We start from the raw sequence: 352,965 nt of genomic DNA on the forward strand, positions 1-352,965 counted from the left end.
CACGGCACAGGGTATGGTCATCGATATAGGCCGGCCGCGCTTTGGCCGATGCACCCGCAACCCCTACCGCCAGGATCAACAGTGAGGGAAGGGCGCGAAGCATTGAATGGGGGGAAAGCGTCATGGTTCTCATCAATGTCCAGGTTCCAGAGGACGTCTGACATCGGCACGCGGGCATTTACGGCAGCGTATGTGTCGGCTGATCCTTTTACTTACCCTCGGGAGCCGGTATCTTTCCCACAGAGGTACCCAGGACTTTCAGGGGGTTACGGCCCTTTGATATCAGCGTACCGAGAGATCCAAGGGGTCGTCGAATCTGACCACAATTATTCAGATTCAATGGCCGGCAACTGCGCAGTATGTGCCGTTATTCATTGGCCGTCGGCTGCCCTATATTAAGTACAAAGGACCCTCGACATGCGTGTCGCAATACTGGATGACGAACCTGCCGAGTTGCGGCGGGTGGAACAGACACTGCGACAGATCCCCGGCACCGCGGAGCAGCCTTGGTCCCTGCATTGCTTCGAGCGTGGTGAAGACCTGCTACGCCAACTGCGCCGGGAAACCTTTGACCTGCTGATACTCGACTGGCAACTGCCCGATATCACTGGCATTGCCTTGCTGCGCTGGACCCGCGAACACATGGAATCGCCGCCCGCCGTCATCATGCTCACCAGCCGCGATGCCGAGAGCGATATCGTCACGGCGCTCAATAGCGGCGCCGACGACTACGTCAGCAAACCCTTTCGTCCCAACGAACTGAAAGCCCGTGTCTCTGCAGTGTTGCGCCGCCACGGCCTGCAGAAGTCGGCGTCCCAAGAGGTGCAAAGCTTCAACGACCTGACCTTTGACGATGCTGAACTGACGGTGACCCGAGCCGGCAAACCGATCAACCTGACCGAGCGTGAATACCGCCTGGCCAGTTGCCTGTTCGCCAACCTGGCCCGACCGCTGTCTCGCGAGTACCTCTATGAGCGCTTCTGGACTCATGAAGAAATGGTCTCGTCTCGCCCACTGGATACGCATATCTACCGGCTGCGTAACAAGCTTGGGCTGACGGCGGATCGGGGCTGGCAGCTGTTGACGATCTATGGGTATGGGTATCGATTGGAGAGTGTCGCAACGGCGCCATCGCCCAAATGAAATGGCGATGTTCCACGTGGAGCATTTAAAAAATGCCCAATAAAAAAGGCCAACGCTGAGCGTTGGCCTTTTTGTTTTTAGCGGTCTTGCCTGATCAGAAGTCCAGGTTGGACACCGCCAATGCGTTGCTTTCGATGAAGTCACGGCGAGGTTCGACCGCATCACCCATCAGGGTGTTGAAGATCTGGTCTGCGCCAATGGCGTCTTCGATGGTCACGCGCAGCATGCGACGCTGAGCCGGGTCCATGGTGGTTTCCCACAGCTGATCCGGGTTCATTTCGCCCAGACCTTTGTATCGCTGGATGGTGTGACGCTTGGTGCTTTCAGCCATCAGCCAGTCGAGGGCTTCCTTGAATTCCTTGACCTGCTTCTTGCGTTCGCCACGCTGGATATAAGCGCCGTCGTCCAGCAGGGTGCTGAGTTGCGCCCCCAGGGTTACCACGGTCTTGTAGTCATTGCTGCCGAAGAAGTCGCGGTTGAAGGTGACGTAGTTCGACAGGCCGTGGGAGATCAGTTCGACCTCTGGCAGCCAGACATTACGTTCACGGTCTTCGCGCAGACTGGCTTTATACACCAGGCCAGATTTCTCCACGGTGCGCAGGCGCACTTCGTACTGGGCCAGCCAATCCTGCATGTGAGCGTGGTCACCCAACTGCTCCAGGCTTACGGATGGCAGGTAGATGAAGTGCTCGGTCAGCTCCTGCGGATACAGGCGCGACAGACGCTTCAGAGTCTTCATCACCATGCGGAAGTCGTTAACCAGGCGCTCCAGCGCCTCACCGGAAATGCCCGGGGCTTCGTCGTTCAAGTGCAGGCTGGCATCTTCCAGGGCCGACTGCGTCATGTACTCTTCCATGGCGTCGTCGTCTTTGATGTATTGCTCTTGCTTGCCCTTTTTCACTTTGTACAACGGCGGCTGGGCGATGTAGATGTAGCCGCGCTCGATCAGCTCCGGCAGCTGACGGAAGAAGAACGTCAGCAGCAGGGTACGGATGTGCGAACCGTCGACGTCAGCATCGGTCATGATGATGATGTTGTGGTAGCGCAGCTTGTCGATGTTGTACTCGTCACGGCCGATACCGCAGCCCAATGCTGTGATCAAGGTACCGACTTCCTGAGAGGAAATCATCTTGTCGAAGCGCGCCTTCTCGACGTTGAGGATCTTGCCCTTCAACGGCAGGATCGCCTGGGTGCGACGGTTACGACCCTGCTTGGCGGAACCGCCAGCAGAGTCACCTTCCACCAGGTACAGCTCGGAGAGGGCAGGGTCCTTCTCCTGGCAGTCAGCCAGTTTGCCTGGCAGGCCGGCGATATCCAGTGCGCCTTTACGGCGGGTCATCTCGCGAGCTTTACGCGCCGCTTCACGGGCACGAGCCGCGTCGATCATCTTGCCGACAACCAGCTTGGCTTCGTTCGGGTTTTCCAACAGGAAGTCCGAGAAGTACTTGCCCATTTCCTGTTCGACGGCGGTCTTCACTTCGGAAGACACCAGCTTGTCTTTGGTCTGGGAGCTGAACTTTGGATCCGGCACTTTCACCGAAATAATCGCGGTCAGGCCTTCGCGCGCATCGTCACCGGTAGTGGCAACTTTGTGCTTCTTGGCCAAGCCTTCGGCTTCGATGTAGGTGTTCAGGTTACGCGTCAGTGCGGAACGGAAACCCACCAGGTGAGTACCACCGTCGCGCTGAGGAATGTTGTTGGTGAAGCACAACAGGTTCTCGTTGAAGCTGTCGTTCCACTGCAGGGCGATTTCCACGCCGATGCCGTCTTCGCGCTGGATGTTGAAATGGAACACCTGGTTGACCGCAGTCTTGTTGGTGTTCAGGTATTCAACAAACGCACGCAGGCCGCCTTCGTACTTGAACAGCTCTTCCTTGCCGCTGCGCTCGTCCTTGAGGACGATACCCACACCGGAGTTGAGGAAGGACAATTCACGAATCCGCTTGGCCAGGATGTCCCAGCTGAAGTGGATGTTCTTGAAGGTTTCAGCCGATGGCTTGAAGTGGATCTGAGTACCGGTCGATTCGCTGTCGCCAACGATCTTCATCGGCTCTTTCGGTACACCGTGGACATAGGTCTGTTCCCAGATCTTGCCACTGCGGCGAACGGTCAGGATCAGCTCTTCGGACAGTGCGTTCACGACGGAAACGCCCACACCGTGCAAACCGCCGGAGACTTTATAGGAGTTGTCGTCGAACTTACCGCCGGCGTGGAGCACGGTCATGATGACCTCTGCCGCCGAAACGCCTTCTTCTTTGTGCACGTCTACCGGAATACCGCGACCGTTGTCGCGCACGGTAATCGACTCATCCGGATGGATGATGATGCTGATGTCGTCGCAGTGACCGGCCAAAGCTTCGTCGATGGAGTTGTCGACCACCTCGAACACCATGTGGTGCAGACCGCTACCGTCATCAGTGTCGCCAATGTACATACCGGGACGTTTGCGTACGGCATCCAAACCTTTCAGCACTTTAATGCTGGTCGAGTCGTACGTGTTTTCTTCGCTCATGCCTTCACTCCCGATGGTCGTGGGTCTGGGTGATACGGCCTTGTTCCACGTGGAACAAAGCGACTGGCGTATCCGTGTGCCAGCCTTCCCTCAATAATTCGTGGTCTACACAGGTGATAAACACCTGGCAGCGTAATTCTTCCAACAAGCGGCATAACGCGCGGCGGTGCTGCTCGTCGAGTTCGGACGGCAAGTCATCCACCAGATAAATACACTGACCGCGGCGGGCTTGGCTAACCAAGTGGCCTTGGGCAATCCGCAGCGCACACACCACCAACTTCTGCTGACCCCGGGACAAGATGTCCGCGGCATTGTGCGCGCCCAATCTAAGACGCAAATCAGCCCGTTGAGGGCCGGCCTGGGTATGACCCATTTGCTGATCCCGCTGCAAAGACGTGGCGAGCACGGCACTGAGGTCGCGCTCTTTGTCCCAACCACGGTAATAACTCAGCGTCAGCCCCTCGAGATCTAGCAACTCGCTCAAGGTCTGCTCAAAGACTGGTTTCAAGGCTTTGATATAGGCGCGGCGGTATTCATCTATTTCGTCGCTGGCCAGGCACAGTTCCCGGTCCCAGGCCGCTTGCGAAGCGGCGTCAAGTGTACCATGCCGCAGCCACGAGTTCCGCTGCCGCAGGGCCTTCTGCAGGCGCTGCCAAGTGGCCATGAAACGCGGTTCCACGTGGAACACTCCCCAATCGAGGAATTGCCTGCGGATTTTCGGTGCACCTTCCAACAGCCGAAAGCTGTCGGGGTTGATCAGTTGCAGTGGCAGGATTTCCGCCAACTGCGCAGCGCTGCGGGCATTTTGCCCGTCGATGCGAATCTGGAACTCCCCACCGCGATCACGCGATATCCCCAGGCTGCTGTGCCCACCTTCCGCCAGTTCGACTTGGCCAAATACCGTGCACGCCAGTTGCTCGTACTGAATCACCGGTAACAGGCGCGCACTGCGAAATGAACGGGCGAGACCCAACAGGTGAATGGCTTCCAGCACGCTGGTTTTGCCACTGCCATTGGCGCCGTGGAGAATATTGATGCGGGGGGAGGGGGAGAAGGTCACCGGGTGCAGATTGCGCACCGCGGTGACCGAGACGCGACTGAGGGACATCTAGCTTCTGCTGAGCATGATTACAGGCGCATCGGCATGACAACGTAAGCCGAGTCGTCGTTGTCGGATTCCTGCACCAGGGCACTGCTGTTGGAGTCGGACAGGATCAGGCGAACCTGTTCGGTCGTCATCACACCCAGCACGTCGAGCAGATAGCTCACGTTGAAGCCGATTTCCAGCGAGCCACCGTTGTAGTCGACGCCCACTTCTTCTTCCGCTTCTTCCTGTTCCGGGTTGTTGGCCTGGATCTTCAGCTGACCATTGGCCAGTTGCAGCCGGATGCCACGGTACTTTTCGTTGGACAGAATCGCGGTACGGCTGAACGCTTCGCGCAGGGCCTGACGATCACCAATCACCAACTTGTCGCCGCCCTTAGGCAGTACACGCTCGTAATCCGGGAATTTGCCGTCAACCAACTTGGAGGTGAAGGTGAACTCGCCGGTGGTCGCACGGATGTGGTGTTGACCCAGGACGATGCTGACGTTGCCATCCGGCTCGGTGAGCAAACGCGCCAGCTCGAGGATACCTTTGCGCGGCACGATGACCTGGTGGCGATCCGGCTGGCCGATGTCGGCTTTCATCGAGCACATGGCCAGGCGGTGACCGTCAGTGGCCACGGCGCGGATGATGCCTTCGGAGACTTCCAGCAGCATGCCGTTAAGGTAGTAACGTACGTCCTGCTGCGCCATGGCGAAGCTGGTGCGTTCAATCAAACGACGCAGTTTGCTCTGCTCCAGGCTGCACGTCAGCGAGCCAGGACCTTCTTCCACGGTCGGGAAATCATTGGCTGGCAAGGTGGACAAGGTAAAGCGGCTGCGACCGGCCTTGACCACCAACTTCTGCTCATCAACCTTGATGTCGATCAGCGCGTCGTTGGGCAGGCTTTTGCAGATGTCCATCAGCTTGCGCGCCGGCACGGTGATCTCGCCAGGCTCGGCGGGTTCTTCCAGCTGCACACGACCCACCAGCTCGACTTCCAGGTCGGTACCGGTCAAGGACAATTGCTGGCCTTCGACAACCAGCAATACGTTGGAGAGCACCGGCAAGGTCTGTCGGCGCTCGACGACGCCTGCGACCAGTTGCAGGGGTTTCAACAGGGCTTCGCGTTGAATGGTGAAATGCATGGTCTAGTCCCTTGCCTTAATAAGCTGCACTGGTGTCATCAAGTTGTCAGTGTACGCAGCAGGTTCTTGTAGTCCTCGCGAATATCCGCGTCGGATTCCTTAAGTTCATTGATCTTGCGGCATGCGTGCAAGACCGTTGTGTGGTCGCGACCACCAAACACATCACCGATTTCCGGCAGGCTGTGGTTGGTCAACTCCTTGGAGAGGGCCATGGCCACCTGACGGGGACGTGCCACCGAACGCGAACGGCGCTTGGACAGCAGGTCGGAGATCTTGATCTTGTAGTACTCGGCCACGGTGCGCTGGATGTTATCCACACTCACCAGCTTGTCTTGCAGGGCCAGCAAGTCTTTCAAGGATTCGCGAATCAACTCGATGGTGATGTCGCGGCCCATGAAGTGCGAGTGCGCAATGACCCGCTTGAGCGCGCCTTCCAGCTCACGCACGTTGGAACGAATGCGTTGGGCAATAAAGAAAGCAGCATCATGCGGCAGGTCGACCTTCGCCTGGTCGGCCTTTTTCATCAGGATCGCAACGCGGGTTTCCAGCTCCGGCGGCTCGACCGCCACGGTCAGGCCCCAGCCGAAACGTGATTTCAGGCGTTCTTCCAGGCCTTCGATTTCCTTCGGATAACGGTCACTGGTCAGGATGACCTGCTGGCCGCCTTCGAGCAGGGCGTTGAAGGTGTGGAAAAACTCTTCCTGGGAACGTTCTTTGCGCGCGAAGAATTGAATGTCATCGATCAGCAACGCATCAACCGAACGGTAGAACCGTTTGAACTCGTTGATGGCATTGAGCTGCAAGGCCTTGACCATGTCAGCCACGAAGCGCTCCGAGTGCAGGTACACGACCTTGGCATTCGGGTTCTTCTTTAATAGGTGGTTACCCACAGCGTGCATCAAGTGGGTCTTACCCAAACCGACGCCGCCATAAAGGAACAGCGGGTTGTAGCCATGCTTGGGGTTATCGGCGACCTGCCAGGCGGCCGCGCGGGCCAGCTGGTTGGATTTACCTTCGACGAAGTTCTCGAAGGTAAAGGTGCGGTTCAGGTAGCTGGTGTGCTTGAGCGCGCCTTCGACCTGCACGGTGCGCTGTTCGGCGCGGACCGGCGCCTGCTGGGAGCTGGCGCCCGCCATCGGGTCAAAACTGTCGCGGGACGGTTCTTCGTGTTCGGGCGCATTTTTTTGCGCGGCGGATTTCGAAGGTGTCGGCGCAGGAGCTGGCGTGTTGTTGACCGGTGAGGTCGCCGCCTGAGCCTGCGATGCCGCAGCCGCCAACGGCGCGTTCGGCGCAGCACGCGGGACTGAACTGCGTTTGCTGCCTATTAATAAGGAGAGCACCGGCGCGAGACCATTGCCATGTTCATCGAGCAATTCGAGAACGCGGCTCAGGTACTTCTCGTTGACCCAGTCGAGGACAAAACGGTTAGGCGCATAGACACGCAACTCGTCGCCTTCGGCTTCGACCTGTAGCGGACGGATCCAGGTGTTGAATTGCTGGGCAGGCAGCTCTTCGCGCAAAAGCTCCACGCACTGCTGCCAAAGTTCCACTGACACGGATATCCCCTAAGTTGAAAGCCGGTGAGGCAAAAACAGCCGCCATTGTAGCGGCCAGCCGTCCACTTATCCACATGTAGGTTGCGCACAGGAGGCCCAAAATCAACGCGTTAAGTGAGAAAAAGGCGACCAATGGTCTGTGCATAAGCTCTGTGGATAAGCCCACCTAAGCTCGTTGTACAAGTGGGGTCGAAAGTCTGTGGGTAACTGGCCTGTGGATAACAACCTATTCCACACACAGCTTATCCGACAGTGCAGCACAGGCAGAGCACCGTTTTCCCCCGTAGTTGTCATTCTCTGTACAGCAGGCAGCTCATGGGCTCAGGGCACTTATCCACAGAGGATCGCCTGCCTAGCTTTTATAAGCTTTACAGAAAAGCTTTAAATAACTTCCTTCTTTATTTTTATATCTATGACATGGCTCGTGAAAGCCGAGCGCATGGAAAACGGCGGATGGCCGGTAAAGATCTAATTAAAGGAAAAGCTGGTTGGAAATTGACCTAGAGGCTTGCTTTCTCTAGAATCGCCGGTCTCTTAAAACGGGGGCCATTCCGGCCCGTTGTGGACGAACCAGGTAACAACGCCATGAAACGTACTTTCCAACCAAGCACCATCAAACGCGCCCGTACCCACGGCTTCCGTGCTCGCATGGCTACCAAGAACGGCCGTGCTGTCCTGTCGCGTCGCCGCGCCAAAGGTCGTGCGCGTCTGGCAGTTTGATAATCCGGTACTGGTGGTGAGTCAGGACTTCAGTCGGGAAAAGCGTCTGCTAACCCCCCGGCACTTCAAGGCAGTCTTTGACTCCCCCACCGGCAAGGTTCCGGGGAAAAATCTCCTGCTCCTTGCGCGTAACAACGATCTTGATCATCCCCGTCTCGGGTTGGTGATCGGCAAGAAGAGCGTAAAGCTCTCCGTTGAGCGCAATCGCCTCAAGCGTCTGATGCGCGAATCGTTTCGCCTCCACCAGGACACTCTGGTTGGTTGGGATATTGTTATCGTCGCGCGCAAAGGCTTGGGTGATGTAGAAAACCCCGAATTGATTCAGCATTTCGGCAAGCTCTGGAAACGTTTGGCGCGTACCCACAAGCCAGCACCAGCAGTCAGCACCGAAACTGTAGGGGTAGACAGCCTTGATGCGTAAACTGGCCCTCGTTCCGATCCAGTTTTATCGCTATGCCATTAGTCCTCTGATGGCCAGCCACTGTCGTTTCTACCCCAGTTGTTCCTGCTACGCGTTAGAGGCCATAGAAAATCATGGTCTTCTGCGCGGTGGCTGGCTGACCTTTCGTCGTTTAGGTCGCTGTCATCCGTGGAATCCCGGTGGTTATGACCCGGTTCCACCTATCCCTACCTCCCGTTCTTCTTCGATGGCCGAGTAATCATGGATATTAAACGCACGATCCTGATCGTCGCCCTGGCAATCGTGTCCTACGTCATGGTTCTTAAGTGGAACCAGGACTACGGCCAGGCTGCCCTGCCGACTCAGAATGTTGCTACCAATCAGGCTGCGCCGGCTATTCCGGACACCCCGCTGGGTAACAATGCGTCCGCGAGTGCCGATGTTCCCAGCGCGAATGGCGAGACAAGCGCCCCTTTAGAAACGCCAGTGGTCACCAATAAAGACCTCATCCACGTGAAAACGGATGTGCTCGACCTGGCTATCGACCCCCAAGGTGGTGATATCGCGCAGTTGAAACTGCCGCTGTATCCACGTCGCCAAGACCATCCGGATGTCCCGTTCCAACTGTTCGATAACGGTGGTGAACGGACTTATCTGGCGCAAAGTGGCCTGACCGGCACCAACGGTCCGGATGCACGTGCTACCGGTCGTCCGGTTTATTCGACCGAGCAAAAGACTTATCAACTGGCTGACGGCCAGAATCAGTTGAACGTCGACCTGAAATTCAGCCTCGACGGCGTCAATTACATCAAGCGTTTCAGCTTCACCCGTGGTTTGTACGACTTGAAGGTCACTTACCTGATCGACAACGAAAGCGACAAGCCATGGAGCGGCAACCTGTTTGCCCAGCTCAAGCGTGACGCCAGTTCCGATCCTTCTTCCAGCACCGCCACTGGCACCGCGACTTACCTGGGCGCTGCCCTGTGGACAAGTAACGAGCCGTACAAAAAAGTGTCGATGAAAGACATCGACAAGGGTTCGCTGAAAGAAACCGTCCAAGGTGGCTGGGTTGCCTGGCTGCAACACTACTTCGTGACCGCCTGGATCCCGAACAAGGGTGACGCGAACCTGGTTCAAACCCGCAAGGACAGCCAGGGTAACTACATCATTGGCTTCACTGGCCCGGCGTTGACCGTCGCTCCAGGTGCCAAGGCCGAGACCAGCGCTACCCTGTACGCGGGTCCGAAAAGCCAGGCCGTGCTGAAAGAGTTGTCCCCAGGTCTTGAGTTGACTGTGGATTACGGCTTCCTCTGGTTCATTGCCCAGCCGATTTTCTGGTTGCTGCAACATATCCACAGCATTGTGGGTAACTGGGGCTTCTCGATCATCTTCCTGACCATGCTGATCAAAGGGATTTTCTTCCCGCTGTCGGCCGCCAGCTACAAGTCGATGGCGCGTATGCGTGCCGTTGCGCCGAAACTGGCCGCGCTGAAAGAGCAACATGGTGATGACCGGCAGAAAATGTCGCAGGCCATGATGGAGCTGTACAAGAAAGAGAAGATCAACCCGCTGGGTGGATGCTTGCCGATTCTGGTGCAGATGCCGGTGTTCCTGTCGTTGTACTGGGTACTCCTGGAAAGCGTGGAAATGCGCCAGGCGCCGTTCATGCTGTGGATAACTGACTTGTCGATCAAAGACCCGTTCTTTATCCTGCCGATCATCATGGGCGCGACCATGTTTATCCAGCAGCGTTTGAACCCGACTCCGCCGGATCCGATGCAGGCCAAGGTAATGAAAATGATGCCAATCATCTTCACCTTCTTCTTCCTGTGGTTCCCTGCTGGTCTGGTGCTGTACTGGGTGGTCAACAACGTGTTGTCGATCTCTCAACAGTGGTACATCACACGTAAAATCGAAGCGGCTACCAATAAAGCTGCGGCGTAATTTACTCTGCGGATAACCACTCAAGACGCCCCCTAGTGGGGCGTTTTGCTTTCTGTCACTTTTGTTCTGGAACCTGCTGATGAGCGCTCCTCGTGAAACCATCGCTGCTGTCGCTACCGCTCAAGGTCGCGGCGGTGTCGGTATCGTTCGTATTTCCGGGCCGCTTGCCGGCAGGGCAGCACTGGCGATCAGCGGTCGCGAGTTGAAGCCGCGGTATGCCCATTACGGGCCGTTCTTGGACGCTGACAACAGTGTGTTGGACGAGGGCCTGGCGCTTTATTTTCCGGGCCCGAATTCATTCACCGGCGAAGACGTCCTTGAACTGCAGGGCCACGGCGGCCCGGTAGTGCTGGATATGTTGCTGCAGCGCTGTCTGCAATTGGGTTGCCGCCTGGCTCGCCCGGGCGAATTCAGCGAGCGCGCCTTCCTCAACGACAAGCTCGACCTGGCCCAGGCTGAAGCCATTGCGGACTTGATCGAAGCCAGTTCTGCACAGGCGGCACGCAATGCGTTGCGCTCGTTGCAGGGGGCTTTTTCCCTGCGTGTGCATAACTTGACCGAGCAATTGATCAGCCTGCGCATTTACGTGGAGGCTGCGATCGATTTTCCGGAAGAGGAAATCGACTTTCTTGCCGATGGCCATGTCCTGGCAATGCTGGATAAAGTCCGCGATGAGTTATCCACAGTACTGCGTGAGGCCGGGCAGGGCGCGTTGTTGCGTGACGGTATGACCGTAGTGATTGCCGGCCGGCCGAATGCGGGCAAATCCAGTCTGCTCAACGCCCTGGCAGGTCGCGAAGCCGCGATTGTCACCGAGATCGCCGGCACCACCCGTGACATCCTGCGCGAACATATCCACATCGACGGCATGCCGTTGCACGTGGTCGACACCGCCGGCCTGCGCGACACTGAAGACCAGGTGGAAAAGATCGGCGTCGAACGCGCCCTCAAGGCAATCGGCGAAGCCGATCGCGTGCTGCTGGTGGTGGATGCCACGGCACCGGAGGCTGTGGATCCTTTTGCACTGTGGCCGGAATTCCTCGAGCAACGGCCGGACCCGGCCAAAGTCACCTTGATCCGCAACAAGGCCGACCTGACGGGCGAAGCTATCGCCCTGGAAACCAGCGAGGATGGCCACGTCACCATCAGCCTGAGCGCCAAGTCGGCAGGTGAAGGGCTGGAATTGCTGCGTGAGCATCTCAAGGCGTGCATGGGCTTCGAGCAGACGTCGGAAAGCAGCTTCAGTGCGCGCCGCAGGCACCTGGAGGCACTGCGCCACGCCAGCGCGGCGTTGGAGCATGGTCGAGCGCAGCTGACCCTGGCAGGGGCGGGGGAGCTGCTGGCTGAGGATTTACGCCAGGCGCAGCAGCTGCTGGGGGAAATCACCGGTGCATTCAGCTCCGATGATTTGTTGGGACGGATCTTTTCCAGCTTCTGCATCGGCAAATAACCAGGTTATCCACAACCCCTGCCGGCGACAGTGGCCTGAAGACGTCCAGATGCTTCAGGCCTCATCCATCACCAGTTATACGAAACTGTCCCAAGCAGTGTACGGCTGTCGCCCCAATAGCAGCGGCCCGCATCGTTACAGCCGGACACATATTCCTTGTCGAACAGGTTCTTCGCGTTCAGATCCACAGACCAGTGTTTGTCTATCTGATAACCCACTGACGCATCCACCAAGGTGACACTTCCCGCGTCGAGTTTTCCGTACAGCGATGGCCCCGTGTAGGAAAAGGTGCTGTCGAAATAACGCACACCGCCGCCCAGGGACACGCCTTTCAACTGGCCGTCGAGGAACCGGTACTTGCTCCACACCGACGCCTGGTTGCGTGGAACTCCGCTCATCTGGTGTCCTTCGACCAGCGACGTGGCCGAGTCCTTGGTAATACGTGCGTCCGTGTAGGTGTAGGCCGCAGTGAGGTTCAGGTTGGGCGTAATGTTGCTGTTGACCTCCACCTCCACGCCCTTGGCTCGGCTCTCGCCAACCTGGCGATAACTGTTGGTGGTGGCATCGAGGTAGGTGTCGTCCTGCTTGCGCAGGTCATACACCGATAATGTCATCGCGGTGTCCCAGCCGATCGGCTCGTATTTCACACCCACTTCGTACTGGCTGCTGGTGATCGGCTTCAAGGGGGAGCCGGCATTGGAAATCTGCTGCACCGGTACAAACGCGGTGGAGTAGCTGACATACGGCGTCAAGCCGTTGTCGAACTGATACATCACCCCGCCCTGATAGGTGAACTTGCGATCCTGCGAGTCGGTATTGCTGGCCTTGTTCACTTTGTCGCGGAAGTCACTGTCGACCCAGTCCTGGCGGCCTCCCAGCAGAAACAGCCAGTGGTCATATTTGCTCTGGATCTGTGCATAAACTCCTTTCATCTGCTGTTCGAGCAAGGTGTTTTGCACCGCAACCGGCGTGAGCGGGTCGCGCAGGTATACCGGGTTATACACATTGATGGTGCCGGCGAAGCCAGCGTCCCAGTCCTGGTTGAATGAGGTGCGGTCGTAGCTGGCGCCGAACAACAGGGTATTTTCCAGTTCGCCCAGCTGGAATTTGCCTTCAAGCTGGTTATCCAGGGAGTAGACCATCGACTTGTTGTAGCGGTCGTAGGCGGTCATGTTCAGTTGGGTACCGAAACCACGATTATTCAGCGCGCTTGGCCAGGTTTCGTGCCGGTTGATGCGTGACTGCATATAGCGCGAGTTCTGGCGGAACTGCCAGTCGTCGTTGAGGGTGTGGCTGAATTCGTAGCCGGTGCTCCAGGCTTCGCGTTCGAAGGTATTCCAGTCCGGATCACCGAGCATGGTGTGCTTGGACAGCTTACCGTTGGGGTTTTTAAGCAACGTGCCGGCAGCGGGCAGGCCGAGTTCCAGGTTGGTGTGGTCTTTCTGATAGTTGGCCAGCAGGGTGAGGGTGTTGTAGTCGTCGAAATTCAAGGTCAGGGAGGGCGCGATATAGAGCCGATCATCCGGGACGTGATCGGTCTGGGTGTCGGACTTGCGACCCAGCATCACCACGCGGCCAAGGATATTCTCGTTGTCATTGAGCGGACCGGAGATATCCACACCCACCTGGCGACGGTTGTTCGTGCCATACCCCAACTGCACCTCGCCTTGCGGGGTAGAAGTCGGGTGTTTGCTGACCAGGTTGACCAAGCCACCTGGGGCGTTTTCGCCGTAGAGCAGGGAAGACGGACCACGGAAAATCTCGACCCGCTCCAGGCCATAAGGCTCGCTGGTGGTGTCGTACCGATTGCCTTGTACGCGTAAGCCATCACGTAGCAGGCCGTAGCCATAATCCGTGGCGTTGAAACCGCGAATGAAGAACAGGTCGCCCGCCAGGCTGTCGCCAGCCGCAAAGGGTGGAGCGAAAATGCCGGGTACATAGCCCAATACTTCAGTCAGGCTCTGGGATTTCTGGTCCTTGATGCGCTGGCCGGTGACCACCGACACCGAGCGCGGTGTTTCCGACAGCGGCGTGCTGGTCTTGGTACCGATGCGGCTGTTTTGCGCCTTGTAGCCAACATCCGCGGCGATGTCCTGATTGAAACCCGCCTGTTGATAAGTACTCACGGTTGTTGGGGCGAGGGTCAGTTGACCTTCGGGAGCCGCCTGCAGGACATAGCTGCCGGGGGCCTGGGCGACAGCCTGCAGTCGCGAGTCTTGCAGGAGCAGTGCGAAGCCCTGATCCACCGAATAGTCCCCCTCCAGCCCTGGGGTGTTCAATTGCGCGGTTTGCTGGGGCGAAAAGGACAGAATCACATTGGCCCGGGCGGCAAACTGGCTCAAGGCGCCGTCCAGCGGGCCAGCCCCAATGGTGTAGTGCTGCACCGCGCTGGCAGCCATCGCGCCCGTGCAAAGCAACATGCTGGTGGCGGCGGCAGACGTGAGCAGCAAACCGCAGCTCATGCCGTGGTAGGAGAGTCGTTGGCGGATCTTGGTAGGAAGGCGCATAGGTGGATAAGCCCTGAAGGTAGCGTCGTGATTACCTGTAGGGCCGCGCCAGGTAAAAAAAAGATAACCCCCTTGTGGATAATTTTTTCCCTCAGCCGATGCGTTTCACCGATACCCAATAACGGGTGAAGTATTTCACCTGGATCGGCAGGGTTGCTTGCAGGTTGGCCAATACCGCGTCGGTGGCGTCCAGGCGAAACGTCCCGGAAACACGCAGGCGTGCCGAGGCCGAATCGCACTGCAGCATGCCCGGCCGATAGCGGGCCAGGTCGTCGATCACATCCCCAAGCCGTGCATCCAGCACGATCAGTTGTCCGTCGACCCAGGCTGCCTGGGTGCGGCCATAAGGCTGGTTGAGCCCCACGTGCTGTCGGTCGAAGTCGACGCTTTCACCTGCTCCGAGCAGTCGGACATGATCGGGTTGGTCACCCGGCGCCACACTGACTCGATCTTCCAGCACACCAACGCGCGTGGCGTCCGGCAATTGGCGCACGGTAAACCGCGTGCCCAATGCCTGGATCCGGCCCTGGCGCGTCTCCACATAAAAGGGTGTCTGCCCGCCGGACTTGCCGGTGTGGATAAGCACTTCACCTTCGCGCAGGCGGATCAAACGCTGGCGATCGTCGAATAGCACATCAATCGCGGTGTTGGTATTCAGGTCTATCCGCGTGCCATCCGCCAGCTCGATGCGCCGTCGCGTGCCCACCGGTGTGCGGTAGTTAGCCCAGACATTGCCCAGGGAAGTATGTTGCTGGACATTCCAGCCCAGGTAGCCGGTTCCACCGAGTACCAGCATCCACTTGAGCACCTGGCGGCGTTGTTGCGTGGTCGACAATGCGCGGCGCGTGAGGTCCTGGGGCAGGGCGCCGAGGCTGCGCTGCAACTGCTCCATCTGATTCCACGCCGCCAAGTGGGACGGATCACCATTGAGCCATTGCTGCCAGGCATGACGCTCGGCGGCGGTCGGCGGCTGGGATTGAAATTGCACAAACCAACTGGCGGCGGCCTCGAAGGTCTTGCGATCGGGCGCAGCCATCAAAGACTGGCCATGATCAGCGAGCATTCGGTCAGGGCGCGGATCATGTGTTTCTTCACAGTGGTCAACGAGACCTGCAACTGGTCGGCAATCTGTTGATAAGTCAGCCCGTCGATCTGCGAGAGCATGAAGATCCGCCGTGCCCGTTCACCCAGGCCAGCCAGCGCTTTATCCACTGCTACCAGGGTCTCGATGATGATCGCCTTATCTTCTTCACTGATGGCGATGGCTTCGGGACGTTCGGCCAGGGTCTGTTTATAAGCCTGTTCGATGGCATGGCGGCGGTAACGATCAATCACCAACCCCCTGGCAATGGTCGCCAAGTAGTCGCGCGGTTCGAGGATCTGTCCCGCATGTCGCCCTCCCAGAATGCGCACGAACGTATCGTGCGCCACATCAGCGGCATCGCAGGCGTTATGCAATTTACCTTTGAGCCATCCGTGCAACCACGAGTGGTGTTGCTCGTAGATGTGCTGGACGGCAACGGTGTGTGAAGAAGGGGACATAGGGCATGACAAGCGAGGTTAATGATAATCGCTATTATTAACTGTGCAGTGGTTTTCTCACAATAGCTCTGTTTTTGCCGCAGTCGAAGGATTCTGGTGGCTTCGTCGTGGGCGCTATTCACTCGGATCCAGCAATTTCTGTGGATTAAGCCCTGTGAATAACCGCCCCTGTGCCCAGTTGATAACAGGGCTTGAAACCTGGCCAAAAACCCCTCTGTGGATAACCACCTGTTTAATCCACAGGCTTAAACCACTTATCCAAGGGCCTCCTTGGCACATGACCACAGACTTTTGAAACTCTGTACACAACGTAAATAAAGGCCTGTAGAGATCTATCCACAGAAACCATGCTCAGTAGAAATAAACATAAAAACAAAGATTTAATAAATTTCTCTCTTTTAATTTCTATTGTCTGTGATTCATCCACAGCTGGTTAAATTTTGTGCAAAGGGTTCTTTAGGAAGGGCTAAGTCCCTATACTTGCCGCCAAAGCTCTAAAACCAGCTCAACCAATCAATTCCTAATTACCTACATAAGCAGGCACGAGGTGCGTGGTGGATTTCCCTTCCCGTTTTGAAGTGATCGTCATCGGCGGCGGTCATGCCGGTACCGAGGCAGCACTGGCGTCAGCACGCATGGGCGTAAAAACCCTGTTGCTCACGCATAACGTGGAAACCCTCGGTGCAATGAGTTGCAACCCCGCTATTGGTGGGATCGGCAAAAGCCATCTGGTCAAGGAAATCGATGCCCTTGGTGGCGTCATGGCCGAAGCAACCGACAAGGGTGGTATTCAATTTCGCGTGCTCAACAGCCGCAAAGGCCCGGCAGTGCGTGCCACTCGGGCACAAGCCGACCGCATCCTGTACAAGGCGGCGGTACGCGAAACCCTGGAAAACCAGCCGAACCTGTGGATATTTCAACAAGCTGCCGATGACCTGATCGTCGAACAGGACCAGGTCCGCGGTGTTGTCACGCAAATGGGCCTGCGGTTCTTCGCAGAATCCGTGGTGCTGACCACCGGTACTTTCCTCGGCGGACTTATCCACATCGGTATGCAGAATTATTCGGGCGGTCGCGCCGGTGATCCGCCGTCGATTGCCCTGGCGCATCGCCTGCGTGAACTGCCACTGCGCGTCGGGCGCCTGAAAACCGGGACCCCGCCGCGTATTGACGGGCGTTCTGTGGATTTCTCGGTGATGACCGAACAAGCCGGCGATACACCGATTCCGGTGATGTCGTTCATGGGCTCCAAAGAGCAGCACCCGAAACAGGTGAGCTGCTGGATTACCCATACCAATGCGCGCACCCACGAAATCATCGCGGCCAACCTCGACCGCTCGCCGATGTATTCCGGGGTGATCGAGGGCATTGGCCCACGTTATTGCCCGTCGATCGAAGACAAGATCCACCGCTTCGCCGACAAGGAAAGCCACCAGGTCTTCATCGAACCGGAAGGCCTGACCACTCACGAGCTGTACCCGAACGGGATTTCCACTTCGCTGCCGTTCGACGTGCAAATCCAGATCGTGCAATCGATCCGTGGCATGGAAAACGCTCATATCGTGCGTCCGGGCTACGCCATCGAGTACGACTATTTCGACCCGCGTGACCTGAAGTACAGCTTGGAAACCAAGGTGATCGGCGGTCTGTTCTTTGCTGGCCAAATCAACGGCACCACCGGTTACGAAGAAGCCGGCGCCCAGGGTTTGCTGGCCGGAACCAACGCGGCATTGCGCGCACAGGGCAAGGACAGCTGGTGCCCGCGTCGCGATGAAGCGTATATCGGCGTATTGGTTGATGACCTGATTACCCTGGGTACCCAGGAACCGTACCGGATGTTTACCTCCCGGGCGGAATATCGCCTGATCCTGCGCGAAGACAACGCCGACCTGCGCCTGACCGAAAAAGGTCGCGAGCTGGGCTTGGTCGATGACGCGCGCTGGGCGGCCTTCTGCAAAAAACGCGAAAGCATCGCGCTCGAAGAGCAGCGCCTGAAAAGTACCTGGGTTCGCCCGGGCACCGAGCAGGGCGACGCGATCGCGGAAAAATTCGGCACGCCGCTGACCCACGAATACAACCTGCTGAACCTGCTGTCCCGTCCGGAAATCGACTACGCTGGTCTGGTCGAAGTGACCGGCCAGGGCGCAGAAGATCCACAGGTCGCCGAACAGGTCGAGATCAAGACCAAGTACGCCGGTTACATTGATCGCCAACAGGACGAGATTGCTCGCCTGCGCGCCAGTGAAGACACCAAGCTGCCTGTGGATATCGACTACACCGGGATTTCCGGGCTGTCGAAAGAAATCCAGAGCAAGCTGGGGATAACTCGACCTGAGACCCTCGGCCAGGCTTCACGTATTCCTGGCGTCACCCCGGCGGCCATTTCGCTGTTGATGATTCATTTGAAAAAACGCGGCGCGGGCCGTCAGTTGGAGCAAAGCGCTTGAGTTCGTTGGTCACCTCGCAACACGCCGAAGAGTTATCCACAGGTGCACGCCAGTTGGGCGTGGATCTGACCGAAGCCCAGCACACGCTGCTGCTGGGTTATCTGGCCCTGTTGATCAAATGGAACAAGGCTTACAACCTGACCGCGGTGCGCGACCCCGATGAAATGGTCTCGCGTCATTTGCTCGATAGCTTGAGCGTGATGCCGTTTATCGAAAACGGTCGCTGGCTCGACGTAGGCAGTGGCGGCGGCATGCCCGGTATTCCGCTGGCCATCCTGTTTCCGGACGCGCAAGTGACGTGCCTGGACAGCAACGGCAAGAAAACCCGCTTCCTGACCCAGGTCAAACTCGAACTCAAGCTGGATAACCTGCAAGTTATCCACAGTCGGGTCGAAGCCTTCACGCCTGAACAGCCTTTCAACGGAATTGTTTCCCGGGCGTTCAGCAGCATGGAGAACTTCAGCAACTGGACTCGCCACCTGGGCGACCGCGATACCCGCTGGCTGGCAATGAAGGGCGTTCATCCAAGCGACGAGCTGTTAGCATTGCCGGCAGACTTCCACCTCGATAGCGAACACGCCTTGGCCGTACCCGGTTGCCAAGGCCAACGCCATCTGCTGATACTGCGCCGCACGGCATGATTGGGAACACAAGCAAGAATGGCTAAGGTATTCGCGATAGCGAACCAGAAAGGTGGCGTGGGTAAAACCACCACCTGCATCAACCTCGCAGCATCCCTGGTCGCCACCAAGCGTCGGGTGCTGTTGATCGATCTCGATCCACAGGGCAACGCCACCATGGGTAGCGGTGTGGATAAACACGGCCTGGAAAACTCGGTCTACGACTTGCTGATTGGCGAGTGCGACCTGGCCCAGGCCATGCACTATTCCGAACACGGCGGTTATCAACTGCTGCCGGCCAACCGCGATTTGACCGCGGCGGAAGTGGTGCTGCTGGAAATGCAGATGAAAGAAAGCCGTCTGCGCAGCGCCTTGGCGCCGATCCGCGAGAATTACGACTACATTTTGATCGACTGCCCGCCGTCACTGTCGATGCTGACACTGAACGCGCTGGTGGCCGCCGATGGGGTGATTATCCCCATGCAGTGCGAGTACTACGCGCTTGAAGGTTTGAGCGACCTTGTGGATAACATCAAGCGCATCGCCGAGTTGCTCAACCCGAACCTGCAGATCGAAGGCCTGCTGCGGACCATGTTCGATCCGCGCCTGAGCCTGATGAACGATGTGTCGGCGCAGCTCAAGGAACACTTTGGCGATCAGCTGTACGACACGGTGATCCCGCGCAACATCCGTCTGGCCGAAGCCCCGAGCTACGGCATGCCGGCCCTGGCGTACGACAAACAATCGCGGGGTGCCATTGCCTACCTGGCACTGGCCGGCGAAATGGTTCGTCGCCAGCGCCGCAACTCACGCACCGCTGCAGCCCAGCCAACTTAAGGAATCCCCATGGCCGTCAAGAAACGAGGTCTCGGACGTGGACTGGATGCACTGTTGAGTGGTCCGACCGTCACATCGCTTGAAGAACAAGCGGTGCAGGCCGACGAGCGCGAGCTGCAACACCTGCCCCTGGACCTGATCCAGCGCGGCAAATACCAGCCACGTCGGGACATGGACCCCCAGGCGTTGGAAGAACTGGCCAATTCGATTAAGGCCCAGGGCGTGATGCAGCCGATCGTGGTACGCCCGATCGGTGGCGGACGCTTCGAAATCATCGCCGGTGAACGCCGCTGGCGTGCCAGCCAGCAGGCTGGCAAGGACACCATCCCGGCGATGGTGCGTGATGTGCCGGATGAAACGGCCATCGCCATGGCGTTGATCGAGAATATCCAGCGTGAAGACCTCAACCCGATCGAAGAAGCGATCGCGTTGCAGCGTTTGCAGCAGGAATTCCAGCTGACCCAGCAACAAGTGGCCGAGGCTGTGGGTAAATCCCGGGTCACCGTGTCCAACCTGCTGCGCCTGATCGCGTTGCCGGAAGTCATCAAGACCATGCTGTCCCACGGTGACCTGGAGATGGGCCATGCCCGTGCTTTGCTCGGATTGCCGGAAAATCAACAGGTTGAGGGGGCGCGACACGTTGTCGCACGAGGGCTCACCGTTCGTCAGACCGAGGCCCTGGTTCGCCAATGGCTCAGTGGTAAACCTGCACCGGTCGAAACGGCCAAACCTGATCCGGATATTGCACGTCTGGAGCAGCGCCTGGCCGAGCGCCTGGGCTCTGCGGTACAAATTCGCCACGGCAAGAAAGGCAAAGGCCAATTGGTCATCGGATATAACTCTCTCGATGAGCTTCAGGGCGTCCTTGCCCACATCCGCTGAAACATTTGCTTATGTAGCGCGTGATCGGAAATCACTACCCGGCAGTTGAATAGGGGCAGAACCGCCCCTATACTCTGCGCGCATTTTGTCGGCACAAATTATGCCAAGTTATTGATTTCCGGCAGCCGACCATTGAGGAGCAAGAGTGATGGAAACCCGCACGCCAAACACGTTGCCGTTCCATCGCTTGGCCGTTTTCCCGGTTTTATTGGCTCAGTTAGTCATTTTGCTGATCGCCGCATTGGCGCTTTGGTATTGGCATGGAGTCGTAGCCGGGTATTCAGGACTTTGCGGAGGCCTGATAGCCTTGCTGCCCAATATGTATTTTGCTCACAGGGCCTTTCGGTTTTCCGGCGCCCGAGCAGCCCAGGCTATCGTCCGGTCCTTTTATGCCGGCGAAGCAGGGAAACTGATTTTGACGGCAGTGCTGTTTGCACTGACCTTTGCAGGTGTGAAGCCATTGGCGCCGCTGGCTGTATTCGGCGTCTTCGTGTTGACCCAACTGGTCAGCTGGTTCGCTCCCCTGCTAATGAAAACAAGACTTTCGAAACCTTAGGGCGTTTGAGGCAACCATGGCAGAAACAACCGCTTCGGGCTATATCCAGCACCACTTGCAGAACCTGACCTTCGGTCAGCTTCCCAACGGCGGCTGGGGCTTCGCCCACACCGCAGCAGAAGCCAAAGAAATGGGCTTCTGGGCTTTCCACCTGGATACTCTGGGCTGGTCGGTCGCACTGGGCCTGATTTTCGTCCTGATTTTCCGCATGGCGGCAAAGAAGGCGACTTCCGGTCAACCAGGTGCCCTGCAGAACTTCGTGGAAGTATTGGTCGAATTCGTCGATGGCAGCGTGAAAGACAGCTTCCATGGCCGTAGCCCGGTGATTGCACCGCTGGCACTGACCATCTTCGTCTGGGTGTTCCTGATGAACGCCGTCGACCTGATCCCGGTCGACTGGATTCCTCAGCTGGCCATCCTGATCTCCGGCGACCACCACATTCCATTCCGTGCGGTTTCCACCACGGACCCTAACGCCACCCTGGGCATGGCCCTGTCGGTGTTCGCGTTGATCATTTTCTACAGCATCAAGGTCAAGGGCATCGGCGGCTTCATCGGCGAACTGACCCTGCACCCGTTCGGCAGCAAGAACATCTTCGTTCAAGCCCTGCTGATCCCGGTGAACTTCCTGCTGGAGTTCGTGACCCTGGTCGCCAAGCCGATTTCCCTGGCCCTGCGACTGTTCGGCAACATGTATGCCGGCGAACTGGTGTTCATTCTGATCGCTGTGATGTTCGGCAGCGGTCTGCTCTGGCTCAGCGGCCTGGGCGTGGTTCTGCAGTGGGCGTGGGCTGTGTTCCACATCCTGATCATCACCCTGCAGGCCTTCATCTTCATGATGCTGACCATCGTCTACCTGTCGATGGCGCACGAAGAGAACCATTAAGACCAGTCTCGACTAGTCTGATGTCCTTCCCGGTCACCCGGGAAGGTGGGCTCTAACGGCCTATGAAACGATTTGTTTTACCGCTTTAAAATCTAAAAAACCTAAACCATACGACGTAAAAGTCGGGAGGAAAGATGGAAACTGTAGTTGGTCTAACCGCTATCGCTGTTGCACTGTTGATCGGCCTGGGCGCCCTGGGTACTGCCATTGGTTTCGGCCTGCTGGGCGGCAAATTCCTGGAAGGCGCAGCGCGTCAGCCAGAAATGGTTCCAATGCTGCAAGTTAAAATGTTCATCGTCGCCGGCCTGCTCGACGCCGTGACCATGATCGGCGTTGGTATCGCACTGTTCTTCACCTTCGCGAACCCCTTCGTTGGTCAACTCGCTGGCTAATCACTCGACTTTTCGAGTGATTGGGGTGATGGACAACGAATGAGCGAGGTGTTGGCGTGAACATTAATGCAACCCTGATTGGCCAATCCGTTGCGTTCTTCATTTTTGTAGTGTTTTGCATGAAGTTCGTGTGGCCTCCGGTCATCGCGGCTTTGCACGAACGTCAGAAGAAGATCGCGGATGGTTTGGACGCTGCCAGCCGTGCAGCTCGCGACCTGGAGTTGGCCCAAGAGAAAGTGGGTCATCAACTGCGCGATGCTAAAGCACAGGCAGCTGAAATCATTGAGCAAGCCAAGAAACGCGGTAACCAGATCGTCGAAGAGGCTGTTGAAAAAGCCCGCGTCGAAGCTGACCGTGTGAAGGCTTCGGCTCATGCCGAGATCGAACAGGAACTGAACGGCGTCAAAGACGCGCTGCGTGCCCAACTGGGTGCTCTGGCGGTCGGCGGTGCTGAGAAGATCCTCGGTGCCACAATCGATCAAAACGCGCACGCGGAGCTGGTTAACAAACTGGCTGCTGAAATTTAAGCGAGGGCGATCATGGCAGAACTGACCACGTTGGCCCGACCTTACGCTAAGGCAGCCTTCGAGCACGCCCAGGCCCACCAGCAGCTGGCCTCTTGGTCAGCCATGCTCGGCCTGGCTGCAGCAGTGTCGCAAGACGACACCATGCAGCGCGTGCTCAAGGCCCCGCGCCTGACGAGCGCAGACAAGGCCGCCACTTTTATTGAAGTGTGCGGCGACAAGTTTGATGTGAAAGTGCAGAACTTCATCCATGTCGTTGCCGAAAACGACCGTCTCCCGCTACTGCCGGAGATCGCCACTCTGTTCGACCTGTACAAGGCCGAAGCAGAGAAATCGGTAGACGTTGAAGTGACCAGTGCTTTTGCATTGAACCAAGAACAGCAAGACAAACTCGCCAAGGTTCTCAGTGCACGACTCAATCGGGAAGTGCGCCTGCAAGCTTCGGAGGACGCATCCCTGATTGGTGGTGTTGTTATCCGTGCCGGCGACCTGGTTATCGATGGCTCGATTCGCGGCAAAATCGCGAAACTTGCCGAAGCATTGAAATCTTGAGTTTGAAGGGGCAGCAGAGCAATGCAGCAACTCAATCCTTCCGAAATAAGTGAAATTATCAAGGGCCGCATCGACAAGCTCGATGTGACCTCCCAAGCCCGTAACGAAGGCACTGTCGTCAGCGTATCTGACGGCATCGTGCGGATTCACGGTCTGGCCGACGTTATGTACGGCGAGATGATCGAGTTTCCGGGCGGCGTCTACGGTATGGCCCTCAACCTGGAGCAAGACTCCGTAGGTGCCGTTGTATTGGGCGCGTACACCAGTCTGGCTGAAGGCATGAGCGCCAAGTGCACCGGCCGCATCCTGGAGGTTCCGGTTGGTAAGGAACTGCTGGGCCGCGTAGTCGACGCACTGGGTAACCCTGTTGACGGCAAAGGTCCACTGGGCAACACCGAGACCGACGCGGTCGAGAAAGTTGCTCCAGGCGTGATCTGGCGTAAGTCGGTAGACCAGCCTGTACAGACTGGCTACAAGGCTGTCGATGCCATGATCCCTGTCGGCCGTGGCCAGCGTGAGCTGATCATCGGTGACCGTCAGATCGGTAAAACCGCTCTGGCGATCGACGCGATCATCAACCAGAAGAACAGCGGCATTTTCTGCGTCTACGTAGCTATCGGTCAGAAGCAATCGACCATCGCCAACGTGGTTCGCAAGCTGGAAGAAAACGGCGCCCTGGCCAACACGATCATCGTGGCTGCCAGTGCTTCGGAATCTCCTGCGCTGCAATTCCTGGCACCGTACTCCGGTTGCACCATGGGTGAATTCTTCCGCGACCGCGGTGAAGACGCGCTGATCGTTTATGACGATCTGTCCAAGCAAGCAGTGGCTTACCGCCAGATTTCCCTGCTGCTGCGCCGTCCACCAGGCCGTGAAGCCTACCCAGGCGACGTGTTCTATCTCCACTCCCGTCTGCTGGAGCGCGCATCCCGCGTTTCCGAAGAGTACGTAGAGAAGTTCACCAACGGCGCAGTGACCGGCAAAACCGGTTCCCTGACCGCACTGCCGATCATCGAAACCCAGGCTGGCGACGTTTCCGCGTTCGTTCCGACCAACGTGATTTCCATCACCGACGGTCAGATCTTCCTGGAATCGGCCATGTTCAACTCGGGCATCCGCCCTGCAGTGAACGCCGGTGTTTCGGTATCCCGTGTGGGTGGTGCCGCTCAGACCAAGATCATCAAGAAGCTCTCCGGTGGTATCCGTACCGCTCTGGCTCAGTACCGTGAACTGGCGGCATTCGCCCAGTTCGCTTCTGACCTGGACGAAGCGACCCGTAAGCAACTTGAGCATGGTCAGCGCGTTACCGAGCTGATGAAGCAGAAGCAATACGCCCCGATGTCGATCGCTGACATGGCGTTGTCGCTGTATGCCGCTGAGCGTGGGTTCCTGACCGACGTTGAAATCGCCAAGGTCGGCAGCTTTGAACAAGCGCTGATTGCTTACTTCAACCGCGATCACGCCGAATTGATGGCGAAGATCAACGTGAAGGGTGACTTCAATGACGATATCGACGCTGGCATGAAAGCCGGTATCGAGAAGTTCAAGGCCACCCAAACCTGGTAAGCCGCAGCGGGAGCCGCAAGGCTCCCGCTTGCTAACCTGATAGGTGTTACATGGCAGGCGCAAAAGAGATTCGCAGTAAGATTGCGAGCATCAAAAGCACGCAAAAAATTACCAGCGCCATGGAAAAAGTGGCGGTCAGCAAAATGCGCAAGGCACAAATGCGCATGGCTGCTAGCCGTCCTTATGCGGAGCGTATCCGCCAGGTAATTGGGCATCTGGCCAACGCCAACCCGGAATACCGCCACCCGTTCATGATCGACCGCGCAGTCAAGCGTGTGGGTTATGTGGTAGTGAGCAGTGACCGTGGTTTGTGCGGTGGTCTGAATACCAACCTGTTCAAGGCCCTGGTCAAGGACATGGCGGTAAACCGCGAAAACGGCGTCGAGATCGATCTGTGTGTTGTTGGTAGCAAGGGTGCGGCCTTTTTCCGCAACTTCGGCGGTAACGTCGTTGCAGCTATCAGCCACCTGGGTGAAGAGCCGTCGATCAATGATTTGATCGGCAGTGTGAAGGTGATGCTGGATGCGTACCTGGAAGGCCGGATTGACCGCCTGTCCGTGGTATCCAACAAGTTCATCAACACCATGACCCAGCAGCCAACCGTGGAGCAATTGATTCCACTGGTGGCGACTCCGGATCAGGAACTCAAGCACCACTGGGACTACCTCTACGAACCAGACGCCAAAGAGCTGCTTGACGGCTTGATGGTGCGCTACGTGGAGTCGCAGGTGTACCAGGCGGTGGTCGAGAACAACGCAGCTGAACAAGCGGCGCGGATGATCGCGATGAAAAACGCTACCGATAACGCCGGTGATCTGATCAGCGATTTGCAGCTGATCTACAACAAGGCGCGTCAGGCTGCGATCACCCAAGAGATCTCGGAAATCGTCGGCGGCGCTGCCGCGGTTTAACGGTTCAAATATTCAGAGGATCCAGCTATGAGTAGCGGACGTATCGTTCAAATCATCGGCGCCGTTATCGACGTGGAATTTCCACGCGACAGCGTACCGAGCATCTACAACGCGCTGAAAGTACAAGGCGCGGAAACTACTCTGGAAGTTCAGCAGCAGCTGGGCGACGGCGTAGTTCGTACCATTGCGATGGGTTCCACCGAAGGCTTGAAGCGCGGTCTGGACGTTGTCGACACTGGCGCAGCCATTTCCGTACCGGTCGGTAAAGCGACCCTGGGCCGGATCATGGACGTACTGGGCAACCCGATCGACGAAGCTGGCCCGATCGACACCGAAGAGCGCTGGGGCATTCACCGTCCAGCACCTTCGTTCGCCGAGCAAGCTGGCGGCAACGACCTGCTGGAAACCGGCATCAAGGTTATCGACCTGGTTTGCCCGTTCGCCAAGGGCGGTAAAGTTGGTCTGTTCGGTGGTGCCGGTGTAGGCAAGACCGTAAACATGATGGAACTGATCCGTAACATCGCCATCGAGCACAGCGGTTATTCCGTGTTCGCCGGTGTGGGTGAGCGTACTCGTGAGGGTAACGACTTCTACCACGAGATGAAGGATTCCAACGTTCTGGACAAAGTGGCACTGGTTTACGGTCAGATGAACGAGCCGCCGGGAAACCGTCTGCGCGTAGCACTGACTGGCCTGACCATGGCCGAGAAGTTCCGTGACGAAGGTAACGACGTTCTGCTGTTCGTCGACAACATCTACCGTTACACCCTGGCCGGTACTGAAGTATCCGCACTGCTGGGCCGTATGCCTTCGGCAGTAGGTTACCAGCCGACCCTGGCTGAAGAGATGGGCGTTCTGCAAGAACGTATCACTTCGACCAAGGAAGGTTCGATCACTTCGATCCAAGCGGTATACGTACCTGCGGATGACTTGACCGACCCATCGCCTGCGACCACCTTCGCCCACTTGGACGCCACCGTCGTACTGTCCCGTGACATCGCTTCCCTGGGTATCTACCCAGCGGTCGATCCACTCGACTCGACTTCGCGCCAGCTGGATCCGAACGTGATCGGCCAGGAGCACTACGACACCGCTCGCGGCGTCCAGTACGTGCTGCAGCGTTACAAAGAACTGAAGGACATCATCGCGATCCTGGGTATGGACGAGCTGTCGGAAACCGACAAGCAGTTGGTATCCCGCGCTCGTAAGATCCAGCGCTTCTTGTCGCAGCCGTTCTTCGTGGCTGAAGTCTTCACCGGTGCCTCGGGTAAATACGTTTCCCTGAAAGACACCATTGCTGGCTTCAAAGGCATCCTCAACGGTGACTACGACCACCTGCCAGAACAAGCGTTCTACATGGTCGGCGGCATCGAAGAAGCGATCGAGAAAGCCAAGAAACTGTAATCCAGGCGCCCGGAAACGGGCGCTCATCAGGTTGAGGCAATCAGATGGCTATGACAGTCCATTGCGATATCGTCAGCGCGGAAGGGGAAATCTTCTCCGGTCTGGTAGAAATGGTGATTGCACACGGCGAACTCGGTGACCTGGGTATTGCCATGGGCCACGCGCCGTTGATCACCAGCTTGAAGCCAGGTCCGATCATTCTGACCAAGCAAGGCGGGGAAAAGGAGGTGTTTTACATCTCCGGTGGTTTCCTCGAGGTTCAGCCGAACATGGTCAAGGTACTTGCCGACACCGTGCAACGTGCTGGCGACCTGGATGAAGCCTCCGCTCAGGAAGCCGTCAAGGCTGCCGAGAAGGCCCTGAATGAAAAGGGTGCGGACTTCGACTACAGCGCTGCTGCTGTACGTCTGGCCGAGGCTGCAGCCCAGCTGCGCACGCTCCAGCAGATCCGCAAGAAGTAAGCGGCCAAGCCGTAATACTTATGCGCGATTGATTAAAAAGGGTAGCCTCGGCTACCCTTTTTCTTTTTCAGCAAAACACATCTCTGGTCTGAAGCAGGACCGCTCAGGATTGGTAGCCATTCATGTCTCTTGAAATCGTCATTCTCGCCGCAGGCCAGGGCACCCGCATGCGTTCAGCCCTGCCCAAGGTGCTGCATCCGGTCGCCGGCAATTCGATGTTGGGCCATGTTATCCACAGCGCTCGGCAGTTGGACCCCCAGCGAATTCACGTGGTGATCGGCCACGGTGCCGATGTGGTGCGCGAGCGCCTGGCTGCCGATGACTTGAATTTCGTTCTGCAAGACAAACAGCTGGGTACTGGCCACGCCACCGCGCAAGCCGTGCCGTTCATTACCGCCGACACCGTGCTGATCCTCTATGGCGACGTGCCGCTGATCGAAGTGGAAACCTTGCAGCGCCTGCTCAAACACGTAGTGCCTGGCCAGATGGGCCTGCTGACCGTTGAGCTGGACGACCCTACCGGTTATGGCCGCATCGTGCGCAACGCCGACGGCAAGGTTGCAGCCATTGTTGAACACAAGGATGCCAGCGAAGCCCAACGCGCGATCACCGAGGGCAACACCGGCATTCTTGCAGTGCCAGCCAATAAGCTCGCCGACTGGATGAGTCGTCTGTCCAACAACAACGCCCAGGGCGAGTATTACCTCACCGACGTGATCGAGATGGCCGTGAGTGATGGCCTGCTGGTCGCCACCGAGCAACCCCACGACCCGATGGAAGTGCAGGGCGCCAACGACCGCAAGCAACTGGCCGAACTGGAACGTCACTATCAACTGCGCGAAGGCCGTCGCCTGATGGCCCAGGGCGTGACCTTGCGCGACCCGGCGCGCTTCGATGTACGCGGTGAGGTCACCGTTGGCCGCGACGTGCTGATCGACATCAACGTGATCCTCGAAGGCCGTGTGGTCATCGAAGACGACGTAGTGATTGGCCCGAACTGCGTGATCAAGGACAGCACCCTGCGTAAAGGTGTGGTGGTCAAGGCCAACAGCCATATCGACGGTGCCGTGATGGGCGAGGGCAGTGACGCTGGCCCGTTCGCGCGGTTGCGTTCAGGTAGCGTGCTGGGAGCCAAGGCCCATGTAGGTAACTTCGTTGAATTGAAGAATGCCAAGTTGGACGCGGAAGCTAAAGTCGGCCACTTGACCTACCTGGGTGACGCCACTGTAGGCGCGCGAACCAACATTGGCGCCGGCACCATCACGTGTAACTACGATGGCGCCAACAAGCACCAGACCACCATTGGGGCGGACGTGTTTATCGGTTCCAATAACTCCTTGGTTGCTCCGGTCACCCTCGACGATGGCGCCACCACAGCAGCCGGCTCAACCATCAACCAGGATGTGGATAAGTCTCAACTGGCCGTCGCCCGCGCCCGCCAGCGCAACATCGACGGTTGGAAACGCCCGGTCAAAATCAACAAGACCTGAGTTATCCACACGTTCATCGGCTAACGCTATCTCCTGTGGGAGCTGGCTTGCCTGCGATAGCGGTCTGGCATTCACCATGAATGTCGCCTGACACGCCGAGATCGCAGGTAAGCCAGCTCCCACATTTTTTGCTCCGAGTATTCAAAAAGCTCATTCCCGCGCTTGACGATCTTTCGCCAATAGGTTTTGATTGCCTTCGTTATCTTTCGAAGCGAAACTTATCATCACCATGTCGAAACGAAATACACCCCAACGACGCCACAACATCCTGACCTTGCTCAATGAACAGGGCGAAGTCAGCGTGGACGAATTGGCGAAGCGTTTCGAAACGTCGGAAGTGACCATCCGCAAGGACCTCGCAGCCCTCGAAAGCAACGGCCTGCTACTGCGCCGCTACGGTGGCGCGATCACCATGCCGCAGGAACTGGTGGGCGACGCCGCCCAACCCATCTCGGTTTACAAGCGCGCCATCGCGCGGGCCGCCGTGATGCGTTTGCGTGAGCACGCCCGCATCATCATCGACAGCGGCAGCACGACGGCGGCCATGATCCCCGAACTGGGCCACCAGCCCGGCCTGGTAGTGATGACCAACTCCCTGCACGTGGCCCGCGCCTTGAGCGAACTGGAACACGAGCCGGTGCTGTTGATGACCGGCGGCACCTGGGACCCGCATTCGGACTCATTCCAGGGCCAGGTTGCCGAGCAGGTGCTGCGGTCCTACGACTTTGACCAGTTGTTCATCGGCGCCGATGGCATCGACCTGGAACGCGGTACCACTACCTTCAACGAATTGTTGGGCCTGAGCCGCGTGATGGCCGAGGTCGCCCGTGAAGTGGTGGTGATGGTCGAATCCGACAAGATCGGCCGCAAGATTCCCAACCTGGAACTGCCCTGGAGCAGCGTCCATACCCTTATTACCGATGATCGCCTGCCGCTTGAGGCCCGCGACCAGATCCAAGCCCGCGGCATTACGCTGATATGCGCGGCAATCATCTAGGAGAAATACCATGTGTGGAATTGTAGGCGCAGTCGCTGAACGCAACGTCACCGCCATCCTGCTTGAAGGTCTCAAGCGCCTGGAATACCGCGGCTATGACAGCGCCGGTGTGGCGGTCTTCACCAACGCCGGCAAGCTTGAGCGCATGCGCCGCCCGGGCAAGGTCGCCGAGCTGGAGCAAGCCCTGCTCGGCGAGCCGCTGGTCGGTCGCCTGGGGATTGCCCACACCCGCTGGGCCACCCACGGTGCGCCGTGCGAACGCAATGCCCACCCGCACTTCTCCGGTGACTTGGCCGTGGTGCACAACGGCATCATCGAAAACCACGAAGTACTGCGCGAACAACTCAAGGGCCTCGGCTACGTGTTCACCTCGGACACCGATACCGAAGTCATCGCCCACCTGCTCAACCACAAGCTCAAGGACCACAGCGACCTGACCACCGCCCTCAAGGCCACGGTCAAGGAACTGCATGGCGCCTACGGCCTGGCGGTGATCAGCGCCAGCCAACCGGACCGTGTGGTGGCCGCTCGCAGTGGTAGCCCGCTGGTGATCGGCCTGGGCCTGGGTGAGAACTTCCTCGCGTCCGACCAACTGGCCCTGCGCCAGGTCACTGACCGCTTCATGTACCTGGAAGAAGGCGATATCGCCGACATCCGGCGTGAAAGCGTGTCGATCTGGGACGTCGACGGCAACCCCGTCGAGCGCGAAGCCGTGCAATACCGTGATGGCGCGGAAGCCGCCGACAAGGGCGAGTTTCGCCACTTCATGCTCAAGGAAATCCACGAGCAGCCTTCGGTGGTGCAGCGCACCCTGGAAGGTCGCCTGAGCCAGAACCAGGTGCTGGTCAACGCGTTCGGCCCGCAAGCTGCCGAGCTGTTCGCCAAAGTGCGCAATGTGCAGATCGTCGCCTGCGGCACCAGCTACCACGCCGGCATGGTTGCGCGTTACTGGCTCGAAGAGCTGGCCGGCATCCCGTGCCAGGTCGAAGTCGCCAGCGAGTTCCGCTACCGCAAGGTGGTGGTGCAGCCTGACACCCTGTTCGTGACCATCTCGCAGTCCGGCGAAACCGCCGACACCCTGGCCGCCCTGCGCAACGCCAAGGAATTGGGCTTCCTCGCAAGCCTGGCGATCTGCAACGTCAGCATCAGCTCGCTGGTGCGCGAATCCGACCTGACCCTGCTGACCCAGGCTGGTCGCGAAATCGGCGTAGCCTCCACCAAAGCCTTCACCACCCAACTGGTCGGCTTGTTGCTGCTCACTCTGTCCCTGGGCCAGGTTCGCGGCACATTGGCCGCCGGTGTCGAAGCCACCCTGGTAGAAGAACTGCGTCGCCTGCCGACCCGCCTGGGTGAAGCCCTGGCCATGGACAGCACAGTGGAAAAAGTCGCCGAACTGTTCGCCGACAAGAACCACACCCTGTTCCTCGGCCGTGGCGCGCAATACCCGGTGGCGATGGAAGGCTCGCTGAAGCTCAAGGAAATCTCCTACATCCACGCCGAAGCCTACCCGGCCGGTGAATTGAAGCACGGTCCACTGGCCCTGGTGGATGACGACATGCCGGTGGTGACCGTCGCGCCGAACAACGAGCTGTTGGAAAAGCTCAAATCCAACCTGCAGGAAGTGCGCGCCCGTGGCGGCCAGTTGATCGTGTTCGCCGATGAGAAAGCCGGCATGGTCAACGGTGAAGGCACCCACGTCATCAACATGCCGCACATCCACGACACGCTGTCGCCGATTCTCTACACCATCCCGTTGCAGCTGCTGTCGTACTACGTCGCCGTGCTCAAGGGCACCGACGTCGACCAGCCGCGCAACTTGGCGAAGTCGGTGACCGTGGAGTAAGACGCCATACCCTGGAGGCCCGCCCGGGTCTCCAGGTCCCCGCGAAAGGATGCGACCTCGATGCACACGCCCTCCCAGATCCATCCACGTCTGCACAACCGGCGATTCACTGTCGCCAACAACGCCCAAGGGCTGTCGGGTACGGGTACGGTGTTTCATTACCTTGTCGAAGGTGATGCCATCTCCGGCACCTACCAAGGCGGTCGCATCCGGCTGGGTACGCAAGTGGGACGCGTGACAGGCCCGGATACCATCGAGTTGCTGTATCAGTGCCTGACGCTGGACGGTCAGCTGCTGTCCGGTTGGTCGCGTGGGACGGTCGGTGTAGACCCTGTCGGACGCACTACGCTGAGCTTCGAGTGGGGCTGGTTGTCAGGTGCCGCTGGCGGTGGCGAGTCGAGCTACGTGGAGCTTTCCTCGGGTTAAGCACCTCTTGTCGGTTCTGTGGGCCAGTGCCCGTCGCGTGACATCGTTTTCCCCCTAGAATGCGACCCTGTGGATAACTCAGCCAGGGAACGCCTTCACCATGAATATCGAACTGCTAATCGCCGGCATCGTTGCGCTGATCATTGTCGTGGGCGTCGTGGGCTGGATGGTGGGGGTCTACAACGGGCTGGTGATGCGGCGTAACGATGTGGACAAGGCTTTCGCCAACATCGACGTATTGCTCAAGCAGCGGGCCGATCAGATCCCGGACCTGATGCGCGTGGTCCAGACCGCCATGAACCATGAGAACGCGCTGTTCACCCGCTTGAGCGACGCGCGTACGCAATACCTCAACGCCAGCAGCCTCAACGACAAGGTCGACGCCTCCAACCAGCTCAATGCTGCGCTGAAGTCGGTGATTGCGGTGGCGGAGAACTACCCCGCGCTGATCTCGGGGCCCAACATGGTCGCGTTGCAGCAGGCGATCTCGGCGGTGGAGGAGCGGATTGCCGACCGGCGTGAGTTCTTCAATGAGTCGGTCAACCTCTACAACATCGCCATCGCAGTGTTTCCCGACCTGTTCTTTGCGCGAATGCTCAGTTACCAGCGTATTCCGTTGCTGGCCATCAGTGCTGAAGAAACCCGCTACGAAGGTGTCAAGCTCGAAGTGCCCGGCACATGAAGACCACCCAAGCTGGCGCCATCAAGAAAAAGCAGGCATGGAAAACCCTGCTGGCGCTGCTGATACTCGCAGGCTTTATTGGCTTGATGGTCTATGCGCCGAACATCCTGATCGCGTTGTTTTTCCCGACGTTGATCCTGCTCGGCCTGTTGGCCAGCTTCGGCCCCAGTTTCTACAAGACGGAACAGCGGCTGGCCACCAGCCAGATCCGCTCGCTGGCGATGGGGTTGGTGGAACTGCGCGGCAAGGTGGTTGTGGATAAGCCGCTGGTGTCGCCGGTGTATGGCAAGCCTTGCGCGGGCTACGTGTTGATCATCGAAGACGGCAAGAAGGACGACGACGGGCACTGGAGCTGGAGCCGGGCTTCGGGCGAGGCGCGCTGCAATGACTTCAGCCTGCAGGACGCCAGCGGCGAAATCCGGGTGATTGCCGAGGGCATTGATCTGTTCGGCAACAAGTCGCCTGACGATTACGAGTCGATGGGCAGCTCCCGCCGCCAGGGTGAAATCCTGCTGAGCCAGGACCTTGATGTGATGCTTATCGGCGACGCCTGCGAACGCGACGGCCTGCGCGTGATTGCCCAGGGCAAACAGCCCAAGGCGGTGTTCGGTGTAGCGCTGACTGAGGATGTGGAAAACCGTCGGGTCCTCGCGCCGCTGTGGCGCGCCGCTGGCTTCTACGCGGCCTGCGTGGGGCTGATCGGCGTGGGCATCATGGCCCTCACGCCCGAACACATTGCCCAACTGCATTTGCCGGGGCCGGACACTTATCAACAGATGGCCGAGCTTGGCCCTGTGTATAAATTGCTGGCCTGGTTATATCGCGAGGGCGGTTTCCAGATTCCGTTCATGGCGGCGTTTGGCTTCTTCCTGGCGATGATCGTGGTGCTGATGGCGACCCGCCTGGTGCTGCCCAAGGGCATCCGCATGTCCGTGGGCCGGGTGCTGGGTGCGTGGACCGGGCTGGGCATGGTGATTGGCGGCGTGGTCACCTTGCTGCTGTTCGTGGCCCAGGTGGATACGCTGAAGTTGTTTCTGGTGTGGATGCTGATCTTGGTCGGCACCCTGGTGTTCTCGATCTTCGAGCAGCGCAAGCTGGGCGCGGCGTACAACCATTTTGCCAAACGCGTGGGCAAAGCCAGTTTCGGCGACGAAGACGCCTGATCAGGGCACAAACTCCACTTTTAGCCCGCGGCTCGCGCTGCGGCCCTGATCATCACTGACCCGCAGCCGGTATTCTCCCGACTTGCCCGGTCGCCAATTCAGCGTGGATTGCGGCGGGCCCTGGCCGATCAGGGTCTGGTCGGCGAACCAGTACAGGGTCGCCGCATCGCTGGCGGCGTTGGCGTTCAGTGGGATGCTTTCCTGGGGCTGGGACAGGCGTAACTGGTAGCTCACCTGGGTCAGGGGCGAGCGAATCTGCGGCGCTTCGCTCTGGTCGCTGAGGCGGTTGGGCTGGCAGTTTTTCATCACCGTGGGCGGCGTGCGGCGCGGCAGGCCGGCGGCGCGGTACAGGCGTTGTATGTCGCTGGGCCAGAACTCGAAGACTTCCTCGCGGGTGTACTGCGCCTCGAATGGCGGGCACGCGGCCTTGCCGGTGCGGGTGTCGATCAGCACCGGGCGGTGCAGGTTGGAGACACGTATCGGTGAGACGCCGGGGATGTACCAGGTCTTGCGGGTTTGCGGGCACCAGCGGTTGGGCAGCTCGCCGGAGGCTGCGCACACGTCGATACGCACCAGCCCGGCGGGCGGCTTGTCAGGCTTGATCAGCACATTGGGCAAGGCCAGGGGCAGGGCGTCGGCGATACGGAAGAACAGTGGCGCGGCGGTTTTGGCGCCGATGAACGCCGGGTTCGGCCGCCCATCGAAGTTGCCCACCCATACCACCAGCACATACGGGCCGACCAAACCGGCACTCCAGGCATCGTGAAAGCCCCAGGAGGTGCCGGTTTTCCAGGCGGTGCGCCAATGGCGGCCGGGCAAGCCATCCGGACGCGGATTGCGGCGCAGCATGTCGCGCACCATAAACGCGGCCTGGGGGGTAAGCAGTTGCGCGCCGGTGGTCTGCGGTTGCTCCTGCAGATAGCGCAATGGCCGTAGATGCCCATCGCCGGCCAGCATTACATACAGCCCCGCGAGTTCTTCCGGGGTCATCTCACCGCCACCCAGGGCCAGGGCCAGGCCGTAATGGCTTTCACCCCGCAGGCCCTTGATACCGGCCCGTTGCAACAAGCCATACAGCGAAGGTGACCTCACCTGGCTGGCCAGCCACACCGCCGGGATATTGCGACTACGGATCAAGGCATCCCGCGCCGTCAGCGGCCCGACAAAACTGCCGTCGAAATTTTCCGGCTGGAAGTAGCCAAAATTACTCGGCAGGTCTTTGAGGATGCTCATCGGATGAATCACGCCCTGATCCAGCGCCAGCCCATACAGGAACGGCTTGAGGGTCGAGCCCGGCGAGCGCCGCGCCAGCACGCCGTTGACCTGGCCATGCAGGCTTGTGGATAAGTAATCCGCCGAGCCCACCAGGGCCTTGACGCTCTGGTCGCGGCTGTCGATCAGGATCGCCGTGGCGTTTTCCACCCCGGTGCTGCGGCGCTCGGCGATAAAGCCGGTGATCAAGCGTTCCAGCAATTGCTGAAGTGGCAGGTTAAGGGTGCTGTTCAGCTCATTACCGGTCTGGGATGCCAACAGTTGCTCGCTCAGGTGCGGTGCCAGAAACGGGATCTGCTGGCGGTTGCGCGCTTCCAGGGGCAGGTCGAGTAGACTGGCGTTGCGCGCATCCTGTGGATAAGTTTCGCGCCAGTCGGCCATCAGCCTCAGCCGCGCGTTTTGCAGCGACGGCCCAAAGCGCGCACGCCGCCCCGGTTGCTGGGGGATCACCGCCAACGCCAGGGCTTCGGACAGCGACAACTGCGCCGCCGACTTGCCGAAATAAATCCGGCTGGCCGCCTCGGCGCCTTCAATATTGCCGCCCATCGGTGCCAGGTTCAGGTAAGCCTCGAGGATGTCGTGCTTGCTGTAGCGCGCTTCCAGCCACAGGGCCAGGGCGATCTGCTGCAGTTTGCCCGGTACTTGCCGGGTGTTGAGATCCCACAGGCGCCGCGCCAGTTGCATGCTCAGGGTCGAGCCGCCCTGGCGCTGGCCACCGGTGTAGGTCGCCATGGCCGCGCGCAGCAACGCCGGAGGATTGACCCCCGGGTGCCAGTAGAAATTACGGTCTTCCTTGAGCAGCAGGGCCTCGACCAATGACGGCGACATGCGCTCCAGCGGCAGCCATAAACGGTATTGGCCGTCTTGCGCGAGGGTCATGCGCAACAGCGAGCCGTCGTCGGCCAACACCACCCGTGACGAGGTCACGGCCTGCTCCAGCGGGGCATGGGGCCACAGCCGCAACCCTGCCAGCACCACCGCCGCTGCCAGCAGCGGCGTCAGGCGTTTAAGGCTTGGTAATTTCAAGCTGGCCTACTTTGCCGCGCCCTTGCAGGGTGGTTTCGTACATGCCTTCGGCGTAGGCCGGAGGTGTATTGAAGGTGCCTGCGTTGGTGGCGCGCACGCGGTAAACGAAAGTCCCTACGTCGCGCAGCGCAGTGCCGTACAACACCACCCGATCATCGCGGACATCCACGTACTCCGGCTGCCAGTTACTCAGCTCGGTTTCGCCGATCGGCGCCTGCCAGGTGTCGGCCTCTTCGTCGCTGGCTTCCACGTACTCGGATTCCTCTCCTTCACTTTCCTCGGCACTGGCGGCTTCCGGCTCCGGCGGCAAGTTATACACAGGCTCGACGCCACCCGGCAGCAAGTCGACCACGGCGACTTGCTGCACTTGGTCACGGTCGGTGGCGCGCAGGCGCAAGCGCACCAGGAACTCGTCGCCCACCGCCACTTTGCTCACCGGCTCACCCTTGAGGTCGAGGTATTCGTGGATGATCTCCAGGCCATTGGTGATCGGCTTGAGCTTCGCGCCCTTGTCGAACCCGGCCTCGCTGAGCATGTAGAACGCCGCCGGGCCGTCGGATTTTTCCATCACCAGCTTTTGCGTGGCGCCCGGCACGCCAGCGCGTGGCGGCTGGCCAGCCATTTCCAGCAGTTGTTGCTGCTTGTCGCCCAGCCAGGCGGTGGCCTTGAGGGTCATGTCGCTTTGCGCACGCTGGCCATAGTTGTCCAGAGCGCGCAGCAACAGGGCGGCCGACAGCGAGTTGTAACGTTGCTCGTTGAGGCGCTTGCCGAGTTTATCCAGCAACGCCACCGGCACATCGTCCAGCAGTTCGGGGAAGTGCCGCGCCAGCAGGTGCAGATGCTCGGCGTCATGCACCAGCGGGTCGTAGTACAGGCCATCGCTTTCCCACTTATCCACAAGCGAACGCCATGGGATCTTGCGGAACAACGTATCGGCCTGGCGATCCTGCTTGAGCAGCTTGTAACTGGCGGCCAGGTAAGCGGCGCCGAGGTCGTTCTGCCAGGTGTCCTTGAAGTAGCTTTCGTAGCGTTCGCGGATATCGCTCAAGGCGCCGCTGACGAGAATCCCCTGACGGCTCAGCAGGTAACTGGCGTAGGCACGGTTGCGCAATTCCGACAGGCCTTCGCTCGGGCCGTTGGCCAGGTCTGTCAGATACGCATTCGAGCGCACCAGCAGGTCTTCGGGAACCGGCAGCCCACGTTCCCGGGCTTCGATCAGGAAGTCGGTGGCGTACAGGCTGGCATACGGCGCCACGTCCGGGTTGGCCGCCCACAAACCGAAGCCGCCGGCCTGGTTCTGGCGCTGGCGCAGCATGCGTACCGCGCTGCCGAAGGCCTGTTCGGCCTCTGGTGCATTGCCGCCCCAGATCAATGCCGGCATGGCCTTGGACACCAGTTGCTCGGTGCAGGCATAGCCGTAGTCATCCAGGTAATGCTTGAGGCCGTTGGCCCACACCAATGGCGAGGCCGCCACACCCAATTGCACGTCGCGCAATTGACTGAACAGTTCGCGGGTCGGCTTGAGCTCTTTGCTGGCGCTGTCGAAGCGGCCCAGGCTCAGGGCCACGCGATGCTCGCTCAGTGGGCGGATCGAGGTGGTTTCGGCGACCTGAATACGTTTGCCATCCGGCAGCACCGCGACAAAACGCAGGTCCGCCGAACCGAGGGTGTCGCCGACCTTGATCTTGAACTCGGCGGTGCCTTCCTTGCGCGGTTGCAGGGACAAGGTGCTGCCCTTGTCACCCTGCACCACCAGGCCGGCGCTGGTCTGCACTTCAAACTTAACGTCCGCTGCCGCGTCGAGGTTACTGAACACCCCGGCGCTGACGTTGAACACATCGCCCGGGGCCACGAAGGCCGGCACGTTCGGGCTGATCACAATCGGCCCACGCACCTCGGTGTTGGCCTCGCTGACGCCGACGCTGTCGGCATCCACCGCCACCGCAAACAGGTGCAACTTGCCGTTGAAGCTGTCCGGCACCTGGTAATGCAGCACGGTTTCACCCGCTGGCAGGTCCACCAGGCCCGACCACCAGGCCACTGGCGGCTGGTGTTTGCGCTTGAACGGGTTGAGGTGGTTGGCCAGGGCGCCTTCGGTATCGCCACCCGGCGCTGCCCCACTGAGCAGGCGGCTGAATTCCGGCAGGATCAGGTCAAGGATCTGACTGGTGCCGACCTCCAGCGCCCGCTTCTGGAAGAAGAAGCCCAGCGGGTCCGGCGTCTGGTAGCGCGCCACTTGCAGGATGCCTTCGTCCACCGCGTACACCACCGCGCGGCCCGGACGGTCGGCGTTGACCTTGATGTCCAGGGTCTGCCCCGGTTCGATCTTCGCCGGGCCTTCGACCTTCAGTGCCATGCGCCGCGCATCCAGGTTGATGCTGAAGGGCACCACGCCGTAGGACAGCGGGCTCATATAGACCTCGGACGAACCGATGTCCCGCACGAACTGCACGTTGACGTAGGCATTGCCTTCAAGCCCTGCCGGAACGCGGATATGTTGCACGCTGTTGGTGCTGTCGGCCTTGAACCACTGCTGGGTGTAGACCTTGTCGCGCTCGATGGTGATCAAGCCGGCGCCGGTGTACGGCGCGCGGATGCTGATCGCGATCTCATCGCCGGTGGCGTAGCTGCGTTTATCCAGGCGCAATTGCAGTTCGGCGTTGCGTTCCAGCGAGCGCGAAGTGTTGCCACGGCCGGCCACGCTGTAGTCGATCTGGTTGAGCAGGTTGCCGTTGGCGTCTTTGAGTTGCAGGGTGAAATCACCCGGCGTGCCGGTGTTCAGCGTCTGCTTGGCACCTTCCTGGGTCATCACCAGCGGTGAGGCAGGTTGGCTGATGTTCTTGATGCGCGACTCGTATTTGTAGGTGCCGTTGGACTGTTTCACCAGCACCGACACGTAGCGGTGCTCGACCACTTCGCTGGTCAGGCCGTCCACTGCCAGTGGCGTGAGGTCCGGCGCGACGGCCAGCCATTGCACCTGGCGCGGGGCGTCCTTGGCGACGTACGACAGCGAATCCTGACTTTTCACACCCACCAGGTAGGGCGCGGATGACACCAGCACGGCACTTTGCGCGGCCACGTTGCGGCCGCCTTCAGCCTCGAACACCTGGGTCATCACCTGCAGGCGATAGGTGCTGTTGGCGAAGCGTTGCAGGTTGAGGTCGAGCACGGCCTGGCCGTTGTCGTCGACGGTGGTCTCGGCCAGGTCTTCGGTGCTGGCCTCCTCTAGGGCATCGTTGAGGCGGAAGCGGTAATCGGGGTAACGGTCGAAGGCCGCGAGCGTGGGGCTCAGGGACATTTTCGCGGTGACACGCCGGCCGGATGCCGGGGCACCGAACAAGTGCATCGCAGTGACTTTGGCCACCACCTGGTCAGGTGGGATCCAGCCCTGCACCGGGGTGTCGTGCAGGCTCAGGCTGACCTTCATGCGGTCCGGCTCGAAGTCGCGGACTTTGAAGCTGACACTGCCCAGGTCGGTGCGGGTCTGCTTCTCGCCGATCAGCTGCAAGGTCGCGGTGTAGTCGCCGGCGGGGGCCACTTCGCTGCTGGGGAAATCAAAGGTTTCAAAACCGCTGGCGGACAGCTTCAGCGGCTGGCGAATCACTTCCAGGCCACGCGGGTCGGTGATTTGCAGCTCCACCGGCAGGCCTTGCAGGGCGCCTTTCCAGTTGCCGCTGCGCACGATCATGCCCAGGTGCGCGGTTTCGCCGGGCCGGTACAGCCCACGGTCGGTGAACAGGTAGGCGCTGAGACGATCAACGGCACCGTCTTCTTCCAGACCGCCGACGTCGAAGCGCGATAAATCCAGTTGTTGGGACTGACGGGCAATCGGCAGGAACGACTGGTCATTGCCGCGAGTGACCACATACATCAGCGGCGTTTTCTCACGGCGTAGTTCATCCAGCTTGGCGAAATGCACGTGGCCTTCGGCGTCGGTATGGCCGCTGCTCACCGGCAAACCGTTGCGGCCAATGATGTCGACTTGCGCATCCGCCACCGGCGAACCGCTGCCGATGGACTGCACGTACACATCATGGCTGCCGTCGCTGGAGCGCTTGGCGATGATGCCAAGATCGGTCACCACGATAAAACGCAGATCGCTGGTGCTGCTGCGCTCGTACTCGAATGTGCGTGTTGCCGGGTCATCCTGCGGACTGAGCTTGAGTACGAAAATGCCGCGACGGCCGCCATTGGCGGTGAGGTAGTGGCTGAGATCGACGTTGTCGTAGACAGTTTTCGCAGGGTCCGAGGACGACAGCGGAATATCCAGTGCCTGACGCTCGACCATACGGTCGAAATATTCGTTGCCGAAGTTAGGCCGCGCAAAGCTGCCGCTGCTCTGGTCCACCAGGTGTTGCAATTGGTTGGGCAGCAGGCGGGCGATTTCCACATGCGCGCCGGGCACGCCGCGAGCCATGAAGCCCAGGCGTTTTTCGCCATTGAGGCTGAGCAGCGCGCCGTCGGACAGGAACTGCAAGGTGCGCGGATACGCGGGCATGCTGAGCAGCGACGCTGTCGGATTTTTCGCCAGATAGCCACCGATGGCTTCGAGGTTGGCGGGCACGCGTACATACACGGCGCGACCGGCCGGGGCCTTGAATTTGAAGGCGTGCAGGGTGTTCAACGGTTCGACGCTGGGCACGTGGGTCAAGGTGATTTTGCTGCTGCGGGCGAGCAGGGCGTCGTCGATGTCGTTGCTGTTGTAGGGGCGCGTGTCGTCCTGGGCTTTTTCCGGCAACAGCCAGGCCTGCACCTTACCGGCGATGGTTTCATCGGCTACGGCGCTGGAGCTACTGAACATCAGCACCGGCTCGGGCTCGCCGCGCGCGTTATCCACAAAGCTGACGTCGGCGCCGGTAAAGGTCAGGCGGTAGCGGCCGGGCACGGTGACTTCCGCCACCAGCGCTGCGGCGCTGGCGTTACCGCCGTCGCGCGCCTTGATGCCTTCGTCGAGCTTGGCGCTGACCGGCGTGCTTTCCAGCGGTGTGGCCAGGGCGGCGGAGCGTACGTAGGCGTTGAGTTTTTTCTCGTCGAAGGTGATTTCCGGGCGGTTGGGCAATTGGGCGTCGCGGTAGGCCAGGCCTTTGCCGAGGGTCACCGAGACACGCTTGCGCAGGCTGTCTTCATCAACGGGGTGGGAAAAATGGAAGGTTGCCACCAGCTGTTTCAGCGTCGGGTTGGACGGGTCCTGGTACAGCTCGTTTTGCGCCAGGGTGGCGCGGAACGGTTGGGTGGAAAACTGGCTGCTGTATTGGCTGAGGAGCACGCCATCGGCCAGCAGGTTTTTCTTGGCCAGGTCGAGGGTGTAATGGGCGTCTACCGGCCAGTCCTTTTCCGGCACGAACAGCAAGGTGCGGTCATCGGACCAGCGCCAGGCACCGGCCACGGAGGGGTTCAGGGTGATGCCTTCGGTCACCGGCTTGCCAATGGCGGCCAGCGGGGCCACGGATTCGGCGAAGCGTACTTGCAGGTTATCCACAACCGGCGGCTGCTGGGTGTAGTCGGTCAGGTTGGGCTTGTGCAGCGAATACCCCACGGTGTGGGGCTGCGGCAGGTTGGAATACCAGTGCCAGCCGTAGAACCCCGCGGCCGCCAGCAACACCAGGCCCACTAGGCCGGCGCCGGCCTGACGCGGATAGGCACGCGCCTTGTGCCCCAGGTTCGCCACGCCACGGCCGATCGCACGGAGCCAGAGCGGCGGATGCCATTGGCCGAAAACGGCCCCCACCACAGTCAACAACACAGCGCTGATACGGCGGCTGATCGCTTTGAACGAATCGAACATGGTGAGCATCCCTGGCTAAGTGCGGCGTATCTTACACGCGTCTTTGATACAAAAGATGACGCCGATACGCCCTACCGCTAGGCGTGTTGCACAAAAGTGAGGCGCACCGCAAAACCGATCAGAAGACTGCCGAACAACCACTGCTGCATACGCTGCGCCGAGCGATTACGCGCCAGCCAATGGCCGATGCGCGCACCCGTCAGGGCATAACAACAGTCGAAGGCGAAACCGACGCTCACCAGCATCACCCCCAACCACGCAAACTGCATTGCCACCGGCCCAGCCTGCGGGTTGATGAATTGCGGCAGCAATACCGAGCAGAACAACAGTGCCTTGGGGTTGAGCAGGTTGGTGAGCAGGCCGCGTTGAAACGCCGTGCGCCAGGCATGCAGCGTTGGCGGCGTGTTCGCGTTGGCGAGGGACGGCAGCATATTCGCGCGCAAGCATTGAACCCCCAGCCATAGCAGATAGGCCGCGCCGCCCAGGCGCACCACATCGAATGTCCACGGCGCCACTTTGAACAAGGTCGCCAGGCCCATGCCTGCCAGCGCCACATGGCACGCCCGGGCAATCCCCAGCCCGATCGCCGTGGTCAGCGCGAGGGCCTTGCCCTGGCGTGCGCCGGTCTGCAGCAACAGGATCATGTCCGGCCCCGGCAACAGATACGCCACCGACAGGGCCATCAAAAACAACCAGAGTTCCGCCATGTTCCACCCCCGTATTTGGTCGACTGATTCTAGGGCGCGAGGGCGGGGCAGGTGCTTGCGTAATAAGCCAGAAAAGCGTCTAGTCTTGGCATTCTCTGCCACTGAATAAGCTAACAGCCATTCACTTATGCCAACTCTCAAACTCGATACGTTTGATCGTAAGATTCTCGAGGCCCTGCAACGCGACGGCCGCCTGAGCAACGTGCAACTGGCCGACGAAATCGGCCTGTCTGCCTCACCGTGTCTGCGGCGTGTGCGCCTGCTGGAAGAGGCCGGCGTGATTCGCGGCTACCAGGCCACGCTCGACCGCGATGAAGTGGGGCTGGGCATGATGGTATTTGTCGGGGTGAAAGTGGAACGGCATAACGACACCGAGGCCAACGCCTTTCGCGAGGCGGTCACTGCGCTGCCCGAGGTGATCTCGGCATTCCTGGTCTCGGGCGAGTCGGACTTTCTGCTGCAGGTGGTGGTGCCGGACTTGCGTGGCTATGAGCGGTTCGTCACTGGCAGCCTGCTGAAGCTGCCGGGCGTGAGGGATATCCGCAGCAACTTCGCGATCCAGACCGTGAAAACCCCGGGGGCGTTGCCGCTCGGGCATTTGCCAGGCTAATGATTCGTAGGCGTCGGCGTGCCAGCGATGAGGCCTGCGAATTTCACGCAGTGTTCAAGACCGTCATCGCCGGCAAGCCGGTTCCTTAGGATTTTTCAGGTCCACCAGTAGCGCACGAGGTGGAAGAAGATCGGCGCGGCAAAACACACCGAATCCAGCCGATCCAGCATGCCGCCGTGCCCTTCGATCATGTGCCCCCAGTCTTTCACGCCGCGGTCGCGCTTGATCGCCGACATCACGATGCCGCCGGCAAAGCCCAGCAGGTTGATCAGCAATGCGATCAAAAACGACTGCCATGGGTTGAACGGCGTGGTCCACCACAGCGCCGCGCCGATCAGCGAGGAGAGCAAAATCCCGCCGATAAACCCTTCAACGGTCTTGGACGGCGATAGGTTGGGCGCGATCTTGTGCTTGCCGAACAGCTTGCCGCACACGTACTGCAGCACGTCCGAGAGTTGCACCACGATCACCAGGTAGGCGATCAGCAAGAGGTTGCGGCCCTCATAGCCAGGGATGTCGAGGGTCAGCAGGGCCGGGACGAACGACACGCAGAACACCGCGATCATCAGGCCCCACTGCACCTTCGAGGCACGTTCCAGGAAGTGCGTGGTGTCGCCGCCAAGGGAGGCGAGGATCGGCAGCAGCAGGAACACGTACACCGGGATGAAGATCGAGAACAGCCCGTACCAGTCCGAGTAGATCAACAGGTATTGCAGCGGCAGGGCCAGGTAGAACGCGGCCACCAGGGCCGGGTAGTCGCTGCGGCGGGTAGGCGTGAGGGTGAGGAATTCGCGCAGGGCGTAGAACGAGACCGCGTAGAACAGCAGGATCACCGCGCCGGTACCGAGCCAGAAGGCGATGCCGATCACGACCACCATCACCCACCAGGCGTTGATGCGCGCGTTGAGGTTCTCGATCACCGCATTCGGCGTGCCACGCGTGCGCAGTTTGAGGACCAGGCCGATCAGCGAGGCGAGTACCAGGATCGCGCCGATCCCGCCGAACAACATCAGGGTTTGGCTATCCATCTCAGGAATGCTCCGGGGCAAGGGCGAGCAGAGCATCGCGGGTACGGGCGAGGAACGCGGCTTTGTCTTCGCCTTCGGCCAATTGCAGCGGGGCGCCGAAGCTGGTGGTGCACAGCAGAGGCAGCGGCAGCACGCGTCCCTTGGGCATGACGCGGTTGAGGTTGGCGATCCACACCGGGATCAACTCGGCCTGTGGGTAACTTTTCGCCAGGTGATACAGGCCGCTTTTGAACGGCAGCAGGCCGTCTTCCAGATTGCGTGTGCCTTCGGGGAAGATGATCAGCGAGTCTCCACCCTCCAGCGCATCGAGCATGGGCTGCAAGGGGTTATCCACAGGGTCCTTGCGCTCGCGGTCGATCAGCACGCCATTGAACACGCGGTTGATGATGTAGCGGCGCACTGCGCTTTTGTTCCAGTAATCGCTGCCGGCTACCGGGCGCGTGAATTTGCGCAGGTTTTGCGGCAACGACGCCCACAGCAGCACGAAATCGCCGTGGCTGCTGTGGTTGGCGAAGTAGATGCGCTGCACCGGCACCGGCGCGCAGCCCAGCCACAGGCTGCGGGCGCCGGTGACGGTGCGGGCCATGGAGGTAATCAGCGTGGCGACCACGGGTTCGAACATGGGGATTCCTTATCCGGCGAAGGGCAGCCAGGGGCTGGCGAGGATCACGGCGAGGGTCAGCAGCGCTTGCGCGCCCAGCAGCCAGGCTTGTTTGCGCAGCAGTTTGAGGGCGCCGCGACGGCGCTCGGTCCAGGGGCGGCCCGCGCGCTTGGCCGATTGCAGGCCAAGGGTTTGCAGGGCCAGATCGAGGTCCGCGGTGCGATCGGTGTCGCGGGCGAGCAGCGCAAAGAGGTCGGCATCAAAGGCCACGCGCAGTGCCCAGTACTTTTGCAGCAGCCCGAGGATAATCATCCACAGGCTGAGCAGCAGGCAGATGGTCGAAATACTCGCCATCAACAACTGGGCCAAGCCGAATAACACACCGACCACGGTCAGGCCTGTGGATAACTGATCCAGCGAACGACCACGGCGTAGCAGGCTGGCGACGACCTGCAGTTCCATATCAGCGGGCATGGGGCAAACCCTCCAGAGCTTTACGGTGAGCGGGGTGCAGGACTACACGGGTACGCGCTGCACGAATAATAGCCAGCGCGTCATCCACCGTGGCCGCGCGGCCGCTGTGCAGCAGCCAGGCAGCGACGGCGGTGGCGCTGCGTGAGTAGCCGAGGGCGCAGCACACCAGTAGCGGCCCGCTCTGGCGCAGACGTTCGATGGCGTGTGCGGCTTGCAGGCATTGTTCGGGTGTCGGTGCGATCAGGTCCAGCACGGGCACATTCTGATAAGCGCGGCCCTGTGGATTAATCGGCAATTCGGCGCACAGGTCGACGATAGCCTTGAACGGCTCCTGCTCGCGGGCGCTGGGAATCCTGCCGAGCCAGACGTTATCCACAATGAGATCAGGCTGTGGATGTTTGCGCGTCCACAGACGTGAATTGATCCACGCGGCCGCGAGGTAAGGCGCGTACAGCCAGCGGGCGGCGGGTGTGAGCCGGCCATCGGCGCGTTTCTGGAAGCCTGCAGCACCGAGCACGAAGTAATTGGCCTTGATCAGACCCAATGAAACCGCTGGCCACAGCAGCCACAACCAACCGCCGCCCAGCCCAAAGGCCAGGATGACCAACACCAGGGCGCCGAGGCCGTAGCGCGCGCCCAACCGCCAGCGCTTGGGGTCTCGCGTCAGCCGCGTATTCAATAGCGGGCTGGGGTGCTCCAGCGGCCACAGCCACACGCACAGCCAGCCGGCGAGGGCGCCTGTGGGTAAGTCGATAAAGTGGTGTTGATAAGTGTTCAGCACTGAAATCCCGATCAACGCGAACCAGCCATGCACCACCCAGCGCCAGAAGCCCTGCGTATGGCGTTGGTACATGACCCACAGGATCACCAGCAGCGCGATGTGCAGCGAGGGCGCCTGGTTGAACGGCTTGTCGAACCCCGCCAGCACGGCGAACAGCCAGCCGAACACGCCGTCCAGTTCCGGGCGTTCGAAGGTGAAGCGCAGCGGCCAGATCAGGAAGCAACTCACCGCGATGACCTGCGCCGTCAACAGGCGCAGGGCATGTTGCTTGAGTTCGTGACGGCTATTGGGCAGCAACAGCGAGAAACCATAGAGCAGGTCGATGGACCAGTAGGGCACGATGGTCCAGGCCCAGAAGGGCATATGGGTTTCCCAGTCGAACACCAGCGTGCCGACGTCGCTGCGCTGGCTGGTGACCCAGGTGGCGAAGCCATAGGTACTGAAAAACAGCGGCGCCAACAGCAGCAGCCACAGCACCGCTGGCTTTAACAGGCCGGGTTCGCGCATGTTCAGATCTTCTGTGCCAGGGACACGGTAAAGATGCCCCACTCGTCCACACGCTGGGTGATCTTGCGGAAACCGGCGGCTTCCACCAATTGGTCCATTTCCGCCTGGCTGCGGCGGCGCATCACCCAGGCCTGGCCCTGGCGATGGCTGGTCAGCGCACGGGCGATCAGTTCCAGCTGCGGGTGCCACGGCTGGCCGGTGTAGACCAGATAACCGCCAGGCTCCACGGCCTCGGCGAGACCCGCCAGTGAGCCGCCGACCATGCCGTTGTCGGCAAACAATTCATACAGCCCGGACACCACCGCCAGTGTCGGCTTGGGGTCCAGTGCCGCCAGGTCCAGTCGGTCGAATGCATCGCCTTTGACGAACTGCGCGATATCTCCCAGGCCCTTCTCGCGGATCAGGGCGCCACCGTCGCGTACGTTGATGTCGCTGTAGTCGCGCAGCAGGATCGACTCCGGCAGCGGCGACACACCCTGCAAGGCTTCCAGGATGTAGCGGCCGTGGCCGGCGGCGATGTCGACGATGCGCACTTCGCGCTGCTCATCGCGCAGCCGGATCATGGCCAGGCGCAGCAGTTCTTCGACATTCAACTTGCGCTGGCGAATGCCACGCCAGCCGATGGAGTTGAGGTAGTTGGTGTCGATCATCCGCCCCAGCCCGCCCTTGCCGGTGGGCTTGTTGCGGTACACGTAATCCAAGGTACTGCCGGAGTCGAAGCCGGTGTCGAAACCAAGTTTCACCCCGTCCGACAGGTTCTTGCCCAGGCCCATGCTGGCGCGGGTCAGGCGCCAGTACAGGTCGCGCAGGGAATTGCGCGGCAGCGGCGCCGCTAGGGCTTCGGACTCGGCGCAGGTGGCACCCAGCTTGTCGGCGTCCAGCAGGCAAGCGCGGTCCAGCGGCTGGGTGAAATTCTGCAGGATAAAGCGCCGGGCACTGCTCACGGCCACCGCGCGGTCGCGTTCGCCAAGGGTGTCGTGGAAGAAACCGGGAAGGATATGCAGCTCTTTTTTCAGGCTGCCAAGGCGGTCAAAAAACTGCTGCTGGGGTTTGCGGTGCACCACAAAGTCGGAGCCGGAGATCAGCAGTTGGGTCGGCACCTGGATTGCCTGGGCATCGGCTACGACGCGGTCGGCCGCTTCGTACAGGCCAAGCAGCACATTGACCGAGATGGCCTTGGTGATCAGCGGGTCGCTGTCGTAGGACGCCACGCGCTCAGGGTCATGGCTGAGGAACTTGGCCTTGACGTAACTGTTGACGAAAAAGTTGCCGCGAAACTTGCGCATCAGCGCCAGCCCTGGCCGTGCGAACGGCACGTACAGCTTGACCTTGAACGCCGGCGAGGCGAGTACCAGCGCGCGGATTTTCGGCGCGTAGTCATGCACCCAAGTGGCTGCGATCACCGCGCCCACGCTTTGCGCGACCACCGCGAAGTTTTCTTCCTCGATGCTGTAAGCCGCGCCGATATGCTCGCAGAAGGTCTGCACGTCGCGGGCGCTGGTGGCGAAGCTTGGGCTGTCACCGCGCGCGCCCGGTGATTGGCCGTGGCCGCGGGCGTCCCAGGCGAAGAAGTCGAATTGCGGCAGGTCGAGTTCATCCACCAAGTGCGCGATGCGCCCCGAATGCTCATGACCGCGATGGAACAGCAGGATCGCCTTGCGCGGCTCATCGCCCGCAGGCGCAGTAGCCGGCCAGTGCCGATAGAAAAGCTCGACGCCATCATGGGTACTGAAGGTGTGCTCTTGCTGTTCGCGCATCGCAAAAATCCTTATGCAATCGGTGGAGTATCTGAGTGTTCCTTGAGGCCCTGGCGCACCCGGTTGACCAGGGTGTAGGCGAGCAGGGCGGCGACCAGCCACATCACGGTGTCGACCCAGCCCGCGCCGAGCCAACCCAGTGCAACACCGGTGGCCAGTACGCCGAGGACGAAGGCCCGGTCACTCTTGCCCATCGGCCCGTCGTAGCGGCGCGACGCACCGACCATGGGCCCGAGCACGCCGGCGTATTCGCTGAATACCGCCAGCAGCGCCACTAGCAGCACCGGCGCCAGGCTCACACCGGGGATCAGCGCGAAGGGGAGGATCAGCGCGCTGTCGGCGATGACGTCGCACAGTTCATTGAGGTAGGCGCCCAGGCGCGACTGCTGGCCAAATTCACGCGCGAGCATGCCGTCGATGGCGTTCAGCGCCATGCGCAGGATCATCCACAACGGGATCAGCGCAAACAGCCAGAGGTGTTGAGCGAAGCTGGCGATCAGCAGGCCGACCAACAGGGAAACCACGCCGGCCAGGACGGTGATCTGGTTGGCGGTGGTGCCGTTGTCGTAGAGGCGCTGCACGAGGGGTCGCAGCAGGTTTTGAAAACGCGGCTTGAGCTGATAGATCGAAATCATGGGGAGTGACGCTTCCTTGTCCGTGAGCCCGCGAAAAACTGGTTTGGAGTGTGCCGATTATTCATGGCCTGCACCAGTGATGGCGCGTGTTTATGGGGGTTTTGTCACGCTATCGAAGGCGTTGCCGAGCAAATCAGCGAGCGGGCCGCCCCACGAATGCGGTGGGTAAGGGTGAACAGCGATAACTGACACACCTCCATCGTGGGCAAGCCCACTCCCGCAGGGGTTTTACGCGGGTTTCGAACAAAAATTTCACGCTGCGTGTTATATCGTAACGAATTGTGTACAACTGGGCGTTAAGTAGATGCAAGTGGATCTAGAGGCTGACGGCGCTTCGGTGGAAGGCCTGCCGCGTTTTCAGCAAGGGCTGTTCCATGCCCGTCGATTGCGCCAAGCCGGCATCAGCCTGACGGCCCTGGCCGTTGCCGGTTGGGTGCTGGCGCTGTTTGTCGCGCTGTTTGCGCCGCTGTCGATCTGGCCGGTGGTGTTGATCAACTGTGCCTCGGCGCTGCTGGTGCTGGTGGCCGGGTTGCAGTCGGCGTGGTGGGTCGCCGATTGGCGTGCCCAGGCGCTGGAAGAACCGGTGGCGGTGTTGACCGAACAGCCCGACGAGCCCGTCACCTGGCATCGAAGCCTGGCCAACCGCCTGGGCAGTGGCCTGCTGGCCCAGATCGGTGCGCCGGTGTTGTGGCTGTGCGGTTGGGCGCTGCTGGCGCTGGTGAGTGTTATCGAGTTCTGGAACCTGGCGCTGCCCGCCGCGGCGGTGGGGCAGTCGGCCAGTGTCGGTGCCGCGCTCGGCTTGGCACTGGCGTTTGGTCTGCTGGTGTTCGAGCGGCGCCTGGCTCAGGAAACCGCCACGCAATGGCCGGAAGCGGCGCAATTGGCACAGTTGAGCCGGGTGGCGATTGTGTGCCTGGTGGTCAGCGCGATCTGCCTGCTGTTTGCCGGCGCAGCGTCTGTCTGGCCGCTGCGCCTCGCCACACTGATCGGCCTGTTGCCCGCCCTGGTGGCGCTGGAGTTTCTGCTTCGGGCCGTGCTGTCGCTGTTCAGCCCGCGCCAACCGCGCCTTGAACCGCGCTTGATGGCGCAGAGCTTTATTGCCGATCTGCTGCGCTGGCCGCCGCAACCGTTACTCGCCTTGCAGCATGAGCTGCACAACCGCTTCGGCATCGACCTGCGCCAGATCTGGGCGTTTACCTACATGCGCCGTGCATTCTTCCCGGTGCTGCTGGTGGTGCTGACTGTCGGCTGGACACTGACCGGCGTGCATGAAGTGCCGCTGCAAGGGCGTGGGATTTATGAACGCTTTGGCAAGCCCGTCGAGGTGTTCGGGCCCGGCCTGCATGCCGGTCTACCCTGGCCGTTAGGCCGTGTCATCAACGTGGAAAATGGCGTGGTGCATGAGTTGGCCACCAGCGTCAGCGAAGCGGCTGCGCCGGAACTGGCGCCTGCCGAGGGCCCGGCGCCGTTGATCGCCAATCGGTTGTGGGACGCCAGCCATGTGAATGACAAATCCCAGGTGATCGCCAGCAGCAGCGGCGACAAGCAGAGCTTCCAGATCGTCAATATGGATGTGCGGTTTGTCTACCGCATCGGCCTCACCGACCAGGCCGCGCTGGCCGCCACCTACCACAGCGCGGACGTGCCGACCCTGATTCGCAGCACCGCCAGCCGTATCCTGGTTCACGACTTTGCCTCGCGCACCCTCGACGAATTGCTCGGCGAGCAACGCACTCGCCTTGCTGACGAAATTGGCAGCGCGGTGCAAGCGGACCTGCAAAAACTCGACAGCGGCGTGGAAATCCTCGCCACGGTCGTGGAAGCCATCCACCCACCGGCCGGTGCCGCCAATGCCTACCACGGCGTGCAAGCCGCGCAGATTGGCGCCCAGGCCCTGATCTCCCGCGAACGCGGTGCCGCCAGCGAGCAGACCAACCAGGCCTTGCTGCAAGCCAGTACTGCGCGCGACCAGGCGCTGGCCAGCGCGCGTGAAGTGAAGGCCGGGGCCCAGGCGGCCGACCTGCGCTTTGCTGCCGAACAAAAGGCCTACGCCACGGCCGGCCAGGCCTTTGTGCTCGAGCAGTACCTCGGCCAACTCAGCCAGGGCCTGGCCCACGCCAAGCTGCTTATTCTGGATCACCGCCTGGGTGCCGATGGCGCGCCGACGATCGATCTGCGTTCTTTTACCTTACCGGCCGATCCTTCGGTGCCGCGTAAAGCCGTTCAATAAGGAGTCTGTCTGTTGAGCGCTCATTCTCACGATCATCATCATGGCCATCATCACCAGGCTCATCATGGTGATGAACACGCGGCAGGCCCGTTCCCCTGGCGGCGCATGGCCTGGGCGGTGCTGCTGGTGCTGTTTGCCGTAGCGGCGGCCAGCCTGGTGCAGGTGCGTTCCGGTGAAGCCACGGTGATTACCCGCTTCGGCAACCCGTCGCGGGTATTGCTGGAGCCGGGCCTGGGCTGGCGCTGGCCGGCGCCGTTCGAAGCGGCGATCCCGGTGGACCTGCGCCTGCGCACCACGTCCAGTGGCTTGCAGGATGTAGGCACCCGCGACGGCCTGCGCATCATCGTGCAGGCCTATGTGGCGTGGCAGGTGCAGGGCGATGCCGACAATGTGCAGCGCTTCATGCGCGCGGTGCAGAACCAGCCGGATGAGGCGGCGCGGCAGATTCGCACCTTTGTCGGCTCGGCGCTGGAGACCACGGCCGCCAGTTTTGACTTGTCGAGCCTGATCAATACGGATGCCAGCCAAGTGCGCATTGCCGATTTCGAGGCTCAGTTGCGCCAGCAGATTGATCAACAATTGCTCACTACTTATGGCGTGCGCGTGGCCCAGGTCGGCATCGAGCGGCTGACGTTGCCGTCGGTCACCCTCACCGCGACGGTCGACCGCATGCGTGCCGAACGCGAAACCATCGCGACCGAACGCACCGCCGTGGGCAAGCGTGAAGCGGCGCAGATCCGTTCCGCCGCCGAGCGTGATGCGCGCATCGTGCAAGCCGATGCCACGGTGAAAGCGGCTGACATCGAAGCACAGTCGCGCGTCGAAGCGGCGCAGATCTATGGGCGTGCCTACGCCGGCAACCCGCAGCTGTACAACTTGCTGCGCTCGCTGGATACCTTGGGCACCGTCGTGACGCCGGGTACCAGGATCATCCTGCGCACCGACGCGGCGCCGTTCCGTGCATTGGTGGACGGGCCGAAGGACGTCCAGCCATGATCGAGCGTGGCAGCCCGGACAGCCCGTGGATCCAGGCTGGGCGCCTGACCTTTCTGGCGCTGTACGCGGTGACGGTATTGGCGGCATTGGCCTGGGCGTTTTCCAATGTGCGGCAGATCGACCCGCAGAACCGTGCCGTGGTGTTGCACTTCGGCGCGCTGGATCGCATCCAGAATGCCGGCTTGTTGCTGGCCTGGCCGCAGCCGTTCGAGCAAGTGGTGCTGTTGCCGGCGGCGGATCGCGTGATCGAGCGGCGCGTGGAGAATCTGCTGCGTTCCGATGCTGCGATCCAGGCCGACCGCGTGGCCAGTTTCGCCACCCCGTTGAGCGACGCACTGGCCGGCTCCGGCTACCTGCTGACCGGCGATGCCGGCGTGGTGCAGCTGGATGTGCGGGTGTTCTACAAAGTCACCGAGCCCTATGCGTTTGTGTTGCAGGGCGAGCATGTGCTGCCGGCGCTGGACCGCCTGGTGACCCGCAGCGCGGTGGCCCTGACCGCCGCGCGTGACTTGGACACGATCCTGGTGGCGCGACCGGAACTGATCGGCACCGACAACGGCGCCGCGCAACGGCGCGAAAGGCTGCGTGGAGACCTGGTGCAAGGCATCAACAAGCGCCTCGCGGAGTTGACTTCCACTGGCCTGGGATTGGGCATACAGGTCACCCGCGTCGACGTGCAATCAAGCCTGCCGGGGCCGGCGGTAAATGCCTTCAACGCCGTGCTCACCGCCAGCCAGCAGGCCGACAAAGCGGTGGCCAATGCGCGTACCGACGCGGAAAAACTCACCCAGACCGCCAACCAGGAGGCCGACCGCCTGGTGCAGGTCGCCCATGCCCAGGCCAGCGAACGCCTGGCCAATGCGCAGGCGCAGACTGCTACTGTCGCGAGCCTGGCCCAGGTGAAAGACCCCGGCTTGCTGCTGCGTTTGTACCGCGAGCGGCTGCCGAAGATTCTCGGCCAGGCCGGCGCTGTGACCACCGTCGATCCTAAAGACGACTCCCGCTTGATCATCCAGGGAGCCGAACAATGAGCGCACCCATGTTGACCTCCGCCGAGCAGCGCAGCGCCGCCCGGCAATTGACCCTGGCGATGCTCGCCCTGGGTTTGCTGGTGCTGGGCCTGGTCTGGCGCTGGCTGGCGCCGGACCAGGGTGGCGTCAGTCAATTGCTGCTCGGCGCGGCGTCCTTGCTGGTCGCCGTGCCGGTAATGCGCTCGGCCTGGTACAGCCTGCGCTTCCCCAGCCTGCATGGCATCACCGACCAGTTGATCGCCCTCGCGATGATGGGGGCGTGGGCCACCGGTGACCTGCTGACCGCCGCACTGCTGCCGATCATCATGATTTTCGGGCATGTGCTGGAGGAGCGCAGTGTGATCGGCTCCCAGGAGGCGATCCACGCCCTGGGTAAATTGACGCGCAGCCATGCCCGCCGGGTGCACGCCGATGGCAGCATCCATGAGGTGGATAACGGCACGCTGAACCCCGGCGATATCGTTGAAGTGCGCGCCGGTGACCGCGTGCCGGCCGATGGCGTAGTGCTGTCGGGCCAGGCCAGCCTGGACACGGCGCCGATCACTGGCGAGTCGGTGCCGCTGGAGGCCCATGTCGGCGTCCAAGTGTTTGGTGGCGCGATCAACCTCGACGGCCTGTTGCGCCTGCAAGTGACCCGCACCGGCAATGAGTCGACGCTGGGCAAGGTGATTGCGCTGATGCAGAACGCCGAGCGTTCCAAGCCACCGATCACGCGGCTGCTGGAGCGTTACGCCGGCAGCTACATGGTGCTGGTGCTGTTGCTGGCGGCGGTGACCTGGTTTGTGACCAATGACGCCCAGGCGATGTTGGCTGTGCTGGTGGCGGCGTGCCCGTGTGCGTTGGTGTTGTCAGCCCCGGCCACGGCGATTGCCGGGATTGCCGTGGCGGCACGGCATGGGATTCTGATTCGCAGCTCGGCCTTCCTCGAAGAGTTGGCGGACCTGACCTCGCTGGTGGTCGACAAGACCGGCACCCTGACCTTTGGCACCTTGCGTTTGCAGTCCATCGAGAGCGCATCGATGGATCGCCAGGCGCTGCTCAACCTGGCGGCCAGCCTCGGCTCGGCCAGCAGCCACCCGGTCAGCCGCGCGTTGGCGGAACTGGCGACGCCGGAACAACGGCTGGCGCTCAGCGATATCCGCGAGCGCCAGGGCCTGGGCGTGGTGGCACAGACCGAACAGGGCGAAGCGGCGCTGGGGCGTCCGGAATTGTTCGAGCAATTGGGTATCGTCGCGACGCCTGTTCCTGACCACGACGGCCCGATTGCCGGGCTGGCGCTGAAGGGGCAATTCGTCGCCTGGCTGTTGCTCGCCGACAGCGTCAAGCCCGAAGCCCGCCAGGCGCTGCAGGAACTGCGCGACCTCGGCCTGGGCCGCCAATTGCTGCTGACCGGCGACCGCCAGAGTGTGGCCGACAGCCTGGCGCTGGACGTGGGCATCAGTGATGTCGAAGCCCAGGCCCTGCCGGAAGACAAGCTCAACCGCGTGCTCGGCGAGATCGACAGCGGCTTTCGGCCCATGGTGGTGGGCGACGGCATCAACGATTCCCTGGCGCTCAAGGCCGGTGTGGTCGGCGTGGCCATGGGCGCGGGCGGCGCGGATATCGCGCTGGCCTCGGCGGATGTGGTGTTGATCGGCAGCGACCTGCGCCGGCTGGGCACCTGCGTGCGCTTGAGTCGCCAGTGCCGGCACACGTTGCAAGTCAACGTGATCATCGGCCTGGGCTGGACGCTGGCCATCGTGGTGTTTGCCGCCTTCGGCTGGCTGGGCGCTGCCGGGGCCATGATTGCGGCGGTGCTGCACAACCTCAGCACCTTGCTGGTACTGGGCAATGCCGGGCGTTTGCTGCGGTTTCAGGAGCCGCTGCTGAAGCTTGAGGAATAATTTTCGAATTATTTTTGTAGCGCTGTAACGCCGGCAGGGGGCCTCACTCTAGTGGTGTGTCGAGACTGAACAATCCGTTCAGACCGACTCCACTACCGATCATGAGGACTACAAAATGAACATTAAATCCGCTGCTGCCGGTGCCGCTCTCGCCATGGCCGCCGCTACGATGTTTGCCGGTGTTGCTACCCAGGTCCAAGCCGCAGACGCCTCGGTTCATTGCTATGGCGTCAACGCCTGCAAAGGCCAGAACGACTGCAAAACCAAGGACCATGCGTGCAAAGGCCAGGGTTCTTGCAAAGGCCAGGGCTTCCTCTCCATGAGCAAGGCCATGTGCGACCAGAAAGGCGGCACCGTCGGCGAGTAACCGGCAACCGAGTGCAACCGCAGCGGCTGCCTCCCACCGCTGCGGACACTTTTACCTTGGAGTGTCCTATGCCCACTTCTCTTGCGAGCCTCGGTTACGGCCTGGGCTTACGCAGCGAGTACTACCAGCAGATCCTCGAACAATCGCCGCCGGTGGATTGGTTCGAAGTGATCTCCGAGAATTACCTGGTGCAGGGCGGCAAAGCCCTGTACTACCTGGACGCAATCGCCGAGCGTTATCCGCTGGTGATGCACGGCGTGTCCCTGTCCATCGGCGGGCCGCATGCCCTTGATACCGATTACCTGAAGCAGCTCCACGCCCTCGCCGAACGCATCCAGCCGGCGTGGATTTCCGATCATCTGTGCTGGAGCCGCGGCAGCGCGCACCAGCTGCATGACCTGCTGCCGTTGCCCTACACCGAAGAAAGCCTTTACCACGTGGCCGCCCGCGTGCGGCAGGTGCAGGATGTTCTGCAGCGCCCGCTGGTGCTGGAAAACGTCTCCAGCTATGTGCGCTCGAAGGCCGATGAATTTACCGAGTGGGAATTCCTCAACGCGCTGACGCACTTGTCGGGGTGCCAATTGCTGCTGGACGTCAACAACGTCTACGTCAGCTCGCGCAACCACGGGTTCGACGCCTGGACCTTCATCCGCAACCTGCCGCCTGCGAGCATTCGCCAACTGCACCTGGCCGGGCATATGGACTACGGCGATTATGTCGTCGATACCCATGACCAACCGGTATGTGATCCGGTATGGGCGCTGTACCAGCAGACGTTGGAGCACCTGGGGCCGGTCTCGACGCTGTTGGAGCGCGATGATCATTTCCCGCCGTTCGACGTGTTGCTCACCGAATTGGACAAGGCTCGCGCGTTGGGTGCTACCGCCCTGGCCCGGAGATCGTTATGCGCCTGACCGATTGGCAGCTGGCGTTTGAACAGCATGTGTTATCTGAAGCCCCGCTGGCCAACAGCAGCTTTGCCGCCACTTTGCTGGGTGGGCCGACGCTGGACGTGGACACGGGCCTGGCGATTTATCACAACGCCTACCTGTCACGGCTGCAGGACGTGTTGCGGCATGACTTCGGCGCCATCCGATATTGGCTTGGGGACGATGAGTTCGCCGCGCTGACCGAGGCCTACGTGCGGCGTTATCCGTCGGCCCATTACAGTTTGCGTTGGCTGGGCGAGCGGTTCCCGGGGTTTATCCTCGAACACCTGGTGGCCGAACAGAGTGCGCCGCTGGCCGAGCTGGCGCGCTTGGAATGGGCCTTCACCCTCGCATTCGATGCGCCATCAGGGCAGCCACTGACCCTGGACGACATGGCATCGTTGCCGCCTGAAGCCTGGCCGGCGCTGCAGGTCAGTCTGGCGCCCTCGGTGCAGCAGTTGCTCTGCCACTTCAATACGCTGGCGCTCTGGCGTGCCAGCAAGGAGGAGTCCGCCTTCCCGCCCAGCCAGGCGTTGGCGCACATCTGCCTGGTGTGGCGTCATCAGAATGTGTGCCATTACCGCAGCCTGGAGCCGGCAGAAGCCTGCGCGCTGGCCGGTATGGTGACCACCGGCTGGAATTTTTCAGAACTGTGCGAGCAGCTGCAGGTCACTTATGCAGAGGGAGCCCCATTGCAAGCGGTCACGTGGCTTAAACAGTGGATCCAGGACGGTTTGCTCGAGCGCCGAGCCCCATAGAAGAACGCTATCAAATCGATAGCCTCCTACTTTGTCTTCGGATGGTCTACCCTCACACCAGACGTCTGAAACAAGGGGGGACTACTCATGCTCGCGCAACTTCCACCGGCCTTACAGAATCTTCAGCTACCGCTGCGTCTTCGACTCTGGGATGGCCATGAATTCAACCTGGGTCCCGATCCCAGTGTGACCATCGTGGTGAAGGACCCCACGGTTGTCTCCAAGCTCACCCATCCCACGCTCGATTCATTGGGCGCAGCCTTTGTCGAGGGCAAACTGGAGCTGGAAGGCTCCATCAGCGAAGTGATCCGGGTGTGTGATGAATTGAGTCACGCCCTGATCGATGACGACGAGGGGAGTCGTCCGGTGCGCTCGATCCACGACAAGGCCACTGACGCAGCGGCGATTTCCTACCACTACGACCTGTCCAACGAGTTCTACCAGCTGTGGCTGGACCAGGACATGGCGTACTCCTGCGGTTATTTCGAAACCGGCAGCGAGTCCATCGACCAGGCCCAACAAGACAAATTCCGCCATCTGTGCCGCAAGCTACGCCTGCAGCCGGGCGAGTATCTGCTCGACGTCGGCTGCGGTTGGGGCGGGTTGGCGCGGTATGCCGCGCGGGAGTTCGGCGTCAAAGTATTTGGCATTACCCTGAGCAAGGAGCAGTTGGCGCTGGCCCGGGAACGGGTCAAGGCCGAGGGGCTGGAAGACCAGGTCGACCTGCAACTGCTGGATTACCGCGACCTGCCCCAGGATGGCCGTTTCGACAAAGTGGTCAGCGTGGGGATGTTTGAACACGTCGGTCATGCCAACCTGGCGGAATACTGCAAGACCCTGTTCGGTGCGGTACGCGAAGGCGGCCTGGTGATGAACCACGGCATTACCGCCAAGCACACCGACGGTCGACCTGTGGGCCGTGGCGCCGGTGATTTTATCGAACGTTATGTCTTCCCCAACGGCGAGCTGCCGCACCTGGCGATGATGACTGCCGAAATCAGTGAGGTCGGGCTGGAAGTGGTCGATGTCGAAAGCCTGCGCCTGCATTACGCGCGCACGCTGGACCACTGGAGTGAGCGGTTGGAAGACAACCTGGAAGCGGCGGCGAAGATGGTGCCGGACCAGGCGCTGCGTATCTGGCGGCTGTACCTGGCCGGTTGCGCCTATGCGTTCGCACGCGGCTGGATCAATCTGCACCAGATCCTCGCGGTCAAGCCGCACGCCGATGGCAGCCATGAACTGCCGTGGACGCGGGAAGATATCTACCGCTGAAATACAATCACGACAACTGCGGTGATCTACATGTGGGAGCGGGCTTGCTCGCGAAAGCGCTCTATCAGTGACTCATCGAGTACTGATGTACCGCCTTCGCGGGCAAGCCCGCTCCCACATGGATCGCGTATTGATCGCTAGAGAATGGGTGAAATAAGCCGCGCGACCCGCATGCCCAGTTGTTGCAGGCGGCGGGTTTCGCGGCTTTCTTCCTGGCTGACTTCATGGGCCAGGGCGAAGTCGTCGAGCAGCATCTGTTCCACTTGCTGGGCGAAGGCTTCGTCGACCGTGAGCAACATCACTTCGAAATTCAACCGGAACGAGCGGTTGTCCATGTTCGCACTGCCGATGGCGCTGATCTCGCTGTCGACCAACACCACCTTCTGATGCAAAAAGCCCGGCGTGTAGCGGAATACACGAACCCCGGCGCGTACCGCTTCGATCGCATACAGGCTGGACGCGGCGTAGACGATGCGGTGGTCGGGGCGCGACGGCAGCAGCAGGCGCACATCCACCCCACGCAGCACCGCCAGGCGCAGAGCGGCAAACACAGCTTCGTCAGGGATGAAATACGGGCTGGTGATCCACACGCGCTCGGTCGCCGCATGGATGGCCTCGACGAAAAACAGCGAGCAGGTTTCATACGGGTCGGCCGGGCCGCTGGCGAGCAATTGGCAGAGCACACCGTCTTCGGGGTAGGCGTCCGGCAGGATCAGCGGCGGCAACTCGCGTGCGGCCCAGAACCAGTCTTCGGCAAACGACTCCTGCAGGCACGCGACCACCGGCCCGGTGACCTGCACATGGGTATCGCGCCACGGCGCCAGCGGCGGCTTTTTGCCGAGGTATTCGTCGCCGACGTTATGCCCGCCGACAAACCCGGTGACGCCATCCACCACGACGATCTTGCGGTGGTTGCGGAAGTTGACCTGGAAGCGATTGAGCCAGCCGCTGCGGGTGGCGAAGGCCTTGACCTTGACCCCGGCGTCGCGCAGCGATTGCACATAGTGATGGGGCAGGGCGTGGCTGCCGATGCGGTCGTAGAGCACGTGAATATCCACGCCCTCGGCGGCCTTGGCTGTCAGCAAGGTGTGCAGTTGGCGGCCCAACTCATCGTCGTGAATGATGAAGAACTGGAACAGCACGGCCGTCTTGGCGCGGCGGATGGCGTCGAAGATCGCGCTGAAGGTAGCCTCGCCATTGATCAGCAGGCGCACCTCGTTGTTCGCCAGGCACGGCATGCGGCCCAACTTGGGCATGGCGCGCAGCGAGGCGTAGGCGCTGGAGTTACGCGCGGCCAGGGCTTCCTCGACCCACGGGCGCCAGTTCAGCTCGGTGATCGCGGTGTGCATTTCCTGGTTGGCCTGGCGCCGCGCCTGGATGTAGGCGTCGAAGGTGCTGCGGCCGAAAATCAGGTAGGGAATCAGCGTCAGGTAGGGCATGAACATCAGCGACAAGGCCCAGGCGATCGAGCCTTGGGCGGTCCTGACGGTCAGCACCGCGTGGATCGCGGCGAGGGTCCCGAGAAAGTGCAGCGTGGCGATGAAGTAGGCGAGCAGGTGCGGGCCAAAAAAATCCATGGACGACATGACTCCAGACAATCCAGTGCCTAACAGACCATGAACGGCTGCGAATGTCGCTATTTTATTTGCCGTGCAACACTGGCACTTTTGCGGCGTCTAACGCCCACAATTGCCCAGGAGTTACCCGATGAATGCTCGTCTGCTTGGTTTGGCCATGGTTATTGGTGTGTCGCTGCCCGTGGCGGCGCAGGCGCAGATGCTGGCGCCGGGCTTGTGGGAATTGACCACCAGCAACATGAAAGTCGATAACCAGGACCTGCCGGACCTGTCCTTGATCCTCGGTCAGCTCAAGCAACAGATGACCCCCGAACAGCGTGCGATGCTGGAAAAACAAGGCATCACCATGGCCGGCAAAGGCGTGCAAGTGTGCCTCACGCCGGCGCAAGTCGCCTCGGACTCGATCCCGCTGACCGACCCGCAATCGGGCTGCAAACAGGAAGTGACCGACAAGACCGGCAACCAGTGGAAATTCCGCTTCAGCTGCCCGAAAGCCCAGGGCACTGGCGTCGCAACCTTCCAGAGCCAGAAAGAATTCACCACCACCGTCAACGGTACCTTCAATGCCACCGGCATCCAGCAGAAGGGCAGCCTGGACAGTCATGCGCAGTGGCTCGGCAACGATTGCGGTACGGTCAAGCCCCGCGCTTAACGCAGGAAATGCAGCGGCAAGCCCTGGCAGCTGTCGACCACCTGGCCTTTGTGCCAGGCCAGGTGGCCAGACACCAACGTGGTGCTGACGCTGTGGCGAAAGCGCCGCTCGGCAAACGGCGTCCAGCCGCAGCGGGCCAGGATCGGCTCGTCGCTGACCGGCTTGCCTGCAGGTTCGGGTTTGATCAGCACCAGGTCGGCCCAATACCCTTCACGTAAATAACCCCGATCCGGGATGGCGAACAAGTCGGCGACGCGGTGGCTGGTTTTCGCCACCAGGGTGGTCAACGGCAGCAGCCCGTCGGCGACCAATTCCAGCAGCGCCGGCAGCGCGTGCTGCACCAGCGGCAGACCCGCTGGCGCGTCCCGGTACCCCAGCTGCTTTTGCGTCCAGGTATGCGGCGCATGATCAGTGCCAATCACATCCAGGCGATCACTCAACAAGGCCCGGCGCAGGGCGTCGCGGTCGGCGCGGGTCTTGATCGCCGGGTTGCATTTGATCTGGTGGCCAAGGCGGTGATAGTCGCGGTCATCGAACAGCAGGTGGTGCACGCAGACTTCCGCCGTGATGTGCTTTTGCGCGAGGGGCAGGTCTTCAAACAGTTCCAACTCTCGGGCGCTGGTCAGGTGCAGTACGTGCAAGCGCGTCCCCAAGCGCCTGGCCAACTCCACGGCAAAAGAAGACGAGCGATAACACGCCTCGGCATCGCGGATCAGCGGGTGGGCAACCGCCGGGATCTTGTCCCCGAAGCGCTCGCGCAGGCGCTGTTCATTGGCCTGGATGCTCGGCGTGTGTTCGCAGTGGGCGAGGAGCAGGGTGGGCACCTCGGCAAACAGTCGCTCCAGAACCTTCGGGTCGTCTACCAGCATGTTGCCGGTGGAGGCGCCCATGAACACTTTGACCCCGGCCACTTCGCGCGGATCGAGCGCGGCAACGGTGTCGAGGTTGTCGTTGCTCACGCCGAAGTGAAAGCCGTAGTTGGCCACCGAGTGCAGGGCCGCGCGGCGCTTTTTATCGGCCAGGGCTTCCAGGGTCAGCGTGGCCGGGTTGGTGTTGGGCATGTCCATGAAACTGGTGATGCCACCGGCCACGGCCGCCCGGGACTCGCTGTAGAAACTGCCTTTGTCCGGTGCGCCAGGCTCGCGGAAATGCACTTGGTCATCGATCATGCCCGGCAGCAGCCACTGGCCTTGGGCGTCAATGGCCACCGGCGCATTGCAGCCCTCGATGCTGGCGGCGATCTTCTCGATGCGGCCGTTGGCAAGCAGTACGTCGGCGTCGAATTCCTGGCCCTCATTCACCAGGCGGGCGTTGCGGATCAGCAGGCGGCTCATGGTTCAGAACTCGTTTTGCAAGGCTTTGTAGCCGCGCACCAGGTCGACGTTGGTACGCGCCACGTCTTCGGAAAACTCCGAGGCGCTGATGCTGACCGGCGGGAATTGCGACAGGTCGGTGTTTGGCCCGATGCGCGTGGTAGAGGGCACGTAAAACGCGGCGGGCAAGTCGCGGCCGTCGACCACCGAGTTGTGGCGCACTACGCAGCCGTCGCCCACGGCGCAATTGAACAGCACGCTGTTGAAGCCGATGAACACACGGTCGCCGACGGAGCAGGGGCCATGGACGATGGAGCGGTGTGCGATCGAGGTGAACTCGCCGATGGTCACCGCCGCGCCGGACTTGGAGTGGATGACCACGCCGTCCTGGATGTTCGAGTTGGCGCCGATGGTGATCGGGTCCATCGCGCCGCTGGCGTCGACTTCGTCGGCGCGGATCACGGCGTAGGGGCCGACGAACACGTTCTCACCGATGATGACCTTGCCGCAGATGATCGCGGTCTTGTCGACGTAGGCCGATTCGGCAATCACCGGCAGATCGCCGGAAGGGTTCTTGCGGATCATGCAGCGGGCTCCGTAATGATGTGAACGTAATGACCGTCGATGGCGTTGTAGAAACAGGTCGGGCGGCCGGTGTGGCAGGCCGGGCCTTGCTGGTCGACGATCAGCAGCACCGCGTCGCCGTCGCAATCGAGTCGCGCTTCCACCAGTTGCTGCCAGTGGCCGGACGACTCGCCTTTGCGCCACAGTTGCCGACGCGAGCGCGACCAGTAGCAGACCTGCCCGGTGGCCAGGGTTTCGGTGAGGGCCTGGCGGTTCATCCAGGCCAGCATCAATACCTCGCCGCTGCCGTGTTGCTGGGCAATGGCGGCAATCAGCCCATCGCTGTTCCACGCCAAGGCATCGAGCACCGGATCGAGTGGAAAGCGGCTGCCGAGGGCAGCCTCTTCCAGTTCGAGCATGCTCACGGTCATGGCTTGCCCAGGGCGGCGCACAGGGTGTTGAGGTTGTATTCGAACAGCCCGGTGAAGGTGCTGGCCGGGCCTTCGGCGGCCAGGGCATCGGAGTACAGCGTGCCGCCGATCTGCGCGCCGCTTTCGTCAGCGATCTGCTTGAGCAGGCGCGAGTCCTTGATGTTTTCCATGAACACCGCCTTGACCTTGTCTTTGCGGATCTGGGTAATCAGCGCAGCGACTTCGGCAGCCGACGGTTCACGCTCGGTGGACAAGCCTTGGGGCGCGAGGAACTCGATGCCATAGGCCTGGCCCAGGTAACCGAAGGCGTCGTGGGAGGTGACGATGCGACGGTTGCCCGGCGGCAGTGCGCCGAACTTGGTCTTGGCTTCGGCCAGCAGGCGGTAGATTTCTTTCAGGTAGGCCTGGCTGTTGCGCAGGTAGTCGGCCTTGTTGGCCGGGTCGGCGGCGACCAAGGCCTTGGTGATGTTGTTCACGTAGATTTCGGCGTTGGCCAGGTTGTGCCAGGCGTGCGGGTCGGGGATGGTTTCGCCGTCTTCTTCCATGGTGTGGGAAATCACGCCCTTGCTGGCGGTGACCACGGTGGCCTTGGTTTCGGTGCTGGTCACCAGGCGGTCCAGCCAGGGTTCGAAGCCCAGGCCGTTCTTGATGATCAGCCTGGCCTTGAGCAGCGCCTTGGCGTCGTCCGGAGTGGGCTCGTAGGTGTGGGCGTCGGAATCCGGGCCGACCATGTTGCTGATCTGGATGTGATCGCCACCGATCTGGTGGGTGATGTCATCGAGAATACTGAAACTGGTAACCACCTGGAGTTTGTCAGCGGCCTGGGCCGTCGATAACGACAGCACCAGACTGAACAGCACGAGTAGAGCGCGCATCGGGAAACACCTCATTGGGATGACAGCAAGGGCGGGCGGCGCAGCAAGCCGTGCACCGTACCGAAGACCACGGACAGCAAATACCCGACGCCAGCCACCAGCACGATCGCCGGGCCGCTGGGCAGCGAGTAGTAGAACGACAGCAGCAAGCCAAACCACACCGACAGGCATCCCAGCACTGCCGATACCGCGATCAGCACCGGCAGGCGCCGGCTCCAGAAACGTGAAGCGATGGCCGGCAACATCATCAAACCCACCACCATCAACGCGCCGATAGCCTGGAAGCCGATCACCAGGTTCAGTACCACCAGGGTCAGGAACAACCCGTGGGCGAGTGGGCCGAGGCGGCTGACGGTTTGCAGGAACAGCGGGTCGAGGGTGTCCAGCAGCAGCGGTTTGTAGATCAGCGCCATGGCGAGCAGGCTGAAACCGGAGACCCAGAGCATGCCGGTCAGGGTGGTTTCATCCACCGCCAGGGCGGAGCCGAACAGCAGGTGCAAAAGGTCCAGGCGCTTGCCGGCGATGCCCAGGATCAGCACCCCGGCGGCGAGCGAGATCGGGTAGATGGCGGCGAGGCTGGCGTCTTCGCGCAGGCCGGTGCGGCGGGTGATCCACGCCGACAGGCCGGCCATGCCCAGGCCTGCGCCGAGGCCGCCGATGGTCAGTGCGGGCAGGCTCAGGCCAGCGAACCAGAAGCCCAGCGCGGCGCCGGGCAGGATGCCGTGGGCAACGGCGTCACCGATCAGGCTCATGCGCCGCAGGATCAGAAACACCCCCAGCGGCGCGGTGCTGCAAGCCAGTACCAAGCCGCCAATCAAGGCGCGACGCATGAACACGAAGTCGAGGAAGGGCATCCACAGGTGGGCGGCGAAGTGCATCAAGCCACCTGCATGTGCGGTTGCGGGCGGATCAGCTCTTTACTGGCCCCGAACACGCAGCCGGTGCTCTTGATCTGCACCACTTGCTGGGTTTGGTGGCGCACGGACGCGAGGTCGTGACAAACGATCACCACGGTGCGGCCTTCATCGTGCCAGGCGTGCACATGTTTCCAGCACAGCGCCTGGCCTTCTTCGTCGAGGGCGGCGTGGGGTTCGTCGAGCAGCAACACTGGCGCTTCGGCCAGGCTCATGCGAGCGAGCAGGGCGCGTTGCAGTTCACCGCCGGACAAGGCCATCAACGGTCGATGTTCAAGGCCGCTGAGGCACCAGTCTTCGAGTACTGCTTGCAGGCGTTCGCTGCGTTGCGGCGGCGTGAGCCGGGTGCCCCAGAAACCGGCGGCAACCAACTCTTGCAGGCTGATGGGGAACTGGCGGTCGAGGTGCTGTTGCTGAGGCAGAAACGACAGGCCGCCGCGGCGTGGAACATCCACGGTGACTTTACCGGCCAGCGGTTTTTGCAGGCCGGCGATGACTTTGAGCAAGCTGCTCTTGCCGGTGCCGTTGGCGCCGATGATGCCGGTGAGGCTGCCTTTTTCCAAGGTGAAATCCACCGCCGGCGTCAGCGGTTGGCCGGGGGCGCCCCAGCGCAAAGCGGTGCAGGTGATCATGCAGAGGGTCTCGTCCAGCGGCTTTCAGCCACGGCATCGTGCGCGTGCAGGCTTTCGGCGTGGATCACTTTCAGGTGGAAGGCGTTGATGGCATCCGAGCGCTTCAAGGCGAGGTTCAGGCGGCGGGCAGCGTCTTCGCAGAACATCAGGTTCTGCCCGTTGGCCAGGGCGAAGGCTTGTTCGTCCGCGCGTTTTACAGCGGTTTGTACGGCGGTGCCGAGGGCCGCCTCGACGTCGTCGATCAGCGCGGTGATGGGCAAGTCGGGCTGTTGGCCGTCCAGCTCGATCAACAACTGCGCAGTGCTGCGCTGGCTGTGGGGCGTGGCAACAATGCCGTTGGCGCTGCCGAGCCAGGTGAGGACGTCTTCATGTTGCAAAGGCGTGTTGCCGAAATCTTCAACAAATTGCTGCTGAATCAATTGCCTGGCGAGGGCGGCCGAGCAAGGGCAAGTTGAGGAATAAGTAACGTCAATTTTTAGTTCCACGTGGAACATCTGGTTTTGCAGACGCGCTTCGATGCTTACCGGATAGCTTTTCCAGCCGGCCAGCGGGCTGACCAACGCCGGGCGTTTGAGCAGCAAATCGGTGTGGATCCGCAGGTAGGCGTTCTTAGATAAACCTTCATGACTGTCGAGAAAACGCTGCAGTACATTACGCAGAAGTGCCGGCGTAAGGGGCTGCTGGTCGAGCATTTCCAGTGCCAGGTACAGGCGTGACATATGAATACCACGGGCGGCGCCATCGTCCAGGCTGACGCCGGCATCGGCGGTGGCGGCCAGGCGATGGCCGTCGATGAGGATCGGCAAGGCGATACCGCACATACCGACCCAATCGAGTGGCAAGGCTTGGCGTGAAGCCTGCGCGGCGATATCCGGCAGAGTCAGCGCATTCATGAGCAGGTCCATCGTTGGAAATAAAAAGACATGTTATATTATAACTATTGAGTCGACGATGATTTTTCTGCTCCAGCCTTTTTTCAGTCATGTCGAGCAGGGACGCTCCTTTATTTGCGGTATTTGTCATGCACAGACGTCAGCTCCTAAACCTGCTTCTGGCCAGCCCGCTGTTCACCTTGCCTTTCACCGCGTCGGCCACGCAGATTCGCAATGCGCGCCTGTGGCGCTCGGACGACAAGCTGCGGCTGGTGTTCGACCTCAGCGGGCCGGTGCAATACAAGACCTTTTCGCTGAGCGCACCCGAGCGCCTGATCATTGACCTCAGCGGCGCGGGGCTCAGTGGGGATTTCTCCCAGTTGATGCTCAAGGGCAGCGGGATCACGTCGATTCGCTCCGGGCATTTCGGCAAGGGCGATACGCGGATCGTGCTCGACCTGGCCGCGCCGATGCAGCTCAACAGCTTTTTGTTGCCGCCCCAGGACGGCCAAGGGCACCGGCTGGTACTGGACCTGACCGGCGCCACCCATGCGCCGCGCCAGATCGCGGCGCAGCCTGCGCCGTTGGTGGCGCCGGTGGACAAGGCTCATCCCAAGCGCGACATCATCGTGGTGGTCGACCCCGGCCACGGCGGCAAGGACCCCGGCGCCGTCGGCTCCAAAGGCCAGCGTGAGAAAGACGTGGTGCTGTCCATCGCCCAGCTGTTGGCCAAGCGGCTGAAGCGCGAGAAGGGCTTCGATGTGAAGCTGGTGCGCAATGACGACTTTTTCGTGCCGCTGCGCAAGCGCGTGGAAATTGCCCACAAGCACAACGCCGACATGTTCATCTCGGTGCACGCGGATGCCGCACCGCGGATTACCGCGTCGGGCGCTTCGGTGTATGCCTTGTCCGAAGGCGGCGCCACGTCCGCGACCGCGCGCTTCATGGCGCAACGTGAAAACGGCGCCGACCTGCTCGGCGCCACCAGCCTGCTGAACCTCAAGGACAAGGACCCGATGCTGGCCGGGGTGATCCTGGACATGTCGATGAACGCCACCATCGCTTCCAGCCTGCAACTGGGCAACTCGATCCTGGGCAGCCTGGAAGGCATCACCTCGTTGCATCAGAAACGCGTAGAGCAGGCCGGCTTCGCGGTGCTCAAGTCACCGGACGTGCCGTCGATCCTGGTGGAAACCGGGTTCATCTCGAATGCGCGGGACAGTGCGCGACTGGTCACCGCGCGTCATCAACAGGCGGTTGCCGATGGCTTGTTCGAAGGTTTGAAGAAGTACTTCCAGAAGAACCCGCCGATGAACAGCTACATGGCCTGGGTGCAGGAACAGAAGGATGCCCAGGCCTAGCAGCCGGTTATCCGGCTGCAGGTGAACTTGGCGCTGGCGCCACCCGAACTGGAGAACCGGTTGAGGGTGGTCCAGCCCACGCGCCGTGTGTAGCCGACCCACGCCTCACCGTCCGAGGCCAATCCGGTAAAGAACGTCAGCTGCCCATAGCGGCTGTTGGTCTGTGCCCAATAGCGTTTGCCGATCACCTCGAAGCCGCGCAGGTACGTGGTGCTGCCGACCGTTGCCACGCTGTAGGCATTGCCCAGCGGGTCGACACATGCCAGCAGGTTGGCGCTGCGCGTGCAGTTGGCCAGCAGGCTCGGTGTCTGCGCGCAGGCCGGGCCTGCCGCTGCCAATAACAGGGCGCACCACAGATATTTCATAGGGCTTCTCGGGGCAGGGAGGGTTCCAGCATTGCGCCCTCCGTCGTGACGAGCAAGGGGGATTGGCTTATTTGCATTGTTATACTATAACATTAAACCACAGCCTGACCCGTGAACCGCTCCCCATGACTGAACAAGACCTCCTGGCCCAGCCACCCGCCGACTACATGAATGAAGCCCAGCAAGGCTTTTTCCGTGCGCTGTTGCTGGTCCAACGCAATGAACTGCAAGCGCGTATCGATGCCGAGTTCCAGCAGCTGCGCGAGCAGGAAACCAACAGCGATCCCGCCGATGTGGGCAGCGCCGAAGAGCAGCGCCAGTGGCAACTGCGCCTGCTGGAGCGGGAAAAAAAGCTCCTGGACAAGATCGACGACGCCCTCGAACTGCTGGCCCGTGGCGAATACGGCTGGTGCCGCGAAACGGGCGAGCCCATCGGCCTGCAACGCCTGCTGCTGCGTCCTACCGCCACGCTGTGTATCGAAGCCAAAGAACGTGAAGAGCTGCGCGAACGCCATAAACGGGCGATTTGACCGGCCACCCTGATGAGGACTACCTGATGCCCAATCGTCTCCCCGTTACCGTGTTATCCGGCTTTCTCGGCGCCGGTAAAAGCACGCTGCTCAACTACGTCCTGCGCAACCGCGACAACCTGCGCGTGGCGGTGATCGTCAATGACATGAGCGAAATCAATATCGACGGCAGCGAAGTGCAGCGCGACGTCACCCTCAACCGGTCCGAAGAAAAACTGGTGGAGATGAGCAACGGCTGCATCTGCTGCACCTTGAGGGAAGACTTGCTCGAGGAGGTCGGAAAACTCGCCAAGGAAGGTCGCTTCGATTACCTGCTGATCGAATCCACCGGCATTTCCGAACCGTTGCCCGTGGCCGAAACGTTCACCTTCCGCGACGAAAACGAGCAAAGCCTGGCCGACATCGCGCGCCTGGACACCATGGTCACCGTGGTTGATGGCATGAATTTCCTGCTCGACTACCAGGCCGCCGAAAGCCTGGCTTCACGCGGCGAAACCCTTGGCGAGGAAGACGAGCGCTCGATCACCGACCTGCTGATCGAGCAGATCGAATTCGCCGACGTGATCCTGATCAGCAAGATCGACCTGATCAGCAGCCGTGAGCGCGAGGAGCTGATGGCGATTCTCGAGCGCCTGAACGCCCAGGCGGAAATCATCCCGATGGTCATGGGTGAAGTGCCGCTGCACAAGATCCTCAATACCGGCCGGTTCGACTTCGAACGTGCCGCGCAGGCCCCGGGGTGGCTGCAGGAACTGCGCGGTGAGCATGTGCCGGAAACCGAAGAGTACGGTATCGCCTCCACCGCCTATCGCGCGCGCCGTCCGTTGCATCCGCAGCGCTTTTTCGACTTTATCGGCCGCCCATGGGTCAACGGCAAACTGCTGCGCTCCAAGGGCTTCTTCTGGCTGGCCAGCAAGCACCAGGACGCGGGCAGTTGGTCCCAGGCCGGCGGCCTGATGCGGCACGGCTTTGCCGGTCGCTGGTGGCGTTTCGTGCCAAAAAGCCAGTGGCCCCAGGATGAAGAAAGCGTCGCGGCGATCATGGGTAACTGGCAATTGAGCACTGGCGATTGCCGTCAGGAACTGGTGTTTATCGGGCAGAACATCGACTTCGCGCGCCTGCGTGCCGAGCTTGATGCCTGCTTGCTCACCGACGAAGAAATGGCCTTGGGCGTCGACGGTTGGCGCTTGCTGGACGATCCCTTTGGCCCTTGGTATGACGAGGCGGCCGCCTGATGCTGGCCCCGGTTATTCCCCTGCGCCCGGTGATCCGCCAGACCCGCGGCGAAACCCCGCTGGCGCTGTCCGACATCCTCGAAGACGGCGTCAACCTGGCGCTGTGGCAGCGCCAGTTGCCGCTGCACATTGCCGAGTTCGGCGCGTTGCTGGTGGCGCTCAATGAGCCGTTGGCCGATTCGCTGGTCGTGGAGTTGAGCCGCGAAGACGCCGCGCCCAACTTGCAGGGCCTGGCGTCCAGTTGTCGCGATCTTGAAGGCTATGAAGGTTTTATCGCTGATGTGGCGTGGCTGGTCAGCGCGTTTGCCTGCCTGCTGGGTGCCAAGCGAATCGGTGTGCGCCTGCGCCTGTTGGACAAGGCCATGTGTCCGCGCTTTCACGTGGACCACGTGCCGGTGCGGCTGATCACCACCTATGCCGGGATCGGCAGCCAATGGTTGCGCGAAGGTGTGATGGACCGTCGCCTGCTGAGCCGACCGGAGGCCGAGCCTACCGAGCGAATCGAGCAGATTCACTGCGGCGAGGTGGCCTTGCTCAAGGGCACGAAATGGCATGGCAATGAAGGTCATGGCCTGATCCATCGCTCGCCCGCCCTGAAGGCGGATGAACGCCGCTTGATCCTGACGCTGGATTGGCTGGCATAACCGCGTAGGATCTAGCGTTCTACACGGTCTGAATGAAGCGTCTCATGCTGCAGAACATTCCCACCCACGTGATTGCCGGACCTTTGGGCGCCGGCAAGACCAGCCTGATCAAGCACCTGCTCGCGCAACGCCCGGCCAACGAGCGTTGGGCGGTATTGATCAACGAGTTCGGGCAGATCGGCCTGGACGCTGCGCTGCTGACCCAGGATGACGACGGCATTGCCTTGGGCGAAGTCGCCGGTGGCTGCTTGTGCTGTGTGAATGGTGCACCTTTCCAGATAGGCCTGGGCCGTCTGCTGCGGAAGGCCAAGCCGGATCGGCTGTTTATCGAGCCCTCGGGCCTGGGGCACCCGGCGCAGTTGCTCAAGCAATTACGCCAGGCGCCGTGGCAGAACGTGCTGGCGGTTCAGCCCTGCGTGCTGGTACTCGATGCCCAAGCCCTGGCGGCGGGTAAACCGTTGCCACCGGCGCAGCAGGAAACGCTGGCCAGTGCCGGGCTATTGGTATTGAACAAGGATGAGACGCTGGATGCCGCGCAGTGCCAGGCTGTCGAACGGCAGTTGCCGGATTGCCCGGTGTACTGGACCCGCCAGGCCCAGTTGCCACTGCAGCAGCTACCCGGATTAAGCGCACAGGCCGCCGCCGCGGTGGATAACTTCGCTGTGCCAGAGGGGCTCTCGCAACTGCCGGCGATCTGGAACGATCCCACGCTGCCGATTTGCTTGAGCCAGGCCCAGGAAGGCGGTTGGAGCATTGGCTGGCGCTGGCACCCGAGTCAGCAATTCGATGCCGTACGTGTATCCGGATGGCTGGAAAGCCTGGAATGGCGCCGCGCCAAGCTGGTTATCCACAGCGCCGAAGGCTGGATGTCCGCCAACGCCGTGGATAACGCTTCGCTTGCCTGGCAACCCAGTGAATGGCGCCGCGACTCGCGGATCGAATTGATTTTCAGCGCACCACAGGACGTGGCCGCGTTGCAGATGGCGCTCGCGGCCTGCCGTCAGTGACGATTCTTGGCCGCGTGGTCCTCGCGCCATTGGCTCAGCTCGATCACATTGGCACTGGGCAATGGCGTCTTGATCTCGAACGGGTAGGGCGCCAGTTCGATCTGCGCGCTGTGGGCGCCGAACTGGGTGATCGTCCCCGGATGGCGGGTCTCACCGGTCACGGTGAATTCGAAATTGTAGATGCGCGCCAGGCGTCGCCGACCACTGGCATCCTTCACAAAACCGATGCGCTTGAGCGCCACCGCACCGTCGAGCAGCTCGATATCGAGCTTGGCGCAATGCTGCTTGACCCGTTCCAGCGCCCGCTCGCGCAGGCCGTGGTTGTGCCACACCCAGGCGGCAGCGGTCGCCAGCAGCATCAACACGAAGATGTTTCCCAGGGTCAGCATGCAAAGAACTCCAACAAAGTGAGAGCAGCTTAACTGTGTCGCCGGTCTGTCGTACAGGCTGCGTTTAGTCGCATACTGCGCGGCCAGAATTTCAATGGCTTTACGGAAATCTCCCGCATGAAACGCACACCTCATCTGCTTGCGATCCAGTCTCATGTGGTCTTTGGCCACGCCGGAAACAGCGCTGCCGTGTTCCCCATGCAGCGGGTCGGGGTGAATGTCTGGCCGCTGAACACCGTGCAGTTCTCCAACCACACCCAGTATGGCCAATGGGCGGGAGAAGTGTTGGCGCCGCAGCAGATTCCGGCGCTGGTGGAAGGCATTGCCGCGATCGGCGAGCTGGGCAACTGCGACGCGGTATTGTCCGGTTACCTGGGCAGTGCGGACCAGGGGCGCGCGATCCTCACCGGTGTGGCGCGCATCAAGGCCATCAACCCCAAGGCCCTGTACCTGTGCGACCCGGTGATGGGACATCCGGAAAAAGGCTGCATCGTGCCGCAGGAAGTCAGCGATTTCCTGCTGGAAGAAGCGGCGGCGATGGCCGACTTCCTGTGCCCCAACCAGCTGGAACTGGACAGTTTTGCCGGGCGCAAGCCGCAATCACTGTTCGATTGCCTGGCCATGGCCAAGGCGTTGCTGGCGCGCGGGCCGAAGGCGGTACTGGTCAAGCACCTGGATTACCCCGGCAAGTTGCCGGATGGTTTCGAGATGCTGCTGGTGACCGCTGATGGCAGCTGGCACCTGCGCCGGCCGCTGCTGGCGTTTCCGCGCCAGCCGGTGGGCGTCGGCGACCTGACCTCCGGGCTGTTCCTGGCGCGTGTGCTGCTCGGCGACAGCCTGCTGGCGGCCTTCGAATTCACGGCGGCGGCAGTGCATGAAGTGCTGCTCGAAACCCAGGCCTGCGCCAGTTACGAATTGGAGCTGGTGCGCGCCCAGGACCGCATCGCCCATCCGCGTGTACGTTTCGAGGCCACGCCCATCGGGTTGTAGGCCTCTGCCGAATTGAGCCAGGGCAAGAGCGTCCGGTACTATCGGGCGCTTCTTGTCCCCCTGTGCTTTTCAAGGAAGATCCATGTCGCCATCCCTTAGGGCTTTTTCCGCGCTGAGCCTGGCCTCGCTGCTCAGTGCCTGCAGTGTCAACGGCAGCTACCCGGACGCCACCGAACCTGATGCGGCGAAGCTGCGCTTTATCTCCAACACACAGAATTCCACGCTCGACCTCTTCGATGCGCAGCACTGCGCAGGCCGTACCACCGGCATGCTCAACAACTTCATGATGGCCGATACCCGGCGCCGCGCCGACATGAGCGTGCCGCCGCCAGCGAAAACCCGTGGCCTGCTGGAAGTGAAGTTGCCCGCCGGCCAGCCGCTTTTCGTGCGACTCAATACCAACGGCGGCTCCTACGTATGCGCCAAGGCGTTCAATTTCACGCCCGAAGCCGGCAAGGAATATGAAGTGACCTTCGACGTCGACGGGAGCAACTGCATTACCACGTTCCGGCGCCTGTCACGGTTCAATGGCAAAGACGCGCGTACGCCACTGCCAATGTTCGAAACGCCGTTGCTGGCATGCGCCGGCAGCACGCCGATGTTCCCCAGGCAGCTGCCCGAAAACGCCCAGCGCACAGCGTTGATCAACACCATCGTCGACACCAACGTGCAGCTGTTCAAAATGATGAACCCTGATACCCCGGCCGAAGCACCGACGACCGCCAAAGCCCTTGAGGAGCAGATTGCCAAGCGCAAGGTGGCGATGGGATCGTTTACGTTGCCGCAGGATTACTGGGCTCAATATCGCCAGAACTACGCACTGTTGAATGAAGAGGCTGCAGCCCAGCAGACACGCACGCTGGGGTTCTACAAGGAGGTTTATCGCTTCCGGCTCACGCTTATCGAGGACGCTGTGCTGCAACAGTGGCTGAACCCGACGGACCTCGCCACGCGCGAGCGGGTCAAGGCCAACGACAAGATGATGACCACGTACTACACCAATACACGCACGTCAGTGATGATCGAGGTGCTCAACCATCACATGGAGCGCATGAGCCAGTTGGACCAGCGCTTTGATGTCTGTGCCCACTACGACAAGTGCTGGCACCTGTAGGCGTGGGCGCGCTCGCGCTTACTAGGCGTCTGCCTTGATCTCCTGGTAGCGCTTCTCCAGCTCCTGGCGAATCTGCCGACGCTGCTGGGCCTGCACGAACCGGCGCTTGTCTTCGCTGTTGTGGGGCTGCAGTGGCGGCACGGCGGCGGGTTTGCGCTGATCGTCCACGGCCACCATGGTGAAAAAGCAGCTGTTGGTATGGCGCACCGAGCGTTCGCGGATGTTCTCGGTGACCACCTTGATGCCCACTTCCATCGACGTGTTGCCGGTGTAGTTGACCGATGCGAGGAAGGTCACCAATTCGCCGACATGGATCGGCTCGCGAAAAATCACCTGGTCGACCGACAACGTGACCACATAGCGACCGGCATAACGGCTCGCGCAGGCGTAGGCCACTTCGTCGAGGTACTTGAGCAGGGTGCCGCCGTGGACATTGCCTGAGAAGTTGGCCATGTCAGGGGTCATCAATACCGTCATCGACAGCTGGGCGTTTCCGGGTTCCATAGCACACTCACGGGTTGTAGGCATTGGTTGGGGGGCACCTCTGCGGGTGCTGGAATCTTTGCAGCGCCATCCTTTACGGGACGCCGGTGGGCGGCTTGCCGTCACGCGTGCACCGATCTGTTTCCATATATTGCACCGGCTTTCCGGCGGAAGTCGCGGTGTTAACCTTCAAAAGCCCATCTCAGGGCATTTCTTACGATCAAGGCAGACTCTTCCTCTCGCTCTTTGCGACCGTTCAAAGGCGCGGACGGATGCAGGAAGAGCGCCAGTACCCTCAAGGAGCCCCTCGCCATGCACGCCATCAGCTTTATCCAGGACCTGGCCGTGATCATGTTGGTGGCCGGGGTTGTCACCATCCTGTTTCACCGCCTCAAGCAACCCGTGGTGCTGGGGTACATCGTCGCCGGCTTCATCATCGGCCCTCATACGCCGCCCTTCGGCCTGATCCACGACGAAGACACCATCAAGACCCTCGCCGAGCTGGGGGTGATCTTCCTGATGTTCTGCCTGGGCCTGGAATTCAGTCTGCGCAAGCTGTTCAAGGTCGGTGCCACGGCGTTTATCGCGGCGTTCCTGGAAATCATCCTGATGATCTGGATCGGCTACGAGATCGGCCGCTGGTTCGACTGGAATACCATGGACTCGCTGTTCCTCGGCGCAATCCTGGCGATCTCCTCGACCACCATCATCGTCAAGGCACTCAATGACCTGAAGATGAAGAACCAGCGCTTCGCCCAGCTGATTTTTGGCGTGCTGATCGTGGAAGACATCCTCGGTATTGGCATCATTGCCTTGCTGTCGAGTATTGCCGTCAGTGGCACGGTCAGCTCCGGCGAGGTGTTCTCCACGGTCGGCAAGCTCTCGCTGTTCATGATCGTCGCGCTGGTCATCGGCATTTTGCTGGTGCCGCGCCTGCTGGCCTACGTGGCCAAGTTTGAAAGCAACGAAATGCTGCTGATCACCGTACTCGGCCTGTGTTTCGGCTTCTGCCTGCTGGTGGTCAAGCTGGAATACAGCATGGTGCTGGGCGCGTTCCTGATTGGCGCGATCATGGCCGAATCGCGCCAGTTGATTAAGATCGAACGCCTGATCGAGCCGGTTCGCGACATGTTCAGCGCTATTTTCTTCGTCGCCATTGGCTTGATGATCGACCCGCAGATCCTGCTGCAATACGCCTGGCCGATTGCGGTCATCACCGTGGCGGTGGTGCTGGGCAAGATGCTGTCCTGCGGCCTGGGCGCGTTTATCGCCGGCAATGATGGCCGGACCTCACTGCGCGTAGGCATGGGCCTGTCACAGATTGGCGAGTTTTCCTTCATCATCGCCGCGCTTGGGATGACCTTGCAGGTGACCAGCGACTTCCTGTACCCGGTGGCGGTTGCCGTTTCGGCGATCACCACGTTGCTCACGCCGTACCTGATTCGCGGTGCCGACCCGTTGTCGTTGAAGATTGCCGCCGTGATGCCCAAGCGCCTGAGCCGGGTGTTTGGCCTGTATGGCGAGTGGCTGCGCAGTATCCAGCCGCAGGGTGAGGGCGCGATGCTGGCGTCGATGATTCGCAAGATTATCCTGCAAGTGGGGGTGAACCTGGCGCTGGTGGTGGCGATCTTCTTCGCCGGCAGTTACTTCGCGGCGCGCATTGGCGGGTATCTGGAGGGGTGGATCAGTGATCCAAGCTGGCAGAAGGCATTGATCTGGGGTGGGGCGCTGCTGTTGTCGCTGCCGTTCCTGATTGCGGCTTACCGCAAGCTCAAGGCGTTGTCGATGTTGCTGGCAGAGATGAGCGTTAAGCCGGAAATGGCCGGGCGGCACACCCAGCGTGTACGACGCGTGATCGCCGAGCTGATCCCGCTGTTGTCGCTGCTGGTGATCTTCCTGCTATTGGCGGCCTTGTCGGCCAGCATTCTGCCGACCAACAAGTTGCTGGTGCTGATCGCCGTCGTCACGGCCGCAGTGGCGGCCGTGCTCTGGCGGTGGTTCATCCGCGTGCATACGCGCATGCAGGTCGCCTTGCTGGAGACCCTGGATAACCACAAGGACACGCCGGAGCATTGAGAGCAACGGTGGCGAGCGAGCTGACTTGCGCTGGGCTGCGCAGCAGCCCTGAACAGTGATCTCGCCACACAAGCCTTGTGGGATCAGCTTTCCAGCCAGACGTCCCGCGCCCAGTGCCACACCGATTCCCAGGTTTCTTCGGTGACGAGTTCTTCTTCGCCGGACCACAGCACGACGGTGCCATCTTCTTCGACGCAGTAGTAGTCGTCACCGTCCTGGCAGATCGGAATCATGCTGCGATCAACGCCGGCATCCCAGGCGTTGGCGGCCACGTCGGGCAGGTAGGTGTGGGATTGCGGGTCGGTGACGGTCACCGGCTCCAGGCTGCCGTAGACCACGTCGCTGACGGTCAGCAGGAATTCGCGGAACACAAACGGGATGTCGATGAACAGTTGTTCCTCGATTTCCACCAGTTGGTCTTCGTCAGGCAGTTCCAGAGGAACCGGGACCGGTTCGTTGGCTTCACGCAATTGTTCGATGATTTCTTCCACGGCCGGGATCCTCTTGCTAGATGGCGCGGTTTATAGGGGCGTTTTATACAGTAGCTCGCTATAAGTGCAACCGTGAAATAGAAAACCCCGGACAGGTCCGGGGTTTTTTGTTACGGCTTGCTCAAGCGCGCGGGTATCAGCCGTTCTGGCGGATACCGGCGACCAGCCAAGGCTGGTTGTCGCCTTGGGCGCGTTCCATGTTCCAGCTTTCGCTGAACACTTCGCCCTGGTCGAAACGCGAGGTCTTCGACACACCGCTGAAGGTCAGGGTGGCGATGGTCTTGTCGGCGCGGTCATCCACACCTTCCAGCTGTACGCGCAGGTCGTCGATGTAGGTCGACTGGAAGGCGTCGCCCAGGTCGGCGCGTTCGCGTTTGAGGAACTCCAGCAGTTGTGGGGTCACGAACTCGGAGATCTTGTCCATTTCGTTGGCGTCCCAGTGCTGCTGCAGGGACTGGAAGTGGCTGCGGGCCGCTTCGACGAAACGCTCTTCGTTGAACCACGCCGGTGCGTTGATCACCGGACGGGCGGCGGCAGGCGCTGCCGAACCACCGAAGATCGAACCCATGGCTGGCTTCTGCTCGAACACTTCACGCTGCATCGGCGCGCCGGCTGGGGCCAGGTGCTCCTGCTGCTTGCGTCGACGGGCGGCGATGAAGCGGAAGATCACAAAGGCGATGACCGCCAAGATCAGGATGTCGAAGATCTGCATGCCCTGGAAGCCGCCGCCCATGAACATGGAAGCGAGCAGGCCACCGGCCGCGATACCGGCCAGAGGGCCCAACCAGCGCGAAGCACCGCCGGCCTTGGCCGCGGCGCCAGCAGCACCGGCTGCGCCTGCGGTGGCGGCTGCACCGCCCATGCCGCCGGCGGAAGGAGCCATTTGGCTGGTCTGGTGAGTCGGTGCCGAGCCCATGCTTTTGCCGCCACCGAAGCGCTTGGCGTTGGCGTCGAGGCTCATCGTCAGGCCGATGCACAACGCCATGGCGATGCTAAGAAAACGTTTCATAAAGGGAATTCCCATTTGTGGATTGCACGCGCGCCATGTTGCACAGGTGTAGTGACAGTGGCTAGCGACATAATGTTTCGGGCTTTTGCGTAAGACCGAATCAGAATGGTCTGTAGGACTTAATACAGATATTGGCCCGTGCAGGTGAAAAACAAGGGAGGGTCACAATTCTTCACATTGTAGGAGCCGGCTTGTCGAGTCGTCGCCCCGCAGCGATGGCGTACTTGAGTACGCCATCGCCAGCAAGCCGGCTCCTACAAAGGGGAGGGTGTCAGATGGCTTCGAGCTTCGCGTAGCCCATCATCAGCCATTTGCTGCCTTCAGCGAAGTTCACCTGTACCCGTGCCTGGGCACCGGCGCCTTCGAAATTGAGGATCACGCCTTCGCCGAAAATCGCATGCTTGACCTGTTGGCCCAGGCTGAACGGGGTTTCCGGAATTTCGGAACCGGCAAACAGGCTGCTGGAGTTCTGCTGCTGGCCACCACCGAACGGGCGGCTGACGCTGTTGGACAGGCGCACTTCCTGGATCAGCCCCTTCGGCACCTCACGGACGAAACGCGACACCTTGTTGTAGGTCTCGCTGCCGTACAGGCGTCGGGTCTCGGCGTAGGTCATCACCAGGTTCTGCATCGCCCGGGTAATGCCCACGTAGGCCAGGCGGCGTTCTTCCTCAAGGCGGCCAGGCTCTTCCAGGCTCATCTTGTGCGGGAACAGGCCTTCTTCCATGCCCACCAGGAACACGTAGGGGAATTCCAGGCCCTTGGCGCTGTGCAGGGTCATCAGCTGGATGCTGTCTTCATGCTCATCGGCCTGGGTATCGCCGGCTTCCAGCGAGGCATGGCCGAGGAAGGCCGCGAGCGGGGTCAGCTCTTCGTCGTCCTCGGTGTTCTCGAACGCACGCGCGGCGCTGACCAGTTCCTCAAGGTTTTCTACCCGGGCCTGGCCTTTCTCGCCTTTTTCCGCTTCGTGGTAGGCGATCAGCCCGGATTGCTCGATTACAGTCTGGGTCATCAAGTGCAGGGGCATTTCCGAGCACTTGGCGGCGAGGTTCTCGATCAGTTCGACAAACACGCCCAGTGCCCCGGCAGCGCGGCCGGTCAGGCCTTTATTGGCGATGAGCAGGCGCATGGCTTCCCACATCGACACATCGGCGTGGCGGGCGTGGTCGCGGATCGCTTCCACGGTTTTCTCGCCGATGCCGCGGGCCGGGATGTTGATCACCCGCTCCAGCGCCGCGTCGTTGCCACGGCCTTCGAGCAGGCGCAGGTAGGCCATGGCGTTCTTGATTTCGGCCCGCTCGAAGAAGCGCTGGCCGCCATAGATGCGGTACGGGATGCGTTCGCGCAGCAAGGCTTCTTCCAGCACCCGCGACTGGGCGTTGGAGCGGTACAGAATCGCGATATCGCTGCGCGCCAGGCCGGTCTTCAGTGCGCTTTCGATGGTTTCCACCACGTAGCGCGCTTCATCGTGCTCGTTGAACGCCGCGTACAGGTTGATCGCCTCGCCTTCGCCGCCGTCGGTCCACAGCTCTTTGCCCAGGCGCCCGGTGTTATTGGCGATCAGGGCGTTGGCGGCCTTGAGGATGCCGGCGGTGGAGCGGTAGTTCTGCTCCAGGCGGATGGTGACCGCGTCCGGGAAGTCTTCGGAATACTGGTAGATGTTCTCGATTTTCGCGCCACGCCAGCCATAGATCGACTGGTCGTCATCGCCCACCACCATCAAGCTGTCGCCGCCCTTGGCCAGCAGGCGCAACCAGGCGTACTGCACGGCGTTGGTGTCCTGGAACTCGTCCACCAGGATATGCCGGAAGCGTTTCTGGTAATGGGCCAGCAAGCCTGGGTTGTCGCGCCACAGGTCGAGGGCGCGCAGCAGTAGTTCGGAGAAGTCGATGACGCCGGCCCGCGCACAGGCGGCCTCGTAGGCTTCATAGATGCTGCGCATGGTGGCCAGGAACAGGTCGCCGCTGGCCTGGATATGTTGCGGGCGCAGGCCTTCGTCTTTCTGGCCGTTGATGAACCATTGCGCTTGCCGCGCTGGCCAACGCTGCTCGTCGAGGCCCAGCTCGCGGATCACGCGCTTGACCAGGCGTTGCTGGTCATCGCTGTCGAGGATCTGGAAGGTCTGGACCAGGCCCGCTTCCTGCCAGTGCGCCCGCAACAGGCGGTGCGCCAGGCCGTGGAAGGTGCCCACCCACATGCCGGCCGGGCTGATGCCCATCAACTGCTCGATGCGATGGCGCATCTCGGCAGCGGCCTTGTTGGTGAACGTCACCGACAGGATGGAGTGCGGCGACGCGTTCTCGACCTGGATCAACCAGGCGATACGGTGCACCAGCACTCGGGTTTTACCGGAGCCAGCACCGGCCAGGACCAACTGACGGCCAACGGGGGCGGCTACGGCCTGGCGTTGGGCATCGTTGAGGGAGTTCAGCAAAAGGGAGAGATCATCGCGCATCGGCGCATTCTAGGGTGCTGGGGGGGCTCGGGCAAATCCCAATGCCGGGCGGGCGACGGAAAACATCCAGGCTGATCCGCGCCGGGCAAACATTCTGCATCGGGTGATGACTGGTCGGTCAATGGCCGCAGCCCCCGCCGTGTCTCGCTCAAGCCGTCTGGCGCCTAGGTTTGCGCTGGATAAACGTGAGGTTTTTATGACGTGGAGCAGTTTGGCCCAAGCGCGTGCTTGTGTATGCTCCGTCGACGTTTCGGGCTCACCATTATAAGAACACTGCCTATGACCCTCAGCACCGACCTGTTCGGCCCCACGATGGCGCCCGCGCAGGTCATCCACAAACATTACGCCACCGAGATGGCGGTCGAGCGCACGCGCCTGCTCTACCAGGGCTCGTTGCTGCCTACCTTATTAATGCTGGTCAACGGCCTGGTCTGCGCCTGGCTGCTGTGGAACCCCAAGCAATACCTGCTGGACAGCATCTGGCTGGTCTGGCTGCTGGCGTTGGTGGCGATGCGCGTGATCCAGGTGGCGGCGTTTGACTCGGCCATGCCCAGCCGCCAGGCCCAGCCGATCTGGCGCCGCATGTTCATGCTGGGTTCAGCGGTCAGCGGACTGACCCTGGCCGTCGCCGCCATCGCGCTGGTACCGGTGGACAGCTTTATGCAGCAGGCCTGGGTCTTTGGCCTGATCGGCGCCGCGACGCTGTCGGCCAGCGTGGCCTATGCCGTGAGTCTGCCGGCGTTCCTGTCCTTTTCCCTGCCGTGCCTGGTGCCGGCCATCGCGTACCTGTTCTGGAACGGCGCCCCGCAGCAACAAGGCTGGGGTGTGCTCGGCCTGATCCTGCTGGCGTCCTTGAGTGTGGTGGCGTGGCAGGTCAATCGCTTGATCCAGCGCGGGCTGCTGCGACGCTTCCAGAACCAGGCGCTGATCGAGCATCTGCAACAGGCGCAGCAGCGCAGCGAACAGTTGAATCAGGAACTGGTGCGCGAAGTCGAGCAGCGTCGCCAGGTCGAACAGGAACTGCGTGAAGCGCAGATCGGCCTGCAGGACCGCGTGGCGCAGCGCAGCCAGGAACTCGACGCCGCCAGCCTGGCCCTGAATAAAAGCGAGGCGCGCCTGGCCATGGCCCTGCAAGCCAGCGAACTGGGCCTGTGGGACTGGAACCTGCAGACCGACGAGGTCCACCACACCCAGCTCAAAGAGTTGTTCGGCCTGGAACCCGAGTACGTCACGGCGATGCTCAGCCACCTCAAGCCGCGCCTGCACCCCGAGGACCTGCCGTTGCTCAAGCGCGCGCTGGTGGAGCACCTCAAGGGGCGCAGCGAGGACTACCAGGTCGAATACCGCGTGCGCCATGGCGATGGCCATTGGGTGTGGATCGAAGACCGTGGCCGCGCCGTCGAGCGCACGCCCAGCGGGCGCGTCACGCGCATGCTCGGTACGCGCCGCGACATCAGCGCCGGCAAGGCCCTGGAAGAACAGCAGCGCCTGGCTTCGACGGTATTCGAGGCCGCCAGCGAAGGCATCGTGATCCTCGACCCGGATTACGCGTTGATTGCGGTCAACCAGGCCTTCAGCCGCGTCACCGGCTTCGACATCGACGACATGCTCGGCCGCAATGTGGTGGAACTGCCCAGCAGCCGCGATGCGCGGCGCCACTTCCCGGTGATCCGCCAGGCGCTGCTCAGCCACGGCACCTGGCAGGGCGAACTGGTGGAGACGCGCAAGAACGGCGAGCTGTATCCCCAGTGGCTGCAACTGAACGTGGTGCGCGATGTTCGCGGAAAAGTCAGCCATATCGTGGGGTTCTTCGCCGATTTGTCCGCGCGGCGCGAATCCGAGGAGCGCATGCGCTACCTCACGCATTACGATGAATTGACCGGCCTGGCCAATCGTTCGCTGTTCCGCGAACGGTTGCGCGAAGCCCACCAGCGCGTGCGCCTGGGCGGGCGGAGCCTGGCGCTGCTGCACATCAACCTCGACCGTTTCAAATTGCTCAATGACAGCCTCGGCCATGAAGTCGCCGACCAGCTGTTGCAGAAAATGGCGCGGCGCTTGATCAACGCCTTGCCGGAAGCCGACACCATTGCGCGGCTGTCCGGTGATGAATTCGCCGTGCTGTTCGATGCCTATGGCAACCTCTCGAGCCTGGCCCGGGTGGCGACGCGGCTGCTGGCCAAGTTGCGGGTGCCGGTGACGGTGGAAGGACACGAGCTGGTGGTCAGTGCTTCGATGGGGGTCAGCCTGTTGCCGGATAGCGCGCGGGAAATTTCCGCGCTGGTCAGCCAGTCGAACATGGCCATGCAACATGCCAAGCATTTGGGCGGCAACAATTTCCAGTTCTACACCGACAGCCTGCAAGCCAGCACCCTGGAGCGCCTGCAGCTGGAAAACCACCTGCGCAAGGCCATCGAGGAGCGCCAACTGACGGTGTTCTACCAGCCGAAACTGTGCCTGGCCACCGGCAAGCTGAATGCCGCCGAAGCGCTGATTCGCTGGGAGCATCCGCAATGGGGCATGGTGCCGCCGGGGGACTTTATCGGCCTCGCCGAAGAGACCGGCCTGATCGTACCGCTGGGCGAATTCGTGCTGCGCCAGGCTTGTTGGCAGGCGTGCGAGTGGCAGCGCCAGGGGCTGGCGCCGATCCGGGTGTCGGTGAACCTATCGGTGCATCAGTTGCGCCAGGGCAAGCTCGTCAGCCTGGTGCGCCAAGTGTTGGAAGAGACCGGGCTGGACCCGCAATACCTCGAGCTGGAGCTGACCGAGAGCCAACTGCTCGACAGCGTCGAACACATCATCGCGACCTTCCAGCAGCTGCGCGACCTGGGTGTGAAGCTGGCCATCGACGACTTTGGCACCGGTTATTCATCCCTCAGTTACCTCAAGCGCATCCCCGTGGACTACGTGAAGATCGACCAGACCTTCATCCGGGGCCTCGGGCAGGGTCGGGAGGACGCAGCGATTACCCGGGCGATCATCGCCATGGCGCATGGGCTGGCGCTCAAGGTGGTGGCCGAAGGCGTGGAAGATCAGCAGCAGCTGGATTTCCTGCGCGGCGAGCGTTGCGACGAGGTGCAGGGCTACCTGATCAGTCGGCCGATGGCGGCCGAAGGGCTGGCCGATTTGTTACGGAAAAATGCAGTTTTTCCTTAGCCGCACGGCTTCAACCCCAGCGGCTACAACTTGGCCGCCCTTAGATTCAAAGGCGGACAGGGCGATTTAGTGATGCATCGGACGGGCAAAACGACAATTCTTGTAGTATAACTACAAGCTTGCTACATCCCTGGCACCTGCCAATAACAAGAGTCCTGCCCTTTGAACCTGTTGCAACATATCGCCCAGTCGCGCCACCTGTTACGCAAATCGGAACTCAAGGTTGCCGATCACGTGCTGCTTGACCCTGCGGCAGTGATGCACAGTTCCATGGCCGACCTGGCCCACAGCGTGGGCATCAGCGAGCCGACCATCGTGCGCTTCTGCCGCGCCATCGGTTGCTCCGGGTTCCAGGACTTGAAACTCAAGCTGGCGCAAAGCCTGGCCGCCGGTGCGAGCTTCGGCCAGTTTGCGATTCATGAAGACGATTCCGTCGCCGACTACAGCCTGAAAATCTTCGACACCACCCTGCACACCCTGATGGAAGTGCGCGAGAAGCTCGACCCGGTGGAGCTGCAAAAGGCCGTGACCGCCATGTCCCAGGCCCAGCGCGTCGAGTTCTACGGCTTCGGTGCGTCTGGTGCGGTGGCCGCCGACGCCCAGCACAAATTCTTCCGGCTGCTGCTCACCGCTGCGGCCTACAGTGACCCGCACATGCAGGCCATGTCGGCGGTGACCTTGAAGCCCACCGACGTGGCGATCTGCATTTCCCAGTCGGGCCGTTCCAAGGACCTGCTGATCACCGCCAACCTGGTGCGTGAAAGCGGCGCGACCCTGATTACGTTGTGCCCGAGCCAGACGCCGTTGGCGGAGCTGTCCACGGTCAACCTGGCGATCGATGTGCACGAAGACACCGAGATCTACACCCCGCTGACCTCGCGCATCGCCCACTTGGTGGTGATCGACGTGCTGGCGATGGGCGTGGCAATGGCGCGCGGCCCGAGCCTGGTCAACCACCTCAAGAGTGTGAAGCGCAGCTTGCGCAGCCTGCGTCTCTCGCCCAAATCAGTCAAAGCCCTCGACGATTAATCGAGTGTAGACAGATTGATGTGGGAGCTGGCTTGCCTGCGATGGCGGTCTGTCAGCTCGCACATTCATTGACTGAGCTGCCACACAGGATGTGCACAGCGCCTGAAGATTCATCGTCCTGTAACCCCCGCGCCGCCAAACCGTCATCCCCCAGGGCCATCCTGAACTCCCCGTACTCGCATTGGGAGACTGAAAATGGCCCGGCACTACGAAGACAGCAACAGCTCCGTCAAAACCCGTCGTCAGCAGGAAGACCAGCGCCGCATGGCGTTCCGTCGTGCAATCGAAGACCGCTGCGACGAGCGCCAACTGCAGCAGAGCATCACTGACTACCCGGAACTCCACTGGCAGGCACCCTTGGCTGCCCAGCGAAACGCTCAGCCAACGCGCTGATCTGCACCCGTTCGCTGCGGATAAAGCCCAGGAACGCATGGGCTACCGGTGACAGGCGCTTGGCCTTGGCCTGCACCAGGCACCAGCTGCGGTACAGCGGCAGTTCTTCCACCGGCAGCTCCTTGAGCCCGCCGGTGGCCAGCTCCAGGTTGACCGCGTGGCGCGTCAGCAAGGCCACGCCCAACCCGGCGTTCACGCATTCACGCTGCGCCTCGGCCGAGGCCACTTCCACCGTCTGGGTGAAGTGCACGCGTTTCTCCTTGAAGTATTCCTCGCACGCCAGCCGCGTACCGGAACCCGGTTCGCGCAGCAGCAGTGTGTAGGGCTCCAGGTCCTGCAGGCGCAGCGGGCCTTGCAGGCTCAACGGATGCTCAGGTGGGGCCACGGCCACGATCGGGTTGTTGAGGAACGGCAGGAATTCCAGGCCCATGTCCTGGGGCACCATGGACATGATCACCAGGTCGTCGCGGTTGTCCGAAAGCCGTCGAATCACCTGGGCGCGGTTGACCACCGTCAGGTGCAACTGCACCTCCGGGTGCTGGCGCTTGAAAGCCGCAAACAGGTGCGGCACGAAGTATTTGGCGCTGGATTCCACCGCCAGTTTCAACTGGCCCTGCAGCGAGCCCTGCATGTCCGACAGCTGCATATCGAGGTTTTCCAGGCGCCCGAAAATATCCCGGCTGGCACGTTGCAGGGCTTCGGCGGCTTCGGTCATGTAGAGCTTCTTGCCGACGTAATCGAACAGCGGCTGGCCGATCAGCTCTTCCAGCTGACGAATCTGTAGGCTAACGGCCGGTTGCGTAAGCGACATTTCCTCGGCTGCACGGCTGTAGGAACGCAAATCGCACACTTCATTGAAGATCTGCAATTGACGTAATGTCATACGCATCAATGACTTACGCATTATTTTGTAATCCCGGCCTACCCCTGATGCATCGACTATAAGTCTTTACTTATACACAACCCAATAATTATTGATTTTTGTTAATCCCTGTTGGGGCTTAGTGTGTGTCTCGCGACTGTCATGAAACATTTGGTCACGCGCCGACCCGGATCCAGTGGGTTGAAGACGCAGCAATCGGCTCAAGGGAATTTCCAAGTGATAAAAAAGATCCTGATCGCCAACCGTGGTGAAATTGCCGTACGAATCGTGCGTGCCTGCGCCGAGATGGGCATTCGCTCGGTCGCGGTCTATTCCGACGCCGACCGTCACGCGTTGCACGTCAAGCGTGCCGACGAAGCCCACAGCATCGGGGCCGAGCCCCTGGCCGGCTACCTGAACCCGCGCAAGCTGGTGAACCTGGCCGTGGAAACCGGCTGTGATGCGCTGCACCCCGGCTACGGGTTCCTCTCGGAAAACGCCGAGCTGGCCGACATTTGCGCTGAACGCGGGATCAAGTTCATCGGCCCGTCGGCTGAAGTGATCCGTCGCATGGGCGACAAGACTGAAGCGCGCCGCAGCATGATCAAGGCCGGCGTGCCGGTCACGCCGGGGACTGAAGGCAACGTTGCCGATATCCATGAAGCCCTGACCGAAGGCGACCGCATCGGCTACCCGGTGATGCTCAAGGCCACGTCCGGTGGTGGTGGTCGTGGTATCCGCCGCTGCAACAGCCGTGAAGAACTCGAACAAGCCTTCCCCCGCGTGATTTCCGAGGCCACCAAGGCCTTCGGTTCGGCGGAAGTGTTCCTGGAAAAATGCATCGTCAATCCCAAGCACATCGAGGCGCAAATCCTCGGTGACAGTTTCGGCAACGTGGTGCACCTGTTCGAGCGTGACTGCTCGATCCAGCGCCGCAACCAGAAGCTGATCGAAATTGCCCCCAGCCCCCAACTGACTCCGGAACAGCGCGCCTACATCGGCGACCTGTCGGTGCGCGCGGCCAAGGCGGTGGGCTACGAGAATGCCGGTACCGTGGAGTTCCTGCTCGCCGAGGGCGAGGTGTACTTCATGGAGATGAACACCCGGGTGCAGGTGGAACACACCATCACCGAAGAAATCACCGGGATCGACATTGTCCGCGAGCAGATCCGCATCGCCTCGGGCCTGCCGCTGTCGGTCAAGCAGGAAGACATCCAGCACCGTGGCTTCGCGTTGCAGTTCCGTATCAACGCCGAAGACCCGAAGAACAACTTCCTCCCCAGCTTCGGCAAGATCACCCGTTACTACGCGCCCGGCGGTCCCGGCGTGCGCACCGACACGGCGATCTATACCGGCTACACCATTCCACCGTTCTACGACTCCATGTGCCTGAAACTGGTGGTCTGGGCGTTGACCTGGGAAGAAGCCATGGACCGCGGCCTGCGCGCCCTGGACGACATGCGCCTGCAAGGCGTGAAGACCACCGCCGCCTACTACCAGGAAATCCTGCGCAACCCGGAATTCCGCAGCGGCCAGTTCAACACCAGTTTTGTCGAGAGCCATCCTGAACTGACCAACTACTCGATCAAGCGCAAACCCGAAGAGCTGGCCCTGGCCATCGCCGCCGCCATCGCCGCCCACGCAGGCTTATAAATAAGCAGCTGCAAGTTGCAAGCGGCAAGCTACAAGTTAAAGCGGATCAGCGTTTACTTGCAGCTTGTAGCTTGAAACTTGCCGCTATGAGGAGATCCGAATATGACTAAGAAAATCTTCGTAACCGACACCATCCTGCGCGACGCCCACCAATCGTTGCTGGCGACCCGCATGCGCACCGACGACATGCTGCCGATCTGCGACAAGCTCGACAAAGTCGGCTACTGGTCGCTGGAAGTCTGGGGCGGCGCGACCTTCGACGCCTGCGTACGCTTTTTGAAAGAAGACCCATGGGAGCGCCTGCGCAAGCTGCGCGCCGCGTTGCCTAACACGCGCCTGCAAATGCTCCTGCGCGGCCAGAACCTGCTGGGCTACCGCCACTACAGCGACGACGTGGTCAAAGCCTTCGTCGCCAAGGCCGCCGTGAACGGCATCGACGTGTTCCGCATCTTCGACGCCATGAACGATGTGCGTAACCTGCGCGTGGCCATCGAAGCGGTGAAAGCTGCCGGCAAACATGCCCAGGGCACCATCGCCTACACCACCAGCCCGGTGCACACCATCGAAGCGTTTGTGGCCCAGGCCAAGCAAATGGAATCCATGGGCTGCGACTCGGTGGCAATCAAGGACATGGCCGGCTTGCTGACCCCGTACGCCACCGGCGAACTGGTCAAGGCGCTGAAGGCCGAGCAGAGCCTGCCCGTGTTCATCCACTCGCATGACACCGCCGGCCTGGCCGCGATGTGCCAACTCAAGGCCATCGAAAACGGTGCCGACCATATCGACACCGCGATTTCCAGCTTCGCCTGGGGCACCAGCCACCCGGGGACCGAGTCGATGGTTGCCGCGCTCAAAGGCAGCGAATTCGACACCGGCCTGAGCCTGGAGCTGCTGCAGGAAATCGGCCTGTACTTCTACGCCGTGCGCAAGAAGTACCACCAGTTCGAAAGCGAATTCACCGCCGTCGACACCCGCGTGCAAGTCAACCAGGTGCCGGGCGGGATGATCTCCAACCTCGCCAACCAGCTGAAAGAGCAGGGCGCACTCAACCGCATGGGCGAAGTGCTGGCCGAAATCCCGCGGGTGCGTGAAGACCTTGGCTTCCCGCCGCTGGTCACGCCGACCTCGCAGATCGTCGGCACCCAGGCGTTCTTCAACGTGCTGGCCGGGGAGCGCTACAAGACCATCACCAACGAAGTGAAGCTCTACCTGCAAGGCGGCTATGGCAAGGCGCCGGGTACCGTGAACGAGAAACTGCGCCGTCAGGCCATCGGCAGCGAAGAGGTGATCGACGTGCGTCCGGCCGATTTGCTCAAGCCGGAAATGACCAAGCTGCGCGGCGAGATCGGTGCGTTGGCCAAGTCTGAAGAAGACGTGCTGACCTACGCGATGTTTCCGGACATCGGGCGCAAGTTCCTTGAAGAGCGTGACGCCGGCACCCTGGCCCCTGAAGTGCTGCTGCCGATCCCTGAAGCCGGCGGTGTGGCGCGTGCTGGCGGCGAAGGCGTGCCGACCGAGTTCGTCATCGATGTGCACGGCGAAAGCTACCGCGTGGACATCACCGGCGTCGGCGTGAAGGCCGAAGGCAAGCGCCATTTCTACCTGTCCATCGACGGCATGCCGGAAGAAGTGGTGTTCGAACCGCTCAACGAATTTGTCAGCAGCGGCGGCAGCAAGCGCAAGCATGCCACTGAGCCGGGCCACGTCAGCACGGCAATGCCGGGCAACATCGTCGACGTGCTGGTCAAGGAAGGTGATGTGGTCAAGGCTGGCCAGGCCGTGCTGATCACCGAGGCCATGAAGATGGAAACCGAAGTGCAGGCGTCGATTGCCGGCAAGGTCACCGCTGTGCATGTGGCCAAGGGCGACCGGGTCAACCCGGGCGAGATCCTGATTGAGATCGAAGGCTGATACAGCCTTCGACATAACCGTTTAATCCTCGGGGGAGCAGGTGCTCCCCTTTTTTTTGCCTGTCGATCGGGCTTCCCGGTGACTTAGAACGCCATCGCCCATTGGCCCATCAACCCCTGGTTGCGACTGTGGCTGCCAAACTCGGCGCTGTAGGCCAGGCCTACGCTGTGCTCGTCCGACAGCGCCAGCTCCACGCCGGTGCGCAGCGCCAGGCTGTCACGGTCCAGGGACGTGCCGCCGACGGTGAACGCGCTATTGAAGTCCTCACGTTTTTCCCAGGCGAAGGACTGACGTACGCGGCTGCTGGTGTCGCCATAAAGATGCTTCCAGCTTGTGCTCAGGTGCGGCTTGAGGATCATCTGGTTGCCCAGCGTCACGTCATGGGTCACGCGCAGGCCGAAGGTGCTGCTGAGGTTCTGCTGGGTCTGCGTACCCACATTCAAGGCGCTGTAGCCGCCTTTTTCCTGGAAGCGTTCGCGGTGATAACGCTGGAAACCCACGCCGGCAAAGGGCTCGGCGCGCCAGTCAGCGGTCTGCAGCTGATAGCCCAGCTCGGCAAATGCGTTTTGGCTCCGCGCCTTGTACTTGCCCGAGAGGTGATCGCGGTGATTGATGAAGTCGAAGTCGACCGTGCGTTTGTTTTGCCCGGTATGGCTGCTGTACAGCGCGCCGAGGCGCAGTGCGAGTGGCCCGTCCAGGCGGACGGCGTAGGCGCCGAGGTGCCAGCTGTCCACTTCGCCCTTGAAGCGCCTGGCGCTCAGGTCGCTGCCGGATTTGCCGCCCACCACACCCACCCGCCATGCATCGTCGATTGCGCCGTCAGCCCCCAGTAACAGGCCTTGGCTGCTCTGTTTCAAGCCGGCACTGCCGTGTTGCGCATCAAGGCTGCCGCCATTGCCCAGGCCTTGCAGCCATACGCGACCGGTGTCGCCGGTGTCTTTATCCAGCTGGCGTATGGCTGCCAACAGGTTGGCGTTCAAGGCTTTCTGGCTGTTCTGGGTGGCAGTGCCGAGGTTGGCGTTCTGGCTTCCCGCCAGTTGCTCGAGCACTGCACCTATTCGGCTCGGCTCCAGGGTGCTCAGGTACAGGCCGTAACGTTCGAGCCGGCTTTTTTCCCACTCGTTGAACTCATCCGACGCCAGCAATCCATCCACGGCGGCGTCCAGCACCCGAGCGACGCTCAGGGCGTTTCGGCTGGTCGCCCGGTCGGCAAAGTAGAAGTCTTCAGGCGCCGGCAGCGCCGGCGCGGAATGACCCTTGTTGCCGGGCTGTTCGAACCATTCACTGTCTGGCTCCATATCGCCCCTGGCCTGTGCGTATTGAGCGCCGAGGGCACCCAGCGCCAGGGTGATGGCGAGCGCGAGTTGTTTGTGTATGCGCGGCATGTAATCCCACCTCTTGATGTATGAGGCGGGGAATTTAGCGAGGCTGCGGGGGGATAAATGTCAGGCCGGGCGACCCTTGCTTGCGGGAGATGTCGCTAGTCTGCAGCGATAATTGCGGCTATCGCTAATGCATTGGGCCGACGCGTATTGCGCCGCCGGCCCAGCGGTTGAATCACGTCTCAGAGCGCCTGCTGGCGACACTCCGCAAGGCTCTTCAACTGCCCAGAGCCCGACTGGTTGGCCTCTGACAACCAGGCCTCGAAACCCGCGCCAATCGCGGGCCATTCCGAATCCAGGATCGAGTACCACCCGGTATCGCGGTTTCGCCCCTTTACCACCATGTGCTGGCGGAACACCCCTTCAAAACTGAACCCCAGCCGCTCGGCCGCGTATTTGGAGCGGGCGTTGCCGTTGTTGCACTTCCATTCCAGGCGGCGATAGTCCTGTTCGAACGCATGCTTGGCGAGCAGGTACACCGCTTCGGTGCTTTTCGGCGAGCGTTGCATCGGTGCGCCGAAGGTCACGTGGCCGATTTCGATGCGGCCCTGGGCCGGGACGATGGACATCAGGCTGAGGATGCCTTGCACCTGGCCGCTCGCCCGGTCGATCACGCTGAAGAAATACGGATCGCTGTGTTGCGCATGGTTGTTGAGCCAGTCATTGAAGGCACCGCGCTCGGGGAACGGGCCATAAGGCAGGTAATCCCACAGTTTCGGGTCGGCGCCGGGGCCTTGCAGGGCTTGGAACAGGTCGTCGCCATGGCGTGCCGGGTCGAGTTTTTCCAGGCGGATAAAGCGCCCTTCGAGCAGTTGGACCGTAGGCGCCGGGACGCCTTTCCAGTCGGCGAGTGAGATAGGCATGCTGCGCTCCTTAAAGACCTTTGCGAAATTGAATGAAACCCGGACGTTCGGCGATGCGCTCGTACAGTTGGATCGCCGTGGCGTTGGTCTCGTGGGTCAGCCAGTGCACCTTGGCGCAGCCATCAGCCTTGGCGGTGGCATAGACGAACTCGATCAGTTTGCGGCCAACGCCGGTGCCGCGCTGGTCCGGGTCCACCAACAGGTCCTGCAGGTAGCACGAGTTCTCGATGCTCCAGTTGGAACGGTGGTAGATGAAGTTGACCATGCCCACGGCCTTGCCATCCTGCCAGGCCAGCGCGGAATGGGTCGGCTCCTGGGCATCGAGCAGGCGTTGCCAGGTGCTCTGGGTCACGGCGTCCGGCAGCTCGGTGTTGTAGAACTTCAGGTACGCCTGCCACAGCGGCAGCCAGGCGGCGTGGTCGGCGGCAGTGACCGGGCGGATGTCGATCTGGCTCATTCTGGAACTCCTTGGGGAATAAAGCGGGCGAGGGTCTGGTCGCGCACATCGGCGCTGGCGGCCAGCCCTTTACGAACACCGTCGATGTCGGCCTGGCTGCGGTTCTGGCTGAGCTTGCGCTTGCCGATCAGGCGCTCGATCGGCAGGGCGAAGCCGACGATGGCCTTGAGCATGCCGTCGATGTAATCGGCCGGGGCGTCGCTGACCTTCCACGGCTGGGCACGGTTGCCTTCATGGCGATCGGTCAGGGCGCTGACCAGCGCAAGCAGGCGCTCGGCGTCGGTAAACACTTCAGCCTTGCCGTAGGCATGCACCGCCAGGTAGTTCCAGGTCGGGACCACCTTGCCGTGCTCGGCCTTGGCCGGGTAGAACGCCGGGCTGATGTAGGCCTCGGCGCCGGCAAAGATCACCAGGACCTCGCTGCCGTTTTGCAGGTCGCGCCATTGCGGATTGGCCTTGGCCAGGTGCCCGTAGAGGGTGCCATTGGGGCCTTCATCGGGGTTGAGCAGCAGCGGCAGGTGGCTGGCTTGCAGGCCTTGCTCGCTAACGGTCACCAACTGCGCCAGGCGCGTGTGCTGAATCAGTTGCTGCAATTCGGGCAAGTCTTCGAGGGCAAAGGCGCGAGGTGTGTACATGAATATTTTCCTTGGCGAATGCCTGCATCGTAGGCAGGCTAATGGTCTGTTGTAAGAGCCATCTCAGGCCAATTTCATAGGTCCAATATGCCGCCCCTTTCGCCGCCTCTGTCATTCAACCCTGCCGGCATCGAGCTGGACCGGCGCCAAGGCCTGACGCGCCAGCTGTATGAGGCCCTGCGCCAGCGGGTGCTGGACGGACGCCTGGCCAGCGGCACGCGCTTACCCGCCAGTCGTGACTTGGCGGCGGCCCTGGCGATTTCGCGCAACAGCGTGGTGCGTGCCTACGATCAACTGTACGCCGAAGGGTTTATCGAAGGCCGAGTCGGTGATGGCACCTATGTGGCCCAACTGCCCCAGCCGAAAAAACTATCCACAAAAGTGTCCACAGGGTTACCCACAGGCTTATCCCCAGCCTTATCCACAAAATGGACGGATTTGCCCGAAGATCTCGATAACGAAGTTATCCACAGACCGGGCCTGGCCCGGGTGAAAAACAACCATCTTTCACAGCCACCTGCGGGCCCGCCCAGGGCGTTTCGCGTGGGTGTGCCGGCCTTTGATCTGTTTCCGTTTGAGGTATGGGCCAAGCTGAACGGGGCATTCTGGCGCAAGCCGGACCTGGAGCAGTTGTGCTACGGCGACCCGGCGGGCGATGCTCGCCTGCGTGGCCTGATTGCCGCTTACCTGCGCAGCTCGCGGGGCATGCAGTGCGCGGCTGAGCAAATAGTGATCACCTGTGGCGCGCAGCAGGCAATCAGCCTTTGTGCACAGTTGCTGGTGGAGCCGGGCGACGGCGTTGCGGTGGAAAACCCGGGTTACCGCGCTGCCGGCCATGCATTCGCCCTGGCCGGTGCGAACCTGCAGGGCGTGCCGGTGGACCACGAAGGCATCGACTGCCACACCCTCAACAGCCTGAAAGATTGCCGCCTGGCCTATGTCACGCCGTCCCACCAATACCCGTTGGGCGTGGTCATGAGCCTGGCGCGGCGCCTGGAACTGCTGGCCTGGGCCGAGCGCACCGGCGGCTGGATCATCGAGGACGACTATGACGGCGAGTACCGCTACAGCGGCGCACCGCTGGCGCCCCTGGCCGCGCTGGACCGCAGTGGTCGCGTGCTCTACGTCGGCACCTTCGGCAAAGTCGCGTTCCCGGCCCTGCGCCTGGGGTATCTGGTATTGCCGCCGGGGCTGGTGGATGCGTTCTCGCGGCGCCGTGCGGTGGACATGCGCCACTCGGAAGTCAGCACCCAGGCGGTGATGGCCGAGTTCATGGCGGCCGGGCACTTCCAGCGCCATATTCGCCGCATGCGGCGGGCGGCGTTGAGTCGCCGCAATGCGGTGCTGGCCGGTTGGCCGGGCGGCTTGCCGGGCGTCGGCGAACTGCCCAGTGTGGCGGCGGGGCTGCACATGACGGTACGCGTGGACAGCCTGGCCCGCGAGCAGCAATTGGTTGAGCAGGCCCAGGGCGTGGGGGTCGAGGTGAATGGGCTGAGCAGTTATTGGCTGGCGCACTCCACCACGCCGGCGGACCAGCGCGCCGGCCTGGTGCTGGGCTTTGCCGCCGTGCCCGAAGCGGCCATCGCCGAGGCCCTGGCTAAGCTGCGCAGGGCCTGGCAGGGCGGTTGAGCTCAGCTCTGGAAGAACAGTGAACGAGCCAGCTGCGGGCTGATTTCGCTGCGATAAATCGCAATCTGATCGCCGTCGCTCAGGCCGGTGCGATGGATCGCGCCGCCGAGTCGCTGCTGTTCGCGGGTCTTGAGGTGGCCGGCGGTGAAATGGTCGAGCTCGGCGTGCGGCGAATCGTAATGAAAGTGCGCATACCACAGCACTTCCTGGGTGTTGTGATCGCTGATCGCGTACTCATCCAGGTAGTCCTTGCCGGGGCCCTTGAGGCGCCGACGGGTGATCACCTTGGCAATGTTCACCGCCCCCTGGCTGTGCAGCCACTGCACCCGCGCGGCAGTCGGCAGTTGCTGTTTGGTCATGCTGATGCGGGTACTGGTGCCCAGCGCATAGAGCCGTTGCGTGGCCTCGTTGAGTTGGCGGTTGAGGGTGGCGGCAGACGGGCGATCGCTCTCCGTGAGGTTGCGTTGGGTCAGCGCCTCTTCGATGTTGCTCGCTGCCAGCTCCATGCGGGCGGCGTGCTGGTGCAGCATCTCTTCGATTTCCACCGGGATTCGCCCGGCTTTCCTCGACTGCACCAGGAGGCGCTGGGTCGCGGAGGGCTCTTCATCCAGCAGGTTCTGCGCGTTGCTCATGCTGATATTGAGGTCCACCGCCACCGGTCGTTGTGGCCTTGGGGTCGGCGTCGTGCGCTCGACCCACACCCCTGGGCTTTTTTCGTGGAAGGTCGCAATGACCTTGCCCGTGACCGGCGCCTTTACGTCCAGGAGCCCCTCGTCAGAGGGGCGTGGCTCGCCTACTACCACCGCGTTGAAGCGGGTCTTGATGACCTTCTTCTTCGGCGCCTGCTGCGTTTTTGACGGGCCGGCCTTGGTCTCCCGCGGCTTGCGTTCTTTCAACAGTCGGGCCAGTTCATGCACGGCTTGCCTGTTGAAATCGTCGATGCGCTGGCGAAGGCTCTCCAGCGGTTCCCTCTGCACGTAGTCAGGGTGTTCGGCGTGCAGGTCCAGCAGGCGTTGGTCGACCAGGGAAAATTGTTCGACCAGGCTGTTGAGCACCTCGATCCGCTCGCCCGGATCGCTGACACTGGCGTCGGGCATGGCCTCGATCCATGTTTGTATGTTGAGGTCGGCGATGTTCACGATTTCATTGAGCTGGGTGTGGGCATCGACGAAGGCTTCACCGCTGCCTTCCCTGATGCACAGGTAGCGATTCAAAGTGATTTGCAGGGCCTTGAGGTCGTGAAGCTTGAAGTCAGGCAAGGCATGGAGGGTGTTCTGGATGACTTTCATGCCGTCGATGCCCAGTTCCTGCAGGTGCAGGTAACGGGTTTGCGCGTATTCGAGGCGGCTGATCATGTCCAGATTCAGCTGCGACATTTTCTCGGCAAGTGCGGTCTGTCTCTCGGTTTGCATCGGCGCGAGGGCTTCCATCTCATCGAGCGTCGACAACAGTTCTGTCCGGAACGTCGGCAGGGTTTCAGAGACGGCGAAGCGCGTGAGCAGCAGTTGCTGGTTCAAGTAGTCGATCATGTCGCCCTGGTAGTTGGGCACCGTATCGATGACGTTCAGTGCCCGAAGCTGGCGGATGGGCACGTCATACTCGGCCAGGCGCGTGTCCAGTTTTTCGATGAATGCCCGGCGTTGTTGGTTGGTGGAGGGGCCGGGTTGCGGGTCTATTGCCGCGTGTGCCATGGCAACCTCGGCTTGCCCGCGCTTCTGGCCTGCATTGAAGGTGGTGAGCTGGCCCCTGAGCTCGGCGATCCGCGATGGTTTTTTGGCCTGGGCGGCCTTGCGCCGATTCCTGAACCCGGCGCCACGCAGGCGTAGTCGCGTGTCGACAAACCATTGGCCGGCCAGGTTACTGACCAGCAACGGGCCGACGTGGGAGGGGCGCTGCGGATCGACAATCATGACGTTGTCGTTCTCATCCAGCATGACCTCGAACCAGCGCTCCTTGACCGGTGCGTACCATTTATCACCCAGGGCAGAGAGGTTCAGGTGGGGACCGGGTACTTGGCTTGGCTCCCTAAGCCCTGCGGGTTTATCGACTTTGAAGCGATCCAGTGTTGCCGCAAGGCTCGCGGGTAAGCGATTGAGTGCGCCACTGTTGTGCAGCGGCCCCAGATGGCGTGCCGGCAGTTCGGCATCGGGCAAGTTGGGTTGCTGCGTCACCGCGATCTTGCGCGGCAGCGGCGTGGGGTGATGGGCGCTCGCTGGCGGTTCAAGTCTCGGCGGCTGTGCCTTGAGCGGGCGGGGCTGCGGCGGATGGCGCAGGGCAACATGCAGCACCAGGGCCATGCCCAGGTTGAGCAACAGGTCGACCTGCGCCGTCCAGGAGGTCTTGCCGTCAGGCCCAGGCTCGGCTTGGGTGGCTTCCTGCAGGTCGTCCATGATTTGCCAGATCCAGGCGGCAATCCCGACCGTGCGCCCCAGAAATGGCAACGCCGCGCTGAAAATCAGCCAGCCGGCCTGCCGGTAGGTGGCCCAGCGTTTCTTCACGTTGGATACCGATTGCCGGTTGGCCAGTTCAACCATCGCATTGGCGTTGTCCTTGAACAGGGTCGCCAGGTGATCGTTGCCCAGCACCTCATCACTCAAGGCAATGGGGCCGCTCATTTGCACCACTACCTGCGGTTCCACCAACCCGCGCACTACGGTCCATGGCGAGGGCAGGGCGGCAGGGAAGACGTATTGCTCGTAATTGAAGCGGCTGTCGTTGGGGAACCAGGCCAGCACCGAGTCGCGCAAGCTGCGGTGATGCTTGATGGCATACAACAGGTTTTCGCGTGATGGGAACTGCACCAGCACCGGGTCCAACAGGGGGCGATACAGCAGGCAGGGGCCTTGGGTGTGATCGCGGGGGCCGATCACGAACATATTCGCCACCGCATCCGGTTCCCGGCCGGGCCGCAGGGTGGGGATAAATGCCAGGCGACGGATGACAATCTCTTGCCCCTCGACCTGTCGGTCGTGCGCTTGCGCCTGCACGGCGGCGGCGACATAACGGTAACCGCGATCATCGATGCCATGCTCGCCCTGGATTTTCCACTGCAGGGCCAGCAGCGGCAGTTGCGCCCGCAGGTGCGAGGTGTAGAGGGTTTGCCGGCTACGGGATTGCTCCGGGTCATCGAGCAGGGTTGTCTTGATCAGCGTGGGGTAGTGTTCGCCGATGTCGAGGGTTTCGATCACGCCCTTGAGGTAGTCGTACGTCAGCCACGCGGGACCTGTGCCGCCGTTGTAGTGCACGCTGGGCGTGCCGGTGGGCAGGCCGGTAAGGTTTTCCAGGGCCAGGTCGATCAGGCTGCGCCGGGTGATGTCGCTGGCGCCGGGCAGCACAAACGTGCCCCAGACCACAGGGCTCTCGATGCTGATCTCGACCTTGTCCAGGCTCAGGCTCGCGCCATTCCTCTGCCGATTGATCTGTTTTTGCAGTTGCTCGCGTGCGTAATCGCGGATCGGAGGAATGCCGTCCTGGAACGTTCGGCCGAGGTTGTGGGTATGCAGCTCGGCCAGTTCGATCACGTACCGGCTGTAGATCGACACGTCGAGGTCCGAGGCGTTGGCGAGCCAGTCGGGGAGCTGTTCATGAATCTGACGGATGCTCGACAGCGAGTGCTCGCTCAGGTCCTCGATCACCGGCAGGATCCGCGCGACAGCCTGGCCGGTGGTGACTGCCACGGGAGCGACCTCGAAGCCGGCCGGGCCAATCGAACCGATCGCCTGCAGTTGCAGGGCGATCAGGTTGCACGCCAGGCTGTCGAAGAAATCTGCGCTGGGTTCGTACAGCCGCCATTGCACGCCGACATCCAGTTGATATTGGACCAGGCTGGCGGGCAGCGACTCACCGAGCTTTTCCAGCGACTCGAACTTCTCATAACCGTTGAGCAGCGAGTAGGCCAGAATCCGCTCGCTCTGCTCGTGTTTGCCGATCAACACCGCCATGTCCGACAGGCCGATATGCGTGGATTGGTTGTGGTGATGGCCATCCATATCGATCAGGTAGGCGTGGGTCTGGAACGTATCGAAGGCCTTGCGCTTGGCCTGCTCCGGAAAGTGGAACAGCAACCTGGCCATGGCGCAGTCGTGCTCGTCCCAGCCCTCCTGCGTGGTGACGTTCCACACGTTGCGCAAGGAATGTGAGAGCAGCTGCCAGCGCGGGCCAGACATACCGTTGGAGGTATTCCAGTAGTCGAGTTGCTGCTCCTGGTAGGCGGTGAAAATCAGGGCTGCCAGCTCATTGATCAACCGCGCGATGGCATCGATCTTCACCGGCAGGTGTTCGGCGCGCGGTGCCTGTGGCTGCGCCGTGAGGAAATGCTCGCCGTCGATATAAATCACCGGCTCCGGCGACAGGGCCTGGTTGGCCAGGACCGAGGTCAGCGACTCCATGGCGGGGGGCGTTGACTGAATGAGGTCGTCGGCGATGCGCCAGTGTGGCGTGACGACGGTGGCCAGGTCCGGGTCGATATTCAGTGTCGGGTATTGCTCCTTGAGGGCGGCGCGCAACAGGTTGGCGGCGACTTCGCGGATGGACGGGCCGGTACTCAGTTGCGTCAGCAGATCGTAGGTGCTGGGCGGGCGGTTACTGGTGGGGATCGAGTCGGTGGGCATTTGCAGCTCCTTGGCCGGTATCAGGCGTGAAGAGCTGCAAGGTAGAGTCTGGCAAGGCGGGCGAGACGGTAGATAAGTAGTAACGGCCGGGGCCTGCACGCCCCGGCCGTGGCCGATCAGGTCCCGGACTTGATCTTGGTCCATGCGCGGGTCCTGGCGCGTTCGGCGTCGCGGCCCAGGGGTTTCAAGGTGTAGAGCGTGGCCATTGCCGCTTCGGTGGGGTACAGGTTGGGGTTGTTGCGGATCGCCGGGTCAACCTGTTCAGTCGCGTCCTTGTTGGGATTGGGGTAGCCGACGAAGTCACTGATCGGCGCGATCACGCCGGGTTGCAGCAGGTAATTGATGAAGGTGTAGGCGTCCTGCGGGTTCTTCGCGCCTTTGGGGATGGCAAGCATGTCGAACCAGATCGGCGCGCCTTCCTTGGGCAGGCGCATGTCCACTGTCACGCCGTTCTTGGCTTCCTTGGCGCGGTTGGCGGCCTGGGAAAAGCTGCCGGAATAACCGACGGCGACGCAGATGTCTCCATTGGCAATGTCGGCCATGTACTTGGAGGAGTGGAAATAGGTGATGTACGGGCGGATCTTCATCAGCAGCGCTTCGGCTTTTTCATAATCCTTGGGGTTGCTGCTGTTGGGGTCCAGGCCCAGGTGCTGCAGGGCCAGTGGCAGGATCTCCGACGGCGAGTCCAGCAGGGCGACGCCGCACTGCTTGAGTTTGCTGATGTTTTCTTCCTTGAAGATCAGGTCCCAGCTGTCCACCGGCGCGTTGTCGCCCAGCGCCGCCTTGACCTTGGCCGGGTTGAAGCCGATCAGGATGGTGCCGTACATGTAGGGCACGGCGAATTTATTGCCGGGATCGTTGGCCTCGATCAGATTCATCAGCTTGGGATCAAGGTGGTTCCAGTTCGGCAGTTGGCTGCGGTCCAGGAGCTGGAACACGCCGGCCTCGATCTGCTTGGCCAGGAACACATTGGAAGGCACCACCACGTCATAGCCGGAGTTGCCAGTGAGCAACTTGGCCTCCAGGGCTTCGTTGGTGTCGAAGATGTCGTAGACCAGTTTGATCGCCGGGTTCTGCGCCTTGAAGTCATCCAGGGCCTTGGGCGTGATGTAGTCGAACCAGTTGTAGACGCGCAGGGTTTTTTCTTCGGCGTGGGCGGCAGTGCTGAGCACCGCCGCGCACAGTACAAGCGACTTGAGCATGTTCATTCGGCTGACCCCTCAAAACCTTCGAGAACGTTGACGGCATTGATGCCGATTTCTTCCACGGCGTAGCCGCCTTCCATCACGAACAGCGTGGGCGTGCCGAGCTGCGCGATGCGTTTGCCCATGGCCAGGTAGTCCGGGCTGTCGAGCTTGAACTGCGAGATGGGATCGTCCTTGAACGTGTCCACGCCCAGGGAGACCACAATGATGTCGGCGCCGTAGCGCTCGATTTCCCCGCAGGCCTGCTCCAGGGCCGCGCTCCAGGTGTCCCAGCCGGAACCGGCTGGCAACGGGTAATTGAAGTTGAAGCCTTCCCCGGCGCCCTCGCCCAGCTCATCGGCGTAGCCGAGGAAGAACGGAAACTCCGCTTCCGGATGCCCGTGGATCGAGGTGAACAGCACATCGCTGCGTGCATAGAAAATCGACTGGGTGCCGTTGCCGTGGTGGTAATCCACGTCGAGGATCGCGACTTTCTTATGGCCCTGGTCGAGAAAGGCCTGGGCGGCGATGGCGGCGTTGTTGAGGTAGCAATAGCCGCCCATCAAGTCGCTGGCGGCGTGGTGTCCCGGTGGCCGGCACAGGGCGAAGGCGCTGCGGGCGCCGTGTTGGATCGCCTGTTGCGCGGTGAGCGCGACCTGCGCCGCGCTGTAGGCCGCTTGCCAGGTGCCGGCGGTAATTGGCGCGCCGCCGTCGAAGCTGTAATAACCGAGCTGGCCGTGCAGGCTGGTGGGTAACACGCGGCGCAAGGTGCGTGCGGGCCAGGTGTAGGGCAACAGGTCGCCGTCCTGGTTGAATTCTGTCCAGCGTGCCCAGGCGCCTTTGAAAAAGTCGAGGTAGTCGTGGCTGTGAACGCGTTGCAGCGGCGCCAGGCCAAAGTCCTGCGGCGCTTGCACGGGGCCCAGTTCGCGGTCCTTGACCCGCTGCAGCACGTGGTCGGCGCGCGAGGGCATTTCGAAGCAGGGCATCAGCTGCCCGTCCATCAGTTCGCAACGGCCATGGTGCAGGTGGTGATCGTCCGAGTAGATCGTCAGCATATTGTTGTTCTCCGCAGGCGGTATCGGTGCATGCAGTCTTGCGGGCGACGGCGATTATGAGAACGGCAGGAGCGGCCAAAAGGGGATAAATGTGGCCAGATTGTCTGTCCGAAATTCGCCCCTCAATGGGGCGTCATGGTCGAAATTGGCTCGGCGTCACGCCGCTCCAGCGCACGAACGCATGGCGAAAACTGGCGGTCTCGCTGAACCCCAGGGCCTCGGCGATCCTATAGATCGGCCACTGATCTTCAGCCAGCAACTGTTTGGCGCGTTCAAAGCGCAGCTCGTCGAGCAGTTCCTGGTAGCTGCAGCCCAGGTCATGCAGGTGTCGGCGCAGGGTACGCGCCGAACACTTCATCTGCTCGGCCAGGCCTTCGAGGCCAGGTGCGGCGTGCAGTTGTGCCGCGAGCAGCTGGCGGATCCGTCCCAGCCAGGCTTCGCGCCCGGTGAATTCGGTGTTCTGTTTGCGGCAGCGCTCGGCCATGGCCTGGTGGGTCACGGTATCGGCGAGGGGCAAAGGCTGGGAGAGCCAGCGTTGGTCGAAGGCGAACGCATTGGCGGTGGCCTGGAACTGCAACGGGCAGTCGAAAGACTCGGTGTAGCGCGCCTGATAATCCGGCGCATCATGCTCAAAGCGCGCGCCCAGCAAGGGCAGCGGATGGCCGAGCAGGTCGTCGCAGATGACCTTCAGCGATCCCAGGCACAGCTCGACGTTGAAGGCGGTAAGCGCCGGGTTCTCGCGATAATCGCCGGCGGTGAACCAGATACGCTCGCCGTCCTCCTCCAGGCTCAGTTCGAACAGTGTTCCCAATAGCGCCGGATACCGCAGGGCCAGGCGCAAAGCGTCACCGAAAGTGGCACTGGTGAGCAGGGCATAGCCGAGCATGCCGTAGGACGAAACGTGCATGCGCCGCCCCACGATCAGGCCGATATCGCGCTGCAACGCCACGGCATTGGCGCACACCTGCATCTCCTGGTGGGTGGCAATACGCGTGTCGGCGCGGCTCAAGTCCGCCGCGCAGATACCGCTGCCGGCCAGCAGTGCTTCGGCGGGCAGGCCTTCGGCCTTGAAGGTGCTGAGCACCAGGGAGACGGCATTGAGGGTGGTGAGGTGGGAGTGCAGCATGCGGACTTCCAGCCAGGTGATGGCTGGAAGTGGAGCAAGTTATATGCCGGTCAGCTCAGTTCGCCACAAAGGTCGAGTTCCACCAGGCGGCGGACGTCTGCGGTGGCGAGGCCGGCACCGAGCAATGCTTGCAGCTTGCCGAATGCCGCTTCGCGGGTCATGCCGCCCCCGGACAACACACCGACACCGCGCAAGCGGCTACCGGCTTCATACACGTCCAGTTCTACGCCGCCTTCATGGCATTGAGTGATTGCCACCACCACCACGTCCCGATCCTGCGCGCGCTGGAGGCTGGCCAGGAACGCCGGGTTATCACTGGGCCCGGTGCCGCTGCCGAAGCATTCGAGCACCAGTGCCTGGATCCCGCTGTCGATCAGTGCATCCACCTGCACGGCGGCAATGCCCGGCACCAGCGGCAATACGCCGACATTGGCCAGGGCCTTGGGCTGGCGGTAGTCCAGGGCGGCGGGGAGCGTCTCGGCCTTGGCCACGCCACCGTTACGCTGCAACGCAGCAAACGGATGGCGACCAAAACTGCGGATTTTCGCGCAGCGGGTCGGGGCCATCAGCGCGCCGTGGAAATACAGGTGCACACCCGGGGCCAGGCCTGCGCCCAGCGCTGCCAGCGAACCGCTGACGTTTTCCCAGGCGTCGCTGTCAGGCACGCCGGCGGGCAGCATCGAGCCGGTAAATACCACGGGCACCGGCAAACCCAGCAGTTGGAAGCTCATGGCCGCCGCGCTGTAGGCCAGGGTATCGGTGCCGTGCAGGACCAGCACCGCGTCGCAGCCTGCGTCCGCGGCTTCAACCACCGCGACGCGCAGGCGCTGCCAGTAGGCGGGAGTCATGTTGGCGCTGTCGATCAGCGGCGCCATTTCCCGGAAGCGCCAGGCGGGCACGGGCTCGTTGGCGAGTTGTTCGCGCATGCGGGCTTCGAAACCGGATGCGGGCGCCAGGCCGTTGGCGCTGGCCTGCATGCCGATGGTGCCGCCGGTGTAGAGCACCATGATGTTGTTAGCTGGGGACATCGAAGAATCTCCTGAACGAAAAACGCCGCCGGGCCCAGAGCATGCCCAAGGCCGGGCGGCGTGTCATCTATCTAGGCTTACGACGCTCAGCGTTGCGCTTGAGCGTTCAGTTCAGCCGATGCTTGAGCCGTTGGCTGCGACTTCACCGGATTCGCCGGCCAGGCCTTGCGATCCAGGTCCAGGTCAGGGAACTGGCTGGAGTCGAACACCGGGGTCTTGATGCCCGCTGCGCGCTGGTTGTCGTAGTCATTCAGGATGCGCATGGCGATCTTGAACAGGAACGCCAGGGCGAACAGGTTGACGAACGCGAGCATGGTCATGGTGATGTCGGCGAAGGCGAACACGGTGCTCAGGTTCTCGATCGAACCCCAGAAAATCAGCACCAGCACCAGCGCGCGGTAGCCCATCAACACTTTGCGGTTGTCGCCCACGATGAAGCGCAGGTTGCTCTCGCCGAGGTAGTAGTTGTACATGATCGAGGTGAACACGAACAACGCCAGGGCCACCGAGATGAACATCCGGCCCCAGTCACCGACCACGGCCGCCAGGGAGTTCTGGGTCAGGGCAATGCCGTCGCCTTCAAAGCCCGGGGTGTAGAAACCGGAGAGCAGGATCAGCAGCGCCGTACAGGTGCAGATCACGAAGGTGTCGAGGAACACGCTGAACGCCTGCACCACGCCTTGGGCGATCGGGTGTTCTACCGACGCCACCGCTGCCACGTTAGGCGCACTGCCCAGGCCGGCTTCGTTGGCGAACACGCCGCGCTTCACACCCATGATGATCGCGCTGCCCACCAGGCCACCGAAGGCCTGGTCCAGGCCGAAGGCGCTCTTGACGATAGTCGCGAGCATGGCCGGCACGTGGTCGAATTGCAGCACGATCACGTACAGGGTCACGGCGATGTAGACGAGGGTCTTGACCGGTACCAGCAGGTCGGCGATCGAGGCAATACGCTTGATCCCGCCGATGAACACCAGGCCCAGCAATACCGCCAGCGCCAGGCCGGTGTAGGTGGTGTCCAGGCCGAAGGCGTTGTTCAGCGAGTGAGTCACGGCGTGGGCTTGCAGGCCGTTGAAGGCAAAGCCGAAGGTCACCAGCAGCAGGAAGGCCATGACCATGCCCAGCCAGCGTTTCTTCAAGCCATGCTGGATGTAATAGGCCGGGCCGCCACGGTAGGTGCCTTCGGCGTCGGTGCGCTTGTACAGCTGGCCGAGGGAGCATTCGATGAAGCTCGAGGACATGCCCACCAGTGCGGTGACCCACATCCAGAACACGGCACCCGGGCCGCCCAGGGTCACGGCAATGCCGACGCCTGCGATGTTACCGGCGCCGACGCGACCGGCGAGGCTGAGCATCAGCGCCTGGAACGAGCTGAGCTGGCCGGAGCTGCTTTTCAGGCTGTCGCGAAACACCGAAAACATGTGGAAAAAGTGACGCAATTGAACGAAACGCGAGCGGATCGTGAAGTAGCCACCGAGCCCGACAATGAGCACGATCAATACTTTCCCTGAGAGGAAGTCGTTGATGACTTCTAGCATGGAGTGTTCCTCGCTGATTTTTCTAATGGCAAACGCAGGACGGTCCGACACGTCGCATGGCACCAGGCAGTGCACGACGGTTCGACCCCAATCCTTTTGCGGGTGTTGTTATTCATGCGGTTTCGCGCTTCCAGGGTCTCGTTACCGACGGCCGCTGACGCGAAGAGGGGCGGCACTATACCTAGGAGTGTGTGATCCGTCTGCACGAGGCGATTAAAGGTTTCAGCAGGCCGGAGGCGGGCAAGGCGGGTTTGCAGGGCGATATTGGAGTTTTTATGGACGTCATTTCACAACCTTGAGGCAAAAAAAAGGGCCTGAAGAACGAGCCTTCAGGCCCTCAAAAGGTGAGAGGTGTCTAGTCCCTCAACCTGGTGAGCGGTGCAACAAACGCTTAGGCCTTCAACGGGACCAAACGTGGGGCAATCATGTTTTCGGGGCGCAGGATGTCGTCGAGCATGGCGTCGTCGAGCAAGCCTTCTTCGCGCACCAGTTCCAGCACGCCGCGGCCGCTTTCGAGGGCGATGCGCGCGATGCGGGTGGCGTTTTCATAGCCGATGTACGGGTTCAGCGCGGTGACCAGGCCGATGGAGTGCTCCACCAGTTCGCGGCAGCGGGCTTCGTTGGCGGTGATGCCGACGATGCAGTGCTCGCGCAGCATGTCCATGGCGCGTTGCAGCAGGCGGATCGAGTCGAAGATCTTGAAGGCGATCAGCGGCTCCATCACGTTCAACTGCAGTTGGCCGCCTTCGGCTGCCATGGTCAGGGCCAGGTCGTTGCCGATGACCTGGAACGCCACCTGGTTGACGGCTTCCGGGATGACCGGGTTGACCTTGCCGGGCATGATCGAGCTGCCTGGCTGACGCGCCGGCAGGTTGATCTCGTTGATGCCGGTACGTGGGCCGCTGGACAGCAGGCGCAGGTCGTTGCAGATCTTCGACAGCTTCACCGCGGTGCGCTTGAGCATGCCGGAGAACAGCACGAAGGCGCCCATGTCGGAGGTGGCTTCGATCAAGTCGGCAGCCGGTACCAGCGGCTGGCCGCTGATCAGGGCCAGGCGCTGTACGGCCAGGGCCTGGTAACGCGGGTCGGCGTTGATGCCGGTACCGATCGCGGTGCCGCCCAGGTTCACTTCGGTCAGCAGCTCCGGCGCCAGGGTTTTCAGGCGGGCCAGGTCTTCACCGAGGGTAGTGGCGAAGGCGCGGAATTCCTGGCCGAGGGTCATCGGCACGGCGTCTTGCAATTGGGTGCGGCCCATTTTCAACACGTGACCGAACTCGACGCCTTTGGCAGCGAAGGCCTGGATCAGGCTATCGAGGCTGGCCAGCAGCGCGTCGTGGCCCAGCAGCAGACCCAGGCGGATCGCGGTCGGGTAGGCGTCGTTGGTCGACTGCGCCATGTTCACGTCGTTGTTGGGGTGCAGGTACTGATATTCGCCCTTGTTGTGGCCCATGGCCTCCAACGCGATGTTGGCGATGACTTCGTTGGCATTCATGTTGGTTGAAGTGCCAGCGCCGCCTTGAATCATGTCCACCACGAACTCTTCGTGGAAATCGCCGCGGATCAGGCGGGCACAGGCTTCGCTGATGGCAGCGTGCTTGGCTTCGCTGAGCTGGCCCAACTCGCGGTTGGCGTCAGCGGCTGCTTGCTTGACCATTGCCAGGCCGACCACCAATTTCGGGTAATGCGAAATCGGAACGCCCGAGAGGCGGAAGTTATTCACCGCTCGCAGGGTCTGGATGCCGTAATACGCTTGGGCAGGTACTTCGAGTACGCCAAGCAGGTCTTTTTCTGTGCGGAATGATGCAGCGGAGGACATGACGGAAATCATCTCGATATGGACCCGGAACAGGCCGGAACGCTGCGAATGCTAGGCTTGTAGAAGTTTTTGGGCCAATGCTGTTAAACACTGGCCTATGCACAAACGGCATAATGTCGGTGTGACCCGGTTATCATGGTGGGCGTGTGTGCCAAAATGGTGCGTACCCGTGGGAGGAAGTGATGAACCTTGAGAGCAAATGGCTGGAAGACTTCAGCGCCCTGGCGGCAACCCGCAGCTTTTCCCAGGCGGCGGAGCGGCGCTTTGTCACCCAGCCGGCGTTCAGTCGGCGTATTCGCAGCCTGGAAGCTGCGCTGGGCCTGACCCTGGTCAATCGCTCGCGCACGCCGGTTGAACTGACGGCAGCGGGGCAGTTGTTTCTGGTGACCGCGCGCACGGTGGTCGAGCAGCTCGGTGAAGTGCTGCGCCATTTGCATCACCTGGAAGGCGGGCAGGGCGAGGTTATGCAAGTAGCCGCTGCCCACTCCCTGGCACTGGGATTCTTCCCGCGCTGGATCGCGCAACTGCGCAACGAAGGCCTGAACATCGCCACGCGGCTGGTGGCCACCAACGTCGGCGACGCCGTGCATGCCCTGCGCGAAGGCGGCTGCGACCTGATGCTGGCGTTCTACGACCCGGATGCTGCGATGCAGATGGACGCCGAGATCTTCCCGTCGCTGCACCTGGGCAACACCGAGATGCTCCCGGTGTGCGCCGCCGATGCGGATGGCAAGCCGCTGTTCGACCTGGAAGGCGAGGGCAGTGTGCCGTTGCTGGCGTACAGCGCCGGTGCGTTCCTGGGGCGTTCGGTACATCTGCTGCTGCGCCAGCGCGCATTGCGCTTTACCACCGTGTACGAAACCGCCATGGCCGACAGCCTCAAAAGCATGGCCCTCGAAGGCCTGGGCATTGCCTGGGTGCCGCAGTTGAGCGTGCGCGCTGAACTGGCACGGGGCGAACTGGTGGTGTGCGGCGGGCCGCAATGGCATGTGCCGCTGGAGATTCGCCTGTATCGCTGCGCGCTGGTGCGCAAGGCGAACGTGCGGTTGTTGTGGCGTAAGTTGGAAGGTGGGGCGGCGCAGAATACTTGAGCCAACACAGATCAAATGTCGGAGCTGGCTTGCCTGCGATAGCGGTGTATCAGCCGACATTTCAGGCACTGACCCTCCGCCATCGCAGGCAAGCCAGCTCCCACAGTATTTTGTGGTGCTTTCGCTGACCTGGAAGTCAATAAAACCGCCTGTTTGAGGTGTAAGACAGATGGTCATCCAAGGGGCTGTTTATCTGGATTATTACGGTATACTGCGCGGCCTTCGGCCGGTCCAACCGGCCAAATTTCGTACAACAAGCCACGCCGGATTTCCCGCGTGGCTTGTTGTTTTTTGACGCGCCTGCGGGCGCCCAGAGAGAAGAGGCACGACGATGAGTGCATTGGTTGGCGTGATCATGGGCTCCAAGTCCGATTGGTCCACCCTTAGCCACACCGCCGATATGCTGGAAAAACTCGGCATTCCGTATGAAGTGAAAGTGGTCTCTGCCCACCGCACCCCGGATTTGCTGTTCCAGTATGCCGATGAAGCAGAATCCCGTGGCATCGAGGTGATCATCGCCGGTGCCGGCGGGGCGGCGCACCTGCCAGGCATGTGTGCGGCCAAGACTCACCTGCCAGTGCTTGGCGTACCGGTGCAGTCGTCGATGCTCTCGGGCGTGGATTCGCTGTTGTCCATCGTGCAGATGCCGGCCGGTATCCCGGTGGCGACCCTGGCGATCGGCAAGGCCGGCGCGATCAACGCCGCGTTGTTGTCCGCCAGCATCCTGGGCGCCAAGCACCCGCAGTTTCACGCGGTGCTGAAAAAATTCCGTGCTGAGCAGACAGACAGCGTGCTGGACAATCCAGACCCACGTATCGCCTGAGGTTGTTGACGATGAAAATCGGTGTAATCGGTGGCGGCCAACTGGGCCGCATGCTGGCCCTGGCGGGTACCCCGCTGGGGATGAACTTCGCTTTCCTGGACCCGGCGCCGGACGCGTGCGCGGCTGCACTGGGTGAACACCTGCGTGCGGACTACAGCGACCCGGACCATCTGCGCCAACTGGCCGACGAAGTCGACCTGGTGACCTTCGAGTTCGAAAGCGTCCCGGCCGAAACCGTGGCATTCCTCTCGCAGTTCGTGCCGGTGTACCCGAGCGCTGAAGCCTTGCGTATCGCTCGCGATCGCTGGTTCGAGAAGAGCATGTTCAAGGACCTGGGCATCCCGACCCCGGCCTTCGCCGATATCCAGTCCCAGGCCGACCTCGACGCTGCGGTGGCCAGCATCGGCCTGCCGGCCGTGTTGAAAACCCGCACCCTGGGTTACGACGGCAAGGGCCAGAAAGTCCTGCGCACCGCCGCCGATGTGGTCGGTACCTTCGCTGAGTTGGGCAGCGTTGCCTGCCTGCTGGAAGGCTTCGTGCCGTTCACCGGCGAAGTCTCGTTGATCGCCGTGCGTGCCCGTGATGGCGAAACGCGCTTCTACCCGCTGGTGCACAACACCCACGACAGCGGCATCCTCAAGCTGTCCGTGGCCAGCACCGACCACCCGTTGCAGGCCCTTGCGGAAGACTATTCCAGTCGCGTGCTCAAGCAGCTGGATTATGTCGGCGTGATGGCGTTCGAGTTCTTTGAAGTCGACGGCGGCCTCAAGGCCAACGAAATCGCGCCGCGTGTGCACAACTCCGGGCACTGGACCACCGAAGGCGCCGAGTGCAGCCAGTTCGAGAACCATCTGCGGGCAGTGGCCGGCTTGCCGCTGGGCTCCACGGCCAAGGTCGGCGAGAGCGCCATGCTCAACTTCATCGGCGTGGTGCCGCCGGTTGACCGCGTGATCGCCATCGATGACTGCCACCTGCATCACTACGGCAAGGCCTTCAAGGCCGGGCGCAAGGTCGGCCATGCCAACCTGCGCTGCAAGGACCGTGCGACGCTGCAAGCGCAGATCCTCAAGGTCGAAGCGCTGATCGCCGAGCAATAACCCAAGGATCGGCGGGAACCATTGGTTGCCGCCGTCTCTCTGATTGCAGGATGGCGAAGCCTGACTAGGCTTTGACATGACTCACATTCAATCAGAGGGAAATGCCATGGGTATCATCGGAACCATCTTCATCGGCTTGATCGTCGGCCTGCTGGCGCGTTTCCTCAAGCCAGGCGATGACAGCATGGGCTGGATCATGACCATCCTGCTGGGTATCGCAGGTTCGCTGGTCGCCACCTACGGTGGTCAGGCCCTGGGCATCTACCAGGCGGGCCAGGGCGCAGGCTTCATTGGCGCGCTGATCGGTGCCATCGTGTTGCTGGTGATCTACGGCCTGCTGCGAAAAAAATGATTTAGCTTCATGGCCCTCTGCGCTGCGCAGGCGCGGAGGGCTAGAATGCCGACACTGTTAACCTTGTCGAGCCTCTCCATGCGCCGTCTTCTGTTCACTCTTCTATTACTGGGCTGCGGCCTGGCCCACGCCGGTGAATTGCCGGAAACCGACTGGCTCGACCTGATGCCGCTGTCGGACCAGAAAGCCCTCGAAGCGATGCCCGAGATCGATCACAACTCCCCCGAAGCCCAAGGCACGTTCACCGACAAAGGCGGCTTGAAGCAGAGCAAGGGCTTGCCGGCTGTGATGTATTCGACCAAGACCGTGGCCGCCATGAATGGCAAGAACATCCGCATCGGCGGTTACCCGGTGCCGCTGGAGACCGACGCCAAGGGTCGCAGCACGCTGTTTTTCCTGGTGCCCTACCCAGGCGCCTGCATCCACGTGCCGCCACCGCCACCCAACCAACTGGTGCTGGTGCGGTACCCCAAGGGTTTGAAGCTGGATGATATCTACACGCCGCTGTGGGTCACGGGCACGTTGAAGGTGGAGAAGGTCAACAATGACCTGGCCGATGCGGCCTATGCACTGGATGCGGGGAAGGTGCGGGTGGTGAAGGAATCCGACCTCTAGACACCGCGAAACCCGTAGGCGCTGGCAAGCCAGCTCCTACGGGTTCGGGTTTACAGGGCTAGCGCTTTGATGCTCACACCCAGGGTATGACTTTCGCCCGGCGCCAGGCTCACCACATCATCCAGCACATTCGCCGTCTCGATGCATAGCATGCCTGTCCACCCATCATCGGCCATGTCATCAAACGCCTTGGCGCGTTCGGTCCAGGGGTTCCAGATCACCGTCGACTTCGAGCCCTCGGCGGTGAGTTGGATGCGGCGCTGCCAGTCTTTGTCGACAATAGTCAGCTGGGGCGGCGTGTCGAGGTAGATGCGATCCGTCTCGGCGGTGAAGTGCAGCAGGCCCGATTGCGTCTTCTCGGTCCAGCCGTCGGCGGTATCGATGTACGCCAGCCCGTCCAGGCCTTCGACCTGCACGTTGCGCACATCGCTTGCGGCGAAGTAGGTGTGCAGCGCCTGGCTGAGCGTCACGGTATCAGTGCCGCGGTTGTGGCTGGTCAGGTGGATATGCAGTTGGTCGTCCAGCCGCAGGCTCAGTTTCAGGTCGACCTGATGCGGCCAGCCGGGGAAGCCTCCCGCAGGCACCGGCAACACCAGGTCGACCCGCAGCGTTTCGCCTTCGAGTTCCGTCGCGGCCAGTTCCCACAGGGCGGTGCGCACAAAACCGTGGGCGCCGGCGGGCTGGTCACTCTGGCGCATTGCCTTGACGCTTTGCGGATTGCGGTCAAACACGCCAAACCATGGCCAGCACACCGGAACGCCGGTGCGAATGCCTTTGCCTTGCTTGAACACCGCCTCAGGATTCGGCCAGACCAGCGGCTGCTCGCCTGCGCGTTGGTAACTGAAGATGTGCGCGCCTTGTCGGGCGACTTTCAGTTCGGCGCCGTTGTGGCGAATGTGCCAGCAATCCAGCTCGTCGATTTTCACGGTTTCAACGTGGGGCGTAGGCATACACAGCACTCTTTATGGCAGGCAATGGGGCAATTGACCGTCAAAACCCGATGAGGTTTAACGCGCGCGCGACGGGACCGAACGCGTGCGGCCGCTGCCATCGATGGCGACGAACACGAACACCGCCTCGGTGACCTTGCGCCATTCGCTGGACAGCGGGTCATCGCTCCACACTTCGACCATCATCTGGATCGAGCTGCGACCGATTTCCAGGGCCTGGGTATAGAAGGAAAGCTGCGCGCCCACCGCCACCGGGACCAGGAACGCCATGCGATCAATCGCCACGGTGGCCACGCGGCCACCCGCGACCTTGCTGGCCATGGCGGTACCCGCCAGGTCCATCTGCGCGACCAGCCAGCCGCCGAAGATGTCGCCGAAACCGTTGGTTTCACGCGGGAGGGCGGTGATTTGCAGGGCGAGATCGCCTTGCGGGATAGGATCTTCTTGTTCGAGTTCGATCATGCCGAGGGTGCCTCTGACCCGTGACGCTTCATGGGTATTTCAAGTGGATAGCCGTCTTCTGGAAAAACGTTTCAGCACCAACATACACCGCGTGATGCGTTTCTCGTAAGGCGTACTAAAAGGGAAACTCTGCCAAATCGGCTGGATGGCACCCAACGACGTTTTGGCACAGCAGCCCCTCAAGACTGGGGTTCTGCGCTTGCAAGGGCCGAGTATATCGAGACACATGCGTCACGACGACCTCTGGGCACTCATTTGGTCGGCAATTCGCGGCTGTATCGCGGCTTTTTCCGGCAACTGTGCTTCTGATTGCGGTTAATGTGCGGTCACCGGGGATAATTTGCACACTGGAACTGTTATCAGCTCACCGCTGTGCTTTTCCAAGCGATTTGCTATCTTGCCGAACCCGCCCTGGCGCAGCCAGCACCCCGGATCTGCCGTCCTGACTAATAAGAGAAGCCTTGCCATGTCCTCCGTGCCCGCAAGCAGTGCGCAACCTTCGCGCCCGCTGACCCGCAACGACTACAAAACCCTGTCGCTGTCTGCCTTGGGCGGGGCGCTGGAATTTTATGATTTCATTATTTTCGTGTTTTTCGCCACCGTGGTCGGAAAACTGTTCTTCCCCGTGGACATGCCCGAATGGCTGCGCATGATGCAGACCTTCGGCATCTTCGCCGCCGGCTACCTGGCGCGCCCGTTGGGCGGCATCATCATGGCGCACTTCGGTGACCTGCTGGGCCGCAAGAAGATGTTCACCCTGAGCATCTTCATGATGGCCGTGCCGACCCTGATCATGGGCCTGCTGCCGACGTACGCGCAGATCGGCCTGTGGGCGCCGATCCTGTTGCTGCTGATGCGCGTCATCCAGGGCGCAGCGATTGGCGGCGAAGTACCGGGCGCCTGGGTGTTCGTTTCCGAGCACGTGCCACCGCGCCATATCGGCTACGCCTGCGGCACCCTGACCAGCGGCCTGACCGCCGGGATCCTGCTGGGCTCGCTGGTGGCCACCGCAATCAACACTATCTATAGCCCGGAGCAGGTCTCGGATTACGCCTGGCGCATCCCGTTCCTGCTCGGCGGTGTGTTCGGCCTGCTGTCGGTGTACCTGCGCCGCTGGCTGCATGAAACGCCGATCTTCGCCGAGATGCAGCAACGCAAGACCCTGGCCGCCGAGCTGCCGTTGCGCGCCGTGCTGCGTGATCACCGCAGTGCCATCGTGTTGTCGATGCTGCTGACCTGGCTGCTCTCGGCCGGCATCGTCGTGGTTATCCTGATGACCCCGACCGTGTTGCAGACCGTCTACCACTTCAGCGCAACCGTGGCGCTGCAGGCCAACAGCCTGGCAATCGTCACATTGAGCCTGGGCTGCATCGCCTCCGGCGCGCTGGCCGACCGTTTCGGCGCCGGACGTGTGTTGATCTTCGGCTGTGCCCTGCTGCTGGCGACCTCCTGGACGCTGTACCACAGCCTCATCGCCCACCCCGACTGGCTGTTCCCGCTGTACGCCTTGACCGGTTTGTTCGTCGGCACCATCGGCGTGGTGCCGTATGTCATGGTCAAGGCTTTCCCGCCGGTGGTGCGTTTCAGTGGGTTGTCGTTCTCCTATAACGTCGCCTACGCCATATTCGGCGGCCTGACGCCGCTGGCGGTGTCGCTGCTGATGAAGGAAAGCCCGATGGGCCCGGCCTACTACGTTGCTGTCCTGTGCGTGATGGGGATGGTCGTGGGTGGGTTCCTGTGGAAACGCGGGCGCTAAGACCCGCCCGATCACCCAGTGTGGCGAGGAAGCTGGCTCGCGCAGCGGCCCTGAAAAAGGCAGTGCTGCGCAGTCCCGCGGGCGCATGCTCCCTCGTCACAATTCAATGTTTCTGCCCTCGTAGCCTGCGCTCCTCTCGATAGTGGCCTTTCATCTAATTGTCACATTGCAGACATAGAGTGTTCACACGGCCTCTCGATACTTGGCCCCGATCCAACTATCCCTATCTGCTAGGAGCAAGGCATGAAACTGAAGCGTTTGATGGCGGCAATGACTTTTGTCGCTGCTGGCGTTGCGACCGCCCACGCGGTGGCCGCTGGTGTTGACCCGGCAATTCCGGCTTACGCCAAGACCACTGGCGTATCGGGCAACTTGTCCAGCGTTGGTTCCGACACTCTGGCGAACCTGATGACTTTGTGGGCTGAGTCCTACAAAAAGGAATACCCGAACGTCAACATCCAGATTCAAGCTGCCGGCTCCGCCACTGCGCCACCTGCACTGACTGAAGGCACATCCAACCTGGGCCCGATGAGCCGCAAGATGAAGGACACCGAACTGGCGGCCTTCGAGCAGAAGTACGGCTACAAGCCAACCGCAATTCCGGTTGCCGTGGATGCCCTGGCGGTATTCGTGCACAAGGACAACCCGATCCAGCACCTGACCATGGAACAAGTCGACGCGATTTTCTCCTCGACGCGTCTGTGCGGTGGCAAAGCCGACGTGAAAACCTGGGGTGACCTGGGTGTGACCGGCGACCTGGCCAACAAGCCAGTGCAATTGTTCGGTCGTAACTCGGTATCCGGCACCTACGGCTACTTCAAGGAAGAAGCCCTGTGCAAAGGCGACTACAAGCCAAACGTGAACGAACAACCGGGCTCGGCGTCGGTCGTGCAGTCGATCAGCTCCTCGCTGAACGGCATCGGTTACTCGGGCATCGGCTACAAGACCGCCAGCGTGAAGACCGTGGCCCTGGCCAAGAAAGGCAGCACTGACTACATCGAAGACAGTGAAGAAAACGCCCTGAACGGCAAATACCCGCTGTCGCGTTTCCTCTACGTTTACGTCAACAAAGCCCCGAACAAGCCTCTGGCCCCGCTGGAAGCCGAGTTCGTGAAGCTGGTTCTGTCCAAACAGGGCCAGGAAGTTGTAGTGAAAGACGGCTACATCCCACTGCCAGCCAAAGTTGCCGCCAAGGCCCTGGCTGACCTGGGTCTGAAAGAAGGCAACTGATTGCCTCTGCGGGGCCGGCCTGCCGGCTCCGCATCCGAATTTTCTAGTCCGCTGCCAGCTTTGCTTCGCGGCGGATTTGTTGCGTCACTGCACTGTCATCTTTCTGTCATACAGGATCGCTAGGGTGTGCGCATGAATGATCTGGCCAATTCCACCATGACGACGACTTCCCCTCCCAAGCGCATTGATTTCAATACGCCTGAGCTGCAACGCAAGCGCCGCATCCGCGCCCTCAAGGATCGCCTGACCCGTTGGTACGTGCTGGTAGGCGGCCTCGCCGTCCTCGGCGCCATTACCCTGATCTTCTTCTTTCTGGCCTATGTCGTCGCGCCACTGTTCCAGGGCGCCTCGCTGACCAAGGAAGACGCCCTGACCCCGGCCTGGATCCAGGACGCCGGCAAGCCGCTGATGATCTCCCTGGAAGAACAGAACCAAGTCGCCATGCGGGTTTCCGACAAGGGCCAGGCGCTGTTCTTCAACGTCGAGACCGGTGCCGAGCTCAAGCGTGTCGACCTGCCACTGCCCGCCGGCACCCGTGTTGCCTCCATCGGTGAAGACCAGCCCGGCAGCCCGCTGGTGATCCTCGGTTTGTCCAATGGCCAGTCCCTGGTATTCCGCCACACTTATAAGGTGTCCTACCCGGACGGCAAGAAAACCATCACCCCGGCGATTGAATACCCTTACGGCGAAAACCCGATCGTGCTCGACGACGCCGGTCGCGCGCTGGAGCATGTGGCCCTCAACGCCACCGACTCCTCCCTGGTCGTTGCAGGCTCCGCCGGTTCGCACTTGAACGTGCTGACCCTGAGCCGTGAAGAAAACATGATGACCGGCGAAGTCACCAGCGAGCAGAAGCGCATCGAGCTGCCGCAGATGACCGAGCCGGTGAAGGCGATTTTCATCGATCCGCGCCAGCAGTGGCTGTACGTGATCAACGGTCGCGCGCTTGCGGATGTCTTCAGCCTGCGCGACAACAGCCTCAACGGGCGCTACAAATTGTCGGAAGATGGCACTGCTGAAATTACCGCCAGCACCCAGTTGGTGGGCGGCATCTCGCTGATCATCGGTAACTCCAAGGGCGGCCTGGCCCAGTGGTTCATGGCCCGTGACCCGGATGGCGAGCAGCGCTTCAAGCAGATCCGCACGTTCCAGATGGGCACGGCGCCTATCGTCGAGATTACCGCCGAACAACGTCGCAAAGGCTTCACCGCCCTGGATGCGTCCGGCAAATTCGGCGTGTTCCACAGCACCGCGCACCGCACGTTGCTGGTGGACCCGGTGGTCGACGGCCAGGGCGTGTTCGGCATGTCGCCACGGGCCAACCGCGTGATCGTCGAAGCCGGCGGCAAGTTGCAGCCGCTGGTGCTGGACAACCCGCACCCGGAAGTGTCCTGGAGCGCGTTGTGGAGCAAGGTCTGGTACGAAAACTACGACGAACCTAAATACGTCTGGCAATCGACCGCCGCCAACACCGATTTCGAACCCAAGATGAGCCTTGCGCCGCTGACCTTCGGCACCCTGAAGGCGGCGTTCTACGCGATGCTCCTGGCCGCGCCACTGGCGGTTGCTGCCGCGATCTACACTGCCTACTTCATGGCCCCGAGCCTGCGCCGCAAGGTCAAGCCCGTGATCGAGCTGATGGAAGCGATGCCGACGGTGATCCTCGGCTTCTTCGCCGGCCTGTTCCTGGCACCGTATGTGGAAGGGCACCTGCCGGGGATTTTCAGCCTGCTGATGCTGCTGCCGATTGGCATCCTGGTGGCCGGTTTTGTCTTCAGTCGCCTGCCTGAGTCGCTGCGCCTGCGGGTGCCGGACGGCTGGGAAAGCGCGATCCTGATCCCGGTGATCCTGTTTGTGGGCTGGCTCTCGCTGTACATGAGCCCGTACCTGGAGACCTGGTTCTTCGGCGGCGACATGCGCATGTGGATCTCCCACGACCTGGGCATCACCTACGACCAGCGCAACGCCCTGGTGGTCGGCCTGGCCATGGGCTTTGCGGTGATCCCGAACATCTACTCGATCGCCGAAGACGCCGTGTTCAGCGTGCCACGCGGCCTGACCCTGGGCTCGCTGGCCCTGGGTGCCACGCCGTGGCAGACCATGACCCGCGTGGTGATCCTGACCGCCAGCCCGGGCATCTTCTCGGCCCTGATGATCGGCATGGGCCGCGCCGTCGGCGAGACCATGATCGTGCTGATGGCCACCGGTAACACGCCGGTGATGGAGATGAACCTGTTCGAAGGCCTGCGCACACTCGCGGCCAACGTCGCGGTGGAGATGCCCGAGTCGGAAGTCGGCGGCAGTCATTACCGCGTGCTGTTCCTCTCGGCGCTGGTGCTGCTGTTGTTCACGTTCGTCATGAACACCCTCGCCGAGCTGATTCGTCAGCGTCTGCGCAAGAAATACTCGTCGCTTTAAGAAAGGTAGAAGTCTGTGAAACAGAACTCCCTGAATGGATGGTTCAAGAGCGGCGCCCCCGGCGTCTGGATCAGCGGTGGCGCAGTGTCCATCGCGGTCATCATGACCATTGGTTTGCTGGCCGTGATTGCAGTGCGTGGCTTGGGCCACTTCTGGCCGGCCGACCTGATCCAGGCCAACTACGACGTGCCGGGCCAGGCTAACCATATCGTCATCGGCGAAGTGGTGCAGAAAGAAGAAGTGCCGCGCGAGCGCCTGAAAAGCGCGGGCCTGCCGGTGCCGGATGCGGGTCCGGAATTCATGACCCGCGAGCTGATCAAGGTTGGCAACCGCGACCTGAACGGCAATGACTTCACCTGGATTGTCGGCGAATGGCTCAAGGACCAGACCACGCCGGCGAACTTGATGACCATCGAGCGTCGTGAGTGGGGCAACTTCTACGGCACCCTGGTCAACGTCAAGCAGGATGGCAAGGTCATCGCCGAAGGCGACGCCGCGTGGCCGGAGCTGCAGGCGCGTGTCGACCGCGTCAACAAGCTCGCTGCCCAGCTCAAGACACTCGAAAAATCTGACATCGGCGCGATCAACGCCGGGCTTGAACGCATCCGCCTGCATGGCCGCAAACTGGAACTGGAAGGCAAGCTCGACGCCGCCGCCCAGGCCGACATGGACTCCGGTCGCGCCGAGCTGAATGCCCGTTACCAGGACATCGAAGCGCGCCTGGCCGACCTGCACGCCCAGTTCAATCGCGATGCCCTGACGGCGCGTGATGCGAACGGCAAGGAAGTCGAAATCGGCATCGGCAAAGTCGTTCACGCCTACCAGCCGAACGCCATGGGCACACTGACCAAGATCGGCTTCTACTTCAGCAAGGTCTGGGAATTCCTCAGCGATGACCCACGGGAAGCCAACACCGAGGGCGGGATTTTCCCGGCTATCTTCGGCACCGTGATGATGACCCTGATCATGGCAATGATCGTCACCCCGTTCGGCGTGCTGGCAGCCGTGTACCTGCGTGAATACGCCAAGCAGAACACCCTGACCCGCGTTATCCGGATCGCCGTGAACAACCTGGCCGGCGTGCCGGCCATCGTCTACGGCGTGTTCGGCCTGGGCTTCTTCGTGTATGTCCTGGGTGGCTCGGTTGACCGTCTGTTCTTCGCCGAGGCCCTGCCGGCCCCAACCTTCGGTACGCCGGGCCTGCTGTGGGCCTCGCTGACCCTGGCGCTCCTGGCGGTGCCGGTGGTGATCGTGGCCACCGAAGAAGGCCTGGCGCGGATTCCTCGCACTGTGCGCGAAGGGTCCCTGGCTCTCGGCGCGACCAAGGCGGAAACGCTGTGGAAGATCGTACTGCCGATGGCCAGCCCGGCGATGATGACCGGCATGATCCTCGCCGTGGCCCGTGCCGCCGGTGAAGTGGCGCCGCTGATGCTGGTGGGCGTGGTGAAACTGGCGCCGTCGCTGCCGCTGGATGGCAACTACCCCTACCTGCACCTGGACCAGAAGATCATGCACTTGGGCTTCCATATTTATGACGTCGGCTTCCAGAGCCCCAACGTCGAAGCCGCGCGGCCGCTGGTGTACGCCACCGCCTTGCTGCTGGTGCTGGTGATTGCCACGCTCAACTTGTCGGCGGTGTGGATTCGCAACCACCTGCGCGAAAAATACAAAGCGTTGGACAGCTAAAGCTATTAGCCACAAGCGGCAAGCTACGAGCCGCTTTTGCCCAAATCTTGCAGCTTGCAGCTAGAAGCTGGCAGCTACGAACGGAGTGAGACCATGCAACACGACACCCATTCCCACGGCATCAACATGTCTGCCCTGGGTCGCGACAAGCAGGGCCTGAACCTGGCCCAGGAAACCGTGGCCATTGAAGTGCCGGGCCTGAGCCTGTACTACGGTGAAAAGCAGGCGCTGTTCGACGTCAGCATGAACATCCCCAAGCAGCGCGTGACGGCCTTCATCGGCCCCTCGGGCTGCGGCAAGTCGACGTTGCTGCGCACCTTCAACCGCATGAACGACCTAGTCGACGGTTGCCGCGTGGACGGCGCCATCAACCTCTACGGCACTAACATCTACCGCAAGGGCGAAGACGTCGCCGAGCTGCGTCGCCGGGTGGGCATGGTGTTCCAGAAGCCCAACCCGTTCCCCAAGACCATCTACGAAAACGTGGTCTACGGCCTGCGCATCCAGGGCATCAACAAGAAGCGCATCCTCGACGAAGCGGTTGAGTGGGCCCTCAAGGGCGCGGCGTTGTGGGACGAGGTCAAGGACCGCCTGCACGACTCGGCACTCGGCTTGTCCGGTGGTCAGCAGCAGCGCCTGGTGATCGCCCGTACCATCGCGGTGGAGCCGGAAGTGCTGTTGCTCGACGAGCCGTGCTCGGCACTCGACCCGATTTCGACGCTGAAAGTCGAAGAGCTGATCTACGAGCTCAAGTCCAAGTTCACCATCGTCATCGTGACCCACAACATGCAACAGGCGGCGCGGGTTTCCGACTACACCGCGTTCATGTACATGGGCAAGCTGGTGGAATTCGGCGACACCGATACGCTGTTCACCAATCCGGCGAAAAAGCAGACCGAAGACTACATTACCGGTCGTTATGGCTAGTAGCGGCAGTTGCAAGCCGCAGGTTTCAAGCGGCAAGTAAAAGCAGCTCAATGGAACGACACACATCAGCTTGCAGCTTGTAGCTTGCGGCTTACAGCTTTTGCGGAGCAAACGCATGATTAGCAAAGAAGGCCTTACCCACCACATCTCCGCGCAGTTCAACGCCGAGCTTGAGGAAGTGCGCAGCCACCTCCTGGCGATGGGCGGGCTGGTGGAGAAGCAAGTCAACGACGCAGTCACCGCGCTGATCGAGGCTGACTCGGGCCTGGCCCAGCAAGTGCGCGAGATCGACGACCAGATCAACCAGATGGAACGCAACATCGACGAAGAATGCCTGCGCATTCTGGCCCGTCGCCAGCCGGCGGCGTCCGACCTGCGTTTGATCATCAGCATTTCCAAGTCGGTGATCGACCTGGAGCGCATCGGCGACGAAGCCACCAAGATCGCCCGTCGTGCTATCCAGCTGTGCGAAGAGGGCGAAGCGCCACGCGGCTACGTGGAAGTGCGCCACATTGGCGACCAGGTGCGCAACATGGTGCGCGATGCCCTCGACGCATTCGCCCGCTTCGACGCCGAGCTGGCGTTGTCGGTGGCCCAGTACGACAAGATCATCGACCGCGAATACAAGACCGCGCTGCGCGAGCTGGCCACCTACATGATGGAAGACCCACGCTCTATCTCGCGGGTCTTGAGCATCATCTGGGTCCTGCGTTCGCTGGAGCGCATCGGCGACCACGCGCGCAATATCTCCGAACTGGTGATTTACCTGGTTCGCGGGACCGACGTGCGGCACATGGGCCTCAAGCGCATGAAGGCTGAAGTTGAAGGGTCAGCCGATCTAATCCCTAATGTTCCGGGCGAAACTGACGATAAGTAAGGTTGCCCGAGAAATTAACGCCCGGCCCTTGGCCGGGCGTTTTTGTTTGTGGCAGCTGGATTTTTTGCGCGTCGGGTCAAAGAAAGTCCCGCCGTGACTACAGAGTTTTGGCAAAATGCCATCAGTCAGGCGTTCTGCGTGCCGCGGTTTTTATAGGAAATAGGGTCGATGAGTAAAGTCAGTGTATTGGTGGTGGATGACGCCTCGTTTATTCGCGACCTGGTGAAGAAGTGCCTGCGCAACTACTTCCCCGGGATCAAGATCGAAGATGCGGTGAACGGCAAAAAGGCCCAGGCCATCCTGATGCGCGAGACCTTCGACCTGGTGCTGTGCGACTGGGAAATGCCCGAGATGTCCGGGCTTGAGCTACTGACCTGGTGCCGCGAGCAAGCGCACCTCAAGGCCATGCCGTTCGTGATGGTGACCAGCCGTGGCGACAAGGAAAACGTGGTCCAGGCCATCCAGGCCGGGGTTTCCGGCTATGTCAGCAAACCGTTCACCAACGAGCAGTTGCTGAACAAGGTCAAGCAGGCGCTGCACAAGATCGGGCGTCTCGACGCACTGATCGCCAGTGCGCCGACCAAGATGAACTCGGCCTTTGGCAACGACTCCCTCAGCGCCCTGACCGGCGGCAAGCCCGAAGCCGTGCGCGCGGCCCCGGTTGCAGCGGCTGCCCCGGCGCCCAGCAAAGGCCTGCTCAACAGCCCACCGGTGCAAGCGCCTGCCGCCTCGCCGGCGGGTGGCCGTGGCCAGGGCCAATTGCGCCTGTCCAGTGGCAACCAGCAATGTGTAATCAAGGCGCTGAGCATCAAGGAAGCGCTGCTGGTGGTGCGTCGCGGTGAAGTGCTGCCGCAGGTGTTGGAAAGTGCCGTGCTCGACCTTGAGCAAGGCGACAACGCTGAAATCGCCCGCCTCAATGGCTACCTGCACGCCGTCGTCGCCTTCGAACCCAAGCCTGATAGCGACTGGCTGCAACTGACCTTCCGGTTTATCGACCAGGACGCGCAGAAGCTCGATTACATCTCCCGCCTGATCGCCCGCGGCACCGCGCAGAAGCACTTCGTGCCGGGTGCGTGACCCCCTGAATACGGGAGTCGACCGGTTGTCTGATTCGCGCTCGATGCCCGACGGACAGCCGGTTTTCAGTTTGCGCTCTTGCAGGCTGCACTAAGACTTCGGATCAGCCAGCCCCGTCTTAACCACGTCTTCATTGGCAAGATCGACAAACTGTCTCTGGGTGCGCGGGTCAATTTGTCGACGGCGGCCCGGATAAACGTGGGTATCGGTTTCAACGGACTGCCAGCCTAAAGCTGTCATCAAGCCTTGCTAGCCTGCCGTTCAGTCATCCTGGCAGGTTTGCGTCATGCTCCTTCGCCTATTGCTGTTCTGCATGCTGTCCACGGTCGCCACCTCGACCCTGGCCATGACCCTCTATCAATCCACCGATGCCAATGGCGCGGTGTTTTTCAGCGATCGACATACCCCGGGGTCCCAGGCGTTCGTGATCCAGGAACGCAGGGTCGAGCCTGTACGACGGCCGCTGTTGCAAAGGCCACGCGCAGTTAACCCACGACAAGCCTACCGCTACCCCTTGCCCTGGCGTGGCGGTCCGTTCCGCCTGACCCAAGGCCCCAACGGCAGCTTCAGCCACACCGACGCCAAGAGCCGCTACGCCATGGACATCGCCATGCCCGAAGGCACGCCAATCATTGCGGCGCGCAGCGGTACGGTAGTGAAGACCGAGAACAGCCAGATCGGGCGCGGTAACGATGCGTCCGGCAATTTCGTGCGCGTGCAGCACGATGACGGCACCCAGGGCGTGTACCTGCACCTCAAGCAAGGGTCGGTCAGCGTGCGGGTGGGGCAGCGTGTCGCGGTGGGAAGCCTGCTGGCGCTGTCGGGCAATACCGGCAACAGCAGCGGCCCGCATCTGCACTTCGTGGTGCAGCAGAGCACCGAGGCCGGGCTGGTGTCGATCCCGTATGAGTTCAACCAGCCCGTCGGTACATTGCCCAACTTCGCCGCGGGACTGTAGGAGTCGCGCTCCTACAGGGGTTTGGGGTGGCTCAGTCCAGCAGCAGGACTTTGGCCAAGACGATCTTCGGCCCTTTCATCTTCTTGATGATGATCCGCAGGCCTTCAACCTCCAGCACTTCTTCCTCTTCCGGCACCCGCTTGAGGGTGTCGTAGATCAGCCCGGCGAGGGTTTCGGCTTCGATGTGGTCGAGGTCGACACCCAGCAGGCGCTCTACCTTGAACAACGGCGTGTCGCCACGCACCAGCAGTTTGCCGGGCTGGTAGGCGAGGATGCCGCGCTCGGCCTTGCGGTGTTCGTCCTGGATATCGCCGACCAGCACTTCAAGCACGTCCTCCATGGTCAGGTAGCCGATGATCTTGCCATCGGCTTCTTCGACCAGGGCGAAGTGCGCGCCGCCTTTGCGGAACTGCTCCAGCAGTTGTGATAGCGGCATGTGCCGCGACACACGCTCCAGCGGGCGGGTCAGCTCGGCCAGGTTGAACGATTCGGGAATGTGGTCCAGGGCTGCCAGCTCGAGCAGCAGGTCCTTGATGTGCAGCAGGCCCACGAACTCGTTGCGCACCGCGTCATACACCGGGTAGCGGCTGAATTTGTGGCGACGGAACAGCGCGAGGATTTCCTTCAACGGCGCGTTGAAGTCCAAGGTGACCAGGTCTTCCCGGGAGTTGGCCCAGTCGACCACTTCGAGTTCGCCCATTTCCACGGCCGAGGCCAGCACGCGCATACCTTGGTCGCTCGGGTCCTGGCCACGGCTGGAGTGCAGGATCAGCTTGAGTTCTTCACGGCTGTAATGGTGTTCGTGATGCGGGCCGGGCTCGCCTTGGCCGGCGATGCGCAGGATGGCGTTGGCGCTGGCGTTGAGCAGGTAGATGGCCGGGTACATGGCCCAGTAGAACAGGTACAGCGGCACTGCCGTCCACAGCGACAGCAGCTCGGGCTTGCGAATCGCCCAGGACTTGGGCGCCAGCTCACCGACCACGATGTGCAGGTAGGAAATCACGAAGAAAGCGGCAAAGAACGACACGCCCTTGATCACTTCCGGCGACTCGACGCCCACGGCGCCCAGCAGCGGCTCGAGGATGTGTGCAAAGGCCGGCTCACCGACCCAGCCCAGGCCCAGGGAGGCGAGGGTGATACCCAGCTGGCAGGCCGACAGGTAGGCGTCGAGCTGGCTGTGCACGGTGCGCAGGATCTGCCCGCGCCAGCCGTTCTTGTGGGCGATGGCCTCGACCCGGGTGGCGCGCAGTTTGACCATGGCAAACTCCGCCGCAACGAAGAAACCGTTGAGCAGTACCAGGATCAGTGCAAAAAGAATCATGCCGAAGTCGGCGAAGAGTGTAGCGAGGGTGATACCAGGGGAAGGGTCCATGATGGGGTTTTGCAGGTTCCGTGTGTTCAATTAGGGGTGGCAGGTGGGCCTGAAAGACAGGCGCAAGTCGGCCAATGTAGCGGCTGACGGGGCGCTTGCCTAGTGCCCACTGCCCGGCGGGACTTGGAATGCCCTTTCCACGACAACACAAATCCAACGTGGGGGCGGGCTTGCTCGCGAATGCAGTGGGTCAGTCAACCCATGTGTCGCTGACCGACCGCATTCGCGAGCAAGCCCGCTCCCACATTTAGGGGGGTGTCGTTTTCAAGTTACTCATCTGTTCCAACCTCCCGCGAACGGGTTACCTGCGCCGGCGGAAAATGGCAGGTGAACGTACTGCCATGGCCCAGCACGCTGCTGATTTCCAGGCGCGCGCGGTGGCGCAGCAGCACGTGCTTGACGATCGCCAGGCCAAGCCCGGTGCCGCCGGTGTTGGAGTTGCGGCTGGAGTCGACGCGGTAGAAACGTTCGGTCAGGCGCGGCAGGTGCTTGGCGTCGATGCCGATGCCGGAGTCCTGCACGCTCAAGTGCGCGCCGTGCTCGTCGGCCCACCAGCGGATGCGGATATTGCCCTTGTCCTGGGTGTACTTCACGGCGTTGAACACCAGGTTGGAAAACGCGCTGCGCAATTCGCCTTCGCTGCCCTTGAGCAGCACGGCCGGATCGGCTTCCAGGGTGATCTGCTGCCCGCGTTGGCCGGAGAGCGCCTGGGCGTCATTCTTGATGGTCTGCAACAGGCTCTGCACGGCCACCGGATGGTTATCCGAGGGGTAGTCGGTGGCTTCGAGCTTGGCCAGCAACAGCAGGTCGTTGAGCAGTGTCTGCATGCGTGAACCCTGCTGCTGCATCTGCTGAAGGGCACGGCTCCAGCGCGGGTTGATCTCGTCGACATTGTCCAGCAGCGTCTCCAGGTACCCGCAGATCACCGTCAAGGGCGTGCGCAGTTCGTGGGAGACGTTGGCGACGAAGTCTTTGCGCATCTGTTCCAACTGGTGGATACGCGTCACGTCGCGCACCAGCATCAAGTGCTCGTTGTTGCCGTAGCGCGTCAGGTACAACTGGATCCGTACGCGGTCATTGGTGGGCGAGGGGATTTCCAGGGCTTCTTCGTAGTTTTCCTGCTCGAAGTACTCCTTGAAGCGCGGGTGACGCACCAGGTTGGTCACCGGCTGGCCGCTGTCCTGGGGCGTCTTGAGGCCCAGCAGGGTTTCGGCGGCGCGGTTCCACCATTCCAGGTTGCCGTCGCTGTCGAGCATGATCACCGCGTCTTTGAGCGCGGCGGTGGACTCCTGCACCCGGTCGATCACCGCTTGCAGGCGTCCGCGCACCCGTTGGTCGCGGCGTTGCAGGTGGTAGATGCTGTCGAACACCTCGCCCCACAAGCCGTAGCCGTCGGGTGGCGCTTCGTCGGGTTTGTGCTGGCGCAGCCATTCATGCAGGCGCAGCAATTGCTTGAGGGTCCAGCCCAGGTACAAGGCAATGCCGACTGCCAGGCTCCAGCCGTAATAACCACTCACCAGGCCCACCAACAGGCAGCCGGTGATCAGCAAAAGCATGTGGCGGATCAGGGTGCCATGCCAGTTTTGGTTCACAATCGGTCCTTCGGACAGTGAAAATTTTCAAGCTGCAAGCTTCAAGTCAGAGCAGATCAGCTTCTACTTGCCGCTTGTAGCTGAGAGCTTGCAGCTGCTTTCAACCCTTGGTGGAAAACCGATAACCGGTGCCGCGCACGGTTTGTACCAGATTCTCGTAGGCGTCGCCCAAGGCTTTGCGCAGGCGGCGGATATGCACGTCCACAGTGCGCTCTTCGACATACACGTTGCCGCCCCACACCTGGTCGAGCAACTGGCCACGGGTGTAGGCACGCTCCTGGTGGGTCATGAAGAATTGCAGCAGGCGGTATTCAGTCGGGCCCATCTCGGCTGGCTTGCCGTCGATGGTCACGCGGTGGCTGATCGGGTCCAGCAGCAGGCCGCCGACTTCGATTGGCGCTTCGCCATCGGTAGGACCGGCGCGCCGCAGTACGGCTTTGAGGCGAGCGACCAGTTCGCGGGGGGAAAACGGCTTGGTGATGTAGTCGTCGGCGCCGACTTCCAGGCCCTGGATCTTGTTGTCTTCCTCGCCCTTGGCCGTGAGCATGATGATCGGGATGTCCCCGGTCAGCTCATCGCGCTTGAGGCGGCGGGCCAGTTCGATACCGGAGGTGCCGGGCAGCATCCAGTCCAGCAGGATCAGGTCCGGCTTGCGGTCGACGATAATGGCATGGGCCTGCTGGGAGTTCTCCGCCTCCAGGCAGTCATAGCCGGCCATTTCCAACGCAACGGCGATCATCTCGCGAATGGGCGCTTCGTCGTCAACGATCAGAATGCTCCTGCCAACCATGCCTAAAATCCTCTTGTCATTTAACTGTCTTGCGCCGCATTAGATAACGGAATTATTGCAGTCGTGTGACAGTAATTTAGTCGCTTGGGCAATTCGCGCCTCTCTGGACTACGCTTTGGGTCCGAATCCTTACAACCAAAAAAGGAAGGTTCCGATGACTTACAGCACAATTTCCTGGAAAGCCCTGCTGGTCACGGCGGCGTTGACGCTGCCGACCCTGGCATTCGCGGCGGAGCCGGCGATGACTAAAGACGGGATGCTTGTCGACCACAAGGGCTTGACCCTCTACACCTTCGACAAGGATGCCGACGGCAAATCCGTGTGCAAGGATCAATGCGCGACCAACTGGCCGCCGCTGAAGGCGGATTCCACCGACAAGTCGACTGGTGATTGGACGGTCATCACCCGTGACGACCAGACCAGCCAATGGGCCTACAAAGGCAAGCCGGTCTACACCTACAAGGATGACAAAAAGGCCGGTGACAAGACCGGTGATGGCAAGGGCGGTGCATGGCACATCATCAAGCCGTAAGGTAATCCTGTCGCGGGCGGGCCTGTTGTGGTGAGCGGGCTTGCCGCGTTGGGGCGCGAAGCGGCCCCTTCAGGACCACCGCGCGGCTTCAGGTACACCGAGTCGCTGGGTTTCAGGGGCCGCTTCGCGCCCCAACGCGGGGCAAGCCCGCTCGCCACATCAAGCTCCATCGCCCTGACAGCCCGGCTCACCGCAATGCGTAATCCGCCACAATCCCGACAAATATCGCCAACCCGGCCCAGTGGTTGTGCAAGAACGCCTTGAAGCATTTGAGGCGGTCCCTGTCGCGGGTGTACCAGAACTCCCAGGCAAAACAGCCCGCTGCCGCCAACAATCCCAAGTGGAACCAGCCACCCAGCTCAAACCTTGCGCCGGCGAGCAACAGGCACACCAGTGCCAGGCCCTGCAGGGTCAGGATGATCACGCGGTCCGCATCGCCAAACAGAATGGCGGTGGATTTCACGCCGATCTTCAAGTCGTCGTCACGGTCCGTCATTGCGTAATAGGTGTCGTAACCCACCGTCCACAGCAGGTTGGCGATATACAGCAGCCACGCCGTGGCCGGCAGGTTGCCGGTCTCGGCGGTGAACGCCATCGGCATGCCCCAGGAAAACGCCGCGCCCAGCACCACCTGCGGGTAATAGGTGTAGCGCTTCATGAACGGGTAGCTCGCCGCCAAGGCCAGGCCGCCCAGGGACAGCAGGATGGTGGTGGCGTTGGTCAGCAGTACCAGCAGGAAGCTGATGCCCATCAGCACCGCGAAAAACACCAGCGCCTCTTTCGAGCTGATCTTGCCGCTGACCAGCGGGCGTTGCTCGGTGCGCTTCACATGGCCGTCGACCTTGCGGTCGGCCCAGTCATTGATCACGCAGCCGCCGGCCCGGGTCAGCACCACGCCCAACACGAAAATCACGATATTGCCCAAGGACGGCGAGCCCTTGCCGGCGATCCACAGCGCCCACAGCGTCGGCCACAACAGCAGGTAGATGCCGATGGGCTTGTCCATGCGCGTCAACTGAATGAAATCCCAGGCCCTGGGGTTCAGGCGGTTCAGGGACTTGAGCAGACGTTGGTACATCAGCAGTTCTCCGGATGATCATGCAGCGCCTGCCAGAAGCTCGGCAGGAAGATTTCCGCCACCAACACGCTCAGCGGCCCGCGATCAAAGCGCGAGCGACGTGCCCACAGCCCGTCGACCTGGTCCGCGGTGGGCAGCCATGGGCGAGGGTAGCGGCATACTTCGATGGCCTGGCGGGTGAACGCATGGTCGCAGAACAACAGTTCGCCCAGCGAACGGCTGCCGAGTTCGTCCATGTGCAGCCCGTCGCCCTGCAGTGCGCTGCGGGCCGCAACGCTGCGGGCGAACACCCACGGCTGGCCGTGCCCGCGCAAATACACTTCGCGTACCCAGCCGATCGTGGCCGGGGCCAGGCCCAATGCGGCACATTCATCGTCGCGCAGCGGCTGCCAGCCTTCGAACAGCGGCGTCACGCTGAAGCCGTCGTCGGACAGCCACGTCAGCCGGCGCGTGAGCGAGCCTTCGTCGAACAGCCAATCGAGGGTCAAGGGTGCAGGCGCTGGGACCAGAAGGCTCTGGGTCAGCCATTGGCAAGCATCGGGAAGGGCGGTTGAGTGCGGCACAGTGAGTCAGTATTGGCAGCAAAAGAGGCGGCGAGCTTACCATGGCATCCTGAGCTTTTGCCGGGCGGAACCCGCCGTTTGCATCGATCATGCTTGCATCTGCCGGCCCCGATCAGTACAAAACGCCCTGAGCCGCACGGCAACGTTGGTCTATCGACCGTCGGCCAAGATGCCTGGACCCTGAGGAAGCAAGTAATGAAGAAGTGGCAATGTGTAGTCTGCGGCCTGATCTATGACGAGAAAGACGGCTGGCCGGATGACGGAATTCTGCCTGGCACCCGTTGGGAAGACGTCCCGGAAGATTGGCTGTGCCCGGACTGCGGCGTGGGCAAGATGGATTTCGAAATGATCGAAATCGGCTGATCTGAACATTTAAGAAACGTACTACAAGGAGAAAGGAATGAACGCACCTGTCGTGATCATCGGCACAGGATTGGCCGGTTACAACGTGGCCCGGGAGTTTCGCAAGCTCGACAGCGAGACCCCGTTGCTGCTGATCACTGCGGATGACGGCCGCTCCTACTCCAAGCCCATGCTCTCCACCGGCTTTGGCAAGAACAAGGAAGCCGATGGCCTGAGCATGGCCGAACCGGGTGCCATGGCCGAGCAACTCAAGGCCGAGGTGCGCACTCACACCCGCGTCAGCGGCATCGACCCCGGCCACAAGCGCCTGTGGATCGGCGAGGAAGCCGTGGCCTATCGCGACCTGATCCTGGCCTGGGGCGCCGAAACCGTGCGCGTGCCGGTCGAAGGCGATGCGGGCGAGCTGGTGTTCCCGATCAACGACCTCGAGGACTACGCGCGCTTTCGGGCTGCCGCTGCCGGCAAGCGCCGCGTGCTGCTGCTTGGCGCCGGGTTGATCGGCTGCGAATTCGCCAACGACCTGATCCTCGGCGGCTATGAAATCGACCTGGTGGCGCCGTGCGAGCAAGTCATGCCGACCCTGCTGCACCCGGCGGCAGCCGCGGCCGTGCAGGCCGGGCTCGAGAGCCTGGGTGCACGCTTCCACCTCGGCCCGGTGCTCAATCGCCTGCAGCGCAGCGCGGACGGCCTGGAAGCGCACCTGTCCGACGGTGAAGTGATCCACTGCGACCTGGTGGTCTCGGCCATCGGCCTGCGCCCGCGTGTCGACCTGGCGGCGGCTGCCGGCTTGCAGATCAATCGCGGGATCATGGTCGACCGCCACCTCAAGACCTCCCACGCCAATATCTACGCCTTGGGCGACTGCGCCGAAGTCGACGGTCTCAACCTGCTGTACGTGATGCCACTGATGAGCTGCGCGCGTGCCCTGGCCCAGACCTTGGCCGGCAACGCCACGGCGGTCAGCTACGGCCCGATGCCGGTCACCGTCAAGACGCCGGTCTGCCCGCTGGTGGTGTCGCCACCGCCACGCGGCACCGAAGGCGTGTGGAGCGTTGAAGGGCAGGGGGCCGACATCAAGGCTTTGTGCCGCGACGCCAGCGGCCGCCTGCTGGGTTATGCCCTGACCGGCAGCGCCGTGATGGACAAACTGGCCCTCAACAAAGAACTTCCGCCTTTGCTGGCGTAAATACCGGTCGTTCTGTCGGAATAAGCACGTTTTTGTGCCCAGAAAGGTCGCCGCGAGACTGGCGGAGCGTGCGAGGGCATGCCATCCTCACTCCCGTCTGCCGCAGAGTAGAGCCTGCGGCGCCTTGGGCGCTGCTCCAGAAGAGAGCAGCACGGACATAACAACAAAAAACCGTCAAAGAGGCTTCACTTATGCGTAAACCAGAACTCGCAGCCGCTATTGCAGAAAAAGCAGACCTGACCAAAGAACAGGCCAACCGCGTACTCAACGCCGTACTCGAAGAAATCACCGGCGCGCTGCATCGCAAGGACAGCGTCACCCTGGTTGGCTTCGGCACCTTCCTGCAACGCCACCGCGGCGCCCGCACCGGCAAGAACCCGCAAACCGGTGAGCCGGTGAAGATCAAGGCGAGCAACACCGTTGCGTTCAAGCCGGGCAAGTCGCTCAAAGACAGCGTCAACCCGTAATAGCGATACCGTCTCGTAGGGAGGCGGGGCGGTAAAAAAGATGGGCACGCCGACTGGGTCGGGTGCCCATTTTTTATTGGATTAAACAAGACGGTAATGCAATCTGCCCCGTCCGCCTTGTCATAGACAGCTTTTTATCTGGAGCTTTCTGATGAGTCTTCATTTGAATGGCGTGAGCTTTTCTAATCCGATCTTGCCAATGATTTCATTGATTCTGGCGACGTTTTCTTCGATATCGGCTTTTATCTTTTCGCGCGGGTAATGTTCGGGTTTATCAAAGAACTGAATTTTTAACAGGCTCATCAGGTAAGTGACACGTTGATTGCCCTCTGTCACAAAGTCGCCTTCGTTCTCCGCGTCCTGGATTTTGTCCAGGCTCAAGGTCTCGCCTCTTACAAAGCGTTCATGGGTGTTGCGCTTCACCGTGACTTGCAGCTCGTTTCCGGTGTTCAGCGCCGCCAATACACGAGCAAGCGCATCCGCGTACACGGGCTCATCACCGCGCGCCCTCGCCAGGGTGCCGTTGAGTACCAGTGACGCCTCGATCCAGACCCAATAGTCATAGTTATTTTCAAAAGGGATTTTGCTCAGCGGTGCAGTGAGCTGCTCGGCCAGGTCTTTTTCATTGATGACGTACAACAGGTAAGCCAGACGGGTCAGCGATTCGATACGTGACTTCTGGGTTTTATTGTATTTGGCTGCCACTTTCGACACGCGGTCTGCCAATGGGCCGCTGGCAGCAGAGAGTGAATCAAGTGCTTCTGTGATCTGCATGGAAATCTCCAATCGGTTACTTCACGACTATTTTTACTCGGGTCCCGTCGTCATAGCCGCTCAGGGCATGCGCGATCGAGGAGCCTGCGCCTCGGTTGTCGCTAGGGTCGATGTACCTGACGCTAGCCCCTTTGCCACCTTCTGTCTGCCGCAGAGTAGAGCCTGCGGCGCCTTGGGCGCTGCTCCAGAAGAGAGCAGCACGGACATAAAAAACCCGTCAAAGAGGCTTCACTTATGCGTAAACCAGACCTCGCAGCCGCTATTGCAGAAAAAGCAGGCCTGACCAAAGAGCAGGCCATCCGCGTACTCAACGCCGTGCTCGAAGAAATCACCGGCGCGCTGCATCGCAAGGACAACGTCACCCTGGTTGGCTTCGGCACCTTCCTGCAACGCCACCGCGGCGCCCGCACCGGCAAGAACCCGCAAACCGGTGAGCCGGTGAAGATCAAGGCGAGCAACACCGTTGCGTTCAAGCCGGGCAAGTCGCTCAAAGACAGCGTCAACCCGTAATAGCGATACCGTCTCGTAGGGAGGCGGGGCGGTAAAAAAGATGGGCACGCCGACTGGGTCGGGTGCCCATTTTTTGTGGGGCGGAGCTCAAAAATAAGAAAATGGAAGTTTGTACAGGTCGATGCCCAGCGACGACAGTGCCTGAACGGTTTCTCTTTCGTCCTTGGGTGAGGGGTCTGCTATTTCCATTTTGGCTTCTAGTTGACGAATGATGTCGGCCAACATGATCCAATCCTCGATGGAAATACCCATGTTCTTTATAGTTTTCAGCGACAGGTTTTCGTCATTGTGTTCGTAGTAGCCAACCTGGTTTTCAGTTCTTCCCAGCAACCAGAAATCACCTTGCCCACTGGCGGCAAACACTGTCCATAGAGGGCTCGCTGCAGGGCATTCGGTGTGCAGGAAATCGTTATACGCCTGTTGGGTATCAGGATCACAGACGATGAAGTCACTGGCCAATTCGATGCCTGGCAATTTCCCAAGCGTGGTAGTGGCATAGCCAGGAAGGTCCAGTGGCGATGTACTTACCTGGGCGTGCTCATCGACGATGGCTTTCAAGGACCTGCATTTAATCGGCATTTGGCTATTTTCCACATTTAGATTGGAACTGAGAAATACGCGCTTTTTTCGCAATACTTCTCAAATGTCGGGTAATTGATTTAGCCGCTCTTGTCTTGCCCATAGACGTTAGTCGTTTGTTATTCCTGCCGATCCATTTTTTCCAATGAGCGTTCCATTCCTGGCCCAATGGGCTGGGCGTCCTAAGGGGTCAGATTTATTTACAGTCCCTATCCGGATTAAATAGATCCGTCCCCTTTATTGTTAACTTTATGCCTGGTTTTTATAGGGGGTGAATGATTGACTAGCGATGTAGAAGCCTAGCCCTTTGTCACCTTTGAACCGGTTTTCTATCATGGCATCAGCCAAATCTTGGGAAATCAAAAGGTCTCCAGAATCACGCTCACGGGCAATCCCATCCATTCCTGCGGCGGTATCACGAAGCCAAATTTCATTGAAGTACAGTATTGAGCCACTGTCAGAGATCTCCGGTACCGACTTGCTGTGATCAACAGCGCTAATCGCTTGGGCAGCATTGACGATGTAATAGCCGTCATCCACGGCCTCTCCGTTTGCAGCAATACTAGCGGGTCTCAAGAGCTGAATATGATGGTTGGCTTTCTGCATGAGGAAATCTGCCAACCTCTGGCTCACCAACGGTATGTCACCCAACAACCATAAGCAGTCATACGCCAATAGCTTTTTCTTTTGGCATGGGAAAAATATTTTTGGTCTATCCATGTCGGCGGGATAAGGCTCGCCTGACAGTAGCGATAAATAATCAAAGTTCGATCCCGCAGTCTCATAGGAGCCGATCTCGGCATCGTATGAGCCCAGCAATTTTTCGCTGTGGTAGATAGGCGCTTTCCAGCTTAAGATCATTTCTAGATATCCTAATTATAATGTGCGCCTGGGCGCGCATTTTTATTCAATTGTCTCTCGCCAGAGCGGAGTAATCTTCGCTCATCGGACACGATTTTATCTAGGGCTTTGCGGCATTGGGCCTGATCCCAGTTTTCACGTTTGCCAACCTTTTGTACTCGATCCATTTTGCTTCCAAGGTTTTGATTGACCCTAGCTGCATGGCGTCCTTGGTGAATAGACCGACGTCCATCAGTCAACGCCCGAGTCTTATTGGGCAGGAAAATTTTATTTTGCCGACTTTGCAAATCGAATCCTGCCAATTTAAGCAGAGGGTGATTTTTAGTACTGGCATGCTTGTCGCTCAGTATGTGGTGGTCCTGATATCCCTGTTTTTTCAGGCGTCCAATGCGTCGGTTTATGGATGACGTACAGCTCCAGCCCAGTGGGTCAACCCATCCATATGGATTGGCGGCATACAAATAAAGATTGATGCCCCCCGCCAACCCAATCGGATCCGGCGTCGTAAACCGCCCCACATCCGGATCATAAAACCTGAACGTATTGAAATGCAGCCCCGTCTCCCGGTCCAGATACTGCCCCTGAAACCGCAGGTTCTGCTCTTCAATGTAATAAGGCTCACGCACCTCTTCCAGCGTGTTGCCCCACACCCGATAAGTCGCCTGCCAGACGCTGTGCCCATCGGCCTCGGTCAGTTGTTCCGGCAACCCGTTCAGATCGTTGTGGTAGTAGCGAATCTTCTGTAGCGGGCCAAGGCCCTCGACGCGGGCCAGCGGTTCGTAGCCGTCATCATCGTAAACATAGAGGCTGGTCTGGCTGTATTTATGCTCCTGTAATAACCGCAGTCCATCCCACACAAACTGCGTTTCTCCCAGCGGATACCCGTCACTGCCATGCTCGGTTTTTTCGATGCGTCGGCCCAGCGGGTCGTAGGTCATTCGCACGACGCTGCCGTCATCGTTACGCACTTCAACCAAACGGCTTTCAGCATCGTAGGTAAACCGCTGCACGCCCCGTTTCGCGCTGCGTTTTTCGGTCATCCGCCCAAACGCGTCATAGCGATAACGCTTGTCCTGATAGGTCAGCAACTTGTTATGCACCACCAACCCAGCACCCGCCTGCGGTCCATCCAGCAGGTTGGCAGCGGCGTCGTAGGCCAAGGTTTCACGCTGGCCGTGCAAGCTGTCCTGGCTGGCGATGATGCGGCCGGTCGCGTCGTAGTGCAGCAGTTGGCGGTGCTGCGCGGCGGTTTGTTGGTCGAGTTTGCCGATCAGGTTGTCGGCGGGGTCGTATTCGAATTGCTTTTGCGCAGCCGCCGGCATCAACGATGGCTGACTTGCCAAGCGGCGTTGGCGCGAACGCAGGCGGCCACTACGGTCGTATTCGCTGCGGGTGGTGAGCTGGCCCTGGGTGCGCAGTACTTTCCGGTGCAGGCGGTCACGCTCGAAGTCGCTGATGACCTGGCTGTCGAGGTTGATCTGGTGCAGATGGCCGCTGCCGTAATACAGGCGATTGAGCCAGCGGCTATCGGGTCATATAGTCTGGGCTCACTATCAAGTGTGGCCTGGTATCCAGGACAGGTTTTTACCTCCGGATTTAATGATTTTCTCAGCCAACTCAGTAAATGACTTTGCGATCAATGTGCTCTCATCCGCCGTCGGGTAGCTATCCCAAAACGAGTCGTAGCAATAGCCAAATTGCGGGCCGGGTGTCAGGTCAATTGAAATTATTTGATCTTCACATTTAACCAGTGCATACCAGTTAGCCGAGTCTGGGTCCTCCAGGTCTTCGTTCATGACGACAAAGTCGGAACGTTCAAGCTCCGGCGCCTGAATCGTGAAGCTGTACTTTGCCTTGGGATAGAAAACAGCACTGCTGTAATACTTATAGAAGTCTGCCAAGTCATCGGGGACGAGGTTACTAGGCAACCCAGTAGAAGGTGCTGTCGTGCAGTCAGCGTTTTCTACCAAATCAACAATTTTAATCAGGCTCATCTTCCGCATCCCGTACGCAGGTAGTTTTTTATTTCCTCGTTTTTTTATGTCCTGTGTACTCAGGTGAATTGAACTAGGAAATAGCCGCCCAGATCCCCTTCTTTCAGCTTTTTCGCTCGATTATCGGCGAACACATAACCGATACCTCCACCGAATATTCCCTCGTGACTAGGGCTGATTTTTGCAATATCGGCGTCGGTTAGCTGGGCCAAGAAATAGTAGCGAGGACTTTCATACAAAGGGTCTTGCAACCATGCGGGGCGCCCAAGAGCCTTGCTAATACCCGCGCCACTGTCCAGGTCTTCGAGTTCTTCCTCCATTTGTTCGGGAGTGAGCGGTTGCTGGGCAATGTACGTTCGCGGAATCGGATCAACTAACGTAGCAGGTGTGAGTTCGGAAGTCGCGAGTGCGTGAAGCAGAACTTGGCTATGGCCAAGTTGAAGTTTCTCCATCTCGCTTTGTTGATGGACAGTCAACTTGCGTACAGATGATCGTGTGTACGTTTCGTCAGTTCGCTCAACGGAGACGAACACCGTAAGCGCCATTCCGGCGGGTATGAATGGGACGTCCAAGAACGTTGAGGTTATCGTAATCACCGGCAGCATAAGCTGACCGGTTTGCGGGTCTTTAGGCCACAGCTCAAGGTCTGTAAGCCACGCACCTCCGCCTATTTGTCCAAGGTTATGGTCTTGCTCTGAGAGAATAATTTGATTGATACCCATAGCCCGTGATCCTTTAGAAACAACCTTTTCGTTTGGCGAATGACGCGGCAGAGCGCCTCGCCGTCCTGGCTTGTTGTTGCGTGATGATGCCGGTTTTGACCAGTGAGTTGTGTATGGCTTGGGACATGAGACGAATCTCCAGCTTCCCGCGCTTCAGCATCTGATTGGGTCCCATCCCACGAGCGCGCCGCAAACGATTCTCCTCGGCATGCACCATGTCGTGATGCTCTGGAGAAAGGGCAATGGACGGGTTGCCTTTGTAACGCCGACCTTTGGCGATACCTTTTTCTTCCAGAAATTTATTGCGGACAATCTCGTGTGCTTCCAGTCCATCATTCTTGTGGGCCTTTGCACCGTAACCTGCCACTTCGCCTTCTTTGAGCAGGCCAAGCGGATCGATCCACCCGGAGGTATTGGGTGCGTATTGGTAAAGGTTATAGCCACCCGCCAACCCAATCGGATCCGGCGTCGTAAACCGTCCTACATCCGGATCATAAAACCGAAACGTGTTGTAGTGCAGCCCAACCTCTCGATCCAGGTATTGCCCCTGAAACCGTAGATTCTGCTCTTCGATAAAGTACGGTTCACGCACTTCTTCCGTCGTATTCCCCCATACCCTATACCGCGCCTGCCACACCGTCTTCCCATCGACTTCAGTCAGTTGCTCCGGCAACCCGTTCAGATCGTTGTGGTAGTAGCGCACGCTCTGATGCTCGCCCGTCCCGTCCACCCGGGCCAGCGGCGCATAGCTGTCTTCTTCATAGATGTAGAGGCTGGTCTGGCTATGTCGATGCTCCTGCAACAGGCGCAAACCCTCCCAATCAAAGCGGGTTTCACCCAGCGGGTAGCCATGATGGTCGTGTTCAGTCTTGGCGATGCGCCGGCCAAGCGGGTCATAGGTCATTTTCACGACCGTTTCCCGTCCGTCCTTCTGGCTGCGCACTTCAATCAACCGGTGCTCTGCGTCGTAGGCGAAATGTTGCAAACCACGTGCAGCGCTGCGCTTTTCGATCACTCGACCAAAACCGTCATAACGGTAGCGCTTGTCCTGATAAGTCAGCAGCTTGTTATGCACGACCAGCCCTGCACTGGATGGCGGCCCGTCCAGCAAGTTGGCGGTGGCGTCGTAGGCGAAGGTTTCCTGCCGGCCTTGAGCGTTGTCCTGGCTGGCGATGATGCGACCGGTCGCGTCGTAGTGCAGCAGTTGACGCTGGTCCCGATGCTTGTCGCGGTCACGCTCCAGACGGCCGATCAGGTTGTCGGCCGGGTCATAGTCGAAGTGTTTTTGCTGGGCTGCCGGCAGCTGCGTGGGCTGGCCACTGGGGCGGCGTATACGTGAGCGCAGGCGGCCGCTGCGGTCATATTCACTGCGCGTGGTGATCTGGCCTTGGGTACGCAGGACTTCACGGTGTAGGCGGTCGCGCTCGAAGTCGCTGATGACGCGGCCGTCGAGGTTGATCTGGTGCAGGTGGCCACTGCCGTAGTACAGGCGGTTGAGCCAACGGCCGTCGGGCAACTGCGTCTGAATCAGGTTGCCGAGCTCATCGTAGTGGTAGTTCAGGCTGCCGGCGGCGCTTTGTTCGATGAGCAGTTGGCCGCGCGCGTCGTAGGTGAAGGCCAGTGCCTGGATGATTTCGTCATTGCCGATGAAGGTGACAGCGGTGAGTTGGTCCAGCGGGTCATAGGCGTATTCGGTGCGACCATCATCGGTTTGCTTCAACAGCAAGCGTCCCACTGCATCTCGTGCGAGTCGATGCACAATTGAAGGCTCAGGTGTCTGCCCGGTGGGCACGTACTCAACGGCGGCTACGTTATCCAGAAGATCATAGGCATAAAGTAGGGCGCTGCCGTCGAGGTCTTGTTGCTCAACGAGGCGATCGCCCTGATCCCAGGCGAAACGGTAGCTTTCGGCGTTTTCATTGGTCAGGGTTTGCAACCGGCCATAGGCGTCGTAGCGGAACTCAATCTGCCTGCCGTGGGCATCTATTCGTTGGCGCACTTGCCCGCGGCGGCCGTATTGGTAGCGGGTGGTGTGACCCGCTGCATCGGTATAGCCGATCAACAGACCGCTGGTGTCGCGCAGGTACTGTTCGATGCGGCCGTCTGGCATTTCGGTTTGCAGTAGGCGGCCTTGGTTGTCGTGTTGATAACGCTGCCGCTCACCCAAGGCGTCGATGACTACCTGCAAATGGCCCTGGCGATCGTACTCAAACGCTGTGGGGTACCCCGAACAATCAACATGCTGAATTAACTGTCCGGCTTCATTCCAACGCAGGGTTTTGCTTTTGCCCGTGGCGTCGATGATCTCCACCACCTGTCCAAACGTATCGTAGCGATACCGTGTGACATGTCCCAAGGGGTCGATTTCACTGACGCAATTGCCCCGCTGGTCGTACTGAAATTGCCATGCTTGGCCTGCCGCGTCGGTCTCCACCAACGGTAGTGACCAATGCTCCAGCCACAACGTGGATTCGATCCGCCCCAACGGATCCTGAGTGCTGCACAGGTTGCCGGATTCATCGTAGCCGAACTGCCATTTACCGCCTTGAGGATCAGTCGCACCGAGCAACTGACGCTCATCGTTCCACTCGAATTGCCAAGCCTTTCCCAGATTGTCGGTGTATTCGGTGATCTGGTACTGCGGGTTCCAGCGGCGCGTGCTTACGCGTTGCAAGCCGTCCGTAATCTGGGTCAAACCAGCCGACAGGTCATAGTCGAACCGATACTCGTCACCTTCGTCGGTCCAGTGCCGTACTACACGCCATTCGCTATCTTCGACATATTCCCACTGGTAGTAGCACCGTAGCCCTGCGGGCAACTGGTGCTCGACCATGCGCTGGCCGGCGTCATAGGCGAAGCGTCGTTGCACATTTGCGGCGGCGTCGCGAACTTCGGCCAGGTCGCCGCGAATGTCGTAGGCATAGCTGACGAGGGTTTCCCGACTGTGATCCGGGTAAACGCGATCGACTTGCTCTACCCGCGCCGGCCATTGTTGGCTGTAGCTCAGCTCGACGCGCACATGATCGAAAGTATCTCGCAAACGGCTCAGCCGACCCTGGGCGTCATAGTCGAGAAAAATGCGGTTGTCATTGCGATCCCCTAACTGGCTGAGGCGCAAGTGCGAAGGGGCGCCTTGCGTTGGCTCGAACAGTCGATAGAGCCCATCAACGCTTTCAATCAGTAGTTGGCCATTGGTATTGCGCCGCACGCTCAAGCCTTCACCTGCGCTGAACACAGCACCACCGAGCGGGATCACGCCCATATCGATCTGGCGCGCTTGCTCATCGGTATAAACCAGTCGCTCGCCACCTTCGGGGTGTGCGCCAATCTCGACAAACACTTCGTAGATCACGCTCCAGCTGGCGCCGAACAAACCATTTCTGCGCTCGTCTCGACTGCTGTAGTAGCGCTGCCATTCGATGGGGAGCAAGCCGGGCAGGGCGAAGTCCAGGTCGTCCTCGCCATCCAATATTTTTGCGCCCGTGGAGCTATGCACCGGGTTGGGCGAGCCGACCACTGCAGAGGTAATTGCATTGGTAACCTGGCTGGTGCCCCACGACACCAGCCCGCCTACCACCATGCACGGCAGCTTGCTGAAGAACTTCGAACCACCGCCGCGCAGCATCAACAGTGCCGTTACCGCCAGACCGACACCCGGCGTCTTGCCGCTGCGAATCTCGCGGACCACCACCGGGCTACCACCTATGCGCACGTTGCTGGATATCACCCCAGACTCGACAATCGATGCGTCGCAGGTGCTGCGGTCGCCACTACGCGCAGCCGGCTGACCGTTGATAGTGACCTTGCTGGAGCCTTCGGCAATAAACTGCGGCGGCATCGGCGGATGCTTAGTGCAGACCACGATATCCAGCGGTTTGGGCACTGCACCTGGCGCAGGCACTGCCACCGTGGGGCGCCACATCTGCGAGAAAAAACCCTTGGCCATGTCCAGGTAACTGGCTTCTTCGGGGCTGCCACCTTCGGCGGGTTGTGAACTAACCGGGCCGATAGCGCCTGCGGCACGTGCAGAAGGTATGCCGTTGGTGAAAGTGTTGTGGGAGCCGGTGGCGATGGTTGCCATCACCACCGGCGGGAATAACGCATTGCCTATCCAGTCACAAACTTTTGTCAGTCCCTTGTCAGCCCCCGTCTTGCTCATGCCTATGCCGACGATGATGCCCACCACCGCGCCCAGTACGAAGCAGCCCAGCCCGCCGGTTACGACCGTAATTCCGGTGGCGGCCACAATCGCAGCAGTGGCAACGGCCGTAATAGCGATATTGGCCGCAATTTCCAGCACACCGCCCAAGATGTCGGCCATCGCCGAGGTATGCAGCAGGCCGTCACCTAGACGTGCCGCCCAGAGTGCGTCAGACATGGAATAGTGGCTTCAAGACTTGGGATTCAGCAGCAGCGTGCTTTTGATGGTTGCCCAATGGGCGCGTTCAGCATCGCCCAGGGGTTGGGCTTTGACATAACTCAGGGCGAGCATCTGCCGAGTGCCGGGTATCACAAGCGCTAACTGGTATTGATGGATACGCTCGGTGCCCTTGCTGAACTGGTTATGCACTTCGATAGCTTCTATGTCCTGCGCCGCGCCTACACGAAGTACCTGCGCCGGTTGGTAGCGCAAGTCCTGCACCTGCTTCTCTAGCTTCGTCAGTTGCTCTTCGAAATTACTTTGCAGCGTCTCACCATCTCCTAGAAGGCTACGGCTGACGATCAGCGAAGTACCCAGAGCGGCGAACTTCAGGATATTGATGGAAGCATCCTGAACGTCATCGCTGGGCAGCGTGAATTGCAGTTCATTGAGTTGATAGGTCATGAAACAGAATCTCGTTATTGGCCGGAAGGTGGCTTGGGAAACATGGAATTGACGGCCGCGTCGATTTCGCCCTTGATCCCTTGGCCCATGGGCGTGGTGCCGCCTTTGCCACCAATGTTCAAATGCAGATTGCCCCCGGTGTTGATCTCGGAGCTGCCTTCGGAATACACATTGATCTGCACGCCTGTGAGGTTAATCTGCCCGCTTGCATTGAGCTCCAGGACGCTCTTGCCACAGACCAGGCGCAGGTTTTCGCCCACCTCAATCAAGTAGCTTTTGCTGATGGCGTCGGTCTTGCTTAACCCCACCATGAGCATGTCGTCATGCTTGACTGCACGCACGCGGTCGTTGCCGACTTTTACCACCTCATCGTGGCCGATAGTCTTATTACGGTCATGCCCCACCGAGTGGCTTTCATCCACCTCCACCACGATGTCCTGGTTACGCTCGGCATGGATGTACAGCTGCTCCAGGCCCTTCTTGTCTTCCATACGGATTTCATTGAAGTTGGCCGGCGTGCCGCCCTTGCTCGAGCGGCTTTTCATGCCGCTCTGGGTCGCGTTTTCCGGCAGGTCGTAGGGTACCGTCTGCTCGGCGTTGTAGACGCGTCCGGTAATGATCGGCCGGTCCGGGTCACCTTCCAGAAAGCTCACAATCACTTCCTGGCCGATCCTTGGGATCTGCATCGAGCCCCAATTCTTGCCGGCCCAGGATTGCGACACACGAATCCAGCACGAGCTGTTTTCGTTGGATTGGTCGTGGCGGTCCCAGTAGAAATGCACCTTCACGCGACCGTACTGGTCGGTCCAGATTTCTTCGCCTTTGGGGCCGACCACCAGCGCGGTTTGCGGGCCCTTGACGATTGGGCGGTGGGTGTTGGCCAGTGGCCGGAAGCTTTGTTGCGCGTCGATGCAGGTCAGGCTGCTTTCGAACTGTGCAGACCCCGATCCGCCGCCGCTTTCCAGGCTTTCCTGGACGATGTAGTAACGGCAGCCGACGATCAGGTATTCGCGGTTCTGGTCCTGGCGGCTGAAGCCGGTAAGGCTGAACAGGTGACCCGAACCCAGGCCGCGGGCATTGCCGCTGAACTCGATCTGCTCATGCAGGGTTTGCAGGGCTTCGATCCGGGTGCGGGCGTAGTGTTCGCCGTCTGCGCTTTGCACGTAGGTGCCGGGATAGTCATACAACGGGTAGTCGCCGGCGGTGTGCGGGCGCGGCATTGCCGAGCGCACGTCGATGCTGGCGCTGGGGCGCTGGAAGTCGTAGTCGTTGAGCTCCAGCGAGCCCGGTTGTACTTCCTGCGCCAGGTGCCAGTTGTGCATATGGTCGCGTTCGCGCTGCTGCTCGTCCTTGGGGTAGTACGGGATCGACGCGTAGCCGGGCACCGTGGCGTGGGCGCCGTAGGCGTCGGCCAGCACCAGCACGTGGCGATCCTGTTCGTGGCGGAAGAAGTAGTAGATGCCTTCCTGTTCCATCAGGCGGCTGACGAAATCGAAACTGGTCTCGCGGTACTGCACGCAGTATTCCCACTCGCGGTACGGCCGGCTCAGGGCGTCCTCGAAGTCGGAAAAACCCAGGTCGCGAAACACCTGCTTGATGATCTGCGGGATGCTCAGGTTCTGGAAAATCCGGCAGTCCGAAGTGCGGCTCAGCAGCCACAGCCATGGGCGCAACGTCACCTGGTAGCTGGCGAACTGGCCCTGGTCGATATTCTGGCTGCAGCGCGCGACGATGCCGTGAAAGTGTCGCTCGCCACCGTCCGCCAACTGCAGGCCGACGCTCATCGGCTTGCCCAGCAACTGGTTGAGGTCGATGTTGGCGTCCAGCGAGGTCAGTTGCAGCTCGTAGTTGAACAACCGGCCCAACTCTTCACCGCCGCCCATTTCATTGAGCAGCAGCACATCCGGCCCGAGGGGGCTGGTGATCTTGGCCAGGCGTGTGGCTTGGTTGAATAGCATCGGTTAACCCGTAAATGACTTAATAACTGAAGAAACCGAATCCAATGTGGGAGTTGCCTTGTGTGGGAGCAGGCAAGCCAGCTCCCACACATGGCAACTCCCACAGTTTTTATCGCATTCCGTCAGGTCAATCGTTGAAGTCGTAGTGCAATTCGTTATCCCGCGTGCTGATACGCACGCCCGCCAGCGCCTTGCCTTCGAGCATGCGCGTGAGGAATTCACGGCTCATGTCCGGCAGCAGGCTGTTGGTCAGAATGGTGTCGATCATGCGCCCGCCGCTTTCGGTTTCGGTGCAGCGTGAGACGATCAGGTCGACCACCGCATCGTCGTAGTCGAAGGCGACCTTGTGGGTGCTCTCCACGCGCTTCTTGATGCGGTCCAGTTGCAGGCGAGTGATCGCCTTGAGCATCGTGTCGCTCAGCGGGTAGTAAGGAATGGTCACCAGGCGGCCGAGCAGCGCCGGCGGGAAAATCTCCAGCAACGGCTGGCGCAGGGCCTTGGCGATTTCTTCCGGCTCGGGCGTGTTCGCAGGGTCTTTGCAGACATGCGAAATCAGCTCGGTGCCGGCGTTGGTGGTCAGCAGGATCAGGGTGTTCTTGAAGTCGATCACCCGGCCTTCGCCGTCTTCCATCACGCCCTTGTCGAACACCTGGAAGAAGATCTCGTGCACGTCCGGGTGGGCTTTTTCCACCTCGTCCAGCAGCACCACGCTGTAGGGTTTGCGCCGCACTGCTTCGGTCAGCACGCCGCCTTCGCCGTAGCCGATGTAGCCCGGTGGCGCGCCCTTGAGGGTCGACACCGTGTGGGCTTCCTGGAACTCGCTCATGTTGATGGTGATCACGTTCTGCTCGCCGCCGTACATGGCTTCGGCCAGGGCCAGGGCGGTTTCGGTCTTGCCCACGCCCGACGTGCCGGCGAGCATGAACACGCCAATCGGCTTGCTCGGGTTGTCGAGGCCGGCGCGGGAGGTCTGGATGCGCTTGGCGATCATCTGCAACGCGTGGTCCTGGCCAATGATGCGCTTCTTCAGGTGCTGGTCGAGGTTGAGCACGGTCTCCAGCTCATTGCGCGCCATACGGCCCACCGGGATGCCGGTCCAGTCGGCGACCACCGAGGCCACGGCCTGGTAATCCACGGTCGGCAGGATCAACGGGGTTTCGCCTTGCAGGGCTGTGAGGCGCTGTTGCAGGTCGACCAATTGGGCGCGCAGCTCATCGTTGCCGCTGTCCACCACGCCGGCTTTTTCACGCAAGGTTGCGCGGGTCGCCAGCAGTTCGTCGACCAAGGTTTTCTCTTCGGCCCAGCGGCTTTCCAAGGTGGCCAGGCGTTCACGCTCGGCACTCAGCAAGGCTTCGCTGTTGGCCTGGCGTGTACCGATGGCGATGCCGATCGCGTGTTCGCGGGCGATGATCTGCAACTCGGTTTCCAGCGCTTCGATGCGGCGGCGGCTGTCATCGACTTCAGCCGGCACGGCATGCAGGCTGATGGCGACACGGGCGCAGGCGGTGTCCAGCAAACTCACGGATTTGTCCGGCAGCTGGCGCGCAGGAATGTAGCGGTGCGACAACTTCACCGAGGCTTCCAGGGCTTCGTCGAGAATCTGCACCTGATGGTGTTTTTCCATGGTCGAGGCCACGCCACGCATCATCAGCAGTGCCTTGTCTTCTGACGGCTCGGCCACTTGCACGACCTGGAAACGCCGGGTCAGCGCCGGGTCCTTCTCGATGTGCTTTTTGTACTCGGCCCACGTCGTCGCGGCCACGGTACGCAAGGTGCCACGGGCGAGGGCGGGCTTGAGCAGGTTGGCCGCGTCACCGGTGCCGGCGGCGCCACCGGCACCTACCAGCGTGTGGGCTTCGTCGATGAAGAGGATGATCGGCTTGGGCGAAGCCTGGACGTCTTCGATGACCTGGCGCAGGCGCTGTTCGAACTCGCCTTTCATGCTCGCGCCGGCTTGCAGCAGGCCCACGTCGAGGCTGCGCAGTTCCATGTCTTTGAGCGCAGGCGGCACATCGCCGGCGACGATGCGCAGGGCGAAACCTTCGACCACGGCGGTCTTGCCCACCCCGGCTTCACCGGTGAGGATCGGGTTGTTCTGGCGCCGACGCATCAGGATATCCACCAACTGGCGGATCTCTTCGTCACGGCCCACGATCGGGTCGAGCTTGCCGCTGCGGGCCTGTTCGGTGAGGTCGACGGTGAAGCGCTTGAGGGCTTCCTGCTTGCCCATCGCACTCGGCGCCATCGCGCCGCTGGCTTCGCCTGGTACCGCACCGGCATTGAAACCGTCGCTGGCGCTCAAGGCGTTTTCGGGCGAGTCGCCGACGTATTCGTCAAAACGTTCGCTCAGGGCTTCGGCCTTGATCTTGTCGAACTCCGAAGACAAGCCCAGCAACGCGTGGCGCAGGCTCGGGGTCTTGAGAATACCGAGCACCAGGTAACCGGTGCGCACCTGGCTTTCGCCGAACATCAGGCTGCCGTAGACCCAGCCGCGTTCTACGGCCTCTTCGACGTGGGATGACAGGTCAGTGATCGAAGTCGAGCCGCGCGGCAGGCGGTCCAGGGCTTCGGTCAGGTCGCGGGCCAGGCGTGCCGGCTCGACGTTGAACTGGCGAATGATGCGGTGCAGGTCCGAGTCCTGCAGCTGCAGCAACTGGTGAAACCAGTGGGCCAGTTCCACGTACGGGTTGCCCCGCAGTTTGCAGAACACGGTGGCGGCTTCGATGGCCTTGTAGGCCACGCTGTTGAGTTTGCCGAACAGTGCGGCGCGACTGATTTCACCCATGCTCTGGATTCCTTGAGGTGGTGGCGTGATCGGCGTAGTGCCGGGCCAGGATTAGGTCGTTGGCGTCTTGTGCAGGTTTGCCGAGCCAGGTGTTGAAGCCCAGGCGGAACTGGCCGTTGAGTTGCAGCGTCGGCACTTCGGGTTGTTGCAAAACCAGGTTCAGGTCCCAGTCCAATTCATGGCCCAGGTACTCGGCCACCCACGCCACCAGCTCATTGAACGGCTGGCTGCCGGGCAGCATGCCCATGTAGTCATCGAGCTTGAGCGGGCCGAGGCGGATGCGAAATTTATGCTGGCGGTCCCACACGTGGCTGCCCAGGCAAAAGTCCACGCCCAGTTGATTGGCGCTCACGCTGACGCGGCTGCGCTCGGGCAGTTCCAGCCATTGACCGACGTATTCCTCGATCTCCACGGGCAGGCCGAAGTACTCGCCGAGGATCGCCTTCAAACCGTCCGGGTAGCGGGTTTGCGCCGACAGGTGACCGCTGTAGTGCAGCTTCGCGGTGTCCGGAATCAGGCCCTGGTTGAGCAGGCTCGGCATGCCGCGGCCACTCAAGGCCGCCAGGCGTGCGGACCAGTAGTCGTCGTCCGGACGGTCGTGGCTGACGGTCGGCCGCGCCTCGGCCCAGGCCCGGTAGAACAGGCTCAGCAGGCGGTGGTGGAAAATATCCAGGAACTGTTTGCTGGTGCTGTCGGCGTTGTTGCGCTGACGCTCGCGCACGTACTCGGTGATGTGCAGCGGCAACGGGCCGTTGGGGCCGCCGAGGCCGAAGAAGAACTGCTCCAGCCGCGCCGGCTTGCCGTCGCCACCCGGATCGACCGAGGCCAGGGTCGCCGGGGCGAAGGTGCAGTCGGCCTGTTGCCCGAGGCGCAGCGGGTCATCCGCCAGGCGCAGGGAATGGCCCAGGCGTGGCAGCTCCGGCGATTCGCACTCGATACGCCGCAATGCCTGGAAAAAATCGTATTCCCAGGGCTCCTGATGCATCGCATCCAGTGTATTCACAGGGTCGGACGCCGCCCGGGCTTGGCTTTCCATCGCATGATCTCGCCGCGTTCGGTGGTACGGATCACCGTCTCGGTAAAACTGTTGATCGACACGTAGCGTGCCAGGAAGCGCTCCAGCACTGCACCGAGCAGGAACACGCCAGTGCCGCGAAACGCGTTTTCATCGAATTCCAAGGTGATTTCCAGGCCGCGACCAAACACGATCGGGCCGGGCATCGGCAAGCGTCGGGTCACCGCTTTGCTGCTGACTTCGCGCAGGCCTTCGATCTGCAATTGCAGGGCGGCATCGTTGCTGTCGCCGTACAGGCGCAGCAGTTCGCGCAAGGCGCCGGCGCCTTGGCCTTGTTCGCTCAGCGACAGGTAGTTGAGCGACAACTGGCTGATCAGGCGCCAGGCCTTGGCATCATGGGCGTGGCTGGCGCGCGGGCGGCTCGGGCCGGCAACGCAACGCACGGCCAATACCGGGGCGCTGTCGGCCAGGGTGAAGTCGGTCTTGCCGTTGCCCACACTCATGAACAGTGGCAAATCGCGGTTGGTGCACAGCGCGGTCACGCCGAGTTGGCGCAGGTCGTGGCGGTACGGGGCCTGCTGGCTATCGACCAGGCTGACGAAGGTTTCACTGCCCACATACGTGGAGCGCGGGCCGTTGCGGCGCTGATCGCTGGACAGCACGCGCGGCTCGCGGCGCACGGTGTAGTAGGCCTGGTCACGACCATACCGCGACGGATCGCGTACCGCGTAGAACGGCAAAAACGGCTGTTCCGGCCCCGTGCCGTGGCCGGTGATGCCGCTCAACGAATGAATCTCGAAGTCCATCGGCCGGGTGCGGTCGGCGATCACATGGTGTTCGTTGACCCGGTCGGACAAGTGGATGCGGTCCACCCGTTTCGCAAACAGGTTGATGGCCGGCGTGCAGAACGGCATGAACTGCGCGGCGCCGACACTGCCTTCCAGGCTCGGCTCGTGACGGTCGAACAGGACGATCAGCTCCAGTTCCTGGCCGTCGCAGCGTTTGACCGCGCGGCCCAGCTCGGCGAATTCGACGAACAGGAAGCGGTGGGGCAGGGCGAAGTATTCCTGCAGCAGGCGATAGCCCTGGAATGCCCGCGCGACCACGGGCATCGCCGCGTCGGCGTCGTCAAACCCCCGCGAGCGCAACGCGCCTTGAGGCAGGCGTTCGACCCAGTCGCCACCGGGCTTGCGCGCGAACACCGCGCAGGTATTGCCGAGCAATTGCTCGTAGAGACGGAACGGTTGCTCGTCGGCGCCGCTCAGGTACAGCGGCAGGTTATCGAGGTCGAGGCTGTTGAACGGCAATTCGGCGCCGGTGCGCAGGGTCAGGCGCAGGCCGGCCTTGGCTTTCGGCTCGCTGGCGGCCAGGCGGCCGAGCACGGCGGCGGGGTTGCCGAAGTACTCGGCGCCGCTGACTTGCAACGGCCACAACGTCACCGGGTGTGCGGTGCGGTACTCGCAGCAGGTCTGGGTCTCGCGGCCCAGCGCGGCACGCAACACCGTGTCGCGCGGCAGCGGGAAGCCACTGGCCAGGGAGCCTTCATCGGGATCGGTCTGCAATTGCACCACGGTCATCGACGGTGTCGGTGCCAAGTAGTGCGGGTAGGCGATTTCCAGCAGGTTGTGGGTGAAGGTCGGGTACTCGGCGTCGAGCTTGAGCTGTACGCGGGCCGTCAGGTAGGCAAAACCTTCGAGCAGGCGTTCGACGTACGGGTCGGCGCAGTCCATGCCGGACAGGGTCAGCCGACTGGCGATCTTCGGGTATTCCTTGGCGAACTCGGCGGCGCTTTCGCGCACGTGGTGCAGTTCCTGGTTGTACAGCTCCAGCAGGCGCGGGTTCATGGGCGCCTCCGCTGGTCGGCATTCACCACGCGTACGTGGCCAGACTCCAGGTCGAGGTCGGTTTGCAGCAGCAGGCGCAACGGCACCGGTTGTGCCCACAGGTCGCCTTCGATCTCGAAACTCAGCGCGTTGTGGTTCATCTCGCCATGGCCGACGCGGGCTTTGACCCGCAAGGTGTGGCGCAGGATACGCGGCTCAAACATGGCGATGGCCTGGTAGATCAGGGCTTCCAGGGCCTTGATATCGACGCTGGACACACTGTTGCCCGCCAGTGCCGGCAGGCCGTAGTTGACCACCGAAGTACCGGCCGGGGTGTGCAGGGTGGCATCGGAATCCAGCAACGACGTGGTGTTGAGCAGCCACGCCAGGTCGCGCAGAACCGAGGCTTTCAATTGGGTCAGGGACAGCACGCGTTTGTCGGCGCTTTCCTTGGGATTGGTCGGGTCGTCGTCGGTCAACCGATCCAGCAGGGACGGTTGCAGACGGTCGCGGGAAGCGATTTCAGTTACCACCAAAGCAGCTCCACGGACGGGTTGCGAGAGGAACACAAAGCCTTGGGCCGTGGCGCCGGGCCACGGCCACAAGGGCTATCAGCGCTTGGTGTTGGAACGGATGTTCCAGCCAAACTTGATCGCGCCGCCGTCTTTGGTGCCGTCGGCTTTCTGCGGCTGGTAGTCGACCATCACTTGGGCGAAGTTCAGGGTGACGTTTTCGGTCAGGCGGTCATCGGTGCCCGAACCGCCGGTGCTCAGCGAGGTGACCAGCACTTCTTCCAGGTTGATCACCATGTACTCGACCTGGCTCTCGCCACCGGCCTTGCGCACGGTCAGCTTGACCTTGTCGATGTGCTTGCCGCTGGCGCAGTGCATCATCAGGTTCGGCGACGCCTTGTCGACGTACTTGGTCAGCGACAGGTCCTGGATATTCACCTTGCCCGCACCGCCGCCACCGCCCACGTGCATGTTGCCGGACTGGGCCATGCCCCAGCTCCAGTTCAGCACGTCGATTTCGTCCTTGTGGGCCTTGTCCATGGACTCGCCCTTGATGTCGCCGATCTTGATGAAAATATCAACAGCCATGTTTTCTCCCTGTGTGGCGTGCGCCACTCGATTTGGTTTGTGTGGGAGCCCGCTTGTGTGGGAGCGGGCTTGCTCGCGAAAGCGGTGTATCAGCCTGAGATGTTTCGACTGACCCACCGTATTCGCGAGCAAGCCCGCTCCCACACAAGCCCGGCTCCTACAGAAGAGCTAGCTCATCCGATGTTTAGGCGCTTTTCGCCGAAGGCAGCTTCGATACCAGGCGCAGCGACACGGTCAGCCCTTCGAGCTGGTAGTGCGGGCGCAGGTAGAACTTGGAGTTGTAGTACCCCGGGTTGCCTTCGACGTCTTCCACGATCACTTCGGCAGCCGCCAACGGGTGCTGGGCCTTGGTGGTCTCGGTGGAGTGCGCCGGGTCGCCGTCGACGTAGTTGAGGATCCAGTCCTGCAACCAGCGCTGCATCTCGTCCTTCTCTTTGAAGGAGCCGATCTTGTCGCGCACGATGCACTTCAAGTAGTGGGCGAAACGGCAGGTGGCGAACAGGTACGGCAGGCGTGCGGCCAGGTTGGCGTTGGCGGTGGCGTCCGGGTCGTCGTATTCGGCCGGTTTCTGCAGCGACTGCGCGCCAATGAATGCGGCGAAGTCGGTGTTTTTCTTGTGCAGCAGCGGCATGAAACCGTTCTTCGCCAGTTCCGCTTCGCGGCGGTCGCTGATGGCGATTTCGGTCGGGCACTTCATGTCCACGCCACCGTCATCGGTCGGGAACGTGTGGGCCGGCAGGTTTTCCACTTCACCGCCGGACTCCACGCCACGGATGCGCGAGCACCAGCCGTAGTGCTTGAACGAACGGTTGATGTTCACGGCCATCGCGTAGGCGGCGTTGGCCCAGGTGTATTTGGAGCTGTCGGCGCCGTCGGTGTTTTCTTCGAAGGCGAAGGCTTCCACCGGGTCGGTCTTGGCGCCATACGGCAGGCGCGCCAGGAAGCGCGGCATGGTCAGGCCGATGTAGCGCGAGTCTTCCGATTCACGCAGCGAGCGCCAGCCGGCGTATTCCGGGGTGGTGAAGATCTTGGTCAGGTCGCGCGGGTTCGACAGTTCCTGCCACGAGCCCATGCCCATCACGGTCGGCGACGCTGCAGCGATGAACGGCGAGTGCATGGCGGCGCAGACTTTCGACAGCTCGCCCAGCAGCTCGACGTCCGGTGGCGACTGGTCGAAGTAGTAGTCGCCGACCAGGCAACCGTACGGTTCGCCGCCGAACTGGCCGTATTCTTCTTCGTACATCTTCTTGAAGATCGGGCTCTGGTCCCAGGCAGTGCCCTTGAATTTCTTCAGGGTCTTGTGCAGGTCCGGCTTGGAGATGTTGAGCACGCGGATCTTGAGCTGCTCATCGCTCTCGGTGTTGTTGACCAGGTAGTGCAGGCCACGCCAGGCGCTTTCCAGCTGCTGGAAATCCTGGTGGTGGATGATCTGGTTGACCTGGGCGGTGAGCTTGGCGTCGATGGCGGCGATGATCGATTCGATCGACTTGATCGCGTCATTGGACACCAGGTCGGTTTGCGCCAGGGCCTGCTCGGCCAGGGTGCGCACGGCGGTTTCCACGGCTTCGCGGGCACGCTCGGTCTTGGGCTTGAATTCTTGCAGCAGCAGGTTCGCGAACTCGCTGGCTTCTTCGGTAGCCCCCAGGATCTGGGAGCCTTCGCGGGCGGTATTGTCCGTCATGATTATTGGTCCCCTGCAGGCTTGGGTGCGCTGGCAAGTGCCTGGAGCAATGCCGGGTCCTTGATCGCCTTCATGATGATTTCTTCAGCGCCAGTCTTGCCGTCCATGTAGGTCAGCAGGTTGGCCAGCTGGGTACGGGCTTCGAGCAGCTGGTTCAGCGAATCGACCTTGCGGGCCACGGCCGCCGGGCTGAAGTCGTCCATGCTTTCGAAGGTGATGTCCAGGCTCAGGTTGCCTTCGCCGGTCAGCTCGTTGGGGACGTGGAATGCCACGCGCGGCTGCATGGCCTTGAGGCGCGAGTCGAAATTGTCGACATCGACTTCAAGGAACTTGCGGTCGGCCACGGGCGCCAGAGGCTCGGCTGGCTTGCCGGCGAGGTCGGCCATCACGCCCATCACGAAGGGCAGCTGGACCTTTTTCTCGGCGCCGTAGAGCTCGACGTCGTACTCGATCTGCACTCGAGGCGCGCGGTTGCGCGCGATGAATTTCTGAGAACTTTGCTTCGCCACGTTGCTGCTCCTGGTCGCTTGAGCGACGGTGTTGTTACTGCACGCTCGGGCGGCTTACTCGCCGTCCGGACCGCGCAGGTTTTCAAATTGGGACATGCCGTCGGGAATCAGGTTGCGCACGATGGCCGCGAAGTCGGCGTGCACCAGATTCTTGGCCCGGTTCAACAACACCGGCAGCGGGCTCGAAGGCTCGTGCCGGGTGTAGTACGCAAGGATTTTGTCGAGGCTGCGCAGCACGTCATCGCGGCTGGCGATGTCGCCAGTGGGGCGCGGTGCTGCGGGGGCTGCGGCGAAGTCGACCGAGGGGGCATTGTCGTCACTGACGGCCTCGGGTTCGCTGCGGGTGTCGCTGTTCGGTACGAATTGGTTGAGGATTTGCAGGGCCTGCTTGAGCGGTTGCTTCAACAGGCTGAGGTCGACGCCCTGGGCCGAACCGACCTGATCGCTGACCTGTTGTTCGATGGCTTCGCAAGCGGCGCGCGCGGCGCCCAGGGCATCGCGGGTGGCCTGTAATTGCTCGGGGTCGCTGTCCAGGAACGCGGCGTTGAGTTGCTGCGCGCCGAGCTGCTCATCGGGGAAATTCATCAGGCCGCTGGCGTTCAGCGCGGCCCGCAGGCTGACCGGGCCGAAGGTGCGCGAGCGGGTGAGAATGCTTTCGCGCAGCAGGCGAATGGTCGCGTCGCTGGTCAGGCCGGACAGTGCGTTGATGCGAACCGTGGGGTCGTTATCGTCGTCGGCATCCAGGCGCGGGTGCAGGTCGGCCCAGTATTCGCGCAGCAGCACGTTGATCAGCGTGAGCACTTCTGCGAGCCCGGCCACGCCTTGCAGGGCGAGCGAGCTTTGCAACAGGAAATGGGTGATTCGCAGGTCCTTGCTGCGCTGCAACAAGTCGAGGCTTTGCTGCTGGATGCTGCGCCATTCCGGCGGTTCAGCGGGCAAAATCGAATCGCCCATGCTGCGCTCGGGTTGGCCCTTGGCATCACGCTCCAGTTGGAGAAAGTCCGCGTCATATTCCATGTCTTCGCCACACGGCGAAGTTGCGGAAACGGCGGTGAGCAGCAACGGCACATCCACTGAAATTGATCTCCCTATCAGCCCGTTAGATGGCGGGCAATGCATGCATTAGTTGCGCGAGGAACTTTGCATGTTTTCTTGGTCATATAAGCAAGATGCCACTAATGTGCCATCACTGGTATTCAAGAAGTTGTGCATTTTTGGTGTAGTACTTAGGGCTTGTCAAGGTAAGCTATTCGCCCTCTGTGACAGATGTGCGGTGCTTAACAACCTGCACGACTGGTGGGTCGAACGGCGTACCCGGACAGGATTTTTGTCATGGAGCCCAGTTAAGATCAGCGATCATGCTGGTATCGGCAGGTTGTGGACGGTCGATTGCACGACCAGATGGGGATCTCCCGGGAACCGCTCGGCCCGGGAATCGACTGCGCGCGAAGTATCAGCAAGGAGGCAAGATGTCGCTGTGTTTGACTATCACTAGTTATCACAAGATCACCCCTGGGCAATGCTCGGAAAAGTCCATGAATCAGGGCTCGATGGCTATCGGCCGCAGCGCGGACAATGACTGGGTGTTGCCTGACCCTGAGCGGCTGGTGTCTTCACAACACTGCGTTATTCAATACAAAGAAGGCCGTTATTATTTAACCGATAACAGCACCAATGGCGTGGAGTTGGTCAACGCCGGTATTCGGATGCGCCGGGGTAACAGCGAACCCCTGCAAAATGGCGAGTTGATCCGCATCGGCGATTACGAGATCCAGGCGCGTATCGACTTCAACGTGCAGGCCGTCGACAGCCAGCCGTTTGCCGGGGATTCACCGAACAGTTTTGAAGCGCTGATGGGCGCCGTGGTGAGCACCCCCACGCCGACGCCGGTGATTGCGCCGCAGTTCCAAGGGGCGTCGTCGATGGACACGCTGCCGGACCTGTTCGACTTCCTCAGCCCCACTGCCGTACCGCCCCCGACGGTACCGGACCACGTGCCGTCCGAGCAGCATGACTTCCGCCCCCCGACCCCTGTGGTCGTTGAGAAACCCGTGGTGCCGAGTTCGGTCATTCCCGAAGACTGGGACCTGTTTGGCGACACGCCCGCACCGGTCGTCAGCGCACCGCCACCTCCGCCGTCACCGCCGCCTGCGCCCATTACCCCGCCGCCGCCCGTGGTCGAGCCCGTGCTCCCCGTGGCCGACAGCCAACAGCCGGATCTGTTGCAGGCCTTCCTGCGCGGTGCCGGCCTGGACCAGTTGCGCCTCGACCGGGCCGATGCCTGCGCGCAGATGGAAAGTATCGGCCGCAGCTACCGGCTGATGGTCGAAGGCTTGATCGATGTGCTGCGCGCTCGCGCCAGTCTCAAGGGTGAGTTCCGCATGCAGCAGACGATGATCCAGCCCGCTGAAAACAATCCGTTGAAATTCGCACCGAATGCCGACGAAGCGTTACTGCTGCTGCTTCGCCATGGCAACCAGGCGTTTATGGCACCCGATGCTGCCGTGCGCGACAGTTTCGACGACTTGCGCGCCCACCAGTTGGCGGTGATGGCCGGTGTGGAAGCAGCGATCAAACACCTGCTCGGGCGTTTCGAGCCGGCGCAGCTGGAAGAGCGCATGGGCAAGCCCGGCGGGCTCTCGAGTCTTTTCAACGGCTCGCGCCAGGCCCAGTACTGGCAGCAGTTCACCGAGCTCTACAGCAACATTTCCCGCGAGGCCCAGGAAGACTTCCAGGACCTGTTCGGCCGCGAATTCAGCCGAGCCTATGAGGAACACAGCGCACGCCAGCGTCGCTGACCCGCAACACATGGATTAACGGATAGCTAAGTACGTCATTGAGGACGCAGGATGATTCCCAGGTTTTTATTCGCAGTCGCCACACTGCTTCTGCTGACGGCGTGTGCCAAGGATGCCGCCAAACCCGACGCCGCCACCGAGGCGCCAGCGGACACCGCCGCCGTCGAGCTGCACTTTCACGCGATTGCCGGGCTCAACCCCGGCGCCAACGGCCAGGCCGCCCCGGTACGGGTGCGCATCTTCGAACTGAAAAACGCCGCCACCTTCGCGCGCTCCGATTACTTCGCCCTGGCTGACCGCGCGCAATCCACCCTCGGCCTGGACCTGCTGGACCAGGATGAAGTCATGGTGCAGCCCGGCGAGCAACTGAGCATCCAGCGCGACCTCGACCCGTCCACGCGCCAGATCGGGCTATTGGTCGGCTATCGCGAGTTGGACCGCGCGCAGTGGCGCACGGTGATCAACGTGCCAGCGCGCCAATACACCGAATACCAGATCAGCCTCGATGTGCGCGCGGTGCGCGCCGACGTCGTGGTTGCCCCATCCAGCCCTGCCCAATAACGCAATCGGAGCCCCCATGTCCTGGAACAATCGCGTGGTCTGGTCGGAAGGCATGTTCATCGGAACGCAGCACTTCCAGCAGCATGACCGTTACCTGGAAAACCTGATCGACGCCCGCAGCCGCCCGTTGTCCGTGGGCGCCTGGGGGTTCTCCGAGCTGCTGATCGACCAGGGCCTGCTGGCCCAGGGCAAGCTGGCGATCGTCTCGGCGCGCGGCCTGTTGCCCGACGGCACGCCGTTCAACATCCCCCAGGATGACCTGGCGCCAAGCCCGCTGAATATCGATGACTCCCTGCGCGACGGCCTGGTGTACCTGGCCTTGCCGCTCAAGCGTGCGGGCGCCCGTGACACCGTCGATGACGGCGAAGACTTGGGCGCTGCGCGCTATGTGAGCCAGGTGCGCGAAGTGCGCGACGACAACGCGCCGTTCGAGAACCGCGCGCCGGTAGCCGTCGGTTCGCGCGCCTTGCGTCTGTTGACCGCGCAGGATGGCATCAGCGACTACGCCGCCATCGGCCTGGTGCGCATCAAGGAAAAACGCGCCGACCGCGCACTCGTGCTCGATGACAGCTACATCCCGCCAGTCCTCGATGTGGCCGCGAGCAAACCGCTGACCGCGTTTCGCAGCGAACTGCTCGGCCTGCTGCACCAGCGTGGCGAAGCCCTGGCTGGCCGCGTGGTCGCCTCGGGCGCGGGAGGCGCCTCGGAGATTGCCGATTTCATGCTGCTGCAACTGGTCAACCGGGCGCAGCCGCTGCTCCAGCATTTCAGCCAATTGAGCCCGCTGCACCCGGAGCGCTTCTTCAGCGAACTGGTGAGCCTGGCCGGTGAGTTCTCGACCTTTTCCACTGCCGGCCGACGTCCGCAGGAATACCCGCAGTACCAGCACGACGACCTGGCCCTGAGCTTCGCTCCGGTGATGGCAGCCCTGCGTGAGGCCCTGTCGATGCTGATCGACAGCAAGGCCACGCCGATCCCGATCGTCGAGAAAGCCTATGGCGTCCACGTGGCGATGCTGGCGGACAAAACCCTGCTCGACAGCGCCAGTTTCATCCTCGTGGTGCGCGCCGATGTGCCGGGCGAAACCCTGCGCGGGCGCTTCGGCCAGCAGAGCAAGGTCGGCTCGGTGGAGCACATCCGCGACCTGGTCAACCTGCAACTGCCGGGCATCGGCCTGCTGCCGCTGCCGGTGGCGCCGCGCCAGATCCCGTACCACGCAGGCTCCACTTATTACGAGCTGGACCGTGGCAGCGAGCACTGGCAGCAGCTGAGCAACTCCGGTGGTTTTGCCTTCCATATCGCCGGGCAATTCCCGGGCTTGAACCTGGCCTTCTGGGCGATCCGAGGATAATCCGCGATGCATCCCAATGACGATGACCGCACCCAGTTCATGCCGCGCCCGGGTGGCCGGGCGCCGGAGCCGGTGCGTGCACAACCGGCCCCGCTGTCGATGCCGGCAGCGCCGATCCTGACCGGCAAGAGCCAGGGCCTCAACCCGCTTGAAAGCGCCGCCGGCCCGCTGCTGGCACTGCTCACGCGCCTGCGCAGCACCATCGCCCATCCGGCGCCGGCCAGCCTGCGCGCGCAATTGCTGGCCTACCTGCGCCAGTTCGAAGAACGTGCCGAAGCCGCCGGTGTGGCGCGCAACGAAGTGCTGCTGGCGCGTTACGCGCTGTGCACCGCCCTTGACGAAGCAGTGCTGAGCACGCCGTGGGGCAGCACCAGCGACTGGGGCAAGCAGAGCCTGCTGATCACTGTGCACAACGAAGCCTGGGGCGGCGAAAAGGTCTTCCAGCTGCTCGACCACTGCCTGCAAAGCCCACGGGAACGCCTGTACCTGTTGGAGCTGTTGTACCTGTGCATGTGCCTGGGTTTCGAAGGCCGCTACCGCGTGATGAACGACGGTCGCAGCCAGTTGGAAGCCCTGCGCGAACGTACCGCCGCAGCCATTCGCAGTGCGCGTGGCGAGCACGAGCGCGAGCTGTCGCCGCATTGGCGCGGCGTGACGGTGGCGCGCGACCGGTTGGCGCAGTTCATGCCGCCGTGGATCGCCGTGGCCATCGGCCTGGCGCTGCTGCTGGCGCTGCTGTTTGGTTTGCGCATGAAGCTGGCCGCGGACGCCGAGCCGGTGTTCAAGAATATCCATGCCCTGGGCGAAATCCCGGTGCAGGCCATCGACCGTCCGGTGGCGCAGCCCAAAGTCATCGAACGGCCGCGCCTGGCGGGTTTCCTGGTGGAAGACATCAAGGCCGGTCGCGTCGCGGTGGAGGATGCCGTCGACCGTTCCGTGGTGACGATCCGCGGCGACGAACTGTTTGCCTCCGCCAGCTCCAGCATTGTCGATGACTACCAGCCGCTGATGCTGCGCATTGCCGACGCCATCCGCAAGGTCAAGGGCCAGGTGCGCGTGACCGGGCACAGCGACAACCGCCCGATTGCCACGCTGCGCTTCCCATCGAACTGGGCGCTGTCCGAAGCACGCGCCAAGTCGGTGCTGGAGATCCTGGCAGCCAAGACCGGCCAGGCCGATCGCTTCAGTGCCGAAGGCAGAAGCGACACCGAGCCGGTGGCGACCAACGCCACTGCCGAAGGCCGTGCCCGCAATCGTCGGGTTGAAATCACCGTATTGGCGGAGGGCGTCGAGTGAAGGCGTTTTTCAGTTTCATGATTCGCTGGGTGATCCCCGTCCTGGGCCTGATCGCCCTGAGCCTGATCATCTGGTTTGTCGGGCCATTGCTCGACGTGCTGGTGCCCGAAGGGCGACGCTGGGCGCTGATCATCCTGGTGTTTGCGCTGTGGATCGCCTACCGCGTGTTCCGCATCCTCCAGGCCCGGCGCCAGGCCGCCGAAGTGATGCGCAGCCTGGCGGCGGAAACCCCGGCCGACCCCAACAGCGTGGCCACCGCCGAAGAACTCACCACCCTGCGCCAGCGCATGGACGAAGCCCTGGCGTTGCTGAAAAAGGCCAAGCTGGGCGGTGATGAGCGGCGCAACCTTTACGAGCTTCCGTGGTACGTGATCATCGGCCCGCCGGGTTCGGGCAAGACCACTGCGCTGGTCAATTCCGGGCTGCACTTTCCTCTCGCCGCCCAGTTGGGCGCCGGAGCGGTGCGCGGTGTCGGTGGTACGCGCAACTGTGACTGGTGGTTTACCGACCAGGCCGTTTTGCTCGACACCGCCGGCCGCTACACCACCCAGGACAGCAACTCCACGGTGGACAAGGCTGCGTGGCTGGGTTTTCTCGACCTGCTGAAAAAGCAGCGTTCGCGCCGCCCGATCGATGGCGCCTTCATCGCCATCAGCCTGTCGGACCTGCTGCTGGGCAGTGACGAGGAACGCGCTGCCCACGCCGCCGCGATTCGCCTGCGGATCCAGGAGCTGTACACCCAGCTGGGCGTGCGCTTCCCGATCTACCTGATGCTGACCAAGCTCGACCTGGTGCCGGGCTTCATGGAGTTCTTCGACAACCTGAGCAAGGAAGAGCGCGCCCAGGTGTGGGGCATGACCTTTGCCCTCGATGACGGCAAGAACAGCGACAGTCCGCTGGCACACTTGCAAAGCGAATTCGCCGGCCTGGAGCAGCGCCTCAACGAGCGCCTGGTCGAACGCCTGCAACAGGAACGCGACCCGGCGCGGCGCGACCTGATCTATGGCTTCCCGCAGCAGTTCGGCGCCTTGAAGGATTGCCTGCAAAGCTTTCTTGAGGGCGTGTTCAAGCCCAATGCCTTTGAAGAGCGCGTGCTGCTGCGCGGCGTGTACTTCACCAGCGGCACCCAGGAAGGCAGCCCGATCGACCGCCTGATCGGCGCCATGGCCCAGAGCATGAACCTGGACCGCCAGCACCTGGCGCGCCAGAGTGGCACCGGGCGCAGTTACTTCATCGAAAAACTCTTCACCGCCGTGGCCTTCGCCGAGCGCGGGCTGGTGGGGGTGAACCCGAAGGTCGAGCGCCGGCGCAAGTGGATCGCGCGCGGCGTGCTTGCGGCCACCGTGGCGTTGGTGGTGGTGGTCAGCGGCCTGTGGTGGGTGAGCTATCGCGCCAACCAGGCGTATATCGCCCAGGTCGACCAGAAGGTCGCGCCGCTCGGCCAGACAGTGCAGAACCTCAGCCCGGCGCAGCGTGATGTGCTCGCGGTGCTGCCGCTGCTCAACGCGGTTAAAAACCTGGCGGGCGATTCGCCGAGCTGGTCCGAAGGGTTGGGCCTGTATCAGGGCGACATGCTTGAAGCCGAGTCCGCCAGCGTCTATCGCAAGCTGTTGATCGCCGTCTTCGCGCCACGCCTGGTGACGCGCATCGAAGAGCAACTGCATGGCGGCGGCAATTCGGACTTCCTCTACGAAGGGCTCAAGGCTTACCTGATGCTCGCCGACACCGAGCACTATGACCCGGACTTCATCAAGGCCTGGATCGCCCTGGACTGGGATCGCAACCTGCCACGCGACTTGCCGGCCGACCAGCGCCAGGCCTTGACCGGGCACTTGCAGGCGCTGTTCGAACGCCATCCGCCGAGCGCGCGGCTCGACCCGCGCCTGATCGACGACCTGCGTCGCCAGCTGCAGCAACTGCCGGTGGCGCAGCGCGTCTACGACCGGGTCAAGCGTCAGAAGCTGCCCGAAGGCATCCCGGACTTTCGCCTCAACGAAGCCGCTGGGCGTGACGCGGCGCTGGTGTTCAGCCGCAAGAGCGGCAAGCCGCTGGGCGAGCCGTTGAGTGGGTTCTTCACCGCCAAGGGCTATCGCCAGGCGTTCCTGCTGAGCAGCCTGAATCAGACCGGCACCCTGGCCGAGGAGCAATGGGTGCTCGGCCATGAGCAGGCCGACCAGCAAAACGTGGTGAGCCTGGCCGCCGATGTGCGGCGCCTGTATTTCCAGGATTACCAGCGCCAGTGGGATGCCTTGCTCGCCGATATCGACTTTGTGCCGATCACCAGCGTGGCCCAGGCCGCCGACGTGCTGCGGGTGATTTCCGGCCCGACCTCGCCGCTGAAAAAACTGCTGGTGGCGGTGGCCAGGGAAACCGATCTGCAGGCGGAAGAGCGCCAGCTGGCGGCCAAGGGCGTACCGGTGGAAGGCGGCGTCGACAAGCTCAAGGAGCGTCTCGGCAGCCTGCTCGGCCAGGAGCAACCTGTCGCCAATGCACCGCAGGCGGCAGACGATCCGGTGACCGCGCACTTTGCCGAACTCAACAGCATCGTCAGCAAGAACGAAGGCGAGCCGGCAGCTATCGACGGCCTGTTGGCGGACATGAACGCGCTGTATGTGCAGGTCAGCGCCATGGTCGGCGCCAGCGGTGATGCCTTGCTCGGCGAGGCGAAGAACCAGGCAGCGGCGGCAGCCACGCGGGTCAGCCTGAATGCCGAACGCCAACCACCGCTGGTGCAGGGCATGGTCAAGTCGGTGGTCAATTCCACTACCAACAGCATGATGGGCGGCGTGCGCAACCAGCTGAACGCGGCTTGGGTCAGCGAAGTGGTCAACGTGTATCGCCAGTCCCTGGCCGGGCGCTACCCGATGGCGCCGGGCAGCGCGCGGGATGCCACCCTGGATGACTTCGGCCAGTTCTTCGGCGTGGGCGGGGTAATGGACAACTACTTCCGCAAATACCTGCAGCCGTACGTGGACACCTCCGCGCAGACCTGGCGCTGGCAGCCGGGCGCGGCGCAGAAGCTCGGCATTGCGCCGGGCGTGCTGCAGACCTTCCAGCGCGCCGCGACGATTCGCGATGCGTTCTTCCGCGCCGGCGGCACCCAGCCGATCGTGCGGTTCGAACTCAAGCCGGTGTCGATGGACCCGACCATCACTCAGTTCCTGCTTGACCTCGACGGCCAGCAATTGAGTTACGACCATGGCCCGAGCCGGCCGGTGGCGATGCAATGGCCGAACCCCGGCAGCATTGGCGTGGTGCGTATTTCGATCATGCCGCCGTCGGCCAGCGGGCGTTCCGGGGTGACGTTGGACGGGCCGTGGGCATGGTTCCGCCTGCTGGAGCAATCGGACCTGACCGCCGGCAACTCGCCGGATCGCTTCAACCTGCGCCTGCGGGTCGACGGCGCGAGCATTGCCTACGAGCTGCGCGCCAACAGCGCTTTCAACCCGTTCAAGAGCCGTGTGCTCAGTGGCTTCAGCCTGCCGGAGCGGCTATGACGACCCTGGGTTTCTACGGCAAGCTGGCCAGCCGCGGCGACTTTGTCAGCCGCGCCTTGCCGCAGAGTTTTATCGGCCCGTGGGACAGCTGGCTGGCGGCGGGTCTGCTCGCCAGCCAGCACAGCCTCGGCGCCGACTGGCTCAATGTGTACTTGGTCAGCCCGCTGTGGCGCTTTGTACTGGCGCCGGGCGTGTGCGGGCCGGACGCGGCGGCGGGCGTGGTGATGCCGAGCATCGACCGGGTCGGGCGCTATTTCCCGCTGGCGGTGGTGGCCTTGCTGGATCACGACACCAATCCTGCCTCCCTGGTGGGCGGGCCGGACACCTGGTTCGAACACGCTGAAGAGCTGTTGCTCAGCACCCTGGATGCCGGCGCCTCGTTCGAAAGCTTCAATGCTGGCCTCGACAGCCTGGGCGTGCCGGCAAGCACATTGCGCGCGGTGGACAGTCGTTTCGCCGGCCTGCAACGCGTGGCGGCCAGCGAGCCCGAGCAGCGCATGAATGCGCTCGCCGAACAGGCCTGCGACGGTGCGAGCCTGTGGTGGGGCCGTGGTTCGCAGACGATTTCCCCTGGTTTATTGCGGTGTCAGGGCCTGCCTGCCACCGGCGATTTTGCGCAGTTTTTGCTCGGACAAGAAGGTGTGGTGTAGATGGGGTCGACGTACAAATCCGCGAGCAAAAGCCATGTGGGCATGGTCCGCCAGGTCAACGAAGACGCGTGCCTGGACCTGCCGGAGAATCGCCTGTGGGTGGTCGCCGATGGCATGGGCGGGCATGCGGCGGGGGACTACGTCAGCAGCCTGATCGTCGACAGCCTGCGCAGTCTCCCTGTGGGGCGTTCCCTCGACGAATACTCGGCGGCGCTGCGCAATGACCTGATCCGCATCAACGCCGCCGTGCGTGAAGAAACCGCCAACCGTGGCGTGACGATGATGGGCAGCACCGTGGTCGTGCTGGCCGCGCGCGGCTTGCGCGGCGTGTGCCTGTGGGCGGGCGACAGTCGCCTGTACCGCCTGCGCGACGGCGTGCTCGAAGGCATCTCCCGCGACCACAGCTACGTCCAGGACCTGCAAGACAGCGGCCTGCTCAGCGAAGCCGACGCCCGTGTGCACCCGCGCGCCAACATTGTCACCCGCGCGATTGGCGTGGAAGCCCAGTTGGAGCTGGCGGTGATCGACCTGCTGATCGCCCCTGGCGACAGCTACCTGTTGTGCAGCGACGGCCTGAACAAAACCGTCGAAGACCATGAAATCCGCGAAGTGCTCAGCCACGACGCGCCGGATGAAATCGTGCGCAGCCTGGTGCACCTGGGGCTTAACCGCGGTGCGCCGGACAACATCACCGCCATCGTCGTGAAGGTATCGGCATGAACATCCTGATTCCCGGCTATGACATCGAAGGCGAAATCGGCGAAGGCGCCATGGCCAGCGTGTACCTGGCGACCCAGCGTTCGCTGGAGCGCAAGGTCGCGTTGAAGGTGATGGCGGCGGCACTGGCGGCCGACCCGAGCTTCTGCGAACGCTTCCTGCGCGAGGGCAAGACCCTGGCGCGTTTGTCGCACCCGCACACAGTGACCATCCATGACATCGGCAATGTCGGTGAGCTGTATTACATGGCCATGGAATACCTGCCCAACGGCACGCTGAAAGAGCGCATCGCCGCCGGCCTGACGCCGGAGCAGGGCGTGACGCTGATTCGCCAGATCGCCTCGGCACTTGGCTATGCGCATGCCCAGGGCCTGGTGCACCGCGACGTCAAGCCGGCGAACATTCTGTTTCGCGCCGATGGCACGGCGGTACTGTCGGATTTCGGCATCGCCAAGTCCCTGGACGACCGCACCCAGTTCACCCAGGCCGGGTTTGCCGTGGGCACGCCGAGCTACATGAGCCCGGAACAGGCGCGGGGCCAGGAGATCGATGGCCGCGCCGACCTGTATGCGTTGGGCGTGGTGTTGTACGAAATCCTCGTCGGCAAGCTGCCGTACAACGGCACCGATGCGCTGTCCACGGCACTGGCGCACCTGACCGAGCCTTTGCCGGAGCTGCCGGTGCACCACGGGCGTTATCAGGACGTGCTGCGCAAGCTGTTGGCCAAGGACCCGGCGGAGCGTTTCCCGGATGCGGCGGCGTTGCTGGCAGCGCTGGACAACCTGCCAGCGGAGTCGCTGGAAGCCACCCTGGTGCGGCCGTTGCCGATCCCGCTGAGCTTCGATCTGGCGGGCATGACGCCGGTCTCCATCGACATCCCGACCGATAAACCCCAGCCGCAGCCGGTGCGTCAGCCGGTGGTAACGCCGACCCAGCACAACGCCGTGTCCGAGCAGCGCCGTGGGCCGGTATTGGCATTGGCCGCCGTGGCCGTGGCGGTCGCGTTGGCCATTGGTGGCGCGAGCTACTGGTGGCTGAGTGGCAACGATGAGTCCGCCAAGCCGCCGGCTGCCGTGCTGCCCAAGGCGCCGCCGGCAGTGGCGACACCGGCAGTGGCCGAGGTGGACGGCGGTCAGCGCCCGCTGCTGATGGCCGGCAAGAAAACCTTGTTCCAGCGCGTGCTCAGCAAGCCGGGCGCCAAGCTCTCGCATGATGCCGGTGGCGCGCCAGGCGAAGGACTGCCGGCGTTTTCCGTGCTCTACGTTTATCAGCGCAAGGACGTTGATGGCAGCCCGTGGGTCCGCGTCGGCGCCGCCACCGATGGCCGCAGCGATGGCTGGTTGCCGGCCGCGCAAGTCAGTGACTGGAAGCAGAGCCTGGTGCTCAAGTTCACCGAGCGCTCGGGCCGGGCGCCGGTGATGTTCCTGCGCCAGTCCAGCGAAGTCGAGAAACTGCTGGCCGACCCCGCCGCCGCCAAGGGCGTGTTGGCCAAGGCGCAGAAAAACAGCGACGACAACGGCCAGGTGCTGGCTCTTGAACCGACCGCCAGTGCAGTGCCGCAGAACCAGTTCTACCTGCTGCCGATCTTCGATTCCAAAGAGAGTTTCGACGAAAACGGCCAGCCGGTGCAGTTGCTCAACGTGGCCTCCATCGACCCCGGCACCGCCGCTGCCACGCCGGTGCTGAATGCCAACGCGGACGCCTTCCGTACCGCTGTGGTGTTGGTGGTCGATACCACCGTGTCCATGCAGCCCTATATCGACCAGATCCGCGATGTGGTGCACGAGCTGCAAACCCGCATCGCCGAGCGTGGCGAGTTGGACAGTGTCAGCTTCGGCATGGTCGGTTTTCGCAGCAGCATCAAGAAAACCCCGGGCCTGGAATACGTGGCCAAGCCCCTGATCACCCTCGACCAGGGCCGCGACCCGCAGCGTTTTCTCGACATGGCGCGCCAGGTCAAGGCGTCCACCGTGTCCAGCCACTCGTTCAACGAGGACGCGTTCGCCGGCGTGATGCAGGCCGTGGACGGCATGGACTGGTCCGGCTATGGCGGTCGCATCATCCTGCTGGTGACCGATGCCGGCGCGCTGCGCAAGAACGATCCTTTCGCGGCCACCCAGATGAACGAAGCCGAAGTACGCCAGGCCGCGCTGGGCAAGCAGATTAAGATCTACGCGCTGCACCTGCGCACTGACGCCGGCAAGAAAACCCACGCCGGTGCCGAGAGCCAGTACCGTATCCTCACGGCCGACGCCAACCCGCAGATCGCTGATCTGTACACGGCGGTGCCGGGTGGCGATGTGCGCAAGTTAGGTGAGCGAGTCGACGAGATCGGCACGGTGTTCGCCAACCTTGTCCATCAGGTGCGCAGCAATTCGCCGCAGCCGGTGCCGCAGTTGAGCAGTGCACCGAGTCTGGCGGACAAATCGGCGGCGGTCGGCTACGCGATGCACATGGATTTCCTCGGGCGCAAAACCGCGAGCCAGGCGCCGCAGCTGGTCAGCGCCTGGACCGCCGACCGCGACCTGACCAACCCGGCGCTGCCGGCGTTCCAGGTGTGTGTGATGCTGACCAAATTGCAGCTCAATGACCTGCAGCAGTCGCTGAAACTGATTGTCGACGCGGCGCGCAAGACCCAGACCTCGCCCAAGGATTTTTTCCAGGAAATTGCCAGCGCCTCGGCTTATATGAGCCGCGACCCGCAAGCCCTGCGCAAGGGCGGCAACCTGGCCGACGGCGGCATTCTCGGCGAATACCTGGAAGGCCTGCCGTACCGCAGCAAGTCGCTGAACATGACCCAGGACTTGTGGTTGTCGTTGAGCGTGGCCGAGCAGGAAGACTTTATCGACGAGCTGGACTCGAAAATCCGTCTCTACGAAACCTTCCACAATGACGTGGCCAACTGGGTCCGTTTCGGCGATGCCGAGCCGGGCGATGCGTTGTACCGCGTGCCGCTGTCGACGCTGCCTTGATGCTGAACATGAGCGCGGTGCACAAGAGCCGGGGTGTCGGTAGCCAGCGTTACAGCCTGGTGATTCCGGCGCTGGCGCTGCGTGCCGGTGAACAAGTGGCAATCGTCGGTCCGAGCGGCTGTGGCAAAAGCACCTTGCTTGATTTGCTCGCGCTGGTATTGGCGCCGGATCAAGTCGGTCAGTTTGACTTCCATCAGCAGGATATCGCCGCGTTGTGGCGCGCCGATCAGCAATCCACCCTGGCCGAGTTGCGCAGCAGGCACCTGGGTTACGTGCTGCAAACGGGCGGGCTGCTGGGGTTTCTGGATGTGCGCAGCAATATCGCGCTGTCGCGGCAACTGCTGGGCCTGAAGGATGACGGCAGCGTGGCGCGCCTGGCCGCGCAGTTGGAAATCAGTGATCAGTTGATGAAGAAGCCGGCAGCGCTGTCGGTGGGGCAACGCCAGCGTGTGAGCTGCGCCCGCGCGCTGGCCCATGCGCCGCAGCTGGTGCTGGCGGACGAGCCGACTGCCTCGCTTGACCCGCTGAACGCCGAGCGCGTGATGCACGCGCTGCTGGCCCAGGCTCGCGAGCATCGCGCCGCCTGCGTGATTGCCACCCATGACGAGGCCCTGGCGCGTGCCAGCGGCTTGCAGGTGCGGCGCATCAGTTGTCGTCGTGACACCGACGGTGGTGTCACCGCGACACTCGGGGAGGCGAGCTGATGCGCATCCCTCTGGTGGCCTCCCTGGCTTGGCAGGATTATCGCAACGACGCGTGGCTGTCGGCCTGCTCGGTGCTGGCACTGGTCGCCGTGATCGCGCCGTTGCTGGTGTTATTCGGCCTGAAATTTGGACTGGTTAGCAGTTTGACCGAACGTTTGGAGACCGACCCCGCGACCCGTGAAATTATTCCGTTGGGCGGTGGTCGATTCAGCAGCGCATTTGTCGAGCAACTGGGCCAGCGCCCGGATGTGGCGTTTGCACTGCCACGTACACGGCAGATTGCAGCCACCGCGCAAGTGGGCACGCTGACCCTGGAAATGCTGCCGACAGCGTCGGGCGATCCGTTGCTGGCGGGCGTGCCGATGCCGCGCGGGCTGGACCAGATCGTGCTGAGCCACACCGCCGCCGAAAAGCTCGCGGCGCGGCCAGGCGATTGGCTGGAAACCAGCTTTGCACGGCAAGTGGCGGGGCGCGTCGAGGCCCGGCGCACACGTCTGCAGGTGCTGGCGGTAGTGCCGCTGGAAGCCTTTGCGCGCGACGGGTTGTTTGCTGATTTGAGTTTGCTGGAAGCGGCCGAGGATTACCGCGATGGCCGCGCCGTACCGGCATTGGGTTGGGACGGTGAAGCCGTGGGCGTGAGCGAGCAGCGCGTGTACCCGGCGTTTCGCTTGTATGCGCGCAGCCTGGTCGACGTGGAGGCGCTGCGGGTGTATTTCGCCGGGCAGAACCTGCTGGTGTCGACCCAGGCGCACACCATCGCCCAGGTGCAGTCGTTGAGCCGCAACCTGTCGATTGTGTTCTGGATCATCGCCGGGTTGGCGTTGGCGGGGGCGTTCGCGGCGATCTTCGCCGGGGCGTTGGCTGCGGTGGCGCGCAAGCGTCGGGAATTGTCGGTGTTGCGCCTGCTGGGCTTTTCCACCGGCGCGCTGTTGCTGTTTGTGGTGATGCAGGCGCTGTACAGCGCAGGTTTCGCCGCCGTGCTGAGTGCCGGGCTGTATGCACTGGCCGAGGCGGGGTTGAATCAATTATTCGTGCAGGTGCCGGGCGAACACGCCAGCCACCTGCTGGCGCGTCATTACGCCCTGGCCCTGGTTGCAGTCCTTGGCGTCAGCGCCGTGGCGGCGGCCTGTGGCGGTTGGCGAGTGGCGCGTATCCAGGCTTCTGAAGGAATCAGAGATGTATAAGTTACTGGGCGCCTGTGTGGCGCTGAGCCTGGCCTCGATGGCCTGGGCCGATGAGGCAAGCGACAAGCTCGACAACCCCAAACCGTTGCCCGGCGACGTCAGCCTGCCGCTGCCGTGCGAAGGCAATATGCTGTTTCGCTACGCCTACGTCCTGGCCCAGGGCACCCTGGACGATCGCGAGATCAGCCTCGGCTATCCCTTTGCCGAAGGTGAGGCCGGCTACCAGCAGTCGTTTATTTCCGGTTACCGCCGCGACTTCATCAACGGCCAGTTCACCCTCAAGGACCTGCCGAAAGAGTGGAACAAAGTCATCGCGCCACTGATGCCGAAGACCGACGCCAAGACCCCGCTCAAGCCCATGCTCTACTTCATCGGCAAGTACGAAGTGACTGCCCGCCAGTACGCCCAGGTGATGTCCCAGGCGCAGTCGCTGGCCAGCGGCGAGCCGGCGCCGGCCTGCGATGTTCCCAGCGGCATGGCCGGGCGTTTGCCCAAGGTCAAGCTCTCGCGCTTTGAGGCCGAGCGCTTCTCGGCGGTGTACAGCGCCTGGTTGATGAAATACCACCGTGACTTGCTGCCGGTCAGCGGGCGCGGTTCGTCGGCGGATGACGGCGGCCTGGGGTTTGTGCGCCTGCCCACCGAAGTGGAATGGGAATTCGCCGCGCGCGGCGGCCACGCGGTGAGCCGCCAGGACCTGGAAGGGCGCCTGTTCCCGCGCCGCACTGACGGCAGTGACAGCGACGGCCCGCTAGGTGATTACGCAGTCTTCAACCAGGTCGCCGGTGGCACCGGGCAGGCGGCGCGGTTGATGCCCATCGGCACCAAATTGCCCAACCCGATCGGTATGTTCGATGTGATCGGCAACGCCGCGGAAATGGTCCAGGAGTCCTTCCAGCTGGTGCACGCCGGGCGTCGCCAGGGCACCTACGGCGGCTTTGTGGTCAAGGGCGGCAACTACCTGGAAGGTGAGGGCACGCTGTTCACCGGCATGCGTCGCGAATACCCGCTGTTCGCTGCCGATGGCACCGAGCAGAGCAACGAAACCACCGGCTTCCGCGTGGCGATGGGGGCCTTGTCGGCACCGCGCTCGCGCTACAAGGAACTGTTCGCGCAGTGGCAGAAAGAAGGTCGCCTGGCCGCGCTGACCGACGCCATCGACGATGCCCAGGACCCGACCAAGCGCCTGGACAGCATCATCGCCGCCAGCGCCGACCCCAAGCTGCAGGCCGAGCTGGGATTGGTCAACGAAGAGCTCAAGCGCAATGTCTCGCTGATCGCCCAGCAACGCGAAGAGGCAGCGGGCAACCTGATCCAGTCGGCCGCGTTGGTGGCCGAGACCATCAGTAACTACAACATCCGCCTGGCCAACCTGCAGAAGAGTCGCCAGCAGGCCCTGGACAACAAGGACGAGGCCAGCGCGCAGCTGTTCGCCACCGCCATCGACAACGGACGCAGCGCCCTCGACGGCGCGGTGGCGATCTACATCGACAACCTGGCCACCGGCACGCGCTACACCGATGCGGTGATCCAGGCACAGTTTCAACGAATCAAGGAAGAGTTGGATCGCAAACCCGTGCTCGGCAAGAGCCTGGTGACGCGCGCAACACTGTTCGTCCGCCATGTCGGCAACTACCGCAAGCAACAGCGGGCCGACCCGGCGACGATCTTGAAGGAATTGCTCGCAGCGAGCGGTCAGCGGTCTTGATCGTTGGCTGTATGGCGAGCTTGGAAGGGACTCAGGCGGCGGTGGGCCGTGCTGGGCAAGTCAAACTTAAAAGAGAACACATCTATGCTTTTTTCCCGTAAGGCGGTTTCCAAGCGTCACTTGCTGCTGATCGCGGCCGGTTTCAGCACCGTGCTGACTGGCTGCGCCACGTCGCCGGCGTCCAAGGTCGCGTCGAGCACCAAGGTCGAGTACTACCCCAACTGCTACGAGCCGGTGCAGCACCTGCGCGCCACCGATTCGGACATGACCAAGTCGGTCGTCACCGGTGCCGCCCTCGGCGCGGCCGGCGGTGCACTGCTTGGCGCCTTGACCGGCGACTCCGACAAGCGCGGCCGCAACGCGGCGATCGGCGCAGCGGGCGGCGCCCTGGCCGGCGGCGCGGCGGGTTACTACACCGAGCGTCAGAAACAGATCACCGATGACAACCAGCGCATCGCGTCGTACTCCACCGACTTCAACAAAAGCGCCTCCGACATCGACCGCAGCACCGCCTACGCCAAGGCGTCCCAGCAGTGCTACCAGAGCGCGTTCACCAAGCTGGTGGCCGACCGCAAGGCCAAGACCGTCAACGACACCGAAGGCCGCAAGCGCCTGGCAGAAATCGTCGCGGGCCTGAAGGAGTCCAATGACCTGATCGTCGCGGTCAACGGCAAAGCCAGCGAAGACCTGAACAACTACACCCAGGCCTACGAGCAAGACCTGCAGCAGGTAGGCGTGCAGCGCGCCGACGTGGTCACCGTGGCCACCGCCGACACCACGCCGCCCGTGGCCCCGGCCAAAGGCAAGAAAGCCGTGAAGCCAGCGAAGAAGCCTGCGCTGCCAGTGGTGCCTAAAGAAGCGGTAACCACCGAGAAGAGCATCCAGACCGTGCAGGCCAAGCAAGCTGAAAGCAAGCAGGTCGCCAGCGCCGGCAAGGCGCAGATCGAAGGCACCTGCCGCGATCCAAACCTGGCCGACTGGGCGCCGGTGCCTTGCCCTAACGTTTAAGCAACATGTTGCTATAAGCGTTAAACGCCAGCCGATCTCCGTCTAAAGCGCGAGATCGGTGGCGTTCCTCGATCAAATCGTTACACTGCTGCGGCCACTCAATAATTACACCGAGGCCGTGTGCATGAAATTTCGTCTTCTGCTGTGGGTGCTGGGCCTGCTGATGGGCAAAGCCAGCCGCACCAATCCTGCCTTCCAGCAACAGCTGGGTGACAAAGACCTGGCGTTCCAGTTGCAGACACTGGACGGCAAGGTTGCCCGTCACTTCGTCGTCAAAGACCAGCGCATTACCAGCCACTCGGGTGTTCACCCGACGCCGGCGTTTGCCATCGCGTTCAAGAATGCCGCCTATGGCTTCGCCACGATGCAGGCGAAGAACAAGCAACTGGCGTTCATGACGGGGATTCAGGACAAGTCGATCCAGATCAAGGGCAACCCGGCGCTGGTGATCTGGTTCCAGGGGCTGACCAAGTATTTGAAGCCGAAGAAAAAGAAGAAAACCTGAAGCGACCTTTTTGGCAGGCGATCCTTTTTGTGGCGAGCGGGCTTGCCCCGCGTTGGGCTGCGCAGCAGCCCCCTGTTCAGGCCACCGCGTCATTTCATCAAGAGTGGGACGTCAGGTTTTAGGCCCGCTTCGCGGCCCGACGCGGGACAAGCCCGCTCGCCACAATTGCGCTTGAGGGTTAGGCCTGGCTGAACTGCGAAGCCAGCTCACGCAACAGCACCTCGGCATCCAGTACCTTGCCTACAACTTCTTCAGCCTTGTCGCGCGTCAGTCCCAGGCGCTCAAGCAGCGCGTCCGGAATCGCCTCGTCCGGCCCGGAGCCGATCCCACGGCTACGCAGCAGGCGCACGGCCAGGCACACCAGGTTCGGGTACTCGGCGTATTGGCCGTCGTAGGTCGGGTCGTGCTGGAAGCGCAGGGCGGTGGACAGTTCGTCCGGCATGTCCCAGTAGCGCATCAACCAGGCGCCGATCTGCTCGCGGCTGATGCCCAGCAAGTGCTGTTCGACATAGCTGTGGCACAGGTGCGGGTTGACCTCCAGGTGCCGGCAGATCAGCGAAAAGTGCGGCGGGAACACGTGGGCCAGCAACAGGTAGCCGAAGTTGTGCAGCAAGCCGGCCAGGTAGGTCAGGCCCGCTTCCGGGCGCTGGGCGCGCGGCATGGCGCGGGTCAGGCCTTCGATCACGGCGGCGGTGTAGATCGACTGGTGCCAGTACGGCGTCGACTGATGCGGGTGGTCCTTGGGCAGGCTCAGGGTCTTGCCCAGGGCCAGGCCCAGCGCGAGGTTGATCACCAGGTCAAAGCCCAGCACGCGCACGATGGCGTCTTCCACCGAACGGATCTTGCCCGGCGACGCGTAATACGGCGATGCGGCCCAGCTCACTACCTGCGCGGCCAAGGCCGGGTCGGTCTCCACCACACCGGTGATGTCGTCGATGGTGGCGTTGGGGTCGACCCGCAGCTTGATGATTTTCTGCGCGGTATCGGCCAGCGGTGGAATCTCGATGGTCGCTTCCAGGCGCTGCTGGATCCGGCGGGCAGTGAACGCCTGCATCGCCTGGGTGATTTCCTCGCGGTCATCATTGGGGCGATCGAGGTTGGGGCGAATATTACTCAGCGGCTCGCCGAAGTGGCCGGCGCTGGCCTTGGTGAGCATCGTCTTGAATGCGTCGCTGGTGATTTCCAGCAGCAGCCCGGCTTCGCCCGAATGCACCAGCAGACTCGGCTCGTCGAGCAGGCTGCCTTCATACAGGCACGGCGAACTGGTGAGTGGCGGCAGGCCCGGCAGCAGGCTCAGGTCATGCTTGCCCAGCATGCGTTCAACGCGGTCCGGCGACACGGCGGTGAGGCGGCGCCCGGTGAGTTCGGCGAGGCGGTTGAGATCGAGCAACTGGTTCTGCGGGAACAGCACCATCAGTGCGCCCACCGCATCTTCCAGCAGCACGGCCTGGACCTTTCGCGCAGGATTCAGGCCCGGTTGGTCGGCAACTTCCGTGTAGCTGACGGCGAGCTTAGCGAGCAGAGCCCGAATGACCGGCGGGGCGGTCAGTGGGGCTGTGGCGAGGGCAACTTCTGACATGGCCTGATCCAATTTCCTACAGTCACCGAAGTATAACCAGCTTGATACATATGTTGGTCGACTAACTGCGGTTTGTGACGCGGTTAGCGAAGGGGCCGGGCGTTCTGGCGCTATCGCCGGCGGGGAGGGTCAGACCTGGCCGTATTGTTGGCCGTGGCGCAACCAGCGATCCAGCAGCGGGCTGACGTGGTCCGGCCAGCGCTCGAGCAGCGCCTGCGCGGCATCGCGTACGGCGGGCAGCAGATCGGCGTCGCGCATCAGGTCGGCGACCTTGAATTGCAGCAGGCCGGTCTGGCGCGTGCCGAGCATTTCGCCGGGGCCGCGCAGTTCGAGGTCTTTCTCGGCGATGACAAAACCGTCGTTGGTTTCACGCATGATGCCCAGGCGCTGACGGCCGATCTGCGACAGCGGTGGGTGGTAGAGCAGCACGCAGTGGCTGGCCGCGCTGCCCCGGCCGACGCGGCCGCGCAATTGGTGCAGCTGCGCCAGGCCCAGGCGTTCGGGGTTTTCGATGATCATCAGGCTGGCATTGGGCACGTCCACGCCGACTTCAATGACGGTCGTGGCGACCAACAGTTGCAGGTTGCCCGCCTTGAACTCGGCCATCACCGCGGCCTTTTCCACGGGTTTCATGCGGCCGTGGATCAGCCCGACCTTGAGTTCGCCCAAGGCGCTGGTGAGGTCTTCATAGGTGGTTTCGGCGGCCTGGCAGGTCAGCTCCTCGGACTCCTCGATCAGCGTGCACACCCAATAGGCCTGGCGGCCCTCGGCGCAGGCTCCGCGCACGCGCTCGATGACTTCGACGCGGCGGGTGTCGGTGACCAGCACGGTGTTGACCGGGGTACGGCCGGGGGGCAGTTCGTCGAGGATCGACGTGTCGAGGTCGGCGTAAGCGCTCATGGCCAGGGTGCGCGGGATCGGTGTGGCGGTCATGATCAACTGGTGCGGGCTCATGCGTCCGCCCACGCCTTTCTGGCGCAGCGCCAGGCGTTGTTGCACGCCAAAGCGGTGCTGTTCGTCGATGATCACCAAGGCCAGGTTCTGGAATTGCACTTCGTCCTGGAACAGCGCGTGCGTGCCCACCACCATGGGCGCGCCGCCGGCGATTTGCTCCAGCGCTGCTGCGCGGTTCTTGCCCTTGAGCTTGCCAGCCAGCCAGGCCACTTCCAGGCCCAGCGGTTCGAGCCAGCGCTTGAACGTGATGAAGTGCTGCTCGGCGAGAATCTCGGTGGGCGCCATCAGCGCCACTTGGTAGCCGGCCTCCAGGGCTTGCAGGGCCGCGAGGGCCGCGACCACGGTCTTGCCTGCGCCCACGTCGCCCTGGATCAGGCGCAGCATGGGTTCTTTCTGGCTCAGGTCGTAGGCGATTTCATTGCCGACGCGCTGCTGGGCACCGGTCGGCGCAAAACCGAGGTTGGCCAGGTATTGCGCAGGCAGGCGCGTGGCCTTGGGCATGGCCGGCGCGCGCAACGAACGCATGCTTTCGCGCAGGCGCTGCTGGGACAGTTGGTGGGTCAGCAATTCTTCGAAGGCCAGGCGGTGCTGGGCCCAATGATGACCGAGGGCCAACTCGTCGACGTCGGCGTCAGCCGGCGGGTGATGCAGGTAGCGAATCGCATCGTCCAGCGGCGCCAGTTGGTAGTCGCGGGCCAGCTCCAGGGGCAGCCAGTCGGGCAGGCTCTTGGGGCCGAGCAGGGTCAGGGTTTGCATGCACAGCTGGCGCAGGCGCTGTTGGGTCAGGCCTTCGGTCAGCGGGTAGATCGGGGTGAGCGTGGTGTCCACCGGCGGCGGCTCGTCGCCGGTGATGGCGCGGTATTCCGGGTGGTAGATCTCCAGGCCGGACGCGCCGGGGCGAGCTTCACCGTAGCAGCGCACGCGGGTGCCGCGCTTGAGGCCTTCTTTCTGGGCGTTGCTGAAATGGTAGAAGCGCAGGCTCAAGCCGCCGGTGCCGTCCTGCAGGCGCACGACCAAGCTGCGGCGCTTGCCCATCACCACGTCGGCGCCGCTGACGGTACCCTCGACCACTGCATCCTGCCCTGGGCGCAAATGGCCAATCGGCACCACGCGGGTACGATCCTGGTAACGCAGGGGCAGGTGGAACAGCACGTCCTGGAGGTTTTCCAGGCCGACTTTGGCCAGCTTTTCAGCCATGGCCTCACCGACACCCTTGAGTGCCGTCACCGACACCTGCGACAGCTCAGTCATACCGTTAATCAGCTCGCAGCAGGCGGCTTGGCCACCGAGCACAGGCGGATCGAGTCCGCGAGGATCTCAATGGCCTTGGGCCGTGGGAAGCTCGCGCGCCAGGCGATCGCCACGGTACGAAACGGCACCGGTGGCGTCAGTGGGCGTACTTCGATCACGCCGGGGGCGTAGTGATGGCTGTCCACCGCCGACAGCGGCAGGATCGAAATGCCCAGGCCGGAGGCGACCATGTGGCGGATGGTTTCCAGGGAGCTGGATTCCACAGTGGTGTGCTTGGCGCCGTCGTTGCCTTTGGTCAGGGTTGGGCAGGCTTCCAGGACCTGGTCGCGGAAGCAGTGACCTTCGCCGAGCAGCAGCAGGCTCTTGTCGTTGAGCAGGCCGGCGTCGATGGTGTCTTTTTTCGTCCACGGGTGGGAGGCCGGCATCAGCACGTAGAACGGCTCGTCGTAGAGCGGCAGGGTCAACACATCCGCTTCATTGAACGGCAGGGCGATGATGATCGCGTCCAGTTCGCCGTTGCGCAGCTTGTCGCGCAGGATGTGGGTGAAGTTTTCTTCGATATACAGCGGCATCTGCGGCGCGACGCGATGCAGTTGCGGGATCAGGTGCGGGAACAGGTACGGGCCGACCGTGTAGATGGCGCCGACTTTCAGCGGTGCGGTCAGCTGGTTCTTGCCGGCCTGGGCCAGCTCGCGAATGCTTTGCGCTTGCTCCAGCACCTTCTGGGCCTGGGCCACGATGCCTTCGCCCACCGGGGTGAGGCGCACGGCGCTCTTGCTGCGCTCGAAAATCAGCACACCGAGTTCGTCTTCAAGCTTTTTCACGCCCACCGACAGCGTCGGCTGGCTGACGTGGCAACGCTCGGCCGCATGGCCGAAGTGCTGCTCTTGGGCGAGGGTAACGATGTAGCGTAATTCTGTAAGAGTCATAGCGGGCGTCCATGAGGTTGCGAGCCAAGCATACCGGCTGCAATCGATAGACGCACGTTATCAGAACTTTGGTGGGGATTGAGCGGGGAGTGTGGCGGATTTTGCTGAAGCGACAAAAACAATCTGGGCTTGCCTGCGATGCACACACCTCGGTCTATCCGTTGCACCGAGGTGATGCTATCGCAGGCAAGCCAGCGCCCACACAAGTTGACTCCCGCAATCCTTAGCGGCGGCGTTTCTCGATGTTGTACACGAACGGTGCAACGATCTCGATGCTGCCGCCCTTGAGCATGTCGGCCGGAGGCTTGGGCAGCGGCTGGGCACGACGGATCATGTCCAGGGTGGCGCGGTCCAGGTCGGCGTTGCCGGAGCGGCCCACCAACTCGTAGGACAGCACATTGCCGTCGGCGTCGACCACAAAGCGCAAGCGGTTCAGGCCTTCCTTGCCACGCGCCTGGGCACCTGGCGGGTACTTCTTGTACTTCTGCAAGTGAGCCAGCAGGGTGCCTTCCCAGGACGCCTTGGCCGCGACTTGCTGCGGCGACGGGCCTGGAACCGGCTGGGCCGATTTTTCAGCCGGTGCGTTGGTCGGCGGAGCGTCGCTCGGCGGCTCTTCGGAAGGTTTCTCCTTGGGCGGCTCGGGCTTTTTCTCCACCGGCTTGGGCGGTTGTGGCTTGGGCTTGGGCTTGACCGGCTTGGGCACCTGGATCGTCGGCTTGGGTGCCTCGGCCAGTTTCGGCAGCGGCAGCTCTTCCACCGGCGCCGGTGGTTGTGGCGGCGTTACGACTTTGGGCGGAGCCGGCGGCGGCGGTGCAGGCATGGGTGCCAGGTCGATGACCATGGCGGCCGGTGGCAGCTGCACCGTATGCGGCGCCGACCAGTGGAGCGCGATGGCAATCGCGACGGCATGCACGCCCAGCACGACGGCGAGGCTGGTGCCATAACGCGTCAGTTTGTGGCGCGTCGTGATCATTTTTTGGCTGCCGTCTCGAGTCCGACCAGGCCCACTTTGAGGTAGCCGGCTGCCCGCAGGGCATCCATCACGCTCATCAGGTCGCCGTAGTCCACGCCCTTGTCAGCCTGGAAGAAGATCGTCGTGTCTTTCTTGCCTTGGGTCTTGGCGTCGAGCACCGGCCCCAGGGTTTCAGCCTTGACTTCTTCTTCGCCCAGGAACAGGCGTTGGTCCGCCTTGACGCTGAGGAAGATCGGTTTCTCTGGCCGCGGCGCCGGCTTGGCGCTGGAGGCGGGCAGGTCAACCTTGATGTCCACGGTGGCCAACGGTGCCGCCACCATGAAGATGATCAGCAGCACCAGCATCACGTCGATAAATGGCGTGACGTTGATTTCGTGGTTCTCGACGAGTTCGTCGTCGCCTTGATTCAAATGCAGGCCCATGGCCGATTACCCCACTTTCACCATGTGCGGTTGCGAGCTGCGCTCGGTAGGCAGGTGATCGAGGTCGCGGCTGACCAGCAGCAGGACTTCTGCCGACGCGTCCGAGACCTGGGCCTTGTAGCCGGCGATCGAACGGGCGAAGACGTTGTAGATCACCACCGCAGGAATTGCCGCAACCAGGCCCAGGGCGGTTGCCAGCAGGGCTTCGGCGATGCCCGGGGCAACGACGGCGAGGTTGGTGGTCTGGGTTTTGGCGATGCCGATGAAGCTGTTCATGATGCCCCATACGGTACCGAACAGGCCGACGAAAGGCGCGGTGGAACCGATGGTCGCCAGCACGCCGGTGCCGCTGCTCATGTTACGACCGCAGGCGGCTACCAGGCGCTCCAGGCGGAAGGCCACGCGTTCCTTGATACCTTCTTTTTCGCGGGTGTTGGCCGATAGGCGCATTTCTTCCAGCGCGTCGTGCACCAGGGTGTTGGCCAGGGTGCCCTTCTTGGTTGCCGTCTCGCTGGCTTCCTTGAGGGTGGTGGCTTTTTTCAGGTGGACGATCTCGGTGCGCAGGCGACGCTTGGCGCCCAGCAGCTCGAAGCCCTTGGCGATCCAGATGGTCCAGGTGATGATCGAGGCGATGGCCAGGCCGATCATCACGGCTTTCACCACCACGTCAGCGTTCTGGTACATGCCCCACGGCGACAAGTCGTGGGCCATGCCCAGGGTGTTGTCTTCTTCCAGGACCACACCGGTATCGTCAGCGGGAGCGGCTGGGTCTGCAGCCTGGGCCGGGTCGGTGGCGGCTGGCGCAGCGGCTGGAGCAGCCGTGCTGTGCTCGGCTGCCGGGGTCGTGGCGGGTGCGGTGGCGTCAGCGAATGCGGCGGTCGGTGCCAGCAGTACGCTGAACAGCAGCGCAGCAATCGCGCGCCAGGCGCGGGATGGGCTGTGAAGCTTGGTTGGCGAAGCGGGGTTTGTATTACGTGTCATGCTGGCCGGACCTGAGTAAAGAAAATGAGTTGAGCGTCCTTCCAGGCCTGGGGGCCGAGGACAAATGGGCGGTTATTATTGCAAGTAATTCTTGTTAACAGAAGTAATACAGTTACTTTATTTGTCCTTTTTGTGGCCGCCTGTCATGTGTGAAGGCTAACCTAGACCTTTCTGTACGGAGTTTTCTGATGTCTGCGCCTTCTGTTGTGATTGCCGGTTGTGGCGATGTGGGTAGTCGGCTTGCTAGCCAATTGGTTGCCTCGGAATGGGAGGTTTATGGCCTGCGACGTGATATTTCACGCCTGCCCGACGGGGTGATCGGCATCGCCGGCGACCTGTTCAAAAAGGATTGCCCTGACACCTGGCCGATCGGCGGGGTGGATTACCTGGTGTATTGCGCCGCCGCAACGGATCACGATGAGGCCGGCTATCGCGCAGCCTACGTACAAGGTTTGCAGCACGTGCTGGAGTGGCTGGGCGACTACGGCCAGGTGCCGAAACACCTGCTGTTTGTATCCAGCAGCAGCGTCTACGGGCAGCAGAACGGCGAGTGGGTCGACGAAACATCCGAGACCCAGGCGAAGGGATATTCCGGCCAGGTAATGCTGGAGGCCGAGCAAGTCGCGCTCAACAGCGGTATCCCCGCCAGCATCGTACGCCTGACCGGCATCTACGGCCCGGGCCGTGAGTGGCTGTTGAGCCAGGTCCGGCAGGGTTACCGCGTGGCGATCGACCCGCCTTTATATGGCAACCGGATTCACGCGGACGATGCCGCGGGCCTGTTGGCTTTTTTGCTGCGGCACGTGGAGCAGGGCGGTTCGCTGGACAAGGTCTACATCGGCGTCGACGACGCGCCTGCGCCATTGGCGGAAGTGGTGGGCTGGTTGCGTGAATACCTGGGCGTGACCGAGTGGGCCGCCGACGCCAGTGTGCGTCGTGCCGGCAGCAAGCAGTGCAGCAATGCCCGCGCCAAGGCGCTGGGCTGGAAGCCGACCTACGCAACCTATCGAGAAGGCTACGCGTCGATTCTCAAAGGCTGAAACACGGCCAGAGAATGTGGGAGCTGGCTTGCCTGCGATGACGGTGGCACATCCAGCAAATAGGGTGACTGGTAAACCGCTATCGCAGGCAAGCCAGCTCCCACATTGGGGTCGCGGTGCTCCAGCCAATGCGCTGGGCTGGAAGCCGACTTATCCGACTTACCGAGAAGGCTACGCGTCGATTCTCAAAGGCTGAGCACGGCCAGCTCCCACATTGAGGTCGCAGCGCCCCAGCCAATGCACTGGGCTGGAAGCCAAAGTTCCCAACTATCGAGAAGGCCGCGCGGCGATCCTCGAGGATTGAAACGCGGTGAAAATGTGGGAGCGGGCTTGCTCGCGAATGCGCAGTATCAGTCACTGAATATGTTTCTGATGCACCGCTTTCGCGAGCAAGCCTCGCTCCTAGATTCAGTTCAGCGCTCGGCCGCTTATTGCTTTTCCAGCAACCACTGGCGAGGGCCTGGGGTGAACGAGGGCACTTCGTCTGTCTGGGCAGTGTTGATGGCCTGGAAGATTTCCAGCTGCTTGCCCTTGCGCACGAAGATCCACGGGTTGCCCTGGCCGTTGAGCTGCAGCCAGATACTGTCGTAGCCGCCGCTCATGGAGGCGCAATCGCCCGCCAGGCACAGTGAGTACTGATCCACATTGGGCAGGCCCGCGACCTTGCCGTTGGCCTGGAACTGCACGATGGCGCCGTTGCCGAAGCCGTCCGTGATCTTCCAGTCGCCGCCCATGTAGGCCGCGTACAGTGCCCGCTCGAAGTTGGCGCCCAGGGGCGCACCCTCCGGGGCCGGGTCTTTGGCGCGGGCGAACAGTTGCTCGGGCTCGTTATCGTTGGCCACCTGCAGCAATTGCTTGCCTTTGCGCTTGAGCTCGGTCGCGGAGCTGCCGTAGAAGTCCACGCTCCAGGCACCGGATTTTTCGCCGAGCAACTTGCCTTCGGCGACTTCGAAACCGTTGTAGTAGCGCGCCTGCGAAGCCTTGGTGTTGATTTCCCACTCAAGGTTCGGGCCGTAGCTTTGCAGCGCTTCACGCAAAGGGCCGCCCTTGGACGCCGCGTCGATGGCAGCCTGGTTGATCCAGGTACCGCTCACATCCACATCGGCAGGGTTGCTGGCGCAGCCGCCGAGCAACAGGGCCAGCGTTGATAGGGCTACAAGCGCTTTGCGCATCATGAAATCCTTCTGAAACGAAGTCGGCGCAGCTGGGGAAGCTGCGCCGGGTGTTTTACTCGATGACCAGGATCGCGTCCATCTCAACCTGCGCACCCTTTGGCAGGGCGGCAACGCCAATGGCGGCGCGGGCTGGGTACGGCTGTTCGAAGTACTTGCCCATGATCTCGTTGACCTTGGCGAAGTGGCTCAGGTCGGTGAGGAAGATGTTCAGCTTGACGATGTCCTTGAACGAACCGCCAGCCGCTTCGGCCACCGACTTGAGGTTTTCGAAGACCTGTACAGTCTGTGCTTCGAAGCCTTCAACCAGTTCCATGGTCTTTGGGTCCAGCGGGATCTGGCCGGACATGTAGACGGTGTTGCCCGCCTTGATGGCCTGGGAGTAGGTGCCGATGGCGGCCGGGGCCTTGTCGCTGGTGATAACGGTCTTGGTCATGAGTGACTCCTTGTAAGAGGTGGGTTATGCACGCATACGGGTGATGCGGATCACACCGGTCAAGGCGCGCAGTTTCTTGATCACGCGGGCCAGGTGCACGCGGTCGTGCACGCTGACCACCAGTTGGACCACGCTGATGCGACCATCACGCTCGTCCATGCTGATTTTCTCGATATTGCCGTCGGCCGCGTTGACGCTGCTGGCCAGCAGGGCGATCAGGCCACGCTGGTGCTCCAGCTCTACCCGCAGCTCGACATTGAATTCGCCGGTGACATCCTTGGCCCAAGAGAGCTGGATGCATTTTTCCGGGTTGTGGCGGATTTCGCTGATATTGCGGCAGTTGTCCAGGTGCACCACCATGCCTTTGCCCGCCGACAGGTGGCCGACAATCGGGTCGCCCGGGATCGGCGTACAGCACTTGGCGTAGCTGAGCACCAGGCCCTCGGTGCCACGAATCGCCAGTGGGCCTTCCGGGCTCGGTAGCTGTTCGCCTTCGCCGAGCAGGCGGCGGGCGACCACGTAGGCCATGCGGTTACCCAGGCCGATATCTTCCAGCAGGTCTTCGATGGTTTCCTGGCGATACTCATGCAGCATCGCTTGCACGCGTTCTGCAGGAATCTTGTCCAGGGCGCTGTCGAAACCGTTGAGCACTTTGTTCAGCAGGCGTTCGCCGAGGCTGATGGATTCGGAACGGCGTTGCAGTTTCAGGGCGTGGCGAATATGCGTACGCGCCTTGCCGGTGACCACGAAGTTGAGCCAGGCCGGGTTCGGGCGAGCGCCTGGAGCGCTGACGATCTCGACCGTGGAGCCGCTTTGCAGCGGTTCGGACAGCGGCGCGAGACGACGATTGATCCGACAGGCAATGCAGCTGTTGCCCACGTCGGTATGCACCGCGTAGGCAAAGTCGACAGCCGTGGAGCCTTTGGGCAGCTCCATGATCCGGCCTTTTGGCGTGAACACGTAGACCTCGTCCGGGAACAGGTCGATCTTCACGCTTTCGATGAATTCCAGGGAGTTGCCAGCACGTTGCTGCATCTCCAGCACGCCCTTGACCCACTGGCGGGCGCGGGCATGCGTGCCTTTTGGCTGCTCGTCGCCGGTGGACTTGTACAGCCAATGGGCGGCAATACCGTTGTTGGCCATCTCTTCCATTTCGCGGGTGCGGATCTGGATCTCGATCGGCACCCCGTGCATACCGAACAGCGTGGTATGCAGCGACTGGTAGCCGTTGGCCTTGGGAATCGCGATGTAGTCCTTGAAGCGTCCCGGCAGGGGTTTGTACAAATTGTGTACAGCGCCGAGCACGCGGTAGCAGGTGTCGACCTTGTCGACGATGATCCGGAACGCGTACACATCCATGATCTCGTTGAAGGCCCGGCGCTTGCCGCGCATCTTCTTGTAGATGCCATAGATGTGTTTCTGCCGGCCGCTGACTTCGCCCTCGATCTCGTCGATCGCCAGGCAATGGCTCAGCGACTCTTCGATCTTGTTGACGATTTCCTTGCGGTTGCCCCGGGCGCGCTTGACCGCCTGGTAGATGCGCGCCGAGCGCATCGGGTGCATGGCCTTGAAGCCGAGGTCTTCGAACTCGATACGAATGGCGTGCATGCCCAGCCGGTTGGCGATGGGCGCGTAGATTTCCAGGGTTTCCTTGGCGATGCGCCGGCGTTTTTCGCCGGACAGCACTTCCAGCGTGCGCATGTTGTGCAGCCGGTCGGCCAGCTTGACCAGGATCACCCGGATGTCCCGGGCCATGGCCATGGCCATCTTCTGGAAGTTTTCCGCCTGGGCTTCGGCCTTGGTCTCGAAGTTCATCTGGGTCAGTTTGCTGACCCCGTCGACCAGTTCGGCCACGGTTTCGCCAAATTGCGCGCTGAGCGCTTCCTTGGCGATGCCGGTGTCTTCGATCACGTCATGCAGCATCGCGGCCATCAGGCTCTGATGGTCCATGTGCATGTCGGCAAGAATATTTGCCACCGCAAGGGGATGGGTGACATACGCCTCGCCGCTGCGGCGGCGTTGGCCGTCGTGGGCTTGTTCGGCGTAGAAATACGCTCGGCGGACCAGGTTGACCTGGTCTGGGCCGAGGTAGGTCGATAAGCGATCGGCGAGGGCGTCTATGCTCGGCATAGGAATGACTCCTGCCGTTGGCTGTGACCCTGCGCCGTGCTACGTCGACCAGGCATAGGCTTAGACGGCCTCGTTGGACTCGTCCTCGAACGCTGCAAACAGCGGTTCGTCTTCAACGATTTCGGCGTTGGCGATGAACTCGTAGCTCATCAGGCCTTCAGCGATTTCACGCAGCGCTACAACGGTAGGCTTGTCGTTTTCCCACTGGACCAGGGGCTCTTTGCCGCCAGTGGCCAGTTGACGGGCACGCTTGGTAGAGAGCATGACCAGCTCAAAGCGGTTATCCACGTGTTCTAGGCAGTCTTCAACGGTTACGCGGGCCATGGTATTCCTCGGAGCGAATGCAAGATGCGCGCTGCCCGGTTGGGCGAGCGGACTAAACAGTTTAAAAAATCACCAGCGTTTAGGGAAGCGCTGATTTTTCCCGCGTCCTCGCAAAACCGCTACAAGTGCCAATGTAAAGCCCTTGCAGCGGTTTTGGGAAGAGCCAATCAGCCGAGCAGTTCAGCGAGTAATTTGCCGAAACGTTGCTGTTGGCGCTTTTGCTGGAGCTGATTGGTGCGGAAAATAGCCTTCAAATCATCCAGCGCGTGGGCAAAATCGTCGTTGATGATCAGATAGTCGTAGTCGACGTAGTGGCTCATTTCGCTGACGGCTTCACGCATGCGGCCTTCGATGATCTCGTCGCTGTCCTGGCCACGGTTGGTCAGGCGCTGGTGCAAAGCCTCAAGCGACGGCGGCAGGATGAAGATCGAGCGCGCCTTGGGCATCAGTTGGCGCACTTGCTCGGCGCCCTGCCAGTCGATTTCCAGGATCAGGTCGTGGCCTTCATCCAGGGTCTGCTGCAGGTGGCTTTGCGAGGTGCCATAGAGGTTGCCGAACACTTCGGCGCGTTCGAGGAAGTCGCCGTGCTCGATCATCTTGACGAACTCGGTGCGCTCGACGAAGTGATAGTGCACGCCGTTCACCTCGCCCGGGCGCATGGCGCGGGTGGTGTGGGAGACCGAAATGCGGATCTGCTCGTCGGCGTCGGTCAGGGCCTTGACCAGGCTGCTTTTGCCCGCGCCCGAGGGGGCGGAAATGATATAGAGGGTGCCGGTGCTGTGGGTCATGGAGGTTGCCTTACTCAATATTCTGTACTTGTTCGCGCATCTGCTCGATCAACACCTTGAGGTTGACCGCTGCCTGTGTGCTGCGCGGATCGAATGCCTTGGAGCCCAGTGTATTGGCTTCGCGGTTGAGTTCCTGCATCAGGAAGTCCAGGCGCCGACCGGCGGCACCGCCGGACTTGAGGACGCGGCGCACTTCGAGGATGTGGGTGCTCAGGCGGTCCAGCTCTTCGGCGACGTCGCTTTTTTGTGCGAGCAGCACCATTTCCTGTTCCAGGCGAACCGGGTCCAGGTCTGCCTTCATGTCGGTGAAGCGGTCGAGGACCTTCTGGCGCTGGGTGGCGAGCATCTGTGGCACCAGTTCGCGCAGGGTCACCACGTCTGCTTCGATCGAGGTCAGGCGCTCGTTGATCAGGCGGGCCAGTTCGGCGCCTTCGCGTTCGCGGCCAGCCTTGAGCTCCTTCAGGCCCTGGTTGAACAGGGCAAGGGCTTCGGCATTGAGGGCTTGCGGATCGGTGGCGTCGGCCACCAGCACGCCAGGCCACGCCAGCACCTCCAGGGGGTTGAGCGCGGCCGGCTGCTTGATCAGGCTGGCGATGGTTTCGGCGGCGGCAACCAGTTGCGCAGCGCGCTCGCGGTCGACCTGCAGCGGCTTGCCGGTGGTTTCCTCGGTGAAGCGCAGGGTGCATTCCAGCTTGCCGCGGGAGATGCCCTGGCGCAGCGCTTCACGCACGGCCCCTTCGAGGTCGCGAAATGATTCGGGCAGGCGCAGGTGCGGTTCCAGGTAACGGCTGTTGACCGAGCGCAGTTCCCAGCTCAGGGTGCCTTGTACGCCGGCTTTTTCGACGCGGGCGAAGGCGGTCATGCTGTGCACCATGGAGGTACCTCGCGATGCAGTCCCGCATAACGGGCTGGTGGATGGGTTGCAGCCGACCGGCTGCGAAGGCGCAGGAGTGTAGCGCAACGGCGTGGGAGGCCCCAAACGCTGGCGTTAACAAAGCATGACAAACCGCCCATTCGTAACCGAATTTTAAGAAGTGCCCCGAATCGGCTCGCGGCTCTATAATGCTCGGCAGTTTTTCGTCCTCAGTACAGGTATCCCCTATGAAACGTCCAAGTGGTCGCGCTGCCGATCAGCTCCGCTCGATCCGCATCACCCGCAACTACACCAAACACGCCGAGGGATCCGTACTGGTCGAGTTTGGCGATACCAAGGTGATCTGCACCGTCAGCGTCGAAAATGGCGTACCACGTTTCCTCAAGGGCCAGGGCCAGGGCTGGTTGACTGCCGAATACGGCATGCTGCCGCGCGCCACTGGCGAGCGTAACCAGCGTGAAGCCAGCCGTGGCAAGCAAGGCGGGCGTACCCTGGAAATCCAGCGCCTGATCGGTCGTTCGCTGCGCGCCGCCCTGGACATGTCCAAGCTGGGCGACGTGACCCTGTACGTCGATTGCGACGTGATCCAGGCCGACGGCGGTACCCGTACCGCGTCCATCACCGGTGCCATGGTGGCCCTGGTCGATGCGCTGAAAGTGATCAAGAAGCGCGGCGGCCTGAAAGCCGGCGACCCGCTCAAGCAGATGATTGCCGCTGTCTCGGTGGGCATGTACCAGGGCGAGCCAGTGCTGGACCTGGACTACCTGGAAGACTCGGCCGCCGAGACCGACCTGAACGTGGTCATGACCAGCACCGGTGGTTTCATCGAAGTGCAGGGCACCGCCGAAGGTGCGCCATTCCAGCCGGCCGACCTGAACGCCATGCTCGCCCTGGCCCAGAAAGGCATGACCGAAATCTTCGAACTGCAGAACGCCGCCTTGGCTGACTGAACCCGCCTCAAGGAGAAGCGCCATGAATGACAACCAGATGCTGGTGCCCACGCCTTCCTACGAAGTGCGCCAGGCGGCAATGCTGTGCCATCTCGCGGCGTTTCTCGGGTTTGTGTTCCCCTTCGGCAGCGTCGTCGGGCCGCTGATCCTGTGGCAGATGAAGAAGGAAGTGGACCCGTTCATTGATGACCAGGGCAAGGAAGCCTTGAACTTCCAGATCACCGTGGCCATCGCCTGGATAGCCTGCATCGTGCTGGCCTTCGCGGTGGTCGGGTTTTTCCTGATGCTTGCCATGGCGATCGCCACCGTGGTGCTGACCATCATTGGCAGCATCAAGGCCAACAAGGGGATCGTCTATCGCTACCCCTTGACCTGGCGTGTGATCAAATAATGAGCGCCCACAAAAAAACCGACAGTGATGTCGGTTTTTTTGTGCCTGGGAAAAGACCTCAGATGGTCAGTGTCCAGTCGTAGTCCACAATCAGTGGCGCGTGCTGCGAGAAGCGCGGCTGGCGCGGCAAGCGTGCACTGCGCACGAACCGACGCAGGCCCGGAGTCAGCAACTGGTAGTCGAAACGCCAACCGAGGTTGAGCATCTCCGCCTGTTCGTTGTCCGGCCACCAGCTGTACTGGTCGCCTTCGCGACTGACTTCGCGCAGGGCATCCACATAGCCCATGTTGCCGACAATCTCGTCCATCCAGGCCCGTTCCGGCGCCAGGAAGCCCGGGGATTGCTGGCTGTCGCGCCAGTTCTTGATATCCAGCTTCTGTTGCGCCACGTACAGCGAGCCACAATAAATGTACTCGCGACGTTTGCGTCGCTGTTTATCCAGGTAACGGGCGAAATCGTCCATTAGCTTGAACTTCTGGTTCAAGTCTTCATCGCCGTTCTGCCCCGAAGGAAGCAGCAAGGTCGCGATGCTGACCTTGTCGAAATCGGCTTGCAGGTAGCGCCCGTAGCGGTCGGCTGTCTCGAAGCCGAGGCCGCTGATGACCGCCTTGGGTTGCAACCGCGAATACAAAGCCACGCCACCTTGGGTGGGCACTTCGGCATCGCAGGCATAAAGGAAGTAGCCATCCAGTTGGAAGGCTGGGTCGTCCAGTTCAAAGGCGGAGGCGCGGGTATCCTGCAGGCAGATGACGTCGGCATTCTGGGCTTGCAGCCAACTGAGCAAACCACGCTCGACTGCAGCCTGAATACCATTAACGTTCACACTGATGATCCGCATAAATGGCCCCAAAAATCGCGTGCGTGTATGATACACGCCGTCTACCTAATTAGCTAAATCCGTGGTATCTGAGGCTTTTTTCATGCAGGCGTATCAACGCGATTTCATTCGTTTTGCCATCGATCGCGGGGTTTTGCGCTTCGGTGAGTTCACCCTGAAGTCCGGGCGCACCAGCCCATACTTCTTCAACGCGGGCTTGTTCAACTCGGGTTCGGCCCTGGCTCAGCTGGGTCGTTTCTACGCGGCAGCCATCGTTGACAGCGGCATTTCCTTCGACGTGCTGTTTGGCCCGGCCTATAAGGGCATTCCCCTGGCGGCCGCGACCGCCGTGGCGTTGGCTGAACATCATGAGCTGGATCTGCCGTGGTGCTTCAATCGCAAAGAAGCCAAGGCTCATGGCGAAGGCGGCAGCCTGGTCGGGGCTGCGCTCAAAGGCGACGTGCTGATTATCGACGACGTGATCACCGCCGGTACCGCGATCCGTGAAGTGATGCAGATCATTGCTTCCCAGGACGGCGCCAAGGCCGCGGGTGTGTTGATCGCGCTGAACCGCCAGGAACGCGGCAACGGTGAGTTGTCCGCGATCCAGGAAGTGGAACGTGATTTCGGCATTCCCGTGGTCAGCATCGTGTCGCTGAACCAGGTGCTGCAGTTCCTGGAAGATGATCCACAGCTCAAGCAGCATCTGCCGGCTGTACGTGCGTACCGCGAGCAATACGGCGTCTGATACCGGACCTGTAGGAGCCGGCTTGTGTGGGAGCGGGCTTGCTCGCGAAAGCGTCGGGTCAGTTAGCGCATGTGTCACTGACAGACCGCTTTCGCGAGCAAGCCCGCTCCCACAGGGGGGATGCATTTAGCAGTTGGATCGCGATCGCATGCATAAAAAAGCCCGGCTCAATTCGATTGAGCGGGGCTTTTTTGGTTTTTGCTGCTTAAGGACGCTTGCGGTTACTGATCAGCGTGCCCATGCCGGTATCGGTGAAGATTTCCAGCAGTACCGCGTTCGGAACCCGGCCATCGATGATCAACGAGCTGCCCACGCCGCCTTGCACCGCTTCCAGTGCGCAGCGGATCTTTGGCAGCATGCCGCCGTAGATGGTGCCGTCAGCGATCAGGTCGTCGACCTGTTGGGTGGTCAGACCGGTCAATACCTTGCCTTCCTTATCCAGCAGGCCGGCGATGTTGGTCAGCAGCATCAGCTTTTCAGCCTTGAGTGCCTCTGCCACTTTACCGGCTACCAGGTCGGCGTTGATGTTGTAGGACTCGCCATTGGCGCCCACACCGATCGGTGCGATCACCGGAATGAAGTCGCCCTTGACCAGCAGGTTCAGCAGGTCGGTGTTGATGCCGATCACTTCGCCCACTTGGCCGATGTCGATGATTTCCGGCTGGGTCATTTCCGGCGTCTGGCGGGTCACCGTCAGTTTTTTCGCGCGGATCAGCTCCGCGTCCTTGCCGGTCAGGCCGATGGCGCTGCCGCCGTGGCGGTTGATCAGGTTGACGATGTCCTTGTTGACCTGGCCACCGAGGACCATCTCCACCACGTCCATGGTCTGCGCGTCAGTGACACGCATGCCATCGATGAAGTGACTCTCGATCGACAAGCGCTTGAGCAGGTCGCCGATTTGCGGGCCGCCGCCGTGGACCACTACCGGGTTGATCCCCACGGCTTTCATCAACACGATGTCGCGGGCAAAGCCGGTTTTCAGCTCGTCGCTTTCCATGGCATTGCCGCCGTACTTGATCACCAGCGTCTTGCCGACATAGCGTCGGATGTAAGGCAACGCTTCGGACAGGACCTTGGCAGTATTGGCAGCGGCTTCGCGTTCGAGGGTCATTCAGGGCTCCGGTAAAAAATCAGAACGGTAATTGGAGATCAGGGGCAACACGTTTCAACTGGGCGTGGAACACGTCCTTGATGCGCTGCAACTCAGCCTCGGTATCCGCCTCGAAGCGCAACACCAGCACCGGTGTGGTGTTGGATGCGCGCACCAGGCCCCAGCCTTTGGCGTAATCGACTCGCACACCATCAATGGTGGTCAGGTTGGCGCCTTCACCCCATCGCGCATCGTGCAGTGCGTCAATGATGCTGAATTTGCTCTCCTCGGTCACATGGATATTGATCTCTGGCGTAGAAATATCGTTCGGGAAGGTCTCAAACAGCCCTTGCGCGGTGGATTTTTCCTTGCTGAGGATCTCCAGCAGGCGCGCAGCACTGTAAATGCCGTCGTCAAAGCCGAACCAGCGTTCCTTGAAGAATACGTGACCGCTCATTTCGCCGGCCAACAGGGCGCCGGTTTCCTTCATTTTCTTTTTGATCAACGAGTGACCGGTCTTCCACATTAGCGGGCGGCCGCCATATTCCTTGATCAGCGGGGTGAGACGGCGGGTGCACTTGACGTCGAAAATGATCTCGGCGTTGGGATTGCGCGCCACCACGTCACGGGCGAAGAGCATCAGCAGGCGGTCCGGGAACACGATCTCGCCGGTTTCGGTCACCACGCCCACGCGGTCGCCGTCGCCGTCGAAGGCCAGGCCGACGTCGGCGCCGGTTTCCTTGACCTTGGCGATCAGGTCGACCAGGTTTTCAGGCTTGCCGGGGTCCGGGTGGTGGTTGGGGAAGTGGCCGTCGACATCGCAGAACAGCGGGATCACTTCGCAGTTCAGGGCTTCGAGTAGTTGCGGGGCGATCACGCCGGCTGCACCGTTGCCGCAGTCCACCACGACTTTCAGGCGGCGCGCGAGTTTGACGTCGCGGGTGATTTCATCGGAGTAGCGCTGGAGGATGTCGACCCGGGTGATGCTGCCTTTGCCGCTGGTCAGGTCGTTGGTCTTCAGGCGCTGATGCAGGGCCTGGATCTGTTCGTTGGCGAGGGTGTCGCCCGCGATGACGATTTTGAAACCGTTGTAGTCAGACGGGTTATGGCTGCCGGTCAGCATCACGCCGGACTTGCCGGCCAGCACGTTGGCGGCGTAGTACAGCGCAGGCGTGGGCACCAGGCCGACGTCGCTGACATGGCAGCCGCTGTCGGCCAGGCCCTGGATCAGTTGCTCCACCAGCTCCGGGCCGGACAGGCGACCGTCACGGCCGACCGAAACATTGGGCTCTCCCTGGGCCAGGCTCTGGGAGCCGATGGCGCGGCCGATCCAGTAGGCGGTTTCGGCGGTCAGGGTCTTGGGCACCACGCCACGGATGTCATAGGCGCGAAAGATGCTGTCGGGGAATGTCGGGGCTACTCGGGCTGCGGTACTCATCGCGGGGGGAAACTCCATCTGAAGGGGGCAAGGCTGGCCTTAAAGTGGCGGACCGGCAGGCTCAAACTGAAGGGTATGACGGTGTTTTCGGCAGAGAGTTCGTGGTGCAAAAATGCCATCGGCGCTTGCGATCCGACTGTTCCGTGCCGTAATGCATTGATTTCAAAGGGGAAATCTTGATGATTAAGTCCGCGCATTCTTCGTCCTGAAAAGCCTTGCGGTGGGCGTCGAGCCGGGCAGTGACGCCCGGCCAGAATCAGCTTAGTCAGTGACTGCCGGAATGCCCAAACCCCCCTGCGCCACGTTGTGTTTCATCGAATTGCTCAACCAGTTCGAAATGCGCCTGCACCACGGGCACCAGCACCAGTTGGGCAATGCGCTCGCCGACTGCGATGTTGAACGCGGTCTGGCCACGGTTCCAGCACGACACCATCAGCTCGCCCTGGTAGTCGGAGTCGATCAGGCCCACCAGGTTACCCAGCACGATCCCGTGTTTGTGGCCCAGGCCGGAACGCGGCAGGATCAGCGCCGCCAGGCCTGGGTCGCCGACGTAGATCGACAGGCCGGTGGGAATCAGGATGGTCTGGCCCGGCTCGAGGACGGTGTCTTCCTTGAGCATGGCGCGCAGGTCCAGGCCGGCGGAGCCCGGGGTGGCGTAGGCCGGCAGTGGGAAGTCGGTGCCGATGCGTGGGTCGAGGATCTTGGCTTGCAAAGCGTGCATGGAAATTAAACCTGGTTCAGCCGTTGGGCGATAAAAGAGATCAGTTGGCGGGCAATCTTGCCCTTGCTGGTCTGGGCGAAAACGGTGGCGTGCAACTCGCGGTCGATCACGCTGATGGCATTTTCCTCGCTGTTGAAGCCGATGCTCGGGTTGGCGACATCATTGGCAACGATCAGGTCGAGGTTTTTGTCTTTCAGTTTGCGTGCGGCGTAGTCCAGCAGGTGCTCGGTCTCGGCGGCAAAGCCGACGCTGAACGGACGGTCCGCACGCGTGGCGATGGTGGCCAGGATGTCCGGGTTACGCACCATTTGCAGGAGCAGGCCGTCGCCGCTCGTAGGGTCTTTCTTGAGCTTTTGCGGGGCGACGACTTCCGGGCGGTAGTCTGCAACCGCAGCGGACGCGATAAACAAATCACAGGGAATAGCCGCCTCGCAGGCCGCCAGCATGTCCCGCGCGCTGACTACGTCGATTCGCGTGACGCGATCGGGGGTCGGCAAATGCACCGGACCGGTGATCAGGGTGACGCGTGCGCCTGCCTCGACCGCGGCTTCGGCCAGTGCGAAGCCCATTTTTCCTGAGCTATGGTTGGTGATGTAGCGCACCGGGTCGATGTTTTCCTGGGTCGGGCCGGCGGTGATCAGCACGTGCTTGCCGGTCAGGGCCAGGTGCTGGAAGCACTCGGCGGCGCACAGCGCCAGGTCAGTGGCTTCGAGCATGCGGCCCATGCCGACGTCGCCGCAGGCCTGGCTGCCGGAGGCCGGGCCGAACACCTTGAGGCCACGGCTTTGCAGGAGTTGAGTATTGGCTTGGGTGGCCGGGTCGCGCCACATGGCCTGGTTCATGGCCGGGGCGATGGCGACGGTGGCGTCGGTGGCCAGTACCAGGGTGGTCAGCAGGTCATCGGCGATGCCCTGGGCCAGGCGGGCGATCAGGTCGGCAGTGGCCGGGGCGATCAGTACCAGGTCGGCCCATTTGGCCAGCTCGATATGGCCCATGGCAGCTTCGGCCGCCGGGTCCAGCAGGTCCAGGTGAACCGGGTGCCCGGACAAGGCCTGCATGGTCAGCGGGGTGATGAACTCACTACCGCCGCGGGTCATGACCACGCGCACTTCGGCGCCCTGGTCCAGGAGCCGGCGGACCAGCTCTGCGCTCTTGTAGGCGGCAATGCCGCCGCCGACGCCGAGAACGATGCGTTTCCGATACAGACGCTGCATTGGTTTGCCTTTCCAGTTCAGTGATGCCAGTTCAGTGACGCGTGCGATGCCCCCTCCCCAGGTGAAATCGCATGCAAAAAAGAGGGCCTACGATAACACAGCGCCTGCCGTGCAACAGCGGCGTACATGTGGCGCACAGGGAGAGGGAGGTGAGATGAGTATTCGCGATTGGCCATTGGCAGAACGGCCGCGGGAGAAACTTCTGGAGTGGGGGGCGGCGAGTCTGTCCGACGCCGAGTTGCTGGCAATCTTCCTGCGGACCGGGGTTTCCGGCAGGAGTGCAGTGGACCTGGCGCGCCATCTGTTGGCGCAATTTGGCGGCCTGCGCCCGCTGCTGGAAGCCAGCCAGACGCTGTTCAGCCAGCATCTGGGGCTCGGCCCGGCGAAGTTTGCGCAATTGCAGGCCGTGCTGGAAATGTCCCGACGGCATCTGGCCGAGCGGCTGCGCAGCGACTCGGTGCTGGAAAATCCGGTGGCGGTGCGCGATTACCTCAAGGCCCTGTTGCGTCATGAACCCCACGAGATCTTCGGCTGCCTGTTCCTGGATTCAAAGCACCGGGTGCTGGGTTTCGAGGCGCTGTCCCAGGGCACTATCGACGCCGCGACCGTTTATCCCCGGCAGGTGGTGAAGCGCGCCCTGGCGTACAACGCTGCGGCCTTGATCTTGTGCCACAACCATCCATCGGGGAGCGTGGAGCCCAGCGCGGCTGATCGAAAATTGACCAAGCTGCTGCAAAAAGCCCTGGAAATGGTGGATGTGCGGGTGCTGGATCACATCATCGTGGGCGATGGTGACCCACTGTCGATGGCCGAATATGGATGGATGTAAGTCGGCGTGCTGGCGATGGCATCCGCAAAATCACCAGGGATTTAACGGATGCCATCGTCGGCAACCCGGCTTCTACAAGAGGATGGTCAAGGTTTCACGCTGACCTTGGAGAAATCCTGGCGCCCGAACGGGCTCACCTGGTATCCCTCGACGTTCTTGCGCGCCAGGGCAAACGCCGTCGGGTGTGCCAGCGGTAGCCACAGTGCCTGCTGCTGGATCTGTGCCTGGGCCTGCTGATACAGCTTGCTGCGCACGCCTTGCTCGTTGGTGGTCTTGCCGGCGCTGATCAGCTTGTCCAGCGCCGGGTCGCAGTAGCGGGCGAAGTTGGTGCCGGATTTTACCGCCGCGCACGAGAACTGCGGGGTCAGGAAGTTATCCGGGTCGCCGTTGTCGCCGGCCCAGCCCATGAACAGCAGGTCGTGCTCGCCGGCCTTGGCGCGGCGAATCAGTTCGCCCCATTCGATCACGCGAATCTCGGCCTGGATGCCGACCTTGGCCAGGTCAGCCTGCAGCAATTGCGCGCCGAGGTTAGGGTTGGGGTTCAGCAGGCTGCCGGTGGGGCGCGTCCAGATCGTGGTCTTGAAGCCGTCCTTGAGGCCGGCGCGATCCAGCAGTGCCTTGGCCTTGGCGAGGTCCTGTGGATAACCCGGCAGGTCCTTGGCGTAGCTCCAGGTGTTGGGCGGGTAGGGGCCGTTGGCGGCTTCGGCGGTGCCTTCAAACACGGCCTTGAGGTAGCTGGCCTTGTCGAAGGCCAGGTTGATCGCCTGGCGCACTTCGGGCTTGTCCAGCGGTGGGTGCTGGCTGTTGATGGCGACGAAGGCGGTCATGAACGCGGCAGTCTTTTCTACCTTGAGTGCGGGATCCTTCTCGGCCTCGCCGACATCCAGGGGCTTGGGCGACAGGGCGATCTGGCATTCATCGCGGTGCAATTTCTGCAGGCGCACGTTGGCGTCAGGGGTAATGGCGAAGATCAAGTTATCCACAGCCGGTTTGCCGGCGAAGTAGTCCGGGTTGGCCTTGTAGCGCACCACGGCGTCTTTCTGGAAGCGGCTGAAGATAAACGGACCGGTACCGATTGGCTGGCTGTTGAGTTTTTCCGGGGTGCCGGCCTTGAGCAGTTTGTCGGCGTATTCGGCCGGGTAGATAGAGGCAAAGCCCATGCTCAGGGCGGCGAGGAAGGTGGAGTCGGCGTGGTCCAGGGTAAAGCGCACGGTCAGCGGGTCGAGGGCGTCGATCTTCTTCACCAGCGTGGGCAATTGCAGGGACTGCGCATGCGGGAAACCGCTCTGGGCGATCTGGTGCCATGGGTTGGCCGGGTCGAGCATGCGCTCGAAGCTGAAACGCACGTCTTCAGCGGTCAGTGTGCGGCTTGGGGTGAAGTAGTCGGTGCGATGGAATTTCACCTCCGGGTGCAGCTTGAACGTGTAGGTCAGGCCGTCTGGCGAGACTTCCCAGCTGTCCGCCAGGCTGGGCACCAGTTTGCCGCTGGCAGCGTCGTAGTCCACCAGGCGGTTCATCAGCACGTCGGCCGAGGCGTTGGTGGTGGTCAACGAGTTGTATTGCACCACATCGAACCCTTCGGGGCTGGCCTCGGTGCAGACGCTCAGGTTGCTGGCGGCAGATGCCAGCGGCGCGATAAATAGAGGGGCTAGCAATAGCGGTAGGGCAGCGAGGCGCATGTTCGGTTTCCTTTGCAGATCGAAGGCCCATCTGCGAGTGCAGTCTGGAAAAGTCCTACCGTAGTGGTCTGCCGGATAAATGACTAGCCCATTTTTGCCTGTGCTTTTGCCTCAAATGCTGTTTTGATGGCGTCTCAGCGTGTTTCGTCGTGCGCTTTGCCGCGCGCAATGCCGCTGTAAATCATTCTGTGCGACGAGCGGTCGGCTGTTGCAGCGGCCCCTCCTGGCAACGGTTCGGGCGTCTGTCGCCGAGATTTACGCCGGGAAAAACACACGGGCTGTTGTTGCACTGGGGTCTTTCTGGTATAAAGCAGCGCTCTTTTCTAGGGGCCCGGTTCCTTCGCTTGTAGGTGTAGCCGGTAAGACCCTAAAGAAACGCGGCGCCTGGCGCCAAATGACTGAGAGATTAAGCGGCCAACCCATGCCGGGTTGGGCATGTGGTTTTAGAGGGCTGAGGCATGTCGAGAGTCTGTCAAGTTACCGGTAAGGGTCCGGTGACTGGGAATAACATTTCCCACGCAAATAACAAAACCCGTCGTCGTTTCCTGCCGAACCTGCAGCATCACCGCTTCTGGGTTGAAGAAGAGAAACGTTTTGTACGCCTGCGCGTATCCGCCAAAGGCATGCGCATCATCGACAAGCGTGGCATTACTGTCGTGCTGGCCGAAATCCGCGCCGCTGGCAAGATCTAAGGAGCTCTATCATGCGTGAATTGATTCGAATGATCTCTAGCGCCGGTACTGGTCACTTCTACACTACCGACAAGAACAAGCGTACTACCCCGGACAAGCTCGAAAAGAAAATGTTCGACCCGCGCGTTCGCAAGCACGTGATCTACAAAGAAGGCAAAATCAAGTAATTGATTTTCCTCCTTGTGAAAAAGCCCGTATCTCACGATACGGGCTTTTTTTTGCCTCGGATTTGCCGGATCAGGCTTTCTGCTCGAACACCACGTAGATCTTGCGGCACGGCTCCAGCACTTCCCAGGTGCCGCTGAAGCCGGCGGGGATCACGAATCGGTCGCCGGCGCGCAAGGTCTTGGCGTTGCCCTCGACATCGCGCAGCACGGAAACACCCTGCACGATCTCGCAGTACTCGTGCTCGGTGTAGTTGACCTTCCATTGCCCGACTTCACCTTCCCAGACCCCGGCACTCATCTGGCCGCACGGGCTGTTGTAGTGGTTGTAGATCGTTTGTTCGGGGTCGCCCTTGAGGATTTTTTCCGCGGCGGGGCGGTAGCGGTCTGGGGCGGTATTGGCCTGGCTGAAGTCGACGATGTCCTGGATGCTCATGTGCGTGTCCCGTCTGGCCTGCGGTTGGAGAGCCCAAAGTCTATGTTTATTAAAATGAACATCGCAAGGGCGTTTACCGGCGTTATGTCAAATATATTGAAACATCCCCAGCCGCTGGTTTAGGGTGGTAGCCGCCTTGAGCCGAACAGCAGGCTGGCCGGGCAAGAATTCTTTGAGGCAGCCGGGGGACATCACCTGGCCCTTGTATTCAATAAGAGGAGGACACTCGCATGACCACCCTGACCCGTGCCGACTGGGAACAACGCGCCAAGGATCTGAAGATCGAAGGTCGCGCCTACATCAACGGCGAATACACCGCCGCCGCTTCCGGCGACACCTTCGAATGCATCAGCCCGGTCGATGGCCGCCTGCTGGCCACTGTTGCCAGCTGTGACGTCGCCGACGCCCAGCGTGCGGTAGAAAATGCCCGCGCCACCTTCAATTCCGGTGTGTGGTCGCGCCTTGCGCCGGCCAAGCGCAAAGCCGCGATGATCCGTTTCGCCGCGCTGCTCAAGGACAATGCCGAAGAGCTGGCGCTGCTCGAAACCCTCGACATGGGCAAGCCCATCAGTGACTCCCTCGGCATCGACGTGCCCGGCGCTGCCAACGCGCTGAGCTGGAGCGGCGAGGCGATCGACAAGATCTACGACGAAGTCGCCGCCACCCCGCACGATCAACTGGGCCTGGTGACCCGCGAGCCAGTGGGCGTGGTCGGTGCCATCGTGCCGTGGAACTTCCCGCTGATGATGGCCTGCTGGAAACTCGGCCCGGCGCTGTCCACCGGTAACTCGGTCATCCTCAAGCCGTCCGAAAAATCCCCGCTGACCGCCATTCGCATCGCGGCCCTGGCTGTTGAAGCCGGTATCCCGAAAGGCGTTTTCAACGTGCTGCCGGGCTACGGCCATACCGTGGGCAACGCGCTGGCGCTGCACATGGACGTCGACACCCTGGTGTTCACCGGTTCCACCAAGATCGCCAAGCAGCTGTTGATCCGCTCCGGCGAGTCGAACATGAAGCGCGTGTGGCTGGAAGCCGGTGGCAAGAGCCCGAACATCGTGTTTGCCGATGCGCCGGACCTGCAGGCCGCCGCCGAATCCGCCGCCGGGGCGATCGCCTTCAACCAGGGCGAAGTCTGCACTGCGGGTTCGCGCCTGCTCGTCGAGCGCTCCATCAAGGATAAATTCCTGCCGCTGGTAATCGAGGCCCTCAAAGGCTGGAAGCCGGGCAATCCGCTGGACCCGGCGACCAACGTCGGCGCATTGGTGGACACCCAGCAGATGAACACCGTGCTCTCGTACATCGAAGCCGGCCATGCTGACGGCGCCAAGCTGGTGGCGGGCGGCAAGCGCACCCTGGAAGAAACCGGCGGCACCTACGTCGAGCCGACGATTTTCGACGGTGTGACCAACGCCATGAAGATCGCCCAGGAAGAAATTTTCGGCCCGGTGCTCTCGGTGATCACCTTCGACAGCGCTGAAGAGGCGATTGCCATCGCCAACGACACCCAATACGGCCTGGCCGCAGCGGTGTGGACGGCGGATATCTCCAAGGCGCACCTGACTGCCAAAGCCCTGCGCGCCGGTAGCGTGTGGGTCAACCAGTACGATGGCGGCGACATGACTGCGCCATTTGGTGGCTTCAAGCAGTCGGGCAATGGTCGCGACAAGTCGCTGCACGCGTTCGACAAGTACACCGAGCTGAAGGCGACCTGGATCAAGCTGTAAGCCTCTAGGCAACACCGCCGGTCAAATGTGGGAGCCGGCTTGTGTAGGCGCTGGCTTGCCGGCGATAGCATCACCTCGGTGCAACTGAAAAACCGAGGTGCCTGCATCGCGGGTGAGCCCGGCTCCCACATAAGCCCGCTCCCACGCTGTTTTGTGTGAACTCGAAAATTATCCACAGGAGCGTGGACATGCGTTGGGCGACTTACTTCGCCGTGCTGGCCTCGGTGCTCAGCGTCGGCCTGGCGCTGGGCGTGAGCATGCCGTTGGTATCCCTGCGCCTGGAGGGCTGGGGCTATGGCAGTTTTGCCATCGGCGTGATGGCGGCGATGCCGGCCTTCGGCGTGCTGCTGGGTGCGAAAGTCTCCAGCCGGCTGGCCGCGTGGCTGGGCACCGCCAACCTGATGCGCCTGTGCCTGTGGGCCGGCGCGGTGTCTATCGGCTTGCTGGCGATACTGCCCAGCTACCCGGTGTGGCTGGTGCTGCGCCTGATGATCGGGGTGATCCTGACCATCGTGTTCATTCTCGGTGAAAGCTGGATCAACCAGTTGGTGGTGGAGCAGTGGCGCGGTCGCCTGGTGGCCCTGTATGGCTGCAGTTATGCCTTGAGCCAACTGTCGGGGCCGTTGCTGCTGGGCCTGATTGGCACAGACCATGACTACGGTTTCTGGGTCGGCGTCGGCTTGTTGATGGTCGCGCCGTTGCTGTTGCTGGGACGCTCCGGCGCGCCGACCGCCGAGTCGTTCAGCGTGACCTTCGGCGACCTGTGGCGCTTCTGCCTGAGCCTGCCGGCGATTGCCTGGGCGGTGGCATTGTTCGCTGCCTTCGAGGCGATGATTCTCACCCTGCTGCCTGTGTATTGCCTGCAACAGGGCTTCACTGCCGAGATTGCCCTGGCAATGGTCAGCACGGTGGTGGTCGGCGATGCGTTGCTGCAGTTGCCCATCGGCGCGTTGGCCGATTACCTGCCACGGCGCACGCTGTTCCTGGGTTGTGCGCTGCTGTTGCTGGTTTCGAGCCTGGCGATTCCGCTGTTGATGCACACGCCGCTGATCTGGCCGGTGTGGGTGCTGTTCGGGGCGAGTGCCGGCGGGTTGTTCACGCTGTCGCTGATCCTGATCGGCGAGCGCTACCGCGATGACGCGCTGGTGCGCGCCAATGCCCACGTGGCGCAGCTGTGGGGGATCGGATGCCTGATCGGCCCTCTGGTGGCCGGTGCCGGCAGCCAGTGGATCAGCGGGCATGCACTGCCGTTGCTGATGGCGGCGGGCTCGCTGGGCCTGGTCGTGCTGTTGCTGCGTCAAGGCGCATTCGGCGCCGCACAACCGGCCTGACTTGAAATGCATTCACCGTAGGCGCTGGCTTGCCAGCGCCCACAGTTGATCTGTGTCGTTTTAGAGCATGCGTTCCAGCCCCACCGAGGTGGCGAACCAGGCGTTGAAGCGACGCCACCAACTGCCGGGTTCTTCGGTGATTGTGTGTAGCTGGCCGTTATCTTCGGTCACCCACACCACGTTGCTGTCCTGCAGTTTCGCCTCATAGCTCAAGGCTGGGGCCATGCCTTGCAGCGCCAGGTTGCGCACGTGTTCCGCCAGTTCGGGGCTGTCTACCAGCACGCCGACTTCGGTGTTCCACAGCACTGAGCGCGGGTCGAAATTGAACGAACCGATAAACGACTTCTCGCGATCGAAGATCATCGCCTTGCTGTGCAGGCTGGAGTCCGAGCCGCGAAAGGTGCCGCGTCGGAACAGGTGCGGACCACTGCCTGCGCTGGGGTCGCCCGGTTGGCGGCGCAGTTCATAGAGTTTCACCCCATGTTCCAACAGCGCCTTGCGGTAGGGCGCGTAGCCGCCATGCACGGCGGGCACGTCGGTGGCTTCCAGGGAGTTGGTGAGCAGGCTCACCGACACGCCGGCGTCGGCGCGCCCGGTCAGGTACACCAGGCCCGGTTGCCCCGGCACGAAGTACGCCGAAATCATCATCAGCTCGTGATTGACGCCCTCAAGTTCCGGCGCCAGCTGTGTGGTGAGCAGCAATCGCGGGTCCGGATCGGCCTTGGCCAATACCTTGCTCGGTGCGTCCCACAGCGCCTGGTTCCAGGCCCAGATCAGCTCGCGGCGCCAGGTGTCCATGCGCGGCTGGGTCTGGTAGGTGCGCAAGCGGTTGTACAGCGCGTGATTCTGCTGGCGCGACTCGGCCAGGGAGTCTTGCAGGCGTACACGGGCAGCGGCCAGGTCGCCTTTGGACGGCGTGTTGGTGACAAAGTCGTCGATGGGCTTGCTCAGCGCGCTGTTCCAGTACTGGTCGAAGCTGTGGCCGAGTTGCTCGGCCACCGGCCCGACGCTGAGCATGTCGATGTCGGTGAAGTTCAGGTTGGGCTCGGCATCGAAATACTCATCGCCCAGGTTGCGCCCGCCAACGATGGCCACGCTGTTATCTGCCAGCCACAGTTTGTTGTGCATGCGCCGGTGTTGCAGCGACAGGTTGAACAGCCGCCCCATGGCCCGCGTCACACCGGTGCTGCGCCCCAGGTGCAGGGGGTTGAACAGGCGGATCTCGATCTTGGGATGAGCGGCGAGGGTGGCGATGATCTGGTCGAGGCCGTCGCTGGTGGTGTCGTCGAGCAGGATGCGCACGCGTACGCCACGGTCGGCGGCCTTGAGCAGTTCATCCACGAGCATCCGCGTGCTGATGCCGTCGTGGACGATGTAGTACTGCAGGTCGAGGCTGGTCTGGGCATTGCGGATCAGCTCGGCGCGGGCCATGAACGCTTCGCTGCTGTTGGGCAGCAGGCGAAAGCCGGAGCGACCTTGATAGGGCGCCGCCTGGGCCTGGATCGAGCGACCGAAGGAAGACTGCGCAGCGGGCAGGGCATCGCTGGGGATGCGCGGGGAATCGATGGTTGCGCAGCCGCCCAGCGTCAAGGCGCCCAGCAGTAAAAACGGTAAAAGCCGTCGAATCATCAAGGGCACTGCTTCCAGGTCAGGGCGGTTGTGGGTATATGACGGCTATTTTCGGTGAAAGGTCAGTCTGCAACCTCGGCAAGCATCTTGATTGCGGCGGCACCGACCTTGCGTACCGCTTCTTCGATCTGCGGGGTTGGCTTGGCAGCGTAGTTCATGCGCAGGCAATTGCGGTACTTGCCGGACGCAGAAAAGATACTGCCTACCGCCACCTGTACGCCTTGTTCCATCAGGACGCGGTTGAGCTTCAGCGTATCGAAGCCTTCCGGCAGCTCGACCCACAGCATGAAGCTGCCTTGCGGGCGGCTGGCGCGGGTACCCGCCGGGAAATAACGACTGACCCAATCAAGCATCAAGTCGCGATTGCGCTGGTATTGGGTGCGCATCCGCCGCAAATGCGGTTCGAAATGGCCGCCCTTGAGAAACTCTGCAATCGCAATCTGCGGCTGGGTGGCGGTGGAGCCGGTGCTGATGTATTTCATGTGCAGCACCCGCTCGAGGTAGCGTCCCGGCGCGACCCAGCCAATGCGCAGGCCCGGCGCGAGGGTTTTCGAGAACGAGCTGCACAGCAGCACGCGGCCGTCTTCGTCGAAGGATTTGATGGTGCGCGGGCGCGGGTAGCTGTAGGCCAGTTCGCCATACACATCATCTTCGATGATGGCCACGTCGAAACGCTGGGCCAGGGTCAGCAACGCCCGTTTGCGCGCCTCGGGCATGATGTAGCCGAGCGGGTTGTTGCAGTTGGGGGTCAGCTGGATGACCTTGATCGGCCACTGCTCCAGCGCCAGTTCCAGGGCTTCGAGGCTGATCCCGGTGAGCGGGTCGGTGGGGATTTCCAGGGCTTTCATGCCCAGGCCCTTGAGGGTCTGCATGGCGCCGTGAAAGCTCGGCGAATCCACTGCGACGATGTCGCCCGGCTCGCAGATCGCGTGGATGCTGGCCGACAGCGCTTCATGGCAGCCGGTGGTGATCACGATGTCTTCGGCGGTGAGTTGGCAACCGGAATCCAATGACAGCCGCGCAATCTGCGCGCGCAGCTCCATACAGCCAAGGATGTTGTCGTAATACAGCCCTGGCAGATCCTGGCGCCGACTGACGCGTGCAAGGCTGCGCAGCAGCGGCTTCAGGGTGGGCGACAATACATCCGGCATGCCGCGACCCATCTGTATGACATCTTTGCGCGGTACTGCGCGAATCAGCTCGAGTACCTGGTCCCACTGGGAAATCTCCACCGGCCGTTGGGCCGGGCGACCGATCTCGGGCAAGGCCGGCAGCTCACGGCTGACCGGTACAAAGTAGCCGGACTTGGGCTTGGGCATGGCCAGGCCGTTGTCTTCGAGCATCCGATACGCCTGCTGCACGGTGCTCAGGCTGACCCCATGTTCGACGCTCAAGGCCCGCACGGAGGGCAGTCGATCACCGGGGCGATAGAAGCCTTGCTCGATGCGCGTGCCCAGCAGTTCGGCGAGATTGATGTATAGCGTCATGGCAGTCGCTCCCGGGAGACCAGTACAGATACGGGGAAAATACAGGATTCAGCCGCGCGTAGGCAGTGTCTGTATGGATTTAATAAAAGTTGGTTGAATCTGTAATGGTTTTTCCCGCTCACCCATTCTAGTCACTCATGGCAACAGGCAATTGAGGGGCAAGACAATGAACGGCATGAGCGATGTGCGACTGATGTTACACAGTCAGGAATTGCAGGCAGGGCAAGAGCGGGCGACGGCGCCGCGCGATATCAGCCGCTGGAGTCTGTTCTGGCATCGCCGCCACACGCGCAAGGCCTTGCTGCACCTGACCCGCGAGCAATTGCTTGATGTCGGATTGTCTGCTGAACAGGCGCGCCAGGAGGGGTTGAAACCGTTCTGGCGGGATTGATCAAAGCAGCTCTTTGAAGCGATGCCAGAGCATGCCCAGCGCCAGCAGCGGCGAGCGCAAGTGCTTGCCGCCGGGGAAGGTGATGTGCGGCACCTGGGCGAACAGATCGAAACGCCCCTGTTGCTGGCCGCTGATGGCCTCGGCCAACAGCTTGCCCGCCAGGTGCGTGGCGTTGAGGCCGTGGCCCGCATAGGCCTGGGCGTAATACACATTGGGTTGATCGGCGAGCCGGCCGATCTGCGGCAGGCGGTTGGCGCCGATACCGATCATGCCGCCCCACTGGTAATCGATATTCGCCTCGGCCAGCTGGGGGAACACTTGCAACATCTTGGGCCGCATATAGGCGCCGATATCCTTGGGATCGCGTCCGGAATAGTGGCAGGCACCGCCGAACAGCAGGCGACGGTCGGCGGACAGGCGGAAGTAATCCACCGTCACGCGCTGGTCGCACACCGCCATGTTCTGTGGCAACAGCTCGGCGGCCTGGGCTTCGCTCAACGGCTCGGTGGCGATGATGTAGCTGCCGGCGGGCAACACTTTGCCGCTCAAATGGGGGTTGAGGCCATTGAGGTAGGCATTGCAGGCCAGTACCAGGGACTTGGCGCGTACATTGCCGTGGGCGGTGTGTACGTTGACTTCAGGGCCGTAGTCGATGCGCGTGACTTCGGACTGTTCGAACAGCTTCACGCCCAATTGCTGCGCGGCGGCGGCTTCACCCAGCGCCAGGTTCAACGGGTGCAGATGGCCGGAGCCCATGTCGATCATGCCGCCCACGTAGCGTTCGGAGCCGATCACGCTGCCCATTTCGCCGGCTTGCAGCAGGCGCACCTCGTGGCGATAGCCCAGGCTGCGCAGTTCTTCGGCGTCTTCGGCGAGGCCTTGCAGGTCCCGGGGCTTGTTGGCCAGGTCGCAGTAGCCCCAGGTCAGGTCGCAGGGGATCTGGTAGCGCTCGACGCGTTCACGCACGATTTCCACGGCTTCCAGGCCCATCAGCTTTATCTGGCGCACGCCGTCGGTGCCGATGATCGGAGTGAATTGCTCCAGGCCGTGGCCGACGCCGCGAATCAGCTGGCCGCCATTGCGCCCACTGGCGCCCCAGGCGATCTTGCGCGCTTCCAGCAACACCACGCTGAAGCCGCGCTCGGCCAGCTCCAGGGCGGTGTTGAGCCCGGAAAAACCACCGCCGACCACGCACACATCGGCGCGCACATCACCCTTCAACACCGGGTAATCGGGCTGCGGCACGCTGCTGGCGGCGTAGTAGGAATTGGTGTGCCGGGCGCTGGCAGTCATCGGGAGCATCCCTGTTTGGAAAATTTGACGCAGGATACAGCGGTCGGACGAAGCTGTCTGCGCAGGGCGTTTTGCGTCAGAATCCACGCCTATTCGCCGTTCGGTACGTGTTTCGATGAGTTGCAACAGTCAGAAAATCAGCGCGCTGCGTCGACAGATTCCTTCGTTCGAGTGTGTCCCCGGTTGTCATGATTGCTGTGGGCCGGTGACGACTTCGCCCGAGGAAATGTCGCGCCTGCCACGCAAGACCGCCGCCGAGCAGGACGCGGCGATGGATGAGCTGAACTGTGTGCACCTGGGCCCCAATGGCTGCACCGTGTATGACGAGCGCCCGCTGATCTGTCGCCTGTTCGGCACGACGAAGACCTTGCCATGCCCGAATGGGCGGCGGCCGGTGGAGCTGATTCACCCGCGGGTCGAGAAGCAGATCCACGAATACATGGCGAGCACCCGGCAGGTGCTGGTGTAACCCGATCAAGCGGTAGACCCAGGCCTGGCGATGAAGATATCGACGCTAAAATCGCTAGCGCCGGCAAGCCGGCGCCTACAGTGATCTGCGCTGTGAGGTCAGTCCGGGATCGGCAGGTTCAGGCTCTCTTTCACCTCTTCCATCACGATATAGCTCTTCGACTCCCGCACGTGGGGCAGCTTGAGCAGGATATCGCCGAGCAATTTGCGGTACGAGGCCATCTCGGAAATCCGCGCCTTCACCAGGTAGTCGAAGTCGCCTGACACCAGGTGGCATTCCAGCACGTGGGGCAGTTTCAGCACGGCGCGGCGGAACTCTTCAAAGGTATCGCCGGACTTGTAATCCAGGCTGATCTCGACAAATACCAGCAAACTCCCCTTCAAATGCTGCGGATTGAGCCGTGCGTTGTAGCCCATGATGATCCCTTCACGCTCCAGCCGACGGACCCGCTCGGTGCACGGCGTGGTCGACAGCCCGACCTTTTCTCCCAGCTCCGTGAACGAAATACGCCCATCGGTCTGCAGGATGCGCAGGATATTGCGGTCGATCTTGTCCAGCTCCCGCTTGGTCTGGGTGTTGGTACGCATAGGGGATACGCCTCTGTGAAAAGGGTTTTTGCCGAGAATTGTCGCCAAATATAGGCATTTATATAGTGAAATGCACTGGCGATTGCTTTTTATACTGCGCCCATCATTGCTCGAATAACACACGTCAGCGGCTAAGCCCGTGATGAGGATATAAAAATGCGCGTTCTGGTCTTGGGTAGCGGCGTCATTGGTGTGACCAGTGCCTACTATTTGGCTCGGGCCGGTTTCGAGGTGGTTGTCGTCGACCGCCAGCCCGCCGCGGCCATGGAGACCAGTTTCGCCAACGCCGGCCAGGTGTCCCCAGGTTATGCGTCGCCATGGGCCGCACCGGGCGTGCCGCTCAAGGCCATCAAGTGGCTGCTGCAGCGCCACGCGCCCCTGGCCATCAAGGCCACCGCCGATATCGATCAATACCTGTGGATGGCGCAGATGCTGCGCAATTGCACCGCCAGCCGTTATGCGGTGAACAAAGAGCGCATGGTGCGCCTGTCCGAGTACAGCCGTGACTGCCTCGACGAATTGCGCGCCGAGACCGGCATTGCCTACGAAGGCCGCAGCCTGGGGACTACCCAGCTGTTCCGCACCCAGGCCCAGTTGGATGGGGCTGCCAAGGACATCGCCGTCCTCAAGGAGTCCGGCGTTCCGTTCGAACTGCTCGATCGCGCCGGCATTGCCCGCGTTGAACCTGCCCTGGCCAGCGTCACCGATATCCTCGCCGGTGCCCTGCGCCTGCCGAACGACCAGACTGGCGACTGCCAGATGTTCACGACGCGCCTGGCCGACATGTGCAAGCAGTTGGGTGTGGAGTTCCGTTTTGAACAGGATATCCAGCGCCTCGACTACGCCGGCGACCGCATCAACGGCGTCTGGATCGACGGCAAGCTGGAAACGGCCGACCGCTACGTGCTGGCCCTTGGCAGCTACTCGCCGAAGTTGCTCAAGCCGTTGGGGATCAAGGCCCCGGTGTATCCGCTCAAGGGTTACTCGCTGACCGTGCCGATCACCAATCCGGCGATGGCCCCGACGTCGACCATTCTCGACGAGACCTACAAGGTCGCGATCACCCGTTTCGACAACCGCATCCGCGTCGGCGGCATGGCTGAAATAGCCGGTTTTGACCTGTCGCTTAACCCGCGTCGGCGTGAAACCCTGGAGATGATCGTCAACGACCTTTATCCTCAGGGCGGCAATTTGACCGAAGCCACATTCTGGACCGGCCTGCGCCCGACCACCCCCGATGGTACGCCGATTGTCGGTGCCACCCCGTTCAAGAACCTGTTCCTGAATACCGGCCACGGCACCCTCGGCTGGACCATGGCCTGTGGTTCCGGTCGTTTGCTCGCTGATTTGATGGCGAAGAAAACACCGCAAATCAGCGCCGAAGGTCTCGATATTTCCCGTTATGGCAACCACCAGGAGTCCGCAAAACATGTCAATCCAGCGCCAGCTCACCAATGAGCGCATGAGCCAGATCGTCGTTCACAGCGGTACCGTGTATCTGGCCGGGCAAGTCGGCGACGACATGAATGCCGGGATTGAACAGCAGACCCGTGAAACCCTGGCCAATATCGAGCGGCTGCTCGACCTGGCCGGTACCGACAAGACCAAGCTGCTGTCGGTGACGATTTACCTGAAGGACATCGACGCCGATTTCGCCGGCATGAATGCGGTATGGGACAAGTGGCTGCCCAAAGGCGTCGCCCCGGCCCGTGCCACGGTTGAGGCGAAGCTGTGCGAGCCGCAAATCCTGGTCGAGCTGTCCGTCGTGGCCGCGCTGCCTTAAACAACGATCCCTCTCCCGGTGCCGAAGTGGTTGGTCGGTGCCGGTTTTTTCTTCACTCTGCCGCCTAGAAGCCTGCCGCCATGCGTCCTGCCCGTGCCCTGATCGACCTTGAAGCCCTGCGCCACAACTACCAATTGGCCCGTGAAGTGACCGGGGCAAAAGCCCTCGCCGTGGTCAAGGCGGATGCCTATGGCCATGGCGCCGTTCGAGTTGCCCAGGCGTTGGAAGCCGAGGCGGATGGGTTTGCCGTGGCCTGCATCGAGGAGGCATTGGAGCTGCGCGCTGGCGGCATTCGTGCGCCGGTGTTGCTGCTCGAAGGTTTTTTTGAAGCCGACGAGTTGCCGCTGATCATCGAGCACGATTTCTGGTGCGTGGTGCATTCGCTGTGGCAATTGGAGGCAATCGAACAGGCCGTGTTGAGCAAGCCGCTCACCGTGTGGCTCAAGCTGGATTCGGGCATGCACCGCGTCGGCCTGCATCCCAAGGATTACCACGAGGCCTACCAGCGGCTGCTGGCCAGCGGCAAAGTGGCCAAGATTGTATTGATGAGCCACTTCGCCCGCGCCGATGAACTCGATTGCGTGCGCAGCAATGAACAAGTAGCGGTGTTCGACGCGGCGCGCCAGGGCTTGTCGGCCGAGGTCAGCCTGCGCAATTCGCCGGCGGTAATGGGTTGGCCGAATGTCTCCAGCGATTGGGTACGCCCGGGCATCATGCTCTACGGCGCGACGCCGTTTGGCGAAAACCAGGCCATCGCCGCGCGTTTGCAGCCGGTGATGACCCTGGAATCCAAAGTCATCTGCGTGCGCGAGCTGCCGGCCGGCGAGCCGGTGGGCTATGGCGCCAAGTTCATCACGCCAAAACCGATGCGCATCGGCGTGGTCGCCATGGGTTACGCCGATGGCTACCCGCGCCATGCGCCGACCGGTACGCCGGTGCTGGTGGCAGGGCAGCGCAGCCAGTTGCTGGGGCGCGTGTCCATGGACATGCTGTGCATCGACCTCACCGACGTGCCTGAAGCGGGCCTGGGTTCCACGGTGGAGTTGTGGGGTAAAAACATCCTCGCGAGTGATATCGCGACCGCCGCCGAGACCATTCCCTACCAGATCTTCTGCAACCTGCGCCGGGTGCCAAGGCTCTATTCCGGCGCTTGATCGCACACTACGAACGCCGCTGCCCGGGATTTAGGCCCAAGTGTTGTAAATACTGAACGCTGTCGCCATGATAACGCTCAACTACAACAAAGCCTGAATCCTAGGAGGCACCTGCATTGGACGTCGGCGAACGACTGCAATCCATCCGTAAACTGAAGGGTCTTTCCCAGCGTGAGCTCGCCAAGCGCGCGGGTGTCACCAACAGCACCATTTCGATGATCGAAAAAAACAGTGTCAGCCCCTCGATCAGCTCCTTGCGCAAGGTGCTGGGCGGCATCCCCATGTCGATGGTCGAGTTCTTTTCCGAGGAGATCCTCCAGGAAATACCGACGCAGATCGTCTATAAAGCCAATGAGCTGATCGACATCTCTGACGGCGCCGTCACCATGAAACTGGTCGGCCGCGCACACCCGAGCCGGGCCATTGCCTTTCTCAACGAAATCTACCCGCCGGGCGCCGACACGGGCGAAGAAATGCTCACCCACGAAGGCGAAGAAACCGGGATTCTGGTGGAAGGTCGTCTGGAACTGGTGGTCGGTCTTGAAACTTTTGTGCTCGAAGCCGGCGATAGCTACTACTTTGAAAGCACCAAGCCGCATCGTTTTCGCAACCCGTTCGACGTGCCGGCGCGACTAATCAGCGCAGCCACACCCGCGAACTTTTAACAATAGAGGCGCCCTGCCAGCGTTGCAGAGGTTCCCGTGGCAGTATTCCGTGAGGCTGAATCTCCCTTTATTTAATAGGGTTGTTTCGGCCAGACGGGCTAACCGTTATACTTTCGCCGCCTGCGAAACCGTGGCCGCAGGCGTGAATAGCCACCATTGAGGGTGAACGCGTGAACCTAATTATGAAAATGCTGGCTGCACCAGCAACCGTACTGGCCCTATGGGCTGTCAGCGCTCAAGCTGCGACCAATGATGAAATTGCCAAACGCCTGGAGCCGGTCGGCCAAGTCTGCGTCCAGGGCCAGGAATGCAAAGGGATGGAAGTGGCGGTAACCGCTGGCGGAGGCGCTGCGAAGACGCCGGACGACATCATCGCCAAGCACTGCAACGCCTGCCACGGCACCGGCCTGTTGGGTGCGCCGAAGATTGGCGACACCGCGGCCTGGAAAGAACGTGCCGATCATCAGGGCGGCCTTGATGGCATCCTGGCCAAGGCCATCACCGGCATCAACGCCATGCCGCCTAAAGGCACCTGCGCGGATTGCACGGATGACGATCTGAAGGGCGCGATCAAGAAGATGTCCGGCCTGTAACCGCCGATCTTCGGCAAAAATGCCGCTTACGAGCGGCTTTTTTGTGCCTGCAATTTGTGTTTCGAGTCTGGTCTTTGCAGCAAAGACCCGCCACTCTCTGTCCAACCCCTAATCATGGAATGTTCAGGAGGGTCGGATGGTGCAGTTGTGTTCAATCGAGCAAGCAGTTGACGACGTACTGGCGCGCTTGCCGGCGCATATCCACATGGGCATGCCCCTTGGGCTGGGCAAGCCGAACCTGTTTGCCAATGCCTTGTACCGGCGCATCGCCAAGTTGCCGGACCGGGCGCTGACGATCTATACCGCGCTGAGCCTGGGCCGCCCGACCTTGGGCGACGGCCTGCAGAAACGTTTTCTCGAACCCTTCATCGAGCGCGTGTTTGGCGATTACCCCGAGTTGGACTTTCTCGCCGACCTGCAGAAGGACAGCCTTCCAAAAAATATCCACGTGCAGCAGTTCTTCATGCAGCCCGGCAGCCTGCTTCACAGCACCTCGGCCCAGGAGGATTACGTCAGCAGCAACTACAGCCATGCGGCCCGCGACATCAACGCCGCCGGCCTGAACCTGGTGGCGCAGCTGGTGGCGAGCAGCGCCGAACACCCTGATCGCCTGAGCCTGAGCTGCAACCCCGATATCACCCTCGACCTGTTGCCGATGATCGCCAAGCGCCGCGCCGCCGGGGAAACCATCCTGGTGGTCGGTCAGGTGCACAGCGATTTGCCCTACATGCCCGGTGATGCCGAGCTGGGCATGGATGAATTTGACTACCTGCTCGACGAAAAGGACAACACCACGCTGTTCTCCACGCCGAACATGCCGGTGGGGTTCCAGGATCACTTTATCGGCCTGCATGCCAGCACCCTGGTACGTGATGGTGGCACCTTGCAGATCGGCATCGGCTCGATGGGCGATGCGCTGACGGCTGCGCTGTTGGCGCGTCAGGCCGACAACGAGTCCTACCGCTTGCTGCTGACGGATCTGGATGTGTACCAGTGGGCGCCCCTGATCAGCCATGAAGGCGGCGTCGATCCGTTCGCCCGTGGCCTTTATGGCTGCAGCGAAATGTTCGTCAACGGCTTGCTAGTGCTGGCTGACGCCGGGATCGTGCGGCGCAAGGTGTACCCGGATGTGGCGACCCAGGAGCAGGCGAATGCCGGCCTGATCGATGATGCCGCGCAGCCCGACGGTGTGTCGATCCATGGCGGGTTCTTCCTCGGGCCGCGTAGTTTTTACCAGCGCCTGCAGGAAATGACCCACGCCAAGCGCCTGGAATTCAACATGACCCGCATCAGCTACATCAACGAGCTGTATGGCCAGGAAGACCTCAAGCGCCTGCAGCGCCAGGACGCGCGGTTTATCAACAGCGCGATCATGGTGACGTTGCTCGGCGCCGGGGTGGCGGACCAGTTGGAAGATGGTCGCGTGCTCAGCGGCGTCGGCGGGCAGTACAACTTCGTGGCCCAGGGGCATGCGCTGGAAGGCGCGCGTTCGATCCTGATCCTGCGCAGCTGGCGCGAGTCGGCGGGGGAGGTCAGTTCGAATATCGTCTGGGAGTATGGCCACTGCACGATTCCGCGGCACCTGCGCGATATCGTCATTACCGAGTACGGCATTGCCGACCTGCGCGGTCAGACCGATGCCAAGGTGATCGAGGCCTTGCTCAACATCACTGACTCACGTTTCCAGGCTGACTTGATCGAGCAGGCGCAAAAGGCCGGCAAGTTGCCCAAGGATTTCGAGCTGGACCCGCGTTTCAGCGATAACACGCCGGAGCGCCTCAAGGCCATCCAGGCACGGCATCGTCGGCTGTTTCCGGAATATCCGCTGGGCAGTGACTTCACGAACGAGGAGCGGGACCTGCTGCGGGCATTGAATTGGCTCAAGAGCAAATTCAAGCTGACGGAGATCCTGGAGCTGGGCAAGGCCGCGTTGGACGCGCCGGAGCCGGAGGCGTTTCCCAAGCATCTGCAGCGGATGCGCCTGGATCAGCCGGAGGGGCTGAAAGAAGATTTGTATCAGCGCTTGCTGCTCGCTGGCCTACAAGCCACCGCGCATTAAAACCCGCCACAAACCTACTGTAGGAGCCGGCAAGCCGGCTCCTACACGGTTTTGCGATTATTCGATGAAGGTGACCACACCACCGGCGAGGGATTTGACCCGTGCCAGGGACTCCACTCGGTATCCCTGTGCATCCAGCTCCGCACGGCCACCCTGGAACGACTTCTCGATCACAATTCCCAAGCCGGCCACGGTGGCGCCGGCCTGCTTGATGATCGAAATCAGCGCCTGGGACGCCTTGCCGTTGGCCAGGAAGTCATCGATCACCAGCACGCGGTCGCTGCTGGTGAGGTGACGCGGCGAGATCGCGACGGTGCTTTCGGTTTTCTTGGTGAAGGAGTACACCGTCGCCGACAGCAGGTTTTCGGTCAAGGTCAGCGATTGCTGCTTGCGCGCGAAGATCACCGGTACGCCGAGGTTCAGGCCGGTCATGATCGCCGGGGCGATGCCGGAGGCTTCGATGGTGACGATCTTGGTGATGCCCGAGTCCTTGAACAGCGCGGCGAATTCGTCGCCGATCAGTTTCATCAGCGCCGGGTCGATCTGGTGGTTCAGAAAGGCGTCGACCTTGAGTACCTGATCGGAAAGCACGATGCCTTCTTCGCGAATTTTCTTGTGCAGTGCTTCCACGGAAAGCTTCCTCTAATGGCGCGTTGTGCGCCGAAAGTAGATTAAAAAGTAGTCGATTCTAGCGCTTTAACATCGCGCGTATATCCGCCAGGGCGGTGTTGCCGCGAACGGCCTTCACCTCGGTCGGGGTGTCGTCATTGCCTTCCCAGGCCAGGTCGTCCGGTGGCAGCTCATCGAGGAACCGGCTGGGGGCACAATCGATGATTTCGCCGTATTGCTTGCGCTTGGCGGCAAAGGTGAAGGCCAGCGTCTGACGCGCGCGGGTAATGCCCACGTAGGCCAGGCGCCGTTCTTCCTCGATGGTGTCGGCTTCGATGCTGGAGCGGTGCGGGAGGATTTCCTCTTCCATGCCCATGATGAACACGTAGGGGAATTCCAGGCCCTTGGACGCATGCAAGGTCATCATCTGCACACCTTCGGCGCCGTCTTCTTCTTCCTGCTGGCGCTCGAGCATGTCGCGCAGCACCAGTTTGCCGATGGCGTCTTCGACGGTCATCTCGCCGTCTTCGTCTTTTTCCAGGGTGTTCTTCAGCGCTTCGATCAGGAACCAGACGTTGCCCATGCGGTAATCCGCGGCCTTGTCGCTGGAGCTGTTGGTGCGCAGCCAGTTCTCATAGTCGATGTCCATGACCATGCTGCGCAGCGCGCTGATCGGGTCTTCGCCGGCGCACTGCTCGCGCACCTTGTCCATGAAGCGCTTGAAGCGCGACAGGCGATCGGTGAAACGCGAGTCCAGGTGTTCGCCCAGGCCGATTTCATCGGTGGCGGCGTACATCGAAATCTTGCGTTCGGTGGCGTAGTTGCCGAGCTTTTCCAGGGTAGTCGAACCGATTTCCCGGCGTGGGACGTTGATCACCCGCAGGAAGGCGTTGTCGTCGTCCGGGTTCACGATCAGCCGGAAGTAGGCCATCAGGTCTTTCACTTCCTGGCGTCCGAAGAAGCTGTTGCCACCTGACAGGCGATACGGCACCTGGTGGTGCTGCAGCTTCAGCTCGATCAGCTTGGCCTGGTAGTTGCCGCGATACAGGATCGCGAAGTCGCTGTACGGCCGGTCGGTGCGCAGGTGCAGGCTGAGGATTTCGACGGCCACGCGCTCGGCTTCGGCGTCTTCGTTGCGGCAGCGGATCACGCGGATCTCGTCGCCATGACCCATCTCGCTCCACAGTTGTTTTTCAAACTCGTGGGGGTTGTTCGAGATCAGCACGTTGGCGCAGCGCAGGATGCGGCTGGTGGAGCGGTAGTTCTGCTCCAGCATCACCACTTTCAGGGACGGGTAGTCGTCCTTGAGCAGCATCAGGTTTTCCGGGCGGGCGCCGCGCCAGGCGTAGATCGACTGGTCATCGTCGCCGACCACGGTGAACTGGTTGCGCGTGCCGATCAGCAGCTTCACCAGCAGGTATTGGCTGGCGTTGGTGTCCTGGTATTCGTCCACCAGCAGGTAGCGCACCTTGTTCTGCCACTTTTCGAGGATGTCGGCGTGCTCCTGGAACAGCTTCACCGGCAGCAGGATCAAGTCGTCGAAGTCCACCGCGTTGAACGCCTTGAGCGTGCGCTGGTAGTGGGTATAGACAATGGCGGCGGTCTGCTCCTTGGGGTTGCGCGCGGCTTCCAGGGCTTCGGCGGGCAGAATCAGGTCGTTTTTCCAGGCGCCGATCATGTTCTTGATCTCGTCGACGCCGTCGTCGCCCGCGTATTCCTTCTGCATGATGTCGGTCATCAAGGCCTTGACGTCGGTCTCGTCGAAGATCGAGAAGCCCGGCTTGTAGCCCAGCCGCACATGCTCCTTGCGGATGATGTTCAGCCCCAGGTTGTGGAAGGTACACACGGTGAGGCCACGGCCTTCGCCACCCTTGAGCAGGGTGCCGACACGCTCTTTCATTTCCCGCGCCGCCTTGTTGGTAAAGGTCATGGCGACGATGTACTGGGCGCGGATGCCGCACTGCTGGATCAGGTGCGCGATCTTGCGGGTGATCACGCTGGTCTTGCCGGAGCCTGCGCCGGCGAGCACCAATAGAGGGCCGCCGACGTAGTTCACGGCTTCTTGCTGCCGGGGATTGAGTCGGGACATACAGGATTCAGGGAGTCGTTGTTCAAAAGGGCGGGCATTTTAACAGGCTGGCAGGATTCTGCTCTGTCAGAACGACAGTGTGACGTACCACTCGATCTAAATTTGCCGGTTTTGATACTTTGCCGCAGGATGTCGGAGGCTTTTTGTGATTAGCTGCCACTAACCTTTACAGATGGCGTATTTGATAACCCCTATCATTGGTGATTATCAGGCCGCACGTCATAATGCCCGCCGCCAACGAAATTTTGCAGAGTCTAGGGAGCTAGCTTGTCTACGCCTGTCGAACCCTTGCGTTTGCTGCTACTGGCCGATGAGCCAGCGTGGGCAGCGTTGTTGCGCGAGTGCCTGGCGCCGATGGGCGATGGGGCTGTGCTGATCAGCGCACCAAACTGGGAGTCCGTGAGTCGTCTGTTCGATGACGATCACAGCGCCGTTCTATTGACCACGCCCAGCCTGCAACCCGGCCCTGGCCGTTGCAGCCTGCCGTGCGTGTTGTTGCTGGAGCAGGAGCCCCTGGTTTCGCCCCTGGGCGTCAGTGACTGGCTGGTTCGTGCGGTATTGGACGCTGACACCTTGCGCCGCTGCCTGCGCCACGTTCGCGAGCGCGGCCTGCTGGAAAATACCCTGCAGCGCCTGGCCGAACAGGACCCGCTGACCGGTATCGCCAATCGCCAGGGCTTCCAGACCCTGCTGGCTGCGCGGCTGGCCGAGAATGAAGGTCGCGGCCTGGCCCTCGGTCACTTGGACCTCGATAACTTTCGCCATGCCAACGACGCCCTCGGCCACCAGGCCGGTGACCGCCTGATCCTGCAAGTGGTCTCGCGGCTCAAGAGCCAGCTCGAGGCGGGCGACCAGCTCGCGCGCCTCGGCAGCGATGAATTCGCCCTGCTGATCGACACCCGCCGCGCACCCCAGCGTGCCGAGTGGATGGCCGAGCGCATCACCGAAGTGATGGCCGAGCCTTACTGGGTGGATGGTGAAAGCCTGCTGATCGGCTGCAGCCTGGGCGTCGCGCATGCCCGCGCGCGCGCCGGTGCAGACCCGCTGATGTGGCACGCGCATATCGCCATGCAACAAGCCAAGAGCACCCAGGGCTGCACCTTTCATATCTTCAACGAACGCATCAACCGCAACGCGCGCAGCCTGGCCGACCTGGAAACCGAGCTGCGTCGCGCCTTGCGCCGCGACGAGTTGGAGCTGCACTACCAGCCGCGCCTGGACCTGGACGACGGCCATATCGTCGGCCTCGAAGCCCTGGTGCGCTGGCGCCACGGCGAGCGCGGCCTGTTGCCGCCCAGCGAGTTCGTACCGCTCGCCGAGCAGAGCGGGTTGATTGTGCCGCTGGGGTACTGGGTGATTTCCCGGGCCCTGCGTGACATGCAGGACCTGCGTGAACGCGGCCTGCCGCCGTTGCACATGGCGGTCAATCTGTCATTTCGCCAGTTCCAGGACAGTCAGTTGCTCTCGACCCTCAGCCGGCTGATCAGTGAGCGGGGAGTGGAAGCGCAGTGGCTGGAATTCGAACTCACCGAAACCGCCGTGATGCGCCGCAGTGACCTGGTCAAGCAGACCATGGACGCCCTCGGCCGCTTGGGCGTGCGGTTTTCCCTGGATGATTTCGGCACCGGTTTCTCATCCTTCGTGCACCTCAACAGCCTGCCGATCGCCTTGCTGAAGATCGACAAAAGCTTTGTCGGCGGCATGGAAGAGCGCGAAGAGAACCGCAAGCTGGTACACGCGATGATCAACCTGGCGCACAACCTCAACCTGGAAGTGGTGGCTGAAGGCGTGGAAACCCCTGAGCAGCTGGCGCTGCTGCGCTTGTTCGGCTGCGACCAGGCCCAGGGTTACCTGATCAGCAAACCGCTGCCGTTGCCGGAGCTTGTGGAGTACCTGACCTTCGGCAAAGGCCAGCAGGCCTTGCTGGGCTGAATCGAGTCTCGAACCCCACCAACTGTAGGAGCTGGCTTGCCTGCTCCTACATTGATCCATGCAGCCTTCAGTCCGCCTGGGCAGCCTGCAGGGAGCTGTAGGTCTGCGGCTCCTGCCGAATCATGCGCTTCATCTTCGCCTCAAACGCCCAGCTCAGGCTGAGCGCCGCACATGCCAGGCCCAGCGCCAGCCCCCACCACACGCCGGTCGGCCCCCAGCCCAGGGTGAAGGCCATCAGCCAGGCCGACGGAGCGCCGATCAACCAATAGCAACCCGCGCCGATCAGAAAGGTGGTCTTGGCGTCTTTCAGCCCGCGAATGCAGCCCATGGCGATGGTTTGCACGCCGTCGAACAGTTCAAACCATGCGGCCACGGCCAGCAGGCTGACGGCCAGGACGATCACGTCGTGGAACGCCGGGTCGTTGGGGTCGATCAACAGTCCGATCAGTGGAACGGAAAACAGCCACAGCACTGCGGCGAATCCCAACATCACCGCTGCGCCAAATCCGATGCCGACGCGACCGGCCAGGCGTGCATGCAGCAACTGCCCGGCGCCGTAATGTTGGCCGATACGCATGGTCACCGCATAGGACATCCCCGCCGGCACCATGAAAGCCACCGAGACGATTTGCAACGCGACCTGGTGCGCGGCCAGCTGTGTGCTGCCCATCGTGCCCATGCACAGTGCGGCGAAGGCAAACAGCCCGACTTCCACCGCATAGGTGCCCCCAATCGGCAGGCCGAGGCGCCACAATTCCCGCAGGTACTGGGTGTTGAGGCGCAGCAGGCCGGTGCTCAGCGGGTAGGCGGCATACGTGCGATTGCGGTGGATGTAGACCATCAACGCCAACGCCATGCCATTGGCGACGAGGGCCGTGACCAGGCCGATGCCCATCAGGCCCAGTTTCGGCAGGCCGAACATGCCTTCGATCAATGCGTGGTTGAGCAGGTAGTTGGCCACCGCGCCGCCGAGGCTGATGACCATCACCGGCTTCGCCTTGCCAATCGCGCTGGTGAAACCGCGCAAGGCCATGAAGGTCAAGAAGCCCGGCAACGCGAACGGCAGGATCGTCAGGAACTGCCCTGCGGCGTGCACGTTGGTTTCGGTCTGGCCAAACATCAGCAAAACCGGCTTGAGGTTCCACAGCAGCAAACCGGCCGCCAGGGCCATCAGCCACGCGAGCCATAGCCCGGCCTGGGTCAGGCGTGTGGCGCCTTCGATATCGCCCGCGCCGTGGCGGATGGCGACCAGGGTGCCCACGGCGGCAATCACGCCGATGCAGAAAATCGACACGAATGAATAGCTCGCCGCACCCAGGCCGCCACCGGCCAGGGCCTCGGGGCTCAGGCGCGCCATCATCAGGGTGTCGGTCAGCACCATCAGCATGTGCGCCAACTGTGAGGCAATCAACGGCCCTGACAGCCGCAGAATGGCCCAGAGTTCGGTACGTGCCGGATGCTGCATGATCATCACGCTCAAAAAGTCAGAGGGTTGGGGGAGGGTTGATTCTCGGCGCTCCCAGCGCATTGCACAAAGGGATAAATGCGATCGCTTGCATGATTAAAACTCATGCCTGTTTGATTCTGGTAGGGTTTTGGCATTGCGCTGTCGGAGCTTTCCCTATGTCTCGTCGTCTTCCTCCGCTTTACGCGTTGCGTGCCTTTGAGGCCGCTTCCCGACACAACTCCTTCACCCGTGCGGCCGAGGAGCTGTCGATCACCCAAAGTGCGGTCAGCCGACATATCCGCACCCTCGAAGAGCACTTCGCCTGCCGGCTGTTCCAGCGCAGCGGCCGCAACCTGCAGCTCACCGAAGCCGCGCGCCTGTTGTTGCCTGGGGTGCGCGAGGGCTTCGCCGCGCTGGAACGCGCCTGCCATACCCTGAACGCCGAAGATGACATCCTGCGCATGAAAGCGCCGTCGACCCTGACCATGCGTTGGCTGCTGGCGCGGCTCAGCCGTTTTCGGGCGTTGCAGCCGGGCAACGAAGTGCAATTGACCAGCGCCTGGATGAGCGTGGACGAGGTGGACTTCAACCAGGAGCCCTTCGACTGCGCAGTGCTGCTGAGCTACGGGCATTTCCCGGCGGACTGGGAGGCCAGCTACCTGTTTCCTGAACTGTTGATCCCCGTCGGCGCCCCGAACCTGTTGGCGGATGGGCCCTGGGATGCCGCCCGGCTGGCCACCGCCGAGTTGCTGCACCCCACGCCGGACCGGCGCGATTGGCGCAATTGGCTGGAGCGCATGGGGTTGTCCTCCCAGGTATCGCTCAAGGGCGGGCAGGTGTTCGATACCCTCGAGCTGGGCATGATCGCTGCCGCGCGAGGCTACGGCGTGTCGATGGGCGACTTGCTGATGGTGGCTGAGGACGTGGCCCAAGGGCGGTTGAGCCTGCCGTGGCCGACCGCCGTGGCCAGTGGTGAAAATTATTACCTGGTGTGGCCGAAGACCCGCCCCGGCGGCGAGCGTTTGCGGCGGCTGGCAGACTTCCTACAGGGCGAAGTGCGGGCGATGGTTTTACCGCCGGTCGAGCGCCTCGATTGAGTGGCCCGAGGCACGGGTGCGCAACCGTTTGCGAGATACCCCTGTGATTCGCTCAAGTATTTCCCGCGTCCGCCGAAGTAGGTGTGTTGGAACCATCGTGCACCAACGCTTCCCATCAGATAATTTGCCGAGCAGCGCTATGAGATCAGGATGATCCTGGCCTCGGCCAGGAGCCGTCATGTCTCAACCTCGCGCCCGGATTGCCTCACAGTTAGGCCTCGCATTAGCCGTGATACTGGCTGTTGTCATCAGCGGTAGTACGGTATTCGCCTTGCGTTCACTGGACTCCGCCAACCTCGACACCCGCGAAGAGCACCTGGCCAGCGAGGCGCGCCTGCTCGCCGATCAACTCAACACCTTCCACAGCACCTTGCGCGAAAGTACCCAGCGCTTGAGCGGGCTGTTTGAAAAGCGCTTCGGCGCCGGGTTGAGCGTGCATGCGGATCAACCGGTTACCGTCGCCGGGATGCAGACGCCAGGCCTGTACCTGGGCAATGACGTGTTGAACAACGATTTCGATGAGGTCGATGAATTCAAGGACACCTCCGGCGGCGTGGCCACGGTGTTTGTGCGCAGTGGCGAAGACTTCATCCGTGTCAGCACGTCCTTGACCAAGCAGGATGGCAGTCGCGCCATCGGCACAGTGCTGGACCATCAGCACCCGGCATATCAACGCCTGCTTGCCGGGCAGAGTTATGTGGGCCGTGCGGTGCTGTTCGAACGTTCCTACATGACCCAGTACACACCGGTGCGCGACGCGGCCGGCAAGGTGATCGCGGTGCTGTTTGTCGGCTTCGACTACACCGACGCGCAGAATGCCCAATTCGAAAACCTCAAGCGCTTCCGCATCGGCAAGACCGGCTCCCTCGCGTTGCTGGACGAACAGAAGCGCTGGCTGGTGCCGCCCGCTGGCGTGCAGGCACTGGATCAGGCAATCCCGGTGATGCTCGACCTGGCGAAGAAGCCGGGCGAGGGCCGTTTCTGGAGCGACAAGAACGAAGACTTCTACAGCGTCTCGGTGCCCTTCGAAGGCGGCCCGTGGTCGGTGGTCGCGAGCATGCCCAAGGCTGAGATCCGCGAAGTCACCTGGGCCGTGGGTATCCGCCTGGTGATCGGCAGCGTGCTGGCGATGCTGTTCGCGGTCGGCGCGGCGGTGTGGCTGTTGCGCAGCAAACTGCAGCCGTTGAGTGATCTGGTGAGTCAGGCCGAGGCCTTGGGCGCCGGTGATTTGAGTGCCCGCTTGAACGTGTCCAGCCATGACGAAATCGGCCAGTTGGCACGCAGCTTCAACCAGATGGGCGAGGCGCTTTCGACCATGGTCTCGCACATTCGCAGCGCAGCCGAAGAAGTTAATAGCCGTGCCCAGGCCTTGTCCGGTTTGTCTGGCGGGGCCTATGAGGGCATGGAGCAACAGTCGGGCGAAATCACCAGCATGGCCGGCGCGGTGGAAGAATTCAGCGCCACCTCGCTGAACATCGCCGACAACATGGGCAATACCGAGCGCCTGGCGCAGGAAAATGCGCAGCAGACTCGTATTGGCCGTACCTCGATGCAAGAGGCGTCGTCGTCTCTTGAGCACATCGCCACTGCGCTGAACAGCACCGCCACGGTGATCAACACCCTTGGCCAGCGCTCCCAGGAAATCGGCGGGATCGTCGGTGTGATCACCTCGATCGCCGAACAGACCAACCTGCTGGCGCTCAACGCCGCCATCGAAGCCGCGCGGGCCGGTGAACAGGGCCGCGGGTTTGCCGTGGTTGCCGATGAAGTGCGCAACCTGGCGTCGCGTACCCGCCAGGCCACTGACGAGATTTCCGGGATGATCCAGAGCATCCAGCAGGAAACCGGCAATGCCATCAGCACCATGGAGCACGGCAATGTGTTGATGCAGGAAGGCCTGTCGCGCAACGCCGACGTGGCCTCGGCCCTGGCACGGATCGACGAACAGAGCCGCTCGGCCGGCCAGCAGTTTGCCGCAATCACCACCGCCACCCAGGAGCAGAGCAGCACCGCGACCTTGCTCAGCAGCAACTTGCAGAGCATTGCGCTGGCCAACAGCGAGCAGCGTGAAGCGGTGTCGAACCTGGCGATTACGGCCAAGGAGCTGGAGACGCTGGCAGCGAGCTTGCGGCATGAGGTGGATCGGTTTCGCTGAAACTGGATTGGCGCACACTTCCTGCCCAGGCCCTGCTGATGCTCAAAAGGCTCAGGTGATCGCTGCCGGACGATATTGCAGCGCCTCTTGCAGGTGATGGCGAGCGATAGTGTCTGCTTGTTCCAGGTCCGCCAGCGTGCGCGCTACCTTGAGCAGCCGGTGGGCCGCGCGCAGCGACAATGTCAGTCGCTCGCAAGCGGTCTCCAGCCAGCTTTCGTCGACCTTTGCCAGCGTGCAATGCTTGCGCAGCCCCGGTAGATCCAGGAAGGCATTGGCGCAGCCCTGGCGCTTCAGCTGACGCTCCCGGGATTCGGCAACCTGCGCCGATGCCTTCGCCGTGTTATCGCCATCCTGCAGGGCCGGGTTCAGCGCGGTGGTCTCCCGGGCGACGGTGACGTGCAAGTCGATCCGGTCCAGCAGCGGCCCGGAGAGTTTGTTGCGATAGCGCTGAATCTGCTCCGGCGTGCACCGACAGCGCCCGCTGGGATCGCCCATGTAGCCGCAGGGGCAGGGGTTCATCGCCGCCACCAGTTGAAAGCGCGCCGGAAAACTCACCCGGTCGCGGGCGCGGGAAATCACGATATGCCCCGATTCAAGGGGCTCGCGCAGCACCTCCAGGACCTTGCGATCAAACTCCGGCAACTCATCCAGGAACAACACCCCGTGATGGGCCAAGGTGATCTCCCCAGGCTGCGGCTTCGAGCCGCCGCCCACCAAGGCCGGGCCTGATGCAGAGTGGTGCGGCTGACGAAACGGTCGGTGCGGCCAATGGCTCAGTGGCGCGAGGCTGACCACTGACTGAATCGCTGCCACTTCCAGGGCTTCCTGTTCGCTCAACGGGGGCAATAACCCAGGCAGGCGGCTGGCGAGCAAGGTCTTGCCGGTGCCGGGCGGCCCGCTCAGCAACAGGTTGTGCGCGCCTGCAGCGGCAACCAGCAGAGCACGCTTGGCCATTGACTGGCCTTGCACTTCGCTCAGGTCCGGGTACGGCTTGTTCAGGTACAGCAGTCCATCGGACTTGTAGGGCTCAATCGGCGCATGCCCGTTCAGGTGTGCCACCACTTGGAGCAAATGGTCGACTGCAATCACCGTCAGCCCGGACGCCAGGCACGCTTCCTCGGCATTCGCCCGAGGCACTATCACGGTGCGTCCGGCCTTGCGTGCTGCCAGCGCCGCGGGCAGCACGCCTTTCACCGCCCGCACCGCGCCGGACAGTGCCAGTTCGCCCAGGCATTCCACGTTATCCAGGGTCAGCGCCGGCACCTGCACGCTGGCCGCCAGGATCCCCAAGGCAATCGCCAGATCAAAACGCCCGCCGTCCTTGGGCAGGTCGGCGGGCGCGAGGTTGAGGGTGATCCGACGGTCGGGGTATTTCAGTGCTGAATTGAGAATGGCACTGCGTACACGGTCCTTGCTTTCCTTGACTGCGGTTTCCGGTAAACCCACCAGAGTCAGGGACGGCAACCCATTGGCCATATGCACTTCGACGGTGACGGCAGGGGCTTCGACGCCAATTTGGGCGCGGCTGTGGACAATGGCGAGGGACATGCTCGTTCCTTGAAAGGGAGGGCCGCTTCCTGCGGTTTTTCAAGGGTAGACGAGGTGGAATAGAGCGGGGCGTGGAGGTTTTACAGAACGTATCTAGGGAACGACGCAGAGCAAACGTGGGAGCGGGCTAGCTCGCGAAAGCGCTGGATTTGCCAGCATCTGCATGTCTGACAGACTGCATTCGCGGGCAAGCCTGCTGCCACATTTTGACCCCGTTGCGTCAGTTACTCGGCCGGGGGTGTCAACCGCGCTTCCAGCTCAGCCACTTTGGCTTCCAGGCTCTCCAACCGCGCACGTGTGCGGGCCAGCACGACCATCTGGCTATCAAACTCTTCGCGGCTCACCAGGTCGAGTTTGCTGAAGCCGCTTTGCAGCAGCGCCTTGAACTGGCTTTCGATTTCATTGCGGGGCAGCGGGGTGTCGCCGCTGAACAGGCGAGAGGCGTGGCCGCTCAGGGCATCGAGGAGATCTTTGGGCGCGAGCATGGGAAATATTCCGGAAAACTGTTGGCCGGCAGTGTATCACGCAGCGTCTATAGTGATTTTCACGGCCTGCCGCGCACGCTTTTCGCGCAGCTGGCCGTAGGGCGACGCACTGTTTTTGTGCGCATTGCGTTCGCCAGAAAGCCCCGCAGGTGGGCATAAGTGAGCAAAGGACTGATTTCAGTGATTTTTACGGAGCTGGCAAGGTTTCTGCTTAGACGATCATGACCCATGCACTGATGCAGTCGCTGTGACGAATGCAGTGCGCCGACGGATCAGGGGTACAGGTTTCGTCACCAGTGGTTCGCTGGCGTCGCCACGGCAATTGCCCTTGCGACGACGCGTTACAAAGCCAGGCACTGCGCTTAGACTTGAGACGGGTTTGTTTTCCTGGGGCAAGTCCACCAATTCGGGAGAGAGTTTTCATGAAGCTAGTCACTGCCATCATCAAGCCGTTCAAGTTGGACGATGTACGCGAGTCGTTGTCCGAGATCGGCGTGCAGGGCATTACCGTTACTGAGGTCAAAGGCTTCGGTCGGCAGAAGGGTCACACCGAGCTGTATCGCGGCGCGGAATACGTGGTCGATTTCCTGCCGAAGGTGAAGATTGATGTCGCCATTGACGACAAGGATCTTGACCGGGTTATCGAGGCGATAACCAAGGCCGCCAACACCGGCAAGATCGGTGACGGCAAGATCTTCGTGGTCAATCTGGAACAGGCTATTCGCATCCGTACCGGCGAAACCGATACCGACGCAATCTAAGCCGCCAAACCCCAACGCCCCAGGAGAAAACAATATGACTCTGCGTAAATTCGCAGGGCTCGGAGCCCTGTTGTCCATCGTAATGCCCAGCCTGGCCATGGCGGCAGACGAAGTGGCTGCTCCAGTCCTCAATTCCGGCGACACTGCATGGATGCTCACATCCACTGCGCTGGTGCTGTTCATGACCATTCCAGGCCTGGCGCTGTTCTACGGCGGCATGGTGCGTTCCAAAAACATTCTTTCCGTGATGATGCAGTGCTTCGCCATCACCGGCCTGATCACCATCCTGTGGTTCGTGTACGGCTACAGCATGGCGTTCGACACCACCGGGATGGAAGCGGGCGTCGTCAACTTCAACTCGTTCGTCGGCGGCTTGTCCAAGTTGTTCCTGTCGGGCGTGACTCCAGCGAGCATCACCGGCCCTGCGGCGCTGTTCCCTGAGGCGGTGTTCGTCACCTTCCAGATGACCTTCGCGATCATCACCCCGGCGCTGATCGTCGGTGCCTTCGCCGAGCGTATGAAATTCTCCGCGATGCTGATCTTCATGGGCGTCTGGTTCACCCTGGTCTACGCACCGATTGCCCACATGGTCTGGGGCGGCCCGGGTTCGTTGCTGGGCGACTGGGGCGTGCTGGACTTCGCAGGCGGCACCGTGGTGCACATCAACGCCGGTGTGGCTGGCCTGGTGGCGTGCCTGGTACTCGGCAAGCGCAAAGGCTTCCCGACCACCCCAATGGCGCCGCACAACCTCGGTTACACCCTGGTGGGTGCCGCGATGCTGTGGGTCGGCTGGTTCGGCTTCAACGCCGGCTCCGCAGCGGCAGCCAACGGCACCGCCGGCATGGCGATGCTGGTCACCCAAATCGCTACCGCTGCTGCAGCGCTGGGCTGGATGTTCGCCGAGTGGGTCACCCACGGTAAGCCAAGCGCGCTGGGCATTGCCTCGGGTGTGGTCGCTGGCCTGGTGGCAATCACGCCAGCCGCTGGCACCGTGGGCCCGATGGGCGCCCTGGTGATCGGTCTGGCTGCCGGTGTGGTGTGCTTCTTCTGCGCCACCACGCTGAAACGCAAGCTGGGCTACGACGACTCCCTGGACGCCTTCGGCGTGCACGGTATCGGCGGTATCCTCGGCGCAATCCTGACCGGCGTGTTCGCTGCCCCTTCGCTGGGCGGCTTCAACGCGGCCACCACTGACATCGCGGCGCAAGTCTGGATCCAGTGCAAAGGCGTCGGCTTCACTGTGATCTACACAGCCATCGTGACCTTCATCATCCTCAAGGTGCTGGACGTGGTGATGGGCCTGCGTGTGACCGAAGAAGAAGAGGCGGTCGGCCTCGACCTGGCGCAACACAACGAGCGCGGCTACAACTTGTAAGTACGCGAAAAAAAGATGCCCGGCTTGCCGGGCATTTTTTTGCCTGGCGTTTGTCAGTCATAACAAGCTGTGTCGGTTTTTGCGCCCAGTTTGTGATGGGGCGCACGCGGCACTTTCCAGCGTGCGAATGTCTTACAGGCATGTAGGCGTATTCGGCACTTTGTTTTTTCCCAGAGCGCGCTAGAATGCGCGCCGATGGGCGGAGAACTGTATGTGGCAACAGACCCTGATCACCCTGCGGGCAAAGCCCCGGGGCTTTCACCTGGTAACCGACGAGTTACTTGCCGGCCTGCCTGAATTGAAGGCATGTCGCGTGGGCCTGTTGCATCTGTGGCTGCAGCACACCTCGGCCTCGTTGACCGTCAACGAGAATGCCGACCCGGCGGTTCGTCGTGACTTCGAGCGTTTCTTCAATTCGCTGGTGCCGCAAGGCCGGGCAGGATTCGAGCACAACGACGAAGGCCCGGACGATCTGCCGGCGCACTTCAAGGCCAGTCTCCTGGGCTGCCAGCTGAGTTTGCCGGTGAAGAACGGCCGCTTGGCGATGGGGACCTGGCAAGGTGTTTATCTGGGCGAGCACCGTGATCATGGCGGTGCTCGTAAAGTCCTCGCCACTCTGCACGGTGATGGGGCATAAGCCACTGGTTATCCAGTGGATGTTGATTTTTTTCCGGCGACCTCGACAGAGGGTGAAGCTGGGCTATAACTAATCTGCTTTTCGCAAGTCATGAGGTAGAACATGAGCGACGATGATCTGGAAAACGACGAACTGGAAGTAGGTGACGAAGACGACACCGAAGAAGGTCTTGAAGCGGCGGCTGAAGACGTTGCTGACGACGACGGTGGCGATGATGCGCCTGTTCCGGCTGCCAAGGGCAAGGCCAAGGCTGCTGTTTCGGTAGACGAACTGCCGAGCGTCGAGGCCAAGAACAAAGAGCGCGACGCGCTGGCCCGTGCGATGGAAGAATTCCTCGCGAAAGGCGGCAAAGTGCAGGAAGTCGAGGCCAACGTGGTGGCAGATCCACCGAAGAAGCCAGATAACAAGTACGGCAGCCGACCTATCTGAGGTCTGCCACCTGCTTGCTGAAAGAGCCCGCCGTCGCTGCGGGCTTTTTCATGCCTGTAGCAAACTGGCTGGCCCACCGCATTCCTGTGTGGGCGCTGGCTTCAGTGTGTATGCCAACTGCGCAGCAATGGCGGCAGTTCGGTCAAGCTGCGAATCTCGGCATCCGGGCGCTTTTCACCTTCCCACGGCTTGCCTGTCGGGTTGAACCACACCGCACGCAGGCCCGCCTGCTGCGCCCCGGCGATGTCATCACCCGGGTGGTCGCCCACGTGCACCGCCTCGCTGGCGTCCACGCCACCGCGCTGCAACGCTTCCTGAAACAATCGCGCATCCGGCTTGGCGATGCCGACATCTTCGGCGCGCAGGGCAAAGTGAAAGTAGTCCGCCAGGCCCACGCGCTGCACATCAGCATTGCCATTGGTGATCACCCCCAGCAAAAAGTGCTGGCGCAAGGCTTGCAGCATCGGCTCGGCTTCCGGGAATACGCTGAGCTGGTGGCGTGCGTGGATGAACGCCTCGAAGCATACATCGGCCATTTCCGTGGCCTCGGGCTGTGGATAACCGGCCTCTTCAAAGGCGTGCATCAGCACCCGGTGGCGCAGGATGCTGATGCGGTATTTCAGCTCGGGATGACGCTCCAGCACGTGTTGGCGCAGCTTGGCGAAATGCTCCAGGGGCAAGTCGCCGACCTTGGCGGCGTTCACCGCCAGCCATTCGCGCATCGACGCCTCGGCGCTGATGATGACGGGTACGTTGTCCCAGAGTGTGTCGTCCAGGTCGAAGGTGATCAGCTTGATACTCATGAGTCGCCGCCCTTGATGCGTTTGGCCCGTGGATGGGCGCTGTCGTACACCGTTGCCAGGTGCTGGAAGTCGAGGTGGGTATAGATCTGCGTAGTCTTGATATCGGAGTGGCCGAGCAGCTCTTGTACCGCGCGCAGGTCCTGGGACGACTCCAGCAGATGGCTGGCAAAGGAGTGCCGCAACATATGCGGATGCAGGTTCTGGCCCAGCTCGCGCTCGCCGGCAGCCTTGACCCGCACCTGAATGGCCCGAGGCCCCAGGCGCCGACCTTGCTGGCTGATAAACACGGCGTCGTCCACCGGGTTGGCCAGGGCGCGTAGCGGCAACCAGAGTTGCAGCGCCTCGCGGGCCTTCCTGCCGACCGGCAGCACGCGGGTCTTGCTGCCTTTGCCAAGCACTTGCACCAGGCCGTCCGCCAGGTCCAGTTGATCCAGGTTGAGTCCGGTCAGCTCCGACAGGCGCAGGCCAGAGGAATAAAACAGCTCGAGGATCGCCTGGTCGCGGTGGGCGAGGAAGTCATCCTCTACCGCACCCTCCAGCAGTTGCAGGGCGCGATCGGTGTCGAGGGTCTTGGGCAGGCGCCGCTCGCCCTTGGGCGGGGACAGGCCGTTGGCCGGGTCGTGGTCGCACAGGCCTTCGCGATTGAGGTAGTGATAGAGGCCGCGCACCGCCGACAGCAGGCGCGACAGGCTGCGCGAGGACTGGCCCTGCTGGTGCAGGCGCGCGATCAGGCTGCGCAGGCCCTGGATATCCAGGGCTTTCCAGCTGCTGATCTGGTGTTTTTCGCAGTACGCCAGGACCTTGTTCAAGTCCCGTCGATAAGCTTCCAGGGTATGGGGCGACACCTGGCGCTCGTTGCGCAGGTGAGCGCAATAAGCGTCCAGTTGCCGTTCCATGGCTAGCGCACCGCGCGCAGGGCGGTGGTAAAGCGCGGTAATACCCGGCCCAGCACTTCGGCGATATAGGTCAGGAACAGCGTGCCTACCGAGCTTTTGTAGTGTTGCGGGTCACGGCTGGCGATGGCCAGTACGCCGTGCAGGCCTTGATGACTGAGCGCGACCACGGCGGTGGAGCCGATCTGCTTGCGCTGTTCGGCGCCAAACAGGAAGTCCAGTTCGTGCTCGCGCAAGGTACCACTGATGGTCTTGCCTTCGGACAACAGGCCGCCGATCGCGGTTTGCGCATCGCCACCGCTGACCCAGCGACCCACCGGCATCGGGTTGTCGCTGAACAGGATCAGGCTGACAAAGGGCACCTGGAAGTCCTGGCGCAGGCTGTCTTCGACGGCGATCACCGTTTCTTCCAGGCTGGTGGCGTCCATCAGGGTCAGAATCAGGCGGCGGGTCTTGTCGAAAAGGCGGTCGTTGTCGCGGGCCACGTCCATCAACTGCGAGAGCCGATGGCGCATTTCGATATTACGCTCGCGCAGGATCTTCATCTGCCGCTCCACCAGCGACACGGTATCGCCGCGCTGGTGAGGGATGCGCAGGGCCGGCAGCAGCTCTTCGTGCTCGACGAAGAAATGCGGATTCGCCTCAAGGTACGCCGCGACGGCAGCGGCCTCCAGACTTTCGCTCGGGGTAGCTTGTGCGGGTACTTGAGGCTTATCGGTCATTAGCTTTGCTCACTCATAGACGGACCTGTCCTTCGTATACACGCGAGGCCGGCCCGGTCATCATCACCGGGTGGCCAGGGCCTGCCCATTCGATGGACAGGCGTCCACCGGGCAGGTCGATCAGCAGCGGCGAATCCATCCACCCCTGGCTGATCGCGGCCACGGCAGCGGCGCAAGCACCGGTACCGCAGGCCTGGGTTTCGCCGGCGCCGCGTTCCCACACACGCAATTGCGCGCGGGTACGGTCGATCACCTGCAGGAAGCCCACGTTGACCCGTGCCGGAAAGCGCGGGTGGTGTTCGATCTTCGGCCCCAATTCATGCACGGGCGCGTTGTTGATGTCGTTGACCCGCAGTACGGCATGGGGGTTGCCCATGGACACCGCGGCGATATCGACAGTCTTGCCTTCCACGTCCAGCGCGTAGCTGGTGGCCTGCTCGGTGGCCTGGAACGGAATGTCCGCCGGCACCAGGCGAGGGGCGCCCATGTTGACGCTGATCTGGCCGTCGCTGCGGATATCCAGCTCGATCACGCCGCTCTTGGTCTCGACGCGAATCTGCCGCTTGGCGGTCAGGCGCTTGTCCAGCACAAAGCGGGCAAAGCAGCGCGCACCGTTGCCGCACTGTTCCACTTCGGAACCGTCGGAGTTGAAGATCCGGTAACGGAAGTCCACCTCCGGGTTGCTCGGTGCCTCGACGATCAGCAATTGGTCGAAGCCAATCCCGGTATGCCGGTCGCCCCACTGTTTAGCGTGCTTGGGCAGGATGTGCGCGTGCTGGCTGACGAGGTCGAGGACCATGAAATCATTGCCCAGCCCGTGCATCTTGGTAAAACGCAGCAGCATGGCTTACTCCGGCAGCAGGCTTTCGCCAGCATACAACTCGGCTACCGTCTCGCGGCGACGCACTTCGAACGCTTGATCACCGTCCACCAGCACCTCGGCGGCACGGCCGCGGGTGTTGTAGTTGGAACTCATGACAAACCCGTAGGCACCGGCCGAATGCACGGCCAGCAAGTCGCCTTCCTCCAGTGCGAGCTGGCGGTCCTTGGCCAGGAAGTCGCCGGTCTCGCAGATCGGGCCGACGATGTCGTAGGTGCGCGGTGCGCTGTCGCGAGGTTTCACGGCAGTGACGTCCATCCAGGCCTGGTACAGCGCCGGGCGGATCAGGTCGTTCATCGCCGCGTCGACGATGGCGAAATCCTTGTGCTCGGTGTGCTTGAGGTACTCGACCTGGGTCAGCAGCACGCTGGCGTTGGCGACGATGTAGCGGCCCGGCTCGAACATCAGCGTCAGGTCGCGGCCTTCGGTGCGCTCGCGCACGGCCTGGATGTAGTCGGCAATCAGCGGCGGCTCTTCGTCGCGATAACGTACGCCGACACCACCACCCAGATCGATGTGGTGCAGGTAGATGCCGCACTCGCCCAGGCGATCGATCAACGCCAGCAGGCGGTCGAGGGCATCCAGGAACGGTGGCAGGGTGGTCAGTTGCGAACCGATGTGGCAATCGACACCCAATACTTCCAGGTTCGGCAGCTGGGCGGCGCGGATGTACACGTCCTCGGCGTCGGCAATGGCGATGCCGAACTTGTTCTCTTTGAGACCGGTGGAAATGTACGGGTGGGTGCCGGCGTCGACGTCCGGGTTGACGCGCAGGGAAATCGGCGCGCGAACGCCCATCTCGGCGGCCACGGTCTGCAGGCGTTCCAGCTCATCGGTGGATTCGACGTTGAAGCAGTGCACGCCCACTTCCAGGGCGCGGCGCATGTCTTCGCGGCTCTTGCCGACGCCGGAGAACACGATCTTGTCAGCCTGGCCGCCAGCGGCCAGTACTCGTTCCAGCTCGCCACGCGACACGATGTCGAAACCAGCGCCCAGGCGCGCCAGGACATTCAGTACGCCGAGGTTGGAGTTGGCTTTCACCGCGTAGCACACCAGGTGCGGCACGCCGTTCAGCGGGTCGGTGAACGAGCGGTACTGCGCTTCGATATGCGCGCGCGAGTACACGTAGGTCGGGGTACCAAAGCGCTCGGCAATCGCGGACAACGCCACGCCTTCCGCGAACAGCTCGCCGTCCCGGTAGTTAAAAGCGTCCATGATCTTCCCTTAGTAGGTGTCGTGCTTATGCGCTTTAGCGGGTTTTTGCGACGATTGCGCCTGTTCATTCGGATCTTTGCTGTCATCGGGCAGGTACAGCGGGCCTTTTTGACCACAGGCACTAACGAGGCAGGCGACCGCGACGAGCGCAGCAAGGGAAGAGATCAGGCGCTTCATGGCGAAATCCTTGAATATGCATTAATTGCGCCCGAGTATACCGACCACCCGCCAGCTTGCCTATGCGCTGGAATACCCGTCCAGCGGGGGTTTGCCGAGATAGTCGGGAAACGTCCTACGCTCGATGGGGATATTTCATTCCGTCGATCGTGATGAAATCGGTATCCTTTGCAATCGGCGGGGCTCGCCCGTATCGTGCGGCGCTTGAGCAAAACCAGACACTTTTGAGGTTGCCACAATGAGTTTGACCGAAGCCCGTTTTCACGACCTGGTGGATTCGACCCAGCAGGCACTGGAAGATATTTTCGACGACAGCGGCCTGGACGTGGACCTGGAAAACTCGGCCGGCGTGCTGACCGTCAAGTTCGAGAGCGGCCAGCAGTTGATCTTCAGCCGCCAGGAGCCGCTGCGTCAGCTGTGGCTGGCGGCGCGCTCCGGTGGCGTGCACTTCGACTACGAAGAAGAAAGCGGCAAGTGGCAGTGTGACAAGAGTGAAGAGCTGTTGGGCGAGATGGTCGCGCGCCTGGTCCACGAATATACCGGCGCCGAGCTGGATTTCGACGAGATCTGACCGTGACCCAGCCTGTACCTGTCCGCCCGCCGAAGCCGCTGTTCAGTAATGTCAGCCCGGCGGTGCCGTCACCTTGTATCAGTTTGTGTCGTCTGGACGAGCATAAAGTCTGCCTTGGTTGCTTCCGCCACGTGGAAGACATCCGTGAATGGCGCTCCGCCGATGATGCCCGGCGCCGGGTGATCTGCCTGGATGCCGAGCAGCGCAGGGCGCGCGCCTGAGGTCGTCTTGTTTATTTGTGACGCTGTGGTAGTGTCCGGGTACGCCTCAACTCATCGAGGCCCGTGAGAACCCCGCCTTTTCCTGGCGGGGTTTTGCTTTTTTGTGCAGAAAAAAGGAGTCTGCCTGAATCATGACCACCGCACCGTCCATCATTCTTACCCGTCTTGACGTGCAGCGTCTGGAGCAACTGATCGACCGCTTGGGCGACGAGTCTCCCGGCGTCGAAGCGTTGCAAGCCGAACTCGACCGCGCCGAAGACGTGGTCGGTCACGATGAAGTGCCTGCGGGTGTCGTGACCATGAACTCCAGCGTGCATTGCCGTGAGCAAGGCAGCGGCAAGGACTACCACCTGACCCTGGTCTACCCCAAGGACGCCAACGCCGACGAAGGCAAGATCTCGATCCTGGCGCCGGTCGGCAGCGCGTTGCTCGGCCTGCAGGTGGGCCAGCATATCGACTGGCCAGCACCAGGCGGCAAGACGCTCAAGCTCGAATTGCTCAGCGTTGAAGGCCAGCCCAAGGATGGCGGCGCCTTTCCTCTCTAAATCTGGCTCAGCGCCGCATTGAGCGACAGCTCCAGCTCGGCCTTGTAGCGCAGGTACAAATTGCTCGGGCTCTGTACATCACCGAGCAGGCCCGACAGGTCCAGGTCGGTGATGTAGCAGCGGTAACGTTCGGCTTCCCGACGTTGCCCGACAATCTCCTGGGCGACCACTGCAAACAGCTGGTCGCCAAACTCCAGTTCGCAAAACTCCCGCTGATTGCAGTACAGGGTAATGCCCACTTGGCCGGGCGCCGCCTTGCCAATAATCGCCTGCACGTCATAAAACGGTTTGTTTGTCGGGTTTTGCGGTGCCGGCCGCGGCTCGATGCCGCGTGCGCGACTGCTGCCTGACGGCAACAGCTGGTAATAAAAGATTTGCACCTCGCCCAGCGGTTGTTGCGGGTCCAGCGGTGACAGCGCATCCCGGCGATAAATGATCGATTGCAGGAAGCGCTGCAACGGCGCCAACAAGCTCTGCTCATCATGGAACGGCAAGCGTTGCTGCCAGAGCGCGTTGAACTCATCCAGCACATACAGCTCGGCGAAACCCTCGTTGACCCGGTAGAACACCTGCACGCAATCGGCCATGCCCATCGGCAGCAACAAAGCCAGGTCGTGGTCTTCCAGGGCCATGGCGTCCAGGTGCAGCGGGCTGTAGCTGGCCAGTTCTTCGCTGAGGTAGGCAATCAGCGCGTCCTGGGTTGCCAACGACACATGGGTGGCCTGGCCCGGCGTCAACTCCATCACGTGATAGTGCTGCTGTACCTGGAGCAGGTAGCGGTGATTGCCCTGGCCGAGCAGCAGGTTCTGCGCGGTATCGAAGATTTCTTCGACGCGCTGGGCAATGAACTGCGCACGGTTGTGACAGAAACAGCGCACCCGCAACCGCGGCAGATGGTCGGCCGGCAGTTGGTTGAGGTAGTCGCGCAGGCAGTCGAGCAGCGCATGGGGGCCGTCGTAACGACTGACCATCACCTCGTTCCAGCTATTGAGCGTGACCTGGTCCAGGGTCAGCACCAGGTTGTCGCGCACCCCGGCATAACTCAGCGAGTCGGTACGCTCGGTGGTCATCAGGATATTCAGGTCGCGGTGATGCTTGAGCGGGTCGACGCCGACGTTGATCAGCAACAACACCTCCTCGGGCACCGCCGAGCGCAGCAGGCGTTCCTCATCGACGCTGGCCAGCGGCAGGGCGATGGTCTGTTGCAGGCTGCCGAGCAGGTTGAACAGCTCGAACTCGGTCATGTCGCTGACGCCTGGATGCAGCGCCAGGCGGGTGCTGCTGTCGATCACGCCGTTGCGGTGACACCAGGTGAGCATTTCCAGCAGGTCACGGCTGCGCTTGATCGGCGCGAAGTGTTCCCATTCCAGGGCCGTGAGGTTGCCGTTGTACAAGCCCCAATGGTGCTGGCCCGGCTCCTTGCGATTGGGCGATTGCACCAGGGTGAGGGTGTCTTCGGCCAGGTCCGGGGCGATGCCGGGGTTGATGAATTCGACCTTGCCGGCCTTGCGTTCGAAGGCGGCATACAGGCGCCGGCCCAGCACATTGAGGTCGCGCTTGTTGATCAGGCTGACGGTCTGTTCGGTGCGGGCGAACTGGGTCAGGAAGCGATAGCTGTAGTTCAGCTCGTTGACCAGGGCGCGGCGCTCGGACGCCACCTGGCGTACTTTCCACTGGCTGCGGCTGTCCAGCAGCGCCAGCTGGCGTTGGTCCCAGCCCCACTCATGCGCCAGGCGCTCCAGCAACAGCCGCTGCCAACTGGTCGCGCGCTGGCCGACGGTCAGCTTGCGGTTGACCTTCAGGTACAGCGCCCGCCGTACCAGTTCCAGGCGTTCCGGCTCGTGACGGGCCTTGAGGTATTCCTCGATGCGACGGTAGACCACGATGTACGGGTCGAGCTCATCCAGGTCCATCTGGTTGGCGAACACCGCGCGCTTGAAGCGCAGGCTCAAGCACTGCACGTTCGGGTGCTCGCTGGCGTAGACCTCGGTCAGCAGCAGCTTGAGCACCGACTTGTAGGGTGACTCGATGCCCTTGAACAGCTGCCACAGCCCGGCGCCGATGAATTCGCCCGGGGGAATGTGCGCCAGGTGGCCGAGGTCGAGGGTTTCATCGGCGCGGATAAAGCGCTTGGAAATCAGCGTATGGGTGAACTCGGCATAGCGGGTTTCTTCGTACACCGGCACCAGCCACCAGATCGGCGTGCGCCCGGCCAGCCAGATGGCGGTGCGGTAGAACTCGTCCAGCAACAGGTAATGCTGGGTGGTGCCGCAGTCGTCGGAGCTCAGTTGCGTGTCGCGCTCGCCGAGCACAAAGCGCGTCGGCTCGATCAGGAAGAAGTGTGCTTCGGCGCCCATGCTCAGGGCCCAGGCTTCCAGCAGCTGGCATTTTTTGCGCAGTTCGACCAGCTCGGCTTCGCCGAGGTCCGGCGCATGGCACACCCACACGTCCATATCGCTCTGATCCGCCTGGGCCAGGGTGCCGAGGCTGCCCATCAGGAACAATCCATGAATCGGCCGTGGCGGGTTGCCATGGCGTGGCTTGTAGGAGAACGAGCGAGTCAGACGCTGGGCTTCGGTCAGGGCTTGGGCGTCGGGTTCGAAATTTGAGAGCCCCGCAGGCGTGCTGCCCGAGACATAGCCTGGCAGCAGCGGGTGATTGACGTGAAAGAACAGCGGCAACAGGGTCAGCACGCTTTGCTGGCGTGGCGTCAGCCCCTCGACGGCCCGGGCCATGCGGCCTTCGTTGAGGGCCATGAAACGCGCGCGCAGTTGGGCCAGTACCTTGCGGTCAATGCCTTCGTCCAGGTCGGGGCGGATTTCGTGGGTGCGGGTCATGTCGAATTCGTTGGCTCGCAGGGCCCAACGTGGGCGGCCGTGTCGGAGTTTACAGCCAGTAGCGTAGGAGGTTTAGAGGGAAATTGTTTTTGGCGCCAGAATTTTGTGGCGTCCACGGCAACGCCCCCGGAATCCGCAGAGCGCGGACTCCATGGGCGGTCTCAGGGATCAGGCAGCTTCTTTGGTGGTGGCAGTGGTGAGGATGGTCAGCAGCGTTTGAGCCTGCTCTGCAGCGTCCCGGCCAAGGCTGGTCAGGTAGCCCCCGTCTGGCTGGTCGATAAGTCCTTTCGCATGAAGGCGTTTGGCAGCGGCGATGGCAGTGGGAGCGGCGGTCTGGTGGACTTTCAGACCTTCCTTGGTGCTGTCCAAGGGGAAGAGTACAAGGATTTCCAGTTCGGCAACCAACTCAGGGGTATACGACATAAGGACTCCAGACTTTCTAAAATTTATTAGAGGCTAGCAGGGCATAAGGTGAACGCACTTTGCCGGGCTGTCCAGTAGGAGCAAGCGCGCTCGCGAAAAACCTGAGAGCGCCGCGTAAATTCAGGCTGCTCGTGTTGGCGTTGGCGGTTTTCGCGCGCAGGCCGGCTCCTGCCAGGTCTGGTGACTTAGTTGTTTTCCGGAGGCAGCTCTGGCAGTGCCCGCAGCGCTGTTTCGTACCATTCGGTATCGAATGCGCGGTCTTCTTCGAGCATCTTGTCGATTTCCACGGCCAGTACATGGGCCATGAGATTCAGAATGTCGTCGCGCTCATAGCCCACCAGCGTCAGCTTGTTGAAGGTGGCTTTGGCGGCAGGCGGGTTGTCGCTTTCGATCTGGTTTTCGATGGCCTGGGTCAGCGTACTTTCGGTGAACTCTTCTTCGTCGCTGTCGATATCGGTCGGCTCGCTCATGGCAGGCTCCTGTAGGAAAGGGCGCCAGTCTACCCCCATTCAAGCGGTTGATGCTGCTGGCAAGGCCAGGCCCGGGGAGCTATAACGCTTGCAGCCAACCCCATTCCCGGCCTGGAGGCAATCGCAATGCTCAAGCTCTACGGATTCTCGGTCAGCAACTACTACAACATGGTCAAGCTGGCGTTGCTGGAGAAGGGGCTGCCTTTCGAAGAGGTGCCTTTTTACGCCGGGCAAACCCCTGAAGCCCTGGCGGTCAGCCCGCGCGGCAAGGTCCCGGTGCTGGGCGTGAAGCAGGGCTTTATCAACGAAACCAGCGTGATCCTCGAATACATCGAGCAAACCCAGGAAGGGCCTTCGCTGCTCCCGGCCGATCCGTTCCAGCGCGCCCAAGTGCTGGCGCTGTGCCGAGAAATCGAGCTGTATATCGAATTGCCGGCTCGCGCCTGTTTCGCCGAAGCCTTTTTCGGCATGCCGGTGCCGGAGGCGACCAAGGAAAAATCCAAGGCGGAGCTGTTGCTCGGGGTTGGCTCATTAGGCCGGCACGGTAAATTCGCGCCGTTTGTGGCGGGGGAGAGCTTCACGATTGCGGATCTGTATTTCATGTACAGCGTGAACCTCGCCTGCGCGGTGGGCGAGAAGCTGTTTGGCCTGGATCTGCTGGCTGAGATGCCGAAAGCTAAAGCGTTGCTGGAACGTTTGCACGGGATGCCCAACGCGCAGAAGGTGGCGGCGGACAGGGAAGCGGCGATGCCGGCGTTCATGGCCATGGTGGCGGCGAAGAAATAGCGATTCTCACACTTGTAGGAGCCGGATTGCCGGCGATGGCGGCCTCAAGATCAACTGCGATCTCAAGGACCTCATCGCCGGCAAGCGAGTGCTTAGCGGCTGGCGAGCAGGGCCTGGCCGCGCGCGACGGCAGCCTTCACCTGCGCCGGTGCAGTGCCGCCCACGTGGTTACGGGCATTCACCGACCCTTCCAGGGTCAGTACCGCGAACACGTCCTGCTCGATCTGGTCGCTGAACTGACGCAGCTCTTCCAGGCTCATTTCCGCCAGGTCCTTGCCGGTGTCCACGCCGTACTTCACGGCGTGGCCGACGATTTCGTGGCAGTCACGGAACGGCAGGCCACGGCGCACCAGGTAGTCCGCGAGGTCAGTCGCGGTGGAGAACCCGCGCAACGCCGCTTCACGCATGATCGCGTGCTTGGGCTTGATCGCAGGGATCATGTCGGCAAACGCGCGCAACGAGTCGCGCAGTGTATCGGCGGCGTCGAACAGCGGTTCCTTGTCTTCCTGGTTGTCCTTGTTGTAGGCCAGCGGCTGGCCTTTCATCAGGGTCAGCAGGCCCATCAGCGCGCCGAACACGCGGCCGCTTTTGCCGCGTACCAGCTCGGGCACGTCGGGGTTTTTCTTTTGCGGCATGATCGAGCTGCCGGTGCAGAAGCGGTCCGGCAGGTCGATGAACTGGAATTGCGCACTGGTCCACAGCACCAGCTCTTCGGAGAAGCGCGACAGGTGCATCATCGCGATGCTCGCGGCGGCGCAGAATTCGATGGCGAAGTCACGGTCCGACACGCCGTCCAGGGAGTTGCCGCCCACGGCGTCAAAACCCAGCAGTTGCGCGGTGTATTCGCGGTCGATCGGGTAGGTGGTGCCGGCCAGTGCGGCGCTGCCCAACGGCATACGGTTGGCGCGCTTGCGGCAATCCACCAGGCGCTCGTAGTCGCGGCTGAGCATCTCGAACCAGGCCAGCAGGTGGTGGCCGAAGGTCACGGGCTGTGCGGTCTGCAGGTGGGTGAAGCCGGGCATGATGGTGTCCGATTCACGCTCGGCCTGCTCCAGCAGACCTTTTTGCAAGCGGGTGATTTCGGACAGGATCAGGTCGATTTCGTCACGCAGCCACAGGCGAATATCGGTAGCCACCTGATCGTTGCGGCTGCGGCCGGTGTGCAGCTTCTTGCCGGTCACACCGATGCGGTCGGTGAGGCGGGCCTCGATGTTCATGTGCACGTCTTCCAGGTCGACGCGCCAGTCGAACGTACCGGCTTCGATCTCGCCGCGAATCGTGGTCAGGCCGTCGATGATGCTGTCGCGCTCGGCGTCGGTCAGCACGCCGACCTTGGCCAGCATCGTCGCGTGGGCGATGGAGCCCATGATGTCGTGGCGGTACAGGCGCTGGTCGAAGGTGACGGAGGCGGTGAAGCGGGCGACGAAGGCGTCGACGGGTTCACTGAAGCGGCCGCCCCAGGACTGGTTGGTCTTGTCGGTGCTCATGGATTCGCTCGTGATCTGCTTAATAAAGAGGCATGGAAGTGTGCCGGCGATAATAACAGGGTTGCCCGTTGAGGCGGTGCTGCGGGTCGTCGGCATTTTTATTTGTGCAAAGCTGGCTAAGTGCCTTGCCGTCGAACGCGTCCGGGAAGAGACTGGGACAAGGGTTTATTGAAACGATATTTGACGATTGAGCAATGTCGTCTCAGTGAGCGTCTACAGTTGGACTGATAGTGTGTGAATGCACCAAAGTCGGGTGATGCGGTCATAGCCCAGACTAACCATTAAAAAGGGGGGTATTCGGATTGTGTATCAGCAAACCCTACGACAGTGCCCGCAGGCAGCAGGTCTTGGGCGCTATTGAACAGGTCCGGGTAAATATGGGTGCCGCTGTCGGGGCACTTTTTGCCGCTCGCGCTAGTCTTAGCGTGGATCGCTGTGACGCAAGTCACCGCACCTGTCTACGCTATCCTTGTGCGAGACTCACGCAGGAATCCAGCGCAATATGAATGTCCTGATCGTTGATGACGAACCCCAAGCCCGCGAGCGACTGAGCCGTTTGGTCAGTGAACTCGAGGGTTATACAGTCCTTGAGCCGAGCGCCACCAACGGGGAGGAGGCGTTGGCGTTGATCGACAGCCTCAAGCCCGATGTGGTGCTGCTCGATATCCGCCTGCCGGGCCTTGATGGCCTGCAAGTTGCCGCCCGCCTGAGTGAGCGAGAATCGCCACCTGCCGTGGTGCTGTGCGCGGCCCAGGAAGAGTTTTCCGCCGACACGCTCGAAGCCAGCGGTGTCAGCTTCCTCACCAAACCCGTGGCTGGCGAGGCGTTGCTCAAGGCGCTGAAAAAGGCCGAGCGGCCCAATCGTGTCCAGCTCGCCGCACTGACCCAGCCCGCCGCCCAAAGTGGTAACGGGCCACGCAGCCACATCAGCGCCCGCACACGCAAAGGCATCGAGCTGATTCCGCTGGGCGAGGTGGTCTATTTTATTGCCGATCACAAGTACGTGACCCTGCGCCACCAGGGCGGCGAAGTGCTGCTCGATGAACCGCTCAAGGCGCTTGAGGATGAATTCGGCGACCGCTTCGTGCGAATCCACCGCAACGCGCTGGTGGCCCGCGAGCGAATCGAACGCTTGCAGCGCACACCCCTGGGGCATTTCCAGTTGTTCCTCAAGGGGCTGAATGGCGATGCATTGATCGTCAGCCGACGCCATGTCGCCGGTGTGCGCAAGATGATGCAACAGCTTTAGCCTGGGGCCTGCGGCGATGCCTGTACCTTTTATCCCGGTGCGACGCGGCCAGGGAGGCCCCGCACTTGCTGATTCAAATCAAAGCGTATTTGCCTGAGCTGTTATTATCTGCCGTATCTATTCAGTACGGATTGATCCATGTCCTCTCGCGAAATCCGCATCGCCACCCGTAAAAGCGCCTTGGCCTTGTGGCAGGCCGAATACGTCAAAGCACGCCTTGAGCAGGCCCATGCCGGCCTCAAGGTGACCCTGGTGCCCATGGTCAGTCGCGGCGACAAGCTGCTCGACTCGCCGCTGTCGAAGATCGGCGGCAAGGGCCTGTTCGTCAAGGAACTGGAAACCGCGCTGCTGGAAAACGAAGCCGACATCGCCGTGCATTCGATGAAAGATGTGCCCATGGATTTCCCTGAAGGCCTGGGCCTGTTTTGCATCTGCGAGCGTGAAGACCCGCGCGACGCCTTTGTTTCCAACACCTACGCGTCGTTGGATGAGCTGCCGCTGGGCAGCATCGTCGGCACGTCCAGCCTGCGTCGCCAGGCACAGTTGCTCACTCGCCGCCCGGACCTGCAGATTCGTTTTCTGCGCGGCAACGTCAACACCCGCCTGGCCAAGCTGGATGCCGGTGAATATGACGCGATCATCCTCGCCGCGGCCGGCTTGATCCGCTTGGGTTTCGAAGACCGCATCACCTCGGCCATCAGTGTCGAGGACAGCCTGCCGGCCGGTGGGCAAGGCGCAGTGGGCATCGAATGCCGCACCGCCGACACTGAAATTCACGCCTTGCTCAAACCCCTGGACCACCACGACACCGAAGTGCGCGTCACGGCCGAACGCGCCTTGAACAAGCACCTCAACGGCGGCTGCCAGGTGCCGATTGCCTGCTACGCCGTGCTCGAAGGCGACAATCTGTGGCTGCGTGGCTTGGTAGGCGATCCGGATGGCGGCACCCTGTTGACTGCCGAGGTGCGTGGTCCGCAGCGTGATGCCACGGTCCTGGGGATCCAGGTGGCGGAAGAGCTGCTGGACAAGGGCGCTGGTGCCATCCTGCAAAAAGTCTATGGCGAGGCCGGCCCGCAGTGACCGGATGGCGACTGCTGCTGACGCGGCCTGCCGAGGAATCAGCAGCCCTGGCTTTGGCATTATCAGACGCCGGAGTCTTCAGCAGCAGCTTACCCTTGCTGGACATCGAGCCCTTTGCTGTTTCCCCCGAGCAGCAGGCCGTGTTCCGCCACCTCGACCGTTACTGCGCAGTGATCGTGGTAAGCAAACCGGCCGCGCGCCTTGCCGTGCAACAGCTGACCCAAGCCTGGCCGCAGCTGCCATGGTTCAGCGTCGGCGGCGCCACCGCGCAGGTGTTGGCCGAGCACGGCCTAAACGTTGACTACCCCCAGTCTGGTGATGACAGCGAGGCCTTGCTTCAATTGCCTGCGTTGCGCGAGGCTATCGCGCGCCCGGATGCACGGGTGTTGATCCTGCGCGGCGAGGGGGGCCGGGAGTTGCTGGCTGAGCGTTTGCGTGAGCAAGGTGCTAGTGTCGACTATCTGGAGTTGTATCGTCGTTTCTTGCCGGACTATCAGGCGGGAGTACTGATGCAACGCATCCAGTTGGAACGCCTGAACGGCCTGGTGGTCAGCAGTGGGCAGGGTTTCTTGCACTTGCAGGCCCTGGCTGGCGCCGATTGGTCTCAGGTGGCCCGGCTTCCGTTGTTCGTGCCCAGTCCGCGAGTCCAGGAGATGGCGCGGGCCGCAGGCGCAGAAAAAGTGGTGGATTGTCGCGGCGCGAGTGCCGCGGCTTTGTTAGTGGCGTTGGGCAGCTGTGTCTTGTGACGGCCGCCCCCACTCTCTGATACGCAAAGGACGGATACGTGAGCGAAACAGCCTTGCCTAAAGATGAAACCCAGCCCGCACTCGATGCGCCGGCTGAGTCACCGGTTACCGCGCCGCGCCGTGGCAATGGCCTGGCAATCGTCGCCCTGCTGCTGGGTGCTGCCGGCGTTGCCGCAGGCGGTTGGGGGATCGTACAGGTCCGCGCCTTGCAAGCCAGCAGCCAGCAACAGCTGGGGCAGGTGCAGACCCTCGACGACCAGTCCCAGACCCTCAAGCAAAGCCAGCAGCAGCTGGCGGCGCGCCTGGCCCAGTTGCCAGGTGCCGATGAGCTGGAGGAACGTCGCCGTCTGGTCGCGCAACTGCAGGGTGACCAGCAACGCTTGAGTCAGCGGCTGGAAACCGTGCTGGGCGCCAGCCGCCAGGATTGGCGTTTGGCTGAGGCCGAGCATTTGATTCGCCTGGCGAGCTTGCGCCTGTCGGCCCTGCAAGACATCAACAGTGCCCAGTCGCTGGTGCAGGGCGCCGACGAGATCCTTCGCGAGCAAAGCGATCCGGGCTCGTATGCCGCTCGCGAGCAATTGGCCAAGAGCCTGGCCGCGCTGCGCAGCACTGAGCAGCCGGACCGCACCGGGCTGTACCTGCAATTGGCGGCCTTGCGTGACCAGGTCGTGCAACTGGCGGCCATCGCCCCTGAATATCAACTGACCGATCCCGCTTCCCAAGGGCGCCCGACCACCGATACCGAGAGTCGTTGGAGCCAGTGGTGGGAGCAGATTTCGCGGTACTTCCGCATCGACTTCAACCCTGACGACAACATCCGTCCGTTGCTGGCCGGCCAAGGCCTGAATCAGGTACGCCTGGCCCTGAGCCTGGCCCTGGAGCAAGCACAGTGGGCCGCGCTCAATGGCGAGTCGGCGGTCTACAGCCGCTCGCTGGGCGAGGCGCGCAGCGTGCTGCAGGACAACTTCAACCAGGACAACCCGCAAAGCAAGGCGATGCTGGCACGTATCGCCGAGCTTGAGCCCAAGGCCGTCTCGGTGGTGACCCCGGACCTGGCCGCGAGCCTGGCCGCCGTGCAGGCGTACCTTGACCGTCGTCATCTGTCTGCCGACGAAGCCAAGGCGGCCGCGGGCACGCCGGCAACCCAGGAGTAGAGCCGATGAAGCGTTTCTATGTGATCCTGGTGCTGGCGATTGCGATCGCCCTGGCACTGGCCGTGGGCATTTCCAAGCACACCGGCTACGTGCTGATTACCTACCCGCATGTGCTGCATTACGAGTCGAGCCTGTGGGCCACCTTGGTGGCCGTATTTGCCATCGGCCTGGCGATCTACCTGATCCGCGTGTTGTTGAGCCTGGTGACCACCTCCGGTGGTGTGGTCAACCCGTGGTCGCGGCGTAACCGCAGCCGCCGCGTGCAGATTGCCATCGAGCAAGGCCAGATGGACCTCGCCGAGGGCCGCTGGGCCAGCGCCGAGCGCCATTTGCACCGTGCCGCCGAAGCCGAGCGCCAGCCATTGCTGTATTACCTCGGCGCCGCTCGTGCCGCCAATGAGCAAGGCCGCTACGAAGAGGCTGACGGCTTGCTGGAACGTGCCCTGGAGCGTCAGCCCCAGGCCGAGCTGGCGGTTGCCTTGAGCCACGCGCAGCTGCAGCTGGACCGAGGCGATACGGAGGGCGCGTTGACCACCTTGCAGGCGATGCACGAACGTCACCCGCACAACGCGCAGGTGTTGCGTCAATTGCAGCGCCTGCATCAGCAGCGGGGCGACTGGTCATCAGTGATCCGCCTGCTGCCGGAACTGCGCAAGGACAAGGTGCTGCCTGCCAGCGAGTTGGCCGAACTCGAGCGCCGCGCCTGGGGTGAAAACCTGGGCCTGGCTGCACAGCGCGAAGACCAGGGTGAAGCGGGCTTGCAGTCACTTGAGCGGGCCTGGCAACAACTCACCTCTGCGCAGCGGCAGGAGCCGCAATTGGTCCTGGCCTATGCCGAGCAGTTGCGTCAGTTGGGTGCCGACGCGAAGGCCGAAGAAGCGCTGCGTGGCGCAATCAAGCGCGGCTACGACAGCCACCTGATCCGCCTCTACGGCCTGTTGCGTGGCAGTGATCCCGCCCGCCAGTTGAAGTTTGCCGAAGGTTGGCTCAAGGACCATCCCGGCGATGCCAGCCTGCTGTTGACACTGGGCCGCTTGTGCCTGCAAAACAGCCTGTGGGGCAAGGCGCGTGACTACCTGGAGAGCAGCCTGCAGGTACAGCGCAATCCGGAAGCCTGTGCCGAACTGGCGCGGCTGCTGGCCCAACTGGGCGACACCGAGCGCAGCAACCAGCTGTTCCAGGAGGGGCTGGGCCTGCTGGATAGCCGCTTGCTGGCGTCACCGCTGCCGGTACCTGCGCGAGTTTGAAGTAGGATGTTATCCAAGGGTTGGCTCAGACAAATCTGATAGCCAACCCTTCAATGTCTCGCAAACGCGTTGGCTAGAGCCTTTATAGGCATGCTCCTACGTTCAATAGTTTGAAGTCTTCCATCCTCTGACGGGTTGTCCTTATCCTCTTGCGGAATCGTCTGCTCTAGCATGTATTGAAAGGGGTCGGGCCTTTCCTCTACCGTATTGACCTATATTTCGCGGTGCGGATAAAGCATGTCTTTGGCCCCTTCACGTTCCTTGTTTTTCCTTGCATTCCTGGCAGGTGGGCTGACGTTGGGTGCGTCCTTCTACCTGGAATTTGGCGCGTCGTTGCGGCCTTGTTTCCTGTGCCAGTTGCAAAGGGTCTTCCTGGCGGCCTTCACGCTGATCAACCTGGCCGCCGCGCTCTACAGCCCCAAGCGTTCTGCCATCTACCTGTACGGTTTGGCGAGCATGGGCTGCGCATTACTCGGCGCCATCACTGCCGTGCGCCAGGTACTGTTGCAAAATGCCGCACCCGACCAGGCTGGCGACTGCTGGCCGAGCCTGCAATACATGATCGAAAACCTGTCGCTGTGGCAGGCATTGCAATCGGCCGTCAAAGGCACGGTTGATTGCGTTGATATCAACTGGACGTTGTTCGACCTGAGCCTCCCCGAGTGGAGCCTGCTGTTCTTCCTGGGCATGCTGATCCTGGGCGCTACGCAGTTTTCGCGGCTGATTTCGAGCCAGCGTTTGCGTCCTGCTCGGCACTGAAAGGCCGTCACACTTTGCAGAAGGGGATTAAACACTTGTATGAACTTTCTCTCCTGCGTACCTTGAAGCCACAGTCATGCGGGCATAATCTGGCCCGCACGCGTTAATGAAACCGTTTGTCAGATGTGGCCTTGTCCGGCTGCCGCTTTAATCCTTGAAGTGTTGCGCGGGCACCAGGCAGCAGCGCCCCTATAGGGAAGAGAGATCATCATGCTGGAAAGTTGTCAGAATGCTCAGGAACGCTGGGGTGGGGTGCACAAGCTGATCGACAGCTGGTTGAAGGCACGTCACGAACTGGTTCGGGCCTTTGATGCTCTCGGCGCCAAGCCCGAGGCACTGGCTGAGAACCGCGAACCGTTGCAGGATTTCTGCGCTGTGTTGGTGGACTACGTGTCGGCTGGACATTTCGGTGTCTACGAGCAACTGACCAAAGAAGCGGAAGCTTTTGATGATCAGCGTGGTCTGGAATTAGCCGAGACCCTTTACCCACGTATCGATGTGATCACCGAAAAATTGCTCGCGTTCACCGACCTGTGTGATGCCGGTAATTGTGTCGCCGAAAAATTCAAGGAGCTGGGTGGCCTCCTCCATGAGCGTTTCGAATTGGAAGATTGCCTGATCGAAGTGCTGCACAACGCCCACAAGGAAGAGGCGGCCACCCAGGCCTGACCTTTGCTGGCGGGATAAAAAAACGGTGCGCATTGCGCACCGTTTTTTATTGGGTCAGTGACGAGTACCGAGCAATTCGATCTCGAACACCAGCGGCGTATACGGCGGGATCAACTCGCCGGCGCCGTCGGCGCCATAAGCCTGGGCTGACGGAATCACCAGGCGCCATTTCGCGCCCACTGGCATCTGTTGCAGCGCGCTGCTCCAGCCGCTGATCACGCTGTCGAGGCGAAACCATTGGGGCTGCGTGCTCTGATCGAACACAGTGCCGTCGGGAAGGCGTCCCACGTATTTCACTTGCACCTGATCACTGGCCAATGGCTTGTTGCCCGTGCCGGCAGTGAGCTCGGTGAGCAGGATGCCATCCGCCAGTTCGCGCACACCTTTTGCGGATTTTTCCTTGGCTAGAAATTGCTGTTCGGCGGCCAGTGCTTTTTCACTCTGGGGTGCCTGCGCGTCCGCTTCGGTTTGCGCTTCGTGCTGGGCCAGAAGCTGCTCGATACGCGCGTTATCCAGCGCCAGCGGTTTGCCTTGATAGGCCTGCTTGAGGCCGTCGATCAAGGCCTGGATCTGCAAGTCCGGAACCTCCTGGCGCAGGCGTTCGCCGAGGCTGGCACCCAGGCTGTAGGCGAGGTCGTGTTGATCCTGCGCGGTGGTTTTCGCCGGTGATTGCTCGCCCGCATTGGCCATCGAGATTGCCAGGCCAAGCACAAGAAAAAGGTAACGCGACATGAGCATTTCTCCCGCCGAAAGTGCGACGGATTATGCCAGTGTGGGAGCGTAAAAAGTGCCGCGCATTTTCGTTATATCGATAAGAATTTTCGTACGTTGCAACGCAAGGCAAACGATACTGTCAACATGCCCTAGCGGCGGTAAGAGCAGAGGGCTAGTATGAGCCGCACCCACGTCAGCCAGGAGGTAAACCATGTCGGCCAAACAGAAGCCTGTTAATACCCCGTTGCATTTACTCCAACAACTTTCGGGCAGCTTGCTCGAACACCTGGAAAGCGCCTGTTCCCAAGCGTTGGCCGATGCAGAAAAGCTGCTCGCCAAGCTGGAAAAACAACGCGGTAAAGCGCAAGAAAAGCTGCACAAATCCCGCACCAAACTGCAAGACGCCGCGACTGCCGGCAAGGCCAAGGCACAAGCCAAGGCCAAAGACGCTGTCAAAGAACTTGAGGACTTGCTGGACGCCCTCAAGGATCGCCAAGCTGAAACCCGCACTTACATTTCCCAACTCAAAAAAGATGCTCAGGAAAGCCTGAAACTGGCCCAGGGCGTTGGTCGTGTGAAGGAAGCCGTGGCTAAAGTGCTGGGCGCTCGTACCCCTGCAAAAGCCGTTGCCGCCAGCTCGGCGAAAAAGCCGGCAAGCAAGGCCGTTGCTGCGAAACCAGCCGCCAAGCCAGCTGCTAAAACCGCTGCTGCAAAATCAGCCGCCAAGCCAGCTGCCAAAACTGCTGCTGCAAAACCAGCCGCCAAACCCGCTGCTAAAACTGCTGCTGCAAAACCAGCCGCCAAGCCAGCTGTTAAAACCGCTGCTGCAAAACCAGCCGCCAAGCCAGCTGCTAAAACTGCTGCTGCGAAACCAGCCGCCAAGCCAGCTGCTAAAACCGCTGCTGCAAAACCAGCCGCCAAGCCAGCTGCTAAAACCGCTGCTGCAAAACCAGCCGTCAAGCCAGTTGCCAAAACTGCTGCTGCAAAACCAGCCGCCAAACCAGCTGCTAAAACTGCTGCTGCAAAACCAGCCGCCAAGCCAGCTGCCAAACCTGCTGCTGCAAAACCAGCGGCCAAGCCAGCCGCTAAACCTGCTGCTGCAAAACCAGCCGCCAAGCCAGCTGCTAAAACCGCTGCTGCAAAACCAGCCGCCAAGCCAGCTGCCAAACCTGCTGTTGCAAAACCGGCCGCCAAGCCAGCTGCTAAACCTGCTGCTGCAAAACCAGCCGCCAAGCCAGCCGCTAAACCTGCTGCTGCAAAGCCAGCCACTAAGCCAGCTGCGAAACCCGCTGCAGCCAAGCCAGCTCCGGCAAAGCCAGCGACCCCGGCAGCACCTGCGACTACCGCAGCGTCCAGCGCTCCAACCGCACCGACCAGCAGCACTCCTGCACCGGTAGCGCCAAGCACCACCCCAACCAGCGCTTCCTAAGCGCCGGTGGCCGCGACGCGCAGCTGCTGCAGCGCGTTGTGGTCAAGGTTGGCGGCATCCTCAGCCGCCAGTCCTTCAAGCCATCGCGGTTGCCCCGCCACGTCATCCCCCGGCCATGCTTGCGCCAGCGCTTCCAGGCGCTTGAGCAGCGTGCGTTCGGCATCCAGTTCCAGGGCCTTGACCCGTTCGCGTAACGCCGCCACTGCCTCATCCTGCTGCGCCATGGCCCGCCATTGTGTGCGCACGTGCCGTAACGGTCCGACCACCTGTGCCTGCCAGGGCCCGGCAATCTGTTTCAGCGCCTGGATACGTTCGGGTGTCGGCGCTACAGCGCGCCGTTCCAGCCACGCGCCGCAGAGCAACAGGCACACATCTGCACCTTGCGCCTGCATGCGCAGGCAAGCGGCTTCGCACCCTGGGCGGGCGTAAGTCGAGAGGGCAAAGCTCCACAGGTCAGCGCACATATTCACACCCAAGCCAGCGGCCAACGAAGCTGGTAGACTCCGCCGCCATTATGATCCGACTTCAAAGCCTAACATTACAGCGTGGCCCGCAACGTCTTCTTGAAGACGCCGAGCTGACCCTGCACGCCGGTCACAAAGCCGGCCTGATCGGTGCCAACGGCGCCGGCAAATCCACGTTGTTCGCCTTGTTGCTGGGTGAGCTGACCCCGGATTCCGGGGACTGCCTGCTGCCGGCTGACTGGCGCATCGCCCACATGCGCCAGGAGATCGACACCCTGGACCGCATCGCGATCGACTACGTGCTCGATGGCGACCTGCGCCTGCGCCAGGTGCAACATGACCTGGCCGAAGCCGAGAAAGCCCAGGACGGCGCGGCCCAGGCCCGCCTGCACTCGGAACTCGACAGCGCCGACGGCTACACGGCCGACGCCCGCGCCCGCAAGATGCTCGCCGGGCTGGGTTTCACCAACGAACAGATGGACCGCCCGGTCGCCGACTTCTCCGGCGGCTGGCGCATGCGCCTGAACCTGGCCCAGGCGCTGATGTGCCCCTCGGACCTGTTGCTGCTCGATGAACCGACCAACCACTTGGACCTCGATGCGATCCTATGGCTGGAAGATTTCCTCAAGAGCTACCCAGGCACCTTGCTGCTGATTTCCCACGACCGGGATTTCCTCGATGCCGTGGTCGACAATATCGCCCACGTCGAACAGAAGAAAATCACTCTCTACCGGGGCGGCTACACTGCGTTTGAACGCGCGCGCGCCGAGCGCCTGGCCCAGCAGCAACAGGCCTACGAGAAGCAACAGGCGCAACGTGCGCACATGGAAAGCTACATCGCCCGGTTCAAGGCCCAGGCCACCAAGGCCCGCCAGGCCCAGAGCCGGATCAAGGCCCTGGAGCGCATGGAAGAGCTGTCGGCGGCCCACGTCGATTCGCCGTTCGATTTCGTGTTCCGTGAGTCGGTGAAAATCTCCAACCCGCTGCTCGATCTTTCGGATGCACGCCTGGGTTATGGCGACAAAACCATCCTGGAGAAGGTCAAGCTGCAGCTCACGCCGGGTGCACGCATCGGTTTGCTCGGGCCTAACGGTGCGGGCAAGTCGACGCTGATCAAGAACCTGTCCGGCGAGTTGCAGCCCCTGGCCGGCCGCCTGACCCGTGGCGAGAACCTGGTAGTGGGCTATTTCGCCCAGCATCAGTTGGACTCCCTCGACTCCAAGGCCAGCCCGTTGCTGCACCTGCAGCGCCTGGCGCCGACCGAGCGCGAGCAGACCCTGCGCGACTTCCTCGGCGGTTTCGACTTCCGTGGCGCGCGCATCGATGAGCCGGTGCTGAATTTCTCCGGCGGCGAAAAAGCCCGCCTGGCCCTGGCCTTGATCGCCTGGGATCGCCCGAACCTGCTGCTGCTCGACGAACCGACCAACCACCTGGACCTGGAAATGCGCCTGGCGCTGACCATGGCCTTGCAGGAGTTCAGCGGTGCGGTATTGGTGGTGTCTCACGATCGCCACTTGCTCAAGAGCACCACCGACAACTTCCTGCTGGTGGCGGATGGCAAAGTCGAAGAGTTCGACGGCGACCTGGACGACTACGCGCGCTGGCTGACGGATTACCGCCTGCGCAACGCGCCGGTCAGCAACACCCCGGTCAACCCGGACAAGACCGACAAGAAAGCCCAACGCCAGGCCGCTGCTGCGTTGCGCCAACAGTTGGCGCCGCACAAGCGTGAAGCCGACAAGCTGGAAGCCGAGTTGGGCAAGGTGCACGAGCGCCTGGCCAAGATCGAGACCAGCCTGGGCGACAGCGCCGTGTATGAGGCTGCGCGCAAGGATGAGCTGCGCGACCTGCTTGCCGAACAGGCCAAGCTCAAGGTGCGTGAAGGGCAACTGGAGGAAACCTGGATGGAAGCCCTCGAGTTGCTGGAAACCCTGCAGGCGGAGCTGGAGGCGCTGTCCTGATGGAAGCGTTGCAGCTGCCGATACCGACGCAATGGGTCGAGCCCGTGTGGATCGGTGTGCAAATCCTGTTGATCCTGCTGGCCGGCTACCTCGCCCAGCGCTTTGTCGCCAAGGGGCTGACGCGCCTGGGCGAACGCTACCCGCTGCCGCCGCAATTGCTGATGCCGCTGCGCGGCGGCTTGCGCTGGCTGATCATGGGCAGTGCGCTGATCTTCGTGCTGGGCCGCCTGGGAGTGTCGGCCACGGTGTTGTGGACCGCGCTGTCGGGGTTCGTGGCAGTGGCGGCGGTGGCGTTCTTCGCCATGTGGTCGGTGCTCTCCAACCTGCTGTGCGCGATTCTGATCTTCACCGTCGGGCCGTTTCGCCTCGGTGATATCGTCGAGCTGGTGGATACCGTCGACAAACCCGGCGTGAAGGGCCGGGTGGTGGCGATCAACCTGCTCTACACCACGCTGGTCGAAGTGGCAGAAGCCGGCACCGACAGCGCGATGGTGCAGGTCCCCAACAGCCTGTTCTTCCAGCGCTCGGTGCGGCGTTGGCCAGGGACTCACGTGTTCCCCGGCGATCGCTAGTATTCACATCTTGTAAAAATCTATAGCCAGCCTTTGGTCGGCGGAGTTAGCTTTAGGCACAACCGCTAACTCTTCCCTGAGGTGTGTAATGGCACTCGACACATGGCTGGCCTTTTTCGTGGCCAGTTGGATCATCTCCCTTTCCCCCGGCGCCGGCGCCATCGCGTCGATGTCCAGCGGCCTGCAATACGGTTTCCTGCGCGGCTATTGGAACGCCATCGGCCTGCAACTGGGCCTGGCGATGCAGATTGCCGTGGTAGCGGGTGGCCTGGGAGCGATTCTGGCGGCATCGTCTACCGCGTTTTATGCGATCAAATGGTTCGGCGTGGCCTACCTGGTGTACCTGGCCATCAAGCAATGGCGTGCCTTGCCCATGGACATGAGCGAGGACGCGGCGATACGCCCGATCGGCAAGCCGATGGCGATGATGTTCCGTGGTTTCCTGGTCAACGCCAGCAACCCCAAGGCCTTGGTGTTCATGCTGGCGGTACTGCCGCAGTTCGTGAACCCGCAGGCGCCGCTGCTGATCCAGTACCTGATCCTCGGCGCGACCATGATCAGCGTCGACATGATCGTGATGGCGGGCTACACCGGGTTGGCCTCGAAAGTGTTGCGCCTGTTGCGCACACCGAAGCAGCAGAAACGCATGAACCGCACGTTTGCCGGGTTGTTCGTGGGAGCGGCGGGTTTCCTCGCCAGCTTGCATCGCGCAACGGCGTAACTGACGAAACCGAATCAAAAATGTGGGAGCGGGCTTGCTCGCGAATGCGCAGTGTCAGTCACCAGATGTATTGACTGATCCACCGCATTCGCGAGCAAGCCCGCTCCCACATTGGTTTATGTCGGTAGCAGGATTTTCATTCAGCGCAGGATCTTCGGCGCTTCATCCCGTGGCAGGTTATTGCGCAATGCCGGCTGCCCAGGTTGTTCCTGATAACCACCACCCAGTTGTTCGGCCAGCTGCCGCGCAACATCCTCACCCAAGGCTTTCGACACCTCTTTAACCACGCGTGGTCGGTTCAGGCTGACGCGTACGTCACGGTTGTTGACCAGCTTGGTGTCCTGGCCTTCGCCCATGGCGGTGAACGCCGAGGTGATCTCGTAGGTGCGCGTGTTGATCAGGCTGAAATCCGCCACCAGCGTCAGGCCCAGCACCGCCGAGTAACTGTTGGTGTGGTCCAGGGCATTGATGTCCTGGGTAAAGTCGATGTCCGACAGGGTGCCGAACAGCACATAGTCCGCGCCCTTGAAGTGACCAGCCTTGATGCGCTTGATCACGTCGTAGACGTCACCCTTGGCGTCGGCAGTGTAGGGCGTGCCCTGCACCAACTGGAACTGCCGGGACTTGAGGATCTCGCCCTTGATATCACCGCTGAACTTGCGCAGCTCGGTCTGCTCGATGTAGCTGGTACGGCTTTCGTACTCGCTGTAGTTCGAGGACCCGCTGGCGTGGTAAGCGCTGGCCTGGAAGTTGTTATTGGCCGACACCTGGTGAATGTATTCCTCGACCCGCGCCTCATAGGCCAGGTCGGTCACCGCGATCTTCGGGGCGGCCGAGGCGCCAAAGGCGCACAGCAGGCCGATCATGCCGATCCATGCACGCATTGCTTAGCGCTCCGTAGTCTTGCGGATTTCTTTTTCGTCCATCCATTCGGCCAGGCCGCTCTCGACGTCAATCAGCTGCAGGCTGAACTTGTAGAACACGTCCTTGTAGTCCGAGCTGCGCTTGACGATGGAGCTGATCGAGCCTTCCAGGCGGTACTTGGCGGCGACCATGTTGCCGGTCTTGCTCACGGTGGATTTCTTGTACAGGCCGCTCTGGTTCTGCAACTTGAGCTGGTCGACCTGGCTTTGCATGTCGGTGTTGTCGCTGGCGAAGCGCGCGGTGCCGGTTTTCATCAGCTGGGTCTTGATCGACGTGGTGATCTCGCGGGTGTCGATGTATTCGCTGGTCTTGTTCTTCACGTCATACACCTGCACCACCGGGCGGCCCTGCAGGATGCCGGACTGGGCCAGGGAGCGAGTCATGCTTTCGGCGATCATCTGCAGGTCGGTGGAGCCGAACTCGTTGGTCACCAGTTCCACGGCCTTGGTGTCGCCGTAGCTGATGTTCTTGCCGCCCAGTACCGGCGAGGTGTTGGCGCAACCGCTGGCCAGGACGGCCACCACGGCGAGGATCGAGAAGCGTGCAAACATGGGGAAATCTCTCAAAAAGGGTGGACGGCTCAAGGGGTTTTGACTTCGAGACGGAAGTCAGCGGCCTGGGGCAAATTGGCGATGGCCGGCAGGAAGGTTGCCTGGTTGGCGTACAGGTTCAGCACTTTCCAGGTTTCTTCGTCGCCCACCGGGAAGCCATCGGCGCCCAGCCAGGCGAAGCGGTAATACATCATCTGGTTGCTGCTGGTGATGTTGCTCAACTGCACCTTGGCGGTGAGGAAGCCATTCTCGCGCGCGACGCGAATGGCGCCGACGGCGATGCCCTTGAACTTGCCCATCACCACGATTTTGCTCGCGGCGCTGCCAGGCTCCGGCGGCGGCGGGGTGGCGCAGCCGGCGAGCAGGACCAGCGCCAGGGCGCCGAGGATGAAATGACGCATAGCGTGCTCCTTAAGGTTGTTTGAGGGTGGCAATGGCCTGGGGCGGCGTGCTCGGCACCACATGGGCCGCAAGCCCGCCGGCGAACACCTGGTTGCCGACCACGCGCAGTGTGATCACCTGGTAACGCTGGTCGGCCTTGACCGTCACCAGCGTGCCGCCCAGGGCGTTGGGCAGGCTGACCTGGTGTTCGCCATGCTTGAGGCGCAGGCGAGTGACTTGGGTCATGTCCGGCAGGGTGCGCCAGGTGCGGGTATCGGCGCCTTCGGTCACGGCCGAGGCGATACCCAGCACCAGGCCCGCCATCGGGTTGGTCTTGTTCAGGTTGTTTTGCGCCACGCCACGGGTGACTGCCCGCACGGTGGTGCGCAGGATAATGCCGGGCATGTCATCGCGCAGCGCACGGCGGGACATGGCCGTGGTGCTGTTGAGCGCGGTGAGGTTCTGCTGCTGGCCGTCGATGCCGATCTGGGCGAAGGTTGCCGTGGAGGTGTCGGCCTTGATCACCGGGAACGACAGCGGGGTGATCACCAGGTTGCCATTGATCGGGATCGGCAGCGGCAGGCGAATCGAGTCGCGCGCGGGGGCCAGGCCGCTCTGGACCACGATCAGCACGTCGGTTTCGTCGGCGCCGACCTTGGATTTGTCCAGGTCCAGCAGGGCTTGTTCCAGCAGCTTGGTGTTGGGGCGCAGCTCGGCGGCCTTGCGATAGCCGGGCGCGGCCAGGTCTTTTTCACCCAGGGCTTCGTAGACGAAACCGGCCAGGTAATGGCTGAACGCACTTTGGTAGCTGTTTTTCAGGCCGACCACTTCCGGCGCGTCGAGGGACTCCACCGGGTAGCCGCGCAGGTCTTTCATCTGGGTGGTCACGCCTTCGCGCTGGGCTTCGTCCTCACGCTTGAGGTATTCCTTGTCGCGCAGGTCGGCGATCACGGCTTCGCGCTCGTGGGTCTTCTTGATTTCGGTGCGTGCGCCGTCGAAGTCGTTCAGGGCCAGCAGGTTCAGAGCCATCTGCGTGGTCAGCATGACCTTTTCGTAGTCATAGCCTTCGTAGCGACGCACCTTGTCGTTGACCAGGAAGCTGCCGAACTGGGAGAGGTACTTTTCGCTGTCGAACTTGACCGACTCTTCCCACTTGTAGACTTGCAGGTCGGCGCTGCGCCAGGCGGTCTGGCTGCCGGTGATGTCGCCCTTGGCCCGCAGCAACTCGCCTTTCTCGAAGAAATACAGCAGGTCCTTGTCGTCGCCGCTGTTGTTTTTTTCCAGCAGCGTCAGGGCGCCGTCGACGTTGCCAGTGGCCAATTGCTGGTTGGTGGCTTGCAGCTCGGTGTCGTAGCTGCGGAACATCGAACAACCGGACAGCAAGGTCACCGCCACGAGCGCGAGCGGAGGTAAGGCGCGAAATGCCATGCAACTTCTTCCCTGAAAGTCTTCAGCTAATGTGATGATTCCTCATAAAAACGAGGAACGAAATTCCCTTTCGCACTAACAGGGCGCGGCATTATAAGCGCCATTACTGGCAAAACAATGGCTTTTTGCTTTGAATGAGTCGACGTGGATGCCACTACTGCGCCGCTGAAATTTTCCGCCCTCGCAGACGACAAATCACTAACGCCTTGAGTCAAACCCTTTAAGGCTTAACAATGTGTTACTTCGTATTTCCCTTTGAGATTCATTCATGACTGCCCCCTTCCGTTTTCTCGCCTGGCTGCTGTTGCCGGCGCTGATGTCGTGCAGCTTCAACCTGTTGGCCGCGACTGCCGAGGGCGCCCCCCAGGCCCTGCATTTGCTGGACTACATTGGCGCCGACTACCCACCGACGGTGGAGGCGGGCAAGGTCATCGATGAGTCCGAATACAGTGAGCAGCTGGAATTTCTCGGCGTGTTGCAGGGCCTGGTCGCAGAGTTGCCGCAGCGTCCGGAACGCGCGGCGCTGGTAAAGGGTGTCGATGAACTCCTGGCCGCGGTAACCGCCCGCCAGGATGGCGGCGCAGTTGCACGCCAGGCGCGCCAGCTCGGTGCCCAGTTGGCGGTGGCGTATGAAGTCAGCCAGGCGCCGGCGATCACGCCCGACCCCACGCGCGGCGCACCGCTGTACGCGCAGCATTGCTCTGTGTGCCATGGCACGGCCGGCGCCGGTGATGGCCCGGCCAGCGTGGGCATGACGCCACCGCCGGCCAACCTGCGCGATGCCGCGCGCCTGGATCGCCTGAGCCTCTACGCGATCTACAACACCCTCGGCCTGGGCGTCGAAGGCACGGATATGCCGTCTTTCGCCGACCAATTGGATGATCGCCAGCGCTGGGACCTGGCCACCTACATCGCCGGCTTCACTGCCGACCCGGCTGCGGCGAAAACCGAGCAACCGTTCAACCTCGCCGACCTGGCCCGCCAGACCCCGAATGAAGTGCTGGCCGCCAACGGCCCAGCCGCTGCCGCGACCTTTCGCGCCCAGCGTGCACAGCCGCCGCAGGTCAAGCGGGGCCCGGCGCAGTTGCTCGACTACACCGCCGCGACCCTGGACAAGAGCCTCGCTGCCTTCCGCAACGGCGACCACGACCAGGCCTACGACCTGTCGGTAGCCGCGTACCTGGAAGGCTTCGAGCTGGTGGAGAGTTCGCTGGATAACGTCGACGCCAACGTGCGCAAGGACACCGAGAAGGCCCTGATGGCCTATCGGCAGTCGCTGCAGGACGGTTTGCCGATCGAGCAAGTGCAACAGCGCCTGGACGTGGCCAAGGGCAAGCTCACGGAGTCTGCCGGTCTGCTCGGCAGCGATGGCCTGAGTTGGTCGTTGAGCTACATCTCCGGTTTGCTGATCCTGCTGCGTGAAGGGCTGGAAGCGATTCTGGTGCTGGCCGCGATCCTCGCGTTCCTGCGTAACACCGGCCAGCAATCAGCGGTGCGCAGCGTCAACGTCGGTTGGGGCCTGGCGCTGTTGGCTGGCTTGGCCACCTGGGCGCTGGCCGCGTATGTGATTGATGTGAGCGGCGCCCAGCGTGAATTGCTTGAAGGCTGCACGGCGCTGTTTGCCAGCGTGATGGTGCTGTGGCTCGGCGTGTGGATGCACGACCGGCGCCACGCAGCGGCCTGGCAGGACTACATCAAGAGCAGCCTGGTCGGCGGTGGCGGGCGTTTCGGCTTCGCGATGCTGGCGTTCTTCTCGGTGTACCGCGAGCTGTTCGAAGTGATCCTGTTCTACGAAACCCTGTGGCTGCAGGCCGGCCCGGCTGGGCACAACGCCGTGCTGGCCGGTGGCGCCACGGCGCTGGTGCTGTTGGTGGGCCTGGCCTGGGTGATCCTGCGCGGCTCGGCCAAGTTGCCGCTGGCGCTGTTCTTCGGTATCAACGCGGCGCTGCTGTGCGCGCTGTCGGTGGTGTTTGCCGGGCACGGCGTGAAGGCGTTGCAGGAAGCGGGCATCTTCGGCACGCGGCCGGTGGCGTTCTTTGACTTTGACTGGCTGGGCATCCACGCCGATGCGTACTCGCTGGGTGCGCAGGCCGTGGCAATCCTGGCGATTGCGGTGCTGTACGGCCGCAGCCGCCTGGCCGAAAAGCGCCGAGTGGTGGCATAGGCATGCGCGTCTGGATCGATGCAGATGCCTGCCCGCGGGCGGCCAAGGACCAGGTGGTGAAGTTCGCTTTAAAGCGTCAGTTCGAGGTGGTGCTGGTGGCCGGGCAGAGCCAGATCAAGCCGAGCTTTGCTTGCGTGAAATTGATCGTGGTGCCGAGCGGCCCGGACGCGGCCGACGACTACCTGGTGGAGCACGCGGTGCCCGGTGAACTGGTGATCTGCAGCGATGTGCCCCTGGCCGACCGGTTGGTGAAAAAGGGCGTCACGGCTCTGGACCCGCGCGGCAAGGAGTTCAGCCCGGCGAACATGAGTGAACGCTTGGCGGTGCGGAACCTGTTCACTGATCTGCGTGAGCAAGGCCAGATGGGCGGCGGTCCACCGCCCCACGGGGAAAAGGACAAACAGGCGTTTGCGAATGCGCTGGATCGCCTCCTGACGCGGCTGATGCGCCAGGCCTGACGCCCCTTGTGGCAAACGGGCTTGTTTTCTGTGGCGAGCGGGCTTGCCCCGCGTTGGGTGGCGAAGCCGCCCTGAAACCAGTCACCCCGTTGTGTCTGAATGACCGCGGTGCCGTACTGGGGCGGCTGCGCACCCCAACGTAGGGCAAGCCCACTCGTCACAATTAACGGGTCAGTCGTTCTCGTGCGTCAGCTCCAGCACGCGATCCACCAGTTTGTTGATGCCTGACGCCACCTCGCTGATGTTCTTGCCCAGCATGTACGCCGGTGTGCTCACCAGCTTGCGCGCCTTGTCCTCGACGATGTCTTCCACCGTGCATTCGTGATGGGTGGCGCCCATCTTGTCGAGGGCGGCGGCGGTGTCGGCATCGTTGCCGATGGTGCAGGTCACGCCAGGGCCGTAGATCTTCGCGGCCAGGGCAGGGGAGATGCAGATCAGCCCCACCGGCTTGCCCGCTTCGGCAAAGGCTTCGGCCAGCTCCAGCACCTGTGGGTTGACGCTGCAACCGGCGCCTTCGACGGCAAAGTTCGACAGGTTTTTCGCCGCGCCAAATCCGCCGGGCACGATCAACGCGTCGAACTCGTCGGCGTTGGCGTCGCGAATGTCCTTCACCTCGCCCCGGGCTATTCGGGCAGATTCCACCAGTACATTGCGTGATTCGGGCATCTCTTCACCGGTGAGGTGGTTGATCACATGCAGTTGCGCAATATCCGGGGCAAAACATTGGACCTGAGCGCCGCGCTGGTCCAGGCGCAGCAGGGTGATCACGCTTTCGTGGATCTCTGCGCCGTCATACACGCCGCAGCCGGAAAGGATCACTGCAATCTTTTTGCTCATGGGCATTTCTCCTGGGGTCTTGGCGTTAAATGTCTACTAATTTGTCATCTGTTGCCAATGGGATCTCGCGCCGCTGCACCTAATCTTGATGTAACAAAAATAGACCGGACCAGACCATGGACTTCGTGCCTTACGCGGTACCGTTTTTCATTGCCTTGATCGTGGTGGAGCTGCTCGCCGACCGTTGGCGCGGGCAGCGCAACTACCGTGTGGCAGATGCCATCAACAGCCTCAGCACCGGCGTGCTGTCCACCACCACGGGCCTGCTCACCAAGGGCGTAGGGCTGTTGACCTACGCGTTTGCACTCAAGCACCTGGCCGTGATCGAACTGTCGGCCCACAGCGTCTGGACCTGGGTATTCGCCTTCGTCTTCTACGACTTCTGCTACTACTGGCTGCACCGCTGCGGCCATGAGCGCAACATCCTCTGGGCCGCGCATTCGGTGCATCACCAGAGCGAGGACTACAACCTCACCACGGCCTTGCGCCAGACCAGCACCGGCTTTCTGCTGAGCTGGATCTTCTATCTCCCCCTGGCCGTGCTCGGCGTGCCGCTGGTGGTGTTCATCAGCGTGGCGTCGCTCAACCTGCTGTACCAATTCTGGGTGCACACCCGCCATGTGCCCAAGCTTGGCTGGTTCGAATGGTTCTTCGTCACGCCGTCCAATCATCGGGCCCACCATGCACAGAACGCTCTCTACATGGATCGCAACTACGGCGGGGTGTTCATTATTTGGGACCGGCTGTTCGGCAGCTTTCAGGAAGAGGACGACAACGAGCCGGTGATCTTTGGCGTCACCACACCCCTGGCCAGCTGGAATCCGCTGTGGGCCAACCTGCAGTTTTATGCACAGTTGTGGAGTGATGCGCGGCGCACCGAGAGCGTGTGGGACAAGCTGCGTATCTGGTTCATGCGCACCGGCTGGCGGCCGGCGGATGTGAAAGCGAAGTATCCGTTGGCCAAGCCGGACCTCGCCCAGTTCCGCAAATTCGAGGTACCGCTGGACGCGCGCCAGCAGGTGTACGTCGCCCTGCAGTTTGCGGCGTATGTGGGCTTTGGCAGCTATCTGATGAATTTCGGCGAAGGGCTGCCCACGCAGGCGTTGGTGCTGGGCTGGGGCGCGATGGCGTTGGGACTGTTTACCCTGGGCGTCGCCCTGGAGAATCGCCCGTGGGCGCTGAAGGCTGAACTGGTGCGCCTGGCGCTGAATGTGCCACTGGTGTGGCTGGCGCCACTGGTCGGGCTATGGCCGGCCAGCAGCTTGGGCTGGCTGGGGCTGGCGAGTTACAGCCTGCTCAGCGTGATCGGCCTCTACTGCTGCAGAGGCCGGCTTACTCGACTGGTGTCTTAGGCGTCTCGACGGGGACCGGCTCGGCGGCGAGCCGGGCCTTGGCATCCTCACACGCTTGGCGCGCAATCCGTGCGTTCTTGAAGCGGCGGCGTAGCCACAGGCCGAAGCCCAGCAGCAGCAAGGCGCCCAGCACCCATAGCTCGTACTTCTTGACGCTGCCGAGCATGCCTTCCAGCACTGCGCCGAAGTGGTAGGCCGCAGCCCCCAGGGCGGCAGCCCAGATCGCGGCGCCGATGCCGTTGAGGATCAAGTAGCGCGCCGGCGGATAGCCCGAAAGACCGATCGCCACCGGCATCACCGTGCGCAACCCGTAGACAAAACGGAAGCTCAGCACCCAGATATCCGGATGCTTGCGGATATGCTCCAGGGCCTTGTCGCCCATCAATTGCCAGCGCGGCTTGCGCGCCAACAGTTTGCGGCCGTGCTTGCGCCCAAGGAAATACCACAACTGGTCGCCGGCGTAGCTGCCGCAGAAGGCAACCACGACCACCAGGTTGATATCCATGTATCCACGGAACGCCAGGAAGCCTGCGAGAACCAGGATGGTCTCGCCTTCGAAGAACGTGCCTAGGAAGAGGGCAAAGTAGCCGAAGTCATGCAGAAATTGTTGAAGCATGGTCTGGGTGCTGGCGAAATGAACGCGCAGCCTACGCCTTCGCGAACATTCATGAAAGTATCGAGATGTGTCACGAAGTGAACAATTCCTACATAAACGACGAATGCGACTACAGGTCGCATCGATAAGCACAACTGTCATTCCTTCGTCATAATGGCCGCTTATAACTGCAACGCTCGCCCGTAAACACGGGCTCAGGAGTCTGTCGTGAGCTTTACCCCTGCCAATCGCCTGTTCCCTGCCACCCGCCTGCGCCGCAATCGCCGTGATGATTTTTCTCGTCGTCTGGTTCGTGAAAACGTACTGACCACGAACGATCTGATCCTGCCGGTGTTTGTGCTGGACGGTGACAATCGTCGGGAAGCGGTGGCGTCGATGCCGGGTGTAGAGCGCTTGACCATTGATCAGTTGCTGATCGAGGCGGCGAACTGGGTTGAGCTGGGGATTCCGGCGCTGGCGCTGTTTCCGGTCACGCCGCCTGGGCTCAAGTCGCTGGATGCTGCCGAAGCCTGGAACCCGCAAGGCATCGCCCAGCGCGCCACCCGCGCCCTGCGCGAGCGTTTCCCGGAGTTGGGGGTGATCACCGACGTGGCGTTGGACCCGTTCACCACCCACGGCCAGGATGGCATTCTCGACGAAGACGGCTATGTTCAAAACGACATTACCGTCGACGCGCTGGTCAAGCAGGCCTTGTCCCACGCCGCAGCGGGCGCCCAGGTGGTGGCGCCGTCAGACATGATGGACGGCCGCATCCAGGCGATTCGCGAAGCCCTGGAACTGGCGGGCCACGTCAATGTGCGGATCATGGCCTACTCGGCCAAGTATGCCAGTGCCTATTACGGCCCGTTCCGCGATGCGGTGGGCTCGGCGCTTAACCTGGGCAAGGCCGACAAGGCCTCGTACCAGATGGACCCGGCCAACAGCCACGAAGCCCTGCACGAGGTGGCCGCTGACCTGGCCGAAGGTGCCGACATGGTGATGGTCAAGCCCGGGATGCCTTACCTGGACATCCTTTACCGGGTCAAAGAGGAATTCAAAGTGCCGACCTTTGTCTATCAGGTCAGCGGTGAATACGCCATGCACATGGCCGCGATCCAGAATGGCTGGTTGAGTGAAGGGGTGATCCTTGAATCCCTGACTGCCTTTAAACGTGCTGGCGCCGATGGCATCCTGACCTACTTCGCCGCCCGCGCTGCCCAATTGCTTAGAGAGCAACAATAGCCCTCACAGGAACACTCGATGAATACCGAAGGACTCTCCGAAGTTGCCGTAAAAGACGCTCACCCGGTGGTGGAACAAGTCACCGAGACCCCGCCGGAGCTGGAGCCGGCCGCGCCTGCCGTGGTGGCCGAGCCGCCTGTGCCGGCGCCGGTGGTCGCGGTGACCAACCTGGATGACAGCAGCCTGTACATCCACCGCGAGCTGTCACAACTGCAATTCAATATCCGCGTGCTGGAGCAGGCGCTGGATGAGTCCTACCCGTTGCTGGAACGGCTGAAATTCCTGCTGATCTTCTCCAGCAACCTGGACGAGTTCTTCGAAATTCGCGTCGCCGGCCTCAAGAAGCAGATCACCTTCGCCCGTGAACAAGCCGGCGCCGACGGCCTGCAGCCGCACCAGGCGCTGGCGCGCATCAGCGAGCTGGTGCACGGCCATGTGGACCGCCAGTACGCGATCCTCAACGACATCCTGCTGCCGGAACTGGAAAAACATCAGGTCCGCTTCATTCGTCGTCGTCACTGGACCACCAAGATCAAGACCTGGGTGCGCCGTTACTTCCGCGACGAAATCGCGCCGATCATCACCCCGATCGGCCTCGACCCGACGCACCCGTTCCCGTTGCTGGTGAACAAGAGCCTGAACTTCATCGTCGAGCTCGAAGGTATCGACGCCTTCGGTCGCGATTCGGGCCTGGCGATTATCCCGGCGCCGCGCTTGCTGCCACGGATCATCAAGGTACCGGAAGAGGTGGGTGGGCCTGGCGATAACTATGTATTCCTTTCGTCGATGATCCACGCTCACGCCGATGACCTGTTCCAGGGCATGAAGGTCAAGGGCTGCTACCAGTTCCGCCTGACCCGTAACGCCGACCTGGCGCTGGACTCCGAAGACGTCGAAGACTTGGCGCGTGCCCTGCGTGGCGAGCTGTTCTCGCGGCGCTACGGCGACGCGGTGCGCCTTGAAGTGGCCGATACCTGCCCCAAGCACCTGTCGGACTACCTGCTCAAGCAGTTCAACCTGGGCGAGACCGAGCTGTATCAGGTCAATGGTCCGGTAAACCTGACGCGCCTGTTCAGCATCACCGGCCTGGACAGCCATCCGGAGCTGCAATACACGCCGTTCACCCCGCAGATCCCGAAACTGCTGCAAAACAGCGAAAACATTTTCAGCGTGATCAGCAAGCAGGACATCCTGCTGCTGCACCCGTTCGAGTCCTTCACCCCGGTGGTCGACCTGCTGCGCCAGGCCGCCAAGGACCCGCATGTCTTGGCCGTACGCCAGACCCTGTACCGCTCCGGCGCCAACTCGGAGATTGTCGATGCGTTGGTCGACGCGGCGCGTAACGGCAAGGAAGTCACTGCGGTGATCGAGCTGCGTGCGCGGTTCGACGAAGAATCCAACCTGCAACTGGCCAGCCGCCTGCAGGCCGCCGGCGCGGTGGTGATCTACGGCGTGGTGGGCTTCAAGACCCACGCCAAGATGATGCTGATCCTGCGCCGTGAAGCCGGTGAGATCGTGCGCTATGCCCACTTGGGTACCGGCAACTATCACGCCGGCAACGCCAAGCTCTACACCGACTACAGCCTGCTGACCTCCGACGACGCCTTGTGCGAAGACGTCGGCAAGTTGTTCAGCCAGTTGATCGGCATGGGCAAGACGTTGCGCATGAAGAAGCTGCTGCACGCGCCGTTCACTCTCAAGAAGGGCATGCTCGACATGATTGCCCGCGAGACCCAGTTCGCCCTCGACGGCAAGCCGGCGCACATCATTGCCAAGTTCAACTCGCTGACCGATCCGAAGATCATCCGCGCGCTGTACAAGGCCAGCCAGTCCGGTGTGCGCATCGACCTGGTGGTGCGTGGCATGTGCTGCCTGCGCCCGGGCATCGCCGGCGTCTCGCACAACATCCATGTGCGCTCGATCATCGGCCGCTTCCTGGAGCACACCCGGGTGTTCTACTTCCTCAACGGCGGCGAGGAGCAGATGTTCCTCTCCAGCGCCGACTGGATGGAGCGCAACCTCGACAAGCGTGTGGAGACGTGTTTCCCGGTAGAAGGCAAGAAGCTGATCATGCGGGTCAAGAAGGAGCTGGAAAGCTACCTCACCGACAACACCCACAGCTGGAGCCTGCAATCGGATGGCCGCTACGTGCGCAACACGCCAACCGGCAACCAGAACCCGCGCAGCGCGCAGGCGACGTTGCTGGAGAAGTTGGGCAGCCCGATCCTCTCGGTGAATTGAGGCTTTACCTGGCAGCATGAAAAACGGCCCTTTAAGGGCCGTTTTTTTGTGCTGGGTGTAGCCCAATTATTGTGGCGAGCGGGCTTTTTTGTGGTGACCAGGCCTTTTGTGGGGAGTGGGCTGTTTGTGGTGAGCGGGCTTGCCCCGCGTTGGGTGGCGCAGCCGCCCCAAAACCTGCAAAGGCGCTCCGACTGACGCTCCTCGGTGGCTTGATGGGTCGGGGCCGCTTCGCGCCCCAACGCGGGGCAAGCCCGCTCGCCACAAGAAGTACGCTTGCCACCCACATAAGGCCTACTTGCCAAGACAACACGCCTGCCTACTCCAACAAGGCCCGCTTGGCACAGACAACAAGCCCTCATGCCACGCTTGCTGCCTGCTTCGAGGTCAGCGCAGGTTCAGGCTGAACCCAACCCGCGTCAGCCACTCCGCTTCCTGGGCGAAGTCCGCCTGGGTCAGTTGGTTCTCGTCCAGCCAGCCTTTCGGGAACACCACGTCGAGGCTTTCGCCGTTGGCGCGCAGGGTCACCTGGGGCATTTCCTGGGTGCCGCGGATGTGGTGGAACAGGATCGCAAAGCGCAGCAGCACGCACAGGCGGATCAGCTTGATGCCTTCGTCGCCGAATTCGGCGAACTTGTCCTTGGGGATGTTGCGGCGATGGCCGCGCACCAGCAGCGCGAGCATTTGCTGGTCCTCGCGGGAGAATCCGGCGAGGTCCGAGTGCTCGATGAGGTAGGCGCCGTGCTTATGGTAATGGTAGTGGGCGATATCCAGGCCCACTTCATGCACCTTGGCCGCCCAACCCAGCAGCTCACGCCATACGCCCTCTTCGAGGTCCCAGTCTTCGGCCACCTGGTCGAATGCGTGCAAGGCTTTGCGCTCGACACGGGCGGCCTGCTCCAGGTCGACGTGATAACGCTCCATCAGCGAGCTGAGGGTACGCTCACGCACGTCCTCATGGTGGTGACGGCCCAGCAGGTCGTAGAGCACGCCTTCGCGCAAGGCGCCGTCGCAGTGGTCCATGCGTTGCAGCTCGAGGGCGTCGAAGATCGCTTCGAGGATCGCCAGGCCGGCCGGGAAAATGGCGCGACGGTCGGGCTTGATGCCGTCGAAGTCGATTTTCTCGGCATCGCCCAGTTTGAACAGCTTGCGCTTGAGCCACGCCAGGCCTTCGGCGTTGACTTCGCCAGTGCCATGGCCGCCGGCTTTCAAGGCCAGGCCGATGGCACGGATGGTGCCGGACGAACCGATGGCTTCATCCCAGGTCAGGCGATGCAGGGCGTGTTCGATGCTCATGATCTCCAGGCGCGCCGCCGTGTAGGCCTGGGCGTAGCGTGCCGGGGTGATCTTGCCGTCCTTGAAATAGCGTTGGGTAAAGCTGACGCAGCCCATCTGCAGGCTTTCGCGCAGCAGTGGTTCGAAGCGTTGGCCGATGATGAACTCGGTACTGCCGCCGCCGATGTCCGCGACCAGGCGCTTGCCCGGTGTGTCGGCCAGCGTGTGCGAGACACCCAGGTAGATCAGGCGCGCCTCTTCACGGCCGGAGATGACCTCCACCGGATGCCCGAGGATTTCCTCGGCGCGGCGGATGAATTCGCCGCGGTTGCGTGCTTCGCGCAGGGCGTTGGTGCCGACGATTCGTACGGCGCCCAGGGGCATGCCGTTGATCAGTTGGGCAAAACGCTTGAGGCAATCGAGCCCGCGCTGCATGGATTCTTCATTGAGCTGGCGCTCGTCGTCGATCCCGGCGGCCAGTTGCACTTTCTCGCCGAGCCGCTCAAGGATGCGGATTTCGCCGTTCTGGGCCTTGGCCACGACCATGTGAAAGCTGTTGGAGCCCAGGTCGATGGCGGCGATCAGGGACAGATTCTTGGCTTGGGATTGCGGCATGGTTTGGGGGTCTCGGTCGATAACCTTGCCATCGTGCCACGATCGACCGCCAACGCCAACGCGTAGTGCTGCGGGAATTTCTCTCAGGTCGTCTGTAGGCGATTACTGTAGGAAATGTAGTCAAACTTTCCGCACCACTGTTAGCACAGTCGTTGGAAGCTGTAGGAATATATAACTTCGTGCTTCTGGACGGCTGATCATGATTTCGCCTACAAATTAAACGTCAGGGTTCTATTCGTTAAGTGGTTCGGGACTACTGTTGCGGCGCGCTCAGACGACAGTTTGTTTATATCACTCCCACAGTAATCACGGTGTCGTCTTATTCTTTGTTCGGGCATCAAAGCGACAGACTGTCACTCGGCAATCTTGCCGTGGTGTTATTTATTTATGGCTTGTTTATTCAAGCGCAAATAAAGGCGCCTCCTAACTTTAGATGACAGGTCGATTATGAAAAAAATTGTTGGATTGACTCTTGGTATCGCGTGCCTGGCTGGCGCCCTCAATGTTCATGCGTCCACCAGTGCCGAGCTGATTGTCAGGGGCACTATCAAGCCCACCGCCTGCAACCTCAGCATGACCGGTGGCGGGATTATCAACTACGGCGATATTCCCTCGGGCACGTTGCAGCAGACCGCCTTCAACCCCCTGGCCGAACGAACCACGCCCCTGAGCGTCAGTTGCGGCAGCACACCCATGACGTTCGGACTCAGATTTGTCGACCTGCAGTCCGCCAGCAAGGTCTCGGGGATCCTCAATGCATTGGGTTCGGGTTATACCGAAACGCATAACTATGGCTTGGGCATGGTGTCTGGTCGGCGCACCGGCGGCTTTGCGGTCACCCTCAGGGACCTGAGGACAAGCACTGCGACGCTGTTTCCGATCATGCGTGTCGGTTCCGGTGGCTGGCAGAGCAGCGACGGTAAGGTCGCCCAATCGCCCTCTCAATACTCGTGGCGCAGCGGCACTGCGATTTCCCCGGCCTCGATTCCTCAGCTGACCGGGACCATTGCGGTGCGCGCAGTGATCAACAGGGCGCAAGACCTGGACCTGAGTCGTGACATTACCCTTGATGGGCGCGCAACACTTGAGTTGAGTTACATCTAAGCGACTGAATGATAGCCGATCAGAAATGTGTGTATTTCTTGTCGGCTGTTTTATCCGGGCCTGATTATCAATCGCCAACTTATGTCGTGGGGAATACTGGGTGCTTAGTCTTTCAGTCATAAATAATGCGCGGTTGTTTTGTGCAGGTTTGTTGTTGTGTTTTAACAGTGTTGCCCTCGCGGATGGCATGTTGCCGGAAACCACCGTCGTTGTGCTTTATGAAGCACAGGGCGAAGCGACGATAAATATCAAGAATACCGACCCTGGACCGGCGCTACTTCACTCGGTCGTGGAAAATGTGCCCGAAGACGTCGAGCCTCTGTTGATCGTGACGCCGCCCATCACACGCGTGGAGGCGGGTGAAACCCAGTTGGTACGTTTTATCGCCACATTGAAGGAACCCCTGAAGACCCAGCGATTGAAGCGGGTGTCTTTCGAGGGCATCCCCCAGGCACGCGGCCCAGGCGGTGCGACGATTGGTATCACCTTGCGGCAGAATTTACCGCTGATCCTGCACCCAAAGGATCTGCCTGTGCACGACACGCCCTGGGAACTGCTGAAGTGGAAACGTGCGGGCAAAAGTCTCACGGTCCACAACGACAGCGCCTACGTGGTACGCCTGGAGCCACAGGTGCAGTTGCTGCCCCAAGGGGGGCTCGCCACCTTGCCGCGCACCTATGTGTTGCCGGGGGAAGCGCTTGCGGTGCAGGTCGACGGCGCGCTGGAGGGCATGACGGGCGTCGAGATCAGGCCGGCCACGCTCTACGGGTTTTCGGCGGATAGCTATCGGGCCCTGATCAATGCCGACGAGGGTTGATCGACCGATGAACAACCAGTCGAATAACAGGCGTGTGGCTTTTGTGTGGCCGCGCCGACCGACGCTATTGATGGGGATGGCGACGCTATGGGGGCTGCCCGGCTTCGCCCCGGCGCTGGAGTTGGGGGAGGGGTTCGACCTCGCGGCACTCACCACCCACGGTATCGACCCGAAGGTCTCCGACTACTTTCGCAGTGCCGCGCGCTTTCGCGAGGGCGTGCAGGTGGTCGGGCTGGAGGTCAATGGCAATCCGCTGGGGTTGGTGGATGCTCGGTTCGACGCCCAGGGGCAATTGTGTTTTACCAAGGGGCTGCTGGAAAAAGCCGGGTTGATCGAGCCTGGCCGCGTGCTTCACAAAGGCGCGACCGCGGACCAGGCTTGCCATGACTTCCTTGGCGCGTTCCCGACGACGATGGTGCGCCTGCGCCCCGGCAACGAGGAGATCGCGTTGGTGGTGCCCACCGGATCACTGCGTGAGCCGCAATGGGAGGCGGGGCAATTTGCCCGGGGTGGTGCGGCGGCGTTATTCAACTATGACGTACAGGGGTTCAACAGCTATTCGGACAGTGGGCCCAATCGCTTCGTTTCGGCCTATACCGAGGCCGGCTTCAACCTCGGCGACTGGATTGTTCGCAGCCGCCAATTCTATGTATCCGACAACGGTGTGGCCCGCAACGAGCACCTGTACGCCTACGCCCAGCGGGACCTGAGTGCGTTGCAATCGACCTTCCAGGTGGGGCAACTCTCCAGCAACAACCCGCTGTTTGGTGGCCTGCAGTTATCCGGCGTGCAGTTTTCTCCCGATGGCCAATCGCGAGCGCCGGCCGGCAGTAACAACGCCGTGGTCGAGGGGTTGGCCCAAAGCCAGTCGCGCATTGAGGTGCGCCAGTCCGGCGTGTTGATTCACAGCACGCTGGTGCCCGAAGGCCCCTTTCGGCTGACCGGTTTGCCGTTGCTCAACAGCACCAGCGACCTGGAGGTCAGTGTCATCGATGTGCGGGGCGCCAAGCGCAGTTTCGTGGTGCCGGCGGCGTCGTTCGCAGGGAGTACGCCGGCGGCACCTGGGTATTATTTCTCGTTGGGCAAGGTGCGCAAGAATGCACATGAACAAGGCCCCACGCCGGTGGTCGCCATGGGCAGCGGCACGTGGGGCCTGGGAAGCGATTCGTCCGCCGGCCTTGGCCTGTTGAGCACCGATGAATATTGGTCGGCAGGTGGCACCCTGGGCAGTGTGCTGTTCCAGCGGGTTTCCGTGGGGGCTCGCCATAACGTGTCTTGTGATAGCCGTGACGCGGTATCCGGGGCTCGCAGCAGCGTATCGGTGAGCAGCCCGGTCTACGCCAATGTGGACGTCAACCTCAGCGCGACCACGCAGACCCGTGGCTATCGCGAAGTCCATGAAGCGGGCCGCTCGGCGAGGGCCGATGACCTGGATGCGCGCTTCAAAAATCAGTACACGGCAGGTGTGAGCTGGGTCGACACCACCCTGGGAGCATTTTCCCTGGGTTATACCCGTAGTGCCCAGTTTGATGGGCAATCGGCCGACCATGTGTTTGCGTCGTGGAATAAATCGTTCCGGCACGCCGATGTCGCGTTGGTGGCCGACTCACAGGTGGGCGGCCGTCAGTCACGCCGTGACGGCACACGCGATGACAATCGTCGCGATGCGGCCCTGGACAATGATCTGTCCGTGCGGCTGCAGGTCAGCGTGCCGCTGGGCAGTGACCGTCGCGTGAACAGCTATATCAGTCGGCGTGGTGATCAATCCCGTGCCGGCACTGCGCTCAGTGAGCGGGTTAATGATTACGTCAATTACGAGGTGGGCGTCGAGCGTGACCTCAGTGCCCGCGAGCAGTCGATGCGCGGCCATGTGGAGCTGATGCCACGTTACACGCGGGTCGGCCTGGGCGTCAGCCAGGACCCGCTGGGCACTCTTTACAACGGGCAGCTACAGGGTGGCATGGTGGCTCACGCCGGCGGGGTGACCTTCTCGCCGTATGCGGTGCAGGACACATTTGGCATTGCATCGGTGGGCAACATCGGCGCTGCGAAACTCGACACCCCGTACGGCCCGGTATGGACGGATTTCAGCGGACAGGCCGTGATCCCGGGCTTGCCCGCCTATACCGACAGCCGTATTGAAGTGCAGACCCAGTCCCTGCCAAAACGCGTTGACCTGAAAAACGGCACCCAAGTGCTGGCTGCCGGGCGAGGGTCGGTTAATACCGTGGCATTCGATGTGGTTAGCGTGCGCCGTGTACTGCTCACCGCCACTGATGAGCAAGGCCAAGCACTGCCACAGGGCGCTGCGGTGTTCGACAAAAACAAGCGCTTCCTGACCAGTGTGGTGGGTGACGGCATGATCTTCCTGAATGACGTCAATGACTCGCAAGACCTCAGGGTTGCATTGCCGGACTCATCCTCTTGCCGGCTCAACGTTGTTCCCGAGGCCGAGGCCGACAATGACAAATTCTATGAGACAACCTCGGCGGTGTGCCATGTCCTTTAAGTTAAAGACCAAGTGTCTTGCCCTGTTCTGTACGGTGTTGATCGCTGAGGGTGTACAGGCAGAAAAATGCCGGCTGTCCGTCAGCCAGCCGCGTATCGACTATGGCGTCATCCGCAACGAGGCGCGTGCCGAAAGCCCCTTGCTCGCCCTCGGTAAGCGCAGGGTGCAGCTCAATGTGCTGTGTGTGGAGCCCTCGGCTATCGGCTTGAGATTCATCGGCGCAGCAGACGGGCAAGGGTATCTGTTTGGCCGGCAGGGGCGCTTTCGCCTGGCTCTCATGCAGGCCCAGGTGGATGGGCGCGTCGTCGAGTGGACGCTGGCACATCGGCCTGGTGAGACCGCCGACGGGCAGTTGTTGCCAGGCCAGGTCCTGGTGGCTCAGGCGGCCGGCAAGCGACTGATGGCTCAGGTCGAAATCGATACCGACCTGCCCACCAGTGCCCTGCAGGTACGCAGCCAGACAGTGCTGGAGGGGCAGGGCCGTTTCGAACTGGTCAGTCCGGCTGCTCCACTGAGCCGATGAAGTTGGCGAACTCAGGGGTTTGCGGGTTGGCGAACAGCACTTTGGGGTCGCCCACTTCATGCACCTTGCCCTGGTGCATGAACACCAGTTTGTCGCCCACTTCCCGGGCGAAGCGCATCTCGTGGGTCACCATGATCAGGGTCATGCCGTCCTTGGCCAGTTGGCGCACCACGCTGAGCACTTCATTGACCAGCTCCGGATCGAGGGCCGAGGTGATTTCATCGCACAGCAGTACCTTGGGTGACATGGCCAGGGCGCGGGCGATAGCGACCCGCTGTTGCTGGCCGCCGGACAGGCGATCGGGGAAGGCATCGAATTTCTCGCCCAGCCCGACGCGCTCCAGCATCTGCCGGGCCAGTTGGGCCGCCTTGGCTTTCGGCACTTTCTGCACCACCTGCGGCGCGAGCATTACGTTTTCGCCAACCGTCAGGTGCGGAAACAGGTTGAACTGCTGGAACACCATCCCGACTTTCTGTCGCAGGCTGCGCAGATCGGCACGGGCGGCATCGAGGTACTCGCCATCGACTTCGATCACGCCGTCGTTGATGGATTCCAGGCCATTGAGTGTGCGCAGCAAGGTGGACTTGCCCGAGCCGCTGCGGCCGATGATCGCCACCACCTGGCCTTCTTCGACGGTCAGGTCGATGCCCTTGAGTACATGGTGATCGCCGTAATACTTATGCAGGGCGGAAATTCTAAGCAGAGGCATGCAGTCTCCTTTCCAGGTAGCGGGCACTGAGGGACAAGGGGTAGCAGAGCAGGAAGTAACCGAGGGCGACCAGGCCGTAGACCATGAATGGTTCGAAGGTGGCGTTGGCGAGCATGCCGCCGGTCTTGGTCAGCTCGGTGAAGCCAATGATCGAGGTCACCGCGGTGCCCTTGATGACTTGCACCGAGAAACCCACGGTCGGCGCCACGGCAATCCGCAGGGCTTGGGGCAGGATCACGTAGCGCAGTTGCTCCAACGGGTTCAACGCCAGGCTGGCCGAGGCTTCCCATTGCCCGTGGGCGATGGAGTCGACGCAGCCGCGCCAGATTTCGGCGAGGTAGGCGCTGGTAAACAGCGTCAGGGCAATCGCGGCTGCCAGCCACGGCGATATATCCACCCCGAGCAGGGCAATGCCAAAAAACACCAGGAACAGCTGCATCAACAGCGGCGTGCCCTGGAACAGTTCGATGTAGGTGCGAGCGACATTGCGCGGGAAGGCTTTGCGGCTGATGCGCATCGTCATCACCACCAAGCCGATCACGCCGCCGCCGATAAACGCCACCAGCGACAGCAGCAACGTCCACTGCAAGCCGATGGCCAGGTTGCGCACGATGTCCCAGAAGGAGAAATCACTCATCGGCTGTTCCTCATTACAAACCGGCGGCCGATCCAGTTCAGCAACTGGCGAATCATCAGCGCCATGCACAGGTACACCAGGGTGGTCAGGGCATAGGTTTCGAACGCACGGAAATTGCGCGACTGGATAAAGTTGGCGGCAAAGCTCAACTCCTCGGTGGCGATCTGCGAACACACCGCCGAACCGAGCATCACGATGATGATCTGGCTGCTCAGGGCCGGCCACACCTTGCCCAGCGCCGGCAGCAGCACCACATGGCGGAACGCCTCGAAGCGCGTCATTGCCAGCGCCGCAGCGGCTTCCAGTTGCCCACGCGGGATGGCCTGGATGCCGGCGCGGATGATCTCGGTGGAGTAGGCCCCCAGGTTGATCACCATCGCCAGCACGGCGGCTTGCCATTCGGTGATCTTCAGCCCCAGGGACGGCAGGCCGAAGAAGATGAAAAACAACTGCACCAGGAACGGCGTGTTGCGGATCAACTCGACGTACACCCCGAAGAACCACGCAAACGGCTGGATCTTCCACGCCCGCACCACCGCGCCGACGGTGCCCAGTGCTACCCCCAGGATGGCACCGATGGCGGTCAGCTCAAGGGTGAACAGCGCGCCGCGCAACAGCAGGTCGGTATTGGCCAGCACCGGCACAAAGTCGAATTGATAGGCCATCAATCAGCTCCGCTTCACAGATCGGCAGGCAGTGGCTCTTTCAGCCATTGCATTGCATTCTTTTCCAGGCTGCCGTCAGCTTTTGCCGCGATCAGGATCTGGTTGACCTTCTCCAGCAACGCCGGCTCGTTCTTGTTCACGCCGACATACACCGGCGAATCCTTGAGTTTCACTTTCAGCGCCGGCACGCGTTTCGGGTTGCGCTCGCTGATCGCCACCATCACTACGTTGCCGCTGGCGATGAGGTCGACCTGGCCGGCCAGGTAGGCGGCGATGGTCGAGTTGTTGTCTTCGAAGCGCTTGATCGTGGCCTCTTTGGGCGCCACGGCGGTCAGCTCGATGTCTTCAATGGCGCCACGGGTCACGCTGATGGTCTTGCCCTTGAGGTCGTCGGTGGTGCTGATCGCCGCGTCAGGCGGGCCGAACACGGCGAGGTAAAACGGTGCATAGGCCCGGGAGAAGTCGATGACCTTTTCGCGCTCGGGGTTTTTACCCAGGCTGGAAATCACCAGGTCGACCTTGCCAGTGGTGAGGAACGGAATGCGGTTGGTGCTGTTGACCGGGGTCAGTTCCAGCTTGACCTTGAGCTGGTCGGCCAGCAGCTTGGCGGTGTCGATGTCCAGGCCGCGAGGCTTCATGTCCGGGCCGACCGAGCCGAAGGGCGGGAAGTCCTGGGGCACGGCGACCTTGAGGGTGCCACGGGCGACAATATCGTCCAGACCGTTGGCCTGGGCAGGTGCCTGGCTGAGCATCAGGCTGGCAAACAGGGCAGTGAGCAGGGCGCTGTAGCGCTTGGTCATGGCAACTCTCCGAGAGGGCGAAGGAATTTTCTGATTTTGCTCAGTGCACAGCCCATGCCAGCCCTCTCGGAATCGTCTGAAGGGCCGGGATTTGTTGAGGTTGGGTGGTCTTACTGGTCTGAACAGTCAGAAGGCTTTTCGCACCTTTTTCGAGCGCCGGTAAAACCCCGCGAGCCCCTTTGGGGCTTGGCTTGCCGTGGCCTTCGAATAGCTTTACAACTAGCCGCTCTGATGACGAGAACCTTGAGTTTTTTATGAATTCCATCGCCCAAGCCGTACCGGAAGCGGCCCTGCAGGCCATCCGTAAACTGATCAAGGAGCAAGGCTTCGGGCCGGGCGACGCCCTGCCGTCCCAGCGCGACCTGGCGGTGCAGTTGGGGGTGAGTCGGGCGTCATTGCGCGAAGCGTTGTCGTCCCTCAGTGCCCTGGGGGTGGTCAGCGTGCAGCCAGGCAAGGGCGTGTTCGTGCAGGCGGCAGAAGAGGCGCCGGGGTTTGCCTGGCCCTTCGCGGCGCAGGCCACGCCGTTGGATATCTTCCAGTTGCGCTACGCCCTCGAGGGGTTTGCGGCAGGGTTGGCGGCGATGACCTTGACCCTCGATGAGCTGGACAGCCTGGAAGATAACGTCGAGGCGATGCGCAAGGTGCTCAAGGCCGGTGACTTTGAAGCGGCGGCCCGGCTGGACTTCGAATTCCACCAGCGCATCCTCCTGGCCAGCGGCAATCAGGCGATGGTGAGCATCCTGAGTGCCAGCGCCGAGGTGTTCCTGGAGAGCCAGAAACTACCGTTCATCCGGCCGGAGCGGGCCATGGAGACCTGGCAGGAGCACCGCAGGATCCTGCGCGCCCTGGCCCGTCGCGCCAGTGCGGCGGCACAAAAAACCATGCAGGAACACGTGCGCAATGCGGCATTGCGCACTGGCATCGCCTTCGTGACGCCCGTCACGCCCTGAGTCGGGCCATACCCAAACTCATGCGCCATCATAGGAAGACTCAATCAGAGGCGGCTTCCTGAACGGGGGAAGGGCGGCTATGATGGGCAACGTTTTTTTTGCTTACAATCCGGAGACATCCATGAGCAACGATCTTATCAAGCACGTCACCGACGCGACCTTTGAGGCCGAAGTACTCAAGGCTGCTGGCCCGGTGCTGGTTGACTACTGGGCTGAATGGTGTGGCCCTTGCAAAATGATCGCTCCGGTCCTGGACGACATTGCAACCACCTACGAAGGCAAGTTGACCATTGCCAAGCTGAACATCGACGACAACCAGGAAACCCCGGCCAAGCATGGCGTGCGTGGTATCCCTACGTTGATGCTGTTCAAGAACGGCAACGTCGAAGCCACCAAGGTCGGCGCGCTGTCGAAGTCCCAGCTGCAAGCTTTCCTCGACGCGAACATCTAAACGTCGTCAAAAAAGCCCCGCAAATTGCGGGGCTTTTTCGTGAAACAGGGCTAGACGCTCCGAAACTCAGGTGGTACATTCGGCCCCGCACTGGTTTCTCCACTGCCCCCTGCAAGCCGTCGCCGACGCATTCCTTTTCGATTAGTACGCGATCCTGTCGCCTTCTCTGCGGCGCGGCCTCATTAAGCCAAAAGCTTAATTTCCCCCCTCCATAAATGATTACGTCATTCCTATATGAATCTGACTGAACTCAAGCAAAAGCCGATTACCGACCTGCTCCAATTGGCCGAAGAAATGGGCATAGAAAATATGGCCCGTTCGCGCAAGCAGGACGTGATTTTCTCCCTGCTCAAGAAGCACGCGAAAAGCGGCGAGGAAATCTCCGGTGATGGCGTGCTGGAGATTCTCCAGGACGGCTTCGGCTTCCTCCGCTCTGCAGACGCCTCCTATCTCGCCGGCCCAGACGATATCTACGTCTCGCCGAGCCAGATCCGTCGCTTCAACTTGCGCACCGGTGACACCATCGTTGGCAAGATCCGCCCTCCGAAGGAAGGTGAGCGTTATTTCGCCCTGCTCAAGGTCGACACGATCAACTTCGATCGCCCCGAGAACGCGAAAAACAAGATTCTCTTCGAGAACCTGACCCCGCTGTTCCCGACCGTGCGCATGAAGATGGAAGCCGGTAACGGTTCCACCGAAGACTTGACCGGTCGTGTGATCGACCTGTGCGCCCCGATCGGCAAGGGCCAGCGTGGCCTGATCGTCGCACCGCCGAAAGCCGGCAAGACCATCATGCTGCAGAACATTGCCGCGAACATCGCGCGTAACAATCCTGAAGTTCACCTGATCGTGCTGCTGATCGATGAGCGTCCGGAAGAAGTGACCGAAATGCAGCGCACCGTGCGCGGCGAAGTGGTTGCCTCCACGTTCGATGAGCCGCCAACCCGCCACGTGCAGGTTGCCGAAATGGTGATCGAAAAGGCCAAGCGCCTGGTCGAGCACAAGAAAGACGTGGTGATCCTGCTCGACTCCATCACCCGCCTGGCCCGTGCCTACAACACCGTGATCCCGAGCTCCGGCAAGGTATTGACCGGTGGTGTCGACGCCCACGCCCTGGAGAAACCGAAGCGTTTCTTCGGCGCCGCGCGCAACATCGAGGAAGGCGGTTCGCTGACCATCATCGCCACCGCGCTGGTTGAAACCGGCTCGAAGATGGACGAAGTGATCTACGAAGAGTTCAAGGGTACCGGCAACATGGAACTGCCCCTGGACCGTCGCATCGCGGAAAAACGCGTCTTCCCGGCCATCAACATCAACCGCTCCGGCACCCGCCGCGAAGAGTTGCTGACTGCCGACGACGAACTGCAGCGCATGTGGATCCTGCGCAAGCTGCTGCACCCGATGGACGAAGTTGCCGCCATCGAGTTCCTGATCGACAAGCTGAAAACCACCAAGACCAACGACGAGTTCTTCCTGTCGATGAAGCGTAAGTAATACGACGTTTCAGGTCCGAAAAAATGGCGCCCTCAAGGGCGCCATTTTTTTTCGTGTGTTTTTTAAGCACCTTCGGCACGCAAATGCACCGCGATAAGCTGCCAGCCGCCGCCAGAGCAGGTAGGATGTACGCCTATTTTACGGGTGGCATGGTTAATGAAATTCAAGGATCTTCGGGATTTCGTGCAGCAACTTGAGCAGCGCGGAGAGTTGAAACGTATCCAGATGCCGATTTCGCCGGTGCTGGAAATGACTGAGATTTGCGACCGTACCCTGCGCAACAAGGGCCCGGCGCTGCTGTTCGAGAAGCCGACCGGTTTCGATATCCCGGTGCTCGGCAACCTGTTCGGCACCCCCGAGCGCGTGGCGTTTGGCATGGGCGCCGAGTCGGTCAGCGAACTGCGCGAGATCGGCAAGCTGCTGGCGTTCCTCAAGGAGCCTGAGCCACCCAAGGGCCTCAAGGACGCCTGGTCGAAGCTGCCGATCTTCCGCAAGATCATTGCCATGGCGCCCAAGGTGGTCAAGGACGCGGTGTGCCAGGAAGTGGTCATCGAAGGCGATGACGTCGACCTTGCCATGCTCCCCGTGCAAACCTGCTGGCCTGGCGATGTCGGCCCGCTGATCACCTGGGGCCTGACCGTCACCAAGGGCCCGAACAAGGATCGCCAGAACCTCGGCATCTATCGCCAGCAAGTGATCGGCCGCAACAAGGTGATCATGCGTTGGCTGAGCCACCGTGGCGGCGCCCTGGATTTCCGCGAGTGGTGCGAGAAGCACCCCGGCAAGCCGTTCCCGGTGTCCGTGGCCCTCGGCGCCGACCCGGCGACCATCCTCGGTGCCGTCACCCCGGTGCCGGACAGCCTTTCCGAGTACGCTTTCGCCGGCCTGTTGCGCGGTAACCGTACCGAACTGGTGAAGTGCCGCGGCAACGACCTGCAAGTGCCGGCCACCGCCGAAATCATCCTCGAAGGTGTGATTCACCCTGGCGAGATGGCGGATGAGGGCCCTTACGGCGACCATACCGGCTACTACAACGAAGTCGACAGCTTTCCGGTGTTCACCGTCGAGCGCATCACCCATCGGATCAAGCCGATCTACCACAGCACCTACACCGGCCGTCCGCCGGATGAGCCGGCAATTCTCGGCGTGGCGCTGAACGAAGTGTTCGTGCCGATCCTGCAGAAGCAATTCCCGGAGATCACCGATTTCTACCTGCCGCCCGAAGGCTGCTCGTACCGCATGGCCATCGTGACCATGAAGAAGTCGTACCCGGGCCATGCCAAGCGCGTCATGCTGGGTGTGTGGTCGTTTTTGCGACAGTTCATGTACACCAAGTTCGTTATCGTCACCGACGACGACATCAACGCCCGCGACTGGAACGACGTGATCTGGGCCATCACCACGCGCATGGACCCCAAGCGCGACACGGTGATGATCGACAACACGCCGATCGACTACCTCGACTTCGCCTCGCCGGTGTCGGGCCTGGGGTCGAAGATGGGCCTGGATGCCACGCATAAATGGCCGGGCGAAACCACCCGCGAGTGGGGTCGGGTTATCGTCAAGGATGAAGCCGTGACGGCGCGTGTCGATGCGATCTGGAAAGAATTGGGAATAGATTGATGCGTGTAACCCTGCAACCTTCCGGCGCGGTGCTGGAGCTGGTCCCCGGCGAGCGAATCCTCGAAGGCGCGCGTCGCCTGGGCTATGAGTGCCCCCAGGCATGCCGCAATGGGGTGTGCCATGTGTGTGCCGCGTTGCTGGTTGAGGGCCGGGTGCAACAAGGCGGTGAGGTGCGTGACCACGGTGAGTTCTACACCTGCATCGCGGAGCCGCTGGAAGATTGCATTGTATTGTGGGATGGCGTGCTGGCGCCGGGAGAGTTGCCGTTGCGCAAGTTGTCGTGCCAATTGAGTGAGTGTGTGGATGTCGGTGGCGATGTGTGGCGCGTGCGCTTGCGGGCTCCGGCCGGCAAGGCCGTGCGTTACCACGCCGGGCAATACCTGATGATCGAACGGGAGAACGGTGAGAAGTCGGCGTTTTCCCTGGCGTCGGCGCCTCACGCCGGGCGCGAGCTGGAGCTGCATGTGCTGGTCCGCGAAGACAGCGCGCGCAGCCTGTTGGAGCAGCTGCAGCGTAACCAGATGGCGCGTGTCGAACTGCCGTTCGGTGACACCCACCTGGCGGAGTTGCCGGACGGGCCGCTGGTGTTGATCGCCGCCGGCACCGGCATGGCGCAGATGCACAGCCTGATCGAGCACTGCCGCGCATCCGGCTTCAAGCACCCGGTGCACCTGTATTGGGGCGTGCGTCGACCGGAAGATTTCTACCAGATCGAGCATTGGGACCAGTGGCAGCAACTGCCCAACCTGTTCCTGCACAAGGTTGTCAGCGACCTGTGCGGCTGGGAAGGGCGCTGCGGCCTGCTGCATGAAGCCGTGTGCGAAGACATTGCAGACCTCAAGACGGTGCATGTCTACGCCAGCGGCTCACCGGCGATGATCTACGGCACCCTGGACGCGCTGGTCGACGCTGGCATGGATGCACACCAGATGCGCGCCGATGTGTTCGCCTACGCGCCTCGGCCCTGAGCCGAGCAAACATCAAATACAGCCCAAATGTGGGAGCGGGTGTGCTCGCGAAGGCGCCAGATCAGTCACCCTCTTCAGCGACTGACCCACCGCTTTCGCGGGCAAGCCCGCTCCCACAGTTTTGATCGCTGTTCGGGCTTGGGATTCGGGGTGCTGCAGCATTTCAGCGGTCGATACAACTCGGTTCCAACCTTGAAATACAACCCAAATGTGGGAGCGGGCTTGCTCGCGAAGGCGCCAGATCAGCCAGCATCTTCAGCAACTGACCCACCGCTTTCGCGAGCAAGCCCGCTCCCACAGTTTTGATTGCTGTTCGGGCTTGGGATTCGAGGCGCCGGCATTTTGAGCGGACGGTACAACTCGGTTCCAACCTGCAAACATTCCAAATGTGGGAGCTGGCTTGCCTGCGATAGCGGTGGGTCAGCGCAATATCTGCTGACTGGCATACCGCAATCGCAAGCCCGCTCCCACATTGGCTCGCACCGTGTCAGCTTCAGAAGCGCACGCCAGTCGTCACCATCGCCGCATTGAACCCCAACAGCACAAACTCTGCCGCCACCGGCCCGTAATGGGTGCCTACCGACGGAATGATCACCGGTGCCACGCCGAAACGGTTCAAGGGGATCTTGTCGCGGTACTGGCCGCGATAACCCTGGATCGCCCCGCCTGTCAGCTTCAAGTACACCGGATAGTCCGACATGTCATAGCGCTTGCCCGCGTAGGCGTAGTAGGAACGCTGGCGGAACGAATTGCGAAATGTCGCTCCGCCATACACAAAGCCTGACGCCTCATTGCGTTCCAGGCCGATCAGGTCCTGGTGGTTGTTGTGGTCCGGGTCGGGCGCAAAGTGTCGGGTGTAGACACTGGTCTGCGCGTACCAGAAACCTTTGTCGTCGTTGGCCGGCGGTGTCTCTCCCGCCAGCGCAGTGGTGGCCTGGGCGAGAAACAACAGGCCAGGCAGTCGAAATGTCTTCATGGGTGCGACCTCGATAGTCGGTTTGATCGGCGGCTAGGTGGGTCGTGATGTGCGCGCTATTTTGACGGCAGGAGCATTCCCAAGGCTGAACCCGGGCTGAAAGTAACGGGATTGCCACCCTCAATCCTGACGAGTGGGGCGCCGTGCTTATGCATTCGCTTATTCCTTAAAGGTATTTAATTTGTTACATAAATATCTTTAAGCTATATCTCAACGGACTACCGATTTTTTCTTCCAATGACCAACAACTGACCGCTACCGCCCGCCAGCCGGATCGATCGTACGAACTCAGGACACTGACGTTCTGAATTTTGATTTAGGGGAGCGGTATGGGGAGCTACAAGAAACACGCGTTGTACACAGCGATTTTGTCGGCCAATTTGCTGACCGCTGTGGGATTCAATCCAGTCCTGGCGGCGCAAACGCCCGCCGCCGATGCACCCAAACTCGACACCGTCATCGTTACCGGTACCCGCGCCCAGGAGCGCACGGCCAGTGCGTCGCTGTCGCCTATCGATGTGATTTCCGGCGATAGCTTGCGCAGTACCGGCTCCGATGAGCTGGGGGCAGTGTTGGCGCGGCTGATTCCGTCGATCAACTTTCCGCGCCCAAGCCTGGTGGACGGCGCCGAGCTGGTTCGCCCGGCGCAGTTGCGCGGGTTGTCGCCGGACCAGGTGCTCGTGCTGGTCAACGGCAAGCGCCGCCACACCAGCGCGTTCGTCAACCTGGGCGGGGCGGTAGGCCGTGGTTCGGCACCGGCAGACCTCAATGCGATCCCGCTGTCGGCGGTGGACCACATTGAAGTGCTGCGCGACGGCGCTTCCGCGCGCTATGGCTCCGATGCCATTGCCGGGGTGATCAACGTGATCCTCAAGCACGCCGACCATGGCGGCTCGATCTCCAGCAAGTTTGGCGAGTACAAGAAAGGCGATGGTATCCAGCGCAATATCAGCGGCAACACCGGCCTGGCAGTAGGGGACAACGGTTTCATCAACCTCTCGGCCGAGGGGGCGGACAACGATTACACCAACCGCGCCGGTAAAGACTTCCGACCCGCCAGCGTAGGCTCTACCACCTACGGCCAGCAGGTGTTTCGCCAGGGTGAACCGGCCACCAATGAAGGCAAGCTGGCGTTCAACTCCGAATATGCCTTCAACGATGGGCTGGAGTTCTACACCTTCGGTGGCTATAGCAAGCGGCGGGGCGAGACGGCGGCGTTCTATCGGGCGAGCAATGCCTCCAACAACATTCCGGCGCTCAACCCCAACGGCTACCTGCCGCTGATCAAGGGCAACCTGGAGGATACCTCGCTGGTGGTAGGCCTGCGCGGCCTGCTGGCCTATGACTGGCATTACGATTTGTCGGCCAACTATGGCAAGAACCAATACGAGCTGAGCACCGAAACCATCAACACCTCCCTGGGCCTGGCCACGCCGCGCAAGTTCGATAACGGCACGCTGAGCAACGATCAGAAACAAGTCAGCCTGGACCTGTCCCGCGAGTTCGATGTGGGCTGGCTGCCGTATCCGGTTTCGGTAGCGTTCGGCGGTGAATACCTGCACCAGGGCTACGAGATCGAGGCGGGTGAGCCGGCGTCCTACTACCAGACCGGCAGCTCCGGCCTGGGTGGATTCCGCGATGCCGATGCCGGCACCAGCTCGCGGCATAACTGGGCCCAGTACCTGGACCTGGAAACCAATTTCACCGAGAAACTCAGCGCTTCTGCGGCCGTGCGCCATGAGGACTACAGCGACTTCGGCTCCAATGTCAGCGGCTCGTTGTCGGCGCGTTATGACTTCACGCCGCAGGTGGCCTTGCGGGGCAGTGTCTCCAATGGCTTTCGCGCGCCGTCCCTGGCCCAGCAGAACTTTGCCTACACCTCGTCGCAGTTGATCGGCAGCACTATCCAGGAAGCGGGTACCTTTCCCGCCAACAGCCAGGTCGCCCGCCTACTCGGCGCTGAAGACCTCAAGGCCGAGAAGTCGCGCAACTACAGCCTCGGCCTGGTGCTGGAGCCCGCCGATGACCTGACCGTGACGCTCGATGTCTACCGCATCGACATCCGCGATCGCATCAGCCTGTCGTCGAACCTGAACCTCAACCCGGCGGCCATTGCCTACCTGCAAGCCAATGGCGTCGGCAACATCAACTACACCAGTGCCCGCTATTTCACCAATGCCACCAACACCAGCACCGACGGCGTCGACCTGGTAGCCAACTATCGCTACCAGTTCGATAACGGCATCCGCTGGAACAGCACCGTAGGCTACAACTACAACCACACCAAGGTGACGGACGTGAAGGCCAACCCGGCGATTCTCGACAGCCTGGGCGTGAACCTGCTGCGTGTGGACCGTCGCGAGCGCATCGGGTTGCTCGGCGATACCACGCCGCAGCACAAGCTGAGCCTGGGTAACGACTTCACCTTCGGAAATTGGGCGTTGCACAGCAACCTGGTGCGCTATGGTGAATTCACCAGCTACCAGGCGGACAAGGTCAACGACCAGACCTTCAAGGCCGCCTGGGTGCTGGATTTGTCAGCGGACTACAAGCTGAAGAACTGGACGTTCACCCTGGGCGGCGACAACGTCACCGATAAATACCCGGAAAAGGTCAACGCCTTCGCCAGCAGTGGTGGCAATCTCGCCTATAGCACTTTTTCGCCGTACGGTTACAGCGGCGCGTTTTATTACGGTAAAGTTGCTTACAACTGGTAACACACAGGAGGCGTACCGCTTTTCGCCATGACCGCCATTGAATCCGATCTTTTGCAATTGGCTTACCCTCCGCGGCTCGATCTGGGGCCGCAACTCACTCACGAACAGTTGTTGAGCTCGATGCAGGCCACCATGGGTCGGCACAAGGGTGGGCCGGTCTGGCTATTTGCGTATGGTTCGCTGATCTGGCGTCCTGAATGCTCGTCCACCGAGCGGGTGCGGGCACGGGTCCACGGTTATCACCGGGGCCTGTACCTGTGGTCTCACGAACATCGGGGTACGCCGGAGTTGCCGGGGCTGGTGTTCGGGCTGGATCGCGGCGGTTCCTGCAGCGGATTTGCCTATCGGCTGCCGGAAGATCAGCTGGAAGCGTCGCTCTACGCCCTGTGGCGCCGCGAAATGCCCTATCCCTCGTATCGGCCACATTGGCTCAGTTGCCGTCTGGAAGATGGCAGCCAGGTGCAGGCGTTGGGGTTTGTGTTGGAGCGGCACTTGCCCAGCTACGCCGGCAACTTGCCCGACGAAGTGCTCAATCATGTGCTGGAAAGCGCTTGCGGGCGTTACGGCACGACTCGCGATTATGTCGAGCAGACCGTCAACGCCCTGCGTAGCCACGCCATGCCAGATAAAAACCTGGAGGCGCGGCTCAAGCGGTGTGCCAAGGATTGCTCAGGCGGTTAGCGCGCCGCGCTGACGCTGTTGGTGTGCCACAGCGTGGGGATCAGGAACGCGATAGCCAGCAGGCACGCGGCGATCAGCAGCACAAAACCACCGTCCCAGCCGAAATGGTCCACGGTGTAGCCCATGGCCGCACTCGCCGCCACCGAACCCCCAAGGTAACCGAACAGACCGGTGAAACCCGCAGCTGTACCGGCGGCTTTCTTCGGTGCCAGTTCCAGCGCCTGCAGGCCGATCAGCATCACCGGGCCGTAGATCAGGAAGCCGATGGAGAACAGCGCGATCATGTCGATCACCGGGTTGCCTGGCGGGTTGAGCCAGTAGACCAGGGTCGCCACGGTCACCAACGCCATGAACACGATGCCGGTCAGGCCACGGTTGCCCCGGAAGATCTTGTCCGACATCCAGCCGCACAGCAGCGTGCCCGGAATGCCCGCCCACTCATAGAAAAAGTACGCCCAGGACGACTTGTCGACCGTGAAGTGCTTGGCTTCCTTGAGGTAAGTCGGCGCCCAGTCCAGCACGCCGTAGCGCAGCAGGTAGACGAACACGTTGGCGAACGCGATGTACCACAGCATTTTGTTGCGCAGCACGTATTTGACGAAGATTTCCTTGGCGCTGAATTCGTCTTCGTGGCTGGCGTCGTAGCCTTCCGGGTAATCATTCTTGTATTGCTCGATCGGCGGCAGGCCTACCGATTGCGGGGTGTCGCGCATGGTGATGAAGGCAAAGGCCGCCACCAGCAACGCCACGGTGGCCGGGACGTAGAACGCTGCGTGCCAGTCGTTGAACCACGCCATGCCGAGCAGGAACAGCGGGCCGATCAGGCCGCCACCGACGTTGTGCGCCACGTTCCACACGGAGACCACGCCGCCGCGTTCTTTCTGTGACCACCAGTGCACCATGGTCCGCCCGCTTGGCGGCCAGCCCATGCCCTGGGCCCAACCGTTGATGAACAGCAAAATGAACATCATCGTCACGCTGGACGTGGCCCAAGGCGCGAAACCGAAAATGAACATTACCCCTGCCGACACCAGCAGGCCGAAGGGCAGGAAGTAGCGCGGGTTGGAGCGGTCGGACACCAGGCCCATGAGGAACTTGGACAGGCCGTACGCAATCGCGATGGCCGACATCGCCAGGCCCAGTTCACCTCGGGTGTAACCCTCGTCGATCAGGTAGGGCATGGCCAGCGAGAAGTTTTTGCGCAGCAGGTAGTAGCCGGCATAACCGAAGAAAATACCGGCGAAGATCTGCCAGCGCAGGCGTCGGTAAGTGCTGTCTATTTTTTCTTCAGGCAGGGGTGCCTGGTGTGCGGCAGGACGAAAGAAAGCAAACATTCAAGAGCTCCAAATTTCTTGTTTTGACTGCGGATGCGAATGTTACAGTTTCGTTACCGAAAATAGCATTGCCTCTTATCCGCAAATACAGGAAATGGGAGCAATCGCATGTTCTCTTACGAACATGTCGCTAATAGATAAGTGATGGTCGGTATCAGGTCTCGAGGTCTAAGGAGATCAACGGTGGGAGCAGGCTTGCCTGCGAGAGTGGTCTCGCAGTTGCACTTGTGTTGGCTGACCCACCGCTATCGCAGGCAAGCCAGCTTCCACATCGGCCACAATTCAATCGGTCAGCGGGTTTGGACCACGACTTTGCCCACCGCCTTGCGCTGCCCCAGGTCATTGATCGCCTGGGCGGCTTGCTCCAGCGGGTACACCTGCGAGACCAGCGGCTTGAGCTTGCCCTCGGCATACCAACTGAACAGTTGCTGGAAGTTCGCCGCATTGTCCTGCGGCTGGCGTTGCGCAAACGAGCCCCAGAACACCCCGACCACTGCCGCGCCCTTGAGCAGCGCCAGGTTGACCGGCAGTTCCGGGATGCGTCCGCTGGCAAAGCCCACCACCAACAGGCGGCCGTTCCAGGCGATGGCGCGGATGGCCTGGTCAAACAGGTCGCCACCCACTGGGTCGTAGATCACATCGGCGCCGTTGCCGTCGGTCAGGCGCTTGATCTCGTCCTTGAGGCTGGCTTCGCTGTAGTTGATCAACTCATCGGCGCCCGCAGCCTTGGCCACGGCCAGCTTGTCGGCGCTGCTGGCGGCGGCGATCACCCGCGCGCCCATGGCCTTGCCGATTTCCACGGCGGCCAGGCCGACGCCACCGGAGGCACCGAGGACCAGCAGGGTTTCGCCGGGTTGCAGGTTGGCGCGCTGTTTCAGCGCGTGCATCGAAGTGCCGTAGGTCATGCTGAAGGCGGCGGCGGTGTTGAAGTCCATGCTCGGCGGGATCGGCAGCACGTTATAGCCGGGCACCGCGACCTGTTCGGCAAAGCTGCCCCAGCCGGTCAGCGCCATGACCCGGTCACCGACTTTCAGGTGGCTGACCTTTTCTCCCACTTCACTGACTACGCCCGCCGCTTCGCCACCCGGCGAGAACGGGAAGGGCGGCTTGAACTGGTACTTGCCCTCGATGATCAGGGTGTCCGGGAAATTTACCCCGGCGGCATGCACGTCCAGCAGGATTTCGTTCTTCTTGATCGTAGGGCTTGCGGTCTCTTCCAGCACCAGGGTTTCGGCGGGGCCGAAGGCTTTGCACAGCACAGCTTTCATCGGACTATTCCTTTTGGCATCGTGGCCGATAAGTGTAGGAGGGTACGCCCGTGGGTCAACGAGCATGCCCCGGCCTGATAAGCCGCTATAAGCTTGTACTCAGCCTTGCTAGCGTTATGCTACCGGGCAACCGAATTTGAGGAATGAACTGTGAAAGCGTGGATCCTGTTGATGCTGGCCCTGACCTTGCCGATGGCAGCGCAGGCCGAAGAAGCCAAAGAAGGCGAGGCGCCGAAGGTCAGCTATATCAGCCTGAGCCCGCCGTTCGTGGGCAACTACGGCCTGGACGGCACGGCGAAACTCAAGGTATTCAAGGCCGACATCGCCCTGCGCGTCACTGGCCCCGAGGCTGCCGCAGCGGTCAAAGCCAACGATGCGTTGATCCGTAACCAGTTGGTAGCGCTGTTCACCCAGCAGACCAGCGAGACCATGAGCACCATTGAGGGCAAGGAAAAGCTGCGCCAGGAAGCCCTCAAGCAGACCCAGCAAGTGATGAACGACGAGACGGGCAAACCGGTGGTGGAAGACCTGTTGTTCAACAACCTGATCATCCAGTAACGCGGCAGAACAGGCCTGTCGTGGCGAGCGGGCTTGCCCCGCGTTGGGTGGCGAAGCCGCCCCAAAACCGTACGCCTCGGTTTGTCTGAAGAAATGTGAAACTTGATCAGGGCTGCTGCGCAGCCCAACGCTGGGCAAGCCCGCTCGCCACAACAAGCCCGCTCGCCGAGAACCGGTTCATAGACGTTAGGAGGCCAGGCTTTTACGGAACCTGGCCAACGCCACCGCAAAAAACAGCAAGCCAATCCCCGCCAGCGCCAACAAGTCAGGCCACACCACGCTCACCCCCGCATCCCGAAACAGAATCGCCGCGCTCAGGCTCACAAAGTGTGTCGAGGGCGAGCCCTGCATCACCCACTGCAACCATTCCGGCATGCTGTCCAGCGGCGTGCTACCGCCGGAGAGCAACAGCATCGGGATGATCACCGGGATCGCCAGCAAGCCGAACTGTGGTGTCGAGCGGGCGAGGGTGGCGAGGAAGATACCCAGCGCGGTGCTGGCAAACAGGTACAGCGCCGTCACCAACAGAAACAGGCTCAGGGATCCGGCCAGCGGCACGCCGAGCAAGCCTTTGACCACCACCTCCAGCGACAGCCAGGTACACAGCACCACCACCAGCATGTTGCTCCAGATTTTCGCCAGCATGATTTCCAGTGCCGTCAGCGGCAGCACCAGCAGGTGATCAAGGGTGCCGTGCTCGCGCTCGCGCAGCAGCGCGGTGCCGGTCAGGACGATGGCGAGGATGGTGATGTTGTTGACGATCTGGATCACCGCCAGGAACCAGCCGCCCTCCAGGTTGGTGTTGAACAGCGCCCGGGTGGTCAGCAGGGCGGGCGTCTTGCTCGCAGCATCGGTTTGACCGCTGTAGTTGAGCAATTCGCGCTGGAAAATCCGCCCGATGTAGCCCGCGCCCATGAATGCCTGGCTCATCGCCGTGGCGTCGACATTCACCTGCACGCCTGGCTGGCGACCGGCCAACAGGTCGGCCTGGAAGTTTGCCGGCACGTTGATCACGAAGGTGTATTCACCGCTGTCCATGACCTTGTCCAACTGGTCGTAGGCCAGCGGCGCAGGCGTCTGGAACTCCGGTGGTTGCAGCGCTTCGGCCATCTGCCGTGAAAGTGCACTGTGGTCTTCATCGACAAATGCCACGCTGGCGTTGTGCACGCCAATCACCGAGCCGGCGGCGGGCATGTAGATGGCCACGGTAAAGGCGTAGAACAGAAACAGCAGCAGCACGCTGTCATGACGCAGGCTGGTGAGTTCCTTGAGGCCCAGGCGCAGGATGTGAGAGAGCGTGTGCATCAGGCCTCCTGCTTCTTGAGCATGACCAGGCTCAGCCCGGTGAACCCGACGAAAAATCCGAACAGCGCCAGGCACTGTGGCCATAACTGGCGCAGGTCGAGGGCTTTGGTGAAGGTGCCCACGGCAATATCCAGGAAGTGCCCGGCCGGAAACAGCGTGCCCATCAGGGCGGCCGCACCTTCCAGGGATGAGCGCGGCACGATCAGGCCGGAGAACTGGATGGTCGGCAGGCTGGTGATGATCATGGTGCCGAGGATCGCGGCGATCTGGGTGCGGGTGAATGCGGAAATCAGCAGGCCCATGCTGGTGGTGGCCAGCACGTACAGCAGGCCGCCGAATGCCAGGGTCAGGCCGCTGCCCTTGAATGGCACGCCGAACAGACAGCGGTTCATCGCCACCAATAGCGCCAGGTTGACCAGGCTCACCGCAAGGTACGGCGCCTGTTTGCCGAGCAGGAATTCCAGGCGGGTCAGCGGTGTGGCGTAGAAGTTGGTGATCGAGCCCAGTTCCTTCTCTCGCACGATGCCCAGGGCGGTGAGCATTGCCGGGATAAACGCCAGGATCAGTGCCATCACTCCCGGACCGATGGCATTCACGCTGACCACGTCCTGGTTATAGCGAAAGCGCGTTTCGAGTTTGACGGCAGCCTGGCTGCTGCGGGGCAGGCTGCTCAGTTCGGCCAGTTGCTGGAGATTGCCCTGGTGCACCGCTTCCACGTAGTTACGGCTGGTTTCCGCCCGAAACGGCATGCCACCGTCGAGCCACGCAGCCACCGTGGGTTGGCGACCGGCGTAGAGGTCACGCCCGAAACCCGGCGGGATTTCCAGGGCCAGTTTGATTTCCGAACGTTGCAGGCGCCGGTGCAACTCGGTGGCGTCGCGGATGGCGGGTTGTTCGGCGAAATAGCGCGAGCTGCGAAAGGCTTCCAGGTAGGCGCGGCTTTGCGGCGTCTGGTCCTGGTCGTAGACGGCGAAAGCGAGATTTTCCACGTCCAGGGAAATGCCGTAGCCGAAGATCACCATCATGAACATCGCCCCAAGCAGGGCGAACGCCATGCGCACCTTGTCGCGCAGCAGCTCCTTGCCTTCACGGCTCGCCACCGCCAACAGACGCGAGAGGCTGAAACCGCGCTTGCTGACCGGCGGCGTGCTGGTTTCGCTGACGGTTTGCGCGGGCGCAGTGGGTTCGGCTTCGCCCTGGGCTTGCTCCAGGCAGGTGACGAATGCGGCCTCCAAGGTGTCGCCGTGGAACTGCCGCTGCAGCGCGTCCGGCGTATCACAGGCCAGCACCTTGCCCGCATGCATCAAGGAGATGCGATCGCAGCGTTGGGCTTCGTTCATAAAGTGGGTGGACAGGAAAATCGTCACGCCTTGTTCGCGCGACAGCTCGACCAACAGCCGCCAGAAATCATCCCGCGCTGCCGGGTCGACGCCCGAGGTCGGCTCATCGAGGATCAGCACTTCCGGGCGGTGCAGCACCGCCACTGCCAAGGACAAACGTTGGCGCAGGCCCAGAGGCAGTTCCCCGGACGGCTGCTCGGCGACGTCACCGAGGTCGAAGCGCTGGATCAGATCATCGATGCGCGGGCCGCTGTCGGCCTTGGGCAGATCGAACAATTGCGCGTGCAACACCAGGTTCTGGCGCACGCTGAGTTCGCCGTACAGCGAGAAACTCTGCGACATGAAGCCCACACGCTTGCGGGTGGCCAGGTCCTTGGCATTCACCGGATTGCCCAGCAGCATGGCACTGCCTTCAGTGGCTGGCATCAGCCCGGTGAGGACTTTCATGGTGGTGGTCTTGCCACATCCGTTGGAACCGAGGAAGCCGAAAATCTCTCCCCGCCCAATCGCGAAGCTGACCTTGTTCACCGCAGTGAAATCCCCAAAGCGCAGGGTCAGGTCGTGGGCTTCGATGGCGATATCAGTGATAGCGTTTTCCCTTGGCGGGATCACCAGTGGCTGGTTGTTGTGGGCGCTGTCGCCCTGGAAGTGCGTAAAGGCTTCATCCAGTTTGCCGCTGGGTGTCGTCGCCGCCAGGTCCCGGCTCAGGCCATCGGCGATCAGCTTGCCACGGTCGAGCATCAGGCAATGTTCGAACTGCTCGGCCTCTTCCATGTAGGCCGTGGCCACCAGCAATGTCAGTTGCGGGCGCTCGCTGCGCACGGTTTCCACCAGTTCCCAGAAGCGCCGGCGCGACAGCGGGTCGACGCCGGTGGTGGGTTCGTCGAGGATCAACAGGTCCGGGTCGTGGATCAGCGCACAGCACAGGCCGAGCTTCTGTTTCATCCCGCCGGAGAGCTTGCCGGCAGGGCGCTCGGCGAAACGGGCGAGGTCGGTGGCCAGCAGCAGGTTGTGCATGCGCTGGTCGCAATCGGCTTTCGACAGGCCGAACAGTGTCGCGAAGAAGCGAATGTTCTCGCTGATCGACAGTTCGGGATACAGGTTGCCGCCCAGGCCCTGGGGCATGAACGCGATGCGCGGGTAGAGGCTGTTGCGATGACGACGATCGGCGATGGAGCCGCCGAGCACTTCCAACTGGCCGTCCTGCAATTTCTTGACCCCGGCGATCAGCCCCAGCAGGCTCGACTTGCCCGCGCCATCCGGGCCGATCAGCCCGCAGCGAGTGCCCGCGGGCAGGCTGAAGGCGATGTCCAGCAGTGCCTGTTGTTTGCCGTAGCGGTGGTTGATCCCGGTCGCGTGCAGCGCCAGGCCGGTCATTGCAGGTTGGCCGGCCAGTCGATATCAGCCGTACGCACATAGCCAGCGCCGGGCATGCCGGGCTTGGCTTGCGGCACGGCGCTGGGTTCGGTCAGGCGCAGTTTGACGCGAAACACCAGTTTCTGGCGTTCGTCGCGGGTTTCGACTTCCTTGGGGGTGAACTGGGATTTGGCCGCGACAAAGCTGATCTTGGCCGGCAGCGGCTGATCGGGCAGGGCGTCGAGCAGCACGCGCGCCTCACTGCCGACGGTCAGGCGACCGGTGACGGAGGCGGGCAGGTAGAGGTTCATGTACTGGTCCTGCGGATCGATCAACAACAGCACGCGCCCCCCGGCGCCAAGCACTTCACCGGGCTCGGCCAGGCGCAGCTGGATAATCCCGTCGATGGGCGCGCGCAGGCTGCTGTCATCGATTTCGCTGGTGAGCTGGGCGACCTGGGCCTGGGCGGCGCCAATCGCGGCTTTCACCGAATTGACCTGGGCTTGCGCGGCAATCACGGCGGCATTGCCGGTGTTCTGGCGTGCCTGCTGTTGATCGATCAACTGGCTGCTGGCGAAGCCGCGCTTGTACAACTCCTGGGTCCGCTTGAGTTCCTGGTTGGCGAGCAATTGCTCGCTCTGGCGCAGTTGCACATTGGCCTCGGCGGCGGCGAAGTTTTCCCTGGCGCGCAGCACCTCGGCTTCGGCCTGGGCGCGCTGGGCCTCCAGGGTGCGGGTGTCCATGCGGGCCAGCAGTTGGCCCTTGAGCACTTTGTCGCCTTCATCCACCCGCACTTCGGCGAGGCGCCCGGGGATCTTTGCGGCGATCTGCACTTCAGTGGATTCCAGGCGGCCGTTACCCATGCTCAGGCCTTCGGGCAGGCGGTCCTGGGTGGACTTCCAGTAACCGAAGCCGCCGGCGGCGACCAGTAACAGGATCAGCAGCGTGGCAAATAGCTGGGAGGTGCGGGGGTTCGTCGACATGGGTGCATCCTGCGGCGTTAGCGTCCTAGTTTGACCGGTGTTGCCTCAGCGGGCCTTGATACCGGTCAAATGAAGCGCAAGCCTAACCCGGTTACCGTGCAGATGCATGCGCCGGGAGCGTGACCGCAGGGTTCTGCTCTATCAGCGCAGTGCGATTATCGCCGACCATTGCTCGGCAGTGACCGGCATCACCGAGAGGCGGCTGCCTTTTTGCACCAGCGGCAGTTCGGCAAGTGCGGCCTGTTGCTTCAAGTAGCCAAGGCCCAGCACGTTGGCAAACGTTTCGACATGGGCGACGTTGATCGCACTCCACGGATTTTTCTCGGCGCTGGCCTTGGCGTCGAAATAGTGGCTGTCGGGTTCCAGTGCGGTGGGATCCGGGTACGCCGCCGCGACGATTTTGCCGATGCCGGCGATGCCTGGCTCGGGGCAACTGGAGTGGTAGAAGAAAAATTGGTCACCCACCGCCATGGCGCGCAGGAAATTTCTCGCCTGGTAGTTGCGCACCCCGTCCCAGCGGGCTTCGCCAAGCTTTTCCAGGCCTTTGATGGAGAGTTCGTCGGGCTCGGATTTCATCAGCCAGTAGGCCATTTTTGGGCTCCTGAAACAGGCATTGGGAAAGTTGTCAGGCAATTCCATGACAAACCGACAGTCGGTTGGCGCCAAGGTTTGCGTGTTGGTTCACGTTAACGCAGAATGCCGGGATTTTAAGCTTGACGCAGCTGCAACGGACTACTTTGGAACGTTGTTGTCATCGTGTACGAGGTGCCTGAAGGGGGGCAATCGATGCAACGTAAACCGGATTTACTATGGATTTTGGTGATTTTGTTTGGTCTGGGTGTCGTGACCACCGGGTATGCGCAAAGCCTGTGGTCGAACAAGACCGATGCTCCCGTTGAACTGGCTCAACAGCAGCCACAGCCGTTCAAGCGTTAACCCTTCTTTCAAGGCGCCGCTGACTCCAGTGGCGCCTGTGCGATATACCATCCCTTGTCACTGACAGTGCCCGCCAACGGCACGTCCCAGCTCGCCTGCACCAGTCGTTCGACTTTCTGACATTCATGGGCCAGGCCCAGCAGCGTCGGCTTGCGCCAGCTTTGGCGACGAGCCAGATAGGCCAGGCTGCGGTCATAGAAACCGCCGCCCATGCCCAGGCGTCCGCCCGCGTCGTCGAATCCCACCAACGGCAGCAGCACCAGGTCCAGCGCCCAGACCTTGCGTTGCCGGCTGATATTGACCCGGGGCTCAAGGATGCGAAAACGGTTGGGCAAGAGTTTCTCCCCAGGCCGCACGCGCTGGAACACCATCTTGGTCCGTGGCCAGGCGCTGAGCACCGGCAGGTACGTGGCCTTGCCCCGGCGCTGTGCGGCACGCAGCAGCGGGCGCGGATCGATTTCACCGTCCGTCGGCAGGTACAAGGAAATATGTTTGGCCCGGCGAAACAGCGGGTGCTGTGCCAGTTGCCGATACAGGCCTTGGGCGGCCCGGCGCTGCTCGCTCGGCGTGAGGGCGCGGCGGGCGTTGCGCAACATGCGTCGAAGTTGCGGACGGGAAAGCGGCGCAGGTTCGGTCATGGTTTTTCGGCTCATAAAACAATGCCAGTCCTGGGACTGGCATTGATTTTGGAATTCAGGCTCCCCGACAGAGCCGCTGTCGACTTAGCCCTTGAACCCGAAAGTTCAAGGTGGAAGAAGCAGTAGGCTTTAAGGCTTTCCGTCTAGCGGACATGCACACCAGCCCAACGTGCAACTTCCAGGGTAGTGCGAATCGGCTCAGGGACATCGCCGACTGGCAAACACGCCAGGGAGTGGGGCGAGTATACCCTAAACCGTCTCGGCAATCAGCCCTTGGGTGCGTCTGAATCGCTGGAAAGCACCAGATCAACACGTTCCAGCAGGTCACGCACCTGCTCGCGCGTCGAGCCGCTGGCCTGCACATCAGGGCGTTCCTGCTTATGCAGCAAATCGTGGGTGATGTTCAGCGCGGCCATCACGGCGATGCGATCGGCGCCGATGACTTTGCCGCTGCTGCGGATCTCACGCATCTTGCCGTCCAGGTAGCGGGCGGCGCTCACCAGGTTGTTGCGCTCTTCCTGCGGGCAGATGATCGAATACTCTTTGTCGAGGATCTGCACGGTGACGCTATTGCTTGAACTCATGAGTCTTGCTCCAGGGCCTTCAGGCGCGAAATCATCGATTCGACCTTACGCCGGGCGATTTCGTTTTTTTCAATGAGGTGAGCGCGTTCCTCGCGCCAGGTCTTTTCCTGAGCTAATAGGAGTCCGTTTTGACTCTTAAGTTGCTCGACCCGAGTAATTAGCAATTCGAGTCTGGCCATCAGCGCTTGCAGGTCGGTGTCTTCCATTGGGTTCCACTGGATTTGTCTGATGAATGGCAACTGCAGGATAAACGATCTGACGCCCTTGATAGTCTTGGTACGTCTGCCGGTGCTAGGATACAGCGCTCCATTCTAGACATTGCGCCGTCTGGCGCCTAGCTCACCATGCCCATTCAGAACTCCCCGTACGACGCTTTTTCCAAACTGCTGAGCTCCAGCGGCCACCCTTGCTCGCCTGCCGAACTGCACGGCGTGTTGCTCGGTCGCAGCTGCACCGGCGTGGGCTTCGATGCCGACAACTGGCTGGCCGACGTGGCCGAGCTGCTGGAAACCGAACCGACCGAAAACGTGCGTAACGCGCTGATCGGCCTGCAAGAGATGGTCAAGGGCGAACTGACCGGTGATGACGTCACCGTGGTCCTGCTGCTGCCGACCGATGACGCGCCACTCGCCGACCGTGCTGCCGCACTGGGCCAATGGTGCCAGGGTTTCCTGCACGGCTTCGGCGTGAATGCCGGCGGCCTGGACCTGAGCACCGATGCCCAGGAAGTGCTGCAGGACCTGGCGGCCATCTCCCAGGTGCAAGACGCCCTGGAAGAGTCCGAAGACGGCGAAAGCGACTACATGGAAGTCATGGAATACCTGCGCGTCGCGCCGCTGCTGCTGTTCACCGAGACCAAGAAGTCCGCTGAACCGGCCGCCCCCAAGCCGTCGCTGCACTAAGAAAGGACACCCCTCTGCCCATGATCCATATCCCCAAAGCGGAATACACCCGGCGCCGCAAGGCGCTCATGGCGCAGATGGAACCCAACAGCATCGCGATCCTGCCGGCCGCCGCCGTGGCCATTCGCAATCGCGATGTCGAGCATGTCTATCGCCAGGACAGCGACTTCCAGTACCTCAGCGGTTTTCCCGAGCCCGAAGCGGTGATCGTGCTGATGCCCGGTCGCCAGCATGGCGAGTACGTGCTGTTCTGCCGCGAACGCAATGCCGAACGCGAACTGTGGGACGGCCTGCGCGCCGGCACCGAAGGCGCGGTGCGTGACTTCGGCGCCGACGATGCTTTCCCCATCACCGATATCGACGACATTCTGCCCGGCCTGATCGAAGGTCGCGACCGGGTGTACTCGGCCATGGGCAGCAATGCCGAATTCGACCGGCACCTGATGGAGTGGATCAACGTGATCCGCTCTAAAGCGCACCTGGGCGCCCAGCCGCCGAACGAGTTTGTTGCCCTGGATCATCTGCTGCACGACATGCGCCTGTATAAATCGGCGGCAGAAGTGAAGGTGATGCGCGAGGCCGCGCGAATCTCCTGCGCCGCCCACGTGAAGGCGATGCAAGCCAGCCGCGCCGGCCTGCACGAGTTCAGCCTGGAAGCCGAGCTGGATTACGAATTTCGCAAGGGCGGCGCGAAGATGCCGGCCTATGGCTCCATCGTCGCCGCCGGGCGCAACAGCTGCATCCTGCATTACCAGCAGAATGATGCGGTGCTCAAGGACGGCGACCTGGTGCTGATCGATGCCGGTTGCGAGATCGATTGCTACGCCAGCGACATCACGCGCACCTGGCCGGTCAATGGCAAGTTTTCCCCGGAACAGAGGGCAATCTACGAGATTGTGCTGGCTTCCCAGGAAGCCGCCTTTGCCGAGATCGCGCCAAATAAACACTGGAACCAGGCCCATGAGGCAACGGTGCAAGTCATCACCGCGGGGCTGGTAAAGCTGGGACTGCTGCAGGGTGACGTCGACGAACTGATCGCCAGCGAAGCCTACAAACCGTTCTATATGCACCGCGCCGGCCACTGGCTGGGCATGGATGTGCATGACGTGGGCGAGTACAAGGTGGGCGGCGAGTGGCGCGTGCTGGAAGTCGGCATGGCGTTGACCGTGGAACCGGGCATCTATATTTCACCGGATAACCAGGCCGTGGCGAAGAAATGGCGTGGCATTGGCGTACGTATCGAGGACGACGTGGTGGTGACCAAGCAAGGCTGTGAAATTCTGACCGGCGGCGTGCCCAAGGCTGTCGCCGAGATTGAAGCACTGATGGCGGCTGCCCGATGAGCCGGGTCAACCTGGCGATTATCGGTGGCGGCCTGGTGGGTGCCAGCCTGGCGCTGGCATTGCAGGCCGGGGCCAAGGCGCGGGGCTGGAAGATCGTGCTGATCGAACCCTTCGCGCCGGGCGACAGCTATCAGCCAAGCTACGATGCGCGCTCTTCGGCGCTGTCGTTCGGGGCCCGGCAGATCTATCAGCGGCTGGGCATCTGGCAGGACATTTCCCGCCGCGCCGAGCCGATCAAGCAGATTCATGTGTCGGACCGTGGGCGGTTCTCCACCGCACGCCTGTCCGCCATGGAGGAGGGGGTCCCGGCCCTCGGCTACGTGGTGGAAAACGCCTGGCTGGGCCAATGCCTGTGGCAGGGCCTGGACAAAGACGTGGTGAGCTGGCGCTGCCCGGCGGAAGTCACGCGCATGGAACCGCTGCCGGATGGCTATCGCCTGACCCTCAATGATGAAACCGTGCTTGAGTGCGACCTGGCGGTGCTGGCCGATGGCGGCCGCTCCGGCTTGCGCGAGCAACTGGGCATCGGCGTGAAAACCCGCCCCTACAACCAGAGCGCGCTGATCGCCAACATCACTCCGAGCGAAGCCCATAACGGCGAAGCGTTCGAGCGCTTTACCGATGAAGGCCCGATGGCCTTGCTGCCGCTGCCGGACAACCGCTGCGCGCTGGTCTGGACCCGCATCGGCATGGACGCACAGCGCCTTGCCAACCTTGATGAGCGCAGTTTCCTGAGCGAACTGCAGGGTGTGTTCGGCTACCGCCTGGGTACCCTGAAGCAAGTGGGTGCGCGTCATCTGTATCCGCTGACCCTGGTGGAAGCCGAAGAACAAGTGCGCTCGCACCTGGCGATCCTCGGCAACGCCGCCCACAGCCTGCATCCGATTGCCGGGCAGGGGTTCAACCTGTCCCTGCGTGATGCGAATGCCTTGGCCGAGGCGTTGTTGGCCGGGCCGGCGGTGCCGGGTGACCTGGCGACCTTGCAAGGCTATCGCGAGCGCCAGCGTCTCGACCAGCAACTGACCGTGGGCTTCTCCGACCAGGTCACGCGGCTGTTTGGCAGTGCGCAACCGTTGGTCGCGCTGGGTCGCAATATGGGGCTGCTGGGGCTGGACCTATTGCCCCCGGCCAAGCGCTGGTTCGCCCGTCAGGCCATGGGCCTGGGCACGCGTCCCAATGCGTAGCTGGCTGACCCGGCGTGTCGGCAAGGCGCGGCTGCTGCGCTGGTTCTTGACCCTGTACCCGCCGTACCTCGGCGCGGGCGTGCGTGTGCAGGTGCTCAGTGCCGACTTTCGGCATGCCAAGGTGCGCATGGACCTGGGCTGGTACAACCGCAATTACGTGGGCACGCAGTTTGGCGGCAGCCTGTATTCGATGGTCGACCCGTTCTACATGCTGCTGTTGATGGAAAACCTGGGCCGCGACTATATCGTCTGGGACAAGGCCGCGAGCATCGACTTTGTCTCGCCAGGCAAGGGCCCGGTGTATGCCGAGTTTTCCATCGACGACGCCTTGCTCGATGAGATTCGTCGACAGACCGAGGGTGGCGAGAAGTACCTGCCGCATCTCAAAGTGCAGATTCATGACGGCTCCGGCACCCTGGTGGCGCGGGTCGACAAAACCCTTTACGTGCGGCGCAAGCCGCCAGCGAGACAGGCTTAAAGCATGGACATGCGCGCAGATGTGCTGATTGTCGGGGCCGGAATGGTCGGAAGCGCCCTGGCGCTGGCGTTGCAAGGCAGTGGCCTGCAGGTGCTGCTGCTGGATGGCAGCCCGCTGAGCGTCAAGCCGTTTGACCCCGAAGCGGCCTTCGAGCCACGGGTGAGCGCCTTGTCGACCGCCAGCCAGCGCATCCTTGAACGCCTGGGTGTGTGGAACGGCATCGTCTCGCGACGTGCCAGCCCTTACGGCGAGATGCAGGTGTGGGATGGCAGCGGCACCGGGCAGATCCACTTTTCGGCGGCCAGCGTGCATGCCGAGGTGCTCGGGCACATCGTCGAGAACCGCGTTGTGCAGGATGCCTTGCTCGATCGCTTGCACGACTGCGACCTGGGCCTGTTGGCCAATGCGCGCCTGGAGCAGATGCGCCGCTCCGGCGACGACTGGCTGCTGACCCTGGCCGACGGTCGCAAGCTGCGCGCGCCGCTGGTGGTGGCCGCCGATGGCGCCAACTCCGCGGTACGCCGCCTGACCGGCACCGCGACCCGCGAATGGGATTACCTGCATAACGCTATCGTTACCAGCGTGCGCAGCAGCCAACCGCACCAGCGCACGGCGTGGCAACGCTTTACCGACACCGGCCCGCTGGCGTTCTTGCCGCTGGCGCGCGATGGCCAGGAAGATTGGTGCTCGATTGTCTGGTCGACCACACCGGCAGAATCCGAACGCCTGATGGCGCTGGATGACGAAAGCTTTTGCCGTGAACTCGAGCGCGCCTTTGAGGGGCGACTCGGCACGGTGATCAGTGCCGACCCGCGCGTCTGCGTGCCATTGCGTCAGCGTCACGCCAAGCGCTATGTGGCCGAAGGCCTGGCGCTGATCGGCGATGCGGCCCACGTGATCCACCCGTTGGCGGGGCAGGGCGTGAACCTGGGCTTTCTTGACGCGGCGGTGCTGGCCGAGGTGCTGTTGTCGGCGACCGAACGCGGCGAGCGCCTGGCCGATGTGAAAGTGCTGAGCCGCTATGAACGCCGGCGCATGCCCCACAACCTGGCACTGATGGCGGCGATGGAGGGCTTTGAGCGCCTGTTCCAGGCCGACCAACTGCCGTTGCGCTGGTTGCGCAATGCGGGCTTGAAGCTGGTCGACCAGATGCCGGAAGCCAAGGCGGTGTTTGTGCGCCAGGCGTTGGGCCTGACCGGCGATCTCCCGGAACTGGCCAAGCCATGAGCTCAACGCGACCTGTGTAGGCGCCGGCTTGCCGGCGATGAGGCGAGCCTCGTGCAACATCTGGTAACGCCTCCGCCAAGCGCCACTAAATGTGAGTCCTTATCATTTGTCTTCTTTTTGCAAATGAGAGACCGCACCCATGTTGGCACCCAAGCGCCTCCTGACTGCCCTGGCACTCACCCTTGTCGGCAGCACCACCGTGCAGGCCGCCGATGAAGTCGTGGTCTACTCCTCGCGCATTGACGAACTGATCAAGCCGGTGTTCGACGCCTACACGCAGAAGACCGGTGTAAAGGTGAAGTTCATTACCGACAAGGAAGCCCCGCTGATGCAGCGCATCAAGGCCGAGGGCGAGAACGCCACCGCCGACCTGTTGCTGACCGTCGACGCCGGCAACCTCTGGCAGGCCGAGCAAATGGGCATCCTGCAGCCGTTCACCTCCGCGGTAATCGACAAGAACATCCCCCTGCAATACCGCTCCTCAAACCACGCCTGGACCGGTTTGAGCCTGCGCGCGCGGACCATTGCCTATTCAACCGACCGGGTCAAACCGGGTGACCTGACCACTTATGAGGCCTTGGCCGACAAGCAATGGGAAGGCCGCCTGTGCCTGCGCACGGCGAAGAAGGTCTACAACCAGTCGCTGACCGCGACCCTGATCGAAACCCATGGTGCGGCCAAGACCGAAGAAATCGTCAAGGGCTGGGTCAACAACCTGTCCACCGATGTGTTCTCGGACGACATCGCGGTACTGGAGGCGATCAACGCCGGCCAGTGCGACGTGGGTATCGTCAACACCTACTATTACGGCCGCCTGCACAAGCAGAACCCGGCGCTCGCGGTGAAGCTGTTCTGGCCAAACCAGGGCGACCGTGGCGTGCATGTGAACCTGTCGGGTATCGGCCTGACCAAAAACGCGCCACACCCGGAAGCCGCCAAGGCCTTGGTGGAGTGGATGACCACGCCTGAGGCGCAGAAGATCTTTGCCGATGTAAACCAGGAATTCCCGGCCAACCCGGCGGTACCGCCGTCGGCCGAAGTGTCGACCTGGGGCAAGTTCGTCGCCGACACCTTGCCGGTTGAAGTCGCGGGCAAGCGCCAGGCCGAGGCGATTCGTTTGATGGATCGGGCGGGTTGGAACTGAGTACAATTTTCAAGACACCGCCGATCTAATTGTGGGAGCGGGCTTGCTCGCGAAAGCGCCGTGTCAGTCGATACCTGAGTGACTGATACACCGCTTTCGCGAGCAAGCCCGCTCCCACATTGGTTAGCGGCGCCTTCAAAATCTTTATTTTTCTGAGAGCTTCTCCTTGGCCCACCCCGCCCAACGCCGCTGGTACCTGCCGGTCTTCACCGTCGCTGCCCTGGTGCTGCTGCCGCTGAGCGTACTGTTGCTGTCCTGGCAAAGCATCGATGCGCAAATCTGGTCCCATCTGTGGGAAACCCAGATGCCTCGCCTCTTGGGCAACACCCTGACCCTGGTGCTGGGGGTTGGCGTCGGCGTCACCCTGTTGGGCGTGAGCCTGGCCTGGCTGACCAGCCTCTGCGAATTCCCCGGCAGGCGCTGGCTGGATTGGGCGTTGATGTTGCCCTTCGCCATTCCCGCCTATGTGCTTGCGTTTGTGTTCGTCGGCTTGTTGGACTTCGCCGGCCCGGTGCAAACCCTTCTGCGCGAATGGTTTGGCACCGGCTTGCGCCTGCCGCGAGTTCGATCAACCAGCGGCGTGATCATTGTGTTGGTGCTGGTGTTCTATCCCTACGTGTACCTGCTGGCGCGCACCGCGTTTCTGGCCCAGGGCAAAGGCCTGATGGAAGCCGCGCGGGTGCTGGGGCAGTCGCCCTGGCAAGCGTTCTGGCGTGTGGCTTTGCCCATGGCGCGGCCGGCGATTGGCGCGGGTGTGGCGCTGGCATTGATGGAGACCCTGGCGGATTTCGGCGCGGTCTCGGTGTTCAACTTCGACACCTTCACCACCGCCATCTACAAGACTTGGTACGGCTTTTTCAGTCTGTCCAGCGCGGCGCAGCTGGCCAGCCTGTTGCTGCTGGTGGTGATGCTGGTGCTGTATGGCGAGCGGCGCGCACGGGGTGCCAGCCGCCCAGGCAATGAACGACCACGGGGTAAAGCCCTGTATCACTTGCGAGGGTTCAAGGCGGTCGCGGCCAGCAGTTGGTGTGGCCTGGTGTTTGCCTGTGCCTTTGTGATTCCGATGCTGCAACTGGTCGCCTGGTTCTGGCAGCGTGGCCGCTTCGACCTGGATGAACGTTATTCAGGCCTGATCGTGCATACCCTCTACCTGGGCGGCATCGCGGCGCTGATCACCGTCAGCGTGGCGTTGCTGTTGGCGTTCGCCAACCGCCTGGCGCCGACCCGGGCGATTCGCTCCGGCATCAGCCTGGCCAACGTCGGCTATGCCCTGCCGGGCTCGGTGCTGGCTGTGTCGATCATGCTGGCGTTCAGTTACCTGGACCGTGAGCTGGTGGTGCCGCTGTCGGCATGGCTCGGCGGCGCGGGCAAGCCCTTGCTGTTGGGTAGCCTGTCGGCGCTGGTGCTGGCGTATCTGGTGCGTTTCCTGGCGGTGGCCTATGGTCCGCTGGAAAACAGCCTGGCACGCATCCGCCCGTCCCTGCCGGAGGCGGCTCGCAGTCTCGGGGTGAGTGGTCCACGACTGTTTTGCAAAGTGTATCTGCCGCTGTTGCTGCCCGGGACATTGAGCGCGGCGCTGCTGGTATTTGTCGATGTGCTCAAGGAAATGCCGGCAACCCTGCTGATGCGGCCTTTTGGCTGGGACACTCTGGCCGTGCGGATTTTCGAAATGACCAGCGAAGGGGAGTGGGCGCGGGCGTCATTACCGGCCTTGACCCTGGTGTTGGTGGGCTTGCTGCCGGTGATCGGGCTGATCCGACGCTCTGCCCGGCAAATCGGTTAGGTGCCAGTCCTACGGCTTGAGGCTACAATGCGCGGCATTCGGTGCGGTCCGTCTTTCGGATCGAGTCGCTGTGCGTGGCTGCAGGCCTTGTAAATCAAGGTGTCCAGCGCGGACGGCAACGCTGCGCACCTTCGCCACGCCCGGAAGGAGAAACCCATGGGACAGCGTACGCCTCTGTATGACCTGCATCTCGCCCTAGGCGCGAAAATGGTCGATTTTGGCGGTTGGGATATGCCTCTGCACTACGGCTCGCAAGTTGAAGAACACCATCAGGTGCGACGCGACTGCGGGGTGTTTGATGTATCTCATATGACCGTGATCGATGTCACCGGCCCCCAGGCCAAGGAATGGCTCCAGCACCTGCTGGCCAATGATGTCGATCGTTTGCATGGCTGCGGCCGTGCGCTCTACAGCGCCATGCTCAATGAGCAGGGCGGAGTAGTGGACGACATGATCGTCTACCGTACCGAAACCGGCTATCGCCTGGTGGTCAATGCTGCCACCCGCGACCAGGACATGGCCTGGATGCAGGCGCAGTTGGGCAGCTACCCGGTGCAGCTGCATGAGCGCCCCGAGTTGGCCATGCTGGCCATTCAAGGCCCGCACGCCCGGCAGAAGATCGCCGAACTGGTGACCCAGGCGCGCGCCACCCTGATCCACCAGCTCAAGCCCTTCGAAGGCCAGGCCGATGGCGACTGGTTTATCGCCCGCACCGGTTATACCGGTGAAGACGGCCTGGAAATTGTGCTGCCTGCCGATCAGGCCCCGGGCTTCTTCAATGACCTGGTGGGTGCCGGTATTTCACCCATCGGCCTTGGCGCCCGCGATACGCTGCGCCTGGAAGCCGGCATGAACCTGTACGGCCAGGATATCCACCAGGACGTTTCGCCGCTGGCGGCCAACATGGCCTGGAGCATTGCCTGGGAGCCGGCCGAACGCGAGTTCATCGGGCGCGCCGCGCTGGAAGCTGAACTGGCGGCGGGTGTGCAGTTCAAACTGGTCGGGCTGGTGCTTGAAGAGCGCGGGGTTTTACGCGCTCATCAGGTGGTTCGTATCGCCAATGTTGGCGAAGGAGAGATCACCAGTGGTAGTTTCTCTCCTACGCTGAGCAAATCCATTGCCCTGGCGCGTGTACCGACGGCGACAGCCGATCGGGCCGAAGTGGAAATCCGCGGCAAGTGGTACCCGGTTCGAGTGGTCAAGCCGACCTTCGTGCGCCATGGCAAAACCCTGATCTAACTATTTCCGGCAGGCCAAAGGCCGCTGACATTACTTCTTGAGGACACAGATTATGAGCGATATCCCTGCCGACCTGCGTTTTGCTGAAAGTCACGAATGGGCTCGTCTGGAAGCTGACGGCACGGTGACTGTCGGTATTTCCGACCACGCTCAGGAAGCGCTGGGGGACGTGGTGTTTGTTGAGCTGGCCGAGGTTGGCGCCCAGTTTGGCGCGACTGATCAGGCGGGTGTGGTGGAGTCGGTCAAGGCCGCTTCGGATATCTATGCCCCGGTGGCAGGCGAAGTGATTGCCGTCAACGAAGAGCTGAGTGGTAGCCCTGAGCTGCTGAACTCTGACCCGTATGGCGCGTGGATCTTCAAGCTCAAGCCAAGCAACCCGGCTGACCTGGAAAAACTGCTGGACGCCGCCGGCTACAAAGCTGCCATCGGCGAGTAAACCATGTAGGCGCTGGCTTGCCTGCGATGCGGGCACCTCGGTGTATCAGTGATACCCAGGTGATGCAATCGCAGGCAAGCCAGCGCCCACAGTCGATTGTGACTAGCCGGCTTGCAGCACTGCCTTGACGGCTGCCACCGAACGCTCCACATCTGCCTCTGTCATCGCCGTAAACATCGGCAACGACACGATCAAACGTCCCACACGCTCGGCTACCGGAAACATGCCTTCCTTGAATCCCTGCGCCCGATACAGGCTCAGCAGGTGGATCGGCGGGTAGTGATAGCCAATGCCGACGCCATGGGCTTGCATCTGCTCCATGAAGGTGGCGCGGGCGGGCAGGCCGTCCTGACGCTCCGGCAGCACCAGCTGGAACAGGTGCCAGTTACTGTTCTCGAAGTCCGCCGGCGGCAATTGCGCGCCATACTTTTCCTCGAAGTCGCTGCCAAAGCACTTGAAGTAGTGTCGCGCCAGATTCTGGCGATGGGCGGTGATTTTCTCGATATGCGCGAACTGCCCCAAGCCGATGGCGGCGGCGATATCGGTCATGTTGAACTTGCCGCCCAGCACATCCACATCCAGGCCGTCGAAACCCGTGCGGGTGACGCCCTGCAGGCGATATTTTTCTGCCAGGCGCGCTTCTTCAGCGTTATTCAGCACCAGGCAACCGCCCTCGGAAGAGGTGATGTTCTTGTTGGCCTGGAAGCTGAACGACACGAAGTCACCCGTGGCCCCAATGCGCTCGCCATCCCAGCTGGAACCCAGCGCCTGGGCCGCGTCTTCAATGATGCGCAAGTTGTACTTGTTAGCCAGGGCATAGAGCATCGGCATATCCAGCGGCAGACCGGCGAGGTACACCGGGATGATCGCCTTGGTACGCGGGGTAATCGCTGCTTCGACCTGGGCCAGGTCGATATTGCGAGTGACCGGGTCGATGTCGGCGAACACCGGCGTGGCGCCCACTTCCAGGATCACGTTGGCCGTGGCAACCCAGGAGATCGGCGTGGTGATGACTTCATCACCTGGGCCGATGCCTGCGATGCGCAGGGCTATCTCCATGGTGCAGGTGCCCGAGTTGAACGTACGCACCGGGCGACCGCCAAAGTATTCCGACAGCTGCGCCTCGAATGCCTGCACTTTTGGCCCGCTGGTGATCCAGCCCGAGCGCAATACGTCGCCCACCGCCGAGATGGTGGCTTCATCAATGGTAGGTTTGGAAAATGGCAGAAAAGGCTGTTGGCTCATGACGACGAAGGCATCCGTTTCAGATTGGCGATGAGTAGGCAAGGTATCAGTACCGGCATGGTTGCACGGCTAGACTGAATATAGCCTGTCATCCGTGAATGAATCGTCGTGTCACGGGCAAAAAAATGCCGCTTTATCAGCGGCATTCTTCAGGGAGTGAAAATCACTCGGTGACAGCGTTTTTCGCGAGGATGGCGTTGGCCAGCTCCATGTCCGTGGCCTGCAGGCCAGGGTTATCGGCGCGGACTTTCTGCATCGCAGCTTCCAGGTAAGGGCCACGGATGCCGCCGTCGCTGGCAACAAAGCTGCCGGCGTCGTCTTGTGCGGCGACCACCAGCTTGTGGTCCTTGAAAGTCAGGTACGTCGAGCCGGTGGTGGCGCCCGACGAGATGACATTGCGCCAGAAGCTGTCGGCCATGGCTGAACCGACAGGGAGGGAAAGCACAGCAAGGGTTGCGACAGCATATTTGAGACGCATGATGGGTGACTCCGGGTGGGTTATCTGTACTTTATGATTGTAGTAAGCCCAGCCGAGTTCCATCACTGACTAAACAGTTTCAACCTTCAATACTGCACCTTCCCGCCCAATTACCCGTACGTGAGCGCCTACAGGGCTGTCGGGACCGGTGACCATCCACACGCCATCGCCGACTTTTACCTTGCCGCGACCCTCGACAATTGCCTGATGCACCACAAAGGTGCGCCCGACCAGCTCGGAACCACGCTCGTTCAGCCCCGGTTGGTCACTGACCTTGGCGCTGCTGCGCTGGCGTTTCCACCAGTACACCGCCGTGAGAATCGACAATACGGCGAACAGCAGCAACTGCCATTCCAGTCCCAAGGGCGGGACCAGGAACTTGATCACGCCAACTGCGGCTGCTGCGATGCCCATCCACAGCAGGTAGCCACCAGCGCCGAACACCTCGAGTATCAACAGCACGGTGCCGAGTGCCAGCCAATCCCAGAATGACAAATTCAGCAGGAAATCCCACATGGCGATGGCCTCAGCCTTTCTTGCTGTCGAACGTTGCCTTGACGATCTCACCGATACCGCCGACCGCGCCGATTACTTGGCTGGCTTCCAGCGGCATCAGAATGACCTTGCTGTTGTTGGCCGAAGCCAGCTTGCCCAAGGCGTCGATGTATTTTTGCGCGACGAAGTAGTTGACCGCCTGCACGTTGCCCGATGCGATCGCCTCCGACACCACCTGGGTGGCGCGCGCTTCGGCTTCGGCCTGGCGCTCGCGGGCCTCGGACTCAAGGAAGGCCGCCTGACGGCTACCTTCGGCTTCGAGGATCTGCGCTTGCTTCTTGCCTTCGGCGGTCAGGATCGCCGATGCGCGCAGGCCTTCGGCCTCGAGGATTTGTGCACGCTTGATCCGCTCGGCTTTCATCTGGCCGGACATGGCAGCCATCAGGTCGGCGGGCGGGCTGATGTCCTTGATCTCGATACGGGTGATCTTGATACCCCAGGGGGCGGTGGCTTCATCCACGGTTTTCAGCAGTTTTTCGTTGATGCCGTCACGCTGGCTGAGCATCGCATCCAGCTCCATCGAGCCGAGCACCGTACGGATATTGGTTTGCAGCAGGTTGCGGATGGCGTGCTCGAGGTTGTTGACCTCGTAGGCGGCCTGGGCGGTATTGACGACCTGGAAGAAGCACACGGCGTCGATCTGCACGGTGGCGTTGTCGGCGGTGATCACTTCCTGCGGCGGGATATCCAGCACGCTTTCCATCACGTTGATCTTGCGACCGATGCGGTCCATGACCGGGATGATGATGTTCAGGCCGGGCTTGAGGGTGTTGGTGTAGCGGCCAAAGCGCTCGACCGTCCACTGGTAGCCTTGGGGCACTACCTTGAAACCCATGAAGAGGATGGCGACGGCCAACCCCACGAAAAGAAGCAGTACGGTTCCGATCTGCATAGCGATTCCTTATCTAAGAATGTCAGTAAAACGACAGTCGGCCGATTGTAACGGGGTTGTCACCGATAAAGACGCTTTCACCGCGCAACCAGCAAAGGATTTGTTACCGAATCCCCAGGCGTTACCCGTAATACCTCCGCTAGCGAGGTGAGCCCCGCCTTTACCTTGTGCATGCCGGCCATGCGCAAGCTGCACATGCCCTGGGCAATGGCCGCCTGACGCAGGGCGTGCACATCGGCACCGGGCGTGATCAGGGCCTTGAGGTGTTCAGTCATGACCATCACCTCGTAGACCCCGGCACGGCCGCGGTAGCCGCTGTGTCGGCACTCCACGCAACCGCTGGCCTCGTGGGTGTCATCCATGGCGCGCTTGCAGTGAGGGCATAACAGGCGCACCAGGCGCTGTGCCATGACTCCCAGTAGCGTAGCCTTGATCAAATAATGAGCAATTCCCAGTTCCTGCAGGCGGCTGATGGCACCCGGTGCATCGTTGGTATGCAAAGTCGACAGCACGAGATGTCCGGTCAGCGCAGCCTGGATCGCCATTTCTGCGGTTTCCTGGTCGCGAATCTCGCCGATCATGATGATGTCCGGGTCCTGGCGCAGCAGGGCGCGGATGCCGCTGGCGAAGGTCAGGCCGATGCTGTGCTGCACCTGCATCTGGTTGAACGAAGGCTCAACCATCTCTATCGGGTCTTCCACGGTGCACAGGTTGACCTCGCGGGTCGCCAGTTGCTTGAGCGTGGTGTAAAGGGTGCTGGTTTTGCCTGAGCCAGTCGGCCCGGTCACCAGGATGATGCCATTGGCCTGGCGGGTCATGGCCTGCCAGCGTTGCTGGTCGTCGCTGGAAAGGCCCAATTGGTCAAAATCCCTGAGCAGCACCTGCGGGTCGAAAATCCGCATCACCAGTTTCTCGCCAAACGCGGTGGGCAAGGTCGAGAGGCGCAGCTCAACTTCCGCACCTGTCGGGCTCTTGGTCTTGATCCGACCGTCCTGGGGTTTGCGTTTGTCCGCGACGTTCATGCGGCCCAGGCTTTTCAAGCGGCTGACCACCGCCATCGTGACCTGGGGCGCAAACTGATAAACGTCGTGCAACAGCCCGTCGATGCGAAAGCGCACCCGGCCCTGGTCGCGGCACGGTTCGACATGGATATCACTGGCCCGTTGGCCGAATGCGTACTGCAACAGCCAGTCGACGATATTGACGATATGCGCGTCATTGGCATCTGCCTCCTGGTCACTGGCACCGAGGTTGAGCAGGTCTGCAGTGCCGGGCGTCGCGACCTTTTGCTCTGCGCCACTGACGGACTTCGCCAACCGATAAAACTCGCCGATGCAGCGTTGGATCTCTTGCGGGTTGGCCACCCTGCGCTGGATCGAGCGCTTGAGCACTTGGGCAAGTCCGGCTTCCCAGCTGGTGATATAGGGCTGGGCGCTGGCGACCGTGACGGTCTGCGCATCCACCGCGACCGCCAGGATGGCGTGGCGTTGGGCGAAGGCGTAGGACATCAGCGGCACAATCGTCGCCACGTCGATCTTCAGCGGGTCGATGCGCAGATACGCTTGCCCGACATGCTCGGCCAGCCACTGGGTCAGGGTTTCCAGGCAGGGGCCTTCGGCAGCGATACATTCCAGTGGATGCCGGCTGTGACTGGCCGGCAGGGTCGACAACCGTTGCGCCACCTCGGGTGTGACCAGCCCATCGTCGACCAATGCCGGCAGCAGTTGATGCAGTTCCAATCGACGGTCAAGGGGCATGCGGGTTTCCTGGCTGGCAGCGGATGTAAGCTACACGCTAGCCAGCGCCTGGATATCTTCCTCCCCGCGTGTATTGCAGCCTTTTACCGAATCGCTGCCACCAGCGCCTGAGCCCCTACGCAGTCGGCTTGGTCCACGTGCAGCGAGCACACGCTGATCAGGTTTCGAATCTTTTCACCGATCACTTGGGCGCGGTGCCAGCTCAGGCCATCCATGACGATTTCGATGTACAGCAGGTCTGCCTCGCGGTTCACCGACACCTGCGCGGGGGTGAGGAACTGCAGGGCGAAATAGTTGAGTACCCGGCACACCACATCGGGTTCAGCCTCGGCAACGATCTGATAATGCGCCTGGCAATGGGCGCTGCTGACGGCCCATGCATCGACGCGGGTGGCAGGGTGGGTGGTTTCGACGGCGTGCATGCTGACTCTCCAGATTCGACTGGAGAAATTTTTACATTCGTCACCGGAGATTTCTTATCTAAGATGGGCGCAATTGACGATTAATAAACTCAATCAATTCAAGATAAGCATCAGAACAGGTATTTTTATGCATAGCGAATTGGACGCCTACGACCGCCGTATCCTGGCCCTGCTGCAAGAGGATGCCTCGCTTTCCAGCGCGCAGATCGCCGAGCAGGTCGGCCTGTCCCAGTCGCCGTGCTGGCGGCGTATCCAGCGGCTCAAGGAGGAGGGCGTGATCCGTGGCCAGGTCACCCTGCTGGATCGCAAGAAGATCGGCCTCAACACGCAGATTTTCGCCGAGATCAAACTCAACGCCCACGGGCGGTCCAACTTCACGGAGTTCACCGAGGCGATTCGCGGGTTTCCGGAAGTGCTGGAGTGCTATGTGCTGATGGGGGCGGTGGATTTTCTGTTGCGCATCGTGACGGCGGATATTGAGGCGTACGAGCGGTTTTTCTTCGAAAAACTGTCGATGGTGCCGGGGATCCAGGAGGTCAACTCGATTGTCGCGTTATCCGAGATCAAGTCGACCACCAGCCTGCCGGTCCTGCGCTGACCGAGCCGGCCGCATCGCGGCCAAGCCCGGCTCCCGCAAGGGAATGCATGCCAATGCAGGCGCCGGCTTGCTGGCGATAGCGCTTACAGACGCAGCAGGGTCTTCCACGCGCGGTTCTGATACACCGCAATCGCCTGGTGCATGCGCGCATCCAGCGATTCATCGGTGATCGGCTGGTTGGCCAGTTGCACCAGCTTGTTCAGCTCACCGTACAGACGGTCCAGTTCCGGAATGTCCACCACCTGGCGGGCATGATGCAGCCAGGCCTGGATGCGTTCGATACGCGGCAGTTGCTCGGCGAGGTCTTCCGGTTGCTGCTGGTAGCGCGGCAGTTGCAGGGCGACGGCATCGTCGGCGAGCAGGCGCGGCAGCCAGTTGGTGATTTGCGCGGCGCCCTGGCGGTTGCCACGCACATTGCGATCGGCCGTCCAGGCACGCGCCAGCAGCCAGCGCGAAGCGTTCAGTGAGAACAGGCCCCAGCGCACGTCGTCCAATTCTTCGATGAACTGCTCCGGCGCGGCTTTGCGAATGTCTTCATCGTCGTCACCGGCCTGCACCAGCGGGCGCCAGTCTTCCAGCAGGGCATCCAGTGCGCTGCGCAGTTCGCTGGTGGATTGACGCGGTGCGGCCTGGCCGAGGCTGCCGATCAGCGCACGCAATTCGCCGAGGTTGTCGACCCAGTCCTGCAACAGGCGCCAGTGACCATTGAAACGGTATTGCTCGGCCAGGCGCTGGCTGCTGCCCAACAGGTGCCACATGATCGCGGCGAATGCGTCATCCAACGGCATTTCGGCGTGCAACTGCGGCGCTGGCAGGCTCAGGGAGTAGCTGCTGGCGTCGTACAGGCGGTAGCCGCGCTCGGCCTTGCTGATGTCGCACGGCATCAGTGCGAGGGTGGCGGCCAACTCGGCGGCCAGTTCCAGCAGGGCCGCCGGTTCGCCTTCGCGCAGTTCCAGTTCCAGCTCGCAGATTTCTTCTTTCTGCTTGCCGACCACCACGTGGCCGAGGTCCAGGGCCGCTTCGATCACGACTTTGGCCTTGCCTCGGCCCCAGGCGATTTCGGCGCGCTCACGCACGAAGTCAGTGGTGAAGATTGGCTTGAGGGTCTTTTTATCCAGCTCGGCCAGTTGCTCGGGCCAGCAGTCGCCGTCGAGTTTCTTCACGTCGAGCTTGGCTTTGGGCAATTCCCAGTTGTACTCGTTACGTTCCGACAAACCGGCGACGCTCTGGCCACGGGTCTTGAGGGTCTGGATCACGTCGTCACCGTCCTTGCGCAGGCGCAGCGCGACCTTGGCCTGGGCCAGGTCGCGTTCGGGGGTGTCGAAGTACTGGTTCATCAACTCACGGCGTTCCCAGCCACTTTTGTTGCGTTTTTTCAGTAGCGGGTGCTCACGCAGCGCGGCGAGTGTTTCGCGGCTGACGCGGAGCTTGATTTCGGTTTCTTTCTGCATGGCCGGAAAATCCAGGATCGGGAGCGCAGCCGGGGAAAAGAGTGGCTGCCAAGGCCGTGCAGTGTACAGGACTGAGCCCGGCAACGCGCCGCAACGGTTTATTGTGTCGTGCAGATGGCTCTATAGTGGGGCTCATCCGGGAAGTTGAGAGGCCGCGCATGCCATTACCGTCCATGAAAGAGCAGTTCGCCGCGCTGATTGCCGCGCCTTCGGTCAGTTGTACCCAAGCGTCTCTCGACCAGACCAACCGACCGGTCATCGATTTGCTCGCCGGTTGGTTGGGCGACCTGGGTTTCGCCATCGACATCCAGCAGGTCAGCCCCGGCAAATTCAACCTGCTCGCCAGCTTCGGCAGTGGCCCCGGCGGCCTGGTGCTGGCCGGCCATAGCGATACCGTTCCGTATGACGCTGCGTTGTGGAAGACCGATCCGCTCAAGCTGACGGAAGTCGACGGCCGCTGGGTAGGACTGGGCAGCTGCGACATGAAGGGTTTTTTCGCGCTGGCGATTGAGGCCGTGTTGCCGTTGCTCGATCAGCCGTTCAAGCAGCCGTTGCTGATCCTGGCCACCTGTGATGAAGAAAGCTCCATGTCCGGCGCCCGCGCGCTGGCCGAGGCAGGTCGCCCGTTGGGCCGTGCGGCGGTGATCGGCGAGCCTACCGGCCTCAAGCCGATCCGCCTGCACAAAGGCGTGATGATGGAACGCATCGACATCCTCGGCCAGAGCGGCCATTCGTCGGATCCGAGCCTGGGCCACAGTGCCCTGGAGGCCATGCATGACGCCATCGGCGAACTGCGCGGCCTGCGCCTGGCCTGGCAGCGCGAGTACCGCAACCCGCAATTCAGCGTACCGCAGCCGACCATGAACTTCGGCTGCATTCATGGCGGCGACAACCCCAACCGTATCTGCGGCCAGTGCTCCCTGGAATTCGACCTGCGGCCATTGCCCGGCATGGACCCGCAGGTGCTGCGCGCCGCGATCCGGCAGAAGCTCGAACCCTTGGCCGAGCGCCACAAGGTCAAGATCGACTACGCGCCGTTGTTCCCCGAAGTGCCGCCGTTCGAGCAAGCCGAAGACGCCGAGTTGGTGCGGGTTGCGGAACGATTGACCGGTCATCGTGCCGAAGCAGTAGCGTTCGGCACGGAAGCGCCTTATCTTCAGCGCCTTGGTTGTGAAACCCTGGTGCTCGGCCCTGGCGATATCGCCTGCGCCCACCAGCCGGGCGAGTACCTCGAAATGTCACGCTTGACGCCTACAGTGCGTCTATTGCGTGAATTGATCGAACATTACTGCCTGAAACCTGCATAAATTAACCCTTGCCTGTTCGTACATAGAAGGAGAGCGAGCGTGTCGCCAAGCCTGTTCCGACGATAACCATCAGCCCGCTGTGCGTTTTCACGATTCATCCTTTTTCGGCTGCTTTTTATTACAGGCCCAGGTTTTATGCCCGAATACGTCAATTGGCTTCGTCACGCTTCGCCCTACATCAATGCTCACCGGGACTGCACCTTCGTGGTCATGCTGCCTGGCGACGGTGTGGAACATCCGAACTTCGGTAATATCGTCCACGACCTGGTGCTGCTGCACAGCCTCGGCGTGCGGCTGGTGCTGGTGCACGGTTCGCGCCCACAGATCGAAGCGCGCCTTGAGGCGCGCGGCCTGACCCCGGCTTACCACGAAGGCCTGCGCATCACCGATGCCGCAACCCTGGAGTGTGTGATCGACGCGGTCGGCCACCTGCGCATCGCCATCGAAGCGCGCCTTTCCATGGACATGGCCTCGTCGCCGATGCAGGGCTCGCGCCTGCGGGTGGCCAGCGGCAACCTGGTGACCGCACGACCTATCGGCGTGCTCGAAGGCGTGGATTACCACCACACCGGCGAAGTGCGCCGCGTCGACCGCAAGGGCATCAATCGCCTGCTGGACGAGCGCTCCATCGTGTTGCTGTCGCCGCTGGGCTATTCGCCGACGGGTGAGATTTTCAACCTGGCCTGCGAAGACGTCGCCACTCGCGCCGCCATCGACCTGGGGGCCGACAAGCTGTTGCTGTTCGGCGCCGACCTCGGCCTGATCGATGAAAATGGTCGCCTGGTCCGCGAGCTGCGTCCGCAGCAAGTGCCAGCGCACCTGCAACGCCTGGGCAGCAACTACCAGGCCGAGCTGTTGGATGCCGCCGCCGAGGCTTGCCGTGGCGGCGTCGGGCGCAGCCATATCGTCAGTTACGCCGAAGACGGCGCGCTGCTCACCGAACTGTTCACCCGGGACGGCGGCGGTACGCTGGTGGCCCAGGAACAATTCGAGCTGGTTCGCGAGGCGGCGATTGAAGACGTCGGTGGCTTGCTGGACCTGATCAGCCCGCTGGAAGAGCAGGGCATCCTGGTGCGTCGTTCACGCGAAGTGCTGGAGCGTGAGATCGAGCAATTCAGTGTGGTCGAGCGCGAAGGCATGATCATCGCCTGTGCGGCGCTGTATCAGATCGCGGATTCGGACGCAGGTGAGCTGGCGTGCCTGGCGGTGAATCCGGAATACCGCCACGGCGGGCGCGGTGATGAGCTGCTCGAACGCATCGAAACTCGTGCGCGGGCCCAGGGTTTGAAGACCTTGTTCGTGCTTACCACGCGCACTGCCCACTGGTTCCGCGAGCGGGGCTTTGTGCCGAGCAGTGTTGATCGCCTGCCGTCGGCACGGGCGTCGCTGTACAACTACCAGCGTAATTCGAAGATCTTCGAAAAAGCGCTGTAACCCCCATTCTGTAGGAGCCGGCAAGCCGGCTCCTACAGGGTCAGGGCTTGATGAATTGGTCGGTCACAAAGGCCGAATAGTCCGGCAACACTGTCTCGACCTTGCCTTGTTCCTTCAGGAACTTCGCTGTCTCCCCAATCGCCTTCGCCGTGCCGCCTTTGAGCAGTGCGTCGGTCTGCTGCGCCTTGGCGTCCGGGAAGGTGGTACCGGCCAACAGCTCTGGAATGTCGGCGGCGTTTGAACCTGTCAGTTTGGCGATTTTCTGTACCGGCTCGGAGTCCACTGTCCAGGCATCTTTATGGGCCGCGTAGTCGGCGAAAGAGTCCAGCGTGACCTTGGCAAACCTGGCCACTACGTCAGGATGTTTTTGCGCAAAATCCTTGCGTGCTACCCACACCTCAAACGTCGGTGCGCCCCACTGACCCACCTGGGCCGCGTCTGTCAGGGTCTTGCCGGTCTTGCGGATCTCTCCGAGCGCAGGTGACCAGACAAAAGCGCCGTCGATATCACCCCGTTTCCACGCGGCGGCAATTTCGGCGGGTTGCAGGTTCACCACTTTGACTTTCCGGGTGTCCAGCCCCCAATGCTTCAATGCACCGAGCAGGCTGTAATGAGAGGTGGAGACAAAGGGCGTGGCGATGGTCTTGCCGACCAGGTCTTCGGGTTTGTCGATGCCGCTGCCGTTGCGCACCACCAATGCTTCAGAAGTATTGATCTGCGCCGATACGATGAACGCGACGATCGGTAGATTGCGCGATGCAGCTGCGGCGAGGGGGCTGGAACCGAGGTTGCCGATTTGCACATCACCCGAGGCGATCGCGGTGACGACTTCCGGCCCGCTGTTGAATCGGCGCCAGGCAATTTTCTCGCCAATGGCCTTTTCATAGAGGCCATCGGCCTGTGGGACTTTGCTGGGATCGATACCCGTTTGGTAGCCGACGGTTAAATCGGCGGCTTTGACACCAAAAGAAAGTATTAGTGACACAAAAACTGTAACAAATTGACGGGAGGATGTGCCTTTGGCCATGATGGCGTCGCCTTTTTGATCGTGGGTGACGTATGAAACGGTACGGCCACACTAATCGATCTAAAAAAGCGCTAACAAATACCCTTTGGGAATTAGCTTATGGAGCGGCTCGTCTATGCTGACCTGTTCGCGCCATGGAAAGTCTTATTCCCGAATCGTATGAAAAAGAATGAAACAATTATTTTTGGGTGTATGAAAAACTCATTACCCTGCAGGGACCAAATTAACTGCGATTAGACGAAGGTAGTAGACACACAAGGTTACGATTGACTTGGTAGTCACTATCTGGCGCTAATCGCGCATCTGTGGATCGAGGGCGTCAGACCCGAGACCAAAGAAATACAAAAATTAGAAATGAGAGGAGCGGTACATGAAGAAGTCAACATTGGCGTTGGCCGTGGCTGTAGCTGCGATTGCCCAACAGGCAAACTCCGCCGGTTTCATCGAAGATAGCAAGGCAACACTGGGGCTGCGTAACTTCTACATCAACACCGATAACCGTGATGGCGCTGCAAAACCGTCCAAGAACGAAGAGTGGGGCCAAGGCTTCGATCTGCGCTTCATTTCGGGCTATACCCAAGGCACCGTTCAGTTCGGCGTTGACGCAATCGGCCTGTACGGCGTGCGTCTCGATTCCGGCCGTGGCACCAGCGGTAACATTGCCGGTACTTCGTCCGGCGGTACCGTGTTCCCGAGCGACGGCAATCGCGCGGTCAACGATTTCGCGAGCCTGGGCGTAACCGGTAAGGTCAAGATCTCCCAAACCGAACTGAAGCTGGGCACCCTGCAGCCTAAGCTGCCAGTGATCGTGACCAACGACGGTCGTCTGCTGCCGCAAACCTTCCAAGGTGGCCAGATCACCACCAATGACATCAAGGACTTGACGCTGGTTGCCGGTCAGGTCGAAAAGGCCAAGGGTCGTAACTCCAGCAACAACGAGAACCTGTCGATTGCCGGTGCCAACGGCGGCTCCAACTACAATGCTGGCAAATTCAGCAACAAGTTCTACTACGCCGGTGGCGATTACAAGATCACCAAAGACCTGACTGCCCAGTACTACTACGGCAACCTGGAAGACTTCTACAAGCAGCACTTCCTGGGTCTGACCCACAACTGGGCTATCGGTCCGGGCGTATTGAAGTCTGACCTGCGTTATTTCAACAGCTCTGACGACGGTAAGAACGGTGACACCGCTGCCTACTTCTCCAGCGGTAACTACAACAATTTCAACGCCGGTAAAGGCAAGGTCGACAACAACCTGTACAGCGGCTTGTTCCTGTACACCGTTGGCGGTCACACCTTCGGTGGTGGTTACCAGGTCAGCAATGGCAGCAGCGACTTCCCTTGGCTGAACCAGGGTGACGGTTCGTCGGCTTACATCACTACTGACATGCAGATCCAGAAGTTCGCCCGTGCCGGCGAGCGTACCTGGCAGGCACGTTACGCCTACGACTTCGCCAAGGTTGGCGTACCGGGCCTGACGGCCGGTGTTGTGTACCTCAAAGGCAGCGACATCGACACCATCGCCAACAACGCCGGTCGCGCTGAAACCACCGGCCAGTCCGAGTGGGAACGCGACATCACCGTTGCCTACGTGATTCCAGAAGGCCCGTTGAAAAACCTCGGCTTCGCCTGGAAAAACGCTATGTGGCGTACCGACCTGGCGAACACCCGCTCCCAGGACGAAAACCGCCTGATCGTCAGCTACTCGCTGCCACTGTTCTAGTAGCGTGAAGCTGTAGTAAGACTGTAAACCTTGCCCGGCGCTACGCCGGGCAAGGTGTCTTGCGTTTCAAGTCGGGCCAAACCCCCGCAGGCCCTTCCTGAACCCCTCTTTTTACAGCGTCTCAAGGCCTTCTCGAACCTTGAAGCGGATGTTGCTCCTCGCCCGTTGCGGCGTCCAATGAACAGATTTTTAATATTCCTTTATCGTCTAGATAAATCGATATTTATTCTTTTTAAATAATCGTCAATCCATGCACAGTGGGCTCCATAAGCACTCACCAGGAGCCACACCATGAGCCTAAGACTGGGCGATATCGCCCCCGACTTCGAACAGGATTCCAGCGCCGGCAAGATTCGTTTCCACGAATGGCTGGGCGATAGCTGGGGTGTGTTGTTTTCCCACCCGGCGGACTTCACCCCGGTGTGCACCACCGAGCTGGGCTTCACTGCCAAGCTCAAGGACGAGTTCGCCAAGCGCGGCGTCAAGGCCATCGCGCTGTCCGTAGACCCGGTGGACTCGCACCACAAGTGGATCGAAGACATCAACGAAACCCAGAACACCATCGTCAACTTCCCGATCCTGGCGGATGCCGATCGCAAGGTGTCGGACCTTTATGACCTGATCCACCCGAACGCCAGTGACACCCTCACCGTGCGCTCCCTGTTCGTGATCGATCCGAACAAAAAGATTCGCCTGACCATCACCTACCCGGCCAGCACCGGCCGCAACTTCCACGAAATCCTGCGGGTCATCGACTCGTTGCAGCTGACCGACAACCACAAGGTCGCCACCCCCGCCAACTGGCAGGACGGTGATGAAGTGGTGATCGTGCCTTCGCTCAAGGACGAGGAAGAAATCAAGAAGCGCTTTCCGAAGGGTTACCGGGCGGTGAAGTCGTATCTGCGCCTTACCCCTCAGCCTAATCGTTAAGGCTGACACCGCCATCGCCGGCGAGCCGGTTCCTACAGGTGATCGCATTCCATTTGTAGGAGCTGGCTTGCCGGCGATAGCAATAGTTCCGACGACTCACATAGCAAGGGTTTTCAGGCCGTTTCGACGGCCTTTTTTTTCGCCTGGGATTTGATAGCTCTCATATGCATTTAAAGAATAAACACATGAAAAAATAAGATTTAAAGATATATAAATCTGCTGATAAGGTCTGTTCCATCTTGGCGCCATCGTCACACAGCGAACCGCCGACACCTGCTCAAGGAATTCCTGCATGTTGGTCGTAACACTTGGAGGCAGTCCCAGCCAGCGTTCCCGCTCCGGGGTCTTGCTGGATAAAACCCGTCAGTGGTTGCAAGACAAAGGGGTGGAAGTGGTGAGTTACCAGATACGGGACTTCCCGGCTGAAGACTTGCTGCACGCGCGCTTCGACAGTCCCAAGGTCATTGACCTGTTGCAGCAAGTGGCTAACGCCGATGGCCTGGTGATCGCCACGCCGGTGTACAAGGCGTCGTTCTCGGGCGCGCTGAAGACCGTGCTCGATCTGCTGCCCGAACGCGCCCTGGCTCACAAGATTGTGTTGCCGATGGCTACCGGCGGCAGCATCGCCCACATGCTGGCGGTGGATTACGCCTTGAAGCCGGTTTTGTCGGCCCTCAAGGCGCAGGAATTGCTTCACGGCATCTTTGCCGAAGACAGCCAGATCGCCTATGGCGAAGGCAGTGCCCAGGCGCAACTGGTGCCTGTGCTCGAACACCGTTTGCACGAGGCCCTGGAGACGCTGTACGGCGCCATGGCCCGTCGCCCGAAACCGCTTGACCCCCATGTGTTGAATGAACGTTTGTTGAGTGCTCGCTGGAGCATCTGAGCCTCAGCCAGCCATTAAGAAGTACTCACCTTACTCAGCCGCCAACGGCCAAGCAGGTGCAGCCAACCCCCTAATCGCACTATTTGGAGAGAGCGCCATGCGCACTGTCATCTTGCGTCGTGGTCTGGTCGCACTGTTTGCTGCGGCTGTGTCCTTCGGCGCCATGGTTCAAGCCCAGGCTGCCGAAACCTTGCGTATCGGTTACCAGAAATACGGCACCCTGGTGCTGCTCAAGGCCAAGGGCACCCTGGAAAAACGCCTGGCCGCCGAGGGCGTGCAGGTGCAGTGGACCGAGTTTCCCGGCGGCCCGCAATTGCTCGAAGGCCTGAACGTCGGCTCGATCGACTTTGGCGTCACGGGCGAAACCCCACCGGTATTCGCCCAGGCGGCCGGTGCCGACCTGGTCTATGTGGCCTATGAGCCTCCAGCGCCGACCAGTGAAGCGATCCTGGTGCCGAAAGATTCGACGATCAAATCGGTGGCCGAGCTCAAGGGCAAGAAAATCGTGCTGAACAAAGGCTCCAACGTGCACTACCTGCTGGTGCGTGCGCTGGAAGATGCCGGCCTCAAATACACCGACGTGCAGACCGTCTTCCTGCCGCCCGCCGATGCGCGTGCCGCGTTCGAGCGTGGCAGTGTCGATGCGTGGGTGATCTGGGACCCCTACCAGGCGGCCGCCGAGAAACAGCTGCAAGCGCGCACGCTGCGTGACGGTACCGGCATCGCCGACAACCATCAGTTCTACCTGGCGACCAAGCCCTACGCCGAAAAACACCCTGAAGTGGTCAAGGCGCTGATTGAAGAAGTGCGCGCCGTGGGCGAATGGTCCAAGGCCAACCCGCAGGAAGTCACTGAACAAGTGGCGCCGCTGCTCGGCCTGCCGGCTGACATCACCCTGACCTCGGTGAAACGCCAAGGCTACGGTGCGCATTTCCTGACACCGGAAGTGGTGGCGGCCCAACAGAAAATCGCCGACAGCTTCTACCAACTCAAATTGATCCCCAAACCCTTGAACATCAAGGACGTGATCTGGACGCCACCTGCCGCTGTGGCCAAAGCGCCGTAATCCGACTTCTTCAGGAGACAACTCCATGAGCCTCAATATTTTCTGGTTCCTGCCTACCCACGGCGACGGCCATTACCTTGGCACCGCCGAAGGCGCTCGCGCCGTTGATCACGGTTATCTGCAGCAAGTGGCCCAGGCGGCGGACCGCCTCGGGTTCGGTGGGGTGCTGATCCCTACCGGTCGCTCCTGCGAAGATTCGTGGCTGGTGGCGGCTTCGCTGATTCCGGTGACCCAGCGTTTGAAATTCCTTGTCGCACTGCGCCCCGGGATCATTTCCCCGACGGTGGCCGCGCGCCAGGCCGCGACCCTGGATCGCCTGTCCGGTGGCCGTGCACTGTTCAACCTGGTGACGGGCGGTGATCCGGAAGAGTTGGCCGGCGACGGTTTGTTCTTGAGCCATGAAGAGCGCTACCAGGCCTCGGTGGAATTCACGCGGATCTGGCGGCGTGTGCTGGAAGGCGAAACCGTTGATTACGACGGCGAGCACATCAGTGTCAAAGGCGCGAAATTGCTCTACCCGCCGATCCAGCAGCCGCGTCCGCCACTGTACTTCGGCGGTTCCTCCGAAGCGGCCCAGGACCTGGCAGCCGAACAAGTGGAAATGGTGCTGACCTGGGGCGAGCCGCCGGCGGCTGTCGCGGAAAAAATCGCGCAGGTGCGGGCCAAGGCCGCGAAGCTGGGGCGCACCGTGCGCTTCGGTATTCGCCTGCATGTGATCGTGCGTGAAACCAATGAAGAGGCGTGGAAAGCCGCCGACAAACTGATCTCCCACCTGGACGACGACACCATCGCCCGTGCCCAGGCCTCCCTGGCGCGCTTCGATTCCGTCGGCCAGCAACGCATGGCTGCCTTGCATGGCGGCAACCGTGACAACCTGGAAGTCAGCCCCAACCTGTGGGCTGGCGTCGGCCTGGTACGCGGCGGTGCAGGCACCGCGCTGGTGGGCGATGGCCCAACCGTGGCGGAACGCGTGAAGGAATACGCCGCACTGGGCATCGACACCTTTATCTTCTCCGGTTACCCACACCTGGAAGAGTCGTATCGCGTCGCGGAACTGCTGTTTCCCCACCTGGATATCGAACGTCCCGAGCTGCCGAAAAGCGCCGGTTACGTCAGCCCGTTTGGCGAGATGGTCGCCAACGACATCCTTCCCAAAGCTGCGTCACAGAGTTGAGGCGCCGCCATGAACTTTGAAAAATTGAGCCATCGCGTGGCACCGTGGGTGCTACCGATTCTTTTGCTGGCGGTGTGGCAGTTGTCGGTGTCGGCGGGCTGGTTGTCGACGCGCATTCTGCCGGCGCCGAGCGCGGTGATCGAGGCCGGGATCAACCTGGTCCGCAGCGGCGAAATCTGGACGCACCTGGCCATCAGTGGATGGCGCGCCGGCCTGGGCTTCGTGATCGGCGGCAGTATCGGCCTGGCCCTGGGCTTTATCACTGGCCTGTCGACGTGGGGCGAACGCCTGCTGGACAGCTCGGTGCAGATGATCCGCAACGTGCCGCACCTGGCGCTGATCCCGCTGGTGATCCTGTGGTTCGGCATCGACGAAACCGCGAAGATTTTCCTGGTCGCCCTCGGCACGCTGTTCCCGATCTACCTGAACACCTACCACGGCATCCGCAACGTCGATCCGGCGCTGGTGGAAATGTCGCGCAGCTATGGTTTGTCCGGCTTCAGCCTGTTCCGTCAAGTGATCCTGCCGGGCGCGTTGCCTTCGATCCTGGTGGGCGTGCGTTTCGCACTGGGCTTTATGTGGCTGACGTTGATCGTGGCGGAAACCATCTCGGCCAGCTCCGGCATCGGTTACCTGGCGATGAATGCCCGCGAATTCCTGCAAACCGACGTGGTGGTCCTGGCCATCGTCATGTACGCCATCCTCGGCAAGCTCGCCGACCTGGCCGCCCGCGGCCTGGAGCGTGTGTGGCTGCGCTGGCACCCGGCTTACCAAGTGAATAAAGGAGGTGCGGCATGACCGCTCAACAACCTCCACGCCTGTTGAAGGGTATCCCGCTGGCGGTGCGCAAATTGCGCAAGGCCTTTGGTGCGCGGGAAGTGCTCAAGGACATCGACCTGCACATTCCGGCCGGCCAGTTCGTGGCCGTGGTCGGCCGCAGCGGCTGCGGTAAAAGTACTTTGCTGCGCTTGCTTGCCGGCCTGGACAAAGCCAGCGGCGGCGAGCTGCTGGCCGGCTCCGCGCCGCTGAGCGAGGCAATTGAGGACACGCGGTTGATGTTCCAGGAAGCGCGCCTGCTGCCGTGGAAAAAGATCATCGACAACGTTGGCCTGGGCCTCAAGGGCAACTGGCGTCCCAAGGCGCTGGAAGCCCTGGAAGCGGTGGGCCTGGCCGAACGCGCCAATGAATGGCCAGCGGCCTTGTCCGGTGGCCAGAAGCAACGCGTGGCCCTGGCCCGTGCGCTGATCCACCAACCGCGCCTGTTGCTGCTGGATGAGCCGCTGGGCGCGCTGGATGCCCTGACCCGTATCGAGATGCAGCAACTGATCGAGAACCTCTGGCAAAAGCACGGTTTCACCGTGTTGCTGGTGACTCACGATGTCAGCGAAGCCGTGGCGATTGCCGACCGGGTGATCCTGATCGAAGACGGCGAAATTGGTCTCGACCTGATCGTGGATCTGCCGCGCCCACGGGTGCGGGGCTCACATCGCCTGGCCGCGCTGGAAGCCGAAGTATTGAACCGTGTGTTGTCGTTGCCCGGCACGCCGCCGGAACCCGAACCTGTTTCACCGCTGCCTACGCAACTGCGTTGGGCGCAATAAAGCAGCGGCAAGCTTTCAGCTTCACGCTGCAAGGGAAAGCAAAGCGCTTTGACTTGCAACTGGTAGCTAACAACTTGCAGCTATTTCGACCCCAGGAGAAATCGCATGACTATTAAAGCCATCAACGTACGTAACCAATTCAAAGGCACCATCAAGGAAATCGTCGAAGGCGACGTGCTGTCGGAAATCGACGTACAGACCGCCTCCGGCATCGTCACTTCGGTGATCACCACGCGCTCGGTCAAAGAGCTGGAGCTGGTGATCGGCAGCGAAGTGATTGCCTTCGTGAAATCCACCGAGGTGTCGATCGCCAAGTTGTGATTGGCGCCCTCGAAATCGCTATCGCAGGCAAGCCAGCTCCCACATTTAACGGCATTCCAACCTAGGAATGCGGTCAATGCGGGAGCGGGTTTGCTTGCGAAAAGGCCGACCCCGCCAACGCAAGACTTATCGTTTGGGCAGGTAGGGCGGCAGGTAAAGGCCCACATAGGCATCGAACACCCGCATGCCTTCCTCGGCCATGCGCGCAGTGATCTGCCCATGCTGATGCACCGAACGTGCGTACACGCGGTCGCTCAGCTCCAGCGCCAGGGCAAACACATCCACGTCCGTGGGCAGTGTCGGCACCTCGAAGTGGCGATTGAATACTTCGAGCATCAAATCCCCCAACTCCAGATCATGCTGGCGGTCCGCCTGGGTCACTTCGGTCAAACCGTGCTGGGCGAGGATCAGCTGACGTGCTGCTGCGTCGTTGCTGTAGATGGTGAGCATGCGTTGCTCGACGATGCAGGACAGGTCACGCCAGTGCTGGAGTGACTCATGCTCGATGGGCGCCTGGATGGCCGCCCGGAAGGCTGCGTGCACGTCTGCCGTGAGCGCCTCGAGCAGCGCCGGCACACTCGCAAAAAAGTGATACACCGATGACGGTGGAATCTGCGCACGCTCGGCCACGCTGTAGATCGACAGACTCGCCACGCCTTCGGCGGCCAGCAGGGTGCGGGCGGCATCGAGAATCGCGTCGATCCGTGCCTGGCTGCGGGCGCGGGGTTTGCGAGGGGTGGCGGGGCGGGTGGTCATGGATGTCTCCTACAAGGCAGAGCGCATTGTACGCAGAGCTTAAGGATGATCCATACCTGTGAGGCGACTGTGTAGGTGTGGCAAGTGAGCCTGTTGTGGCATGCAGTCATCCAGGCAGGCAGCAACCAAGCAGACAGGCATACCAAGCGAACAGGCACCAAGCAGGCAGGGCAGACCAAGCAGACAGGCACACCCAGTGTGGCGAGCAGGCTTGCCCTGCGTTGGGCTGCGAAGCAGCCCCCTTCAAGCAGAACCCGATGCACCAGGTACACCAAGTTGCCCACTCCAGGACCGCTTCGCAGCCCAACGCAGGACAAGCCTGCTCACCACAGCCGTCAGACGGTATGCAGGTACCAGTTGTACTCAAGGTCGGAGATGGAGTGTTCGAACTCTTCCAGCTCACTTTCCTTACAGGCGACGAAGATATCGATGTATTTAGGATCGATGTACTTGGCCATCACCTCGCTGTCGTCCAACTCACGCAGTGCATCACGCAGGTTGTTCGGCAGGCTTTGTTCGTTCTGCTCGTAGCTGTTGCCTTCCACCGGTGCGCCGGGTTCGATCTTGTTGGTCAGACCGTGGTGCACGCCTGCCAGGACCGAAGCCATCAGCAGGTAAGGGTTGGCGTCGGCGCCGGCCACGCGGTGCTCGATACGTACGGCGTCGGACGAGCCGGTCGGTACGCGAATCGCCACGGTGCGGTTATCCAGGCCCCAGCACGGCGAGTTCGGCACGTAGAACTGTGCGCCGAAACGACGGTAGGAGTTGACGTTGGGGCACAGGAACGCCATTTGGGCGGGCAGGGTCTCGAGCACACCGCCGATCGCGTGACGCAATGCGGCGTTCTGCTCGGGATCCTCGCTGGCAAAGATATTCTTGCCGTCCTTGTCCAGGATCGAAATGTGTACGTGCAAACCGTTGCCTGCCTGGCCTGGGTAAGGCTTGGCCATGAAGGTGGTGTCCATCTCATGGTCGTAGGCGATGTTCTTGATCAGGCGCTTGAGCAGTACCGCGTAGTCGCAGGCCTTGATCGGGTCGGCCACGTGGTGCAGGTTCACTTCGAACTGTGCCGGGGCACTTTCCTTGACGATGGCGTCGGCCGGGATGCCTTGCTCTTTTGCACCTTCCAGGATGTCCTGGAGGCAGTCGACGTATTCGTCGAGGTCGTCGATCAGGTAGACCTGTGTCGAGTGCGGGCGTTTGCCGGAAATCGGCGAGCGGGGCGGTTGTGGGCGGCCGTTCACGTTCTCCTGGTCGATCAGGTAGAACTCGAGTTCGAAGGCGGCACAGATGGTCAGACCGAGGTCGTCAAATTTGCTTACAACTTGGCGGAGCACTTCGCGCGGATCGGCGAAGAAAGGTTCACCTTCAAGTTCGTGCATGGTCATCAGCAGTTGCGCGGTAGGGCGCTTTTGCCAGGGTTCATTGCACAGGGTGTCGGGGATCGGATAACAGATTCGGTCAGCATCACCGATGTCCAGGCCCAGGCCGGTGCTTTCCACCGTAGAGCCGTTGATATCCAGGGCAAATAAAGAGGCAGGCAGGTTAATGCCCTTCTCGTAAACCTTGTGGAGGCTGGTGCGTTCGATGCGCTTGCCGCGCACCACACCATTCATATCCGCAATTAGAAGGTCTACGTACAGAACCTCAGGATGATCCTTAAGGAACGCGTTCGCTTCGTTAAGCTGAACGGCACGCGGGGGTACCGACATGATGCAACACCTTTGTTGTTAAAAATATCAATCATTGATCTTTTCTGGTTTCAGTCAACCCGAACGGCATGCCGAAGTCAAGCGAGGCCTTTTTTGCCCTAAAAAAGCGCCGCGAAGGCTTTTTTGGGGCTTTTTGGGGCGGTTTTTTGGGTTTGAAGGGCTTGGGACTCGCAGGCTTGAGCGGGCCGTGTTGTATTTTTTACGGGGGTGTTGTGTAAAAAAATGAACAAGGCTAAGCTCGATTCAAACCCATAACAGCAATAATACCGGGGTGCTTCATGTGTTTCCTGCCGCCACTTGGCGTCTCGGCCTGCTCCATGCAGGCGTTGTCATCCGTTCATTCATCCTGTGTGAACGCCCGCGCCCCGGCCAATATTCTTGACGCCTGGGCGGACCTCTTCTTTGCCCCTTTGCTGCCCTCGAATTTGCCTGTGAACGGTGCCTGCGCCAGGTGCTGCTCATGATTCTGCACGACTTTGGCTTGAGGAATGCAACGCTGCAGCAAATGGCAGGTAAGCTCCTACCCTGAACGAAGAGACGACGCGGATGCTGCGTCAACCAACGCCTGACCTTTTAATGGATGTCAGGAAACCCAGCCCAGAGGCATTTATGAGTAACAACCTCGACCAGCTCACCGATTGGTTGAAAGACCACAAGATCACAGAAGTCGAATGCATGATTGGCGACCTGACGGGGATCACCCGGGGCAAGATCTCGCCGACCAACAAGTTCATCGCCGAAAAAGGCATGCGCCTGCCCGAGAGCGTTCTGTTGCAGACCGTGACCGGCGACTATGTCGAAGACGACATCTATTACGAATTGCTCGACCCGGCCGACATCGACATGATCTGCCGCCCCGACCAGAACGCGGTGTTCCTGGTGCCCTGGGCCATCGAGCCCACCGCCCAGGTGATCCACGATACCTACGACAAGCAAGGCAACCCGATCGAGCTGTCGCCGCGCAACGTGCTCAAGAAAGTCCTCAAGCTCTACGCCGACCGCGGCTGGCAGCCCATCGTGGCGCCGGAGATGGAGTTCTACCTGACCAAGCGTTGCGAAGACCCGGACTTCCCGCTGCAACCGCCGATCGGCCGATCCGGTCGCCCGGAAACCGGTCGCCAATCCTTCTCTATAGAAGCGGCGAACGAATTCGACCCCTTGTTCGAAGACGTCTACGACTGGTGCGAGCTGCAGGAGCTGGACCTCGACACGCTGATCCACGAGGACGGCACCGCGCAGATGGAAATCAACTTCCGTCACGGCGATGCGCTGTCCCTGGCCGACCAGATCCTGGTGTTCAAGCGCACCATGCGCGAAGCCGCGCTCAAGCACGACGTGGCCGCCACCTTCATGGCCAAGCCGATGACCGGCGAGCCCGGCAGCGCGATGCACCTGCACCAGAGCATCATCGACATCGCCACCGGCAAGAACGTCTTCTCCAATGAAGACGGGACCATGAGCCAGCTGTTCCTCAACCACATTGGCGGCCTGCAGAAATTCATCCCTGAATTGCTGCCGCTGTTCGCTCCCAACGTGAACTCGTTCCGTCGCTTCCTGCCGGACACCTCGGCGCCGGTGAACGTGGAGTGGGGCGAAGAAAACCGCACCGTCGGCCTGCGTGTGCCGGATGCCGGCCCGCAAAACCGCCGCGTGGAAAACCGCCTGCCGGGCGCCGACGCCAACCCGTACCTGGCGATTGCCGCCAGCCTGCTGTGTGGCTACATCGGCATGGTCGAAGGCCATAACCCGAGTGCGCCGGTGGTGGGCCGTGGTTACGAGCGCCGCAACCTGCGCCTGCCGTTGACCATCGAAGACGCCCTGGAACGCATGGAAAACAGCAAGACCATCGAGAAATACCTGGGTCAAAAATTCATCACAGGCTACGTCGCGGTCAAGCGGGCCGAGCATGAAAACTTCAAGCGCGTGATCAGTTCGTGGGAGCGGGAATTCCTGCTCTTCGCCGTCTGATGCGCCGGGCGCGCCGTGGGAACGGCGCGCCCTCACCTGAAATGTCTAGGAGATTGGTATGTCCAGCAACAACCCGCAAACCCGTGAATGGCAAGCCTTGAGCAGCGATCATCACCTGGCGCCGTTCAGCGACTTCAAGCAATTGAAAGAGAAAGGCCCACGGATCATCACCAAAGCCCACGGCGTTTACCTGTGGGACAGCGAAGGCAACAAGATCCTCGACGGCATGGCCGGCCTGTGGTGCGTGGCGATCGGTTACGGTCGCGATGAACTGGCTGACGCCGCCGCCAAGCAGATGAAAGAGCTGCCGTACTACAACCTCTTCTTCCAGACCGCTCACCCGCCGGTGCTGGAGCTGGCCAAGGCCATTTCCGACATCGCCCCCGCCGGCATGAACCACGTGTTCTTCACCGGTTCCGGCTCCGAAGGCAACGACACCATGTTGCGCATGGTTCGCCACTACTGGGCGATCAAGGGCCAGCCGAACAAGAAAATCATCATCTCGCGCAAGAATGGCTATCACGGCTCCACCGTGGCCGGTGCCAGCCTGGGCGGCATGACCTATATGCATGAGCAGGGCGACCTGCCGATCCCGGGCATCACCCACATCGCCCAGCCGTACTGGTTCGGTGAAGGCGGCGACATGAGCCCGGAAGAGTTCGGCGTGTGGGCGGCCAACCAGCTGGAAGAAAAGATTCTGGAGCTGGGCGTGGACAACGTGGGTGCGTTTATTGCCGAGCCGATCCAGGGCGCCGGTGGCGTGATCGTGCCGCCAGCCACTTACTGGCCGCGCATCAAGGAAATCCTCGCCAAGTACGACATCCTGTTTATCGCTGATGAAGTGATCTGCGGTTTCGGCCGTACTGGTGAGTGGTTCGGCAGCGATTTCTATGACCTCAAGCCGCACATGATGACCATCGCCAAGGGCCTGACCTCGGGCTATATCCCGATGGGTGGCCTGATCGTGCGCGACGAAGTGGTCGCGGTGCTGAACGAAGGCGGCGATTTCAACCACGGCTTCACCTATTCCGGTCACCCGGTGGCGGCAGCAGTCGCCCTGGAAAACATCCGCATCATGCGCGATGAACAAATTGTTAAGCGTGTGCATGACGAAACGGCACCCTATTTGCAAAAGCGTTTGAGGGAGCTGGCTGATCACCCGTTGGTGGGTGAAGTTCGCGGTGTGGGCATGCTCGGTGCGATCGAGCTGGTGCAGGACAAGGCGACGCGCAAGCGTTACGAAGGCCGTGGTGTGGGCATGATCTGCCGCACGTTCTGCTTCGAGAATGGCCTGATCATGCGCGCCGTGGGCGACACCATGATCATTTCGCCGCCGCTGGTGATCAGCAAGGCTGAAATCGACGAGCTGGTGACCAAGGCGCGGCAGTGCCTGGACCTGACTTTGGCGGCATTGCAGGGCTAAGTGCTAGGCTCAGTGCGCAGCGGCTTCGGGCGCTGCGTCTGGGTTGTTATAAAAACGGGGCTTTGGTTGAAAGCCGGCCCCGGAACTTGCCAGACTGTCGCCCTGTTTTGTTGCCCTTTCGAAGGGCTGCCAGACACAAGAGCTGTGGCCCAAAAAAGAAAAAATTGGAGCATCACCAAATGAAGGCATTAGGTTTGAAGAACGCTGGCAAGACTCTCCTCGCCTTGTCCCTGATGGGCGCAATGGCGGGCGCGGCCCAGGCAGACGATAAAGTGCTGCACGTCTACAACTGGTCCGACTACATTGCACCGGACACCATCGCCAACTTTGAAAAAGAGTCGGGCATTAAAGTGGTGTACGACGTTTTTGACAGCAACGAGACCCTGGAAGCCAAGTTGCTGGCAGGCAAGTCCGGCTACGACATCGTCGTACCGTCGAACAACTTCCTCGCCAAGCAGATCAAGGCCGGCGTCTACCAGGAGCTGGACAAGTCCAAGCTGTCCAACTACGGCAACCTGAACAAGTCCCTGCTCAAAGCCGTGTCGGTCAGCGACCCGGATAACAAGCATGCCTTCCCGTACATGTGGGGCTCGATCGGCATCGGCTACAACCCGGAGAAGGTCAAGGCCGCGCTGGGCGTCGACAAGATCGATTCCTGGGACGTGCTGATGAAGCCGGAAAACATCGCCAAGCTGAAAAGCTGCGGCGTGAGCTTCCTCGACTCGCCAACCGAAATGCTGCCGGTGGCGCTGCACTACCTGGGCCTGCCGACCGACACCCAGAAGAAAGAAGACCTGAAGAAAGCCGAAGAGCTGTTCCTCAAGCTGCGTCCTTCGATCGGCTACTTCCACTCGTCCAAGTACATTTCGGACCTGGCCAACGGCAACATCTGCGTCGCCGTGGGTTACTCGGGTGACATCCAGCAGGCCAAGTCCCGCGCGGCTGAAGCCGGTGGCAAGGTCAAGGTTGCCTACGACATTCCTAAAGAAGGCGCCGGCAGTTTCTATGACATGGTCGCCATCCCTAAAGATGCCGAGAACGTCGAAGCCGCCTACAAGTTCATGAACTACCTGCTCGAGCCGAAAGTAATGGCGGCGATCACCGACAGCGTACGTTTCCCGAACGGTAACGAGAAAGCCACCGCACTGGTCGACAAAGACATCACCAGCGACCCGGGCATCTACCCGCCAGCGGATGTGCAGGCCAAGCTCTACGCCATTGCAGACTTGCCGGCAGCTACCCAGCGTGAAATGACACGCAGCTGGACCAAGATCAAGTCGGGCAAGTAAGCCTTAAAACCTGTGGGAGGGGGCTTGCCCCCGATGGCGTTGTATCAGAAACATCTGCGCAAGCTGACACACCGCCATTGGGGGCAAGTCCCCCTCACACACATTAAATGACAGAAAGTTTTGCCGGATCGGTTTATCGAGGGTAAGTTGCGCGCCGGTTTTGTTGCCGTGCAACAACTTTGGGCCCAACTATTTAAGAGGACCTCCACTTGCCATTTTCTTTATTTCGCAAAGCCTTGCTGGTAGGTGCAGGTATCACGCTGGCTGTCAGCGTGCAGGCCGCACCGACTGTGCATGTTTATAACTGGTCGGATTACATCGGCCCGGACACCCTGGCCAACTTCGAAAAGGCCACCGGTATCAAGCCGGTGTATGACGTGTTTGATTCCAACGAAACCCTGGAAGGCAAGTTGCTCGCCGGGCGTACCGGCTACGACGTGGTAGTGCCGTCCAACCACTTCCTCGGCAAGCAGATCAAGGCCGGGGCGTTCCAGAAGCTCGACAAGTCATTGCTGACGAACTACGCCAATCTCGACCCGGTGTTGCTCAAGCGCCTGGAAAAGAACGACCCGGGCAACCAGTACTCCGTACCGTACCTGTGGGGCACCAATGGCATTGGTTACAACGTCGATAAAGTGAAGGAAGTGCTGGGCGTCGACCATATCGATTCCTGGGCCGTGCTGTTCGAACCGGAAAACATGAAGAAGCTGGCGACCTGCGGTGTGTCGTTCATGGACTCGGCGGATGAAATGCTGCCGGCGGTGCTCAACTACATGGGCCTGAACCCCAACAGCACCAACCCCGAGGACTACAAGAAGGCCGAAGAGAAGCTGCTGAAAGTGCGGCCCTACGTGACCTACTTCCATTCTTCCAAATACATCTCGGACCTGGCCAACGGCAACATCTGCGTGGCAGCCGGTTTCTCCGGTGATGTGTTCCAGGCCAAGGCGCGTGCGGCCGAGGCGGGCAAAGGCGTGAACATCGCCTACGCGATTCCGAAAGAAGGCGGCAACCTGTGGTTTGACGTGCTGGCGATCCCCAAGGATGCGACCAACGTCAAAGAGGCCCACGCCTTTATCAACTATTTGCTGCAACCTGAGGTGATCGCCCAGGTCAGTGATTACGTCGGTTACGCCAACCCTAACCCGGGGTCGGACAAACTGATGAAGCAATCGATACGCACCGACGAAGCGGTTTACCCACCGCAGGCGGTTCTCGACCGGACATTCGTCAACTTCGAGCTACCCCCGAAAGTGCAACGTTTAATGACCCGTAGCTGGACCAAGGTCAAGACGGGCAAGTAAGGCTTAAAGCTCAAACTATCCAAGGTTCGCCCGCCACGGGTGAACCGCACTCTTTTTTTCTGGGAGTTTCGTAAATGGCAGTTGCCTCCGGCGCCTATAAGAAAGCCCTCGAGGGCGACCAGACACCGAAAAAGGTGCTGGTCAAAATCGACCGGGTCACGAAGAAGTTCGACGAGACGATTGCCGTGGACGATGTGTCCCTGGAAATCAAGAAGGGCGAGATCTTCGCCCTGCTCGGCGGTTCGGGTTCGGGCAAGTCCACCTTGCTGCGCATGCTCGCGGGTTTCGAACGCCCGACCGAGGGGCGCATCTACCTCGACGGCGAAGACATCACTGACATGCCGCCCTACGAGCGGCCGATCAACATGATGTTCCAGTCCTACGCCCTGTTCCCGCACATGACCGTCGCGCAGAACATCGCCTTCGGCCTGCAGCAGGACAAGATCCCCAAGGCCGAGGTCGACGCCCGCGTGGCCGAAATGCTCAAGCTGGTCCAGATGAGCCAGTACGCCAAGCGCAAGCCGCACCAGCTCTCCGGTGGCCAGCGCCAGCGGGTGGCGTTGGCGCGTTCGCTGGCCAAGCGTCCGAAACTGCTGCTGCTCGATGAGCCGATGGGCGCCCTCGACAAGAAGCTGCGCTCGCAGATGCAGCTGGAGCTGGTCGAGATCATCGAGCGCGTCGGCGTGACCTGCGTGATGGTGACCCACGACCAGGAAGAGGCCATGACCATGGCCGAGCGCATCGCGATCATGCACCTGGGCTGGATCGCCCAGATCGGCAGCCCGATCGACATCTACGAGACCCCTACCAGCCGCCTGGTGTGCGAGTTCATCGGCAACGTCAACATCTTCGATACCGTGGTGGTGGATGACGCCGAAGGCCACGCGGTGCTCAAGTGCGCCGACCTGGACCGCGATATCTACGTGGGCTACGGCATCGCCACGTCGGTGGAAGACAAGTCGGTGACCTACGCCATTCGCCCGGAAAAACTGCTGGTCACCACCGAAATGCCGACCTGCGAGCACAACTGGTCCAGCGGCAAGGTGCACGACATCGCCTACCTCGGCGGGCACTCGGTGTTCTACGTGGAACTGCCAAGCGGCAAGCTGGTGCAGTCCTTCGTGGCCAACGCCGAGCGCCGTGGCCAACGACCGACCTGGGGTGACCAGGTCTACGTTTGGTGGGAAGACGACAGCGGCGTGGTACTTCGCTCATGAATATGAAGAAGCTCAAGCGCCGCCTGCAACGAATAACCCCCAGTGGCCGTCATGCGGTCATTGGCATTCCCTTCCTGTGGCTGTTCCTGTTCTTCATGCTGCCGTTCTTCATCGTCCTGAAGATCAGCTTTGCCGAAGCCGACGTGGCGATCCCGCCTTACACCGAGATCTACACCTTCGTTGAGCAGAAACTGCAGTTGGTGCTCAACCTGGCCAACTACGCGATGCTCGGCGACGACGAGTTGTACATCGCCGCGTACCTGGGCTCGCTGAAAATGGCGTTCTTCAGCACGCTGCTGTGCCTGCTGATCGGCTACCCGATGGCCTACGCGATTGCCAGCGCGCGCAAAGAGATGCAGACCGTACTGGTGCTGCTGATCATGATGCCGACCTGGACTGCGATCCTGATCCGCGTGTATGCGTGGATGGGCATCCTCAGCAACAACGGGCTGCTCAATGGCTTCCTGATGTCCATCGGGCTGATCAACGAGCCGCTGCAGATCCTCAACACCAACATCGCGGTGTACATCGGCGTGGTCTATTCGTACCTGCCGTTCATGATCCTGCCGCTGTACGCCAACCTGGTGAAACACGACCAGAGCCTGCTGGAAGCCGCTTCGGACCTGGGTTCGAGCACCTTCAACAGTTTCTGGAAGATCACTGTGCCGCTGTCCAAGAACGGCATCATCGCCGGCTGCATGCTGGTGTTTATCCCGGTGGTGGGCGAGTTCGTGATTCCGGAACTGCTGGGCGGCCCGGAAACCCTGATGATCGGTAAAGTGTTGTGGCAAGAATTCTTCAACAATCGTGACTGGCCGGTGGCGTCTGCCCTGGCGGTGGTGATGCTGGCGATCCTGATCGTGCCGATCATCCTGTTCAACCGCAGCCAAGCCAAAGAGATGGAGGGCAAAATATGAAGCGCTTCAGTTTCTCAAGCTTCATGCTGGTGGCGGGGTTGTTGTTTATCTACCTGCCGATGCTGATCCTGGTGATCTACTCGTTCAACGAATCCAAACTGGTGACAGTGTGGGGCGGTTGGTCGATCAAGTGGTACGTGGGCCTGCTGGACAACACCCAGTTGATGGGCTCGGTGATGCGCTCGCTGGAAATCGCCTGCTACACGGCGGTGGCGGCAGTGGCATTGGGTACGTTGGCGGCGTTCGTGCTGACACGCATCAGCCACTTCAAGGGCCGCACGTTGTTCGGCGGCCTGGTGACGGCGCCGCTGGTGATGCCGGAAGTGATCACCGGTCTGTCGCTGTTGCTGCTGTTCGTGGCCATGGCGCAGATGATCGGCTGGCCTCAGGAGCGTGGCATCGTCACGATCTGGATCGCCCACACCACCTTCTGTGCGGCGTACGTGGCGGTGGTGGTGTCGGCGCGTCTGCGGGAGCTGGACCTGTCGATCGAAGAGGCGGCGATGGACCTCGGCGCGCGGCCGTGGAAGGTGTTCTTCCTGATCACCATCCCGATGATCGCGCCGTCATTGGCGGCGGGTGGGATGATGTCCTTCGCGCTGTCGCTGGATGACCTGGTACTGGCCAGCTTCGTGTCGGGCCCGGGATCGACCACGTTGCCGATGGAAGTGTTCTCGGCGGTACGCCTGGGGGTCAAACCCGAGATCAACGCCGTGGCCAGCCTGATTCTGCTGGCGGTGTCGCTGGTGACCTTCCTGGTGTGGTTCTTCAGCCGCCGTGCCGAAGAGCTGCGCAAGAAGGCGATCCAGCAGGCGATTGAAGAGGCGGCGGCCGATGGCTGGCAGCAGCCGGACAAGCGCCGGGCGCCGGCTCCGGTCTAAAACCCGGCGCGGTCGAAATGTGCGGGCTTTGTGGTGAGGGGGCTTGTCCCCCGTTGGGCTGCGCAGCTGCCCCAAAACCGGATACCGCATTCTGTCTGAAAGAATGCGGTGGCCGAAGGGGGCCGCTGCGCGGCCCAACGGGGGGCAAGCCCCCTCGCCACAGGGTTTGGCTCGCCTTGGGGGTTAGGCTACCCAGGGCGATTTGCGAATCACCTCGACAAAATTCATCGGCTTGAACCCCGGCTCCTGATCCACCAGCACATCGGTCTTCACGTTGCCAAACGTGGTCTGCGGACGATGGCGCAAGCCGTCGGCAAACGCGCAGATGATGCACTCCTTGAACCCTTCACCCCGTGGATGCGCATGCACCACTGCTTCGCGCTGCACAGTGCTGAATGCGGCGTAGTCCATGCCCAGCACATCCATTTCCACGCCGGCGGTAACCAGCGCTACGGTCGGGCGCAGGTGTTGCGGCACGCCCGGCGTAGTGTGCAGGGCGATCGACAGCCACACTTGTTCGATATCGTCATCGCTCAGGCCGTAGGGCTTGAGGAACGCGGCGGCGGCATTGGCGCCATCGACTTCGAAACGCTCGTCGTCACTGCGATGGCCTTCGACCAGGCCCAGGTCGTGGAACATCGCGCCGACGTACAACAGCTCCGGGTTGTAGGCCAGCTGTTTGCGTTCACCGCTCAATGCGCCGAACAGGAATACCCGGCGGGAGTGGTGGTAGAGCAGGTCGGATTCGATGTCGCGGATGTATTCGGTAGTGGCCTTGGCCAAAGCGCTGTCCGGGATCTTGATGCCGGCGATGGTGGTGCTCATGGTCGTTCTCCTCAGGCAAGCGCCGGGGTTGGCGCCGAGGGGTCCAGTGTGGTCGCGCACCCGCGAACGGGCCATCGCGGCGAGGATGCGATCCCGGCCAATGTGCTGCCACATCGTGCCAAGACAAAATCGGCTAGGGTGTAGCTGGCGATTGATCCATCGAAGCCTGCGAAAATCAAAATGTGGGCGCGGGCTTGCTCGCGAATGCGGTGATTCAGTCAACACCTGTATCAACTGACATACCGTATTCGCGAGCAAGCCCGCTCCCACAGGGGATTTGTGTTCATTCAGTTAATCAAGGCTTACCACCCATGGGCAAAACCGTCGCCATCCTGATCTTCCCCGGCGTCCAGTCTCTGGACGTGACCGGCCCCATGGATGTGTTCTGCGAGGCCAACCGTTTTCTGGCGCCGCCGGATCATTACCAACTGGAAGTCATCGGTTTTGGCCACGGCACGATGGCCGCCTCCAACGGCCTGTCATTGCAGGCCCACCGGCATTACAGCGAGGCGCTGCAGGCCTATGACCTGCTGCTGGTAGCCGGTGGCCCGCAATTGCCGTTCGAGGATTTCGGCCCGGCGTTCGATGATTGGCTGCGCGCCGCCGCTGGCCGGGCGCAACGCTATGGTTCGATCTGCAATGGTGCGTTCATGCTGGCCCGCGCTGGACTGCTGGAGGGCAAGACCGTCACCACCCACTGGAATGATGCCGCCGACCTGGCGCGGTTGTGCCCCTCGGCCCAGGTCGAGGCCGATCGGCTGTATGTGCAGGATGGCAACCTCTACACCTCGGCCGGGGTCACGGCGGGTATCGATTTGTCGTTGTACCTGCTGGCCCAGGACCACGGCCCGGAGGTGGCTTTGAGTGTGGCCAAGCGCCTGGTGGTGTTCACCCAGCGTTCTGGCGGGCAATCGCAGTTCAGCCCGTTCCTGACGCCTCACGCTGAAAGTACCTCGGCGGTGGCGCTGGTGCAGTTGTACGTGCTGGCCAACCTGACCGGAGACCTGGGCATCGCCGACCTGGCCAAGGCTGCCAACATGAGCGCGCGCAACTTCTCGCGGGTGTTCGCCCGTGAAGCGCGGATCACTCCGGCGGAGTTTGTCGAGCGGGCGCGGGTGGATGCGGCGCGGGTGATGCTTGAAAGCAGCCCGGCGCCGTTGAAGACCGTCGCCTACCAATGCGGGTTTCGCGACGCGCAGCACATGCGCAGTGTGTTCAACCGCCGGCTCGGCGTGACGCCGCAACAGTTCCGGCTCAACTTTGCCGCGCCGGTTTGAAGGGGGGTTGAGCGTGGGTCTACCTGTGGGAGCTGGCTTGCCTGCGATACAGGCACCTCGGTCCATCGCTGAAACCGAGGTGATGCGCCAGCTCCCACAGTGATCGCGGTTATCTGGCTGGGAGCAGCTTCAACGTGCCGCGCGTATTGGCGGTGACTTCCTCGTCACTGAAATGCGCCTGCTCGTAGCCCCCTTCGATGTAGGTTTCTGCCTGGTCGCCGTAGTGCTTGTCGAACGGCACGCCGCTTTGCCCGACCGGGTTGATGGTGAGGGCGTGGGCCACGTCGGCGAAGTCGATCAGGCGACGGGTCGACGGGCCGTACGTGACTGGCCACGGCGCCGGGCCGATGTTCGCCGACTGGTTGTTCGGCACTTCGTGGGTGCCGGGTGCCGGGAAGGGGCCGACGTTGACGATCAGGTCCAACGGCTTCTGCGAGCCCAGCGGGTGGCCATGGGTGAGGGTGTGCGCCTTGCCCCACTGCCACTGGCTCGGGTCATCGCCGAAGGTCGCCTTGAGGTGCGCGAGGCTGTTGTCCCAGGCGAGCTTGACCGTGTCGGCGCGCTTGCCGTCCCACCACGGCGTGTCGGCACTGGCCGCGAGGCGAGGCAAGGCGGCGTCGATCACGCGGGTGCCGAGCAGGGTCTTGAACATGCCATCGCCCAGTTTCGGGTGGAAGGTGGCGTCGGCCAGGTTGAACAGGAACTGGTTGAACAGGGTGGCACTGGTGGAGTCCAGCGGGTAATCGCCTTTCCACGTGGCCAACTGCTCCACCAGTTTCAGCTGCGCCGGATCCTTGACCACTTCACGCAGTACCGGCAGCAGCGGTGCCAGCAGGCGTGGGCCGAAGGCGGTGGTGGTGCCGAGCTGCAACGCCTGGCTGCTGTTCACGTCCCACTTCACGCTCTTGTCGCTCAACTGCGTGTTCAACTGCTGGCCACGGTCGGCGAGGTTGTAATAACCGGCGATCTCCATGCCGGTGGGCGACACCGGCTGGGCGTTGGCGGACACCACATAACCGCGCGCCGGGTTTTCTTCCTGGGGGTTGGCGCTGAAGGGGTAGAACCCCAGCTTGTCGGCCTGTGCCGTGCTGCCGTCGAGAATAAACCCAGGATTGACCCCGGCCGGGCGAATCGGCAATTGCGCCGCCGCCCACCAGCCGATATCACCCTTGGCATTTGCCCAGACGATATTCAGCCCCGGCGCCGAGACCTTGGCCGCCGCCGCGCGCGCCTTGGCCAGGGTGTCGGCGCGGTTGAGCTGGTAGAAGCCTTCGAGGATCGGGTTCTGGGTATCGAGGAACGCCCACCACATGGCGATCGGCGTGTTGCCGCCGTTCTCGCCAAGCACGTCATTGATGATCGGCCCATGGGGCGACTGGCGCAGCGTCAGTGTCACGGGCGCCTGGCCCTTTACGGCGATCTGCTGCTCACTGTGGGTCATGTCGACCCACTGGCCGTGGTACCAGACCTGGTTGGCGTTGTCCGGGTTGACCTTCTCGGCGATCAGGTCGAGGTCATCGTTCTGGAACATGGTCAGGCTCCAGCCGAAGTCCAGGTTGTGCCCCAGGAAGGCCACCGGCACCAGCGCGTTGTGATAACCGTACAACTCGAAGCCCGGCGCGGAGAGTTGCGCCTCGTACCACACCGAAGGCACCGAGAAGCGGATATGCGGGTCACCCGCCAGCAACGGTTTGCCGCTCTTGGTGCGGCTGCCGCTGATGGCCCAGGCGTTGCTGCCTTCGAACTGCGGCAGGCCGTTGTCCGCCAGGGCCTGCTCGCTCAGGGAGGCGAGGGCGCCGAGGGTCTTCCAGTCGTTGTCGGCCAGGTTGAGCGCACCCTTGGGTTGCCAGTCCAGGTCGAAGACCTTGAGGTAGTCGCTGCCCAACTGGTCGCGTACGTAAGTCAGCAAGGGCTCGGTACGAAAGGCCGCGGCAAAGCTGTAGGCCATGTACCCGGCGACGCTGATGGTGTCTTCCGCGGTGAACGGCCGCTTGGGGATGCCCAGCACGTCGAATTCCATCGGACTGGCGTGGCTGTCCTGATACTGGTTGATGCCGTCCAGATAGGCTTGCAGTGCCTTCCAGTGCGCCGACTCATGGTCCAGCTGCGCCACGTAGGTGGCAGCACGGTCGCGAATGCGCAGGCTGCGAAACAGCTTGTCGGTCTCCAGCACCTTGGGGCCGAGCACCTCGGCCAATTCGCCGCGCGCCAGGCGCCGCATGATTTCCATCTGGAACAGACGGTCCTGGGCATGCACGTAGCCGAGGGCGCGGTACAGGTCGGTCTCGTTCTCGGCGCGAATGTGTGGCACGCCACGGTCGTCGTAGCGCACGGTGACCGTGCCTTGCAGGTTCGCCAGTGTTTCGGTGCCCTGGCGGGTCGGCTGCTTGCTGTAGACATACCAGCCGGCGCCGGCCAGGAGGGCGGCAATCAGGATAGCGAGCACGGTCAGGCTGCGTTTCATGGACGGTCCTTGAGTCATTCACCTTGAAGGTCAAGGGAGTCTAATCGGTTTGGTGGACACTGCGGGAAATGCTGGTATTGCATCTTGATGCGTCTCGCCGACAGCCGAGGTTCAAGTGGGGAACACTCCGAAGCGGCTATTATTGCACCTGTCATCTTTGAGCTTTTTGCCATGACTTGCGCCATGCAACCGATGCCCGACTCCAGCCGTCCCCAGGTTGCCTACGCGTGCAGCCTGGAAGCGCAGTCACTGATCGGGCGCTTTTTGCAGCACCCGCCGGTGGGTTTTGATGCACGGCTATCGGACCAGGGCCTGCCCTATTTCTTTACCCCGTTCGACCTGCTGACCACCGCCGACGATGCGTTCGTCAAGCGTGTGCGCGGTTGGCCCGGCTATCGCTTCTGGAACCGCTGGCTGCGAATCGACAGCTGCTTCGTGGGCACCACCGTCAGTGAATACTCACCGCTGCCCCAGGGGGTGGCGCCCGAGGACCTCGCGCAGTGGCTGCAACATGAGTGTGCGCCGCAGCGCAAACTCACCATCGTCAAAGACGTGCCGTGCAATTCCCCACTGCTCAGCGAGGCGGACAACCGCTACGCGCAAGCGCTGATCGATGACTGCGCCCGACGTGGCTTTATCAGCCTCGAGGGCCAGGCGCTGGCGTATGTGCCGATCAACTTCACCACGATTGATGAGTACCTGGCGCGTTTGTCCCACAGCCGGCGTCGCAATATCCGACGCAAGCTGCGCAGTCGTGAGGCGTTGCGCGTGGAGATCCTCGACACCGGCGATGCGCGCTTCAACGATGAAGCCTGGCTGGCGCATTTGTATGGGCTGTACCGGGCGGTGTACGACCAGAGCGAGATCCATTTCGACCTGCTCACCCCTGAGTTCTTCAGCAGCCTGCTGAGGGACGCCGACAGCAATGGGCGCGTGTTCTGCTATTGGCACTGCGATGAACTGATCGGCTACAACCTGTGCTACGTGGAGGGCGACAAGCTGCTCGACAAGTACATTGGCCTCAACTACCCGCAGGCGCTGGAGTTCAACCTGTACTTCGTCAGCTGGTTCGTGAACCTGGAGTACGCCGTGGCCAATGGCCTGAAGTTTTATGTGGCGGGCTGGACCGACCCGCAGGTCAAGGCCAGCCTCGGCGCGGACTTCACCTTGACCCGCCACCTGGTGTGGATACGCAACCCGCTGTTGCGCACGCTCGGCAAGCGATTGCGCCATCACTTTGAAGGCGAGGGACAGTGGCACCAGGAGAAAACCGAATGAACCTGGATCGAGCCCCGCTGATTCTGGACTTCGATGGCGCCGTCAGTGATATTCCCGGCGCGATCACCCTGGCGCTGCAGGACTGGCAGGAAAAGATCCGTTTTGGCTGTCGCTGGGCGCAATTCAATGCGCTGGAAACGGCCCTGGACGCGCAGATGCCCAGCGATTACGGCTGTGTGTTCACCGGCAGCGGCGACTATCACCACCTCAGCCAACTGTTGCTGAACCGCCTGCCGACGCAGCAGAAATTCCAGCTGATCATTTGTGACAATCACCCGGACAACATGCGCTACCCATTCGGTATCCACTGCGGCTCGTGGGTCTACTGGGCCAGCCGTTTGCCCCAGGTCGAGCATGTGCATGTACTCGGCATTGGCTCGCAGGACATCGGCCTGGGCCACGCCTGGGAAAATCACTGGTCGCCGCTGCTCAAGCGCAAGTTGACCTACTGGAGCGTCAACGTGGATACCCGTTGGATGAACTGGATCGGCGCCGGTCGCAGCAATCGCGCCTTCGGCAACCCGGATGAGCTGATGCGTGCGTTCCTGGCGCAGTTTGACCGCTCGCTGCCGGTGTACCTGTCCATCGATAAAGACGTGCTGAGCCCGCAGGTGGTGAACACCAACTGGGACCAGGGTGAGTTTCTGGAGCACCATTTGACCGACCTGATCAGCGCTTGCCAGGGCCAGGTCATCGGCGCAGACATCACCGGCGATGTGTCGGCCTACCACTATGAAAGCCGATTCAAGCGCTGGCTGAGTGCGTCCGACGGCCAGGAAGCCTTGCCTGAGGCGCAGGTGCAGATCTGGCAACAGCAGCAGAACGCGCTGAACAGTCGCCTGGTGGCGCACATCAATCAGGCCTGGCGACGATAACCTTGAGTTGGTCGACTATCTGCTCGAACAGCGCATCGCTCAGCCAATGGCTGTTGCTGATCGACAGCGTGCGGGCAGCGAAGGCCTGGGCTCGGGTGATATCGCCACCCGGCTGCAACAGCGGCAGCACCTCGGCGTAGCCCGGCAAGGTTTGGATAAACAGGCGGGTCACGCCCAAGCCTGAGGTCCACAGCCGGGCCATGGCCGCATCGCGGGCGTCTGCGGAGGGCATCACCACCATCAGGAACGGCCAGGTGCCTTGCTGCCCTGGCCTGTCCATGATCACCGTGACGCCGGGCAGGGCGTTCAAGCGCGCTGCACGGCGCAAAGCGCGGGCGCGGCCTTGTTGCAGGTGGTCCGGCAAGCGAGCCAGTGCCGCCGCGCCGACCTTCTGGCGATAGCCGCCCAGGCGGTGCAGCGGGATGTCGTAGACCGAAAAGTCATCGCCCACTGCGGCCACTTCATCCCCATTGGCCAGCGCCTTGCGCAACGCGTTGCCATACACGTAATGCAGGCCGCGTGGTTGATAGAGCAGGGCGTAGCCCCACAGTTCGGCGCTGCGTTGCAGCTCCCAACGCAGGCTGAAGGGCAGGTCCTGCCGGCAGTGGCGGTGCAGCGCCTGATGCAGCACCGGGTCGCGACTGAACAGCACGCCGCCTTCGGCCGTGGTCAGCCCCTTGCCCAGCGCCATGCTGAAAAAACCCACATCGCCCTTGAGCCCGACGCTGCGGCCATCGTCGAGTGCGCCCATGGCTTGCGCGGCGTCTTCAATGATCGCCGCGCCGACAGCGCCGGCAATGCGTTTAGCCGCGTCGACATCTGCCACGCGCCCGGCCAGGTGGGTGACCACCACGGCCAAGGTGCTTTCATCGCATAGCTGTGCCAGTTGGCGCTCGTCCAGGTCGATGCTGTCGGGCTGCAAATCACAGGGTACGACGCGCAGCGGCGGGCAGTAGTGGGCGGCCAGCGCCACCAGCGGGCAGGTGTAGGCCGGCACGATGAGTCGGGTGCGGCCGGGCATGCGTTGCTGCAAGACGCGCAGGGCGATAATCAATGCCGCGGTGCCGGAGCAGGTCAGGGCGGGGAGTGGCAGCGAAAATTGACGGGCCAGCGCCGGGGCCAGGTCGCCCGAGAGGTTGAGCAAATTCCGCCAGCGCAAGGGCAGGCCTGCGGTGGGTGGGATTTCCCACCGGCGGGTCATGAGGCGGGCGCCTGCGACGGCTCGACCTCGACCTGTTGACTGTCTTTGTCTTCGCTACGCGCCAGGCACAGGATCCCGGCAATAATCAGCGCGCCGCCGACGATTTTCGGCAGGGTCAGGGTGTCGTCGAACAGCCACACGGAGATCAGCGTCACACTGATCAGCTCCAGGTGAGACGCCGCGAACGCCGGGCCCACCGGCGCGTACTTGAGCAAGGTCATCCAGGTGAAGAACGCGCCGATGTAGCCCACGAACGCGCCGTAGATCCACGGTGCGCCAAACACGCGCACCAGCCACGCGGCGTCCATCGTCAACGGCTCGGCGTGCACCGAGGCGAATTTGAAGCTCACCTGCGCCAATGTGTCGAAAACGATCAGCGCGAGGAAACCGAGGATATAGAAGCGCTTCATCATTCAAACCCCACGACGGTCACGCCACAGGCGATCAGCATGATGCCGATCAACCGCCATTTGCTCAGGCTCTCCTTGAACAGGAAACGGCCGGCAATCATGATCACGACGATGTTGATCGAGCCCAGCATCACCCCGACCGACAACGGCACCAGCGTCAGGAACGCCAGCCACAATACGAATTCGAAGACGTAGCAGATCACGCCCAGCCAGATCCACGGGCGCTTGAGCATGTGTTTCCAGTGGGCGATACCGTCATGCTCGGCACTGGCCGACGCGGCGGCCTTGAAGGCCAGCTGGCCGGAGGTGTCGACGATAACGTTCAGCATCCAGAGGATGATGGTTAACTGGCTCATGTATTCCTACGCTTACACTCTCTGCGAAAACGTACGATACAGCAGCCGGTTGACCGGGTGATTGGAGTTTGCCCGTTGAACAGCCTGCGTTCAGTTTGGCGCTTTGCTCCATGCGCAATAGCAGCCCACCGCCAGGGTGTGCGTGGCATTCACTTCACGTCCGCTGTCCAGGGCCTTCAGGATCGGCTCGATGAAGCTGTTGCTCGAATTGCACGTGAGCCCCTCGCTGTAGGGGCCGAAATACGCAAGCTTGCCGGTGCGATCCCAAATGCCCACCGCAGGGCTGGCCGGTACTTGGTCGGCACCGGGCAGGGCGGTCAGGGTTTTCATCTTGCGCAGGTTGTCGGGCAACCGGCCGTGGCTGCCAGGTTTTTGCAGGGCATAGAATTCGACGCCCTGGGGCGCGTACTGCTCAATCAATTCGCCCAGGTGCTGCTGGTTACCGACGTTGCAGGGGCAGGCCGGGTCCCAGAAGTGCACCAGGCGGATCGGGCCCGTGCCGGCGAGTTCGGCGGGCAGGCGCAGGGCGTCGCCGGAGAACACCGCCGTGTGTTCGCTGAACGCGCGCAGGTAGCGGCCCTGGAACCAGTCATAGGCCGCCCACAGCACACCGGCGCAGATGATCAGGATCAGGCTGGCGAACAGGGCGGTACGGTAAGGCTGTCGCATTCAGATCTATCCTCGCAGGTCGCGTAGCTTGCCATGCTTGTCCTGACAGATGAATATCGCAGCTCGATATTCATCTTCGCTGTCAGTCTGGAACCCTTTATGCCCGTTACCTTTGACCCTGATCATCTGCGCGAAAGCTTGCGGCCCCTGGTGGATGCGCAACCGCTCAGCGTCGAGGCGCGGGTCTACCAGCGCTTCTACGGCCTGGACCTGGCGGCGCGCAAAGTGCCGGCGGTAAGCCGGCTGGGGCGTTTCGAGGTCGATGGGTTTGCGGTGGTCGCGCAGGTGTGGTGGCCGCCGCAGCCGGTGGCGACGATGTTCATGTTCCACGGGTTCTACGACCATATGGGCCTGTATCGCCATGTGGTGGAGTGGGCGTTGGACCAGGGCTTTGTGGTCATCGCCTGCGACTTGCCGGGCCATGGGTTATCCAGTGGCGCGCGCGCCAGCATCGACGATTTCGCGGTGTACCAGCACGTGGTGCAGGCGCTGTTCGAGCAGGCTCGGGCCCTGCAATTGCCGCAGCCCTGGCACTTGTTCGGGCAAAGCACCGGCGGCGCGGTGGTGGTCGATCACCTGCTCAACCACGGCGCCGACAGCCCGGCACAGGGCCAGACCTTCCTGCTGTCACCGCTGGTGCGGCCGCGTGCGTGGGGTTGGTCGCAGGTCAGCTATTACCTGCTGCGCCCGTTCGTCAAAGGCATTGCGCGGCGCTTCAGCGACAACACTCATGACCCGGCCTTCAAGCCGTTCCTGGAAGCCGATCCGCTGCAGCCCCGCCAACTGCCCACCGCGTGGGTGGGCGCCCTGGCGCGCTGGATCAAGCGCATCGAAGCCGCGCCGCGCAGCCCACGGCGACCGGTGATTGTGCAAGGTGAGGAAGACATGACGGTGGACTGGCAGCACAACTTGCAGGTGCTGCGCGGCAAGTTCGACCAGCCCGAAGTATTGATGCTGGCGCGTGGCAGGCATCACCTGGCGAACGAGATTCCCGAGATTCGCCAGGAGTACTTCAGCTTTCTGACCCGCCACCTGAGCTGAAGCCGGCTCCTACAGAGGATCAGGGGGCCAGGCTGGAAGTGCTTTGGCCCACCGCCAGGCCTGCGCGAATGGCTGCCAGGGCGGCCTGGTAATACGCCTTGCCCTGGGGCGATTCAGCAAAGGTGGCGAATTCTTCCAGCTCAGGGTCGGACAAGTCCCGGTAGACGTACAGCAGCGTATTGTTCAAGTCATTGCCGATCTGTTGCATCAGTCGCTCGCGCTGGCCGTTCAACATGCCCTGGGCCTGACCACCGCCCAGCAGGCCGGGGATCATCTGGCTGAGGCTGTCGGCGGCGACGCCGGCGATGGCCAGGCTGACTTCCGCACCGGCCTCGCGTGCCGGCAGGGCTTGCGCCAGGTGGCCGATGATCAGGCTGCGAGTGGCGTCGGCTTCGATGTGCGGCAGGCCCTGGGCGTTTTTGGCCAACTGGTCACGGCGGGTCGCGAGCAACTCGGCGGCGACGATCTTGCGGCCCAGCGGCGATTGGAAAAACGCCAGGGCAGGTGCAGGGTCGGCGAGGTTCTTGCGCAATTGCGCCTCGGCACGCTGGTCCATGGCCTGGGCGGCAAAGCGTTTATTGCTGTTGTCGACCAGCGCCTGGTACACGGCCGGCGGCAGGCTATTGCGGTAGCGTTGCTGGGCGGCACTGAGGGCGTCATTGAAATGCGCACGTTGTTCGGCCCAGCCGGCGACCTTGTACAACTGGTCATGGCCGTCTGCCCAAGCGGGCAAAACGCAGAACATCAGCAAGGAAAAAAACAAACGACGCATATGGACTCCTGTCAGTCGGCCACTATTGTCCGTGTCGGGCGTAGGATTTGTCGAGAAATCCTATCGGTCACCTGACTAAAGTGTGTTCAGACGCTCGGCGGCTCTGTCGGATTCCCAGGCGTATGGATACTATGCGCGCCATGCAAATACCCCTCGATCACCCCCTGCTGCAACGCATCGTTGATGACCTGGCCGAAAAAGGCTGGTCGCAGCAGAACGGCTTCCTGCCCCAGGCTCTGACCCTGGAACTGGCGGCTGAGTGCCGTAAACGTGCGGCTGAAGGTGAATTGGCCCCGGCGGCAGTCGGTCGCGGGCCGGCCCAGGAGATTCGCGAGGGCATTCGCGGTGATCATATCCAGTGGTTGGAGGAGGGGGATGCGGCGGTCTGCGACCGTTATATGGGGTTGATGGACAGCCTGCGCCTGGCGATGAACCGCAGCCTGTTCCTGGGTCTGGAAGATTTCGAAAGCCACTTCGCGATGTACCCGCCGGGGGCGTTTTACCTCAAGCACCTCGACCGTTTCCGTGACGATGACCGACGCATGGTCTCGGCAGTGATCTACCTGAACGACGCCTGGCTGCCCGAGCACGGTGGCCAGTTACGCATGTACCTCAAGGACGGCGTCGAATACGATGTGGTGCCCACCGGCGGTTGCCTGGTGGTGTTCCTGTCGGGCGAGGTGCCCCACGAAGTCATGCCCGCCACGCGCGAACGCCTGTCCCTCACCGGCTGGTTTCGCCGGCGGGGCAACGAGCCGTTTTAATCATGCACAAGATTCTGATCAGTCGCTGCCTGCTTGGCCACAAGGTGCGCTATGACGGTGGGGCCAGCGGGCCGTTCGACCAACTGGCGGCATGGCAGGCCGAAGGCCGTGTGGTTGCGATCTGCCCCGAGGTCTCGGGTGGCCTGCCCACGCCGCGCCCGGCGGCCGAGATTGCGGGTGGGCAGGGCGTCGATGTGTGGGAAGGGCGCGCCCAGGTGCTGACGGCCGAGGGCGAGGACTTCAGCGCCGCCTTCCTCGACGGCGCCCGCCAGGCCCTGGCGCTGGTGCAGCGCCACAACATCCGCATCGCCATCCTCAAGGCCAATAGCCCATCCTGCGGCAATCTGCTGACCTACGACGGCAGCTTTACCGGTGTGAAAGTCAGCGGCGAGGGCGTGACCGCGGCGCTGCTCAGGCAGCATGGGGTGCAGGTGTTCAGTGAGCTGGAACTACCCCAAGCGGCCCAGGCGCTGAATCACCTGTAGGACCCGGCTGCCGGCGACCGCGGTGAATCAGCTGCAGATGAGGTGACTGCTATCGCCAGCAAGCCGGCTCCTACAATTGGGGTTCCAGCCACTTCTGGGTCAGCGCATTCAATCGGCCATCGGCCTTCACGCGCTGCAACGCCTTGTCCAGGCTCGCCTTGAACGCCGGGTTGCCCTTTTGGAAGGGAATCGCCAGTTGCGGCTTTTCGAGGTAAGCCTCGCTGAAATCGAAACGATCCTGCAGCTCGGCAGTCATAGCGATATGGTTGATGGCCACGTCGTACTTGCCGGTTGCCACGCCTGGCAGCAGGTCGGTGTCATCTGTGGTGATGAACGAGGGGCGTACATCCATTTCCTTGGCCAATTGCTCGCCAAGTTCCACTTCGAAGCCGGTGAGTTTGTCGCCTTCCTTGAAGTTGAACGGCGGGGTGTTGGCTTCGAGCGCGATGCGCAGTTCGCCGCGATCAAATACATCATCAACCAGTTCGGCGTGAGCCAAAGGGCTCATGAGGGGAAGCAAAAGTAACAGGCCAGGCGAAAAGCGCATGGTCACTCCTAGAGATTTCGAATGTGCGAGGCGCCGTTCAGCATCGCTTTGCTATGGTGTTGAGTGCCTTGGACAGCAATTTGTCGCTAAGTTGTCATAACCGAACAGATTTCCTGGAAAAACTGGAGAAGCGAATGAAAGCCTTATTGTCCCGTGCCACCCTGGCCAGCCTGCTGCTGGGTGCTTCGATGTTGGCCACTGCCGCCGACGGTATCCCGCGCAGCGCGCCACCTGAAGGCGCCAAGGTATTTATCGTGTCGCCAAAAGACGGTGCCACCGTGGATAAAACCTTCACCGTAAAATTCGGCATGGAAGGTCTGAAACTGGCTCCGGCTACCAGCCAGGATCCAGGTACCGGCCACCACCATCTGCTGGTCGACCAGAAAGAACTGCCTGACGCCAGCGTGCCGATCCCCGCCACCGACACCGTGATTCACTACGGCAAGGCCCAGACCGAAACCGAACTGACCCTCACTCCTGGCAAGCACACGCTGCAACTCGTAGCTGGCGACAAACTGCACATGCAGTTCAACCCGACTGTAGCGTCGAAAGTCATCACGGTTAACGTCAAGTAAGATTTGTTCAGACAAAAAAATGGGAGACCCCTGCGGGTCTCCCATTTTTTTGTGCAGCGTTTGCAGCGTTAGAACAACACGCGGCTACGAATCGTGCCGTTGATGTGCTGCAGCTTCTCTTGTGCCAGGTCCGAGTACTCGGCGTCGACGTCGATCACCACGTAGCCAACCTTCTCGTTGGTCTGCAGGAACTGACCGGAGATGTTGATGCCGTTTTCCGCGAAGACCTTGTTGATCTCCATCATCACGCCAGGGATGTTCTGGTGGATGTGCAGCAGACGGTGCTTGCCAGGGTGAGCCGGCAGCGCCACTTCCGGGAAGTTGACGGAGGACACCGACGTACCGTTGTCGCTGTACTTGACCAGCTTCTCCGACACTTCCAGGCCGATGTTGGCTTGGGCTTCAGCGGTGGAACCGCCGATGTGCGGGGTCAGGATCACGTTGTCCAGGCCACGCAGCGGGCTTTCGAAGATGTCGTCGTTGGAGCGTGGCTCCACCGGGAACACGTCGATGGCGGCGCCGATCAGGTGCTTGTCCTTGATCGCGTCGGCCAGGGCGTCCAGCTCAACCACGGTGCCGCGTGCAGCGTTGATCAGGATGCCGCCTTTCTTGATGGCGCGGATTTCCTTCTCGCCGATCATCCACTGGGTCTCAGCGGTTTCCGGCACGTGCAGGGTGACGATATCGGACATGCCCAGCAGCTCCGTCAGGCTCGCCACTTGGGTGGCGTTGCCCAACGGCAGCTTGGTCAGGGTGTCGTAGAAGAACACCTGCATGCCCAGGCCTTCAGCCAGGACCGACAGTTGGGTGCCGATCGAGCCGTAACCGACGATACCCAGCTTCTTGCCCCGGATTTCGAAGGAGTTGGCTGCGCTCTTGATCCAGCCGCCACGGTGGCAGGAAGCGTTCTTCTCAGGGATACCGCGCAACAGCAGGATCGCCTCGGCCAGCACCAGTTCCGCGACGGAACGGGTGTTGGAGTACGGGGCGTTGAACACCGCGATGCCGCGCTCGCGCGCTGCATTGAGGTCGACCTGGTTGGTGCCGATGCAGAAACAGCCGACCGCCACGAGTTTCTTGGCGTGGTCGAAGATCTCTTCGGTCAGCTGAGTGCGGGAGCGAATGCCGATAAAGTGCGCGTCGGCGATCTTTTCCTTGAGCTGGGCTTCCGGCAGAGAACTGGTGATGTACTCAATGCTGGAGTACCCGGCGGCCTTCAGAACGTCGACGGCCGATGGGTGGACGCCTTCCAGAAGAAGGAACTTGATCTTGCTCTTATCGAGAGAAGTCTTGCTCATCTGCGTAAACCTGTATCCCGGAGAAAAATGGCAGGGAATCGGATCGCTTAAGCTGACCCGGACGGCAGGAAAGCCGTCACCGCAGAAACGCCCTTGGGCTCTGTCCTGCGGGGGCGGTATGCTAGCATACGCGCCCCGCTAAACACTCATTCCTGCGACGTGAAGCGTTCTCAGGATGACCATGAATTGTTCGAGAGTTCTGTCGATGACCCATCCTGCCCTGATTGATGAGCTAAAGACCCTGGTTGAGCCCGGCAAAGTGCTGACCGATGCCGACTCCCTCGAGGCTTACGGCAAGGATTGGACCAAGCACTTCGCCCCTGCGCCGACCGCCATCGTGTTCCCCAAGACCATCGAGCAGGTGCAGGCTATCGTTCGTTGGGCCAATGCACACAAGGTCGCGCTGGTGCCGTCCGGTGGTCGTACCGGGCTGTCGGCCGCTGCCGTGGCGGCGAATGGCGAGGTGGTGGTGTCGTTCGACTACATGAACCAGATCCTCGACCTCAACCTCACCGACCGCACCGCCGTGTGCCAGCCGGGCGTGGTTACCAAGCAATTGCAGAACGCCGCCGAAGAGAAAGGCTTGTACTACCCGGTGGACTTCGCGTCGTCCGGCTCCAGCCAGATTGGCGGCAATATCGGCACCAATGCCGGCGGGATCAAGGTCATTCGCTACGGCATGACCCGTAACTGGGTGGCCGGCATGAAAGTCGTCACCGGCAAGGGCGACGTACTGGAATTGAACCGCGACCTGATCAAGAACGCCACCGGCTACGACATGCGCCAGCTGTTCATCGGCGCCGAAGGCACCCTGGGCTTTGTGGTCGAAGCCACCATGCGCCTGGACCGGGCGCCGAAAAACCTCACCGCCATGGTGCTCGGTACTACCGATTTCGACTCGATCATGCCGGTACTGCATGCGTTCCAGAGCAAGCTGGACCTGACGGCCTTCGAATTCTTCTCCGACAAGGCCCTGGCCAAGGTCATGGGCCGTGGCGACGTGCCGGCGCCGTTCGACACCGAGTGCCCGTTCTACGCGTTGCTGGAATTTGAAGCCACCACCGAAGAAGTCGCCAACCATGCGCTGGAAACCTTCGAGCATTGCGTCGAGCAGGGCTGGGTGCTGGACGGCGTGATGAGCCAGAGCGAAACCCAGCTGCATAACCTGTGGAAGCTGCGCGAGTACATCTCCGAGACGATTTCGCACTGGACCCCATACAAGAACGATATCTCGGTGACTGTCTCCAAAGTGCCGGCGTTCTTGAAGGAAATTGATGCGATCGTCGGTGAACACTACCCGGACTTCGAAATCGTCTGGTTCGGTCACATCGGCGACGGCAACCTGCACTTGAACATCCTCAAGCCGGAAAACCTCAGCAAGGATGAGTTCTTCGCCAAGTGCGCCACCGTCAACAAGTGGGTGTTCGAGACCGTCGAGAAGTACAACGGCTCGATCTCCGCCGAGCATGGCGTGGGCATGACCAAGCGCGACTACCTGACCTACAGCCGTTCGCCGGTTGAAATCGAATACATGAAGGCCGTCAAGGCGGTGTTCGACCCGAACGGGATCATGAACCCCGGCAAGATCTTCGCTGTTTAATCGCCCTGAAGGAGTCGTTCCATGAGCTACCAGCACAAGTATGTCGACGGCACCAACATCCACTTTCCTGTGGGTAAAGTAGTGTGTATCGGGCGCAACTACGCCGAACATGCCAAGGAACTGGACAACCCGGTGCCGACCGAGCCGCTGCTGTTCATCAAGCCGGGCAGCTGCGTGGTACCGCTTGAAGGCGGTTTCAGCATTCCGACCGAGCGCGGTTCGGTGCATTACGAAGCCGAAATCGCGGTGCTGATCGGCAAGCCCCTGTCGACCAAGCCCAGCCGTGAAGAAGTGCTGGACGCCATTTCCGGCTTCGCCCCGGCCCTGGACCTGACCCTGCGCGACAAGCAGGCCGAGCTGAAAGCCAAGGGCTTGCCGTGGGAAATCGCCAAGTCCTTTGACGGCGCGGCGGTGATCGCGCCGTTTGTGGTCGGCAGCACGTTCGCGGACGTCACCGATATCGGCATCCGCCTGAGCATCAATGGCGAAGTGCGCCAGGATGGCAACAGCTCGCAGATGCTCAACCCGATCATCCCGATGATCCAGCACATGGCCGGCTGCTTCTCGCTGCAGGCCGGCGACGTGATCCTCACCGGCACCCCGGCCGGCGTCGGCCCGTTGAATGTCGGTGATGAGCTGGTGCTGGAACTGACTGGCGTAAACCGCTTCGAAAGCAGCATTCGCTAACCAGGCGCGGTCAACAATGTGGGAGCCGGGCTTGCCCGCGATGGCGGTGTGTCAGTCAGCTTGAGTGTTGATTGACCCACTCTCATCGTGGGCAAGCCCGGCTCCCACAGGTGTTTGTGTGAGCCTGAAATTCAAGTTTTTGCATTTTTTTCACACGCCATCCGGATAATCCTCAGCCTCCAGCGCGCGGGCCCGTTGATCCTGTGCTAATCCCTAAAGCTGAATTTCCGGAAAAGCGTTCAATGGCCGTGCCTCTGCCCTCTGCTACTTCCAAGCCGCGTTCTCGCTTTGCCTTGCGCTGGTATTCCTGGCTTTTCCTGGCGGGGGCGATCGTGTACGGCGTTTCCTGGGCCATGCACTGGGACGATCGCGGCCTGCTGTGGGTGCTGGAGCGCTTTGAAACCCCGGCCGAGCGCCAGGAGAGTGTGTGGCTGCCGGATTACCATGCGGTGATCGATGGCAAGTTGTTGCCTGGCATGGAGAAGGACGAAGCTTCGGACGTCTCCTACAACCCACAGACCAAAACCCTGTTTTCCGTGATGGGCAAGAACCCCTTCCTCGCCGAGCTGAGCCTGCAGGGCGATGTGCTGCGCAAGATGCCGCTCAACGGCTGGGACAATCCGGAAGGCGTGACAGTGATGGAAAATGGCCTGCTGGCGGTCGTCGATGAGCGCCAGCACACGCTCACCATCGTCAAGGTCGACGCGACCACCCAGCAATTGAACAAGGCCGACTTCCCGACGTACGACCTCGGCCCGTCCAAAGACCAGAACAAGGCCTTCGAAGGCATCACCTGGGACAAGCGCAACCAGCAACTGATCCTGGGCGAAGAGCGTCCGCCGGCGTTGTTCACCTGGAAAAGCGATGGCAGCCAGACCCTGACGGGCGATAAGCAAAAGCTGGCCAGTAAAGAGTTGGACATGCGCAACCTCTCTGCCCTGGCTATCGACCCGCGTACCGGGCACTTGCTGGTGCTCTCGGCCGACTCCCACCTGTTGCTGGAACTGGATGAAAAGGGCGAGCAAGTCAGCTTCATGACCCTGCTCGGCGGTTTCAACGGGCTGAAAAAAACCATTCCACGGGCGGAAGGGGTGACCATGGACGAGGACGGCACGTTGTACATGGTCAGTGAGCCAAATCTGTTTTATCGTTTCGAAAAACAGAAATAGCAGACAAATTACGTCGGATATTTCTCTATCAGCGGCATTCGCCAGACACCGGGGTGCGTTTAAGTTTAAATTCAGACAGGCGTGATATTCATTCGCCACTTTTGACTTTGAGCTCGCCCGATGCGCCGACTTGCCCGTCCCAAACCTCTATTCTTCGTGCTCGCGCTGATCGCCCTGATCAGTGCCGGGGCCGTTGCGCAGCATTTTCGTCTATTCGAGCGCGCCTGGTTCAACTGGCAGGCCTGGCGCCAGCCGACCGATGAGCGCTCGATCGGCCTGGCCGATTACCGGGTGGTCCTGGAAGCCCAGGTGATCGACGGGCTCGACGACGACGTCTCGGCCCTCACCTACGATCCGCTGCGCAAAAGCCTGTTTACCGTCACCAATAAAAATGCCGAGCTGATCGAGCTGTCCCTTCAAGGCAAGATTTTGCGGCGTATCCCGCTGGTAGGATTTGGCGATGCCGAGGCGGTGGAGTTCATCAGTGACAACATTTATGTCATCAGCGACGAGCGCCAGCAGCGCCTGATCAAGGTGCATGTGGATGACGACACCAAATTTCTCGACGCCGCCGATGCGGAGCAAATGACCCTGGGCCTGCATGTGGGTGGCAACAAGGGCTTCGAGGGGCTGGCCTACGATTCTGTCGGCAAGCGGCTGTTCGTGGCCAAGGAGCGCGACCCGATGCTGATCTATGAGGTCCACGGCTTCCCGCATTTCAAACCGGAAAAAACCTACTCGGTGCATGTGATCAACAACCCCAAGCGTGACGCCGGGCTGTTTGTGCGCGACTTGTCGAGCCTGCAATACGACGAGCGCAGCGGTCACTTGCTGGCGCTCTCGGATGAGTCCTTCCTGGTGTTGGAGCTGGATATCGACGGTCGCCCGCTGAGCAGCCTGTCGCTGCTCAACGGGCGCCATGGCCTGAAGAAGCGGGTGCCGCAGGCCGAGGGGATCGCCATGGATGACGAGGGCACGTTATACCTGGTCAGCGAGCCGAACCTGTTCTACGTGTTCAAGAAAACCCATCCCTGAAGTACCGCAGGACCAATGTGGGAGCGGGGGGGGGGGGGGGGGGGGGGGGGGGGGGGGGGGGGGGGGGGGGGGGGGGGGGGGGGGGGGGG

320 protein-coding genes, 1 other RNA gene and 3 pseudogenes (1 of these 324 running past the window's edge) are annotated in these 352,965 nt (G+C 61.6%); 176 read left to right on the forward strand and 148 right to left on the reverse strand.

Features of this window, described 5'->3' with window-relative positions; genetic code table 11:
• Nucleotides 1-103, reverse strand: the 5' end (the start) of a protein-coding gene (locus AC07SI_RS10850) for a FecR family protein (protein ID WP_495005803.1). It extends 812 nt beyond the left edge of the window; only the first 103 of its 915 coding nucleotides appear in the window; its start codon is at nt 101-103; the stop codon falls past the left edge of the window.
• Between the two features lie 314 nt (nt 104-417).
• Between AC07SI_RS10850 and AC07SI_RS10855 the strand changes: the two genes are divergently transcribed.
• On the forward strand, nt 418-1,143 hold the full coding sequence (locus AC07SI_RS10855) for a response regulator transcription factor (protein WP_495005714.1): 726 nt from the start codon (nt 418-420) through the stop codon (nt 1,141-1,143).
• A 94-nt stretch (nt 1,144-1,237) separates the two neighbouring features.
• Here the strand turns inward: AC07SI_RS10855 and gyrB are convergent, their stop codons facing one another.
• From gyrB to dnaA, 4 genes are read right to left on the reverse strand one after another with little or no spacing between them, the layout of a single operon-like run.
• Entirely contained in the window at nt 1,238-3,655 is a 2,418-nt protein-coding gene (gene gyrB, locus AC07SI_RS10860) for a DNA topoisomerase (ATP-hydrolyzing) subunit B (protein ID WP_065902697.1), read from the reverse strand.
• A 4-nt stretch (nt 3,656-3,659) separates the two neighbouring features.
• A complete protein-coding gene (recF, locus tag AC07SI_RS10865; protein ID WP_065902696.1) occupies nt 3,660-4,763 on the reverse strand; it encodes a DNA replication/repair protein RecF in 1,104 nt (367 codons plus the stop codon).
• Nucleotides 4,764-4,783: 20 nt separating this feature from the next.
• Nucleotides 4,784-5,887, reverse strand: a complete 1,104-nt coding sequence (gene dnaN, locus AC07SI_RS10870; RefSeq protein WP_053258802.1) for a DNA polymerase III subunit beta — start codon at nt 5,885-5,887, stop codon at nt 4,784-4,786.
• A gap of 38 nt (nt 5,888-5,925) precedes the next feature.
• A complete protein-coding gene (gene dnaA / locus AC07SI_RS10875) occupies nt 5,926-7,443 on the reverse strand; it encodes a chromosomal replication initiator protein DnaA (RefSeq protein WP_106805571.1) in 1,518 nt (505 codons plus the stop codon).
• A 585-nt stretch (nt 7,444-8,028) separates the two neighbouring features.
• Here dnaA and rpmH point away from each other — a divergent pair.
• The 5 genes from rpmH (at nt 8,029) to mnmE (ending at nt 11,957) form a co-directional block, all read left to right on the forward strand.
• Nucleotides 8,029-8,163: a 50S ribosomal protein L34 gene (rpmH, locus tag AC07SI_RS10880; protein ID WP_003213577.1), complete on the forward strand. Its 135-nt coding sequence runs from the start codon at nt 8,029-8,031 to the stop codon at nt 8,161-8,163.
• 13 nt (nt 8,164-8,176) lie between these two features.
• Complete coding sequence (rnpA, locus tag AC07SI_RS10885; RefSeq protein ID WP_020302575.1) at nt 8,177-8,584, forward strand: ribonuclease P protein component; 408 nt, start codon at nt 8,177-8,179, stop codon at nt 8,582-8,584.
• Entirely contained in the window at nt 8,577-8,822 is a 246-nt protein-coding gene (gene yidD, locus AC07SI_RS10890) for a membrane protein insertion efficiency factor YidD (RefSeq protein WP_010207715.1), read from the forward strand. The genes rnpA and yidD overlap by 8 nt, the downstream gene beginning before the upstream one ends.
• 2 nt (nt 8,823-8,824) lie before the next feature.
• Nucleotides 8,825-10,507, forward strand: coding sequence for a membrane protein insertase YidC (gene yidC / locus AC07SI_RS10895; protein ID WP_495005715.1), 1,683 nt, complete (start codon nt 8,825-8,827; stop codon nt 10,505-10,507).
• Nucleotides 10,508-10,586: 79 nt separating this feature from the next.
• Nucleotides 10,587-11,957 (forward strand): tRNA uridine-5-carboxymethylaminomethyl(34) synthesis GTPase MnmE, encoded by a 1,371-nt coding sequence (gene mnmE, locus AC07SI_RS10900; RefSeq protein ID WP_065902688.1) that lies wholly within the window; start codon nt 10,587-10,589, stop codon nt 11,955-11,957.
• A gap of 68 nt (nt 11,958-12,025) precedes the next feature.
• Here the strand turns inward: mnmE and AC07SI_RS10905 are convergent, their stop codons facing one another.
• The 3 genes from AC07SI_RS10905 to AC07SI_RS10915 all read right to left on the reverse strand — a co-directional run bounded on the left by AC07SI_RS10905 (nt 12,026) and on the right by AC07SI_RS10915 (nt 16,006).
• Nucleotides 12,026-14,464, reverse strand: a complete 2,439-nt coding sequence (locus tag AC07SI_RS10905; RefSeq protein WP_495005716.1) for a TonB-dependent siderophore receptor — start codon at nt 14,462-14,464, stop codon at nt 12,026-12,028.
• Nucleotides 14,465-14,555: 91 nt separating this feature from the next.
• Nucleotides 14,556-15,500, reverse strand: coding sequence for a FecR domain-containing protein (locus AC07SI_RS10910; protein WP_495005717.1), 945 nt, complete (start codon nt 15,498-15,500; stop codon nt 14,556-14,558).
• Nucleotides 15,500-16,006, reverse strand: coding sequence for a sigma-70 family RNA polymerase sigma factor (locus AC07SI_RS10915; protein ID WP_495005718.1), 507 nt, complete (start codon nt 16,004-16,006; stop codon nt 15,500-15,502). The genes AC07SI_RS10910 and AC07SI_RS10915 overlap by 1 nt, the downstream gene beginning before the upstream one ends.
• Nucleotides 16,007-16,560: 554 nt before the next feature.
• Between AC07SI_RS10915 and mnmG the strand changes: the two genes are divergently transcribed.
• The 19 genes from mnmG to AC07SI_RS11010 all read left to right on the forward strand — a co-directional run bounded on the left by mnmG (nt 16,561) and on the right by AC07SI_RS11010 (nt 34,645).
• A complete protein-coding gene (gene mnmG / locus AC07SI_RS10920; RefSeq protein WP_065902900.1) occupies nt 16,561-18,453 on the forward strand; it encodes a tRNA uridine-5-carboxymethylaminomethyl(34) synthesis enzyme MnmG in 1,893 nt (630 codons plus the stop codon).
• Nucleotides 18,450-19,094 (forward strand): 16S rRNA (guanine(527)-N(7))-methyltransferase RsmG, encoded by a 645-nt coding sequence (gene rsmG / locus AC07SI_RS10925; protein WP_065902677.1) that lies wholly within the window; start codon nt 18,450-18,452, stop codon nt 19,092-19,094. Before mnmG ends, rsmG begins: the two co-directional genes overlap by 4 nt.
• An 18-nt stretch (nt 19,095-19,112) precedes the next feature.
• A complete protein-coding gene (locus AC07SI_RS10930) occupies nt 19,113-19,910 on the forward strand; it encodes a ParA family protein (RefSeq protein WP_010207696.1) in 798 nt (265 codons plus the stop codon).
• Between the two features lie 9 nt (nt 19,911-19,919).
• Complete coding sequence (locus tag AC07SI_RS10935; protein WP_015886650.1) at nt 19,920-20,792, forward strand: ParB/RepB/Spo0J family partition protein; 873 nt, start codon at nt 19,920-19,922, stop codon at nt 20,790-20,792.
• A 148-nt stretch (nt 20,793-20,940) separates the two neighbouring features.
• Entirely contained in the window at nt 20,941-21,348 is a 408-nt protein-coding gene (locus AC07SI_RS10940) for a F0F1 ATP synthase subunit I (protein WP_043048220.1), read from the forward strand.
• Nucleotides 21,349-21,364: 16 nt separating this feature from the next.
• Nucleotides 21,365-22,234 carry a F0F1 ATP synthase subunit A gene (gene atpB, locus AC07SI_RS10945; protein WP_034101609.1) on the forward strand — a complete coding sequence of 290 codons (870 nt, stop codon included), beginning with the start codon at nt 21,365-21,367 and terminating at the stop codon, nt 22,232-22,234.
• Between the two features lie 134 nt (nt 22,235-22,368).
• On the forward strand, nt 22,369-22,626 hold the full coding sequence (atpE, locus tag AC07SI_RS10950) for a F0F1 ATP synthase subunit C (protein WP_002555987.1): 258 nt from the start codon (nt 22,369-22,371) through the stop codon (nt 22,624-22,626).
• Between the two features lie 56 nt (nt 22,627-22,682).
• On the forward strand, nt 22,683-23,153 hold the full coding sequence (locus AC07SI_RS10955) for a F0F1 ATP synthase subunit B (protein WP_015886647.1): 471 nt from the start codon (nt 22,683-22,685) through the stop codon (nt 23,151-23,153).
• A 12-nt stretch (nt 23,154-23,165) separates the two neighbouring features.
• Nucleotides 23,166-23,702 carry a F0F1 ATP synthase subunit delta gene (locus tag AC07SI_RS10960; protein ID WP_495005719.1) on the forward strand — a complete coding sequence of 179 codons (537 nt, stop codon included), beginning with the start codon at nt 23,166-23,168 and terminating at the stop codon, nt 23,700-23,702.
• Nucleotides 23,703-23,723: 21 nt separating this feature from the next.
• Nucleotides 23,724-25,268, forward strand: a complete 1,545-nt coding sequence (gene atpA / locus AC07SI_RS10965) for a F0F1 ATP synthase subunit alpha (RefSeq protein WP_003177064.1) — start codon at nt 23,724-23,726, stop codon at nt 25,266-25,268.
• 50 nt (nt 25,269-25,318) lie between these two features.
• Nucleotides 25,319-26,179: a F0F1 ATP synthase subunit gamma gene (gene atpG / locus AC07SI_RS10970; RefSeq protein ID WP_003233565.1), complete on the forward strand. Its 861-nt coding sequence runs from the start codon at nt 25,319-25,321 to the stop codon at nt 26,177-26,179.
• A gap of 27 nt (nt 26,180-26,206) precedes the next feature.
• A complete protein-coding gene (atpD, locus tag AC07SI_RS10975) occupies nt 26,207-27,583 on the forward strand; it encodes a F0F1 ATP synthase subunit beta (RefSeq protein WP_015886645.1) in 1,377 nt (458 codons plus the stop codon).
• 44 nt (nt 27,584-27,627) lie between these two features.
• Nucleotides 27,628-28,044 (forward strand): F0F1 ATP synthase subunit epsilon, encoded by a 417-nt coding sequence (locus tag AC07SI_RS10980; RefSeq protein ID WP_495005720.1) that lies wholly within the window; start codon nt 27,628-27,630, stop codon nt 28,042-28,044.
• 122 nt (nt 28,045-28,166) lie between these two features.
• A complete protein-coding gene (gene glmU / locus AC07SI_RS10985) occupies nt 28,167-29,534 on the forward strand; it encodes a bifunctional UDP-N-acetylglucosamine diphosphorylase/glucosamine-1-phosphate N-acetyltransferase GlmU (protein ID WP_495005721.1) in 1,368 nt (455 codons plus the stop codon).
• Between the two features lie 229 nt (nt 29,535-29,763).
• Nucleotides 29,764-30,531, forward strand: coding sequence for a DeoR/GlpR family DNA-binding transcription regulator (locus tag AC07SI_RS10990; RefSeq protein ID WP_028618576.1), 768 nt, complete (start codon nt 29,764-29,766; stop codon nt 30,529-30,531).
• 10 nt (nt 30,532-30,541) lie between these two features.
• Nucleotides 30,542-32,374, forward strand: a complete 1,833-nt coding sequence (gene glmS / locus AC07SI_RS10995) for a glutamine--fructose-6-phosphate transaminase (isomerizing) (protein ID WP_065902670.1) — start codon at nt 30,542-30,544, stop codon at nt 32,372-32,374.
• Between the two features lie 60 nt (nt 32,375-32,434).
• Nucleotides 32,435-32,800 carry an avidin-fold protein gene (locus AC07SI_RS11000; RefSeq protein WP_495005722.1) on the forward strand — a complete coding sequence of 122 codons (366 nt, stop codon included), beginning with the start codon at nt 32,435-32,437 and terminating at the stop codon, nt 32,798-32,800.
• Nucleotides 32,801-32,900: 100 nt separating this feature from the next.
• Nucleotides 32,901-33,482, forward strand: coding sequence for a LemA family protein (locus AC07SI_RS11005; protein ID WP_106805580.1), 582 nt, complete (start codon nt 32,901-32,903; stop codon nt 33,480-33,482).
• Nucleotides 33,479-34,645 (forward strand): hypothetical protein, encoded by a 1,167-nt coding sequence (locus AC07SI_RS11010; protein WP_495005723.1) that lies wholly within the window; start codon nt 33,479-33,481, stop codon nt 34,643-34,645. Before AC07SI_RS11005 ends, AC07SI_RS11010 begins: the two co-directional genes overlap by 4 nt.
• Here the strand turns inward: AC07SI_RS11010 and pbpC are convergent, their stop codons facing one another.
• From pbpC to AC07SI_RS11025, 3 genes are all read right to left on the reverse strand, one after another.
• Nucleotides 34,646-36,943, reverse strand: coding sequence for a penicillin-binding protein 1C (gene pbpC, locus AC07SI_RS11015; protein ID WP_495005724.1), 2,298 nt, complete (start codon nt 36,941-36,943; stop codon nt 34,646-34,648). It lies immediately after the preceding gene.
• On the reverse strand, nt 36,924-42,728 hold the full coding sequence (locus AC07SI_RS11020; protein ID WP_495005725.1) for an MG2 domain-containing protein: 5,805 nt from the start codon (nt 42,726-42,728) through the stop codon (nt 36,924-36,926). Before AC07SI_RS11020 ends, pbpC begins: the two co-directional genes overlap by 20 nt.
• Before the next feature lie 77 nt (nt 42,729-42,805).
• Nucleotides 42,806-43,435 (reverse strand): LysE family translocator, encoded by a 630-nt coding sequence (locus AC07SI_RS11025; protein WP_065902661.1) that lies wholly within the window; start codon nt 43,433-43,435, stop codon nt 42,806-42,808.
• 127 nt (nt 43,436-43,562) lie between these two features.
• On the opposite strand from AC07SI_RS11025, the gene AC07SI_RS11030 reads away from it, so the two are divergent.
• Complete coding sequence (locus AC07SI_RS11030; RefSeq protein WP_065902660.1) at nt 43,563-44,045, forward strand: Lrp/AsnC family transcriptional regulator; 483 nt, start codon at nt 43,563-43,565, stop codon at nt 44,043-44,045.
• A gap of 95 nt (nt 44,046-44,140) precedes the next feature.
• Here AC07SI_RS11030 and AC07SI_RS11035 read toward each other — a convergent pair whose 3' ends face one another.
• From AC07SI_RS11035 to AC07SI_RS11060, 6 genes are read right to left on the reverse strand one after another with little or no spacing between them, the layout of a single operon-like run.
• On the reverse strand, nt 44,141-45,073 hold the full coding sequence (locus tag AC07SI_RS11035) for a phosphatidate cytidylyltransferase (protein ID WP_495005726.1): 933 nt from the start codon (nt 45,071-45,073) through the stop codon (nt 44,141-44,143).
• Nucleotide 45,074: 1 nt separating this feature from the next.
• On the reverse strand, nt 45,075-45,695 hold the full coding sequence (locus tag AC07SI_RS11040) for a lysophospholipid acyltransferase family protein (protein WP_065902657.1): 621 nt from the start codon (nt 45,693-45,695) through the stop codon (nt 45,075-45,077).
• A gap of 9 nt (nt 45,696-45,704) precedes the next feature.
• Nucleotides 45,705-46,148 (reverse strand): hypothetical protein, encoded by a 444-nt coding sequence (locus AC07SI_RS11045; RefSeq protein ID WP_495005727.1) that lies wholly within the window; start codon nt 46,146-46,148, stop codon nt 45,705-45,707.
• The gene (locus tag AC07SI_RS11050) at nt 46,138-47,436 is read right to left on the reverse strand and encodes a phosphatase PAP2/dual specificity phosphatase family protein (RefSeq protein WP_495005728.1); all 1,299 of its coding nucleotides are present in this window, start codon (nt 47,434-47,436) and stop codon (nt 46,138-46,140) included. Before AC07SI_RS11050 ends, AC07SI_RS11045 begins: the two co-directional genes overlap by 11 nt.
• Before the next feature lie 2 nt (nt 47,437-47,438).
• Nucleotides 47,439-49,193 carry a bifunctional alpha/beta hydrolase/class I SAM-dependent methyltransferase gene (locus AC07SI_RS11055; protein ID WP_106805588.1) on the reverse strand — a complete coding sequence of 585 codons (1,755 nt, stop codon included), beginning with the start codon at nt 49,191-49,193 and terminating at the stop codon, nt 47,439-47,441.
• 11 nt (nt 49,194-49,204) lie between these two features.
• Nucleotides 49,205-49,828 carry a CDP-alcohol phosphatidyltransferase family protein gene (locus AC07SI_RS11060; protein ID WP_106805589.1) on the reverse strand — a complete coding sequence of 208 codons (624 nt, stop codon included), beginning with the start codon at nt 49,826-49,828 and terminating at the stop codon, nt 49,205-49,207.
• Nucleotides 49,829-50,132: 304 nt separating this feature from the next.
• On the opposite strand from AC07SI_RS11060, the gene hflK (AC07SI_RS11065) reads away from it, so the two are divergent.
• The 8 genes from hflK (AC07SI_RS11065) (at nt 50,133) to cfaB (ending at nt 59,294) form a co-directional block, all read left to right on the forward strand.
• Nucleotides 50,133-52,058 carry a protease modulator HflK gene (hflK, locus tag AC07SI_RS11065; protein ID WP_495005729.1) on the forward strand — a complete coding sequence of 642 codons (1,926 nt, stop codon included), beginning with the start codon at nt 50,133-50,135 and terminating at the stop codon, nt 52,056-52,058.
• A gap of 9 nt (nt 52,059-52,067) precedes the next feature.
• Nucleotides 52,068-53,054, forward strand: coding sequence for a protease modulator HflC (hflC, locus tag AC07SI_RS11070; RefSeq protein ID WP_495005804.1), 987 nt, complete (start codon nt 52,068-52,070; stop codon nt 53,052-53,054).
• Nucleotides 53,051-54,085: a protease modulator HflK gene (gene hflK, locus AC07SI_RS11075; protein ID WP_106805591.1), complete on the forward strand. Its 1,035-nt coding sequence runs from the start codon at nt 53,051-53,053 to the stop codon at nt 54,083-54,085. Before hflC ends, hflK (AC07SI_RS11075) begins: the two co-directional genes overlap by 4 nt.
• The gene (locus AC07SI_RS11080) at nt 54,082-55,968 is read left to right on the forward strand and encodes a cation-translocating P-type ATPase (RefSeq protein WP_495005730.1); all 1,887 of its coding nucleotides are present in this window, start codon (nt 54,082-54,084) and stop codon (nt 55,966-55,968) included. The genes hflK (AC07SI_RS11075) and AC07SI_RS11080 overlap by 4 nt, the downstream gene beginning before the upstream one ends.
• 115 nt (nt 55,969-56,083) lie before the next feature.
• Nucleotides 56,084-56,335, forward strand: a complete 252-nt coding sequence (bufA2, locus tag AC07SI_RS11085) for a BufA2 family periplasmic bufferin-type metallophore (RefSeq protein ID WP_065902641.1) — start codon at nt 56,084-56,086, stop codon at nt 56,333-56,335.
• A 68-nt stretch (nt 56,336-56,403) separates the two neighbouring features.
• Entirely contained in the window at nt 56,404-57,249 is an 846-nt protein-coding gene (gene bufB, locus AC07SI_RS11090; RefSeq protein WP_065902639.1) for an MNIO family bufferin maturase, read from the forward strand.
• Entirely contained in the window at nt 57,240-58,022 is a 783-nt protein-coding gene (locus AC07SI_RS11095) for an HvfC/BufC family peptide modification chaperone (RefSeq protein WP_495005731.1), read from the forward strand. Before bufB ends, AC07SI_RS11095 begins: the two co-directional genes overlap by 10 nt.
• Before the next feature lie 87 nt (nt 58,023-58,109).
• On the forward strand, nt 58,110-59,294 hold the full coding sequence (cfaB, locus tag AC07SI_RS11100) for a C17 cyclopropane fatty acid synthase CfaB (RefSeq protein WP_065902635.1): 1,185 nt from the start codon (nt 58,110-58,112) through the stop codon (nt 59,292-59,294).
• Nucleotides 59,295-59,431: 137 nt separating this feature from the next.
• Here the strand turns inward: cfaB and cls are convergent, their stop codons facing one another.
• Entirely contained in the window at nt 59,432-60,871 is a 1,440-nt protein-coding gene (gene cls, locus AC07SI_RS11105; protein ID WP_065902633.1) for a cardiolipin synthase, read from the reverse strand.
• Nucleotides 60,872-61,001: 130 nt separating this feature from the next.
• On the opposite strand from cls, the gene AC07SI_RS11110 reads away from it, so the two are divergent.
• Nucleotides 61,002-61,523, forward strand: coding sequence for a DUF3617 domain-containing protein (locus AC07SI_RS11110; RefSeq protein WP_065902631.1), 522 nt, complete (start codon nt 61,002-61,004; stop codon nt 61,521-61,523).
• On the opposite strand, the gene AC07SI_RS11115 is transcribed toward AC07SI_RS11110, so the two are convergent.
• The 7 genes from AC07SI_RS11115 to folE2 are packed head-to-tail and all read right to left on the reverse strand — an operon-like array spanning nt 61,520 to nt 67,145.
• Nucleotides 61,520-62,857 carry a dihydroorotase gene (locus tag AC07SI_RS11115; RefSeq protein WP_495005732.1) on the reverse strand — a complete coding sequence of 446 codons (1,338 nt, stop codon included), beginning with the start codon at nt 62,855-62,857 and terminating at the stop codon, nt 61,520-61,522. The genes AC07SI_RS11110 and AC07SI_RS11115 overlap by 4 nt on opposite strands.
• A 3-nt stretch (nt 62,858-62,860) precedes the next feature.
• On the reverse strand, nt 62,861-63,421 hold the full coding sequence (locus AC07SI_RS11120; protein WP_201146195.1) for a gamma carbonic anhydrase family protein: 561 nt from the start codon (nt 63,419-63,421) through the stop codon (nt 62,861-62,863).
• Entirely contained in the window at nt 63,418-63,831 is a 414-nt protein-coding gene (gene hisI, locus AC07SI_RS11125; protein WP_065902628.1) for a phosphoribosyl-AMP cyclohydrolase, read from the reverse strand. Before hisI ends, AC07SI_RS11120 begins: the two co-directional genes overlap by 4 nt.
• Nucleotides 63,828-64,706, reverse strand: a complete 879-nt coding sequence (locus tag AC07SI_RS11130) for a metal ABC transporter substrate-binding protein (RefSeq protein WP_120450584.1) — start codon at nt 64,704-64,706, stop codon at nt 63,828-63,830. The genes hisI and AC07SI_RS11130 overlap by 4 nt, the downstream gene beginning before the upstream one ends.
• An 11-nt stretch (nt 64,707-64,717) precedes the next feature.
• On the reverse strand, nt 64,718-65,584 hold the full coding sequence (locus AC07SI_RS11135; RefSeq protein ID WP_495005733.1) for a metal ABC transporter permease: 867 nt from the start codon (nt 65,582-65,584) through the stop codon (nt 64,718-64,720).
• Entirely contained in the window at nt 65,584-66,252 is a 669-nt protein-coding gene (locus AC07SI_RS11140; protein ID WP_495005734.1) for a metal ABC transporter ATP-binding protein, read from the reverse strand. The genes AC07SI_RS11135 and AC07SI_RS11140 overlap by 1 nt, the downstream gene beginning before the upstream one ends.
• Nucleotides 66,249-67,145 carry a GTP cyclohydrolase FolE2 gene (gene folE2, locus AC07SI_RS11145; RefSeq protein WP_120450579.1) on the reverse strand — a complete coding sequence of 299 codons (897 nt, stop codon included), beginning with the start codon at nt 67,143-67,145 and terminating at the stop codon, nt 66,249-66,251. Before folE2 ends, AC07SI_RS11140 begins: the two co-directional genes overlap by 4 nt.
• 128 nt (nt 67,146-67,273) lie before the next feature.
• Here folE2 and AC07SI_RS11150 point away from each other — a divergent pair, with 128 nt between their 5' ends.
• Nucleotides 67,274-68,485: an N-acetylmuramoyl-L-alanine amidase gene (locus AC07SI_RS11150; protein ID WP_106802248.1), complete on the forward strand. Its 1,212-nt coding sequence runs from the start codon at nt 67,274-67,276 to the stop codon at nt 68,483-68,485.
• Here AC07SI_RS11150 and AC07SI_RS11155 read toward each other — a convergent pair.
• Nucleotides 68,482-68,850, reverse strand: a complete 369-nt coding sequence (locus tag AC07SI_RS11155; RefSeq protein WP_065902616.1) for a glutamine synthetase — start codon at nt 68,848-68,850, stop codon at nt 68,482-68,484. The genes AC07SI_RS11150 and AC07SI_RS11155 overlap by 4 nt on opposite strands.
• Before the next feature lie 125 nt (nt 68,851-68,975).
• Between AC07SI_RS11155 and dksA the strand changes: the two genes are divergently transcribed.
• Genes dksA through AC07SI_RS11175 form a run of 4 tightly spaced genes read left to right on the forward strand, consistent with a single transcriptional unit; the run spans nt 68,976 to nt 72,266 of the window.
• Nucleotides 68,976-69,380, forward strand: a complete 405-nt coding sequence (gene dksA / locus AC07SI_RS11160) for an RNA polymerase-binding protein DksA (RefSeq protein ID WP_315414049.1) — start codon at nt 68,976-68,978, stop codon at nt 69,378-69,380.
• A 26-nt stretch (nt 69,381-69,406) separates the two neighbouring features.
• Nucleotides 69,407-70,615, forward strand: a complete 1,209-nt coding sequence (zigA, locus tag AC07SI_RS11165) for a zinc metallochaperone GTPase ZigA (protein WP_495005735.1) — start codon at nt 69,407-69,409, stop codon at nt 70,613-70,615.
• A complete protein-coding gene (locus AC07SI_RS11170) occupies nt 70,615-71,259 on the forward strand; it encodes a DUF1826 domain-containing protein (protein WP_213551855.1) in 645 nt (214 codons plus the stop codon). Before zigA ends, AC07SI_RS11170 begins: the two co-directional genes overlap by 1 nt.
• A 44-nt stretch (nt 71,260-71,303) precedes the next feature.
• Entirely contained in the window at nt 71,304-72,266 is a 963-nt protein-coding gene (locus tag AC07SI_RS11175; protein WP_495005736.1) for a CobW family GTP-binding protein, read from the forward strand.
• Here the strand turns inward: AC07SI_RS11175 and AC07SI_RS11180 are convergent.
• Complete coding sequence (locus AC07SI_RS11180) at nt 72,260-72,655, reverse strand: DUF3301 domain-containing protein (protein WP_065902609.1); 396 nt, start codon at nt 72,653-72,655, stop codon at nt 72,260-72,262. The two genes, AC07SI_RS11175 and AC07SI_RS11180, sit on opposite strands and share 7 nt — an antisense overlap.
• 117 nt (nt 72,656-72,772) lie before the next feature.
• Here AC07SI_RS11180 and pdxY point away from each other — a divergent pair, with 117 nt between their 5' ends.
• The gene (pdxY, locus tag AC07SI_RS11185) at nt 72,773-73,645 is read left to right on the forward strand and encodes a pyridoxal kinase PdxY (protein WP_106802254.1); all 873 of its coding nucleotides are present in this window, start codon (nt 72,773-72,775) and stop codon (nt 73,643-73,645) included.
• A gap of 82 nt (nt 73,646-73,727) precedes the next feature.
• Nucleotides 73,728-74,759 carry a hypothetical protein gene (locus tag AC07SI_RS11190; RefSeq protein ID WP_495005737.1) on the forward strand — a complete coding sequence of 344 codons (1,032 nt, stop codon included), beginning with the start codon at nt 73,728-73,730 and terminating at the stop codon, nt 74,757-74,759.
• 21 nt (nt 74,760-74,780) lie between these two features.
• On the opposite strand, the gene AC07SI_RS11195 is transcribed toward AC07SI_RS11190, so the two are convergent.
• A complete protein-coding gene (locus tag AC07SI_RS11195) occupies nt 74,781-75,263 on the reverse strand; it encodes an acyl-CoA thioesterase (protein WP_065902603.1) in 483 nt (160 codons plus the stop codon).
• 291 nt (nt 75,264-75,554) lie between these two features.
• Here AC07SI_RS11195 and AC07SI_RS11200 point away from each other — a divergent pair, with 291 nt between their 5' ends.
• Nucleotides 75,555-77,318, forward strand: coding sequence for a cation:proton antiporter (locus tag AC07SI_RS11200; RefSeq protein ID WP_065902601.1), 1,764 nt, complete (start codon nt 75,555-75,557; stop codon nt 77,316-77,318).
• An 83-nt stretch (nt 77,319-77,401) separates the two neighbouring features.
• Here AC07SI_RS11200 and AC07SI_RS11205 read toward each other — a convergent pair whose 3' ends face one another.
• From AC07SI_RS11205 to uvrD, 3 genes are all read right to left on the reverse strand, one after another.
• Nucleotides 77,402-77,809, reverse strand: coding sequence for an SMI1/KNR4 family protein (locus tag AC07SI_RS11205; RefSeq protein ID WP_017739032.1), 408 nt, complete (start codon nt 77,807-77,809; stop codon nt 77,402-77,404).
• Between the two features lie 136 nt (nt 77,810-77,945).
• The gene (locus AC07SI_RS11210) at nt 77,946-78,818 is read right to left on the reverse strand and encodes a Tim44 domain-containing protein (RefSeq protein ID WP_065902599.1); all 873 of its coding nucleotides are present in this window, start codon (nt 78,816-78,818) and stop codon (nt 77,946-77,948) included.
• Between the two features lie 271 nt (nt 78,819-79,089).
• Nucleotides 79,090-81,273: a DNA helicase II gene (gene uvrD / locus AC07SI_RS11215; RefSeq protein WP_495005738.1), complete on the reverse strand. Its 2,184-nt coding sequence runs from the start codon at nt 81,271-81,273 to the stop codon at nt 79,090-79,092.
• Between the two features lie 279 nt (nt 81,274-81,552).
• On the opposite strand from uvrD, the gene AC07SI_RS11220 reads away from it, so the two are divergent.
• From AC07SI_RS11220 to AC07SI_RS11230, 3 genes are all read left to right on the forward strand, one after another.
• Complete coding sequence (locus AC07SI_RS11220) at nt 81,553-84,426, forward strand: putative bifunctional diguanylate cyclase/phosphodiesterase (RefSeq protein ID WP_495005739.1); 2,874 nt, start codon at nt 81,553-81,555, stop codon at nt 84,424-84,426.
• A gap of 162 nt (nt 84,427-84,588) precedes the next feature.
• A complete protein-coding gene (gene hexR / locus AC07SI_RS11225; protein ID WP_010168370.1) occupies nt 84,589-85,455 on the forward strand; it encodes a transcriptional regulator HexR in 867 nt (288 codons plus the stop codon).
• Between the two features lie 195 nt (nt 85,456-85,650).
• The gene (locus AC07SI_RS11230) at nt 85,651-85,848 is read left to right on the forward strand and encodes a PA3496 family putative envelope integrity protein (RefSeq protein ID WP_106802257.1); all 198 of its coding nucleotides are present in this window, start codon (nt 85,651-85,653) and stop codon (nt 85,846-85,848) included.
• Here AC07SI_RS11230 and AC07SI_RS11235 read toward each other — a convergent pair.
• Nucleotides 85,778-86,752, reverse strand: a complete 975-nt coding sequence (locus AC07SI_RS11235; protein WP_065902594.1) for a LysR family transcriptional regulator — start codon at nt 86,750-86,752, stop codon at nt 85,778-85,780. The genes AC07SI_RS11230 and AC07SI_RS11235 overlap by 71 nt on opposite strands.
• Nucleotides 86,753-86,947: 195 nt before the next feature.
• On the opposite strand from AC07SI_RS11235, the gene AC07SI_RS11240 reads away from it, so the two are divergent.
• Both AC07SI_RS11240 and oadA read left to right on the forward strand, forming a co-directional pair.
• Nucleotides 86,948-88,363, forward strand: a complete 1,416-nt coding sequence (locus tag AC07SI_RS11240) for an acetyl-CoA carboxylase biotin carboxylase subunit (RefSeq protein ID WP_003195732.1) — start codon at nt 86,948-86,950, stop codon at nt 88,361-88,363.
• 102 nt (nt 88,364-88,465) lie between these two features.
• Complete coding sequence (oadA, locus tag AC07SI_RS11245; RefSeq protein WP_065902592.1) at nt 88,466-90,274, forward strand: sodium-extruding oxaloacetate decarboxylase subunit alpha; 1,809 nt, start codon at nt 88,466-88,468, stop codon at nt 90,272-90,274.
• 83 nt (nt 90,275-90,357) lie between these two features.
• Here oadA and AC07SI_RS11250 read toward each other — a convergent pair whose 3' ends face one another.
• The 4 genes from AC07SI_RS11250 to AC07SI_RS11265 form a co-directional block, all read right to left on the reverse strand.
• Nucleotides 90,358-91,659: an autotransporter outer membrane beta-barrel domain-containing protein gene (locus AC07SI_RS11250; protein ID WP_495005740.1), complete on the reverse strand. Its 1,302-nt coding sequence runs from the start codon at nt 91,657-91,659 to the stop codon at nt 90,358-90,360.
• A 179-nt stretch (nt 91,660-91,838) separates the two neighbouring features.
• Complete coding sequence (locus tag AC07SI_RS11255; protein WP_495005741.1) at nt 91,839-92,519, reverse strand: GNAT family N-acetyltransferase; 681 nt, start codon at nt 92,517-92,519, stop codon at nt 91,839-91,841.
• 10 nt (nt 92,520-92,529) lie between these two features.
• Nucleotides 92,530-92,976 carry a GNAT family N-acetyltransferase gene (locus AC07SI_RS11260; protein WP_495005742.1) on the reverse strand — a complete coding sequence of 149 codons (447 nt, stop codon included), beginning with the start codon at nt 92,974-92,976 and terminating at the stop codon, nt 92,530-92,532.
• The gene (locus tag AC07SI_RS11265; RefSeq protein ID WP_495005743.1) at nt 92,973-93,611 is read right to left on the reverse strand and encodes an FMN-binding negative transcriptional regulator; all 639 of its coding nucleotides are present in this window, start codon (nt 93,609-93,611) and stop codon (nt 92,973-92,975) included. Before AC07SI_RS11265 ends, AC07SI_RS11260 begins: the two co-directional genes overlap by 4 nt.
• A gap of 87 nt (nt 93,612-93,698) precedes the next feature.
• On the opposite strand from AC07SI_RS11265, the gene pdxR reads away from it, so the two are divergent.
• A complete protein-coding gene (pdxR, locus tag AC07SI_RS11270) occupies nt 93,699-95,240 on the forward strand; it encodes a MocR-like pyridoxine biosynthesis transcription factor PdxR (protein ID WP_201146177.1) in 1,542 nt (513 codons plus the stop codon).
• 2 nt (nt 95,241-95,242) lie between these two features.
• Here the strand turns inward: pdxR and AC07SI_RS11275 are convergent, their stop codons facing one another.
• The 7 genes from AC07SI_RS11275 to aspA form a co-directional block, all read right to left on the reverse strand.
• Nucleotides 95,243-99,994 carry a dermonecrotic toxin domain-containing protein gene (locus AC07SI_RS11275; protein WP_495005744.1) on the reverse strand — a complete coding sequence of 1,584 codons (4,752 nt, stop codon included), beginning with the start codon at nt 99,992-99,994 and terminating at the stop codon, nt 95,243-95,245.
• Entirely contained in the window at nt 99,967-101,058 is a 1,092-nt protein-coding gene (locus AC07SI_RS11280; protein WP_495005745.1) for a polyamine ABC transporter substrate-binding protein, read from the reverse strand. Before AC07SI_RS11280 ends, AC07SI_RS11275 begins: the two co-directional genes overlap by 28 nt.
• Complete coding sequence (locus AC07SI_RS11285; RefSeq protein ID WP_065902575.1) at nt 101,055-102,089, reverse strand: histone deacetylase family protein; 1,035 nt, start codon at nt 102,087-102,089, stop codon at nt 101,055-101,057. The genes AC07SI_RS11280 and AC07SI_RS11285 overlap by 4 nt, the downstream gene beginning before the upstream one ends.
• A gap of 133 nt (nt 102,090-102,222) precedes the next feature.
• Nucleotides 102,223-103,215 (reverse strand): AraC family transcriptional regulator, encoded by a 993-nt coding sequence (locus tag AC07SI_RS11290; protein ID WP_495005746.1) that lies wholly within the window; start codon nt 103,213-103,215, stop codon nt 102,223-102,225.
• A 50-nt stretch (nt 103,216-103,265) separates the two neighbouring features.
• Nucleotides 103,266-104,243: an asparaginase gene (locus AC07SI_RS11295; RefSeq protein ID WP_065902570.1), complete on the reverse strand. Its 978-nt coding sequence runs from the start codon at nt 104,241-104,243 to the stop codon at nt 103,266-103,268.
• Between the two features lie 86 nt (nt 104,244-104,329).
• Nucleotides 104,330-105,781, reverse strand: coding sequence for an alanine/glycine:cation symporter family protein (locus tag AC07SI_RS11300; RefSeq protein WP_106802267.1), 1,452 nt, complete (start codon nt 105,779-105,781; stop codon nt 104,330-104,332).
• Between the two features lie 391 nt (nt 105,782-106,172).
• Nucleotides 106,173-107,597: an aspartate ammonia-lyase gene (gene aspA / locus AC07SI_RS11305; protein ID WP_017135792.1), complete on the reverse strand. Its 1,425-nt coding sequence runs from the start codon at nt 107,595-107,597 to the stop codon at nt 106,173-106,175.
• A 182-nt stretch (nt 107,598-107,779) separates the two neighbouring features.
• Here aspA and AC07SI_RS11310 point away from each other — a divergent pair, with 182 nt between their 5' ends.
• The 5 genes from AC07SI_RS11310 (at nt 107,780) to AC07SI_RS11330 (ending at nt 111,575) form a co-directional block, all read left to right on the forward strand.
• On the forward strand, nt 107,780-108,688 hold the full coding sequence (locus AC07SI_RS11310) for a LysR substrate-binding domain-containing protein (RefSeq protein ID WP_010566930.1): 909 nt from the start codon (nt 107,780-107,782) through the stop codon (nt 108,686-108,688).
• Between the two features lie 331 nt (nt 108,689-109,019).
• A complete protein-coding gene (gene purE, locus AC07SI_RS11315; protein ID WP_003195648.1) occupies nt 109,020-109,511 on the forward strand; it encodes a 5-(carboxyamino)imidazole ribonucleotide mutase in 492 nt (163 codons plus the stop codon).
• Between the two features lie 11 nt (nt 109,512-109,522).
• The gene (locus AC07SI_RS11320) at nt 109,523-110,608 is read left to right on the forward strand and encodes a 5-(carboxyamino)imidazole ribonucleotide synthase (protein ID WP_017476761.1); all 1,086 of its coding nucleotides are present in this window, start codon (nt 109,523-109,525) and stop codon (nt 110,606-110,608) included.
• A gap of 106 nt (nt 110,609-110,714) precedes the next feature.
• Nucleotides 110,715-110,960: a GlsB/YeaQ/YmgE family stress response membrane protein gene (locus AC07SI_RS11325; protein WP_010168336.1), complete on the forward strand. Its 246-nt coding sequence runs from the start codon at nt 110,715-110,717 to the stop codon at nt 110,958-110,960.
• A 78-nt stretch (nt 110,961-111,038) separates the two neighbouring features.
• Nucleotides 111,039-111,575, forward strand: a complete 537-nt coding sequence (locus tag AC07SI_RS11330; RefSeq protein ID WP_065902566.1) for a DUF3299 domain-containing protein — start codon at nt 111,039-111,041, stop codon at nt 111,573-111,575.
• Nucleotides 111,576-111,625: 50 nt separating this feature from the next.
• Here AC07SI_RS11330 and AC07SI_RS11335 read toward each other — a convergent pair whose 3' ends face one another.
• Together AC07SI_RS11335 and AC07SI_RS11340 are read right to left on the reverse strand one after the other, a co-directional pair.
• Entirely contained in the window at nt 111,626-112,525 is a 900-nt protein-coding gene (locus tag AC07SI_RS11335) for a D-hexose-6-phosphate mutarotase (RefSeq protein ID WP_495005747.1), read from the reverse strand.
• A gap of 57 nt (nt 112,526-112,582) precedes the next feature.
• The gene (locus tag AC07SI_RS11340) at nt 112,583-112,987 is read right to left on the reverse strand and encodes an acyl-CoA thioesterase (RefSeq protein WP_003176975.1); all 405 of its coding nucleotides are present in this window, start codon (nt 112,985-112,987) and stop codon (nt 112,583-112,585) included.
• 466 nt (nt 112,988-113,453) lie between these two features.
• Here AC07SI_RS11340 and AC07SI_RS11345 point away from each other — a divergent pair, with 466 nt between their 5' ends.
• The 8 genes from AC07SI_RS11345 to AC07SI_RS11380 all read left to right on the forward strand — a co-directional run bounded on the left by AC07SI_RS11345 (nt 113,454) and on the right by AC07SI_RS11380 (nt 123,916).
• Complete coding sequence (locus AC07SI_RS11345; protein ID WP_065902562.1) at nt 113,454-114,743, forward strand: MFS transporter; 1,290 nt, start codon at nt 113,454-113,456, stop codon at nt 114,741-114,743.
• Nucleotides 114,744-114,986: 243 nt separating this feature from the next.
• Nucleotides 114,987-115,973 carry a phosphate ABC transporter substrate-binding protein PstS gene (locus AC07SI_RS11350; protein ID WP_065902556.1) on the forward strand — a complete coding sequence of 329 codons (987 nt, stop codon included), beginning with the start codon at nt 114,987-114,989 and terminating at the stop codon, nt 115,971-115,973.
• 384 nt (nt 115,974-116,357) lie between these two features.
• On the forward strand, nt 116,358-118,391 hold the full coding sequence (locus tag AC07SI_RS11355; protein ID WP_177343931.1) for an ABC transporter permease subunit: 2,034 nt from the start codon (nt 116,358-116,360) through the stop codon (nt 118,389-118,391).
• Nucleotides 118,392-118,406: 15 nt separating this feature from the next.
• The gene (gene pstA, locus AC07SI_RS11360; RefSeq protein ID WP_065902554.1) at nt 118,407-120,077 is read left to right on the forward strand and encodes a phosphate ABC transporter permease PstA; all 1,671 of its coding nucleotides are present in this window, start codon (nt 118,407-118,409) and stop codon (nt 120,075-120,077) included.
• Nucleotides 120,078-120,170: 93 nt separating this feature from the next.
• Nucleotides 120,171-121,004: a phosphate ABC transporter ATP-binding protein PstB gene (gene pstB / locus AC07SI_RS11365; RefSeq protein ID WP_065902553.1), complete on the forward strand. Its 834-nt coding sequence runs from the start codon at nt 120,171-120,173 to the stop codon at nt 121,002-121,004.
• A 115-nt stretch (nt 121,005-121,119) separates the two neighbouring features.
• Nucleotides 121,120-121,881 carry a phosphate signaling complex protein PhoU gene (gene phoU, locus AC07SI_RS11370; protein ID WP_025856390.1) on the forward strand — a complete coding sequence of 254 codons (762 nt, stop codon included), beginning with the start codon at nt 121,120-121,122 and terminating at the stop codon, nt 121,879-121,881.
• A gap of 168 nt (nt 121,882-122,049) precedes the next feature.
• Nucleotides 122,050-122,958 carry a response regulator gene (locus tag AC07SI_RS11375; protein WP_065902551.1) on the forward strand — a complete coding sequence of 303 codons (909 nt, stop codon included), beginning with the start codon at nt 122,050-122,052 and terminating at the stop codon, nt 122,956-122,958.
• Nucleotides 122,959-123,244: 286 nt separating this feature from the next.
• Nucleotides 123,245-123,916 carry a M23 family metallopeptidase gene (locus tag AC07SI_RS11380; RefSeq protein ID WP_495005748.1) on the forward strand — a complete coding sequence of 224 codons (672 nt, stop codon included), beginning with the start codon at nt 123,245-123,247 and terminating at the stop codon, nt 123,914-123,916.
• Between the two features lie 31 nt (nt 123,917-123,947).
• On the opposite strand, the gene AC07SI_RS11385 is transcribed toward AC07SI_RS11380, so the two are convergent.
• From AC07SI_RS11385 to phoB, 3 genes are all read right to left on the reverse strand, one after another.
• Nucleotides 123,948-125,288, reverse strand: a complete 1,341-nt coding sequence (locus AC07SI_RS11385) for a hemolysin family protein (protein ID WP_010207573.1) — start codon at nt 125,286-125,288, stop codon at nt 123,948-123,950.
• Between the two features lie 269 nt (nt 125,289-125,557).
• On the reverse strand, nt 125,558-126,844 hold the full coding sequence (phoR, locus tag AC07SI_RS11390; protein WP_216864248.1) for a phosphate regulon sensor histidine kinase PhoR: 1,287 nt from the start codon (nt 126,842-126,844) through the stop codon (nt 125,558-125,560).
• A gap of 136 nt (nt 126,845-126,980) precedes the next feature.
• Complete coding sequence (gene phoB, locus AC07SI_RS11395) at nt 126,981-127,670, reverse strand: phosphate regulon transcriptional regulator PhoB (RefSeq protein ID WP_003176964.1); 690 nt, start codon at nt 127,668-127,670, stop codon at nt 126,981-126,983.
• Between the two features lie 154 nt (nt 127,671-127,824).
• On the opposite strand from phoB, the gene AC07SI_RS11400 reads away from it, so the two are divergent.
• The gene (locus AC07SI_RS11400; RefSeq protein WP_065902547.1) at nt 127,825-128,202 is read left to right on the forward strand and encodes a COG4315 family predicted lipoprotein; all 378 of its coding nucleotides are present in this window, start codon (nt 127,825-127,827) and stop codon (nt 128,200-128,202) included.
• 187 nt (nt 128,203-128,389) lie between these two features.
• Here the strand turns inward: AC07SI_RS11400 and ubiA are convergent, their stop codons facing one another.
• Nucleotides 128,390-129,280 (reverse strand): 4-hydroxybenzoate octaprenyltransferase, encoded by an 891-nt coding sequence (gene ubiA, locus AC07SI_RS11405; RefSeq protein ID WP_495005749.1) that lies wholly within the window; start codon nt 129,278-129,280, stop codon nt 128,390-128,392.
• Nucleotides 129,280-129,843, reverse strand: a complete 564-nt coding sequence (locus tag AC07SI_RS11410; protein WP_106802274.1) for a chorismate--pyruvate lyase family protein — start codon at nt 129,841-129,843, stop codon at nt 129,280-129,282. The genes ubiA and AC07SI_RS11410 overlap by 1 nt, the downstream gene beginning before the upstream one ends.
• A gap of 195 nt (nt 129,844-130,038) precedes the next feature.
• On the opposite strand from AC07SI_RS11410, the gene AC07SI_RS11415 reads away from it, so the two are divergent.
• The 3 genes from AC07SI_RS11415 (at nt 130,039) to AC07SI_RS11425 (ending at nt 131,859) form a co-directional block, all read left to right on the forward strand.
• Nucleotides 130,039-130,206, forward strand: coding sequence for a rubredoxin (locus AC07SI_RS11415; protein WP_015886569.1), 168 nt, complete (start codon nt 130,039-130,041; stop codon nt 130,204-130,206).
• Nucleotides 130,207-130,243: 37 nt separating this feature from the next.
• Nucleotides 130,244-131,392, forward strand: a complete 1,149-nt coding sequence (locus AC07SI_RS11420; protein ID WP_065902543.1) for an NAD(P)/FAD-dependent oxidoreductase — start codon at nt 130,244-130,246, stop codon at nt 131,390-131,392.
• Nucleotides 131,393-131,583: 191 nt separating this feature from the next.
• A complete protein-coding gene (locus AC07SI_RS11425) occupies nt 131,584-131,859 on the forward strand; it encodes an HU family DNA-binding protein (protein ID WP_003213368.1) in 276 nt (91 codons plus the stop codon).
• A 159-nt stretch (nt 131,860-132,018) separates the two neighbouring features.
• Here the strand turns inward: AC07SI_RS11425 and AC07SI_RS11430 are convergent, their stop codons facing one another.
• Complete coding sequence (locus AC07SI_RS11430) at nt 132,019-132,633, reverse strand: DUF6707 family protein (RefSeq protein WP_120450545.1); 615 nt, start codon at nt 132,631-132,633, stop codon at nt 132,019-132,021.
• A gap of 234 nt (nt 132,634-132,867) precedes the next feature.
• Between AC07SI_RS11430 and AC07SI_RS11435 the strand changes: the two genes are divergently transcribed.
• Entirely contained in the window at nt 132,868-133,143 is a 276-nt protein-coding gene (locus AC07SI_RS11435) for an HU family DNA-binding protein (RefSeq protein WP_495005750.1), read from the forward strand.
• An 87-nt stretch (nt 133,144-133,230) separates the two neighbouring features.
• Here the strand turns inward: AC07SI_RS11435 and AC07SI_RS11440 are convergent, their stop codons facing one another.
• The 16 genes and pseudogenes from AC07SI_RS11440 to tssA form a co-directional block, all read right to left on the reverse strand.
• Nucleotides 133,231-133,701, reverse strand: coding sequence for a hypothetical protein (locus AC07SI_RS11440; protein ID WP_256595047.1), 471 nt, complete (start codon nt 133,699-133,701; stop codon nt 133,231-133,233).
• A 270-nt stretch (nt 133,702-133,971) separates the two neighbouring features.
• On the reverse strand, nt 133,972-134,583 hold the full coding sequence (locus tag AC07SI_RS11445; RefSeq protein ID WP_495005751.1) for a hypothetical protein: 612 nt from the start codon (nt 134,581-134,583) through the stop codon (nt 133,972-133,974).
• Nucleotides 134,584-134,594: 11 nt separating this feature from the next.
• Nucleotides 134,595-136,115: pseudogene (locus AC07SI_RS11450) on the reverse strand (RHS repeat-associated core domain-containing protein); the annotation flags it as partial.
• Nucleotides 136,116-136,136: 21 nt separating this feature from the next.
• Nucleotides 136,137-136,577: a hypothetical protein gene (locus AC07SI_RS11455; protein ID WP_495005752.1), complete on the reverse strand. Its 441-nt coding sequence runs from the start codon at nt 136,575-136,577 to the stop codon at nt 136,137-136,139.
• A 59-nt stretch (nt 136,578-136,636) separates the two neighbouring features.
• The gene (locus AC07SI_RS11460; protein WP_495005753.1) at nt 136,637-137,299 is read right to left on the reverse strand and encodes a hypothetical protein; all 663 of its coding nucleotides are present in this window, start codon (nt 137,297-137,299) and stop codon (nt 136,637-136,639) included.
• Between the two features lie 13 nt (nt 137,300-137,312).
• Complete coding sequence (locus AC07SI_RS11465) at nt 137,313-141,677, reverse strand: RHS repeat-associated core domain-containing protein (RefSeq protein ID WP_495005754.1); 4,365 nt, start codon at nt 141,675-141,677, stop codon at nt 137,313-137,315.
• Between the two features lie 12 nt (nt 141,678-141,689).
• Nucleotides 141,690-142,124, reverse strand: coding sequence for a DcrB-related protein (locus tag AC07SI_RS11470; RefSeq protein WP_495005755.1), 435 nt, complete (start codon nt 142,122-142,124; stop codon nt 141,690-141,692).
• A gap of 14 nt (nt 142,125-142,138) precedes the next feature.
• A complete protein-coding gene (locus tag AC07SI_RS11475) occupies nt 142,139-144,082 on the reverse strand; it encodes a type VI secretion system Vgr family protein (protein ID WP_495005756.1) in 1,944 nt (647 codons plus the stop codon).
• A gap of 127 nt (nt 144,083-144,209) precedes the next feature.
• Nucleotides 144,210-146,867 carry a type VI secretion system ATPase TssH gene (tssH, locus tag AC07SI_RS11480; RefSeq protein WP_495005757.1) on the reverse strand — a complete coding sequence of 886 codons (2,658 nt, stop codon included), beginning with the start codon at nt 146,865-146,867 and terminating at the stop codon, nt 144,210-144,212.
• Nucleotides 146,860-147,903: a type VI secretion system baseplate subunit TssG gene (gene tssG / locus AC07SI_RS11485; RefSeq protein WP_065902535.1), complete on the reverse strand. Its 1,044-nt coding sequence runs from the start codon at nt 147,901-147,903 to the stop codon at nt 146,860-146,862. Before tssG ends, tssH begins: the two co-directional genes overlap by 8 nt.
• Nucleotides 147,867-149,726, reverse strand: a complete 1,860-nt coding sequence (tssF, locus tag AC07SI_RS11490) for a type VI secretion system baseplate subunit TssF (RefSeq protein ID WP_495005758.1) — start codon at nt 149,724-149,726, stop codon at nt 147,867-147,869. Before tssF ends, tssG begins: the two co-directional genes overlap by 37 nt.
• Nucleotides 149,723-150,238, reverse strand: a complete 516-nt coding sequence (tssE, locus tag AC07SI_RS11495; RefSeq protein ID WP_495005759.1) for a type VI secretion system baseplate subunit TssE — start codon at nt 150,236-150,238, stop codon at nt 149,723-149,725. Before tssE ends, tssF begins: the two co-directional genes overlap by 4 nt.
• A gap of 78 nt (nt 150,239-150,316) precedes the next feature.
• On the reverse strand, nt 150,317-150,805 hold the full coding sequence (locus tag AC07SI_RS11500; protein ID WP_005792512.1) for an Hcp family type VI secretion system effector: 489 nt from the start codon (nt 150,803-150,805) through the stop codon (nt 150,317-150,319).
• Between the two features lie 184 nt (nt 150,806-150,989).
• Complete coding sequence (gene tssC / locus AC07SI_RS11505) at nt 150,990-152,486, reverse strand: type VI secretion system contractile sheath large subunit (RefSeq protein WP_032884437.1); 1,497 nt, start codon at nt 152,484-152,486, stop codon at nt 150,990-150,992.
• A 2-nt stretch (nt 152,487-152,488) separates the two neighbouring features.
• Nucleotides 152,489-152,995, reverse strand: coding sequence for a type VI secretion system contractile sheath small subunit (gene tssB / locus AC07SI_RS11510; protein WP_010207547.1), 507 nt, complete (start codon nt 152,993-152,995; stop codon nt 152,489-152,491).
• 54 nt (nt 152,996-153,049) lie between these two features.
• On the reverse strand, nt 153,050-154,069 hold the full coding sequence (gene tssA / locus AC07SI_RS11515) for a type VI secretion system protein TssA (protein ID WP_495005760.1): 1,020 nt from the start codon (nt 154,067-154,069) through the stop codon (nt 153,050-153,052).
• Nucleotides 154,070-154,464: 395 nt separating this feature from the next.
• Between tssA and tagH the strand changes: the two genes are divergently transcribed.
• The 13 genes from tagH (at nt 154,465) to AC07SI_RS11580 (ending at nt 171,943) form a co-directional block, all read left to right on the forward strand.
• A complete protein-coding gene (gene tagH, locus AC07SI_RS11520; protein WP_495005761.1) occupies nt 154,465-155,793 on the forward strand; it encodes a type VI secretion system-associated FHA domain protein TagH in 1,329 nt (442 codons plus the stop codon).
• Nucleotides 155,794-155,844: 51 nt separating this feature from the next.
• Complete coding sequence (tssJ, locus tag AC07SI_RS11525) at nt 155,845-156,354, forward strand: type VI secretion system lipoprotein TssJ (RefSeq protein WP_213551336.1); 510 nt, start codon at nt 155,845-155,847, stop codon at nt 156,352-156,354.
• A 16-nt stretch (nt 156,355-156,370) separates the two neighbouring features.
• A complete protein-coding gene (gene tssK / locus AC07SI_RS11530) occupies nt 156,371-157,705 on the forward strand; it encodes a type VI secretion system baseplate subunit TssK (protein WP_106802281.1) in 1,335 nt (444 codons plus the stop codon).
• Nucleotides 157,706-157,711: 6 nt separating this feature from the next.
• Complete coding sequence (locus tag AC07SI_RS11535) at nt 157,712-159,001, forward strand: DotU family type VI secretion system protein (protein ID WP_065902521.1); 1,290 nt, start codon at nt 157,712-157,714, stop codon at nt 158,999-159,001.
• The gene (gene tssM / locus AC07SI_RS11540) at nt 158,998-162,498 is read left to right on the forward strand and encodes a type VI secretion system membrane subunit TssM (protein ID WP_106802282.1); all 3,501 of its coding nucleotides are present in this window, start codon (nt 158,998-159,000) and stop codon (nt 162,496-162,498) included. Before AC07SI_RS11535 ends, tssM begins: the two co-directional genes overlap by 4 nt.
• Nucleotides 162,495-163,148 (forward strand): type VI secretion system-associated protein TagF, encoded by a 654-nt coding sequence (tagF, locus tag AC07SI_RS11545; protein WP_065902517.1) that lies wholly within the window; start codon nt 162,495-162,497, stop codon nt 163,146-163,148. Before tssM ends, tagF begins: the two co-directional genes overlap by 4 nt.
• Nucleotides 163,149-163,868 (forward strand): PP2C family protein-serine/threonine phosphatase, encoded by a 720-nt coding sequence (locus tag AC07SI_RS11550; protein WP_065902515.1) that lies wholly within the window; start codon nt 163,149-163,151, stop codon nt 163,866-163,868.
• Nucleotides 163,865-166,837: a serine/threonine-protein kinase gene (locus AC07SI_RS11555; RefSeq protein ID WP_495005762.1), complete on the forward strand. Its 2,973-nt coding sequence runs from the start codon at nt 163,865-163,867 to the stop codon at nt 166,835-166,837. Before AC07SI_RS11550 ends, AC07SI_RS11555 begins: the two co-directional genes overlap by 4 nt.
• Nucleotides 166,837-167,541, forward strand: coding sequence for an ABC transporter ATP-binding protein (locus tag AC07SI_RS11560; protein ID WP_495005763.1), 705 nt, complete (start codon nt 166,837-166,839; stop codon nt 167,539-167,541). The genes AC07SI_RS11555 and AC07SI_RS11560 overlap by 1 nt, the downstream gene beginning before the upstream one ends.
• Nucleotides 167,541-168,725 carry an FtsX-like permease family protein gene (locus AC07SI_RS11565; protein ID WP_495005764.1) on the forward strand — a complete coding sequence of 395 codons (1,185 nt, stop codon included), beginning with the start codon at nt 167,541-167,543 and terminating at the stop codon, nt 168,723-168,725. The genes AC07SI_RS11560 and AC07SI_RS11565 overlap by 1 nt, the downstream gene beginning before the upstream one ends.
• Nucleotides 168,718-170,430: an SUMF1/EgtB/PvdO family nonheme iron enzyme gene (locus AC07SI_RS11570; RefSeq protein WP_065902506.1), complete on the forward strand. Its 1,713-nt coding sequence runs from the start codon at nt 168,718-168,720 to the stop codon at nt 170,428-170,430. Before AC07SI_RS11565 ends, AC07SI_RS11570 begins: the two co-directional genes overlap by 8 nt.
• Before the next feature lie 84 nt (nt 170,431-170,514).
• Complete coding sequence (tagQ, locus tag AC07SI_RS11575; protein ID WP_065902504.1) at nt 170,515-171,438, forward strand: type VI secretion system-associated lipoprotein TagQ; 924 nt, start codon at nt 170,515-170,517, stop codon at nt 171,436-171,438.
• Nucleotides 171,439-171,562: 124 nt separating this feature from the next.
• Nucleotides 171,563-171,943: a helicase gene (locus AC07SI_RS11580; RefSeq protein WP_495005765.1), complete on the forward strand. Its 381-nt coding sequence runs from the start codon at nt 171,563-171,565 to the stop codon at nt 171,941-171,943.
• A 178-nt stretch (nt 171,944-172,121) separates the two neighbouring features.
• Here the strand turns inward: AC07SI_RS11580 and AC07SI_RS11585 are convergent, their stop codons facing one another.
• The 6 genes from AC07SI_RS11585 to exbB form a co-directional block, all read right to left on the reverse strand.
• Nucleotides 172,122-173,522: an aminoacyl-tRNA deacylase and HDOD domain-containing protein gene (locus AC07SI_RS11585; RefSeq protein ID WP_065902502.1), complete on the reverse strand. Its 1,401-nt coding sequence runs from the start codon at nt 173,520-173,522 to the stop codon at nt 172,122-172,124.
• A gap of 129 nt (nt 173,523-173,651) precedes the next feature.
• Nucleotides 173,652-175,727 carry an ATP-dependent DNA helicase RecG gene (gene recG / locus AC07SI_RS11590; RefSeq protein ID WP_495005766.1) on the reverse strand — a complete coding sequence of 692 codons (2,076 nt, stop codon included), beginning with the start codon at nt 175,725-175,727 and terminating at the stop codon, nt 173,652-173,654.
• Between the two features lie 8 nt (nt 175,728-175,735).
• Nucleotides 175,736-176,656 (reverse strand): hydrogen peroxide-inducible genes activator, encoded by a 921-nt coding sequence (locus AC07SI_RS11595; RefSeq protein WP_065902501.1) that lies wholly within the window; start codon nt 176,654-176,656, stop codon nt 175,736-175,738.
• Nucleotides 176,657-176,879: 223 nt separating this feature from the next.
• Nucleotides 176,880-177,629, reverse strand: a complete 750-nt coding sequence (locus AC07SI_RS11600) for a TonB family protein (RefSeq protein ID WP_065902499.1) — start codon at nt 177,627-177,629, stop codon at nt 176,880-176,882.
• Complete coding sequence (exbD, locus tag AC07SI_RS11605; RefSeq protein ID WP_003195519.1) at nt 177,626-178,051, reverse strand: TonB system transport protein ExbD; 426 nt, start codon at nt 178,049-178,051, stop codon at nt 177,626-177,628. The genes AC07SI_RS11600 and exbD overlap by 4 nt, the downstream gene beginning before the upstream one ends.
• Before the next feature lie 6 nt (nt 178,052-178,057).
• Entirely contained in the window at nt 178,058-179,032 is a 975-nt protein-coding gene (exbB, locus tag AC07SI_RS11610) for a tonB-system energizer ExbB (RefSeq protein WP_106802287.1), read from the reverse strand.
• Nucleotides 179,033-179,220: 188 nt separating this feature from the next.
• On the opposite strand from exbB, the gene AC07SI_RS11615 reads away from it, so the two are divergent.
• On the forward strand, nt 179,221-180,072 hold the full coding sequence (locus AC07SI_RS11615; RefSeq protein WP_495005767.1) for an SDR family oxidoreductase: 852 nt from the start codon (nt 179,221-179,223) through the stop codon (nt 180,070-180,072).
• A 428-nt stretch (nt 180,073-180,500) separates the two neighbouring features.
• Here AC07SI_RS11615 and AC07SI_RS11620 read toward each other — a convergent pair whose 3' ends face one another.
• The 6 genes from AC07SI_RS11620 to AC07SI_RS11645 form a co-directional block, all read right to left on the reverse strand.
• Complete coding sequence (locus tag AC07SI_RS11620; RefSeq protein WP_065902495.1) at nt 180,501-181,244, reverse strand: hypothetical protein; 744 nt, start codon at nt 181,242-181,244, stop codon at nt 180,501-180,503.
• Between the two features lie 55 nt (nt 181,245-181,299).
• On the reverse strand, nt 181,300-181,680 hold the full coding sequence (locus tag AC07SI_RS11625; RefSeq protein WP_003176922.1) for a RidA family protein: 381 nt from the start codon (nt 181,678-181,680) through the stop codon (nt 181,300-181,302).
• A 24-nt stretch (nt 181,681-181,704) separates the two neighbouring features.
• Nucleotides 181,705-183,810 (reverse strand): bifunctional GTP diphosphokinase/guanosine-3',5'-bis pyrophosphate 3'-pyrophosphohydrolase, encoded by a 2,106-nt coding sequence (gene spoT / locus AC07SI_RS11630; RefSeq protein WP_065902493.1) that lies wholly within the window; start codon nt 183,808-183,810, stop codon nt 181,705-181,707.
• 60 nt (nt 183,811-183,870) lie between these two features.
• The gene (gene rpoZ, locus AC07SI_RS11635; RefSeq protein ID WP_003176920.1) at nt 183,871-184,134 is read right to left on the reverse strand and encodes a DNA-directed RNA polymerase subunit omega; all 264 of its coding nucleotides are present in this window, start codon (nt 184,132-184,134) and stop codon (nt 183,871-183,873) included.
• 167 nt (nt 184,135-184,301) lie between these two features.
• On the reverse strand, nt 184,302-184,922 hold the full coding sequence (gene gmk / locus AC07SI_RS11640; protein ID WP_010168203.1) for a guanylate kinase: 621 nt from the start codon (nt 184,920-184,922) through the stop codon (nt 184,302-184,304).
• A gap of 10 nt (nt 184,923-184,932) precedes the next feature.
• Nucleotides 184,933-185,796, reverse strand: coding sequence for a YicC/YloC family endoribonuclease (locus tag AC07SI_RS11645; RefSeq protein ID WP_262133620.1), 864 nt, complete (start codon nt 185,794-185,796; stop codon nt 184,933-184,935).
• A gap of 227 nt (nt 185,797-186,023) precedes the next feature.
• On the opposite strand from AC07SI_RS11645, the gene rph reads away from it, so the two are divergent.
• Both rph and AC07SI_RS11655 read left to right on the forward strand, forming a co-directional pair.
• The gene (rph, locus tag AC07SI_RS11650; RefSeq protein ID WP_010207511.1) at nt 186,024-186,746 is read left to right on the forward strand and encodes a ribonuclease PH; all 723 of its coding nucleotides are present in this window, start codon (nt 186,024-186,026) and stop codon (nt 186,744-186,746) included.
• Nucleotides 186,747-186,768: 22 nt separating this feature from the next.
• A complete protein-coding gene (locus tag AC07SI_RS11655) occupies nt 186,769-187,137 on the forward strand; it encodes a DUF4870 domain-containing protein (RefSeq protein ID WP_213551327.1) in 369 nt (122 codons plus the stop codon).
• Nucleotides 187,138-187,195: 58 nt separating this feature from the next.
• Here the strand turns inward: AC07SI_RS11655 and crc are convergent, their stop codons facing one another.
• Nucleotides 187,196-187,975 (reverse strand): catabolite repression control protein Crc, encoded by a 780-nt coding sequence (gene crc, locus AC07SI_RS11660; RefSeq protein ID WP_003195493.1) that lies wholly within the window; start codon nt 187,973-187,975, stop codon nt 187,196-187,198.
• A gap of 82 nt (nt 187,976-188,057) precedes the next feature.
• On the opposite strand from crc, the gene pyrE reads away from it, so the two are divergent.
• The gene (gene pyrE, locus AC07SI_RS11665) at nt 188,058-188,702 is read left to right on the forward strand and encodes an orotate phosphoribosyltransferase (protein ID WP_106802290.1); all 645 of its coding nucleotides are present in this window, start codon (nt 188,058-188,060) and stop codon (nt 188,700-188,702) included.
• A 205-nt stretch (nt 188,703-188,907) separates the two neighbouring features.
• On the opposite strand, the gene argB is transcribed toward pyrE, so the two are convergent.
• From argB to coaBC, 4 genes and pseudogenes are all read right to left on the reverse strand, one after another.
• Nucleotides 188,908-189,813, reverse strand: coding sequence for an acetylglutamate kinase (gene argB / locus AC07SI_RS11670; RefSeq protein ID WP_065902486.1), 906 nt, complete (start codon nt 189,811-189,813; stop codon nt 188,908-188,910).
• A gap of 19 nt (nt 189,814-189,832) precedes the next feature.
• Nucleotides 189,833-191,254 (reverse strand): annotated as a pseudogene (locus AC07SI_RS11675) (phosphomannomutase/phosphoglucomutase); the annotation flags it as partial.
• 241 nt (nt 191,255-191,495) lie between these two features.
• Complete coding sequence (gene dut, locus AC07SI_RS11680; protein ID WP_065902484.1) at nt 191,496-191,951, reverse strand: dUTP diphosphatase; 456 nt, start codon at nt 191,949-191,951, stop codon at nt 191,496-191,498.
• A 5-nt stretch (nt 191,952-191,956) separates the two neighbouring features.
• On the reverse strand, nt 191,957-193,165 hold the full coding sequence (gene coaBC, locus AC07SI_RS11685; protein WP_010207499.1) for a bifunctional phosphopantothenoylcysteine decarboxylase/phosphopantothenate--cysteine ligase CoaBC: 1,209 nt from the start codon (nt 193,163-193,165) through the stop codon (nt 191,957-191,959).
• A 154-nt stretch (nt 193,166-193,319) separates the two neighbouring features.
• On the opposite strand from coaBC, the gene radC reads away from it, so the two are divergent.
• Nucleotides 193,320-193,994, forward strand: coding sequence for a RadC family protein (gene radC, locus AC07SI_RS11690; RefSeq protein ID WP_495005768.1), 675 nt, complete (start codon nt 193,320-193,322; stop codon nt 193,992-193,994).
• 86 nt (nt 193,995-194,080) lie between these two features.
• Here the strand turns inward: radC and AC07SI_RS11695 are convergent, their stop codons facing one another.
• On the reverse strand, nt 194,081-195,673 hold the full coding sequence (locus AC07SI_RS11695; RefSeq protein WP_065902482.1) for an ABC transporter substrate-binding protein: 1,593 nt from the start codon (nt 195,671-195,673) through the stop codon (nt 194,081-194,083).
• 458 nt (nt 195,674-196,131) lie between these two features.
• Between AC07SI_RS11695 and rpmB the strand changes: the two genes are divergently transcribed.
• Together rpmB and rpmG are read left to right on the forward strand one after the other, a co-directional pair.
• Nucleotides 196,132-196,365 carry a 50S ribosomal protein L28 gene (gene rpmB / locus AC07SI_RS11700; protein WP_003176907.1) on the forward strand — a complete coding sequence of 78 codons (234 nt, stop codon included), beginning with the start codon at nt 196,132-196,134 and terminating at the stop codon, nt 196,363-196,365.
• Nucleotides 196,366-196,376: 11 nt separating this feature from the next.
• Nucleotides 196,377-196,532 carry a 50S ribosomal protein L33 gene (rpmG, locus tag AC07SI_RS11705; RefSeq protein WP_003176906.1) on the forward strand — a complete coding sequence of 52 codons (156 nt, stop codon included), beginning with the start codon at nt 196,377-196,379 and terminating at the stop codon, nt 196,530-196,532.
• A 70-nt stretch (nt 196,533-196,602) separates the two neighbouring features.
• Here rpmG and AC07SI_RS11710 read toward each other — a convergent pair whose 3' ends face one another.
• Nucleotides 196,603-196,965 carry a cupin domain-containing protein gene (locus tag AC07SI_RS11710; RefSeq protein WP_495005769.1) on the reverse strand — a complete coding sequence of 121 codons (363 nt, stop codon included), beginning with the start codon at nt 196,963-196,965 and terminating at the stop codon, nt 196,603-196,605.
• A gap of 230 nt (nt 196,966-197,195) precedes the next feature.
• Here AC07SI_RS11710 and AC07SI_RS11715 point away from each other — a divergent pair, with 230 nt between their 5' ends.
• The gene (locus AC07SI_RS11715; protein WP_065902478.1) at nt 197,196-198,689 is read left to right on the forward strand and encodes an aldehyde dehydrogenase; all 1,494 of its coding nucleotides are present in this window, start codon (nt 197,196-197,198) and stop codon (nt 198,687-198,689) included.
• 188 nt (nt 198,690-198,877) lie between these two features.
• Nucleotides 198,878-200,020 (forward strand): MFS transporter, encoded by a 1,143-nt coding sequence (locus AC07SI_RS11720; RefSeq protein WP_120450503.1) that lies wholly within the window; start codon nt 198,878-198,880, stop codon nt 200,018-200,020.
• Between the two features lie 60 nt (nt 200,021-200,080).
• Here the strand turns inward: AC07SI_RS11720 and AC07SI_RS11725 are convergent, their stop codons facing one another.
• On the reverse strand, nt 200,081-201,649 hold the full coding sequence (locus tag AC07SI_RS11725) for a phospholipase D family protein (RefSeq protein WP_495005770.1): 1,569 nt from the start codon (nt 201,647-201,649) through the stop codon (nt 200,081-200,083).
• Nucleotides 201,650-201,711: 62 nt separating this feature from the next.
• Nucleotides 201,712-203,136: an aminotransferase-like domain-containing protein gene (locus tag AC07SI_RS11730; RefSeq protein WP_065902472.1), complete on the reverse strand. Its 1,425-nt coding sequence runs from the start codon at nt 203,134-203,136 to the stop codon at nt 201,712-201,714.
• 166 nt (nt 203,137-203,302) lie between these two features.
• Between AC07SI_RS11730 and AC07SI_RS11735 the strand changes: the two genes are divergently transcribed.
• On the forward strand, nt 203,303-203,527 hold the full coding sequence (locus AC07SI_RS11735; protein ID WP_495005771.1) for a DUF1127 domain-containing protein: 225 nt from the start codon (nt 203,303-203,305) through the stop codon (nt 203,525-203,527).
• Here AC07SI_RS11735 and AC07SI_RS11740 read toward each other — a convergent pair whose 3' ends face one another.
• Entirely contained in the window at nt 203,528-204,820 is a 1,293-nt protein-coding gene (locus AC07SI_RS11740; protein ID WP_495005772.1) for an NAD(P)/FAD-dependent oxidoreductase, read from the reverse strand.
• 115 nt (nt 204,821-204,935) lie between these two features.
• Here AC07SI_RS11740 and AC07SI_RS11745 point away from each other — a divergent pair, with 115 nt between their 5' ends.
• Nucleotides 204,936-205,289: a YkgJ family cysteine cluster protein gene (locus AC07SI_RS11745; RefSeq protein WP_016975913.1), complete on the forward strand. Its 354-nt coding sequence runs from the start codon at nt 204,936-204,938 to the stop codon at nt 205,287-205,289.
• A gap of 98 nt (nt 205,290-205,387) precedes the next feature.
• On the opposite strand, the gene AC07SI_RS11750 is transcribed toward AC07SI_RS11745, so the two are convergent.
• On the reverse strand, nt 205,388-205,876 hold the full coding sequence (locus AC07SI_RS11750) for an Lrp/AsnC ligand binding domain-containing protein (RefSeq protein ID WP_003176896.1): 489 nt from the start codon (nt 205,874-205,876) through the stop codon (nt 205,388-205,390).
• 156 nt (nt 205,877-206,032) lie between these two features.
• Here AC07SI_RS11750 and dadA point away from each other — a divergent pair, with 156 nt between their 5' ends.
• The 6 genes from dadA (at nt 206,033) to AC07SI_RS11780 (ending at nt 212,130) form a co-directional block, all read left to right on the forward strand.
• Nucleotides 206,033-207,334, forward strand: coding sequence for a D-amino acid dehydrogenase (gene dadA, locus AC07SI_RS11755; RefSeq protein WP_106802300.1), 1,302 nt, complete (start codon nt 206,033-206,035; stop codon nt 207,332-207,334).
• Nucleotides 207,306-207,659, forward strand: coding sequence for a RidA family protein (locus tag AC07SI_RS11760; protein ID WP_034110260.1), 354 nt, complete (start codon nt 207,306-207,308; stop codon nt 207,657-207,659). The genes dadA and AC07SI_RS11760 overlap by 29 nt, the downstream gene beginning before the upstream one ends.
• 80 nt (nt 207,660-207,739) lie before the next feature.
• Entirely contained in the window at nt 207,740-208,813 is a 1,074-nt protein-coding gene (alr, locus tag AC07SI_RS11765; RefSeq protein ID WP_213551311.1) for an alanine racemase, read from the forward strand.
• 116 nt (nt 208,814-208,929) lie between these two features.
• Nucleotides 208,930-209,478, forward strand: a complete 549-nt coding sequence (locus AC07SI_RS11770; RefSeq protein WP_003176893.1) for a cupin domain-containing protein — start codon at nt 208,930-208,932, stop codon at nt 209,476-209,478.
• 182 nt (nt 209,479-209,660) lie between these two features.
• Nucleotides 209,661-210,071: a c-type cytochrome gene (locus tag AC07SI_RS11775; RefSeq protein ID WP_106802302.1), complete on the forward strand. Its 411-nt coding sequence runs from the start codon at nt 209,661-209,663 to the stop codon at nt 210,069-210,071.
• A gap of 136 nt (nt 210,072-210,207) precedes the next feature.
• A complete protein-coding gene (locus tag AC07SI_RS11780; protein ID WP_495005773.1) occupies nt 210,208-212,130 on the forward strand; it encodes an acetyl-CoA hydrolase/transferase C-terminal domain-containing protein in 1,923 nt (640 codons plus the stop codon).
• 57 nt (nt 212,131-212,187) lie between these two features.
• Here AC07SI_RS11780 and AC07SI_RS11785 read toward each other — a convergent pair whose 3' ends face one another.
• Nucleotides 212,188-212,760 carry a xanthine phosphoribosyltransferase gene (locus AC07SI_RS11785; protein WP_003195447.1) on the reverse strand — a complete coding sequence of 191 codons (573 nt, stop codon included), beginning with the start codon at nt 212,758-212,760 and terminating at the stop codon, nt 212,188-212,190.
• Nucleotides 212,761-212,818: 58 nt separating this feature from the next.
• The gene (rep, locus tag AC07SI_RS11790; RefSeq protein ID WP_065902456.1) at nt 212,819-214,828 is read right to left on the reverse strand and encodes a DNA helicase Rep; all 2,010 of its coding nucleotides are present in this window, start codon (nt 214,826-214,828) and stop codon (nt 212,819-212,821) included.
• Nucleotides 214,829-215,095: 267 nt separating this feature from the next.
• Between rep and AC07SI_RS11795 the strand changes: the two genes are divergently transcribed.
• The gene (locus AC07SI_RS11795; protein ID WP_065902454.1) at nt 215,096-216,760 is read left to right on the forward strand and encodes a putative bifunctional diguanylate cyclase/phosphodiesterase; all 1,665 of its coding nucleotides are present in this window, start codon (nt 215,096-215,098) and stop codon (nt 216,758-216,760) included.
• Between the two features lie 67 nt (nt 216,761-216,827).
• On the opposite strand, the gene AC07SI_RS11800 is transcribed toward AC07SI_RS11795, so the two are convergent.
• Nucleotides 216,828-218,231, reverse strand: coding sequence for a NorM family multidrug efflux MATE transporter (locus AC07SI_RS11800; RefSeq protein ID WP_495005774.1), 1,404 nt, complete (start codon nt 218,229-218,231; stop codon nt 216,828-216,830).
• Nucleotides 218,232-218,383: 152 nt separating this feature from the next.
• Between AC07SI_RS11800 and AC07SI_RS11805 the strand changes: the two genes are divergently transcribed.
• Both AC07SI_RS11805 and AC07SI_RS11810 read left to right on the forward strand, forming a co-directional pair.
• The gene (locus tag AC07SI_RS11805; protein ID WP_065902450.1) at nt 218,384-219,304 is read left to right on the forward strand and encodes a LysR substrate-binding domain-containing protein; all 921 of its coding nucleotides are present in this window, start codon (nt 218,384-218,386) and stop codon (nt 219,302-219,304) included.
• Between the two features lie 178 nt (nt 219,305-219,482).
• The gene (locus AC07SI_RS11810) at nt 219,483-221,459 is read left to right on the forward strand and encodes a methyl-accepting chemotaxis protein (protein WP_495005775.1); all 1,977 of its coding nucleotides are present in this window, start codon (nt 219,483-219,485) and stop codon (nt 221,457-221,459) included.
• Nucleotides 221,460-221,510: 51 nt separating this feature from the next.
• Here AC07SI_RS11810 and AC07SI_RS11815 read toward each other — a convergent pair whose 3' ends face one another.
• Both AC07SI_RS11815 and AC07SI_RS11820 read right to left on the reverse strand, forming a co-directional pair.
• Entirely contained in the window at nt 221,511-223,007 is a 1,497-nt protein-coding gene (locus AC07SI_RS11815; RefSeq protein WP_106802305.1) for a YifB family Mg chelatase-like AAA ATPase, read from the reverse strand.
• A gap of 224 nt (nt 223,008-223,231) precedes the next feature.
• Nucleotides 223,232-223,492 (reverse strand): accessory factor UbiK family protein, encoded by a 261-nt coding sequence (locus tag AC07SI_RS11820; protein ID WP_027608312.1) that lies wholly within the window; start codon nt 223,490-223,492, stop codon nt 223,232-223,234.
• Between the two features lie 422 nt (nt 223,493-223,914).
• Between AC07SI_RS11820 and glnK the strand changes: the two genes are divergently transcribed.
• From glnK to sutA, 4 genes are all read left to right on the forward strand, one after another.
• Nucleotides 223,915-224,253, forward strand: a complete 339-nt coding sequence (gene glnK, locus AC07SI_RS11825; protein ID WP_002555808.1) for a P-II family nitrogen regulator — start codon at nt 223,915-223,917, stop codon at nt 224,251-224,253.
• 34 nt (nt 224,254-224,287) lie between these two features.
• A complete protein-coding gene (locus tag AC07SI_RS11830; RefSeq protein ID WP_065902443.1) occupies nt 224,288-225,628 on the forward strand; it encodes an ammonium transporter in 1,341 nt (446 codons plus the stop codon).
• A 211-nt stretch (nt 225,629-225,839) separates the two neighbouring features.
• A complete protein-coding gene (locus tag AC07SI_RS11835; protein WP_106802306.1) occupies nt 225,840-226,265 on the forward strand; it encodes a secondary thiamine-phosphate synthase enzyme YjbQ in 426 nt (141 codons plus the stop codon).
• A 102-nt stretch (nt 226,266-226,367) separates the two neighbouring features.
• Nucleotides 226,368-226,694, forward strand: coding sequence for a dormancy-specific transcriptional regulator SutA (gene sutA / locus AC07SI_RS11840; RefSeq protein WP_015886504.1), 327 nt, complete (start codon nt 226,368-226,370; stop codon nt 226,692-226,694).
• A gap of 101 nt (nt 226,695-226,795) precedes the next feature.
• On the opposite strand, the gene AC07SI_RS11845 is transcribed toward sutA, so the two are convergent.
• The 6 genes from AC07SI_RS11845 to lptM are packed head-to-tail and all read right to left on the reverse strand — an operon-like array spanning nt 226,796 to nt 231,384.
• Nucleotides 226,796-227,497, reverse strand: a complete 702-nt coding sequence (locus tag AC07SI_RS11845; protein ID WP_495005776.1) for an HAD family hydrolase — start codon at nt 227,495-227,497, stop codon at nt 226,796-226,798.
• Nucleotides 227,494-228,393, reverse strand: coding sequence for a tyrosine recombinase XerC (gene xerC / locus AC07SI_RS11850; RefSeq protein ID WP_065902437.1), 900 nt, complete (start codon nt 228,391-228,393; stop codon nt 227,494-227,496). The genes AC07SI_RS11845 and xerC overlap by 4 nt, the downstream gene beginning before the upstream one ends.
• Nucleotides 228,394-228,395: 2 nt before the next feature.
• Nucleotides 228,396-229,112 (reverse strand): DUF484 family protein, encoded by a 717-nt coding sequence (locus tag AC07SI_RS11855; RefSeq protein WP_120450487.1) that lies wholly within the window; start codon nt 229,110-229,112, stop codon nt 228,396-228,398.
• Between the two features lie 13 nt (nt 229,113-229,125).
• Nucleotides 229,126-229,956 (reverse strand): diaminopimelate epimerase, encoded by an 831-nt coding sequence (gene dapF / locus AC07SI_RS11860; RefSeq protein WP_106802308.1) that lies wholly within the window; start codon nt 229,954-229,956, stop codon nt 229,126-229,128.
• Between the two features lie 3 nt (nt 229,957-229,959).
• Nucleotides 229,960-231,207 (reverse strand): diaminopimelate decarboxylase, encoded by a 1,248-nt coding sequence (gene lysA / locus AC07SI_RS11865; RefSeq protein WP_106802309.1) that lies wholly within the window; start codon nt 231,205-231,207, stop codon nt 229,960-229,962.
• A 9-nt stretch (nt 231,208-231,216) separates the two neighbouring features.
• A complete protein-coding gene (gene lptM / locus AC07SI_RS11870) occupies nt 231,217-231,384 on the reverse strand; it encodes an LPS translocon maturation chaperone LptM (RefSeq protein ID WP_017845169.1) in 168 nt (55 codons plus the stop codon).
• Between the two features lie 238 nt (nt 231,385-231,622).
• Between lptM and cyaY the strand changes: the two genes are divergently transcribed.
• The 3 genes from cyaY to rnk all read left to right on the forward strand — a co-directional run bounded on the left by cyaY (nt 231,623) and on the right by rnk (nt 232,721).
• Nucleotides 231,623-231,955 (forward strand): iron donor protein CyaY, encoded by a 333-nt coding sequence (gene cyaY, locus AC07SI_RS11875; RefSeq protein ID WP_065902433.1) that lies wholly within the window; start codon nt 231,623-231,625, stop codon nt 231,953-231,955.
• Between the two features lie 2 nt (nt 231,956-231,957).
• A complete protein-coding gene (locus AC07SI_RS11880) occupies nt 231,958-232,176 on the forward strand; it encodes a DUF1289 domain-containing protein (protein ID WP_106802310.1) in 219 nt (72 codons plus the stop codon).
• Nucleotides 232,177-232,307: 131 nt separating this feature from the next.
• A complete protein-coding gene (gene rnk / locus AC07SI_RS11885; RefSeq protein ID WP_010207444.1) occupies nt 232,308-232,721 on the forward strand; it encodes a nucleoside diphosphate kinase regulator in 414 nt (137 codons plus the stop codon).
• On the opposite strand, the gene AC07SI_RS11890 is transcribed toward rnk, so the two are convergent.
• The 3 genes from AC07SI_RS11890 to AC07SI_RS11900 form a co-directional block, all read right to left on the reverse strand.
• Complete coding sequence (locus AC07SI_RS11890; RefSeq protein WP_495005777.1) at nt 232,718-235,558, reverse strand: class I adenylate cyclase; 2,841 nt, start codon at nt 235,556-235,558, stop codon at nt 232,718-232,720. The two genes, rnk and AC07SI_RS11890, sit on opposite strands and share 4 nt — an antisense overlap.
• Before the next feature lie 168 nt (nt 235,559-235,726).
• Nucleotides 235,727-235,981, reverse strand: a complete 255-nt coding sequence (locus AC07SI_RS11895) for a TIGR02647 family protein (RefSeq protein WP_010207442.1) — start codon at nt 235,979-235,981, stop codon at nt 235,727-235,729.
• A gap of 185 nt (nt 235,982-236,166) precedes the next feature.
• Complete coding sequence (locus AC07SI_RS11900; RefSeq protein ID WP_106802312.1) at nt 236,167-236,451, reverse strand: hypothetical protein; 285 nt, start codon at nt 236,449-236,451, stop codon at nt 236,167-236,169.
• 126 nt (nt 236,452-236,577) lie between these two features.
• On the opposite strand from AC07SI_RS11900, the gene AC07SI_RS11905 reads away from it, so the two are divergent.
• Nucleotides 236,578-237,237, forward strand: coding sequence for a glutathione S-transferase family protein (locus tag AC07SI_RS11905; RefSeq protein WP_495005778.1), 660 nt, complete (start codon nt 236,578-236,580; stop codon nt 237,235-237,237).
• A gap of 92 nt (nt 237,238-237,329) precedes the next feature.
• On the opposite strand, the gene argH is transcribed toward AC07SI_RS11905, so the two are convergent.
• On the reverse strand, nt 237,330-238,724 hold the full coding sequence (argH, locus tag AC07SI_RS11910) for an argininosuccinate lyase (RefSeq protein WP_034110688.1): 1,395 nt from the start codon (nt 238,722-238,724) through the stop codon (nt 237,330-237,332).
• A gap of 389 nt (nt 238,725-239,113) precedes the next feature.
• Between argH and AC07SI_RS11915 the strand changes: the two are divergent.
• The 8 genes and pseudogenes from AC07SI_RS11915 to AC07SI_RS11950 all read left to right on the forward strand — a co-directional run.
• Nucleotides 239,114-239,230, forward strand: a pseudogene (locus AC07SI_RS11915) (sensor histidine kinase); the annotation flags it as partial.
• A complete protein-coding gene (locus tag AC07SI_RS11920; protein ID WP_065902423.1) occupies nt 239,227-239,973 on the forward strand; it encodes a LytR/AlgR family response regulator transcription factor in 747 nt (248 codons plus the stop codon). The pseudogene AC07SI_RS11915 and the gene AC07SI_RS11920, both read left to right, overlap by 4 nt.
• Nucleotides 239,974-240,111: 138 nt before the next feature.
• Entirely contained in the window at nt 240,112-241,053 is a 942-nt protein-coding gene (hemC, locus tag AC07SI_RS11925) for a hydroxymethylbilane synthase (RefSeq protein ID WP_495005779.1), read from the forward strand.
• Nucleotides 241,050-241,799 (forward strand): uroporphyrinogen-III synthase, encoded by a 750-nt coding sequence (locus AC07SI_RS11930; protein WP_495005780.1) that lies wholly within the window; start codon nt 241,050-241,052, stop codon nt 241,797-241,799. Before hemC ends, AC07SI_RS11930 begins: the two co-directional genes overlap by 4 nt.
• A gap of 38 nt (nt 241,800-241,837) precedes the next feature.
• Nucleotides 241,838-242,953 carry a uroporphyrinogen-III C-methyltransferase gene (locus tag AC07SI_RS11935; RefSeq protein WP_065902417.1) on the forward strand — a complete coding sequence of 372 codons (1,116 nt, stop codon included), beginning with the start codon at nt 241,838-241,840 and terminating at the stop codon, nt 242,951-242,953.
• Between the two features lie 5 nt (nt 242,954-242,958).
• The gene (locus AC07SI_RS11940) at nt 242,959-244,200 is read left to right on the forward strand and encodes a heme biosynthesis protein HemY (protein WP_495005781.1); all 1,242 of its coding nucleotides are present in this window, start codon (nt 242,959-242,961) and stop codon (nt 244,198-244,200) included.
• 237 nt (nt 244,201-244,437) lie between these two features.
• Nucleotides 244,438-244,959, forward strand: coding sequence for a disulfide bond formation protein B (locus tag AC07SI_RS11945; RefSeq protein ID WP_065902411.1), 522 nt, complete (start codon nt 244,438-244,440; stop codon nt 244,957-244,959).
• A 210-nt stretch (nt 244,960-245,169) separates the two neighbouring features.
• On the forward strand, nt 245,170-245,628 hold the full coding sequence (locus AC07SI_RS11950; RefSeq protein ID WP_065902409.1) for an Rsd/AlgQ family anti-sigma factor: 459 nt from the start codon (nt 245,170-245,172) through the stop codon (nt 245,626-245,628).
• Nucleotides 245,629-245,682: 54 nt separating this feature from the next.
• On the opposite strand, the gene AC07SI_RS11955 is transcribed toward AC07SI_RS11950, so the two are convergent.
• Nucleotides 245,683-246,360 (reverse strand): FKBP-type peptidyl-prolyl cis-trans isomerase, encoded by a 678-nt coding sequence (locus tag AC07SI_RS11955; protein WP_065902408.1) that lies wholly within the window; start codon nt 246,358-246,360, stop codon nt 245,683-245,685.
• A 193-nt stretch (nt 246,361-246,553) separates the two neighbouring features.
• Between AC07SI_RS11955 and AC07SI_RS11960 the strand changes: the two genes are divergently transcribed.
• Nucleotides 246,554-247,771 carry an AlgP family protein gene (locus AC07SI_RS11960; RefSeq protein ID WP_495005782.1) on the forward strand — a complete coding sequence of 406 codons (1,218 nt, stop codon included), beginning with the start codon at nt 246,554-246,556 and terminating at the stop codon, nt 247,769-247,771.
• Here the strand turns inward: AC07SI_RS11960 and AC07SI_RS11965 are convergent.
• Entirely contained in the window at nt 247,768-248,235 is a 468-nt protein-coding gene (locus tag AC07SI_RS11965) for a TIGR02444 family protein (protein WP_065902404.1), read from the reverse strand. The two genes, AC07SI_RS11960 and AC07SI_RS11965, sit on opposite strands and share 4 nt — an antisense overlap.
• A 50-nt stretch (nt 248,236-248,285) precedes the next feature.
• Here AC07SI_RS11965 and AC07SI_RS11970 point away from each other — a divergent pair, with 50 nt between their 5' ends.
• The 3 genes from AC07SI_RS11970 (at nt 248,286) to AC07SI_RS11980 (ending at nt 251,489) form a co-directional block, all read left to right on the forward strand.
• Nucleotides 248,286-250,196 (forward strand): ATP-binding cassette domain-containing protein, encoded by a 1,911-nt coding sequence (locus tag AC07SI_RS11970; RefSeq protein WP_495005783.1) that lies wholly within the window; start codon nt 248,286-248,288, stop codon nt 250,194-250,196.
• Nucleotides 250,196-250,768 carry a mechanosensitive ion channel family protein gene (locus tag AC07SI_RS11975; RefSeq protein WP_065902400.1) on the forward strand — a complete coding sequence of 191 codons (573 nt, stop codon included), beginning with the start codon at nt 250,196-250,198 and terminating at the stop codon, nt 250,766-250,768. The genes AC07SI_RS11970 and AC07SI_RS11975 overlap by 1 nt, the downstream gene beginning before the upstream one ends.
• An 88-nt stretch (nt 250,769-250,856) precedes the next feature.
• Nucleotides 250,857-251,489: a LysE family transporter gene (locus tag AC07SI_RS11980; protein WP_315420477.1), complete on the forward strand. Its 633-nt coding sequence runs from the start codon at nt 250,857-250,859 to the stop codon at nt 251,487-251,489.
• A 140-nt stretch (nt 251,490-251,629) separates the two neighbouring features.
• Here the strand turns inward: AC07SI_RS11980 and AC07SI_RS11985 are convergent, their stop codons facing one another.
• From AC07SI_RS11985 to AC07SI_RS12000, 4 genes are read right to left on the reverse strand one after another with little or no spacing between them, the layout of a single operon-like run.
• Nucleotides 251,630-252,373 carry a penicillin-binding protein activator LpoB gene (locus AC07SI_RS11985; RefSeq protein ID WP_065902396.1) on the reverse strand — a complete coding sequence of 248 codons (744 nt, stop codon included), beginning with the start codon at nt 252,371-252,373 and terminating at the stop codon, nt 251,630-251,632.
• Between the two features lie 3 nt (nt 252,374-252,376).
• The gene (gene lpoB / locus AC07SI_RS11990) at nt 252,377-252,964 is read right to left on the reverse strand and encodes a penicillin-binding protein activator LpoB (RefSeq protein WP_015886479.1); all 588 of its coding nucleotides are present in this window, start codon (nt 252,962-252,964) and stop codon (nt 252,377-252,379) included.
• A gap of 29 nt (nt 252,965-252,993) precedes the next feature.
• Nucleotides 252,994-253,365 (reverse strand): YcfL family putative periplasmic lipoprotein, encoded by a 372-nt coding sequence (locus AC07SI_RS11995; protein ID WP_008439304.1) that lies wholly within the window; start codon nt 253,363-253,365, stop codon nt 252,994-252,996.
• A gap of 10 nt (nt 253,366-253,375) precedes the next feature.
• Nucleotides 253,376-254,773 (reverse strand): COG3014 family protein, encoded by a 1,398-nt coding sequence (locus tag AC07SI_RS12000; protein ID WP_065902394.1) that lies wholly within the window; start codon nt 254,771-254,773, stop codon nt 253,376-253,378.
• Between the two features lie 268 nt (nt 254,774-255,041).
• Here AC07SI_RS12000 and AC07SI_RS12005 point away from each other — a divergent pair, with 268 nt between their 5' ends.
• Entirely contained in the window at nt 255,042-256,937 is a 1,896-nt protein-coding gene (locus AC07SI_RS12005) for an FTR1 family protein (RefSeq protein WP_106802321.1), read from the forward strand.
• Between the two features lie 2 nt (nt 256,938-256,939).
• Complete coding sequence (locus AC07SI_RS12010; RefSeq protein ID WP_065902390.1) at nt 256,940-257,395, forward strand: YaiI/YqxD family protein; 456 nt, start codon at nt 256,940-256,942, stop codon at nt 257,393-257,395.
• Nucleotides 257,396-257,566: 171 nt separating this feature from the next.
• Here the strand turns inward: AC07SI_RS12010 and elbB are convergent, their stop codons facing one another.
• A complete protein-coding gene (elbB, locus tag AC07SI_RS12015) occupies nt 257,567-258,232 on the reverse strand; it encodes an isoprenoid biosynthesis glyoxalase ElbB (RefSeq protein WP_106802322.1) in 666 nt (221 codons plus the stop codon).
• Between the two features lie 116 nt (nt 258,233-258,348).
• Here elbB and AC07SI_RS12020 point away from each other — a divergent pair, with 116 nt between their 5' ends.
• A complete protein-coding gene (locus AC07SI_RS12020) occupies nt 258,349-259,584 on the forward strand; it encodes a sterol desaturase family protein (RefSeq protein ID WP_495005784.1) in 1,236 nt (411 codons plus the stop codon).
• On the opposite strand, the gene AC07SI_RS12025 is transcribed toward AC07SI_RS12020, so the two are convergent.
• Entirely contained in the window at nt 259,565-260,200 is a 636-nt protein-coding gene (locus AC07SI_RS12025) for a DedA family protein (protein ID WP_282397306.1), read from the reverse strand. The two genes, AC07SI_RS12020 and AC07SI_RS12025, sit on opposite strands and share 20 nt — an antisense overlap.
• Before the next feature lie 207 nt (nt 260,201-260,407).
• On the opposite strand from AC07SI_RS12025, the gene hemB reads away from it, so the two are divergent.
• Together hemB and ppk1 are read left to right on the forward strand one after the other, a co-directional pair.
• On the forward strand, nt 260,408-261,421 hold the full coding sequence (gene hemB / locus AC07SI_RS12030; RefSeq protein ID WP_120450458.1) for a porphobilinogen synthase: 1,014 nt from the start codon (nt 260,408-260,410) through the stop codon (nt 261,419-261,421).
• A gap of 18 nt (nt 261,422-261,439) precedes the next feature.
• Nucleotides 261,440-263,662 (forward strand): polyphosphate kinase 1, encoded by a 2,223-nt coding sequence (gene ppk1 / locus AC07SI_RS12035; RefSeq protein ID WP_065902381.1) that lies wholly within the window; start codon nt 261,440-261,442, stop codon nt 263,660-263,662.
• Between the two features lie 384 nt (nt 263,663-264,046).
• On the opposite strand, the gene ppx is transcribed toward ppk1, so the two are convergent.
• Entirely contained in the window at nt 264,047-265,549 is a 1,503-nt protein-coding gene (gene ppx, locus AC07SI_RS12040; protein ID WP_213551290.1) for an exopolyphosphatase, read from the reverse strand.
• 447 nt (nt 265,550-265,996) lie between these two features.
• Between ppx and AC07SI_RS12045 the strand changes: the two genes are divergently transcribed.
• The 4 genes from AC07SI_RS12045 (at nt 265,997) to AC07SI_RS12060 (ending at nt 270,502) form a co-directional block, all read left to right on the forward strand.
• Nucleotides 265,997-266,653, forward strand: a complete 657-nt coding sequence (locus tag AC07SI_RS12045) for a DUF1120 domain-containing protein (protein ID WP_065902377.1) — start codon at nt 265,997-265,999, stop codon at nt 266,651-266,653.
• A gap of 100 nt (nt 266,654-266,753) precedes the next feature.
• Complete coding sequence (locus AC07SI_RS12050; protein ID WP_106802328.1) at nt 266,754-267,470, forward strand: fimbria/pilus chaperone family protein; 717 nt, start codon at nt 266,754-266,756, stop codon at nt 267,468-267,470.
• Nucleotides 267,471-267,540: 70 nt separating this feature from the next.
• On the forward strand, nt 267,541-269,979 hold the full coding sequence (locus AC07SI_RS12055) for a fimbria/pilus outer membrane usher protein (protein ID WP_495005805.1): 2,439 nt from the start codon (nt 267,541-267,543) through the stop codon (nt 269,977-269,979).
• Nucleotides 269,969-270,502, forward strand: coding sequence for a DUF1120 domain-containing protein (locus tag AC07SI_RS12060; protein ID WP_495005785.1), 534 nt, complete (start codon nt 269,969-269,971; stop codon nt 270,500-270,502). The genes AC07SI_RS12055 and AC07SI_RS12060 overlap by 11 nt, the downstream gene beginning before the upstream one ends.
• Here AC07SI_RS12060 and AC07SI_RS12065 read toward each other — a convergent pair.
• The 4 genes from AC07SI_RS12065 to AC07SI_RS12080 are packed head-to-tail and all read right to left on the reverse strand — an operon-like array spanning nt 270,474 to nt 273,313.
• A complete protein-coding gene (locus tag AC07SI_RS12065) occupies nt 270,474-271,211 on the reverse strand; it encodes an amino acid ABC transporter ATP-binding protein (protein ID WP_065938032.1) in 738 nt (245 codons plus the stop codon). The two genes, AC07SI_RS12060 and AC07SI_RS12065, sit on opposite strands and share 29 nt — an antisense overlap.
• Complete coding sequence (locus tag AC07SI_RS12070; RefSeq protein WP_495005786.1) at nt 271,198-271,848, reverse strand: amino acid ABC transporter permease; 651 nt, start codon at nt 271,846-271,848, stop codon at nt 271,198-271,200. The genes AC07SI_RS12065 and AC07SI_RS12070 overlap by 14 nt, the downstream gene beginning before the upstream one ends.
• Nucleotides 271,845-272,513, reverse strand: a complete 669-nt coding sequence (locus AC07SI_RS12075; protein ID WP_017736949.1) for an amino acid ABC transporter permease — start codon at nt 272,511-272,513, stop codon at nt 271,845-271,847. Before AC07SI_RS12075 ends, AC07SI_RS12070 begins: the two co-directional genes overlap by 4 nt.
• 14 nt (nt 272,514-272,527) lie before the next feature.
• Nucleotides 272,528-273,313, reverse strand: a complete 786-nt coding sequence (locus tag AC07SI_RS12080) for a transporter substrate-binding domain-containing protein (RefSeq protein ID WP_495005787.1) — start codon at nt 273,311-273,313, stop codon at nt 272,528-272,530.
• A gap of 254 nt (nt 273,314-273,567) precedes the next feature.
• Between AC07SI_RS12080 and AC07SI_RS12085 the strand changes: the two genes are divergently transcribed.
• The 5 genes from AC07SI_RS12085 to AC07SI_RS12105 all read left to right on the forward strand — a co-directional run bounded on the left by AC07SI_RS12085 (nt 273,568) and on the right by AC07SI_RS12105 (nt 278,799).
• Nucleotides 273,568-274,263: a FadR/GntR family transcriptional regulator gene (locus AC07SI_RS12085; RefSeq protein WP_065902368.1), complete on the forward strand. Its 696-nt coding sequence runs from the start codon at nt 273,568-273,570 to the stop codon at nt 274,261-274,263.
• A 121-nt stretch (nt 274,264-274,384) separates the two neighbouring features.
• Nucleotides 274,385-274,714 (forward strand): thioredoxin TrxA, encoded by a 330-nt coding sequence (gene trxA, locus AC07SI_RS12090; RefSeq protein ID WP_015886460.1) that lies wholly within the window; start codon nt 274,385-274,387, stop codon nt 274,712-274,714.
• A gap of 234 nt (nt 274,715-274,948) precedes the next feature.
• Nucleotides 274,949-276,208, forward strand: a complete 1,260-nt coding sequence (gene rho / locus AC07SI_RS12095) for a transcription termination factor Rho (RefSeq protein ID WP_003176825.1) — start codon at nt 274,949-274,951, stop codon at nt 276,206-276,208.
• Between the two features lie 156 nt (nt 276,209-276,364).
• The gene (gene ubiD, locus AC07SI_RS12100) at nt 276,365-277,831 is read left to right on the forward strand and encodes a 4-hydroxy-3-polyprenylbenzoate decarboxylase (RefSeq protein ID WP_065902367.1); all 1,467 of its coding nucleotides are present in this window, start codon (nt 276,365-276,367) and stop codon (nt 277,829-277,831) included.
• On the forward strand, nt 277,831-278,799 hold the full coding sequence (locus tag AC07SI_RS12105; protein ID WP_120450451.1) for a CDP-6-deoxy-delta-3,4-glucoseen reductase: 969 nt from the start codon (nt 277,831-277,833) through the stop codon (nt 278,797-278,799). Before ubiD ends, AC07SI_RS12105 begins: the two co-directional genes overlap by 1 nt.
• 493 nt (nt 278,800-279,292) lie before the next feature.
• On the opposite strand, the gene AC07SI_RS12110 is transcribed toward AC07SI_RS12105, so the two are convergent.
• Complete coding sequence (locus AC07SI_RS12110) at nt 279,293-279,775, reverse strand: sn-glycerol-3-phosphate transporter (protein WP_120450447.1); 483 nt, start codon at nt 279,773-279,775, stop codon at nt 279,293-279,295.
• 329 nt (nt 279,776-280,104) lie between these two features.
• Between AC07SI_RS12110 and AC07SI_RS12115 the strand changes: the two genes are divergently transcribed.
• A complete protein-coding gene (locus AC07SI_RS12115; RefSeq protein WP_120450444.1) occupies nt 280,105-282,492 on the forward strand; it encodes a TonB-dependent receptor plug domain-containing protein in 2,388 nt (795 codons plus the stop codon).
• A gap of 27 nt (nt 282,493-282,519) precedes the next feature.
• Nucleotides 282,520-283,173, forward strand: a complete 654-nt coding sequence (locus tag AC07SI_RS12120; RefSeq protein ID WP_065902362.1) for a gamma-glutamylcyclotransferase — start codon at nt 282,520-282,522, stop codon at nt 283,171-283,173.
• On the opposite strand, the gene glpT is transcribed toward AC07SI_RS12120, so the two are convergent.
• Together glpT and AC07SI_RS12130 are read right to left on the reverse strand one after the other, a co-directional pair.
• On the reverse strand, nt 283,170-284,507 hold the full coding sequence (gene glpT, locus AC07SI_RS12125; protein WP_065902361.1) for a glycerol-3-phosphate transporter: 1,338 nt from the start codon (nt 284,505-284,507) through the stop codon (nt 283,170-283,172). The two genes, AC07SI_RS12120 and glpT, sit on opposite strands and share 4 nt — an antisense overlap.
• Before the next feature lie 290 nt (nt 284,508-284,797).
• Nucleotides 284,798-285,775 (reverse strand): NADPH:quinone oxidoreductase family protein, encoded by a 978-nt coding sequence (locus AC07SI_RS12130; RefSeq protein WP_106802333.1) that lies wholly within the window; start codon nt 285,773-285,775, stop codon nt 284,798-284,800.
• 150 nt (nt 285,776-285,925) lie between these two features.
• Between AC07SI_RS12130 and AC07SI_RS12135 the strand changes: the two genes are divergently transcribed.
• Nucleotides 285,926-286,333 (forward strand): flagellar basal body-associated protein FliL, encoded by a 408-nt coding sequence (locus AC07SI_RS12135; RefSeq protein WP_065902358.1) that lies wholly within the window; start codon nt 285,926-285,928, stop codon nt 286,331-286,333.
• Between the two features lie 186 nt (nt 286,334-286,519).
• Here AC07SI_RS12135 and AC07SI_RS12140 read toward each other — a convergent pair whose 3' ends face one another.
• The 4 genes from AC07SI_RS12140 to AC07SI_RS12155 form a co-directional block, all read right to left on the reverse strand.
• Nucleotides 286,520-287,638 carry an ABC transporter permease gene (locus AC07SI_RS12140; protein ID WP_065902356.1) on the reverse strand — a complete coding sequence of 373 codons (1,119 nt, stop codon included), beginning with the start codon at nt 287,636-287,638 and terminating at the stop codon, nt 286,520-286,522.
• A complete protein-coding gene (gene rbbA / locus AC07SI_RS12145; protein WP_495005788.1) occupies nt 287,638-290,355 on the reverse strand; it encodes a ribosome-associated ATPase/putative transporter RbbA in 2,718 nt (905 codons plus the stop codon). The genes AC07SI_RS12140 and rbbA overlap by 1 nt, the downstream gene beginning before the upstream one ends.
• Entirely contained in the window at nt 290,352-291,317 is a 966-nt protein-coding gene (locus tag AC07SI_RS12150; RefSeq protein WP_495005789.1) for an HlyD family secretion protein, read from the reverse strand. The genes rbbA and AC07SI_RS12150 overlap by 4 nt, the downstream gene beginning before the upstream one ends.
• Before the next feature lie 141 nt (nt 291,318-291,458).
• The gene (locus AC07SI_RS12155; RefSeq protein WP_495005790.1) at nt 291,459-291,908 is read right to left on the reverse strand and encodes an EVE domain-containing protein; all 450 of its coding nucleotides are present in this window, start codon (nt 291,906-291,908) and stop codon (nt 291,459-291,461) included.
• Between the two features lie 195 nt (nt 291,909-292,103).
• Here AC07SI_RS12155 and AC07SI_RS12160 point away from each other — a divergent pair, with 195 nt between their 5' ends.
• Nucleotides 292,104-292,253: a hypothetical protein gene (locus AC07SI_RS12160; protein WP_010207387.1), complete on the forward strand. Its 150-nt coding sequence runs from the start codon at nt 292,104-292,106 to the stop codon at nt 292,251-292,253.
• An 8-nt stretch (nt 292,254-292,261) separates the two neighbouring features.
• On the opposite strand, the gene AC07SI_RS12165 is transcribed toward AC07SI_RS12160, so the two are convergent.
• From AC07SI_RS12165 to AC07SI_RS12180, 4 genes are all read right to left on the reverse strand, one after another.
• On the reverse strand, nt 292,262-292,891 hold the full coding sequence (locus AC07SI_RS12165; protein WP_201146459.1) for a 5-formyltetrahydrofolate cyclo-ligase: 630 nt from the start codon (nt 292,889-292,891) through the stop codon (nt 292,262-292,264).
• Nucleotides 292,892-292,948: 57 nt separating this feature from the next.
• Nucleotides 292,949-293,127: non-coding RNA, 6S RNA (gene ssrS / locus AC07SI_RS12170), on the reverse strand.
• Nucleotides 293,128-293,157: 30 nt separating this feature from the next.
• Complete coding sequence (locus AC07SI_RS12175; RefSeq protein WP_003176812.1) at nt 293,158-293,475, reverse strand: cell division protein ZapA; 318 nt, start codon at nt 293,473-293,475, stop codon at nt 293,158-293,160.
• On the reverse strand, nt 293,472-293,681 hold the full coding sequence (locus tag AC07SI_RS12180; protein ID WP_007982902.1) for a TIGR02449 family protein: 210 nt from the start codon (nt 293,679-293,681) through the stop codon (nt 293,472-293,474). Before AC07SI_RS12180 ends, AC07SI_RS12175 begins: the two co-directional genes overlap by 4 nt.
• Nucleotides 293,682-293,819: 138 nt before the next feature.
• Between AC07SI_RS12180 and AC07SI_RS12185 the strand changes: the two genes are divergently transcribed.
• From AC07SI_RS12185 to gcvH, 9 genes are all read left to right on the forward strand, one after another.
• Complete coding sequence (locus AC07SI_RS12185; RefSeq protein ID WP_065902346.1) at nt 293,820-294,377, forward strand: YecA/YgfB family protein; 558 nt, start codon at nt 293,820-293,822, stop codon at nt 294,375-294,377.
• A 20-nt stretch (nt 294,378-294,397) separates the two neighbouring features.
• On the forward strand, nt 294,398-295,720 hold the full coding sequence (gene pepP, locus AC07SI_RS12190) for a Xaa-Pro aminopeptidase (protein ID WP_065902344.1): 1,323 nt from the start codon (nt 294,398-294,400) through the stop codon (nt 295,718-295,720).
• Entirely contained in the window at nt 295,717-296,904 is a 1,188-nt protein-coding gene (gene ubiH / locus AC07SI_RS12195) for a 2-octaprenyl-6-methoxyphenyl hydroxylase (protein ID WP_065902342.1), read from the forward strand. Before pepP ends, ubiH begins: the two co-directional genes overlap by 4 nt.
• A complete protein-coding gene (locus AC07SI_RS12200) occupies nt 296,897-297,382 on the forward strand; it encodes a DUF4442 domain-containing protein (RefSeq protein WP_495005791.1) in 486 nt (161 codons plus the stop codon). Before ubiH ends, AC07SI_RS12200 begins: the two co-directional genes overlap by 8 nt.
• A 9-nt stretch (nt 297,383-297,391) precedes the next feature.
• A complete protein-coding gene (locus AC07SI_RS12205) occupies nt 297,392-298,609 on the forward strand; it encodes a 2-octaprenyl-3-methyl-6-methoxy-1,4-benzoquinol hydroxylase (RefSeq protein WP_201146458.1) in 1,218 nt (405 codons plus the stop codon).
• A 139-nt stretch (nt 298,610-298,748) separates the two neighbouring features.
• Nucleotides 298,749-299,753, forward strand: coding sequence for an extracellular solute-binding protein (locus tag AC07SI_RS12210; RefSeq protein WP_495005792.1), 1,005 nt, complete (start codon nt 298,749-298,751; stop codon nt 299,751-299,753).
• Nucleotides 299,754-299,919: 166 nt separating this feature from the next.
• On the forward strand, nt 299,920-301,536 hold the full coding sequence (locus tag AC07SI_RS12215) for an ABC transporter permease (RefSeq protein WP_106802341.1): 1,617 nt from the start codon (nt 299,920-299,922) through the stop codon (nt 301,534-301,536).
• A 156-nt stretch (nt 301,537-301,692) separates the two neighbouring features.
• Entirely contained in the window at nt 301,693-302,775 is a 1,083-nt protein-coding gene (gcvT, locus tag AC07SI_RS12220) for a glycine cleavage system aminomethyltransferase GcvT (RefSeq protein WP_106802342.1), read from the forward strand.
• A 52-nt stretch (nt 302,776-302,827) separates the two neighbouring features.
• Nucleotides 302,828-303,211 carry a glycine cleavage system protein GcvH gene (gene gcvH, locus AC07SI_RS12225; RefSeq protein WP_065902330.1) on the forward strand — a complete coding sequence of 128 codons (384 nt, stop codon included), beginning with the start codon at nt 302,828-302,830 and terminating at the stop codon, nt 303,209-303,211.
• 102 nt (nt 303,212-303,313) lie between these two features.
• On the opposite strand, the gene AC07SI_RS12230 is transcribed toward gcvH, so the two are convergent.
• From AC07SI_RS12230 to AC07SI_RS12255, 6 genes are all read right to left on the reverse strand, one after another.
• Nucleotides 303,314-304,456: a DegT/DnrJ/EryC1/StrS family aminotransferase gene (locus AC07SI_RS12230; protein ID WP_065902328.1), complete on the reverse strand. Its 1,143-nt coding sequence runs from the start codon at nt 304,454-304,456 to the stop codon at nt 303,314-303,316.
• A 163-nt stretch (nt 304,457-304,619) separates the two neighbouring features.
• Entirely contained in the window at nt 304,620-304,934 is a 315-nt protein-coding gene (locus AC07SI_RS12235; RefSeq protein WP_003176799.1) for a DUF2388 domain-containing protein, read from the reverse strand.
• A 69-nt stretch (nt 304,935-305,003) separates the two neighbouring features.
• Nucleotides 305,004-305,450, reverse strand: a complete 447-nt coding sequence (locus tag AC07SI_RS12240; protein ID WP_065902326.1) for an NfeD family protein — start codon at nt 305,448-305,450, stop codon at nt 305,004-305,006.
• A 10-nt stretch (nt 305,451-305,460) separates the two neighbouring features.
• Nucleotides 305,461-306,381: an SPFH domain-containing protein gene (locus AC07SI_RS12245; protein WP_065902324.1), complete on the reverse strand. Its 921-nt coding sequence runs from the start codon at nt 306,379-306,381 to the stop codon at nt 305,461-305,463.
• 77 nt (nt 306,382-306,458) lie between these two features.
• On the reverse strand, nt 306,459-308,138 hold the full coding sequence (locus tag AC07SI_RS12250) for a GspE/PulE family protein (RefSeq protein WP_495005793.1): 1,680 nt from the start codon (nt 308,136-308,138) through the stop codon (nt 306,459-306,461).
• A gap of 83 nt (nt 308,139-308,221) precedes the next feature.
• Entirely contained in the window at nt 308,222-308,560 is a 339-nt protein-coding gene (locus tag AC07SI_RS12255; protein WP_495005794.1) for an ACT-like domain-containing protein, read from the reverse strand.
• Nucleotides 308,561-308,687: 127 nt separating this feature from the next.
• On the opposite strand from AC07SI_RS12255, the gene AC07SI_RS12260 reads away from it, so the two are divergent.
• On the forward strand, nt 308,688-309,158 hold the full coding sequence (locus AC07SI_RS12260) for an Lrp/AsnC family transcriptional regulator (protein WP_065902318.1): 471 nt from the start codon (nt 308,688-308,690) through the stop codon (nt 309,156-309,158).
• Nucleotides 309,159-309,241: 83 nt separating this feature from the next.
• Here AC07SI_RS12260 and AC07SI_RS12265 read toward each other — a convergent pair whose 3' ends face one another.
• Nucleotides 309,242-310,609 carry a CYTH domain-containing protein gene (locus AC07SI_RS12265; protein WP_065902316.1) on the reverse strand — a complete coding sequence of 456 codons (1,368 nt, stop codon included), beginning with the start codon at nt 310,607-310,609 and terminating at the stop codon, nt 309,242-309,244.
• A 158-nt stretch (nt 310,610-310,767) separates the two neighbouring features.
• Between AC07SI_RS12265 and argE the strand changes: the two genes are divergently transcribed.
• Nucleotides 310,768-311,916, forward strand: coding sequence for an acetylornithine deacetylase (gene argE / locus AC07SI_RS12270; RefSeq protein WP_065902314.1), 1,149 nt, complete (start codon nt 310,768-310,770; stop codon nt 311,914-311,916).
• A gap of 135 nt (nt 311,917-312,051) precedes the next feature.
• Complete coding sequence (gene argA, locus AC07SI_RS12275) at nt 312,052-313,350, forward strand: amino-acid N-acetyltransferase (RefSeq protein ID WP_065902312.1); 1,299 nt, start codon at nt 312,052-312,054, stop codon at nt 313,348-313,350.
• 40 nt (nt 313,351-313,390) lie between these two features.
• Here argA and tauA read toward each other — a convergent pair whose 3' ends face one another.
• The gene (gene tauA / locus AC07SI_RS12280) at nt 313,391-314,377 is read right to left on the reverse strand and encodes a taurine ABC transporter substrate-binding protein (RefSeq protein ID WP_065902310.1); all 987 of its coding nucleotides are present in this window, start codon (nt 314,375-314,377) and stop codon (nt 313,391-313,393) included.
• Nucleotides 314,378-314,747: 370 nt separating this feature from the next.
• Here tauA and AC07SI_RS12285 point away from each other — a divergent pair, with 370 nt between their 5' ends.
• From AC07SI_RS12285 to AC07SI_RS12320, 8 genes are all read left to right on the forward strand, one after another.
• A complete protein-coding gene (locus tag AC07SI_RS12285) occupies nt 314,748-316,103 on the forward strand; it encodes an OprD family porin (protein ID WP_495005795.1) in 1,356 nt (451 codons plus the stop codon).
• A 291-nt stretch (nt 316,104-316,394) separates the two neighbouring features.
• The gene (locus AC07SI_RS12290) at nt 316,395-317,033 is read left to right on the forward strand and encodes a peroxiredoxin (RefSeq protein ID WP_495005796.1); all 639 of its coding nucleotides are present in this window, start codon (nt 316,395-316,397) and stop codon (nt 317,031-317,033) included.
• 292 nt (nt 317,034-317,325) lie between these two features.
• Nucleotides 317,326-317,919 carry an NADPH-dependent FMN reductase gene (ssuE, locus tag AC07SI_RS12295; RefSeq protein ID WP_015886424.1) on the forward strand — a complete coding sequence of 198 codons (594 nt, stop codon included), beginning with the start codon at nt 317,326-317,328 and terminating at the stop codon, nt 317,917-317,919.
• Between the two features lie 97 nt (nt 317,920-318,016).
• Nucleotides 318,017-318,985: a sulfonate ABC transporter substrate-binding protein gene (locus AC07SI_RS12300; protein WP_120450412.1), complete on the forward strand. Its 969-nt coding sequence runs from the start codon at nt 318,017-318,019 to the stop codon at nt 318,983-318,985.
• 25 nt (nt 318,986-319,010) lie between these two features.
• Nucleotides 319,011-320,159: an FMNH2-dependent alkanesulfonate monooxygenase gene (ssuD, locus tag AC07SI_RS12305; RefSeq protein WP_065902304.1), complete on the forward strand. Its 1,149-nt coding sequence runs from the start codon at nt 319,011-319,013 to the stop codon at nt 320,157-320,159.
• Nucleotides 320,160-320,168: 9 nt separating this feature from the next.
• Nucleotides 320,169-320,957 carry an aliphatic sulfonate ABC transporter permease SsuC gene (gene ssuC, locus AC07SI_RS12310; RefSeq protein ID WP_065902302.1) on the forward strand — a complete coding sequence of 263 codons (789 nt, stop codon included), beginning with the start codon at nt 320,169-320,171 and terminating at the stop codon, nt 320,955-320,957.
• Nucleotides 320,954-321,760, forward strand: a complete 807-nt coding sequence (ssuB, locus tag AC07SI_RS12315; protein ID WP_065902300.1) for an aliphatic sulfonates ABC transporter ATP-binding protein — start codon at nt 320,954-320,956, stop codon at nt 321,758-321,760. Before ssuC ends, ssuB begins: the two co-directional genes overlap by 4 nt.
• A 105-nt stretch (nt 321,761-321,865) precedes the next feature.
• A complete protein-coding gene (locus AC07SI_RS12320; RefSeq protein WP_003213899.1) occupies nt 321,866-322,081 on the forward strand; it encodes a TOBE domain-containing protein in 216 nt (71 codons plus the stop codon).
• 126 nt (nt 322,082-322,207) lie between these two features.
• Here the strand turns inward: AC07SI_RS12320 and AC07SI_RS12325 are convergent, their stop codons facing one another.
• On the reverse strand, nt 322,208-322,837 hold the full coding sequence (locus AC07SI_RS12325; RefSeq protein WP_120450410.1) for a TetR/AcrR family transcriptional regulator: 630 nt from the start codon (nt 322,835-322,837) through the stop codon (nt 322,208-322,210).
• A 335-nt stretch (nt 322,838-323,172) separates the two neighbouring features.
• A complete protein-coding gene (locus AC07SI_RS12330; RefSeq protein WP_003213894.1) occupies nt 323,173-324,549 on the reverse strand; it encodes a glutamine synthetase family protein in 1,377 nt (458 codons plus the stop codon).
• A 609-nt stretch (nt 324,550-325,158) separates the two neighbouring features.
• On the opposite strand from AC07SI_RS12330, the gene AC07SI_RS12335 reads away from it, so the two are divergent.
• The 7 genes from AC07SI_RS12335 to AC07SI_RS12365 all read left to right on the forward strand — a co-directional run bounded on the left by AC07SI_RS12335 (nt 325,159) and on the right by AC07SI_RS12365 (nt 333,548).
• Nucleotides 325,159-326,517, forward strand: coding sequence for a glutamine synthetase family protein (locus AC07SI_RS12335; protein ID WP_065902296.1), 1,359 nt, complete (start codon nt 325,159-325,161; stop codon nt 326,515-326,517).
• A gap of 58 nt (nt 326,518-326,575) precedes the next feature.
• Complete coding sequence (locus AC07SI_RS12340) at nt 326,576-327,940, forward strand: aspartate aminotransferase family protein (protein WP_495005797.1); 1,365 nt, start codon at nt 326,576-326,578, stop codon at nt 327,938-327,940.
• Between the two features lie 194 nt (nt 327,941-328,134).
• Nucleotides 328,135-329,229, forward strand: coding sequence for a polyamine ABC transporter substrate-binding protein (locus tag AC07SI_RS12345; protein WP_065902887.1), 1,095 nt, complete (start codon nt 328,135-328,137; stop codon nt 329,227-329,229).
• 209 nt (nt 329,230-329,438) lie between these two features.
• Complete coding sequence (locus AC07SI_RS12350; protein ID WP_106802349.1) at nt 329,439-330,533, forward strand: polyamine ABC transporter substrate-binding protein; 1,095 nt, start codon at nt 329,439-329,441, stop codon at nt 330,531-330,533.
• A 74-nt stretch (nt 330,534-330,607) separates the two neighbouring features.
• Nucleotides 330,608-331,750 carry an ABC transporter ATP-binding protein gene (locus tag AC07SI_RS12355; protein ID WP_065902288.1) on the forward strand — a complete coding sequence of 381 codons (1,143 nt, stop codon included), beginning with the start codon at nt 330,608-330,610 and terminating at the stop codon, nt 331,748-331,750.
• Nucleotides 331,747-332,667, forward strand: coding sequence for an ABC transporter permease subunit (locus AC07SI_RS12360; protein ID WP_065902286.1), 921 nt, complete (start codon nt 331,747-331,749; stop codon nt 332,665-332,667). The genes AC07SI_RS12355 and AC07SI_RS12360 overlap by 4 nt, the downstream gene beginning before the upstream one ends.
• The gene (locus AC07SI_RS12365) at nt 332,664-333,548 is read left to right on the forward strand and encodes an ABC transporter permease subunit (RefSeq protein ID WP_065902284.1); all 885 of its coding nucleotides are present in this window, start codon (nt 332,664-332,666) and stop codon (nt 333,546-333,548) included. The genes AC07SI_RS12360 and AC07SI_RS12365 overlap by 4 nt, the downstream gene beginning before the upstream one ends.
• Before the next feature lie 183 nt (nt 333,549-333,731).
• On the opposite strand, the gene AC07SI_RS12370 is transcribed toward AC07SI_RS12365, so the two are convergent.
• The gene (locus tag AC07SI_RS12370; protein ID WP_065902282.1) at nt 333,732-334,373 is read right to left on the reverse strand and encodes an HD domain-containing protein; all 642 of its coding nucleotides are present in this window, start codon (nt 334,371-334,373) and stop codon (nt 333,732-333,734) included.
• Nucleotides 334,374-334,684: 311 nt separating this feature from the next.
• Here AC07SI_RS12370 and AC07SI_RS12375 point away from each other — a divergent pair, with 311 nt between their 5' ends.
• On the forward strand, nt 334,685-335,650 hold the full coding sequence (locus tag AC07SI_RS12375) for a GlxA family transcriptional regulator (RefSeq protein WP_282397926.1): 966 nt from the start codon (nt 334,685-334,687) through the stop codon (nt 335,648-335,650).
• Nucleotides 335,651-335,759: 109 nt separating this feature from the next.
• Here the strand turns inward: AC07SI_RS12375 and AC07SI_RS12380 are convergent, their stop codons facing one another.
• A complete protein-coding gene (locus AC07SI_RS12380; RefSeq protein ID WP_495005798.1) occupies nt 335,760-338,114 on the reverse strand; it encodes a penicillin acylase family protein in 2,355 nt (784 codons plus the stop codon).
• Between the two features lie 171 nt (nt 338,115-338,285).
• Between AC07SI_RS12380 and AC07SI_RS12385 the strand changes: the two genes are divergently transcribed.
• On the forward strand, nt 338,286-339,392 hold the full coding sequence (locus AC07SI_RS12385) for a GNAT family N-acetyltransferase (RefSeq protein WP_083221347.1): 1,107 nt from the start codon (nt 338,286-338,288) through the stop codon (nt 339,390-339,392).
• Nucleotides 339,389-340,267, forward strand: coding sequence for a hypothetical protein (locus AC07SI_RS12390; protein WP_495005799.1), 879 nt, complete (start codon nt 339,389-339,391; stop codon nt 340,265-340,267). Before AC07SI_RS12385 ends, AC07SI_RS12390 begins: the two co-directional genes overlap by 4 nt.
• Here AC07SI_RS12390 and AC07SI_RS12395 read toward each other — a convergent pair.
• From AC07SI_RS12395 to AC07SI_RS12410, 4 genes are all read right to left on the reverse strand, one after another.
• Nucleotides 340,245-341,468, reverse strand: a complete 1,224-nt coding sequence (locus AC07SI_RS12395) for a DegT/DnrJ/EryC1/StrS family aminotransferase (RefSeq protein WP_495005800.1) — start codon at nt 341,466-341,468, stop codon at nt 340,245-340,247. The two genes, AC07SI_RS12390 and AC07SI_RS12395, sit on opposite strands and share 23 nt — an antisense overlap.
• Nucleotides 341,465-341,878, reverse strand: a complete 414-nt coding sequence (locus AC07SI_RS12400) for a DMT family transporter (protein ID WP_065902272.1) — start codon at nt 341,876-341,878, stop codon at nt 341,465-341,467. The genes AC07SI_RS12395 and AC07SI_RS12400 overlap by 4 nt, the downstream gene beginning before the upstream one ends.
• Nucleotides 341,878-342,234 carry an EamA family transporter gene (locus tag AC07SI_RS12405; protein WP_065902270.1) on the reverse strand — a complete coding sequence of 119 codons (357 nt, stop codon included), beginning with the start codon at nt 342,232-342,234 and terminating at the stop codon, nt 341,878-341,880. The genes AC07SI_RS12400 and AC07SI_RS12405 overlap by 1 nt, the downstream gene beginning before the upstream one ends.
• A gap of 90 nt (nt 342,235-342,324) precedes the next feature.
• The gene (locus AC07SI_RS12410; RefSeq protein ID WP_201146087.1) at nt 342,325-342,903 is read right to left on the reverse strand and encodes a DUF6436 domain-containing protein; all 579 of its coding nucleotides are present in this window, start codon (nt 342,901-342,903) and stop codon (nt 342,325-342,327) included.
• A gap of 99 nt (nt 342,904-343,002) precedes the next feature.
• Here AC07SI_RS12410 and bipL point away from each other — a divergent pair, with 99 nt between their 5' ends.
• On the forward strand, nt 343,003-343,944 hold the full coding sequence (gene bipL / locus AC07SI_RS12415; RefSeq protein WP_495005801.1) for a phospholipase BipL: 942 nt from the start codon (nt 343,003-343,005) through the stop codon (nt 343,942-343,944).
• A 19-nt stretch (nt 343,945-343,963) separates the two neighbouring features.
• Here bipL and AC07SI_RS12420 read toward each other — a convergent pair whose 3' ends face one another.
• On the reverse strand, nt 343,964-344,716 hold the full coding sequence (locus AC07SI_RS12420) for a DUF2059 domain-containing protein (RefSeq protein ID WP_065902266.1): 753 nt from the start codon (nt 344,714-344,716) through the stop codon (nt 343,964-343,966).
• 131 nt (nt 344,717-344,847) lie between these two features.
• On the opposite strand from AC07SI_RS12420, the gene AC07SI_RS12425 reads away from it, so the two are divergent.
• Nucleotides 344,848-345,480, forward strand: a complete 633-nt coding sequence (locus AC07SI_RS12425; protein ID WP_065902265.1) for a 2OG-Fe(II) oxygenase — start codon at nt 344,848-344,850, stop codon at nt 345,478-345,480.
• Nucleotides 345,481-345,482: 2 nt separating this feature from the next.
• Nucleotides 345,483-345,965 carry a 2-thiouracil desulfurase family protein gene (locus AC07SI_RS12430; protein ID WP_201146085.1) on the forward strand — a complete coding sequence of 161 codons (483 nt, stop codon included), beginning with the start codon at nt 345,483-345,485 and terminating at the stop codon, nt 345,963-345,965.
• 70 nt (nt 345,966-346,035) lie between these two features.
• On the opposite strand, the gene AC07SI_RS12435 is transcribed toward AC07SI_RS12430, so the two are convergent.
• Nucleotides 346,036-346,512, reverse strand: coding sequence for a transporter substrate-binding domain-containing protein (locus tag AC07SI_RS12435; RefSeq protein WP_065902263.1), 477 nt, complete (start codon nt 346,510-346,512; stop codon nt 346,036-346,038).
• Between the two features lie 134 nt (nt 346,513-346,646).
• On the opposite strand from AC07SI_RS12435, the gene AC07SI_RS12440 reads away from it, so the two are divergent.
• On the forward strand, nt 346,647-347,087 hold the full coding sequence (locus tag AC07SI_RS12440; RefSeq protein WP_065902261.1) for a DUF4399 domain-containing protein: 441 nt from the start codon (nt 346,647-346,649) through the stop codon (nt 347,085-347,087).
• Between the two features lie 68 nt (nt 347,088-347,155).
• On the opposite strand, the gene serA is transcribed toward AC07SI_RS12440, so the two are convergent.
• On the reverse strand, nt 347,156-348,385 hold the full coding sequence (gene serA / locus AC07SI_RS12445; protein WP_065902258.1) for a phosphoglycerate dehydrogenase: 1,230 nt from the start codon (nt 348,383-348,385) through the stop codon (nt 347,156-347,158).
• A gap of 205 nt (nt 348,386-348,590) precedes the next feature.
• Between serA and AC07SI_RS12450 the strand changes: the two genes are divergently transcribed.
• From AC07SI_RS12450 to AC07SI_RS12465, 4 genes are all read left to right on the forward strand, one after another.
• Nucleotides 348,591-349,985, forward strand: a complete 1,395-nt coding sequence (locus AC07SI_RS12450) for an FAD-binding oxidoreductase (RefSeq protein WP_065902256.1) — start codon at nt 348,591-348,593, stop codon at nt 349,983-349,985.
• 21 nt (nt 349,986-350,006) lie between these two features.
• Nucleotides 350,007-350,672 carry a fumarylacetoacetate hydrolase family protein gene (locus tag AC07SI_RS12455; RefSeq protein ID WP_495005802.1) on the forward strand — a complete coding sequence of 222 codons (666 nt, stop codon included), beginning with the start codon at nt 350,007-350,009 and terminating at the stop codon, nt 350,670-350,672.
• 242 nt (nt 350,673-350,914) lie between these two features.
• Nucleotides 350,915-351,841 carry an SdiA-regulated domain-containing protein gene (locus AC07SI_RS12460; protein WP_065902248.1) on the forward strand — a complete coding sequence of 309 codons (927 nt, stop codon included), beginning with the start codon at nt 350,915-350,917 and terminating at the stop codon, nt 351,839-351,841.
• 120 nt (nt 351,842-351,961) lie between these two features.
• Complete coding sequence (locus AC07SI_RS12465; RefSeq protein ID WP_120450385.1) at nt 351,962-352,876, forward strand: SdiA-regulated domain-containing protein; 915 nt, start codon at nt 351,962-351,964, stop codon at nt 352,874-352,876.
• Nucleotides 352,877-352,965: the final 89 nt, after the last annotated feature.

The sequence above is a fragment of the Pseudomonas sp. GW821-FHT05D12 genome (assembly GCF_059419825.1).

Coding starts and splice junctions, on each gene's coding strand:
- AC07SI_RS10855 (WP_495005714.1), top strand. CDS start 418: ATGCGTGTCGCAATACTGGATGACGAACCTGCCGAGTTGCGGCGGGTG.
- gyrB (WP_065902697.1), bottom strand. CDS start 3,655: ATGAGCGAAGAAAACACGTACGACTCGACCAGCATTAAAGTGCTGAAA.
- recF (WP_065902696.1), bottom strand. CDS start 4,763: ATGTCCCTCAGTCGCGTCTCGGTCACCGCGGTGCGCAATCTGCACCCG.
- dnaN (WP_053258802.1), bottom strand. CDS start 5,887: ATGCATTTCACCATTCAACGCGAAGCCCTGTTGAAACCCCTGCAACTG.
- rpmH (WP_003213577.1), top strand. CDS start 8,029: ATGAAACGTACTTTCCAACCAAGCACCATCAAACGCGCCCGTACCCAC.
- yidD (WP_010207715.1), top strand. CDS start 8,577: ATGCGTAAACTGGCCCTCGTTCCGATCCAGTTTTATCGCTATGCCATT.
- yidC (WP_495005715.1), top strand. CDS start 8,825: ATGGATATTAAACGCACGATCCTGATCGTCGCCCTGGCAATCGTGTCC.
- mnmE (WP_065902688.1), top strand. CDS start 10,587: ATGAGCGCTCCTCGTGAAACCATCGCTGCTGTCGCTACCGCTCAAGGT.
- AC07SI_RS10905 (WP_495005716.1), bottom strand. CDS start 14,464: ATGCGCCTTCCTACCAAGATCCGCCAACGACTCTCCTACCACGGCATG.
- AC07SI_RS10910 (WP_495005717.1), bottom strand. CDS start 15,500: ATGGCTGCGCCCGATCGCAAGACCTTCGAGGCCGCCGCCAGTTGGTTT.
- AC07SI_RS10915 (WP_495005718.1), bottom strand. CDS start 16,006: ATGTCCCCTTCTTCACACACCGTTGCCGTCCAGCACATCTACGAGCAA.
- AC07SI_RS10930 (WP_010207696.1), top strand. CDS start 19,113: ATGGCTAAGGTATTCGCGATAGCGAACCAGAAAGGTGGCGTGGGTAAA.
- AC07SI_RS10935 (WP_015886650.1), top strand. CDS start 19,920: ATGGCCGTCAAGAAACGAGGTCTCGGACGTGGACTGGATGCACTGTTG.
- AC07SI_RS10940 (WP_043048220.1), top strand. CDS start 20,941: ATGGAAACCCGCACGCCAAACACGTTGCCGTTCCATCGCTTGGCCGTT.
- atpB (WP_034101609.1), top strand. CDS start 21,365: ATGGCAGAAACAACCGCTTCGGGCTATATCCAGCACCACTTGCAGAAC.
- atpE (WP_002555987.1), top strand. CDS start 22,369: ATGGAAACTGTAGTTGGTCTAACCGCTATCGCTGTTGCACTGTTGATC.
- AC07SI_RS10960 (WP_495005719.1), top strand. CDS start 23,166: ATGGCAGAACTGACCACGTTGGCCCGACCTTACGCTAAGGCAGCCTTC.
- atpA (WP_003177064.1), top strand. CDS start 23,724: ATGCAGCAACTCAATCCTTCCGAAATAAGTGAAATTATCAAGGGCCGC.
- atpG (WP_003233565.1), top strand. CDS start 25,319: ATGGCAGGCGCAAAAGAGATTCGCAGTAAGATTGCGAGCATCAAAAGC.
- atpD (WP_015886645.1), top strand. CDS start 26,207: ATGAGTAGCGGACGTATCGTTCAAATCATCGGCGCCGTTATCGACGTG.
- AC07SI_RS10980 (WP_495005720.1), top strand. CDS start 27,628: ATGGCTATGACAGTCCATTGCGATATCGTCAGCGCGGAAGGGGAAATC.
- glmU (WP_495005721.1), top strand. CDS start 28,167: ATGTCTCTTGAAATCGTCATTCTCGCCGCAGGCCAGGGCACCCGCATG.
- AC07SI_RS10990 (WP_028618576.1), top strand. CDS start 29,764: ATGTCGAAACGAAATACACCCCAACGACGCCACAACATCCTGACCTTG.
- glmS (WP_065902670.1), top strand. CDS start 30,542: ATGTGTGGAATTGTAGGCGCAGTCGCTGAACGCAACGTCACCGCCATC.
- AC07SI_RS11000 (WP_495005722.1), top strand. CDS start 32,435: ATGCACACGCCCTCCCAGATCCATCCACGTCTGCACAACCGGCGATTC.
- AC07SI_RS11005 (WP_106805580.1), top strand. CDS start 32,901: ATGAATATCGAACTGCTAATCGCCGGCATCGTTGCGCTGATCATTGTC.
- AC07SI_RS11010 (WP_495005723.1), top strand. CDS start 33,479: ATGAAGACCACCCAAGCTGGCGCCATCAAGAAAAAGCAGGCATGGAAA.
- AC07SI_RS11020 (WP_495005725.1), bottom strand. CDS start 42,728: ATGTTCGATTCGTTCAAAGCGATCAGCCGCCGTATCAGCGCTGTGTTG.
- AC07SI_RS11025 (WP_065902661.1), bottom strand. CDS start 43,435: ATGGCGGAACTCTGGTTGTTTTTGATGGCCCTGTCGGTGGCGTATCTG.
- AC07SI_RS11030 (WP_065902660.1), top strand. CDS start 43,563: ATGCCAACTCTCAAACTCGATACGTTTGATCGTAAGATTCTCGAGGCC.
- AC07SI_RS11035 (WP_495005726.1), bottom strand. CDS start 45,073: ATGGATAGCCAAACCCTGATGTTGTTCGGCGGGATCGGCGCGATCCTG.
- AC07SI_RS11040 (WP_065902657.1), bottom strand. CDS start 45,695: ATGTTCGAACCCGTGGTCGCCACGCTGATTACCTCCATGGCCCGCACC.
- AC07SI_RS11045 (WP_495005727.1), bottom strand. CDS start 46,148: ATGCCCGCTGATATGGAACTGCAGGTCGTCGCCAGCCTGCTACGCCGT.
- AC07SI_RS11050 (WP_495005728.1), bottom strand. CDS start 47,436: ATGCGCGAACCCGGCCTGTTAAAGCCAGCGGTGCTGTGGCTGCTGCTG.
- AC07SI_RS11055 (WP_106805588.1), bottom strand. CDS start 49,193: ATGCGCGAACAGCAAGAGCACACCTTCAGTACCCATGATGGCGTCGAG.
- AC07SI_RS11060 (WP_106805589.1), bottom strand. CDS start 49,828: ATGATTTCGATCTATCAGCTCAAGCCGCGTTTTCAAAACCTGCTGCGA.
- hflK (WP_495005729.1), top strand. CDS start 50,133: ATGCAAGTGGATCTAGAGGCTGACGGCGCTTCGGTGGAAGGCCTGCCG.
- hflK (WP_106805591.1), top strand. CDS start 53,051: ATGATCGAGCGTGGCAGCCCGGACAGCCCGTGGATCCAGGCTGGGCGC.
- AC07SI_RS11080 (WP_495005730.1), top strand. CDS start 54,082: ATGAGCGCACCCATGTTGACCTCCGCCGAGCAGCGCAGCGCCGCCCGG.
- bufA2 (WP_065902641.1), top strand. CDS start 56,084: ATGAACATTAAATCCGCTGCTGCCGGTGCCGCTCTCGCCATGGCCGCC.
- bufB (WP_065902639.1), top strand. CDS start 56,404: ATGCCCACTTCTCTTGCGAGCCTCGGTTACGGCCTGGGCTTACGCAGC.
- AC07SI_RS11095 (WP_495005731.1), top strand. CDS start 57,240: ATGCGCCTGACCGATTGGCAGCTGGCGTTTGAACAGCATGTGTTATCT.
- cfaB (WP_065902635.1), top strand. CDS start 58,110: ATGCTCGCGCAACTTCCACCGGCCTTACAGAATCTTCAGCTACCGCTG.
- cls (WP_065902633.1), bottom strand. CDS start 60,871: ATGGATTTTTTTGGCCCGCACCTGCTCGCCTACTTCATCGCCACGCTG.
- AC07SI_RS11110 (WP_065902631.1), top strand. CDS start 61,002: ATGAATGCTCGTCTGCTTGGTTTGGCCATGGTTATTGGTGTGTCGCTG.
- AC07SI_RS11115 (WP_495005732.1), bottom strand. CDS start 62,857: ATGAGCCGCCTGCTGATCCGCAACGCCCGCCTGGTGAATGAGGGCCAG.
- AC07SI_RS11120 (WP_201146195.1), bottom strand. CDS start 63,421: ATGATCCGCAAGAACCCTTCCGGCGATCTGCCGGTGATTGCCGAATCG.
- hisI (WP_065902628.1), bottom strand. CDS start 63,831: ATGACCGTGAGCATGCTCGAACTGGAAGAGGCTGCCCTCGGCAGCCGC.
- AC07SI_RS11130 (WP_120450584.1), bottom strand. CDS start 64,706: ATGCGCGCTCTACTCGTGCTGTTCAGTCTGGTGCTGTCGTTATCGACG.
- AC07SI_RS11135 (WP_495005733.1), bottom strand. CDS start 65,584: ATGCACTTCGCCGCCCACCTGTGGATGCCCTTCCTCGACTTCGTGTTC.
- AC07SI_RS11140 (WP_495005734.1), bottom strand. CDS start 66,252: ATGATCACCTGCACCGCTTTGCGCTGGGGCGCCCCCGGCCAACCGCTG.
- folE2 (WP_120450579.1), bottom strand. CDS start 67,145: ATGAATGCGCTGACTCTGCCGGATATCGCCGCGCAGGCTTCACGCCAA.
- AC07SI_RS11150 (WP_106802248.1), top strand. CDS start 67,274: ATGCACAGACGTCAGCTCCTAAACCTGCTTCTGGCCAGCCCGCTGTTC.
- AC07SI_RS11155 (WP_065902616.1), bottom strand. CDS start 68,850: ATGAAATATCTGTGGTGCGCCCTGTTATTGGCAGCGGCAGGCCCGGCC.
- dksA (WP_315414049.1), top strand. CDS start 68,976: ATGACTGAACAAGACCTCCTGGCCCAGCCACCCGCCGACTACATGAAT.
- zigA (WP_495005735.1), top strand. CDS start 69,407: ATGCCCAATCGTCTCCCCGTTACCGTGTTATCCGGCTTTCTCGGCGCC.
- AC07SI_RS11170 (WP_213551855.1), top strand. CDS start 70,615: ATGCTGGCCCCGGTTATTCCCCTGCGCCCGGTGATCCGCCAGACCCGC.
- AC07SI_RS11175 (WP_495005736.1), top strand. CDS start 71,304: ATGCTGCAGAACATTCCCACCCACGTGATTGCCGGACCTTTGGGCGCC.
- AC07SI_RS11180 (WP_065902609.1), bottom strand. CDS start 72,655: ATGCTGACCCTGGGAAACATCTTCGTGTTGATGCTGCTGGCGACCGCT.
- pdxY (WP_106802254.1), top strand. CDS start 72,773: ATGAAACGCACACCTCATCTGCTTGCGATCCAGTCTCATGTGGTCTTT.
- AC07SI_RS11190 (WP_495005737.1), top strand. CDS start 73,728: ATGTCGCCATCCCTTAGGGCTTTTTCCGCGCTGAGCCTGGCCTCGCTG.
- AC07SI_RS11195 (WP_065902603.1), bottom strand. CDS start 75,263: ATGGAACCCGGAAACGCCCAGCTGTCGATGACGGTATTGATGACCCCT.
- AC07SI_RS11200 (WP_065902601.1), top strand. CDS start 75,555: ATGCACGCCATCAGCTTTATCCAGGACCTGGCCGTGATCATGTTGGTG.
- AC07SI_RS11210 (WP_065902599.1), bottom strand. CDS start 78,818: ATGAAACGTTTTCTTAGCATCGCCATGGCGTTGTGCATCGGCCTGACG.
- uvrD (WP_495005738.1), bottom strand. CDS start 81,273: ATGCGCGATGATCTCTCCCTTTTGCTGAACTCCCTCAACGATGCCCAA.
- AC07SI_RS11220 (WP_495005739.1), top strand. CDS start 81,553: ATGACCCTCAGCACCGACCTGTTCGGCCCCACGATGGCGCCCGCGCAG.
- AC07SI_RS11230 (WP_106802257.1), top strand. CDS start 85,651: ATGGCCCGGCACTACGAAGACAGCAACAGCTCCGTCAAAACCCGTCGT.
- AC07SI_RS11235 (WP_065902594.1), bottom strand. CDS start 86,752: ATGCGTAAGTCATTGATGCGTATGACATTACGTCAATTGCAGATCTTC.
- oadA (WP_065902592.1), top strand. CDS start 88,466: ATGACTAAGAAAATCTTCGTAACCGACACCATCCTGCGCGACGCCCAC.
- AC07SI_RS11250 (WP_495005740.1), bottom strand. CDS start 91,659: ATGCCGCGCATACACAAACAACTCGCGCTCGCCATCACCCTGGCGCTG.
- AC07SI_RS11255 (WP_495005741.1), bottom strand. CDS start 92,519: ATGCCTATCTCACTCGCCGACTGGAAAGGCGTCCCGGCGCCTACGGTC.
- AC07SI_RS11260 (WP_495005742.1), bottom strand. CDS start 92,976: ATGAGCCAGATCGACATCCGCCCGGTCACTGCCGCCGACCACGCCGCC.
- AC07SI_RS11265 (WP_495005743.1), bottom strand. CDS start 93,611: ATGTACACACCTCGCGCCTTTGCCCTCGAAGACTTGCCCGAATTGCAG.
- pdxR (WP_201146177.1), top strand. CDS start 93,699: ATGCCGCCCCTTTCGCCGCCTCTGTCATTCAACCCTGCCGGCATCGAG.
- AC07SI_RS11275 (WP_495005744.1), bottom strand. CDS start 99,994: ATGGACCAAGATCAAGTCCGGGACCTGATCGGCCACGGCCGGGGCGTG.
- AC07SI_RS11280 (WP_495005745.1), bottom strand. CDS start 101,058: ATGAACATGCTCAAGTCGCTTGTACTGTGCGCGGCGGTGCTCAGCACT.
- AC07SI_RS11285 (WP_065902575.1), bottom strand. CDS start 102,089: ATGCTGACGATCTACTCGGACGATCACCACCTGCACCATGGCCGTTGC.
- AC07SI_RS11290 (WP_495005746.1), bottom strand. CDS start 103,215: ATGCTGCACTCCCACCTCACCACCCTCAATGCCGTCTCCCTGGTGCTC.
- AC07SI_RS11295 (WP_065902570.1), bottom strand. CDS start 104,243: ATGTCCCCAGCTAACAACATCATGGTGCTCTACACCGGCGGCACCATC.
- AC07SI_RS11300 (WP_106802267.1), bottom strand. CDS start 105,781: ATGCTAGAAGTCATCAACGACTTCCTCTCAGGGAAAGTATTGATCGTG.
- aspA (WP_017135792.1), bottom strand. CDS start 107,597: ATGTCCTCCGCTGCATCATTCCGCACAGAAAAAGACCTGCTTGGCGTA.
- AC07SI_RS11310 (WP_010566930.1), top strand. CDS start 107,780: ATGAACCTTGAGAGCAAATGGCTGGAAGACTTCAGCGCCCTGGCGGCA.
- purE (WP_003195648.1), top strand. CDS start 109,020: ATGAGTGCATTGGTTGGCGTGATCATGGGCTCCAAGTCCGATTGGTCC.
- AC07SI_RS11320 (WP_017476761.1), top strand. CDS start 109,523: ATGAAAATCGGTGTAATCGGTGGCGGCCAACTGGGCCGCATGCTGGCC.
- AC07SI_RS11325 (WP_010168336.1), top strand. CDS start 110,715: ATGGGTATCATCGGAACCATCTTCATCGGCTTGATCGTCGGCCTGCTG.
- AC07SI_RS11330 (WP_065902566.1), top strand. CDS start 111,039: ATGCGCCGTCTTCTGTTCACTCTTCTATTACTGGGCTGCGGCCTGGCC.
- AC07SI_RS11335 (WP_495005747.1), bottom strand. CDS start 112,525: ATGCCTACGCCCCACGTTGAAACCGTGAAAATCGACGAGCTGGATTGC.
- AC07SI_RS11340 (WP_003176975.1), bottom strand. CDS start 112,987: ATGATCGAACTCGAACAAGAAGATCCTATCCCGCAAGGCGATCTCGCC.
- AC07SI_RS11345 (WP_065902562.1), top strand. CDS start 113,454: ATGTCCTCCGTGCCCGCAAGCAGTGCGCAACCTTCGCGCCCGCTGACC.
- AC07SI_RS11350 (WP_065902556.1), top strand. CDS start 114,987: ATGAAACTGAAGCGTTTGATGGCGGCAATGACTTTTGTCGCTGCTGGC.
- pstB (WP_065902553.1), top strand. CDS start 120,171: ATGCAACACGACACCCATTCCCACGGCATCAACATGTCTGCCCTGGGT.
- phoU (WP_025856390.1), top strand. CDS start 121,120: ATGATTAGCAAAGAAGGCCTTACCCACCACATCTCCGCGCAGTTCAAC.
- AC07SI_RS11375 (WP_065902551.1), top strand. CDS start 122,050: ATGAGTAAAGTCAGTGTATTGGTGGTGGATGACGCCTCGTTTATTCGC.
- AC07SI_RS11380 (WP_495005748.1), top strand. CDS start 123,245: ATGCTCCTTCGCCTATTGCTGTTCTGCATGCTGTCCACGGTCGCCACC.
- AC07SI_RS11385 (WP_010207573.1), bottom strand. CDS start 125,288: ATGGACCCTTCCCCTGGTATCACCCTCGCTACACTCTTCGCCGACTTC.
- phoR (WP_216864248.1), bottom strand. CDS start 126,844: ATGCTTTTGCTGATCACCGGCTGCCTGTTGGTGGGCCTGGTGAGTGGT.
- phoB (WP_003176964.1), bottom strand. CDS start 127,670: ATGGTTGGCAGGAGCATTCTGATCGTTGACGACGAAGCGCCCATTCGC.
- AC07SI_RS11400 (WP_065902547.1), top strand. CDS start 127,825: ATGACTTACAGCACAATTTCCTGGAAAGCCCTGCTGGTCACGGCGGCG.
- ubiA (WP_495005749.1), bottom strand. CDS start 129,280: ATGTACCAACGTCTGCTCAAGTCCCTGAACCGCCTGAACCCCAGGGCC.
- AC07SI_RS11415 (WP_015886569.1), top strand. CDS start 130,039: ATGAAGAAGTGGCAATGTGTAGTCTGCGGCCTGATCTATGACGAGAAA.
- AC07SI_RS11420 (WP_065902543.1), top strand. CDS start 130,244: ATGAACGCACCTGTCGTGATCATCGGCACAGGATTGGCCGGTTACAAC.
- AC07SI_RS11425 (WP_003213368.1), top strand. CDS start 131,584: ATGCGTAAACCAGAACTCGCAGCCGCTATTGCAGAAAAAGCAGACCTG.
- AC07SI_RS11430 (WP_120450545.1), bottom strand. CDS start 132,633: ATGCAGATCACAGAAGCACTTGATTCACTCTCTGCTGCCAGCGGCCCA.
- AC07SI_RS11435 (WP_495005750.1), top strand. CDS start 132,868: ATGCGTAAACCAGACCTCGCAGCCGCTATTGCAGAAAAAGCAGGCCTG.
- AC07SI_RS11445 (WP_495005751.1), bottom strand. CDS start 134,583: ATGATCTTAAGCTGGAAAGCGCCTATCTACCACAGCGAAAAATTGCTG.
- AC07SI_RS11455 (WP_495005752.1), bottom strand. CDS start 136,577: ATGAGCCTGATTAAAATTGTTGATTTGGTAGAAAACGCTGACTGCACG.
- AC07SI_RS11460 (WP_495005753.1), bottom strand. CDS start 137,299: ATGGGTATCAATCAAATTATTCTCTCAGAGCAAGACCATAACCTTGGA.
- AC07SI_RS11465 (WP_495005754.1), bottom strand. CDS start 141,677: ATGTCTGACGCACTCTGGGCGGCACGTCTAGGTGACGGCCTGCTGCAT.
- AC07SI_RS11470 (WP_495005755.1), bottom strand. CDS start 142,124: ATGACCTATCAACTCAATGAACTGCAATTCACGCTGCCCAGCGATGAC.
- AC07SI_RS11475 (WP_495005756.1), bottom strand. CDS start 144,082: ATGCTATTCAACCAAGCCACACGCCTGGCCAAGATCACCAGCCCCCTC.
- tssH (WP_495005757.1), bottom strand. CDS start 146,867: ATGGGTGAAATCAGTCGCGCCGCACTGTTCGGCAAACTCAACAGCGTG.
- tssG (WP_065902535.1), bottom strand. CDS start 147,903: ATGGAAAGCCAAGCCCGGGCGGCGTCCGACCCTGTGAATACACTGGAT.
- tssF (WP_495005758.1), bottom strand. CDS start 149,726: ATGAACCCGCGCCTGCTGGAGCTGTACAACCAGGAACTGCACCACGTG.
- AC07SI_RS11500 (WP_005792512.1), bottom strand. CDS start 150,805: ATGGCTGTTGATATTTTCATCAAGATCGGCGACATCAAGGGCGAGTCC.
- tssC (WP_032884437.1), bottom strand. CDS start 152,486: ATGACGGACAATACCGCCCGCGAAGGCTCCCAGATCCTGGGGGCTACC.
- tagH (WP_495005761.1), top strand. CDS start 154,465: ATGTCGCTGTGTTTGACTATCACTAGTTATCACAAGATCACCCCTGGG.
- tssJ (WP_213551336.1), top strand. CDS start 155,845: ATGATTCCCAGGTTTTTATTCGCAGTCGCCACACTGCTTCTGCTGACG.
- tssK (WP_106802281.1), top strand. CDS start 156,371: ATGTCCTGGAACAATCGCGTGGTCTGGTCGGAAGGCATGTTCATCGGA.
- AC07SI_RS11535 (WP_065902521.1), top strand. CDS start 157,712: ATGCATCCCAATGACGATGACCGCACCCAGTTCATGCCGCGCCCGGGT.
- tagF (WP_065902517.1), top strand. CDS start 162,495: ATGACGACCCTGGGTTTCTACGGCAAGCTGGCCAGCCGCGGCGACTTT.
- AC07SI_RS11550 (WP_065902515.1), top strand. CDS start 163,149: ATGGGGTCGACGTACAAATCCGCGAGCAAAAGCCATGTGGGCATGGTC.
- AC07SI_RS11555 (WP_495005762.1), top strand. CDS start 163,865: ATGAACATCCTGATTCCCGGCTATGACATCGAAGGCGAAATCGGCGAA.
- AC07SI_RS11560 (WP_495005763.1), top strand. CDS start 166,837: ATGCTGAACATGAGCGCGGTGCACAAGAGCCGGGGTGTCGGTAGCCAG.
- AC07SI_RS11565 (WP_495005764.1), top strand. CDS start 167,541: ATGCGCATCCCTCTGGTGGCCTCCCTGGCTTGGCAGGATTATCGCAAC.
- AC07SI_RS11570 (WP_065902506.1), top strand. CDS start 168,718: ATGTATAAGTTACTGGGCGCCTGTGTGGCGCTGAGCCTGGCCTCGATG.
- tagQ (WP_065902504.1), top strand. CDS start 170,515: ATGCTTTTTTCCCGTAAGGCGGTTTCCAAGCGTCACTTGCTGCTGATC.
- AC07SI_RS11580 (WP_495005765.1), top strand. CDS start 171,563: ATGAAATTTCGTCTTCTGCTGTGGGTGCTGGGCCTGCTGATGGGCAAA.
- AC07SI_RS11585 (WP_065902502.1), bottom strand. CDS start 173,522: ATGTCAGAAGTTGCCCTCGCCACAGCCCCACTGACCGCCCCGCCGGTC.
- recG (WP_495005766.1), bottom strand. CDS start 175,727: ATGACTGAGCTGTCGCAGGTGTCGGTGACGGCACTCAAGGGTGTCGGT.
- AC07SI_RS11595 (WP_065902501.1), bottom strand. CDS start 176,656: ATGACTCTTACAGAATTACGCTACATCGTTACCCTCGCCCAAGAGCAG.
- AC07SI_RS11600 (WP_065902499.1), bottom strand. CDS start 177,629: ATGATCACGACGCGCCACAAACTGACGCGTTATGGCACCAGCCTCGCC.
- exbD (WP_003195519.1), bottom strand. CDS start 178,051: ATGGGCCTGCATTTGAATCAAGGCGACGACGAACTCGTCGAGAACCAC.
- exbB (WP_106802287.1), bottom strand. CDS start 179,032: ATGACACGTAATACAAACCCCGCTTCGCCAACCAAGCTTCACAGCCCA.
- AC07SI_RS11615 (WP_495005767.1), top strand. CDS start 179,221: ATGTCTGCGCCTTCTGTTGTGATTGCCGGTTGTGGCGATGTGGGTAGT.
- AC07SI_RS11620 (WP_065902495.1), bottom strand. CDS start 181,244: ATGCGCAAAGCGCTTGTAGCCCTATCAACGCTGGCCCTGTTGCTCGGC.
- AC07SI_RS11625 (WP_003176922.1), bottom strand. CDS start 181,680: ATGACCAAGACCGTTATCACCAGCGACAAGGCCCCGGCCGCCATCGGC.
- spoT (WP_065902493.1), bottom strand. CDS start 183,810: ATGCCGAGCATAGACGCCCTCGCCGATCGCTTATCGACCTACCTCGGC.
- rpoZ (WP_003176920.1), bottom strand. CDS start 184,134: ATGGCCCGCGTAACCGTTGAAGACTGCCTAGAACACGTGGATAACCGC.
- gmk (WP_010168203.1), bottom strand. CDS start 184,922: ATGACCCACAGCACCGGCACCCTCTATATCATTTCCGCCCCCTCGGGC.
- AC07SI_RS11645 (WP_262133620.1), bottom strand. CDS start 185,796: ATGGTGCACAGCATGACCGCCTTCGCCCGCGTCGAAAAAGCCGGCGTA.
- rph (WP_010207511.1), top strand. CDS start 186,024: ATGAAACGTCCAAGTGGTCGCGCTGCCGATCAGCTCCGCTCGATCCGC.
- AC07SI_RS11655 (WP_213551327.1), top strand. CDS start 186,769: ATGAATGACAACCAGATGCTGGTGCCCACGCCTTCCTACGAAGTGCGC.
- crc (WP_003195493.1), bottom strand. CDS start 187,975: ATGCGGATCATCAGTGTGAACGTTAATGGTATTCAGGCTGCAGTCGAG.
- pyrE (WP_106802290.1), top strand. CDS start 188,058: ATGCAGGCGTATCAACGCGATTTCATTCGTTTTGCCATCGATCGCGGG.
- argB (WP_065902486.1), bottom strand. CDS start 189,813: ATGACCCTCGAACGCGAAGCCGCTGCCAATACTGCCAAGGTCCTGTCC.
- dut (WP_065902484.1), bottom strand. CDS start 191,951: ATGCACGCTTTGCAAGCCAAGATCCTCGACCCACGCATCGGCACCGAC.
- coaBC (WP_010207499.1), bottom strand. CDS start 193,165: ATGCAGCGTCTGTATCGGAAACGCATCGTTCTCGGCGTCGGCGGCGGC.
- radC (WP_495005768.1), top strand. CDS start 193,320: ATGAGTATTCGCGATTGGCCATTGGCAGAACGGCCGCGGGAGAAACTT.
- AC07SI_RS11695 (WP_065902482.1), bottom strand. CDS start 195,673: ATGCGCCTCGCTGCCCTACCGCTATTGCTAGCCCCTCTATTTATCGCG.
- rpmB (WP_003176907.1), top strand. CDS start 196,132: ATGTCGAGAGTCTGTCAAGTTACCGGTAAGGGTCCGGTGACTGGGAAT.
- rpmG (WP_003176906.1), top strand. CDS start 196,377: ATGCGTGAATTGATTCGAATGATCTCTAGCGCCGGTACTGGTCACTTC.
- AC07SI_RS11710 (WP_495005769.1), bottom strand. CDS start 196,965: ATGAGCATCCAGGACATCGTCGACTTCAGCCAGGCCAATACCGCCCCA.
- AC07SI_RS11715 (WP_065902478.1), top strand. CDS start 197,196: ATGACCACCCTGACCCGTGCCGACTGGGAACAACGCGCCAAGGATCTG.
- AC07SI_RS11720 (WP_120450503.1), top strand. CDS start 198,878: ATGCGTTGGGCGACTTACTTCGCCGTGCTGGCCTCGGTGCTCAGCGTC.
- AC07SI_RS11725 (WP_495005770.1), bottom strand. CDS start 201,649: ATGATTCGACGGCTTTTACCGTTTTTACTGCTGGGCGCCTTGACGCTG.
- AC07SI_RS11730 (WP_065902472.1), bottom strand. CDS start 203,136: ATGACGCTATACATCAATCTCGCCGAACTGCTGGGCACGCGCATCGAG.
- AC07SI_RS11735 (WP_495005771.1), top strand. CDS start 203,303: ATGAACGGCATGAGCGATGTGCGACTGATGTTACACAGTCAGGAATTG.
- AC07SI_RS11740 (WP_495005772.1), bottom strand. CDS start 204,820: ATGACTGCCAGCGCCCGGCACACCAATTCCTACTACGCCGCCAGCAGC.
- AC07SI_RS11745 (WP_016975913.1), top strand. CDS start 204,936: ATGAGTTGCAACAGTCAGAAAATCAGCGCGCTGCGTCGACAGATTCCT.
- AC07SI_RS11750 (WP_003176896.1), bottom strand. CDS start 205,876: ATGCGTACCAACACCCAGACCAAGCGGGAGCTGGACAAGATCGACCGC.
- dadA (WP_106802300.1), top strand. CDS start 206,033: ATGCGCGTTCTGGTCTTGGGTAGCGGCGTCATTGGTGTGACCAGTGCC.
- AC07SI_RS11760 (WP_034110260.1), top strand. CDS start 207,306: ATGTCAATCCAGCGCCAGCTCACCAATGAGCGCATGAGCCAGATCGTC.
- alr (WP_213551311.1), top strand. CDS start 207,740: ATGCGTCCTGCCCGTGCCCTGATCGACCTTGAAGCCCTGCGCCACAAC.
- AC07SI_RS11775 (WP_106802302.1), top strand. CDS start 209,661: ATGAAAATGCTGGCTGCACCAGCAACCGTACTGGCCCTATGGGCTGTC.
- AC07SI_RS11780 (WP_495005773.1), top strand. CDS start 210,208: ATGGTGCAGTTGTGTTCAATCGAGCAAGCAGTTGACGACGTACTGGCG.
- rep (WP_065902456.1), bottom strand. CDS start 214,828: ATGTCCCGACTCAATCCCCGGCAGCAAGAAGCCGTGAACTACGTCGGC.
- AC07SI_RS11800 (WP_495005774.1), bottom strand. CDS start 218,231: ATGATCATGCAGCATCCGGCACGTACCGAACTCTGGGCCATTCTGCGG.
- AC07SI_RS11805 (WP_065902450.1), top strand. CDS start 218,384: ATGTCTCGTCGTCTTCCTCCGCTTTACGCGTTGCGTGCCTTTGAGGCC.
- AC07SI_RS11810 (WP_495005775.1), top strand. CDS start 219,483: ATGTCTCAACCTCGCGCCCGGATTGCCTCACAGTTAGGCCTCGCATTA.
- AC07SI_RS11815 (WP_106802305.1), bottom strand. CDS start 223,007: ATGTCCCTCGCCATTGTCCACAGCCGCGCCCAAATTGGCGTCGAAGCC.
- AC07SI_RS11820 (WP_027608312.1), bottom strand. CDS start 223,492: ATGCTCGCGCCCAAAGATCTCCTCGATGCCCTGAGCGGCCACGCCTCT.
- glnK (WP_002555808.1), top strand. CDS start 223,915: ATGAAGCTAGTCACTGCCATCATCAAGCCGTTCAAGTTGGACGATGTA.
- AC07SI_RS11830 (WP_065902443.1), top strand. CDS start 224,288: ATGACTCTGCGTAAATTCGCAGGGCTCGGAGCCCTGTTGTCCATCGTA.
- AC07SI_RS11835 (WP_106802306.1), top strand. CDS start 225,840: ATGTGGCAACAGACCCTGATCACCCTGCGGGCAAAGCCCCGGGGCTTT.
- sutA (WP_015886504.1), top strand. CDS start 226,368: ATGAGCGACGATGATCTGGAAAACGACGAACTGGAAGTAGGTGACGAA.
- AC07SI_RS11845 (WP_495005776.1), bottom strand. CDS start 227,497: ATGAGTATCAAGCTGATCACCTTCGACCTGGACGACACACTCTGGGAC.
- xerC (WP_065902437.1), bottom strand. CDS start 228,393: ATGGAACGGCAACTGGACGCTTATTGCGCTCACCTGCGCAACGAGCGC.
- AC07SI_RS11855 (WP_120450487.1), bottom strand. CDS start 229,112: ATGACCGATAAGCCTCAAGTACCCGCACAAGCTACCCCGAGCGAAAGT.
- dapF (WP_106802308.1), bottom strand. CDS start 229,956: ATGCTGCTGCGTTTTACCAAGATGCACGGGCTGGGCAATGATTTCATG.
- lysA (WP_106802309.1), bottom strand. CDS start 231,207: ATGGACGCTTTTAACTACCGGGACGGCGAGCTGTTCGCGGAAGGCGTG.
- lptM (WP_017845169.1), bottom strand. CDS start 231,384: ATGAAGCGCCTGATCTCTTCCCTTGCTGCGCTCGTCGCGGTCGCCTGC.
- cyaY (WP_065902433.1), top strand. CDS start 231,623: ATGAGTTTGACCGAAGCCCGTTTTCACGACCTGGTGGATTCGACCCAG.
- rnk (WP_010207444.1), top strand. CDS start 232,308: ATGACCACCGCACCGTCCATCATTCTTACCCGTCTTGACGTGCAGCGT.
- AC07SI_RS11890 (WP_495005777.1), bottom strand. CDS start 235,558: ATGACCCGCACCCACGAAATCCGCCCCGACCTGGACGAAGGCATTGAC.
- AC07SI_RS11895 (WP_010207442.1), bottom strand. CDS start 235,981: ATGTCGTATACCCCTGAGTTGGTTGCCGAACTGGAAATCCTTGTACTC.
- AC07SI_RS11900 (WP_106802312.1), bottom strand. CDS start 236,451: ATGAGCGAGCCGACCGATATCGACAGCGACGAAGAAGAGTTCACCGAA.
- AC07SI_RS11905 (WP_495005778.1), top strand. CDS start 236,578: ATGCTCAAGCTCTACGGATTCTCGGTCAGCAACTACTACAACATGGTC.
- argH (WP_034110688.1), bottom strand. CDS start 238,724: ATGAGCACCGACAAGACCAACCAGTCCTGGGGCGGCCGCTTCAGTGAA.
- AC07SI_RS11920 (WP_065902423.1), top strand. CDS start 239,227: ATGAATGTCCTGATCGTTGATGACGAACCCCAAGCCCGCGAGCGACTG.
- hemC (WP_495005779.1), top strand. CDS start 240,112: ATGTCCTCTCGCGAAATCCGCATCGCCACCCGTAAAAGCGCCTTGGCC.
- AC07SI_RS11940 (WP_495005781.1), top strand. CDS start 242,959: ATGAAGCGTTTCTATGTGATCCTGGTGCTGGCGATTGCGATCGCCCTG.
- AC07SI_RS11945 (WP_065902411.1), top strand. CDS start 244,438: ATGTCTTTGGCCCCTTCACGTTCCTTGTTTTTCCTTGCATTCCTGGCA.
- AC07SI_RS11950 (WP_065902409.1), top strand. CDS start 245,170: ATGCTGGAAAGTTGTCAGAATGCTCAGGAACGCTGGGGTGGGGTGCAC.
- AC07SI_RS11955 (WP_065902408.1), bottom strand. CDS start 246,360: ATGTCGCGTTACCTTTTTCTTGTGCTTGGCCTGGCAATCTCGATGGCC.
- AC07SI_RS11960 (WP_495005782.1), top strand. CDS start 246,554: ATGTCGGCCAAACAGAAGCCTGTTAATACCCCGTTGCATTTACTCCAA.
- AC07SI_RS11965 (WP_065902404.1), bottom strand. CDS start 248,235: ATGTGCGCTGACCTGTGGAGCTTTGCCCTCTCGACTTACGCCCGCCCA.
- AC07SI_RS11970 (WP_495005783.1), top strand. CDS start 248,286: ATGATCCGACTTCAAAGCCTAACATTACAGCGTGGCCCGCAACGTCTT.
- AC07SI_RS11975 (WP_065902400.1), top strand. CDS start 250,196: ATGGAAGCGTTGCAGCTGCCGATACCGACGCAATGGGTCGAGCCCGTG.
- AC07SI_RS11980 (WP_315420477.1), top strand. CDS start 250,857: ATGGCACTCGACACATGGCTGGCCTTTTTCGTGGCCAGTTGGATCATC.
- AC07SI_RS11985 (WP_065902396.1), bottom strand. CDS start 252,373: ATGCGTGCATGGATCGGCATGATCGGCCTGCTGTGCGCCTTTGGCGCC.
- lpoB (WP_015886479.1), bottom strand. CDS start 252,964: ATGTTTGCACGCTTCTCGATCCTCGCCGTGGTGGCCGTCCTGGCCAGC.
- AC07SI_RS11995 (WP_008439304.1), bottom strand. CDS start 253,365: ATGCGTCATTTCATCCTCGGCGCCCTGGCGCTGGTCCTGCTCGCCGGC.
- AC07SI_RS12000 (WP_065902394.1), bottom strand. CDS start 254,773: ATGGCATTTCGCGCCTTACCTCCGCTCGCGCTCGTGGCGGTGACCTTG.
- AC07SI_RS12005 (WP_106802321.1), top strand. CDS start 255,042: ATGACTGCCCCCTTCCGTTTTCTCGCCTGGCTGCTGTTGCCGGCGCTG.
- AC07SI_RS12010 (WP_065902390.1), top strand. CDS start 256,940: ATGCGCGTCTGGATCGATGCAGATGCCTGCCCGCGGGCGGCCAAGGAC.
- elbB (WP_106802322.1), bottom strand. CDS start 258,232: ATGAGCAAAAAGATTGCAGTGATCCTTTCCGGCTGCGGCGTGTATGAC.
- AC07SI_RS12020 (WP_495005784.1), top strand. CDS start 258,349: ATGGACTTCGTGCCTTACGCGGTACCGTTTTTCATTGCCTTGATCGTG.
- AC07SI_RS12025 (WP_282397306.1), bottom strand. CDS start 260,200: ATGCTTCAACAATTTCTGCATGACTTCGGCTACTTTGCCCTCTTCCTA.
- ppk1 (WP_065902381.1), top strand. CDS start 261,440: ATGAATACCGAAGGACTCTCCGAAGTTGCCGTAAAAGACGCTCACCCG.
- ppx (WP_213551290.1), bottom strand. CDS start 265,549: ATGCCGCAATCCCAAGCCAAGAATCTGTCCCTGATCGCCGCCATCGAC.
- AC07SI_RS12045 (WP_065902377.1), top strand. CDS start 265,997: ATGAAAAAAATTGTTGGATTGACTCTTGGTATCGCGTGCCTGGCTGGC.
- AC07SI_RS12055 (WP_495005805.1), top strand. CDS start 267,541: ATGGGGATGGCGACGCTATGGGGGCTGCCCGGCTTCGCCCCGGCGCTG.
- AC07SI_RS12060 (WP_495005785.1), top strand. CDS start 269,969: ATGTCCTTTAAGTTAAAGACCAAGTGTCTTGCCCTGTTCTGTACGGTG.
- AC07SI_RS12065 (WP_065938032.1), bottom strand. CDS start 271,211: ATGCCTCTGCTTAGAATTTCCGCCCTGCATAAGTATTACGGCGATCAC.
- AC07SI_RS12070 (WP_495005786.1), bottom strand. CDS start 271,848: ATGAGTGATTTCTCCTTCTGGGACATCGTGCGCAACCTGGCCATCGGC.
- AC07SI_RS12075 (WP_017736949.1), bottom strand. CDS start 272,513: ATGGCCTATCAATTCGACTTTGTGCCGGTGCTGGCCAATACCGACCTG.
- AC07SI_RS12080 (WP_495005787.1), bottom strand. CDS start 273,313: ATGACCAAGCGCTACAGCGCCCTGCTCACTGCCCTGTTTGCCAGCCTG.
- AC07SI_RS12085 (WP_065902368.1), top strand. CDS start 273,568: ATGAATTCCATCGCCCAAGCCGTACCGGAAGCGGCCCTGCAGGCCATC.
- trxA (WP_015886460.1), top strand. CDS start 274,385: ATGAGCAACGATCTTATCAAGCACGTCACCGACGCGACCTTTGAGGCC.
- rho (WP_003176825.1), top strand. CDS start 274,949: ATGAATCTGACTGAACTCAAGCAAAAGCCGATTACCGACCTGCTCCAA.
- ubiD (WP_065902367.1), top strand. CDS start 276,365: ATGAAATTCAAGGATCTTCGGGATTTCGTGCAGCAACTTGAGCAGCGC.
- AC07SI_RS12105 (WP_120450451.1), top strand. CDS start 277,831: ATGCGTGTAACCCTGCAACCTTCCGGCGCGGTGCTGGAGCTGGTCCCC.
- AC07SI_RS12110 (WP_120450447.1), bottom strand. CDS start 279,775: ATGAAGACATTTCGACTGCCTGGCCTGTTGTTTCTCGCCCAGGCCACC.
- AC07SI_RS12115 (WP_120450444.1), top strand. CDS start 280,105: ATGGGGAGCTACAAGAAACACGCGTTGTACACAGCGATTTTGTCGGCC.
- AC07SI_RS12120 (WP_065902362.1), top strand. CDS start 282,520: ATGACCGCCATTGAATCCGATCTTTTGCAATTGGCTTACCCTCCGCGG.
- glpT (WP_065902361.1), bottom strand. CDS start 284,507: ATGTTTGCTTTCTTTCGTCCTGCCGCACACCAGGCACCCCTGCCTGAA.
- AC07SI_RS12130 (WP_106802333.1), bottom strand. CDS start 285,775: ATGAAAGCTGTGCTGTGCAAAGCCTTCGGCCCCGCCGAAACCCTGGTG.
- AC07SI_RS12140 (WP_065902356.1), bottom strand. CDS start 287,638: ATGCACACGCTCTCTCACATCCTGCGCCTGGGCCTCAAGGAACTCACC.
- rbbA (WP_495005788.1), bottom strand. CDS start 290,355: ATGACCGGCCTGGCGCTGCACGCGACCGGGATCAACCACCGCTACGGC.
- AC07SI_RS12150 (WP_495005789.1), bottom strand. CDS start 291,317: ATGTCGACGAACCCCCGCACCTCCCAGCTATTTGCCACGCTGCTGATC.
- AC07SI_RS12155 (WP_495005790.1), bottom strand. CDS start 291,908: ATGGCCTACTGGCTGATGAAATCCGAGCCCGACGAACTCTCCATCAAA.
- AC07SI_RS12160 (WP_010207387.1), top strand. CDS start 292,104: ATGCAACGTAAACCGGATTTACTATGGATTTTGGTGATTTTGTTTGGT.
- AC07SI_RS12165 (WP_201146459.1), bottom strand. CDS start 292,891: ATGACCGAACCTGCGCCGCTTTCCCGTCCGCAACTTCGACGCATGTTG.
- AC07SI_RS12175 (WP_003176812.1), bottom strand. CDS start 293,475: ATGAGTTCAAGCAATAGCGTCACCGTGCAGATCCTCGACAAAGAGTAT.
- AC07SI_RS12180 (WP_007982902.1), bottom strand. CDS start 293,681: ATGGAAGACACCGACCTGCAAGCGCTGATGGCCAGACTCGAATTGCTA.
- AC07SI_RS12185 (WP_065902346.1), top strand. CDS start 293,820: ATGCCCATTCAGAACTCCCCGTACGACGCTTTTTCCAAACTGCTGAGC.
- pepP (WP_065902344.1), top strand. CDS start 294,398: ATGATCCATATCCCCAAAGCGGAATACACCCGGCGCCGCAAGGCGCTC.
- ubiH (WP_065902342.1), top strand. CDS start 295,717: ATGAGCCGGGTCAACCTGGCGATTATCGGTGGCGGCCTGGTGGGTGCC.
- AC07SI_RS12200 (WP_495005791.1), top strand. CDS start 296,897: ATGCGTAGCTGGCTGACCCGGCGTGTCGGCAAGGCGCGGCTGCTGCGC.
- AC07SI_RS12205 (WP_201146458.1), top strand. CDS start 297,392: ATGCGCGCAGATGTGCTGATTGTCGGGGCCGGAATGGTCGGAAGCGCC.
- AC07SI_RS12210 (WP_495005792.1), top strand. CDS start 298,749: ATGTTGGCACCCAAGCGCCTCCTGACTGCCCTGGCACTCACCCTTGTC.
- gcvT (WP_106802342.1), top strand. CDS start 301,693: ATGGGACAGCGTACGCCTCTGTATGACCTGCATCTCGCCCTAGGCGCG.
- gcvH (WP_065902330.1), top strand. CDS start 302,828: ATGAGCGATATCCCTGCCGACCTGCGTTTTGCTGAAAGTCACGAATGG.
- AC07SI_RS12230 (WP_065902328.1), bottom strand. CDS start 304,456: ATGAGCCAACAGCCTTTTCTGCCATTTTCCAAACCTACCATTGATGAA.
- AC07SI_RS12235 (WP_003176799.1), bottom strand. CDS start 304,934: ATGCGTCTCAAATATGCTGTCGCAACCCTTGCTGTGCTTTCCCTCCCT.
- AC07SI_RS12240 (WP_065902326.1), bottom strand. CDS start 305,450: ATGTGGGATTTCCTGCTGAATTTGTCATTCTGGGATTGGCTGGCACTC.
- AC07SI_RS12245 (WP_065902324.1), bottom strand. CDS start 306,381: ATGCAGATCGGAACCGTACTGCTTCTTTTCGTGGGGTTGGCCGTCGCC.
- AC07SI_RS12250 (WP_495005793.1), bottom strand. CDS start 308,138: ATGCCCCTTGACCGTCGATTGGAACTGCATCAACTGCTGCCGGCATTG.
- AC07SI_RS12255 (WP_495005794.1), bottom strand. CDS start 308,560: ATGCACGCCGTCGAAACCACCCACCCTGCCACCCGCGTCGATGCATGG.
- AC07SI_RS12260 (WP_065902318.1), top strand. CDS start 308,688: ATGCATAGCGAATTGGACGCCTACGACCGCCGTATCCTGGCCCTGCTG.
- AC07SI_RS12265 (WP_065902316.1), bottom strand. CDS start 310,609: ATGCAGAAAGAAACCGAAATCAAGCTCCGCGTCAGCCGCGAAACACTC.
- argE (WP_065902314.1), top strand. CDS start 310,768: ATGCCATTACCGTCCATGAAAGAGCAGTTCGCCGCGCTGATTGCCGCG.
- argA (WP_065902312.1), top strand. CDS start 312,052: ATGCCCGAATACGTCAATTGGCTTCGTCACGCTTCGCCCTACATCAAT.
- tauA (WP_065902310.1), bottom strand. CDS start 314,377: ATGGCCAAAGGCACATCCTCCCGTCAATTTGTTACAGTTTTTGTGTCA.
- AC07SI_RS12285 (WP_495005795.1), top strand. CDS start 314,748: ATGAAGAAGTCAACATTGGCGTTGGCCGTGGCTGTAGCTGCGATTGCC.
- AC07SI_RS12290 (WP_495005796.1), top strand. CDS start 316,395: ATGAGCCTAAGACTGGGCGATATCGCCCCCGACTTCGAACAGGATTCC.
- ssuE (WP_015886424.1), top strand. CDS start 317,326: ATGTTGGTCGTAACACTTGGAGGCAGTCCCAGCCAGCGTTCCCGCTCC.
- AC07SI_RS12300 (WP_120450412.1), top strand. CDS start 318,017: ATGCGCACTGTCATCTTGCGTCGTGGTCTGGTCGCACTGTTTGCTGCG.
- ssuD (WP_065902304.1), top strand. CDS start 319,011: ATGAGCCTCAATATTTTCTGGTTCCTGCCTACCCACGGCGACGGCCAT.
- ssuC (WP_065902302.1), top strand. CDS start 320,169: ATGAACTTTGAAAAATTGAGCCATCGCGTGGCACCGTGGGTGCTACCG.
- ssuB (WP_065902300.1), top strand. CDS start 320,954: ATGACCGCTCAACAACCTCCACGCCTGTTGAAGGGTATCCCGCTGGCG.
- AC07SI_RS12320 (WP_003213899.1), top strand. CDS start 321,866: ATGACTATTAAAGCCATCAACGTACGTAACCAATTCAAAGGCACCATC.
- AC07SI_RS12325 (WP_120450410.1), bottom strand. CDS start 322,837: ATGACCACCCGCCCCGCCACCCCTCGCAAACCCCGCGCCCGCAGCCAG.
- AC07SI_RS12330 (WP_003213894.1), bottom strand. CDS start 324,549: ATGTCGGTACCCCCGCGTGCCGTTCAGCTTAACGAAGCGAACGCGTTC.
- AC07SI_RS12335 (WP_065902296.1), top strand. CDS start 325,159: ATGAGTAACAACCTCGACCAGCTCACCGATTGGTTGAAAGACCACAAG.
- AC07SI_RS12340 (WP_495005797.1), top strand. CDS start 326,576: ATGTCCAGCAACAACCCGCAAACCCGTGAATGGCAAGCCTTGAGCAGC.
- AC07SI_RS12355 (WP_065902288.1), top strand. CDS start 330,608: ATGGCAGTTGCCTCCGGCGCCTATAAGAAAGCCCTCGAGGGCGACCAG.
- AC07SI_RS12360 (WP_065902286.1), top strand. CDS start 331,747: ATGAATATGAAGAAGCTCAAGCGCCGCCTGCAACGAATAACCCCCAGT.
- AC07SI_RS12365 (WP_065902284.1), top strand. CDS start 332,664: ATGAAGCGCTTCAGTTTCTCAAGCTTCATGCTGGTGGCGGGGTTGTTG.
- AC07SI_RS12370 (WP_065902282.1), bottom strand. CDS start 334,373: ATGAGCACCACCATCGCCGGCATCAAGATCCCGGACAGCGCTTTGGCC.
- AC07SI_RS12375 (WP_282397926.1), top strand. CDS start 334,685: ATGGGCAAAACCGTCGCCATCCTGATCTTCCCCGGCGTCCAGTCTCTG.
- AC07SI_RS12380 (WP_495005798.1), bottom strand. CDS start 338,114: ATGAAACGCAGCCTGACCGTGCTCGCTATCCTGATTGCCGCCCTCCTG.
- AC07SI_RS12385 (WP_083221347.1), top strand. CDS start 338,286: ATGACTTGCGCCATGCAACCGATGCCCGACTCCAGCCGTCCCCAGGTT.
- AC07SI_RS12390 (WP_495005799.1), top strand. CDS start 339,389: ATGAACCTGGATCGAGCCCCGCTGATTCTGGACTTCGATGGCGCCGTC.
- AC07SI_RS12395 (WP_495005800.1), bottom strand. CDS start 341,468: ATGACCCGCCGGTGGGAAATCCCACCCACCGCAGGCCTGCCCTTGCGC.
- AC07SI_RS12400 (WP_065902272.1), bottom strand. CDS start 341,878: ATGAAGCGCTTCTATATCCTCGGTTTCCTCGCGCTGATCGTTTTCGAC.
- AC07SI_RS12405 (WP_065902270.1), bottom strand. CDS start 342,234: ATGAGCCAGTTAACCATCATCCTCTGGATGCTGAACGTTATCGTCGAC.
- AC07SI_RS12410 (WP_201146087.1), bottom strand. CDS start 342,903: ATGCGACAGCCTTACCGTACCGCCCTGTTCGCCAGCCTGATCCTGATC.
- bipL (WP_495005801.1), top strand. CDS start 343,003: ATGCCCGTTACCTTTGACCCTGATCATCTGCGCGAAAGCTTGCGGCCC.
- AC07SI_RS12420 (WP_065902266.1), bottom strand. CDS start 344,716: ATGCGTCGTTTGTTTTTTTCCTTGCTGATGTTCTGCGTTTTGCCCGCT.
- AC07SI_RS12425 (WP_065902265.1), top strand. CDS start 344,848: ATGCGCGCCATGCAAATACCCCTCGATCACCCCCTGCTGCAACGCATC.
- AC07SI_RS12430 (WP_201146085.1), top strand. CDS start 345,483: ATGCACAAGATTCTGATCAGTCGCTGCCTGCTTGGCCACAAGGTGCGC.
- AC07SI_RS12435 (WP_065902263.1), bottom strand. CDS start 346,512: ATGCGCTTTTCGCCTGGCCTGTTACTTTTGCTTCCCCTCATGAGCCCT.
- AC07SI_RS12440 (WP_065902261.1), top strand. CDS start 346,647: ATGAAAGCCTTATTGTCCCGTGCCACCCTGGCCAGCCTGCTGCTGGGT.
- serA (WP_065902258.1), bottom strand. CDS start 348,385: ATGAGCAAGACTTCTCTCGATAAGAGCAAGATCAAGTTCCTTCTTCTG.
- AC07SI_RS12450 (WP_065902256.1), top strand. CDS start 348,591: ATGACCCATCCTGCCCTGATTGATGAGCTAAAGACCCTGGTTGAGCCC.
- AC07SI_RS12455 (WP_495005802.1), top strand. CDS start 350,007: ATGAGCTACCAGCACAAGTATGTCGACGGCACCAACATCCACTTTCCT.
- AC07SI_RS12460 (WP_065902248.1), top strand. CDS start 350,915: ATGGCCGTGCCTCTGCCCTCTGCTACTTCCAAGCCGCGTTCTCGCTTT.
- AC07SI_RS12465 (WP_120450385.1), top strand. CDS start 351,962: ATGCGCCGACTTGCCCGTCCCAAACCTCTATTCTTCGTGCTCGCGCTG.